This is a genomic window from Pandoraea iniqua (genome assembly GCF_902459685.1).
Taxonomy (GTDB): domain Bacteria; phylum Pseudomonadota; class Gammaproteobacteria; order Burkholderiales; family Burkholderiaceae; genus Pandoraea; species Pandoraea iniqua.
Window position 1 is genome coordinate 1 of sequence record NZ_CABPSF010000003.1, and the last position, 461,373, is coordinate 461,373.

At 63.3% G+C, this 461,373-nt stretch carries 343 protein-coding genes and 2 pseudogenes (1 of these 345 only partly in view); 107 read left to right on the top strand and 238 right to left on the bottom strand.

Annotation, left to right across the window (positions count from 1 at the left end):
- Positions 1 to 425 (bottom strand): annotated as a pseudogene (locus tag PIN31009_RS27900) (hypothetical protein); the annotation flags it as partial.
- A complete protein-coding gene (locus tag PIN31009_RS11315) occupies positions 422 to 1,216 on the bottom strand; it encodes a DUF2092 domain-containing protein (RefSeq protein WP_174997115.1) in 795 nt (264 codons plus the stop codon). The pseudogene PIN31009_RS27900 and the gene PIN31009_RS11315, both read right to left, overlap by 4 nt.
- Positions 1,217 to 1,907: 691 nt before the next feature.
- On the opposite strand from PIN31009_RS11315, the gene PIN31009_RS11320 reads away from it, so the two are divergent.
- Together PIN31009_RS11320 and PIN31009_RS11325 are read left to right on the top strand one after the other, a co-directional pair.
- Positions 1,908 to 2,525, top strand: a complete 618-nt coding sequence (locus tag PIN31009_RS11320) for a copper-binding protein (protein WP_150790306.1) — start codon at positions 1,908 to 1,910, stop codon at positions 2,523 to 2,525.
- Between the two features lie 103 nt (positions 2,526 to 2,628).
- The gene (locus tag PIN31009_RS11325) at positions 2,629 to 3,216 is read left to right on the top strand and encodes a hypothetical protein (protein WP_150790307.1); all 588 of its coding nucleotides are present in this window, start codon (positions 2,629 to 2,631) and stop codon (positions 3,214 to 3,216) included.
- On the opposite strand, the gene PIN31009_RS11330 is transcribed toward PIN31009_RS11325, so the two are convergent.
- From PIN31009_RS11330 to PIN31009_RS11350, 5 genes are all read right to left on the bottom strand, one after another.
- On the bottom strand, positions 3,178 to 4,680 hold the full coding sequence (locus PIN31009_RS11330; RefSeq protein ID WP_150790308.1) for a heavy metal sensor histidine kinase: 1,503 nt from the start codon (positions 4,678 to 4,680) through the stop codon (positions 3,178 to 3,180). The genes PIN31009_RS11325 and PIN31009_RS11330 overlap by 39 nt on opposite strands.
- 27 nt (positions 4,681 to 4,707) lie before the next feature.
- Positions 4,708 to 5,382, bottom strand: coding sequence for a heavy metal response regulator transcription factor (locus PIN31009_RS11335; RefSeq protein ID WP_039375692.1), 675 nt, complete (start codon positions 5,380 to 5,382; stop codon positions 4,708 to 4,710).
- A gap of 9 nt (positions 5,383 to 5,391) precedes the next feature.
- Positions 5,392 to 6,819, bottom strand: a complete 1,428-nt coding sequence (locus tag PIN31009_RS11340; protein ID WP_246185689.1) for an efflux transporter outer membrane subunit — start codon at positions 6,817 to 6,819, stop codon at positions 5,392 to 5,394.
- A 101-nt stretch (positions 6,820 to 6,920) separates the two neighbouring features.
- The gene (locus PIN31009_RS11345; protein WP_150790309.1) at positions 6,921 to 8,210 is read right to left on the bottom strand and encodes an efflux RND transporter periplasmic adaptor subunit; all 1,290 of its coding nucleotides are present in this window, start codon (positions 8,208 to 8,210) and stop codon (positions 6,921 to 6,923) included.
- Between the two features lie 13 nt (positions 8,211 to 8,223).
- Positions 8,224 to 11,379 carry an efflux RND transporter permease subunit gene (locus tag PIN31009_RS11350; protein WP_150790310.1) on the bottom strand — a complete coding sequence of 1,052 codons (3,156 nt, stop codon included), beginning with the start codon at positions 11,377 to 11,379 and terminating at the stop codon, positions 8,224 to 8,226.
- Between the two features lie 414 nt (positions 11,380 to 11,793).
- Here PIN31009_RS11350 and PIN31009_RS11355 point away from each other — a divergent pair, with 414 nt between their 5' ends.
- Positions 11,794 to 12,912: a Dyp-type peroxidase gene (locus PIN31009_RS11355; RefSeq protein ID WP_150790311.1), complete on the top strand. Its 1,119-nt coding sequence runs from the start codon at positions 11,794 to 11,796 to the stop codon at positions 12,910 to 12,912.
- A complete protein-coding gene (locus tag PIN31009_RS11360) occupies positions 12,909 to 13,736 on the top strand; it encodes a family 1 encapsulin nanocompartment shell protein (protein WP_058378827.1) in 828 nt (275 codons plus the stop codon). Before PIN31009_RS11355 ends, PIN31009_RS11360 begins: the two co-directional genes overlap by 4 nt.
- Positions 13,737 to 13,792: 56 nt before the next feature.
- Here the strand turns inward: PIN31009_RS11360 and PIN31009_RS11365 are convergent, their stop codons facing one another.
- The 6 genes from PIN31009_RS11365 to PIN31009_RS11390 form a co-directional block, all read right to left on the bottom strand.
- Complete coding sequence (locus PIN31009_RS11365; RefSeq protein WP_150790312.1) at positions 13,793 to 16,348, bottom strand: hypothetical protein; 2,556 nt, start codon at positions 16,346 to 16,348, stop codon at positions 13,793 to 13,795.
- Between the two features lie 212 nt (positions 16,349 to 16,560).
- Entirely contained in the window at positions 16,561 to 18,300 is a 1,740-nt protein-coding gene (locus PIN31009_RS11370; protein ID WP_150790313.1) for a glycosyltransferase family 39 protein, read from the bottom strand.
- Between the two features lie 42 nt (positions 18,301 to 18,342).
- Positions 18,343 to 19,689: a sensor histidine kinase gene (locus PIN31009_RS11375; protein ID WP_150685527.1), complete on the bottom strand. Its 1,347-nt coding sequence runs from the start codon at positions 19,687 to 19,689 to the stop codon at positions 18,343 to 18,345.
- Entirely contained in the window at positions 19,686 to 20,345 is a 660-nt protein-coding gene (locus tag PIN31009_RS11380; protein WP_087688977.1) for a response regulator transcription factor, read from the bottom strand. The genes PIN31009_RS11375 and PIN31009_RS11380 overlap by 4 nt, the downstream gene beginning before the upstream one ends.
- Before the next feature lie 323 nt (positions 20,346 to 20,668).
- Entirely contained in the window at positions 20,669 to 22,957 is a 2,289-nt protein-coding gene (metE, locus tag PIN31009_RS11385; protein ID WP_150790314.1) for a 5-methyltetrahydropteroyltriglutamate--homocysteine S-methyltransferase, read from the bottom strand.
- Positions 22,958 to 23,094: 137 nt separating this feature from the next.
- Positions 23,095 to 24,129 carry a LysR family transcriptional regulator gene (locus PIN31009_RS11390; RefSeq protein WP_150790315.1) on the bottom strand — a complete coding sequence of 345 codons (1,035 nt, stop codon included), beginning with the start codon at positions 24,127 to 24,129 and terminating at the stop codon, positions 23,095 to 23,097.
- A 241-nt stretch (positions 24,130 to 24,370) separates the two neighbouring features.
- Between PIN31009_RS11390 and PIN31009_RS11395 the strand changes: the two genes are divergently transcribed.
- A complete protein-coding gene (locus PIN31009_RS11395) occupies positions 24,371 to 26,278 on the top strand; it encodes a sulfatase family protein (RefSeq protein WP_150790316.1) in 1,908 nt (635 codons plus the stop codon).
- A 129-nt stretch (positions 26,279 to 26,407) separates the two neighbouring features.
- On the top strand, positions 26,408 to 26,998 hold the full coding sequence (locus tag PIN31009_RS11400; protein WP_150790317.1) for a putative pterin-binding protein: 591 nt from the start codon (positions 26,408 to 26,410) through the stop codon (positions 26,996 to 26,998).
- A gap of 27 nt (positions 26,999 to 27,025) precedes the next feature.
- Here PIN31009_RS11400 and PIN31009_RS11405 read toward each other — a convergent pair whose 3' ends face one another.
- From PIN31009_RS11405 to PIN31009_RS11415, 3 genes are all read right to left on the bottom strand, one after another.
- The gene (locus PIN31009_RS11405) at positions 27,026 to 29,245 is read right to left on the bottom strand and encodes an esterase/lipase family protein (protein ID WP_246185622.1); all 2,220 of its coding nucleotides are present in this window, start codon (positions 29,243 to 29,245) and stop codon (positions 27,026 to 27,028) included.
- Positions 29,242 to 30,315, bottom strand: coding sequence for an Lnb N-terminal periplasmic domain-containing protein (locus PIN31009_RS11410; RefSeq protein ID WP_150790318.1), 1,074 nt, complete (start codon positions 30,313 to 30,315; stop codon positions 29,242 to 29,244). The genes PIN31009_RS11405 and PIN31009_RS11410 overlap by 4 nt, the downstream gene beginning before the upstream one ends.
- Positions 30,316 to 30,499: 184 nt before the next feature.
- Entirely contained in the window at positions 30,500 to 31,279 is a 780-nt protein-coding gene (locus tag PIN31009_RS11415; protein ID WP_150790319.1) for a class I SAM-dependent methyltransferase, read from the bottom strand.
- A gap of 199 nt (positions 31,280 to 31,478) precedes the next feature.
- On the opposite strand from PIN31009_RS11415, the gene PIN31009_RS11420 reads away from it, so the two are divergent.
- Entirely contained in the window at positions 31,479 to 32,348 is an 870-nt protein-coding gene (locus PIN31009_RS11420) for a LysR substrate-binding domain-containing protein (RefSeq protein ID WP_150790320.1), read from the top strand.
- Position 32,349: 1 nt separating this feature from the next.
- Here the strand turns inward: PIN31009_RS11420 and PIN31009_RS11425 are convergent, their stop codons facing one another.
- The 7 genes from PIN31009_RS11425 to PIN31009_RS11455 all read right to left on the bottom strand — a co-directional run bounded on the left by PIN31009_RS11425 (position 32,350) and on the right by PIN31009_RS11455 (position 45,008).
- Complete coding sequence (locus PIN31009_RS11425; RefSeq protein WP_425495482.1) at positions 32,350 to 33,849, bottom strand: efflux transporter outer membrane subunit; 1,500 nt, start codon at positions 33,847 to 33,849, stop codon at positions 32,350 to 32,352.
- A gap of 2 nt (positions 33,850 to 33,851) precedes the next feature.
- Positions 33,852 to 37,139 (bottom strand): efflux RND transporter permease subunit, encoded by a 3,288-nt coding sequence (locus PIN31009_RS11430; protein WP_150790321.1) that lies wholly within the window; start codon positions 37,137 to 37,139, stop codon positions 33,852 to 33,854.
- Positions 37,136 to 40,333, bottom strand: coding sequence for an efflux RND transporter permease subunit (locus tag PIN31009_RS11435; protein WP_150790322.1), 3,198 nt, complete (start codon positions 40,331 to 40,333; stop codon positions 37,136 to 37,138). Before PIN31009_RS11435 ends, PIN31009_RS11430 begins: the two co-directional genes overlap by 4 nt.
- A 45-nt stretch (positions 40,334 to 40,378) precedes the next feature.
- Positions 40,379 to 41,716, bottom strand: a complete 1,338-nt coding sequence (locus PIN31009_RS11440; RefSeq protein ID WP_150790323.1) for an efflux RND transporter periplasmic adaptor subunit — start codon at positions 41,714 to 41,716, stop codon at positions 40,379 to 40,381.
- Between the two features lie 346 nt (positions 41,717 to 42,062).
- Positions 42,063 to 43,067 carry a sterol desaturase family protein gene (locus tag PIN31009_RS11445; protein WP_150790324.1) on the bottom strand — a complete coding sequence of 335 codons (1,005 nt, stop codon included), beginning with the start codon at positions 43,065 to 43,067 and terminating at the stop codon, positions 42,063 to 42,065.
- A 12-nt stretch (positions 43,068 to 43,079) separates the two neighbouring features.
- Entirely contained in the window at positions 43,080 to 44,093 is a 1,014-nt protein-coding gene (locus tag PIN31009_RS11450) for a YVTN family beta-propeller repeat protein (protein WP_087688964.1), read from the bottom strand.
- Positions 44,094 to 44,408: 315 nt separating this feature from the next.
- A complete protein-coding gene (locus tag PIN31009_RS11455) occupies positions 44,409 to 45,008 on the bottom strand; it encodes a PadR family transcriptional regulator (RefSeq protein WP_150790854.1) in 600 nt (199 codons plus the stop codon).
- Positions 45,009 to 45,182: 174 nt separating this feature from the next.
- Here PIN31009_RS11455 and PIN31009_RS11460 point away from each other — a divergent pair, with 174 nt between their 5' ends.
- The gene (locus PIN31009_RS11460) at positions 45,183 to 47,204 is read left to right on the top strand and encodes an NADPH-dependent 2,4-dienoyl-CoA reductase (RefSeq protein ID WP_150790325.1); all 2,022 of its coding nucleotides are present in this window, start codon (positions 45,183 to 45,185) and stop codon (positions 47,202 to 47,204) included.
- Positions 47,205 to 47,441: 237 nt separating this feature from the next.
- Positions 47,442 to 49,226 (top strand): GGDEF domain-containing protein, encoded by a 1,785-nt coding sequence (locus tag PIN31009_RS11465; RefSeq protein WP_150790326.1) that lies wholly within the window; start codon positions 47,442 to 47,444, stop codon positions 49,224 to 49,226.
- Here PIN31009_RS11465 and PIN31009_RS11470 read toward each other — a convergent pair.
- Entirely contained in the window at positions 49,223 to 50,614 is a 1,392-nt protein-coding gene (locus tag PIN31009_RS11470) for a CoA transferase (RefSeq protein ID WP_150790855.1), read from the bottom strand. The genes PIN31009_RS11465 and PIN31009_RS11470 overlap by 4 nt on opposite strands.
- A gap of 275 nt (positions 50,615 to 50,889) precedes the next feature.
- Between PIN31009_RS11470 and PIN31009_RS11475 the strand changes: the two genes are divergently transcribed.
- Positions 50,890 to 52,086 carry a citrate synthase family protein gene (locus PIN31009_RS11475; RefSeq protein ID WP_150790327.1) on the top strand — a complete coding sequence of 399 codons (1,197 nt, stop codon included), beginning with the start codon at positions 50,890 to 50,892 and terminating at the stop codon, positions 52,084 to 52,086.
- A 38-nt stretch (positions 52,087 to 52,124) separates the two neighbouring features.
- On the opposite strand, the gene PIN31009_RS11480 is transcribed toward PIN31009_RS11475, so the two are convergent.
- The 3 genes from PIN31009_RS11480 to PIN31009_RS11490 form a co-directional block, all read right to left on the bottom strand.
- Positions 52,125 to 53,630 carry a PepSY-associated TM helix domain-containing protein gene (locus tag PIN31009_RS11480; protein WP_150790328.1) on the bottom strand — a complete coding sequence of 502 codons (1,506 nt, stop codon included), beginning with the start codon at positions 53,628 to 53,630 and terminating at the stop codon, positions 52,125 to 52,127.
- 148 nt (positions 53,631 to 53,778) lie between these two features.
- Positions 53,779 to 54,231, bottom strand: coding sequence for a DUF2946 domain-containing protein (locus PIN31009_RS11485; RefSeq protein WP_150790329.1), 453 nt, complete (start codon positions 54,229 to 54,231; stop codon positions 53,779 to 53,781).
- An 82-nt stretch (positions 54,232 to 54,313) separates the two neighbouring features.
- Complete coding sequence (locus tag PIN31009_RS11490) at positions 54,314 to 55,774, bottom strand: HD domain-containing phosphohydrolase (RefSeq protein ID WP_150790330.1); 1,461 nt, start codon at positions 55,772 to 55,774, stop codon at positions 54,314 to 54,316.
- Positions 55,775 to 55,938: 164 nt separating this feature from the next.
- Between PIN31009_RS11490 and PIN31009_RS11495 the strand changes: the two genes are divergently transcribed.
- From PIN31009_RS11495 to PIN31009_RS11510, 4 genes are all read left to right on the top strand, one after another.
- The gene (locus PIN31009_RS11495; protein ID WP_150685508.1) at positions 55,939 to 56,709 is read left to right on the top strand and encodes an alpha/beta fold hydrolase; all 771 of its coding nucleotides are present in this window, start codon (positions 55,939 to 55,941) and stop codon (positions 56,707 to 56,709) included.
- 191 nt (positions 56,710 to 56,900) lie between these two features.
- Positions 56,901 to 57,941, top strand: a complete 1,041-nt coding sequence (locus PIN31009_RS11500) for an alpha/beta fold hydrolase (protein WP_150790331.1) — start codon at positions 56,901 to 56,903, stop codon at positions 57,939 to 57,941.
- Positions 57,942 to 58,129: 188 nt separating this feature from the next.
- Positions 58,130 to 58,747, top strand: coding sequence for a sigma-70 family RNA polymerase sigma factor (locus tag PIN31009_RS11505; RefSeq protein ID WP_150790332.1), 618 nt, complete (start codon positions 58,130 to 58,132; stop codon positions 58,745 to 58,747).
- Positions 58,744 to 59,499: an anti-sigma factor gene (locus PIN31009_RS11510; RefSeq protein WP_150790333.1), complete on the top strand. Its 756-nt coding sequence runs from the start codon at positions 58,744 to 58,746 to the stop codon at positions 59,497 to 59,499. Before PIN31009_RS11505 ends, PIN31009_RS11510 begins: the two co-directional genes overlap by 4 nt.
- Positions 59,500 to 59,527: 28 nt before the next feature.
- Here PIN31009_RS11510 and PIN31009_RS11515 read toward each other — a convergent pair whose 3' ends face one another.
- From PIN31009_RS11515 to PIN31009_RS11525, 3 genes are read right to left on the bottom strand one after another with little or no spacing between them, the layout of a single operon-like run.
- On the bottom strand, positions 59,528 to 60,556 hold the full coding sequence (locus tag PIN31009_RS11515) for an ABC transporter substrate-binding protein (RefSeq protein WP_150790334.1): 1,029 nt from the start codon (positions 60,554 to 60,556) through the stop codon (positions 59,528 to 59,530).
- Entirely contained in the window at positions 60,556 to 60,885 is a 330-nt protein-coding gene (locus tag PIN31009_RS11520; RefSeq protein WP_150685504.1) for a 4Fe-4S dicluster domain-containing protein, read from the bottom strand. The genes PIN31009_RS11515 and PIN31009_RS11520 overlap by 1 nt, the downstream gene beginning before the upstream one ends.
- A complete protein-coding gene (locus tag PIN31009_RS11525; RefSeq protein WP_150790335.1) occupies positions 60,882 to 62,540 on the bottom strand; it encodes an FAD-dependent oxidoreductase in 1,659 nt (552 codons plus the stop codon). Before PIN31009_RS11525 ends, PIN31009_RS11520 begins: the two co-directional genes overlap by 4 nt.
- Positions 62,541 to 62,707: 167 nt before the next feature.
- Here PIN31009_RS11525 and PIN31009_RS11530 point away from each other — a divergent pair, with 167 nt between their 5' ends.
- From PIN31009_RS11530 to epsC, 5 genes are all read left to right on the top strand, one after another.
- Entirely contained in the window at positions 62,708 to 63,601 is an 894-nt protein-coding gene (locus tag PIN31009_RS11530; protein WP_150790336.1) for a Crp/Fnr family transcriptional regulator, read from the top strand.
- Between the two features lie 282 nt (positions 63,602 to 63,883).
- The gene (locus PIN31009_RS11535; RefSeq protein ID WP_425495490.1) at positions 63,884 to 64,915 is read left to right on the top strand and encodes an ABC transporter substrate-binding protein; all 1,032 of its coding nucleotides are present in this window, start codon (positions 63,884 to 63,886) and stop codon (positions 64,913 to 64,915) included.
- Between the two features lies 1 nt (position 64,916).
- Positions 64,917 to 65,711 carry an ABC transporter ATP-binding protein gene (locus PIN31009_RS11540; protein WP_150790856.1) on the top strand — a complete coding sequence of 265 codons (795 nt, stop codon included), beginning with the start codon at positions 64,917 to 64,919 and terminating at the stop codon, positions 65,709 to 65,711.
- Between the two features lie 53 nt (positions 65,712 to 65,764).
- Positions 65,765 to 66,637 carry an ABC transporter permease gene (locus PIN31009_RS11545; RefSeq protein ID WP_150790857.1) on the top strand — a complete coding sequence of 291 codons (873 nt, stop codon included), beginning with the start codon at positions 65,765 to 65,767 and terminating at the stop codon, positions 66,635 to 66,637.
- Between the two features lie 93 nt (positions 66,638 to 66,730).
- On the top strand, positions 66,731 to 67,666 hold the full coding sequence (epsC, locus tag PIN31009_RS11550) for a serine O-acetyltransferase EpsC (RefSeq protein ID WP_150685500.1): 936 nt from the start codon (positions 66,731 to 66,733) through the stop codon (positions 67,664 to 67,666).
- 78 nt (positions 67,667 to 67,744) lie between these two features.
- On the opposite strand, the gene PIN31009_RS11555 is transcribed toward epsC, so the two are convergent.
- The 8 genes from PIN31009_RS11555 to atzF all read right to left on the bottom strand — a co-directional run bounded on the left by PIN31009_RS11555 (position 67,745) and on the right by atzF (position 81,004).
- Positions 67,745 to 68,128, bottom strand: a complete 384-nt coding sequence (locus PIN31009_RS11555; RefSeq protein WP_174997117.1) for a copper-binding protein — start codon at positions 68,126 to 68,128, stop codon at positions 67,745 to 67,747.
- Positions 68,125 to 71,340 carry an efflux RND transporter permease subunit gene (locus tag PIN31009_RS11560; protein WP_150790338.1) on the bottom strand — a complete coding sequence of 1,072 codons (3,216 nt, stop codon included), beginning with the start codon at positions 71,338 to 71,340 and terminating at the stop codon, positions 68,125 to 68,127. Before PIN31009_RS11560 ends, PIN31009_RS11555 begins: the two co-directional genes overlap by 4 nt.
- Complete coding sequence (locus PIN31009_RS11565) at positions 71,337 to 72,893, bottom strand: efflux RND transporter periplasmic adaptor subunit (RefSeq protein WP_150790339.1); 1,557 nt, start codon at positions 72,891 to 72,893, stop codon at positions 71,337 to 71,339. The genes PIN31009_RS11560 and PIN31009_RS11565 overlap by 4 nt, the downstream gene beginning before the upstream one ends.
- 11 nt (positions 72,894 to 72,904) lie before the next feature.
- Positions 72,905 to 74,227: a TolC family protein gene (locus PIN31009_RS11570; RefSeq protein WP_150790340.1), complete on the bottom strand. Its 1,323-nt coding sequence runs from the start codon at positions 74,225 to 74,227 to the stop codon at positions 72,905 to 72,907.
- A gap of 98 nt (positions 74,228 to 74,325) precedes the next feature.
- Positions 74,326 to 74,703 (bottom strand): hypothetical protein, encoded by a 378-nt coding sequence (locus PIN31009_RS11575; RefSeq protein ID WP_150790341.1) that lies wholly within the window; start codon positions 74,701 to 74,703, stop codon positions 74,326 to 74,328.
- 90 nt (positions 74,704 to 74,793) lie between these two features.
- Complete coding sequence (locus PIN31009_RS11580) at positions 74,794 to 75,516, bottom strand: GntR family transcriptional regulator (protein WP_150790342.1); 723 nt, start codon at positions 75,514 to 75,516, stop codon at positions 74,794 to 74,796.
- Positions 75,517 to 75,554: 38 nt separating this feature from the next.
- Complete coding sequence (gene uca, locus PIN31009_RS11585; protein WP_150790343.1) at positions 75,555 to 79,166, bottom strand: urea carboxylase; 3,612 nt, start codon at positions 79,164 to 79,166, stop codon at positions 75,555 to 75,557.
- Between the two features lie 14 nt (positions 79,167 to 79,180).
- A complete protein-coding gene (gene atzF, locus PIN31009_RS11590) occupies positions 79,181 to 81,004 on the bottom strand; it encodes an allophanate hydrolase (RefSeq protein ID WP_150790344.1) in 1,824 nt (607 codons plus the stop codon).
- A 346-nt stretch (positions 81,005 to 81,350) separates the two neighbouring features.
- On the opposite strand from atzF, the gene PIN31009_RS11595 reads away from it, so the two are divergent.
- Positions 81,351 to 82,187: a hypothetical protein gene (locus PIN31009_RS11595; protein ID WP_150790345.1), complete on the top strand. Its 837-nt coding sequence runs from the start codon at positions 81,351 to 81,353 to the stop codon at positions 82,185 to 82,187.
- Between the two features lie 81 nt (positions 82,188 to 82,268).
- Here PIN31009_RS11595 and arsH read toward each other — a convergent pair whose 3' ends face one another.
- From arsH to argH (PIN31009_RS11620), 5 genes are all read right to left on the bottom strand, one after another.
- Positions 82,269 to 83,000: an arsenical resistance protein ArsH gene (gene arsH, locus PIN31009_RS11600; RefSeq protein ID WP_150790346.1), complete on the bottom strand. Its 732-nt coding sequence runs from the start codon at positions 82,998 to 83,000 to the stop codon at positions 82,269 to 82,271.
- Positions 82,997 to 83,419 (bottom strand): arsenate reductase (glutaredoxin), encoded by a 423-nt coding sequence (gene arsC, locus PIN31009_RS11605; protein ID WP_150790347.1) that lies wholly within the window; start codon positions 83,417 to 83,419, stop codon positions 82,997 to 82,999. The genes arsH and arsC overlap by 4 nt, the downstream gene beginning before the upstream one ends.
- 61 nt (positions 83,420 to 83,480) lie before the next feature.
- Complete coding sequence (gene arsB, locus PIN31009_RS11610; protein WP_150790348.1) at positions 83,481 to 84,554, bottom strand: ACR3 family arsenite efflux transporter; 1,074 nt, start codon at positions 84,552 to 84,554, stop codon at positions 83,481 to 83,483.
- Entirely contained in the window at positions 84,551 to 84,886 is a 336-nt protein-coding gene (locus PIN31009_RS11615) for an ArsR/SmtB family transcription factor (protein WP_150790349.1), read from the bottom strand. Before PIN31009_RS11615 ends, arsB begins: the two co-directional genes overlap by 4 nt.
- Before the next feature lie 62 nt (positions 84,887 to 84,948).
- Positions 84,949 to 86,496, bottom strand: coding sequence for an argininosuccinate lyase (gene argH / locus PIN31009_RS11620; protein ID WP_174997119.1), 1,548 nt, complete (start codon positions 86,494 to 86,496; stop codon positions 84,949 to 84,951).
- A 99-nt stretch (positions 86,497 to 86,595) separates the two neighbouring features.
- Between argH (PIN31009_RS11620) and PIN31009_RS11625 the strand changes: the two genes are divergently transcribed.
- On the top strand, positions 86,596 to 87,492 hold the full coding sequence (locus PIN31009_RS11625) for a LysR substrate-binding domain-containing protein (RefSeq protein WP_174997121.1): 897 nt from the start codon (positions 86,596 to 86,598) through the stop codon (positions 87,490 to 87,492).
- Between the two features lie 42 nt (positions 87,493 to 87,534).
- On the opposite strand, the gene PIN31009_RS11630 is transcribed toward PIN31009_RS11625, so the two are convergent.
- Together PIN31009_RS11630 and PIN31009_RS11635 are read right to left on the bottom strand one after the other, a co-directional pair.
- Positions 87,535 to 89,133 (bottom strand): DHA2 family efflux MFS transporter permease subunit, encoded by a 1,599-nt coding sequence (locus PIN31009_RS11630; protein WP_150790352.1) that lies wholly within the window; start codon positions 89,131 to 89,133, stop codon positions 87,535 to 87,537.
- A 30-nt stretch (positions 89,134 to 89,163) separates the two neighbouring features.
- Positions 89,164 to 89,601: a MarR family winged helix-turn-helix transcriptional regulator gene (locus PIN31009_RS11635; protein ID WP_246185625.1), complete on the bottom strand. Its 438-nt coding sequence runs from the start codon at positions 89,599 to 89,601 to the stop codon at positions 89,164 to 89,166.
- Between the two features lie 182 nt (positions 89,602 to 89,783).
- On the opposite strand from PIN31009_RS11635, the gene maiA reads away from it, so the two are divergent.
- Positions 89,784 to 90,437 carry a maleylacetoacetate isomerase gene (gene maiA / locus PIN31009_RS11640; RefSeq protein WP_150790353.1) on the top strand — a complete coding sequence of 218 codons (654 nt, stop codon included), beginning with the start codon at positions 89,784 to 89,786 and terminating at the stop codon, positions 90,435 to 90,437.
- Positions 90,438 to 90,466: 29 nt separating this feature from the next.
- Here maiA and PIN31009_RS11645 read toward each other — a convergent pair whose 3' ends face one another.
- The 8 genes from PIN31009_RS11645 to PIN31009_RS11680 form a co-directional block, all read right to left on the bottom strand.
- Positions 90,467 to 91,324 carry a class I SAM-dependent methyltransferase gene (locus PIN31009_RS11645; RefSeq protein WP_087725906.1) on the bottom strand — a complete coding sequence of 286 codons (858 nt, stop codon included), beginning with the start codon at positions 91,322 to 91,324 and terminating at the stop codon, positions 90,467 to 90,469.
- Positions 91,325 to 91,965: 641 nt separating this feature from the next.
- Positions 91,966 to 93,177, bottom strand: coding sequence for a restriction endonuclease (locus PIN31009_RS11650; RefSeq protein ID WP_150790354.1), 1,212 nt, complete (start codon positions 93,175 to 93,177; stop codon positions 91,966 to 91,968).
- 371 nt (positions 93,178 to 93,548) lie between these two features.
- Entirely contained in the window at positions 93,549 to 94,682 is a 1,134-nt protein-coding gene (locus tag PIN31009_RS11655) for a HEPN-associated N-terminal domain-containing protein (RefSeq protein ID WP_150790355.1), read from the bottom strand.
- Between the two features lie 185 nt (positions 94,683 to 94,867).
- Complete coding sequence (locus PIN31009_RS11660) at positions 94,868 to 96,589, bottom strand: anti-phage protein (RefSeq protein ID WP_343039032.1); 1,722 nt, start codon at positions 96,587 to 96,589, stop codon at positions 94,868 to 94,870.
- A 103-nt stretch (positions 96,590 to 96,692) separates the two neighbouring features.
- Positions 96,693 to 97,586, bottom strand: coding sequence for an anti-phage nucleotidyltransferase (locus PIN31009_RS11665; protein ID WP_150790357.1), 894 nt, complete (start codon positions 97,584 to 97,586; stop codon positions 96,693 to 96,695).
- Between the two features lie 13 nt (positions 97,587 to 97,599).
- The gene (locus PIN31009_RS11670; RefSeq protein WP_150790358.1) at positions 97,600 to 98,547 is read right to left on the bottom strand and encodes an anti-phage phospholipase; all 948 of its coding nucleotides are present in this window, start codon (positions 98,545 to 98,547) and stop codon (positions 97,600 to 97,602) included.
- 137 nt (positions 98,548 to 98,684) lie between these two features.
- Positions 98,685 to 99,602: a hypothetical protein gene (locus PIN31009_RS11675; RefSeq protein ID WP_150790359.1), complete on the bottom strand. Its 918-nt coding sequence runs from the start codon at positions 99,600 to 99,602 to the stop codon at positions 98,685 to 98,687.
- 235 nt (positions 99,603 to 99,837) lie between these two features.
- Positions 99,838 to 101,823, bottom strand: a complete 1,986-nt coding sequence (locus PIN31009_RS11680; RefSeq protein WP_150790360.1) for a reverse transcriptase domain-containing protein — start codon at positions 101,821 to 101,823, stop codon at positions 99,838 to 99,840.
- 452 nt (positions 101,824 to 102,275) lie between these two features.
- Here PIN31009_RS11680 and PIN31009_RS11685 point away from each other — a divergent pair, with 452 nt between their 5' ends.
- The 4 genes from PIN31009_RS11685 to PIN31009_RS11700 all read left to right on the top strand — a co-directional run bounded on the left by PIN31009_RS11685 (position 102,276) and on the right by PIN31009_RS11700 (position 106,747).
- Positions 102,276 to 104,078: an ATP-dependent nuclease gene (locus PIN31009_RS11685; protein WP_217426786.1), complete on the top strand. Its 1,803-nt coding sequence runs from the start codon at positions 102,276 to 102,278 to the stop codon at positions 104,076 to 104,078.
- On the top strand, positions 103,976 to 105,598 hold the full coding sequence (locus PIN31009_RS11690) for a UvrD-helicase domain-containing protein (protein ID WP_150790362.1): 1,623 nt from the start codon (positions 103,976 to 103,978) through the stop codon (positions 105,596 to 105,598). Before PIN31009_RS11685 ends, PIN31009_RS11690 begins: the two co-directional genes overlap by 103 nt.
- A gap of 128 nt (positions 105,599 to 105,726) precedes the next feature.
- Positions 105,727 to 106,011, top strand: a complete 285-nt coding sequence (locus tag PIN31009_RS28460; protein WP_150790363.1) for a helix-turn-helix domain-containing protein — start codon at positions 105,727 to 105,729, stop codon at positions 106,009 to 106,011.
- Positions 106,012 to 106,228: 217 nt separating this feature from the next.
- The gene (locus tag PIN31009_RS11700; protein ID WP_150790364.1) at positions 106,229 to 106,747 is read left to right on the top strand and encodes a hypothetical protein; all 519 of its coding nucleotides are present in this window, start codon (positions 106,229 to 106,231) and stop codon (positions 106,745 to 106,747) included.
- Between the two features lie 563 nt (positions 106,748 to 107,310).
- On the opposite strand, the gene PIN31009_RS11705 is transcribed toward PIN31009_RS11700, so the two are convergent.
- The 8 genes from PIN31009_RS11705 to PIN31009_RS11740 form a co-directional block, all read right to left on the bottom strand.
- A complete protein-coding gene (locus PIN31009_RS11705) occupies positions 107,311 to 107,784 on the bottom strand; it encodes a hypothetical protein (RefSeq protein ID WP_174997125.1) in 474 nt (157 codons plus the stop codon).
- Positions 107,777 to 110,095 (bottom strand): hypothetical protein, encoded by a 2,319-nt coding sequence (locus tag PIN31009_RS11710; RefSeq protein ID WP_150790365.1) that lies wholly within the window; start codon positions 110,093 to 110,095, stop codon positions 107,777 to 107,779. Before PIN31009_RS11710 ends, PIN31009_RS11705 begins: the two co-directional genes overlap by 8 nt.
- On the bottom strand, positions 110,092 to 111,636 hold the full coding sequence (locus tag PIN31009_RS11715; RefSeq protein ID WP_217426787.1) for a site-specific integrase: 1,545 nt from the start codon (positions 111,634 to 111,636) through the stop codon (positions 110,092 to 110,094). The genes PIN31009_RS11710 and PIN31009_RS11715 overlap by 4 nt, the downstream gene beginning before the upstream one ends.
- A 1-nt stretch (position 111,637) precedes the next feature.
- Positions 111,638 to 112,870 (bottom strand): site-specific integrase, encoded by a 1,233-nt coding sequence (locus PIN31009_RS11720; protein ID WP_150790366.1) that lies wholly within the window; start codon positions 112,868 to 112,870, stop codon positions 111,638 to 111,640.
- Positions 112,871 to 113,084: 214 nt separating this feature from the next.
- Positions 113,085 to 113,342, bottom strand: coding sequence for a hypothetical protein (locus PIN31009_RS11725; protein WP_150790367.1), 258 nt, complete (start codon positions 113,340 to 113,342; stop codon positions 113,085 to 113,087).
- A gap of 124 nt (positions 113,343 to 113,466) precedes the next feature.
- Positions 113,467 to 114,456, bottom strand: a complete 990-nt coding sequence (locus tag PIN31009_RS11730; RefSeq protein ID WP_150790368.1) for a zinc-dependent alcohol dehydrogenase family protein — start codon at positions 114,454 to 114,456, stop codon at positions 113,467 to 113,469.
- A gap of 155 nt (positions 114,457 to 114,611) precedes the next feature.
- Entirely contained in the window at positions 114,612 to 115,526 is a 915-nt protein-coding gene (locus PIN31009_RS11735) for a LysR family transcriptional regulator (protein WP_217426788.1), read from the bottom strand.
- 237 nt (positions 115,527 to 115,763) lie between these two features.
- On the bottom strand, positions 115,764 to 117,119 hold the full coding sequence (locus PIN31009_RS11740; protein WP_150790369.1) for an MFS transporter: 1,356 nt from the start codon (positions 117,117 to 117,119) through the stop codon (positions 115,764 to 115,766).
- Positions 117,120 to 117,258: 139 nt separating this feature from the next.
- Between PIN31009_RS11740 and PIN31009_RS11745 the strand changes: the two genes are divergently transcribed.
- Together PIN31009_RS11745 and PIN31009_RS11750 are read left to right on the top strand one after the other, a co-directional pair.
- A complete protein-coding gene (locus tag PIN31009_RS11745) occupies positions 117,259 to 118,269 on the top strand; it encodes an asparaginase (RefSeq protein WP_150790370.1) in 1,011 nt (336 codons plus the stop codon).
- A 27-nt stretch (positions 118,270 to 118,296) separates the two neighbouring features.
- Entirely contained in the window at positions 118,297 to 118,998 is a 702-nt protein-coding gene (locus PIN31009_RS11750; RefSeq protein ID WP_150685482.1) for a GntR family transcriptional regulator, read from the top strand.
- Between the two features lie 8 nt (positions 118,999 to 119,006).
- Here the strand turns inward: PIN31009_RS11750 and PIN31009_RS11755 are convergent, their stop codons facing one another.
- The 4 genes from PIN31009_RS11755 to fmdA form a co-directional block, all read right to left on the bottom strand.
- Positions 119,007 to 119,387, bottom strand: a complete 381-nt coding sequence (locus PIN31009_RS11755; RefSeq protein ID WP_150790371.1) for a TraR/DksA family transcriptional regulator — start codon at positions 119,385 to 119,387, stop codon at positions 119,007 to 119,009.
- Between the two features lie 170 nt (positions 119,388 to 119,557).
- The gene (locus tag PIN31009_RS11760; protein WP_150790861.1) at positions 119,558 to 121,051 is read right to left on the bottom strand and encodes a lyase family protein; all 1,494 of its coding nucleotides are present in this window, start codon (positions 121,049 to 121,051) and stop codon (positions 119,558 to 119,560) included.
- 231 nt (positions 121,052 to 121,282) lie between these two features.
- On the bottom strand, positions 121,283 to 121,627 hold the full coding sequence (locus PIN31009_RS11765) for an FmdB family zinc ribbon protein (protein ID WP_150790372.1): 345 nt from the start codon (positions 121,625 to 121,627) through the stop codon (positions 121,283 to 121,285).
- Between the two features lie 25 nt (positions 121,628 to 121,652).
- Positions 121,653 to 122,891 carry a formamidase gene (fmdA, locus tag PIN31009_RS11770; RefSeq protein WP_150790373.1) on the bottom strand — a complete coding sequence of 413 codons (1,239 nt, stop codon included), beginning with the start codon at positions 122,889 to 122,891 and terminating at the stop codon, positions 121,653 to 121,655.
- 273 nt (positions 122,892 to 123,164) lie between these two features.
- Between fmdA and PIN31009_RS11775 the strand changes: the two genes are divergently transcribed.
- From PIN31009_RS11775 to PIN31009_RS11785, 3 genes are all read left to right on the top strand, one after another.
- Entirely contained in the window at positions 123,165 to 125,417 is a 2,253-nt protein-coding gene (locus PIN31009_RS11775; protein WP_217426789.1) for a TonB-dependent siderophore receptor, read from the top strand.
- 213 nt (positions 125,418 to 125,630) lie between these two features.
- The gene (locus PIN31009_RS11780; RefSeq protein ID WP_150790374.1) at positions 125,631 to 127,199 is read left to right on the top strand and encodes a DUF1254 domain-containing protein; all 1,569 of its coding nucleotides are present in this window, start codon (positions 125,631 to 125,633) and stop codon (positions 127,197 to 127,199) included.
- A 177-nt stretch (positions 127,200 to 127,376) separates the two neighbouring features.
- Positions 127,377 to 128,432, top strand: coding sequence for an AI-2E family transporter (locus tag PIN31009_RS11785; RefSeq protein WP_150685476.1), 1,056 nt, complete (start codon positions 127,377 to 127,379; stop codon positions 128,430 to 128,432).
- 156 nt (positions 128,433 to 128,588) lie between these two features.
- Here the strand turns inward: PIN31009_RS11785 and PIN31009_RS11790 are convergent, their stop codons facing one another.
- From PIN31009_RS11790 to PIN31009_RS11800, 3 genes are all read right to left on the bottom strand, one after another.
- Positions 128,589 to 129,464 carry a lipid A biosynthesis lauroyl acyltransferase gene (locus PIN31009_RS11790; RefSeq protein ID WP_150685475.1) on the bottom strand — a complete coding sequence of 292 codons (876 nt, stop codon included), beginning with the start codon at positions 129,462 to 129,464 and terminating at the stop codon, positions 128,589 to 128,591.
- 332 nt (positions 129,465 to 129,796) lie between these two features.
- Positions 129,797 to 130,513 (bottom strand): YdcF family protein, encoded by a 717-nt coding sequence (locus tag PIN31009_RS11795; RefSeq protein ID WP_150790375.1) that lies wholly within the window; start codon positions 130,511 to 130,513, stop codon positions 129,797 to 129,799.
- Positions 130,514 to 130,740: 227 nt separating this feature from the next.
- Positions 130,741 to 132,078 carry an MFS transporter gene (locus tag PIN31009_RS11800; RefSeq protein WP_217426790.1) on the bottom strand — a complete coding sequence of 446 codons (1,338 nt, stop codon included), beginning with the start codon at positions 132,076 to 132,078 and terminating at the stop codon, positions 130,741 to 130,743.
- 285 nt (positions 132,079 to 132,363) lie between these two features.
- Here PIN31009_RS11800 and PIN31009_RS11805 point away from each other — a divergent pair, with 285 nt between their 5' ends.
- On the top strand, positions 132,364 to 133,257 hold the full coding sequence (locus PIN31009_RS11805) for a LysR family transcriptional regulator (protein ID WP_150790377.1): 894 nt from the start codon (positions 132,364 to 132,366) through the stop codon (positions 133,255 to 133,257).
- A 108-nt stretch (positions 133,258 to 133,365) separates the two neighbouring features.
- Here the strand turns inward: PIN31009_RS11805 and mqo are convergent, their stop codons facing one another.
- Together mqo and PIN31009_RS11815 are read right to left on the bottom strand one after the other, a co-directional pair.
- Positions 133,366 to 135,078 (bottom strand): malate dehydrogenase (quinone), encoded by a 1,713-nt coding sequence (gene mqo, locus PIN31009_RS11810; RefSeq protein WP_150685472.1) that lies wholly within the window; start codon positions 135,076 to 135,078, stop codon positions 133,366 to 133,368.
- Between the two features lie 329 nt (positions 135,079 to 135,407).
- Positions 135,408 to 136,316, bottom strand: a complete 909-nt coding sequence (locus PIN31009_RS11815) for a LysR family transcriptional regulator (RefSeq protein ID WP_150685471.1) — start codon at positions 136,314 to 136,316, stop codon at positions 135,408 to 135,410.
- 179 nt (positions 136,317 to 136,495) lie between these two features.
- On the opposite strand from PIN31009_RS11815, the gene PIN31009_RS11820 reads away from it, so the two are divergent.
- The 5 genes and pseudogenes from PIN31009_RS11820 to PIN31009_RS11840 all read left to right on the top strand — a co-directional run bounded on the left by PIN31009_RS11820 (position 136,496) and on the right by PIN31009_RS11840 (position 142,951).
- The gene (locus PIN31009_RS11820; RefSeq protein WP_174997127.1) at positions 136,496 to 138,220 is read left to right on the top strand and encodes an FAD-dependent monooxygenase; all 1,725 of its coding nucleotides are present in this window, start codon (positions 136,496 to 136,498) and stop codon (positions 138,218 to 138,220) included.
- 148 nt (positions 138,221 to 138,368) lie between these two features.
- A complete protein-coding gene (locus PIN31009_RS11825) occupies positions 138,369 to 139,760 on the top strand; it encodes an MFS transporter (protein ID WP_246185627.1) in 1,392 nt (463 codons plus the stop codon).
- A 48-nt stretch (positions 139,761 to 139,808) separates the two neighbouring features.
- Positions 139,809 to 140,672, top strand: coding sequence for a fumarylacetoacetate hydrolase family protein (locus tag PIN31009_RS11830; RefSeq protein ID WP_150790380.1), 864 nt, complete (start codon positions 139,809 to 139,811; stop codon positions 140,670 to 140,672).
- A gap of 67 nt (positions 140,673 to 140,739) precedes the next feature.
- Complete coding sequence (locus tag PIN31009_RS11835) at positions 140,740 to 141,753, top strand: VOC family protein (RefSeq protein WP_150790381.1); 1,014 nt, start codon at positions 140,740 to 140,742, stop codon at positions 141,751 to 141,753.
- Between the two features lie 51 nt (positions 141,754 to 141,804).
- Positions 141,805 to 142,951, top strand: a pseudogene (locus PIN31009_RS11840) (porin).
- A gap of 38 nt (positions 142,952 to 142,989) precedes the next feature.
- Here the strand turns inward: PIN31009_RS11840 and PIN31009_RS11845 are convergent.
- Positions 142,990 to 144,084, bottom strand: coding sequence for an NmrA family NAD(P)-binding protein (locus PIN31009_RS11845; protein WP_150790382.1), 1,095 nt, complete (start codon positions 144,082 to 144,084; stop codon positions 142,990 to 142,992).
- A 192-nt stretch (positions 144,085 to 144,276) separates the two neighbouring features.
- Here PIN31009_RS11845 and PIN31009_RS11850 point away from each other — a divergent pair, with 192 nt between their 5' ends.
- Entirely contained in the window at positions 144,277 to 144,783 is a 507-nt protein-coding gene (locus tag PIN31009_RS11850; RefSeq protein WP_087687489.1) for a winged helix-turn-helix transcriptional regulator, read from the top strand.
- A 22-nt stretch (positions 144,784 to 144,805) separates the two neighbouring features.
- On the opposite strand, the gene PIN31009_RS11855 is transcribed toward PIN31009_RS11850, so the two are convergent.
- The 8 genes from PIN31009_RS11855 to PIN31009_RS11890 all read right to left on the bottom strand — a co-directional run bounded on the left by PIN31009_RS11855 (position 144,806) and on the right by PIN31009_RS11890 (position 152,814).
- Positions 144,806 to 145,654, bottom strand: coding sequence for an ABC transporter permease subunit (locus tag PIN31009_RS11855; protein ID WP_425495483.1), 849 nt, complete (start codon positions 145,652 to 145,654; stop codon positions 144,806 to 144,808).
- A gap of 41 nt (positions 145,655 to 145,695) precedes the next feature.
- Complete coding sequence (locus PIN31009_RS11860) at positions 145,696 to 146,586, bottom strand: taurine ABC transporter ATP-binding protein (RefSeq protein WP_150790384.1); 891 nt, start codon at positions 146,584 to 146,586, stop codon at positions 145,696 to 145,698.
- 10 nt (positions 146,587 to 146,596) lie between these two features.
- Positions 146,597 to 147,634, bottom strand: coding sequence for a taurine ABC transporter substrate-binding protein (tauA, locus tag PIN31009_RS11865; protein ID WP_246185628.1), 1,038 nt, complete (start codon positions 147,632 to 147,634; stop codon positions 146,597 to 146,599).
- A gap of 196 nt (positions 147,635 to 147,830) precedes the next feature.
- Positions 147,831 to 148,574: an amino acid ABC transporter ATP-binding protein gene (locus PIN31009_RS11870; protein WP_150685460.1), complete on the bottom strand. Its 744-nt coding sequence runs from the start codon at positions 148,572 to 148,574 to the stop codon at positions 147,831 to 147,833.
- A 13-nt stretch (positions 148,575 to 148,587) separates the two neighbouring features.
- Complete coding sequence (locus PIN31009_RS11875; protein ID WP_217426791.1) at positions 148,588 to 149,730, bottom strand: amino acid ABC transporter permease; 1,143 nt, start codon at positions 149,728 to 149,730, stop codon at positions 148,588 to 148,590.
- A 13-nt stretch (positions 149,731 to 149,743) separates the two neighbouring features.
- Positions 149,744 to 150,628 (bottom strand): ABC transporter substrate-binding protein, encoded by an 885-nt coding sequence (locus PIN31009_RS11880; protein WP_246185629.1) that lies wholly within the window; start codon positions 150,626 to 150,628, stop codon positions 149,744 to 149,746.
- Positions 150,629 to 150,666: 38 nt separating this feature from the next.
- A complete protein-coding gene (locus PIN31009_RS11885; RefSeq protein WP_058378729.1) occupies positions 150,667 to 151,734 on the bottom strand; it encodes a TauD/TfdA family dioxygenase in 1,068 nt (355 codons plus the stop codon).
- A 414-nt stretch (positions 151,735 to 152,148) separates the two neighbouring features.
- Positions 152,149 to 152,814, bottom strand: coding sequence for a GntR family transcriptional regulator (locus tag PIN31009_RS11890; protein ID WP_246185630.1), 666 nt, complete (start codon positions 152,812 to 152,814; stop codon positions 152,149 to 152,151).
- Between the two features lie 168 nt (positions 152,815 to 152,982).
- Here PIN31009_RS11890 and PIN31009_RS11895 point away from each other — a divergent pair, with 168 nt between their 5' ends.
- Positions 152,983 to 153,714, top strand: a complete 732-nt coding sequence (locus PIN31009_RS11895; RefSeq protein WP_150790386.1) for a response regulator transcription factor — start codon at positions 152,983 to 152,985, stop codon at positions 153,712 to 153,714.
- A complete protein-coding gene (locus PIN31009_RS11900) occupies positions 153,701 to 155,176 on the top strand; it encodes a sensor histidine kinase (RefSeq protein ID WP_174997129.1) in 1,476 nt (491 codons plus the stop codon). Before PIN31009_RS11895 ends, PIN31009_RS11900 begins: the two co-directional genes overlap by 14 nt.
- Before the next feature lie 8 nt (positions 155,177 to 155,184).
- Here the strand turns inward: PIN31009_RS11900 and PIN31009_RS11905 are convergent, their stop codons facing one another.
- Positions 155,185 to 155,922, bottom strand: coding sequence for an acid phosphatase (locus PIN31009_RS11905; RefSeq protein WP_150790388.1), 738 nt, complete (start codon positions 155,920 to 155,922; stop codon positions 155,185 to 155,187).
- Between the two features lie 289 nt (positions 155,923 to 156,211).
- Between PIN31009_RS11905 and PIN31009_RS11910 the strand changes: the two genes are divergently transcribed.
- The 5 genes from PIN31009_RS11910 (at position 156,212) to PIN31009_RS11930 (ending at position 162,089) form a co-directional block, all read left to right on the top strand.
- Complete coding sequence (locus PIN31009_RS11910; protein WP_150790389.1) at positions 156,212 to 157,771, top strand: alkaline phosphatase family protein; 1,560 nt, start codon at positions 156,212 to 156,214, stop codon at positions 157,769 to 157,771.
- A gap of 114 nt (positions 157,772 to 157,885) precedes the next feature.
- A complete protein-coding gene (locus PIN31009_RS11915) occupies positions 157,886 to 160,183 on the top strand; it encodes a TonB-dependent receptor (RefSeq protein WP_150790390.1) in 2,298 nt (765 codons plus the stop codon).
- Between the two features lie 65 nt (positions 160,184 to 160,248).
- Positions 160,249 to 160,920 (top strand): MotA/TolQ/ExbB proton channel family protein, encoded by a 672-nt coding sequence (locus PIN31009_RS11920; protein ID WP_150790391.1) that lies wholly within the window; start codon positions 160,249 to 160,251, stop codon positions 160,918 to 160,920.
- Positions 160,921 to 160,929: 9 nt separating this feature from the next.
- Positions 160,930 to 161,322: an ExbD/TolR family protein gene (locus tag PIN31009_RS11925; RefSeq protein ID WP_150685453.1), complete on the top strand. Its 393-nt coding sequence runs from the start codon at positions 160,930 to 160,932 to the stop codon at positions 161,320 to 161,322.
- Positions 161,319 to 162,089 (top strand): energy transducer TonB, encoded by a 771-nt coding sequence (locus PIN31009_RS11930; RefSeq protein WP_150790392.1) that lies wholly within the window; start codon positions 161,319 to 161,321, stop codon positions 162,087 to 162,089. The genes PIN31009_RS11925 and PIN31009_RS11930 overlap by 4 nt, the downstream gene beginning before the upstream one ends.
- 15 nt (positions 162,090 to 162,104) lie before the next feature.
- On the opposite strand, the gene PIN31009_RS11935 is transcribed toward PIN31009_RS11930, so the two are convergent.
- The 14 genes from PIN31009_RS11935 to PIN31009_RS12000 all read right to left on the bottom strand — a co-directional run bounded on the left by PIN31009_RS11935 (position 162,105) and on the right by PIN31009_RS12000 (position 223,851).
- A complete protein-coding gene (locus PIN31009_RS11935; RefSeq protein ID WP_150790393.1) occupies positions 162,105 to 162,806 on the bottom strand; it encodes a 4'-phosphopantetheinyl transferase family protein in 702 nt (233 codons plus the stop codon).
- Positions 162,807 to 162,814: 8 nt separating this feature from the next.
- Positions 162,815 to 164,560 (bottom strand): cyclic peptide export ABC transporter, encoded by a 1,746-nt coding sequence (locus tag PIN31009_RS11940; protein WP_150790394.1) that lies wholly within the window; start codon positions 164,558 to 164,560, stop codon positions 162,815 to 162,817.
- A 23-nt stretch (positions 164,561 to 164,583) separates the two neighbouring features.
- Positions 164,584 to 165,405 (bottom strand): ATP-binding cassette domain-containing protein, encoded by an 822-nt coding sequence (locus tag PIN31009_RS11945; RefSeq protein WP_150790866.1) that lies wholly within the window; start codon positions 165,403 to 165,405, stop codon positions 164,584 to 164,586.
- 89 nt (positions 165,406 to 165,494) lie between these two features.
- Positions 165,495 to 167,504 carry a Fe(3+)-hydroxamate ABC transporter permease FhuB gene (gene fhuB / locus PIN31009_RS11950; protein WP_150790395.1) on the bottom strand — a complete coding sequence of 670 codons (2,010 nt, stop codon included), beginning with the start codon at positions 167,502 to 167,504 and terminating at the stop codon, positions 165,495 to 165,497.
- Positions 167,497 to 168,432, bottom strand: a complete 936-nt coding sequence (locus tag PIN31009_RS11955; protein ID WP_174997131.1) for an ABC transporter substrate-binding protein — start codon at positions 168,430 to 168,432, stop codon at positions 167,497 to 167,499. Before PIN31009_RS11955 ends, fhuB begins: the two co-directional genes overlap by 8 nt.
- 72 nt (positions 168,433 to 168,504) lie before the next feature.
- On the bottom strand, positions 168,505 to 172,053 hold the full coding sequence (locus PIN31009_RS11960) for a penicillin acylase family protein (RefSeq protein WP_150790397.1): 3,549 nt from the start codon (positions 172,051 to 172,053) through the stop codon (positions 168,505 to 168,507).
- Positions 172,050 to 185,759 carry a non-ribosomal peptide synthetase gene (locus PIN31009_RS11965; protein ID WP_150790398.1) on the bottom strand — a complete coding sequence of 4,570 codons (13,710 nt, stop codon included), beginning with the start codon at positions 185,757 to 185,759 and terminating at the stop codon, positions 172,050 to 172,052. The genes PIN31009_RS11960 and PIN31009_RS11965 overlap by 4 nt, the downstream gene beginning before the upstream one ends.
- A 113-nt stretch (positions 185,760 to 185,872) precedes the next feature.
- Entirely contained in the window at positions 185,873 to 188,029 is a 2,157-nt protein-coding gene (locus tag PIN31009_RS11970) for a TonB-dependent siderophore receptor (protein WP_174997133.1), read from the bottom strand.
- A gap of 300 nt (positions 188,030 to 188,329) precedes the next feature.
- Positions 188,330 to 191,569 carry a non-ribosomal peptide synthetase gene (locus tag PIN31009_RS11975; protein WP_150790400.1) on the bottom strand — a complete coding sequence of 1,080 codons (3,240 nt, stop codon included), beginning with the start codon at positions 191,567 to 191,569 and terminating at the stop codon, positions 188,330 to 188,332.
- Between the two features lie 34 nt (positions 191,570 to 191,603).
- Positions 191,604 to 219,884, bottom strand: coding sequence for a non-ribosomal peptide synthase/polyketide synthase (locus tag PIN31009_RS11980; RefSeq protein ID WP_150790401.1), 28,281 nt, complete (start codon positions 219,882 to 219,884; stop codon positions 191,604 to 191,606).
- A gap of 92 nt (positions 219,885 to 219,976) precedes the next feature.
- Positions 219,977 to 221,074, bottom strand: a complete 1,098-nt coding sequence (locus tag PIN31009_RS11985) for a YqcI/YcgG family protein (protein ID WP_150685442.1) — start codon at positions 221,072 to 221,074, stop codon at positions 219,977 to 219,979.
- Positions 221,075 to 221,303: 229 nt separating this feature from the next.
- A complete protein-coding gene (locus tag PIN31009_RS11990) occupies positions 221,304 to 222,788 on the bottom strand; it encodes a cupin domain-containing protein (protein WP_150790402.1) in 1,485 nt (494 codons plus the stop codon).
- 13 nt (positions 222,789 to 222,801) lie between these two features.
- A complete protein-coding gene (locus PIN31009_RS11995) occupies positions 222,802 to 223,563 on the bottom strand; it encodes a thioesterase II family protein (protein WP_150790403.1) in 762 nt (253 codons plus the stop codon).
- A gap of 39 nt (positions 223,564 to 223,602) precedes the next feature.
- Positions 223,603 to 223,851 carry an MbtH family protein gene (locus PIN31009_RS12000; RefSeq protein WP_150685439.1) on the bottom strand — a complete coding sequence of 83 codons (249 nt, stop codon included), beginning with the start codon at positions 223,849 to 223,851 and terminating at the stop codon, positions 223,603 to 223,605.
- A gap of 377 nt (positions 223,852 to 224,228) precedes the next feature.
- Here PIN31009_RS12000 and PIN31009_RS12005 point away from each other — a divergent pair, with 377 nt between their 5' ends.
- Genes PIN31009_RS12005 through PIN31009_RS12015 form a run of 3 tightly spaced genes read left to right on the top strand, consistent with a single transcriptional unit; the run spans position 224,229 to position 228,972 of the window.
- Positions 224,229 to 225,422: an efflux RND transporter periplasmic adaptor subunit gene (locus PIN31009_RS12005; RefSeq protein ID WP_150790404.1), complete on the top strand. Its 1,194-nt coding sequence runs from the start codon at positions 224,229 to 224,231 to the stop codon at positions 225,420 to 225,422.
- Complete coding sequence (locus PIN31009_RS12010) at positions 225,416 to 227,500, top strand: MacB family efflux pump subunit (RefSeq protein ID WP_217426792.1); 2,085 nt, start codon at positions 225,416 to 225,418, stop codon at positions 227,498 to 227,500. Before PIN31009_RS12005 ends, PIN31009_RS12010 begins: the two co-directional genes overlap by 7 nt.
- A 5-nt stretch (positions 227,501 to 227,505) precedes the next feature.
- Complete coding sequence (locus tag PIN31009_RS12015) at positions 227,506 to 228,972, top strand: efflux transporter outer membrane subunit (RefSeq protein ID WP_246185631.1); 1,467 nt, start codon at positions 227,506 to 227,508, stop codon at positions 228,970 to 228,972.
- On the opposite strand, the gene PIN31009_RS12020 is transcribed toward PIN31009_RS12015, so the two are convergent.
- The 7 genes from PIN31009_RS12020 to PIN31009_RS12050 all read right to left on the bottom strand — a co-directional run bounded on the left by PIN31009_RS12020 (position 228,938) and on the right by PIN31009_RS12050 (position 235,926).
- Positions 228,938 to 229,303, bottom strand: a complete 366-nt coding sequence (locus PIN31009_RS12020; RefSeq protein WP_246185632.1) for a cupin domain-containing protein — start codon at positions 229,301 to 229,303, stop codon at positions 228,938 to 228,940. The two genes, PIN31009_RS12015 and PIN31009_RS12020, sit on opposite strands and share 35 nt — an antisense overlap.
- A gap of 38 nt (positions 229,304 to 229,341) precedes the next feature.
- Positions 229,342 to 230,613, bottom strand: a complete 1,272-nt coding sequence (locus PIN31009_RS12025; protein WP_150790405.1) for an NAD(P)/FAD-dependent oxidoreductase — start codon at positions 230,611 to 230,613, stop codon at positions 229,342 to 229,344.
- A gap of 77 nt (positions 230,614 to 230,690) precedes the next feature.
- Positions 230,691 to 231,386 (bottom strand): helix-turn-helix domain-containing protein, encoded by a 696-nt coding sequence (locus PIN31009_RS12030; RefSeq protein WP_150790406.1) that lies wholly within the window; start codon positions 231,384 to 231,386, stop codon positions 230,691 to 230,693.
- Positions 231,387 to 231,537: 151 nt separating this feature from the next.
- A complete protein-coding gene (locus PIN31009_RS12035) occupies positions 231,538 to 232,038 on the bottom strand; it encodes a flavin reductase family protein (protein WP_150790407.1) in 501 nt (166 codons plus the stop codon).
- Positions 232,035 to 233,375, bottom strand: a complete 1,341-nt coding sequence (locus tag PIN31009_RS12040) for an LLM class flavin-dependent oxidoreductase (protein ID WP_150790408.1) — start codon at positions 233,373 to 233,375, stop codon at positions 232,035 to 232,037. The genes PIN31009_RS12035 and PIN31009_RS12040 overlap by 4 nt, the downstream gene beginning before the upstream one ends.
- A 57-nt stretch (positions 233,376 to 233,432) precedes the next feature.
- Positions 233,433 to 234,344, bottom strand: coding sequence for a LysR substrate-binding domain-containing protein (locus PIN31009_RS12045; protein ID WP_150790409.1), 912 nt, complete (start codon positions 234,342 to 234,344; stop codon positions 233,433 to 233,435).
- 286 nt (positions 234,345 to 234,630) lie between these two features.
- A complete protein-coding gene (locus tag PIN31009_RS12050; protein WP_150685432.1) occupies positions 234,631 to 235,926 on the bottom strand; it encodes an MFS transporter in 1,296 nt (431 codons plus the stop codon).
- Positions 235,927 to 236,161: 235 nt separating this feature from the next.
- Between PIN31009_RS12050 and PIN31009_RS12055 the strand changes: the two genes are divergently transcribed.
- Complete coding sequence (locus PIN31009_RS12055) at positions 236,162 to 237,532, top strand: APC family permease (protein WP_150790410.1); 1,371 nt, start codon at positions 236,162 to 236,164, stop codon at positions 237,530 to 237,532.
- A 25-nt stretch (positions 237,533 to 237,557) separates the two neighbouring features.
- Here PIN31009_RS12055 and PIN31009_RS12060 read toward each other — a convergent pair whose 3' ends face one another.
- From PIN31009_RS12060 to PIN31009_RS12080, 5 genes are all read right to left on the bottom strand, one after another.
- Positions 237,558 to 239,702, bottom strand: a complete 2,145-nt coding sequence (locus PIN31009_RS12060) for a TonB-dependent receptor (RefSeq protein ID WP_246185633.1) — start codon at positions 239,700 to 239,702, stop codon at positions 237,558 to 237,560.
- A gap of 434 nt (positions 239,703 to 240,136) precedes the next feature.
- Entirely contained in the window at positions 240,137 to 240,868 is a 732-nt protein-coding gene (locus tag PIN31009_RS12065; RefSeq protein ID WP_150685429.1) for an ABC transporter permease, read from the bottom strand.
- Between the two features lie 20 nt (positions 240,869 to 240,888).
- Entirely contained in the window at positions 240,889 to 241,653 is a 765-nt protein-coding gene (locus PIN31009_RS12070) for an ABC transporter permease (RefSeq protein WP_150685428.1), read from the bottom strand.
- A 19-nt stretch (positions 241,654 to 241,672) separates the two neighbouring features.
- Complete coding sequence (locus PIN31009_RS12075) at positions 241,673 to 242,551, bottom strand: ABC transporter ATP-binding protein (RefSeq protein WP_246185634.1); 879 nt, start codon at positions 242,549 to 242,551, stop codon at positions 241,673 to 241,675.
- Positions 242,548 to 243,534, bottom strand: a complete 987-nt coding sequence (locus tag PIN31009_RS12080; RefSeq protein WP_150790412.1) for an ABC transporter substrate-binding protein — start codon at positions 243,532 to 243,534, stop codon at positions 242,548 to 242,550. Before PIN31009_RS12080 ends, PIN31009_RS12075 begins: the two co-directional genes overlap by 4 nt.
- A gap of 458 nt (positions 243,535 to 243,992) precedes the next feature.
- On the opposite strand from PIN31009_RS12080, the gene PIN31009_RS12085 reads away from it, so the two are divergent.
- Positions 243,993 to 244,439, top strand: a complete 447-nt coding sequence (locus tag PIN31009_RS12085) for a MarR family winged helix-turn-helix transcriptional regulator (RefSeq protein WP_058378695.1) — start codon at positions 243,993 to 243,995, stop codon at positions 244,437 to 244,439.
- A 25-nt stretch (positions 244,440 to 244,464) separates the two neighbouring features.
- Here PIN31009_RS12085 and PIN31009_RS12090 read toward each other — a convergent pair whose 3' ends face one another.
- The 5 genes from PIN31009_RS12090 to PIN31009_RS12110 form a co-directional block, all read right to left on the bottom strand.
- Positions 244,465 to 246,753: a xanthine dehydrogenase family protein molybdopterin-binding subunit gene (locus tag PIN31009_RS12090; protein WP_150790413.1), complete on the bottom strand. Its 2,289-nt coding sequence runs from the start codon at positions 246,751 to 246,753 to the stop codon at positions 244,465 to 244,467.
- Between the two features lie 104 nt (positions 246,754 to 246,857).
- Complete coding sequence (locus PIN31009_RS12095; RefSeq protein ID WP_150685425.1) at positions 246,858 to 247,511, bottom strand: isochorismatase family protein; 654 nt, start codon at positions 247,509 to 247,511, stop codon at positions 246,858 to 246,860.
- 73 nt (positions 247,512 to 247,584) lie between these two features.
- The gene (locus tag PIN31009_RS12100) at positions 247,585 to 248,619 is read right to left on the bottom strand and encodes a 2,5-dihydroxypyridine 5,6-dioxygenase NicX family protein (RefSeq protein ID WP_150685424.1); all 1,035 of its coding nucleotides are present in this window, start codon (positions 248,617 to 248,619) and stop codon (positions 247,585 to 247,587) included.
- Between the two features lie 26 nt (positions 248,620 to 248,645).
- A complete protein-coding gene (locus PIN31009_RS12105; protein WP_150790414.1) occupies positions 248,646 to 249,488 on the bottom strand; it encodes an alpha/beta fold hydrolase in 843 nt (280 codons plus the stop codon).
- Between the two features lie 49 nt (positions 249,489 to 249,537).
- Entirely contained in the window at positions 249,538 to 250,290 is a 753-nt protein-coding gene (locus PIN31009_RS12110; RefSeq protein WP_058378690.1) for a maleate cis-trans isomerase family protein, read from the bottom strand.
- Between the two features lie 324 nt (positions 250,291 to 250,614).
- On the opposite strand from PIN31009_RS12110, the gene PIN31009_RS12115 reads away from it, so the two are divergent.
- The 4 genes from PIN31009_RS12115 (at position 250,615) to PIN31009_RS12130 (ending at position 255,844) form a co-directional block, all read left to right on the top strand.
- Positions 250,615 to 251,784, top strand: coding sequence for an FAD-dependent monooxygenase (locus tag PIN31009_RS12115; RefSeq protein WP_150790415.1), 1,170 nt, complete (start codon positions 250,615 to 250,617; stop codon positions 251,782 to 251,784).
- Positions 251,785 to 251,899: 115 nt separating this feature from the next.
- Positions 251,900 to 252,403, top strand: coding sequence for a (2Fe-2S)-binding protein (locus PIN31009_RS12120; protein ID WP_150685421.1), 504 nt, complete (start codon positions 251,900 to 251,902; stop codon positions 252,401 to 252,403).
- Complete coding sequence (locus PIN31009_RS12125; protein ID WP_150790416.1) at positions 252,387 to 254,792, top strand: c-type cytochrome; 2,406 nt, start codon at positions 252,387 to 252,389, stop codon at positions 254,790 to 254,792. The genes PIN31009_RS12120 and PIN31009_RS12125 overlap by 17 nt, the downstream gene beginning before the upstream one ends.
- A 44-nt stretch (positions 254,793 to 254,836) precedes the next feature.
- Positions 254,837 to 255,844, top strand: a complete 1,008-nt coding sequence (locus PIN31009_RS12130; protein ID WP_150790417.1) for an XdhC family protein — start codon at positions 254,837 to 254,839, stop codon at positions 255,842 to 255,844.
- Positions 255,845 to 255,946: 102 nt separating this feature from the next.
- On the opposite strand, the gene PIN31009_RS12135 is transcribed toward PIN31009_RS12130, so the two are convergent.
- Complete coding sequence (locus tag PIN31009_RS12135) at positions 255,947 to 257,263, bottom strand: MFS transporter (protein ID WP_150685418.1); 1,317 nt, start codon at positions 257,261 to 257,263, stop codon at positions 255,947 to 255,949.
- A 309-nt stretch (positions 257,264 to 257,572) separates the two neighbouring features.
- Between PIN31009_RS12135 and nadC the strand changes: the two genes are divergently transcribed.
- Complete coding sequence (nadC, locus tag PIN31009_RS12140; RefSeq protein ID WP_150790418.1) at positions 257,573 to 258,406, top strand: carboxylating nicotinate-nucleotide diphosphorylase; 834 nt, start codon at positions 257,573 to 257,575, stop codon at positions 258,404 to 258,406.
- A 17-nt stretch (positions 258,407 to 258,423) separates the two neighbouring features.
- Positions 258,424 to 260,211, top strand: coding sequence for a phosphonate metabolism protein/1,5-bisphosphokinase (PRPP-forming) PhnN (gene phnN / locus PIN31009_RS12145; protein ID WP_150790419.1), 1,788 nt, complete (start codon positions 258,424 to 258,426; stop codon positions 260,209 to 260,211).
- A 3-nt stretch (positions 260,212 to 260,214) separates the two neighbouring features.
- On the opposite strand, the gene PIN31009_RS12150 is transcribed toward phnN, so the two are convergent.
- Both PIN31009_RS12150 and PIN31009_RS12155 read right to left on the bottom strand, forming a co-directional pair.
- A complete protein-coding gene (locus PIN31009_RS12150; RefSeq protein ID WP_150790420.1) occupies positions 260,215 to 261,405 on the bottom strand; it encodes a C1 family peptidase in 1,191 nt (396 codons plus the stop codon).
- Positions 261,406 to 261,483: 78 nt separating this feature from the next.
- Positions 261,484 to 262,422: a LysR substrate-binding domain-containing protein gene (locus PIN31009_RS12155; RefSeq protein WP_150790421.1), complete on the bottom strand. Its 939-nt coding sequence runs from the start codon at positions 262,420 to 262,422 to the stop codon at positions 261,484 to 261,486.
- Between the two features lie 172 nt (positions 262,423 to 262,594).
- Here PIN31009_RS12155 and argH (PIN31009_RS12160) point away from each other — a divergent pair, with 172 nt between their 5' ends.
- Positions 262,595 to 264,151, top strand: coding sequence for an argininosuccinate lyase (gene argH, locus PIN31009_RS12160; RefSeq protein ID WP_174997135.1), 1,557 nt, complete (start codon positions 262,595 to 262,597; stop codon positions 264,149 to 264,151).
- A 51-nt stretch (positions 264,152 to 264,202) separates the two neighbouring features.
- On the opposite strand, the gene PIN31009_RS12165 is transcribed toward argH (PIN31009_RS12160), so the two are convergent.
- The 5 genes from PIN31009_RS12165 to PIN31009_RS12185 form a co-directional block, all read right to left on the bottom strand.
- Positions 264,203 to 265,012: a hypothetical protein gene (locus tag PIN31009_RS12165; protein ID WP_246185635.1), complete on the bottom strand. Its 810-nt coding sequence runs from the start codon at positions 265,010 to 265,012 to the stop codon at positions 264,203 to 264,205.
- Positions 265,013 to 265,080: 68 nt separating this feature from the next.
- A complete protein-coding gene (locus PIN31009_RS12170; RefSeq protein WP_150790423.1) occupies positions 265,081 to 266,304 on the bottom strand; it encodes a BamA/TamA family outer membrane protein in 1,224 nt (407 codons plus the stop codon).
- Between the two features lie 49 nt (positions 266,305 to 266,353).
- Positions 266,354 to 267,451: a hypothetical protein gene (locus PIN31009_RS12175; protein WP_246185636.1), complete on the bottom strand. Its 1,098-nt coding sequence runs from the start codon at positions 267,449 to 267,451 to the stop codon at positions 266,354 to 266,356.
- A 62-nt stretch (positions 267,452 to 267,513) separates the two neighbouring features.
- Positions 267,514 to 268,146 (bottom strand): hypothetical protein, encoded by a 633-nt coding sequence (locus tag PIN31009_RS12180; protein WP_150790424.1) that lies wholly within the window; start codon positions 268,144 to 268,146, stop codon positions 267,514 to 267,516.
- A gap of 28 nt (positions 268,147 to 268,174) precedes the next feature.
- A complete protein-coding gene (locus PIN31009_RS12185; protein ID WP_246185637.1) occupies positions 268,175 to 269,254 on the bottom strand; it encodes a BamA/TamA family outer membrane protein in 1,080 nt (359 codons plus the stop codon).
- A gap of 763 nt (positions 269,255 to 270,017) precedes the next feature.
- On the opposite strand from PIN31009_RS12185, the gene PIN31009_RS12190 reads away from it, so the two are divergent.
- The 3 genes from PIN31009_RS12190 to PIN31009_RS12200 are packed head-to-tail and all read left to right on the top strand — an operon-like array spanning position 270,018 to position 273,039.
- Positions 270,018 to 270,929, top strand: coding sequence for a SphA family protein (locus PIN31009_RS12190; protein WP_246185638.1), 912 nt, complete (start codon positions 270,018 to 270,020; stop codon positions 270,927 to 270,929).
- 32 nt (positions 270,930 to 270,961) lie between these two features.
- Complete coding sequence (locus PIN31009_RS12195; RefSeq protein ID WP_150685409.1) at positions 270,962 to 271,411, top strand: YMGG-like glycine zipper-containing protein; 450 nt, start codon at positions 270,962 to 270,964, stop codon at positions 271,409 to 271,411.
- Entirely contained in the window at positions 271,408 to 273,039 is a 1,632-nt protein-coding gene (locus PIN31009_RS12200; protein ID WP_246185639.1) for a PqiB family protein, read from the top strand. Before PIN31009_RS12195 ends, PIN31009_RS12200 begins: the two co-directional genes overlap by 4 nt.
- A gap of 68 nt (positions 273,040 to 273,107) precedes the next feature.
- Here the strand turns inward: PIN31009_RS12200 and PIN31009_RS12205 are convergent, their stop codons facing one another.
- From PIN31009_RS12205 to PIN31009_RS12250, 10 genes are all read right to left on the bottom strand, one after another.
- Positions 273,108 to 274,616, bottom strand: a complete 1,509-nt coding sequence (locus PIN31009_RS12205) for a BatD family protein (RefSeq protein WP_150790428.1) — start codon at positions 274,614 to 274,616, stop codon at positions 273,108 to 273,110.
- Positions 274,523 to 276,205 carry a VWA domain-containing protein gene (locus tag PIN31009_RS12210; RefSeq protein ID WP_150790429.1) on the bottom strand — a complete coding sequence of 561 codons (1,683 nt, stop codon included), beginning with the start codon at positions 276,203 to 276,205 and terminating at the stop codon, positions 274,523 to 274,525. Before PIN31009_RS12210 ends, PIN31009_RS12205 begins: the two co-directional genes overlap by 94 nt.
- Positions 276,202 to 277,260 (bottom strand): vWA domain-containing protein, encoded by a 1,059-nt coding sequence (locus tag PIN31009_RS12215; protein ID WP_150790430.1) that lies wholly within the window; start codon positions 277,258 to 277,260, stop codon positions 276,202 to 276,204. Before PIN31009_RS12215 ends, PIN31009_RS12210 begins: the two co-directional genes overlap by 4 nt.
- Positions 277,247 to 277,813, bottom strand: coding sequence for a DUF4381 domain-containing protein (locus PIN31009_RS12220; protein WP_150790431.1), 567 nt, complete (start codon positions 277,811 to 277,813; stop codon positions 277,247 to 277,249). The genes PIN31009_RS12215 and PIN31009_RS12220 overlap by 14 nt, the downstream gene beginning before the upstream one ends.
- Positions 277,810 to 278,799 (bottom strand): DUF58 domain-containing protein, encoded by a 990-nt coding sequence (locus PIN31009_RS12225; RefSeq protein ID WP_150790432.1) that lies wholly within the window; start codon positions 278,797 to 278,799, stop codon positions 277,810 to 277,812. The genes PIN31009_RS12220 and PIN31009_RS12225 overlap by 4 nt, the downstream gene beginning before the upstream one ends.
- Before the next feature lie 14 nt (positions 278,800 to 278,813).
- The gene (locus tag PIN31009_RS12230) at positions 278,814 to 279,782 is read right to left on the bottom strand and encodes an AAA family ATPase (protein ID WP_150790433.1); all 969 of its coding nucleotides are present in this window, start codon (positions 279,780 to 279,782) and stop codon (positions 278,814 to 278,816) included.
- Positions 279,779 to 282,298, bottom strand: a complete 2,520-nt coding sequence (locus PIN31009_RS12235; protein ID WP_246185695.1) for a fused MFS/spermidine synthase — start codon at positions 282,296 to 282,298, stop codon at positions 279,779 to 279,781. Before PIN31009_RS12235 ends, PIN31009_RS12230 begins: the two co-directional genes overlap by 4 nt.
- 228 nt (positions 282,299 to 282,526) lie before the next feature.
- Positions 282,527 to 284,326: an arylsulfatase gene (locus tag PIN31009_RS12240; RefSeq protein ID WP_246185640.1), complete on the bottom strand. Its 1,800-nt coding sequence runs from the start codon at positions 284,324 to 284,326 to the stop codon at positions 282,527 to 282,529.
- 107 nt (positions 284,327 to 284,433) lie between these two features.
- Positions 284,434 to 285,543, bottom strand: a complete 1,110-nt coding sequence (locus PIN31009_RS12245) for a formylglycine-generating enzyme family protein (RefSeq protein WP_150790872.1) — start codon at positions 285,541 to 285,543, stop codon at positions 284,434 to 284,436.
- 289 nt (positions 285,544 to 285,832) lie between these two features.
- Positions 285,833 to 286,957, bottom strand: a complete 1,125-nt coding sequence (locus tag PIN31009_RS12250; protein ID WP_246185641.1) for an HAD family hydrolase — start codon at positions 286,955 to 286,957, stop codon at positions 285,833 to 285,835.
- 417 nt (positions 286,958 to 287,374) lie between these two features.
- On the opposite strand from PIN31009_RS12250, the gene PIN31009_RS12255 reads away from it, so the two are divergent.
- Together PIN31009_RS12255 and PIN31009_RS12260 are read left to right on the top strand one after the other, a co-directional pair.
- Complete coding sequence (locus PIN31009_RS12255) at positions 287,375 to 287,998, top strand: response regulator transcription factor (RefSeq protein ID WP_150790435.1); 624 nt, start codon at positions 287,375 to 287,377, stop codon at positions 287,996 to 287,998.
- Between the two features lie 128 nt (positions 287,999 to 288,126).
- The gene (locus tag PIN31009_RS12260; RefSeq protein WP_150790436.1) at positions 288,127 to 289,911 is read left to right on the top strand and encodes a sensor histidine kinase; all 1,785 of its coding nucleotides are present in this window, start codon (positions 288,127 to 288,129) and stop codon (positions 289,909 to 289,911) included.
- A 77-nt stretch (positions 289,912 to 289,988) separates the two neighbouring features.
- Here the strand turns inward: PIN31009_RS12260 and PIN31009_RS12265 are convergent, their stop codons facing one another.
- Positions 289,989 to 290,861, bottom strand: coding sequence for an alpha/beta hydrolase (locus PIN31009_RS12265; RefSeq protein WP_246185642.1), 873 nt, complete (start codon positions 290,859 to 290,861; stop codon positions 289,989 to 289,991).
- Positions 290,862 to 291,139: 278 nt separating this feature from the next.
- On the opposite strand from PIN31009_RS12265, the gene PIN31009_RS12270 reads away from it, so the two are divergent.
- The 5 genes from PIN31009_RS12270 (at position 291,140) to PIN31009_RS12290 (ending at position 294,343) form a co-directional block, all read left to right on the top strand.
- Entirely contained in the window at positions 291,140 to 291,736 is a 597-nt protein-coding gene (locus PIN31009_RS12270) for a lipocalin family protein (protein WP_150790438.1), read from the top strand.
- Positions 291,737 to 291,814: 78 nt separating this feature from the next.
- Complete coding sequence (locus PIN31009_RS12275) at positions 291,815 to 292,333, top strand: chalcone isomerase family protein (RefSeq protein ID WP_150790439.1); 519 nt, start codon at positions 291,815 to 291,817, stop codon at positions 292,331 to 292,333.
- Positions 292,334 to 292,446: 113 nt separating this feature from the next.
- Positions 292,447 to 292,992 (top strand): DUF3455 domain-containing protein, encoded by a 546-nt coding sequence (locus tag PIN31009_RS12280; protein WP_150790874.1) that lies wholly within the window; start codon positions 292,447 to 292,449, stop codon positions 292,990 to 292,992.
- A gap of 53 nt (positions 292,993 to 293,045) precedes the next feature.
- Entirely contained in the window at positions 293,046 to 293,648 is a 603-nt protein-coding gene (locus PIN31009_RS12285; protein WP_246185643.1) for a sigma-70 family RNA polymerase sigma factor, read from the top strand.
- A complete protein-coding gene (locus PIN31009_RS12290) occupies positions 293,645 to 294,343 on the top strand; it encodes an anti-sigma factor (RefSeq protein WP_150685395.1) in 699 nt (232 codons plus the stop codon). Before PIN31009_RS12285 ends, PIN31009_RS12290 begins: the two co-directional genes overlap by 4 nt.
- Here the strand turns inward: PIN31009_RS12290 and PIN31009_RS12295 are convergent.
- From PIN31009_RS12295 to PIN31009_RS12325, 7 genes are all read right to left on the bottom strand, one after another.
- A complete protein-coding gene (locus PIN31009_RS12295; protein ID WP_150790440.1) occupies positions 294,315 to 295,787 on the bottom strand; it encodes a heavy metal sensor histidine kinase in 1,473 nt (490 codons plus the stop codon). The genes PIN31009_RS12290 and PIN31009_RS12295 overlap by 29 nt on opposite strands.
- Positions 295,784 to 296,467, bottom strand: coding sequence for a heavy metal response regulator transcription factor (locus PIN31009_RS12300; protein WP_150685393.1), 684 nt, complete (start codon positions 296,465 to 296,467; stop codon positions 295,784 to 295,786). The genes PIN31009_RS12295 and PIN31009_RS12300 overlap by 4 nt, the downstream gene beginning before the upstream one ends.
- A gap of 26 nt (positions 296,468 to 296,493) precedes the next feature.
- Positions 296,494 to 299,718, bottom strand: coding sequence for an efflux RND transporter permease subunit (locus PIN31009_RS12305; protein ID WP_150790441.1), 3,225 nt, complete (start codon positions 299,716 to 299,718; stop codon positions 296,494 to 296,496).
- A gap of 17 nt (positions 299,719 to 299,735) precedes the next feature.
- Positions 299,736 to 301,016, bottom strand: a complete 1,281-nt coding sequence (locus tag PIN31009_RS12310; protein ID WP_246185644.1) for an efflux RND transporter periplasmic adaptor subunit — start codon at positions 301,014 to 301,016, stop codon at positions 299,736 to 299,738.
- 9 nt (positions 301,017 to 301,025) lie between these two features.
- Positions 301,026 to 302,327 carry a TolC family protein gene (locus tag PIN31009_RS12315; RefSeq protein ID WP_174997136.1) on the bottom strand — a complete coding sequence of 434 codons (1,302 nt, stop codon included), beginning with the start codon at positions 302,325 to 302,327 and terminating at the stop codon, positions 301,026 to 301,028.
- Between the two features lie 186 nt (positions 302,328 to 302,513).
- Positions 302,514 to 303,005, bottom strand: a complete 492-nt coding sequence (locus tag PIN31009_RS12320; RefSeq protein WP_174997137.1) for a hypothetical protein — start codon at positions 303,003 to 303,005, stop codon at positions 302,514 to 302,516.
- A 46-nt stretch (positions 303,006 to 303,051) separates the two neighbouring features.
- Positions 303,052 to 303,381, bottom strand: a complete 330-nt coding sequence (locus PIN31009_RS12325) for a DUF4148 domain-containing protein (RefSeq protein ID WP_174997138.1) — start codon at positions 303,379 to 303,381, stop codon at positions 303,052 to 303,054.
- 296 nt (positions 303,382 to 303,677) lie between these two features.
- Here PIN31009_RS12325 and PIN31009_RS12330 point away from each other — a divergent pair, with 296 nt between their 5' ends.
- The 5 genes from PIN31009_RS12330 (at position 303,678) to PIN31009_RS12350 (ending at position 308,507) form a co-directional block, all read left to right on the top strand.
- Positions 303,678 to 304,376 (top strand): alpha/beta hydrolase, encoded by a 699-nt coding sequence (locus tag PIN31009_RS12330; RefSeq protein WP_150790446.1) that lies wholly within the window; start codon positions 303,678 to 303,680, stop codon positions 304,374 to 304,376.
- 156 nt (positions 304,377 to 304,532) lie between these two features.
- Positions 304,533 to 305,603 (top strand): acetamidase/formamidase family protein, encoded by a 1,071-nt coding sequence (locus tag PIN31009_RS12335; RefSeq protein ID WP_150685386.1) that lies wholly within the window; start codon positions 304,533 to 304,535, stop codon positions 305,601 to 305,603.
- A gap of 12 nt (positions 305,604 to 305,615) precedes the next feature.
- A complete protein-coding gene (locus tag PIN31009_RS12340; RefSeq protein WP_087687568.1) occupies positions 305,616 to 305,855 on the top strand; it encodes a XapX domain-containing protein in 240 nt (79 codons plus the stop codon).
- 10 nt (positions 305,856 to 305,865) lie between these two features.
- Positions 305,866 to 306,057 (top strand): DUF1427 family protein, encoded by a 192-nt coding sequence (locus PIN31009_RS12345; RefSeq protein WP_087687569.1) that lies wholly within the window; start codon positions 305,866 to 305,868, stop codon positions 306,055 to 306,057.
- A 92-nt stretch (positions 306,058 to 306,149) separates the two neighbouring features.
- Positions 306,150 to 308,507 carry an acetamidase/formamidase family protein gene (locus PIN31009_RS12350; RefSeq protein ID WP_150790447.1) on the top strand — a complete coding sequence of 786 codons (2,358 nt, stop codon included), beginning with the start codon at positions 306,150 to 306,152 and terminating at the stop codon, positions 308,505 to 308,507.
- 44 nt (positions 308,508 to 308,551) lie between these two features.
- Here the strand turns inward: PIN31009_RS12350 and PIN31009_RS27905 are convergent, their stop codons facing one another.
- A complete protein-coding gene (locus PIN31009_RS27905) occupies positions 308,552 to 308,719 on the bottom strand; it encodes a hypothetical protein (protein ID WP_174997139.1) in 168 nt (55 codons plus the stop codon).
- Between the two features lie 98 nt (positions 308,720 to 308,817).
- Between PIN31009_RS27905 and PIN31009_RS12355 the strand changes: the two genes are divergently transcribed.
- Complete coding sequence (locus PIN31009_RS12355) at positions 308,818 to 309,663, top strand: LysR family transcriptional regulator (RefSeq protein WP_150685384.1); 846 nt, start codon at positions 308,818 to 308,820, stop codon at positions 309,661 to 309,663.
- 47 nt (positions 309,664 to 309,710) lie between these two features.
- On the opposite strand, the gene ssuD is transcribed toward PIN31009_RS12355, so the two are convergent.
- From ssuD to PIN31009_RS12405, 10 genes are all read right to left on the bottom strand, one after another.
- A complete protein-coding gene (gene ssuD / locus PIN31009_RS12360; RefSeq protein WP_150790448.1) occupies positions 309,711 to 310,835 on the bottom strand; it encodes an FMNH2-dependent alkanesulfonate monooxygenase in 1,125 nt (374 codons plus the stop codon).
- Positions 310,832 to 312,016, bottom strand: coding sequence for a sigma-54 interaction domain-containing protein (locus tag PIN31009_RS12365; protein WP_150790449.1), 1,185 nt, complete (start codon positions 312,014 to 312,016; stop codon positions 310,832 to 310,834). The genes ssuD and PIN31009_RS12365 overlap by 4 nt, the downstream gene beginning before the upstream one ends.
- Before the next feature lie 10 nt (positions 312,017 to 312,026).
- Positions 312,027 to 313,226 carry an acyl-CoA dehydrogenase family protein gene (locus PIN31009_RS12370; RefSeq protein WP_150790450.1) on the bottom strand — a complete coding sequence of 400 codons (1,200 nt, stop codon included), beginning with the start codon at positions 313,224 to 313,226 and terminating at the stop codon, positions 312,027 to 312,029.
- The gene (locus PIN31009_RS12375) at positions 313,219 to 314,583 is read right to left on the bottom strand and encodes an LLM class flavin-dependent oxidoreductase (RefSeq protein ID WP_150790451.1); all 1,365 of its coding nucleotides are present in this window, start codon (positions 314,581 to 314,583) and stop codon (positions 313,219 to 313,221) included. Before PIN31009_RS12375 ends, PIN31009_RS12370 begins: the two co-directional genes overlap by 8 nt.
- An 18-nt stretch (positions 314,584 to 314,601) precedes the next feature.
- Positions 314,602 to 315,882 (bottom strand): SfnB family sulfur acquisition oxidoreductase, encoded by a 1,281-nt coding sequence (locus tag PIN31009_RS12380; RefSeq protein WP_150790452.1) that lies wholly within the window; start codon positions 315,880 to 315,882, stop codon positions 314,602 to 314,604.
- A gap of 34 nt (positions 315,883 to 315,916) precedes the next feature.
- Entirely contained in the window at positions 315,917 to 317,176 is a 1,260-nt protein-coding gene (locus tag PIN31009_RS12385) for an SfnB family sulfur acquisition oxidoreductase (protein ID WP_174997140.1), read from the bottom strand.
- 100 nt (positions 317,177 to 317,276) lie between these two features.
- The gene (locus PIN31009_RS12390; protein ID WP_150790876.1) at positions 317,277 to 317,939 is read right to left on the bottom strand and encodes a methionine ABC transporter permease; all 663 of its coding nucleotides are present in this window, start codon (positions 317,937 to 317,939) and stop codon (positions 317,277 to 317,279) included.
- Complete coding sequence (locus PIN31009_RS12395) at positions 317,911 to 319,095, bottom strand: methionine ABC transporter ATP-binding protein (RefSeq protein WP_150790454.1); 1,185 nt, start codon at positions 319,093 to 319,095, stop codon at positions 317,911 to 317,913. Before PIN31009_RS12395 ends, PIN31009_RS12390 begins: the two co-directional genes overlap by 29 nt.
- Positions 319,096 to 319,153: 58 nt before the next feature.
- Positions 319,154 to 319,960 (bottom strand): MetQ/NlpA family ABC transporter substrate-binding protein, encoded by an 807-nt coding sequence (locus tag PIN31009_RS12400; protein ID WP_150790455.1) that lies wholly within the window; start codon positions 319,958 to 319,960, stop codon positions 319,154 to 319,156.
- A gap of 62 nt (positions 319,961 to 320,022) precedes the next feature.
- The gene (locus PIN31009_RS12405; RefSeq protein WP_150790456.1) at positions 320,023 to 320,865 is read right to left on the bottom strand and encodes a MetQ/NlpA family ABC transporter substrate-binding protein; all 843 of its coding nucleotides are present in this window, start codon (positions 320,863 to 320,865) and stop codon (positions 320,023 to 320,025) included.
- A 527-nt stretch (positions 320,866 to 321,392) separates the two neighbouring features.
- Between PIN31009_RS12405 and PIN31009_RS12410 the strand changes: the two genes are divergently transcribed.
- Both PIN31009_RS12410 and groL read left to right on the top strand, forming a co-directional pair.
- Entirely contained in the window at positions 321,393 to 321,686 is a 294-nt protein-coding gene (locus PIN31009_RS12410) for a co-chaperone GroES (RefSeq protein WP_150790457.1), read from the top strand.
- A 36-nt stretch (positions 321,687 to 321,722) separates the two neighbouring features.
- Positions 321,723 to 323,360 carry a chaperonin GroEL gene (gene groL, locus PIN31009_RS12415; RefSeq protein ID WP_150790458.1) on the top strand — a complete coding sequence of 546 codons (1,638 nt, stop codon included), beginning with the start codon at positions 321,723 to 321,725 and terminating at the stop codon, positions 323,358 to 323,360.
- Positions 323,361 to 323,447: 87 nt separating this feature from the next.
- On the opposite strand, the gene PIN31009_RS12420 is transcribed toward groL, so the two are convergent.
- The 4 genes from PIN31009_RS12420 to PIN31009_RS12435 form a co-directional block, all read right to left on the bottom strand.
- A complete protein-coding gene (locus tag PIN31009_RS12420; RefSeq protein WP_150790459.1) occupies positions 323,448 to 324,557 on the bottom strand; it encodes a porin in 1,110 nt (369 codons plus the stop codon).
- A 102-nt stretch (positions 324,558 to 324,659) separates the two neighbouring features.
- Positions 324,660 to 325,664, bottom strand: a complete 1,005-nt coding sequence (locus PIN31009_RS12425) for an aliphatic sulfonate ABC transporter substrate-binding protein (RefSeq protein ID WP_150790460.1) — start codon at positions 325,662 to 325,664, stop codon at positions 324,660 to 324,662.
- Positions 325,665 to 325,697: 33 nt separating this feature from the next.
- Positions 325,698 to 326,837 carry an LLM class flavin-dependent oxidoreductase gene (locus tag PIN31009_RS12430; RefSeq protein ID WP_150685370.1) on the bottom strand — a complete coding sequence of 380 codons (1,140 nt, stop codon included), beginning with the start codon at positions 326,835 to 326,837 and terminating at the stop codon, positions 325,698 to 325,700.
- Between the two features lie 32 nt (positions 326,838 to 326,869).
- Positions 326,870 to 327,796 carry an ABC transporter substrate-binding protein gene (locus PIN31009_RS12435; protein WP_150790461.1) on the bottom strand — a complete coding sequence of 309 codons (927 nt, stop codon included), beginning with the start codon at positions 327,794 to 327,796 and terminating at the stop codon, positions 326,870 to 326,872.
- 178 nt (positions 327,797 to 327,974) lie between these two features.
- Here PIN31009_RS12435 and PIN31009_RS12440 point away from each other — a divergent pair, with 178 nt between their 5' ends.
- Positions 327,975 to 328,682, top strand: a complete 708-nt coding sequence (locus PIN31009_RS12440) for a LexA family transcriptional regulator (RefSeq protein ID WP_150685368.1) — start codon at positions 327,975 to 327,977, stop codon at positions 328,680 to 328,682.
- Positions 328,683 to 328,791: 109 nt separating this feature from the next.
- On the opposite strand, the gene PIN31009_RS12445 is transcribed toward PIN31009_RS12440, so the two are convergent.
- The 15 genes from PIN31009_RS12445 to PIN31009_RS12520 all read right to left on the bottom strand — a co-directional run bounded on the left by PIN31009_RS12445 (position 328,792) and on the right by PIN31009_RS12520 (position 343,948).
- On the bottom strand, positions 328,792 to 329,547 hold the full coding sequence (locus PIN31009_RS12445) for a sulfite exporter TauE/SafE family protein (protein ID WP_150790462.1): 756 nt from the start codon (positions 329,545 to 329,547) through the stop codon (positions 328,792 to 328,794).
- A 116-nt stretch (positions 329,548 to 329,663) separates the two neighbouring features.
- Positions 329,664 to 330,146 (bottom strand): RidA family protein, encoded by a 483-nt coding sequence (locus tag PIN31009_RS12450; protein WP_150790463.1) that lies wholly within the window; start codon positions 330,144 to 330,146, stop codon positions 329,664 to 329,666.
- A 53-nt stretch (positions 330,147 to 330,199) separates the two neighbouring features.
- Positions 330,200 to 330,412, bottom strand: a complete 213-nt coding sequence (locus PIN31009_RS12455) for a DUF4287 domain-containing protein (protein ID WP_058380283.1) — start codon at positions 330,410 to 330,412, stop codon at positions 330,200 to 330,202.
- 87 nt (positions 330,413 to 330,499) lie between these two features.
- Positions 330,500 to 333,391, bottom strand: coding sequence for an autotransporter family protein (locus PIN31009_RS12460; RefSeq protein WP_174997141.1), 2,892 nt, complete (start codon positions 333,389 to 333,391; stop codon positions 330,500 to 330,502).
- 251 nt (positions 333,392 to 333,642) lie between these two features.
- The gene (locus PIN31009_RS12465) at positions 333,643 to 334,317 is read right to left on the bottom strand and encodes a GntR family transcriptional regulator (protein WP_150790465.1); all 675 of its coding nucleotides are present in this window, start codon (positions 334,315 to 334,317) and stop codon (positions 333,643 to 333,645) included.
- Between the two features lie 103 nt (positions 334,318 to 334,420).
- Complete coding sequence (locus tag PIN31009_RS12470; protein ID WP_343039033.1) at positions 334,421 to 335,365, bottom strand: alpha/beta hydrolase; 945 nt, start codon at positions 335,363 to 335,365, stop codon at positions 334,421 to 334,423.
- A 14-nt stretch (positions 335,366 to 335,379) separates the two neighbouring features.
- On the bottom strand, positions 335,380 to 335,655 hold the full coding sequence (locus PIN31009_RS12475; RefSeq protein ID WP_087687964.1) for a 2Fe-2S iron-sulfur cluster-binding protein: 276 nt from the start codon (positions 335,653 to 335,655) through the stop codon (positions 335,380 to 335,382).
- A gap of 356 nt (positions 335,656 to 336,011) precedes the next feature.
- On the bottom strand, positions 336,012 to 336,323 hold the full coding sequence (locus PIN31009_RS12485; RefSeq protein ID WP_058378641.1) for a 2Fe-2S iron-sulfur cluster-binding protein: 312 nt from the start codon (positions 336,321 to 336,323) through the stop codon (positions 336,012 to 336,014).
- 88 nt (positions 336,324 to 336,411) lie between these two features.
- The gene (locus tag PIN31009_RS12490) at positions 336,412 to 337,455 is read right to left on the bottom strand and encodes a 2Fe-2S iron-sulfur cluster-binding protein (protein WP_150790467.1); all 1,044 of its coding nucleotides are present in this window, start codon (positions 337,453 to 337,455) and stop codon (positions 336,412 to 336,414) included.
- Positions 337,456 to 337,469: 14 nt separating this feature from the next.
- Positions 337,470 to 337,949: a GlcG/HbpS family heme-binding protein gene (locus PIN31009_RS12495; RefSeq protein WP_150790468.1), complete on the bottom strand. Its 480-nt coding sequence runs from the start codon at positions 337,947 to 337,949 to the stop codon at positions 337,470 to 337,472.
- A gap of 31 nt (positions 337,950 to 337,980) precedes the next feature.
- Positions 337,981 to 339,435, bottom strand: a complete 1,455-nt coding sequence (locus PIN31009_RS12500) for an aldehyde dehydrogenase family protein (RefSeq protein ID WP_150790469.1) — start codon at positions 339,433 to 339,435, stop codon at positions 337,981 to 337,983.
- Between the two features lie 68 nt (positions 339,436 to 339,503).
- Positions 339,504 to 340,235, bottom strand: coding sequence for an iron-containing redox enzyme family protein (locus PIN31009_RS12505; protein ID WP_058378638.1), 732 nt, complete (start codon positions 340,233 to 340,235; stop codon positions 339,504 to 339,506).
- A 162-nt stretch (positions 340,236 to 340,397) separates the two neighbouring features.
- Entirely contained in the window at positions 340,398 to 341,717 is a 1,320-nt protein-coding gene (locus tag PIN31009_RS12510) for an MFS transporter (RefSeq protein ID WP_150790470.1), read from the bottom strand.
- A gap of 57 nt (positions 341,718 to 341,774) precedes the next feature.
- Positions 341,775 to 343,280 carry an amidase gene (locus PIN31009_RS12515; RefSeq protein ID WP_150790471.1) on the bottom strand — a complete coding sequence of 502 codons (1,506 nt, stop codon included), beginning with the start codon at positions 343,278 to 343,280 and terminating at the stop codon, positions 341,775 to 341,777.
- A gap of 164 nt (positions 343,281 to 343,444) precedes the next feature.
- Complete coding sequence (locus PIN31009_RS12520) at positions 343,445 to 343,948, bottom strand: PaaI family thioesterase (protein WP_087725692.1); 504 nt, start codon at positions 343,946 to 343,948, stop codon at positions 343,445 to 343,447.
- Positions 343,949 to 344,028: 80 nt separating this feature from the next.
- Between PIN31009_RS12520 and PIN31009_RS12525 the strand changes: the two genes are divergently transcribed.
- Complete coding sequence (locus PIN31009_RS12525) at positions 344,029 to 345,369, top strand: aminotransferase-like domain-containing protein (protein ID WP_150790472.1); 1,341 nt, start codon at positions 344,029 to 344,031, stop codon at positions 345,367 to 345,369.
- 58 nt (positions 345,370 to 345,427) lie between these two features.
- Here the strand turns inward: PIN31009_RS12525 and PIN31009_RS12530 are convergent, their stop codons facing one another.
- From PIN31009_RS12530 to PIN31009_RS12560, 7 genes are all read right to left on the bottom strand, one after another.
- Positions 345,428 to 346,666 carry a phenylacetate--CoA ligase family protein gene (locus PIN31009_RS12530; protein ID WP_150790473.1) on the bottom strand — a complete coding sequence of 413 codons (1,239 nt, stop codon included), beginning with the start codon at positions 346,664 to 346,666 and terminating at the stop codon, positions 345,428 to 345,430.
- A 95-nt stretch (positions 346,667 to 346,761) separates the two neighbouring features.
- A complete protein-coding gene (locus PIN31009_RS12535; RefSeq protein ID WP_058378633.1) occupies positions 346,762 to 347,574 on the bottom strand; it encodes an ABC transporter ATP-binding protein in 813 nt (270 codons plus the stop codon).
- Between the two features lie 129 nt (positions 347,575 to 347,703).
- A complete protein-coding gene (locus tag PIN31009_RS12540) occupies positions 347,704 to 348,999 on the bottom strand; it encodes an ABC transporter substrate-binding protein (protein WP_237172183.1) in 1,296 nt (431 codons plus the stop codon).
- Between the two features lie 124 nt (positions 349,000 to 349,123).
- A complete protein-coding gene (locus tag PIN31009_RS12545; protein WP_150685355.1) occupies positions 349,124 to 350,200 on the bottom strand; it encodes a branched-chain amino acid ABC transporter permease in 1,077 nt (358 codons plus the stop codon).
- A gap of 71 nt (positions 350,201 to 350,271) precedes the next feature.
- Positions 350,272 to 351,186, bottom strand: coding sequence for a branched-chain amino acid ABC transporter permease (locus tag PIN31009_RS12550; protein WP_058378630.1), 915 nt, complete (start codon positions 351,184 to 351,186; stop codon positions 350,272 to 350,274).
- A gap of 60 nt (positions 351,187 to 351,246) precedes the next feature.
- Positions 351,247 to 352,053 (bottom strand): ABC transporter ATP-binding protein, encoded by an 807-nt coding sequence (locus PIN31009_RS12555; RefSeq protein WP_150790474.1) that lies wholly within the window; start codon positions 352,051 to 352,053, stop codon positions 351,247 to 351,249.
- A gap of 109 nt (positions 352,054 to 352,162) precedes the next feature.
- Complete coding sequence (locus PIN31009_RS12560) at positions 352,163 to 354,136, bottom strand: AMP-dependent synthetase/ligase (RefSeq protein ID WP_150790475.1); 1,974 nt, start codon at positions 354,134 to 354,136, stop codon at positions 352,163 to 352,165.
- Positions 354,137 to 354,437: 301 nt separating this feature from the next.
- On the opposite strand from PIN31009_RS12560, the gene PIN31009_RS12565 reads away from it, so the two are divergent.
- The gene (locus PIN31009_RS12565) at positions 354,438 to 355,109 is read left to right on the top strand and encodes a Crp/Fnr family transcriptional regulator (RefSeq protein ID WP_058378627.1); all 672 of its coding nucleotides are present in this window, start codon (positions 354,438 to 354,440) and stop codon (positions 355,107 to 355,109) included.
- Positions 355,110 to 355,125: 16 nt separating this feature from the next.
- On the opposite strand, the gene PIN31009_RS12570 is transcribed toward PIN31009_RS12565, so the two are convergent.
- The 8 genes from PIN31009_RS12570 to PIN31009_RS12605 all read right to left on the bottom strand — a co-directional run bounded on the left by PIN31009_RS12570 (position 355,126) and on the right by PIN31009_RS12605 (position 364,244).
- The gene (locus PIN31009_RS12570; protein ID WP_246185646.1) at positions 355,126 to 356,082 is read right to left on the bottom strand and encodes an alpha/beta hydrolase; all 957 of its coding nucleotides are present in this window, start codon (positions 356,080 to 356,082) and stop codon (positions 355,126 to 355,128) included.
- A gap of 50 nt (positions 356,083 to 356,132) precedes the next feature.
- On the bottom strand, positions 356,133 to 356,714 hold the full coding sequence (locus PIN31009_RS12575) for a TetR/AcrR family transcriptional regulator (RefSeq protein WP_150685351.1): 582 nt from the start codon (positions 356,712 to 356,714) through the stop codon (positions 356,133 to 356,135).
- 123 nt (positions 356,715 to 356,837) lie between these two features.
- Positions 356,838 to 359,483 (bottom strand): penicillin acylase family protein, encoded by a 2,646-nt coding sequence (locus PIN31009_RS12580; RefSeq protein ID WP_150790476.1) that lies wholly within the window; start codon positions 359,481 to 359,483, stop codon positions 356,838 to 356,840.
- A 122-nt stretch (positions 359,484 to 359,605) separates the two neighbouring features.
- On the bottom strand, positions 359,606 to 360,505 hold the full coding sequence (locus PIN31009_RS12585) for an ABC transporter substrate-binding protein (protein WP_246185647.1): 900 nt from the start codon (positions 360,503 to 360,505) through the stop codon (positions 359,606 to 359,608).
- A 41-nt stretch (positions 360,506 to 360,546) separates the two neighbouring features.
- The gene (locus PIN31009_RS12590; RefSeq protein ID WP_150790478.1) at positions 360,547 to 361,047 is read right to left on the bottom strand and encodes a flavin reductase family protein; all 501 of its coding nucleotides are present in this window, start codon (positions 361,045 to 361,047) and stop codon (positions 360,547 to 360,549) included.
- Between the two features lie 100 nt (positions 361,048 to 361,147).
- A complete protein-coding gene (locus PIN31009_RS12595) occupies positions 361,148 to 362,446 on the bottom strand; it encodes an LLM class flavin-dependent oxidoreductase (RefSeq protein WP_246185648.1) in 1,299 nt (432 codons plus the stop codon).
- A gap of 98 nt (positions 362,447 to 362,544) precedes the next feature.
- Entirely contained in the window at positions 362,545 to 363,354 is an 810-nt protein-coding gene (locus PIN31009_RS12600) for an amino acid ABC transporter ATP-binding protein (RefSeq protein WP_425495484.1), read from the bottom strand.
- Positions 363,351 to 364,244 carry an amino acid ABC transporter permease gene (locus tag PIN31009_RS12605; protein WP_150685346.1) on the bottom strand — a complete coding sequence of 298 codons (894 nt, stop codon included), beginning with the start codon at positions 364,242 to 364,244 and terminating at the stop codon, positions 363,351 to 363,353. The genes PIN31009_RS12600 and PIN31009_RS12605 overlap by 4 nt, the downstream gene beginning before the upstream one ends.
- A 180-nt stretch (positions 364,245 to 364,424) precedes the next feature.
- Here PIN31009_RS12605 and PIN31009_RS12610 point away from each other — a divergent pair, with 180 nt between their 5' ends.
- Positions 364,425 to 365,333: a LysR substrate-binding domain-containing protein gene (locus PIN31009_RS12610; RefSeq protein ID WP_150790480.1), complete on the top strand. Its 909-nt coding sequence runs from the start codon at positions 364,425 to 364,427 to the stop codon at positions 365,331 to 365,333.
- Between the two features lie 18 nt (positions 365,334 to 365,351).
- Here PIN31009_RS12610 and PIN31009_RS12615 read toward each other — a convergent pair whose 3' ends face one another.
- The gene (locus PIN31009_RS12615) at positions 365,352 to 365,972 is read right to left on the bottom strand and encodes a GNAT family N-acetyltransferase (protein WP_150685344.1); all 621 of its coding nucleotides are present in this window, start codon (positions 365,970 to 365,972) and stop codon (positions 365,352 to 365,354) included.
- Positions 365,973 to 366,059: 87 nt separating this feature from the next.
- Positions 366,060 to 366,455, bottom strand: coding sequence for a winged helix-turn-helix transcriptional regulator (locus PIN31009_RS12620; protein WP_150790481.1), 396 nt, complete (start codon positions 366,453 to 366,455; stop codon positions 366,060 to 366,062).
- Between the two features lie 116 nt (positions 366,456 to 366,571).
- Between PIN31009_RS12620 and PIN31009_RS12625 the strand changes: the two genes are divergently transcribed.
- Positions 366,572 to 367,135 carry a flavodoxin family protein gene (locus PIN31009_RS12625; RefSeq protein WP_150790482.1) on the top strand — a complete coding sequence of 188 codons (564 nt, stop codon included), beginning with the start codon at positions 366,572 to 366,574 and terminating at the stop codon, positions 367,133 to 367,135.
- A 37-nt stretch (positions 367,136 to 367,172) separates the two neighbouring features.
- On the opposite strand, the gene PIN31009_RS12630 is transcribed toward PIN31009_RS12625, so the two are convergent.
- The 21 genes from PIN31009_RS12630 to PIN31009_RS12745 all read right to left on the bottom strand — a co-directional run bounded on the left by PIN31009_RS12630 (position 367,173) and on the right by PIN31009_RS12745 (position 396,883).
- A complete protein-coding gene (locus PIN31009_RS12630; protein WP_150790483.1) occupies positions 367,173 to 370,433 on the bottom strand; it encodes a hypothetical protein in 3,261 nt (1,086 codons plus the stop codon).
- Position 370,434: 1 nt separating this feature from the next.
- Positions 370,435 to 371,811 (bottom strand): ATP-binding protein, encoded by a 1,377-nt coding sequence (locus PIN31009_RS12635; RefSeq protein ID WP_150790484.1) that lies wholly within the window; start codon positions 371,809 to 371,811, stop codon positions 370,435 to 370,437.
- Positions 371,808 to 376,598, bottom strand: a complete 4,791-nt coding sequence (locus PIN31009_RS27910) for a contractile injection system tape measure protein (RefSeq protein ID WP_281355873.1) — start codon at positions 376,596 to 376,598, stop codon at positions 371,808 to 371,810. The genes PIN31009_RS12635 and PIN31009_RS27910 overlap by 4 nt, the downstream gene beginning before the upstream one ends.
- Positions 376,599 to 376,600: 2 nt before the next feature.
- Positions 376,601 to 379,192 carry a hypothetical protein gene (locus tag PIN31009_RS28340; RefSeq protein ID WP_150790487.1) on the bottom strand — a complete coding sequence of 864 codons (2,592 nt, stop codon included), beginning with the start codon at positions 379,190 to 379,192 and terminating at the stop codon, positions 376,601 to 376,603.
- Positions 379,189 to 379,530 carry a hypothetical protein gene (locus PIN31009_RS12665; protein WP_150790488.1) on the bottom strand — a complete coding sequence of 114 codons (342 nt, stop codon included), beginning with the start codon at positions 379,528 to 379,530 and terminating at the stop codon, positions 379,189 to 379,191. Before PIN31009_RS12665 ends, PIN31009_RS28340 begins: the two co-directional genes overlap by 4 nt.
- Positions 379,527 to 380,345, bottom strand: a complete 819-nt coding sequence (locus PIN31009_RS12670; RefSeq protein WP_087687611.1) for a hypothetical protein — start codon at positions 380,343 to 380,345, stop codon at positions 379,527 to 379,529. The genes PIN31009_RS12665 and PIN31009_RS12670 overlap by 4 nt, the downstream gene beginning before the upstream one ends.
- Positions 380,335 to 384,240 (bottom strand): baseplate J/gp47 family protein, encoded by a 3,906-nt coding sequence (locus tag PIN31009_RS12675; protein ID WP_150790489.1) that lies wholly within the window; start codon positions 384,238 to 384,240, stop codon positions 380,335 to 380,337. The genes PIN31009_RS12670 and PIN31009_RS12675 overlap by 11 nt, the downstream gene beginning before the upstream one ends.
- A gap of 61 nt (positions 384,241 to 384,301) precedes the next feature.
- Complete coding sequence (locus PIN31009_RS12680) at positions 384,302 to 384,739, bottom strand: GPW/gp25 family protein (protein WP_150685334.1); 438 nt, start codon at positions 384,737 to 384,739, stop codon at positions 384,302 to 384,304.
- A 64-nt stretch (positions 384,740 to 384,803) separates the two neighbouring features.
- Positions 384,804 to 385,106, bottom strand: coding sequence for a PAAR domain-containing protein (locus tag PIN31009_RS12685; protein WP_150685333.1), 303 nt, complete (start codon positions 385,104 to 385,106; stop codon positions 384,804 to 384,806).
- A 73-nt stretch (positions 385,107 to 385,179) separates the two neighbouring features.
- A complete protein-coding gene (gene vgrG / locus PIN31009_RS12690) occupies positions 385,180 to 386,970 on the bottom strand; it encodes a type VI secretion system tip protein VgrG (RefSeq protein ID WP_150790490.1) in 1,791 nt (596 codons plus the stop codon).
- 3 nt (positions 386,971 to 386,973) lie between these two features.
- Positions 386,974 to 387,657: a CIS tube protein gene (locus PIN31009_RS12695; RefSeq protein WP_150685331.1), complete on the bottom strand. Its 684-nt coding sequence runs from the start codon at positions 387,655 to 387,657 to the stop codon at positions 386,974 to 386,976.
- A 3-nt stretch (positions 387,658 to 387,660) separates the two neighbouring features.
- The gene (locus tag PIN31009_RS12700) at positions 387,661 to 387,855 is read right to left on the bottom strand and encodes a DUF5908 family protein (RefSeq protein WP_150790491.1); all 195 of its coding nucleotides are present in this window, start codon (positions 387,853 to 387,855) and stop codon (positions 387,661 to 387,663) included.
- A 4-nt stretch (positions 387,856 to 387,859) separates the two neighbouring features.
- Positions 387,860 to 388,324, bottom strand: coding sequence for a phage tail protein (locus PIN31009_RS12705; RefSeq protein ID WP_087687618.1), 465 nt, complete (start codon positions 388,322 to 388,324; stop codon positions 387,860 to 387,862).
- A gap of 66 nt (positions 388,325 to 388,390) precedes the next feature.
- Positions 388,391 to 388,849, bottom strand: a complete 459-nt coding sequence (locus PIN31009_RS12710) for a phage tail protein (protein WP_039398341.1) — start codon at positions 388,847 to 388,849, stop codon at positions 388,391 to 388,393.
- Between the two features lie 118 nt (positions 388,850 to 388,967).
- Positions 388,968 to 390,731, bottom strand: a complete 1,764-nt coding sequence (locus PIN31009_RS28165; RefSeq protein ID WP_150790492.1) for a phage tail sheath family protein — start codon at positions 390,729 to 390,731, stop codon at positions 388,968 to 388,970.
- Positions 390,732 to 390,752: 21 nt separating this feature from the next.
- The gene (locus PIN31009_RS12720; protein WP_150790493.1) at positions 390,753 to 391,679 is read right to left on the bottom strand and encodes a hypothetical protein; all 927 of its coding nucleotides are present in this window, start codon (positions 391,677 to 391,679) and stop codon (positions 390,753 to 390,755) included.
- Between the two features lie 20 nt (positions 391,680 to 391,699).
- Entirely contained in the window at positions 391,700 to 392,275 is a 576-nt protein-coding gene (locus tag PIN31009_RS12725) for a Pvc16 family protein (protein WP_058378602.1), read from the bottom strand.
- Between the two features lie 300 nt (positions 392,276 to 392,575).
- On the bottom strand, positions 392,576 to 393,313 hold the full coding sequence (locus tag PIN31009_RS12730) for an aspartate/glutamate racemase family protein (protein ID WP_150790494.1): 738 nt from the start codon (positions 393,311 to 393,313) through the stop codon (positions 392,576 to 392,578).
- Positions 393,314 to 393,336: 23 nt separating this feature from the next.
- Positions 393,337 to 394,770 (bottom strand): dihydropyrimidinase, encoded by a 1,434-nt coding sequence (gene hydA, locus PIN31009_RS12735; protein ID WP_150685326.1) that lies wholly within the window; start codon positions 394,768 to 394,770, stop codon positions 393,337 to 393,339.
- 4 nt (positions 394,771 to 394,774) lie between these two features.
- The gene (locus PIN31009_RS12740; protein ID WP_150790495.1) at positions 394,775 to 395,509 is read right to left on the bottom strand and encodes a maleate cis-trans isomerase family protein; all 735 of its coding nucleotides are present in this window, start codon (positions 395,507 to 395,509) and stop codon (positions 394,775 to 394,777) included.
- Between the two features lie 75 nt (positions 395,510 to 395,584).
- The gene (locus PIN31009_RS12745; protein WP_087725643.1) at positions 395,585 to 396,883 is read right to left on the bottom strand and encodes an MFS transporter; all 1,299 of its coding nucleotides are present in this window, start codon (positions 396,881 to 396,883) and stop codon (positions 395,585 to 395,587) included.
- Positions 396,884 to 397,104: 221 nt separating this feature from the next.
- Here PIN31009_RS12745 and PIN31009_RS12750 point away from each other — a divergent pair, with 221 nt between their 5' ends.
- A complete protein-coding gene (locus PIN31009_RS12750) occupies positions 397,105 to 397,749 on the top strand; it encodes a GntR family transcriptional regulator (RefSeq protein WP_150790877.1) in 645 nt (214 codons plus the stop codon).
- A gap of 11 nt (positions 397,750 to 397,760) precedes the next feature.
- Here the strand turns inward: PIN31009_RS12750 and PIN31009_RS12755 are convergent, their stop codons facing one another.
- Positions 397,761 to 398,567: an IclR family transcriptional regulator gene (locus PIN31009_RS12755; RefSeq protein WP_150790496.1), complete on the bottom strand. Its 807-nt coding sequence runs from the start codon at positions 398,565 to 398,567 to the stop codon at positions 397,761 to 397,763.
- Between the two features lie 202 nt (positions 398,568 to 398,769).
- Here PIN31009_RS12755 and PIN31009_RS12760 point away from each other — a divergent pair, with 202 nt between their 5' ends.
- The 5 genes from PIN31009_RS12760 to PIN31009_RS12780 all read left to right on the top strand — a co-directional run bounded on the left by PIN31009_RS12760 (position 398,770) and on the right by PIN31009_RS12780 (position 404,487).
- Positions 398,770 to 399,756, top strand: a complete 987-nt coding sequence (locus PIN31009_RS12760) for a hydroxymethylglutaryl-CoA lyase (RefSeq protein WP_150790497.1) — start codon at positions 398,770 to 398,772, stop codon at positions 399,754 to 399,756.
- Positions 399,753 to 401,033, top strand: coding sequence for a CaiB/BaiF CoA transferase family protein (locus tag PIN31009_RS12765; RefSeq protein WP_150790498.1), 1,281 nt, complete (start codon positions 399,753 to 399,755; stop codon positions 401,031 to 401,033). The genes PIN31009_RS12760 and PIN31009_RS12765 overlap by 4 nt, the downstream gene beginning before the upstream one ends.
- Positions 401,034 to 401,124: 91 nt before the next feature.
- Positions 401,125 to 402,435, top strand: coding sequence for an MFS transporter (locus PIN31009_RS12770; protein WP_150685322.1), 1,311 nt, complete (start codon positions 401,125 to 401,127; stop codon positions 402,433 to 402,435).
- Positions 402,435 to 403,556: an amidohydrolase family protein gene (locus tag PIN31009_RS12775; protein ID WP_150790499.1), complete on the top strand. Its 1,122-nt coding sequence runs from the start codon at positions 402,435 to 402,437 to the stop codon at positions 403,554 to 403,556. The genes PIN31009_RS12770 and PIN31009_RS12775 overlap by 1 nt, the downstream gene beginning before the upstream one ends.
- Positions 403,557 to 403,767: 211 nt before the next feature.
- Entirely contained in the window at positions 403,768 to 404,487 is a 720-nt protein-coding gene (locus PIN31009_RS12780; protein ID WP_150685320.1) for a Crp/Fnr family transcriptional regulator, read from the top strand.
- Between the two features lie 20 nt (positions 404,488 to 404,507).
- Here PIN31009_RS12780 and PIN31009_RS12785 read toward each other — a convergent pair whose 3' ends face one another.
- The gene (locus tag PIN31009_RS12785; RefSeq protein WP_150790500.1) at positions 404,508 to 405,377 is read right to left on the bottom strand and encodes a slipin family protein; all 870 of its coding nucleotides are present in this window, start codon (positions 405,375 to 405,377) and stop codon (positions 404,508 to 404,510) included.
- A 146-nt stretch (positions 405,378 to 405,523) separates the two neighbouring features.
- Positions 405,524 to 405,973 (bottom strand): MerR family transcriptional regulator, encoded by a 450-nt coding sequence (locus tag PIN31009_RS12790; protein ID WP_150790878.1) that lies wholly within the window; start codon positions 405,971 to 405,973, stop codon positions 405,524 to 405,526.
- 78 nt (positions 405,974 to 406,051) lie between these two features.
- On the opposite strand from PIN31009_RS12790, the gene PIN31009_RS12795 reads away from it, so the two are divergent.
- Entirely contained in the window at positions 406,052 to 407,287 is a 1,236-nt protein-coding gene (locus PIN31009_RS12795; protein ID WP_150790501.1) for an NADH:flavin oxidoreductase/NADH oxidase family protein, read from the top strand.
- 4 nt (positions 407,288 to 407,291) lie between these two features.
- On the opposite strand, the gene PIN31009_RS12800 is transcribed toward PIN31009_RS12795, so the two are convergent.
- Positions 407,292 to 407,693, bottom strand: coding sequence for a carboxymuconolactone decarboxylase family protein (locus tag PIN31009_RS12800; RefSeq protein ID WP_150790502.1), 402 nt, complete (start codon positions 407,691 to 407,693; stop codon positions 407,292 to 407,294).
- A 246-nt stretch (positions 407,694 to 407,939) separates the two neighbouring features.
- On the opposite strand from PIN31009_RS12800, the gene PIN31009_RS12805 reads away from it, so the two are divergent.
- The 3 genes from PIN31009_RS12805 to PIN31009_RS12815 all read left to right on the top strand — a co-directional run bounded on the left by PIN31009_RS12805 (position 407,940) and on the right by PIN31009_RS12815 (position 411,804).
- Positions 407,940 to 408,557: a nitroreductase family protein gene (locus PIN31009_RS12805; RefSeq protein WP_150685316.1), complete on the top strand. Its 618-nt coding sequence runs from the start codon at positions 407,940 to 407,942 to the stop codon at positions 408,555 to 408,557.
- A gap of 136 nt (positions 408,558 to 408,693) precedes the next feature.
- Positions 408,694 to 409,263, top strand: coding sequence for a cysteine hydrolase family protein (locus tag PIN31009_RS12810; RefSeq protein WP_150790503.1), 570 nt, complete (start codon positions 408,694 to 408,696; stop codon positions 409,261 to 409,263).
- A gap of 333 nt (positions 409,264 to 409,596) precedes the next feature.
- Entirely contained in the window at positions 409,597 to 411,804 is a 2,208-nt protein-coding gene (locus tag PIN31009_RS12815; RefSeq protein WP_150790504.1) for a putative bifunctional diguanylate cyclase/phosphodiesterase, read from the top strand.
- 51 nt (positions 411,805 to 411,855) lie between these two features.
- On the opposite strand, the gene PIN31009_RS28345 is transcribed toward PIN31009_RS12815, so the two are convergent.
- Positions 411,856 to 413,490 (bottom strand): methyl-accepting chemotaxis protein, encoded by a 1,635-nt coding sequence (locus PIN31009_RS28345; RefSeq protein WP_150790505.1) that lies wholly within the window; start codon positions 413,488 to 413,490, stop codon positions 411,856 to 411,858.
- A 254-nt stretch (positions 413,491 to 413,744) separates the two neighbouring features.
- Positions 413,745 to 414,674, bottom strand: a complete 930-nt coding sequence (locus PIN31009_RS12825) for a LysR family transcriptional regulator (protein ID WP_150790506.1) — start codon at positions 414,672 to 414,674, stop codon at positions 413,745 to 413,747.
- Positions 414,675 to 414,839: 165 nt separating this feature from the next.
- On the opposite strand from PIN31009_RS12825, the gene PIN31009_RS12830 reads away from it, so the two are divergent.
- Positions 414,840 to 415,235 (top strand): RidA family protein, encoded by a 396-nt coding sequence (locus PIN31009_RS12830; RefSeq protein ID WP_150790507.1) that lies wholly within the window; start codon positions 414,840 to 414,842, stop codon positions 415,233 to 415,235.
- A gap of 73 nt (positions 415,236 to 415,308) precedes the next feature.
- Here PIN31009_RS12830 and PIN31009_RS12835 read toward each other — a convergent pair whose 3' ends face one another.
- The 4 genes from PIN31009_RS12835 to PIN31009_RS12850 form a co-directional block, all read right to left on the bottom strand.
- Positions 415,309 to 416,412 carry a porin gene (locus PIN31009_RS12835; protein WP_150790508.1) on the bottom strand — a complete coding sequence of 368 codons (1,104 nt, stop codon included), beginning with the start codon at positions 416,410 to 416,412 and terminating at the stop codon, positions 415,309 to 415,311.
- Positions 416,413 to 416,638: 226 nt separating this feature from the next.
- Complete coding sequence (locus PIN31009_RS12840) at positions 416,639 to 417,724, bottom strand: ABC transporter ATP-binding protein (RefSeq protein ID WP_150790509.1); 1,086 nt, start codon at positions 417,722 to 417,724, stop codon at positions 416,639 to 416,641.
- Position 417,725: 1 nt separating this feature from the next.
- Positions 417,726 to 419,441 (bottom strand): ABC transporter permease, encoded by a 1,716-nt coding sequence (locus PIN31009_RS12845; protein ID WP_150685308.1) that lies wholly within the window; start codon positions 419,439 to 419,441, stop codon positions 417,726 to 417,728.
- A 2-nt stretch (positions 419,442 to 419,443) separates the two neighbouring features.
- Entirely contained in the window at positions 419,444 to 420,658 is a 1,215-nt protein-coding gene (locus PIN31009_RS12850; protein ID WP_150790510.1) for an ABC transporter substrate-binding protein, read from the bottom strand.
- 197 nt (positions 420,659 to 420,855) lie between these two features.
- Between PIN31009_RS12850 and PIN31009_RS12855 the strand changes: the two genes are divergently transcribed.
- Complete coding sequence (locus PIN31009_RS12855; protein WP_150790511.1) at positions 420,856 to 421,665, top strand: alpha/beta hydrolase; 810 nt, start codon at positions 420,856 to 420,858, stop codon at positions 421,663 to 421,665.
- Positions 421,666 to 421,705: 40 nt separating this feature from the next.
- Here the strand turns inward: PIN31009_RS12855 and PIN31009_RS12860 are convergent, their stop codons facing one another.
- Positions 421,706 to 422,599 carry a proline iminopeptidase-family hydrolase gene (locus PIN31009_RS12860; protein WP_150790512.1) on the bottom strand — a complete coding sequence of 298 codons (894 nt, stop codon included), beginning with the start codon at positions 422,597 to 422,599 and terminating at the stop codon, positions 421,706 to 421,708.
- Positions 422,596 to 423,471, bottom strand: a complete 876-nt coding sequence (locus PIN31009_RS12865) for a carbon-nitrogen hydrolase family protein (protein WP_150790513.1) — start codon at positions 423,469 to 423,471, stop codon at positions 422,596 to 422,598. The genes PIN31009_RS12860 and PIN31009_RS12865 overlap by 4 nt, the downstream gene beginning before the upstream one ends.
- A 94-nt stretch (positions 423,472 to 423,565) precedes the next feature.
- Between PIN31009_RS12865 and PIN31009_RS12870 the strand changes: the two genes are divergently transcribed.
- Both PIN31009_RS12870 and PIN31009_RS12875 read left to right on the top strand, forming a co-directional pair.
- Complete coding sequence (locus tag PIN31009_RS12870; protein ID WP_150790514.1) at positions 423,566 to 424,333, top strand: HpcH/HpaI aldolase family protein; 768 nt, start codon at positions 423,566 to 423,568, stop codon at positions 424,331 to 424,333.
- A 65-nt stretch (positions 424,334 to 424,398) separates the two neighbouring features.
- Positions 424,399 to 425,052, top strand: coding sequence for a GntR family transcriptional regulator (locus tag PIN31009_RS12875; protein ID WP_150685302.1), 654 nt, complete (start codon positions 424,399 to 424,401; stop codon positions 425,050 to 425,052).
- Positions 425,053 to 425,103: 51 nt separating this feature from the next.
- On the opposite strand, the gene PIN31009_RS12880 is transcribed toward PIN31009_RS12875, so the two are convergent.
- Together PIN31009_RS12880 and PIN31009_RS12885 are read right to left on the bottom strand one after the other, a co-directional pair.
- Positions 425,104 to 426,138: a D-cysteine desulfhydrase family protein gene (locus tag PIN31009_RS12880; protein ID WP_150790515.1), complete on the bottom strand. Its 1,035-nt coding sequence runs from the start codon at positions 426,136 to 426,138 to the stop codon at positions 425,104 to 425,106.
- Between the two features lie 43 nt (positions 426,139 to 426,181).
- Positions 426,182 to 428,644 carry a penicillin-binding protein 1A gene (locus PIN31009_RS12885; RefSeq protein ID WP_150790516.1) on the bottom strand — a complete coding sequence of 821 codons (2,463 nt, stop codon included), beginning with the start codon at positions 428,642 to 428,644 and terminating at the stop codon, positions 426,182 to 426,184.
- 224 nt (positions 428,645 to 428,868) lie between these two features.
- On the opposite strand from PIN31009_RS12885, the gene PIN31009_RS12890 reads away from it, so the two are divergent.
- The gene (locus tag PIN31009_RS12890; RefSeq protein ID WP_150790517.1) at positions 428,869 to 429,846 is read left to right on the top strand and encodes a LysR family transcriptional regulator; all 978 of its coding nucleotides are present in this window, start codon (positions 428,869 to 428,871) and stop codon (positions 429,844 to 429,846) included.
- 68 nt (positions 429,847 to 429,914) lie between these two features.
- Here PIN31009_RS12890 and PIN31009_RS12895 read toward each other — a convergent pair whose 3' ends face one another.
- From PIN31009_RS12895 to PIN31009_RS12940, 12 genes are all read right to left on the bottom strand, one after another.
- Entirely contained in the window at positions 429,915 to 430,808 is an 894-nt protein-coding gene (locus tag PIN31009_RS12895; protein WP_174997143.1) for a sulfurtransferase, read from the bottom strand.
- Positions 430,809 to 430,851: 43 nt separating this feature from the next.
- Entirely contained in the window at positions 430,852 to 431,679 is an 828-nt protein-coding gene (locus PIN31009_RS12900) for an ABC transporter permease (RefSeq protein WP_174997145.1), read from the bottom strand.
- Positions 431,672 to 432,478, bottom strand: a complete 807-nt coding sequence (locus PIN31009_RS12905; protein WP_150790520.1) for an ABC transporter permease — start codon at positions 432,476 to 432,478, stop codon at positions 431,672 to 431,674. The genes PIN31009_RS12900 and PIN31009_RS12905 overlap by 8 nt, the downstream gene beginning before the upstream one ends.
- Positions 432,475 to 433,290, bottom strand: a complete 816-nt coding sequence (locus PIN31009_RS12910; protein WP_150790521.1) for an ABC transporter ATP-binding protein — start codon at positions 433,288 to 433,290, stop codon at positions 432,475 to 432,477. The genes PIN31009_RS12905 and PIN31009_RS12910 overlap by 4 nt, the downstream gene beginning before the upstream one ends.
- Positions 433,287 to 434,339: an ABC transporter substrate-binding protein gene (locus PIN31009_RS12915; RefSeq protein ID WP_150790522.1), complete on the bottom strand. Its 1,053-nt coding sequence runs from the start codon at positions 434,337 to 434,339 to the stop codon at positions 433,287 to 433,289. The genes PIN31009_RS12910 and PIN31009_RS12915 overlap by 4 nt, the downstream gene beginning before the upstream one ends.
- 63 nt (positions 434,340 to 434,402) lie before the next feature.
- Positions 434,403 to 435,713 (bottom strand): LLM class flavin-dependent oxidoreductase, encoded by a 1,311-nt coding sequence (locus PIN31009_RS12920; protein WP_150685705.1) that lies wholly within the window; start codon positions 435,711 to 435,713, stop codon positions 434,403 to 434,405.
- A 236-nt stretch (positions 435,714 to 435,949) separates the two neighbouring features.
- The gene (locus PIN31009_RS27915) at positions 435,950 to 436,111 is read right to left on the bottom strand and encodes a hypothetical protein (RefSeq protein WP_170935913.1); all 162 of its coding nucleotides are present in this window, start codon (positions 436,109 to 436,111) and stop codon (positions 435,950 to 435,952) included.
- A 50-nt stretch (positions 436,112 to 436,161) separates the two neighbouring features.
- Positions 436,162 to 437,631, bottom strand: a complete 1,470-nt coding sequence (locus PIN31009_RS12925; protein WP_087687657.1) for a putative sulfate exporter family transporter — start codon at positions 437,629 to 437,631, stop codon at positions 436,162 to 436,164.
- A gap of 77 nt (positions 437,632 to 437,708) precedes the next feature.
- Positions 437,709 to 438,689 carry an aliphatic sulfonate ABC transporter substrate-binding protein gene (locus tag PIN31009_RS12930; RefSeq protein ID WP_150790523.1) on the bottom strand — a complete coding sequence of 327 codons (981 nt, stop codon included), beginning with the start codon at positions 438,687 to 438,689 and terminating at the stop codon, positions 437,709 to 437,711.
- A gap of 53 nt (positions 438,690 to 438,742) precedes the next feature.
- Positions 438,743 to 440,071 (bottom strand): LLM class flavin-dependent oxidoreductase, encoded by a 1,329-nt coding sequence (locus PIN31009_RS12935; RefSeq protein WP_150790524.1) that lies wholly within the window; start codon positions 440,069 to 440,071, stop codon positions 438,743 to 438,745.
- Positions 440,072 to 440,285: 214 nt separating this feature from the next.
- Positions 440,286 to 440,414: a hypothetical protein gene (locus tag PIN31009_RS28350; RefSeq protein ID WP_254916211.1), complete on the bottom strand. Its 129-nt coding sequence runs from the start codon at positions 440,412 to 440,414 to the stop codon at positions 440,286 to 440,288.
- Positions 440,415 to 440,575: 161 nt separating this feature from the next.
- The gene (locus tag PIN31009_RS12940) at positions 440,576 to 441,490 is read right to left on the bottom strand and encodes a LysR family transcriptional regulator (protein WP_174997147.1); all 915 of its coding nucleotides are present in this window, start codon (positions 441,488 to 441,490) and stop codon (positions 440,576 to 440,578) included.
- A 99-nt stretch (positions 441,491 to 441,589) separates the two neighbouring features.
- Between PIN31009_RS12940 and PIN31009_RS12945 the strand changes: the two genes are divergently transcribed.
- Positions 441,590 to 442,891 carry an aspartate aminotransferase family protein gene (locus tag PIN31009_RS12945; protein ID WP_150685290.1) on the top strand — a complete coding sequence of 434 codons (1,302 nt, stop codon included), beginning with the start codon at positions 441,590 to 441,592 and terminating at the stop codon, positions 442,889 to 442,891.
- An 85-nt stretch (positions 442,892 to 442,976) separates the two neighbouring features.
- Here the strand turns inward: PIN31009_RS12945 and PIN31009_RS12950 are convergent, their stop codons facing one another.
- The 3 genes from PIN31009_RS12950 to PIN31009_RS12960 all read right to left on the bottom strand — a co-directional run bounded on the left by PIN31009_RS12950 (position 442,977) and on the right by PIN31009_RS12960 (position 445,795).
- Positions 442,977 to 443,873, bottom strand: a complete 897-nt coding sequence (locus PIN31009_RS12950; RefSeq protein WP_150685704.1) for an alpha/beta hydrolase — start codon at positions 443,871 to 443,873, stop codon at positions 442,977 to 442,979.
- A 137-nt stretch (positions 443,874 to 444,010) separates the two neighbouring features.
- Positions 444,011 to 444,817, bottom strand: a complete 807-nt coding sequence (locus tag PIN31009_RS12955) for a molybdate ABC transporter permease subunit (protein WP_246185649.1) — start codon at positions 444,815 to 444,817, stop codon at positions 444,011 to 444,013.
- Positions 444,818 to 444,832: 15 nt separating this feature from the next.
- Positions 444,833 to 445,795, bottom strand: coding sequence for an extracellular solute-binding protein (locus tag PIN31009_RS12960; RefSeq protein ID WP_246185650.1), 963 nt, complete (start codon positions 445,793 to 445,795; stop codon positions 444,833 to 444,835).
- A 56-nt stretch (positions 445,796 to 445,851) separates the two neighbouring features.
- Between PIN31009_RS12960 and PIN31009_RS12965 the strand changes: the two genes are divergently transcribed.
- The 5 genes from PIN31009_RS12965 to PIN31009_RS12985 all read left to right on the top strand — a co-directional run bounded on the left by PIN31009_RS12965 (position 445,852) and on the right by PIN31009_RS12985 (position 452,057).
- Positions 445,852 to 446,277 carry a hypothetical protein gene (locus tag PIN31009_RS12965; protein WP_150790526.1) on the top strand — a complete coding sequence of 142 codons (426 nt, stop codon included), beginning with the start codon at positions 445,852 to 445,854 and terminating at the stop codon, positions 446,275 to 446,277.
- Between the two features lie 233 nt (positions 446,278 to 446,510).
- Positions 446,511 to 448,133 carry a glycosyltransferase family 39 protein gene (locus PIN31009_RS12970; protein WP_217426793.1) on the top strand — a complete coding sequence of 541 codons (1,623 nt, stop codon included), beginning with the start codon at positions 446,511 to 446,513 and terminating at the stop codon, positions 448,131 to 448,133.
- Between the two features lie 101 nt (positions 448,134 to 448,234).
- Entirely contained in the window at positions 448,235 to 449,215 is a 981-nt protein-coding gene (locus PIN31009_RS12975) for an aliphatic sulfonate ABC transporter substrate-binding protein (RefSeq protein WP_150790527.1), read from the top strand.
- Between the two features lie 160 nt (positions 449,216 to 449,375).
- Positions 449,376 to 449,768 carry a hypothetical protein gene (locus PIN31009_RS12980; RefSeq protein ID WP_150790528.1) on the top strand — a complete coding sequence of 131 codons (393 nt, stop codon included), beginning with the start codon at positions 449,376 to 449,378 and terminating at the stop codon, positions 449,766 to 449,768.
- Between the two features lie 87 nt (positions 449,769 to 449,855).
- On the top strand, positions 449,856 to 452,057 hold the full coding sequence (locus PIN31009_RS12985; RefSeq protein ID WP_150790529.1) for a TonB-dependent receptor: 2,202 nt from the start codon (positions 449,856 to 449,858) through the stop codon (positions 452,055 to 452,057).
- Positions 452,058 to 452,128: 71 nt separating this feature from the next.
- On the opposite strand, the gene PIN31009_RS12990 is transcribed toward PIN31009_RS12985, so the two are convergent.
- Entirely contained in the window at positions 452,129 to 453,022 is an 894-nt protein-coding gene (locus PIN31009_RS12990; protein ID WP_150790530.1) for a hypothetical protein, read from the bottom strand.
- A gap of 258 nt (positions 453,023 to 453,280) precedes the next feature.
- Between PIN31009_RS12990 and PIN31009_RS12995 the strand changes: the two genes are divergently transcribed.
- Positions 453,281 to 454,618: a S1C family serine protease gene (locus PIN31009_RS12995; RefSeq protein WP_058378555.1), complete on the top strand. Its 1,338-nt coding sequence runs from the start codon at positions 453,281 to 453,283 to the stop codon at positions 454,616 to 454,618.
- A gap of 90 nt (positions 454,619 to 454,708) precedes the next feature.
- On the opposite strand, the gene PIN31009_RS13000 is transcribed toward PIN31009_RS12995, so the two are convergent.
- Both PIN31009_RS13000 and PIN31009_RS13005 read right to left on the bottom strand, forming a co-directional pair.
- Positions 454,709 to 454,918, bottom strand: coding sequence for a tautomerase family protein (locus tag PIN31009_RS13000; protein ID WP_150790531.1), 210 nt, complete (start codon positions 454,916 to 454,918; stop codon positions 454,709 to 454,711).
- 18 nt (positions 454,919 to 454,936) lie between these two features.
- Positions 454,937 to 455,671, bottom strand: a complete 735-nt coding sequence (locus tag PIN31009_RS13005) for an SDR family NAD(P)-dependent oxidoreductase (RefSeq protein WP_150790532.1) — start codon at positions 455,669 to 455,671, stop codon at positions 454,937 to 454,939.
- Positions 455,672 to 455,808: 137 nt separating this feature from the next.
- Here PIN31009_RS13005 and PIN31009_RS13010 point away from each other — a divergent pair, with 137 nt between their 5' ends.
- Positions 455,809 to 456,771 (top strand): LysR family transcriptional regulator, encoded by a 963-nt coding sequence (locus tag PIN31009_RS13010; RefSeq protein WP_150790533.1) that lies wholly within the window; start codon positions 455,809 to 455,811, stop codon positions 456,769 to 456,771.
- Here the strand turns inward: PIN31009_RS13010 and PIN31009_RS13015 are convergent.
- Positions 456,760 to 457,689, bottom strand: a complete 930-nt coding sequence (locus tag PIN31009_RS13015; RefSeq protein ID WP_150790534.1) for a LysR family transcriptional regulator — start codon at positions 457,687 to 457,689, stop codon at positions 456,760 to 456,762. The genes PIN31009_RS13010 and PIN31009_RS13015 overlap by 12 nt on opposite strands.
- A 130-nt stretch (positions 457,690 to 457,819) precedes the next feature.
- On the opposite strand from PIN31009_RS13015, the gene PIN31009_RS13020 reads away from it, so the two are divergent.
- The 4 genes from PIN31009_RS13020 to PIN31009_RS13035 all read left to right on the top strand — a co-directional run.
- A complete protein-coding gene (locus PIN31009_RS13020; RefSeq protein WP_150790535.1) occupies positions 457,820 to 458,485 on the top strand; it encodes an HAD family hydrolase in 666 nt (221 codons plus the stop codon).
- Between the two features lie 11 nt (positions 458,486 to 458,496).
- The gene (locus tag PIN31009_RS13025; protein WP_150790536.1) at positions 458,497 to 459,660 is read left to right on the top strand and encodes a DSD1 family PLP-dependent enzyme; all 1,164 of its coding nucleotides are present in this window, start codon (positions 458,497 to 458,499) and stop codon (positions 459,658 to 459,660) included.
- A 181-nt stretch (positions 459,661 to 459,841) separates the two neighbouring features.
- Positions 459,842 to 460,933, top strand: a complete 1,092-nt coding sequence (locus PIN31009_RS13030) for an LLM class flavin-dependent oxidoreductase (protein ID WP_217426794.1) — start codon at positions 459,842 to 459,844, stop codon at positions 460,931 to 460,933.
- A gap of 34 nt (positions 460,934 to 460,967) precedes the next feature.
- Positions 460,968 to 461,373, top strand: the start of a protein-coding gene (locus tag PIN31009_RS13035) for an ABC transporter substrate-binding protein (protein WP_343039034.1). The gene runs 608 nt beyond the window's last position; 406 of the gene's 1,014 nt are visible here — the first part of the coding sequence; its start codon is at positions 460,968 to 460,970; the stop codon falls past the right edge of the window.

Consider the following 461,373-nt stretch of genomic DNA (forward strand, 5'->3'; position numbering starts at 1 on the left):
CCTGGACCCGGACCCGGACCGGGCGGCGCCGGATGTGGCCCCGGCTGCGGCGATGGATTGGGTCCGGGGCCCGGCCCCGGTGGCTGGCCGCCGCCGTGGGGAGGTCCCCCGGACGGCCCGCCCGCGTTGGCATGCATCGGCGTGTTGCCACCCGGTGCACCGCCACGTTGCATGCCGCCGGCGTCGGCATTCGGCCCGACACCATGTGCCATGCCGCCGCCGTGAAAACCACCGCCGCCACCACCACCGCCATGCAGGCTCGTTCGCGCACCGCCACGGAATCCGAAGCCGAAGCTGTGGGTCGAGACGACGGCGAAGGTGGCCGCGACCGTCAGGCAGATCACTCGCATCGCGGGACCGCTGGCAGGCTTGCGGTGGATCGCCGACGGCGGCGTACCCGGGGGCTGGGAAGTCATCCGGGTCATTGGCGGCCTCCCTGTGCTTGTCCAGTCTGTCCGGTCTGTCCCGCCGGACCCTCTTGTGGCGGCCCGGGCGGACGCATCTCGATACGCTGCGCCTCGGCGGGCACCTGATAGGTGAACGTTCCCGCTGCGAAGGTCGGATTGACGTTCCACCGGTAATTCACGGAATGCCGCGGCCGCGACGGCTGCGTAGTGTCGGTAATGACGAACCGGCAAGGCAGGGGGCGCGAACCTGCCCGAATCCACAATTCCCAGTCGACATCGGGTTGCTGATACGCGTAGTGATTGCACCATTCACCATTCACGCGATCGAGCCCGATGAACAGCGCCGAGCGCAATTGCCCGGCATCGTCAGGGTCCGTGCCCCAATAAAACAGATCGGCCAGCGGGAGTCCGATGCCGTACTTCTGATCGATATCCCGCGCCAGTGCATCGATGGTCGGCGGCGCGTCGACCCGGCTGTAAAAGCGCTTGCCCTGAGACTCGTCGTAGAGCGTGAACGTTTTGCCGTTATAGACAAAGCCGCGATTGCGCGCTTGGCCGGTGACCACGGCGCGCACCTTATCGGGGCGTTGCACCGACATGTCGGTGTGATGCAGAAAGCCCACGTTCTGGCCGGTGCTCAACACCGCGTCGGTCACCGAGTCTGCCGCTACGTGAAAGCGCTGCAAGGTTCTCAGATAGCGGCTCATTTTCGTGAGCGCGTCAACGGCACCTTGCTGTTTCTCGGGCATTCCCTGCACCGGGAGTGTGCTGTCCGAGGCGGGCGCCTGTGCCGACACCGTGTAGGACATCAGTGCAATGGCGGCGGCCGCTCCGAATGTCAGTGTTCGGATGAGTGTCCGTGTAGGCGCACGATCGGGGCGATGGGGAAACGTTCGTCGGGAAGACATAGATGGCACTGTGTGACCTCATTCAAAGGGCTGGTGTGAACGGGACGACAACAACGTGCTGGTGCGCTGTGTACGGGCGCGAGGCGGCGGGGCGGATCAGGAAATATTTGACCCGCACAAATGTACCGGCGGGCCGTGCGGCCGCTGATCCGGGTAGAAACAAGATTAGTGATTCGGATTGCAAACTGTCAAGGCGAAACACATCATCCGAACGGATTAAGAATTACGTAACTTCAATGAATGATTTTGTAACAAGTTGTTTCTGCTTTGATTGAAAATAAGTATGCATCTGACCTCCATGCATGAATGGTTTATTGATTTTCATCAATCGAATTCAATAAGAGGGCTGTACCTCAAGGCCCATAGGGAAGGCGCAATCCGGCAGCGCGTAATTTTAATTATTCGAGGGATAAAGGTATTTGGTATGCAAAACAAAATTATCTTGCTGAAGTGAATTATTTTGTTACTATCGCCGGGAAACATTCGGTAATTGGCACGGGTTGCCCGTCACCGGGAATTTGTTTCGGATAATTAACTATTTGCCGAATTCGAATGACGGATTCTCATTCGGCGATAACAAAAAGGACACACCATGAAGCTCACGCAAGCGATGATTCTGGCCGGCCTGTTGTCGCTGGGGCAGGCCGCCTATGCACAGACGCAGGCCGCCCCCCCGCCCGCACCGATCGTGCGCGGTGGCGTTGTCGAGTTCCGTACGACACTGCTGAACGTCGACGCCAAGAACCGCACCATTCAGGTTGCCGACGATCAAGGCAAACCGGTGACCTTCGTGGTCGGCCCCGAAGTGAAAAACTTCGAACAGATGCGCAAGGGCGACAAGGTCATAGTGGCCTACGAGCGGGCAATCGCCATCTCGGTGGCGCCGGGCGGCGGCATTCGTAGCAGTGTCGTCACCGAAGAAGCGAACCGTGCCACGCCGGGCAATCGTCCGGCCGCCGATGCGGCGCGCAACATCAAGGTGGTGGCGACCGTGCAGAAGATCGACCGGACCGCCAACGTCATCACGCTGCGCGGACCGAAGCGCACCGTCGATATCGCCGTGCAGGACCCCTCGCTGCTCAATGGCGTGAAGGTGGGCGATTCCGTCAATGTGGACTACACCGAAGCGATTGCCGTGGCTGTGACGCAGGCCCCGGATGCGAAACGCAAGTGGATGCCGCCGCCGCCGCCGCCGGCTCCCAAGCCGTAATGGACGCGGCGGACTATCAGTCGGTTTGACCATCGGGCGCCGGTGACACCACCACCGGCGCCCGGTCCCCCCAAACGGCAAGCGCCCACGACCGGAGGTCGCCATGGCACGGTCCGCTTTGAAATTCGACGATGCGACATATGCCGCATTGCTCGCCGCCGCCCGCGACGCGGACACGGCAAATCCCCATAACAATCCCGCTTTTCTCGACGCTTTCCTGCACGACGCGTGGTCTGCCGCGCATCGCATTTACGGTGCGCAGACGTATCTGAAGTTGATGGGGCTGGCCGGCGTGGCACGACGGCCGAGCGCGGGCACCGTGCAAAAGGCCATCGTGCGGGCGCGAACCGCCTACGAAATGCCGGCCGTGCCGACATCGATATCTTCGCCGGCCAATGCCCACGCGGTCTGGGCACAGCAACTCGAGCAGAATCTGGCGAGAGCCATGACATTGCTCGATGCGCTGCCTGACGGGCAACTCTCCCTCGGGTATGCGAGTGCCGACGTGGCCGATGCGATGCGGCGCGTACAACATCTGGAGCGGGAGAATCTGGAGTTGCGGGCGCGGCTCGCACAGATGACTGTCGCAGCCGCTTATGCGCGCGAGGCGCTGGGTGAAACGCTGACCGGCTTCGCGCCGCAGGGGCAGGGACTATCGCGAGCGGGCAACCACGGTCGGCAAGGTCTCTGACGATCCGGTGGCGGTGCCTACCGGCCCCGTCGTACCCGTCTGACCCAATGGCCCCATCCCCACCGGGTCGGCAGGTGCTGCCGGCCCCTTCGACACCGAGAAACCGAACGTATTGAGGCCGCCCGCGCTGTGCGCCCACACGGTGCCACCGTGCATTTCGGCGATGGCCTTGACGATGGCCAGCCCCAGCCCATGATTCTCGCGGCTGTTGGTGCGCGATGGCTCGGCGCGGTAAAAACGATCGAACAAATGCCGCAGCACGTCGGGCGGAATCGGTGCGCCCGGATTGGCGACTTCGATGCGCACCTGATCGGCGTCGTGTGCCGATTTGGCCGGTTGAGAAATTCGCACGTCGATGGTGGCGCCCGGGGCGCAATGCTCGATCGCGTTCATCACCAGATTCGCGACGGCGCGTCCTACGAGTGCCTTGTTCACATGCGCAAAGGCGCTGCCATGTAGCCGCGCCGCCACCTGCGCCTCTTCCAGCGGAATTTCCAGAAACTCAAGCGTGTGCGCGGCTTCGCTCGCGATCGACACGCCCGTCAGGCCGGTCGCACGTTCGCCCTGATCGGCGCGTGAGAGGAACAGCATGTCGTTGATGATCGTGCGCATGCGGCCCAGCTCTTCCAGATTCGATTGCAGCAGCGCGCGCAAGTCTTCGACCGGCCGGTCGCGCGTGAGCGCCACTTCGGTCTGCCCGATCAGGATGGTTACCGGCGTGCGCAACTCGTGCGCGACGTCGGCGTTGAACGATTCCAGCCGTTCGTAGGCCCCGTCAAGCCGGGCGAGGGCGCCGTTGAACGAGTGTGCGAGATCGTCGAGTTCGACCGGCAGCGACCGGGTATCGAGCCGCTGTGAGCGGTTGTCCGGACTGATTTGCGAGGCTTCGCGCGTGAGTCTCGTCAGCGGCGAAAGACCGAGTCGCGTGACCGAATAGCTGAGCAACAGTACGCCGAGACTGCCGAGCGCCGACAGCGCCGCGAGCCCGAGGCCGAAGGCGCGCAGCGTGCGCTCGTTGGGGGAATAGCTGGCCGACACCTGAAGCGTCACGGCCGGGCGCGAGCCGTATGGCGGCAAGATTTCGCGGGTGGTCAGCAAGTCGTCGCCGCCGCCGTCGGGGCGCAGCCGCACGTAGCCGTTCGACAATCGCTTCACGAACATGCCGCCGACCGGCGTACCGAAAGTAAAGCGCGGGTCGTCGCTCGACACCGCGTAGGTCGTCGTGCCGTCGCGCGGGGTCATGTCGCTCAGCTTCTCGCGCACGATCTGCCACTTCTCGGGCGTGCCGCCGTGATAGACGATGATGTGCGCGATCTGCGCGCGGTCGTCGAGCGACTCGCGCAGGTGCCGTTCCAACTGCACGCGCAACATCATGTAGAGCGCGGCACCCACCAACGCGAACACCGATAGCGCCACCACCGCGAACATCGCGGCGAGGCGGCGGGAGATCGAGTGTTTGACCATGATGAGCGCTGCGGCAATGCGCTCGGCTTACGCCTCGCGCACCTCCAGCACGTAGCCCATGCCGCGCACGGTGTGCAGCAGCTTGGTGTGGAAGGGCCCGTCGAGCTTGGCGCGCAGGCGTTTGATGGCGGTCTCCACCACGTTCGTGTGGCTGTCGAAGTTGACGTCCCAGACCAGTTCGGTGATGGCGGTCTTCGACAGAATGTCGCCCTGACGGCGGGCGAGCACGGAGAGCAACTGAAATTCCTTCGCGGTGAGATCTAGCCGTTGGCCGTCGCGCGTGGCGCGGCGTCCGATCAGGTCGACATACAGGTCACCGACCGAAATCAATGTGGATTCCTGTACGCGGGTGCGGCGCGCGAGTGCATGCAGGCGCTCGACCAGTTCGATGAACGAGAACGGCTTGGTCAGGTAGTCGTCGGCCCCTTCGCGCAGGCCGCGCACGCGGTCGTTCACGTGATCGCGCGCGGTCAGCATGATGACCGGCGTCGACTTGCGCTCACGCAGCGAGCCGAGCACGGCAAAGCCGTCGCGCTTGGGAAGCATGACATCGAGCACGATCACGTCGTAGTCGAACTCCAGCGCCAGATGCGTGCCTTCTTCGCCATCGAGCGCGACGTCGACCACCCAGCCTTGCTCGGTCAACCCCGAGCGCAGATAGTCCACCACTTTGTGTTCGTCTTCAACGATCAGTACTTTCATGTCGTCACCTCACCTTTGCGCATTATACGAGTCAGTGGATGAATCCGACGGCAGCCAGCCGCCGCCTAACGCCTTGACCAACGCAACCGACAACACCAGTTGTTGCCCGCGAATCTGCACGTCCTGACGCTCGCTCGCGAGCAGGCTCTGCTGCGCGGTAATCACACTCAAATAAGCGGTCAGGCCCCCCGAGTAACGGTCGTTGGCGAGGCTCAGCAAGCGCTGCGCATCGACCACGGCCGCATGCGATTCGTGGGCCGCACCGTCAAGCACCGATAGACCGGTCACACCGTCCTGTACTTGCTGGAAGGCGGTGAGTACCGTCTGCCGGTAATTGGCTTCAACCGCGCGATAACCGGCGCTCGCGTAATCCACTCCCGCCTGCCGGCGTCCGCCGTCGAAGATGACTTGCGAGGCCGCCGTGCCCAGCGTCCAGAGCAGGCTGGGCGCGGAGAGCAGGTTGGCGAAGTCCGTCGCCTGCCAGCCAATCGACGGGTTGAGCATCAGGCTCGGGAAGAAGGCGGCCTTGGCGACGCCGATCTGGGCGTTGGCCGCCGCCATCGCCCGTTCGGCGGACGCAATGTCGGGGCGCCGCTGCAACACGTCGCTCGGCACGCCCAGCGGAATTGCCGGCATCGAGTCGGTCAGCGTGCCGACCGGCACCGAGAACGCCGGGGCGGGCACGCCGACGAGCGCGGCAATCGCATGTTCGTATTGGTCGCGCTGCTGATGCAGCAGCTTGGCCTGCACGCGCGTGGTGTCGAGTTCCGACTGCTGTTGCAGCACGTCAAGCCCGGAGACGGCGCCCAGATCGTGCTGCGCGCTGACATAGTCGAGCGCCTTCTGCTGCAACTTGACCGACTCGTCGAGCACGTGAATCTCGGCGTCGAGGGCGCGCAACTGGAAGTAGGCCGTAGCGAGTTGCGTCGTGAGCACCAGCCGGGCATTGGCCAGATCGTCGCCGGCCTGTTCGGCCGACGCCTGCGCGCCTTCGACCTGACGGCGAATGCGTCCGAACAGGTCGGTGTCGTAGTTCACGCCGAGCCCGAGCTGCACGTTGTTCTGCACCGTCGACATCATCGACGACGAATAGCTCGTGAGCGGGCGGTTGGCCGAGATGCGCTGACGTGCCAGCCCGAACGACGCGTCGACTTCCGGCAGACGTTGCGCCGACGTACCGGCAAGCGTTGCGCGCGCCTGTTCGTAATGGGCAACGGCGGCGGCGAGCGTCTGGCTCTGCGCCAGTGCCTGCTTCTCGAGGTCGTCGAGCGCGGGCTCATGGAACGAGGTCCACCAGTCGGGCTGCAACGGCGCGTGCGACGGTTGCGCCAGCCGCCAGTAGCTGTCGGTTTTCCAGTCAGGCGGCGTGGAGACTTCGGGGCGCTGATAGTCCGGTCCGACGGCGCAGGCGCTAAGCAGTGTGGCGACGCCCAGCACTACGGCGCTGAGTCGGAAGCCGCGGCGGAGGCTGCGGCCATCGATCGTGCGAGGCGAGCGCTGCTGTACCGCCGGCGTCGGTGCCACGCGTTCGCTCCCGATCACGATTGCGCTCCTTGCGCCTTACCGTTGGCCGCGTCTTCCGACTTCCCGGCGGGCTTGCCACCGGCGTTGCCGCCCGGTGCGGCCTTCACCGCCAGCGCCTTGGCCTGCACGTGATCGCCGTCGTCGATGGAGTCGCTCGGGTTGATGATGACGCGGTCGGTCGGCGCGACACCGTCGGCCAATTCGAGCGACTGCCCCAGATCCTGAGCGATCACGATCTTGTGCAGATGCACCACGCCCTGATCGTCCACCACGGCCACGCGCGGGCCTTCCGCACGGAACAGCAGCGCATTGGACGGCACGCTCAGATGGGCACGCGCCGCGCTCGGCAGCGCCAGTTGGACGTAAGCACCGGGGCGCAGCTTGCCGTCCGGGTTGGGCAGCGACGCTTCGATTTGCAACGAGCGCGTGGCCACGTCGATGGCGCCGGACACATGGGTGATCTTGCCTTGGAAGTGCTCGCCGGGCAGTTCGGCCTGCGTCACCACCACCGGCTGACCCACGGTCACGCCCTGGGCATAGGCCTGCGGCACCTGCACGTAGACGCGCAACGGGTCGGTCTGTGCGAGCGAGAACAGCGCGCGGCTGGTGCCGCTGCCCGCATCGATCAGGTCGCCCACGTCGACATTGCGCTGGGTGATCACGCCGTCGAACGGCGCCACGATGCGCTTGAACGATTCGAGTTGTTGCAGGCGCTTCACGTTGGCGTCGGCGGCGGCCAGATTGGCGATGCCTTGCGTGTAGGTGCTTTGCCGTTCGTCGAGTTCCTGCTGCGAGACGGCGTCGCGCTGGCGCAGTTGCTGCCAACGCTCGAGCGACGACTTCGCCAGCCCGAGGCTCGCGTTGATCTGGTTGCGCTGGGCCATCGCCTGCGCCAGTTCCTGATCGATTTCCGGTGTGTCGAGATCGGCCAGCAACTGACCTTGTTTCACACGGGCACCGATGTCGACATAGCGGCGCAGCAAATAGCCGGTCGCGCGGGCGTAGATCGGTGACTCGACCGCGCCGCGCAACGTGGCGGGCAGCAGGGTTTCGCTGGCCGAGGTCGTCTCCGGCGTCACGACGCTTACATATTGCTTCGCGTTCTCTACCGTCACGTTGGCGACGTCGCGCCGTTGCAGGGCGTTCGACACGGTGGTGCGGGCGGCACCGGCGATCAGCAGCACGGCCACGACGATCAGTGCGATCTTGGCGCGGCGGAATTCGCCCTTGCGCGGCGGCAATTGCCGTCCGTCGGCGGGGTCGTGCTCGGGAAGGGCCAGTTCGGCGTGATGTTTCTCGGTCATGTCAGTCAACCCATCAAGAAGCAATTTTTTTGCGACGCGCGAGTCGGGTGTGAATCCCGGCGAACACGAGCGGCACGAAGAACAGTGTCGAAACCGTGGCGAACATCAGACCGCCGATCACGGCGCGTCCCAGCGGCGCGTTTTGCTCGGCACCTTCGCCGAGACCCAGCGCCATCGGCACCATGCCGATGATCATGGCGAGCGCCGTCATCAGCACCGGCCGAATACGGCCAGCCCCGGCCTCCAGCGCCGCCTTGAGCGGTGCCATGCCCGATTCCATGCGCTGCCGGGCGAAGGCGACCACGAGAATACTGTTGGCGGTGGCCACACCCATGGTCATGATGGCGCCCGTGAGGGCCGGCACCGACAGCCGTGTGCCGGTCAGGAACAGCATCCAGACAATGCCGGCGAGGGCGGCGGGCAGGGCGCTCACGATGATGAGCGGGTCGACCCACGACTGGAAATTCACCACGATCAGCAGGTAGACCAGCACGATGGCCATCGCCACGCCGACGCCTAGCCCCAGATACGAGCTTTGCATTGTGCTCACCTGACCGCGCACCACGATCTGGCTGCCGCGCGGCAGGTCCTGTCGGGCCTTGGCCACGAGTTTGTTGATGTCGCCCGCCACGCTGCCGAGGTCACGGCCTTCCACGCTCACGTACAAGTCGATCACCGGCCGGATGTTGTAGTGGCTGACCACCGCGAACTGCTCGGTCGGTACTACCTTCACGAAGTTGGCGAGCAACTGCGGCTGACCGTTATTGGCCGTGCCCGCCACGGGCGTGCGCAGCAGGTCGTCGATCGAGCTGACCCGGTATTGCGGGGCCTGCACCGACAGGCTGTACTCCACGCCGTTCTGACTGTTGAACCAGAAGCCCGGCGACGTTTGCGAGCTGCCCGAGAGCGAGATCAGCACGTTCTGCGCGACCGCGTTCGCGTTCAGGTTCAGTTGCTGAAGACGCGTGCGGTCCATGTCGAGGTGCAGCGTCGGCGCATTCACGCGTTGCTGGATATGGGTGTCCACCGTGCCCGGCACCTGCCGCACCTGCTTGAGCAGCTTCGTTGCGATGTCGAAGTTGGCCAGTTGCTGATTGCCGCTGATCTGGATGTCGATGGCGGCGGGCAGCCCGAAGTTGAGAATCTGCGTGACGATGTCGGCCGGCTGGAAGAAAAACTCCACGCCGGGGAAGCGTTGCGGCAGGATCGCGCGCAGCTTGTCGATATAGCCGGCGGTCGGCTTGTGGTCGGGGCTGAGGGCGATCTGAATTTCGCCGTCGAGCGTGCCGATCGTGCCGGCATTGCTGTACGAGAGGTTGATACCGCTGTACGGCAGCCCGAGGTTGTCGAGAATCGTCTCGAGTTCCTTCGGGGGCACGACTTCGCGCACCACCTTTTCCACCTCGTCGGCCAGTCGCGCCGTTTCTTCGATACGGGTGCCGGTCGGCGCGCGCATGTGCATGCGGATGTCGCCCGCGTCGACGCTCGGGAAGAAGTCGGCACCGAGCGCAAACACGAGCCCCATCGACAGCACGCAGAACGCGAGGAAGCTCAGCGCAAACATCCGGCGGCGGACCAGCAAGTTGGAGAGCACCACAATATAGGCGCCGCGCATGCGCTCGAAGCCGGCGTCGAACCGCAGATAGATGCGGCGGAACATGCCGGGCTTCGCGTTCGGGTCAGGGTGATGGGCGTGACCCATCAGCAGCATGGCCAGCGTGGGCACGAGCGTGCGCGAGAGTATGTACGACGCGAGCATCGCGAACACCACCGCTTCCGCCAGCGGCACGAACAGGTAACGCGCCACCCCGGTCAGGAAGAACATCGGCACGAACACGATACAGATACACAGCGTCGAGACCAGCGCCGGCACGGCAATTTCGCCCGCGCCCTCCAGAATCGCCTCGTGTAGTGGGGTACCCATGTGCAAGTGCCGCTCGATGTTCTCGATCGTCACGGTCGCATCGTCCACCAGAATACCGACCGCCAGCGCCAGCCCCCCGAGCGTCATGATGTTGATCGTCTGGCCGAGTGCATGCAGCGCGAGCAACGACGACAGGATCGACAGCGGAATGGAGATGGCGATGATGCAGGTACTGCGCCAGTTGCCGAGGAACAGCAGAATCATCGCGGCCGTGAGGGCTGCGGCGATCAGCGCTTCGTGAATCACCCCCTGCACGGCGGCCTTCACGAACACCGACTGGTCGAACAGTGCCGAAATCTTCAGGTCGGAGGGCAGGGCGGCGCGGGCTTCCGGCAGCAGTGCCTTGAGCGAATCGACCACGGAGAGCGTCGAGGCATCCCCCGTCTTCATGATCGACATCAGCACGCCGCGCTGGCCGTTCTGACGCACGATATTGGTTTGCGGCGAGAAGCCCGTACGCACGTGGGCGACTTCGCGCAGATACGTCGTGGCACCGCCCACCGTGCGCACCGGAATATTGTTCAGGCCTTCGACCGTGGGCGGCGACCCGTTCATATCCACGTTGTATTCGCGCGGGCCGATCTTCGCCGTACCGGTCGGCAGAATCAGGTTCTGCGCGTTCACCGCAGCGACCACGTCTTGCGCCGTCAGGCCTTTGGCGAGCAGCGCGCGCGAGTCGATGTCGACGGAAATCAGGCGCGTCTTGCCGCCATACGGATACGGCACGGCCGCGCCGGGGATCGTCACCAGTTGCGGGCGCAGGAAGTTGAGCGCCGTATCGTTGAGGGCGGGTTCCGACAGGCTCGGGCTCGACAGGCCGAGCTGCATCACCGGAATCGACGAGGCCGAGTAGCTGATCACCAACGGCGGCGTGGCCCCGGGCGGCATCTGCTTGACCTGCGCCTGCTCCACGGCCACCACCTGCGCGATGGCCGTCTGCACGTTAGCCGTCGGTTGCAGGAAGATTTTGATGATGCCGATACCGGGCAGCGACTGCGACTCGATATGCTCGATGTTGTTGACCGTGGTCGTCAGGCCACGCTCGTTGCCGGAGATCATCCGGTCGGCAATGTCTTGGGCGGACAACCCGGTGTACGTCCAGATCACGCTGATGACCGGGATGTTGATTTCCGGCAGCACGTCCACGGGCGTGCGCATGAGCGTCAGCGGCGTGGCGAGCAGAATCATGATGGCCATCACGATGAACGTGTAAGGCCGTTTGAGCGCAACGTTAACAATCCACATGGTTCAGACGCGCTCGGGCGCAGTCGCAGACGTACGATCAAGGGCCGGTCGACGGCTGTTAGCCGGTGGGCGTGCAGCGTCGGTCCGGGCTAGGGCCTTGTTGTCTGCCGGCGCGCACAGTGGCGCACCGGGCGAGGCCCCGGGACGACGCCATGGTAGTGGCGCACTGCCAACGCCAAAATGACGCCAAAATGGCGCAATTGCCATATTCCGGCGAACGACCCGCCGAGGCCCGCCCGGCAAGGCTCTACGCGCGGTGCGTGCAAAGGGAGTGGCATATTACGGTGTGTTGCGTTATAAATCAGGCACACCAAAAGTCGCCGCCCGATAGCGTTCAGCGTGCCGTTTACCCGTCATGGCTGTCCCGATGCGGGTGCGACGCAGTCGAGAACCCCAGCCCCAAGCAGGAAAGCAATGACTGAACGTCCCCCTGAACCACAGCCGGTCTCCGGCACCGTCACCCGTAGTGCCATTTTTCTCGTCGCCACCGTTCGCGACGACGCCGCTGCGCACGCGGCCGTACGCGCGTGGTGCGCGGATGCTGCCGCGTACGTGCGTGCCGTGGGCAAGCGCGTGCCGTCCGGCAATCTCTCGTGTGTCGTCGGTTTCAGCGACAACGCGTGGGACCGCCTGTTCGGCGACCCGGCCCCGGCCGAGCTGCATCCGTTCCGCGAGTTCGGTGCGGGCAAGCGGCATGCCCCGGCAACGCCCGGCGACTTGCTGCTGCACATTCGCGCCGACCAGATGGACCTCTGTTTCGATCTCGCAACGCTGATGCTCAACAAGCTCGGCGATGCGGTGACCGTGGTCGACGAGGTGCATGGTTTCCGCTACTTCGACATGCGCAGCATGGTCGGTTTTGTCGACGGCACCGAGAACCCGACGGGGCAGGAAGCCATCGACTTCACCGTCATGGGCGACGAAGATCCCGACTTTGCCGGCGGCAGCTACGTGCTGGTGCAGAAGTATCTGCACGACATGACCGGCTGGAATGCGCTGCCGGTGGAAGTGCAGGAGCGCATCATCGGGCGCACCAAGCTCTCGGATGTCGAACTCGACGAAGACGTGAAGCCGAGCAATTCGCACAGCGCGCTGACCACGCTGGAAGAAAACGGCAAGGAAATCAAGATCCTGCGCGACAACATGCCGTTCGGCCGTCCCGGTTCTGCCGAGTTCGGTACGTTCTTCATCGGCTATGCGCGCTCGCCGGCGCCCATCGAGCAGATGCTGGAAAACATGTTTGTCGGCAAGCCGCCGGGCAACTACGACCGCCTGCTCGACTTCAGCACGGCGGTGACGGGCGGGCTGTTCTTCGTCCCGTCGGCCGCGTTGCTGGAAGAGCTGGCCGATCGCGAACCGGTGGCCGAAGCCACCGAGTCGCCCGTCGTCAAGACGCTGATCGACGCGCAGCCGCGCGAGTCGCGCAACACGGCTGTGGTCGACGCTACCGTTTCCTCTCTCACCAATGCGAGCACCGCCCCGGTGGCGGGTTCGCTGAATATCGGATCGCTCAAAGGAGTTTCTCAGGCATGAATAACCTGCATCGCGAACTGGCCCCCATTTCGAACGCCGCATGGGAGCAGATCGAAGAAGAAGTGGCGCGTACGTTCAAGCGCACCGTCGCGGCGCGCCGCGTGGTCGACGTCAAGGGGCCGGGCGGTCTGGCGCTGGCCGGCGTAGGCACGGGCCATCAGAAGTCGATCGCATCACCGCTCAAGGGTGTGGATGCGCGTCAACGTACCGTGTTGCCGCTGGTGGTGTTGCGCGTACCGTTCGAGCTCTCGCGTGAAGCGATCGACGACGTCGAGCGCGGCGCCAACGACTCGGACTGGCAGCCGGCCAAGGACGCCGCTATCAAGCTGGCGTACGCCGAAGACCGCGCGATTTTCGACGGCTACAAGGCTGCCCAGATCACGGGCGTGCGCGAAGGCACGTCGAACCCGGTGCTGCCGTTGCCGAAGAGCATCGCCGACTACCCGACCGTCATCGCCAAGGCGCTGGAGCAACTGCGCCTCGAAGGTGTCGATGGTCCGTACAGCGTGTTGCTGGGCGCGGATGCCTACACGGCCGTGGCCGAAGCCAACGATCAGGGTTATCCGATTCTCGAGCACATCGGTCATATCGTGAGCGGCGAGATCATCTGGGCCCCGGCGATCGACGGCGGCGCCATCGTGTCGACGCGCGGCGGCGACTACGAGATGCACATCGGTCAGGACGTGTCGATCGGCTATCTCGACCACACCGCCGAGACGGTCCGTCTGTATCTGGAAGAGACGTTCACGTTCCTGATGCTGACGGCCGAAGCCAGCGTGTCGGTCGCGCCGGGTGCGCCGGCGAAGACGGCGAAGGCCAAGTAAGGCGAAGTAGGGCGAAGTAGGGCGAATGAGGCGTTGCAGCGCAGGAGGCACGGTTTTTACTGTGCCTCCTCCAGCGCCTTCGCCAGTTCTGTTTCGAAGCCCAGATTGTGCGACGCCTGCATCTGAATGAAATACCGGATCAGTTCCACCGGTATGGAATAGGAACCGAGCGCAGGCGCGACCGTACCCGTCTTGTTGAGTTCGAGAATCAGGCCCAGCGTGAACCGGTCCATGCCGAACTGGAAGTGTTTTGAAAGACTGGCGTACAGGAAGATCGACGGTGTCGCCGCGTGCCGCGAAAGAATGCCCGGGAGCTCGGACGGCTTGACGTTGGTGATGTCGATGATGGCACACAGATCGTCCGCGCCATGCGACGGGACGGCCCGATACGTGGTGAGCTCCGCCTGATGCGTGAAGTTGTAGGCAGGGTCGTAGTGCAAGGTATTCTTCTGCGAAGCCGACTTCGTCACTTTGCTGTTCAGCACGTCACGCGGGAATTCGAAATAGGCGGGCCCTAGCCTGAACGTGGACTTCTTGCGCAGGTTCATGGCCACCATCCCGGCCTGCATGCCGCTATGGGTAAGCGCCGCCCCCGTCACGTGGTGCCCGGATGCCAGCGCCCCCGCGCTATAGCCTTGCTTCACTACGCTCATGAACTCGTCGGTACTCGGCGCCCAGGTTTGTAACTCGACCAGTTGGAGCCCGAATTCATTGAGATTCTCAATGACCTGCGTAATCTCGAGAAACAGATCGGCCTTATCCATGCCGAGATAAGTGTCGTAGCGGCGCATGCGCAAGAGCCACTGCCCCTTGGTCAGATTGGTAATCAGCCGCTGCTGGACGAAATCCAGTGTCTTGCCCGGTTGGAATCCGCCTTTGCGGCAAACGCTACGGATGTAACTCATCGCCCGGATCAACGTGGAATAGAGCGTCGCATTGGGCGCGTGGCCCGACGCAACGGCTGCCGACGGATGCCTGCGCGGCGCTTCAATCTCGATCGCGGCGTCTTCGTCCTCTTCGTCGTCTCTTTCGCTGCGCTCCACCCAAGCGTCGTACCGCTTGAGCACTTCTTTCACCTTGGCGATGAAGTACGGTGCATCGAGCTGCCCCGGCCACAAGCGGATGGACCGCTCCAGATCGGAAATCGCCGGATAGAGAAATCCGAAGCTGTTGCGCTGATACATCTTGACCTTCGAGCCCGCATTGAACTCGGTCATGATGAATTGCATGTGCGGCAGGATGTCGGATTTGGTCGGTGACTTCTTGCCCTTGATCACCGGTTCGATGATGGGACACGGATACGTCAGGTAGCCGCTTTGCTCGTCGGCGACCACAATGCGAAAGTGCGTACTGCGCACGCCAGCCAGTCCCTGCACGATGGCGCGGCAATGTTCGAGAATCGTGGCCCCGTAGGTTTGCGAGAATTCACCTTCAGCGTCGACGTTGCTCGCGGCATCGAGATAGGCCGCGGTTCGTCCCGGATCACGGGTGTCGAAATAACGGCTCGACGTGGCTTTCGATTTCGCAAGCTTTTCGCTGCGAATCGGTTTGCCCGCAGCGCTCAGCAACTTTTCCTTGGCATAGGAATTGACCTCCGAGCCATAGCCGGAATGCTGGTACCGTCCCGTACCGCTATGGGCATACATGACACCCGGCGTGATGATCTCGGTGTTCTCATCGTCGAACGTCAGCGAGTCGTCGAGTTCTTTGTAAAAGTCGTAGATGGATTTGACGAACACGTACTGCTTTTGCTTTTTCGCCCCGGGCGTCGTGAAGTAGAGGCTTTGGCGATTCTCACCCGTACGGAAGTAATCCATGCTGCTTGCGGCCGGATACACCTCCTTGCCCTGATGGTGGTCGTTATCGTCGGCTTCGGCCATCGGGGCCGTATGCGTGAACATCAGCAGGGGGTAAGCGCCCGTGGCGGTCCGTTCCTTCTGGCGCTTCGTGATGGCGGTCGACGATTTGTCCTCGCGTCTGCCAAGCCGATCCGTCCAGCCTGTGAGCCGCTCAGCCAATTTGGGCGTCTGTTGATGCGCGCCCCGAATCTGGGGCGACTTGATCGCTGCCTCCTCGACCATGGTCATCAACTCGGCTGCCGTGTGGTTTGCGCCGTCGTTAAAGGCATCGAGCAGCAGCCTGTCGATGATGGGCTTCGTGGTGCCCGTCAGGGCATCGCCGACGACGGCTTCGAAGCGTCGGGTGAGCTCTGGGGAGCCGGCGGTGAGCTTGCGGAATGCCGCCTGAATGTATTTCGTCCCCATGGCGGCCAGTGCGCGGATCTGCTGGACATTGTCGCCACTGACCCCGGTCGGATCCCATTGCGCCTGAACCACGCCTGCGGAGGCGCGAGGCCCATCGGCCGTGCCGATCGTCGCGTCGATCCGTTGCCGCTGCATCTGCATGCGCGGACTGTTTTGAATGACTTGGGAGAGTTGCTGCTGTGACGAGCCGGCGACGTGGTTCCCGGCCAACTGATCGATGCGACGTTGTACGGCAGCCGTCGGCCTGTTGTCGGTGATCTCGGCGATCTCAGCAGCCTGATCCGACGCCTTGCGTTGCTCGGGGGTGTCGGTGGGTGTCTGGCGTGCCGCCTGGTCCTGCGTCTGCATGTTGAAACGTCCTTGTTCACATGGCGACGGAAGACCCTCGCCAACAACAACGATCGACAAACTGCGGGATAACTACGGGGGGCACGGAGAAGGATCGTGCGACGCCAAGTGTACGCGATTTGAGTTCTTCGCGGCCAGACGGTGCCAGCGGGCGGCTTCAATTAGGCTTTAAGTCGCCGCGCTGGCACGAGAACAACGGAAACGGGAACGGGTCAGTTCGCCGCAGGGGCAGACGCTGGGGCCGGCGCAGGCACATCGCCCGCCATCGGCTTCTCGATCATCACGCGGCGGTTATCGCGGGCGATGATCTTCATCGGCAGGCCGAGCGTTTCGAGCACCGTGAACTTCTCCGGGTCGACCAGCGCGAGCGCCTTGGGGGCCGCCATCCACACATCGGCGAACTTGGCGAGTGTCGGAACCCAGCTATCCGGGGCTTGCGAGATACCGAACTCCAGCTCGTCCTGCACGGCGACCATGATCATGGGCTGTTGCAGGTAGTAAGGCATCGTGTGATCGAGCGTGCCCACCGAGTAGAACGGCGTATCCGGGCCCAGACGCTGCATCTCCGCGCGCACCGCCGGCACCAGATCGATGCCCGAGCTGCCCCGCCCGAACGCCTCATGCCCCGAGCCACCGATCATCGTGAAGGCCAGCCACGTGCCGGCAAACGCGATCAGCGCCTGCTTCGTGCTGCGCTTGACCAGCCAGCGCGTAATGCCGATGCCGATCAGGCCGACGATGCTCGCCGCGTACAGGTAGTACGAGAACGCGCGATACGCCTCGACCGGATTACGGCTGTCGGAGTGATGCGACAGAAACACCAGACACGTCACGATGGTGGCCACGAAAAACACCACCGACACGATCAGATGCTTGCGCAGGCTCTCGCGGGTCATCCCGGCCAGCCCCAGCCCGATGAGCATGGCGACGGCCGGTGCGATCGGCAGCACATACGAAATCAACTTCGAATGCGAGGCCGAGAAGAAGCAGAAAATCAGGATCGCCCAGACCCACAGCATCGTCACCGGGCGGAAGCCGTTGGCCTGACGCGGCGTCGCACGCGAGGCAGAAATCGCGCGCGGCAGCATCGACAGCCACGGCAGGAAGCCCACGATGAACACCGGCACAAAGTAGTACAGCGGCCCGTTGCGATTGTGATCCGGCTTCAGGAAACGGTTGAAGTGCTCGTTCACGAAGAAGAAATCGAAGAACGACGGGTTACGCGCCATCACGGCGGCGAACCACGGCACGGTGACCGCCAGCAGCACGATCAATCCGCTCACGATATACAGACGCTTCCACAAGGCCCAGTCGCGTGCCACCAGCGTGTAGACCACCAGCACGGCACCCGGCAGCACGATGCCGATCAGCCCCTTGCTCAGAATCGACAGACCCATGGCGGCCCAGCACAGCCACATCCAGTTGCGTGTCTGCGTGTCGGTGAGTCCCGGGCGTTGCGCCAGCAGCAGTGCGCACAGCACCACGGCCATCATGAACGACAGGCCCATGTCCAGCACGTTGAAGTGACCCAGCAGGGCCCACAGCGGGGCGCTCGCCAGTACGATGGCCGCGAACAGTCCCGCCCGGGCACCGAAGATCCGGCGGCCCGTATAGCCGACCAGCAGCACGCCGCCAAAGCCGGTGAGCGCCGTCCACAGGCGCGCCTGCCAGTCGCCCAGACCGAACACCATGAAGGTGAGCGCATTCATCCACGTTTGCAGCGGCGGCTTCTCGAAATAGAGATAGCCGTTATAGCGGGGCGTGACCCAATCGCCGGTGGCCAGCATTTCGCGAGCCATCTCCGCATAGCGGCCTTCGTCGCTCGAGATCAGATGCCGCCAGTTCAGCAGGCCGAACCAGACCAGCGCGAACGCGGCCAGCAGCCAGAGGAGTGCGGCGGGGGAGATCGGCCAGGGTTCTAACCCGGCGTCACGTTGAGGGCGTGTGGACATGAATGCGAAACTTCCGGTCTTGTTGGATGAATGGAACGGGGGTTACGAAACATCAGGGTTCGGCAACGTCACGCGCACATGCAGCCCGCGTGGCGCCACCAGATTGGCGTCTTTCAGATGCACCTGACCGCCGAGGCGATCGACAATGGCCCGCACGATGGCCAGCCCCAGGCCGGTGCCTTCCGTGTTCAGGCCGGGTGCATGAGAATCACGCACCTCGGTTGCGCGGTAAAACGCGTCGAATACACGCTCGCGTTTGTCGGCGTCGATGCCCGGGCCGGAATCGATCACGTCGATGGCGGCGTGGGTCCCGGTCGAGGACAGCCGAACCGATACCGTGCCGCCGCCCGGGGTATAACGCACCGCGTTGCCGACCAGATTGCTCAGCAACGTCACGATGTCGCGCTTGGTGCTCGCCACCCGCAACCCCGGCGCGGTGTCGATCAGGTCGAGCACGATCATCTTGCGGTCCGCCAGCACGAACACGTCTTCCAGTGCCTCGTGAACTGCCGGCAACAACGCCAGTGGCGTGGCCTCGGCCGTCGGTGCGCTCTGGGCACGGGCGAGCGTCAGCAGTTGTTCCAGCAGCCCGCGCGTACGCTGCAAGCCGCTCTTGAGTTTGGTGAGGCGCGCCCGCGTCTCGGTATCGAGTGCCACCGGCGCGAGGGCGCGGTCGAGGTTTTCCGATTGAATCACCAGTGCCGTGACCGGCGAGCGCAGTTCGTGCGCGGCGTCCGCCACGAAGCGGCGCTGCTCGTCGAGTGCCTTCGCCAGACGGGCCAGCAGCCGGTTGATCGACACGATGAACGGTTCGATCTCCTTAGGGGCGCCCGCCGTATCGAGCGCGTGCAGATCGGTCTCGCGCCGCGCGTCCACGCCTTCGGCCAGCCGTTGCAGCGGCCGGAAAGCCCGGCGTACGGTCAGCAAGATCGCGCCGATCAGCAATGGCACGAAGACCACGAACGGCAGGGCGGTACGCAGGCCACTATTGCGGGCGATCTCATTGCGGCCCTCGGTCGGCTGCGCCACGACGATGCGCAGATCCGGCGTGATGGTGCGGACATAGGCGCGCCACGTGTGATCGCTGCGTACGGTCCCTTCGACGGTATGGAAACCATCGGTCAGCGACACCGGAAACACGCCCCCGAGTGTCTGCACGGTCAGTCGGTAGTCGTGATCTTGGATCGGCAGGCCGTGCACAGCGTCGTCAGCGCCGGGCAGGTTGCGGATGTCCACGAGCGCTGCGAGTTGCAGTAACTGATCGTCCTGAAAGCGATACGCCTCGCGAAAGGCAGCCGCGTACGAGACCAGGCCGGCGACGATGCCCAGCCCCACCGCACAGGCGGAGAGCGTGACGACCAGTCGCGACTGCAACGAGCGCATCTTCATGCCTTGGGCACCAGCCAGCCGGCGCCGCGAATATTGCGGATGACGTCCGCGCCCAGTTTCTTGCGAATCGAGTGAATCAGGAAATCGATCATGTTGCTCTCGATCTCCTCGCCCCAGCCGTAAAGGCGATGCTCCAGCGCGTCGCGCGAGAGGATCGTGCCGGGGCGGAGCATCAGGGCATGCAGCAACGCGTACTCACGGGCGGAGAGCACACATTTGTTGTCGCCGTAGGTCGCTTCGTGGGTTGCCGGGTCGAGCGCCAGTGCCCCGTTGGTAAGCACGGGCACGGCCACGCCGGCGTTGCGGCGGATGACCGCACGCATACGGGCAAGCAGTTCACCGACTTCGAAGGGTTTGACGACGAAGTCGTCGGCGCCGAGATCGAGGCCTTGAATGATGTCTTCGGCGCCGTCGCGTGCGGTCACGACGATGATCGGCGTGCGGCCGCCCGCGCCGCGATGGGCGCGCAGCACGTCCCAGCCGTCGCGCCCGGGCAAGCCGAGGTCGAGCAGCATCAGGTCATAGGTATGGGCGGCCAGCGCCGAGAGGGCCGACTCGCCGTCGCGACACCAATCGGCGGCATACGAGGCGTCCTTGAGCGCCTGCATCATGGCCTCACCGATCATCTCGTCGTCTTCTACGAGCAATATCCGCATGGTTCTCTGAGAAATTCCTGAATATTCCTGACGCTGCACGAGGGCGCGTCACATCACCTGCCGTCCTGATCGGACGACTGGGCGCACGATAGCGCGCGAAACTTAGGAGAAACTTAGTGAGGGTCGACGCGTTCCGGCGCGACTATGCCATGAAATGTCGTAAGCAAACAGTTACTTAGGACAGATTTTTACGGCAGTGGGGGAATTGGGCTGTCGCGGGGGCAGCCGAAGCGGCGGGATTTTGGGAAAAATGCCCGGAAAGTGAAAAGGGGGCAGGCTGCGCCGGGTCCGCTGGATTCCCGCGAAGGCCTGCCCCCTGTGGCTTACAGCGAACGCAGTGTCTGCGCGGCCGCCACCATGTTTTGCAGCGCCGGGATGACTTCGGCCCACTGCCGCGTCTTCAGGCCGCAGTCCGGGTTGACCCACAGACGTTGTGCCGGAATGCGCTCGGCGGCCTTTTGCATCAGCAGCACGATGTGCTCTTGCGTCGGGATGTTCGGCGAGTGAATGTCATACACGCCCGGGCCGATCTCGTTCGGGTACTGGAACGAGTCGAACGCGTCGAGCAGTTCCATATCCGAGCGCGAGGTCTCGATGGTGATCACGTCGGCATCCATGTCGGCAATCGCCGCAATGATGTCGTTGAACTCCGAATAGCACATGTGTGTGTGGATCTGCGTGTCGTCCCGCACGCCGTTGGCCGTGATGCGGAACGCCTCGACCGCCCAGTCCAGATACGTTTGCCATTGCGCACGGCGCAGCGGCAGGCCTTCGCGCAGCGCCGCCTCGTCGATCTGGATCACACGCACACCGGCTTTCTCGAGATCCAGCACCTCTTCGCGAATCGCCAGCGCCAACTGGAAGCACGAGACCGAGCGCGGCTGATCGTCACGCACGAACGACCAGTTCAGGATCGTGACCGGGCCGGTCAGCATGCCCTTCATCGGCTTGTCGGTCAGCGACTGCGCATATTGAATCCACTCGACCGTCATCGCCTTCGGACGGCGGATGTCGCCGAACATGATGGGCGGCTTCACGCAGCGCGAACCGTACGACTGCACCCAGCCGAACTGGCTGAACGCGTAGCCTTCCAACTGCTCGCCGAAGTACTCGACCATGTCGTTGCGCTCGGCTTCGCCGTGCACCAGCACGTCTAGCCCCAGCGCTTCCTGCTCGCGTACGCTGCGCTCGATCTCGGCGCGCATGGCGGCGACGTAACCTGCCTCATCCAGCTCGCCGGCCTTGAACTGGCTGCGGGCGGTGCGAATCTCGGCCGTCTGCGGGAACGAGCCGATGGTGGTGGTCGGGAACAGCGGCAGCTTCAGTTTGGCGGCTTGCTTCGGCGCTCGCTCGATATACGGACGCTGACGGCGGCCCAGCGAGGCTTCGATCTTGGCCACGGCCGCCTTGACGGCCGGGTTGTGCACGCGCGGCGACGCACGGCGGCTGGCGATAGCGCCGGCATTCGCGTTCAGCTCGGCGGCCACGGCCTCACGGCCTTCGTTGATGGCACGCGCCAGCACGCTGATTTCTGCCAGTTTCTGTTTGGCGAAGGCGAGCCACGAACGAATGTCACCGTCCAGCTTCTGTTCGCTGTCCAGATCGACGGGTACATGTAGCAGCGAGCACGACGGGGCGATCCACAGGCGATCGCCGAGTTGCCGGGCAATCGGTTCCAGCCATTCGAGGATCGCGGCCAGATCCGACTTCCAGATGTTGCGGCCGTTGATCACGCCCAGCGAAACCACCTTGTCGGCGGGCAGCGCAGCGAGCGCCTTGGCGACTTCGCCCTTGGCGTTGACGGCGTCGAGGTGCAGGCCGTCGACTGGCAGACGGCAGGCCAGCGGCAGGTTTTCGATCAGCTCACCGAAGTACGTCGCGAGCAGAAGGTTGACCCGCGTGCCGGCGAGCGCAGCGTAGGCCGTTTCGAAAGCCTTCTGCCATTCGGCGCTCAGTTCGGTCACGAGAATCGGTTCGTCGATCTGCACCCACGCCACGCCTTGCGCGGCGAGGGTTTCGAGCAGTTTCACGTAGACCGGCAGCAGACGCGGCAACAGGGCGAGCTTGTCGCTGTCGTCCTTGGCCTTGCCGAGCCACAGGTAGGTGACCGGGCCGATGATGACCGGCTTGGCTTTTACGCCTTCGGCGCGTGCCTCGGCGAGTTGGCCGGTCAGACGCGATGCGTCGAGCGAGAAATGCGTGGCGGCCGAGAATTCGGGGACGATGTAGTGGTAGTTCGTATCGAACCACTTCGTCATTTCTCCGGCGGCGACGCCACCGCAGCAGGCGGCGTGGTCTTCGGCACTCTGGGCCGAGCGGCCGCGCGCGACGCGGAAGTAGTTGTCCAAGGCGTCGCCGTGGAAGTTCTGCACGCGCTCGGGCAAGTTGCCCAGCGTGAAGCTCATGTCGAGCACCTGATCGTAGAAGGCGAAGTCGCCGACCGGCGCCAGATCGAGGCCTGCCTGATCTTGCCAGTGACGCTGGCGCAGCGACGCGCCCAGTGACTTTAGTTCGTCACGCGACGATTGGCCTTTCCAATACGATTCCAGACCGAACTTCAGTTCGCGTTTCGCGCCGATGCGCGGAAATCCCAGATTGTGTGTCTTTGCCATGGTTCTCTAGTGACGTCGCCGCCAGATGAATGAAGCCGTGACGACGATCATAGAGAATTCGAATCATGAATGAAAATGGTCTTAATTTATGGTGGCATTAGTTTCATTCATGATTTGGTGCGCGAGGGACGTTCGCGTCAGCGTGCCGGCAGACCGTACGACGGCGGCGTCAGCGTGCGTGCGACATCCCGCAATACGTCGATGAGCGCCAGCGCTGCCGCGTTCGGGGCTTGACCGTGCAGCACGCCAACGGTGGGCGCCACGTGCGCGAACCGCAGACCGAAGTCATGCAGACTGGCGCCCAGCGGCGAGCGGGCGACGCCGAGTGTCGAAGCGAGAAACAGGCACGGCATCGCCTGCGCGGTGCTCGCGTTGGTCATGAGCGTGGTCGATTCCATGATGACGCGCGGGGCGGCCAGCCCTTGATGCGCGAACTCGGTGTCGATGGCGCGACGCATCGGCGTGCCCGGCGGCGGCACGATCCACGGGTAGCGGGCGGCGTCCGCCCATGTCGGTGCAGCAAGGCGCGTCAGGGGGTGGTTATGCGCCCCGAATACCCGCACATCGTCGTCATACAAGGGGACCACGCCAAACCCGGCGTTCATGGCGGCAGCGTCGAGCCGGCAGACCAGCAGGTCGATTTCGTGCCAGTGGGCACGGGGTAACAAGCGATCCAGCGTTTCTTCAAAAAGGTTGATGCGCAGCGCGGGGCCGGTTTGTTCGAGCCGGGCCAGCGCCTGCGGCATCAGCACACTCGCCATGCCCGGCAGAATGCCCACGTTCACGGGTTGTCCGAGTCCGTCGCGCAGGGCTTGCAGGGCAGGGGCGACGCCGGCCAGATCGGTCAGCATGCGCTCGGCACGCTCCAGCAGTGCGTCTCCGTACGGCGTAGGACTCACGCGACGCGTCGTGCGCTCGAATAGTGAAACCCCCAGCGCCTGTTCGATTTCCCGCAACCATTTCGACAATGCCGGCTGTGTGATGGCGGCGGCCTCGGCGGTACGCGCGAAGCTGCGAGTGCGGCCCAGCCAGCGCAACGTCTCCAGATCGCGAATGCGCAGCTTGCGAAGCACGGCAGGTATCTGGCGCGCGAGCCGGACTGGGTCGTCGACGTGGGCGTTGTCACTGGGCGAACGGTCTTGCGGCGCCGATGGCGTGGAACGAGGGCTCATGGTGGCTGGCGTAGGCGGTTCTGCGTAGACGCGTTACCGCATCATTGATGTCATTCAGGTAATGAATATAGCGTCACTTTTCATCGATCGGTGCTGAATCCTGCCAAATAATGGGATTCCGTTACCGCCCGATGCGTGACATTGCATGGCAGTGCATCAACGCAGCGAGGCGTGAAACGTCAATCCCGGCCATCGGCGCAAATCACAAAAGCGACGCCGACGCCCCACAGGAGCGAGAGACATGCCTGAGCGCAAGCAGCCACCGACGACTGCGCCCGTCGACCCGGTTCACCCCAGCGAGGTATCCGATGCGGGGGCTTCCACCGCCACCACACAACCTTCGCGCCGCCACTTTCTGAAGCAGGCTGGCGCGGCCGTGGCGTCCGCCGGATTGGCCTCGTCGGCCGTGGCAGCGTCCGCCGCTGCGCCGCGCGCTGCGGCATCGCCGGACGACGGTTACGTCATGCCTGCCGAGGCGCCGCCTGTGCCGCCCAAGGGTTACAACATCCTGTTCATCCTCACGGATCAGGAGCGGCACTTCGACCAGTGGCCGTTCCCGGTGCCGGGGCGCGAGCGCCTGCGCCGCGAAGGCGTGACCTTCGTCAATCACCAGATCGCATCGTGCGTGTGTTCGCCGTCGCGCTCGACGGTCTACACCGGTCAGCACATCCAGCACACACGCGTGTTCGATAACTGCGGCATTCCGTGGCAGCCCGATATGTCGCCCGACATCCGCACCATCGGCGACATGATGCGAGACGCGGGCTACTACGCGGCGTATCTCGGCAAGTGGCATCTGAGCGGCAAGCTGCATCACAACCACACGCCGTACGACACGCCGACGCAGGAATACAACGAACTGATCAAGTCGTACGGTTTCGACGATTACTTCGGCGTGGGCGATCTGATTGGCCGGGTGCGCGGCGGCTATACCTATGACGGCCTCACCACCTCGTCGGCGGTGTCGTGGCTGCGTGGCCGGGGCGCGCAACTGGGCAGCGAGAACAAGCCGTGGTTCATGGCGGTGAATCTGGTCAATCCGCACGATGCGATGTTCCTGAACACCGATCCGGCGGGCGTCGACCAGCAGAACGCCAACCGGCCGACGCTCGGCAATGCCCGTCCGCCGCGCGACGCCCTGTATGACGCGCACTGGAACGTGCCGCTGGCCGCCACGCGCAAGCAGGCCTACGACGCGCCGGGCCGGCCGGCGGCGCATGGGGTGTATAACGCGGCGGAAGGTGTGCTCGTGGGCGACTACCCGATCGACGACGCCCGGCTGCGCGTTTATCAGGACTATTACTTCAACTGCATTCGCGATTGCGACACGCACGTGGTGACCTTGCTCGACACCTTGCGGGAGCTAGGCATCGACAAGAACACCATCGTCGTGATGAGTGCCGACCATGGCGACCACGTGGGCGCCCATAAGCTCGTAGGCAAGGGGCCGACCACGTATCGCGAACAGAACAACGTGCCGCTGGTGATCCGGCACCCGGCGTATCCGGGGGGCAAGCAGTGCGCGGCGCTGAGTTCGCACGTCGATATCACGCCGACGCTGCTGGGGCTCACCGGGCTGGACTCAGCCGGCATCGCGCGTATTGCGGGCGACGGCGCGCACGGTCACAACCTGACGCCGTTGCTGCGTGCGCCGGCGCGTCAAGGCGTCGACGCGGTGCGCCCGGCGGCCTTGTTCAACTACGCGATGCTGCTGTTCTACGACAGCGAATGGCTTGCGCAGGAATACGCCACGTTGCGTGAGAAGGGCGTGCCGATCGAGGAGATTCATCGGCGGGTGATGGCGCGTCAGCCGGACTTTCGTCATCGCGGCATGATCCGGAGCGTGTTCGACGGTCGCTACCGGTTCTCACGCTATTTTTCGCCGACGCAGTTCAACCGGCCCACCTCGCTGGAGACGCTGTTCGCGAACAACGACGTCGAACTCTACGATCTGCACGCCGACCCGACCGAGTCGCGCAATCTGGCGCTCGATGCCCGGGGCAATGGTGAGCTGTTGATGGCGATGAACGCGCGCCTGAATGAGCGGCTCGATGCCGAAGTCGGTGAAGACCGGCCCGACATTCTGCCGATTCGCGACGGACGCGTGCAGTTCACGTTCCAGAAGGCGGCGGCTTCATCTTCACGGTGAACGATGTCGTGACGTCTGCGTGATAAGCTCGGGCGACTTTGCGGCGGGGCGTGCGGCGGTCGTTTCCGCCGTTTCCGCGTGCGCCGCCGCTCGTTGCTTCGCACCTTTCACCTCTCGTCACGACCTCGCATGAAGAAACGTGAATTTTTGGCCAGCGCCGTGGCGCTCGGTGTCTCGGCGCCCGTGCTGGCAAAGCCGCAGGCCCCCGTGGCCTTGGCGACAACACCGCTCGTCACTGTCAGCGGTGCCATCGAGCGTCACAACCGTGGCCCGGTCGATCCGGCGCTCGATCAGCTCTTCCACAAACAGTTGGTGCAGTTCGACGCGGCCTATGCGTTCGATTTCGGCGCACTGGCGCGTCTGCCGGCGCAAACGATTCGCCCGACGCTGGAATACGACGCGAAGCCGCACGCACTGCGCGGCCCGCGTCTCGCCGAGGTGTTGGCGCAGACGGGCATGCCGTCTAACCCGGCCACGCAGGTTCTGCTGCGTGCGATCGATGGCTATGTCGTGGCGACGACGCTCGGTCAGTTGCGGGAGTACCAATTCCTGCTGGCCACTCACATCGACGACAAGCCGCTCGCGCTGGGTGGTCTGGGGCCGCTCTGGGCCGTCTACGATCCGGCCGCTATCCCCGCGCTCGCAGGCAAGCCGCTCAAGGAGCAGTTCACGCTGTGCCCGTGGGGCGTGTATCACATTCAGGTGAACGCGGTTTCCTGAGCATCACGATGTGGCAATGCCCCGGCGTTATTTCACCGGGGCCGTCGTAACGTTGGGCTTCGTCACCTTCGTCGGCGTGACGAGCGGCGGCGGGTCGATGCTCTGGAACGCCCGCACCCCCTTGAGCGACTTCACCGGATCGAGTTCGTCGACATCCTCGTGCAGGATGCGGCGGATTTCGAGAATCGCCTGCGGCGTCTCCTGCACGCTATGGCCCGAGACAATCACGCGCTCGGATTGCGCGCCTTCCAGATGGGCACTTGTATAAGGCACCACGCCGTCGCTCGATTCCTGAAGCGGGCCTGCGGCATTGCGGCGCGCAATGATCGAGTGATATTGCACCTTCGGCGAGATACCGAGTCCGGCTGCCGCCACCACATAGGGGTCGTTGTCGCGTAGCTGGTCGATGCTGTTGGGCACGTAGCGCGTCTTGCCCTCGGACGGGTTGTCTTCCGAGCCCGTGGCGTAGTGCAGCACGTCGTCGATGCCCGAGAGCAGCGTGACCGGCAGCTTGATGAGGTTGGAGATCCAGCGGCCGAGGCGGTTGCGCGCGAACGGGGTGCCACGATGCGGGGCCGCGATGAAGATCGCCCGCTCGAACTGCGGCATCGGCGCGAAGTGGAAGAGCGGGTCGAGCCGGTCGCGGGCCCGCGTCAGTTGGTCGCCATCGAGGTGATAGTCCTCCTGAAACGCATTCCAGAGTTGGTCGTCGGCACTCGACACCATCAGCCGTGCGATCACACCGCCCATGCTGTGGCCGATGACCACGGCGTCGTGCGAGGCGGCCGATTGGCCGTCCGGGTCAAAGTGCTTGAGCGTGGCGTCGAAGGCGTTGCGGATCGCCATCGCGTTCACGAGCAGCGGGGCGTTGGTCGGGTAGTACACCTGCCAGATCTGAAAATGCTCGCGCAGTGCGGCGTCGCCCTGAATTTCATTAGCCAGATTCACCCAGGCTTCCGGGCTGCTGGCGAGGCCGTGCAGCATCAGGATCACTCGGCGGCTGGGGTCGAACGGCTGCATCAGGTAGATATGCGGCCGTACGATGCCCCGGTCGCGCCCGAACAGGGTGCGCAGCGATTGCTCGGCAAAGCCCGAGCGGGCGAGCCACAGGCCGTAACCCGCCGTGAAGTTGCCCGCCAGCGGCACGGTCTGGCCATGCAATTCGATCGAGGTCTGACGATAGGGGTCGTACACCACGAGCGTGGCGACTTGGGTGGTCAGAATCTCGTCGAGCGTATTGCCGTGGAAGCGCAGCAGCAGCGTGAGCGATGGCGACGACATTTCGCTGAACTCGGGGCCGGCGTTCGGATCGGTCGCCCGGTGGAAATCGCGTGACGCGAGGCTTTCCTGATTGGTGCGCGCACGAGCGCCTGCCCCGCGCTCGTCATTGTTGCTGGGTGAATAGACGTTGTCGTTATCGGGGCCGGTCGAGGCATCGCCACGCGGTGCCGGGGTGCGGCCCGTGGCGACCACTGCATCGGCGGCCGACTTTTCGTCGAGCACGGCCACCAGCTCGGCACCGAAACCGTCGCGGCGATACGGGCTGCGCAGGCCCGCGAAGCGCAGTGTCGAGGCGGGCAGCACTTCGCGCGGCTGGGTGCGGTTGTTGGCAAAGCGCACGCTGCTGGCGTCGACCGGCAGCGTCCAGCCGGCGATTTTGTCGCTGCCGGTGCGCTGTACGCGGCGGAACAGCGCCACCGAGAACATCTGCACCGCGTAGTTGTAGTAGTCACGAACCTGCGTCTGGCGGTCTTCAAAGGCGCGCTCGCTGGACGGCCGGTCGCCATAGAACAGATAGGCGTACGCGTAACGTGCCGAGCGCAGCCACAGGTCGAACTGCGAGTCGTTCCAGAGCGTATCGCCGGTCGGTGTTTGCGCGATGGCCAACTGCATCGACATTTCGGCCATGGCGGCCAGCCGCCGGTCGATGTCGATTTCCTTGGCGCGGCCGAGGGCGTCGATGCAGTCGAGCGACGGCTTGGCGCAAATCGTGTCGTCCAGACCCGCCACTCGAATCGTCTCGTCGGTGGCCGCGCTGAGCTTGCCCGTGGACAGGATGTCGCCGCGCTTCATCGCGATGTACTGATCCGGGCCGAGCGAGCGCACCTCCACCATGGCGCAGCCGCTGAGCCAAACGGCGCCCGCCACGAGTGCCGCATAGGGCAAGAGGCGCCGCCAGACATTGCGCGTGGGGGTGTCCGGTACCGGCGCCGCCGGGGTGCGCATCACGGCGATCACGGCGATCACGGTGTCACCTTCGGGTCGTCGCCGGGCACGCCTTGCCGGATCAGCGTCGAGAAATCGGGAGAATCGCCGGCCGCCAGCGCGCGTTTGACGAAATCGCCGCGCGTCTGCAACTGCTCGTAGGTGAAGCCGGGCGTGAGGCCGCCCTGATCGTAGGCGTATTCGGCGAAGTAGCCCGACAGCAGCAGGCGGTAATCGAGTGGCAGGCCGGGGGCAATGATGCGGGCTAGTTCGAACACGATAGTGGTGCAGTTGCTGGTGAGCGTGTTGTACCACTCGGGCGTGCGTTGCAGGTCGCGGGCGCGCTCCAGATAGCCGATGAACACCTTGCGCAATTCTGCGGCGGGGATATTCAACCGGTAGAGATGCACGTCTTCGCCGCGCACGTTGCTGCGCACGCGCAGGATATCGCGCTCGTCGGCGGCGACCAGCGTCGCTTCGAAGTCCTTGAAGAAGCCCCCGACGGCCGAGAAGGCCTGCCCGCGCTTCTTACGAATTTCGATCGAGAACACCACGCGTTGCCCGTCCGAGAAACCGAACGACACCAGCGTGTGGGCGATGGCTGGCCCCATCCAGTAGGACAGTGCGAGATCGGCACTCACGAGCTTGTCGAGATCGTAGTGGCGGGTTTCCCAGCGCGGGGTGAAGTCGGTCTCGGTACGCCACTCGAAGTTGCGCACATTCCCCAGCGTGACCTGTGAGCCATTCCAATGCGGGTCGAGCAGTTGCGCGACATCGGGCGCCCAGTCACGCTCATTGGAAGGCCGCAGCGTCTGCCACCATGCGATCACCAGAATCGCCACGATCAGGAACGCGAGCGGCCAGCCCCGCAAGGGCGCACCCGCGCGCACGCGTAGCAGCGCCACGATGGCGGCGACACCCAGCGCGACCCACACGGCAATGAGGGCGTAGCGCACGAGCGCGGGGCCCGGGCACTGGTAGGCCAGTGCCATCGCGCCCCATGCGCAGGCGCCCAGCACGATGAGGGCGAGGAAAGTACGCAGCACGTAGACGTACCACGCGATGTGATGGCCGGCGAGCGCGTCGCCGGCGTGAGATTGCAGTTGCACCATGTTTTGCTGATCTGAAACCTGACTGTCCTGCCGACCGCGCGGCCCAGCCGGCGCGGCGTACGACCCATTTCTCGAGTTCGCCCCGAAGAATACCAGCAGACAAGCGCAGTCCTACGGAATCAAGGCCAGATTGAAAACAATAAGCGTGGCGGCCCAGCGGGGCTGGACCGCCTGTGCATGGGCTTCAGGCCGGATGCCCGACGATCAGCCGCAGCGACCCGTCGAAGAACGGCTGCGTGCGCAGCGCGCCGTACTTCTCGTCCCATGTCCCGTTGTCGAGGTCGCGGCGAAGACGTTCGACAAAGCTATCTTCTACGCGGGGATCGACAAAGCTCCACGCGGAGTTGGCGCGGCGTGCGCCCGGTTCGAGCAGCCGCTCCGGGCGGCCGTAATACGCTTCGCTGAAGCCGTCCGTACATCCAAGCGGAATCTCCACCGGCTGCACGTCCACGCGGCCGCCCAGCCCTTCTTCGATAGCGGAGATCGACGGGTATCGCCGTGCTTCGACCGCAATCATCTCCGGCGCGTAGTCGGCCAGCCACGACATAGGCAGGCGGGCAGGGGCGCAGGTCAGGATCAGAACCGGGCCGCGCGTCACGCGTCGCATTTCGCGCAGTCCGGCGGCGAGGTCGGGCCACTGGTGAACCGAAAACGTCGCCATGCTGGCGTCGAACGAGGCATCGGCAAACGGCAGACTTTGCGCCACGCCGTCGATGGCGAGGGGCAAGTGAGGCGGACGCTGGGCGCGCATGGATGCCGACGGCTCGACCGCCACGACGCTGCGGTCGAGGGGCTCGTACGAGCCTGCCCCTGCACCGACGTTGAGCACCGAATGCGCGTCGCCCAACGCTTGCCGGATAAACCCCTCGATATGGGGTTCGGGCTGACGGTATTGGGTGTAGCCGATGCCGATCGTGCCGTAATTCGCATCGCCGGCACTCCCATCGTTAAATCGCTTATCCATTGAGGCTGCCCCTTGCTTTGACGTTTTGTGACGTAGTGTGAGAATTGCTATCGGTCGATGCCGTCATCGTAACGCCCCAGTTTTGCCGTAATGTGACGATATTCAACCGTGTATATGTGAAAGCATAGGGTTTTCGGGAAGCGCCGAAAATCGAGTTTTTTCGTCGGATTCGATAGTTTATTTAACCAATGGAAGTGTGATGCGAGACTTGCCGCCGTTATCCCTGCTGCGCGCATTCGAGGCGACGGCCAGACACCAATCGGTGACGAAGGCCGCCGAGGAGCTGTTTCGCACGCACGGCGCGGTCAGCCGCCAGTTGAAGTTGCTTCAGGAACACGTGGGTGCACCGCTGTTCGACAAAGACGGCACGGGGTTGAAGCTCAATGCCCACGGACAAGGCCTGTTCGCCCTTGTCACGTCGGTGTTCGAGCAACTGGAACAGGGCTACACGCGCATTCGCACACAGGTAAAGCGCTCGGGGCTGCACGTGGCGTGCAGCGCGACGTTTGCGATGCGGTGGCTGGTGCCGAATCTGGCCGACTTTTATCGGCAGTACCCCGATGTGGGCATTCGGTTGTCGATGACGTCGGCAAGAGAGATTCGCAGCGAAGGCGCGGATCTGGTGATCGCGTGGGACCTGACGTCATACCCGGAAGCCGACCGTCAACGCGCGATTCGTCTGGCGCCCGTGGCCTTCGGGCCCGTGTGCGCGCCCGGCTACCAACGCCGGGCGGCCGCGGGCACGCGCATCACGCATGACTTCACGTCGAGCGCATGGACCTATTGGGATGGACAGTCGACGTCGACGGGCAAGATCGGGGCGGGCGGGGAGATCGCGTTTCCGCACACGCACCTGTGCATTGAAGCGGCACTGTCCGGGCTGGGCGTCGCCCTCGTCGAGCGGCGCTTGGTGCGAAAGGAACTCAGTGAAGGGCAGTTGGTGGCCCCTTGGGGATTCGCGGAACTGCCGTTCGGCCTGATGGCGCTGCCGGGGGATGGCGCACAGCCCCCCGACTTCGACAACTTTCTGCGCTGGCTGCGTGAGCGGCTGGCAGGCGAGGCGGCGTAGTTCACTTCTTCGCCGGATCGTTCTCCGACAGCGCGGTATCCGACCAGCCCCCGCCGAGATCGCCGATCAGCGCGGTGGCGGCCAGCAGGCGTGACTCGTGCACGTTCAGTGCATTCTGCTTCGTGTTGAGCTGCGTGGTCGTTGCCGTGACGACGGTCGTGTAGTCGACGGTGCCCGCCTGATATTCATTGAGCGCAATGCGTGCGCCGTCGGTTGCATCCTTCACAGCAGAGTCCAGTACCTGCGACTGCTGTTCAAGAATACGCAGCGACGCCAGATCGTTCTCCACGCCTTGCAACGCCGTGAGCACCGTGCCGCGATAGTTGGCCACGGCCGCGTCGTAGCCTGCCTTTGCCGCGTCCACCTTGGCGCTGCGCTGCCCAGCGTCGAAAATCGTTTCGCTCGCACTCGCCCCCAACGACCAGACGTAGTTCGCAATTTTGAACAACCCGGCGACCGGCGCCGCCGAGAACCCATCGGACAGCGACAACGTGATATTCGGGTAATACGCCGCGACGGCAATACCGATAGCAGCGTTCTGCGATGCCATCTGACGCTCGGCCACGGCGACGTCTGGCCGGCGTTGCAGCAGGGTGGACGGCAGGCCAATCGGCACGTCGGGGAGTGTCGGCAACGCGTTGCTCGGGGCAATCGTCAGCGATTCGGGATTGCGTCCGACCAGCACCGCAATCGCATGCGCGTACTGCGCTCGCGATACCCCCAAGGCAATCAGACTCGACCGCGCATTCTCGAGCTGCGTGCGGGCCGTGATGAGGTCCGACGGCGGCACGGTGCCCGCGCGGTCCTGATCGGCCACCACGCGCAGGTACTCGGTGTACGCGTCGACGGTCTGCTTGAGCAGGGCGATATTGGCATCGGTGATGCGCAAGTCGATCACGGCATTCGCCAGTGAAATCTGTGCGGACAGCGTCGCGTTGGCTAACGTTGCCGCGCTGGCCTGCGCCGTCGTGCTGCTTTGCTCGATGGTGCGGCGCACCTGTCCCCAGATGTCGGGCGCCCAACTCACCGTGCCTTCGGCGGCGGCCGCATTGACGATGTTCGCGCCCGAGTGCGAGGCCAGTGCCGCGCTGGTGCTGGCGCCGCCACTGCTGCCGCGCGAGCGCGTGGCCGAGCCGTCTATGCCCACCGTCGGGAACAGCCCGGCCCGCGCCACACGCACTTCCGCCAGCGCCTGCTGATAGTTGGCGTAGCTCTGGCGCACGGTCTGATTCGAAATTTCCACCTGCGGCATCAACTCGTCGAGCAGCGGGTCGTGGAAGCCTTTCCACCATTCGCCTTTCGGGCCTTCCGCATCGGGCCGGGCCTGCGTCCAGCCCTCCAGTTCGGTGAATTGGGTCGGCATTGCGACCGCCGGACGTTGGTAATCGGGGCCGACGGCGCAGGCACTCAGCAGCATCAGACTGGCGAGACAGGCGAAGGTCAGCCGCGGCCATCGGCGCGCGGGCGGTGAGGCTTGCGAGGGGAGTGTCATCGGTTTCATGGTCATGCCTCCGTGCCTTGGCGACGGTTCCAAGGCAGGCGTTTCGACCAGTGCGCGACACGCTCGCGCAGCCGGTCGAGATACAGATAAATGACGGGGGTCGTGTACAGCGTGAAGATCTGGCTGAGCAGCAGCCCGCCCATGACCGTCACGCCCAACGGCTGACGCAGCGACGCGCCTTGCCCCAGCGCGATGGCCAGCGGCACGGCACCCAGCACGGCAGCGGCAGTCGTCATCATGATCGGGCGCAGCCGTACGACGGCCGCTTCGTGAATGGCGCGCTTGGCGTCCAGCCCTTGATTGCGCTGCAACTGGATGGCGACGTCCACCATCATGATCCCGTTCTTCTTGACGATCCCGATGAGCAGAATCATGCCGATCATTGCGATCACCGAGAACGGCGTGCCGAAGATCAGCAACGCGAGGGTCGCGCCGATACCCGCCGACGGCAGCGTCGAGAGGATGGTGAGCGGGTGAATCGTGTTTTCGTACAGCACACCCAGCACGATGTACACCACGCCAAGCGCCGCGAGAATCAGCAGCGGCACGGTGCCCATCGACTGCGAGAACGCCTGTGCCGCGCCTGCAAACGCGCCGTGAATCGACGCCGGCATGCCGATGGCCCGTGCGGCATCGTCGATGGCGACCTGCGCCTGACTCAGTGAGCCGCCCGCCGGCAGGTTGAACGAGACCGTTGCCGCCACCATGCCGCCCTGATGGTTGACCTGCGTGGCGGTATGGCGTGCCGAGAAGCTGGCGAGGGCCGAGAGCGGCACCATCGTCTCCGAGGCCGTACTGTCGGCACTGCCGCTGGAACTGCCGCCCCGGCTGTTCGCGATGGCGTTGTTCTGCTGATTGGCCACCGCATTGGCATTAAGCGGGTTGGTGCTCGACGCGGCGGTCTTGGTCGTCACGCCACTGACCGTCTTGCTCGACATCTGCGTCTGTGCCGAGCCGTTGGCATTGCCCGCCGCCGTACTCAAATAGATCTGGTCGAGCGAATTCGGGTACTGCCAATACTGCGGCGCGAGCTCCATCACCACGAAGTACTGATTGATCGGGTTGTAGATGGTCGACACGGTGCGCTGCCCGAAGGCGTCGTAGAGCACGTTGTCGATCTGGTTCGGTTGCAGATTGAAGCGCGCCGCCGTTGCGCGATGAATATTCACGTACATCTGCAAACCGTTCTGTTGCAGATCGGTATTCACATCGAGCATCGTGGCCCGATGCTTGTTGAGTTCGGTGACGAGCTTGGGCACCCACTTGTAGAGGGCGTCGGCATCGTCGCTGGTCAGCGTGTATTGGTATTCGGCCGCCGACGAACGGCCGCCGATGCGCAGATCCTGCTGCGCCTGAAGGAACAGGCGCGCACCGGATACCGCGTTGAGCTTGGGCCGCAGCCGGTTGACGACGGCGTCGGCCGACAGGTGCCGCTCCGCCAGCGGCTTCAACTGCACGAAGACCGTCGCCGAGTTGAGCGATCGGCCGCCGGTAAAGCCCGCGACCGATGCCACGGCGGGGTCGGTCTGCACGATGGTCTGCAACTGTTCGAGCTTTTTGCGCATCGCCGGGAACGAGATGCTCTGATCGGCCATGATCTGGCCGATCAGGATGCCCGTGTCCTGTTCGGGGAAGAACGTGGCCGGCAGCAGTCGGAACAGGAACACGTTGCCGACCAGCAGCGCCAGCATGACCAGCCCAACCAGCCCGGCGTGGTCGAGCACCGAGGTCAGCGAGCGCGAGTAGGCGTCGCGGAAACGGTCGAACTGGCGGCCGACCCAGACCGACCAGCGGGCTTCCGAGGTGGCCGACTCGCGCGTGAGCACGTAGGCGCACAAGGTCGGCGTGACCGTCAGCGAGATCACCAGCGACAACAGGATGGCGATCGAGAGTGTGACGGCGAACTCGTGGAACAGCAGGCCGACGATGCCCGGCATCAGCAGAATGGGCAAGAAAACGGCGATCAGCGATAGGCTCATCGAGAGCACCGTAAAGCCGACTTCCGCCGAGCCCTGCAACGCTGCCTCTTTGGGCGGCACGCCCAATTCCAGATGGCGCACGATGTTTTCCATCACGACCACGGCGTCGTCCACCACAAAGCCGGTGCCGATGGTCAGCGCCATGAGCGAGAGGTTGTCGAGACTGTAGCCGAGCAGATACATCGGGCCGAACGTGCCGATGATCGACAACGGCAGGACCACCGCAGGAATCAGCGTCGAGCGCGGCGAGCGCAGGAACACGAACACCACGCCGATCACCAGCAGCACGGCCAGCATCAGCGTGCGCTCGGTGTCGCCCAGCGACGCTTCGACCGAGACCGAACGATCGAGCGCCACGTTCACCTTGATGTCGCTCGGCAGCGTGGCTTCGACCAGCGGCAGAATCTTGCGGATCTGCGAGACGGTCTTGACCACATTGCTGCCGGGCGACGGGTAGATGATGACGAGCACCGACGGCTTGTTGTTGAACAGCCCCGCGTTGCGGATGTTCTCGTTGCTGTCGCGCACGAGCGCCACGTCATGCAGCATCACCGGCGCGCCGTTGCGGTAGGCCACCACGAGGTCGCGGTAGCCGGCCGCCTTGCTGATCTGGTCGTTGGAGGTGACTTCGAAGCGCTGGTCGCCTTGATCCAGATGGCCTTTGGCACTGTTGGCGTTGGCCGCGGCAATCGCCGCACGTACGTCTTCCAGCCCGATGCCGTAGCTGTTGAGCTTGCCCGGCTCCAGTTCCACACGCACCGACGGCAAGGCGCCGCCGCCGACGGTGATCTGGCCGACCCCATCCACTTGTGAGAGTTGTTGCAGGATGATCGAGTCCGCCGAGTCGTAGAGCTGCGCCGTGGTCAGCGTGGCCGACGTGAGCGCAATCACCATCACCGGCGAATCGGCCGGGTTGAACTTGCGGTAGCTCGGGTTGCTGCGCAGGGTGGTCGGCAGGTCGGCCCGGGCGGCCTGAATGGCTGCTTCGACATCGCGCGCCGCGCCTTCGATATCACGGTTCAGACCGAACACCACCGGGATCGAGACCGAGCCGACGGTGCTGGTGGAGGTCAGTTCGGTCACGTCGGCAATCACGCCCAGCCGGCGCTCCAGCGGTTCGGCCACGGTGGCGGCCATGATCTCCGGGCTGGCCCCGGCCATGCTCGCCTGCACGGCAATAACGGGGAACGACACGTTAGGCAGCGGCGCCACCGGCAGCCGCAGATACGCGAGGACGCCGGAGAGCAGCACGGCGATCGCCAGCAATGTGGTGGCGACCGGGCGCTTGATGAAGAGCGCCGACATGTTCACGGCGCGTCTCCTGCCGGTGGTTCATCCGAGGGATTCGGGCGGTTCGGCCCACTCGGTCCACTCGTCTGGTCGGGCCCCTGCGGCGGGGTGCCGCCGCGTGCGGCACGTCGCGCCGCCCGGCGTTCGCGCACACGCGCGGCCATGCGGTCGAAGTACAGATAGATGACCGGCGTGGTGAACAGCGTGAGCAACTGGCTGAGCATCAGCCCGCCGATGATCGCCAGCCCGAGCGGGCGGCGCAGCTCCGAGCCGGTGCCCGTGCCGAGCAGCATCGGCAGCGCGCCGAGCATGGCCGCGAGCGTCGTCATCAGAATCGGGCGGAAGCGCAGCAGCGAGGCTTCGAAGATGGCTTCGCGCGGCGGCTTGTGGTGGTTGCGCTCGGCGTCGAGCGCGAAGTCGACCATCATGATGGCGTTCTTCTTGACGATACCGATGAGCAGCACGATCCCAATGATGCCGATCACGTCGAGGTCGCTGCCGGTGATCATCAACGCCAGCAACGCGCCGATACCTGCCGACGGCAGTGTCGAGAGAATTGTCACCGGGTGGATAAAGCTCTCATACAGCACGCCCAGCACGATATACACCGCCACGAGCGCCGCGATCAGCAGATAGACCTCGCTGGAGAGCGAGTCTTCGAACGCCTGCGCAGCGCCTTGGAACGACGAAGCGATCGAGGGCGGCAGATTCACGGCCTGCTGGGCCGCGCGAATCTCCTTCACGGCACTGGAGAGCGACGCGTCGCGCGCCAGATTGAACGACACCGTCACCGCCGGGAACTGCTGCAAATGGCTGATCGCGAGCGGCGTGCTGATGATCTTCAGCGTGGCGATCGCGGAGAGCGGCACCTGACCGCTTGAACTCGTCTGGCTCGGCAGGTAGATCGCACCCAGCGAGTTGATCGTGTTCAGGCTTTCGGGCTTGGCCACCAGAATCACCCGGTACTGGGCCGACTGCTGGAAGATCGTCGACACGATGCGCTGGCCGAGGGCGTCGTACAGCGCGTTGTCGATGGTCGCGGGCGTGATGCCGTAGCGAGCCGCCAGTTGCCGGTTCACTTCCACCTGAATCGACAGACCGCTGGTGTCCAGATCGCTCGCCACGTCGGTGATCGACGAAATCTTCTTCATGCGGGCAATCAGCGGCGGCACGTATTTGGCGAGCGTCGCCTGATCGGGGCCGCGCAGCACGAACTTGTACTGATTGGGCGACACGGTCGTGTCCAACGTCAGATCCTGTGCGGGCTGCACATACAGCTTGATGCCCGGCACCCCGGCGGTCGCCGTTTGTATCCGGCGTCCGATCTCGGCCGCCGTCTCCGACCGGTCGTCACGCGCTTTCAGGTTGATGAGGAACCGGCCGTTGTTGAGCGTGGTGTTGATGCCGTCGATGCCGACGTACGAGGTGATCGAGGTCACATCGGGGTCTTTCAGCACTTCCTCGGCGAGCGCCGTCTGGCGCTTCACCATGGCCGAGTAAGAGACCGAATTATCGGCCACGGTAATACCTTGCAGCACGCCCACGTCCTGTACCGGGAAGAGCCCCTTCGGAATCACGACGTAGAGCACGACGGTCAGCGCCACCGTGATCAGCGCCACGATCAGCGTGAGCAACTGGTGATCGAGCACCCAGCGCAGGCCGCGTTCATAGGCGGCCAGTGTCTTGTCGAACAACCGCTCGCTCACGCGTTCGAAGCGGCTCGGATGGCGGTCTTCCTGTGCCCGCAGAATCCGCGCGCATAGCATCGGCACCACCGTGAGCGACACGATGGCCGATATCACGATCGTCACCGCAAGCGTGACGGCGAACTCGCCGAACAGCCGCCCGATTACGCCGCCCATGAAGAGCAGCGGAATCAGCACGGCGATCAGCGAGATCGTCAGCGACATGATCGTGAAGCCGATCTGCCCGGCGCCCGCCAGCGCTGCTTCCAGCGGCGGCATGCCTTGTTCCAGATAACGCACCACGTTTTCGATCATGACGATCGAGTCGTCCACCACGAAGCCGGTGGCGATGATCAGCGCCATGAGCGAGAGGTTGTCGATCGAGTAACCGAGTTCGTACATCACCGCGAGCGTGGCGATCAGCGAGACCGGTACCGAAATGCTTGGGATGATGGTGGCCGGCACATTACGCAGAAACACGAAGATCACGGCCACCACGAGCACCACGGCAAGCACGAGTTCGAACGCGGCGTCGCTCACCGACGAACGGATCACGCCCGTGCTGTCGGACACCACGCTCACTTCCATGCCGGCGGGCAGCGTGGCTTCGAGTTGCGGCAGCGCACGTTTGATCTGGTCGACCGTGGCAATGACGTTGGCACCGGGCTGGCGTTGCACGTTGAGCACGATGGCCGGGGTTTTGTTGAACCACGCGCCGCGCTCCACGTCTTGTGCCGCTTTCGACACGTGGGCGACGTCGCGCAGATAGACGGGCGAGCCGTTCTGGTAGGCGATGACCGTGTCGAGGTAATCCTGCGGATCGGAGATCTGATCGTTGGCGTCGAGCGTGTAGTCGAGCTCGGGGCCGTCGAAGTTGCCCTTCGGCTGGCTGACGTTGACGTTGGCGAGCAGCGTGCGCAGGTCGTCGAGATTGAGGCCGTAGGCGGCGAGCTTCTGCGGATCGGCTTCCACGCGCACGGCCGGCACGTTGCCGCCGGCGAGGGTGACGACACCCACGCCGGCCACCTGCGAGATTTTCGCGGCGAGGCGGTTGTTGGCGGCATCCTGCAACTGCGTGAGCGAGAGCGTCTTCGAGGTGACCGCCAGCGTCATGATCGGCTGGTCGGCGGGGTTCACCTTGGCGTACGTCGGCGGCGCGGGCAGGCCGCTCGGCAGCAGGCTGGTCGCGGCGTTGATGGCCTGTTGGACGTTTTGCTGCGCGACGTCGAGATTGAGCGCGAGATCGAATTGCAGCGTGATGACCGACGAGCCTTCGGCGCTGTACGAAATCATCTGCTGCAAGCCGGGAATCTGGCCGAGCTGCACTTCGAGCGGCGCGGTCACGGTGGTGGCCATCACCGAAGGGCTGGCCCCCGGGTAGAACGTCTGCACCTGAATGGTCGGGTAATCGACGCTGGGCAGCGATGAGACCGGCAGCACGCGCACGGCCACGAGGCCGACGAGGACGAGCGCGATCATCAGCAGCCAGGTCGCGACCGGGCGCAGGATGAAGATGCGAGAGAAATTCATGAGCGGGCGCCGGGGATGCAGGGTCTCGGTCGGACGGGCATGGCGTTATTGGGCGCCAGCGGCGGAGGCCGGGGGTGCGGACGTGGCCGATGCGCCTGATGCGCCTGAAGCCCCCGAAGCTTCAACTGCCGCCGGTGCCGACGCGCCACGATGTCCGCCGTGGCGTCCCGCGCCCGACGCTTGTGCGGCGGCACCGGTCTCGCTGGCAGCCGCTGCGCCGCTTGCCGGGGTCGCCGCGTTAGGCAGGGCAATGTGCGCGCCGTCGCTCAGGCGGTCCATGCCGTCCGTCACCACGGTTTCGCCCGCATTCAGGCCCGACGTGATGACCGTGTGCTTACCGTCGCTCGGCCCGATCGTGACTTTGCGCAGCGAGGCGGTGTTGTTCTGTGTGGCGACATAGACGAACTCGCCCGGTGCGCCGCTCTGCACGGCGGGTGTCGGCACCAGCACCACATGCTGGAGCGTGTCGACGAGCAGCGTCACGTTGACGAATTCCTGCGGAAACAGCACTTCGTCGTCATTGGCGAAGCGTGCGCGCAACGTGACTGTGCCCGTAGACGTGGCCATCTGGTTGCTCACGGCGTACAGCGCGCCGGTGGCGAGTTTTTCCTTGTTGTCGCTGGAGAAGGCGGTCACGGCGAGCGGCTTGCCGGTGCGGTACTGCTTCATCACGGCCGGCAGGGCGTTCTGGGCCACGGTGAATTCGACCGTCGTCGGCTTGACGCTGGTAATGACGGCGATGCCGGTAGTGCTCGTCGACGTCACGTAGTTGCCCGCGTCGACGAGTCGCAGACCGACGCGGCCGGCGACCGGCGCGGTGATGCGGCAGTAGGTCAGATCGAGATCGAATTGGGCGATGTTAGCCAGATCGGCTTTGACGGCGGCTTCGTCCTGCGCCACGAGGAATTGCTGATCGGCGAAGGTCTGCTCGGCAATCGACTTCTGCTGGTGCAGTTGGGTATAGCGCGCGAGGTCGGCCTTGGCTTGCGCGAGCGCGGCGCGGTCTTTGGCGAGTTGGGCCTGCGCCTGCGCCTTGCTGATTTCGTACTGGCGCGGATCAATCTGCGCGAGGAACTGGCCCTTGGTGACTTCCTGACCTTCCTGATAGCCCACCTGCGTGAGGTAGCCGCTCAACTGCGGCAGTACCGTCACCGTCGCTTCGGGCGTGACCGTGCCCAGCGAGGTGATCGTCACCGGCATTTCGCCGTAGGCCGCCTGAGCCACCGAGACGATTTGCGGCTGCGCGCCGCGCTTGGTATTGGGCCGGTGCGCGAGGTGCCAGGCAACCCATGCCACCAGCACGAGCACGACGATGCCAATCCATAACCCCGTACGACGCCGCTTCTTGGGCGGTTGCGATCCGGTATCCGGTGCTGCTTCCATATCTGCCTCCAGCGCGACGCACATGCGCCGCCCATGCACCCGGGAAAGGCCCGGGTTGCCACGCTTAGCAGTCTAGCGACGGGGGTGCCCGTTTTGGCGGGCCGAACAGGCGCTGGAAGTTACGGCATCTTACCTCCGCACGCGTTCTCAGGCGTGGCGCGGGGGGACGTAAACGCCCGTAACCACAGGGGAAATTGCGGGGAAATCAGGGGGCGGGAAGGGGGCTTGCGGGCAGGGTGCCAGTGACAGGCCCCCTGTTACATCGTGTTACTGAGGGGTGCTGAAAGTAATCCGGCGCAAGATGGCCGGAGGATGTTTCAGCACCCGTGTGCTTCCTGATGCCTAGTTATGCCGTCGGGCGGCCTGCGGTGCGACCGGGCATGAGACGGCGGGCGATACGGCCGAACGCGCGCACTTGCTGTGCAATCACACCCATGCCGTAGCGGCGCGAACGGCCTTCCGGTGCGGGCAACTGGTCGCGAATGCCGGTCGGCTCGACGGCGTGTTCCCACGAGGCCGTGCGAAACATCATGTCCCACCATGGGAAGAGCACGCCGAAGTTGCAGCCGTAGCGCGTGCCTTCGTGGCCGTAGCCGATAGCGTGATGGCGGCGATGGAACGTCGGGCTCACGATCAGGCGTTCCAGCACCCGGCCATACGGCAGGCGGGCATTCACGTGCTGCACGCTTTGCAGGAAGTTGCTCACGGCCACCAGCACCACGTACTGCGCCGGCTGCACGCCGATGAAGAGCGCGATGCCCGCGAAGAATGCGGCTTGCAGTACGTCGTCGAGGAAGTGGTTACGGTCATCCGACCACAGCGACATTTGCTGCTGGCTGTGATGGACGGCGTGCAGCTCCCACCAGACACCGAACCGGTGTTGCCAGCGGTGATACCAGTAGCCGGCAAAGTCGAGCACGATGAGGTAGATCAGGAACGAGGCGAGCGGCTGATCGGTGACGCCGGGATACAGGCCGTCGAGATCGATGCTCGGCAGGCCGTGGATCACCATCTGGCTTTGCAGCTCGTTGAAGACGGGCTGGAGCACCACGAAGAACAGCAGATTCAGAATGCCGAGCTTGGCGATCCATGTGTAGATCACGTCGGCGCGCACCTGACGGCGGTCCTGCCATTTCTCGACGGGGCGCAGGGCTTCGAGCGGGCGCAGCAGCGCGTACGACACGCCGATTTGCAGCACGCCGATAAGGACGAAGTAGAGCGCGTCGTAAATATCGTCGTCATAGCCCATGAAGTTGAAGTGAAACAGCAGCGGCTGGATCACGTCCACATAGATGAGCGTCTGCACGGCCGAGATGCCGCTGTCGACGAAATTGATGGCTTCCTGAATCATCGGGTGGCCTCGTCAGTCCGGATTCGGGGAGAGTACGGGGGCTCGGTCGGCAAAGAAAATGCCGTGCGGCGAACGGTTTACCGCGATGCGGTCGACCAGTTGTCGCGTGGTCAGGTCGATCACGCCGACGTGGCGGGCGAAGCGGAACGTTACCCAAAGATAGCGTTTGTCGGCGGAAAGTTCCATATCGTCCGGGCCTGGCATCAGGCCGGTGATGTCGGCGACTTTGGTGAGCGATTCGTAATCGAGAATGCTGATGGTGCTCTCGACGCGGTTACTCACGGCAATGTGGCGGCCATCGGAGAGCGAGCGGAAGTTGTGCGCGCCGCGTCCGGTCTGGATGCGCTTGATGACCTTTTGCGTGCGCCAGTCGACCACGGCGACATCGTCTTCACCGGTCATGCCGACGAGCAGATATTTGTCGCCGGGCGTCATCCACAGGCCGGCGGGGGTCTTGCCGACGTTCATGCGCCACTTGACGGTCTGCGTGGGCAGATCGATGGCGACGAGTTCGCCCGAGTCTTGCAAGGTGACGAAGACCGTTTTGCTATCGGACGAGAAGGTCATGTGGCTGGGCGTCTTGGCCAGCGGAATGCGCTTGGCGACCGTGACGTTTTCGCCGTCGTAGTGATAGAGGTCCACCCGGTCGAGGCGCAGCGCGGCGGTCACGAACCATTTGCGATCGGGCGAGAAGCCGAGCTGGTACGGATCGTCGATGTCTGCGACCTGACGCTGGAGCTTGCCGCTGGACGGGTCGAGGAACATGAGGCTGTTCGAGACCGAGTTGGCGACGATGAGCGAGCGTTTGTCGGGGGTGATCATCAGGTGGTGCGGCTCCTTGCCGGTGGGCATGGTGCCGATGACCTTATGCGTGGCCTGATCGATCAGAGAAAGTTGGGCTGCGCCGGAGTCGAGCACGATGACCGTGCTGGCGAAGGCAGGCGAGAGGTGGAAACCACCCACAACCAGGGCCGAGATGGACGCCAGAGCGCGCATGCGGCCGAAAAGCTTGGAAGAAAACACCATGAATGCCGTAGGGTAAGGCCAATATGAAGCCGACAACGGTGACGCTCCGCCGGGATGCGGACCGCCGACTTGAGAGGTAAACGCACCACCGGGCCGGGCCGTTGACAAGAAAATGGGACGAAAGGGAGAGGGGGAGCTTTCCGGATTTTGTGGAAGGCGTGCAATCGACGGGGCGAGCAATGATCTCGCTGATGTATGAAAATTAAACGCTCACATGTGAGCGTTTATTGTGGATAAAGCTACGTATGTGAGCGGTTAGGCGATTTGTCGATTGAGGTCGGATCCCGTCTGGCAGACAGGCGACGCCATAAGCGCTCATGTCGACGAAGTGTGATCGCTTTTCGCGCTGACCTCCGTGACCTCCGTGACCTCCACCCCATCCCATTGCTCCAGCAACGCCAGCGCCTCGCGCGTCCAGTCCAGCCAGCCTTGTTCGTACCTCACGCCGAGCATGAGGATGTGGCGCTGCAACGCCCGTTCCCGGGAGAGTTCAACGCCTGTGGGGAAATCGCGGGCTTCGATCGCCCGGTAGGCCGCGAGCTTTTGCGCATGCAATGCCGCACGCCGGCGCAATTCCGGCTGTAGCCCCAACGTCCCCATCGCTGCATCGGCCCGCAAACGCACCATCAGGTCGTCGCGCAAATCCGACGGCTCCGTCGGCGTCGCCGCCCACGCCAGCAACTCGTCCCGGCCGCCATCCACCACCCGATAGACACGCTTGCGTGTTCGCCCCCCGTCCGGCGCGGCCGTCGAGACGATCCACCCGGCAGCCTCCATGCGGGCCAGTTCGCGATAGATCTGCTGATGCGTGGCGTGCCAGAAGAAACCGATCGATTTGTCGAAACGGCGGGCAAGGTCGTACCCCGAAGAGGATTTCTCCAGTAGCGAGGTCATTAGGGCGTGGGCGAGCGGCATGCCCGGCAGTGTAGGCACTCTATTCCACCTATGCAACCCGTTGCATAGTGGCCGCCGTCGCCTTAGAATCGCCATCAAACTATGCAACTGGTTGCATAGCCAAGGCACGCATCGACGTGTCCTATGCTTCCCGGATGCACCCCCAAAACCTGCCGAAAAGCGAGAGAGACAGCGATGAGCGGCTATCCCCACCTGTTGCAACCCCTTGATCTGGGCTTCACCACCTTGCGTAACCGTGTGCTGATGGGCTCGATGCACGTCGGGCTGGAAGAAGCGCGCAACGGTTTCGCCCGGATGGCCGAGTTCTATGCCGAACGCGCACGCGGCGGCGTGGCCCTCATGGTCACTGGCGGTATCGCCCCGAACGACGCAGGCCGGCCCTACGCCGGCGGCGCCAAGCTCAGCACGGAAGACGAGTCGGACAAGCACCGCGTGGTGACCGACGCCGTGCATGCCGCAGGCGGCAAGATTGCCTTGCAGATCCTGCACTTCGGCCGCTACGCCTACCATCCCGACCTTGTCGCGCCGAGCGCGTTGCAGGCGCCGATTACGCCCGCCAAGCCCCGCGAACTGTCGAGTGCCGATGTCGAAGCCACCATCGACGACTTCGTCAACTGCGCCGCACTGGCGCAACGCGCAGGTTATGACGGCGTCGAAATCATGGGTTCGGAAGGGTATCTGATCAACGAATTCATCGCCGCGCGGACCAATCACCGCACCGACGAATGGGGCGGCAGCTACGAGAACCGCATCCGTTTCCCGGTAGAAATCGTGCGTCGTGTGCGCGAACGCGTGGGCCGCGAGTTCATCATCATCTATCGCCTGTCGATGCTCGATCTGGTCGAGGGCGGCTCCACGTTCGACGAGGTCGCACGGCTCGCCAAAGCGGTCGAAGCCGCAGGTGCCACGCTGATCAACACCGGTATCGGCTGGCACGAAGCCCGCATTCCGACAATCGCCACCAGCGTGCCGCGCGCCGCGTTCGCGTGGGTGACCGGCAAGCTCAAGGGCCACGTCGGCATTCCGCTCATCACGACCAACCGCATCAACATGCCCGATGTGGCTGAGCGCATTCTCTCGGCAGGCGAAGCCGACATGGTGTCGATGGCGCGCCCATTGCTCGCCGACCCCGAGTTTGTGAACAAGGCCGCTGCCGGGCAGGCCGACGCCATCAACACCTGTATCGGCTGCAATCAGGCGTGTCTCGATCACACGTTCAGCGGCAAGATCACATCGTGTCTGGTCAACCCGCGTGCCTGCCACGAGACGGAGTTGCGTATCGAGCCGGCCGGGCGCGCGCGTCGTGTGGCCGTCGTCGGTGCCGGTCCGGCCGGGCTTGCCGCCGCCACCGTCGCTGCCCGCCGAGGGCACGACGTCACGCTCATCGAAGCCGACGCGGAGATCGGCGGCCAGTTCAACATGGCCAAACGCGTCCCCGGTAAGGAAGAGTTCTACGAGACGCTGCGCTACTTCCGCCACGAACTCGCCGCGACCGGCGTCAAGGTTCAGTTGAACACCCGCGCCAGCGTCGATTCGCTTACCGCCGGCGGCTACGACGACGTCGTGCTGGCCACGGGCGTCGTACCGCGCACCCCGGAGATCGAGGGCATCGACCACCCGAAGGTGCTCAGCTATATCGACGTGCTGCGCGGCGGCGCGTCCGTCGGCAAGACGGTGGCGGTGCTCGGTGCCGGCGGTATCGGCTTCGACGTGGCGGAGTTTCTGACGCAGGCCGGCGAAAGCGCCACGCTGGTGCCCGAGAAGTTCTACGCCGAATGGGGCATCGATCCGACGTACGCCCACGCAGGCGGTCTGCGCGCCCCGGCGCTGGAAGCCTCGCCGCGCAAGGTCTATCTCATGCAGCGCAAGACATCCAAGGTCGGTGACGGGCTGGGCAAGACGACCGGTTGGATTCACCGCACGTCGCTCAAGCATCGCGGGGTGGAAATGATTCCCGGCGTGACCTACCAGCGCATCGACGACGAAGGCCTGCATGTGACGCTGGACGGGTTGCCGCACGTGCTGCCGGTCGACAACGTTGTGCTGTGCACCGGGCAGGAGCCGCTGCGCGAACTGGAAGCGGGGCTGAAGGCGGCGGGTGCCCGCGTTCATGTGATCGGCGGCGCCGATGTGGCCGCCGAGCTCGATGCCAAGCGCGCCATCAAACAGGGGACCGAATTGGCCGTGGATCTGTGATTTACCCCTCGGGGAGATGGTCAGTGATTTGGGATGTCTCCCCGGTGGTGAAACGCACTATGAGACAATGCGCCGTCTCGCTGAATGCCCCGTTCCGGGGCGTTCGCGGCGTCAACGCGTGAACGCCGTGTGCCGGGCGTGCATTGTCGCCGTCAGCCGTTTGGCCGCTGTCCCGGCTTGCCGCCAGTGACAGTTTCAAGGGGAATATGTGCCGTTTGGCCGACGGTGTGATCGTGAATGAAGCGCAATTTACCGTCTGCCTCGCCACTGACGGGCCGTCTGCGGTTGCAGAATCTGGCCATCGTCTTTGTCGTTATCGTGCTTTGCGCCGGGTTGCTGACCTTAGCCTGGCGGTCGTATCAACGTGCCAGCGATGCCGCCCAAGGTTTCGACGCGCTGCGCGCCACGCTGCTGGCAATGGAGAAGGCGTCTGCCGAACGAGGCCCCGCCAATGCCGTGCTCGGCGCCGACCTGCCGTTGCCGCAGGAGGCTGTCACCGCGCTGAGAACCGCGCGAGAGGCCACGAACTCCCAACTCGATCGACTCCTTTACGTGCTCTCGTCCGACCACTGCGAGCGCTGCGGCGGCAGCTTGCGCGCGGTGGAGAAGGCGCGCCTCGATCTCGCGGCAGCCAGTGCCAACGTCGATCTGCTGGTGCAACGTCCGCGTGAGATGCGCAGCGACGCCGCCGTGCGAGACGCCGTCGATCGCATGATTCGCGTGATCGCCGATTTCACGCCGGTGGCCTCCACCCGTATCGACATCATCGCGCGCGGTGCCCCCGAGGCGCTGCACTACATCATTCTTGCCCGCCTCGCAGCCGATCTGCGCGAATACGCCGGACAACTCGGCTCCCAATTCACCGCCTCGCTCACCACCGGTCAGACGCTGACTGAGGCCGATCAGCGCGCCATGGAACGGATTCTCGGGCGCATAGAACAGCTGCGCGAAATGATCACGTCGCGCCTGTCCGACCCATCGGAGCTACCCGCCGGCATCGTCTCGGCGCTCAACACTCAGTACTTCGGCGCCGGCCTGCATTACGTCGCGACCGTCCGGACCTTGGCGAGTCAGCCGAAACCCGCGCCGTTTTCGACGGCAACGTTTGCCCGACAGTACGTGCCGACGATGCGCTCGATCACCGACTTTCGCGATGCCATGCTGACGCTGGCGCAGGAGAAAGTCGAAGCCCGGCGTACGTCGGCGTTGCACTTGCTGATCGCGACCGCCGTGGTCGAGATCGCCGTGGTGCTGTTGATCTATCTGGTCATGCGCAATTTCCGGCGCAATGTCGTCTATCCGCTGGAGACCGCCGCAGGTGTCATCGATGCGCTGGCCAAGGGGGATCCGCACATGGCCGTGGTCGGCGAAGAACTCTCGATGCATCGTCCGGAAGTGCGCACCATGTTCAAGGCGTTGCGCATCCTGCAACTCAGCGGCATCGAGTTGATGCAACTGCGCCGCGAGCGGGCACGGCTGGTCGGCGAGCTGGAAATGCTCTCCGACACCGATCCCCTGACGCGGTTGCTGAACTGGCGTGCCTTCGAGCGGCATGCCCGTGCGTTATGCGCCATACCCGCGCCGGGGCGCGTGGCGCTGATCAAATTCGATATCGATAACTTCACCCAGATCAACGCCACGTGGGGACACCACGTCGGCGACGACGTGTTGCGCCGCGTGAGTGCGGTGTGTCTGAACACCTGCCAGCCGGGCGACGTCATCGGGCGTCTGGGTGCCGACGCTTTTGTCGTGCTGGCGCGCGTGCTCGATGAATCGCGTGCGCAGCAGTTTGCCGAACTGCTGCGCGGACGCATCGAAGCGAGCACGTTGCCGCTGGGCGATGGCGAGGTGTTGACCGTCTCGGCGAGCTTCGGTATCGCCATGGCCGAACCGGCGACGGATGACATCGACCCCGCGGGCGAGCGTGCCGTCGTGTCGTCGGCCGTGGCGGATATTTCCGCATTGCTCAGTCAGGCCGAACGCCAACTGCGTGCGGCCCGGCAGGCAGGGGCGGGCGCTTAGGGCCACTCAGGCGTCGCCGTGCCCAGTGCCATCGCCGGCAGCGCCCAATCGACCGGTGTTCCGGCAATCGTCATCGGCGTTGCCACACGACGCACGGGGCCCCACGACGTATCTTCGATGCGCGCCGACAAGTCGTCGGCGGTCTCCTCGGCGAGTGGCGGCAGCGGGGGTGTCGGCGTGCGGTGCGTTACCAGCAGGCGCGCTGTGCGGGCCAGCGACCCACGAATCGTCGCCCCGAGCCCTTGCGTCTGACGCAACCCCAGTGCGCGCACGGCAGCGGCCGCCATCAGATACCCAGTCGCATAGTCGATGCCTTGTCCGGGCAGCGGCACCGGGCGCGCCGCGTTAGCGGCCTTCATGCCCGCATCGGCAATCCCCGCACTCATCTGCAACAGACTGTCGTAGCCCCGGCGTGCGTGCCACGGGCCCTCCCAGCCGTAGGCATCCAGTGACACATCGATCAAGCCCGGGTTGAGCTCACGCCGGCGCGCGGCACCCAGTCCGAGATGTTCCAGCGCATCGGGCCGGTAGCCGTGGACGACGATGTCGGCGTCGCGCAACAGCGTCTCTAATGTGGCACGACCGTCCGCCTGCTTCAGATCCAGACGTGCGCAGCGCTTTCCCAGAACGACTTCCGGCACCGTGCCGGGTTCATCCCAGCCGAACGGATCGATGCGCAACACCTGCGCGCCGAAGCCCGCGAGAAATCGCGTTGCCGTGGGGCCGGCCAGAATGCGTGTGAGGTCCAGCACGCGAATGCCGGAGAGCGGACGGCCTGCGAACGGGCGCCACGCGGCAGTACGCGTCGTCGTTGCGCCCGCGTCGAAGGTTTGCCAGTGCAGCAGCGGTTCTGCTGCGACTGCCAGACCTTGCGGATGGGCGTCCCATTGCGCGAGCGTTCGCATGGCCGCCGCACAGCCACCGTTGGCAACGACTTGGGCTTCCAATGCATCGGCTTGCCACGTCGCGACGGCCCGCGTCACGGCCTCGCGTTCGCCCGGCACACCGAGGACGGCGAGCGCGGCCGCACGGTGATGCGGCGCGTTGGTGTGCAACCGAATCCAGCCGTCGGCGGTTGGGTAGTCGCCCGCGATCGGGTCCCAGAGGGGCGACGACGTCCAGCCCTGCGCGCGGAACGACGTCTGAAACCAGAACGAGGCAAGACGCCGGTCGACATTTACGGCAGGCAGTGCGACGTCGGCCGCGAGACCGTAGTTGCCCGCTTCACCCGTGCCGAGCGCCGCCACCGCGAGACTCGCCGTGGCGATGGCAGCGGTCGCGAAATCGGTGAACGGAAATGCGCAGGGCAACGCGCCATGACCGCTGAGGGTGAGCGATGTGGTGTCGATCGGAGGCGACGCCGCCGCTTGATCGACTGCACGAAGCATTTCGCGCAAATAGTTGACGACAAAGGTGGAATCGTCGGCGAGCGACACGGTATTGGAGCGCTTGGAGGCGCCATGTCCGCTGGATTCGGTAACACGCATGAGGAAGTCCTCGAATGAATCGATAGAAACATCGCAATGAGTCGCGATGCGAGACTGCCGGCGCATTGAAGCTTATGCCGATGGATTTTATTGTCAATATTGATTAACTTAGTCAATCTATTGCGAATTCATGTGTGAAGTGACGTCTTCAAAGGCGTCGCTAAGCCATTGATGTTATGACAAATTATTTCACTGCAAAGCAGGCTGCCGAGCACTTGGGCGTGTCATTGCAAACGCTTTATGCCTATGTGAGCCGGGGGCTGCTGCACGCCGAACCGGGCAAGACGCATCGCGAACGGCGCTACCGCGTCGTGGACGTTGAGCGGCTGGCGGCGCAGCGCACGCGGGGGCGCAAGCCGAAAGAGGTCGCCAAAGCGGCGTTGGATTGGGGCACACCGGTGCTCGAATCGGCGATTACGTTGATTGAAGACGGGCGCTGCTATTACCGGGGACGCGATGCGTTGACGATGGCGCAAACGGCATCCGTCGAAGCGACGGCGGCGTGGCTATGGCAATGCGACGAGGCGACGGCGTTTGGTGACGGCGGCTTGCCGAAGGTATCGGATTGGCCCGTACTGACGCTGGAGAGCTACCGGGGCCAACGCGCCGAAGCCGCGCTGCTGCCATGCTTTACGGTCGCCAGTGACGATGCCTCGACGGCGATATGGCAGCGCGATCCGGTTCGGGTTGCGCTGGGCAGTGGCGCACTGTTGCGCTTGATGACGGCATGTCTGCTGGGTACGGCACCAAGCACTGCGCCGATTCACGAGCAGTGCGCAAGCGCTTGGGGTATCGACGATGCGGATGGCGCCGACTTGATTCGCATGGCGCTCGTACTGTGTGCCGATCACGAGTTGAACGCGTCGAGTTTCACGGCGCGATGCGTGGCGTCGACCGGTGCGAGCCTACGGGCGTCGGTGATTGCCGGGCTCGCGGCGCTCACCGGTACGCGTCACGGCGGCACCACGGCGCGCAACGAGGCCATGTGGGAGGAGGTTGGCGAAGTCGATATCGCGGCACGCATGCGCGCGCGGTTGGCGCGCGGCGAGAAGCTGCCCGGGTTCGGCCATCACCTGTATCCGGCAGGCGACGTGCGTGCGAGCGCGATGCTTGCCCGCGTGCTGCCCGCGCACCCGGCGTGGCAAACCATCATCGACACCGCCGACGCGCTGCTGGGCCAGCGGCCATCGCTCGATTTCTCACTCGTGGCGGTTCGTCGGCATTTGCAACTGCCGCTGGGCGCAGCGTTTGGCCTGTTCGCGCTGGGCCGCACCATCGGCTGGATCGCGCATGCGCTTGAACAACGCGAGAGCACGCGCCTGATCCGGCCGCGCGCGGCTTACGTCGGCGTGCCGCCTTCGGGAGACGACTGATCACGACGACTGATGCCGCCCGCCCGGCAGCACCGAGTTCACTGCGGCACGGGCGTGCGCTGGCGTTTGAAGATCACGCGGTCGACGGCCCAGACGAGTGCCATCGTCGCGCCCATCAACGGGAACACGCAACCCAGTACCCACATGCTGATCGTCCAGCCGCGCATGGGCGGACGCGTCTGACTGCGCGACGGTGCCCCCAGCGAGCGCGCCGGCCGCCGAATCCACCACATCGCCGCCCCCGTCGCCGCCATCGCAAAGAGGCCCATCGAGATCAGCGCGCACAACCACTGATTGGCTGCGCCGAAGTAGCGTCCCATGTGCAGCGAGGTGCCATACGAGATCGCTTGCGCGACACCGCCGTACGCGTCGTAATCGATGTCGTTGAGCACTTTTCCGCTGTACTGATCGATATGCAGCGTGCGCTCCACACGTGGGTCAGCAGGGAAGTACGACACGGTGTAGACCCCGTCGGGACGTGACGGCACCACGAGGCTGTAGCCGCTGGCAACGCCGTTGCGCGCCGCGATATCGATGACGCGATCGATCGGCAGTGCACCCTCGGCGCGCAGTTGTGTCGGTGACATGCCCATAGCGCCCATGCCTTCGTGGCCTGCATGACCTTCGTGCGCTTCGTGACTTTCGTGCCCCGCGTGGCCCTCATGGCCTGCATGCCCCGAAGCAGCAGACGTCGGCACGTTCGTATCGCCGACTGCCCACGGCATTTGCGTGAGCGGGAGATCGTCCATCTTCATCGGCCGTGCGGGAAGTTGCGAGCGCACCGGCGCTTCGCCCCATGCACCGGGCGGCGAGCCCATGCCCGCTTGCGTCGCCAGTGCCTTGAACTGCTTGCCCCACGAGCCCGACCACGGCAGGCCCGTCAGCACGAATGCCAGACCACCCGCCGCGAGCCACAAGCCCGCAACACCATGCAGATTCCGCAGCAGCGGGCGACCGCGCAACTGCAAGCGAGGGCGCAACACATTGGCCCATGAGGTGCCGCCTCGCGGCCACCAAAGGGCAACGCCGGTCGCCAGCATCACGAGTGTCCAGCAGCCGGCGAGCTCCATGAGCAACTCGCCCGGCTTGCCCAGCATGAGCGAGCGATGCAACTGGCGCACTTGCGCCATCAGCCGGTTCTGCACGCTGAGCGTGCCGAGTACCGTGCCCGTGTACGGGTTGACGTAGACGCTTTCGCGTTCGCCGCCGGGCAGCTTGAAAATGAATTCGGCACTGCGGGCCGGGTCGCGATTGACCTCCACCGAACTGATTTGCGCACCCGCCGGCAGCGACGCGGCGGCGCGCTCCATCAGCGTTTGTTCGGCCAGTCGCGGTGTGTTCTGAGCGGTGACGATCAAACGGTCGTGATACAGCCACGACTCGATTTGCGGCTGGAAGACATACAGCGTGCCGGTGATTGCCAGCACCATGAGCCATGGCATGACGAACAGGCCCGCGTAGAAATGCCAGCGCCAGAGGGTGCGGTATTGGCTAGCCGCGCCGGCCGATTGGGCTTCGCGCGCCGGGGTGTAGGGAACTTGCATGAGTCGAGTCCGTGACGATTCCGAGACGATTGTGTGAGCTAGCGCCGGTCAGTCGCGAGATACGGCGACACCGGGCGTAACAAGGGAACGACGCAAGGGAACGACGCACCGTCACCGTCGTCGGTGAAGGGGTGTTCGTGAGGCAGTCTCAGGAAAGGACGGGCGGGGCGCGCGCAGGCGGCGCAAAGGCGAGGCGGGAGGCGGAGGGCGTGACGACGGCGGCGGGGCCGGCGCGTGCGATCCACGCGAACGACAGCGCACCCGTCAGGGCAGGCAACGTGAGCGGCGGATGATTCGCGAGCAACGAGCAATAGCCGCAAACATCGCCCTGATCGGCGTGTGTGGCGTGCGACTCATGTGCGGCGTGACTGGCCGAGTCGTGACGGGCTGTGGCGGACGCGTCGTCTGTCGTCTGCACACGTGACAGCAACACGACAGTTTGCGTCCTGCCGTCGACCGTACAGAACGCTGCATCGATGGGCCGCTCAGTGGCGGCGCGATGTGCCGCGAGCACCTGACTGATCGCCGGCACGCAGATAGCCAGCCACATGGCGGCGAGGCCGAGCCATGCGCATAAGCGTCTGCGTGAAGTGCGGGTCATCGGACTCTTTCGAGGGGCAGGAAAAGTATGGCGGGGCTCCCGACGTCGGGGGCCGCAAGAAGCGTGAATGCTATCACGACACTCAGAGCAAACCTGCGGTCAGCGCCTTGAGCGTGGCGGCGGCGCGCGTCGAGCAGTCGAGCTTGCGAAAAATGCTTTCCACGTGCGTGCGCACGGTGCTGGGGCTTAACGCCAACGCGCGCGCGGCCTCCTTGTTGCTCATGCCGGTACTGATCTGGCGCAGCACTTCAACTTCGCGTGGCGAGAGCAGCGAACTGGTAGCCGATGGCGCAGGACGTACCGCTGCTTGACCTTGCTTACCTTCTGCCACGGCGATGACGGCTTCCGCCACCTCCGCATCGAATTTGCCCGCGCTCGCATCGGCCATCAGCAGGCGTGCGGCGGCGTCGACCGAATAGGCGGGCCGCCATGGGCGTGCGGCGCACAACGCTTCGAAGGCAACCGTTGTGGCGAGCACGCGAGCCGGTGCAATCAACGCGTCGCCCGACACCCCCCGGAAGTAGCCATTCCCGTCCAGACGTTCATACGCGTGCGATGCGAGATCGGCCGCCGGCCGCAATCCCTCGATCTGCTTGGCCGCCCGTGCGCTCCAGTACGGCACCAGACGCACCTTTTCCCACTGATCGGCAGAGAGTTTGCCCGGCGTGTCCCAAAGCCGGTTCGGCAGGGCGGCGCGCCCGATACCGTGCAACAACGCGGCAGCGTCGAGTTGCGCCTGCACTTCGACGCTCATGCCGAGGCACTGCGCGGTGCGTGTCGCGAGCCCGGCCACGCGGCGCGAGAAACCCGCCATCCACGGCAATTTGAGTTCGGTGACGTCGGCAAGCAGGCTTAGCGGCACGCGCGCGGTCGATGCCGGGTCGGCGAGTTGCCATGCGGCGGTATCGGGTTCCGCAGCATCCAGCGCATCGAGCCACTGATCGGCGTGGCGCAATGCCAGATCCACTAGCTGGCGAGGGTATTTGGCATCGGCTTGACTGCGCAGGAACGCATAAGCGTGTTCGCGACCGTGCGCCCGCGAGAGAATTTCCAGATCGCTGGCGACGTTGACGATAAAGACGGTGGACGGGATGCCATCGCCATGGCGCCCGGCCGGCATGCCCTTACCGTCGAAGCGTTCGAATATCTGGCGCAAGGCGTCGACGACCGGCACCGGCATGCCGAGGGTGACCGCCACGTCGCCTGAAATCTCGCAATGGATCAATGCCAACGGCACGATCAGCGACTGCGTGTGGGCGCTGAGCGGCGGCAGGGTCTGCGCCATCATCGCTTCGCGCGACGCGACATCGTCGCCGAGCAGTTCGGCAAACCCACTGGCGTTGGCCGTGCAACCGGACCAGCGCAGCAGCGCTGCGGCCCGTGCGTCGTTCTGTGCCGCCGTCGCGTCACCCGAGGCGGCTGCAAGCCAGCCTGACAGGCACGCGGCGCGGCGCGAGTGGTCCGTCGAACGGCCCATGCTCAGGTCGCCGATGAAGGCGAGCGCGAGAACGGCATCGGTGAGTCCCGCGGTGCTCGAAGACATGATCGGTGGGTGGGGGCAGGCGAGGTGGCGGGGGCGAAGACAGGGGCGCGATGAACTGGCTCGCATCGGACAATCGTCCGATACCGGGCAGGCCGTCGCGAGACGACACTGGCAACCAGTCGAGCCAACGTCGTGGTTCGTTCCCCTGATCAAAGGAGTTTTCGATGAAACGCCATTCTATCGCAGCCCTCTTGCTGAGCACCGGCCTGATGGGCCTCGCAGGTGTCGTCGCCCCGGCCAGCGCCGCCGAGACCCAACCGTCTGTCGTGATCGTGCACGGCGCATTCGCCGACGGGTCGGACTGGGCCAAGGTGGTCGCCCTGTTGCAGGATAAAGGCGTCAAGGTCACCGCCGTGCAGAACCCGCTCGATTCGCTGGCGGGCGACGTTGCCGCCGCCACGCGCGCTATCGACAACCAACCCGGCAAAGTCGTGCTGGTCGGCCATTCGTGGGGTGGCGCCGTGATTACCGAGGCAGGCAAGGACGCCAAGGTTGCCAGCCTCGTCTACGTCGCGGCATTCGCGCCGGACGCCGGTGAGTCGGTCGCCACGCTGGGCGAGACGCTGCCCAAGGCGCCGGGCACCGACCACATCACCGCCGATGCCAGTGGCTGGCTTAGCCTGCCCCCGGCCGACGTGGCGAAATACTTCGCGCAGGACGTGCCGGTCAAACAAGCGAACGTCATGGCCGCCACGCAGGGGCCGATCAAAGCGACGGCATTCGGTGAAAAGGTGAGCGTTGCGTCGTGGCATCAGAAGCCGTCGTGGTTCGTCATCAGCCAGAACGATCGCATGATCGCGCCCGACGCACAGCGCGCCATGGCCAAGCGCATCGGGGCAAAGGTGACGGAGGTACCGTCCAGCCACGTGCCGCAGCAATCGCGTCCGGCCGACGTGGCCAAGGTCATTCTCGACGCCGTCGCCAGCGTGAAGTAAGCCGTCGGACGGGCTTTTTTGAATTCGTATGTGTCGTCGGTAACGGCAGATACATTCGGACATAAATGGCCCGGCGGGGCCGGATATAACTCTCATCAGGCGTCCGGGACGCATCCCGACAGCCCTCTCCGGAGGGCTTCCGAACGATGCGCCGGACGCCCCCGACACCCAACTCAGAGAGGACATCAGTCATGTCGAATCCGGTCAACCTTCGCCGTCGTCGCATTCTCGGTACCACCCTCGCGGGCATGACGCTCGCCGACCTCGGTCTCAGCAATCTGGCCCGCGCGCAAACGCCATCGTCGCTTTCCGGCACGCTGGCGGGCGGGCACACCTCGTTCGAAGCCATTCGTCAGATCGACGCCGGCGACCTGAACATCGGCTATGCCGAAGCCGGTCCGAAGGACGGCAAGGTGGTGATCCTGCTGCACGGTTGGCCGTACGACATCTACAGCTATGTGGACGTCGCCCCGTTGCTGGCGGCGGCCGGTTATCGCGTGATCGTGCCGTATCTGCGGGGTTACGGGTCCACGCGTCTGTTGTCGGCAGCGACGCCGCGCAATGGCCAGCAGGCGGTCGTCGCGGCAGACGTCATCGCCCTCATGGACGCGCTGAAGATCGATCAGGCGGTGCTTGGCGGTTACGACTGGGGCGCGCGCACGGCCAATATCGTTGCTGCCATCTGGCCCGAGCGTGTGAAAGCGCTGGTGTCCGTGAGCGGCTATCTGATCGGCAGTCAGGAGGCGAATCGCCAGCCGCTGCCGCCGCAGGCCGAATTGCAGTGGTGGTATCAGTACTACTTCGCTACCGAGCGTGGTGCCAAGGGTTATGCGGAGAACACCGACGCATTCAACAAGCTGATCTGGCAGACGGCATCGCCGCAGTGGCGTTTCGACGACGCGACGTATGCCCGTTCGGCGGCGTCGTTCCACAACCCCGACCATGTCGCCATCGTGATCCACAACTACCGCTGGCGTCTGGGGCTGGCCAAGGGCGAGGCGCGTTTCGATGCGATCGAGCAACGTCTGGCGGGCGCCCCGGTCATCACCGTGCCGACGATCACGCTGGAAGGCGAGGCCAATGGCGCACCGCATCCGCCCGCTGCTGCCTATGCCAAGAAGTTCACCGGGAAGTACCGGCATCACGAGATCGGCAACGGTGTGGGCCACAATCTGCCGCAGGAAGCGCCCAAGGCCTTTGCCGACGCGATTCTGGAGGTCGTAACGCTCTGATTCGCGGGAGGTGAGCCGTCGGTGCATCCGAACGGGGATCCGGCACGTATGTCTGGGCATCCACACCATGCCCGACGACCATGCCCGATCTCCAGCTCACCAGTCGATCCCGGCGGCGGCAGTCCGGCGCAGAGGTGCTATATTTCCGGAAACCAACACGTCATGGCGATTCCGTTCGCCTTCACGACATGACTGACACACCAGGTACCACTGGACGGCCAGGCGATGTCGAGACCTCCCGCGCCGGGGCGTCTGACCCACAGGATGTGCGGCGCGAGCACCTGAACCAGACGCTGTTACAGGTCGGGCAAGGCAGTCAGGCGGCGTTCGGCGAGTTGTACAAGCTGACGTCGTCGCACCTGTTCGGCGTGATCCTGCGCATGGTTCGCGAGCCGGCAGAAGCCGAAGACATGCTTCAGGACGTGTTTGTCACTGTCTGGCGCCGCGCCGACGCGTACGACGCGACCCGTGGCAACGCCATGACGTGGCTGATCGCGCTGGCGCGCAACCGCACGATCGACCGCCTGCGCCAGCACCGCGAGGCCGCGCTCGACGACGAGCAAGCCCTCGATATCCCCGACGACAACCCCAGCCCCGCCGCCCTCGCCGAAGCGAGCGAAGATCGCCAGCGGCTGGAAGCGTGCATGGAAAAGCTCGAGGGCAAGCAACGCGCCGCCGTGCGCGAGGCCTTTTTCAGCGGTGCAACGTATAGCGAGCTGGCGGCGCATCTGCGCGTACCGCTCGGCACGTTGAAAAGCTGGATTCGCCGCAGTCTGATGCAGTTGAAAGTGTGCCTCGAACAATGAATACGCCGATCAACCGCGATGACGAAGTGCGCTGCGCCGAATACGCGCTGGGTGTGCTCGATCTGGACGAGCGCCGTGCGCTGGAGCAGGCGGCGAGCGCCGACCCGCAGCTGCAAGCGGTGATGGAGCGCTGGCAGCAGTACTTTGCGCCCCTCGTCGAAGACTTGCCGCCGCAAGCGGTGCCGCCACGTGTCTGGCTGCGTATCCGGAGCGATCTGGGCTTCCGCATCGATCAGGCTGCCAATGAGACCGGTAATCAAAGCGCGAATCGTCCGGCCAGCGAAAGCTGGTGGAACAATCTGGCGCTCTGGCGCTGGGTGGGTGCCGGTGCGAGCGTTGCAGCGTTGGCATTGCTGGCCGTAAATCTGACGACCCATGTCGGTCCGCAAGCCCCGACGGCCACCGTAGCCAGCACCTATATGGTGTCGACGCTGGCGCGTGCGGATGGCGTGGCGCACTGGACGGCGACCGTCGACGTTCAGAACGCCCGCATGGTGGTGGTGCCGGCCGACAAGCCCAACATTGCCGCCGACCGCGCGACCGAACTCTGGCTGATTCCGCCGAACGCAAAACCGATTCCGCTGGGTGTCTTTGCATCGGATCAACCGGCGTCCATGACATTGCCGCCGGCCATCCTCGCGCAGATCGACACGAAGGCAGTCTTGGCCGTCTCGATCGAACCGCCGGGCGGGTCGCCGACCGGCCAACCGACCGGTCCGGTGGTGGCGACCGGCGCGATCCACCCGGCCTGATGCCGGGGGATGCCACCGGTGGCTGCCGTCAGGTTTGCCACTGCTGCAACGCGAAATCGTTGCGAATGAGCTTGCCGTTCAGCAGGAAGCGTTTGACCCCGTCGAGAATCTGAATCCCCGAGGCGGGCAGCGGGTCGGCCGGATAGTTGGAGATCGGGTGCGAGATCCGGATCGCGTCCTCCGCGATACCGCTCGTATGCTTGTGGAAGTTGAAATACGCCTGCGGGTCGCGGTCGATATCGGCGAGTGCGGCACGCCGGGCGCGATTCCACGCGGCAGGCAACTGCGGAGCACGAGCCAGCACGTCGTTCGACGCCACGATGACCGACGACCCCAGCAACTCCGGGTGGTCGTTGGCGCGATCGATCACCGGATAGCCGGCGGCGGCCAGCGTCGGCCCGAGATCCGATTGCGCCGCATACGCCCCCAGCGAGCCGTGTTCCAGCGCCGCACCTGCATCGCGGCCGAGCATGTGAACCACGCGCGTGCGCCCCGTGAGGCCCGCGCCATCGAGCACGCCGAGCAGATACCGGTGAATGTACGAGCCCAACGGCACGCCGACCGACTTACCCTCCAGTTCCTTGATGCTCTTGACACCACCACGCGGCGTCAGCAGCCAACTCGCCAGCCCGATTTCCTCGAAGCCGATCAGGCGCCCTTTGAGCCCTTGCGAGCGCGCGACAACCGCAGGCGTGTCGCCGTAGATGCCCACGTCGAGCGTGCCTGAGAAGAACGCTTCGTTGAGATCGGGGCCGTTCTGGAACATGTCGAAGCGGACTTCCGTAAAGCCGAGCGGGGCGAGTTCACGCAGCAGATAGCCGCGCGAGAGCGCATATCCGGTGGGCGCGGCGGGCGCCCGTGCCGGGCCGATCACGCCGAAGCGAAGTGTCTTGCCGTTGTTGGTGGCGGCGCGTGCGGCACCGCCTGCAAGCAGCAGGCCTCCGGCGACTACGCCTCTGAGTAAGGCGCGACGCGTGGGGGAGACCGCCTCGTGAGCGGTCGAGTCATCGGTTTGCGAGTCCGTCAGTAAGATCGGGGAGAGCTTGTTTTGAGTCATCAATGTGCCTTCGTCAACAGAACATAACTAGCGTCGAGCGCTGCCGTGGAGCGCCGCCCGGGCCCCCAGCCGACCGCATCGCGGTAGCTGCCCCACAGCGACGCCTTCAGCGCGCTCGCCTCGTCGGCGGTGATGTGCCGGTCGGCGTGGGCGGCAACAAACAGCGCGTCTTCCGGGCAATACAGTTCGCACATGAAGCACGTCTGGCAGTCGTCCGGCCGGGCGATTTGAGGAATACCGTCCTTCACCGCGTCGAACACGTTCGTCGGGCAGGCGCGCACGCAGATGTTGCAGCCGGTGCAGCGCGCTTCGTTCACGATTTCGATCATGCGAAAACTCCGTCGTTTTCCGGGGTGAGCACCGCTGACTTCACGGCTTGCCGGCGCACCCAGATGTCATCGAGACCGCCGCTGATCAGGCGGTGATGCTGGCTGTCGTCGGTGGCGGCATAGTCGACGCGGCGATGCATGCCGCGCGTCTCGGTGCGTTGCTGCGCCGAGCGGTACATCCAGCGGGCCGTCGCCACCATGGCTGCGGCCTCGCGGGCGCGTACGGCTTCGGCTGCCGTTTGCGCGGGCGCACTGGCGCGCAGTTGCGCCCACAGCGTGTCGAGCCGGCCGAGCGAGTCTTCGAGCCCGTCGGCACTGCGCCACCAATTGCGCTCATACGGGAACACTTCGTCCTGCACCGCCTTCACAATGTGCTCGCTGTCGATGGCGGCGTGCGCCGACGTGGAGGCAAGCGCGACCGTACCGGCGTGATACAACGTGCCCGCCGTCACGTCGCGATTAGCCCGGGCGTGACCGGCAGCACCGGCCCCCGCCCAGAAGCCCGACGACATCGCCCATGCCGCGTTGTGACTGCCGCCGCCGGTAAAGCCGCCGCAAATCAGCTCGCGCGTGGCCGCGTCGCCTGCGGCGTAGAGTCCGGCCACGGAGGTCGCGCAGTCGTTGCCCGTCACGTTCAGTCCACCCGTGCCGCGCACGGTGCCTTCCAGTCGCAACGTCACCGGAAAATGCTGTGTGAAGGGATCGATGCCGAGCCGGTCGAACGGCAGGAAGAAGTTAGGCTGGGCGGTGCGCATCCACGCACGAATTTGTTCATCGGCCAGATCGAGGCAACCGAACACCTTGCGGGTCTGAAGCTCGCGGGCGATGACGCCACGCCCGCGTGCCGAGCCCGCACCGTCGATCTTCACGCCGTCTTCGTCGTAGAACGTCGCCCACTTGTAGAACATCGACTTGGTGACCGACGCGAATGCCGGCCCCAGCCCGTAGGCGTTCGAGAATTCCATGCCGGAGAGTTCGGCCCCGGCTTCGGCCGCCATCAGTTGGCCGTCGCCCGTGAGCACGTTGCAGCCCAGCGCCCGGCTCAGGAACGCACAGCCGCCGGTGGCGATGACCACGGCGCCAGCGCGAACGAGCCACGTCTCGCCGGTCTGACGGTTCACGCCCGCCGCGCCTGCGACGGCACCGTCGTCATTCACGAGCAGTTCGAGGGCAGGGCTGTGATCGAGAATGCGCGCACCGGCTTCCTTCACGCGCTTGCGCATCAGGCGCATGTACTCCGGCCCCTGTACCGAGGTGCGCTGTTCTTCGCCAAACTCGTCGACGGGAAACGGGTAACCCCATTGCGCCAGTTGCTGAACATTGGTCCATGTCTGTTCAAGCACCCGGTCCATCCAGACGGATTCGGCCAGTTGCCCGCCCATCTCGAAGCGGCTCGCCTTGGCCCGCTCGCGGGCATCGCCCGTCGGCGGCACATACCAGACGGCGGTCCCTGACGGGGCCGTCGCACCCGACGTGCCGCAATAGCCCTTGTCCGCCAGCACGACGCGCGCGCCGTTGGCCGCCGCGCTGATGGCGGCCCACGTCCCGGCAGGGCCGCCGCCGATCACCAGCACGTCGGCTTCAAGTCGCTTGCCGATGAAGGCATCCGATACTGCATTCGCGGGTTTTCTCACCTGCGCATGGGTTTCACTCATTGGCACCACCTCCTGATCGTTGCTATCCGAAATGCGGAACGGCACCCGTCCCGCATGAATTTCCATATGCCGATTCGTCACTTGGCAGGCGCGCGAAACGGGGTAATGTGGTCAATTCCCCGCATCACCGCACCCCTCGATTCCTCTCTCTATCAGCCAGTGGCGACATGGAAGCACCCGCACCCGACGTACTCGATACGCCCCCCACGACCGACCCGCACGCCGCACCGGGCTACGCCAATCCGGGTCAGCGAATCGCCCTTCAGGCAGCGAGCCATTTGCCGTTGCAGTCGAGTGGCCGCGACCTGACGGCGCAACAGCGCGACATCGTATGGGCCGCGTTTCGCAACAACGCCGGCTTACGTAACTGGCCTGACGACGTACTCGACGCGCTTGTCGGCGCGGGGCATTTGCGGACCTATCCCGACGGCACGCTGATCTACGGTGCGGGGGAGGCCTGCCCGGACATTCACGTCATCCTCTCCGGCGTGCTCGAATGGGAGTGGTCGAGCCCCGAGGGCGGTCGTGCCGTCGAAGACTTCATCCCGCCCGGTGAAGTCGCCAACTTCATTGCCGTCTTGACCGGCGAAACCTCAGTACACAATCAGCGCGCGCGGGGTCTCACGCGGCTGTTTCATATCCCTGCCCATGCGCTCCATACCCAACTGGCGCGCGACCCGACGCTCACGGCCACGTTGCTGCGCCTGATTGCCGGCCGTGCACGCGGGCTTCACGACCGTCTGGGGCGGCATAGCCTGACCCCGTTCCGCGCGCGTCTTGCCTATCAGTTGCTCGCGCTGGCCAAACGCTATGGCGTGCCCGAGACCGCTGAGACCCACGGCGCCGCTGGCGGTATCGCGCTTAGCCTGCGGCTGTCGCAGGAAGACCTCGCGGCACTGCTGATGGCCTCGCGCCAGTACCTCAATCGCGAATTCCGCTGGTTTCTGGACCGGCACATCGTGCGCATCCGGTACGGGCGCATCACGCTGCTCGATCTGGCGCAACTGCGCGCCATCAGTGAAGGCGTCGATGAAGGACATTCTGGGAGCGGTGAGGCGTAACGATCTGTCACCAAGCCGACAGTGCTTCGCGTGATTTCTGCTACGCAAAGCATCGTTTCGACTTTGGCAGTGGCCATGAGCGACCTAATGGTTCTGGCAAAGGGCGAACGGCTTATGCCTGAGCGCCATAACCTTGTCTGATTTGCTTCGTTGACCGCGACGGCGCCGCGCCGCTACTTTCGGGCTTCTCTGCACCCATCCAGCCCGCCCTTGAGGACGCCCTCCGCCATGCGTTTTGCCCATTCCTTTCTGCACTCGCTGCACAAGCTCGCGCCATCGCCTCTGATCCAACGCTTCAAACCGTCCGGTATTCGTCGACACGCGCTGCGCCTGCTGCTGGTGGGCCTGTCGCTCGCCACTGCCGTGCCTGCGGCACACGCGGAAGGCCGCATCCGTATCGCCGAGCAATTCGGCATCGTCTATCTGCTACTCAACGTGGTACGCGATCAGCAACTGATCGAGCAGGAAGGCCGCAAGCTGGGCGTGGATGTCAAAGTCGACTGGGCGAAGCTGTCGGGCGGGGCCGCCATCAACGACGCCTTGCTCTCGGGCGCGATCGATATCGCCGGGGCGGGTGTCGGGCCGCTCATCACCGTCTGGGACCGGACGTATGGCCGCCAGAACGTGAAGGGCGTGGCGTCGCTGGGCAGCCTGCCGTACTACCTCATCAGCAACAATCCGAAGGTGCGCACGATTGCCGACTTCACCGAGAAAGACCGCATTGCCTTGCCCGCCGTGAGCGTGTCGGTGCAGTCGCGCGTGTTGCAATACGCGGCGGCCAAGCAATGGGGCGACGGATCGTTCGACCGGCTCGACAAGCTCACGCAGACCATGGCGCACCCGGACGCCGCCGCCGCGATCATTGCGGGCGGCACCGAGATCACGGGCCACTTCGGCACGCCGCCGTTTCAGGAGCAGGAGCTGGCCGCCAATCCGAACGCCCACATCGTGCTCGATTCGTACGAGGTGCTCGGCGGTCCGAGTTCGGCCACGGTGCTCTACACGACCGAGAAATACCGCAACGACAACCCCAAGACGTATCGCGCCTTCGTGCTCGCGCTCGCCCGGGCGGCGGACTTCGTCAAGCACCAGCCCGAGGCCGCCGCCGACATCTACATCCGGGTGAATCAGGCGAAGACCGACAAGAAGCTGCTGGTGAGCATTATCAAAGACCCGAAGGTGGACTTCTCGATCACGCCGCAAAACACGCTGGGGCTGGCGCAGTTCATGCAACGTGTGGGTGCCGTGCGTCATAAGCCGGCGTCGTGGCGTGACTACTTCTTCGCAGAACCCGCGCTGGGGCAGGGGAGCTGAGATGGCGGTGGTGCTTGAGGTTAGCGGCCTCGACATTGAATTCCGCAGCCATGGGCGGCGTGTGCAGGCCGTGAGCGATGTGTCGTTCGATGTCCATGACGGCGATCGTTTCGTGCTGCTCGGGCCGTCGGGCTGCGGCAAATCGACCTTGCTCAAGACGATTGCCGGGTTCGTGAGCCCGACGCGTGGCGAGATTCGCCTCGACGGGCAGCGCATCGACAAGCCCGGCATCGACCGCATGGTCGTGTTTCAGGAGTTCGATCAACTGGCGCCGTGGAAGACGGTCGTGCAGAACGTGATGTTTCCGTTGCGCGCGGCGCTACGGCTCTCCCGGCAGGAAGCGCGTGAGCGAGCGTTGGAGACACTGGATAAGGTCGGACTCTCGCGCTATGCCAACGCATTTCCGCACACGTTGTCCGGCGGCATGAAGCAGCGCGTGGCGATTGCGCGCGCGCTCGCGGTGCGCCCGCGCGTGCTGCTCATGGACGAACCGTTCGCCGCGCTCGATGCCCTGACCCGCTCCCGCATGCAGGAGGAGCTTTTGCGGCTGTGGGACGACACGCGCGTGACGCTTATCTTCGTCACCCATTCCATTGAAGAGGCCCTGATCGTGGGCAACCGTATTGTCTTGCTCGACGCCCAGCCCGGCCGTCTGCGTGCAGAACTCGATGCCGGTGCGTTCGCGCTCGACGACGTGGGCACGCCCGCGTTTCAGCGAGCCGCAACCCGCATTCACGATCTGTTGTTCGGCGAGGATGAGCCGGTGCCGCGCCAGTACGGCAAGGAGGCGTTGTGAGCCAGTTGCCCTCCGAAGTCGTCCGCCTGCGGCCCGCGCAGCGTCAGGAGCGCATTTATCCGCGTACGCCGCGTCGTGCCAGCACGCGCGAAGCGGTCGTCGAGACGGCGGCTGAGTCGAACGTCTCCGTCGATACTCAGCCGAGCCGTTGGGCGATCCCCGTCTCCGTCTGGCGCAAGCTCGCGATCGGCATCGTGTTGATCGTGCTGTGGGAAGTCGCAGCACGTCTGGTCGACAATGATCTGCTCCTGCCGGGGGCGGGCGCCACGGCCCGCGCGTGGTGGGACGGTTGGATCAGCGGCGAGTTACTGAGCCGTACCGCCGCGTCGCTATGGGTCTTGCTGCGCGGCTATGCGTTAGGGGTGCTTTGCGCCTTCGCGCTGACGTCGCTCGCGATGGCCAGCGCGACCGGGCGTGACCTGCTGGCGCTACTGACCGGCATGTTCAACCCGTTGCCCTCCATTGCGTTGCTGCCGTTGGCATTGCTGTGGTTCGGGCTGGGCACGGGCAGCTTGCTCTTCGTTCTCGTACACGCGGTACTATGGCCGCTGGCGTTGAGCATCTACACAGGTTTCGAGGCGGTTTCGCCGACGCTGCGCATGATCGGGCGCAACTACGGACTCTCCGGATTGCGGCAGGTGGCGTGGATTCTCACCCCGGCGGCACTGCCCTCGGTGCTGTCCGGGCTGCGCGTCGGCTGGGCGTTTGCGTGGCGCACGCTGATTGCTGCGGAACTGGTGTTCGGTGCGAATACGGGCGGCGGCGGGCTGGGTTGGTATATCTACCAGAACCGCAACGAGCTTTATACCGATCGCGTCTTTGCCGGTTTGCTGACGGTGATCGTGATCGGGCTCATCGTCGAGCATCTGGTCTTCGACACGCTGGCGCGGGTGACCGTGCGGCGCTGGGGCATGCAGACGGCCTGATATGGCCCGGTGCCTCGTGACTGGTAGCGACACGCGCCTCATTTCGACATTTCATTGCCGTCGACGGCAATTTCAAAAGCAGGAGCATCACTCGTGGCAGCGTTTGACATTGACGACGTCGTTACCTCATTGCACGCCGCGCGCGTTCGCTGGCGCGAGCGGCAGCGCCGCTTTCTCGAACCCGGCGGGCGCGACCTGCCGTCGCGCGAGCGGCTCGCCGACGTCGTCGGGTTACTCAAGGGCGTGCTGTTTCCGATGCGCCTCGGCCCGCTCGAACTCCATCAGCAGGGCGAAAACTACTACGTCGGTCATGCGCTTGCCAGTGCACTGAACGGCTTGGCGGAACAGGTGCGGCTCGAGTGGCGATACAAGGATCGGCACGACACCGACATCGATGCGGCGCTGGTGGAAGAGCGCGCCCACGTGGCGGTGCAGGAGTTTGCTCGGCGCCTGCCGCAGATTCGCGAACTGCTCGACTGCGACGTGCTGGCCGCCTATCAGGGCGACCCGGCAGCGGGCAGCGTCGACGAGGTGCTGCTGTGCTATCCGGGCATTCTCGCGATGATTCACCATCGTCTCGCGCATGAACTGTACCGGCTCGAACTGCCGCTGCTTGCTCGCATCATCGCGGAACAGGCGCACTCGGAAACGGGTATCGATATTCATCCGGGCGCACAGATCGGCGCGGGGTTCTTCATCGATCACGGCACGGGTGTGGTGATTGGCGAGACGGCCATTCTGGGCCAGCGCGTACGGGTGTATCAGGCGGTGACGCTCGGTGCGAAGCGCTTCCCGGCGGACGACGACGGCAATCCGCGCAAGGGTCTCGCGCGCCATCCGATCGTGGAAGACAACGTGGTCATCTACGCGGGCGCGACGATTCTGGGCCGCGTCACCATCGGTCAGGGTTCGGTGATCGGCGGGAACGTGTGGCTTACGCAAGATGTGCCGCCGTACAGCAACATCACGCAGGCCAAGTCGCGCAGCGAAGCCGGTGCGTCGTCGCGGGACGAGAGCGACCGGCTGTAACCCGGTCGTTGTTGCGCATCAACTGACAGAACCGGGCGACGCCGCACCGTTGCGGTACGTCGCCCCCGGTTCCTCGCCTTAGTTCTGCTTTTCCATCCGAACGATAGTCATGGTGCCGTTGACGTTTTCGACGCGCACTTTGACCTTGTCGCCCTCATGCACCTGCGCGGCCATGGCGGCGTCGCGGGTCTTGAACGCCATCGTCATCGCCGGCATGCCGACGTTTTCCAGCGGCCCGTGTTTGATGGTGACCATCCCCGTCGCAGTGTCCGTCTTGCGCACCACGGCATCCGTGAGCTGCCCTGCGGCGGCGGGTTTGGTGCCTTGCGCCGACGGCGACATGGCCATGCCGTTCATATTGCCCATGTTGCTCATGTTGCCCATATCGCCTGCGGCAAAGGCGGCGGTGGAACTCGCGGCAAGCACCGCCATCGCCAGCATCGTCATTGACTTCATCTTCATTGCATTTCTCCAGAGGTAAGGGAAGGCACGTCCGTGCCAGAGGAAACAACCGGGGGTGTTGCGTCGGGGCCAGCGCGCTGCGCCTGTCTCAAGCGGCGACGCTGGAATAAGAACCAAGCGGCGGGAATCACGAACATCGACAGCAACGGTGCCGTGACCATGCCGCCGACCATCGGCGCGGCAATGCGCTGCATGACTTCCGAGCCGGTGCCATGTCCGACCATGATCGGGACGAGACCGGCGAGCACGACGGCCACCGTCATGGCTTTCGGACGCACTCGTAGCACGGCGCCTTCGCGAATGGCGTCACTGAGCATGGCTTCGCTCAACGTTTCGCCAAGGGCCAGCCGGCGGTTAAGGGCACCCTTCAGATACAAGAGCATCACGACGCCGAATTCCGCCGCGACACCGGCCAGCGCGATGAAGCCCACCGACGTGGCGACCGACACGGCGTGACCCAGCAGCCAGATGAGCCAGAAGCCGCCGACCAGTGCGAAGGGCACCGTCGACATCAGCAGGGCAGCGTCCGCTGCCGAGTTGAACGTCAAGAACAGCAGGATGAAGATGACCGCGAGCGTGATCGGAATCACCGTGCGCAGTGTCGTGGCGGCGCGTTCCAGATATTCGAACTGACCGGACCATGCGATGGAATAGCCCGGCGGCAGCACGACCTTCTGTGCGACCGCGTGCTGCATGGCCTTGACGGCCGACTGGAGGTCGGTGTCCCGAATGTCCACGTAGACGTAGCCGGCCAGCCGGGCGTTTTCGCTGCGGATCATCGGCGGCCCGTCGGTCAGCTTGATATCGGCCACATCGGCCAGCCGGATCTGCGCGCCCCGGTCGGTGACGACCGGCAGTTGCCGAAGCGACTCCAGCGAATCGCGAACCTCGCGGGGATACCGCACGTTGATGGGAAACCGCTCCCGGCCCGCGATCACTTCACCGACGTTTTCGCCACCGATCGCCGACGACACCACCGACTGCACATCTGCCACCGACAAGTTGTAGCGTGCCGCCGCCTGACGGTTGACGTCCACATCGATGTAGCGGCCCCCGTTCAGACGCTCGGCAAGCGCCGATGTCACACCCGGCACGGGTTTCACTGCCGCTTCTACCTGCGTGGCGATCTTGTCGATCTGCGTCAGGTCCGGGCCGGAGATCTTCACGCCCACGGGGGTCTTGATGCCGGTAGACAGCATGTCGAGCCGGTTTCGGATCGGCGGCACCCAGACGTTCGATAACCCCGGCACCTTGACCGTGCGGTCCAGTTCGTCGACCAGCTTCTCCGGCGTCATGCCCGGCCGCCATTGACTGCGCGGCTTGAACTGGATCGTGGTCTCGAACATTTCCAGCGGCGCTGGGTCCGTGGCCGTATCCGCGCGCCCCGATTTACCGAAGACGGTGGCAACTTCCGGCACGGTCTTGATCAACCGGTCCGTCTGCTGGAGCAGTTCCGTGGCTTTGGCGGCCGAAATGCCCGGCAACGCGGTGGGCATGTAGAGCAGGTCGCCTTCGTCGAGCGGCGGCAGAAACTCACCACCCAGCCGCGAAATGGGGATCGCTGTCAGCATCAGCGCCACGACGGCGATGCCGATGGTGATCCACGGACGCTGCAACGTGCGCTCCAGCAATGGCCGGTAGAGCCGGATCAAGACCCGGTTGATGGGATTGGACGCCTCGTGCGGAATGCGCCCGCGAATCAGGTAGCCCATCAGCACCGGCACGAGCGTTACCGACAGCCCGGCCGCCGCCGCGATCGTGTACGTCTTGGTGAACGCGAGCGGCGAGAACAGCTTGCCTTCCTGTCCTTCGAGCGAGAACACCGGGATGAACGACAGCGTGATGATCAGCAGCGAGAAGAACAGCGCTGGCCCGACTTCGGCCGCCGAGTCGGCGATCAACTGCCATCGTTTCGCGCCGGTGAGGGGCGTGCCGGGGTGCGCGTGCTCGAACGCTTCCAGATGCTTGTGCGCGTTCTCGATCATGACGATGGCCGCGTCGATCATGGCGCCAATGGCGATGGCGATACCGCCCAACGACATCAGATTGGCGTTCACGCCCTGATAGCGCATGACGATGAAGGCGGCCAGCACGCCCAGCGGCAACGACAGGATGGCGACAAATGCGCTGCGCAAATGGAACAGAAAGACCGCGCAGACCAGCCCGACGATGATGAACTCCTCGATCAGCTTGTCTTTGAGGTTGTCGACCGCGCGCTCGATCAGTTGCGACCGGTCGTACGTCGTGACCACCTCGACGCCCGGTGGCAGCGACTTTTTCAGGTCGGCCAGCCGGGCCTTGACGCCGTCGATCGTCGTCAACGCGTTCTTGCCCGAGCGCATGACGATGACCCCGCCGGCCACTTCGCCTTCGCCGTTCAATTCGGCGATGCCTCGCCGCATTTCCGGACCGATCTGGATGCGTGCAACGTCGCTGAGCAGTACCGGCGTGCCCGCGTCGTCGCTGCGCAACGGGATGTGGCGGAAATCGTCCAGCGTTTGCAGATAGCCGGTGGAACGGACCATGTACTCCGACTCCGCCATTTCCACCACCGAACCGCCAGAGGCCTGATTGGCCTTCGTCAACGCATCGATCACGGTGCTGTGCGTGATGCCGTAGGCGCGCAGCTTGTCCGGATCGAGGACGACCTGATACTGCCGGACCATGCCGCCCAGCGATGCGACCTCGGCAACGTCCGGCACCGACTTCAGCTCGAACTTGATGAACCAGTCGTTGAGCGCGCGCAACTGGCCCAAGTCATGTTTGCCGGTGCGGTCGACGAGCGCGTACTCGTAGACCCAGCCCACGCCCGTGGCATCCGGGCCCAGTGCTACGGTCGCGCCTTGCGGCAAGCGGCTTTGCACCTGATTGAGATACTCGAGCACGCGCGAGCGCGCCCAGTACTGGTCGGTCTTGTCGTCGAAGAGCACATAGATGAAGGCATCGCCGAACGACGAATACGCGCGAATCGTCTTGGCACCGGGCACGCCGAGCAACGTCGTCGTGAGCGGATACGTCACCTGATCTTCGATGACCTGCGGTGCTTTGCCCGGATACGACGCCTTGATGATCACCTGCGTGTCCGACAGGTCGGGGAGGGCATCGAGCGGCGTTCGGGCGAGCGAGTACACGCCCCACGCCGCAACGAGTACGGTCGCCAGCAACACCAGAAAGCGGTTGTGGATCGACCAATGAATGATGCGGGCAATCATCGCTGGCCTCCGCCGACAGGCTCGACCTTCGTCAACTGGTATCCCTCATCGGTCTGCCGGAACACGAAGTGCAGCGTCTGACCCGGCTTCACGTCGGCAAAGGCCGTGGGCGACGATTTGCCGAATGCCATGGTCATCGCCGGCCAGCCGAGCGCCGGTACGGGTTGATGCGAAAACGTGATGCCCTCGGCCGTGACCGATTCGACCTTGCCCGTGGTTTCGTACGTCTGCGACGCCCCCGACCCGGCTGCCGCCGATGCGCTGGCGGGTTTGTCCGGTGCCATGGGCGTTATGGGTGTCATCGGCGACCCGGCGTCTGCAACGGGCAACACCGATTTCAGGCTGGCTTCCGAGTCGATGAGGAACTGGCCCGACGCCACGACGCGCTGGCCGTCGCTCAGTCCGCTGACGATTTCCGTGTCGTTGCCGAAGTCGCTGCCGACCGTGACGTTGACCGGTTGCAGGAGGCCGTCAGCGTTCTGCACGATCACAACCGTGCGTTTGCCGGTGGCGATGACCGCCTCGGAAGGCACGAGCAAGCGTGGGGCCGTTGCTTGCCCGGCGATGCGAACCCGGAGCCACATGCCGGGCGTGAGCTTGCCGTCGGCGTTGTCGAGTTCGAGGCGGGCGGCCAGCGTGCGGCTGTTCGGATTGATGCCGGGCAGAATTTCGCGAATCCGGCCGGTGAGGTGTTGTGACGCGTCGGTAGCCAACGTAGCGTCGACGGTCATGCCCGGTTGCACGCGCGTGGCCATCGCCTCGGGAATGTCGACGATGACCCAGAGCTTCGCGAGGCCAGCGACCTTCGCCAGCGTCTGTCCCGGCGTGACCATCGCGCCGTTGCGCACGTTCAACTCAGTCAGCACGCCGGCACGCGGGGCGGGCAATACGACATGGGTTTGCACAGTGCCGGTCCGATCCAGCGCTGCAATCAATCCGTCGGGAATGGACAAAGCGCGCATGCGGGCACGCGCAGCGGCGAGCATGCCGTCGTCCATGTGACTGCGTTTGAGCGCGAGGTATTCCTCTTGCGGCGGCAGCCAGTCCGGCACGTACAGTGACGCAATCGGAGCGCCTTGCTTCACCCGTTGCATCGGCGCACTCGCATACAGTCGGTCGATGTAGCCGGTCACGCGCGACTGGACAACATCCGCCTGCGACTCGTCGAACTGGGTACTGCCCACCGCCTCGAAGCTTTCGCTCACCGCCTGCCTGCGCACTGTGGCATAGCGGATGCCCAGATTCTGCTGTAGATCGGCATTGATCTTGATACCGTTCGAGGCCGCTTCGTCGGCATAGACGGGCACCAGTTGCATGTCCATGAAGGGCGACTTGCCGGGCTTGTCGAAGTGCTGATTCGGTTGCATCGGGTCGTGCCAGTACAGCACTTTGCGCGTGGCAGTACCGGTCGGCGCGGCGTCGGCCTTGCCGTCAGCCATTGCGGTTGCCGACACCGGCGCCGTTTCGCGCTTGCCTGCGACATAGCCCGCGCCGAGCAGCGCAGCGGCGGCAAATAATCCGGCGATGCCGATGACCAGAGGTTTCTTGTTCATATTCGTCTCCCTCATTGGTCCGCCGCCATGCTGGGCGGGACCACTTGATATTCGAGTTGGGCCCACGCCAGCGAGGTGTCGCGCTGCACGTCCAGCGCCTGCAACTGCGCTTCCAGCTGCGCGCGCTTGGCCGCGAAGATGTCGGTCAGCGCGCCGTTACCCGCCTGATAGGCGGCGGTGGCCAACTGCACTCGCTGGTCGGCGGCAGGCAGCAGCGTGCCGTTCAGATTGGCCAGACGCTGGTGGCCGTTCTCGATGAGGGTGGCGAGGTTGTGGATGTCGGCTTGCACTTGCCGTTGCGTGTCCTCGTACACCAGCCGTGCACGAGTGCCCAACTCGGCCTTTTCCGCCACATCGCGGTCCTGACGGCTGCCCCGGTGGATCGGCAGGGGAATGCTCACGCCGACCGACACCATGTTCGAGTACTGGCTGCCGCGTTGCTGATACGCGACTTCCCAACTCCAGTTCGGCGTGCGGTCGCTGCGTGCAACCGAGGTATCGGCGTCAGCGGCAGCAATGTCGGCTTCGGCCGAAATCAGGGCAGGCTGCACCCGATCCAGCTGTTCGGGCGGTAACGACGGCACCGCCGAGTCGGTGGCGGGCGGGGCGCCGACCACATCGCCGACCGTGGCCGTGGTCCAGCGAGACAAGGCGATGAGCGTGGACTGGAGCGTTTGCTGCGCTTTGAGGCGTTGATCCTGCGCCTGACCTAGCATCGCCTGCGCTTGTGCCACGTCGGCCGCCGAGGCTTTGGCACCGCGATACGACGCCCGCGTCGCGCCCAGTTCGTGGGTCATGTGCATGACCAGCGCCTGCTGCAACGTGAGGGCCCGTTTGGCATAGACGGCATTGAGCCATGCCGTCGCGGTCTGCTGCCGGACATTGGCCACCTGCATGAGATACGCCGCGCGATCGCGGTCGACTCTGCGGTTGCCCAGCGCGGTGCGCAGTTGCCGCTTCTCAGACGAGACCCACTCCTGTTCGATGCCGATACGGCGCATCGTCATGAAGTCCTGCCCGACGGTAAAGCGCTGGTCGCCGTTGATGGGCAAGTTGTCGATGCCGGCCTTGAGCATCGGGTCGGGCAGTTGCCCGGCTTTCACGGCGGCCTCGGCACTGGACCGGACGGACGCCTGCGCCGCCTGCATGCTGGCAGAGCGTGTCACTGCCGACTGAAGCGCGGCTTCAAGCGTGAAGGGGACGGATTGTGACGCGCTGCTCGCTTGCGCGAATGCACTGGGTGCACTGGCGCCAACGAGAGCGAGCGTGATGAAGAGAACGCACGAGTGCGTTCGGGTGCGCCAGCGAATGGACGCACCGGGAATCGGATGCATGGTAGAACCCCGAATCGACGAACCCCATAGGGATTCGCGCTCCGCATGGAGCAACTTCGCCGCTTGCGCGACGAACCTTGATCAAAAACTGGCTGGGGTCAGAGCGATGTGGGTGGGCGCCACGGGCCGTCGGGTTCGCGCACGCTGAGGGTGTCGGCGTAGGCGAACGTGACGGCCGTCATGGGGCCGAAGGGGCGGGTGGCCGACGGCAGGTCGACCGGGTGATACAGGCTGCCCAGTTGGCACTGGGTGGTGGCCTTGCAGAACGGCGCTTTGAGCTTGACGCCGTCGGGGGCTTTCATGGAATCGCAGCCGGCCATATCAGTGCCCATGGCTGCCATCGCGACCATATCGCCGTCATCCATCGACGTCGACATCTGCATCGGACAAGCGCCGGTCAAGCCGCTGGCCGCCAGCCCACTGATGGGCAGCACGGCGCAAAGCAGAAAGAGGCAGCAAATCCGCAGGAATTTCATCGTGCGGAGTATAGCAGTCCGTTATCTGCGTTGGCTGGGATTTCGATGCCCATGGCCTGTTGTGGATGACTTATCGCCTAGTTGAATCATTCACTCATCTGCCGCGTAGCGTTGCCGGGCCGATTGCAGCATGTACAGCGTGATGCGCTTCACTTCCGCCTGACTTTCGGCGATATGGGCCTTGATCCTCGATTGCGCGAGCGCGACGTTGCCGTCCTGAATGGCGTCGAGAATGGCCGCGTGTTCCTCGTAGGTTGCGGCAATGCGGGGCACTTTCGTAAAGTCCAGCCGGCGGATGATGCGAATGCGCTCGGTGACGTCCTGATGCATGCGCGACATCTCGATGTTGCCCGTCGCCGCCACGAGTCCCGCGTGAAAGGCTTCATCGAGCGAGGCTACGGTTGCCGGGTCGCCTTCGCGCTGCTCCGGTGCCACGCACCAGATGGCGCGCAAGGCGGCCAGCGACGGCACCATCGCGCCTTCGATGATGCGGGCGATGGCGGCCGACTCCATCACGATGCGAATCTCGTACAGGTCTTCGAAGTACTTGAAATCGAACGCGCGGACTTGCCACCCGCTCTTGAAATGAACATCGACGTACCCTTCGCGCTGCAACCAGAACAGCGCCTGCCGCACGGGCGTCCGGCTGATTTGCATGCGGGTGGCGACGTCGCCTTCGCTGAAGCGGTCGCCGGGCAGCAGACGAAAGTCGAAGATATCGGCTTTCAGCGACGCATAGACCTGTGCCGCAATCGAGTGGGCACTGCTCGCCGGACCTTGCTTCTCCGGCAGAAGGGCATTGTTTTCGTTCATGGCAATGGCACGTAGTGAAGGGGGCAGCAAACAAAGGGTCAGCTAAGCGAGACGAGCGGATCGCCCGCGTGAATCATCATGCCGGGACGGCAGTGGAACGTGTCGACGATGCCGTCGCGCGGGGCCGCAATATGGAATTCCATTTTCATCGCCTCCAGAATCAGCAGCGGATCGCCGGCGCTCACCCGTTCGCCCGGCTGCGCGACCAGCTTCCACACGCTGCCGCTGATATCGGCCGCGACCACCGAGCCGTCGATACGAATCTCGGCCGCCGGGTCGCCGCGTTCGGCGGCCTTAGGCGCGTGTGCCGCTTCGTGATTCCACCGCTGGACCTCGGCATCGAACGCCGACTTTTGTGCCGCCTTGAAGGTTGCCAGCTCGGGCGCGATGCGTTCGAGAAACGCGTTGTACTCGCCCAGATCGAAGGTCTCGTCTTCGATACGCACGCTTTGACGGCCCTCGCGGAAGTCCTGACGAAGCTTGTCGAGTTCGGCTTCCGTGACCGGATAGAAGCGCACCTGATCGAAGAAGCGCAGCAACCACGGCTTGCCGTCGATGAACACCTCGTTCTTGAGAAACTTGTTCCAGATCGGCAGCGTGCGCCCGACGAGCTGATAACCGCCCGGCGAATCCATCCCGTAGATGCACATGTACACGCCGCCGATGCCCACCGTGCCCTCGGCGGTGTAGGTGCGCGCAGGGTTGTATTTCGACGTCATCAGGCGATGGCGCGGGTCGACCGGCACGGCACACGGGGCGCCGAGATAAACGTCGCCCAGCCCCAGCACCATATAGCTGGCCTCGAACACGGTGTTACGCACGTCGTCTGGCGTCGCGAGCCCATTGATGCGGCGGATGAACTCGGTATTGCTCGGCAGCCACGGCGCGGTGTCGCGCACCGACTGCCGGTAGCGGGCGACGGCGTCGAGCGTGGCGGCGTCTTCATAGGCCATCGGCAGATAGACGACGCGGCTCGGCACGCGCATCGTCCGAATGTCGCTCAGCGCGTCATCGGTCGCGGCGACAACGCTAACGAGTGCCCGTTGATCGATTACCCGGCTGTCGTAACGAATTTGCAGCGAGCGTACGCCGGGCGACAGTTCGAGAATGCCGTTCTGCGCTTGCTCGCGCAGCGACGTCATGAGCGCGTGGATACGAAAGCGCAGGTTGAGATCGAGCACGTTCTCGCCGAATTCCACGAGTACGTGCTTGTCGCCGGCTTGGCGGATCACCGTCTTGGGGCGTTCGCCGTGGGCCGCCGTCTCGTGCAGGATCGGCGATGCACCCGGCGACGTGAAGCGTGGGGTCAAAGCGGTAGCAACGCCATTCATGTCGAAGCCGTGTTCGAGCAGCGCGTCTTGCGCGCGTTCGAGCACCAACGCGTCATCGAACGACATCGGCCGAAAACGGATCTTGTCGCCCGGTTTGACTTGGCCTACCTTCCACAACTCGGCTTTCGCGATGGTGACGGGGCAAACGAAGCCGCCGAGGCTGGGGCCGTCGCGAGTGAGAATCACCGGCATGTCGCCCGTGAAGTTGATGCTGCCCACGGCGTATTCGCAATCGTGGATGTTCGACGGATGGAGACCCGCTTCGCCGCCGTCGGCACGCGCCCACTCGGGCGCCGGGCCATTGAGCCGGATGCCAAGCCGGTTCGAGTTGTAGTGCACTTCCCATTCGGCGTCGAAGAACGCGGCGATCGACGCCGGGGTAAAGAAGTCCGGTGCGCCATGGGGGCCGTAGAGCACGCCGATGTCCCACGTCTTGCCGTAGGCCGGCACCCACGCTTGCGGTAGTGCCACCGGGGCATGCCGGGGCGTGAGGTCGGCGGTTGCCGGGGCCGCCGGGTCGGCAATCGGCAGGATGTCGGAGGGACGCAGGGTGCGCCCGCCATGTCCACCGAACTGCCCCAAGGCGAACGTGGCACGACTGCCGAGATACACCGGTACGTCGAGCCCATTGCGCACGGCGAGATACGTGCGGCAGCCGCTGAGCGTCTTGCCCATGCGCAGCGTCTGGCCGGACTTGACGGTAATCGGCGCCCAGAACGCGACGGGTTCGCCATCCAACGTGGCATCGGTCGGTGCGCCGGTCAGTGCGATGACGGCGTCGTGCCAGAAGCGCAGCGTTGGGCCGACGACGGTCGCCTCGATGCCCGCGGCCTGAGCCACGTTGCCGACGATGGTGTTGCCCACGCGAAACGCCCAGTCGTCCATTGGGCCGGACGGCGGCACGCCGATGTCCCAATAGCCGACGCGGCCCGGATAGTCCTGCACGGTGGTGTAGGTGCCCGGCTCGATGACTTCGATGGCGTTGGGCGCGTAGGCAAACGTGTCGAGCGCACGCGTCGAGACATGGCCGGTGCCGAACGCCTCGGAGGCCACCACGGCGCGAAGGTAATCAAGGTTGGTCGCGATGCCGCCAAGGCGCGTCTGCGACAAGGCCTGTTGCAGGTTGGCGATGGCCGCTGGGCGATCGTCGCCATACGCGATGATCTTGGCGATCATCGGGTCGTAATGCGCCGAGACTTCCGTGCCGGTGGATACCCACGTATCGACGCGAACGTCCGCCGGGAAGTTGGCCTCGGTCAATACACCGGGGCTCGGTGCGAAGTGCTTCAGCGGATTCTCGGCGTAGACGCGCACTTCGATGGCGGCGCCACGCCCCGTGACGTCCTGCGTCAGTGAGGGCGGTTCACCCGCTGCCGTGCGGATCATCCATTCCACCAGATCGATGCCGGTGACTGCCTCGGTAATGGCGTGTTCCACCTGAAGCCGCGTGTTGACTTCGAGGAAGTAGAACTGCGCCTGCGCGGCGTCGTATATGAACTCCACCGTGCCGGCGGACCGGTAAGCGACCGATTGACCGAGCCGGCGGGCAGCGGCCAGCAATTGCTCTCGTATCTCGGCGGGCAGATTGGGCGCGGGTGTTTCTTCGACGACTTTCTGGTTACGCCGCTGCAACGAGCAGTCGCGCTCGCCCAGCGTGATGACGTTCCCTTGGCCGTCGCCAAAGATCTGCACTTCCACGTGGCGGGCCCGGTCGACAAAGCGCTCGACGAACACGCCTGCGTTGGCGAAGAACGATTTCCCCAGACGTTGCACGGATGCGAAGGCCGCCGTCAGTTCTGCCGCGTCGTTGCAACGCGTGAGCCCGATGCCACCGCCCCCGGCGGTGCTTTTGAGCATCACCGGATAGCCGATGGCATCGGCTGCTGCGTGCGCGGCATCGATGTCTTCCAGCAAACCGGAGCCCGGCGTCAGCGGCACGCCGGCTTGTTCCGCCAACGCTCTGGCGGCGTGCTTCAGACCGAACTGCGACATCTGCGCGGGCGTCGGTCCCACGAAGGCGATGCCTTGTGCCTCGCATTCGGCGGCAAAGTCAGCGTTCTCCGAGAGAAACCCGTAACCGGGAATGATGGCCTGCGCGCCGCTCGACTTTGCCGCAGCCAGGATCAGATCGGTGCGCAGATAACTCTCGGCTGCCGTGTTGCCGCCGAGTGGAATGGCGATGTCGGCAGCAGCGACGTGCAGGCTGTTGCGGTCAGCATCCGAATAAACCGCGACGCTGCGAATGCCCATGCGCGCCAGCGTGCGGGCGATGCGGCACGCGATCTCGCCACGGTTGGCGATCAGAACGGTATGAAACATGGCGGGCTCCGGGGTCAGTGCGCGGTCGCGGTGGCGATGTTGCGCATCGCTTGCAGGTAGTCGGCCCAGCCGCCGTATTCGGTAATGTCTTTCGCCTCACGGAGTGCAAACGGCTCGCAGATGAAGCCCTTCACGTGTCGGCCGTCGGCGAGTTCCAGCGTGCCGATGCCCAGCGGCGCCGGAATGCCTGCGACAAACGTGCCAAACGCGTCGGCGGGCACATCCCACAACTCGACGCGTATCGCCGCGCCGCTGTCGGCACGGGCCAGCCCGGGCTTGGGGGGCGTGGTGTTGGCGAGGGCGTAAAGCCGGTAGTCCGCGCTGGTCGTCGTGGCTTCGACGAAGCGCGCGTTGCGTGACGTCAACTCATGGTTGAGCGGCATGCCGCGCAGATGGGCACCGACGACGGCCACGCGAATGGTTGCCGAGCTATCGGCACGCGCAGGAATCGACGCGTCCTTCGGCAGCGGCAGGCCAGTCGCGCCGCGCGACAGTTCCGTGCGTTGATGCCACTTGGCCGCGTAGGCGGCGAGCGCGCGTTCGCACCACGCGTCGGCGATCAGCGTGATACCGAACGGCAGGCCGTCGCTTCGCAGACTGGCGGGCACAGAGATGGCGCTCCAGTCCAGCAGATTGACGAAGTTGGTGTACTTGCCCTGATTGCTGTTCAGGCGCACGGGGTCGTCGAGCAGTTCGGCGATTCGGTAGTGCGTAGGGGCTGTGGGCACGAGCAGGGCGTCGAACTGCGCGAGGAGGGCGTCGGCACGCCGCTTGAGGTCGGCAAGGCGATACACACCGTCGAACGCATCGGCGGCGGAGAACTGCGTCGCCTTGAAGATGATGTCGCGCACGACTGGATGAATGTCGGCCTCGTTCGACTGGGCGAAGTCGCGCACGGCGGCATATCGCTCGGCGACCCATGCGCCGTCATATAGCAATGCCGCGACCTCGTCGAACAGCGAGAAGTCGATCGGCACGCAGGTCGCGCCTTGCGCCTGCATGGCGGCCACGGCGTCGCGGAAGGCTTGCTCGGCCAATTTGTCGCCGAAGAATTCGGGCTGCTGGGGAATGGCAAACCGTGGGGCGTCAGGCATGCGCCACGCCAAGGCGGCCGATGGCGCTTCACGCGACAGGCCGTCGGCGACATCGAGCGCGGCGGCGACGTCGTACACCCGCGTGGCATCGCTGACCGTCGTCGCAAAAACAGACACGCAGTCGAGCGTGCGGCAGGCGGGCACCACCCCGGTATTGCTGAATGCACCGCGCGTGGGCTTGAGGCCGACGATGTTATTCAGCCCTGCCGGCACACGGCCGGAACCTGCCGTGTCGGTACCCAGCGAGAACGGAACCAGACCGCGCGCGACCACCGAGGCCGAGCCTGAACTGGAGCCGCCACTGATGTAATCGGGATCGAACGCGTTGGTGGGAATGCCGTAGGGGGAGCGCACGCCGACCAGACCGGTGGCGAACTGATCTAAGTTGGTCTTGCCGATGACGATAGCGCCTGCGTTGACCAGTCGCGCGATGACGGTCGCGTCGCGATCCGGGGTGTAGGCAAAGGCCGGGCAGCCGGCCGTCGTGTCGAAGCCGAGCGCGTCGATGTTGTCCTTGGCGGCAAACGGCACGCCGTAGAGCGGCAGCTTGTCGTGGTCGCCACCCGCAGCGGCCAACCGATCGGCAAGACGCGAGAGTTGGTCCGCGAGTGCTGTTTCCGATACCACGGAGATCCATGCCGGGTCGGGGGCAAGCAACGTCTGACGCAATGCAGTGAGCAAAGCTTCCGGGGTTGCCCCGCCGCGATACGCCTCAAGCCAGTCGCCGATGGTCCATCCACGCATTTGGTACTCCTTCTTGTGTACAAGTTTGCTTTTGTATTAACAAGAAGCGTGCCAAGGCTTACGGGTAAAGGCTTTGGCGGTTTTGCGGGCGAAGTTGGTGCGTTGTGGTCGCGCGGTTTTTGTTCGTGTTGGTGCGCGCGGGCACCATGGGCACGCGCGCGCACCTCGAACGAGCCGTATTGCACCAAAGCCAGACCGGCTACCTTGAAAGCGAGTATTGCGTGAGTGACTGCGGTTCCGTAATGTGTGCTCAGGTTCGGTGAATCGCGCGCAGACGGCGGAAAACCAAACCGGAATCAGGGCCGCAACTCGTAGGTCGTGTATGTCAATTCACAGGGAGTGTGAGATGCCAGTACAACAACGCGATGTGGCAAGACAGGTGTGGAATGCTTTCGCCGCCGGTTTGCTGTTGGCAAGCGTTGGCGCGCAGGCCGAGCCGTTGCAACTACCGACGGTGAAGGACGCGGAGCAGACACGATTGTTGCGGGAGGCCGACGCCCAGTACCAACGTTATGCGGATTCGAAGAACGTGTTCTTCTACGTCGACACCGCCCGATTGGGCGATTGGCCTTGTCAGGTACCCGCGGCCCAACTGACGTCGTTGACGGGAACCTCCGATTACTCGGCCGGCGACGGCCCGGCGGGTTACGGTCATCGCTACACCAACGTGGTGGTTCGCCCGGTATCGGCCAGTTGCAAAGCCGGCAAGCTGGACGGACAAGTCGAGTTGGTCTACGAAGCGGTGCGCGAGTCGTGGGGGCCGAGCTATCGCGGGAGTTCTCAGCAGACCGGGCGCGTCGTGGCAGAGATTGCGGACGGCAAGGTGGTGCATCGGCTGGAGCTGCGCAAGTCGGTCGAGGGGTCGAAAGACGGCGGCGGGACCGCTATCCCGACGACGGCGGTCGCCAGTAGCGCCGAAGCGCCCGTGGGCGATTTCATGAATAGCGCGACAATTCTCGTGACAGGAGACGGATCGAGAGTCTTCCTGAAGCGCCCCGTGAAGACGGCGCGCGGCCCGCGTCTTGAGAAGGCGTTCTACATCGGCACGACATTGATTGCCGTCGACCATGCCGATGCCAACGGTACGCCCGACGGTCTCTCGGTCAGCTACAAGGGCGGTACGGAGACCAAAAGCTGCATGAGCCAAGGCAAGCCCGCCGATATGAAGGTCTGCGGGAAATAGTGACGGCGCCGACGATGACGGGATGAAACACGAAAGCCAACGTGGGCGGCCACGTTGGCTTTCTTTTTGATCGCTCAGCGCTTATTTATCTTGCTCGTGGCTCATGGCCGCCGTGGCGAGTGCCGTGGCCACGGCCGGCGCCGCCTCCTTGCGCTCGCTGTACCGGTCCGTCAGATAGTCGGAACGGTCACGCACCAGCAGCGTGAACTTGAACAACTCTTCCATGACGTCGACAACCCGGTCGTAATAGGGCGAGGGCTTCATGCGGCCATTTGCATCGAACTCCTGATACGCCTTCGCCACCGACGACTGGTTCGGAATCGTCACCATGCGCATCCAGCGCCCGAGTACGCGCAGCGCATTGACCGAATTGAACGACTGCGAGCCGCCGCAGACCTGCATCACGGCAAGCGTGCGGCCCTGCGTCGGGCGAATACCGCCTATTTCGAGCGGCAGCCAGTCGATCTGATTCTTGAAGACGGCGCTCAACGTGCCATGACGTTCCGGACTGCACCACACTTGGCCTTCCGACCACTCAGAGAGCTTGCGCAGCTCGACCACCTTCGGATGATCGGCCGGCACGCTGTCCGTCATCGGCAACCCGTGCGGATCGAAGATGCGGGTCTCAGCCCCGAAATGCTGAAGGATGCGCTCGGCTTCCTCAACCAGCAAACGGCTGTACGACGTCTCGCGCAGCGAACCGTAGAGCAAAAGAATGCGCGGCGCATGGGTGCTGACGTCGGCGGGTTCGAGCTTGCGAAGGTCCGGCACATCGAGCGCCGGGTGGTTCACGTTGGGCATATCGAGGTTCATCCGATTCTCCGGCCTTGGGCGTCGATGACCGCTTCACCGTCTTCCTTGGTGAACGCGCCTTGTTGCGGCGACGGCAGGATATCTAGCACGCGCTCGGACGGACGGCAAAGGCGCACGCCCAGATTCGTCACGACGAACGGACGATTGATCAGGACCGGATGCGCGAGCATGGCGTCGAGCAACTGGTCATCGCTCAGCGACGGGTCCGCCAGACCCAGTTCGGCGTACGGCGTGCCTTTCTCGCGAATGGCCTCGCGCACGGTGAGTCCCGCGTCGCGAATCATGGTTTGCAAGGTATGCCGGTCGGGCGGCGTGTTCAGGTACTCGACGATCGTGGGTTCGATACCCGCGTTGCGAATCATCGCCAGCGTGTTGCGCGACGTACCGCACGCCGGGTTGTGAAGGATGGTGACGGACATGACGTTTCCTTAGTGCTTTGACTTGCTGCGCGGACGCATTGCGCAGATTTATTGCGCAGACTTACCGTGTTTCGTACCAGCGTTGCGAGCGGTTGACGACGGCGACCACGAGGAGCATGACGGGCACTTCGATCAACACGCCGACGACCGTGGCGAGTGCTGCCCCCGACTGAAAGCCGAAGAGACTGATCGCCGTGGCAACGGCCAATTCGAAGAAGTTACTCGCGCCGATCAACGCGGACGGACCGGCGACACAGTGCGCCACACCCAGCCTGCGGTTGAGCCAATAAGCCAGCCCGGAATTGAGCAGCACCTGCACGAGAATCGGGATCGCCAGCAGCAGGATGATCAGCGGTTGCTCGACGATGGCGTTGCCCTGAAAGCCGAACAACAGCACGAGCGTGGCGAGGAGTGCCGTGATCGAGTACGGCCCCAAGGCACTCACGACGCGTTGATATGTCGCGTCGCCACGGGCGAGCAGCGCCTTTCGGAGGATCTGCGCGATCACCACGGGGATGACGATGTAGAGGCCGACCGAGATCATCAAGGTGTCCCACGGGACGGTGATCGACGACAGCCCGAGGAGCAGCGCGACCACCGGGGCGAAGGCGACGATCATGATGGCGTCGTTGAGCGCTACCTGCGACAGCGTGAAATACGGGTCGCCTTTGCAAAGCTGCGCCCAGACGAAGACCATGGCGGTGCACGGGGCGGCGGCCAGCAGAATGAGGCCCGCGATGTAGCTGTCGATTTGATCGGACGGCAGCCACGCGGCAAACAGATGGCGTATGAAGATCCAGCCCAGCAGCGCCATCGAGAACGGTTTGACGAACCAGTTCACAAACAGCGTGACGCCGATGCCACGCCAATGGCCGGTCACTTGCCCCATGGCGCTGAAGTCGATCTTGATCAGCATCGGGATGATCATCACCCAGATGAGCAAGCCCACGGGCAGATTCACCTGTGCGACTTCCATCGCCCCGACCGCGTGGAAAATACCCGGCAGCCATTGCCCTAGCAGGATACCGGCGACGATGCACAGCGCGACCCAAGCCGTCAGATAGCGCTCGAAGAAACCGATGGCGTTGGACGGGGCTGCCGACGATGGCGATGCGGGTGTTGGTGTAGTGCTCATGACTTGGGCTTCATCGGGACGGTGCAAACCGAATCGGGCAGGCACGGAACGCCGCCGCAGCAGTTTTCCGTGAGATAGCCGAGCAGGCCGTTCATGGTTTCGAAGCGCGCCATGTAGATGATGGAGCGGCCGTCTTGGCGGCTCGCGAGCAGGTCGGCGCGGTGCAGTTCCTTGAGATGGAACGACAGCGACGACGCGGGCATGTCCATCAACTCGGCGATGCGGCCGGCAGGCAAACCGTCAGGCCCCGCCTGCACCAGCAGCCGGAACACCGATAGACGGACGGAGTGAGCAAGCGCAGCCAGCGCTTCGAGGGCGTTATTCGTTTCCATGTTTCGAATATAGTCGAAACATGGAAATATCTCAAGGATGAGATTGAACGGGCTGTGAAGGCTTATGCGCTGGCGGTACCGGGTGCCCCGGGGGATTTGGATGTGCCGGCGCGCTGCCGCAGTTCGGTAACCCGGCCATCAAGCGTTTCATCAGCGGTTCGTTGTGCCGCGACGAGCCGTTGCAATGCGGTCTCGTCGTCGATGAGGCTCGCCTCGGATTGGCGAAGCAGTTCCGCCATGTCGTGCGCAGACGGGCCGCCACCATGACAGCGGCGCGCCACGGCCTTGCGCGGGTCGAGCGCGCTGGCAATTTCGTCGCGCGTCAGCGTAAGGTCCCGGCCGCTCGCTTCCAGCGCCGCACGCGACACCAGCTCGGGGCCAATCTCGTGGATCGGTACCTGCGCCTCCAAGGCGAGCCGCACCACACGGCCGGTGATGTGATGAGCCTCTTTAAACGACAGCCCCACGGATTGCACGAGGTGGTCGGCAAGGTCGGTCGCGGTCGCGAAGTTGGCGCCCGAGAGCGCCAGCATGCGCTCGACGTTGGGTTCGGCGCGCTCTACGATATGCCGCACAACGGGCATCAGCAAATTGAGCTCATCCAGACCTTGCCAGACCCAATGCAGGCTGTCGGCGTTCGCATCGAGCACATGGGAGTAGGGGGCAGCGCGGAACGCACCGAAGGCCGTCACCATCGCGCCGAGCAAGTGAGCCTGACGCCCCTTCACGAACTCGAGAACGGCTTGATTCTTCTTCTGCGGCATGATGCTCGACGTGATGGCGAGCGAGTCGGGCAACGTCAGCGTGCCGAATTCGAACGTCGACATCGTGTAGAAATCCTGCGCCATGCGCCCGAAGGTCGTCGAGACGAAGAGCGCGGCCGTGAGCAACTCCAGAATGGCGTCCTTGCTGGCGACGGCGTCCAGTGCATGCGGCATCGGGCCTGAGAAGCCGAGCAGCGCCGCAGTCAATTCGCGATCGATCGCAAACGTGGTACCCGCCATCGCGCCGGCCCCCAGCGGACACTGATTCAGATGCGCGAAGGCCTGCGCGCCTCTCGCGAAGTCGCGCTGCAAACCGTTTTCGACACCAAGAAGATAGAAGCCGTAGGTGATCGGCTGCGCGTGCTGCATATGGGTGTAGCCCGGCATCACGCAATCGGCATAGGTCTTGGCGCGCTCGATCAGGGCACGGCGAAGCGCCAGCGTACCGGCCATCAGATCCCGTGCACTTTGTCTGGCGCGCATACGGTCCAGCGTGGACTGAAGGTCGTTGCGGCTGCGGGCCATGTGGAGGCGTCCGCCCACGTCTTGCCCGAGCCGTCGGATGACTTGCGCTTCGTAGTTGAAATAAACGTCTTCGAGCGAGCCGTCCAGCGTGAAGGCGTCCGGGCCTTCTTTCGCCAGCGCCTCGACCACGTTAAGCAGGGCTGCCGCGTGGTCGGCATTCAGCAAACCGGTGTCGGCCAGCATGACGACATGCGCTTCGTTGATCCGGCGCAGGTGCGGCAGCATCGGGCCAAACGCGCCCTCGATCCACGGCAGGAAGATGGCGTTCTGAACTTCTTGGGAAAGCGGTTCGTGTAACAGGCCGCTGACGAGCGATTCCATGTCGGCTCCTTGGTTGATGTTCACAACCTCATTAACGCTGGCCGACAGATATGCGGTCAAGTTACATTTATGACTCTGAAAAGTCGGAAAACTCATACCATGATGACGCTCAAACAGATCGAAGCCTTTCGCGCCGTCATGCTCGGCCGGAGCATGACCGAGGCCGCGAAACTGCTGTTCGTGACGCAGTCTGCCGTGAGCAAGATCATGCGCGAGTTCGAGGAAGAGGTTGGTTTCGCACTGTTTTCACGGCGAAAAGGCGGGCTGGTGCCGACCGCTGCGGCGACGGCGCTGTACACGCAGGTCGAGCGGGTGTTTGTGGGGCTCGATCAGGTGTCTCAAACCGCCGAGCGTATTCGGCAGCAGCATCAGGGGCAGTTGCGCATCGTGGCGATGTCGGCACTGTCGAGTGGTTTGCTTCAGACGGCGATTGCGCGGTTCCGGCAGCAGCATCCGAAGGTCGGCGTGTCGTTGGAAATCTACAATTCGAGCGAAGTCACCAATCTGGTGGCGTCGGGGTTGTTCGATATCGGCTATGCGATGACGCCGGTCGAGCGCGACAAGGTGAAAGCCGGCACGCCGTGGCGCGTGAACTGCGTGTGCCTGCTGCCGCCGCGTCATCGACTGGCGAGAAAGCGCGTAGTGACGGTGCGCGATCTTGAAAACGAGCCTTTTATTTCCTTCGCTCCGGGCAACACGACGCGGCTTGCCGTCGACAGCCTGTTCAAGTCGGAGAACATCCGCCGCCAGACGGAAGTCGAGGCCAGTTGGTCGATCGCCGTGAGTGCGATGGTGGCCAAGGGCCTTGGCGTCGCGATCATCGACCCGTTTACCGCAGAGGTGGCAAAACAGTGCGGCTGCATCGTCCGGCCGTTTCAGCCGGCGATCGAGTTCACGTTCGCTGAACTGCGTGCGCTTCGGGCGGCGGCAGACCCACTGGCCGATGCGTTCAGTGAAACCGTTCGTGACTGCCTAGGCCCATACGTCAGCGAATGAGCGCGCGGGCCGATGTCGTTCGACATTTGCGGCGGCGGTTTTTCAGTGCGCAGCCACCGGGCCACTTGCGGCGTTCTTGTCGGGTTTCGTGAACCAGATCAGCGGAATGATCAGCACGAAGATCACGCCGGAGATCCAGAAAATATCGTCCAGTCCCAGCATGACCGCTTGAAGATTCAGGCTGTTCTCGATAGACGCCAGCGCCTGCGCGTACGAGAACCCGTTCACGGTCTGCAAGGTATTGATGGTGGACTGGACCGACGGGCTGCCGACAACGATCTGCTCGGTGAGGCGCGCATGGTGGAGGATGGTGCGGTCGCTCCATGCCGTGGCCGTCAGCGAGGTGCTCATCGCACCGCAGAACGTGCGGACAAAGTTCGACAGGCCAGCCGCCGCGGGGATCTTCTCTGGCGGCAATCCGGACAGCAGAATCGCGGTCAACGGGACGAAGAAGAGCGCGGTCGGAATGCCCTGCAACAACGTGGGCAATACCAGCGAGCGCATGTCGATACCCGTGGTGAATTGCGCACGCATAAAGAACACGCCGGCAAAGCCCACGAAGGCCAGCGTGGCGAGTATGCGCAGGTCGGTTTTCGGGATGATGCGCCCGAGCATTGGCGTGAGCAGGACGGCGAAGATCCCGAGCGGCGCGGTGGCGAGACCCGCTTGCAGGGCGGGATAGCCGAGGTACTGCTGCATCCACTGCGGCAACACGACGAGATTCGCGAAAAAGATGCCGTACGCCACGGAAATCGCCACGGTGCCAGCGAGGAAGTTGCGGCCTTTGAACAGCCGCAAATCGACAATCGGGTGCGCGTCGGTGAATTCCCAGATGATGAAGAAGGCGAACCCGATCACCGCGACCAGTCCGAGCACCACGACGGTCGTCGAATGGAACCAGTCGAGATCCTTGCCTTTGTCGAGCATGATCTGCAACGCCGCGACCCACATCACCAGCAACGACAGGCCCACCACGTCAATCGGCAGCTTGCGGCGCTCGGACTCGCGATCGCGGTAGATGATCCACGTCACGGCGGCGGCGAACAGGCCGACGGGGATGTTGATATAGAAGATCCACGACCACGAGTAGTTGTCGGTCATCCAGCCGCCGAGGGCCGGGCCGGCAATGGGGCCGACGGTGGCGGTCATGGCCCAGAGCGCCAGCGCCGTCGAGCTTTTCTGCTTCGGATAGGAGCCGAGCAGGATCGCTTGCGAGAGTGGTGTCATCGGGCCGGCGACGGCACCTTGCAGTACGCGCGCAGCAAGCAGTGTCGGCAGGTTCGGCGCAATGCCGCACAGCCACGACGATAAGACGAAAAGCAGAATCGAGATCACGAACAGCCGCACTTGCCCGACGCGCTGGGTCAACCAGCCAGTCAGCGGGATCGACACCGCGTTGGCTGCCGCGAACAGCGTGATGACCCAAGTGCCTTCGTCGACCGAGACCCCAAGATTTCCGGAAATCGTCGGGATGGCGACGTTGGCGATCGAAGAATCCAGCACGTTCATGAACGTTGCCAGCGCCACCGCGAAACTGGCGAGGGCCAGCTTGCCGCCTTTGAGCGGAGGCGGTTCAGCAGGTTTGAGCAGGGCTGGTGCCGGTTCTGAAGAGGAGCTTATTGTCTTATCAATGTCTGACATGTCAGATAAATTCCGAAAAAAACGCGCGGGTCAGTCGCCCACGAATTTTTTGAGCAAGTTGAGAAACTGCTTGAACTCTTCGGCGGAGAAGTCCTTCAGCCGGTGATTCAGGACGTGCGGTGCAATGTCGGGAATTTGTTCATCGACCTGTTTGCCAGCCGGCGTCAGTGCCAGATTCACGACGCGGCGGTCGTCGGTGCTGCGATGGCGGGAGATGAGACCTTTGGCTTCGAGCTTGTCGAGCATGCGCGTGGTCGACCCGGAATCCAAGGCGAGCATCTTGCTCATTTCAAGCGGGGTGGTGATCTCGCCGACGCCCAGCGTGCGCAAGATGCCCATCTGCGGCCCGGTGATGTCGAGCGGCTTCAGTGCCTGATCCATTTCCGCCGCCAACAGGTTGCGGGCCTTGCTCAGGTAGAAACCGACGCTCTGTGTCAGCTGGAAGTTGTTGCGGTCGTAGTGATTCACGTCAGACCCGGACTCGGATTTTAATTGCCTGAACAGTATTTGATAAGTCAGGTAATGTCAAGCGTCTCCCAAGCGATGTTTCGATCCTCTCGAATCTGGTGAGTTGCAACTGCAATTGTAGGGTGGCATGATGCCATCGATTGCAATTGCAATCGTTTAATAAGTAAAAAGGAACCGATCCGATGACAATCCAGCTCTACGGTTTTTGGCGATCAAATGCGGCGTTTCGCGTTCGGGTGGCGCTTGCGCTCAAGAATCTGCCGTTCGAAGAAATTGAAGTCGACATTCTGTCGGGGCGTCAGTTTGACGCTGAGTACGCGGCGGTCAATGCGGAGCACGTGGTGCCCACGTTGGTCCACGACGGCCATCGTGTGTTTCAGTCGATGGCGATCATGGAGTACCTCGACGAGGCATACCCTGAGCCGCGATTGTTGCCGGAAGACTTGAAGGACCGGGCATATGCGCGGGCGCTGGCATCCGTGTCGATTGCGGACTCGCATCCGTTGACGGTGCCGCGTGTTCGCAAGCATCTCGGGCAGACGTTCGGCGCTGACGGCGCGGCCATTGAGGCGTGGTGCCGGCACTGGGTGAGGGAAGGGCTGGCGACGTACGAGCGGCTGTTGAGCCAACGGCCCGCTGAACCGTTTGCACTGGGGGGCGCGCCAACCCTTGCCGATATTGGGATCGCCGGCCAGATCGCGCTGGCCCATGTGTACGACATGGACCTCATCGCGTTTCCGAAGGTCGCCGCGTTAGGGAAGCAGTGTTTCAAGCTGCCGGCGTTTGCGCAGGCGCATCCGTTCGAGCAAGCGGGGTATCGGCGCCGGGGAAGTTGAGGGCAGGGCGTGCGGGCGTGCGGGCGTGATTATGCCGGCTGCGCCACTGCGGCCGTCGCCGGTGCGGTGGAGAAACGCTCACGCAGTTCTTCCAGACCGAGCGATGCGAGGACTTCTTCGAGGCGTTCGGCAGGACGGCGGCGCGGCAGATTCTTGTATTGCGCGATGATCAGCTCGTTCTTCATCGAGTGTTCCCAGCCGACCAATTCGGTGACCGTGACGTGGTAGCCATGGGCTTCCAGTTGCAGGCAGCGCAGCACATTGGTGATCTGGCTGCCGAACTCGCGCGTATGCAGGGGGTGGCGCCAGATTTCGGTGAGTGCGTTGCCCGCCAGTTGCTTGCCTTTGTGCTTACGCAGCACGCCGGCGACTTCGGCCTGACAGCACGGCACGAGCACGATATGGCGTGCCTGTTTGGCCAGCGCGAAACGGATGGCGTCGTCGGTGGCGGTATTGCAGGCGTGCAGTGCGGTAACGACGTCGATGGTCGACGGCAGCGCCGGTGACGTGATCGAATCGGCGACTGACAGGTTGAGGAACGACATTCCCGAGAAGCCCAGCCGTGCGGCCAAGGCTTGCGAGGTCGTGACAAGTTCCTCGCGGGTTTCGATGCCGTAGATGTGCGAGTCGTCGGCGAGCGCTTTGAAGAACAGATCGTAGAGGATGAAACCGAGGTACGACTTGCCGGCGCCGTGGTCGGCGAGCGTCACGCGGCCTTTTTCGGTTTTGACTTCTTGCAGCAGCGGTTCGATGAACTGGAACAGGTGGTAGACCTGCTTGAGCTTGCGCCGGCTGTCCTGATTCATCTTGCCGTCACGCGTCAGGATATGGAGTTCCTTGAGCAGCTCGATAGACTGACCGGGGCGGATTTCGTGGGTATTCGACATGTGCGGACTAAGTAAGCTGCGGGGACGTCAGGCGTCCTGGAAACCGACAGTTTACCGAAATTAGGGCGCGGGCCTGTGTGAGCGGCGAATTCGTGCGAGTTTTTGGCGCTCAAACCCAGATGACGGGGGCTCAGAAGATGTACAGGGAAAGTAGCAAGGCCGCGAGCGAGCCTAGGTAGAGACAGACCTTCAGTTTTTCCTTTCTTGCGTCGCGCTCGGACAGGACGGGAATGTACAAACCGAATCTTCTTCGTTGTTGCTGGCGTCGATAGATGTACGCCAGACCAACGACGCATACGATGTAAAAAATACCTTCTATAGCTCGCATGCCCAATCCCCGTGGTTGTTTGGATTCTCGTTTCAATGGAATCTAGCAGAGCGGGCGTTGAGCCAGCACTTCAAACACGTATTTGTTATTCGCAAACTTGGTGCCTGTTGCGGTTGTTGCGTCGCCCAAATTCATGAAATTATTGAGTGTTTTTGATTCAAGCGTTGCGGTCCGTTGCGTGCCTTAATCTATCGGGATTGTTGCACGGCGAATGCTTATGGCACGCAACACCTAAGTGGCGCCAATGGGCGTAACTTGGGTGTGATCGCGACCGACCAAAAGCAGCCGTAGCTGCGGACACGCCTCGCAGTATTCAGTACTTGTACGACCACTCATTGAGGTTGAAGTATCCCGCGGTCTGCATGTCCTGGATGCTTTTGTGATCCTCCTTCATGATTCTCCGGATTTGGTTCAGGATCGCAGGAATGGCATAGCGCCTCCGCACCGACTGGGGTAGCTCCGACACGACCTTAACCATCTCGTTTCCGTAGAACTTGGCGGGAAAGTCTTGTTCCGCCCGCATGATCTTCATGATTTCTGAGCCGGGTATATGAACTGGGACGTCGTCGATGGCCAAGCTCAGGCGCGAGAGCGGCCCGGACAACAAATGTGGCGTTGGCGGCGCAAGCCGAATTTTTTCAGTATCGGGGCTTCCCAGACCAGGACTCAGTTCCCTTTCGATAACGGACCGCAGGATCTCATTCGCGTCCATACCGGACTCGTCGAGCTCCAGCATGTAGAACTTCAAGAGCTCGTTGGTGTACAACATCCGGATCAGGTCCTGGACGCGATGCTCGCGCGCCTGTGCATAACGCAACTTGCGGCGCAACTCGAGCCTGTTACTCCGGTCTTGAGTAGACGCAGGGCCTGCCGCTAGTTTTTGGAGCTGCGCGACCGTCACGTCGGTCTCGCGCTGGCGCACAATGACGCGACCAGTCGGCCACTCATGAAAATCTTCGCCGAGTTCGGCAACGGCCAGATGCCAATCGTCCCCCGAGAGTTCGAGAGAGCCGCCACTTGTGTACCACGTCGCTAACAACGGAGAAAACTCGCCACGCCCCCCACGAAGCGGAAAATGTTTCATCGCCACTTGATCCAATCGGGCGACTCGACGCACGATTTCAGGCCAGAACAGGATTTCCACCTCAAACTGCTTGAGCTTCTTACGTGCTTCGTTGAGTGTCCGGACGTGCTTCTGCAGCGCCTCGTCCGGGACGGCCGTTGTCAGAATGTAAAGCTCTTTCAGCGCGGGCCTAAATTTCTCGGCTTCGCTGATCTCCTGATTGACCTCCTTCCTTGTCAGAGTTTTAGCTGGCCAGCGCGACTTTTTCTTGCACTGTAGGCCTACTGGGTAGATACCACCGCGGGCGGCAATGATGTCTACGCCGCACTGAGCCTGTCCGGCCCGCCCATGGCGAACCACTCGGGGATCACTCCACATAGCCTCCACGAGATCGGCACACAACTCCTCGAACTGTTCCCAGGACCTCGGTGGCGGATATTCGTAATTGACAAGTTCTGACATCTTCGCTCCTATCGCGAGTGTTTATTCCGGTTGAATTCTAAGCGACCGGCGAACCCATCTTGACGGGTGAGGTTTCAGCGCGTGGCAGGTGTCCAACGGTGCGGCAGCAGATCACTGATGGCGCTGGCGCGCTGTGTCGGTACCCGCCTAAGGGAGGATGGACTGCCGCTGGAATTAAGACACGTTTCGGCCTCACGCTGAAGCGCGCTCGAAGGCCTTGAGATTGATGCCGCCCCGTCTTGAGGCGGCCGGTGTCCACTTTGAGCGTCTTGATGCGCTTGGCCACTTTGTAGCGGCCTAATCGAGCCGGACACTAATGCAGGCGAATATTCTCCGCATGAAGGGGGCTCAGAGGCTTGCATAAAGTGCGGTTATCGAAGTTGCGGCAGGGTTGCCCAAATCGACTTTTCGAACGTAAAGGCTATGGAGGGAGGGCGGCCCCACCCAGGAGATTCGAGCCCCAGGTCAATTGGACCGAGAAAGAGGGCGAGATTCCAACCTTTCGGATGGACAGTGCTTCTGTATGCGACTCCGTCGAGCGGGCCTGCCGAAAACGCATAGTCGCGCATGAATTCGGTAACTACTTGCGACGGTAGATAGTCAATATGTACCGTATGATCTCGCGCGACGGGCTTCATAATGTCCTTCGCGAAGTCGTGTAGAAATCTTATGGTGAGAGCCGGGCGACGAGCGAATTCTGAAAACATGCCGGGCACATCTGGCAGGCGTCGAAGGTCGAGAATCTTTATAGGACGAGCAGTGCGCCAGAGGCCGAGCTTTGCCGAACTCGTGCGCGTCTCCTTCAGTGCGGTGGTCTGCGACGAAGCAAGGTATAGCATCGGAATCCCAGCGGGATTCATGCGATTGCTTTGAAGAGCGAACTGGGCCGGCGGCGGACCAAAATCCGACGCCTTCACGCGTAAGCCTTTTTCAAGGTCGGAGCGCGCGCGCCAAAACCCCAGTCCGGGAGGCAACTCCTTCACAAGCTCTAACTCTTCGGTTGTGTAAGCAATGTTGCTGAGCAGTGATGTGGGGGTGAGAGAGTCACGGTCGTCTCTCCCAGTAGCATGGAAAAAGAAGCGTCGTTCGTGCTTTACTGTACGACAGAACCTTTCCCAACTGGTCCAAAGAGCTTCGTCGAGGTCGAGTGTAGCAACGTCAAAGTCACACCAAGGTTCGTCCGTCATGCTGTTCGCAAGTGCGTTGTACAACCTTCCTTTATTGTCTCTCTCGGAAGTGATGCCAATCTTGTCGAGCACGTCCCATGAGTCCCAATGCGCTCCGAGGTATCCACCTTCAGCCGAACAATATCCAAGTTGATCGACGGCTCTACCGTAGTAGCGCCTTAGGCATCGCTCGATATGCTCAACGATTCGGTCAAACTCCGCCGTAGGAGAATCAAACTTGCAGCAGATATCGCATCCACGCGGCCCATCGTTGCTTCGTACCCATGCACGGAGATCTTGATCGGAAAAACACGAAGAGCAAACACGATTCGGGTTCATAAATAAGGGCGTAAAACTTGAAGCGCTGGTTGGCCATGTTGATTGATGATCGAACTGGCGGAGTCCAGTCGAAATGTGCCGTTCGCAAGTCGGGATGCAGTGGTCAAGATTGCTCTTTCGAGCGAATAAGGATCCGAAACGACTGTGCCATAAGGCGTGAAGTGTAGTGGTCGTGGTGACTTGGTTCAGTCGATCAAGTAGCTGTCGTCGAACTCAGGATCAACACTGAACGGATCGCGTAAGAAACGAATCTCGCCGACCTCCCGTGGTGCAGCGTCGAGCCGGGCAAGGGCGGCATTGATGTCGATGCACTGCTGCGGGTTAAGGTAGAACCGGTGAGAGTAAAGCCAGTTCATCGATACGTGATAGTTGTCAACCGAAGCTGCTACGAGTGCGCTGACATAGTCGTCTATCTCCTTACGGCTTTGGCGCGCTCTAACGACCGGGAACACATCGACAGTTCGGTCTTCCGACACGATGATTGCAAGCCTGCGAGCGGTTCCTGAGCGGACGTAGCGAACTGCCGAGTTGAAGCGAGATCCCCTTGATGGCGTGCATTGGTCGTTCGCAAGACCATCGAGAATGACACCGATCGCGTGGCAGTAGCCCTGTGGATCTATAAGAATTGAACCGTCAATAGCGCTTGCTTGTAGGAGAAGCTCGACGGACAACGCTACAGGCTGAATGCTTGTGCCTTGAGCATCTAACCGTAGAGCTTCTGACTCCGCGTCTTCCGCGATCACTATCATGCTTCCCATCTTCTGATGCGCAGCGGCGTTGAAGAGTTGCCAGAAGCGCGTACGTGTCGCTTCCGTTGACGTGGGAAACATGCGAGCCAAGTTGCTGATAAATACGTCCGATTCGATGATTTCACTAGGGAGTGACGGCTCCCCGTAGAGACTTCGTAGCAGCACAAGCTCTCCTGACCGTAATTCCCAAGTGTAGTGATCAAGGAAGTCAATCGTGAAGACACTTTGATCTTCTTGGTCATGAGAAGACAGAAGGTGCCCGAGGCCGTAGACGTACTCGCTGTCTGCGACGAGCGCTGCGGAGGGGCCGGCAAGTTGCAGCACCTTCCGGGTCCACCTGGGGTCATGAATCCGCACTGGCGTTTGGAAGCGCAAAAGGTACTCAATTCCAGGGTGCTGCGAGTTTGCGAGCAGGAGACGACCTACGCCCCGAGCTCCTTCGTAAAGCAGGGATGAGATTAGATTCAAGCGGTCGAAGAGATCTGTGTACATGTACCGATCGGAGATTGCCAATCCAGGCGTATGCATGAACGCCTTGGCTGCAAGACGTACGATCTCGTCCGCCTTTCGCATCTCTCCGCGCACGCTGCGTCCGGGATCTGGGCCTTCTAGCGCGCTGGTGGCTTCATCTAACACTGTTGATAACGCTGCATGGATCAAGCTGGGATAGCCACTTCCACGGTCAAATTTATCCTTCGGCACGCGCGCTTTGAGCGGAGGGAACTTGCGGAATAACGTCTCCGGAACCTGGATTACCGGCGCAACGTAAAAGTCACCGACTGGCCGAGCTTGGCCGACGAACGAACGGACACCTTGTCTTTCGTCAAACGGAATGAGTGCGCGGCGCACCGCAGTCGTCACAGAGTCCCGGCGCATCCACTCCGGCTTGTCGCGCATGCTCGCTTCATCGCCGTAAAACATGGTCTGGAGGTGATGATTCGAGTAAATTTTTTCGACATCGCTGACAAGTTCATCAAAGAGTACCAGTGGCCACTGGCCATCCGCGGGCTCTATGCACACAGGATTCGGATTCACGTGTCCGGGCCTGCGTACGCCGACGAGTAATGCTGCCGCGTCTACTGAAATGCCTAGTCTTTTCAACACCTCTCTTGCAAGATATTCGATACTGTGTCGGAAGTGTGGCTGGTAGCCCCACATGAATAGGGAGAGTGGTTGACGAGCCAAAATGCTCCTCCATCGGATACATAGTTTGAGGACATGTCCGGCGGAGCCCGGGCAGTTTGATTTGGTGCCGTGGCTCCTACCACTCGTTCCAAAGTTTCACTGCCGCCTCGACGAATGCATCAGAGTTCGCTTGTGGCCAGCATGTGTGGAAGGAATCGCGTAAAAGGTAATATTGCTCGTTCGCGCAAACCAGATCGGCCTTTTTTGCTTCTTGGCGATACCAGTTCAGAACATTGGCAACGCAATTCTGATAGCTGGATGTGAACTTGTCGCTTGGTACGTTGTATAGCAAGCCTTCAATGTAGTACGAGGGAGCTACGCCGGCTTTGATCAGGCCATCGTTGACTATCTTGCTGCGTATGTTCTTGAATACGCGCACCATTGGCTTTATCCACGAGGATGAGGACTGGTGCTTCGCTGTCAAATTGGCCGAGTGCTGCAATGGGTAATTCGCGATCCTTTCGTCTTTTCCGTTAAAAAAACAGATGCCTTCTACATACGCCGAGTCGCTCGAAGAGCGAAATTTGAAGTAGCGACGAAACTGGGTGGCCACGAGAACATCGGCTTTTCTACGAGAGCCGCTCGACGAAATCGCGATGGCCTTATCACCTGGCGTCACCGCACCTTCATATTGCTTTGTGAGTGTCGACAATACATCTCGCTTGAAATTGCTATACGTGTAAGTAGCGTCGCTAAAGCTTGATTTGTACGCGGATTTTTCTTCCTCAGTCAGTCGCGTCAGGTCGCTGTGAAAGCAATCGTCGAGCCGAATGACGATGTCCACGTCGCTTTCGCTATAGATGTTTGTATCGTTGCCATACGATCCTTGCAAGAACACCTTGAAGTTCTTGCTCGCGTATGGGGTAGTGCTAGCTTCTAGAACGCTCTTGACAGAGTGATACGTGTCGCTGGACTGGGCGATCGAACCCTGGTGTGACCACGTCTCGAGCTGCGTTTCTGGAATTGGCATCTCCCCCCCCTGATCATGTCAAGTAATCGCGAAGCTGCTCCTCTCGCGAGGCAAATGATTCTCGTCCGCGCTGAAACAGGATGTCCAGCTTCTTGACGTCGTGTTCCAGCAGATCCGTAGCCATCTCGGGCGTGACATATGACTCGTTGATCCGGACAGTCGGTACATCGTGAAACAGAACCTGGCGCAACTGATCCATCGACTGTGTGTTGATCTCAAGCGTCTTCTGTAGAAGCTGAACGCTGACAAGGTATTTTTTCGCCAGTCGCATCAGCAGGCTTTCTTTTGGCTGCGGGTAGATCCCCACCCCGACGCTTACGAGCCGGATGTTCTCACGCGCGCATTTGAGTGCTTGTACCGCATCGGCAAGCGCGTACAGCGTCGGGTTGTTCGCGCAGTAACCTCCATCGATGAGCTCGATGTCTTCACCCATTGAGGTTCGAACTATCGTGCGTTCGAAAAACGGGAAGGCCGAGCAAGACGCCTTGACAGCGTCCGCGATGCTTACGCCGAAGCCTGGAACGAAGGTGCCGATGCGACCGTGTGCCTGAGCAACGCTTCCCTTGAATATCATGGGCCGCTCTGTGAGCCACCTTGCTGTGACGATCCCGATGCCGGTCTTAACGTCGCTAAAGGTTGACTCACCGAAGACCTCGCTTGCTAACATCTTCAATGCTTTCGATCGAGCATGTGCTGTCGTTTGCGACATCACGGTCGGCACGTGTTTGCGGTACAGGTCCAAAATGGTATCGACGCCATGGCCCAGAGCTATCAGCGACGCGATGATGGCACCGGTGCTTGTGCCGAAGACTAAATCGAATCGTTGGTGCAACGGGCAACCAGCCATGGCCTCAATTTCCTTCAGTACACCCAAGGTGTAGAAGCCCTTAGCACCACCGCCGTCCAGAGCCAACACGCGAATTGGTGGTGGCGTGCTTTGCTTATCGCGAAATTCTGACATCCCGGTGGCTCCCCCTTGTGGCACGTTGATACTGCTTTTGGCGGGCGATATCATGGGCCGATCGCGGATCTGACTGGCAGAGGCAGGTCGCTGAGAGCGGAACGTATCGGGCATTTTTCGCGACCTGCCATGTGGCCCTATTCACATACGAAACCAACACGCTCCGCTCTTACGACGTCGACACTGTCGCGGGCGACGGGAACCAAGATCGATCGATCCCCCCCGGAGTTGATGTCCATCAATCTCAAATATGCCTTACTACCCACGCCTCCCCAAACGGAGCGGATGTCGCGACTAGCCCATTCGCTAGATCCCTCTAGTGGGCAGAACCGGATTGATATCTTGCTATGATTCGCCAACTGAATCAAACGATCGTGAGTGGTTTGATTAACCACTACCAGATCTTTTGGCAGCGATCGAACTCCTAGATTTGCCATCGTGAAATTGAGCATGGCGGGCTTTACGGAAATCATGAGCACCATTACGAGTACTACGTAGATTGCCACTCTCATTTTGGGCTTGTATCGGATCGTGGCTTGATCGGGCGATGGGGCAGAAGCCGTTTCCGAGATGTCGCTTTCCCGCCGAGACACACCGAAAATAACGACTGTAAGAAACCCGCAGATCAAGAAAAATCCGATGGTCTCCCGAGGACGCATGTCCTTTGCGCCGTCGATGAAGAACAATCCTGCGATGAAGGCGATGAAGATTAGGGGCGAAGCGCCGAAGACGAGGAGCCGATCCGAAATCCACGGATGCAATCGCGTCCGTGGTTTTCCCTTCCTTGATGCTGCGCGGTTACTTATGAAATTGAACGTGCCCGCAACCCAAAGCATTGCGATAGCACCGTAAAGTGTTCCAACCGACGCTAGCACCCCGAATCCGAAACTCACGTAGACCAGCAGGAACGCGTCCCCTAGCGAGAATCCGTCGGGCAAAAATCCTTCGGAAGCGCAGTACAGAACAACAAGCGTTGCCCCGATTGCCAAAACCCCTTTCCAGGCAACCGCAATCAAAATCTGTACTACCTCAAGCACGTCCTTTCGTGAAAGCATGTGATCTCCGATTTCAAGTCTATATTTCCAATTTCGGCAGAGATCGATGGTTCTTTATGGGGCGTGGGTACATTAGGGGGCGTGCGGGCTAGGGCACTGCTCATGCAAGGGCTAGGTCGAGGACGTTCGCGATGCCACTTATTCTCTTATGAGTGCTTCCCCGGCGGCTGGTGCTCTCAGGGAAGTGTTCAATCGACCGGGCACGCGCGTCGCCTTTCAAAAATGGTGACGTGGGTCAGACGTCCCCCAGCGGTGGCTCGCTGTTCGCGGCTAGTGGCGGCGCGGTGGGGGGGGATGCCGCCTGTGCAGGAGCTTCAGGCGCGGGATCCGAAAGCGGGAGCGGTGCCAATAAGCGAATCGGCGGAGACGCAACTGGAGCCGGCATTGTGGCGCTCACGGCGGGTGCGTTTGCGTGTGCTGCGGGCGGGGCAAGTGTTGCCTTGTACTTTGAGATCAGGTCATTGATGATGTCCAAGCATAGGCACTCGTCGTGACCGGAACCCATGTGTGCCCCGCGTTGAGCCATACCGGCGACGCGTAGGCGGTCATCGGTGAACGGGCCGCCACTATTGCCCGGACGGATGCTCCCCGCCCCAGTGATCGTAAAACTGAACATGCCCTTGTTCGGTTCTGTTCGATTGAGAACTCTCTGGTCGTTGAAGTCCGGAAGATTCCACGTTTTCCAGTCCGGGAATCCAATTAGAGTGCCGTCCGCACGGCGCTCTATTGGTTTGTCCATTGGCGAGAAGTACCGATGTGGGGGCACGGGATCCTCGAACGCGAGAATCGCGAAATCCATCTGCGCATTACGATAAAGAATTTTGGCGGGCCATTTTTGTTGAGTGTCTGGCCTAATCAAGTTGAGTGTCTTATTGACGACTTCTACTGCCTCGTAGTCCGTCTCGAACGGATGGCCGTTCACGTGAGCGACCGCCTCGAACACGTGATTACAGGTCACGAGGAGATTCAGCTCACGATGGACGAAGGCGGTGCCCTGGCCCATTGGGATGTCGTCTGAAACGCCGGGGGTACTGTGGTACTCGCCTAACCATTCGACGACGAAGCATGCTTCCAGAGCGGTGGGGTGATCTCGCACCACAGGCGCGACAGGAAGAATGGGGGCTGCAAAGGGCCCGGCCGCTTGCTCTTTCTGAACCAGGGCATTGTAGCGCTCCGCGAGACGTGTATAGATCGAGTCATACTTCCCCCGGACCATACGCAGATATAGCAGCTTGCCCCACAGCACGTTCTTCAGTTCCGCAATTCCTCCCGATCGATACTGGCGCTTCCACGGTTTTTGTTCGTACAAAAGGGTTGTAGATGCGGCGATTCGAGCCTCCCAGCCTTTTTGGGCTGCGGCGTAATCGTTACGTTCCCACGCGTTGAGGGCTCCCCTGATGCGATCAATGTACTTCCGGCGCACATTCGGAAACTGGTTGATCGTGAGTCCGGTAACCTCCATCCGTCGGTGCCTGTCGCTCAGCCGAGTCTTCGCCGTATTGATCGAAAAGTGATGCTTTGTGGTGATCAGGTCCTGTAGCTCTGCGCCAAGGGCGACGTGTCCTTCATCGTCCGCCGCGCAGATGGCCTGGGGCAAGCTCCGGCGCGCGCGGACACTGAACGAGAACGTGATGTCGTCGGCATACCGGGTATACGTCGCACGGTTACGCCGGGCCAGATCGGTCATGTCCCTGTCCATAGTCCGGCAAACGAGGTTGGACAATAGGGGCGAAGTTGGGGCGCCTTGAGGAAGCTTTCCGCCCAAAGTACACATATGCGCAATGACCGTCGCAACTTGGTGGGAAAAGTTGAACGGCCGGCTCGTGAGCACGCCGCGAACACGGAAAAATGTGATCGACGGGAAGAAATCTTCGATATCCAGATTAAGGACGAAGTGGTTCTTCCTTGACGTGTGCGCCTTAGCATTGGACACGATGCTGCGATGGGGAACAAACCCGTGTACTGCGGGTTTAAGCGGTGTCATTCGCTCCGTCAAGAAGGATAGAACCTTGTATTGAAGGACTTTCAGCCGCTTACGTGGTTCGGCAATATAACGCGGCGAGCCATCCCGCTTTTTGATGATGAAGTGCTTATACGGCGGCGTCGGATAGATGATCGATGCTAGCTTCGAGTATTCGATACCCAAAACCGAGCGCGAGAAAACGGCCACGTCGGTGCGCGTTAGCAGTTCACCCAAATCGTCGAGGCTATGAATATCCATCTCCAGTCATTCGGGGCGTCACCCCCATCCGTCTTTCTCCTGTACTTCAGCGGCTAGGCGATGATCGGCACAGCGCGCATAGGCTGAGGAAACCTCGTCGAAAGCCTGCGTTAAACGCGGGCCTGGTTAAGCTCCGTAGGGGGTGACGGTTGATTGTATGCGGTGGCCTGGGAAATGTGCAACTTCGCCCAGTGTCAGGGGTCTTCAGGAGCTAAGCGTGGATCCAGTGTGCAGGGATTAACGATTACGCGAAATTCGCGAGCCGTCGTTCACCCGATGGGTATTCACTAATGTTTACCGGGCTTAGATCTATTCGATTGGCAAAGTTGGTGGTAGGCCAGACGTCACTTAAGAAAATAGGGGTAAGGCAGGGCGTTTGGACGGCGAACGATCAGCTATTATCTTGTTTCAAGTGAGCCGCCGTTGATAATTTCATCGATTTGGAGATTCGAGTGCCAGCGGAGATTAAGCGACTTCACATCCAGCGCTTTCGAGGCATCCGAGAGTTGACCTGGCGTCCAGGAGCCCGCCTCAACGTACTGCTTGGTGGTGGTAACGTTGGAAAAACAACGCTCTTGGAGGCTGTCGGTCTGCTACTAAACCCGGCCACTAGCTACACCTTGGCAGATTCGGATTACTTTGGTCGCCGTGTCGAAGACGAATTTGTCATCGAGGCTGTCATGGTTCTTCCCGGTGAAGTCAATCGTCAACCAGGTATGGCGTGGCCGTGGGAATGGGATGGCCGAGAGGCAGTGCTTGCTGAAAGGGAGCGGCTAGACGGGACGATGCTGCAGGGCGCCGCAAGGACTTCAGTGTATAAGGTCCGTGTTCGCGGCACAGCAGATCTTGAGCTTGTCTACGAAATCGTCCAGCCGGATGAAAGTGCCGTAGCGTTCTCGGTCGGGCTGCGCCGTGAGATTGGTTTGGTGCGGTTACTAGGAGATGATCGAAATGACAGAGATCTCCGCTTGGTGCAAGGGTCCAACCTAGATCGGTTGATCAACGACCGAGGCTTGCGTGCGCGACTTGGGCACCAGCTTGCGGCCGACTCCGTCGATCGGCACCTAGACGACGAGCCTCGCGCTCGCCTGCAACTACTCGACGAGCAGTTCGAAGCGCGCAGGCTGCCGAGCCAGCTTGGTCTGGCTTTCACCGGTAGCGCTGGTCAATCGATCAACGCGCTGATCGGACTCACCGCCGAAAGGGATGGCGTTGTGCTGCCGCTCGCGAGCTGGGGAGCCGGCACGCGCCGCCTTGCGGCACTGGCAATAGGCGACTCCCTGGTCGAAGGCCACCCGATCACCCTTGTAGATGAACTTGAGCGTGGGCTGGAGCCATATCGCCAGCGTCAACTCATTCAGCGAATTGCTGCGGGGCATGGGCAGACCTTTGTCACCACTCACAGCTCTTCGGTACTAACCGCAGCTACGGATGCTTCGATCTGGTACGTCGACACGGGTGGACAGGTTGGCGAGCTCCCGATTGACAAGATTTTTCGCCACTTGACTCGGGATCCGGAGGCCTTCTTGGCGAGACTGGCGATCGTAGCTGAAGGGGCGACCGAGGTCGGATTCCTCCGAGAACTGCTCGATCATCGCCTGCCCGGTTGGCGTGATTTGGGCGTGCATATTACCGACGGCTGTGGAAATGACGACGCATTAACACTCCTTGAGGCGCTTTCACTCGGCGGTGTGAAGTTCGGTGGGTTCGTGGACAACGAGAATCGCGACGCTGGTCGTTGGCGCGCGGTGAAGATGCGAGTACCGCATCTCGTATTCCAGTGGGACGAAGGAAACTTGGAGCGAAACGTCATTCCGATGTTCCCATCCGAGCATGTACCAATGCTGATCGAAGATCCAGTCAACGAGAAGACGGGACTACGCCTGCGCACGCTTGCCGACAGGTTGGGGTCCACAGATACGACGTTTGATGCTTTGAGTGAGCGGGCTCGCGAGCTCTTGGGCGCGGAGGCCGAGCGGTGGAGTCACCCGCTCATTCCTTGGATCGTTGACGCAGCGTCAGGCAAGGTGCCGGATGCCTTGGCGACCGAAGCACCTGCGCGGCGCAACCCGTTCAAGGGACATGCGTCAGCGTGGTTCAAGAGCGTCGAAGGCGGGCACGAACTTGCTCAAAAAGTGTGCTCTTCAGGTGTATGGGAGCAACAACTGGAACCGCTATTAAGGCCGTTCTTCGAAGCGGTTGTGCAAACCCAAGCGGAGCCTGCCCGAATTGCTCGCCCGGTGGCCGCCGAGTGAGCGATATATCCGTTGCTGAGGCGCTGCGCTCGAATGCGAGCCGTGTTGTTGTCGAGGCGCCGGCAGGCACTGGGAAGACGTTTCAGGCTGCCAGTTATGCTAGGCACGCGGCCGTTAATCTTCACAGGGGTCAAAAGGTCTTGATCCTGGCGCATACTCATGCCGCGTGTGGCGTTTTCTCTTCAAGAACTGCAGACCTTCGCAGGAGCCTGCAGGTCGGGACCATAGACTCTTTGGTGGCTTCTGTTGCAACGATCTACCATCGCGCAATTGATTTGCCGGCAGACGTGCCTATGTGGTCGATCGAACGCGGGACGGGCAGCTACCCTGAGCTGGCCAGGCGCGTGCGCCTCCTGCTCGAACACTCCCCCGGTATTGCTGGCGCGTTGGTAGAGCGACATCCGGTGGTGATCTGTGATGAGCACCAAGACGCCAGTTCCGATCAACACGGAATTATCGAAGCGCTTGCGCGAGCAGGCGCCCGAACGCGATACTTTGGCGATCCAATGCAGGCCATCTTCACTGTTGGGAGGGAGCGGGCGGCACAACAACGTCGGTGGCGGGAACTCATTGCGGCCTCGGACGCGAATGAGGCATTAGACACCGCCCACCGCTGGACTAACGGCTCGCAGGCGTTGGGCGCTTGGGTGCTTGAGCAGAGAGAACGACTACGCGCAGGCGAGGCTCTGGACCTTCGAGGTGACTTGCCTGGGGGCCTGCAGGTGTTTCGCGCCGACAACCAATCGCCACGGTATGGTGGATTCCAGATAAGCGGGGAGGCGCGCCGACCAATCAACGCGTTTGTCCGGAATAGCCCAAACCTTTTAACCCTAACCCCTCACAATGCGACGGTCGGTGGGCTCAACGCGTTCTTTGGCTGGCGAATTCCGATTTGGGAGGGGCACTCCCGAGATGCACTGAGCGACCTGCTCGCCGCCTGTAGACGACATGTAGGTAATCCGGTGGCACTTGGCATGGCCATGTGTACTTTCCTTGAAGCTGTGGGCGTCGGCTTTTCGGCGACTGCCTTTGGTAACCGCCTGGTGCGTGAACTGGAGACGCGATGCGCCAATCCGAGCCGTGGAAAACCAGCGGAGATTCAGTCGCTCGCTCGTCTGATTCTGCAAGACTCGGACCACGTTGGAGTCGGTGCCGCGATCCATCAGGTTGGCCGACTGATGCATACCAGCCAGCACTTCAGTCAGATTCGTATTGATCTTCGCCGAGAGTTCGCAGAAGCATGCAAAATCCAGATGCACGCGGATATGACCACAGTGCTTGCGGCGCAAGCGCACCAACGTGCCGCGCGACCCGCCGACATGCCGCCTCAGGTCATCAGCACAGTTCACAAGTCAAAGGGGCTGGAGACTTCCAGCGCGATCCTGCTGCCCTGTGATGCAAACAACCTCGCGAACAATGAAAAGAATCGCTGCTTGCTCTACGTTGCGCTAAGCAGGGCCCGCGAATCGCTGGCGTTGGTGGTGCCTCAGGATAATCCTTCGCCGCTCGTCCAGGTGTAGGGCGGTCCGTGTTTCCTCAATCTTCCAACATGCAGAGTTCGGTGGCCTGCCGTCGGATGGGAAGCCCCATCTGGCTACTTATTGAGTTTCCGCAGGACCGTGCTCACACCAAATTGTGACATCCCCAGATGAGCCACTCTGCAGATGCAAGCTGCTCTGCTATCAATCTTGCGTTTGGGCGTACGTTGCGTCGACATCGCTTGGCGCAATCGATGACACAAGAAGCTCTGGCGAGGAGTGCAAGTATCTCGGTTAACGGCGTTTATATGCTTGAGTATGGACGGAGGTCGCCAAAGCTGGACACTATCGATGCCTTATGTACTTCGCTTGGGGTGGCCCTGTCCAATTTCTTGGCCGAGGTCGAATCGGAACGCATTAAGATGCGTGGTGGGACTCGTATCGGCCCCATATAGAGTGAGGTAGGCACTGGATCGTGCGGTATTGATTTTGTGCCAATACGCGTGATGTCGGCGCGCAGAATTTACACTAGCATCTTCGTGTCGCACGGTGCATCGAACAGCACTCAGAAATATACAGTGACGCTTGAGATTTTCATACAGGGCACGGTGGGAAAGGTACGTCGCGACTGACGAAAGTGGAAGCTTAACCAGGTGAGGAGAGTTGCCAGATATGGGCCTTCGAATTGCGAAAGAAATTCCACCTCCAATGGCTGTTGCCGTGCGAGATCCACGATTCGTTTCAACGTTTCCCGGGAGTTCCGATTCGCTGTGGATCGCTGACGTGAAAGCATGTCGACGCGGATTTGCGTGCGAAGTGTTTGATGGAGTTCTTTTCGTAGAATCGAATGGAACCGCTTTCATTCTCGGTATGGAAGCTGAAGATGGTTACTCGTTGGATGTGCATCCAAATGTTGCGCAAACTCAACAGTCGTTTGTTCAGTTCCTGAGAGATGAAACGCTTAGAGATCAAGACTGTTTGTGCGGTATGGCAGCACTGTTCACTGGTAACGAGTACGCAAGCGAAGGCAAAGCAACTGCGGCGTACATCGCCGCCCGAAACGCCGTCTTGGTGATGGGAATTGGCTACCACGGGCGGGAGGGGAAATACGAGCTAATAGGTATCGATCCTACCGAAGGCGGGTGGCTTGAAATGGCTCACGGAACATTGCCTTTCGATGAGCTAGGCTGAATCGTTGAGCCCATGTGGCGCGCGAGGCACATCTTGCCGAACCCCTAGCATTCAGCAGGTTTTGCGAAACGCGACGTTGGTTAGGTGCAAGGAGGTGAAGATGAGTGTGTCGAGGGAAGACGTCTTAGCTCATGTAAGAGATTACCCGGATGACGTCCAGCGCATGTTGGCGTGCTTGCATGCATTGGGGACGCAAGCGAATCCATTAAACGTCGCATGGGCGTGGGCAAATCATTCCGATGAGATGTGTGCATCTTGGCTTTCGTTATCGCTACCCGACGATGCTCTGGTAAGTATTCTGCGTGAACAGTTACCACGTGTCCCAGTCAGTTTTTCGGATAGTGCTCTACTCGCACGGTCAGGTGGCCAGGTCGCGGATGGCGAAATCGGGCTGCCTGACGCAATTCGACAAGCAGCCGGATGGGCCGTCGGCGACAGCGTTGAAATCTCGATAGACGAAAATCTCAATTTGGTGCTGCGTCGAGTTGGCATCGGCTCCTGAAGTTCACTTAGGCAACCCACATACAGAGTGCGCGACGGACGCTGTCCCAAACGGTTGGGCGTTACGCCTCCGGGGTATCGGATAGGTTCCGCACATTGTTTGCAAACGCGAAGCCTTCGGCTCCTAGCAGCCGCTTAGCTGCGGGGTAGTGAGCATAGAATTCGGCCCACCGCGAGAATCCTCCCATCTCTCCGACGGCACGAATTACCGCGAGATGTGAACTCGTAAGAAGCTGTACCTGAGCCTCGAGCTCCATTATTCGACGGTCCTTTTCTGCAAGCAACTTCGCCGTTGCAGCGTTTGTTCGATGGACGGTGGCTCCTCGCCAACGGCGGAGTTCGGACTGCCGTGCTTGATATTCAGCAATCAGCGTCCGCCGCGCTTCGTTGCGCGTCATCGATGACGCCGAGTTAATGGTGGGGTGGCAGCGTGCAGCAGCACGTGCAGTGATGTCTTCATCATCTTCTAAAAGCCGCTCAAGCACGTCGCGAAGTTGTTCGTCTGCTGTTTTGGCTTCTGCTGCATTGTTATTCATCGAGGGCTCCGGACGAGCGGGAATTAGAGCGGTCCTGCCCGTCAGGGAAGGGATGGTGACCTGTCGGTGTGTCGAGCAATGTCCGAACAGCGTTTAGCCGGGATTCGGCGTGCCGAAGCTGATTCGCCCTCCCAACGCTCTTTGACGGTCGAGCGCGGATCGCATCAAGGGCCGCCTGAAGCTTGTGATCTAAGCTAATCAGGTTCTGGCGATGTTCCGGAAGCCCTGTCGCTGCTAAGTGGCGGCAATCGTTGAAACACTCGAGGTGATTGGGGCAGGGGTCTACCGTGAACGAACTCATGCAGTAGCCGTAAGGCGTCGCGTGAAATCCGTCGGCTTCGATTTTCAGGTAGTCAAACGCGGCGGCATCTCCTTCGGACGCCTGGAGGCGGCGGAACGAGTCCACAATCGGCCCACGAATCTTATCTGACGCAATAAGGCGCGCCACGGTGGCCGTCTTTTCGCCTAAGCGGAACTCAATGTCTTCCGGGATCTCAATTTGATCGAGGTCCTCTGCGAGACTGCGATGGTCGTACTCATAGCTCTGCGCGACGCTTTTGCGGTTATAGCGCTTCGAGATGATGGTGTCAGCAACGCCAAGGCGGAACAGTTCAGTATTTTGCAGGTGACGCAAGGAGTGGGAGGCGAGCGTCAGCGCCCGATCGTCAACTGATTCACCATACTTTTCGAACAGGTTGGGGGTGCTCGGATGATGGTCGAGTGCGTGCTGGATGAGCATTGAGTCGGGGCGATTTACGCCCAAATATCTTGAAATGTCACAGATACCTTCATTTCGCTCTTCAGCTACTGATCGCTTTGGATGCAAAAACATGAACTCCCAGGGCTGCAAAATCCCGTATTCAATGGGAAATGCGGACGTGTCGGATAGCTTTGTCGGCGTATGCACGCGCAGGTGTGCTTCAAGCTCACCAACATGCAAATAGACTCGAGGCCAGCTCATGCGGGCGCCAACTGAGATGGGGGTTCCATCCGCGTGTCGGAATCGCATGGTGGTTTTGCCGTCGCTCATCAACGCCTTCAATCGATTGCCGAAAATGTACAGAGCCATATTCATTCGAGTGTCGATTGGAGCCGCAAGCTGGTCGGCGTGGATCTGATCGAATACCGCCGGATCGAACGCATCTCTATAGCGCTCTGTATATTGCGTTTGTTCGAAGTCTAGGAAGAACGGATTTCCGGTCAAGTGAGGATACAACTCCCGGACAGGAACGAGGTCGTTGAGACCGTACCACGGTAGAACTCGCCCCGTCTCGCATTGCAGACGTAGCGTGTGCCTGAGCGGGGCTGTCATTGCGCGGACGCGTTCCAACGTCTGCCTGAGTATCGTCTCAAACATGGCGGGGACGGGCTGAAGTCGTTCAATCAGCAGTCGGCTGTCCGAGTGCTCGTCATGTTGCTTTTCCGCGAAATGCCGGAGGAACATTGCTTTTGAGATTCCGCCGGCCTCTGCGGCAGGTCTGCCGTGTCTGTCGAAATAGTCCCGCTCCTTAAGGCAATCTGCCGGCAGCAACGCCACCTCGGAGATCCGCATGCCAGTCACGATCATGGTCTGCAAAGCAGCGAACCGCAGGGCATCCACGAACGTTTGAGGCTTTTCCGTTGTGACGATGCGAACCAGTTCCCAGAACGCTCGCTTTTCGGGCAGGCGTTCCGCCCGCTTCCTGTCGGTTAGGTCATCGCGCAACTGTGCTTCTGACAAAGTGTGACGCGCTACTCGTGAGGGGCCTGTGATGAGTCGCTTCCCGCCCAACAGTCCGTAAAGCGGACCCACATGTAGCAAGTGGTGTGTGTCAAACAAACTGCGCGCGAGTCCATTGATCCGGTCGCTCAACTGTCCACTCTTTTGAATTTCGCTTGCGACCGCCATCGCAGATCGAAAATCGTCTACGGTTAGCTCCCAGGGCTCAACGGTCGTGCATGTTGCTAGCACGCGCAGCGGTCGAGCGACTTGCTGTGCGGAGTGAGACGCAGTATTTCGCTTGAAGAATAGCTGCTCGGCAACTGCCGCCTTGATAAGGTCTCGCCAAGCAATGGATAGCGGACGAAACTCAGCTTTCAGCTCTTCCGATCGACCAAATTTCTCGGCATAGATCGCCAACGCCTTTGGTTCAACTGACAAATCGCGCAAATAGAAGGCGGGAGGAGGGACTTCGCCTGCCATAAGGGATAACGGCCAGCCAATCCCATCAGTCGCGTTCCCTTGGTCATCCAACTTGAAGTCCCAGTTGATCCCTTTTTCAAGAAGCAAGCGCTTTCCAAGAGCAATGTATGCCTCGAACTGTGGAGTCATTTGTCATTCTCCGAAAGCTCGTCGATGACCGCTTGGACATCACTAATGGTCCTGCGCAGCTGCAGGTACGCCGGCGAGTTGACGTCCCCCTTCGAGCTTCTTTCAAAAAACACCACGATTTCTCGCATTGAGGCCAAGACACTCTCGTGAGTCGTTTTGTCTTGAAGCGGCAGAAACTTGTGGCAGCCGTAACATGCCATGACTGGATTGAACCGGCATGTGGGCTGCCCGCTGCTGCATCCACCGATTCCGGCGATTGGGATTCCGTGAGGCACGGCCGCAACCTGCTGCTCCTCCTTGAGCTGTGCCAGTTCCTCCGCCGAGATAAATCGATCATGCGCAACGCGCGCGACGCGCTGATAGACATCGGAAACGCCTAAGGCTCGGTTGACCCGTTCAGCGTGTGTGGGCGACACATCGTAGTAAATCAGGCCGGTATCTGTCCGGCTGTGTCCCATGAACTCGGCGAGTTCCTCGTGATTGGCTCCGGCATCGACGAGACGTTGCGCCGCACTGTGGCGCAAGTCAGTTGCGGTGCCTATTGAATCGACTCCCAAAAGCTCTGCTGTGAGTCTGGACAGGCGAAGGCCGACTTCCCGGGCGGAATTAACGTCGAATAAGCGATCAGCGGCTGTCGCTCCGTTCCGAGTCCGCTTCTCGTGGAGGGCCCTTATGATGATTCCCCACTCGCGCTTCACACGTCTAGTAAGCGGACGTCGAGCAGTTACGGAACGTTGCTTGGCCATGTGGAAAGTCATATGCACGGACGGTGCCGCGTCGGGCAGATCGCTCCAGATGCGACAGTTGATCATCTTTACCGACGCAATCTGTATTGGACGCATGGCGAATTGGTACGAGCAGAGCAGAAGTCCTGCGTCTTCAACTGCGAGGTCATCTGGTTGCGACAAAGACTCCAACCGAGCCGCAAGCTTGTCCAAATGGCGAACTAGGTGAGATTCTTGCTCAATCGTCAGAAATACTTGGCCGGAACGAACTGCGGCATCTGCCACTACCGTCGGATTGGGAAGGGCGGTGTATAGCAGCCCCTCGTGGTCAGGGGACCAACCGTTGAACCGCAGTGTACAGAGCATACGGAGTATCGTCTTGACGTATACATACGCGCTCAACGGGAGCTCACGGGCGCGCAGTGTGACCCACTCTCGAGATATCTCCAGCGGCCCCGCTGCAATGATTCGCTCGACATCCGATGGGCTGAGTAGCTTTGCGCCGTCAAAGGTCTTACGAGCCGAAGCAACATGTCGGCCTGAGCCTAGTACGAACAGAAACGCTTGTTTCACAAGTACCGCGCAATCGGTCGGCAAATGATCGAAAGTGTAATCAACGGAGGTCCCGTAAGCATGCACTTGGAAAACTCTCGCCGACTGCGGGGCGTCGATTGAACGAGTAACGTCGTCAAATTCGTCGTAATAGCGGATCACAGGGGGAAGGGCAGGGGCGCATTTTAGGAAGGATGCGATCTGCGGGCGTACGTTCATTTCGCCCTCTGATGAAATGGTGCCGAACAACTGCAACTGATTCATCTCACTCCGCCATAGGAATTGCTCGGATTAGTGCGACGCGGTCATCGAAACTGTCGTTCCAAACGCCGGCGAGCCGGTCTTCAAAGACGGCCCGTGAGTAATGAGAAGGCATCGTTGACGTGCGAGACCATCCGAAGAAGGTACGCATTTTTTGAAGGGCTTCGTCCATGGAGTCACCCGCGCTGATTAGTTGGTTTAGGCGGACGACGGCGCACGTGTGACGCAAGTCATGTGGCGTCACCGATGTCTTATTGCACCGATCAAAAAGCTCGTTGGCGGCCAGCTCCGGAAGTGCTGCCGAGATTGTGCGGAAAGCTTTAGTCAGCGACTCTGTCGCCAGCGGACGATCTTTGTACGAGTTAATCAGGTACGGGTGATCGGGCCGCCCGCGGTAGTTGTCGGTGTATGTCTGTACCAGGCGGGCCATGGTGGCGCTGACCGGAATCTGTCGGATCGAGCTGGCCGTCTTTACGCTCGGTCGTGAATATCTCGGGTCGACGGCGTCGCCATCGTCATCATATTCGTGCTGCTGCACATTAATCCAATAGCGGCGTTTTTGGGTGCGATGGTCGACCCCAGATTTCAAACAATCTACGGGCAAGATCAACATTTCACCGCGGCGCAAGCCTTGATGCAACATAAGCGTGAACGCCAAGTAAAGTCGCCATCGCGTTGAGGGATGTTTGAACGGATTGATCGCAGACGTGGGATCAAGCAGCTCGTAAAGTGCCTGAACCACGTTTGCAGGCAACGAGCGCACCGCGGCGGAAGAAGAACTCTTCGCTACGTGCAGTTGGCTATAGAGCGTTCCCAGCCGGTGAATCCGAGCAGCGCGTGAACGTTCGTCGCTGGGTGCGCTTGTGGCCTTGGTAAGCCAGGCGGAGATGTTCGTGACGAACGCTAGTCCGGTATTCCATCGCAGTTCATCGGATCTGCTTCCGGGCGCTCGATTGCGAATCGAGACAAACCATGATTCAAGAGTGTCAGCGAGGACGGTGTGATCTTGGCGCGACAGCGCATTATCGAGGCCACTCGGGCCGAGCTCTCGATCTGCGTGTGTGTACAGCGTTTCAAGCTGACGAAGTTTCGCTGTCTTGGTGGAGTCAGCCAGATGGCCGAGGCACATAGTGGACCAAACGTTGGCCCAGTAGCGTGGTATGCCATGAGCATCAACAAGGGTTGGAACTCTGAGTGCGCGAGGAACAGACGGATGGGACAGATGCAGATACGGCATTTATGCAATCACAAAATGGTGCCAAATGATACGTGAAGTGTTGCTCGTTTTTACAGAAGAAACCGACAAAAACGCAACACCTTATTTTGGTACCATTGACTCGCATAATGTACATTATGTTAAATCGTGTTTTTGACGAGAGCCGCCCATCCAGCGGCGTCGTACATCGGTGCGAATATCTGACTGCCGTAGATTTGCACCATTGACTTTCCCGTTAAATCAGATCGCGATACTGCGCCGACAGTGCTTGGCAGCCGGAGACGCCGTCACGCCACATGCATGCCGTCAACGCGTCTTCAAACTCCTCGGTTCCCTCTTCAAACTTGTCGTACACCGCGTCGTTCGACAGGTTGTCTCTCAGAACCTGAAGTGCAGCATCCACCGCCTGTTGTGCACGCTGAGGAAGTTGGGGTTGCAACTGCGTCAACGCGCCGATTTCGGTTTGTACTTGCTCATCGGTCTTCTTTGGCATGGTGATTTTTCCTGTGTGACCCGCCGGTCTGATGCGAACGCTATCCGTGCGCATTTACCCCGAACGGGGCATATTAAGATAGCGTCGCACGCCAAATCAAGATTTCTCGATGAGCTGGGCGCCGTTAAAGCGTGACGACAATCTTGCCGACTTGATTGCCCGCCTCCATGTACCGGTGAGCTTCGGCGATTTCGTCAAAGCGGAAGACCCTGTCAATCACGGGACGAAGCGCTCTCGAAGCCAGGCCGTTGGTAATAAAGGCCTTGGCCTCGGCGAGACGGGTTTCGCTTTGTGTGATCTCGAAAAGCGTATAGCCCTGGATAACGAGGGGCTTCGCCAGAATGTCCATGACCGGCACGGGAATGTCGCGCGCGTCCAGTGCACCGTACTGGTAGTACACACCGTGAGGCGCCATGGCGCGAATGACCCGGCGCGCGTTCGGCCCTCCCACCGGGTCGAATACGACACGAGCGCCCTTCCCGCCCGATGCTTCAAGGATGTCATCGGTCAACGCTGCGTCGTCGCTCAGCATGACGTGGTCGGCGCCGATCTCGCGCAGTGCAGCCGCTTTCGCCTGGCTACGCGTGAGAGCAATGGTCTTGGCACCCGCGAGCTTAGCTACCTGAATGGCTGCGAGGCCGACGCTACTGGTCGCCGCGCCAATGACAACGGTATCGCCGGTCGTCAATTTGCCGTAGCTGATCAACGCACCATACGCCGTGATGAACGCCATCCATGTGGCTGCTGCGTCTTGATGCGTCACGCCTTCGGGGTTCTTCACGACAGCATGCTCTGGCGCGTTGACTAGCTCACCGTACATGCCGTAATCGGCAAACGAGAATGCAGGAACAACACTGACGTCATCGCCGACGGCAAACCCGGTGACGCCGGGGCCGACGGCAGCGACTTCGCCGGACGCTTCGTAGCCAAGCTTTGCCGGAAATTGCGGGTCGATCAAGTACTGGCCGGCGCGATACATGACTTCGGCACGATTGATGCCGAGCGCTTTCACTCGAATCTGGACTTCACCTGTGCTGGGACGCGGCACGTCGACATTATCGAACTGGAGTACCTCAGGGCCACCGATGCGATGGAAGCGGACGATTTTTGACATATCTGGACCTCAAGAGTGACGAAACATAGCGGCCGTTGGGGCGGCTGCGAACGGGTGCTTCACACTCTAGGCCCAGGGCCCGCAGAGATATACGAATTGGCGCGTAACTAACTGTTGCTCCTTCGAGAAACAATGCCATCCGTCTGGCGGCGCCGTTACGCGACGAGCCAAGTTTGTTGCGTGGTCGCAAGCGCTTGCGCCATCCACTCGGCGAACACTCTGACGCGGGGTGCGACGTATGCACGGCTCGGATACAGCAACGAAACGGTCCACGGTTCCGGGCGGTACGCGGCAAGCACTTCCACCAACGAGCCATCCGCCAATTGCTCCTCGACCAAAATGCCGGGGGCCTGAATCAGTCCAAAACCGGCAAGCGCGCACTTCACATAAGCGTTTGCCTCGTTAACGCTCATACAGGTACCTGCCGTGGTACTGACAGGCTCCCCATCGACCATAAAACGCCACCTGAGTGGGCGATTGTCCAAGCCGGAGAGAAAATTGACGCCTTTGTGCCGCAGCAAATCGGACGGCAATTTCGGCACACCGAAATCATTCAGGTAGTTAGGGGTGGCACACAAGACCATGACGGCGCCACCAATTCGGCGTCCGACCAGACTCGAGTCCGGGAGCTCCCCTATTCTGAGCACGCAGTCGACACCCTCGGCGACCAGATCGACGGCCCGGTCGGTCACACCGAGGACCAGCTCAAGCCCCGGATGTTGACTCGCGAAGGTGTTCAGTCGCGTCAGAAAGTTAAGTTGAGATAGCGCGCCGGGCAGGTCAATACGCAAGCGCCCTCGCAACCCATCTCCCGAGTCACTGAACATGGTGGTGGCATCATCGATCCCTGCAAGGAGTTCCTCCGTTCGCACGAAGAACTGCTCCCCCTCGGCCGTCAGCTTGACGCTTCGCGTGGTGCGATGGAACAACCTGACGCCCAACGATGCTTCCAGTTCCTGTACGGAGCGTGTCACATGGGGGCGGCCAACTTGCAATATATCGGCGGCACTCGTAAAACTCCCTGACTTCGCGACGGCGCTGAAGACCTTCATGGCTTGGAGCAACTCCATGTCACCTCCCTATGTTCTGATTTTTCCGGGATGTTCCCGACGCGTGAAGCCTCAGCGGATCGCAAGTTGAATACCTGGCGGTTGGCCCAAGTTACTAGCCATTCACCATCCAGATACGAGTAAGGGTATTGAGAGTCGTCGTCGGAGATGATTTTATCGGCATCCGGCGAGCCCTGCTCGCCGGTGCTGACTGACCGTTCTGAAGCGACCACCCAGCCGTTCAATGCGTCCGCGTCATCAAGCCGATACGGCCTTCGCATCAGGTCGGCCGCTGTTCGGCCCAACGCCCGGACGCACTTGCAGCATGGCGAACACGCCCACCGCCGTTGCCACAGCGGTCGCGACAAACATCGACGAATAGCCATACTTCGCCGACAAAATACCGGCCAGTGTCGGCGCGAGCACGGCAGCGATGTTGGCGATGAAGTGCATCAACCCGCTGAACGTCCCCACGCGCGTCGGTGCCGTGTCGATCACCACCGCCCAATACACCGAGTTCGGCAGTGCGTTGAGGGCATTGCCCAGCGTCATCAGCGCAATCACTGCCCACACGCTCGTTGCCTGCGAAACCATCAGGAAGCACAACGTCGTACACGTCAGTGCGGCCGCCGCGAACCAGCTACGTGCGATGACCAGCTTGCCCGTCTTGCGATACAGCCAATCGGAAATGCGGCCGCCGAGCAGCACCGTCACGCACGCGCCTGTCCACGGGATCATGCCGATGTACCAGAGCGACGACAGCGTGAAGTGAAACTCGTCGGCGAGGTATTTCGGGGTCCACGTGAGCAGCATGAAGTTCACATAGACGAATGCGAAGTAGCCGATCGAATTGAAGACCAGCGTTTTGCTCTTGAAGAAGCTCCACCACGGCATATCGCTAGCCGCTGCGGCAGCCGACGGACTCTGCGACGGACGCCCAGCCCGAATCAACGCCGCTTCGGCCGCGTTCACACGCGGATTGTCTTCCGGGCGGTTGGTATAAACACGCGCGAACAAGGCAATCAGCACGAAACCCGCCAGACCCAGCACGACATACATCGTTCGCCAGCTATCGGTGAGCAGGAGCAGACCCACAGCGACCGGTGCCGTGAGCAGCGCGCCGAGCGGCGTGCTCAGCAGCCCGATGGACACCGCGAAACCCCGCTCCGACGGCGATGCCCACGCGGCCATCGTTTTGTTGATGATCGAGTACGCTGGTCCTTCCGCGAAGCCGAACAGCACGCGGATCGCCGCGAAGCCGGTCAGTGCCGAGCCGCCAAAGACGGCGAGCCCGAGGTCGCCCGCCCAAATCATGGCAATGGCGAACACCGACCACGCGATGCCCGCGATCACCCACACCGTCTTCGCGCCAACGCGATCAGCAAGTGCCCCGCCGAACAGCGCACCAAACATATAGCCGTAGCCGAAGTACCCAAGGACAGCGCCCCACCCTGCCCGGTCAAATCCGTATTCCGACGTGATTTGCGCCGCAGAGTACGAAATCGCCCCGCGGTCGATGTAGTTCACGAGGGCAATCACCACGATCAGCGCAAATATCGCGAACCGATATCGCGTCGCTGCGCCGCTCGGGTGCCCTGCTGTTGTTGGTTCCATGACGTCTCCTAGGTGTTGATTTCTCCGCGAAGCGCCCGATGCCCTTCGCAAACGATTGTCGATTATATATAATGCACAATGCACTTCAACTGAAATCAATAATCTCACCACCTTGCCTACCCCATCCACCGAATCCACCATGTCCAAGTCGCTTCCCGTGGTCGCCGTCGCCTCTCTTGGCGGGACGATCAGCATGACGCCGTCAGACGCCGCCGGCGGTGTCGTTCCTACGCTCGACGCCGCGCAGTTGACCCATTCCGTGCCCGGGCTGTCCGACGTGGCGACCATCAAGGCGACATCGCTTCGTCAATTGCCGAGCGCGTCGCTGGGTTACGGCGACCTGATGGCCGCCCTCACTTGGGCCGAGCAGCAGATAGCAGACGGCGCCTGCGGCGTCGTGCTCACGCAGGGCACCGATACGCTGGAGGAAACCGCTTTCCTGTTGGATCTGTTCTGGAAGTTGCCCGAACCGCTGATCGTGACGGGGGCGATGCGCGCCCCTCAGGCCGCTGGCGCTGACGGTCCCGCGAATCTTTTGGCGGCGGTGCGTACGGCGTCGCATCCCGACAGCGTGGGTCGCGGTGTCCTTGTGCTGATGAACGACACCGCCCACTACGCGCGTTGGGTCAGCAAGGGCGACGCGCTGGCCGTGCAGGCATTCGTCTCACATGACGGGGGCGCCGCGGCGCGTATCGTTGAAGGTCGTCCGATGTTTTTCCACGCCAAGCCGGCTCGCCCGCAACCCTTGCCGCGCCCGGTGCGTGACTGGCCCAAGGTCGCACTCGTGACGGCGGTTTTGGGTGATGACGGTGAACTGGCGGAGATGGCGGTGAATGGCGGCTACGAAGCCGTTGTGATCGCGGCGCAGGGCGCGGGCCATGTCTCGTTCGGATTCGCCGAGCGTATCGGCCGCCTGACGGCGCAAGTGCCGGTGGTGATCGCCAGCCGTGCGGCAAGCGGGTCGACGGCGTCGAAGACGTATGGCTATGTGGGTGCTGAAATCGATCTGGCCCGGCGCGGTGCGCATCTGTCCGGCTGGCTGTCTGCACTCAAGGCGCGCTTGCTGATCGTGGCGATGATTGCCTCGGGTGTTGCGCCCGGCGCGGTTGGAGAAGCGCTGGCAAATTGGAGTAAACTCACGCGTCAATAATCTTCACATGGCACCCCATTGAAAAGCATGTCCTCCGCATCTGCCAGCGCGTCCGGCTCGTCTGGCGGTCGTCGACTCACGGCATATCAATATGCCATCGAGACACTACGCACCGAGATTCTGCAAGGTAAGTTGAAGGCGGGAGACCGCCTTCGGCAGGACGACCTCGCGCGCCGTCTCGAGATGTCGACGACGCCCGTGCGTGAAGCGTTGCGCACGCTGGTCTCCGAAGGACTGGTATTTTTCGATGTTCACCGCGGTGCCGTGGTGCGCGGTCTCACGATCGACGATGTCAACGAGTTGTACCGCCTGCGGAAAACGCTCGAACCGATGATGGCCGAGCAAGCGATGAACACGATTCGTGAAGAGGACATCGCGCGTGCGCAGGCGTTGCACCTCGAGATGCTTGAGACATCGGACGTCGTCAAATGGACCGAGTTGAATCAGGCCTTCCACGCGTCGCTCTGGGCGTCGCAAGACGAGTCGCGTCTCGCTCACCTGATCAAGACCCTGCGTGACGCCTCCGGGCCCTACATTGCCCTATCGCTGTACATGCGCCCCGTGCACGTCGACGTGAGCAATCAAGAGCATCAGAAGATGCTCGACGAGTACCGGGCGCGCGATATTAAGGCCTGCCGGCGTCACACGGTGGATCACCTTGACGCCACGCTGCATATCATCATCAAAGCCATCGAGCAGACCGAGGCCGAAGCCGCGGCGCCGAATTAACGCCGGGGTCAGTTCCCCGCGTCGTGACGCTCTTGCTCCGCGACCGTCAAGACGGCCTCCGGCGCAACTTCAAGCCTCGCCTTCGGAATCGGGTCACCGCTCTCGTCGGAGAAACCGTAGGTGCCGTCGGCGATCTTCTGCAACGCGCGTTCGATGTCGCCGATACGGTTCTTGTTCACATTGCGCAGGTTCTGGTTGACTTCGTCCTGCGCCAGCGTCTGCGCATCGTCTTCGAATTCGTGGGCTTCGTCGCCATGCTCGGACTGCAACGACGCCTCGTCGGCGATCGTATTCTCTTCGCCGCCAAGCAATTGCCGCCGCATGGTCTCCAGTCGCTTGCGCTGCTGTTCGATGAAGGCGGGGTCTAGCGTCGATGACGGCTGGGACATGGTGTTCTCCTATCGTCTGCTTCAGCGTTGCGGGGCATGGGTGCGCCGGTCTCGGCGACAAACCGAACACCGGCGATGACCGGAAGTGACATCACACCTTATGCCCTGAACATCGACGCGGTCAAGGCAGCCTGAGCTGCCCTGCCCTCGCCCGCTCCTTCGCCACTTCCCTACCTCGCCGGCAAATACCGCTGAAAGTCACTGTCGAGTGACGCAAGCGACCGGTCGATGGTCTGGCGATGGGTGTCGATCCATTTGCCGTCGGCATCGAGCTCACGGTCGGTGCGTGCCAGCATGCGTTTCATTTCCGCAGGCTGAGGGCCGCCGGACGTCGCGCGATGCATGACGATCGCCGTCGGATCGAGCGTTGCGCGGAATTGAGCTTCGCTCATCGGAAGGTCTCCGCCGCTCACCTGCATTTCCGTCAGGGTCTGCTTGAAGAGGCGCTGCGCCTCCGCATAAGGGAAGTTGCTCGGACGAAGGTCATTGGCCTTCGCGTAGTCGACGATTTCCGAGGCGAAGTGATGCCCCACGCGGAACGGCAGGCCATGCTCGCGCATCAGCACGTCGGCAATTTCCTGTGACGCCGTCCAGTCGCTGTCGAGCTCTTCGAGCGCGCGCTGCGGATCGATCACCAGCGCATTCAGCACGCGATCCCAGCGCTTGAGCAGCGCCGTCGTCCGGTCCAGCACCGCCATGTTTTCGTCGATATGCTTCGCATCGTTCATGCCGGGCGGAATGTTATGCGCGGCGATCGCACGGCCCACGCCGAGCGTCACGACCATTGACGCTGCGGTGCGCGTGTCGTTGAGCAGGCCCGGATTGCGTTTTTGCGGCATGGCGCTCGAGACGTACGTATTGCCGCCCCCTTCACGCAGCAAAATCCACGGCCGCGGCTGCGCGTACTGCACCATGACGTCCTGCACGAAGGCCGACGTATGCAGCGCGATACTCGTCGAAAGCGCGCCGATCTCGACCGGCAAGTCCGTTGCGGCAATCTGCGACGCATCGTAGGCGTTGTCGACCTTGTCGGCAAAACCGAGCGAACGGGCCATCTTGTCGCGATCGAGCGGCCAACTCGTGCCGTTGAGCACCGTCGTACCCATCGGCGACAGGTCCACGCGTGCATACAACTCATGCAAGCGCTGCGCATCGCGCTGAAGGCCCGCGACGTGCCCCAGCAGATAGTGGCCGTAGCTGTTCGGTTGCGCCGCCACCCCGTTGGTGTAGTTCGGCACGACGGTCGATTCGTACTGTTGGGCGAGACGGCGCAGCGTCGCTGTGGTGGTGCGCAGTTGTGCGGCGAGGACTAGCAATCGATCGCGGTACATCGCAGCACGCACCGTCGCCAGCATGTCCTGACTGGAGCGGCCGGCATGCAGCAGCGTGGCTTCGACACCGGCAGCCTTGATGAGCAACGGCTCGAACGTGATGACCAGATCGGGGCGCGCGCCACCGGGTTGATCCCCCGCGCGCAGTACCGTATCGAGCCCGCTGGCGATGTGCGGTGCGAGCTTCGCATCCAGCAAACCCTGACGCGTATTGATGACCAGCGAAGCCTTGTTGATTTCTCCCAGCCAGAAGAAAGCGTCGCGTTGCGGCGCGGTGGCTGTGGTCGTGGCGGGATCGGTCGTATTTTGCGCCATGGCCGGCGCGGCCAGCATCGTGATAAGGCTCAGCCCAAACCCGGCAATTCTTCTCTTGTGCACCGCATGTCTCCTGATCGTCGAGGCGGCCGAGGGGGATCGGCGCCGGCACTATTGTAGAGAAATGGCGGGCGGAATAAAAACGGCGCAACGCCGATGGATTGGGCGTTGCGCCGTACAAAACAACCTGTCGTCAGCCCCCTGATTGCCGAGGCAATGTCATCACAAGGCGTGCAATTCCCCGCGTCGCTAATGACTGATCATCCAAGGCCTCCCGGCAGGTCGCTTGAGCCCGCCTGATGCGTCTCGACTCGCCCCCGCCAACGCCACCTTCCCTCCGGAACAACAGCTGCATCCGGCCCGGTGGCGTTTCGCGGCCCCTTCGCCCGACTGACGCGGCGCATTCGCCGCGCGTTCGTTCGTCGCGTGAGCGGTGCGGCTCGCATTCCCCATCAGCGCCAGCGACGGGGCCGAAACCACGCGCACCCCCTCGCCGCCACATTCCGGGCAATGACACGGGGCGTCGCGATCCGTGATCCGTCGCATCACCACAAATGGCCCGCAACGCCCGCAATCGAAGTCGTATATCGGCATGTCTGCCTCCGTGAGATGCAGCGCGTCAGGACTTCACGAGATCGGGCGAACACGGCATATCCGCGCCGCCCTTCACATGCCGCACCGGTCCGTCCGCGTTCGGGCGGATATCGAAGTCGAAGATCTGCGTCGGCAGCCACAGCGTCGCGCAGGCATTTGGAATGTCCACCACCCCGCTGATATGCCCCTGCACCGGCGCGCAGCCAAGGATGGAGTACGCCTGCGAGCCCGAATATCCAAACTTTTTCAGATACTCGATGGCATTCAGACACGCCTGACGATAGGCCACCGTCACGTCGAGATAGTGCTGGCTGCCCTGCTCGTCCACCGAGATGCCTTCGAAAATCAGGTAGTCGTTGTACGACGGCGTCATCGGGCTGGGCTGGAACACGGGGTTGCGAATGCCGTACTTGGCCATGCCGCCCTTGATGATGTTCACGCGCATGTGAACCCAGCCGGCCATTTCAATGGCACCGCAGAACGTGATTTCGCCGTCGCCCTGACTGAAATGGAGGTCGCCCACGGAGAGGCCCGCGCCATCGACATACACCGGGAAGAACACCTTCGAGCCGCGCGACAAATCCTTGATGTCGCAGTTGCCGCCATGCTCACGCGGCGGCACGGTCCGTGCGCCCGTCGCAGCCGCCTTCTCGCGCGCAGCGCCCGACAGTTTCCCCATATGGGCTGTCGCGGCAAACGGCGGATTTGCCAGCGGCGGGACACGATCGGGTGCGGTGGCGATCAGCCCGGTTTCGCGTTCGTTCCACGTCTCCAGCAGTTTCGGGTCAGGCAGACACCCGATCAGCCCCGGGTGAATCAGCCCGGCAAAATTAACGCCCGGAATATGGCGCGAACTCGTGTACAGGCCGTGGAAATCCCAGATGGACTTTTGCGCGTGCGGGAAGTGGTCGGTCAGGAAGCCGCCACCGTTCGTCTTTGAGAAGAAGCCATTGAAGCCCCACTGACTGTCGGCCTTCGCACCAATGTCCAGCAGGTCCACGACGAGCAGATCGCCGGGCTCCGCGCCTCGCACGCCGACTGGGCCGGACAGAAAATGCACGATCGACAGGTCGATGTCGCGCACATCATCTGCACTGTCATCGTTTTTGATGAAGCCGCCCGTCCAGTCGTACGTCTCAAGAATGAAATCGTCGCCGGGTTTCACCCAACACGCCATCGGAATGTCGGGATGCCAACGGTTATGCACCTGCTCGTTTTCGTACGCGGACTGCTTCAGGTCGACCTTGATGAGAGTTTCTGCCATTGCGCTCGCTCCTGGTGTCAAAGCCGGTGTTGAAACACCGGCGTTCTGATGGGCGCCTTGCGGCACCGGATTTACACAGAGAGGTATTCGATGACGTACTGAAACATCAAAAGCACAGATATTGCGGACTCCATTAGATCACAACATAAAACGCCAATTTGAAACCGGTGCGTCTGGCGCATTCATGGAGTGCATGGCGCGGCATTTACCCGCTGTGACTCGGATATGAGAATGATTGTCGTTTGCATTAACGACGTATTAACGACATCTTCCATGACCGACGCTCTGATTCACCCCCGGCGTGCGGGGCAACCCGCCACGCACTATTCGCTGAAAAACACCCGCCTGTCTGCGGCTTTGGCACTGGCGCTCTGCGCACCGTTGCCGGTGTGGGCGCTGCCAGCCACCGGCGACAACGAGGCTGCACAAGCGCCGCCAGCCGAGACGGCGGCGGTCAACTTGCCTGCCGTCGAGGTCAGCGCCGCCAAGCCGGAAGCCACGACGGAAGGCACCCTCTCCTACACCACCGGCGAGACCGCGGCAGCAACCGGCTTGCCGCTGTCGTTGCGCGACACGCCGCAATCGGTGACGGTCGTGACCCAACAGCGCATGGAGGATCAGCAGATGACCGCCATCACCGATGTGCTCAACAACAGCACGGGCATCTCCTCTTACTCGCTCGATGGCGCCGGCGGGCGGGTGTCGTTCTATTCACGCGGATTCGAAATCACCAACTTCAATTACGACGGCGTGCCCACGGCGGCACTTCCTAATACCTTCGTTCCGGGAGACGGTATTCAGGACGCTGCGTTTTACGACCGGGTCGAGATTGTCCGGGGCGCGACAGGATTACTGAGCGGGACCGGCAACCCGTCGGCATCTATCAATCTGGTGCGCAAACGACCGACGAAAGACTTTGCCGCTTCAGCGTCGATAAGCGCAGGTTCGTGGGATAACTATCGCGAGGCCGTCGATATATCGACGCCATTGACCCTCGACGGACGTATCCGCGCTCGCCTTGTGGCAGTGAATCAGAATTCGCACTCGTTTCTGGATCGCTACAAATTGAAGCGCCAATCGCTCTATGGTGTGGTGGACGCAGACCTGACTTCGAGCACAACCCTTTCTGTCGGTTATCAATATTCACACTCGGTGCCCAAGGGAATGCCGTGGGGCGGTCAGCCGCTGTTTTTCAGCGATGGGTCGACCACGCACTGGCCTCGTTCGACCAACATGGCCGCGAACTGGAGCACATGGGATAGCACCCTGAAAACCGCCTTTGCCAATCTTGAGCAGCGATTCGACAACGGTTGGAAATTGCGGGCGGAGTTCAGTCAGAAGCGGGCGAATGCGGACTCCCGGCTGCTGTCGGTGTTGGGCTATCCCGATAAGCTCTCCGGGCAGGGGCTGATTCCCGTGGCGGCCGCCGGCCTGCTCGACACCCGGCAGAACAACTTCGATGTGATGGCCACCGGCCCCTTCCGGCTTTTCGGCCGGAAACATGAGCTGGTCATTGGGGCCATGGCGTCGAACCTTAACTCGGACGATCACGAAACGGGCTTCGTCTTTCCCGGCACACCGATCGGCAACTTCTATGACTGGAACGGCAACTATCCGGAACCCGATTTCAACGCGGCGTCTTATACGTTGACCCGAACGCGTGTGAAGCAAAGCGGGTTCTACAGTGCGGCGCGATTCTCGCTGTCGGACCGGGTGAAGCTGATCGTGGGCGGCCGATTCAGCAATTACGAAGTTGACCAGAATTCCGAAACCAGTTCATTCCACGACAAGACGACTGCGAAGTTCGTCCCTTACGTCGGGCTGGTTTATGACCTCAACGACACGTACTCCGCCTATGCCAGTTATACGGCGATCTTCAACCCGCAGACGTATCGCGACAGGAATGGCGGCATTCTTTCGCCTACGACCGGAAAGAATGTGGAAGTCGGCCTCAAGGGCGAATACCTCGATGGCCGGCTGAATGCCTCGATCGCTCTCTTCCAAGCTAAGCTCGATAACGTCGCCCAAATCGACGCCGGCCAGCTTCTGCCGGATGGGACACAAGCCTATTACGCGGCCAGCGGCACTCAATCGAAGGGCGTGGATGTCGACGTGCAAGGCGAGGTGGCGCAAGGCTGGAACGTGTACGCGGGGGTTTCTCACTTCACGGCATCCAATGGCGATGGCAGCCGGATGAGCAGCCAGATTCCGCGCACTACCGCCCGGCTATTCACCACGTACCGTTTGTCCGGCGCTTGGGCGCGGCTTACGGTTGGCGGCGGCCTCAATTGGCAAAGCCGGTTCTATCAGTCCGCTGTCAGCCCCAACGGAACGGTGGAAGTTGGACAGAGCGCTTACGCCACCGCATCGTTGATGGCTCGATATGAGTTGACGAAGCACGCGACGGTATCGATGAACGTCAATAACGTCTTCGACCGGCGGTACTACGCCATGACGGGTTTCTACAATCAGGCCCTTTATGGTGAGCCACGCAATTTCATGGTGACCCTTAGCTACAAGCTGTAATGCACGGAGCAAGGTGGAATTGAAAAACACGTTCGTGGTGTTAGCCGCGCGAGCACTCCTCGATTTCGTCTCATTCTTATCGCCAATTTGCCTCATTTGACGGTCATCCCTGTCTCTCGCGAAAGGTCCCGGAGTACAGTCCGGGAACCTCTGCCACAGCCCGTTCTACAGAACGTTTTGTGGCTATTTTTCGCATAAGAGATGGAGAAGTGAATGGTTTTCAACGGCACCCGCGGGCTCGTCACCGCCACGTTGATCGGGGCGCTGTGCGCGCCGATCGCCCATGCGCAGAAGGCTCCCGAGGGGGCCGCGCCCACGAAGGGGTTCAACACCTACATCCCGCCGGATGTCCTGACGCCCGACACCGTCCAGACGCGGATCGGCACGCTCAACTTCGTAGATGGCGTGCCGACCGAAGACACGGCCAAACGCGCCTTCGACAACCTCGATTTCCTTCGTGGTGTGGAGGTGTTCCTCAACCTCATGCCGGCCGCGAGCATTGAGGCGATCCGTCGCTCAAGCGTTGCGCTTGGTGCGGCGAAGAGCCATCAGGCCACGATCTACGATCAACTGGCCGATTCGAATCCGCTGCTGCTCACCGCCAACACCGACACGGTCTACGCCTTCGGCGTGCTCGACCTCGAGACCGACGGCCCGACCGTGGTCGAAGTGCCGCCGGGCAGCGGCCCGGGAACCGTCAACGATGCATTCTTCCGCTTCGTCGTCGACATGGGCGTGCCCGGGCCGGATCGTGGTAAGGGCGGCAAGTACTTGATCGTGCCGGCAGACTACACGGGCAAGCTCCCCAAGGATGTGAAAGATGGCGGCGAGTACTACATTGCGCGCTCGCCGTCCTATGTGAATATCGTGGTCCTGCGCGGATTTCTGGTGGACGGCAAACCGGACCTGGCGTCGAAGATGTTCCGCGATGGCTTCAAGGTCTATTCACTCAGTCAGGCGAAACACCCGCCGAAGATGGAGTTCATCAATTCCTCGAAGCAAGCGTTCAACACGGTGCATGCCAACAACTTCGAGTTCTTTAAGGAACTGGACCACGTCATCCAGAAGGAACCCATCGGTTTCATCGATCCTGAACTGCGGGGACTGGTCGCCTCGATCGGCATCCGCAAAGGCAAGGCTTTCGCGCCGGATGCGCGCATGACGAAAACGCTCACCGAAGCCGTCGCCGTCGGTAACGCCACGGCCCGGGCGATCAGTTTCCGCAATCGCGATCCGCGTGCCTATCTATATCCGAATAGCCAATGGCGTGTCGGCTTTATCGGCGACGACTACCGCTGGCTCGGGGGTGACGGCACACCGGGCCGCGATCTCGATGCCCGCACAGGCTTTTTCTACGTGGCCACGGTGAATACGCCGGCGATGGCGGCGAAACTGGTCGGCAAAGGGTCGCAATACGCCCTCTCCAGCGCGGACGCGACGGGCAAACCGTTCGACGGCGCGAAGCATTACCGGCTGCGCATTCCCGCCAACGTGCCGGCAAAGGACTTCTGGTCGGTGGTCATCTATGATCCGCAGACCCGCTCCGAGCTACAGACCGCGCAGCCTTTCCCCAGCAAGAACAACAAGCGCGACAAGCTGATCACGAATGCCGACGGGTCGGTCGATCTGTACTTCGGGCCGGTGGCGCCCAAGGGCAAGGAAGCCAATTGGATGCAGACCGTGCCGGGCAAAGGCTGGTTCACGATCCTGCGGCTGTACGGTCCGCTGGACGCATGGTTCGACAAGACGTGGAAGCCGGGCGAGATCGAGGAAGTGCAGTAACCCAGCCTGCTGGCTGAGCAAAGGCGGGAGCGTTCCGGCCTGCCTTTGCTTTGGCGGGCCTGAGCGGTGATGCCACGCCCGTGAAACCCCGGAAACAAATTTGCCTGATATTCTTGCGGACGAAAGGCGCGCGATCCAACGCGCGTTTTCTGCCTTTACCGTTAAGAACATCCACCAATGAATTCAACACCTGGGTCTGTTGCACAGACGACAACGGGCGTCGCCGCAGGTCTGGCACTCCTGTATTTCCTTCGCCCGGTACTCATCCCTTTCTTTCTCGCCGTCCTGTTGCGAATTCTCATTTCGGGCATCGTCTTGGTGGTAGTTCGCCTTCTGCCGCGTGCGCCGAAATGGCTGATTCTCGTGGCGACGGCGGCGATTGTGGGTTTCAGCGCCTATAGCATCTTTATCATTACGCTTCAGGGCATCAGCGATCTGATCCAGCAAGCGGCTGACCTTCCCGCCCAGCTCGATCGTCTCATTCGTACGGCCACCGTGGGATTCGGGCGGAAATTCGATCTGGCGACGGTGCTCGGGCTGATCGATTTGCCGAAGTTTGAGCACACCATCGCGACGTGGCTGGGCGACGCGGTGTCGATGGCATTTCTGACGCTGATGTTTCTCGTGTTCATGCTGCTTGGCGCCTCACGAAACACTGAGCCGAAAATTCTGCGCATCACGACGAGCGAGGCCCGGGCGAATTCGCAGCGCATTGTGCTCAACAAGATCGTGCATGGCGTGCAGGCTTACCTGATCTCACAGACGGCAATCAATCTGGCGATTGCGGTGATCTCCGCGCTGGTCTTCCGTGTCGCGGAACTGCCCAACACGGCATTCTGGGCCGTGACGGTATTCCTGCTGGCGTTCATGCCTGTTATCGGGCCGTTTGTGGCGAGTGTTGTGCCCGCCCTGTTTGCCGCGATCCATAGCGACTCGATTTCCGTGCCGCTCGCCGTGTTTGTGGTCACGCTTGCCATCTTCCAGATCGCGCACAACCTCGTGCAACCCAAACTTCAGGCGAAAAGCACCAACACCGACCCGTTGGTCGGGATTTTCGCGCTGGGGGTCTGGACGCTGGTATGGGGCGTGCCGGGCGCCATTCTCTCCACGCCGCTGACGGTTCTCGTGATGGTGATCGCCGCGCAGTTTCAAAGCAGCCGGTGGTTGGCGATTCTTATCTCCCACGACGGCGCACCTGATGCGGCGCTTGTCCAACCCTCTGGCGAGAAGTGAACGTTTATTCATTTAGTGAGCGCCGCTGGCTCGAGATATGACACGCGTAAAAAAGCCGCCTTCGATGAGGCGGCTTTTTTCATGCTCGATGACGCTCGATGGCTACGGACATCGCGCCGTTTGGCGTTCCAATGCCCGACTCCCGGGGGCCCACAGTCAATAAACCGGGGCCATGCCCGTCGGCCGATGTTTGAAGCGCCGGTGCACCCAGTAATACTGTTCGGGAAACCGGACGACCTGTTCTTCCAGAAAGGCGTTCATGCGACGCGCGTCGATTTCATCACTCTCTGACGGGAAGTCTGCGAGCGGCTCGAAAATCGTCAGCTTGTACCCTTGATAGTCCGGGAGCACCTCGGTCACGAACGGCACCACTCGCGCACGTCCGAGTTTCGCAAGACGCGAAACGGCCGTGAGCGTACACGCGGGAACACCGAAGAAAGGGACGAACACGGAGTTGTCGATGCCTTGATCCATGTCTGCGGCGATCATGACGGGTTTGCCGGAGCGCAGCAACGCCACAATCTTTTTGCCGCTGGTTGCGCGCTCGATCATCTCTGCACCGAACCGGCCGCGTTGCTTTTTGGCCAGATCGCACAAACCTTTGCTCGACATGCGTGTGTACAACGAGGCAACCGGGAGGTGCGTCGAATAGAGCATGCAACCGACTTCAATGCCTACGAAGTGGAATCCCATGAAGATCGTGGGCGGTGCGTCGGGGTCGTCGAGATCAATTTTGCTGTCGAGCTGGACGATATTCTGAATCGACTTGGCGCTGCCGAACCACTGGATGCCGCGTTCGAGATAGCTGCGAACGACATGGCGGAAGTGGGTTCTGGCGAGTGTCTGATGTTCGGCGCTGGTCTTGTCGGGGAAGCAAAGACGCAGGTTGACGAGGACGATATGCTTGCGGCGGCTCGGGAGTGCATACAGGACTGTGCCGACAACCATCCCGAGCCTTGCGACCAACGGGTACGGCAGTACGGACAATACGCGTAGCAACGCCACGATGAGCGCGAGGCTGAGGCGTTTCACGGTGAGTTTTCCCTCTGGGGGCCAACGTTGGAGGGCGAATTCAAGCGCCACGCTGACGGCCGTTAGGCTTGTCCTTACATCGTGGCAATGCTTTCGCTTGAGATACTGACCGTGGGTTGCACAACACAAGCTATGGTCAACAAATGACTGGAGCTGAGGCGACTCGCGAACTGGCGCAGTGTAACAGGTAGTTTGGGCGCAACTAACCTAAACACGCCTGAACTGATCGGTCGTCCCCTCTCTTATTCTTTCCCTGCTCCGCTGGTCCCCTGTAGCGGCCTGCTTTGACGCAACGTCTGTATTGGAGAGTTTGTCGCCGACTTGCTGGCTCGTCAGGCCGATAGATGATTGCGGCAGCCAACGTCCAGGAGATGTTGATAAGCATTCATCACGTCGCCGGGTATTGACTGGCGCGAGAAATAATTCCGACTCGGGTATTCAATCAACCTGTGGATTTCGCCTGCCATCTCGTCAAGAAGTACTTCCGGACGAGGACTCCCAATGTATTGCTCTCGAAAAGTCATCGGGGGCGACGACATCGCAAACGAGACTTCGGGCCAAATGTGACGGGCAGTTGCGAGAACGCGCCGCTCGGAGGATGGCTTGCTAACCAGAATCACGGTGCCGGGCACTGGGTAATCGTGTGAAAGCAGCTTCTTTGTGAACGCGATATTTTCACCGACGTTCGTCGATTTTTCTTCCTTGATGATTCTGTCTAACGGGACCCCTGCAGCAACGGCACGGTCTGAAAAAATCTGCGCTTCGGAGTCATGCCAGACGTCACGTGTCCAGTTTCCAGAATTCCCGGAAAAGACAATCGAGGACGCCCAATTCTCAAGCAAGAGCGTCGCGCAGTACGTGGCCACACGTGTGTCGTAACTCCCTAACCCAACGATGTAGTCGGCGCGTCTTTGGATCGGGGCACCGATGTGCAGATAGGCCCATACGGTTTCGGCTGCCGAACAGGTGCCTTCTGGAAGACTATCCAAGTCACGATGGCCGGGGTTGAGACGTTGTTGATAGTCGAGACTGGGCATGGCGTAGATCACGAGACTTGATCGTCAAATATGAGGGACCAGAGCTCGCGGATGCCGAGCGGCCGGGGTTGTTCGGAAGACTAGCAAGTCGGCATGCAGGCTGTATATGAGCAGAATCTGAATGCCAACACAGCAGACCCGGCCTCCTGCCACGGGCGGAAGCATGAATTTCTCGATTTCGTCCACATCGAAATCTGTTGCGCCACAAGCCGGGGTCTTCGCGTCCTAGTGGTCCGGTCTCAAGAAATCATGGCCCTTCGCTTCGCCCTCACCGCCATCACCAAACCCCCGACCAACATCACCGCCGCCACCGCAAACGTCACCCGCATGCCGGTGCTGATGGATTGGGCCGAAGCCGTTTCCAACGCAACGCTGCCGCTCGCAGCGCTAAACACTGCGCCCATCACCGACACGCCGGTAATCAGTCCGAGGTTGCGCGACAGGCTCAGCATGCCGGCGACGACGCCGCGCTGCGCCGGATCGATATGGCGCATCACTGCCGTATTGTTGGCGCCCTGAAACATCGCGTAATGGATCGTCATCCACACAAGCGGCGCGAGATAGCCCAGCACGCCGAAACGCAGTGGCATGCACGCCAGCAACCCCGCACTCAACGACATGCCGCTCAGGCCCACGATCGTCATACGCTGTGCGCCAAAACGGTCCACCAGACGTCCGGCCGGTACCCCCGAAAATGCCGACGACAACGGTCCTACCGACATGGTCAGTCCCACCAGCGTTGCCGCCAGCCCTAACCCATGGGACAGATAGAACGGACCGACCACAAAGGTCGTCATCATCACGCACGCGACCAACGCGCTCATGATCAGGCTCGCAATGAGCGGCCGTTGACGCAGCAGAGCCAGTTGCACCAGCGGCGCCCGCGCCCTGCCCTGCACCACCGCAAACAAGACCACACCCGCCAGCGCCACCAGCAGCAAGGCCACATTGAGCCCGCCAAAATGGCCGCGTCCCAGCGTCATCGCCAAGGCATAGGCCGTCAGCGTCGACGCCAGCACGAGCGTGCCGGCATGGTCAAACCCCGGACGTGGCGCCGTGCGGTGCGCGTCTCTGACCAGATAGCGATAGGCCAGCCACCAAGCCAGCAACCCCAACGGCACCTGAATCAGGAAGATCGCCCGCCAGCCGGCGGCGCCGATCACGATACCGCTCAGCGATGGCCCCAGCGACGTGCCGGCAGCCGACATGGTGCCCAACAACCCCATGGCGCTACCGGTGCGCTCCTTGGGGACGGTGGCGCCCACCATTGCCATGGTCAGCGCCATCATCACCGCGCCGCCCACGCCTTGCAGCGCGCGCGCCGCAATCAGCAACGGCAGCGTCGGCGCCAAACCGCATCCGATCGACGCCAGCGTGAACAAACCGATGCCGCCCAACAGCAAGCGCCGCCGTCCGACCATATCCCCCAGACGCCCAGCGCTGACAATCAGCGACGTGATGGCCAGCAGATACGCCAGCACCACCCACTGCACGGCCTGAAAACTCGCGCCGAAGACCTGCGCCAGTGTCGGCAGGCTCACGTTGGCGATGCTGGTGTCCAGCGAAGACATCAGCATCGAAAGGCATAACGCCGCCAGCGCCATGCGCGTGTTCGCAGTGACGTGCGTAGCGGGAGTATTGGGAGTTTTGGGAGTGCTGGCCGCATCGGGTGTAACGCCCGATGCCGTCGAAGGGGGAACGCAGACTGTCTTGGGTTGCATAGCCGGTACCTGTTCATATTGACGATGCAACAAAGCATATCGGCGCTTAATATATGGCGGAAGACGCAGCATTTGCACTTTATGAATGCATCAGACGCCACCTCTCAATCTAATGACGAGCCCCCGCGCCCGGCCTCCCTCATGCAAAAGCCTGACTTCAATCTCCTGCACACTCTTGACGTCTTGCTGGCCGAAGGCAACGTGGCGCGTGCGGCGCGGCGGTTACAACTCAGCCCTTCCGCGATGAGCCGGGCGCTGGCCCGCCTGCGTGAGACCACTGGCGACCCCTTGCTCGTGCGTGCCGGACGTGGTCTGGTGCCCACCCCGCGCGCGCTGGCCTTACGCGATCAGGTCAGCCAACTCGTGCAGGACGCAACCACGGTGCTGCGACCGGCCCGACAGGTGGACCTCGCCACACTGGAGCGCAGTTTCACCCTGCGCTGCAACGAGGGCTTTGTCGAAACCTTCGGCCCGCAACTGATTGCCCGCGCGGCGGCACTGGCGCCCGGCGTTCGGCTGCGATTCGTGCAAAAGCCGGACAAACAAAGCAACGCGTTGCGTGACGGCATCGTGGATCTGGAAACCGGCGTGATCGGTAAGGACACTGGGCCGGAAGTGCGCACACAGGCGTTGTTTCGCGACCGCTTTGTCGGTGTGGTACGCCTCGGCCATCCGTTGACCCGGGGCAAGCTCACGCCGGAACGCTATGCCGCCGGCGATCATGTGCTGGTCTCGCGACGCGGCCTCGATCGCGGTCCGGTCGACGACGTGCTGGACGCCATGCAACTGCAACGGCGCGTGGCTGCCATCGTTGGCGGATTTTCTACCGCGCTGGCGATTGCGCGCGCATCGGACCTGATCGCGGGCGTGCCCGAGCGGCACACGCGCAGCCTGCGCGCCGATATGCACACCTTCGCGCTACCGGTGGCGACCCCGGTGTTGACGGTCTCGATGTTGTGGCACCCACGCATGGATGCCGACCCAGCGCACATCTGGCTGCGGGCATTGGTGCGCGAGGTGTGCGCAGCACCGTGATGTCACCCCATAAAAGAAGGACGTAAACGACAAAGGGTTACGAGAGAACCCGTAACCCTTTGTCTAAAACATTACCGCTGGCGCCCTACGCAGGCACCACGAAAATGCTTACAGCGCCATATCCGGCACTTTCTTGATCACGCCCGGATTTGCGACCGGCGCAGTGTTCGGAACGAACCCATCGAGGCTAGGCGATGCGATGGCGAGTTGCAGCGTTTCGGCCGTGGTCGCCCATTCCTTCGCCAGCAGCTCCGGATTTTCGTTGAGTTTCTTGCCGTAGCTCGGCACGATCTCACGAATCTTTTGCTGCCATGCGGGCGTTTTCATCTGCTCGGGGAAAACACGCTCCAGCAGCGACAGCATGATCGCCGGCGACGTCGAGCCACCCGGCGACGCACCCAGCAGCGCCGATACCGAACGGTCTTCCGACACCACGACTTCCGTGCCGAGCTTGAGAATGCCGCCCTTCACCGGATCATTCTTGATGATCTGCACACGCTGACCGGCTTCCCACAGACGCCAGTCTTCGTCCTTGGCTTCGGGCATGTAGTGACGCAGCGCATCCATCTTTTGCGATTGCGACAACGCCAATTGCTGCGCCAGATACTTCACGAGCGCAAACTCATGCGCGCCGACCTGCAACTGCGGAATCACGTTGGACGGCGTCGTTGCCTTGGCCAGATCGAAGTACGAGCCGTTCTTGAGGAACTTGCTCGACCACGTCGCAAACGGCCCGAACAGGATGACCTTCTTGCCGTCGAGCATGCGGGTGTCCAGATGGGGCACCGACATGGGGGGCGAACCGGTATCTGCAAGACCGTAGACCTTTGCCAGATGGCGCGAGGCGATCTCGGGCTTGTCCGTCACAAGGAATTCGCCACCGACCGGGAAACCGCCGTATTGCTTGCCTTCCGGAATGCCCGACAGTTGCAGCAGCGGCAAAGCAGCGCCGCCCGCACCGATGAACAAATACTTCGCATCGACGGTCTGGATCTTCGAGCTGTCGTTGACGTCGAAGGCGGACACACGCCACGAGCCGTCTTCGTTGCGCGTGATCGAGCGCACTTCATAGCCGGTCGTTACCTTGACCGAATTGCCGCTGAGGTGCTTATAGAACTGGCGCGTGATTTCGCCCAGATTCACGTCGGTCCCGAGCGGCGAGCGCGTGGCGGTCACCACCTCGTCCGGCTTGCGACCCTCCATCATGATCGGAATCCACTCGGCGATCTTCGCCGGGTCGGTCGTCATTTCCATGCCGGCGAACAGCGGCGACGCCTTCAACGCCTCAACGCGCTTACCGATGAACTCGCGGTTCTCCTGTCCGAAGACAAGATTCATGTGCGGCGTCGAGTTGATGAACTCACGCGGGTTGCCAAGCACGCCCTTGCGCACCTGATGCGACCAGAACTGGCGCGAAATCTGGAAATTCTCGTTGATGCCGATGGCCTGCGTGATATGAACATTGCCCTTGTCGTCCATCGGGGTGTAGTTCAGCTCACAAAGCGCCGAGTGTCCGGTGCCGGCGTTATTCCAGCCGTTCGAGCTTTCTTCGGCAACCTTGTCCAGTCGCTCGAAGACCTCGAAGGTCCAGTTCGGCTCCAATTCGGACAGATAGACACCCAGCGTTGCGCTCATGATGCCGCCGCCGATGAGCAGCACGTCAACCTTGCGATCCGCCTTGGCGGCACGATACTGACTACCAAACAGGTACGAGTATCCGCCCCAGACGGCGGCTGCCCCTACGGCGGCGGCAATGAACTTGCGTCGGGAGAAGGGCTTGCGGCCGCCATCAGGCGTCGTCTTGTTGTCCGTTTTATCCATGAGAATCAATCACCTTCAAAAAAACCGTGTGGAGTCGCCGGATCAAACAGTCCCGGGGACAAGCGGTCTCCTCTCACATGCGTTCTTCTCTCATGGGCGCCTGCCGGGTTTCCCACTGGCAGACGTCTCAGGGTCGGCGGCTCAGATGCGATGCCGGTTGCCGAGTGACGCGAGGCCCGGATTGTAACGCAGTCCCACGGTCGAGCGCTTGGAAGCCGCAGGATGAGAATGGGCATAACGATACGTTTGTTTCGACGTCGCAGAGTCAGGCTGCGAATGTTGCGGTCCGCTGGGCGCTAGAACTAGGCGCTAGGACTAGGGACTAGGGATCAGCGCAAGGCATCCGCGACGAGCTTGCGAAACCAGCGGTGCGCCGCGTCGTTGTGAAACCGCGGATGCCAGAACTGCCGGACGGTGAGGTCCGGCAGCGCGATCGGCAATGCGAACACATCGACGTGGGCCATCTTGCCGAACAGGTCGGCGAGTTCGTTCGGAATCACGGCGATGAAGTCCGAGTTCGCGACCAGACTGGGCACTGCCAGCAAGTAAGGCACTTCGACCCCCACATTCAACCGGGTGCCACGCTTGTGCAACTCTTTGGCGAGGAGTTCGTTGGTCATCGCCAGCGTGGCCGCCACCACATGGCGCGTATTCATGAATGTCTCGGCGTCCATGGCCGGCACCCTCCCCGCTTTGCCTCGTTTGCCCTCCCCCGCGCGACGGATACCGACGAGTGATCGCGTGAACAGGCGTTGCTGATGCAGATGCTCGCCCATCCGGTCGAGATAGCCGATGGCCAGATCCAGCTCACCGTCCTGCAAGGCTGCGCCAAGCTCGGCCGCGGGCACCTGAATCGGCCGCAGCGTTGCCATCGGCGCATGTTCGGCGAGTGCCGCGAGCAACCTCGGCAGCAGCACGATCATGCCCATGTCGCTCAGACAGACGGAAAACGTGCGCCGCGTGTCTGTCGGCTCGAAGGCTCGCGCCTCCAACACGTCCTGCCGGATCAACGCCAGCGCCCGGGAAACGCCATCCGCCACACGTTCGCCGGTTGGCGTCGGTGCCATGACAGCGCCCGCGCGCACAAACAGATCGTCGCCGAATCGCGTGCGCAGCCGTCCTAACGCGTGGCTCACCGCCGGTTGCGTCAGCCCGAGACGCTGCGCTGCACGCGACACACTGCGTTCCGCCATCAACGCCTCGACGACGTAGAGAAAGTTCAGATCGGGGTATTCCATTCGCGTCTCCTGATGGCGTCTGCGCGCCGTGATGCCGCCACTATGCCATCGGCACGCTATGCATTGAATTCATAATCTCTATGATTTTCATTTTATAGATTTATACATTGTGGCCGCGTACCTTTGCATCAACACGTCGCGACAGGCGTGACAAAGATGAGCATCAGGAGACGATGGCGATGGATTGCGATGTATTGATCGTGGGCGCTGGCCCCGTGGGATTGTTTTTGGCGGCGTCGCTCGGGCAACAGGGCTTGCGTGTGGAAGTCTTCGACACCAAGCCCGGTACCAGCCGGCACCCGGCCGCGAACGCCAACAGCGCGCGCACGATGGAACACTTCAGGCGCATCGGCGTCTCGGCCCATATTCGCCAGTTGGGGCTCCCGCCCGAGCAGTCCCCCGACGTGGCTTACTTCACGACCATTTCCGGACACGAACTCGCCCGCCTTTCGCAGCCAGCGTCGCGCGACGCCGTGGCTTATGCCAAGGCGCACAGCTTCACGTGGCCCACGCCGGAACCGCCGCATCGATGTTCGCAGCTCTATATCGAACCGGTGCTCCTCGACGCGGCACGTCGGCAATCGACTTGCAACGTCCATTTCGACGCGACGGTCACCGACCTCGCGCAGGATGCCGAGGGTGTGACGGCGGTCGTCACGCTGGCGCAGTCCCAAGATGCACCGGATCGCCAGCCGCAAGTGCGTCGCGTACGCGCCCGCTATGTCGTCGGCTGCGACGGCCCACGCAGCTTCGTGCGGCGCTCGCTGGGTCTGCGCTACGGCGGTGTCGCCAGTGAGAAGCGATCGTTCATGGGCGGACAGATGGAGGCCGTGTACTTCTACGCGCCGACACTGGTTGAAGCGAGCGGTAAAGCGCCGGCTTGGCAATACTGGACCTTCGCCCCCACGCAACGTGCCTTGATCGTGGCCGTAGATGGCCGGGGTCACTTCATCATGAACGTGCAGCTCCACGACGACGAAACCCCGTCGGAGGATGTCGTGCGCTCACGCATCGCGCAGGCGCTCGGTGCCGATATTCCGTTCGAAGTGAAGAGTTCGTCCGCATGGACGGCCGGACACGCCCTCGTGGCGGAGCGCCTCGTCGTCGGACGAGTATTTCTCTGCGGCGACGCGGCACACTTGTTCACGCCGACCGGCGGGCTGGGTTACAACACCGGCATCGACGACGCGGCCAATCTGGCGTGGAAGCTCGTTGCCTTGGTGCGTGGCAGTGCCGGTGAAGCACTTGCCCAGAGCTACGACGCCGAACGACGCCCCGCCGGGGAGCGCAATACCGCATTCGCACGCAACTTTGCCGACAGCATCGGCTACGTCGCCCTCCCCCGCGAAGCTTACGAGCAAGGCCCGGAAGGCGACGCCGCAAGGCGCGCGGTCGGCGAATACCTCGCGTTTCATGCGCGCCATGAGTTCGTGATCCCCGGGGTCCATCTGGGCACACGTTACGAAACATCGCCGCTACTGACAGCGGAACCGGGCAGCCCGCCCGCCGACAACGCCAATCTCTACGTGCCGTGCGCTCGCGCCGGGCACCGCGCCCCCCATGCGTGGCTCGCCGACGGCAGTTCTCTGTACGACGCGATGGGCCGACAGTTCACGCTGCTTTGCGTGGACGGTCAGACACCGGACGCCAGTGCGGTGGAAGCCGCCCGCGACGTGCTTGGCGACATTGCCGTGGTCGTGTCGACCTTCGCCGACACCGCATTGCTCAAGCAACTTTACGAACGCAACTACGTCTTGATCCGCCCTGACCTTCACGTGGCGTGGCGCGGCGATGCCCTCGACGACGCCTTCGTGAGCGCGGCTCGCCGCAGTCTGGCACTTGACCCACGCGATGAGGTTGGTGCGACCGCACAAGCCGCCCCGGATTCGATTTTGCAGTCTTGACCGATCAACGACAGAAACGCTGCCCCACTTTCATTAATCGCTTTTTTCAGTTGCATTCAGTTGTGACATGCCGGCCAAGCGCTTGAACAACAGACGCTGGCAGTCGCAGACCGGTGGCTTTATCTCCGGCTACCTTCAGGAGACAACGATGTACGTAGATTCGACGTCGCAAACGTCCACGCGTGCCGACACGGCTACCCGCGGCCAGACGCGCGAGCGCATGACCGCCCTGCAACGGCTCACGCTTTTCCTCTGCTTTCTGATCGTTGCGGCCGATGGCTTCGACGTGGCCAGCGTCGGCTATGTCGCGCCGCTGCTCAAACGTCAGTGGTCGTTGAGCCCTGCCGAGCTGGGGCCGGTCTTCGGAGCGGGCCTGTTCGGCCTGACCATCGGCAGCTTTCTCTTTGGCCCGCTCGCCGACCGTATCGGCCGCAAGCGCGTCATTCTCATCTCGATGTTTCTGTTCGGTATTGGCAGCCTCGCGTGCGCGTGGTCGCCCTCGGTCGGCTGGCTCGTCTTTCTCCGGTTTCTGACCGGTGCCGGACTGGGCGGCGCTATGCCCAACGCCATCACGCTGTCGTCGGAATACAGCCCGGCGCACAACCGCGCGTGGCTCGTCACCCTCATGTTCTGCGGCTTTACGCTCGGACTCGCCTGCGGTGGCTATGTGGCAGCGTGGCTGATTCCGCACTTCGGCTGGCAAGGCGTTTTCATCTTCGGCGGGTTGGCACCGCTCGTGCTGGTGCCGGTCGTGGCGTGGCAATTGCCTGAGTCGCTGCGCTTTATGGCGGGCAAACCGGCTTTCGCGAAGCAGATGCAACGCACGTTGGCCCGTCTGGGCGAACGTGGCGCAGCGTCCTTTGCGGCAGAAGCCGCTGCGGAACTCCAGCAGGCCGAAGGGGCGAATGGCGCGAATGGCACGAACGCCGTCGCGGAGCGCCCGGTGGCAACGCTCTTCAACGCCCACTACCGTACCGGCACGCTGCTGCTGTGGCTCGCGTTCTTCTGCACGCTCTGGGTCTACTACCAGATCAGCAGCTGGCTGCCGACGGTACTCACCGAGAGCGGCATTGGCGTGGCACACGCGGCACAAGTGGGCGCGATGCTGCCCATCGGCGGCACGCTCGGGTCATTGCTCAATGCGCGTCTGATGGACCGGTTCAATCCGTTTGTCGTGCTGGCGTTCTCTTACGTGGTCGCTGCCGTCTCCATTGCACTCATCGGCACGTCGCTGCATTCGACGACGCTGGTTTTCGTCACCGTGTTCTTCGCCGGGTTTGGCTTGTCGGGGGCGCAGACCGGCGCCAACGTGCTCGTCGCAGGGTTCTACACCACCGGGGCGCGTGCCACCGGTGTGAGCTGGGCGCTTGGCGTCGGGCGAGTCGGCTCGATCATTGGCTCGATGACCGGTGGCTTGCTGCTTGCCGCCCTGTCGTCCGTTCAGGTGTCGTTCGTCGTGTTCGCGGTGCCCGCTGTGATCGCGGGCATCGCCATGATCGCCAACGGTCTGCGCTACCGGCGGCAGATGGTGTCCGCATAGCGGCGGCCATCGCTCCCCACATTCAATCTTTCTTTATCTGGAGTCACCATGCGTTTTGTCAGCTTTGAACTCGACGGCAAGTCCTGCCTCGGTGTGCGCGATGCCGAGAGCATCCGCGTACTTGGCGAATTTGCCCTTGAAGACCTGCTTGCCGACGGCGTCGATCTCGTCGCATTCGGCAAGGCCAATACGTCCTCGCGTCACGTCAGCGCCGACACCGTGCGCTTGCTGGCGCCGTTGCGCCGCCCGCCGAAGATCCTGTGCGTCGGCCTGAACTACCGCGACCACTCGGCCGAGAGCCAATACGCCCAGCCGGACTACCCGACGCTCTTCACCCGTGTGAACACGAGCCTCGTCGCGCACGACGCACCGATCGTCCGTCCGGACGTGCCCGACAGCGAGGGCGTCGATTACGAAGGCGAGTTGGCCGTGGTGATCGGACGCGGCGGCCGTCATATCCGTCATGAAGATGCGTTGGATCACGTCGCGGGCTATTCGGTGTTCAACGACGGCTCCATTCGCGAATACCAGTTCAAGACGCCCCAATGGACCATGGGCAAGAACTTCGACGCGACGGGTGCGTTCGGCCCCGATCTGGTGACGGCCGACGAATTGCCGGCAGGTGCCCGTGGCTTGCTGTTGCAGACGCGTCTGAACGGCGAAGTCGTGCAGTCGGCCAGCACCGACGACATGGTGTTCGATGTCGCCACGCTGATCGAAGTCATCAGTCAGGCCATCACGCTGGAGCCGGGCGACGTGATCGTGGCCGGTACGCCGTCGGGCATTGGCTGGGCGCGCACGCCGAAGCTGCTGATGCGAGAGGGCGACGTGTGCGAAGTCGAAATCGAGCGCGTGGGCCTGTTGCGCAACGCGATTGCCGACGAAGTGACGCTGCGCAAGTCGCGCGCCTGATGCTTACCTGCTGCCGGCATTGCGCGAACCGCGTGCGATGCCGGCAGGTCTTTGCCCGGAGGACGTCATGACTGCATCGCCCTTGCCCGGCACGCCGCGCGCCGTGCATTCGATCGATCACTTTGCACTCAACGTGCCGTCGCTGGCACAAGCGCAGCATTTCTTCACCGCTTTCGGTCTGGAGGTGAGCGACGCCGCCGCGCCCGGTCAAGCCCTTGAGCTCCGCGCGGCGGACGGCCATCGCTGGGCGCGCGTGCTGCCGGCGGACGGCAAGTCGCTCGCCTATCTGCAATTCAACTGCTTTGCGCAGGACTTCGACGCGCTGCGTGCACAGGTGGTGCGAGCGGGGGCGACGCCTGCGGACAGACCGGCGTCGCTGGCCTCGCTGGAATTGCTCGGCGAGACCGCAGGAACCCCACCCGACGCGGGTTTCTGGTTCCACGACCCCGACGGCAATCTGATCGGCGTGCGTGTTGGCGTGAAAACGTCGCCCGACGCGAAACCCTCGTTCACGCTGAATGCCAGTGCCAACGGTGCGCGCGGTACGCATTGCCGTCACGACGTGGTGCAGGTACGGCCGCGCCGCCTGTCGCATGTGCTGCTCTTTACGCCTGACGTTCTGCGCTCGCTCGCGTTCTACAGCGACGCGCTCGGCCTACGGTTGTCGGACCGCTCGCAGGACCTCATTGCCTTCACGCATGCGCCGCACGGCTGTGACCACCATCTGGTGGCGTTCGCAAAAAGCCATGCGCGCGGGTGGCATCACTGCTCGTGGGACGTCGCGAGTCTGGACGACGTCGGCAACGGCGCGGCGCAGATGGCGGCGGCGGGCTACCGCCACGGCTGGGGCACGGGGCGGCACGTGCTCGGCTCGAACTACTTCCACTACGTGCAGGACCCGTGGGGATCGTTCAGCGAGTACTCGGCCGATATCGACTACGTCGCGAAGGATCAGACGTGGCCCGCTGGCGACTTCGACCCCGAAGACTCGTTGTACCTGTGGGGGCCCGAGGTCCCCGCCGATTTCATTCGCAATACGGATACCCCTGCCGACACATCAATAGGCACACCCCGCGCCTGAGCGCATCGGCACAACAGACCAGACACACTGGCATCGACTGAGGAGACAGCAATGAAAGCAGCAACGGTGCGCCTTGTTGGCGCAACGGCGACCGCGCTCGCCTGTTTGAACGTGAGTCCGGCATTCGCACAGAGCAACATCCAGCTATACGGCGTGCTAGACACGGGCATCGAATTCGTGACGCACGCCGGTCCCACGGGCGATAGCGTCTGGCGCGTACCCGGCATCACAGGGACGATGCCCTCACGCTGGGGCATTCGCGGCACCGAGGATCTCGGCGGTGGCTTGCACGCGTTGTTCACGCTCGAGAACGGGTTCAATGTGCGCGCGGGCGATGTGAATCAGGGGGGACGGCTGTTCGGCCGCCAGTCGTGGGTTGGGTTGCAGAACGACTGGGGAACGTTGAGCTTCGGGCGCCAGTATTCGATGACGTTCTGGGCGCTGTCCGACGCGGATATTCTCGGGCCGGACATCTACGGCGGGCTGGGGTCGTTCGACGCGTATATCCCGAATGCCCGCAGCGATAACACCGTCGCCTACAAACAGACGTGGCAGGGCCTGACGTTCGGCGCGACGTGGTCGTTCGGCCGCGACAACGGTGGCACGGGCAACTCGCCGGGCCAAGGCACCTGCGCGGGGAACGGCACAGGGGCGAACGGCTCACCGGCGTGCCGCCAGTGGTCGGCCATGCTGCGCTACGACACGGCGTCGTTCGGCGTTGCCACCGCCTACGATCAACAGCGCGGCGGTCCGGGCGCGGCGGCAAACTTCTTCGACGGCGTGGCACCCGTGGCCATCGCCGGCAGCGGTGCAACCGACACGCGCATTCAGTTCAACGGCTATGTGAAAGGCGGTAGCTGGAAGGTCGGCGGCGGGTGGCTCGGACGGCGCGTGAGCACCGATGCGGCCGGGCTGCCCGGGGTCAACTCGGACATGTTCTATCTGACGGCGTCGTACACATTGGCACCGCAGTATGTGATCGACGGCGGGGTGTATCGCATCGTGAATGCACAACACGATACCCGTGGGACCATTGCCGCGCTGCGTGGCACATGGCTGCTCTCCCGCCGCTCGGCCGTGTACCTGCAAACCGGCTGCGCGTGCGGCGTACACCCTCAGCCAAGGTGGCGCGGGTGCCTCGCCGAACGCGGGGGTGAACCAGTTAGGGGTGATGGCCGGGGTGCGTCATACGTTCTGACGTCGCCGGTTGAATCGGACGGGCGCGCACTCTGCGCATCACAGCGCGCCCTTTCCGCCGTCTTCGAGCAACTTTAGGAGCGGCGGCGACTTGAACATCGTCTCCGCTTGCACCCGTTCCCAGAGGCTCCCGAGTCCTTGCTGCCGGCCGCGCGCGTCCTCATGTCGCAACCACTGTTCAACCGTCCGGATGCGATTCGGATGGATTTCATCGAGCAGTGCATAGTCGCGCTGGATCACGTTGTGTTTCCAGACATTCCAGAAGCCGGTGAAGTTGTCCCGGAAGCTCATCGTGCTGTTGTCGTTCGGATCGGCGTTGTAGCCGGCGGGGCGGAGTGCGGCGGTCTTGAGCGGGCCGTTCCAGTAGGTGTCCAGATCCGTGTCGATGTAACGCGCCGGATGCCCCGTTACCCGCTCGAACGCTTCGGCGAGTTGGTGGTACTCGACGGGCTCGATCGCAACTTCGAGGTTCATCCCGTTCGCACGCTCGGCATTGTCGAACAGCCACCGCGCGTAGTAGCCGCAATCGGCCAAGGCAACGTGCGGCACAGCGCCATTGCCGAGTGGTACGCGCCACGTCAGCACACCGTCTTCCACGAACGGCATCATGGGCGTCATGGCTGAAATGGCCATCTCCATATACGGCCCGGTGGTGAACACCGCCGCGCCCATTCGCTCGCCGTTGGTCTGGTTCTGGAACAGGATCCACTCGCCGATGCGCCCTTTGCCGTCATAGTGGCCGACGCGGAAGCGCGAGTCGTAGCCCGCCTTCTTCAATGCGTAGTCGAGGTTGCCGTACACGTAGAACTTGATGCCCTCCTCCAGTGCGATTTCGTAGGCCCGGATGGCCCAATACATCTCTGTTTTCTCGCCAGTGTTGAACCCGTCGAGATTGATGTAAGCCCCATCGCAGCCCCGGAAGCCTTCCCGCAGCACGGCTTCGTCGGCAAACGTGCCTTTCAGGATCGAAACGTTGCCGAGCGCGAGCAGCGCCTTGGCCCGCCGGGACTCGGGGTCGCGACTTAGCGCGCGAACGGCGTATTTACCGTCGGCGACGAGCGCGTTGATGATGGGCAGGCCCTGTGCGCCGGTGCCGCCGACGACGAAGATCCGGGAAATGGAATGGGAGGACATGCGTGTTTCCTTACGTAGCTGGACGGGACACTCCCCGGGGACCGAAACACGCATCCTCGGGTGAATTTGTTGCTCTTATAATAAGAGTGACTAATTCGCGCTGCAAGCACTTTCAATGACGCGAAGTGAACGTGACTCTTATAATGAGACCCGCTGACTGATAACGGGCGGCCTACTCAGGGGAAACTGCGCATGCGCTCAAAAGGTTTCGACGGCATGGTATGTTCGATCGCTGGTGTCATGGCGGCGCTCGGCGACCGATGGGGCGTGTTGATTCTGCGCGACTTAGTCGTGGGGCTCAGGCGATATGACGAGCTACGCCAGTCGTCTGGCATCACCAATGCGACGCTCAGCGACCGTCTCAAGCATCTGGAGACTAACGGCCTCGTCGAGCGCAGGCGCTATCAGCTGAACCCCGAGCGATTCGAATATCTGCTGACGCCCAGCGGCAAAGCGGTTGCAGCGTTACTGCCGGTGCTCGCTCAGATCGGCGACAAGTTGGAGATGTCTGGTGCCTCGGCCCCGCCGATGACGTTCGTGAACCGAAACACCGGGGCCGAGGTCCGGTGGACGTTTATCGATCAGGCGACGGGCGAGCCGGTGAGCGCCGATGATCTGGCCGTCAAGGAAGGACCGGGCGCGGACGATCTGGTGCGCTGGCGGTTGTCCCAAGGCGAACAACACCGCCATCAAACCTGATCGGCGCGGCGGCCGACGTGAGTCAGCGCGTTCGCCACGGCACGAGACGCCTCTCCAGTGCGCGCATGCCGAGGTCGAAACACCACGCGATGCCGCCGATCAGCACAATCCCCATGACCACGACGTCGGTGCGAAGGAAGCTCGATGCATTGAGCACCATTTGGCCGAGGCCCGCCGTTGCGGCCACCATTTCGGCCGCAACCAGTGTCGTCCAGCCGAAGCCGATCGAGATGCGTAATCCGGTGAGGATTTCCGGCAATGCCGCCGGCAGGATCACGTGGCGAACCACTTGCGCGAAGCTGCCGCCCAGCGAGTACGCGGCGTGGATCTGCTCGGTCGTGGCACTTCGGGCGCCGGCGCGCGCCGCCATCGCAATCGGCGCAAAGCATGCCAGATAGATGACGACGATTTTGGCGGTCTCGTCGATCCCGAACCAGATGACCACGAGCGGGAGGTAGGCGAGCGGCGGCAACGGCCGGTAGAACTCCAGCACCGGGTCGAGCAACCCACGCGCGATGCGGCTCACCCCCATCAGAATGCCCACGGGGACGGCGGTGACGGTCGCCAGCAAGAATGCGCCGAATACGCGCAAGGCACTCCACGCGAAATGCTCGGACAAGGGCAGTCCGCCCTGAATCCGGCCGTGAACGGCATCAAGGAAAGCCCGCCACACCGCTTCGGGTGCCGGCAGGAAAAGCGGTGGAATCCAGCGCATGTGTGTCGATATCCACCACAGGGCAGCAATCGCCACAATCGCAGCGACGCTCAGACCGGCCGTCGGCCCTTCTCCGGGCATACGCCAGATCCGCGCCCGCTTGTGGTTGGTCTGCGATGCCTGCTGCACGGGAGGCACCACGTGCGTGTTAGGCACGGTCGCCACATTTGACACAGTAGTTTCGGATGCCATGGAGGTCAGACTGTCGAAGCGGTCGAAGCATCAGGGACGGGCTCACGCAGGCGTTGCACCAGTCTCTCGCGCCACGCGATGAAGTCGGCGGAGGACTTGACGGCGCGCGCATCGCGGGACGCCAGATACTGCCGCGAGAACGGCAAATCGTGGCTCTCGGCGATACGCCCCGGGCTGGGGGTCATGACGATGATGCGTGTGGCGAGAAACAGGGCCTCTTCGACGCTGTGCGTGATGAAGAAGATTGTCTTGTGCGTGCGCTCCCAGATGTCGAGCACTAGCTCTTGCATAGTTTCCCGGGTCATGGCGTCCAATGCGCCCATCGGCTCGTCCATGAGCAGCACGCGCGGATCGTTGGCCAGTGCGCGCGCGATGCCGACCCGCTGTTGCATGCCGCCAGACAGCGTATCCACCCGCGCCTCGGCATGCCGCTCAAGGCCGACCAGTGCCAGCGTGCGGCGTGCCGACTCCCGGCGCTGCGCCTTCGGTACCCCCTGAAAGCGAAGGCCGAGCGCGACGTTGTCGACCACGTTCAGCCACGGCAGCAAGGCGTAGCGCTGGAACACCACCCCGCGCTCGGCGCCCGGGCCGGAGACCGGTACGCCATCGAGCAGCACCTCGCCCTCGTTGGCCTGCACAAACCCCGCGATGCAGTTGAGCAATGTGGTCTTGCCACAGCCGGACGCGCCGAGTACGACGACAAAATCGCCCGTATCGATGCGCAGGTTGACGTTGTCGAGGGCGACGTTGGTGGCCGCGCTTCTCAACCCTCTTCCCTTCGTGCCGCCCGCGCCCGTGCCGTCATATTCGACACGAAGCCGCCGGATATCCAACCCGCCGCCTTTCACGCCGGGTGTGATCCGCGCAGCACGGGGTGCGCCAAGTGCAAGGCTCATATCACCCAACTCAACGTGCCGCACGCTGGACGAAGCTGGCATCGACGCCCACGGAATAGTCCGGCAGTTCCGTCTGAATCGTGCCTTGCGCCTTCAGGAATGCGGCCGTCGCGGCAAGCGATTTGGCGGCACCTGACTGCGCGCCGCCGCCCAGCCAGACGTTCGAGGCCTGCTGTGCCGGCGTGGGGAACGCATACAACGCGAGGCTTGCCGGAACTTCGTCGGCATTCGCGCCGGACTCCTTGGCGACCGCCGCCACTTGTGCCGACCCCGCCGTCCATGCGGCTTTATGTTCGCGGTAGTTCGCATCGGTGGCGGCAAGCACCTTGACGAAGCCGTCGACAAAGTCCTTATTCTCGCGGGCGAACTTGCGGTCGACGACGAAGCCGTCGAACGTGGCCTTGCCGGTCGATTTCGCGATGGCCCCCGACGTCGTCAGCACTTTGCCGTTCTTCTTGACCTTGGCGAGTACCGGGTCCCAGATGTACGTCGCGTCGATATCGCCTCGCTCCCACGCGGCGGCGATTTCGGGCGGGCGCAGATTGACGATCTTGACCTTGGCCGGGTCGACACCGGCGGCCTGAAGGGCCACCAGCGTGTGGAAGTGAGACGTGGAGACGAACGGCACACCAATCTTCTTACCGTTCAACTGCTTGACCGAAGTGACGCCCGAACCGTCGCGAGCCACCAGTGCCTCGGCGTCGTTGATGTTGTCGAGAATCCAGAACAGCGACAGATCGACGCCCTGCGACAGACCGGCGGCAATCGGGCTGGAGCCGGCCTCGCCGAGCTGCACCGACCCAGAGGCGAGTGCGCGAATGACATCGGCGCCGCTCCCCAGTTTGCGGTAGGTGACCTTGTAGCCGGTAGCGCGCTCGACTTCACCGGTCGCTTGCGCATAGCGCCACGGGACCACCATGTCTTGATAGGCGATCACGACTTCCTTGGACTGCGCGAGCGCAGGCGCGGCGTAGGTCGTGGAAAAAGCCAAGGCGCTAAAGGCCGTCAGGATGGCGAGCGGGCGAAACCGTCGAAGCAGTCGATTCATTGAAATCCCCATTCTTCTAGTTGGAAGAGACGACCCACTATAGATAACGGGGCACGGCGGCGTGCCAATCGATTGGAACTTGCTTATGCCGTCGCGATGAAATTGCTTTCGTTGATTTGGGCGCAAAAATTGGGCGCAAAAAAAGGGGACCCGAAGGTCCCCGAATATGGGTGAGCCGGTCAGTCGAATCTCTTACTCAGAGTCGCTTGGCCTGCCGGATGCTACGTAAAAACGCGCGGGTGCGCTCTTGCTGCGGGTCACCAAAAATCTGCTCGGGCGGCCCTTCCTCACAAACCACGCCGTCACACAGGAAACAGACCTTCGACGCCACCTCGCGAGCGAAGCCCATTTCGTGGGTGGCGAGCAGCATGGTCATGCCCTCCTGCGCCAGATCGCGAACGATGTTCAGCACCTCGGACACCAGTTCGGGGTCGAGTGCCGACGTGATCTCGTCGAGCAGCAGCACCATCGGGTCCATCGCCAGTGCGCGCACAATCGCCACGCGCTGCTGCTGTCCGCCCGACATGCGATCGGGATACTCCTTCGCCTTGTGCGCCAGACCAAAGCGTTCGAGCAGCGCCATCGCACGATCTTCGGCGTCGCGCTGGGGCTGTTTCAAGACCCGGATCGGCGCCAGTGTGATGTTCTCGAGCACGGTCATGTGCGGGAACAGGTTATAGCCCTGAAACACGATGCCGATGTCGCGGCGCAGCGAATTGACATCGACACCTGGCCCCGTGATGCGGTCGCCGTGCACAAGGATCTCGCCCGACTCGATCGGCTCCAGCCCGTTGATACAGCGCAGCAGTGTCGACTTGCCGGAACCCGACGGGCCGATGAGGCAGACCACCTGATGCTCCTCAACCGTCAGGGTCAGCCCTTTGATGACCGGCACCTCGCCGTAAGACTTGGCGATGTCGCGAATCTCGATGAATGACATGTCGTTCGCTCCTTCAGGCCCCGCCCGCACGCATGCGGGCCCGGTCGCGTTGCGCCATCCGTTCCACGAAACGCACCTGCGGAATCGAGATGATGATGAACAGCACGGCCACGGTCGTGGCGGCCGACAGGTTGTAGTGATTCGACGCGATGATCATCGACTGGTTGAAAGCATCGATCACGCCGACCACATTGACTAGTGCCGTGTCCTTCTGCAAGGCGATGAACGCGTTGAGCAGCGGCGGAATGATCTGCCGGATGCCCTGCGGCAGCACCACGAAGCGCAGCGTCTGGCTGTACGACAACCCGAGCGAGCGCGAGGCCGCGACCTGACTCCAGTGCACGCCCTGAATGCCGGCGCGATAGATTTCCGCCACGTAGGCCCCGACCGTCAGGGTCAGCGCGATCACCACATACGTCGTGAGCGACAGATCTTTGAGAATCGGCACGCCCGTGAGCGGCAGACCGAAACCGACCAGATAGATCACCAGCACCGCCGGCATGGCACGGAAGATATCGACGTACGCCGTGGCAATGAAGCGCAGCGGCTTGCCTGCCCTGCCCGGCGCAAACATCGCTAGCGCCACGACCAGTCCCCAGATCAGCACGAAGACTTCGGCGATCAGGAAGATCTTCACGTTGACCCAGAACGCGGTGAGCACGAGCGGGAATGTCTCGATGATCAGCGGCAGGAAAATGAAGGTCTTCGCGACGGCCAGATGGTTCGCCAGCACGAACTGCAACGCCAGCACGATGATGAGTTGTGCCAGCGTGTAGCCGAGCGTGATCCAGCTTTGCACGTCGGCCTCGGCGCGAGCCACGCGCGCCGCCGTGATGTCGCGACGGGTTGCGGCATCGCTGAACGCCCGCCAGCGCTGAAAGGCACGCGCCAGCGGTGCGAGCACGATCAGCGAGGCGAGGCCAAGCAGCACGGCGCCCACGGGCACCCACCAGCCGTCGAGCTGGTTCCCGAGCAGGCCTTCACGCAATGCGGCAATCGTGAAGGCACTGCCCACGATGGCGACGAGCGCACCGACCAATGCGATGAGAAACAGCGTGAACGGTGACGACGGCATGCCGCCGATGGTCAGCCGCCGCTCGCGTCCTATCGCACCAATCAGCGCGCCGGGCGCCTTTTGAGAAGAGGGTTCGCTCATGGACTCGTTGACCTCAGGGCGTCAGTACCGGCACTTTCGCGGGATCGGCACCGAGGCTCGGCACCAGATACTGAGTGGCCAGACGGTCGAACGTGCCGTCCTTCTTCATCTCGGCGATCAGCTTGTTAAATGCGGCGAGATTCGGCGAATCCTTGTTCACGAGACCGCCCCACTGCTCGCTCGTGTCGTAACGGCCCACGACTTCGAAGCGGCCGTCCGACTTCTTCGCGATGGACAGGACGTTCGGCGTGTCGTACAGCACGGCGTCCACCTGATTGGCATTGAGTGCGGCGTACATCGCGGCAGCGTCCGTATAAACCTTCGGGTGTTCAGCGACCTTCACCTTGTCGGTCAGGTACGGCAGGATCGTCGTGCCTTGCTTCACGCCCAGACGCAGCTTCTTGATGCTGTCCTTGTCGACCTTCGTGCCGGTCTTGACGAGAATGCCCTGATCGGAATTGAAGTACGGATCGGTGAAGTTCACGACCTTCTTGCGATCGTCGGTGATCGTGATCTCGCTGAGCGCGATGTCGAAGCCTTTGGCCTGACCGCCGATCACCTGTGCAAACGAGCGGTTGACGACGATCACGCGATCGAGCCCTGCACGATAGGCCATGTTGGCGGCCATACAGTATTCGAAGCCGTCCTTGATGGTCTCCGGCGAGTCGCCGTTCCACCAACCCGGTGCCGGCAGCACGGGGCGTACCGACAGTGCGCCCGGCGTGACCGTTTCCAGCTTCACCGAGCCGCGCGTGCCGGTGACTTCGCATTTGCCGAAGTCCGGGGCCGCGACGGCCGTCGTGCAGAGGCCGCCGAGCATGAGCGCGGTGAGCAGCACGCGCGCAGGCGCCGTCTTGCGGGTTGCGCGAATCTTGTCTTGCCGTGCGATCAGTTTCATGGGGGTGTCTCCTAGCATCTTGGGGTTGGGTCGATCGGTTATGCGGGCAGTGCTGCGGCCGGTTGGGCAATGCCGCCATGCGGCTTGCCCGAGGCGACGTCGCCCCAGAGCACCGCGTGGTCTTCCGGCAGCGCGCGCGAGTTCGGCATGGACAGCCAGAGACGCATCAGCATACGGTCCTGACCGGTTTGCACATCGTCTTTGAAGGCGGTACGGCCGTGATACACGATGTGATTGTTCAGCAACTGGATGTCGCCCGGGGCGAAACGCATCTCGAAGCATTGCTCTTCGGCTACGGCCATCAGCATGCGAATGGCTTCGTGTTCGGCCTCGGAGAGTTTGCGCACGCCCGGCAGCATCTGGGCGTTCTCGATGTAGGTCAACGAGAAGTGGCTGGTGAGCTTACCGTCGCGCACACCGAAGATCGGCAGATCGTAGGCGACGTGCTCGCCGCCGGCTTCTTCGCCGAAGCGGCTGCGCGGAATCGGCTGGCACAGCAGCGCGTGCAGGTCCGGACGGCGCTTGAGAATTTCGTTGTAGACGGTGGCGCTGCTGGCCAGCTTGCTCACGCCGCCCTCGGACGCCTGTCGCACACACAGCAGGCCGACGACGTCGCAACGATCGGTGTGAAAGCGCAGTTGGCCCGGCGAGAGTGTGCGAGCGCCCGACGACAGGAATTGCTTGCCTGAGCTATCGACCGTGGCCCCATAGAGCTTCGCGCCGACGCCCATGCCTTCGTCTTTGATCTCGCGCATGACTTCACCGCGGTAATTCTGGAACATCGGCGTGCCCAGATGCGCACCCAGCGCGTACCACATGCGGCGCAGTTGCTCGGTGCTGTAACGGGTGACGTCGAGGCCGCGAATCTTGACCATGCCGGAACCGTTTTCCAGTTCTTCGCGCACGTCGTCAAAGAACGCCGTGGCGTCAGGCAGCGGAAAGTTGTGACGGTTGATATCGCGCCAATCGACGTTCTCCGTCGCTTTCAGCGCGGCGTCGATTTGTTCGAGCACGATGGCCGGGAAGGTCTTCACCCAACGATCGTGATTGACCATTTCGGTCCCCTGCCAAACACTGGCGCCTTGCAGACTCTGCGACTCGGCCATGAAATTCTCCTGATAGATGCGATCAGTAGTACGCCTTACTTTGTATATACATGTAAGGACATTACACCCATCATTTGAAGTCCGACAATCGGGAGCGACGTCCAATCAGGGAAAGTCCTAGCCTCGGAAAACAACAGGCTCACGAGGCATGTCTGCGCAATGGCATGGCGACTCGCAACGCCTTGCGCAGTAAGGCAGACGCGGCAAATCGCGGGTCCGAATTCCCTAGCGGGACGACCCGAACTCCCGGGTACGTGGACTCCCGGTCGACTCGACTATACGCGAACAAAATTGCGTCCGTATATCATTTATTGATTTCGTATACGATTTGAATAAATCAATTTCTCACACTGCTGAAAACGGGGGCGGTGTGAAGTGCCGAGCGCAGAGAAAGCGCAGAGAACGCGCAGGGAATCAGGCGGCGGTTTTGCCGCTCAGCCGGAAATACGCCATCACTTCGCGTTGCGTTTGTTCCAGATGTTTGCGCAGCAGGCGAACGGCGGTTTTCGTATCCCCGGCTGCGCAGGCCTCATGGATCGCGAAGTGCTCGTCGTAGGAGCGTTGATGGTCGTTGACGGCGGAGAGGTGAGTGCGCAGAAAGCGGCCCATGCGCTCTTGCGCGGCCTGTGCGGTGGCGACCAGCCGCGGACGATTGGCGGGCGCGTACAGCGCTTGGTGAAACGCGAGATTCAGGTCGCTCCACGATTGCGGCGTGTCGGCCTTCTCATAGCGCTTGAGCAACTCTTGTGCGAGGGCGAGATCGCTGGGTGCCATGTTGGGCACGGCAATTTCGAGCGCGCGGCATTCCAGCGCGATGCGCAGGTCGAGCATTTCGACGCAGTCGCTCGCCGTGAGCGGCGTCACGAACGCGCCCGCATTGCGCTTGAGCGTCACCCAGCCCTCGGATTGCAGACGCATGAGCGCCTCGCGCACCGGGATCTTGCTCACGCCCATTTGCGCGGCAATATCGTCCTGACGAATCGGTGCCCCTTCCTGCAATTCGCCCGACAGAATCTGCTGGCGAATGGCTTCGTAGGCGCGTTCGGCGGTGGAAATTGAAGCGGTTTCGCTTGTGGTCACGGAGGTCCGCGCGTCAGTTCGCGCTTCAGGCAGGGATGAGTGATGCGTGGATTATACAATTATTAAAATTCGTATACTTTTCATGATTTGACCTCGAATTGCCCTGTCACGAATTTTTCATACAGTTGCCATAGAGTCTCCGGTCACCCTTCAGACCCGAGACGACCTATGCGCGTGCCCACCGTTGAGTCCACGCACGCTGGCGGTGCCTGCACGGCCAACCGCGTTCTGGTGGTGGAGGACGACGCCAAGGTCGCTCACGAGATCGTATCGGCGCTCGGCGAGCACGGTTTTTCCGTCGAACTCGCCGGCACGGGCGGCATCGGCTTACAACAGATGCTGCACGGGCAATTCGACTGTGTGGTGCTTGACCGGCTGCTGCCCGAAATCGACGGCATGTCGATTCTCACGACGGCGCGCAACGTCGGCATCAAGACGCCTGTGCTGATGCTCTCGGCACTGGGCGCGACCGACGAACGTGTGCGCGGCCTGCGCAATGGTGCCGACGACTACCTCACCAAGCCCTTCAGCTTCGACGAGCTCACCGCCCGTATCGACGTGCTGCTACGCCGGCATAACGATACCGACGTGAGCGCCACCCTGCGTGTCGGCGATCTGCATTTGGACAGCCACAACGGGACCGTGACGCGTGCGGGGGTGCCGGTCGTGCTCAAGCCGCGCGAAATGCGCCTGCTCGAATACTTGATGCGCAACGCCAATCAAGTGGTCACGCGCGCGTTGTTGTTCGAATCGGTGTGGAAGTATCAGCACGACGTGCAGACCAACGTCATCGATGTGCACATCGCCCGGCTGCGCAAGAAGATTTCTCTGGACGGCGCCTGCTCGGCGATGATCGACACCGTTCGCGGGACCGGCTATGTTCTCCATGCCAATGACTGAGCGCAGCTTTCTGCGCAGCCTTTGGGGCGCCGGACCGATTTTCGCCATCTTCATCGTGTCTGTCGTCACTTTGTTTGCCGTTGTCTACTGGCTCACCATGGGCTACCTGACCGATCTGGTCGACGCCCGCCTCCAGCGTGAAAGCACGCAACTCATCCGGCGCACGCCCGCCGACGCACGCACCAACATTACGGAGCGCAGCCACCGCGAGGCGGCCAACATGCGCCCCTACGGCCTGTTCAGTGCCAGCGGGCAACGGCTGGCCGGCAACATCGACGTCATGCCGAAAGGTCAACCCGACTGGCACGCTTACCGCTATGTCCAGTCGGTAGTGGACAAAGAAGGCGATACGTGGGCGCGTCCCTATCGCGCCATGATGGCGACCATGCCCGATGGCAATCGCGTGATCGTCGGGCAGGCCGTCGACGATATCGACCGTTTCGATCACATGCTCGTGCGGGTGGCATTCGGCGGTCTGCTGGCGACGATTTTGCTCGGCGCCTTGTGCGGCTATGCCTTGCACCGCGCCGCCAATCAGCGGGTTCGCCAGTTGCGAGAGTCGTGTCAGGACATCATCTCGAGCCACTTCACGCGCCGCTTGCCGACGCGCGGCCGACGCGACGATATCGATTTGCTGGTGGGTTTCGTCAATACGATGCTCGACGACATCGAACGCCTCGTCTCGGAGCTGCGCGGCGTGTGTGCGTGGATCGCGCACGATCTGCGCACGCCGATGACCCGCTTGCGTGCGGGGTTGGAACGTGCCCGCCGTAGTGCGACGTCGGCCAAGGAATATGACACGGCCGTCGAGCGTGCCCTTGAGCAAACCGACCACGTGCTCGGGCGCTTCTCTGCGCTGCTGAGAATTGCCGAAATCGACGCCCATTCGCGTCGCGAGCAGTTCCGTCACGTTGATCTGGCACGCATCGCCGAAGACGTTGTCGATCTCTACGAGCCGCTGGCCGAAGAGCGCAAGGTGACGTTGCTGGTCGAGACACAACGCTGTGCGCCGGTGCTGGGTGACAGCGATTTGATCTTTGGTGCCATCCAGAACCTGCTCGACAACGCGCTCAAATTCACGCCTGCCGGTGGCACGGTGCGCCTGCGGGTGATGGCGACGCCCCAACATGCCGTGGTGGAAGTGTGCGACACCGGACCGGGGATCGCGAGCGCGGAGCGCGACGCCGTGTTGAGACCGTTTTATCGCGGCGCGGGCGTCAGCGGTATGCCGACGCCCGGTCACGGGCTTGGGCTGAGCGTGGTGGCGGCAACGGCGCGGATTCACAACGCGGTGATGCGGATCGACGACGCGGCGCCCGGCTGCCGCGTCGCATTGCGGTTTGCTGCGGCATCGGTCTCGCCGGAAACGGCCGACTTGACCGACTTGACCGACGCGAGCGACAAGACCGACATGGCCGAGACGCCAGACGCCTCGCGCACTGCCGACGTGGCGAGCGTCTGACCGGCGGGTTACTGAAGCGGCGGCAGGCTCAACGCTTCGCGGGTCTCACGCGTTGCCCGCTTGAGATCGTCGCGAAACGCCGGGTTGGCCAGCATGGCAGCGGCGATCACCGTACCGCTCACCTTCCCTGCTTCGACGTCGCTCACGTAATGCACGCCACCCAACGCGCGTCCCTGCGCGTAGGCCTGCGCACGCGCAAAGATATCCGCACGCTTCTCCGGCACGATCTCCGCGAGAATCACCGCGCTCAGGTACGCAAACGTGGCGTGCCCGCTCGGATAGCCCGGTGACGTGCCCTCCGTCACGATGCCCGGGTGCACCTCGGCACTCACGTTGTACGGGCGCGGGCGCTTCCAGTAATCCTTCGCCGCCTTGAGCGGTCCTGCGCCCTCCTTCGCCAGACGCTTGAAGAAGGCTTCGGTGAACGGCAGACGTTCCGCGCGGAAGTCGGTGCCGATCACATCCGCAAAGCGGAACACGCTCTTGTGCGTGTCGCCATCGGCGAGTGCCAGTTGTGCGGCGGTGCGCGACTGCTGGAGTGCCAGTACCTGACGCAGATCTTCTGCCGCGGCAAGCGTGCCGGGTGCAGGCGGCGGCGCCACCAACACGGTCAGGTCGGGACCTGCGCCGCTCAGATAGTCGGCATGGGGCAGTTCAGCCGCTTGTACCGCGTGCAGTGCGCTCAGCAGCAGCACGGCGGCTACGAAGGGACGCCCGTAGCGGGTCGGCACTGGAAGAGGAAGCATCGGTTTATTCCTTAAATGATCGGGTGGATCGGGTGAATTGAGAGAGACGGGGTTTGGGGCAAATACGCTGAAGGAGGCTACGAGACGCCGATGACCCGCCAATGGCGCCAACCTTTCCGTCCGGACAGGTTCGCCGTTCGCGCCAGATGCCCCCGCGTGGTCTGTTCATGTTGGCAAGTTTTGCTTCATCTGTGCATCACGGGCGACGCATAAAGTTCGCCTCGCTGATCACCGGCGAGCAGGCCGGTCCACCCAACCGAGCGCGCTGCGCCGAGGATGCACTACCTCCATGAAGCCCCAGACTGCCAAGACTTTCCGCCTTGCCCCGATGGTTGCCCCTGCGCTCGCGCTCGCTTGCGCCGCGCTGGCCTCAGGGGCCGTGCATGCCGATCAACCCGCACCGCTTGCCCCGCTTGCCCCGCTTACCCCGCTTACCCCGCTTAACCCGCTTACCCCGGCGAAACGGGTGCTGCTGATCAGTATCGACGGCATGCACGAGGAGGATCTTTCCCGCTACGTCACCGTGCATCCGACCTCGGCGCTGGCTTCGCTTGCGCGTCACGGCGTGATGTATCGCAACGCCCTCACGCCGACGCCGTCCGATTCGTTCCCGGGCATGGTCGCGCTGATCAGCGGTGCCAGCCCCGTCAGCTCGGGCGTGTACTACGACGACAGTTTCGACCGGCGGCTTGTCCCGGCGGGGGCGAACTGCGGTGCGGGCACGGCACGGGGTGCTGAAGTCGTTTTCGACGATTCCATCGATCTGGATCCGAAGCGCATCGACGGTGGCGGCGCCATCAATGCCGACCGCCTGCCTCGCGCCCCGGCGCGTCAGTGTGCCCCCGTCTATCCGCACAACTACATGCGCGTGAATACCGTTTTCGAAGTCGTGCGCGCCGCTGGCGGACGCACCGCTTGGGCCGACAAGCATCTCGCTTATGACTTCGTGAATGGTCCGAGCGGAAAGGGTGTCGACGACCTCTACACCCCGGAAATTGCCGCCGTCGGCGAGAAGCTCGACGCCTTCCCTGCCTACGACAATCTGAAGGTCGACGCGCTGCTCAAACAAATTGAGGGCCGTGACGCCGCTGGCAATGCGGCGCCCGGTGTGCCGCGTTTGTTCGGCATGAACTTTCAGCAACTGAGCGTGGCGCAGAAGTCCGGCGACGGCTACCGCGACGCCCATGCCGCGCCCGGGGCCGCCATCGGCGCGGCGCTCGATCAGATCGACGGGTCGCTGCAACGCGTGCTCGACGCCCTCGCCGCACGGCACCTCGACGCGTCGACGCTCGTCGTCATTGCCGCCAAACACGGCCAGTCGCCGATTGCGCCGGGGCAACTGCGCCGTATTGACGGCAAGCGCGTGCTCGATGTCATCACACAAATCGCACCGCAGGCGCTCGCGAAAGCCACGCTCGACGATGTCGGCCTCTTGTGGCTGAAGCAGCCGAAGTTCACGCAGGCGATTGTCAAGGGGCTGCGGGCCAATGCCGAAGCGCTGGGTATCGATCATGTCTACGCGGGTAATGACATGCCCGCCGGCTGGGGCCGTGTCGGCAGCGACAGCCGGGTGCCCGACATCGCCATCGAGACGAAGTACGGCGTGATCTACACCCATGGCAGCAAGGTCGCCGAGCACGGCGGCTTTCACGACGACGATCGTCATGTCGCGCTGCTGATCTCGCGTCCGGATATTCAGGCGAAGGAAATCGACGCCTCTGTCTCGACACGTCAGGTCGCGCCCACGCTGCTGCGGGCATTGGCCCTCAAGCCCACCGCCCTCGACGCCGTTCGCCGTGAAGGTACGACCTCACTCCCGGGCTTGAACTTCGGCAAAGGCACCGATTGAACCTTCGGTAGCACCTGCCACGACATAGCACCACGCAGCATCACGCAGCACCACGAATCAGGGCTGCCGGCCAACGTTGGCCGGCACAACTTCCAAAGAGAACGATCCCAAGCCATGAAACTCAACACGACGCGCGCACCCGGTTTCCATCGCATCGGCACGCCGCATCTGACGCTCACCGCTATCGCGTTGGCCGTGCTGGCCAGCACGGCGCAGGCCCAAACCACCGACATCGGCGATGTCTCGGCCTCCGACGTGGGCGCGCCCGTCAACGTCACGGCCGTCAAGTCGCGCAACGCACCGACCGCCGCCGCCGCGAAGGCGCTCACGCAAGCCCCGCTCGAAGCCACGTCACCCCAGACGCAGATCAGCAGCGACTACATCGCCAATCAGATCAATCCGCAGGCGGACTACGGCGCGATCCTGCGCATTGCGCCGAGCTACAGCAGCTCGTCGCCCAACGGTCTCGGCTTGTCGGAGGCCAAGAACCAGACGCTGCGGGGCTTTCCCGACGGTCAGTTCAATGTGACGTACGACGGCATTCCGTTTGGCGACACCAACGACTTCTCGCACCACACCACGTCGTACTTCCCGGCCGCCACCATCGGCAGCGTCACCATCGACCGAAGCCCGGGCAATGCCACCACGCTGGGCTATGCGACCTTCGGCGGCTCGGTGAACCTGTTCTCGCCGACCTTGAGCCCCGTGCGCAAGATCGAGTACTCGCAGACCATCGGCTCGCACGCGACGTGGCAGGAAAACCTCGGCATCACGACCGGCATCATGCCGGGGTTGCTTGACTCGAATGTCTTCCTGAACATTCAGCGCACCGACTCGAACGGCGCATTGAGCAACAGCGGCGTGCGCAACACGAACATCTTCCTGAAGGGCGTGACGCCGATCGGCAGCAACACGCTCGTGACATGGGTCTATGCGTACGACAAGATCCACTTCAACAACCCGGGCGGCGCCACGCTCAATCAGGTGGCGCAGTACGGCTACAACTACGGGCTGAACGCCGATCCGAAAAGCCCGAACTACTACGGCTATAACTATCAGGACAAGAACACCGAATTCGCCTATATCGACGTCAAACACGACTTCGACAACGGCTGGGGCCTGAGCAACAAGCTGTACACGTATTACTACTACAACCTGAGCCATGAACTGAATGGCGACAACACGTCGTCGCCGCTCTCGGCACTCAGCGCGGCCAAGCCGTTCTCTGCCGGTCAGTCGGGCACCGATATTGCGGGCGCACTGAAGCTCAACGAATACCGCACGTACGGCGATACGCTGGCGGCGACGCACACAGACGCCTATGGCACGTTCACCGGCGGCTTCTGGGTCGAACACACGCGCAACCCGCGCAATCGCTTCGCCTACGACGCGACCACCGGCCAGTCGGTCAAACAGAACGCCACCTACGGCAACACCTACTACGACATGGTCGATGAGGTGAACACGGCGCAGGCGTTCTCGCAGTACGCGTGGAAGGCGACCAACGCCCTGACCGTCACGCCGGGCATTCGCTATCAGCACTTCGAGCGCTCGCTGTCGGCCGGCGTGTTGCAGAACAACCTGCCGGGCACCTCCGCCACCAAGTCGTGGGACAGCGTGCTGCCGAGTCTGGACGTGAACTACCGCTTCACGTCGTTGTGGTCGGGCTATGCGCAGGTTTCGCGCGGTGCGCTCGGTCCGAACCTGAACACGTTGTACTCGGCCAATCCGTCGGGTAACAACAATGTGCAGCCGCAAACCTCGATGGCCTACCAGATCGGTACGGTGTTCAAGGCGGATCGATTCACGTTCAATGCCGACGCGTACCTGATCGAGTTCAGCAACTACATCACGAAGAACGGCTCGGGCGCGAATGCCACGTACTTCAACGCAGGCGGTGTGCGTTACACCGGCCTTGAAGCGGAAGGTAACGTGTTGCTCGGCAGCGGCTTCTCGTTCTACGCCAACGGTTCGCTCAACAACGCCACGTACACGCAGGACGGCACCGGCTCGCAGATCTGGAAGTCCGGCCAGCGCATCTCCTTCGTGCCGCAATACACCGCGGCCATCGCCCTCAATTTCGATCAGGGGCCGTGGCACGCGGGCATCAACACCAAGTTCGTCGGCTCGATGTATCAGGGCAGCAACGGTGCGGCGGACGGCTCGATCTACAAGGTCGGCCCCTATAGCGTGACGAGCATGATGGTCGCGCGCGACTTCACCAACCTCAGCTCGGTCCTGAAGAAGGTTCGGGTGTCGTTCGGCGTCGACAACCTGTTCGACACCCACCGCATTACCGACAACCTCGGCCCGGCCGCGACCGATACCAGCAAGGGCACCGACGCGAACCAGTTCCTCTATTACTTCGTGCCGGGCCGCAGCTTCTACGTCAACCTGCGCGCCGAAATCTGACCGATCGGCCGATCACTGGCCGCCGGTTGGCGCGGCCGGTGCGAATTTCATTGCAAGGAGATTTTATGGATCTGACTCAAATCAACCAACTGGCCATGTCGTCCGGCGGCACGCTCTATCTGATGGTCCTGCTGGCATTTGTCGGCATCACCGTGATCGTGGATCGCGGACTGCGCCTGCGTCGTACGTTCCGGGGCGGTGAGCGCATCGTGACGGCGGTCAGTGCGTTACCGATGATCGACGTTCACGATGCCGACGAACTACGCGCCGCCGCTGCGGGCTTGCCGCACGGCCGTCTGCTCGACGCTTACGCGCACAACCTCAAGCGCGTTCACGGCGGCGATATGGAAGCGGTGATCGACGAAGCCATCTATCTGGAAGTGCCGCGTGTCGATCGCGGCCTGTGGGTGCTCGACACCGTCATCACCGTCGCGCCGCTGTTGGGCCTGTTCGGCACCATCGTCGGCATGTTCCACGCGTTCGATGTGCTGGGTGCTGCGGGCGGCGATCCCACGCAGGTGACCTCCGGCGTGGCCGAAGCGCTGGTCGCGACGGCGTGCGGTCTGGCCATTGCGATGAGCCACCTGTGGTTCTTCAACGCGATGCAGGACACCGTGCGTCAGACCGTGCATCAGATGGATACACTCAAGCGCCTGCTGCTCAACCGTCACAGCGCCTCACAGCAGGCGGTTGAGCCGACGGGCGTGGTATTGCGCCACGAACGTGCCTCTGCCTGAGAGCCTGCGATGCGATATTTCGAAACGAGAAAGGCGCGCATCGAAGTCGTGCCGATGATCGACATCATGTTCTTTCTGCTGGTGTTCTTCATCATGATCACGCTCAAGATGATTCCGTCGATGGGCATGTCGGCCAAGCTGCCGGGAAGCTCGACGGCGCAGGACTTGCCTCACCCCAAGGTGCTTGTCGCTTTGCACGCTGACGGCAGCGTTGAAACCGACCAGCATCCGGTCACGCTCGACGCCCTGAGCGCCACGCTGCGTGCGCACGATCCCGCGCATACGGTGGTGACTATCGCGAGCGACAAGGCCGCCAATGTGCAGCAACTGACCCAACTGATGGACGCGTGCCGCGCGGCGGGTGTCACGCAGATCGGCATTGCTGCGAAAGAGGCGCCATGACCACGATTTATCAATCGGAAGTCGTGGGCCATTCGCAGGCTGCCAGCGGCGCACTGCCCGCCCCCGGTTTGCCATTCCCTCAAAGTCAGGGGCGCTGGCCGTGGCGGGCCATGGCGACGGCACTGGCAGTGGAGGCGATCCTGCTGGGCTTTGCGACCGGCTGGCTTTCGCGTGGCACGCCGCCGCCCGCTCGGGTAGCCGCTCCGGTGATGCTGTCGATGGTTGCGCCGGAGCCCGAGGCGGCACCTGCCGTGAAGCCGGTAGCGCCCGTGGTATCCCCCGCCAAGCCGGTCGTGCCGGTGAAGCACGCAGTGACACCAAAGCCAGTCGTGTCGCCGGTGAACAAGACTCCTCAGCCCGCCCACGAAACGACGCATGCAGAGGCGCCACCGATCAAGACGGTGGATGGCGCGGATGCTCCGCCTGCGCCATCTGCTGCCGCCGCGCCAACGCCGGCGGCATCGCCTTCGAACGTGGCACCGGGGCCGGACGACCGTTTCATCGCGAAGCTGCGCGCCGCCGTGCAAGCGGCCGTGGTTTATCCGATGGCGTTGCGGGGTATGGGGTTGGCAGCCAATATCGACGTCGAGTTTGCCTATCAGGATGGCGTGGTATCGAACGTGCACGTCTCCCGGCCCGGGCGTGTTGCAACGCTGGATCAGGCGGCCATCGCTGCCGTGCAGCACGCTGCCATGCCGTCCCCTCCGCCCAATCTGGCGGGTAAGCTGAACACGTTCAAAGTGCGGGTGATTTTTAGCGATGCATGAGGCCGTGGGGGATTGTCAGGCGTCTTGTCCCCACGCCAGACATCCCTGACACGCGGGTAGATCGTCAAACCACCGGAACCGCAGCCGGGCAGCGGCTTCGAAGCGCGGTGCTTCGATGACAACAGGTTGCTGCTCGGCGAAGTCCGCGACATCGACATGCAGGCACAGCAAGCCTTCCGTAATGCCCAGCCCGAGGGTTTTCAGGATCGCTTCCTTGGCCGTCCAGCAGCGAAGGAACGCGTCGGGTTGCGCCGCCGGTGACAAGGCCTCGATCTGCGCGCGCTCCGCGGCAGTACACACGAGCGGTGCAAGCTCGCGCCAGTCAAGCGCGCGTTGTTTCACCTCGATGTCGACGCCGACACACCGCGTCCGGGAGACGGCGATCAGCGCGCCGTTGCCCGTATGCGAGACGTTGAACGACAACGTCGACAACTCACCCGGGCGCGTTGCCAGTTCCGGACGGCCATATGGCCCCTGTGCGAAACCCACCGCCGCGGGCATCGCCCCGGTGTACTCGCCCAATAGCTCCCGCAGTACCGAACGCGTCATGGCAAAGCGATAACGGTCGACGTCATAGCGAAACCGCCCTGCCCGGGCCAGTTCGTCCGCATCGAGATAGCGATACGCATCGGGCTCACGGCGTCCGTCGAGCGCCACATGCCAGACGTCGACATCCACCGGCCAGCGCCCATTGCCCGGTAGCTGTTGTGCCCGCATCGTCCGGCTCACTCCACCGGCGCATCCACCGGCGCATTCGCAGACGCACCGACATGCGTCTCGTAGGCGAACGTGCTGCCGCTGGCTTCTTCGATGATGCGTCCCTGATGCAGGCGCACCACGCGGTCTGCCAGACCGAAATACCGGTCATCGTGCGAAATGACGATCAGCGTTTTGCCCTGACGTTTGAAGTCCGGCAGCATCTCCTGATAGAAGTAGCGGCGGAATGTCGGGTCTTGGTCGGCGGCCCATTCATCGAGCACCATCCACGGACGGTTTTCGAGATACGCATGCACCAGCGCCAGACGCTTGCGCTGACCGGCCGACAAGTCGATGGTCGAGAACGCGCCGTCGACAATGCTCACCTTGTGCGCCAGCCCCAACTGCTCGAGATAGGCCTGTGCGTGCGCCATCGTCTGGGCATCGCTCGCGACGAGATCGTCGAACAGGTGGTAATCCGAGAACACTGTCGAGAACTGCTGACGAAAGCCGTCGAGCTGTTCCGCCGGGACCGTCTTGCCGTCGACCAGCAGCTCACCTTGGCCCGGGGTGTAAAGCGAGAGCAGCGTCTTGATCAACGTGGTCTTGCCGCAGCCGTTTTCACCCACGATGAAGAGCGTCTCGCCGCGACGAATTTCGAGATCGATCGGCCCAAGCTGGAACGGCGCACTGTCGCCCGCCGCCGGGAATACGTGCGTCGCGCCGCGCAGAGCCAGCGTCTGCATCGCGGGGAATGCCGCCTCTCCCGCTGCCGGGCCGTCAAGCAGGCGCGGCTCGCGGTTACGGAACTGGCTCGTCAGCTCGGCAATGCGCTGGAACGAGACGCGCGCCTGAATCAGCGTCGGCAAGCCGCCCGCAATCATCTCGATGGGGCCGCGAATATACAGCAGCACGATCACGAAGCCGCTGACGACGCGAGAGTCCACGCCAAGCTTCGACTGAAGCAGCAGAATGAGCCCGATCACCACGAAGAACAGCATGCCGCCCATCGCGTTGGCCGCGTAGTACAGGCGCATGGCGCGGCTCTTGAGCTCGCCGATCAGATCGGCGGCACCCGACAACTGCTCGCCGTACACGCGCTGACGGCGCGCGCGATTCAGGCGCAATTCCTTGGCGCCTTCCGTAATGGCGCGGTATTGCTTCTGGAGCTCGTCCTGCGCGCCGCGTACGCCACGGTAGTGAAAGTCCCAGCGCAGCGAGGCGTAGTGGTTGATGCCAAGGCCAATGAGGATCGCCGCGAGCGCAAACAAGAACAGCAGCGGCGAGAGCACCAGCATGTAGGCCACGCAACCGAGCGCAATTGCCACGGCCGTCATGAAGCCGGGGAAGTTGAAGGTCACGGCGCTCACCGTATCGACGTCGCTGTTGAGCGTCGCGAGCAAGCGGTGAACGCGGTACCGCTCGACTTCGGCGATCGGCGCACAGACGATGCGCGCCGAGAGGTCCTTGCGCAGCGCCGCGATAATCTTCTGGCCGATCACACTGTTGCCTACGCCGGAGATCGCGTTGCCGGACAGCGTGACCGCGCACAGCACGACGAAGGTCACGATGGTCTTGCCGGTAATGCCGTCGGGCGAATGGAGGCCGTCGTTGATCGTCGCGAGCAGCCATGCCGTGGTGAGACCGGCGACGACGCCCATCACGGTGGAGAACAGGCTCATCGGCAGGAAGGGCCGGAACAGCCGGAACAACTCGTGGCCGATGCGTGTCTTGTCAGGCGAGTCTGGCGATTGACCCGTGGAACGGTCGGTCATGGCAATTTCCCCAATCGTGAAACTTAACGGACGACGCAAACCGGCTCGCCGGTCTGCGGATGCGGCATCACCACCATGGCAATGCCGTAGATGTCTTCCAACCGCTCGCTCGTCATGAGCTCGCCCGGTGTACCCCGGGCGCACAAACGCCCGCCGCGCAGCGCCACGATCTCGTCGCAGAAGCGCGCGGCCATGTTGATGTCGTGCAGCACTACCACCACACCCAGACCCCGCGTGCGCGAGAGCGACTGGACGAGCGACAGCACCTCGACCTGATGCGCAACGTCCAACGCGGCGATGGGCTCGTCGAGCAAGAGACAGTCGGCGTCCTGCGCCACGAGCATGGCGAGCCAGACGCGCTGGCGCTCGCCGCCCGAGAGCGTATCGACCAGACGATCGGCAAAGCGCGAGACGCCGGTGAGTTCCATGGCTTCGTCGACGCGCGCCAGATCCTGTGCGGAGAAGCGCCCCAGCGGTCCGTGCCACGGATAGCGTCCGAAACGCACTAACTCGCGCACGCGCAGTCCCGCTGCGGGTGGTGTGTGCTGGGGCAGATAGGCGATCTTGCGCGCCAGCGCCCTGCCTTGCCAGTCGCCCAGCGGCGTGTTCTCGAAGCGAATCTCGCCGCTGGCCGGCGCCTGCTGACGGGCCAGCAGTTTGACCAGCGTCGATTTGCCCGAGCCGTTGTGGCCGATCAATCCGATCACACGGCGCGGTGCCAGCGTGAGCGTGAGGGGGTGAAGCAACGTACGCTCGCCCGCCTTGAACGAGACGTCGCGCAGGTCGAACATCGGCGACGGCACCGCATGGGCATCGTGCTTGGGTTGTGCCGCCTGTGATGGCATGGCGGCGAATTCGGTATCTTCCATCATCGTTTCATCCGGTCTTGCGCAGTTCGATGTAATTCGGTTCGATGTGATCGTCGGCGGTCGCGTCAGGCGCGGTCCCGCCAGATCAGCATCAGGAAATACGGTCCGCCGACGAAGGTGGCCAACAGGCCCGCCGGCATCTGGTCAGGAAACAACGCGTTGCGGCCAATCCAGTCCGCCAGCACGAGCATCGCGCCACCGACGAACGCGCCGCCGAAGATCTGCGACACGGGACGTTGCAGTCCCAGCAATCTGGCGATGTGCGGCCCCATCAGCCCGACAAACGAAATCGGGCCGATGATGAGCGTGGCAGCAGCACTCAACACGGCGGCCGCCAATAACAACGCGAACCGGGAGCGTCCGACATTCACGCCGACCGACCGGGCGACGGCTTCGCCCAGCGGCAAAATGTCGAGCGCGCGGGCGGCAAACAACACCAGCGGCAGCAGCACGACCGCGATCACCAGTGCGACGGTGGCCTGCGTCGCGCCCACGCCGTAGGTGGAGCCGGCCATCCACGCGAGCATCATCGCCATGCGCGGATCGCCGCTGGCCATCATCAGGGACGCAAGCCCACTGAAGACCGTGCTGATGCCAATGCCCGTCAGGATCAGACGTTCAGGCGAAAAGCCACTGCGCCGCGCCAAGAGAAACATGGCCCCCAGCGCCGCAAACGCGCCGGCCGACGCGGCGGCAAGCTGCATCGCCTGAGACGGCGAATTCACCGCGAACAACAGCACGATGAGCCCGAGCGATGCGCCCGACGAGATGCCCAGCACTTCGGGGCTGGCCATCGGGTTCGCCGTCAGACGCTGAATCAGAATGCCCGCCACCGACAGCATGGCGCCCGCGGCCAGTGCCCCGACCACGCGCGGTATGCGCAGCGACCGCAGGCGGCCGAGCGACTCGAAAGTGTCCAGCCGCCAGCCCGATAAACCGCGCGAGACGAGAATGGCCGCCACGGTCATCACAACAAGCAAGAGCAAGGCGCCGATTACGGCGACCCATAGATTGCGTTGTGCACGCTGCACCACCGGCCCCTCATGACGATGCACATGCGCGCTGTCATGCAGTTGCGGCAGGAGCCACAACAACAGCGGTGCCCCCAGTAGCGCCGTGGCGATACCGGTCGGAATCTCCGGCATCCACAGGCCGAGCCATTGCACGATCTGATCGGCAAGCCACAGCAACAAAGCACCGATGACGGCCCCCCACGCGAGGCGTCGTCCGAGCGTGCGGGCCCCGGCAAGGCGCGCAAGCGCCGGTCCGGCGAGCCCCACGAAGCCGATGACGCCCAGCGCGCTCACGATCCATGCGCACAGCAAAGTGCCGACGAACAGCGCCCCCAGCCGCAACCAGCGCAGGGACACGCCGAGCGCGCGCGACGCGTCGTCGCCGACGGCCATCACCGACAGCGGCCGCACCAGCAATGCGGCGGCCACGGCACCCAGCGCGACGCGTGGCAACAACTGCTCGGCGATGGTCCAGCTGTTCTGGTTGAGTGCGCCCGATTGCCAGACGAAAACGCCAAGCAGCCCTTCATGGAAGAACAACGACAGCACCGAGCCGATGGACCCGGCACACAACGTGACGACCAGACCGCAGAGAATGAGCACCAGCGGCGAGAGCGAGTGCGCCCACGCGATCACGAATACCAGCGCGAACGCAGCGACCGCACCGCCCAGTGCGACGGCGTCGCGATGTTCGATCAACAGCGACGGAAACCACAACGTCGTGACCGTCATGGCGAGGTTGGCGCCGGCGGCAACGCCCAACGTCGTCGGTTCGGCGAGCGGATTGCGCAATACGTGCTGGAACAGGCCGCCCGCGAGCGACAGCGCGACGCCCGCCAGCAGCGATACGGCAAGACGGGGGGCAAACGAATACTCGATCACCACGCGCTTCATGTCGTCGGGATCGGCACCGGGCAGCAAGCCGCGCCAGCCGGTGGCCGGCAACGCGTTGCGCAGGTTGAGCCACGTAAGCCCCAGCGCAAGGACAAAGAGGAGCAGAACGAACGACAGCGGCGACTTCTCGCGCGGTGGCATCGGGGTCGGGATGACCATGCTAGACATGACGGAAGTCCTCCCGGCGGATGAGCCCGTCAAGTCCGCGCAACAGTGTCGTCGCCGACGGATACGAATTGAACAGATCGATGAGCGGTATCCGATAAACACGCCCTGCCCGCACAGACGCTAGTCGGTTCCAGAACGGGCTGACGGCGAGTTGGCGTAACGCGGCCGTCGTCGACGCGCCGAAATCCACCACGACGATGTCGGCGTCCGGCGCTTCCGCCAGTAGCTCGACGCCACCGACACTGAACCCGTACTCGTTGGTGCTGCGCGTCCACGCGTTGCGCAGGCCAACCCGCGTCATCACGTCCCACATGATGCTGTTGCGGCCATACGCGACCATTGACCGGCCGCCATCGTTGAGTGTCACCAGATAGGTCTGACGTTGCGCCGGACGGCCGCTCGCCGCCAGCGTTCTGGCGACCTCGGCCATGCGCGCTTCGACTTGCGCGATATAGGCGGCCGCTTGTTCCTCGCGGCCAGTCATGCGCGCCAGCGTGCGCAGCCCGTCGGCTGCACGGTCGAGGGCACCAGTCGCCCCCGTGAAGATGTCGAGATGGGTGACCGGCGCGACCACGCCCATACGCTCGCGAGCGATCTGCGGTGTGGTCACGGTGACGCACCAGTTGATGCCCAGCTCGATCATCAGTTCGAGGTTCGGCTCGATCGGGTCGCCGCTGTTGACGATGTTCATCCCCGGCGGCATGCGCGGCTCGGCACCCATCGAATCGTAAAACGCGCGGTCGGCTCCTGCGACAGGCTCGATACCCAGCGCGAGCAGCGACGACACGGCGCCGCGATCGGGCGCAAGAATACGTAACGAGGACGCAGGCGACGCGGACGCCGCTATTGGGCGTCCGGCCGCGTGGACCCAAGGGCCGGCACCCGCCAACAAGGCAGCTGCGCCGGCACAAAAACTACGACGTTTCATGCAACTTTCCAGTGGTTCTTGTCCGCGCGCGACGTTCGGTAAGACCGGCGCGAGCGGTAATGTCATTGGGGGTTATCTAGGTAGTGCGTTCTGCGAGACCGCCCGGCCGGCGCTGGCCGAGGGGGTTTCCTGCCACACCGCAAGCCAGCGTTGGTGCTGTTGTGCGGTGGCTTGCTGCGTAAGCGACAGTGAGACGGACGGCACGCCCCGGCTGTCGAGCAATGTGATTTGCCCGTCGTTGTTGCCGAGGTCATCACACCTCGCGGCGATTCCCGACACACGCACGTGCAGCGTGAAGTCCCGGATCTGCACGCTCAGCCAACCACCGCCGATATTCCTGACTTGCTTGATGCGCCCTGATTGCGCCAGCGACGCGCCATCGTTGCTGACGTCGATTCGTACCGGCCAGCCACCCGCCTTGGCGGCGTCGAGGGCGTCCGCCAACGCCAGTCTTGCCCGGCGGCCATCCTGATCCGAACGCTGGCAACGCTTGGCAGCGGCACGTTCCTGCGACGCACCGGGCGACGCTGGGGCCGCGACGTCGTTCGCCGTGCCGGGCGTGCCCGGTGTGACTGTTGCACGAAATGCGGCGACGAATGCATCGTAGTCCGTCACGTGTTGCTCGTCCATGGACGTGATTTTGGCGATATTGCGCCCCTGCGCGTCGAAGAATTGCAGTTGCCGATAGGGTTCGCGTTTCGGGCCGTAGTAGCGTGTGACGGCGTACGCGGACGCCCAGCGTGCCGGGTCGATCGTCATGTCCAGTGCATCGCTCGCGTTGCCACGAGCGTCAAAGAGCGGTTTCGACGAACGGACGACCCGCTCGCCAATGCCATGCGCCGTGCGCACCATCACCTCGATGCGCCCCAATCGATGAAGGCGGGTGCGCATTGCCTGCAAATCCGAGGGCGCCATTCGCAGGGGAACGATCACACTGCCCTGCTCTGCGGCAACGAGGTCTGCTTCTGACGTGCCAAGCAACTCACTCGCTTCGCGCGCTGGCATCCCCTGCTTTGACAACGCCTGCCAACGCGCCGGAATAGTGTTCACCGGCGTCGAGTCCGACAACGAGGCCGGGGTGGTCTGCGCGCTGTCGAGCCACAGTCCGCCGTCACCAGTGCGTGTGGCGTCGAGCGGGCGGGCAACCCATGCCTGCTTGCTGTAGCGCAGTGTGCCGTCGGTGAAGTGCGCCGAGGCCGGGTCGTCGGACTGTGCACCGGCCATCAGCGTGCGCGCGTTCACCGGTCCGCCGTTCGCACCGAATGTCACCACTTGCAGATAGCTGTTCGAGAACGCGTGCGCGTCGATCTTGAGCGCGCCGTCTTCGATACGGGCATCGCTATTGCAGCCCGACGTGAAATAGCCTTCGTCGTCGCAGCCGCCGAACCACGGAATTCGCACGCCGTTGCGCACGGCGTACATGGCCGAACCGGTTTCCGCATCGGGGGTAAAACCGCCCTCCCGCAGTCGCAGCACGGCCACGCCGAGCCATTTGGCGAGCGTCTTGCCGTCGACATTCAGCGTGTTGGGGGTATCGAGCGGACGCAGTGGATCGAACGGCACCGCAAACCGCTTGTCTTCCGGCACCGATTTGATCTGCGCCCACCATGCGTCCCACAGCACAGCACCCTGCGCGAACGGGCTGGCGGTGTTGTCCCAGCGTTGCAGCACGCGGCATGCTTCGGCGATGTCGACATCTCGCGTTGGTGTTGCGCGTTGATCATTTTCGGAGGGTTCCACCGACACGATCTGACGGCCGCCATCGGGCTTGCAGGCACCGGCCACCGCTTGGGATTTGAACAGCAGCGCGGACATCGAACGTGCGTCGAGCGCAGCGCGCGCGACGCTGTCTGCCGTTGCCCCGGGCGCGCCGAGGCCGTCGCTGCCATGAATGCGCTGGTCAGCAAGACGGAAGCCCAGCCGTGGCCGCAGCCCCATCTCCGTGCGCTCACCACCCGTCACGGCGGCAAAACCGGTAAGCGGCTGCGCGGGGTTGACGATCCAGTGCGTGTTGTTCATGTTCGCGACGTAGTCGTGGCGGAACAACTGCGGCATCGCGTCGGCGGGCAATGCCCCGGCTTGGGCGGCGTCCGCGCTGGACTGCCAACCGCACGCGGAACGTGACCCATCGAGGAACGGCACGCCCGGTGCCTGTGCGGCGAACGCTTTGCCCAGCGGCGGTGTGCATTGCGCGGCCAGCGCATCGGGCACGTTCGGGACTGCGCCGACGTCGCCGAACCACACCCGCGGATCGTCGCGACCGATCGCGACCGTGTTGACCCATGGCGTGGCGGCCTGCCGGCGGGCAATTCCGACGAAATCGTCGAGCGACGTCGCACGTCCCCATGCGAGGAAGTTCGCGAACACCCGATAGTTGTCGGCATTGATGTCACGAATCACGAACGCCTGACCGGGCTTGCCCTCGGCACCGGCCCGCCATTGCAACGCGGGCGACATCGCGCCGAGATTGACGACCGGCCCGAGCGCCGTGCGGTAAAGCGTGCGGCTTTGGGTGTGCACCGTGCCGTCAGCTTCACGAACCGGCACGGTCACGGTCACGGGCGTCATGGCGACAGGTTTGCCGTCGACCAGATACGTGGTCGCCGAGTCCGGCGCGAGCGACAACTGAAACAGGCCGAAGCGCCGTGCGGCGGACACCGTGTGCGTCCACGCGACGTCGCGATTGAAGCCGATCATGACCACGGGAACGCCCAGAAACGACACGCCGCTGACGTCGAGCTGCCCCGGCACGGTCAAGCGCATTTGATAGAAGCGGTCCGGCCCTTCGAGGAACCAGTGCGGGTTACCGAGCAGCACCGACTGTGTGCCCGCGCTACCCTGCGCGCCGAACGCGAGCGCGTTGCTGCCGATGCCTCGCCCGCCACCGACGTCGAACTCCCCTTCGCGCAATGCAAGCTTGCCGGCCGGCGAGGTGCGGCTTTGCGGCTGCGGTACCCCTGACGCTTTGCCCGGTGGCATCGCACTCGCCACCCGGCCGGCAAACCGCGCCATGCCGCCCGCGAGATTGGCCGCGAACAGGCGCCGGTAGACGTCGTCCGGTGAAATGGCCGTCACCCACGGTTCGCTGCGGCAAGCCGCGTGCGACGGCGTGGACTTGTTGCGCTGCCAGTCTTGCAGATAGCGGTTATAGCCCGCGGCGAAACCTTCGACCAGTTCGCGAAATTGCGGCGTCTGGGCTTCACGGTAGGCTTGCAGCCGCGCGTTGTCGGCCACCAGCCGGAAGAAGACATCGGAATCGAGATTGTCGAGATCGCCCAGCGTCGATGCGGTGGGTTGCTTGCCCTGCGCGCCGAAGTAGCGCGACCGATCGCCGCGATACGTGACGAACGCCTGCGCCATCGTGCAGAGGTCATCCTGTGCCTGCACATACGCCGCCCCCCAGCCGAGGCTTCCCCAATCGTTCGCGACGATATGCGGCATGCCGTCCGTCGTCCGCTCGATTTGGGCGCGATAGCGCTGCGGCGCCGCACTGCCTGCGACTGCGGGCGAACGCGAAGCATCCGCCGCGCAGCCACCCAGCACGGCAAGGCAGAGCGCGCCAAGGGCGAGACGTGTGGCGGTGTGACGATGACGATCCGAAGGGTTGAAGCGAAATGTCATGAGCGATTGCCTGCCGAGGTGTCCTGTGGATGCAGCGCGCCGAGTGCACGATGCAGCGACGCGATGAAATCCGGATGACGCACGATACCGGTGTGATCGGTGTCGAAGGTCTCGACGGTGACGTGTCCGGCCTGCGCCCGCCACGCGCGGGTTGCGGCAATCGCATCGAGCGCATTCGTCGTGTCGCCGTCGCGGCGGGCGAGCCAAAGGTGCATCGGCACCGGCAACGGCGCCGCATCGTGCGCGGCGGCCGAGACGGCGTCGAAATGCTTGCCGATGCGCAGTACGGTGGCGAGCCATTGCCGTCCGTCGTCGCCTTCGGGGATCACGCCCTGCCAACGCCCCGCGTCGGCCTGCATGGCGGCCAGCAAATGATCTATCTCTGCGTCGTCGATCTGTAAGGTCTTGGCGACATCCACAATGGGTGCGGGCGCATCGAGCGACTCAGCGCCTTCGGGCGCTTCGCCGTCCACGCTGCCAAGGAAGTCGACGACTTCCCCCTGCGCGACGAGCACGCCCGCCACATGACGCGCGATGGCGGCGCCGCTCGACCAGCCGAGCAACCGGTACGGCCCCGTGGGCTGCACGCGCCGAATGGCGGTCGCGTAGTCCAATGCCAGCGCGTCGAGCGACGCCGGGGCCCATGCGGCATCCGTGTACATCGGGGATTGCACGCCGTGCACCTGTGCCATGCCGTCCAGTGCGCTCGCCAATGGCCGGTACTCGCCGACGAGGCCGTAACCGGGGTGAATCGCGAACAGTTGTGTGGCCGCCGCCCGGTTGAGCGTGACGATATTCGCCGGCCGTCCTTGTGTGGTCTCGTCCAGCCACGACGCGAGCCCGGCAATCGTCGGATGCGCGAACAGGCCTTCCAGCGAGAAATGACCGAAGCCGCGACGCTGTGCGTTGGTGGCCACCTTGAGTGCCGCGAGCGAGTCGCCGCCGATGGCGAAGAAGTTATCGTGCCGGCCAAAGCCGTCGCGCCCGAGCGTGTCGCGCCAGACGTCGAACAACATCGCCTCCGTAGGCGTCACCGGACCTTGCGCTGCCTCGTCCGCCTTGCGCACGGTCGGCTCCGGCAGCGCGGCGCGGTTGAGTTTGCCGTTGGGCATCAGCGGCAACGCCTCGAGCCGCACGAACGCGCCCGGAATCATGAAGCCCGGCAAACGTGTCTGAAGCGCTTCACGTAGCAAATCGGTGTCGGACAGTGAGGCATCGCCGGTAACGTAGCCAACCAGTTGGCGGTCATCCCCCTGCCCTCGCAGTTCGGCCGCGGCTTCCCGCACGCCCGGAACACTGCGCAGCGCCGCTTCGACCTCGCCCAGCTCGATCCGGAAGCCGCGCAGCTTCACTTGCTGGTCCATGCGGCCGAGGAAGTCGATGGTCCCGTCTGGCCGCTGACGGCAAAGGTCGCCGGAACGGTACTGGCGTGCGCCGTCGTTGCGGTGCGGGTCTGGAATAAACTTCTCCGCCGTGAGCGACGCGCGGCCAAGATATCCGCGGGCCAGCGTTTCGCCGCCGATGCACAACTCGCCGAGCGCGCCGGGCGGCAACGCGTTGCCCGCGTCGTCACACACATAGACATCGCGCGACGGATATGGGCCGCCGATGGACACGATGGGCTGCGCGCAGTCGGCGTCTTGCGTCGGCCGGTACATGCAGGCGACCGTGGTCTCGGTCGGTCCATACAGGTTGTCCAGACGGATGTGGGCAAGCGGCCCGCTGCGCCATTGCCGCAGGGCATCGCCGGGCAAGCCTTCGCCGCCGACGGTAATTTGGCGCAAGGCGAGCGAGGCCGGGTCAGGCGGCTCGTGCAGCCACTGCTGCCAGTACGCCGTCGGAATCCGGGCGAACGTCACTTGCTGCGCGACCAGTTGGCGATTGGTGGTCGCAAGGTCCCACGGCTTCGCGCCGCGCATCTCGATGCTGCCGCCCTGCATGAGCGAAGGCAGCATCTCGTGCAACGCCACGTCGAAGTTGATGGTCGACGACTGCAACTGGCGATCGGCGACGGAAATGCCATACGTCGTGATGAAGTCGTTCAGGTGCAGTGCGAGGCTGCGGTGACTGACGGCCACCCCTTTCGGACGCCCGGTCGAGCCCGACGTGTAGATGACGTATGCCAGTTGGTCGCCGTGTAGGGCTGCGTGTTCATCGATGCTCCGCAGCGCATCGCTTTCACCTTCACCTTCACCTTCACCTTCACCCTGTGCCGGTCTGAGTTGATCGATATCGATCGCCTCACGTTGCACAAACAGCGCGGCCAGTGCGTCGCGGGTGTCGGCATCGGTCAACACGCGCGAGACGCCCGCATCTTCCATCATGTAAGCCAGACGGTCGGCCGGATACTCCGGGTCGAGCGGCACGAACGCGGCACCGGCGCGCAGCACGCCGATTAGCGCGGGTACTACCGCTGCGGACCGCCGCAGGCATAACCCCACCCGCTCCTCGCGCTTCACACCCGAGGCGATGAGCCGATGGGCAACCCGCGCCGACCATGCGTCGAGCGCGGCGTACGTCAGATTTTCGCCTTCACAGTGAACCGCGTTCTTGCCCGCGTGCGAGCGCGCCGTTTCGATCAACGTCTGCGTGACCGGGCGCCATGGCTTGTCAGTTCCTGTACGACCCGGCTTGGCATTGACGAGCGCCGGGGCGTCGATCAGCGGCACGTCGCCCAGCGCGACCTCAGGCGGCGCGAGCATTGCCTCGTCGCGGACAAGCCGGTCGAGCACTGTGCGGTAACCGGCGAGCATCTCGCCAACCGTGTCCCGTTCGAAAATGTCGCACGCGTAAGTCAGCGACAGGCCGAACGCGTCGTCCTCAAAAACATTGAGGACCAGATCGAACCGGGCCGTTGCCGCTTCGTTGGCCAGCAGCCCGAATTGCACGCCCGGCAGCGACGTTGGCTTGCCGGCCCGCGCGCCGTAATTGAACATCACCTGAAACAGCGGCGTATGGCTCAGGCTGCGCTGCGTCTGCAATGCATCGACAAGGCGCGCGAACGGCACGTCCTGATGGGCTTGCGCTTCGATCATGCGGTCGCGCGTCTGTGCGAGTAAATCGCTGAACGTCTGCACGCCGGCCAATTCCGCCCGAATGACGAGCGTGTTGACGAAGAAGCCGACGAGATCGTCGGTGGCCGGGTGTACGCGTCCCGCCACCGGCACGCCCACGCGCACGTCTTTCTGCGCGGCGTAACGGGAAAGCGTGAGTTGCCATGCGCTGAGCAGCACGGTGAACGGCGTCGTGCCATGACGGCGGGCCAGCGCACGCACCCGTTGGCTGACGTCGCCCGGCAGCTCGGCGGTGAGGCGCGCGCCGCGATCCGCGCGCAAGCCGGTCCGTTTGCGTGCTACGGGCAATTCCAGTGCCGGGTGCTCGTCGCCGAGCCGATCTCGCCAATAGGCCAGTTGCGCCGATTCACGCGCGTCGTCGAGCCATTCGCGATGCCATGCGGCAAAGTCGCCATACTGCGCAGCAAGCGGCGTGAAAGCAGGTTCGTCGCCTGTCAGCCGTGCCGTATAAGCTTGGCCGAAGTCGCGCGCCAGCACGCCGACCGACCACTCGTCGGCAACGATGTGATGCGTCGCGAAGTGCAGAACGTGTGAGGTGGCGCCGAGACGCAGCAGCGTCACCCGCAGAATCGGCCCGTGCGTCAGGTCGATCGGTCTGGACGACAGCGCCTGAAGACGATCGCTCAGTGTGGCACCGCTACGCTCAAGGTCTTCAACGGCCCAGCCGAACGCATCGGGGGCATCCACGACTTGCCACGGCGTGTCGTCGACCGCTTCGAAGTGGCTGTGCAGCACGTCATGGCGCTTGACGACGTCGGCCACGGCGAGTGCAAGCGCCTGCGTGTCGAGTTGCCCGTCGAGTCGGAATGCGCCGGTCATGTGATACGCGGCGCTCGACGGATCGAGTTGCCAAAGGAACCAGAGGCGCGCCTGCCCCTGCGTAAGCAGCGCGCGCTGGCGGTCGTCTCGCACGGGGATCGGTGCGACGGTGGTCAACGGGGTATCGATACCCGGCGAGGCCTGTGTCAGGCATTCGGCTAGCGCCGACAACGTCGCCGCGGCAAAGACATCGCGCAGTGCGAGCGCCCTCGTGTGTTTCGTGGCCAGCAGAGAAACGACCTGCATGGCTTGCAGCGAATGGCCACCCAATGCGAAGAAATTGTCATCGCGGCCGATGCGCTCGACGCCCAGCACTTCCCGCCAGACGCCCGCGAGCAGCGTCTCGTCCGCCGTTTGTGGGGCGGAGAAGTGTCGCGGGGCGATGTCCGGTGCAGGCAGCGCCTTGCGGTCGATCTTGCCGTTGGGTGTCAGCGGCAATGCGGGCAATGAAAGAATGACGGCGGGCACCATGTAGTCCGGCAGTTGCGCGGCCAACGCGTTGCGCATGGCATCGGCATCCACCACCCCGCCCGCCGGTGACACGTACCCAACCAATTGCGTACCGGAGGCGCTTTCGTGCGCAACGACCACCGCCGCCCCGACGCCTTCACTCGCGGCCAGACGCGCTTCGATTTCGCCGAGTTCGATCCGGTGTCCGCGAATCTTGACCTGATGGTCGGTGCGGCCGAGGAATTCGAGCGTGCCGTCGTGCTTCCAGCGTGCGAGATCTCCCGTGCGATACAACCGCTTGCCGTCCGGCGAGAACGGGTCGGGAACGAAGCGCTCGGCGCTCAGGTCTGCCCGGCCAAAGTAACCGCGCGCGAGACCACTGCCGCCAAGGTACAACTCGCCGGCCACGCCCGGTGGCACCCGCTGAAGCCGGGCATCGAGCACGCGCGCTTGCGTCCCCGCGATCACCTGCCCCAGCACCGGTTTGCCGACGACGCGGCCAAGCATCGACCAGATCGTCGTTTCGGTCGGACCGTACAAGTTCCAGAGTTCGCAGCCACGCGCGCGCAGGGCATCGGCCAGATCCGGCGGCAGCGCCTCGCCGCCGCACAGCGCGCGCAGCGCAGGCCACGGCCGGCCGGCCGCGAGCAACATGCGCCATGTCGCAGGCGTCGATTGCAGCACCGTCGCGCCGCTTTGCTGCAACAACGCGGCGAGCGCAAAGCCGTCACGGGCCGTCTCGCGGGACGCCACAATCACTTGGGCACCCAGCGTGAGCGGCAGGAAGAGTTCGAGCGCAGCGATATCGAACGAGAGCGACGTCACCGCCACCCATCGGTCGTCTGCCGTCAGCCCGGGACGCTGCGCCAGACTGGACAAAAAGTTCGACAGCCCGCCGTGGCGCACCATCACGCCTTTCGGCTTGCCGGTCGAGCCCGAGGTGTAGATCACATACGCCAGATGCTCCGGCCCGACGGTGATGTCGGGGGCGGTGCCGGTGTAAGTCTCACCGTCGAAGCGATCCAGCAACAGGCACGCCGAACCGGCCGGTATCGGCAACGTCGCCTTGAGCGACGACTGCGTGATGAGCCGAGTCACGCCGCTGTGGTCGAGCATGTAGCGCAGACGTTCTGCCGGGTACCCCGGGTCGAGCGGTACGTAGCAGCCGCCCGCCTTGAGCACGCCCAGCAGCGCCACGAGCATGCCGGCACCCCGTTCGAGTGCGATGGCTACGGGCACATCCGGCCCGACGCCCTGTGCAATCAAGGCGTGTGCCAGTTGATTGCTGCGGCGCTCCAGTGCGGCATACGTCAGCGACGCGTCGTCACCGTGCACGGCGATCGCATCCGGCGTTCGACGCGCTTGCGCCGACATTCGGACGTGTACCGGCGCGTCGGCTGCGAAGTCATCGGTCGCGACGCCCCACGCGTGAAGTTGCGCTGCCGCCTCGGTGTCGATGAGCGTGATGTCGTCGATCACGGTGTCGTCCGAAGCGCACAGGGCGGACAGCATGGTTGCGTACTGGCTCGACAGACGTGCCATTGTCGACGCCTCGAACAGCTCGCGGGCATACGTGAAGCTGCCCGCGATGGCGCCGTCGGATGCCTCGCTGACGTTTAGCGTCAGTTCGAACTGGGCGGCCTCGCCACCCGTGTCGAAATGCCGGGTCGTGAGGCCGGGCAGCTCACGCAACACGCGATAGTCCTCGCGCTGGTGATTGAACATGACCTGAAACAGCGGCGTGTGACTCACGCTGCGCGTGGGCGACAGCGCATCGACGAGACTGTCGAACGGCAGCGTCTGGTGATCGAGCGCCTGCTGCGTGCGCTCGCCGGTCAGGCTGACCAGTTCCCCTGCGCGCAGATGCGCCGGGAAGTCGGCGCGCATCACGAGCGTGTTGATGAAGACACCAATCAGGTTGGCGACCTCGGGCTGGTCACGGCCAGAGACCGGCACGCCCACGCGAATTTCGTTTTGCGCGCACCAGCGGTGCAGCAGCGCCTGAAATGCCGACAACAGCACGACGTAGGGCGTGACGCCGTGGCGACGCGCCGTCTCACGCACCGACGTGACCGTCGCCGTATCGAGTTGGAACAGGTGCCGTGCCGCCTGATACTCACCCGTCGGATGACGGGGATGGTCGTGCGGCAAATCGGCCACCGGATGGACATCGCCGAGCAGCGCGCGCCAGTACGCCAGTTGCCGGTCTCGTTCGACGCCGTCAAACGTTTCGCGCTGCCACGCGGCGTAATCGCCGTACTGAACGGGCAACTCGGCGCGCGCCGGGGCAGGCGTTTCAGCGCCGACACGGCAATGCGCCGTGTAGGCGGCGACGAACGCATCGAGCAGCACGCCGACCGACCAGCCATCGGCCACGATGTGGTGCATGGCGATCAACAACACGAAGTCCGGCGCGTCGGCATCGGGCGCCGCGCCCTTCAATCGCATGAGACCCACGCGCAGCAATGGCCCGCGCTGCAAGTCGAATGGCGCATCGGTGAAGGCCTGCGCCATGGCAGGCGCTTCTGTGGACTGTGCGTCGAATACCTGCCACGCAAAGTCGGGGGCTTCGTGAACGACCTGCACGGCCTCGGTCGCGCCGTCGGGCACTTCGAACGTCGTGCGCAGCACTTCATGCTGCGCCACGATGTCCTTGAAGGCGTGCCGCACGGCCGCTTCATTTAATTCGCCGCGCAAGCCGATGCCACCCGCCACGTGATAGGCACTGCTATCCGGTTGCAGATGCCAGAGGAACCACAGCCGGCGCTGGGCGTGCGACATGGGCAATGCCGAGCGCGAATGACGGGTGCGAGTGACCGGCGGCAGCACAGCCCCGGTTGCCGCCAGCGACGCCGCTGCCAATGCGGCCAGCGAGCGATGGACGAACATCTCCCGGGGCGAGACGGCAATACCGCGCGCGGCGGCACGCGCCACCACTCGCAGTACCAGAATCGAGTCGCCACCGAGTGTGAAGAAGTTGTCGTTACGGCCGACGCGCGCGAGACCAAGCACCTCGGCCCAGACTTCCGCCAAGGCCAGTTCGCGCTCGCCGGCGGGCGCCACGTAACCGCCCAGTTCGAACGACGGCGCGGGCAACGCGCGACGGTCCAGCTTGCCGCCCGGTGTCATCGGGAGTGCATCGAGCGGCACGATGGCCGAGGGCACGAGCGGTGCAGGTAAGGCGGCTTCGAGCGCGGCGCGCAAAACCGTGGCATCCGGCGCGCGCCCGCCCTGCCCTGTGACGTAGGCGGCCAAGCGTGTGCCGGCATCACTGTCGAAGGCGGTCACGACCGCTTCTCGTACGCCCGGCTGCGCGAGCAATGCCGCTTCGATTTCGCCAAGTTCCACACGGAACCCGCGAATCTTCACTTGAAAATCGGCGCGTCCGACGTAGTCCAGTTGACCATCCGCACGCCAGCGAACCAGATCGCCGGTGCGGTAGGCCCGGCTGCCCGGGGCACCGAACGGATCGGGCACGAAACGGTCGGCGGTCTGGGCGGCACGGTCAAGATAGCCGCGTGCAAGCAGGTCGCCACCGATCAGCAATTCACCGATTGCGCCCTGCGGCGCCAGTGTCATATCAGGGGTGACGACGTACAAACGCCGTCCTTGCAGCGCGCGTCCGATTGGCACGCTGGCTGAATGGGCGTTGGCCTCGCCGGAGGCTGCCCATGCCGACGCCGTGACGGCCGCTTCGGTCGGCCCGTAGGTATTGAGCAGCCGAATGTGCCCCAGATGCGCATGGTCGCGCCAGCGCCGCAGCCCCTGCGCAGACATCGCTTCGCCGCCGACATGCAGTTGGCGGACTTGCGCGAGCGGTGCCGTTTGGGATCGCGGGTCGAAGCCTTCATCCAAGGCCTGCACCAGCACGTTCCAGTACGCCGTCGGCAAATCGACCACGGTGACACCATCTCGTGCCACGTTCGTAACGAACTCGTCAGCGCTCCACAACTGCGGACCGCGCAAAACGACGGCGGCGCCGACGTGCAGGGCGGGGAAAAGCTGTTCGACGAAGCCATCGAAGTTCATCGTCGAGAACTGCAACACCCGGTCGGCGGCAGACAACTGGCACAGCGACGCCCACACGCGCGCCTGCGCGGCGAGCGCGCCGTGGCTGATCGCGACGCCCTTCGGCTTACCGGTCGATCCTGATGTGTAGATCACGTAGGCCAAGTGCGCCGGCAACAGCGGCACGTCGGGGGCGGTATCGGGGGTGTTCAGCAGCGCGTCGACATCGACATCGACATCGATACGCACAACGCTGTCGGGCAGCGCCACGTGTGCGCTGGCCGCGTGGCCCAGCACCACTGCCGCGCCGCTATCGGCAAGCATGTCGGCGAGCCGTTGCGGCGGGTAGTCCGGATCGAGCGGCACGTAGGCCCCGCCGGCCTTGAGCACGGCGAGAATGCCGACGATCATGTCGACCGAGCGCGTCAAGGCGACGCCGACGCGGGTATCCGGTTTCACGCCCAGCGCGATCAGATGATGGGCCAGACGGTTCGCGCGTGCGTCGAGCGCCGCGCGGGAGAGCGTCACGCCGTCGTGCACCAGCGCGGGCGCGTCGGCATCGTCGGCCGCATGTGCCTCGAAGCGGCGATGCACCGGCAGGAACCCTGCCGAGGCCAGCGGCGTTTCCCCGTGTTCGATGAGGCGTCGATGCGCGTCGCCGGTCAGTATCGCGAGATCGCCCAAGCGGGTATCCGGCGCGGCGACGAACGTTGCCAGAAGCGACACGAGCTGATCGCACAGGCGTGCCATCGTGTCCGGTGCAAATAGCTCGCGAGCGTAATCAAAGCTGCCGGTTAGTCCGCCAGATGCCAGTTCATGCGCGCTCAGCGTCAATTCGAATTGTGCGGCGCGCGTGCGCGGCAGATACCGTTCCACATGAAGACCATCGAGCGCCTGCACGGCACTGGCATCGTCGCGTTGATAGTTCAGCAGCACCTGAAACAAGGGCGTGTGCGTCAGGCTGCGCTCCGGGGCCAGCGCTTCCACAAGCGCTTCGAACGGCAGTGCCTGATGGGCCGAAGCGTCCAGCACGTGCGTCCGCGTTCGGTCGATCAATTCCGAAATGGTTTGCGAGGCGTCGAGCCGGCCGCGCAACACCTGCGTGTTCATAAACAGGCCGATCAACGGCGCGCTTTCCGGCAACTCTCGGCCGGCAATCGGTACGCCGACGCGAATATCGCGCAGGCCGCTGTGCCTCGAGAGCAGCAGTTGGAACGCCGCGAGCACGATCATGAAAGGTGTCGCCCGATGCGCCGCCGCGAGAGCACGGACACCGGCCGTCAACGCCGGTGGCAGCGAAAACGGTATGGACGCTTCCGTGTACTGCGCCAGTGGTTCGCGCGGGTGGTCCGACGGCAGCAGCAATACGGGTGCTGTCTCGCCTTCGCCTAAAGCGGCCCGCCACCAGTCAAGCTGGCGTTGCTGTTCGCCCGCTGCGAGTCGGCCCCGCTGCCATGCGGCGACGTCGGCGTACTGCAAGGTCAGTACGGGGAGGCTCGGTGCTTGCCCTGCCACGGCCGCCTGATATCCCGCGACGAACTCGCGCAGCACGATATCGATCGACCAGCCGTCCGCGACGATGTGATGCATCGCCACCAGCAGGATGTGTTCGGAAACCGTTTCACCGGGCAACGCCAGCAGTGCCACGCGCAACAGCGGTCCGGTGCGCAGATCGAACGGGGTGTCGTTGAACGTCTGGGCCCTTCGGTTCGCCTCTTCTTGCGTGGCGGCCTCGACGTGCTGCCATTCGAATGGCAGGTCGGCGTGGACGATCTGAAGCAATTCGGTGTCGTCGCCGTCGACGGTCTTGTCGCTGAACGTCGTCCGCAGCACTTCGTGCCGCGCCACCATCCCTGCAAACGCCTGACGGACGGCGTTGGCGTCCAGTGCGCCCTTCAGCCGCATGGCGCCGGTGATGTGGTACGCCGAGCTATCGGGTTGCAACGCCCAAAGGAACCACTGCCGCTGCTGAGCGTGCGAGGCGGCAACGCGCAAACGCCCATCGTCACGAACAAGCATCTCGGGGCGGCTTTGCTGCAATACCTCGTGAGTCACCGACGCTGCCAGTGCGCGCAGCGTCGCAGCCTCGAACCATTGCCGAGGCGTCGATTGAATGCCGGCTGCCGCGGCATGCGCGACGCCCCGGAGTGTCAGAATCGAGTCGCCGCCGAGGGCATAGAAGTTGTCGTCGCGGCCGATGCGCGCGTCGTCCGTGAGACGCAGCACCGAACGCCACGCGTCGGCGAGCCGCGATTCGACGCTCCCCTGCGGCGCTTCATGGGCGGCGTCACCTTGCTGCGGCACTGGCAGGGCCCGGCGGTCGATCTTGCCGTTGGGCGTGAGCGGCATGGCGGGAATCACCATCACGCGGCCCGGCACCATGTAGTCAGGCAGCGTGCGGCCGATGGCACGGCGCAAGTCCGCTTCATCCGGCTGTGCGCCGGGCAACGCCGTCACATAGCCGATCAGACGCACACCCGCCGCACCCGCGTGTGCCGTCACCACGGCTTCGCGTACGCCGTCGCAGGTCAGCAACCCGGCTTCGATCTCCCCCAATTCGATGCGGAAACCGCGAATCTTCACCTGCTGATCGATGCGGCCGATGAATTCGATATCGCCGTCGGCGCGGCGTCGTACCAGATCGCCGGTGCGATACAACCGCGCACCGTCGGCGGCGAACGGATGCGGGACAAAGCGCTCCGCCGTCAGTGAGGCGCGCTGCCAGTAGCCGCGCGCCAACCCTTCGCCACCCAGATAAAGCTCGCCCGGAACACCGGCCGGCGTCTCGTTGAGGCTGGCGTCGAGCACCCACGCCTGCGTGGCACGAATTGGCGCGCCGAGGGTGGTCTTATCGCCGTCGACGCGAGCAACCAGCGACCAGATCGTCGTCTCGGTAGGCCCGTACATGTTCCACAGGGCAACGCCGCGAGCCAGCAACGACTGCGCCAGATCGGGCGGCAGCGCTTCGCCGCCGCACAGCCCTTTCAATCCCTGAAGTGCCTTACGTGGCTGACGTGTCCGATGCGTTGAACGTTCTGCTGGCAATGCATCCGCCTCGACATCGAGCAGCATGCGCCAAGTGGCCGGGGTCGCCTGAAGCACCGTGGCCCGGCTGTCCGTGAGCAGTCGCGAAAGCGCCACGCCATCACGTGTCGTGTGCTTGTCCGCGACGATCAATTGCGCGCCGCTGACGAGCGGCAGGTACAACTCCAGTGCCGCGATATCGAACGAGAGCGACGTCACTGCGACCCAGCGATCCTCGGCCGTCAGCCCGGGCCGCTCGCCCAGACTTGCAATGAAGCTCGACAGCGCGGCGTGCCGCACCATCACGCCCTTGGGGCGCCCGGTCGATCCCGACGTGTAAATCACATAAGCCAGATGCTCGGGCAGTACGGTCGCGTTCAGCGCGTCTGCGGCAATATTTGCGCCGGTCGTCGTTACGTCTGTGGAATCCACCCCAAAGGTTCGAATTTCCGCCGGAAACGCGAGCCGGGCAGCGACTTCAGGGCACGTGACGATCCGTTGTAAGCCGCTGTCCGCCACGATATAGGCCAGACGCTCAACGGGATATTCAGGATCGAGCGGCACGTAGGCCGCCCCCGCGCGGAGCACGCCGAGGACGGCGACGACCATATCGACCGAGCGTTCGAGCGCCACCCCGATGCAGGCGTCAGGCCCTGCGCCATCGGCGATGAGACGCCGCGCCAGCGCATCGGCGCGATGCAACAACTCGCCGTACGTCAGACGCGATTCGCCGCAAACGACCGCCAGCCGCGACGGGTCTTGCGCTGCCCGCGACGCAATGCGTACAGGCACCGGGTCGAGCCGCGCATCGTGGGCGTTCGCCGCGACCTCATCCGGCAGGCAATCCGCCGCAAGATGCGCCGCTGCCCGTTGTGCCAGCACGATGGCGCCCGTTGCCGTATCGGCGGCACTGACCAATGCATCTAGCCAGCCACCGAAGTCATCGAGCAGCGCATGAGCGAGCGAACCCTCGACCCGATCACGGTCGTATTCAAGGTCGAGATCAGCACCCAGCCGATGCCAGTCGACCGCCAGCGTCAGGTCGAATTGCGGCGTGTCGTTGGCCAGCGTGAGCACGTCGACCTGCACGTCGCCAACCCGCAACTGCGGCGCGGCGTCCGACTGGCTGAAGTTGAACATCGTCTGAAAAATACTGCCACCGCTGCGCCGGGCGGCTTCCAGCGCCAACTCGAACGGAACATCGAGACGGTCGAGCGCCGCCACCCGGGTGCGATTCACATCTTCGACGCACGCGCGTAACGACTGTGCCGGGCAATGACGGGCCCGGTAAACCTGCGTGCCGACGAAGCAGCCGATCAAGTCGGGGGTGCCGGGGATATGCCGGCCATCGACGGGCACGCCGATGAGGAAATCGCCCTCGCCGTGGTACCGGCGCAAGGTCAGTTGCCAGAGCGCGAGCAGCGCGACGAACGGCGTCACGCCTGCCTGCTGGCACCACGCAGTCAATGCGGCGTGCCGGGATGCATCAAGGGGATGACGCAAGACACCACGGCGCACACCGGCTTCGCGCCCCAGCGGCGCGGGGAGTTGCAACGGCCCGTACTCGTCCGCGAGATCCTTGCGCCAGCCATCGAGCGCCGTCTGCCAACGCCCGCTGACAATCCCCGCGTGCTGCCGTTGCGCATAGTCGGCGTATTGAATCGCCAGCGACGGCAGGGCCGCCATTGGGTCGGTGCCCTGCACCACAGCCAGATAAGCCTGTGCGAACTCGCGCGCCCAGACGTCGTTCGATGCCGCGTCCGAGATCAGGTGGTGCATGGTGACGGCAAGCACGTGCTGCCGGTCCGGCAAATCGATCCAGCTCACGCGCAGCAACGGGGCGGCGGCCGGATCGAAGGGCTTACGGGCGTTCTCTGTAACAAATGCGGCGACGCGTGCTTCGATGTCAGCGGCCGGCAGGTGGCGCCAGTCCAGACGTGTCATGGCGAACGGCACTTCAGGCAGTACCGTTTGCGATGGCTCGCCGTCCTGCATGGCGAAGGCGGTGCGCAATACATCATGGCGGGAGATGACCGTGCGGATCGCCTGCTCCACGGCGTTCGCATCGATGGGGCTGCCGCCGCTGAGCCGGAATACGCGCGCGATGTGGTACGCATCGTCGTCCGGGGCGAACTGCTGCGCCATCCAGAGCCGGCGTTGCGCGAACGACAGCGGCACGGCAGACGGCGACACGGCAGACGACGACGGCACAGGCTCGGCGATGCGCTGGCTCGTGCGCTCGCGTTCGGTCTCGGAACCGCTGGCCGGCGACGCTTGCGTGTCGAGCATCAACAGTTCCAGCAGCGCGCGGTCGAGATCTTCCATGGCCATGCCAGCATCCTCCGGTAACGGCCCGCGCAATGCGCACGGGCCGGAACAGCAATCTGGCGCACGTTGGCGCGCGCCAGAGGTCCTGCACCCTTTTCAAACCGTCGATCAGTCAATCAATAGGCGGTTCGCAGGGTCAGCATCACGGTGCGCGGCTGGCCGCGTGCGTAAGCCGCCGCAAAGTAATCGCGGTCGAACAGATTGTTCGCGTTGAGCGACAGCGAGGTCTTCTTCGTGAACGCATAGCTGATCGACGCATCGACCACGGCATAGAAGCCCTGATTGGCGGTAAAGCCGTTACGTGTCGTCGACGTCTCGCTCACGGCGGTCACACCCGCGCCCACGGTGAGCCCATTCCAACTGCCCGGCAGGCGATAGCTGGTCCAGAGCTTGAAGATGTTGTGCGGCGAGATCGACGAGAACGGCGACGCGATGGTGTCGAAGCTGTTCGAGTCTTCCAACTGGCTGTTGTTGTACGTGTAGCTGCCGAACAGCTTCCAGCCAGTCAGCAGCTCACCCGTGCCCGAAATTTCGAAGCCACGCGTGCGGGCTTTGCCCAGCGCGACGTAGTGCGACTGGGTCGGGTCGTTCGGGTCGATCATCGCCCGGTTGGACTGGTTGATCTGATAGACCGCGAACGCCGTCGTGAAGCGGCCGTCCATGAACTCGCCCTTGATCCCGGCTTCGTACTGGTCGCCCGTGATCGGCTTGATGAGCGTGCCCGAGGTCGTCAGCAGGTTGTCCTGCGGCTGGAAGATGCTCGTATAGCTGGTGTAGACCGACCACGTCTTGTTGAGGTCGTACACCAACCCCGCATAGCCCGTGAACTTGCCGGCGTTACCCAGCGAGTTGCCGTTCATGTTGAAGACGTTGTACGTCGGATCGACCGCGAACTTCGACTGGTACCAGCTCACGCGCCCGCCAAGAATCAAGGTCAACTGGTCGAGCAGCGAGAGACGCGTCTGCGCGTAGATGCCGTATTGCTTGGCATAGGTGTTGTTGCGGCTCACCGTGTCGGGCGTGCCCGGGAACACCGGCATCGGGTACAGGATGTTCAGCAGGTTGACGTTCGAGACGTTGAACAGGTTGTCCGGCGTGCCGTAGTACTGCGACTGATGCTCGACCATGCGCATGTAGTTGGCGCCGATGGTGGCCTGATGCGTGCGGCCGAACAACGTAAACGGGCCGGTTGCGGACACGTCGATATTGGTCTTGCCCTCGCTCACCACGTTGTTCGTCGCGCTGATGTCGCCGGTGTACGTTGCCGGATCCCACGCATTGAACTGGCTCGCTTGCAGCGTGGTCGAGCGCGAATACACGTAATCGAAGACGGCCTTGGCGGTCCAGCCGCCGCCGAGCTTCTGGTGCAATTCGGCAAAGAGGTCCGTGGTGCGGAACGTATCGCGGTTCCAGCCCGCGCCGTAGTAGTGGCCGCGCGGCAGATTGCCGTACGTGCCGTCGGTGTAGATGCCCCAGATCCACGGCTCGTTCGAGGTGTACTCGTTGTAGCTCGCGCCCACGCGCAGCAACGTCGTGGACGTCAGGTCGGCTTCCAGCGTGCCGTACAGCACTTTGTTGCGCGTGTTGGTGGTGTCCTGCACGCCATCGGCGCCGGTATAGGACATGACGGCGCGCCCGCGTAACGACCCCGACGGGTTGAGCGGGCCACCGACGTCGATGGTGGCGCCACTGTTACCGCGCGTGCCGCCGCTCAGCGTCGCGCTGGCCTCGAACTCTTTCTGCGCGTGCTTGCGCACGAGGTTGACGGCACCGCCCGGTGCGCCAAAGCCATTGAGCAGACCCGACGGCCCGGTCAGCACTTCGACCCGGTCGTAGATCGCCAGACTGGGCTGGAACGTATCGGCCGTGACCGACATGCTGCTGTTCACGAAGGACGGCGTGCCATCCACGAGGAACGACGTGATCGGGAAGCCGCGTGCGTAGTACTGCACACGGTCCGAGTCGCTCTGCAACGTGGTGATGCCCGGCGCGTACTGCATGGCGTCCTTGAGCGTCTGGAAGTTTTGTTCTCTGATTTGCTCCTGCGTGATCACCGACACCGATTGCGGAATTTCGCGCGCCGTCATCGGGATCTTCGAGCCGACCGTCGTCGGTGGGTTCAGCGCCTCGGCCACCGCGTCGCGCTGGTCGGCCACATTGGTCGCCGGCAGTGACGCGACCGGTGCGGCTTGTGACTGCGACTGTGATTGCGTCTGTGATTGCGTCTGTGACTGCGCCTGTGCAGCAGCGGCATGCCCCAAAAGCAGCAGCATGACCGCCAGACTTGTACGACTCGGTGTGAGTGCGCCCCTCCGTATTGTTCGGTACTGCCCGTGAATCGACTTCATGTGCAACCTTCCCCTTGACGTGTGGTGGCGCGCTCTCAGCGGCGCATGCTGCATCGGGATCAGGCGCGCTGTCCCGACGTAAAAATAGAAATGGAATAATAACCGTTCTCATTTGCATTCACAACGAGAACGGGCCGGACCTTCATGACAACGAAATGATTTCGGAAACCACCCGGGGCATGCCCGGGGGGATCTCGCCGATTGTTTGTTGGTTTTTCCCGCCGCTCAGGTCGCAGCGCCACTTGCCTGACGCGCACGCGCCAGCCAAGCCGCTTGGGCTTCCGGCGGCAACGCGTCGAACGCCAGCCGTGCCTGCGCACGGCGAACGAGTCCATCACCGCCGTCCGGGCGCGCTTGCAGTGCGCTGGCCAGCCCGCGAATCGTGGGCGTGGCGAAGACCTGCCCGGGCAGCACCTCGATATGCAGCCCTTCGCCGATACGGGCGACAAAACGGATGACGGTCAGCGAGTCGCCGCCCAGCGCAAACAGGCTGCGCGTCACGCCAATCGGTGCGCGCCCCAGCAAGTCTTCAAGGCGCTTGGCCAACCAGATTTCGAGCGGTGTCTGCGGGGGGGCGTCGACGGCAGTGCCCTCGCCCGCCTGTTCTGTGACGCTGGGGTCCGGCAGTGCCTGACGATCCACCTTCCCGTTGGCCAGACGCGGCATCGCTGCCAGCGTCACGACAAACGCCGGTACCCATGCACCGGGCAGTCGATTCGCCAGCGCTTCACTGACGCGCTGTTGCGCATCGGCGATCCCCGGCGCCACCACGTAGGCAGCGAGCTGCGTTTGTGTGCCAGTGCCCCAAGTGCGCACGGCCACTTGCGCGATGCCCGGAATGTCGCGGCACGCGGCTTCGATTTCCGCCGGCTCCACACGGTGGCCGCGAATCTTCACCTGTTCGTCGGCACGGCCAAGCCATTGAATCCCGCCCTGCGGCAACCACCGTGCGACGTCGCCGGTGCGGTAGAGCCGTGCGCCCGGTTTGAACGGGTCGTCCACGAACCCTTCCCGGGCGTCGCGGCCGAGGTAGCCGTCCGTCAACTGCGCGCCGCCGATATAGAGCATCCCGCGGGCGCCGACCGGCGTGATCGACAGGTCGTCGTCGAGTACGCGCGCATAGCAATTCGCGAGGGGCTGGGTCAGCGGCAGCGTGCCGATGTCGTGATCGCCCGGTGCCGCATCACCGCAGTCATGGGTCAGCACCCCGACCGTGGTCTCCGTCGGTCCGTAGTGATTGACGACGCGAACGTCGGCGCGGATTTTCCGCAGCGTTCGAACCAGCGCTTGTGACGTCGCCTCCCCGCCGAGCACGACGGTGGCGGGCAACACGGGCGTGGCAATCTGCACCAATGCGTCGAGATGAGACGGGGTGATCTTGACGAGATCGACGCCTGTGCGGCCGACGAATCGGGCGAAGGCGGCACCGTCCGCCATATCGGCTTCAGTGGCGACGACCAGACACGCCCCGGCAGCCATGGCACCGAACAGTGCCGTATTGCCGAGATCGGCCGCGACAGTCGAGGTCAAGGCGATGCGATGACCGGGAGAGAGCGATAACCGGTCGGCGATCGCGTGGGCGTAGTTCACCAGTTGGCGATGCCCGATCGGTACGCCCTTCGGCACGCCGGTCGATCCCGAGGTGAATAAGACGTAGGCGCGATCCGCCGCGCGCGGGGCGGCTAGCGTGGCGTCGCCGGCCATTGGCTGTGCCAGCACCGCGAACGGTACGACGGGTACCGGTGTGGCTTCCGCCTCGGGTTCGAACGGTGGTGCCGCGACCGCCAACACTGGCTTGGCCTGCGACAGCACCGCGTGGATGCGGGCCGCTGGCCACGACGGATCGAGCGGTACATAAGCGGCCCCTGCCCGCATCGTTGCGAGCAAGGCAATCACCATCTCCACCGAGCGCGGCATGGCGAGCGCCACGGTGTCGCCCGTGCGCACCCCGCGTGCCTGAAGATTAGCCGACACGGTCAATACTTCGCTCGCGATCTCGGACCATGTGAGGCGCCTGCCCTCGCCCTCGACGGCATTGGCGTCGGGCGTGTCCTGCGCGTGACGTAGCAATGCATGAATGACGGTCTCGTCCGGCACCGCGAGCGTGGGCCCCGACCAGTTCATATAGCGTGATTGCTGAACGGTCGACGTAATGTCGATTTGCCGCCACGGCGCATCGGCACGCGACGCTTGAGCAGCAAGCGACGCAAGCATCGTCAGATACTGGTCTGCCAGCACATCGATCGCCTCGGCGGGATACGCCGACGTGTCTCCCGTCAGGGTGAATTGGGAGAGCGCGCCCCGCGCATCCGTTACCAGATCGAGATGGCATTCGGCCCTGCCGAGCGGCGCGTGTACACCGACCAGACGCGCCTGCCCGGCGGCCGAATCCCACACCAGCGTGCGCAACGACGCGAGCCCGTGACTGGTGAGACTCGCCGGTACCGTCTCCTGCCGATGACGATGTTCGTCGATGGTCTCGTTCAGGTGGCAGGCCGTGTCTATCAGCGAAAGCGCATCGTCGAGGCGCACGCGTACCGGCAACCGGCGCTCGAACACGCCGAGCGAGCCCACGAGCGGCCCATAGTCCGTGCGGCAGTCATGACACACCGTGCCGTTGACCGGCGACTGGCCGCCAATGCGCGCGAGCAGCGCCCACCAAGCGGCCTGCAACAACAGGTCTGGCGCGGTGCCGCGCGCTTGGGCGATTGCCACCAACGCTTGTCCGATCTCCGCCGATACGGGGCGTCGGGCGGCGTGCCATGGCACGTCTTGCGCTGGTGCGTTGGACGCCCCCGCCTGATGACGCGCCGGCAGTCGAACGCCGTCGTGCGGGGCGCCGCCTTCGTCCAGATAGCGACGCCAGTAGGCCTGACCGTCAAGTCCGTCTTCGCCCTCGACAAGGCTGTCTCGCCACGAGGCAAAGTCCTCATAGCGCAATGGCGCGTCGTCGTCCGGCGTCGCCTGCGCGTGGGCATTTTGCGCATCGACGAGCAGCGCCTGTACGAGTGCAACGATGCTGGCCTCGTCGAACATCCACGCACGCGCCATCACGATGAGCCGCACGCCACTGCCCGTTTCGCCCTCGACATCGGCGGCGGCATCGCAAGTGAGCCAGATGGCGCAGGCATTGGCCTGCTGCGCCGCGGCTTGTTCCGGCATCGGCTCTGCCGCAATCGCCAGTGCGGCGGCATCCGCCGAATGGCCCGGCGCATGCAACTGAATCCACGGCAGCCCCTTAGGCGGCGCCTCGGGCAAATGGCGGACCCCGCGAAAGCCCTCGACCTGACCGGTCGCCATCGTCAGCATCTCGTGCCGTGCCGGCAGCGCGGCCCACGCGGCACGTACCGCGTCGGGTCCGAGGCCAGCGCCGGGCTCAACGACGACGGCCACGCAAGCGGCCTCCATGCCGAGCGCCATCCGTGCGCGTTGTTCCGGCGTCAGTGCGAATCCCGTATCGGTCATGGTCTGCGGTGTTGAGGTTGGCGTTGGCGTTGAGTCAAGCATGGTCATCACCCTGTTGCATCGCGATGGGCGGGTTGACCGTGCTGGCAGTACCGTCATCCACGTTCGCCGGGGGAACGCTGTCGCGCGACATCATCTGCGCCATCGCGACCACGATCTTGCGGGGTTCCTGATAAGGGTCGCGTGCATGGGCGACGAGCAGGTTGTCGAGCATGACCACGTCACCGCGCTGCCAATCGAAGCGGAACGCGCTTGCTTCGTAGGCCTTGCCGATCAAGGCCATCGTCTCGTCGTCGATGGGCGTGCCGTCGCCGTAGAGGACGTTGCGGGGCAACCGGTCTTCACCGGCAATGTCCATCAGATGCTGGCGCACGTCCGGCGCGAGGAAATACGGGTGATGCAACTGCACCTGATTGAAGAACGCCAGTTCGCCGGTGACCGGATGCCGTAGCACCCCCGGGCCGCGCGAGACCGTTTGTAACGTGTCGCCGAACCAGCGCACCTCCGTGCCGACAGCGCGGCAGCGGGCTTCGACGTCTTCCCGGCTGTCGGTATGGAAGAACTGACGCCACGGCACATCCAGCCCTTCGATGAACGTGCGCACGTAGCACAGGCCGAGTCGCGCGAAACGATCCACCACGTCGGGGGGCAACCGGCGCAGCATCTCGCGGCCATCGACGATCGGCGTCGCGCCGCCCACCTGCGACGGCAACTCGCAGTAGAACCACTGCTTGCGCGGCCATTGCTCGAGGTGTGAGCTTTCGTTATGGAAGAGGATCATTTCCTTCTCGGGGTAAGGCGTCGACCGATACGTCCTGTCGCCCTCTTCCTTCTTCGGCAGATCGCCGTAGTCGCCGTAAAGCTCGGGCACGATGGCTTCGACGAAGCGCTCGAACTGGCGCGGTCCTTCGATGGTGAAGCCGCGCAGCAGCAGGCCGCCGTGACGGGCCAGCCACGTGTCGATCTGCTCGCGATGCCGTGCCGCCCACACAAACGGGTCGAGGTCTGCGTGCAGCGGTTCGATCAGCGCGGGAAAGCCCGTGTCTGCCTGCATCGGCGTGATGCGGACCTGATAGTCCGGCGTGCCGGCGTTGCCGGTATTGCCGGAGGCGGCACCCGCCGCCGGCCGGGCCGGCTTGCGTGCACCGCCCAGTGCGCCGAGCTTTTCCAGTTTCGCAGCACGCGCGGCGTCACGCGTGCGTGCCGCGTCCTGCGCCGGGGTGATCGGGGTGGTCGGGGCCAACGGGGTATCGGGTTCCATGAGATAGGTCTCCAGAAGCTTGAGCCAGGTGGCGACGTAGCGTTCGATGCTGGCGTGCACGAACAGGTCGGTCGCAAACACCCATTCGCCGGCAAAGCCGAGCGGGGTTTCATGCATGAACAGCGCCATGTCGAATTTCGACGATGCGGTGGCCTGCCCGATCGGGTCGATGCGCAGACCGTCAATGGCGAGCGCGCCGCTTGGCGTGTTCTGCATGACAAAGAGGGTTTGGACGAGCGGACTGCGCCCTGACACGCGCGCGACGCCTGACGCCTCGACGATGCGCTCGAACGGCAACGCCTCGTGGGCGATGGCGCCGAGCATGGCGTCGTGCGTTCTGCCTGCGAGTGCACCGAACGTCGGCTCACGGGTGTCGAGACGTGAGCGCACCGGCAGCACGTTGACGAAGAACCCGAGCATCGGTTCGAGGGCTTCATCGTTCCGGCCGGCCGAATCCACCCCGACGACGAGATCGTCCATGCCGGTCAGCCGGTGCAGGAATGCCTGATAGCTGGCGAGCAGCACAGTCGACGGCGTCGTGCCGTGGCGCTGGGCGAATGCTCGCAGCGGTGCGTTGAGCGATTGCGGGAGGACGAACGGTACACCCGCGCCGGCGGTCGATGTCGCTACCGGACGCGCGTGGTCGGTGTCCAGACGTAAGGCCGCAGGCACGCCGTGCAAGGCATCGCGCCAGTAGCTGCGCAGCGCCTCGCCGGACGCACCCTCCAGTGCCTTGCGTTGCCAGTCGGCATAGTCCACGTATTGCACCGGCATCGGCCTGAACGTGGGCGCCGAACCATCGCGAACCGCCGAATAAGCCGTAGCGAACTCGCCGACGAGCACGCTCATGGCCCAACCATCCGCGATGATGTGATGCACGGCGAACAGCACCACGTGCTCGCCCTGCGACAACCGCAGCACGCGAATGCGGGCAAGCGGTCCTGACGCCAGATCGAACCGATGCTGCGACTGGGCGGCCATGGCGTCGGCGATGGCCGTTTCCTGCGCCGCCGTCATGTGGCCGGTCAGATCGACAACGTCGATATCCGCCTCACCCATCGGTGCGATGCGCGCATACGGCACGCCGTCGTCATCCGGATAGCACGTGCGAAGCACTTCATGACGCGCGACGAGTGCTGCCATCGCCGCGCGGGCGGTGTTCACGTCGAAATGGCCCGTGACCCGCATGGCGGTCGCCAGCGTGTACGACGCCGCGTCGTCAGGGTTAGCCAGCTTGTCGGCCAGCCACAGGCGGTATTGCGTCGGCGAGAGCGGCATGCGTTCTGCGCGCGGCACACTGACCAGCGCCGGCCCGTTGACCGTGACGCGCGGCGCCCGTTCGAGCTGCTGCGCCAGTGCGCTGAGCGTGGGAGCCGCAAAGACATCGCGTAACGACAACTGACGGCCCAGCACCGACTTCACGCGCGAAACGAGTTGCAGCGCCGTCAGCGAGTGCCCGCCGAGTGCGAAGAAGTTGTCGTCGCGGCCCACGAACGGCACATCGAGCAGCGACTGCCACAACGCGGCGAGCGCGGTTTCGGTGTCTCCACTCGGGACCGCTGCCGTAGCGACAGATTGCGGCGCATCGCCCGACGGCATCACCAGCGCGCGGCGATCGATCTTGCCGCCCGGTGTCATGGGCAACGCGTCGAGCACGACGATGACTTCCGGCACCATGTACGCCGGCAGGGTCCGGGCAAGCGCCGTGCGCAGCGCCGAGGTTTCCAGTGAAGCGCCCGCCTCCGCCTCAGCCTCAGCCGTCACCCACGCGACCAGCCGGTGGCCCTCGCCAGACGTGGCTTGCACGGCAGACGCCACGGCTTCGCGCACACCGGCGAGCGCCAGCAGCGCGGCTTCCACCTCGCCCAGTTCGATACGCAGGCCACGAATCTTGACCTGTTGATCGATACGGCCGAGATAGTCGAGTTGCCCGTCGGCGCGCCAACGTACGAGATCGCCCGTGCGGTAGCAACGGCCGCCGTCGGTGCGCTCGGGGTCCGGCACAAAACGTTCCGCCGTCAGCGCCGGGCGGCCGAGATAGCCGCGTGCCAACAGATCGCCGCCGATGACCAGTTCGCCCACAGCGCCTTGCGGCACGGCGCTCAGATCGGCACCCACCACGCGTACGCTGCGTCCCGGCAACGGGCGCCCGATCGGCACCGTGCCCGGGAACGTCGCGGCGGTCTCGTCGGCCACCGACGTGGCGTCATACACCGTGGCGGTAATCGTCGCCTCGGTCGGCCCGTAGGTGTTGATCAATGTCACCGGTGCCAGCGCGGTACTCGCTTGGGTGCGCCGCCAGCCGTGCGCCGACATGGCCTCGCCCCCGGCGTGGAATTCCCGCAGCGGTGCCAGCGACGTCTGGCTGTCGGCCAATTCCTGCGTGAGCACGTGCCAATAGGCCGTCGGCAAGTGCGCGACAGTCAGGCCGTGACGCGCCACACGGGCCACGAACTCGTCGGTAGTCCACAACTCGGGGCCACGCATGACGACGGTGGCGCCCAGACAGAGCGGCGGGAAAAGCTGCTCGACAAAGCCGTCGAAGTTGACGGTCGAGAACTGAAGGACGCGGTCCGACGGCGTCAGGCGGGCGTAGCGAATGGTCGCGTCGATATGCCCGGCGAGCGCCTCGTGGGCAATACCCACGCCCTTCGGCTGCCCCGTCGACCCCGACGTGTAGATCACGTACGCCAGCCGCTGCGGCAGCAACGGGATCGCCGGTGCCGTGGTTTCGCCTGCACCGGAATGCAAATCCAGCGAGTCGACATCGAGCGTGGTCACACCCGCCACCTGCGTCAGTGCCGGCAACTTGCCAATGACGGCGGCGTCGCTCACGAGTACCCGGATACCGCTGTCCTCGATCATGTAGGTCAGGCGCGTCAGCGGATAGTCCGGGTCCAACGGCACATACGCGGCGCCTGCCTTGAGGATCGCCAACATGGCGACCACCATGTCGAGCGAGCGGGTCATCGCGATGCCGACACAGGTGTCGGGGATCACGCCCGCGTCGAGCAGATGGCGCGCAAGACGGCTGGCGCGAGCGTTCAGTTCGGCATAGGTCAGGCTGTTGTCGTCCAGCACGAGCGCGACGGCCGATGGCGTGCGGGCCGCCTGCGCGGCAATCGCGACGTGTACGGCGACCGGTCTGCCCTCGGCCGTGCTTTCGCCCTGCCCCCATGTCCGCAGTCGTTCGACTTCGGCCTTGTCGGCGAGCGCGATATCGCCGACGGCCGTCTCGGCTGAGGTCGCAAACGCCGTCAGCACGGCCACGTAATGCGTCATGAAACGCGCCACTGTGGCTTCGTCAAACAATTCGCGGGCGTATTGGAAGCTGCCGTCGATGACACCGTCCGGCGTGCTGCGCAGGTTCAGCGTCAGATCGAACTGGGCGGCTTGGTCGACCGCGTCAAAACGCTCGGTGCTCAGGCCCGGCAGCGACGACAGCACGCGGCGGTCTTCCTGCTCGAAATTGAACATCACTTGGAAGAGCGGCGAATGCACGAGACTGCGCTCGGGCTGCAAGGCTTCAACGAGAACGTCGAACGGCAACTCACGATGCTGCTGGGCCCCGCTCACACGTTCGCGCGCCTGAAGCAGCAACGCCTCGAGCGTCATGCGCGGTGCGATCTCCACGCCGAGCACCTGTGTGTTGATGAACAACCCGATGAGGCCCTGCACCTCTGCACGTTCACGGTTCGCGACCGGTACGCCGACGCGAATCGCCTGCTGCCCGGTATGGCGATGCAGCATCGCCTGAAATGCGGCAAGCAGCACCGTGAACACCGTCGTTTCGTATTGACGGGCCAACGCGCCGAGTTGTGCCGCCAGCGCTGGCGGCAACGTGACCGAGAGCCGCGCGGCGCGATAGCGGCCAAGGGCCTGACGCGGTCGGTCCGTGGGCAACGCCAGCGTCTGCGCACCGTCGTCGAGCGCCTCTCGCCAGTACGCCAACTGGCGTTCCTTCTCCGCGTCGTTCAACACGGTGCGCTGCCAAGACGCATAGTCGGCGTATTGCACCGGCAACGCTGGCCATTCGGGCGGCCCGCCACGCAGTGCCGCGCGGTAGCCGGTGGCGAACTCGTCAAGAATGACGTCCACCGACCAGCCATCCGAGACGATGTGATGCATCGCGACGACCAGCAGGTGATCGTCCGTGCCGAGCGAAACGAGCCCGACGCGCAACAGCGGCCCCTGCGTGAGATCGAACGGCTGCGCCATGAATGCCGCCGCCCATGGCCGGGCTTGGGCCGGGGCAAGCGTGTCGCGCACGATGGCTACCCTTGCCGCCGCGTGGACGATCTGGCGCGCGTCGCCGTCGGTGTCTTGCGAGAACGTCGTTCGCAAGCTCTCATGCCGCGCCACGATGGCGTCGAACGTCGTCTGAAGCGCATCGATGTCGAGCTTGCCCCGCACGCGCACGCTGTCGGCAATGTGATACGCGCTGCTCTGTGGATCGAGATGCCAGAGCACCCACATGCGCCGTTGGGCATGCGACGCCGGCAAGTGCGACCGGTCGGTGAGCGGCAGGATGGGCGTCGCCGATGTGTGGCTTGCGCTCCCGGTCGGGTGCGCCTGCGCCTGCGTCGATGCCACTGATACAGCAAGTGCCGCGACCGTCTGCGACTCGAACATCTGGCGTGGGGAAAGCGCGATGCCACGGCTAGCCGCCCGTGCCACGATCTTCAGAATCTGAATCGAGTCGCCGCCGAGCGCAAAGAAATTGTCGTGGCGGCCTGCGCGTACGACGCTGGCCGTGTCGCGACGGCCTTCCGAAAGTACTTCTTGCCAAAGATCGGCCAGCGACTGCTCCAGTGCCGTTTGCGGCGCTTCGAACGTTGGTTTCGCGAACGTCGGCACCGGCAACGCATGACGATCAAGCTTGCCGTTCGGCAACTGCGGCAGCGCATCGAGCACCATCAAAGCGGACGGCACCATATAGTCCGGCAGCACTGCGCCGAGGGCGAGCTTCAACGACGCCGTATCGGGCGCGCTCCCCGTGTGTTCGCTGGCGGCTGTCACATAGCCCACGAGACGAGTCATGCCATCGACATCGCGCGCCATCACCACCGCTTGACCGACGCCGGGCTGGGCGAGCAATGCCGCTTCGATCTCGCCCGGTTCGATACGGAACCCGCGAATCTTGATCTGATGATCGGTGCGGCCGAGATATTCAAGCTGACCACCCGCACGCCAACGCACCCGGTCGCCGGTACGGTACAGACGTCCGCCGTGGTTGCCGAACGGATCGGGCACGAAGCGGTCAGCCGTCAGGTCTGGTCGATTCAGATAGCCGCGCGCGAGCAAGTCGCCGCCGATCAGCAGCTCACCGATCGCGCCAGCCGGTACCAACTGGAAGTCGGCATCGACCACATACAACGCGCGTTGACCCAGCGGCACACCAATCGGCACGAGTGCGGGCAGCGCGTCGACATCGGCAGCGGAGGCATCGAACAGCGTCGCCGTCACTGCCGCTTCGGTCGGGCCGTAGGTATTCAACAACAGCACGCCGCCGAAGGCGCGGCTGCCGCGCCATTGCCGTAATGTCTCCAGCGGCATCGCCTCGCCCATGGCATGCACCTCGCGCAGGCTGGCAAACGCTTCGCCATCGCCCAATTCGCGCGTGATCATTTGCCAGTACGCCGTCGGCAGGTCGGCCACCGTGATGCCGTGCCGTTCAACCTGTTCGCGGAACTCCGCCGCGCTCCACACCGCCGGGCCGCGCAGGACTACTGTGCCGCCGAGGCAGAGCGACGGCAACAGCTGCTCCACGAACGGATCGAAATTGATGGTCGAGAACTGCAGCACGCGATCCGCAGCACTGATGCCTGCGAACCGGGCCGACACGTCGACGTGACGGGCGAGTACCTCATGCGAAATCGCGACGCCCTTCGGTTTGCCGGTGGAACCCGATGTGTGGATCACGTAAGCCAACTGCGCCGGATGGACGCGGATGTCCGGTGCGGACACCTCGACGCCGTCGCCCAGATCGAGCGCCAGCGGATCGACGGTATGGACGGTATCCACGGTATCCAAGGTATCGACGCAGAGGACCGGCAACGCCACGTCCGCCGGCAACCGGTCGAGCACGTCCGCATGGGCCAGAATGGCGGCCAGTCCGCTGTCCGTCACGATATCGGCGAGCCGCGATTGCGGGTAGTCCGGATCCAGCGGCACATAAGCCGCGCCCGACTTGAACACCGCCAGCACCGCCACGACGAGGTCGAGCGAGCGCCGCATCGCGATGCCGACGCGGACCTCCGCGCTTGTGGTGCGCACGCCGAGCAAGTGCCGGGCGAGGCGGTTGGCGCGAGACTCCAGCTCGCGATAAGTGAGCCGGCTGTCGTCCAGAATCACGGCGATGGCGTCGGGCGTTGCCGCTGCCTGACGGGCAATCGTTTCGTGCACCGGCGGCGCCTGTGTCAGACCGTCGTCGTTGCGCCCCCACGCCAGCAGAGCATCGAGCCCTTGCGCGTCGTGCAAGGCGATGTCGCCGATGGCCAGATCCGGCGTCGCGGCGAATCCGGACAGCAGGCGCACGTATTGGGCGGCAAGCTGCTCTGCACTCCCGGCGTCGAACAATTCCCGGACATAGTCGAGATCGGCACGGATCGCGCCCTCCGGCGATTCGCTCGTCGTCAGCGACAGTTCAAACTGCGCTTCGCCCATGCCGAGCGAGAACGGCTCCACGCGAACGCCGGGCAATTGCGCCAGCGCCCGCTGGTCATCGCGCTCGTGGTTAAACATCACTTGGAACAGCGGCGTATGCGACAGGCTGCGCTCCGGCTGAAGCGCATCGACCAGCACATCGAACGGCAAGTCCTGATGCAGACGCGCCTGTCGGGCCCGTTCATCGATCTGCCCGATCAGTGCGGCGGCTGTCACGCGCGAATTCAGTTGCGCGCGCAGTACCTGCGTGTTGACGAACAGTCCGATGACGCCGGCCACCTCGGCACGCTCGCGATTCGCGACCGGCACGCCCACACGAATGTCGTCCTGCCCCGTATGACGATGGAGCAGCGCGTGGAACGCCGCGAGCAGCACCACGTAAGGCGTCGTATCGAAACGGCGGGCCAACGTACGAACCCCGGACGCCACGCCTCCCGGCAGATCGAACGACACGCGCGCCGCGTGATAGTCGCCGAGCGACTGGCGGGCACGGTCCGTTGGCAGATCCAGCACCGGTTGCACGTTGCCCGGTGCGCCGTCCAGCGCGTCGCGCCACCAAGCCAATTGGGTATCGCGCGCACCGGCATCGAGCCAGTCGCGTTGCCAGACGGCATAGTCTGCGTACTGCACGGGCAACGTCGGCCAGTCCGGCGCGACGCCTGCTTCACCCGCCAACGCCGCACGATAGGCGTCGACAAACTCGCTCAGCAAGATGTCCATCGACCAGCCGTCGGACACGATGTGGTGCATGCCCACGACGAGCACGTGCGCGTCGTCGGCCATGCTCACCACGCCAACGCGAAGCAACGGGCCGTTCACGAGATCGAACGGCGCGGCCATCCATGTGGCGGCGAATGCGCGGGCACTGGCTTCGTCCCCTGTGCGGTGTTCGAACGCGCAAGGCAGCGCGTCGTGCACGACCTGTGTCGCCTCACCGCGCTCGGACATGGCAAACGTCGTGCGCAGTGCCTCATGGCGCTGCACGAGCCAGCCGAAGGCGTCGCGCGCGGCGGCGGCATCGAAAGCGCCGCGCATCAGCAAAGCACCGCCCACGTGGTAGGCCGTGCTCTGTGGCTGCAATTGCCACAGGAACCACAGACGCTGCTGCGCGTGCGAGAGCGGCAGATAGGTGCGATCCGTCAGACGAACCATCGGTGCGGCAGCGGCTTCGTTGACCGGCAGGCCGGTGGCTGTGTCGGCAGCGTCTGCAGCGGCCGCGAGTGCGGCCAGCGTCGGCGCTTCGAAGCACTGGCGTGCGGTGAGCGCAATCCCGGCCTGTGCGGCGCGGGCGGCTACCTTGAGCACCAGAATCGAGTCACCGCCGAGATCGAAGAAATTGTCGGCGCGACCGACTTCTGGCACACCCAGCAAGTCGGACCAGATGGCCGCCAAGGCAAGCTGCGTGTCGCCTTCCGGTGCCGGACCACCGGCGTGCTGCGCCTCTGGCGCAGGCAGTGAGGCACGGTCGAGCTTGCCGTTGGCGGTCAACGGCAACGTCGCGAGCACGCTTACGCTGGCGGGCACCATGTAATCCGGCAGATGCTGCGACAGGGTGGCGCGTACCGAGGCGGCGTCGAGCGTGCCGGCACCGCAGACATACGCGAGCAGGCGGGCATCGGCCCCGCTCCCGGTCGCCATGACCGCCGCATTCGTGACACCCGGCACGCTGAGAAGCTGCGCCTCGATCTCGCCCAGTTCGATGCGATACCCGCGAATCTTGACTTGCTGATCGATGCGGCCAAGATAAATGAGTTCTCCCGCGTCGGTCCAACTGGCCAAGTCGCCGGTCCGGTACAGACGGCCACCGTCGTTAGCAAACGGGTTCGGTACAAACCGCTCGGCCGTGAGTCCGGCCCGGCCCAGATAGCCGCGCGCCAGCCCGGCGCCGCTCACGTGGAGTTCGCCGGGAACGTTCACCGGGGCCAGTTCGCCCCACGCGTCGAGCACGTACAAGCCGAGATCGCCGATCGGACGCCCCACCGGGCTGCGTTCGACGTCAACGTCGCGCGGTGTCAGTTCGCGGGCGGTGACGTGCACCGTCGTCTCAGTGATGCCATACATATTGACCAGCACCGGGCCACGGTCGCCGTAGTGGGCAAACCACGGTGCGAGCGCGCGCACTTCCAGCGCTTCGCCGCCGAAGACGATCGAGCGCAGGCGCAGGCCGGGTTCGTACATCGACGGGATCTGCAACAACTGACGGAACGCCGATGGCGTCTGGTTCAGCACCGTCACGCCCTCGTCGCGCAACAAGGCCGCGAATTCGGCGGGCGCACGCGACACGGCATGCGGCACGATAACCAGCGTGCCGCCGTAGCAAAGCGCCCCGAAGATTTCCCACACCGAGAAGTCGAACGCGAACGAGTGGAACAGCGTCCAGACATCACGCCCGTCGAACCCGAAGCGTGCCTGCGTCTGATCGAGCAGCCGCATGACGTTGGCGTGGGTGAGCTGCGCGCCCTTCGGCTTGCCCGTCGACCCGGAGGTGTAGATCACATACGCGAGCTGATGCGGATCGATTGCGACCGCGGGCGCGTGGGAAGGCGATTCGCCTCCGAGAGACGCGTCGTCCGCGACATCGATGACTGCCAGACCGTCCGGCACGGGCAGCAGATCGCGATCCTCCGAGCGCGTCAGCAGACAGCGCATGCCCGAATCGGCCATCAGATACGACAATCGATCGGCGGGATATGCCGGATCGACCGGTACATAGGCAGCGCCCGCCTTGAGGGTGGCAAGCATCGCCACGATCATCTGCGGCGAACGCGTCATACCGATGCCGATGCGGGCTTCGCGGCCGATGCCGCCTGCCAGCAAGCGATGCGCAAGTCGATTTGCCTGCGCATCGAGTTCACCGTAAGTGACGACCGTGTCGCCGTCTCGCAGTGCCGGTGCATTCGGCGAATGCAGGGCGTGCGCGGCAATTCGCTCGTGCAGGCAACGTGCGTCATGCGCCGGCAGCGGCTGTGGCGCGCCCAATGCGGCAACGTTCTGGACGGCGTCCGACGTCATCCGCAACGCATCGGCGGCGGCAAGTGAGCCGTCGCCCGACAAGGCCCGGAGCGTCTGCGCGAAGCGCGTCGCCAGCGCCGAGACCTCGGCGCGTGAGAACGCCTGAGTCCGGTAGCTCCAGCGAATGCGCCACTGCTCGCCCGGCACGACGGTGACGGCCAGCGGGTAATGGGTGGACTCGTCGGTGCTGGCGCCCGACAGCGTCAAGCCATGCGACGCCGCTTGCGCCAGTGCGCCATCGACCGGGAAGTTCTCGAAGACGAAGAGCGTGTCGAAGAGCGCGCCCGTTACCGGGGCCATACGTTGAATGTCGTGCAACGGCGTGTGTTCGAAATCGCCCGCCTGTGCCCGGCGCGACTGCAAGTAACGCAGCCAGCCTCCCGCCGCATCGCGTTGCGGGCGATGGCTGACCACCGGCACGGTGTTGATGAACAGACCGACGATGGTGTCGGCACCCGGCAGCGATGCGGGACGGCCGGCGACCGTCGTGCCGAATGCCACGTGCGCTTGACCGGTGGCCTGATGCAGCATCAATGCCCACACCCCTTGCGCGAGGGTGTTGACGGTGACGTGCTCACGCGCGGCGAAGCGATTCAACTGGCTGACCGTGGCGGCATCGAGTTCTGTGACTTCCGTGGCAAAGTCGTCACGGGCTGCGGCAGGCGGTAACTCACGGGGTGCGAGGCGTGTCGGTTCGTCCAGCACGCTCAGCGTCTCGCGCCAGAACGCCGTCGCACCACCTGCGTGGCTGGCGCTTTGTGCCCCCAGCCACGCGACGTAATCGCGGAACGTCGCTGTCGTCGAACGGTCCGGCTCGCCGTGATAGTGCCGCATGACTTCGCCGATCAGGCGAGACGTGCTCCAGCCGTCGAGCAGCAGGTGGTGACAAGTCCAGATCAGGTGATATTTCGACGGCCCCGTTCGCACGAGAGCAACACGTTGCAACGGCGGCACCGCCAGATCGAACGGTTGCTCCCGCTGTGCCAATGCGAGGGCATCAAGTGCATCTATCGCATCGGACGGCGCGGCACGCTGCTCACGCCAGTCTTCATGCAGGAACGGCACGGGGGCTTTGCGGGCCACCCATTGCAGCAACTTGCTGCCCGTCGTGACAAAGCCGGTGCGCAGCATCGCATGGCGTGCGCAAACCGTCTGCCACGCCGATTCGAAACGCACCGGGTCGAGCCCGTCGATATCGACACGCATCTGGTTCAGATACGCGCCGCCCTGCCCGTCGACCATCGCGTGGAACAACAACCCCGCCTGCATCGGCGCCAGCGGATAAAGATCGTCGACGTCGCGCCATGCCATCGGCAACGTCGCGAGCGCCAGATCGTCCAACCCTGCGAGCGGGAAGTCGCCCGACGTCACGCCAGCGGCGGTTTCATTGAGGCAATGTTCGAGGATGGCGGACAACTCGGCGCCGATGGCAGCGGCCAAGGCGTCCACGTCCTGTCGCTTGAGACGGCGGGCACTGAACGACAGCGCCACGTTCAACTCGCCCCCCACGACCTTGGCATCGATGCTGAGGTCGTGCGTGAGCGGCGTGTCGCTGGCAACGGTCTGTCCGAGGGCTTCACCGGCTGCCTGCCAGTCTTCCCCCAAGGCGCCGTCGAAGCGGCCAAGGTAGTTGAAGACGACCGCGGGCACAGGCACCGCGGCAAGCGCTTCACGTGTCTCGTCGTCGCCCAGCCAGCGCATCACGCCGAAGCCGAGGCCGTGTTGCGGCACCGCATGCAGGGCCGATTTCGTGCGCAGAATCGCATCCCGGAGATCGCCCTGCGCCTGCACCGCAAACGGATACAGACTGGTGTGCCAGCCGACGGTGCGCGACAGATCGACGTCGTCGCTCCACGGTTCTCGGCCATGGCCTTCCAGCGCCAAGACGTAGTTCGGGGCATCGGTCCACGCCTGCAATGCACGCGCGACGGCCACGAGCAGCAGTTCGCCAGTTTGCGTGCGATACGCGACGCCAGCCTCTTGCAGAAGCTGTTGCGTGATGTCCCGGTTGAACCGCCGTTCGACACGCGTCAGGTCACCGGCCAGCGACACCACGTCAGCGTCGGCGGCCGGCAGGTGCGTTTCACCGCGAAGGCTCGACCAATACGGCAATTCGGCAAGTTGTTCGGCGCGGGACGCGCCACCGGCAAGGCGCTGTGCCCACGTGCGATAGCTCGTGCCCGTTGCGGCGAGTGCAGGCGCCCGGCCGGCGCGCCACGCGTCGTACGCCGTGCGCAGATCGCCCAGCAGAATGCGCCACGACACGCCATCGACCACCAGATGGTGCGCGCTCAGCAGCAGACGCTGGCTGGCGTCGGGCATAGCGATCAATACCGCGCGCAGTACCGGGCCGTCGGTCAGGTGAAGGCTGGTGTGCGCCTCATTACCGATGACTTCGACGTCGTCGGCATTTTCGGCAACCCGCGTCCACAGCATGGCTTCGGCGGACTCGCGGCTAAACGGGCGATACGACTGACGCCATCCGCCCACCGCAGCGGCATCCGGCACGAACCGCATCCGCAGCGCCGCATGTTGCGCGACGACACTCACGAGCGCTTGCCGTAAGGCATCGGCATCGAGCGGCGCAGCGGGCGTCAGCAATAACGCCTGATGCCAGTGATGGACGTTGGGCATGCCCGTAGCGAAGAACGCCTGCTGAATCGGCAGCAGCGGCACGTCGCCGGGCGCGTCGTCGGTTGCCGCCCGGCCGGCACCGCTGGCTTTGGCCTGCGTGGCCACAGCCGCGAGCGCGGCGAGCGTCGGCGCGGTGAAGAGTTGCTTCGGTGAGACGGCGAGCCCTGCCTGACGGGCGCGCGCCACCACTTGCAGGCTCAGGATCGAATCGCCCCCCAGCGCGAAGAAGTTGTCGTGACGTCCCACTTGCGGCACGCCCAGCACCGTCTGCCACAGGTCGGCCAGCACGCGTTCGGTCTCGCCTTGCGGTGCCTCGAATGCCGCTGACGCCGAACCGGGGTCCGGCAGCGCGACGCGATCCACCTTGCCGCCCGGGGTGAGCGGCAATGCCTCAAGCACCACGACCGTCTCGGGGACCATGTACTCGGGCAGGCGCTTCGCCAACGCGTCGCGAAGTTGCGCACCGTCGACCAGCTGCGTGGCGTCACGGCCAACGTAAGCGATCAGACGGGCCCGCGCCCCTTCGGTACGAACAACGACCGCGGCTTCGCGCACGCCAGCCTGCGACGTCAACGCCGCCTCGATTTCGCCGGGTTCAATCCGGTAGCCGCGCAGCTTGATCTGGTGATCGATGCGGCCAAGGTAGTCGAGCGCCCCGTCGTCGCGCCAGCGCACCAGATCGCCCGTGCGGTACAGGCGGCCGCCATTGCCCGCAAACGCATCCGGTACGAACCGTTCGGCGCTCAGCCCCGGACGGTTCAGATAACCGCGGGCAAGCAGTTCGCCGCCGATCAGCAGTTCGCCCGGCGTACCGTGCGGCACCAGCGACAGATCGGGCGACACCACATACAACCGGCGGCCCGGCAAGGCACGCCCGATGGGCACAAAGGCCGACAGCGACGGCAGCGCATCAGCGCCGATCTCGTCGGCATCGAATACCGTGGCGGTGATCGTGGCCTCGGTCGGGCCATAGGTATTGATGAGCGTGACGGGTGCCAACGCGGCGCTTTCACGCGTGCGCCGCAGCGCCTGAGCGGACATGGCCTCGCCCCCGGCGTGGAACTCTCGCAACGGCGCCAAACGCTCGGTGCTGCCAGCGAGGTCTTGCGTCAGCGCGTGCCAGTAGGCCGTGGGCAAGTGCGCCACCGTCACAGCATGACGGCGCACGCGTGCCACGAATTCATCGCTCGACCAGACATCCGGGCCGCGCAGCACGACCGTCGCGCCCGCGCACAAGCTCGGGAAAAGCTGTTCGACGAACCCGTCGAAGTTGACCGTGGAGAATTGCAGCACTCGATCTGCGGCGCTCAGCTTTGCATAGTCAATCGTCGCGTCGACGTGGCGCGTGAGTGCGTCATGCGAGATTGCCACGCCCTTCGGTACGCCCGTCGAGCCCGACGTATGGATGACGTACGCGAGGTTGTCGCCATGCAGCGTGACTTCCGGGGGCAGCGGGTGCCGCTGCGCCACTACCGCGTCGTCGACATCCAGACGTTGCACCCCGTCCGTCAACGCAAGCGGCACTCCCACCTGCGACAGCACGACCGTCACGCCGCTGTCCTCGATCATGTGGGCAATGCGAGCCGCCGGATACGCGGGATCGAGCGGCACATAGGCCCCGCCCGCCTTCATGACGGCAAGCAGCGCGACCACCATTTCTAGGGAGCGTGTCATCGCCACGCCGACGCGCGTCTCGGGCGTGATGCCCATGCCGGCAAGGCGGTGCGCCAGACCATTGGCGGCGGCGTCGAGTTCGGCAAACGTCAGGGTGCGGTCGTCGAGTACGACCGCGTGTGCATCGGGGGTCAGGCTCGCCTGCCGGGCGATGCGCATCGGCACCGGGGCGGTATCGAACGCCGTAGGCAGGGCGGCGCCAGCGGCGACAAGCGTGTCAGCCGTATCGCGTGTCGGCGCCAGCCAGTCGGCCACCTGCGTGCCGACGGCCGGTGCGTTCGCTACGGCCTCCAGCAAGTGCAGATACTGCTGACGCAGCCGTCCGGCGTGCTCACCCGAACAACGGCGGGCGTCAAAGCGCCAGCCCAACGTCGGCGTACCGCGCGTGGCCACCGTCAGCGTGACGGGATAGTGGGTGCGCTCCCAGCCTTGCACCTGCCCGACACGCAGTGCGGCGTCGCCGTCGAGCAATCCGGCGGCGACCGGGTAGTTTTCGAACACGATCAGGCTATCGAACGGTGCCGTACCGTTCAACCCGAGCCATTGCTGGACGTCGACAAGCGGCGTGTGCTCGTGTTCGCGCAATGAGACGTTCTGCGCCTGTACCGCGCGCAGCCAGTCGCCGATGTCTTGCGATGGCGTCACCGTCACGAACAGCGGCAACGAATTGATGCACAGCCCGAGCATTTCCTGCGCGCCGGGCAACGAGGCCGGACGCCCCGAGACCGTGACGCCGAACGTTACGTCCCGACGGAAGCTGTGCTGCGCGATCAGCAGCGCCCATGCGCCCTGCATCACGGTATTGATGGTCACCTGATGACGTTGCGCGGCTTCGACCAGTTTGATGCCCAGCGCATCGGGCAAGACGTCTTCGAACGTCAGCGCATCCGTGGTTGCCTCGGATGATGCGGAAGACGCAAAAGCGAGCAGTTGTCCGCGTTCGGCAACCTCTCCGGCTTGCCCGACCCACCAGTCGCGTGAAGACGGCTGGCGCGCGATCCAGTCGACGTAGCGGCTGTAAGGCACGGCCGGCGCCGCGCTCACTTGCCGTTCATCGCCGTCGCGCGCGTCGCGATGGGCACTATGGACACGATAAGCGCCGACCACTTCGGCCATCAGCAGTGCGCTGCTCCATCCGTCGGTGATGGCGTGATGAGCCGTCCAGACCAGATCCGCCGCATTGTCGGGACGCAGGAATACATTGACGCGAAGCAGCGGTGCGCGCTCCACATCGAAACCGGCGCGCAGATCGCTCGCAAGCCATTGCGTGAAACCATGCTCGTAAGCGCCGAGATCGGTGATGCCTGCCGGGACCGGATGCACCGTGAACGGCAATGCCGCGTGTGACTGCACGATTTGCAGAATCGGGCCGCCGTGGTGCCACGCAAAGCGAGTCCGCAAGGCGGCGTGACGGGCGACAGCCTGCTCCCAAGCCTGACGCAGCGCGGCGACATTCAGGTCGCCGATCAACGTCACACGCTTTTGCGTGATGTACATACCCTCGCCCGGCAGCGAAAGGTCGTGATACAGCAATCCCTGTTGCACCGCCGTGGCGGGGTAAACATCTTCTACCCCAGCGGTGTCCAGCGCGAGCCGTTGCCATTGTTCGGCATTCAATGCTGCGCGCGGGAAATCGCTGCGCGAGAAGATTCGCGCACGGTCCCGGGTTGCTTCGATGACCGCTTTCAGATGCGCGTCAAAGCGTTCGATGCAACGCTCCACCTGCTTGGCGTCGACGATATCGGGATCGAAGTCCCACGTGATCGACAGCGCGCCGTCCTGAATGCGCGCGTTGAGATCGAGCGCGAACGGCGCCGGCGCAGGCGCGGCCATCTCGCCGCATGGGAGGGTCGACAGTGCGAACGTGCTGCCGGCGGCAACGGCCTGATCCAGATTGCCCAGATAGTTGAAGCCCACCTGTGCCGCGGGCAACGCGGCGGCGGCGCGACGGATGTCTTCGCGCGCATGCCATGCCAGCAAGCCCCAGTGCAGGCCCTTGCTCGGTACGTCGCGTAGGCCGTCTTTGGCCGCGATGAGTTGGTCGGCAAGCGCGCCGGTCGCAGGCAGGCGGACCGGATATCGCGTGGTGAACCAGCCAATCGTGCCGCTCAGATCGAGATCGGCACCGGATTCGCGTCCGAGCGATTCGCGCCCGTGTCCTTCGACAGCCACGACCGCGTCGGTGCCACCGAAGGTGTCGCTCAATGCGCGTGCGAGCACGCCCAGCAGCGCTTCGTCGACTTGCATCCCGAAGCTGCTGCGTGTCTGCGCGACCAGTTGGCGCGTGGCTTGCGCCCCCAGCAACGCATGGCGGGTCTGACGCGGCCGCCCTTTCGACGCGGCGCCGAACAGCGGGCTCGCGCCGGTCAACGCATCGCGCCACCACGGCAGCTCGTCGATGACATCCGCTGACGCCGCATGGGCGGCCGCCGCCTGTACCCACACGCTCCACGGCGTGTTGGCGGAAAACTCGATGGCGCGGCCTTCGTGCGCCGCGTGATAGCCACGTTCAAGCGCGTCGAGCAGCACGCGCCAAGAGACGCCGTCAACGGCGAGGTGATGAATGGTGATCAGCAGGTAGGCGCCGTCCGGGGTATGCATGAGCAACGCCCGAAGCAGCGGCCCTTGCCCGATGTCGAGCGAACGATGGACGCGCGTGCCCTCGCGGTCGATGGCAGCACGCCAGTCGGCTTCGCCGCGCAGGTCGAGCGTTTCGAGCAGATTGTGCGCATCTACGGCAACCACTTGCTGCTGCCAGCCCGACGGCGTGCGCACGAAACGGAGCCGCAGCGCGTCGTGGGCCTGAACCAGCGCATCCAAAGCGCGGCGCAACGCAGCGGCATCGGGCAGCGTGGCGCTTTGCAACAGCACGGCCTGATTCCAAAGCGCCTCGCCATGCGGATGACGGTCGAAGAACGTGGCCTGAATCGGTGTCAACGGCAACGGTTCACGAGACTCGACGTGGGCCGACCGCGCATGCAACGGTTCCGCCAACAAGGCGAGCCGTTCGATATCCGGTGCGTCGAACAGGTGTCGCGGCGTGAGCTTCAGCCCGGCCAGCGCTGCTTGCGCGATCACGCGCAGGCTCAGAATCGAATCGCCGCCGATCTCGAAGAAGTTGTCGGTGACACCCACGTCGTCGCGCCCGAGCACGTCGCACCAGATGTCGCGCAGCGCCGTTTGCACGGGCCCGGCGGGGGCTTGGCGCTCGCGCGATGCCGTGTCTTGCGGCTGCGGCAAGGCGGCGCGGTCGGTTTTGCCGTTCGGCATCACGGGCAAGGCGTCGAGGTGGACGAACACCGTCGGCACCATATGCCCCGGCAGTTTGCGCTCGAGCGAGCGGCGCAGCACCACGTCCGCCACATCGCCCACGACGTAGCCGGCCAGCCGTGCGCCCTCGCCTGTGCCCACCAGCGCTACGACAGCGTCGCGCACCCCCGGCACCTGCCGAAGCACGGCATCGATTTCACCGAGCTCGATGCGCAGACCGCGCAGCTTGACCTGTGCGTCCAGACGGCCCAGAAAGTCGATCCGGCCATCCGCGCGGCGCCGGCAGAGATCGCCGGTGCGGTACATCCGTGCGCCATTGCCGGAAAACGGGTCCGGCACGAACTTCTCCGCGCTCAACGACGCCCGGCCCAGATAACCGCGCGCCAGCGTGTGCCCGGCAATGCAGAGTTCGCCCAGCGCGTCGACCGGTGCCTCGTTGCCATGGGCATCGATCACGTACACGCGGCGCGACGGATACGGCACGCCGATGGAAACGATCGCGTGCTGGGTGTCGGCCTCGCAGGTGCGCCGATACATGCAGGCCACCGTGGTTTCGGTCGGGCCGTACAGGTTGTCCAGTTGAATGCCCGAAAGCGGACCGTCCTGCCACTGACGCAATGCATCACCCGGCAGCCCTTCCCCGCCCACGGTGATCTGGCGCAGCGCGGCAAGTGCCTCGCGCGGCGGCGGATTGCGCAACCACTGTTGCCAATAGGCGGTCGGAATGCGCGAGAAAGTCACGCCCTCCTCGCTCAGGTGGCGGCTCGTGGTCGCCAGATCCCACGCCTGCGGTCCACGCATTTCGATCTGGCCGCCCTTGCACAGCGCCGGCAGCATTTCGTGCAGTGCCACGTCGAAGTTGATCGTGGACGATTGCAGTTGCTTGTCGTCCTGCGTGATCGCGTAGGTGTTCAGGAAGTCATCGATGTGCTGGCTGAAGGCGCCATGCGAGATCGCCACGCCCTTCGGACGTCCGGTCGATCCCGACGTATAGATCACATAAGCCAATTGGTCGGGATGAACGTCGTGGCACACCACGCCGCTATCGGCCGGGACGAGCGTGTCGACCACGATGACCTCATGCCCTTCGAGCACCGAGGCCATCGCGTCTGCCGTGGCAGCATCGGACAGCACACGGCGTACGCCCGCGTCTTCCATCATGAAGGCCAGACGATCCGCCGGATACGACGGGTCCAGCGGCACGAACGCGCCGCCTGCCCGCAGAACACCCAGCAGTGCCGCCGTCATCCACGGCGAGCGTTCGACGCAAAGGCCCACGCGTTCGTCGGCCTGCACGCCTGCGGCGGCAAGGGCCACGGCGATGCGGTTGGCTGCGGCGTCCAGTTCGCGATAGGACCAGCGCACCCCTTCGCAATGGATGGCCGGGCGTTGCGGCGTGGCCTTTGCCTGCGCCGCAATGCGGTGCATGACCGGGGTGAATTCATGCTGAATCGGCGGCGATGACGCTGCCTGACCGGCCAGCGTTATCGCGCCGACGTGTGCCGACCCGGTGTCCGTGGCAGTGGACAATTGATCGAGAATCGCGCGCAAATCGGCCTGCAATTGCGTCAGCGTGTGTGCGTCGATGCGCGACGCTTTCGCTTTCCAGCGCAGTGTGAGCGTGTCGCCGGGCAATACCGCGAGCACGAGCGGGTAATGCGTTTGTTCGGTCGTGGCGAAGGCGGCCAGCGAGAGCGACGCGTCGTCGGCTCGTACGGTGGCGTCGATCGGGTAGTTCTCGAACACGACGAGGGTGTCGAACAGCGCCTCGGCGGCGCGCCCGGTCCACTGCTGCACTTGCCGCAGCGGCGTGGTTTCTACCGCACGCAATGCCGTGCCGCGCTGCTGCACGTCCTGTAACCAATCCGACACCGTCGCGGCGGCGGGCACGTCCACCCACATCGGCAGGCTGTTGATGAACAGGCCGAGCGTGCGGTCGATGCCGGGCAGATCGTTCTCCCGGCCGGAGACAGTGACACCGAACGCGGCTTGCGACCGATGCCCGTAGCGTGAGGTCAACAGCGCCCACGCTGCCTGAATCATCGTGTTCAGCGTGACGCGGTGCTGGCGAGCGGCGTCGCGAAGCCGTTGATCCAATGCGCTGTCGAGCACGTCGTCGACTTGCAGCAACGGCCCCGGCGTCGCATCGTGTCCGCCCTGACCGGACGGCAGACTGGCGACGAGCGTCGCCGGTTCATCCAGCGCCTGCATGCGGCCTTGCCAATAGTCGGCGTGGTCCGGTTGTGTCGTGAGCCAGTGCACGTAATCGCCGTACTGCGGCGTCACAGCAGCCTCGGGCAACGTCTCACCCCGATAGATCGCGAGAACTTCCGCGAGCAGTTGCCCGGCACTCCAGCCGTCGAGCAACACGTGGTGATCGGTCCAGACGAGGTCGGTCAGGCCATCGGGACGGGTGAACAGGTTCACGCGCAGCAACGGCGCCACGGCGAGGTCGAAGCCTTGCGCGAGGTCGTCCGCAAGCCACGCGTGCAGACGCGCGTCGTAAGTCGCCTGCGGGCCGGCCGACCAGTCATGCCGGGTGTACGGCAACGCCACATGGCGCGAGACGACTTGCATCGCATCGCCGCCGTGCGCCCAACTGAAGTGCGTGCGCAGGATCGCGTGACGCGCCATCACCTGCGTCCACGCGTCACGCATGCGCGCGTGATCGAGTGCGCCGCGCAACGTCAGGCGCTTCTGATTGACGTAGACGCCACGCCCCGACTGCATCAGGCTGTGGAACAGCAGACCGCTTTGCAGCGGCGTCGCCGGATAGGTCGCTTCGACGTTGGCGTCGGCCTGCCCGTGCGGTTGCGATACTTGAGACTTCGCTTTAACAACGGGCTGCGAACCCGCGTCCAGCGGCTGTGCCAACGCTGCGAGCGTCGCCACCGTCTGGGCTTCGAACAGCTGGCGTGCGGTGATTTTCCAGCCCTGTCGCGCCAGTGCCGAGACGATTTGCAGGCTCAGGATCGAGTCGCCGCCGATCTCGAAGAAATTGTCGTGGCGGCCAATTCGATCGATTTGCAGCACGGCTTGCCATGCGGCTGCGACGGCTTGTTCGGCAGGCGAGGCCGGCGCTTCGAAGGCGTTTCGCCCGGATTGGGCTGGCGTCGAACGAATGGCAACATCGCCTTCGCCCTGATCTCCCACCAGCGCATCAACGGCCACCGGCATGACGCTGCCATCGGCGTTGTGAAGTGCCACATGACCCACAGCGACGGACGTATCCGCGGCCAGTGCCTCACAGAACGTCACGAAGTGGTCGGCCCAGCGCGCGACGGTCGTAGCGTCGAAGAGCTCGTTCGCGTAAGTCATCGCGGCGCACACCGAGCCGTCGTCCGCCTCTTCCGTGTCGAGCGTCAGTTCGAATTGCGCATTGCGGCCCGCGATATCCATACGGGACACCGTGAGGCCGTCGAGCGCGTCGAAGACCCGATGGTCGGGCTGACGGTGATTCAGTACGACTTGAAAGATCGGCGTGTAGTGAAGGTTTCGCTCCGGTTGCAAGGCGTTGACGAGGACATCGAATGGCAGGTCCTGATGCGCCTGCGCACCGGCAACGTGGGTGCGGACGGCTTGCAATAGCGTCCCAAGCGGCTGCGTATGGTCAACCTGCGCGTGCATCACCTGCGTGTTCACGAAGCAGCCGAGGACGTTGCCGACTTCCGGGCGTTCGCGATTGGCGACGGGCACCCCGACGCGAATGTCGTGTGCGCCGGAGTGCCGGTGCAGCATGGCCATGTAGGCGGTGAGCAAGGCGACGAAAAGCGTGCTGTCGTGGCGTTGGGCGCAGGCCCGCAGGCGGCGGGTCAATTCGGCTGGCAGGACAAACGTATGCCGTGCGGCGGTGTAATCGGCGAGCGCGAGGCGTTCACGGTCCGCCGGGAGCGCCAGCACCGGATGCTGATCGCCCAACGCCGTCCGCCACCACGCCAGTTGACGATCACGCTCACCGGCATCGAGCCAGCGGCGTTGCCACACGGCGTAGTCGGCGTACTGGACCGGCAACAGCGGCAATGTCGCCGCCGTGTGGTCCCGATGCGCCCGATAGCAGGCGACGAACTCGTCCAGCATGCGGTCGATGGACCAGCCGTCGGAGATGATGTGATGCATCGAAACCAGCAACTGGTGCGTTTGCTCGCCCAGCTCCACGATGCCGATGCGCAACAGCGGGCCTTGCGAAAGATCGAACGTCTCACGGGCGAACGCATCGGCCAGCGCCGCAGCGTCGGCCTCGGGGTCGTCGGCTTGGCTGACGTCGTGGTGGCGTATGCCAACCGGCATCGTGTCGTGCACGATTTGCTGCGCGGCGGCTGGCACGGCCAAGGCGCCTTCACGCCCCTTGCCCTCCTCACTCCCTTTGTTTTCGCCCTGTGCAAACGTGACGCGCAGTGACTCGTGGCGTGCGACGAGCGTATCGAACGCGGCTTGCACCGCTTGTTTCGCCGCGTCGTCGAACGCACCGTGCAGCCGCAGCCCGCCTGCGATGTGATACGCCGAGCTTTCCGGTTGCAGATGCCACAGGAACCACAGCCGCTGCTGCGCGTACGACAACGGCAGCGGCAGGCCAGCGGTTCTTTCGACTGGGACCAGCCCGGGCGCGGCAACCTCGTCTGTGGCTGCCGCCGCGCTATCGAGGGCTTCCGCCAGATCCGCCAGACTTTGATGTTCGAACAGATGGCGTGGGGACAGCGTGAGGCCGGCAAGCGCTGCCCGATTCACGACCTTCAGTGTCAGCAGCGAGTCGCCGCCGATGGCGAAGAAGTTGTCATGACGGCCGACCGACGGCACGCCCAGCACGGTCTGCCAGACCTGCGCCAAGGTGGTTTCGGTGCCGGCATGCGGCGCGGCGTCGGTGCCGCGACCGAACGCCGGCGCGGGCAACGCCCGACGGTCCACCTTGCCGTTGGCTGTGAGCGGGAACACCGGCATCACCACGATGGCTTTCGGGACCATGTAGTCGGGTAGCACGGCCCCCAGCGCTGCGCGCAACGCCGGCACGTGCGCGTCACCCGCCACGTGAGCGATCAGGCGCGCCCCGCCCGGTCCGTCCTGCACGCTCGCCACCGCGCCATGCACACCGGGCTGCGCCAGCAGTTGGGCTTCGATCTCGCCCAGCTCGATGCGGAACCCGCGAATCTTGACCTGATGGTCGATGCGCCCCAGATAGTCGAGTTCCCCGTCTGCACGCCAGCGCGCAAGGTCGCCGGTGCGATAGAGTCGTCCGCCATCGCCCGAAAAGCCGTCCGGAATGAAACGTTGTGCCGTCAGCGCCGCACGGTGCCAGTAGCCGCGAGCAAGACCTGCTCCGCTCACATGCAGTTCACCGGGCACACCGATCGGTGCCAGTTCCCCCTGCGCATCGAGCACGTACAACCCAAGATCGCCGATGGCACGCCCGACCGGGCTGCGCGTCACGCTCAGATCGTCGCGGGTGATCTGACGGAACGTCACGTGCACCGTCGTCTCGGTGATGCCGTACATGTTGATCATGCGCGGCGTGGTATCGCCAAAGCGGTCGAACCACGGCCGCAGCGTTTGCGGCTCCAGCGCTTCACCGCCGAACACGACGAAGCGCAGCGCCAGATCGTCGGCCTCTGCCAGCGCCGGGACTTGCAGCAACTGCCGGAACGCGGACGGGGTCTGGTTCAGCACGGTCACGCGTTCACGGCGCAACAACGTCAGGAAGTCGTCGGCGGCGCGGCTCACGAGGTACGGCACGACGACCAGCCGGCCGCCGTAGCACAGCGCGCCGAAGATTTCCCAGACCGAGAAGTCGAAGGCGTATGAGTGGAACAACGTCCATACGTCCTGCGTGCCGAAGGCGAAGTCCGCTTGCGTCGCATCGAGCAGACGCCCGACATTCGCATGCGTGATCAGCGCGCCCTTCGGCTTGCCGGTCGAGCCGGAGGTGTAGATGATGTACGCCAGATTCGACGGCGAGACCGGTACGTCGGGGTTCGAAATCGCGCCCGCATTGGGGCCGCTCGTCCCGGTCGCGAAATCGTCCAGCAACAACGTTTCGACGCCGTCCGGCACCGGCAACTCGCCGCGCAGCGCGTCGCGGGTCAACAGCAGCGTCATGCCGCTGTCCGACATCAGGAAACTCAGACGCTCGGCCGGATACTGCGGGTCCAGCGGCACGTAGGCGCCACCGGCCTTGAGCACCGCCAGAATCGCGACCACCATCTCGGGCGAGCGCTCCAGCGCAATGCCTATACGAGTCTCCAGCCCGACGCCACGCGCGATCAGTGCATGGGCAAGCGCGTTGGCGCGCGCGTTCAGCTCGCCGTAGGTCACGCCGGTGTCTTCGAACGTCAACGCCACGGCTTCCGGCGTTTGTGCGGCGTGCGCTTCGATACGCCGGTGCAGCGGCAAACCGGGTGCCACCTGCGCATTAGCGCTCCATTGCACGAGTCGATCGCGCTCTTCGCGGTCGATCAAGGCAAGCGCGCCGACGGTCGTGTCGGCCTGCTGCACCAGTGCCTGTAAGGCGTTGCACAAGTGGGCCGCGAGCCGGGCGACAGTCGATGCGTCGAACGTATCTGCGTCGTATTGGAATTTAGGCGTAAGACGGCCATCGGCGTACGCCTGCACGTCCAGCGTGAGGTCGAACTGCGCGGCGCTGGCATCGAGACCATGCAGCGTGGCGCTTAGTGCTGGCCAGCGCGCGAGCGAACGCTCGTCCTGCTGCACGTGGTTGTACATGACCTGAAACAGCGGCGTCTGGCCAAGACTGCGGTGCGGCGCCAGCGTGTCGAGCAGCACGTCGAACGGCAGGTCCTGATGCTGCTGTGCTTCGAGTGCCGTCTCGCGCACCTGTGCGATCAGCCCCGACAAGGTGCCCGTCGGCTGAACGTCGAGCTTCATGACCACGGTATTGACGAACAGGCCCATCAGCGACGCCGTGCCGCCATGCTGCCGGTTGGCGACCGGCATGCCGATTCTCACATCGTCGCTGGCGGTGTGCCGGCGCAGCACGAGACCCAGCGCAGCGAGAATCAGCATCGACGGCGTTACGCCATTCGATGCTGCCGCAGCAGCCAGCCCCGTGAGCACCGTCGGCGGAAGGTCGAACGTGTGCGTGGCGGCGCGTCGCGGGGCATTGCCGGTGCGCGTGCGGTCGCCAAGGATCATCGCGGCGGGATCGTCGCCCAGTCGCGCGCACCAGTAAGCCAGCTCACGCTTGCGCGATTCATGGTCGCGCAGCTCACGCTGCCAGACGGCGAAGTCGGTGTAGTTCAGATCGCTTGCGGGCAGCGTCGATGGCGATTCGCCGGACAGACAGGTGCGGTAGTCGTCTGCCAGTGCGTCGACGAAACCCTGCATCGACCATGCGTCGCACACGATGTGGTGAAGCGCCACGACAAGATGCGCCCGGCCATCCGGTGTCTCAAACAAGGCGGCACGCATCATCGGTCCGCTGCGCAGATCGAAAGGCGTGTCGATGCATGCCTGCGCGGCTTCGCCGATGGCGTCGTCGTTGTCGAGCGCCGTATGCGTCAGTTCGAATGCGGTCGCGACGCTGGCATCGGCCACGCGCTGAACAGGCTCACCTTGCGCGTCCGTGTCGAACGTCGTCCGTAACGCGGAGTGTCGTGCGATGGCGGCTCGCAATGCCGCCTGCAATGCCGGTACGTCGGGACAGGCATCGAACGTCAAGCGGCCGCCCACGTGATACGCCGTATCCGACGGATCGAGATGCCAGAGGAACCAGAGGCGATGCTGTGCGTGCGTGAGCGGTGCCGCCGCGTCGTACTCGGCGTGGCGGGCGATCGGCGGTACGGCAATGGCAGCGTCGGGCTGTCCTGACGCCCCACGGCGCCGGGCAATCGTTTGCGCCGCGTCGCGCAGCTTGGCTTGCTCGAAGACATCGCGCACGTCGAATGGCACGTGAAAAGCTGCCTGCACGCGTGCGGCCAGTTGCACCGCTTGAATCGAGTTACCTCCGAGACGGAAGAAATGTGCGCTGGCCGGGTCGACCTGCCGGCCGAGCACGTCTGCCCAGATCGCGGCGAGTTGTGTAGCGACCTCCGAGCCCGCGCCATTGTCGGATTGGCCCTGCGGGCCTTCCTGATCAGTCCCGGGAACACGGTTGTGCGACGCGCCATAGGCCTCGTCGAACACACCGTTCGCATAGACCGCCCACGCGTCGAGCGTGCGTTCGCGCCAGCCGCGTGCGGCCGCGGAGCGTTGCAACTTGCCACTCGACGTTTTCGGCAGTCCGCCCGGATTGAGCAGTACCACCACGCCCAAGGCTTCGCCGAAGCGCGGCGCGACCACCGCGTCGAGTTCGTCGACGATCTGTGCCGGTGTGAGCAATTTCTGCGTGCGGCGCGAGACCTCCGCTGCCAGACCGATCCCTTCACGCCCGTCGATTTCCACGGGGAACGCCGAGACGCGGCCTGCGCGCACGATGTCGAGTTCTGCCTCGATCGCCTGTTCGACATCCTGCGGATAGACGTTCTGGCCCCGCACGATGATCATGTCTTTCACGCGGCCGGTCACATACAACTGCCCGCCTTGCGTCATGCCCAGATCGCCCGTGCGCAGCCAGCGGCGTCCGCCGTCTTCGACAAACGTTGCCGCGCTCGCCGCCGGATTGCGCCAATAACCTGCCGTCACGCTCGGCCCGTGAAAGCGAATCTCGCCGGTCTCGCCGTCGCCGAGCGTCCGCCCGCTGGACGGATCGACGATGCTCACCTCGTGATCGCGCGCAACGTTGCCGCAGCTCACCAGATGTTTCGGCTCGCCATCCGCGCCGTCGACACGCAAGGCGGACATGCCGCCCGCGCGTGTCACTCCCGTGACCAGCAGGGTCGCTTCGGCCAGTCCGTAGCAGGGATACACCGCTGCCGGGTCGAAACCCCAGACGCTGAACCGCTCGACAAAATCGCACAACGTGTCGTGACGCACCGGCTCGGAGCCCGAGAACGCCACCCGCCATCCCGACAGGTCCAGCCCTTCCATCTGCGCATCGCGAACCCGTTCGGTCAGCAACCGGTAGGAAAAATCAGGCCCGCCCGAGATCGTCCCGCCGTGGCGCGAAATGGCTTCGAGCCAACGGATCGGTTGTTCCAGAAAATGGTTCGGCGACATCAGCACGAGCGGGATGCCCGTGTAGACCGGCTGGAGCATCGTGCCGATCATGCCCATGTCATGCGGCAACGGCAGCCAGCTCACGAAGACGTCGTCTGCGGTCACGCCAAGGCGCTCCTGAATCGCCACTTCGTTGGCGATCAGGTTGCCGTGCGTGACCATCACGCCTTTAGGCGCGGACGTCGAGCCGGAGGTGTACTGGAGGAACGCAATGTCGTCCGACGCCAGATCGATGGCGACGCGCTCGGCAATCGCCGGCGCGGCCGAATCGTCAATAACGATCAGCTCCGCCGTCTCGCCATACAGATCGAGCAACGAACGGGCGATCTGTGCATGTTCCGGCGTCACGAGCACCCAGCGGGCTTCGGCGTCGGCGAGCATCACGCGCAGACGCTCGGCGTAGGCATCGCGGGTACGCCCGGGGGCGAAGGCAGGCACGGCGAGCACGCCCGCATACAGACAGCCGAAGAACGCCGTGAAATACGACAGGCCGCTGTCCATCAGCAGAATGGCACGCTGCCCCTTGAGCGCCCCGCCGCCCAGACGCTGCGCGAGCGCGTTGGCACGCTGATCGAGTTCGGCGTAACTGTGCGACGTCTCGCCGCCGGTCTGCACGCAAACCAGCGCGATATCGTCAGGGCGTTCGATTGCGAGCGCTTGCAGCCGCTCGACCATGTGCTTGGGAGTCTGGGACATCGGTATGCCTGAAATTCGTTTCGATTCGACGATTCGACGATTCGCGCCGCCTATCGGCCGCGCTTTGCTTTCCCAACGAGGGAAAACGTCGGCTACTCGGGTTGTTCGTTGTCGTTGCGCGACGGCGCAGGCGCCTGCGAGCCCGCGTGCGGGTTGTGGCCGGATGCCCCGTCACGGGTGCTGGCGTCGCCCTGCTCGATCAGCCGGGCGTGACCGGCATCGGCGTGCATCTGGCGCGCCACATGATTCGCGTGCGACAAATGCATGGCATGGGCGGTCGAGGGTGTTTCGATCGGATGCGGCTTCGGATGCACGGGGATCTTGCCGATCATCGGTGCGGGCGGTGCCGCTGCGGCGTGGGCAGACGTGGCGGAGGCGTCTTCGGCGGCCCGGCGCATCCGTTTGAGGAACGGGCATTGGTCCGCAGCCGCAACGTTCTCGTCTTCGAGGAAGTACTGCTTCCATTCGAGATTGCCCGGGTCGCCATAGAAACCGAGGTCCGGGTGTGGGCCGACGGCGTCCCACTTGCGCAACCGTTCACGCACCTGTTCGCGCGCCTGACGGCCGATCACCTTGTTCGTGATGGTGTCGACGAAGACCGCGCGCGGCTGGAACAGCAGGACCATGCCCGGCCCGAGGTTGCGGCTGTGCCGTTGCGAAAACGACGGGCACGCGCAGACCACGAACATTTGCAGCCCGCCGTAGCCGAACTCCCAATCCTCATGCGACGGCGGCACCTGCTGGTCGGCCTCCGGATCGGGATCGACGTTATGCAGATACTGCAAGGTGCCCCAGAACAGGTCGTGATACTCGTTATGCGTCAGCGGCGTGGTGTCCGGTTCATAAAAGATGGCAATGTTGTTGCGACGGAACTCGGGCTGCGACGCGAGGCGCGCGAACGTGAGCATCGTCGCGGGCAGCATCGCGTTGTCCTTGCCGTTCACGAACGTGTAGAACATCTCGCCGCGACGCTCGGCAATGGTGCCGAAGAAGCACGGATACTCCGGGTGCATGACCTGCGTGCGAAGCGTTTCGTACGAGGTCTCCAGCCAGTCGGGCAGAACGACGTCGCCGACCTGCTCGCCGAGGATGACGCGTGAGCGCCAGTCGCTGGCGGTGGCGCGCCGTGGCGCAGGGGAAGACTCGGTCGAACGGGGGGAATCAAGAACATCGCGGGGGTCGAGCTGCATGAGCTTCTCCGTCGAAACTGCGCGCGCCGGCCCGGGCCGGCTGTCATTGCGTCACACATCGACCACCGCGAGTCGAAACGAGTCGCGGTGGGACGCATGAACGTGCCTAGAAAATTAGTCGTACTAATCGGCTATTCGATTCGATAGCCTTGAGACAATCAGACAATCCGGTCGCCGGCGCTACGTGGGTGCGCCGGCGTTGCCGCGAATGGGCATGGGGGGCAACGGCTCAGGCGAGCGCGGCAGAAGACTTCGGTGCCGGCGCGTTCGGCGCATTGTTCGGCGAATTTCCTGCGTGCAGGGCTTCGAACCATGCATCCGGAATGATCGGCTGGTGATAGGTGCATTCGTGCGAGACGACCGTCGAGCCATGCAACCGGCCATCGGGAATCAGCACGCTGTCGCCCTGCTTCATCTTCAGTTGCATACCGAGATTGCCCCAGAAGATCATGTCGCCCGACTCGATCACCACGAGTCGATGGTCGTTATGCACGTGCGTGGTGGAGCACATCTCGCGTGGCTCGACAAACGTCTCACGGTCGATGCCCGGGCACTCGGCTTCGATGCGCCCTTCCACTTGCTTCGCGAAAGCCACATAACGCTCGATCGCCGACAGCCAGCGCAGTTGTTCACCCAGATCCCAACGGCCGCGCGCGCCCATGAGTTCGGCTGCGCCAAGCCCTTGACTCACGCGGGCCAGTCCTTCGGCACCGTACTGCGTGCCAATTTGCGTCGTCGCGGCGGTCGCCCGGCGGAGCAGATCCGCGACGGCGTCTTCCAGCGGCAGTTGTTGGATCGGCAGGCCGTGCAGCATATGCGGGCAGGCAGCGGCAGCGGCCTGACAGAAGGCCAGCATCTCGGCTTCTGCGACAAACGCTGCGCCTAATAGCGCGAAAGCCCGGTCGGGCCGCGCGCCCAGCGCGTAGAGCAAATTGCACTTCGCGAGGCTCGTCGGCAGATAAAACTGCCAGTACGAGTGCTCGCGGCGCGTCAGGTCCAGCGCGCCGGCCACACGGGTGAGCAGCGCGTCTTGCGCCGCGTCCGTCATGCTCGGGCGAGCATCGGGCGACACTGCATCGAAATAGCCCGACGCCACGGCACGGGCGACTGCGGTACGGCGCGACGGAGCGAGGCTCCAGCGCTGGATCATGATGAAGCGCAGTCCTTCCGGCAAATACTCGTTACGTTGCAGCAGCGCGAAGATGTCGCTCCACCACGCGTGTTCAGTGCGCACGATGGCGTCGAGGGCATCCGTTAGCGCGCCGGGCGTGGCGTCTGCCTTACCTTCGTTGCCGAGAAACGCATACGCGTAGTTCTCGAGGTACGCCCGGATGCGCGCGCCCAGCACTTGGTTGCGCTCGCTGTAGAACGCGTCGGCGCTGGCAAAAATGTCCACACCGCCGTTCGCATCACCCGGGCGCGGCATGCGAGCGATGCCCACTTCGTTGATACACATCAGCAGGCGCTGCGATGCCAGCATCGGCAGGCGGCTCACCGTCTCGGCGCGCACGGCCTTCTTGAATTGCAGGAACTCGAGATCTTCCGGGCGCAACGGCCGGCGGTAGAAGTCTTCGTCCAGCTCCAGTTCTTCGACGACGGCGCTACGAAACGCCATATGCGACGCGAATTCCCGAATCAGTGGCAACGTGTCGTCGCGGACTTCGAGATAGGGGGCGAAATCGAACAGCGGGGGGAGGCCTTGCACGATGTCCATCTCCGTATTGACGTCAGACGAGCGCCCGGACAGGCGTCTCGGTGAGACCGGCCACCTCGCGCAGCTGCGCAATGACGTGCGTCAGCAGCGCGTCGCGGTGGGTATTGATGAAAAAATGCCCGGCCGGTAAGCGCGCCGAGGTGAACGGCCCCGTCGTCTCGCTGGCCCAAGCCGGGTCGTTGGCAGGTACGACGCAGCGCGCATCGTCGTTGCCGTTGATCGCCAGTAACGGGCACGCCAACGGCGCCCGCGCGGGCGGATCGTAGGTGCCGCACAGGTGAAAGTCGGCGCGCAGCGCCGGCATGACCAGCGCCATGAATTCCGGGTTGCTCAGCAGGCTGTCCGGCATACCGCCCAGCCGCCGGACTTCGGCAATAAAGGTGGCGTCGTCGCAGGTCAGCCAGTGTGTTTCACGCACCCGCAAGACCGGCGCAAGACTTGCCGAGGCGCCAAACCAACGCGGGCTTACGCCCAGCCGTGCCCGTAGCGCGTGGGCCATTTCGAGCCCCACGAGCGCGCCCATGCTATGGCCGAAGATCGCGAACGGCTGCGGCGCCTGCCCCGGCACCATGAGGTGCGTGAGCGCCTGCGCCACCATGTCGTCGATGAATTCGGGCCAACGATGCAGCGGCGTGTCGCCGTGGCGTACGCCCCGCCCCGCCGGATGCAACATGACGGGACGAATCGAAGCCGGCAGCGAGCGAGGCCACTCGCGATAGATCGCGGCACTGCCACCGGCATACGGCAGGCAGAACAGTGTGAGGGGAGCGAGCATTCAGGCGTCGCCAGTCGACAGGACGGGGTTCGGGCGCAATCAGTGCACCGAGGCAGAAGTACCGGCGCTCGCCGGCTGGCCGCCCTGCTCGGCCATTGCCTTTTGCAGGCTCAGTGGGCGCATGTCGGTCCAGTGCTCCTCGATGTAGGCCAGACATTGGGCCTTGTTGCCCTTCATGCCGACCGCGTGCCAGCCGCCCGGAATTGCCTTGTAGCTCGGCCAGATCGAATACTGCGCCTCGTGGTTCATCACAACTTCGAATTCCGCGTTTTCGTCGTCCCAGCTCATTGCGTTGCTCCCAGAAGGTTCGAATTCCTTAGTACTTTTGCCTCCGGATATCACCCGGAAACGTACCGATTCAGCCAACGATTTATGGCTAGTTAATGAGAATCATTCCTCATTAGAGATGGTGAATCTACAAAAGAGACACCACGACTGTCAATCGAATTCTGATCATTTCAACCTAAATATCCTTCATCTTCGTCATATTTTTATGACAACCCACCACAGATATCAGAACCTCAAACACGATAGGATTTCTCTGTAAATGAGAATCGTTCTATACTTGGCGCCGCTCCTGCGGTGATCGCTGCCGTCCACCGCTTCGCCATCCAAATGATTTGCCGGCGCCACGATGGCGTTGGCTGTGCACGCTATCGAAGCCGATGCCATTCAAACCGAAGCGAATTCGCAGCACCCTGTTCCTCCTTGTCGTCGTGCTGTTGGCATTCGTGCTGTGGTTCACGATATTTCGCAGCGTGGAACAGGTGGAAACCACCACGGTCAACCGCGGCAACCTCGAACTGACCGTCACGGCGCTCGGCAATTTGCGCCCGCGCAGCTATGTCGACGTCGGGGCGCAGGCGTCCGGCGCCATTCGCCGGCTGCATGTACAGCCCGGCACACGTGTGAACAAGGGCGATCTGCTCGTCGAGATCGATCCGGCGGTCCAGCAGGCCAAGGTCGACGCCGACCGTGCCAGTCTCGCGAGCCTGCACGCACAGCTTGCGCAGGCGCAGGCCGAACGTGTGCTGGCCAGCCAGCGCTCGGGGCGTCAGCAGCAGATGATGGCTGACGGCTCGACACGCCTTGAAGACGTTCAGACCGCACAAGCCAATCTGAACGTCGCCCTCGCCAAGATCGACAACCTGCATGCGCAGATCAACGGCGCCACGTCCACGCTCAAGGGGGACGAGGCGCAGCTCGGCTACACGCGCATCTACGCGCCGATGACCGGCACCGTGGTCACGCTCGACGCGCGCGAAGGCCAGACGCTGAACGCCACCTACCAAACCCCGCTGATCATGCGCGTCGCCGACCTGTCGCATATGACCGTGTGGACGCAGGTCTCCGAGGCCGACATCGGCCATGTGAAGGCCGGCATGCCGGTCTACTTCACGACGCTCGGCGGCCAGACCGACGGTGGGCCGCGACGCTGGCACGGCACCGTGCGGCAGGTGTTGCCCGCGCCGCCCACGCCACTCGACAAGAGCGGTGGCGACGCGTCGCAGCAGAGTCCGACGGGCAGCACCGGCAAGGTCGTGCTCTATACCGTACTGGTCGACGTCGACAATCAAGACGGCGCGCTCATGCCAGAGATGACGGCACAGGTGTTCTTCGTCATCGCCTCGGCCAAGAATGTGCTGCTGTCCCCCATGACGCCGCTGGTCCCCGTGAATTCGCAAGCGGGCCTCTTCATGGCCAAGGTGCTCGTCGACGGCAAGCGTATCGAGCGCAAGGTGCGCATCGGCTTGCGGGACCGGCTCGATGGCGAAGTGCTCGAGGGGCTCCAGCAGGGCGACGCGCTGATTACCTCGATCAGCAACGTCCGTGCGGGCGCCGGGAGATTCCAGTGGTAACCGACACCAACGCCGCTGCGGCAGCCGGCGAATCACCGCTCCCGCCGCTCACGCCCCTCACGCCGCCTATTCCGCTGATCGAGCTTGTCGATATTTGCCGCAGCTACGGGGGCGCCGGTGGCACACCGGCAACACAGGTGCTGCGTGGCGTCTCGATGCAAATCGATGCGGGCGAGTTCGTCGCGATTGTCGGCGCCTCGGGCTCGGGCAAGTCGACGCTGATGAACTTGCTCGGCTGTCTCGACCGGCCGACGTCCGGACAATATCGCTTTGCCGGTCAGGACATCGCGTCGTTCCGTGCGGACGAGTTGGCGTGGTTGCGCCGCGAGGCGTTCGGATTCGTGTTCCAGAACTACCATCTGATTCGCACGCTCGACGCCCTGCACAACGTCGAAGTCCCGGCCGTGTATGCCGGCATGTCGCGTACGGATCGGCATCGCCGGGCGACGGAATTGCTGTCCCGGCTCGGGCTCGACGGGCGAATTCATCACCGGCCGCACCAGCTCTCCGGCGGTCAGCAGCAACGGGTCTCGATTGCCCGCGCGCTGATGAACGGCGGGCGCATCATCCTCGCGGACGAACCGACCGGCGCACTCGATACGCGCAGCGGCGCCGAAGTCATGGCATTGCTGCGCGAACTGGCCGACGCGGGCCACACCGTCATTCTCATCACGCACGATCGGGGCGTCGCCAGTCAGGCGCGACGCGTCATCGAGATTCGTGACGGACTGATCGTGTCCGACACCGGTGAAGCGCCGCGTGACGCCGAGTCCCTGCCCTCGCCTGCCGAGTCGTCATCGTCATCTTCTGCGCCAAGCGACGGCGCCGGATGGACGCTCAACGCGCAGAACTTCGCCACCACCATGGCTCACGGGCTTTCACGCGCCGCGTCGCCATGGGCAGATATCTACGAGGCGGTGCAAGCCGCGTGGCAGGTGCTGCTCGTCAATCGTTTCCGCACGCTGCTCACGCTGCTGGGCATCATCATCGGTGTGGCGTCGGTGATCGTGATGCTCGCCATCGGCACCGGCACGCAACGCACCGTCATGGCCAAGATTGCGAGTTTCGGCACCAACCGGATGTACGTGACCCCGGGCGGCGACACCGAGCGCGGCCCCGGCGGCACATTGTCCGAAGCGGATGCCACGCTGCTCGCGCAAGTGCCCAACGTCGATATCGCCATGCCCTTCTTTGCTGGAAAAACAACGGTTCGCGCGGCCAACGTCGACGTCGGCACGCGCTTGTGGGCGGTGACCGAAGATGCGCCCCACGTGTTGAACTGGAACGTGTCGCGCGGCACGTTCTTCACCCGTCAGGACGTGCGCACACTGGCCACCGTCGCCGTACTGGGCAAGCGCATCAGCATGAAGCTGTTCGGTCCGGCCGATCCGTTAGGCCAATATGTGCTGGTAAACAACGTGCCGTTTCAGGTCATCGGCGTGCTCACGGAAAAAGGCGCCACGTCCGGCCAGTCGAACGATGACGATGTCGTGCTCGTGCCCTCCAGCACCGGCAGCCGGCGTGTTTTCGGCACGGCAAATCTCTCGTGGATCTCCGTGCTCGTGCACGATCTCGATAAGGTCGACGACACGGCGGCGGAGATCACGCGGGTGCTGACCGACGCCCACCACGTGAAGGACTTTCAGGTCTATAACCAAGCCGCCTCGCTCAAGGCGCAGAGCGAAGCCCAGCAGACGCTGACGCTCACGCTTGGCCTGATCGCCGCGATTTCATTGGTAGTCGGCGGTATCGGCGTGATGAACATCATGCTCATGACGGTGCGCGAACGCACGCGCGAGATCGGCATCCGCATGGCCACGGGCGCGCGGCAGGCCGACATCCTGCGTCAGTTTCTGACGGAGTCGGTCATGGTCTCGACGGTGGGCGGCGTGCTGGGCACGTTCGTCGGCCTCGCCTTCGGTGTGGCGCTCATTCTCTGGGGCGTCGATCTGGTCTTCTCCGTGCGGGCCATGCTCGCCGCTTTCGGGTGCGCGCTCGTCACCGGTTTGGTGTTCGGCTACATGCCCGCACGTCAGGCCGCGCGCCTCGATCCCATCGTCGCGCTTGCCAGCGATTGATCACCATGCGCCGCCAGCTCATTTCCATCATCCCTCGCCGTACGACAGCACAATCTCTGTCGCTCGCATGCGTGGCATTGCTTGTCGGCGGATGTGCGCTGCACGAGCCGCCTGCCCCGCGCGAAGTCGCAACGCCTGTCGTCTGGCAATCCGGCAGCCCGTCGGCTGCGCCGTCGAGTGTCGCCCCTGTCGATCAGGCGTGGTGGCGCGCCTTCGGAAGCGAGTCGCTCGATCAGGTCGTGGCGTTGGCCGAACGTGACAGCTTCGATGTCGCCGCCGCCTATGCCCGCGTCCGGCAGGCGCAGGCGCTGGCACGAATTGCGGGCGCGCCGTTGCTGCCCGCGCTCGACGGCAGCGGATCTGCGTCGAGACAAGGGCGCATGGGCGGTCAGGCCGACGTGACCGGCACCACACTGGCGTTGGGATTGACCGCGACTTACGAATTGGATTTCTGGGGCGCCAACCGCGCCGCCCGCGACAGCGCACTCGCGCAACTGCGCGCCAGCGCCTTTGATCGGGACACCGTTCGACTGACTGTGACGGCAGGTGCCGCCAATCTTTGGCTATCGCTGGCGGCGGCGCGCGAGCGAGTGACCATTGCCATGCAGCAGCGCGACATCGCGGCGCAGGTGCTGCGGCTCATTCGTTCGCAGACGCAGGCCGGACAGGCCACGACGCTCGATCTCGCCCAGCAGGAAGGGCTTTACGAAGCGCAGTTGCGCAACGTCGCGGCCCGAAACCAAGACGCGACCGATAGCGAGAATGCGCTGGCAGTGCTGATGGGACACCACCTAGGCGACGTTGCCTTGAATACCCCGATGCTGGACGCGCTATCCGCGCCGCCCACGGTCGCATCGCTGCCCCGCGATCTCATCGCAAGGCGTCCCGACATCGCGCGTGCCGAGGCCTTATTGGCCGCCAGCGACGCCGACGTGCGCGAAGCGCGCGGGCGCATGTTGCCCTCCGTCTCGCTCACGGGCGGCATCGGGTTTTCGGGCGGTCGCTTGAATACGGTGTTGGAGAACCCGGTGTACAGCGTCGCAGCAGCGTTGAGCGCGCCGATCTTTCATGGCGGTGCGCTGGCGGGCGCGCGCGATCTGCGGGTTGCGCAGCGGGAGGCGCTGCTGGCGGACTACCGGCGCACGATCGTCGCGGCGTTCGGTGACGTGGAGGCGTCGCTCAACGCCATTGATGGCATCGACCGTCAGCAAGCGGCACAGCAACGCGAGCTAACGCAGGCGCGTACGGCGTTCACGCTGGCACAATCGCGCTACCGTGCCGGGGCCGACACCATGCTCACATTGCTCGATACACAACGCACGTTGTTTGCCTCGCTAGATCTGCAAGTGCAGTTGCGACTCGCCAGACTTCAAGCATCGGTGGCGTTATACAAGGCGCTCGGCGGCGGCTGGCAGCCGCCACCGGCAGATGAACTCGTCAGTTCGTCAGCGAGACAAACCAAACCTTCTTGACGAACGCGTCGACTTCCCAGTGACCCTTGTAGCCTTCGGGCATCACGAACGGATCACCGGCTTTCAGCGCATGCACGGTGCCATCCGGGTCGACGATGCGGCACTCGCCTTCGAGGATGTACCCGAACTCGATGTACCCGGTGGTATCCGACCGAAACTTGCCAGCCGTGCTTTCCCAGATGCCGGACGACGCACGCCCGCCGTTACCCTCGAAGCCCGTCATGCTGCGAAACACGGTATCGCCTTCCATCGGACGGCGCGGCTTGCCGATCTCCGGGTTCTGCAAAGGACCCGCGCTGAAGCGCACCAGATGCGAATGACTTTCGGCCACAACTCACCTCTTTCTATCAATAGGAAATGACGTAGGAATCAATGCCTGTCGTACTTCGACAGGCGGAAGGGATGCGGGTCGACCAACGGCGTATTGCCCTGCACGAGATCGGCCATCAGTGCACCGGCGGCAGGCCCGATGCCGAAACCATGGCCCGAGAAGCCGGAGGCCAGATAGAAGCCGGGCACGCTGTCGACACCCGAGATCACCGGGATGGCGTCGGGTGTGACGTCGATGAAACCGGCCCAAGCGTGCGCGACTTGCGCGGGCTGGAATTCCGGGAAGGCTTGCTTGAGCTTGTCGAGCGCGACGCCGATCGACTTCATGCCGGGCGCCGGATCGAGTGTACGGTGCGCTTCGAACGGCGTCGCAGCATCCGGCCCGAAGCGGGTTGGCATCATCAACTCGTCGAGAAAACGCTTGCCGACACGCAGTTTCAGATACTTTTTCTCCGAGAGCCACGCCGGGAAAAACTGGCGGCACAGACGAATGCTGTCCGGCGTGAGGTCGGCGACCGACGCGCCCAACTGCGACACCGAATAGCCACCGTCCGCCCGCTTGCGGCAGGTGAAATCCTTGCCATTGATCGCGAGGTCGAGCCCGGCGTCCACGGGCGTCGTGCGAAGCACCGACGCGTGCACCTTCAACTGCGGGAAGCTGACTCCCGTATTGCCGCAGAACAAGCGCGACCACGCGCCACCGGCCAGCACCACGGCATCAGCCGCGACGCGCCCCTGTTCGGTGACGATGCCGCTCGTGCGCCCGCCTTCACGATCGAGACCGCGCACGGCCGTCTGTTCGAACACCTGCGCGCCGGCCGCGATCGCCAGCTTGGCAATCGCTTGCGTCGCCCGTTCGGGCTCGGCCACGCCATCGGAGGCGCAATGCAAGGCACCGATCCAGTTGCGCGCCGAGCGCGATTTGAACAGGTCGGGCAGCTGGTCGCGGTTCAACAGTGCGGCGGGTACGCCCAGCGGCAACGCCTTGTCGAGCCACTTGCGGTAGCCATCCAAATCTTCCTGCGATTCGGCCAGATAAGCCACGCCGGTCTGGCGGTAGCCCACGTCATGCTGCGCCTGAATCTCCTTCCACAGACCGATCGCCTGCATCGCCAGCGGCAGTTCCTTGTGGTCGCGGCCGACGGTACGAATCCAGCCCCAGTTGCGCGACGACTGCTCGCCCGCGATGACGCCCTTCTCGAACACTGCGACGCGCAAGCCGGCTTTGGCCAACGCCCACGCGGTGCTCATTCCGATGATGCCTGCCCCGATGATCGCGACATCGACCTGTTTGGGGAGAACGCTAGCCATAAATTACCTGCCGACAATAGGAGAAAGAATTCAGGAATCCGCGCGAAAGCTGCGCAGCCTCTGCACCGCTGCTGCGCTCAGACGTAGAAGTGGTTGCTGTTCACCACCATGAACACGGTGGGCTCGTCCCACGCGTTCTCCCAGCGATACGGGCGGTTACCGGTGAAGCCGTAGGTGTCGCCGGGGCCGAGGACCAGCGTGGTGTCGTCGATGAACACGCGCAACTTGCCGGCGAGCACGTAGCCCACCTTGTCGCCGCTTTGCACCAACAGGTTCGAGTCGGACGCCGCGCCCGGTTCGAGCTCCATCATGAAAGCCTCCAGCGACGCGCAATTCAGCGGCGTGATGCGCGACTTGGTGACGCCCGACCCTGCCAGCCGCAGCGGTTTGCGCTGGCTGGCCCAGACGACGAACTCGCTCGGCTCGGTCGTGGCGCTCGGTGCGTCTTCTGCCACGGCGGGCATCGATGTGAACAGCGCCGCCCCATCCACGCCCAGCGCATGGCAGAGCTGGCGCAGCGAGCGCATCGACGGCGAACTCACGCCGCGCTCGATCTGGCTCAGCATGCCGATCGACATGTTGGCGCGCGCGGCAAGGTCCTTGAGCGTGAACTTGCGCTCGGTGCGCATCGCTCGCAGACGCATACCCAACTCCATATCGCTGGCTTGGACCGCGGGGTCCAAATCGTCGGCGGGACGGCCCGATGCGTCGAGGTCAGGTTCGGAGAATGCGGATAGCGGTGCGGCGGTGACGGCTTTCGGCTTCGATGACATGGCGAAAAGGGATCGGGGACACCAGAGAGACGCAAACGGGGGCGTGTGAAACGTACGCCCGGCGAATTTCAATCACACTTCAAAAAGCTTAGAGTGATTTCGATATAGCGTCAATCCGGATCCCCCCGCCCCACCGTCGTTATTTGTCACTTCATGCCGTCAGCGGGGTGCTTCGGGCATACGTCCTGTCGTGCCACAGCAGGCAGCCGGCGTCCGGTGTCTTGCCCACGCGCGTCGCCGCGACCGCCCCCACGATAATGGTGTGCGAATAGCCGTCGTGCGTATCGAGCAGCGTGCAGTCGAGCGCCACGGCAGCGTCGGCGAGAATCGGCGCGCCCGTCTCGAGTTGCGTCCACAGATCGGCCTCGAAGCGCGCTGCCCCGCGCTCCTGCTGAAAGCGCGCAACGAGCTCGCGATGACCGGTCGACAGCAGATTCACCGCGAAACGCCCGGCATCGAGAATCGCGTCATGCACCGACGCGCTCTTGTGAACACAAACTAGAATCGACGGCGGCTCGGCCGACAGGCTGCACACAGCGGTCGCAATGATGCCGATGGGGCCATCGGTGCCGCGCGTCGTCACGGCCGTGATGCCGCCGGGGAACGACGCCATCGCCTGCTGAAAGTCGGGGATCTGGACGGTTGAAGTCATGACGTCGTTCCGCCTTGCCGGTACGTCAGCGGCTTCAGTCCGAGGTTGCCGCGCAGCGTCGTGCCTTCGTACTCGCTGCGGAACAGTCCCCGGCGGCGCAACTCGGGCACCACCAGCTCGGCCATGTCGTCAATGCCGTGCGGCAGCGTCGCCGGGCAGATATTGAAACCGTCGGCGGCCTCGTTGCTGAACCATTCCTCCATCTGATCGACGATGTCCGCCGGGGTGCCGATCACCATGCGCACCGTGTAGGTGGCCGCCACGCGTTGATATAGCTGACGAATCGTCAGGTTCTCGTCGCGCGCCATCGCGAGCAGGTTGTCGGCAATGCTGCGGATGTTGCGGCTGGGCTCGATCTGCGGCACTGGCCCATCCACGGGATAGCCCGACAAATCGCCCAGCGCGTCATACAGGCTGGCCAGCCCGCTGATCGGGTCGATGAGTGCCTGCAACTGATCGAACTTGTCCTGTGCTTCCTGCCGGGTCCGGCCGACAAAGGGTGTCAGTCCCGGCATGATCAGCAAGTCGTCCAGCGTGCGGCCATGGGCGGCAAGACGCCCCTTCAAATCTCGGTAGTAAGCCTGTGCGTGCGCGAGGTTGTGCGAGTTGCTGTAGACCACATCGGCTTCGCGCGCCGCCAGTGCCCGCCCCGCTTCCGACGCGCCCGCTTGCACGATGAGCGGCCGCCCCTGTGGGGTTCGCGCAGAATTCAGCGGGCCGCGCACCTGAAAGTGCTTCCCAGCATGGTTCGGCACATGCAGCTTGGCTTCGTCGTAAAAAACGCCGCTCGCCTTATCACGGATGAACGCATCGTCTTCCCAGCTTTGCCACAGCGATTTGACGACTTCGACGAACTCGTCGGCGCGCTCGTAGCGCTCCTCGTAGCCCAGATGCTCGTCACGGCCAAAGTTGCGCGCCTCTTCGTTCGACCACGACGTCACCACGTTCCAGCCAGCGCGCCCGCCACTGATGTGGTCGATCGACGCGTACTTGCGGGCTACGTGAAACGGTTCGTTGTAGGTCGTCGAGGCGGTGGCGATCAGACCGATATTGGACGTGTGCGCGGCAATCGCGGCCAAGAGCGTGAGCGGCTCCAGCTCGGCGTTACGCATATCGCGGGCCAGCGCGCCGCGCGGGTTGTCCTGCGCCCGGATGCCCAGCCCGTCGGCAAAGAAGATCATGTCGAACTTAGCGGCTTCGGCTTTCTGCGCATTCGCCAGAAAGTAGCGGTAGTCGAGCGCGCCGGCGGCCGGCACGTCGGGGTGACGCCACGCGGCCACGTGGTAGCCGAGGTAGCGCATCGACAGGCCGAGTTTCATTTTGCGATCAGTCGTCATGGGGCGGTCTCTTCTCAAAAGCTGACGGATGGGGGTGATGGGTTGACTGGCAGCACGCTAGACACCGCAGCGCGCCGCAACGTCGGCAAAACACCGGTCGCGGTATTCGCGCATGAACGCAATAAAGGTGCGGCACACCTTCGGCAGTGGCCGGTGCCGTGGATACAGCAGCCCCACGCCGAAATCGAGGCTGGGCCGCATGGGACGCGCCACGACCCGGTCGAGGTTGGCGTGCACCGTGAACGGATCGGCCAGCGCCACGCCCATCCCCAGATGGACGAACTCGCTGACCGCTTGCAGATAGGACGTCTCCAGCGACGTCACGCGGCGCACGCCATGTGCGTCGAAGAACTGGTCGACGTGATGGCGCACCTGACAGACGCTCGTCATCGAGATGAACGGCAGGCCGTCGACATCGCGCGGCTGCAACTCGCGCTTGGCGGCCAGCGCGTGGCCCGGCGGCAGAATGGCGTAGTACGGCACCCGGCAAAACTCGTCGACGGCGACATCGGCGCGGGAGAACGGCAGCTCGGCCAGACCGAAATCCGTCTGCTGCGCGGCAATCCAGTCCTCCACGCGTGTCGACGACTGGATCTCCAGCGAGATCGTCACGCCGGGGTATTTCTCGCAGAACGCCTTGATGACACCCGGCAGAAAGCTCAGACCCAACGCCGGCATGCACGCGATAGCGATATGGCCGACGCGGTTTTGCCGGACATCGCCGGCCAACTCCCGAATGCGTTCGTACGACCGGTAAGCGTGCTCCGCCTGCTCGAAGATCAACTGCCCTTCGGGCGTGACGGCCAGCCGGCCGTTGGCCCGATCGAACAACGGCAGCGCGAGCGAACGCTCAAGGTGGCCGATCAGCCGGCTGACCGTCGATTGCGACGTGCCGAGCATCTCGGCGGCCCCATTGACGGTGCCGGCCATGACCGTGGCGCGGAAGGCTTCCAGTTGTCGAATGTTCATCGTGAACTCCAGAGGGCTTGCCCTCGTGCCGCGTGGGGCATCGGGTGGCAAGCACGTGAAATCATCTTGGCGCAGCGCTGCCGTGCAGACAATGGCATCAATAAGCGTTGTCATTGCAAAAACTGCATACGATGGACGCACCGAAGCCAGTCGATCTGCTGCGGCTTCGCCAAGGACAAAAACCCGGCAACCCTTGAAGGGTGGCCGGGCTGAAACGTTAGTCAGTCGGGACTGTGCGAGGTGTTACAAGACCTCGCCGGGTCTCGCTAGGTCTTACTTCAGGCCATCACGTCACGTGCTTGCGGCTGGCGTACAGCCCCATCAGCGCGAATACGGCAATGATCACGATGTAGTACGCTGGGGCCATCACGCTGCCCGTCGCCTTGACCATGAAGCCGACCACCAGCGGCGTAATGCCGCCGAAGAACGTCTGGGCGACCACGTAGGCGATCGATACGCCCGTGGTGCGGCACGAGGTCGGGAACAACTGCGAGAGCAGCGAGCCGATCGGCGCGTAGTAGAAGCTGTAGAACACGAACGACAGCGTGCACTGGAAGACGGCCAGCGTCAGCAGCGACGGCGAGCGCGTGAGCATCTGGAACAGCGGGAACACCAGAATCACGCCGAGAATCAGTGCCGTGCGCATCACCTTGACGGTGCCCAGCCGGTCAGCGGCAATCCCGCCGAGCATGGGCACGAACGTGCAGACCACGCCGCTGCAAATCGAGGCGATGAAGGCGTCGTCTTTGGTCAGCCCCAGATTGTTGATCGCGAACGTCGGCATGTAGAGGTTCAGGAAGCTGGCCACCACGCCGGCGGCAGCCACCACCGCGCCAATCAGCACGAAACGCTTGTGCGACCGGAACGTCTCGGCCAGCGGGTTCTGCACCGTGGCACCCGTGCGCTTGACCTGTTCGAAGTCGGCCGTCTCCTCGATCTTCGAGCGGATATACAGGCCCACCGGACCGATCAGGCAGCCGAACAGAAACGGCAGACGCCAGCCCCACGAATTGATCTGGTCCGTCGTGAGGAAGTGGTTCAGGAAGTACGCGAACAGCGACGCGGCCAGCACGGCAAGGCCGGATGCGGAGAATTGCAGGCTGGCAAAGAACGCCTTGCGCGAGGCGCTCTGCTCCGTCAGGTACGAGTTGGCGGTGCCGAACTCCCCGCCGACCGAGAAGCCTTGCAGCAGGCGGCCCGTCACGAGAATGACCGGTGCCCAGACGCCGATCGTGTCATAGGTCGGCGAGACGGCGATCAGCACCGTGCCGGCCAGCATCAGCATGGCGGCAAAGCTCAACGTGGCGCGCCGGCCGACCTTGTCGGCCATCATGCCCAGCACCACCGCGCCGACCGGCCGGATCAGGAAGGAGCTCGCGAACGTCATCAGACTGAACAACAGCGCCGACTGCGGATCGCCTTGCGGGAAGAACAGTTTCGAGATGGTGATCGCGAACATCGCGTACACCAGCAAATCGAACCACTCGAAGAACGTGCCAAAGTTCGCCGCGATCACATCGCGGGTCCGGTTTCCCTTGCGGGGCTGCCGTGCGGTGAAACAGCCGATTTCGGTGGTATCCATATGCGACCTTCCAGGGCGAGACGTTGCAGTGATCTGAGCCTGCATTCTGGGCAGCCGAATTCCGCGTCGATATTAGAGATTTCACCTATGTGAAATTATTCGATGAATTTCGGTGAAATTTCTTTCTGATTGAAATTACGGAGAATTGGTCGATTCGCGGGACAACCTGACTTGTCTCTTGGTCCGGCTCGGAGTAAAAGTCGACCCATCGACGACAACCGCGAGTTGCGTGCCCATGGACTCACCCGCCAAGCTCAACGCCGACTCGCTGGGTATCGTCGAATCCGTGATCATGGGCATCGCGGGCACCGCGCCCGCCTACAGCATCGAGATCACGACGTCCACGATCATCGGCACCGCCGGCACCCTCTCGCCGGCCAGCATTCTGGTGTGCGGCCTCATCATGTTCGGCATTGCCTACGCGTTCATTAATATGAACCGCGCACTGGCGAGCGCCGGAACATCCTACTCGTGGGTCAGCATGGTCTTCGGGCGCGGCCTCGGCTTCTTTGCCGGCTGGGCGCTGCTCGTGCTGTGTTGCGTGTTCATGGTGTCGGCGATGATTCCGGCGGCCAATGCCACGCTGCTGATCTTCAATCGCCCCATGATGAATAACGTGCACTACGTGACGCTGATCGCCGCTGCGTGGCTGACCTTCGTCAGTGCCGTGGTGGTCAAAGGGATCAAGCTCACGAGTTATGTGCAGGTGCTGATGACGGTCGTCGAGGGCATCATCCTGCTCGTGATCATCGTCGCGAGCTTCTTCGTGTTCCCCCACGCGCAGCAGCATGCGTTCTCGTGGGGCTGGTTCTGGCCGCTGGCATTCACGCCCAAGACGTTCGCCAGTGGCGCGTTGATCGCGATTTTCTTCTTTTATGGCTGGGACGTGACCATGAACCTCAGCGAGGAGACGCGTGACGCAAACCGTACCCCCGGCCGGGCAGCGTTCTGGTCGATGGTGTTCCTGATGGTGTTTTTCCTCGTCTTCATTGTCATCGCGCTGCTCGGGCTGTCGGACGCCGAGATTCAGCACTACAACACGAACATCATTTTCGCGATCGCCGAGAAGCTGCTCGGGCCGACGTGGGGTTACGTCGCGATCATCGCGGTATTGCTGAGCACCGTGGGCACGGTCGAGACGCAGATGCTGCAGTTCACGCGCACGCTGTTCGCCAAGAGCCGCGACGGTGCCCTCCACCATCGCTATGCGCGCCTGCATCCCCGCTGGCGAACGCCCCACATCGCCATCTTCTTCATCTGGATCACCGGACTCGCGCTGCTGTTGATGTCGTCTTATCTCCCGACGATCAACGTGATCCTGCAAGACTCGATTACCGCCATCGGCTTCCAGATCTGCTTCTACCTCGGGCTGACCGGATTCGCGTGTGGCTGGTACTACCGGCATGTGCTGACGCAAGGCCCGTGGGTCGCGGTGACCCACGTGATCTGGCCGGTGGCGAGCGGCGCCTTCCTGTTCTTCATCGCGCTCTACAGCATCCCGACCTTCGACTGGGTGACCAACATCGTCGGGATGGGCGGCATCGCCATCGGTGCCATCCCCCTGCTGTTGAACCGCAAACGGATCTGGGGTGTGGCGACGGGCTGAGGCAGCCCGCGCCCAGATCGGAAGATCAGAAATCGACGGCGGCCGAGGCGTAAAGCGTGCGCGGCGCCCCCAGCGAAATCGTCCCGTACGACGCCACGCCAGACCAGTAGTGCCGGTCGAACACATTGTTCACGCCCACCCGGAACGTCGTACTTTTCCCGACCAGCTTCGTCTTGTATCGCACACCCAGATCGACCGTCGTCCATGAGGGCACCGACTGCGTGTTGGTCTGGTTGACGTTCTCGTCTGCGGTGTAGGTCACCGCACCGGTCAGCGTGAGGCCCGGCACCCACCGCACGTCCCACTCCGCGCCGGCGTTTGCCATGAGCTGCGGCACGCCGACAGGACGCTTACCCTGCGTCGCGGCATTCGGCGTCTTGGTCAACTGCGCATTCAGCCAAGTCAGGCCGCCGATCAACCGCACGCCCGCGTAAGGTTCACCGGCCATCGTAAGTTCCAGCCCGCGATTGCGCTGCTCGCTGTTCACGCTATAGACCGTGCCACTCAGCGATCCGCTCGGCTTGGTAATCTCGAACGCCGCGAGCGTCGCAATGACGCCGCCCATAGCGACTTTGACGCCGACCTCTTTTTGTCGCGTCTTGTACGGCGCGAACACCTCGCCCGCATTGCTCGCGGTCGTCGGTGCCACGTCGCCCTTGCTCAGACCTTCGATGTAATTGGCGTACAGCGAGATGTCTTGCGTTGCCTTGAACACCACACCGGCCAGCGGCGTGACGGCGCTTTTGTCGTAGGCCGTCGAAACCGCACCGGTGACGGCGTTGTAATTGTTTGAGCGGACCTGCTGCCCGCGCAGACCGAGCGTCAGCTGCAACCGGTCGGCGAACAGGCCGATGGTGTCGGCCAAGGCGATGCCCGAGAGCGTCGACGTAGACGCCAGCGGAACGCGCGTTGGGGCGCCGATGAATTGTTCCGGCCGATCGACGGGCGAGTAGATATTCGACAGCACCGCCGTGCCGGAATTGGCGCCAGAGGCGACGCGATCGGTGTAGTAGTTGGCTTGGGCGGTCAAGGCATGTGAGATGCCGCCGGTACGGAAGTTCGCTCTGACACCGGTGTCGAGCGTGGTGCGATTGACCTGAAATTTCCAGTTCTGCGGGACGGCCGAGGTGTTGCCGAACCCGTCCAGAATCGTCGGCGTTTGATCCGACAGCCGCGAAACGTCGGATTTTGCCGTGCCTGCGTCGGCGAAGACCGTCACGTTATCGGACAGGTCGTACTCCACGTGCCCCAGCGTCGAGAGATCGTTGGACTTCCACCAACCCCATTTCTGCGTCACGTTCCTTGCGCCGCTTGGGGCCGACGGCACCGGGATGCCGGCGGCGACGAGAAACGGCCGGGTCGGGGCATCGACCCATTGGTATTGCTCAATCACATCTAGCGATGCGCGCAACCGTGTCCCGCGGTAGTCAAGAGACAAGGCGCCGACCTCGGCGCGCGACGACTGGTTGTCCAGCGCCGTGTCGCCCTGACGGTGCAAGCCGTTGAAGCGAATGCCCCATTGGCGCTCATCGCCGAATCGACGGCTGACATCGACGGCGACGCCTGCCTGACTCTTGGTGGCGTAGTCAACGGTGACTCGCGTCAGATCTTTGGCGAGCGCGCGTTTGGGAACGATGTTGACTACACCACCGACGCCGCTATTCGGCGACATCCCGTAGAGCAACGCGGCCGGACCGCGCAGTACTTCAACACGCTCGATGTACTCGGTAAACAGGTGGTAATTCGGCGACACCCCGTAGACACCGTCGAAAGCCACTTCAGACAGATTGCCTTCATTAATCGGGAAGCCGCGAATGAAGAAAGAGTCCGTGACGCCACCGATTTGTCCGGTGAATCGGACCGATGGGTCGGCGTTCAGCACTTCGGCGAGCGTCACGGCTTGCTGGTTCTCGATACGCTCCGACGTGTAGCTGGTCACCGAAAACGGTGTCTCCATGGTGCTTTTGTCGCCGAGCATGCCGACGCGCCCGCCTTTGGCGACCTGACCGCCCGGCCCCGGGTCCGTATCGCTCAACGCAGAGGCGCTCACCGTCGTCGGTGCTAGTTGGCCTTCGCTGTGCGCGACGTCGGGCCTGAGCGCGGTATCGGCAGCGGACGGGGTTTGTGCCGACACCCCCGACGAGAATGCCGTGGCCAGCAGCAAGGTCATGACATGGGGCTTGGGCGATTTGACGCGCTGACGCGAGGCGTGTTTCGGTCCGGTATCTCGGAACTTCATGGGTACGGGCATGGCGTGCGTTGTGGATCAAATACTCGACCGGCGGCCAGCACGGCCCATTTCGGCGATGCACGGTTCCGCGAGGATGAGGGGCAATCAATCGGCGTCGCCCGCCTGTCACACCGACGTTAGCGGCGAGAGGCTGAAGGGCGAGGAAGCGAAGCGGCGAAACGCATGCACTGGATCAATGCACGGTTCATGGGGAAGTGGCGAAGCGCGATGGGCACGGCGGTTGGAGACGCCGATAGGAGTCCTGTCCGCTCTTTCGCTGGAACGAGATGATAATCGGTCGGCGCGTTGCGATCAATGCGAACGAGCGCGCCGTTCACAATGTCGTGAACGGCGCGCCCGGCGGACGATCCGCTTTACCGATGCTTCAGACGCTTGTCGGCGGCCATGAGCAGGCCGTTACACGTGAGCGCGAACAACGTGAGGAACAGCGCGACCGACATGATCGTGCCGATGTCGCCGAGGTTCATGGCATTGGTCAGCAGATAGCCCAAGCCCTTCTGCGACGCAAACATCTCCCCAATCAACACGCCCAGCAGCGTGAGCGAAAAGCCCAGCCGCATGCCGGCCACGATCTCCGGAAAGATCGCCGGCAATACGATATGCCAGACGATCTGCGGAAACGGCATGGCCATCGTGCGGGCCGCACGCACATACACCGGCTTCATCTGGCGAATGGCGTTCATCGTGAACACGAGAATCGGGATCAGGCCGTGCATCACGCCAAATGCCACCTTGGCCGACAGCCCCAACCCGAAAATCAGCAACACGAGCGGATACAGCGTGACTTTTGGCAACGAGTACAGATTGACGAGCAGCGGCTCGGCCACGGTGCCGGCCATGCGATTGATGCCCAGCAGTACGCCCAGCGCAATCCCGCCGGCGATCGCGATGATCAGGGCATAAATCAACGCCCGCCCGGTTTCTGCGACGTTATCCCAGAACGACGCCGTGCCGAGCATCTGCCAAAGCTCCACGGCAGTGGCTGCCGGTGAGCTCAGTGACGCACTGCCTACCGCCAGATGCAATGCCTCCCATGCGAGCACCACAACGAGCACCACGCCCAACGGTCCGATCAGCTTCTTCATACGAATTCTCCGTGACCCGCTCAGCGCTGACGCCGCGCCTGAAAGCGCGTGTCGAGGCGGTTGAGCACCAGATTGATGAGCGTGACCGCGACGAGCACCATCAGCATCAGCGCATACATGTCGTCGTTCTGGAAGTTGTTGTAGGCATAACCGATGGCGTAGCCGATGCCCGATCCCGACAGGATGAACTCGGACGCGATCACGCCGATGAACGCATAGGCCACCGAGAGTTTCACGCCACTGAACAGGTACGGCAGTGCTGCCGGCAGTTTCACGCGCAGCGCCGACTGCCACGGCGAGAGCCGCATCACACTCGCGGTCTTCGACAGCGAACGGGGGATGCGATCGAGCCCCGTCAACGTGGCCGTAATCATGGTGACGACGGCCAGCATGACGGCAATGGCGATGATCGGCAGCGAACCGACGCCGAACAAGACGATGAACACCGGGTAGAAGATGAACGTCGGCACCGCGTAGTAGCTCGCCATGATCGGCTCGACGGCGCGGCGCACGCCGGGCATCACGTGAATCGCCAGACCCAGCACGAAGCCGAGCACAACCGCCACCACCGATGCCGCCACGATATTGACGAAACTCGTCACGATATCGTGCATGAAGCGCCCGTCGCGCAGTATCTCGATCGCATGGGCTGCCATCGCACTGGGGGCAATCATGACTGCCGTGGGAATGGTGCCCACCCGGCACAGAAACTCGATGAGCAGCACGAAGCCGATCACCACGCCGCTGCGCCACGCGGTTTCCCGCTTGATCATTCGTTTCATCATGACTCCTGGCGTCGGGCCATCAGTGCGCGGCGCGGTCTGCGCCCATGACTTTGAGCGATTCGATGCGCAGCTTCTCCCACAGGCGTGCGGTGATCTCGCCGAAGCGCGGCGTCGACACCACCGTGCTGTCGCGCTCTCTCTCCCAGCCGGTCTCGACGATATCGATGAACAGGCCCGGGCGTGACGACATCACGCCGACGCGGTCCGACAACATCGCTGCCTCGTCGAGCGCGTGCGTAATCAGCAGGACCGTGGCCGACGTCTCGCGCCACAGACGCAGCAACTCGTCGCCCATCAGCAGGCGGGTCTGTTGATCCAGTGCGCCAAACGGCTCATCGAGCAGAATCAGGCGCGGCTGAATGACCAGCGTGCGTGCAATGCAGACACGCTGACGCATGCCGCCGGAGAGCTGTGCCGGATAGGCGTTGGCGAAGTCGCGCAGCCCCATGAATCCCATCGCATAGTCGACGCGGCGTTTGACTTCCGCCCCGTCGACGCCTGCCATGCGCAGCCCGAACGAGATGTTGTCGCGCACGGTGAGCCACGGGAACGACGCGTCTTCCTGAAACACCACGCCGACACCGTCGGGCACACCCTTGACCGGCATGCCCTCGAACGACACCGTGCCGCTGCTGGGCTTGGCGAGGCCGGCGAGCGCATCGAGCAACGTCGATTTGCCGCAACCGGACGGGCCGACCACCGAAAAGAACTCGCCCTTGAACAGGGTCAGATCGATGGGACCGAGCGCGTGGAATAGTTCGCGCTCGCCGGGCTTGCTGAAGTAACGCGTCACGCCGGTAAGCACGGCGTGCGGTTCGGGTTGTTCGACCGGTACAGGCACGCGCGCGGCGCCCCCTTCGACGATATGCAGCATCGGATTCGCGTACGGCAGGTTCATAGGGTCCCCTTGGTCTTCAGGTCGGCAGGCAGGAAGCGGGTGTCGATGAGTTTCGACCAATCGACGTTGTCCTTGATTTCGCCGACGAGCTTCAGGCCGTCGACCATGCGGTCCAGCTCGGCGCGATTAAACTCGCCCGTGCTCCACATCCGCGAGCGCACCATGTTGTCGACGGCTTCTTTCGCGACCGCCGGGGTGAGCTTGAAGCTGGTTTCGAGAATCTTCGCGGCGCCCGCCGGATCGGCATACGTCGCATCGACGCCCGCGCGGCGGCCGGCAATAATCGCGCGTAAGGTATCCGGATTCGATTTGGCGAACTCGCGCGTTGTGATACCGACCGACGTGGTCATCGGATGCAGCAGATCGCCCGCGCGATACACCACGCGATATTTGTCCTTGCGCACGATCGACAGCGGCTCGATGGCGACGGCACCCGACACGGCGCCCTGCTCCAGCATCGTCATGCCATTGACGTAGCCGCCCGAGGCCACGCGCGTGACCTTGCTCTGATCGATGCCCTTGTCGCGCAGGGCCATCAGGAAGAGCATTTCCGATACGCTTTTGGGCGAGGTGATCGCCACCTTCTTGCCGACCAGATCGTCGATCGATTTCACGTCGCTATTGGGCATCGTCACCATCGACGCCTCGGCCACACTGCGCGTGCCAACGTTGACGATCACGACATCCATGCCCTGACGGGCGGCCGCGAGGGCTGCCGACACGGCGACTTCGCCATATGGCGTCTTGCTGGCAAGAATGTTGCGTACCGTGGTGCCGCCACCACCCGAGCTGAGGATGCCGGTAATGTCGATGCCGGACTTCTTGAACAATCCCTTGTCCATCGCCACGGCATACGGCAGCCCGTACAGGCTGTTACCCCACTGCGTCACCGAGATTTCCTCGGCGTTAACCGCGCGCGCCGCGGGCAGCAACATGGCCGCGGCGCCCAACGTCAGGCAAGCGCGCTTGAACAGTTTCGTCATCTTCAGCTCCGGGTCAAACATGCAAAAGGTTCGTCGGACTTTGCGCGCGTCTTGTTCGCGCAAATACATTGTAGACACTCAAATAATCATTGCAACGCAATGTTCATGCCATCGCCTAGGGGTTTGCACTCAGATGCGCTGCACAATGATGAAATACCTATAAATCAAGGCGTTTTCTTGCGTTTTCGGTGTATCGAAATGCACACAACGTCACCGAATGATCGCGTATTTTTTAATCGGAAAATTAATGTGTACGTTATAAATTGCGATCAACGTCACGCGCCGGTGCATACCGTCCCGCGTTTGGTGCTTCACCACACGGCATGCACCCGGATGAAGCGCGGCGTATTTGCAGTGACATCACCCGTTTGACGCAGCGCAAATCCCCTGATAACAGTGCTTTAGTCGCCGCGCTTACAGGGTGTACACTTCACCCACTCCAACCTTGGCACCGCCTCATGACGTCGCGAAAAGACTCTTACGACTTCCACGATCAGATCGGCCACCTGCTTCGGCGCGCCTATCAGCGCCACGTCGCCATCTTTCAGGACGCCATTCCGGACTCGGACCTGACGGCAGCGCAATTCGTCGCGTTGTGCACGGTCAAGGAAAAGCAATCGTGCTCGCTCAACGACATCGTCAAGACGACGGCGATCGATCAGGCGACTATCCGTGGCGTGATCGAGCGGCTGAAGGCGAGAAAACTCATCGAGGTCACGGCCGACCCGAGCGATGGGCGCAAGCTGCTCGTGACTGCCACGGAACAAGGTTTGGCCCTGATCAATCACACCGTGCCTTTCGCCAAGGAAGTGACCGAGCGGACGTACGGCGCCCTGAACCCGGCCGAGCGCGTTGCGCTGGTATTCCTCATGCGAAAGATGATGGATGCCGATGCGGCAGAGTGAGGCGCGCGCACCGGGCGCCCTGTGGTTAGGCCGACGTGGCCGCCGGTTGTGGTGAACGCAGCAACCGCCCGGCCTGCGCCAACGCGGCGCGCACGGTCTCGGGCGTGAAAGGCGGGGCGACGATGCGCACACCGGTGGCGTCGTAGATCGCATTGGCCAGCGCCGCGGGCCCCGGCACCGACGCCGACTCCCCTGCCCCCATCGGCGGCTCGCCCTGACGCGGCATCAGCACGACATCCAGTGCGGGCAGTTCGGCAAACGTCAAAATCGGATAGCTCCCCCACTCGCGACTCGCCACCCTTCCATCGACGAATCGAACGCGCTCCTTGAGCGAGCGGCTGAGAACCTGCACGACATTGCCGTGCAGTTGATGGCGCACCCCGTCGGGATTGACCATCGTGCCGGTGTCTTGCCCGACCGTGACGCGCTCGACCCTCACTTCTCCCGTAACACGATCGACCAGCACATCGGCAATCCACGCCGACCATGCCGCACCGAAGCCCGGGAAGCGGCTGTGAACGTAGCGCGCATAGGCCACACCGCGCCCGTGAACGTAGCGTTGGCCGGTATCCCAGCGCGACGGATCTTGTGAGCGTGGCGTCCAGCCGGCCCGTGCGGCGACGGCCGTCACCAACTCGACGGCGCGTGTGTCCTTGAGGTGATGCAGCTTGAACTGCAAGGGATCGACGCCGGTGGCGGCGGCCATCTCATCGGCGAACGAATCGTGTGCAAACGAATTGGGGAGTGCCGAGACGCCGCGAAACCATGACGCGCGCACCAAGGGCGCCATGTCGTCGCAGACAAAGCGGCGGTTCGGGCTTTCGTAGGGCGACACCGCCGTGCGGTCGCCCATCTCGAACACGCCACCCGTCGGTGGCACTTGGCCCGTCAACAACGCCGCGAGAATCGGCGCGTCGTTCGACGGGTAGCGTGAAGCGAAGTCGTAGGCCAGCAATTCGCCGTCGCGCGTCGCCGCACCGCGCACCTTGACCACCTGCCCTGTGCCCTTCGGCTCCCACAGGTGTTCGTCGGCGCGCGACAGTTGCACACGTACGGGAGCCCCTACCGCACGCGAAAGCAGCAAGGCGTCGCCGCACACATCGTCGGCACAATTGCGTCCGTAGCAGCCCGCCGCCTCCATGCGAACGATGTCGATGTCTGCCTCGTCACGCGATATCAGCTGCGCCAAGTCGTAACGCAACGACACCGGATTCTGTGTGCCGGACCAGACAGTGATTCGCCCGGCGTCGGCCGCGCGATAGTCCGCCACCGCACACGAAGGCCCGATGGAACCATGCATCTGGTACGGCCACACATAGGTGCGCTCAAGCACTACCACGTCGTCGCGAGCGAGTGCGGCGTCGACGTCGCCCTCGTCCAGCAGCGCGCGGCGTTTGGCCGGCGCCGACGCAATGGCTGCCGCAGGGTCATCCATCGACGGCAGGCCGGGCAACGGTTTCCATGTCACACGCAGCTCGCGCGCGGCCCGGATGGCTTGCTCCTCGCGCACGGCGACCACGCCGACAAAGTCGCCGATAACGACAACAGCCTTGACGCCCGGCAGATGCGCGACCGACGACTCGTCGACCGAGCGTAGCGACGTGCCGACGAACTCGCCCGTATCGATGCCGCTGTAAGGTGGCCGCACCACGCGGCCGTGCAGCATGCCCGGCACGCGCATGTCGTGGACGAACGTCAGTTGCCCGCTCGCCTTGGCGGGCAGATCGACTCGGTGCGACGATTTGCCGACGACGCGGTAGGTTGCGGGATCTTTGACGGAGGTTTGCAAGTCGAGCGTGAGCGCGATGCGCTCACCCTTGACGAGGTCCGCGAATGAAGCGCTGCACGCGGTGCCGGCATCGTTTTCGCCGAAGACGCGGCCGCCGTCGCAGCGCAAATTCGTCACCGGAATACCGAAGCGGCGGCTCGCCAGTTCGATCAGTGCGTGGCGCGCCTGCGCGGCGGCGCAGCGCAGCGGCACCGCGGAGATTTGAATCGTCGCGCTCGCGATGGTCGGGCCCTGATTGGGCGTGGCGTCCGTGTGCCCCAACTGCATCTGAACCTGCGCGGCCTCGACGTCGAGTTCCTCGGCCACGATCTGCGCCAACGATGTGCGGATGCCGGTGCCGAGGTCGACGTGACCGTTGAAAGCAAGAATGCGGCCGTCGTCGAGCACGGCGACAAAGACTTCGGCCACGACGGGCACGAAGGTTGAATGACTGCCGGGCTGGCCCGGCGCGGGCTTGACCGGCACGGCAGGCTGGCGGATTACCGTCAGGCAGCCGTCGCGCGCCAGCAATTCAGAGCGGTTCACGAGCGGAGATTCCTGTGGTTCGGCAGGTGCCCTCGCACCGTGCCAGTCATCACGCTAGGGGGACAATATTGGCGCGTCAACCGCGCCGTCATTTCGTCGCCCTGTCAGCGACTGCCCTGCTTCATTCCCTCAATTTCGTTAATGGCGTCCGCCAGCGGCATCACTGCCGCATATTTTTGCTGCATGTCGAACAGGTTCGCCTCGTGCGGCGCAATGGCACGGTCGCCCACGCAGTCGGACAACACCAGCGGCCGAAAGCCATACGACATCGCGTCGACCACGCTCGCCCGCACGCATCCGCTGGTCACCGCCCCGGCCACGAGCAGCGTCTGCACGGCGCGCTGCGACAGCCAAGGCGCGAGCTGCGTGCCGAAGAATGCCGACGGCACGACCTTGCGAACGACGAGCTCGCCCGGCATCGGCGTGAGCTCGGGCACGATGGCGCTGTTCGGGTGATCTTCCGTGAGCGTCGCCATGCCCGGCACCTTGAGCGAGAAAACGTTGTCGTCGCTGCCGTCGTCGGCGTAGACGATGCGGCTATGCGCCACCGGCCAGCCGTGCCGGCGCGCCAATGCCAGCGCATCGACCGTTCGCGCAATGGCTTGGGGGATGTTGCCGCCGCCAAAAGTCTTCGGATCGGCAAAGCCGACCACCAGATCGACAATCAGCAAGCCGATGTTGCCGTGCACGGGCAGCGGCGTGCCGAAACCTTGCCGCTGATAGACGTGGGCTTCGGCGTGTTGCGGGGTATCACTCATGTCGGTTGTCTCGCGGTGAAATGCTGGCCGGGCCGCAGCCCGGGGTGTTCTGCGCGGCGTGGCGCCGCAAGATTCATTCGTTGACCACCCGGCCGTCTTTGACCACGACGGCGTCATCGAGCGACACGGTGCAGTTGCGCAGCGGAATGTCGATGTGGCAAGTCGTGGTGCGGCTGCCGCCGCCTTCGTTGTTCGGACCGAGCGAGAACAGGAAGTTGCCTTCGAAGGCGCGCGCGTCCATGCCGATGGTGGCTTCCCTGTCGTACAGGCCCAGTGTCGACCAGCGCGCCCGGGGTTGCAGCCCCCAGCCGATGTGCGAAATGGCGTAGCCCTCCGGGTCGCGGAACGTCTCCATGTAGTCGCGCAGCAGCGCGGCATCGACGCCGCCTTCGATGCGTGTCGCATAACCCTTCTCGACGGTCAGGACGATCGGCTCGGTGACGTAGCGCTTTTGGGGCAGGAGAATGTCGCCGCGATCAATGACGATGGTGCCGTGCGCGGTGTGATCGTTCGGATACGACAGCGCAAAGCCGCTCGGCCAGTGATCCCATCGCCCCGGTTCATCGACGAAACCGTACTCCGCCGTCGGGCCGAATTCGCCCATTGGGCAAATGAACGACGTGCCTGCCGGCGACGTCACCCGCATCTCCCGCGCGGCGCTCAGCTTGGCCGCAGCGGCCAGCACGCGGGTTTTGTCCGCCAGCGTCGGCACCATGCGCGCCAGCACTTCCGGCGGCTCGACCGCGAGCAGGATTTTGGTGCCGCTCTTGAGAATGTCGTGCTGTTCCGGCGAGAACAGCAGCGTCATCAGGTCGAGCACGAGGTCGCTTTCCTTGAGCGCGGCAATCGCGGCGCGGTTGCCGGTCAGCGGCGTCGTGCCGAGATACGCCAGCGAATCACGGCTGAATGCCTTGTCGCCATTGACCGGCGGCAGATCGAGCCGGTTGACGATGGCGCCCATCGACTGGGTGGCGATCAATGCGCACTGGAGGGTTTGCGGATGCGTCGATGCGCTGGTCAGAATCGTGACGGTCTGGCCGCGCTCAAGCTTCGAGAGCGTGAGCACCTCTTTCCACGCTTCGATCAATTGGTAATCGCTGATGGCCATGCGTTGGCTCCTGTTTCAGAGTGGCGTCAGGCGGTGACGGGGCCGCCCACCTTCGCCCCGAGGAAGTCGCCGAACGCGGCGTAGAAACCGGCCGCGTTGTCCCACGGAATCATGTGGCCAGCGTTCGGCACGCGCACATGACGCATCGTCGGCGTGGCCTGCTGCAACTCGGCCACATCGTCGTCGCGCACCACGTCGCCGTTCTGTGCTGTGATCAACAACGACGGCACTTGCAGGCGCGCGGCATCGGCGTGGAAGTCGTCCGTGTGAAAGCCTTCGTATGACGCGAGCACCGCGCGCTCGTCGCAGGTATGCAGCCATTCGGCGCGCAGCGTGCGCTCTTCTTCGGTCCACGTGGGGCAGAACGCGCGCATGCCCTCGGCATCCGTGCCGGCGCGGGCGAGTGCCATCGAGTCGACGTACCACGGCAGCTTGCCGGGGTACTCGCGACGGCCCGGGCCGGACACCGGCGGATCGACCAGCACCACCGACACCAGCCCACGGGGCTCGCGCATGGCGGCGCGCGCGGCAATGCGAGCGCCCATCGAATGGCCGACGAGGATCGTGCGGTCCAGCTTGAGTGCGGCCATCAGGGCCGCCACGTCATCGGCTTGCGCATCGAGGCTGTAATCCAGTTCGGGGGATGCACTCGACAGGCCGCGCCCCCGCACGTCGAGCACATAGGTGTCGAACTCGCGGCCGAGCACCTCGCCAACGAAGCCCCACGTCACAGCGGGGCTGGTGATGCCGGGAATGAGCACGATGGCCGGTCGCGCCGCACGTGCGCCGTGCGCGCCGCCGTAGCGCAGGTAATGCTGGCGAATGCCATTGGCAGCGACATTCGCGCCGTACTGAAAGGTCGAGGGCATGAAGCAGACTCCGGAATAGTCGGGACGTCGAACAGGAAAGGCCGGCGCCTCAGTACGCACCGGACAGCAGCGCACCCGCGCCCGGCACGATCGGCTCCAGATCGAGCTCGCGCAGCATCGCGTAGGTCGTAGCGATGGCCGCGGTAATCACCGGCTTGCCGGTCATGGCCTCAACTTGCGCAACGGCTGGCAGCGAGGGCATCTGCACGCATGCCGACAGAACGATCGCGTCGGCGTCTTGGTAAGGCAGTGTCTTGACGATGTCCGGCAGACGGCTCGGATCGTGGCGGCCGACATCGAGGTTGTCCGGAATTTCCAGTGCACGGTAGGCGATCACGTCGAAGCCCTCGTTGCGGATGTAGTCGACCACGAGCTCGGTGAGCGGCACCATGTACGGCGCGACCACCACGATGCGTTTGGCGCCGATCACGCGCAACGCATCGACCAGCGCCCCTGCGCTGGTGAGCACCGGCGCCGCACCGCCATTGGCAATGGTCTGCTCGGTCAGCCGCTTCTGCGAGATACGGTGATAGCCGTGCCCCATGGCCATGATCGCCACGAGGCAGGCGTAACCGAGCACATCCACGCGCGCATCGCTCAGTTCAAGGGCGCAGCGATCCGACTCGGCGTCCATCGCGGCAAGTTCTTCCTTGACGACCTTCTTCATGCGCATCCGGCTTGAGTGGAACGTGAACCGTTCCGGCCGGATCGTTTCGCGCAGCCGCAGCATCGCGGGGATTTCGGTTTCCATGGTGGTGTTGGAACTCGGCACGATCTGGCCGATGCGGTAGCGCTTGCTCATAAGGGCATTCTCCCGAGGGGTGGCGACCTGATTGGCGTGCGGCAAATTTGTCGTGCACACACGATAAATGGTCAGGATGCGAGAAACTCTAGCGCACACATTTGATTTGCGCAACACGATAGAAAATCATGGCGAAGTCGCTAAATTTCCCCGAAACCCTTGTTGAAAAAGAAAAACAATTATTTGATTTCGGGTAAACGCGGAGACGGTATTTTTTCTCTTGCGATTGAAATTTATCGTGTGTACGCTACGAATCACCGAACTCAACCAGCCCGGACATCCCTCTTGTCCCCGACCGTGCCGGGCGTACGATCAGGAGCCTCCATGAGCAAACCACGCATCGCCATCATTGGCGCAGGCTTGGGCGGCACGGCCGCTGCCGGCCTGTTGGAACGCAGCGGCTACAACGTCGCGCTGTACGAGCAGGCGCCCGCCTTCTCCCGTTTGGGTGCCGGCATTCACCTCGGGCCCAACGTGATGAAAATCATGCGTCGTCTGGGCATCGAAGATGCGCTGAACGTGATGGGCTCGCACCCTGACTTTTGGTACAGCCGCGACTGGAAGACGGCGGAAGCGCTGTCGCAGATTCCGTTGGGCGACTTCGCGTTGAAGACCTATGGCGCGACCTACCTGACCGTGCACCGTGGCGACTTTCATGCGCTGATGACGCAGGCGGTTGCGCCCGGCACGATCCGCTTCGGCAAATGCCTGCAATCGGTGGAAGACACGGGCAACGAGGTGCGCCTGACGTTCACCGACGGCACCACCGAGACGGCCGACATCCTGATCGGTGCGGACGGCGTCAATTCGAAGATTCGCGAGCATCTGCTGGGCGCGGAGCCCCCGCGCTACACCGGCTATGTGGCACACCGCGCCGTGTTCCCGGCGTCGTTGCTGGGCAACAAGCCTTACGACATGTGCGTGAAGTGGTGGTCTGAAGACCGCCACATGATGGTCTACTACGTGACCGAGAAGAAGGACGAGTACTACTACGTGACCGGTGTGCCGCAGAAGGAATGGCCGGAGGGCGTCTCGATGCTGCCGAGCAGCCGCGAGGAAATGCTCGAAGCGTTTGCGGGCTATCACGCCGACGTTCAGCACTTGATCGAAGTCTCGCCGACGATCACCAAATGGCCGCTGCTGGAGCGCGACCCGTTGCCGATGTGGAGCCGTGGCCGTCTGGTGTTGCTTGGCGACGCTTGCCACCCCATGAAGCCGCACATGGCACAGGGTGCCGCCATGGCCATCGAAGACGCCGCGATGCTCACGCGCTGCCTCGACGAAGTGGGCGTGACCGACTACGGCAATGCCTTTGCACTTTACGAGGCAAACCGCGCGGCGCGCGCCTCCGAGGTGCAGCGCGTGTCCCACAACAATACGTGGCTGCGCACCAATGAGGATCCTGCTTGGGTATTCGGCTACGATGTGTTCGAGATTCCCCTCGTTCCCGCCTCGTCGCTGACGGTGGCGCCGCCGTTGACGGCTGCCGCCTGAGTGGCGGGCACGGGACTTGCATGAACCTGCGGGGTGACGTGTCCGGCGTACGTGATGTATGCGATGTACGCGGTCCGGATGCCGTTACCCCGATTCTTCGTCTGCGAGCCTGCCCATGGCTGTACCGAATTCCGTTGCAGGACCCATTGCGCTGTGCGTGAACGGCGCGCCGCACGTCGTGGCCGACGCCACCCCGGATACGCCACTGCTCTACGTATTGCGCAACGATCTTGCCCTCAACGGCCCCAAGTACGGCTGCGGGCTGGGTCAGTGCGGCGCCTGCACGGTACTGGTCGATGGCCAGCCGACGCGCTCGTGCGTGGTGCCCGTCAGCGTGGCGCGTGAACGCGAAGTCACAACGCTCGAAGGCTTAGGCAGTGTCGACGACCTGCACCCCATCCAGCGCGCGTTCATCGATGAGCAGGCTGCCCAATGCGGTTATTGCCTGAACGGCATGATCATGAGCACCAAGGCGCTGCTCGACCGTAATCCGATGCCCGACGACGCCGCGATCCACGACGCGCTGCGCTTCAACCTGTGCCGCTGCGGCACGCACTACGAAATCGTCAAGGCCGTGCACCGTGCGGCGCAATATCTGCGACATGACCCGGTTCGATGACGACGCGCGCCATCGCGCGCTTGACGGCAGTTCACGTCGTGCCGCGCTGAGCGAGGCTGACACCACATCGCCGCAGGATGACGGGCCGCACGCCACCTACGGCTGGCCCACGCGCGACGGCGATGCGGTCGCGCACCTCGATGTGGCGGCCCAAACCCGCACTGACGGCACACTCCGCACGTGGCGCTATCGCGCAGACGTTGGCAGCGATGTCGCGCCCGGCGATGCAGCGCTTCCCGTGCTGCCTTCGCAAGATGCCGCTGCGCTACCGCCGCAGTTGTATCGGCTCGACGCCAGTGCGGTGCAGGTGAGCGACGCGGGGCACCGCATTCCGCCGCAAGCGCATACGTTCGCGCGCGAATCGTTCATGGATGAAGTCGCCGTCGAAGCCGATCACGACCCGGTCGGCTACCGGCTATACCATCTCGACCCCGAACGCGACGCCGGCGCCCGCGAAGTGATTCGCATGGTGGCGCAACGCGCTGCGTGGGGATTGCCGGAACGGGCCGACGCCATCGGCGCGCCCACCGGCTGGCAACGGGGCCGGGGTTTCGCCTTCGACGGCGAGACATCGGCCGAAAGCGAAGGCGCTGCCCCGGACACATGGTCGGCGTGGGTCGTCGATCTCGACGTGAATCCGCAATCGGGTGAAATCGCCATTCGTCGCGTGGTCGCGGGTCAGGCGACCGGCGAGCCCGGCGCAGCGCCAGAAGTTGGCGGCCTGCCTGCGTGGCAGATCACCGACGCGATGCAGCGTGCGTTGGGGATGGCGTGGGATGCTGACGCGACGCACGATGAAACCGGTAGCGCGGGCGACGGACAGGCCGCTTTGGCGCTCGCACTTCGGCGTGCCTTAATCTCAACGCAGAACAGCGCAGACGCGCCCCACACCGTCTCAAGCATGGACGCCGAGCGTCTGGCACGCTCTGCGGCACCGGCGGCGGCGGCCATTGCCAACGCGTTGTTCGACGCTACCGGCGTTCGGTTGCGCCGTCCGCCCTTCGATCCGGCCAGCCTGCGCAGCGCGCTCCGCGACGCGAACGTGTCACCGGAAAATGCCCCCGCCAATCAGCGTCGCCCGGCACGCTGGCGCCGCTGGCTCGCGGGCGGGGGAATTGGCGGCGTAATGGGCGGATTGATCGGGTTGGCGTGCGCGATGCTGCCCGGTGCGCCGGCGCTCGCGCCAATCACGGCGGCTGACAACACGCTATGGTCCAGTGCGACGCTCGAGCGTGGCCGTCAGGTGGCATTGGCCGGTGACTGCGCCGTCTGTCACACGGCCTCGGGCGGTGCCGTCAATGCGGGTGGCCTTGCGCTGGAGACACCGTTCGGCACGGTCTATTCGACCAACCTCACGCCGGATGCCGAGACCGGTATCGGCCGGTGGTCGTACGCGGCGTTTGCCCGTGCCATGCGCGAGGGCATTTCGCGCGACGGCTCCCATCTGTATCCGGCCTTCCCGTACACCGCGTTCGCGAAGATGAGCGAGCCCGACATGCTCGCGCTGTACGCCTATCTGATGTCGCAGCCCGCCGTCGCCAATACCCCGCCGAAGACTGCGCTGCCCTTCCCTCTCAACCAACGGCGTCTGGTGGCCGGCTGGAACTGGCTGTATCACGACACAACCGAATATCGCCCCGATCCCGCGCAATCGACGCTGTGGAATCGCGGCCGCTATCTCGTCGACGGCGCGGGCCACTGCGGCGCCTGCCACACGCCGCGCAATATGCTGGGTGCCGAGCGCGAGAAGCTGTATTTGCGCGGCGGCGAAGCCGAGGGCTGGCGCGCGCCGCCACTCGTGGCATCCGCTGACGCACCGGTGCCGTGGACAGAAGCGGCCCTGTTCGACTACCTGCGAACCGGCTTCTCGCCCGAACACGGGGTTGCCGCAGGGCCAATGGCACCGGTCGTGTCCGGCCTCGCGGCACTGCCCGAAACGGATGTCCGGGCGATTGCGCATTACATTGCTTCGCTCTCGCCGCAGACGAATGCTTCGCAGGTCGCCGACCTTGCCCGCCAACGCGCGAGCGGCGTCGACCTCGCCACAACGCTAGGTCTGGAGAACGGGCGGCGCACCTTCGAGGCGGCATGCGCCGTCTGCCATACGGAGTCGGGCGGCGTCGGACACTTTGGCGTGCGCCCGCTCATGGGACTCAACACGAGCGTGAGTCAGGCCAAGCCCGACAACCTCATGCATGTTCTGATGAATGGCATCGACCAGCCCGCTACCGAGGCGCTCGGCTACATGCCGGGTTTTCGCGACGCCTTCGACGATCGCCAGATCGCCGAGCTCGCGTCGTATATCCGCGCACGCTATGCGCCTGACCAACCCGCGTGGCGCGATCTCGACGCTGCGGCGGCGCGCGCCCGCACCGCCCCGTCTCACTGATCACGCCACTGCCCTGCCACTGACACGCTACGGAGCCCCCGCCCATGCACAGCGTCGATCGCGAAGTTCTCGAAACTGCTTCACGCTGGCTATCGCAAGGGCGCGGCGTGCAGTTGTTCACCGTCGTCGCGACATGGGGCTCGTCACCGCGTCCACCGGGTGCCACGCTGGCGATTCGCGATGACGGCCGGCTCGTCGGCTCGGTGTCCGGCGGCTGTATTGAAGACGATCTGATCGATCGCTTGCAACGCAGCGGCCCGCCCGGGCCACTCCACGAGCTCCCCGAACTCATCGAGTACGGCGTCAGTGCCGACGAAGCGCATCGCTTCGGCCTGCCCTGCGGCGGCACGATGCGGCTGGTGCGTGAAACGTTGTCCAGCGCCAGCGCCCTGCCCGGTCTGATCGAAGCGATTTGCAACGGCCGCGCCGTGCACCGCACGCTCAACATGGCCACGGGACGCGTTACGCTGGCTCCGCTCGCCGAGCACGTCGACGGCGACACTTGTGTGTTCGACGGGGCGAGTTTGGTGACCACGCACGGCCCCACGTGGCGGCTGCTGCTGATCGGGGCCGGACAACTCACCCAATACGTCGCCAACATTGCGCTCACCCTCGATTACGCCGTCACGGTCTGCGATCCGCGTGAGGAATATCGCGACGGTTGGCACATGCCGGGCGTCACGCTGGTGCGCACCATGCCGGACGACACCGTCATCGGCATGCGTCCCGATGCCCGCATGGCCGTGGTTGCACTCACGCACGACCCCAAACTCGATGACCTCGCCCTGATGGAGGCGCTGATGTCGCCCGCGTTTTACGTCGGCGCGATTGGTTCACGCAGAAACAACGACAAACGCCGGGAGCGGTTGCAGCTCTTCGGCGTGACGCAAGCCGCGCTTGCGCGTCTGCGTGGCCCCGTGGGGCTGCATTTGGGCGGACGCACGCCGCCGGAGATCGCCGTATCGATTGCCGCGGAATTGACGGCGCGCCGGCATCGCTTGCCTGTGACGTCGTTGATGGATGTGCAGGCCGGTAAGGCGCTCGCCGGCTAAGCACTCCCGTCGCCATCCCTCCGCAGCGCATGAAAAAAGCCGGCTTTTGCCGGCTTTTTTTCCTGTTCGCAATGCGGGCACCGTCCGGCGCCCGCGCTACGCTCAACGATTGACCACGTGCTTCGGATACGACAGCGCAAGTGCGCAGCCAATCACCATACAGACACCAAAGCCGTAGATGCCGGCTGACTGCGAATGGAACGTGTCGCGAAGCCAGCCAATGAAGTACGTGCTGAAGAAGCCGCCGAGATTCGCCAGCGAGCAGGCAAATGCAATGCCTGCCGCGGCCGCCGATCCCTTCAGAAACGTTGACGGCAACGCCCACACCACCGGCATCGCAGCGGCCGCGCCCAGATTGATGAGCGAGAACAACACCACCGTCATTGCCGTGCCATGGTTGCCGCTCGCGAAGATGAACATGGCCACCGCCGACAGCAGAAACGGCAGCACGATGTGCCAGCGACGCTCGCGCAGCCGGTCCGAGCGCGCGCCCCACACCAGCACGCCGACTACGGCGAGTGCATTCGGAATGGCCATCAGCCAGCCGATCGTGTAGGTGTCGCGCACGCCCGTGTCTTTCAGGATCGTCGGCAGCCAGAAGCTCACGCCGTACAAACCGAGCAGCACGCAAAGGTCGACCAGCCCGAGGATCCAGACCTTCAGATCGGTGAAGGCGGCGCCCAGATTGTGGCGCTTGTGAACCCCGGCGTCCTTGTCGAGGTTGGCCAGCAGCACGGTCTTCTCCTGCGGCGTGAGCCAGCGGGTCGATGCGATATCGTTCGGCAGATACATGAAGATCGCCACCCCGAGCACGACGGACGGAATGGCCTCGATGACAAACAGCCACTGCCAGCCGCCGAAACCATGGGCGCCGTCGAACATCTGCATGATCCAACCCGACAACGGACTGCCGATCATGCTGGAGAGCGGCAAGCCGACCATGAACAGCGCGATGATGCGCGCCCGGCGTTCATCGGGGTACCAGCGCGTCAGATACAGCAGCACGCCGGGCAAGAAGCCCGCTTCGGCGACGCCAAGCAGGAAGCGCAGCACGTAGAACTGCATCGGGGTGGTGACAAACGCCGTCGCCCCCGAGATCAGGCCCCACGTGATCATGATGCGGGCAATCCACAGCTTGGCGCCCACCTTCTGAAGAATCAGATTGCTGGGCACCTCGAAGAGGATATAGCCGGCGAAGAACAGGCCGGCCCCGAGCCCGTAGACGGTATCGCTGAATTGCAGCGCGTTGAGCATCTGCAATTTGGCCAGTCCGACATTGATCCGGTCGAGATAGGCGGCGAAATAACACAGGCAGAAGAACGTGATCAGGCGCACGGTGACCTTGCGGTACAGCGCGTCAGCGTCGGTATTCGACGCGCTCGCCTGCGTGACCAGGTCTGGCGTAGAGAGAGAGGACATGGCGATTCCCGGGTAGCGTAAGAGTCTGGGTGGATCGTCCGCCCGGCGAGAATTCGGGCGTGTGCGCTCGGCACTGACGGATGTATAGCATGAATAAAAAGCGTATGCGCTAGAAAAATAAGTCGCAAAACATGCCCGCCGAATGCACTGAAACTCTCCGCACAAAGCCCTGTAAAGGCGGAGATAGAACGCCACCTCATAGCCCTAGGGTTTTCCTCTAGCGACGAATGGAATTGTTTTCCTTGAAGCGCAAATATTAAGTGTGTACGCTACGAATCAACCCTTCCGAGTCCTGACCGAGGAGCTGCCATGTACGACCGTTTTGCTGTTGACCGTCTGATCGACCTTTGGCTTACCGAAGACATCGGCTATTGCGACCTCACGGCGCAGACGATGATTGACGACTCTGCCACGGGTGCCTTCGTGATGAACGCCCGTGAGCCGGTAATCGTTGCCGGCATCGATATCGCGGCGCAAATTTTCCTGCGCTACGACCCGACCCTCAAGGTCGACGTGAAGGTGCGCGACGGGCAGCACGCCCCGAAGGGCGCCATCCTGCTGCACGTTTCCGGCAATGCCCGCAGCATCCTCACGGCGGAGCGCACCGCCCTGAACATCGTGCAGCGTATGAGCGGCATCGCCAACGAGACGGCCCGCTATGTGGCCGCCATCGAAGGCACGCGTGCCCGCCTGCTCGACAGCCGCAAGACGACGCCCGGTCTGCGCATGCTGGAAAAGCATGCGGTGAGCTGCGGCGGCGGGCTGAACCATCGTCTGGGGCTGGATAACGGCGTGATGATCAAGGACAACCACATCGCCGTCTCCGGCAGCATTACGGCCGCCGTGGCGCGCGCACGAAAGCTCGTGCCGATGCTGACCAAAGTGGAAGTCGAATGCGATCGTCTCGATCAGGTCGCCGAAGCACTGGAGACCGACGTGGACGTCATCATGCTCGACAATATGTCGGTCGCAGACATGACCAAAGCCGTCGCGATGATTGGCGGCAAGTGCAAGGTCGAAGCTTCGGGCGGCATTCGTCTCGAGACGATTCGTCCGATCGCTGAAACCGGCGTCGATTACATTTCGACGAGCAAGATCATGCAATCGGCCCCGGCCGTCGATATCGGTCTGGACGAAGCCTGATCCAAGGGATATCGACGATGACGCTCCCCGGGATATTTTTCTTCGTGGTCGGCCCCAGCGGGGCCGGCAAGGACACGCTGATCGACGGTGCACGCGCGTGCCTCGCGAACAGCGACCGCTACGTCTTCGCCACGCGCACCATTACACGCGCCGGCGATGCCCCGGGGGAAGCGCACATCGGCGTCACCGAGGCCGAATTCGCCGCGCGTGACGCTGCGGGTGCGTTTCTGGTGACCTGGCAGGCCCACGGGCTGCATTACGGGCTCGACGCCGGCTTGCGTGACGTGCTTGCGCAAGGCCGCCATGTCGTCGCCAATGGCTCGCGGGCCATCCTGCCCAAACTCATCGGCCGCGTGCAGCGGTTGATCATTGTGGAAGTCAGTGCGCCGGTGGAAGTCCTCGCCGCGCGCATCGCAGGACGCGGGCGCGAAACGCCCGAACAAATCGCTGCACGGCTGGCTCGCACAGTCACGGCCTATCCCGCCGGCGTGCCGCTCGTGCGTGTGTCGAACGACAGCACTAGCGATGTCGGCATCGCGCGCTTTACCGCCGCGTTGCAGGCCTGCGCACAGCTGCCGAAAAGCCGCGAATTGGCGGACGCCAAGCGCGCGGGGGTATCGCTCGATGAAGCCTCGTGGGGCCAACTGCTCGACGATCTGATGTATGACCGCTACGCCCCCGATGAGGGCGAGGCGCTGCTGCAATTGCTGATCGAGCACATCGACGACGACGAGATCGTTGCGCTCACCCGGGCGCGCACACGCTTGATGCCGCGCATCGACTGGGGGCGGCCGATGGTCGTCGACAAGCATTCGATGGGCGGCGTGCCCGGCAGTCGCATCACGCTGATCGTCGTACCGCTCGTTGTAGCGTACGGACTGTGCATGCCGAAAACGTCTTCACGTGCCATCACTTCTGCCGCCGGGACTGCCGACGCGATGGAAGCGGCGGCGCGGGTCGATCTCGATGCCATGGAGGTGCGTGCCGCCGTCGAGCAGGCTGGCGGCTGCATCGTATGGAATGGCCGGCTCAATCATTCCCGCGTCGACGACGTGACGAACGCGATGGTGCGGCCGCTCCGGCTCGATACGCGTCGCTGGTCGGTGGCGTCGATTCTGTCGAAAAAGTTTTGCGCAGGCGCGACGCACGTCGTCGTGGATCTGCCTTGGGGGCCGCAAGCTAAGATGGCCGACGAGGCGCAGGCGCGAATGTTGGGCGCGCTGTTCGAGCGCGTGGGTGCCGCGCTGGGGATGACGGTGCAGGCGTTCGCCACTGATGGGCGCGCACCGATAGGCCGCGGCATCGGTCCCGCACTGGAACTGCGCGACGTGCTGCAAGTGCTGAACAGCGAGGCCGAAGCGCCCAAGGATCTGCGTGCCAAGGCGTTGACGTTTGCCGCCCGCATTCTGTCGTGGCATCCGGCACTCGGCGGCGATCTTGTGAAGGCGCACGCCATCGCAGAACAACTGCTGGCCAGCGGCGATGCGCGACGTGCCTTCGAGCGAATTGTCGACGCGCAGGGGCGAAAAGACTTCGCTATGCCTGCCCCGTCATACGTCGACATCGTTGCTCAAACAGACGGCGTAGTGACCACCATCGATGGCTGGGAAGTCTCCGGCATTGCCCGCGATGCCGGCGCACCGAGCGATATGGGGGCAGGCGTCGACCTGCTTTGCACCGTCGGGCAATCGGTGCGCGCCGGTGACGCCTTGCTGCGCGTGCATGGTAACGATCCGCAACGGCTGGCCGCAGCGGCCGCCCGTGCGCAGGCCGTGAGTGGCATCGTGCTTCAAGCAGCCGGTTGACGGCTATTTTCTATCGGCAAACCAAACCAATATCGGCGGCTTGTAGAACGTGCGGTCCAGCAGCGTCTTCGCATCGACCCAGCCGTCGCCATTATCTTTCTGCCAATCGTCGCCCCAACTGTTGACGACACGAATGGCGTCGGTGCAGCGGTTTTTCGCGTCACAGGTGGATTTCAGGCCGACGACGACCACCTCGTGTGAATTCTTGCACCCCTCGGCGGTCGGGGTCTTGTCGAGACAAATATTGCCTAAAGCGAGCGGACGTTGATCGGCGAGTGCGGTACGGATCACCTCGATCGCCTGCTTGTAGTTGCCGCGACTGGCCGCATTCTTGGTTGGCTTCGATCCCGGCGTGTCGGATTCCGCCGGCTGCGGATAAAACCTGACACTGACTTTGTGCATGCTCTCGAACATCACGCTCCTGCTGAGTCGTACACACTCGGCAGGCACGGCGAGCCGGTAAAGGAACTGACCGTAGTCCGGCTCGGCCAGCGCAGATACCGATCGGGCCTTCTTCTTGCTGATCGCCGGAAACGTCTCGGTGAGAAAGGACACGTCTGTCGCGTGGGACGACTCGAACGTCTTGATGCAGTCTGTGCAATTCACGTCGACGGACTTGGCCTCATCGTGCAACTGCCGGAAGATCGCCTTGGTCCGGTTCCACATATCCAGCTCGCGCTGCGTCGCAAGAGCGTCCGTATAGCCGGGCGTCATGATCTTTTTCGAGGCGCAGGCGAGCGACGGTGCGGCGCCGGTGTCGTAAGCCACCACCTGAAGGATCATCGCAGAATTGCCCGCTTCGCTGACGTTGAGCGACCCGCTGTCCGCCGGCGCCTTGCGATTGTCAGATGCGGCGGCAGCATCCCTCGTCTTCTGCCGGCCCCAAATGCTCGCCAGTGCCAGTGGCGAGAACACTTCGGCGTCGGTCACCGCCTTACAGTCGGTCTTCAGCGCCCGGCAATTCTCTGCCGTTAGCATCGTCGACGCCACGTGGGCAAAGCAGATGCCCAGCGCGCCCTGCCCCGTCACCGGCGGCAGGTTGGTCACTTCCTGCACGGCGCCCTTTGTCGACCGGTCAGTTGGGACGGGAGAAAAGCCCCAGACGCCGCCGATGTTATCGCCAGCGGTTTGGGCGATCGCCGGCGTGGCTGCCGCAGAAAAAACCAGAATAAGTGTGAGGAATGTGAGCTTCATAGCGCCTGCGGGGAACCCGATTTTTCGCGCATTGTAAGCAACATCGGCGCGCCACGATATCCGTCATTCAGAGGACAGCTAGCGAGGTAGCGCGGTCTCGTTGCAGCAAAATTCGACAAACGCCTTCACCGCCTCATCCGGCGCCCGCTCCGGATGAGGCCGCATGACATAGCGCCATGAGCCCGCCAGCCTGAGATCCGGCACAAGAATCACCAACCGGCGCGCCGCGACTTCCTCGTCGATCAGCGGCGTGCGGCCCAGCGCAATGCCCACGCCCGACACGGCGGCCGAGACGACCGCACTCATGCCATGCAGGATGAGCGGGTCGCGCGAAGCGCCACTCGCCACCCCCATGCGATCCAGCCAAGCGTCCCACGACGTTTCCGGGCTGGCCGTATGGTCCTCGGCAATCAGTCGATGCCGCGTGAACAACGCCGGATCGTCGTGCCGGGATCTGGCAACGAGAGACGGGCTGCAAACCGGCACAACCGTCTCTCCCACCAACGGCACGTCGTCCGGCTGGGCAACGCGCGAACCCCGGTCATTGATATGCAGAAATGCGAGATCGATATCGCGTGTTTTCCAACTGGGGTTTTGATTCGTATGGAGGTGGACTTCGATGTCGATGTCGGGCCGTTGCTCCATGAAGCGCCCGATACGTGGCACCAGCCAAAGCGCGCTGAATGACGCATTGGCAGAAAGGGAAAGTCGCCGCCTCTGGTAGCCGCTTGCCGCTAACCGGGTCTCCCGGCACGCAATCTCCAGCAATCCCAGCGAGCGTTGCACCGACCTGAGGAACGCCGTACCGAGTTCGGTCGGTTCCGCCTTTTGATCCCGCGTGCCTCGCCGTAACAGCGTGCCGCCGATGTCGAGCTCCAGCGCCTTGATCTGTTGGCTCACGGCGCCCTTGGTGACGTGTAGTTCATCGGCGGCCCGGCTGACGCTGCCAAGCCGCGCGACCGCTTCGAAGGCTCTGAGTGCCGGCAGCGGCGGCAAATGTTTGGGCAAGGTCTTCATGGGCGCTTGGGTATAGCAAAACTCAACCAACGGTAGAGAAAGTATCGCTATTTCAAGCGATCGTTATGCGAAAGAATACCGCAGGCCCGCACGCAATTGCTGTGCTGGCGCACTGATCGGAGACAACGCCCCCATGGTCAGTTCACCCGTACTTAACTCAAAAAGAAAATCGATGAACCGTACACCTCTCGCATTGCGTCTCGTCACCGCAGCCGTGCTCTGCCTTTCATGGGGCGCACAAGCCCAAACGCCTGATGCCAGCCGCATCGGCAGAACGTCGGTGCCCAAGGCGCCGGGTTTTCAAGCGCTCTACGACTTCGACGCGGCCGCGAAGGCGCTGCCGGACGCCACGTTTCCGTATGAAGTCCGAGTACACCGCGCGCACGTCGTCATGCTCGCGGAAAAAGGGATCATCAGCCAGGATGATGCGCGCAAGATTCTCACCGGGCTCGACACCATCGATGCACGTGCAGCAAAGGACCCGGTGCTGCGCACCTATCTGCCCTACGAGGCAGCGCTCGTGAAAGAGATCGGCTCAGTGGCAGGCCGCATGCACACGGGACGCAGCCGCAACGACCTCGCGAACACCGTGAATCGCATGTTCTATCGCGACCAGATCAACCGGACGGTCGCAGCACTGATAGCTTTACGCACCGCCGTCATTGATAAAGCCGCAGACAACATGGATACGGTGATGGTGGTCTATACCCACCGAAAGGAAGCGCAACCGATTACCCTCGGCCACTACTTGATGGCCCTGTCGGAAGCCTTGAAAAAGGACATCGACCGCTACGAGGAACTCTATGTCCGCATGAACCAGAGCCCGCTTGGCGCAGCGGCCTCAGCAGGTACCGGCTGGCCGCTGGATCGTGAGCGCACCGCCAGTCTTCTCGGCTTCGACAGTCTGGTCGTCGATACGATCGAAGGCACCGCCGGTTGGGATCACATCACCGAATTCGCCGCCGACAACGCCATCTACCTGAGCGACCTCGGACGCCTCGGTTCTGAAATCCAGTTGTGGACGACGGACGAGTATCGACTCGCAGAGCTCGACTCCGCCTACGCGGGCATCAGCAGCATCATGCCGCAGAAGAAAAACCCGGATTCGATCGAGCGCACCCGGGCCATCGTCGCGAACAGCGTCGGCGCGTTGACGTCGATTCTGGTGTCTCTCGACGGCATCGAATATCAACACAGCGTGGCGCGCGTGGCGTTGGAGCCCCGCTCGATCGACGGCATGATCGCCGCCACGCAGGCAATGACGGGTGTCGTGCAATCGCTGCACGTGAACAAGGCGCAGATGTTGCGCGACGCGGCCAAGAACTATTCGACGATGACGGATTTGGCCGACGCGATCGTGCGCGACTCGGGCATCGACTTCCGCGACGCACACGAAATCGTGGCGAAAGTGGTGGATTCGGCCATTCAGGCGAATCTGAGCGCCGACCAGATTACCGTCGACATGATCCGGCACGCCGCCGAGCAGCAACTCGGCCACACGGTTCGCATCTCTGAAGCGTCGGTGCGCGACGCGCTGGACCCGGTGCGGAACGTGGCGCGCCGTAACGGCATCGGTGGCCCCGCCCCGGCGTCAGTCGAGCGCATGATTGCGCAAGCCCGCAAGGAGCTCGATCAGGAGCAGGCCCACCTAACGCAACGCACAGCGGCACTTGCGTCGGCCGGCAAACGACTCGATGTCGCTGTCGCAGGCGTAACCGGCACCCACTAAGCGCGTCGTTCTCCCGCCGTTTTCGACAGGCCGCCGTGGCGCGTTTGCCGATCAATGACCGAACGTCATATTCAGCCCCGCAAAGATCTGCCACTTCGGCACGTTGCCGGAGTGCGCCACGGAGTACTGCGGCTCGATGAACGCATTCAAGATGGTTTTGCCCGCTTTCCACGCCTTACCCGCACCGAAGCCGATGGGGATGTAATACGTGCCGTGTTGCAGATCGAACGTCCATGTGCCGGTGGAGCGCAGATACCAGCCCTCGGGCAAATTCCAGATCACGACCGGCTGCGCGGTCAGCGACTGGACGGTCGGGCGGTCCGACTGGCCGGCAAACGAGTGCTGCCACTGCACCAACGCCCCCAAAAGGCGTTGCTTGCTCGCGTTGATAGCGACGGCGGCCAGCCCGGCTTGCCACTTGCCGGTGCCCAGCGTCTTGTCGGTGGCGGTAGGCATAGTGACCAGCGGCCCGACACCGATCTCAGTGGATCCGCCCGGATTCAACAACAAGATATCGAAGAGATTGATATCCCCCAGCCCGGTGTTGTAGCCCCCGTTCGGGTCGGGCCGTGTGCTGATCGGTATCGTTGCGCGAAGAATCTGCGGGACCGGCACCAGCCCGTTCGGACCGAAAGGGATCGTAGGCCGCAGCAGGAAATCGTTCGTGTGCCCGTCGGTGCCGAAGATGGACGGCGTGTAGAAGTTCTGCACGTTGAACGAGGGCGCGAGATTGAGCGGGTTATTGCTCTTGTTCACATCCTCCGCCGACGTTTGCGCCCCGGCCATGGGCGCGCACAGGGCCATAACGCCACCGCACACGGCTTGTCGGAACGGAATGCCACGCTTCGGTGCTGCTGTCATCGCTCTCTCCTGAACACATCGATCATCACGGTGGGGACTCGACGAGCGCCGAGGCGCCCCCAACCCATTTAGAACGCCTCATTGATCTGGAAATACGCGCCGCGTGTGCCTTTGCCGAAGCCGACATCGAAGCGCACATTGACCCGTGGCTTAAATTCGAACCGATAGCCCACACCGGCATTGGGCAGCCAGTGAGCTGACGCGAGATCGCCGGGCTGATTAGCGATGGCCCCCGTCCCTGCCCACACCACCATGCCGTGCCGGCCGACCAGATGGGCGCGATATTCCAGTTGCACGGTGAGTATGTTGCGATCGCGGTACTGGCCAAGAAAGTAGCCGCGCATCCGTTTGCCGTCGCCGAAGGTCGGCATCATGCTCCACGGCACGTCGCCCCAACCGAACTTGCCGTAGACGTCGAGCGCCAGCACGTCGCGCTCGCGAAAGCGCGTGTAGTGGTCGTAAGACCATTCCAGCGACTCGAACGCGGTGCTGCTGCCGAAGGCGCGCCGGTAGACCGTGCCGGTCATGATGAACGCCTGCCCCTGATACGGATTGGGCAGAAAATCGCGCGTGTCGTAGGAGAAATTGGCGCTCACGCCAATACTGCGCACGTAGGGGCCGCCGGGGTCGCTGAGAAACGCACTGGCGTCGCCCTTGTCGCGATTGGCGGCCGCGTCGTAATGCGCGTCGAGCCCGATGCCGACGTAGGTTTGCGGCACGATTCGCCACAGGAATTTCGGCTGCACGAAGATGCTGCGCTTGGTGTACTTCTCGCGGTTTGCGTCGTCGCTCGCCCGCGCGTAGCCCACGCCCCAATACTGGGTCGGCATATTCACGAGCGCGCCAGCAAAGACGAACCGGTGACTGTCGTCGCCGAAGAAGGTGGTGTTGTCCGCCCCGATACCGACGGCCCCGGTGGTCGTGAGAAACCCATGCAATGTCAGTGTCGAGAGTTGCGTGCTCTCCAACGCACCCGGCGCCCGATATAGCCCGACAGCCGCCGCGCCGATGCCGAATCCCATCTCGGGGTTGTAGAACGGGCCGGGCATGACACCCCAATCCATGCCGTGGCTCACATCGACTTTGTCCGCCGCCCCCAGCTTCGCCAGCAACCTGTCGAGCCAGCCCGCCGGCGCGGCGGCCGTCGGCGATGCTGGGGACGACGCAGTCGACGCGTCGCGAGACGTCGCTGCGACATCGGCATCGGCTTCGGCCGCCTGCGTAGCCCCCGTCAAGGCTGACCACACGACCAGCACGCCACTGACCCGTCGGCTGGCAATGCGCCACGGCATACGCGGGCGTCTCACTCGGTTCGATCCAGTCGATTCCGGCATCGGCACCTCAGAACCGCAGGAAGGCGGTGAGAATTACGTCGCTACGGTTGTACCCGTAGCCGATCTCCGCGAGCAGCCCGAAGCGCTTGCTTGCCGCCCAGCTCACCCCCACCACGCCGCTCCATGCGCCGACCACCGATTCGTCGATCTGATAGTCGAGCCGTTGGGTTTGTCCACCGGCGGCGTCGATCGGAATATCGAAGTGCCCCGTAATGGTGGCGCGCGTGCGAAACCATGTAGCGCCGATGTAAGGCGTGAGGATGCCGTAGCCCCCAAGGTGTACGTTCCACCCGATGCGCGGCGAGATATTCCAAGACTGGATGCTGCTGTCCGACATCGAAATGTTCGACACGGTGTAGGTCACCGGCAGCGAGAAGAACAGGTTGCCGTAGGTGCCGACCAGCGTGAAACCCGCGCCATAGGTGGTGCCGCTGTAGTTCGCCTGCTGCGTCGGCAATTTGATGGACTTGCTGCACTCGGGCCCGGGCCGCCGCCCGCCACAGCCCACGTTGATGCCGAAGAACTGTTCCAGCGCGGTGAGCGACGAGAAGCTGATGCCGATATCGCCGTGCCCGCGCACGTTGCCGAAAATGCCGTAGACGTTCATGAACGGGAACAACCACGCGCCGAACTGAAACTGATTCGATTCGCTGCGAATGCGCGATTGATCGAATTGCACGAAATCGGCCGAACGCAGACCGTTGCCATTGGCGCCGACCATCAGGTTCGACAACTGGTACCGTTGCGTGCCGTTGAAGTACGAGTACCCGACGTCATAGGGGTTGGGCAGGTCGTAGCCACGGTCGATCACCCGTTGGGCGAAGAACGGCAACGCACGGTCCCATTGCCTCGCAGGTTTGGGTTCGACGGTGGCATCGGGCACGCTCAGGTCAACGCTCGGACTCGACGGAGACGCGGGCACAACGGTAGGCCCGACGATGCCGCGATACCATCCGTGCCGCTCGCTCACCGGCAGTTCAGTGCCGTCCGCACCGACAGCCGGTGTCGGCGCGACGACCGTGGCACCGGTGCCGCCTGCGGTCCACGCAAACGCGCCGGCACAGACAGACCAGAGCGCGATGGCGGCAAGAAGCCGCGACGTCACACGGTGGCACCCGGCGCGCAACGGTGCAGCGCCGGATTCGCGTGCGTTCTGCCAGACCGGCGTCAAAGTCGCGTCCCTCGAAATCGGTCACTGGAGGCCGACGGCATGCCGCTGTTGAGCAACTGCGCCAATGCCATCCTCGCCGCCATGAGTTGGGCTCTCAATCCCTCGACCTGCATCCGGAGCGAGTGAATCTCGAGTTCAAGGCGTTCGATCGTGCTGCGGTCTTCCGGCTTCGACACGGCGTCGGACCGGTGAGGCACTTCGAGATCGCCGGCATCGAAGATATTCGTACTCAGTAACGCCATCGCCTTGGCGAGATGCCGAACCACATCCTCCGACACGAAAGCGGCGCCCGCCGGTGCGGTTGAGGTCGTGGCGATCGTCGATCCGCCTGTCCCCCTGCTTGCCGTCCCGCTGGCCGCCTCGTTCTTCGTCCCGCTTAACCTTGAACGCATCCGCGTAATCGCGCGCTGCACGGTGCTCTCGCTGGGAAGTCCGGCAACGCCCGCCCCGGCCAATAGCCTCAGATACACCTTCGCGCTGTGTACACCATGCGTAATGTCGTAGGCGGCCAGAATGAAGTGGTCGAGCAGTGCGGTCGCATCGTGACCATATTCCGCACCGACGCGCACGGCGGCGTCGCTGAGTAAGTGTTGCGTTGCCTGATCAAAACTTGGGGCGCTACGTGCCATGTGCCCTCCTCCGGATAACGGCTGCGTGTCAATGCCACGCGCTGCCGACCTGAATGTAAAAAGCGTTCTCGCCCTTGCTGTGCGCCACGTCGATGCCCACAGCCAGCCCCAACTTCCTCGCAATCAGATAACGCACGCCCGCGCCGACACTCACCACCGCATCCGCTTCGGAGAACGATTTCCATCGCCCCCACGCGCGGCCAGCACCGGTAAAGCCCAGCAGCGACCAGCGCTGCGTGGCGTTCCAGCGCAGTTCGGCCTCGACCATCGCGGCATTACGGTCCTGATAACGGCCCTGCTGGACACCCCGCAACTTCACGTACGGCTGCTCGTAGAACGGCACGTCGCCGCTCGAGAGACGGCCGTCCAGACGCAGTCCGAGCACCCACGCATGAGAAATCGGCAGCCACGTGTAGCCGCGTCCGTTGTAGGTTTCGAACGACTGCGAACTGCCCGCCCAAGGTCTCGCGGCCTGAAGTTCAAGCTCGGCGTAACTGCCGCGATTTGGGAAAAACATGTTGTCGCGCGTGTCGTAATCGATGACGAGGCCGACCTTGCCGATACGCCGCGCCACGTCGGGCACACTGAGTTCCTGCGCCACCTGACCGGTGAAATGCGTGTTCGAATCGAAGTAGGTGTAGCGCGGCCCGATGTACCAATGCGAATGGCCGATGCGGAACAGCAGTTGTTGCACCGTGAGCCAGCCGTTCAACTGATAGGCGCGTGCCGAGTTGCTCAGACCGTAGTAGTCGGTCTTCATGTTGACCTTAGCCAACCCACCGAGATAGCGAATGGCGTCGCCGCCCCATGTGTGGAAATGGACGAGCCCCGCGCCCCAGGTGCCGTTCTCGGTCATCGCGCCGCCGATGCCGGTAATGTTTGGTGGTGCCATTTCTCCGGTGGTTTTCGCCGACTCCGCAGCCTCGGCCATCGACTCCGAAAAGAACATCAACATCACACCGCCGCCGTAGCCGATCGCTGGCTCGGTAATGACCACCGGCACGGGTAACGCGCCCTTGTGGCCCAGCAGAAAATCACTGGCGTCGATCTTGTTGTCGACAGGGTCTCGCCAAACGACGCTGTTTTTAGCGGGTTCCGTGGCTCGCACCGATTTGGCAGCGCCCGACGGGGGCACGGCCGGAGCGGTCGAATTATCACCGTCGCGACGCCCGGTGAATTCGTCGGTCTCACCCGTTCGCTCAGCGGATGTTTCTGCCGTTGTCGACAACGGCCACGCTAAGCCAAGGATCAGAAGTGTGCGCAGGATCGTTGGCCAACCCCGCACTGCGGCAAAGCATGTCTGACCATAAAAATCTATCAAACCGCATCTCCACGGCAAAGGGATGTCTTTGTGGATACACCAAGCGCATCAACTCGCTAAAGCTGACCTGATAACAATCGTCGGACTGACCAATCCTAATCAAAAACCTCCGATCAAAAAACACGACTTGCCAATCACATCAGATAGAGGCGCCTTGACCACCAGAAATCCTTTCTAGCAGCCACGTTATCGCCTTACAGATATAAATAAACAAATTTCAGATAATTTAAATTACCCGAATAAAATAAATCGACAAATTTCCCTCAAGGACACGAAGCTAAGGCAATAAGACATCTCCGTCAAACAATATTGCGGCGTTGAATAATTAACGTTGAACTCATCTTGAATTAAGGATAGCCTAAGGCACTCTCGATTCCCGTTCATTCAGAATCAGATGACACTCACAAGCGCATTAATTGTTCATGGCATGTCACATTCCGCCTTTCGATCTTTCAAAGACGATGTGACGTGGCGACGCGTCAGTGGTGGTTTTTCGACGCCCCGTCCACGCGAACGCTTCGCGAGGTTAGTCGCTGGCGTCGCGGCATCTTTGCTAACGTGTACTCATGCGCTCGCGACCGAAGGGGGGCTGGGCCGGCCGATCAGCGGCGCGACTGTCCAGCCGGACGCGGGCGTCGTTTCGCCCACGCCGATGGTCGCCGTCAACTTTGCCGAGATCTACTTTGACGGCAGCATCGGCGGCAGCAAGTCGGTGCCGGTGGCGGGCAAGACATCGCTCGGCCTCGATGGCGAGATTGCTTTCACTCTCGCGACCATTCTGAAGACTTGGGACACGGGAACCGGCAACTGGAATTTCGCTTCCAGCTTCACCCTGCCGTATGTGTGGACGAAGGTATCCGCGACACTCGCGACCGACCGAAGAAGTGCCACGACGTCGCAGAATGCGTCCAACCTCTTCGACATCAGCTTCACCCCGCTGATTGCCGGCTATCACTTTTCGAAGACCGAGCACATTGCGTTCTCGGTCAACGTCTGGGCACCGACGGGCCGGTACGATCCGAATGCGCTTGCCAATCCCAGCCTGAACAACTGGACGTTTATTCCGCAAGTCGCTTACACCAAGATTCTGCCCGCCTACGATCTGGAATTCGATGTGGTCGCGGGTGTTCAGTTCTACACCCGCAACACCGCCACGAATTACCAGAATGCCCCGTTGTTCACGCTGGATGTCATGGGGCTCAAGCGATTTTCGAACGGACTGGGCGTCGGCCTGATCGTCGGCACAGTTCAGCAGTTAGGCAGCGATAGCGGTCCGACGGCCGATCAATTGAACGGCTTTCGCGGGCGCGACATCGCACTCGGTCCGATCGTGACCTACGACACCAAACTCGACGGCAAGCATCCGCTGTCCTTTTCCGCTCGCTGGGTGCCTACCGTGAGCAGCACCAACCGCCTCAAGAGCACCGCCACGTTCATGGCCACGGCGACGCTCATTTTCTGATGTATTCCCTTTCCCCGAAACGGGAGGTACTCATGCGATCCGTCATCTTGTGTGCAGGCCTGATCATGTCAGGGCTTGCGTTCGCCCAGAAGCCCGCGATCTATCCCGCCCACGGCCAGAGCGCCGACAAACAGAGTAGCGACGATGGCGCGTGCTACGCGTGGGCCAAACAGAACACCGGTATCGACCCAGCCGTGGTGGCGCAACAGGCACCGCCCCCGCAGGGACCGACAGGCGCGCGCGTCGGTGGTGCGGCACGCGGCGCGGCAGCCGGGGCCATCATCGGCGACGTCGCACACGACGACCCGGGCCACGGCGCCGCCGTCGGTGCGACAGCGGGCGCCGTGGCCGGCGGTGTACGCTCGCGACGCCAGCATGCCGCTCAGGCACAGGCTGCGCAAAACAACCAAAACTCGCAGATGACCAGCTACTGGCATGCCTATGGCGCGTGCATGGAGGGCCGTGGATACACGGTCAAGTGAGCTTGCCGGATCCGATAACGCCACTCCCCTCGCCTCGCATCGAGCCACGCAAGCGCTGGACGTTGTCGCTCGTCTGGCTCGTGCCGCTGGTGGCTGCCGTTATCGGTCTGACGTTGGTCGCGAGGTCGATACTTGATCGCGGCCCGACGATCACCATCGAGTTCAAAAGCGCCGATGGCCTTGAAGCGGGCAAGACCAAGGTCAAGTTCAAGGAAGTTGATATCGGCGTCGTGAAAGACATCGAGCTATCGTCAGACCTCGCCTCGGTGCACGTCACCGTCGACCTGACGAAGAATGCGAAGCGATTTGCCACGCGGGGTTCCACTTGGTGGGTAGTCCGTCCGCGCATTGCGGGCGGGAGCGTCTCCGGCCTCTCGACCCTGCTATCCGGGGCGTACATCGGCGCGGACGCCGGGAAATCGCGCGACGTTGCAACCCGCTTCGTCGGACTGGAGGTGCCGCCGGTCGTCTCCAGCGGGCAGGCGGGAAAATCGTTCGTCTTGCACAGCGCCGAGATCGGGTCACTGGACACCGGATCGCCCCTCTACTTCCGGCGAATTCAGGTCGGGCAAGTCGAAACCTACAAGCTCGATGCCGATGGCAAGGGCGTTACCCTGCGCGTATTCGTCAGAGCGCCCTTCGATCAATACGTCGGCAGCAACACACGCTTCTGGCACGCCAGCGGCATCAACCTGCGGTTGGATTCGAGCGGCTTTCAGGTGAACACGCAATCGCTTGCGTCGGTCGTCATCGGCGGCATTGCGTTTCAGGCGCCGTCGGACAGCGGCGCCGGTGTCATGGCCAAACCGGATCAGGCGTTCTTCCTCGCCGAAGACGAAGCGAGCGCCATGAAATTCCCCGATGCAGAACCGGTCCGTGCGGTGTTTCGCTTTTCGCAATCATTGCGAGGATTGTCGGTCGGCGCACCCATCGATTTCCGAGGCATCACGCTCGGTGAAGTCACGTCGATTGGCGTGGAGTTCGATGCGAAGAACAAGAGTCTGGTCATGCCCGTGACCGTGCTCATCTACCCGGAGCGTCTGCGGCGGCGGGATGCGACAGGGAAATTGCCGGCCGAACGGCACGAGCGGCGGGAGATATTCACTGCACTGATTGCTCATGGCCTGCGCGGGCAACTCAGAAACGGCAATTTGCTGACGGGTCAGCTCTACATCGCGCTGGATTTCTTCCCGAACGCTGCCCCCGCTCAGGCGACAGAAAACGACGGTGAAGTCACGATCCCGACGGTGCCCAATACGCTGGACCAGTTGCAGCTACAAGTCGCCGATATCGCCGCGAAGCTCAACAAGATTCCGTTCGACACGATCGGACAGAATCTCGACAACTCGCTGCGCAAGCTCGACAAGACCATGGAGAGCGCGCAGGGCTTGTTCAAACAACTCGATTCGGAGATCGCCCCCGAAGCGAAATCTGCGTTAGGCGAAGCCAAAAAGACGTTTGGCACCGCCGAGCGAACACTCTCCGAAGACGCGCCCATGCAGCAGGACGTGCGTGGTGCGATGAAGGAACTCAATCAAACACTGCGGACGTTGAATGGGCTCGCGGAGTATCTTCAGTTGCATCCGGAGGCGCTGATTCGCGGGAAACCCGCAGACCCGCAGCCATGAGCATCGAAACTCCCTTGCGGGGGCGGGGGCGGGGGTGAATGGGCGCCTTCACAGACCCTCGCAGCCGTTCAGAACGGATTCAGAGGGGCAAGGGAAGAGGTTAAGGCTCGGTGCACTGGCCGGGTGGCTGCGTCCGCACATCGGTTGAACGCGATAGCGAGTGGCCTGCCGTCCCATGGGGGCCTCTGCGCCGCATCCTCTGTCTGGGCAAACAGCCATCGCTCCAACGCTGAAACCGCATCGATCAGTGGGGCATCTTGGGTCGTCCGCGCCCAGACAGCGAGCCCGAGCCCAGTAGCGTCCGCACTCCACTTTTCCGCAAGGCGATACGCCGCGCCAGCATCACCGGACTGGCAAGCCTGAATCAATTCGGCCCGCAGGTGTTTCGCGCTCGCTTGGGCACTTGAGCGGCGCTGACGGTGGCGTTGACGTAACGTGCGCCATATCGGCAGTGTTCGCCAGATCACGAGTCCCGCTACGCCCAGCCCCGCCAAGCCAGCCAACACGATTCCGATAGATTCAGCGTCCTGGGGCAGGTGCAACCACCCTTCGCCCGGGGCGAGTTCGCCGGCTGACGCCCCGGTTGCCACGACGACACGTATGGCAGGTGCGTCCGAATGAGACGCCCGGCCCGTGGCGGGATCGGTCCAGCCGAGCGTGATCGCCGGCAAGGTATAAGTGCCTTTGCGCTCGAACACATACGAGAAGGTATCGATACGCCGTCCGCCTGCCGTGGGACTCGCTGAATTCGGCGACACCCCGTCCGATAACTTCGGATCGGCGGCGAACACGCGCACGCCGCGGGGTGCATTCGATTTGGGCGGCGCAATCAGCATGGCCTGTGTGCCCGGGGCGAACGTCGACACCGTGCGCACCAGCGTATCGCCGACCATCAACTGCACCACGTCGTGTTCACCGGCCGGTGACAGTGTCTGCGTGACGCTCAGTTGCGCCACCGGCAGAAGCGTTCCGCCGTTCGGCACCCCGCTAGGCGACACCTTAGGCACCCCTCCTGCCCCAACCCGAATCCGCGTCGCCGGGAGCGTGACCGTGGCCTGTTGTGGTGCGCCGTCGTTTCCGGCGTAGGTGAGCGCAATGGTCGCCTGCGGCAGATCGAAGTCGCCGTCTTGTCCTGCAACGAACGCATACGTCTTGCTGATCGTCGCGAAGGTCACTCCGTCGATCGTCTGCGTGCCATTCAGCGCCCGCGCGTCCGGGAGCGTCACGATGGCGCCGGGAACTTCCAACGCTGGAAAAGCCGGTGCAGACATGAAAAAGTTGGGCGCGAACACTGTCACATCGATACTGACCTGCTGCCCGGCGCGAATCGGTTGTTGAGCTGCCACTTCGACCCGCGCCATCGGTGCGGGCGCTGCAACGGCATTCTCAAGCGCCAGCAGTAACACGGCGCAAACACCGGTTAGCATCGCGCGTCGCCAGCGACCGGCGAAACGTACTGCATTGAGCACATAAGATGAACAGTTCACGGCGTGCGCCCTCCCGCACCCTGCCCGTATTGCAGCGCGAACTCGCGTTGCAATAAGGCGGTGGGTGTCGTCTGGATCGTGCGCATCCATGCTTGTGTCTCGAGCGATGGCCCGACTTTCGTCGAACGTTCGCCGGGGCCGGTAGGCCGTTTCGCGTCGTACTTGATCTCGTCGGGTGCGACATCCGGTGGAATTTCATCGTCTCCGGACTTTTCCGGCGGCTTTGGCAATGCCGCGATGAGCTGTCCCATCAGCGTGAGATTCGCTCGCGCCGCTGTCCAGTTGGGAGCGCGCTTGAGTGCCTGTGTATAGCGCGCCTGCGCGGCCTCGTACTTCCCCAAGCGGGCCAGCGCATTGCCCTGATTAAAGTCCGCCTGCGGGGAATCGACCAGTGCGAAACTCTGCGCTGCCTGCGCATATTGCCCGGCCCGGTACTGCGCCACACCACGCCACATCGGATCGTCAAAGCGGGCAGCGGCAGTGGTGAAATCGCCGCGCTCGAAAGCCAGCCGCCCTTGCTGGTCATGCGTTAGCCAGAGATCGGCAAAGCGCCATGGCCGCGTGGTGCTCGCAGGGTCCGGGGTGTCGGGTGTGGCGATAGCACGGGTGAGCGGCTGCGCATACGACGGTGTGTGCGGCACGTGCAGCGATAGGGCAAGCAGCACACCAACGACCCACCTCACCGACCACCCTTTGCGGAACCAGAGCGCCCCCAGCACCACGAGCGGCAGCGTGAGCCACCAGCCTTCGTCGCGCCAACGTGCCGTCGTCCCCGCCTGCGATTGCTCGAGATGCGATTGCACATGCCGTTGCACCCAGTCGATATCGGCGTCGCTGTCCGCCGTGAAGGTGGCAACCGGCACGTCGCTGTCCTGCGAAAACCGTTTTATGGCGCTTTCATCCAGACGCGCGAAGACACGTGCGCCATCGCGTTCCACATAGCTGCCATCCGGGTTGCGCAATGGTCCACCTTGCTGTGTGCCGATGGCAAGGACGATGGCCTGACTCGCTGACTGAGCACTGGCGTGAGTGTGAAACGCACGTGCCGCGCCGGGATCGACCGCGTCGGTGATGAACAAAATGGTGCCCGGGACGGGTTCACGCCGCAGGTCGTTGTCGATCACCTTCAAGGCTTGCCCCATGTCGCGTCCGGGCGCAGGCATGATGCCGGTTTGCAGCGCGTCGACATAGGTTTGCAGCAAAGCGCGGTCGTCGGTCAGCGGAATGACCCGATGGGCCGAGCCCGCATACGCATAAATGGCGGTGCGTGCGCCCTCGCGCCGTGCGAGCAGCGCTTTCACTTTCAGCTTGGCGCGTTCCAGCCGCGAGGGCGTGACATCGACCGCGTCCATCGTGGGCGAGAGGTCGATGGCGACAGCAAGTGGCGCTTTGTCGTCGAGAAACGGCGGCAGCTCGCGCTTCCACGCCGGGCCCGCCATGCCGATACCGCCCAGCACGAGCACCAGTGCGATCAGATGCACCGGCCGCAACCGAAGCCCGCGCCGCTCACGAATCATCAGCGCATCGAGCAGGTGCGGTGCAATGGTTTTTCGCCAACGCCGCCGCACATCGGTGCGCCGCTCGACCGCCCAGAGCAGCCATGCGGCCGCAGGTACAAGGCACAGCCACAGCGGTCGCAGAAAGTGAAAGTCGGCAACGCTCGAGAGGACGCCCGTCATGACGTGCCCTCCGCGCTGATTCGGCCTGTCGTGGATGTGTCGTCGGGCGTGTCGCTGCTAGCGGCCGCAGACGGTGCACGTGTCACGTAGGCGGCATGCATCGCGAGTGCGATCTCGTATAGCAGCACGATGACGAGCGCGGCGCCCAGCGGCCACATGAACAGCTCTCGTTGCGGGCGCCACGAGAGCGTCTTGTGATCGTGTGGCGTGATCCGGTCCAGTGTGGCGTAAATCTCGGCGAGCGCCGACTGGTCGGCACCGAAGAAGTACCGCCCTCCGGTGACCTTGGCCATGCGCTGCAACAGTCCGAGATCCACGCGCGCTTCGCCTTGCGCGGCGGGGTCGCCGATGCCGACGGTATGGACGATCACCGATTGTTCGTGGGCGACGTCCGCTGCGCGATCGGGTGGCATGCGGCTAGCCGTGTCGTTGCCGTCGGTGAGTACGATCATGACCTTCTGCGGTGCTTCGCTGTGCTCGAACATCCGCACACCCAGTCCAATGGCGTCCCCCAGCGCCGTACTGTTGCCCGCCATGCCTGGCAGCATATCGTCAAGCAGCGTGTGGATCAGATCGTGATCCTGCGTGAACGGTGCGAGCGGATAGGCCGCGTCGCCGAAGATAACAAGACCGATGCGGTCGTCCGGGCGCTGCGTTACGAAGTCGCCAACGACCTGTTTGACCGCCTGCACGCGTGGGATGCGCTTACCCGACGCATCCGGAAAATCCGGCGTATCCATCGACTGAGAAAGGTCCAGCGCGAGCAGGATGTCGCGCGACGGCTGCATCTTCTCGATAGGCGCTTCCAGCAACTGTGGACGTGCGAGCGCGGTGACGACCAGTACCCATGCCACTGGGGCGAGGACATGTTGCACCCAGTTGCGGCGGGGCACCACGGCGCCTGCCGCCGGATGCAGGCCCGCCGCCTCGGCCACCTCTCCGAAGAACGGCAGCCGCACCGAGGGGCTTTCTTCCCGGTAGGGCGGCATCAACCACCACAGCAACACGGGCAATGGCAGCACGACGAAGGCCCATGGGTATTCAAACTGGAACATGATGGCGCTCGATCCAATCGCGGCAGGCGTGCACCAGCGCGTCGGTGCGTGGGGCGTCCCATTCCCGGCATAACGAATCGTCGGACCGATATTCGGCACTGGTCACGAGCGCCGCAATCGTGTCTGTCGCGGCACCCCGGTTGTCATGACTCGCACGCAAGAATGCCGCCCAGGCATTGCCCGTCAGACTGGCCACCGCCTCGCGTGGCCACGCGCTCAACGCCACGCGCTTGAGCAACGCTGCAATTTCACGTAATGCGCGTGCGCGACTCGCGATATCGGCATCAGCCGCGGCACTTGAATCGGGCAAGCGTAGTGCGATAGTCCACTGCTTCAACTGCGCCAACGCTTCGCGGCGGTAACGGTTGGTGCGATAACGCCGCCACGTTCGCCAAGCGAACCAGAGCAGCCCAGCCATCAGTATCACGGCAGCGACCGGCCAGCCGATCGTCTGCGGCGTCCATGAGGGCGCAGGCGTTGTCACGATATCGGCGAGCGCGCTCAGTGTCGGCATGTCGCCGGCTGGGGTGGCCGTCGCAGCAACGGCCGTCATCGCCCTGCCCCCGCCTTTGCGCGCCTGAAGCCATTGCCGTACGCGGGTTGTCCGCCCAGCAGACGCCGCACTTGGGCCGTCGTATCCTCTGCCGCTGAGAGCGGCAACATCGGCACGCCAATCGCTTCGTGCCAATCGACCAGATGCTTGCCGTGCGCGGTAAAGAAGTCGGCAATGCTGCGTCTGAGCGAGGTTTTGCCGAAGCTGAGCTCGACCTGTAATTCCCCGTCGCTCACGACGAGATTGCCCGACGTGGGCAGTGCACTCAGAAACGGGTCGTGCACCAGCACTGTGAGCACGTCGTTGCGTGCGGCGATGCCGAGCAGCCGTTCTCGAGTGGTCGCATCGTGGCCGTCGAAATCACTGATGACGATGATGAGGCTGTCGTGCGCCACCATGCGGGCGCATCGTTCCAGCGCGAGATTCAATTGCCCGGCTGACCGGCGCGTCGGCGTATCGGCGCGCAACGCGGCGTTGTGCCGGGCAATGCCGCCGAGCAGTTGTTCGACGGCCGCCCGGCTGCGCTTCGGGGGGAAGGTATCGATCGTCGTGTCGCCGAAGACGACACCGCCGACACGATCGCCATCGGCCAGCACACGCCACGCCGCCAACGCCGCCGCTTCGGCCGCCGTGACCGACTTCATCGCGCGGCGGCTGCCAAAGAACATATTGATGCGTTGATCGACGACGAGTACCACCGGCCGGTCCTTCTCCTCGGTGTACACCCGCACGTAAGGCTTGCCGGTTCGCGCCGTGACACGCCAATCCATGCTGCGAATGTCGTCGCCCGCAACGTATCGACGCAGTTCCTCGAACGCCAGCCCACGCCCGCGCACGCGTGAGCCGTGCCTGCCTGCCAATACGCTGTGTACCGGTTGGCCGGGTTGAAAGTGAAAGTCACGCGCCGCGCCTTCCAGCGCATTGAGGGCGGCAATGTCGATGCTCACGCCCGCAAGGGGCGTCTCAGAGGTCAAATCCTCGGTCATATCGGGATGCCGGTTCAGGTGACCGCGACCCGCTCGACGAGCCGGTCGATCGCAGCGTCCGCGTCGATACCTGCCGCGTGCGCTTCGTACGAGAGGATCAAGCGGTGACGGAACACGTCGTGCACGATGGCTTGCACGTCCTCCGGAGTTACATAGTCGCGTCCTCTCAGCCACGCAAAGGCACGCGCCACCTTGTCCAGCCCAATGGCGCCACGAGGGCTGACCCCCACCTGAATCCACCGGCCCAACTCGTCGTCCAGCGTACTGGCGACGCGCGTAGCCTGTACCAGCGCGACGAGATAACGCTCGACAGGATCGCTCACATGAACTTCGTGAATTTCATTGCGAGCCCCGAGAATGACCGCCGGGGCGAGTCGCAAGACGTTCGCCGACGCCGAGACTTCGGCCTCTTCCGAGCGCGCCAGCCGTACGATCGCCTGCTCGGCATCCTGCTGCGGATAGCCAACGCTGATGTGCATGAGAAAGCGGTCCATCTGCGCTTCAGGTAGCGGGTACGTGCCCTCTTGTTCGATCGGGTTCTGGGTGGCCATGACCAGAAACAGCGGATCGAGTTTGTGGGTCACCCCGCCCACGGTCACCTGCCGCTCCTCCATCGCTTCGAGCAATGCGGCCTGAACCTTAGCGGGTGAGCGGTTGACTTCGTCGGCGAGGACGAGATTGGCGAAGATCGGACCGGCCTGAAATCGGAACTCGCCTTTACCGCCTTCCGAGAAATAGACCTCGGAGCCTGTGATGTCCGAGGGCAGCAGGTCCGGTGTGAACTGAATACGTGAGAGGCGAGCATCGAGATGCCGGGCCAGCACCTTGATAGCGCGGGTTTTCGCGAGACCGGGCAATCCCTCGACCAACAAATGGCCGTTGGCGAGCATGCCCAGCAACAACCGTTCGATCATCGCCTGCTGACCGACGATGGCTTCGCCCATCGCTTGCTGAAGTAAGAGAACGTCGTCGTGATAGCTCATGTGCCGATACTCTTCTTGGACGTCGCCGTTTGCGGTTCGGCTTGACGCGCCGCCGATCGGCCAATGAACCATGCGAAATACGGATTGTCAGGATCGGCGCCCACGGCGGCGGCGATATGTTCCGCCCACGCCCGACGATCCCCCCGATAGGCGTCAAGACCCGCGCGGTAGAACGTGTGAAGCACTTCCCGCTCTGCCCGGATGCCGCGCCACATCGCGTCGTCCGCCCCGCGCAACGGCGGATCGCTTTGGAGCGCCATCAGGTTGGTCAGCGTTTGGGGAAAGGCGTCACGCTTCACCCATCCGGCGTATTCGATGCGCGGACGATCATCGGTCACCGGCAGTGCATCGGCGGCATACCACTCCAGCCCTGCCCGATCCGTCACCCAGGTGGCGAGCAAGGCCTCGGCTGAGCGTACGCCGACGGCCTGAAGCGCATCTCGCGTCTTCGGCTCGGCAAAGCGGCGCTGTATGCGCTGCACGTCGAGGTCCAAAGGCGTGAGCGAACCGATCAGCATGGTTTCGTGCAGCTCCGTGGTCCACAGCGAGGCGTACGGGAACACGTCGAGAAAGCTGCGCACGAGCGAGCGCGTGTCTTCGTCGTTCTGCGTGGGCAGCGGCAGCCATTGCGCAACTAACCCGCCGGGTTGCAGGCGTTTGGCAGCCAGATGGTAGAAGTCCGTCGAGTACAGGCTTGCGACACCTGCGGCAGACGGGGGCGGCGGCTCCAGCGTGATCAAGTCGTAGGCCTGCTGACTTTGCAGCAACTCCCGGCGGCCGTCGCGCAGTCGAATATCGACACGCTTGTCGGACGCGACGTCGAAATTGCCGGAAAAGTTCGGCGCAGCACGAGCGACCGCAGGGAGCAGCTCGGCGACGACACGGTATTGAAGGCCCGGATAGGCCAGCATGGCACCTGCCGTGATCCCCGTGCCGAGTCCGATGACCAGCGCAGACTTCGGCTCGCCGTTGTGCACGATCAACGGGAGCAACGTCTGCAACCGCATGTAGCGCAGCGACGTCATCGCGTCACCGGAGTTGGAAACGCCCTGAATATAGAGACGCCGGAAGGTATTCGACGACGAGCGCTGTTCGAGCACGGCCACGGTGGCCCCTTTGCCCTCCTCGTAGAACACGGCATCGCCGCCGCGCGACTGGGTCAACAGCGAGGCGAAGCGCTCGGGCGAAGCACCCATCGCCGCCACGACGACGGCGGCGGTAAGCGCCGGGACCAGCCAGCGCGAACGCGTACGCATGCCCTCGCCCCGCCACACGGCCAGTAATCCGATCGCGCACGCGCTGCCGGCCAATACCGTGAGCGTGCGAACAAGCCCGATCGAGGGCACAAGCACGAACCCGGCGAGTGCCGAGCCGGCGATGCCGCCAACGGTATTCCACGCCACCACGCGTCCGACATCCGTCCCCACACGGGAACGGTCGACGCCGATGCGCAGGACGAACGGAAAAGCGGCCCCCAGCAGCAACGTCGGCACAAAGACAATGCAGAGGGCAGCGAGTGCGAAGCTGGCATACATGGCCAAAGAGGTTTGCGACGTCGCTGCCACCACCCACGCCTGAAGTGCCAACTGTGTGCGTATCAGCCACCCGCCGAGCAGCACCGTTTCCAGCAACGCAACGAGTCCGGCCGCACTCACCAGCGCACCAAACGCGCTCCATGGATCTCGCACCCGGTCGGCAAAACGGGCCGCTGCCGCGCTGCCGAGTGCCAACCCGGCAAGATAAGTGGCGAGTACCACCGAAAACGCGAAGGTTCTCGTGCTCATGAATTGCACGATGCTTTGCGACCAGACCACTTCGTAGCCCAACGCGATGCCACCGGCAACGGCGTATAGGGCTAGCGCAAGACGCGCTTGGTTGCGGGCCGTGTCCTCTGGCGCAACCACAGCCGGGGCGTTGGAGACTTGTGCGCGGGCGCTTTCTTCGGCGAAGCGGCGGGAAAACCGCCACGCCAGCAGCGCGGCAAGGCCGTTCAAGCCACCGGCCACCAGTGCACTGCCGGTCATGCCGAGCGACGGAATCAACACGAAGCCGGCAAGTAACGTGCCGGCGATGGCGCCGACGGTGTTCGCCGCATAGCATCGTCCGCCCGCGCGCCCGATCCCGTCAGTGGGCGTAGTGACCAAACGCATCATCACCGGCAACGTGCCGCCCATGCCGATGGCCGGGACGATCACCAGCGCGAGCGGAAGCCCCCACGCGAGTGCGCCAAGGTGGGCGTCCAGCCATGCAAACGGCGCGGCGGCATACGGGAGCACGAAGGTTGCTGCCACGCCGAGCAAAAGGACGGCGCATTCGAGTTGTGCATAGAGCCGAAGCGGATTCGGCAGTCGGTCGGCAATCCTGCCGAAGTACCAGCCGCCGAGGGCCAAGCCGCCGAAGAACGCCCCCACCACGAGCGCCACCGCGTGAACATCCACGCCGACGACGAGGGAGAGCTGCCGAATCCAAACAATTTGATAGATCAGTCCCGCCGCGCCGGACATGAACAACAGCATCGCGGCGACTACCGCCGCACTCAACCGGCTTGGCCGGCCCAGCCGGCTTTGTTCGCGCGCATGCACCGCCGCCTTCGCGACGGCTTTCGAGGCTTTTGAGGCGCTAGTCAACGAAGGGCTTGCCGGGGTGCTTCGCATAGGTCTGCCTTGGTAGAGCGGCGGACGACCGAGGCAATCGGCCGTCCGCCCGGGAACTACGAAGTGATGCGTTGCCTGACTTCTAGCGCACTACTTCGACGCCTTCTTGCTCATCGCTGCCGCGATTTGCTTGTCGACCTGCTCGCGCACCTGATCGATGCTGAAACTGGCCGGATGCTGGCTCGGCGGATAGTCGACGAACGTCTGGAGGAACGCACTGGCTTTGGCGGTGCCAAGGAAGACCAGATAGTCGTTCTTCACGGCCCAATCGTTGTATTGATCGGAGACGATGTCCGCGCGCTCGTATGGATCCATCCGCAGGTTGAACATCTTAGGCACTCGCATGCACGTGAACGGTTGTTGCCAGACAGCGAACCCGCCAGGGTATTTCATCTCGCAGTAGACGATCTTCCAGTTGCCGAAGCGCATCCCTACGAGCACCCCGTCGTCGTTGAAGTAATAGAACTCGTCACGCGCGCCTTTGTTCGCCTGACCGGTGAGATACGGCAACTGGTTGTAGCCGTCCAGATGCACCTTGAACGTCGTGCTGCCCACCGATGAGCCCTTGAGCAGCTTGTCCTTAATGCCGGCGTCGCCTGCGGCCGCCACCAGTGTCGGGAACCAGTCCATGCCGGAGAACATTTCGTTGCTGACCGTGCCCGGCTTGATCTTGCCCGGCCAACGCACGATGGCAGGTACCCGGAACGCCCCTTCCCAGTTCGAGTCCTTTTCGCTGCGGAACGGTGTCGTCGCCGCATCGGGCCAGGAGAACTGGTTCGGACCGTTATCGGTCGTGTACACGACGATGGTGTTATCCGCAATCTTCAGGTCATCGAGCGTCTTGAGCAGCTTGCCGACGTCGCCGTCGTGCTCGACCATGCCGTCGGCGTACTCGTTGCCCTCCATGCCGCTTTGGCCCTTCATCGAATCACGCACGTGCGTGAACATGTGCATGCGCGTGGTGTTCATCCAGACGAAGAACGGCTTGTTCGCCTGCACCTGCTTCGTGATGAAGTTTTGCGCCGCGGCCGTCGTCTCGTCGTCGATGGTCTCCATGCGCTTGGTCGTGAGCGGGCCGGTATCTTCGATCTTGCCGTCGGCGGTGCTGTGCAGCACGCCTCGCGGCGTCATGGCCTTGACCATCGGGTCGTTCTTGTCTTTCGGCCAATACGGGCGCTGAGGTTCCTCTTCGGCGTTGAGGTGGTAGAGGTTGCCGAAGAACTCATCGAAACCGTGTTTGGTCGGCAGATATTCGTCGCGGTCGCCGAGGTGGTTCTTACCGAACTGCCCGGTGGCATAGCCCATGGACTTGAGCACTTGTGCCATGGTGACGTCACGATCCTGCAAACCGACGGTCGCCCCCGGCACACCGACTTTCGACAAACCGGTGCGCAGCGGCGATTGGCCGGTGATGAACGACGACCGGCCCGCAGTACAACTGTTTTCTGCGTAGTAGTCGGTAAACATCATGCCCTCACGGGCAATCCGGTCGATGTTCGGCGTCCGGTAACCCACCACGCCCATGCTGTACGCGCTGATGTTTGTCTGGCCGATGTCGTCGCCGAAAATCACGAGAATGTTGGGCTTTGCACCGCTATTGCTCGCAGTGGCCGCCGGCGCTGTTCCCCCGGATGTCTGCCCCGCCGCCGCCGGCAGGTTCGATTCGGCCGGCGGTTGCGCAGGTGTTGCGTTGGCGTTCGCTGCATTCGTTGCATTCGTTGTTGCATCAGGTGCCGCAGCAGCTGCCGGGGCTGCCGATGACTGGGGAGCCTGTGTCTTCTGTTCGTCCGACTTTCCGCACCCGGCTAACACTGCGACCGCCAGCGCCAGTACTGCCAGAGCACCGCGTGGGATACGCGCATGCCCACTGAAGCTTCGCATTGGAATCATTACTGCCTCCACAGGAATTGTGGCGGCCACCGGCCGCCGGAACATGCTGACTTGCCCGTTTGCCTTCGTCTGTCCGTGCTCGTTCGCCCCTCGCTCGATGGCATCGTTCAGTCGGCTGGGCCACTGCGGCTAGCGACGGCGGTGCCGCGACGCAAGGCGGCCCACTGCGCGTCGTCCATGACGAGGCGGAAGCCCAGATGCGACATGCTGTTATAGGGATCGGTGCCGCGCCGGGCGCTAGGCCGGTAGCTGAGGCAGTAGTCGACGTTGCAGAGGAAGGAGCCGCCGCGCGTCACACGCTTCGGTGCATCCACTGGCACGCCCGGTTCGCTGGGGTCCCAAGACGCGAGCGGCCCGGTAGGATCGACGATGGCTTGTTTTTGTCCTGCCTCACGCCGGAATTGGTCGGCGCGATACCAGTCGGCGACCCATTGCCACGCATTGCCCGTCATATCGGATAAGCCGTAGCCGTTGGGCGGAAACGTGCCCACTGGGCTCGTGTCGACAGCGCCTCCGGCTTTCGGGCTGACGACCGGGAACGGCCGGTTCTGCTGCCCCTGCCAGACGTTGGCCATCTGTTTGCCGTCGGGAGTGAACTGTTCGCCCCACGCGTAGGTGGCTTGCTCCAGACCGCCGCGCGCCGCAAATTCCCACTCCGCTTCGGTCGGCAGCCGCTTGCCGACCCATTTGGCGTAAGCCTGTGCGTCTTCGTATGAGACCTGCACGACGGGGTGGCTATCTTTGCCTGCGATCGACGTGCCGGGGCCGCCCGGATGCTGCCAATTCGCGCCGGGCATGTACCGCCACCAGCGGGAGTAGTCCTGCAACGGCACCGGTGCCGACGTGCCCACAAAGACCATCCCGCCTGCCACCATCGCACTGTCTGGCGGACGCGGGGTGCCGGGTGGGAGTTGAACGCGCAACGTCTCCCATTCGGGTTTGCGTTCTGCCGTGGTGACATAGCCCGTCGCCTCGACGAACTTGCGGAACTCGGCGTTCGTGACGTGATGCGTATCCATCCAGAAACCATGCACGCGTGCCTGATGCGCCGGACGCTCATTGGCCTGTGCCAAACGGCTGTCGCTTCCCATCAGGAACTGGCCACCCGGGATATGGACCATGCCGACCGGTCCGCGCACGCCGTCGCCGCTCACGACCGTCGGCACGGTGGGTGCCGCCGTCCGGATTTTCCAGACCGTTCCGGCCGCCACTGCCATGACGACGGCCGCCAGAACAATGAGCTTGCCGTATGGGGGAGTCCACTGCGTGGCAACACGCTTCGCAGTGCCGCCATTTTTGGAGGATTGCGACGGTTTGGCGCGGGCGCTTGATCCAGTGCGGTTGGCGTCGAGGTAAGGCTTCATTCAACACCTCATAGTGAAGGCGGAAGGAATCTTCGGCCCGGTGAGGGCATCATCTTTTCATCGTCAACGAGGCGCAATCCGGGGTGGGGGCAACGCCATTGCCCTTTCGGGCAATGGCCGCGTCCGGCGCGCCGCTGTGGCTTTATTTGTTGGGGGCCGGGGTGGTTTCGAAGGGGAAGATCGTCGTCCAGTCTTTCTTCATGCTGACAACGACCCATCCTGCCCGCGTGGCCTGATCCCAGGCTTTGTCGAGCTTCGCGGTGTGCGAGGCGCGGTCGTAGGCGAACTCGCGCACGCTGTCGTCGTGATGAATCAGCACGCCCAGTGAGGGGCCGTCGCCGCCAGTGGTGTATTCGATCATTTCCCGGTCGCCATCGGAATTGCCGATGGCGAGCACGGGCCGCCGTCCGATCGCCCGGAAGATGCTGACGGGTTTCACGGGGCCGTCGTCGAATACGTCGAAGCCGGGCTTGCGGATCAGCGCCGGCTTGCCGTCGCGCGCTTGGTATTGGAGCTTCTCCTGACTGCCGACAATTCGCTCCGACGGAATACCGTAGGCGTCGCTCGCCCATACGCGCATGAATTCGGCGGTGCCGCCCGAGACGATCCATATCTGGAAACCGTTGGCGCGCAGCAACGCCAGCAGTTCGCGTTGCGGCTGGTAGATCAGATCCGTATAGGCGCGGCCAAATCTGGGGTGCTTCGCTCGGGCCAGCCAATCACGAATGGAAGCTTCGTACACCTCGGTCGACATACCGCTATTGGCTTCGGCGATCAGCGCAAATGCGTCTTTTTTGTTGGCGGCGAGCGCTGCGACGTCGTTGGTCATCAACGCTTTGAATGCCGGACGCTTCTTCCACTCGGGGTGGTCCGGCGCTGCCGCCTTGACCTGATCGATCATGAAGATCAACTGAAACGGTATCGGCTGCTCGCTCCATAACGTGCCGTCGTTATCGAACACCGCAACGCGCGATTCGACGGGGAGAAACGTCGGCGCGCCCACTCGGGTAACGTCGCTGACAAACTTGAGGATGGTGTCACGCGAGGGGCCATCGCGCCATGACGGCAACGATGCGGCCACCGGATCGACCGGCGTAAGGGGTGCAACCGAATGCACCTCCGCCCGTGTGGTAGCCGTCGCCTCGGGCGGCGTGGCGGCACCGGGAGAATTGGCACACCCGCCAACTGCCGTGACACCGCATGCGGCCGCCAGTGTCATCGAGAGAATTCGGCGCAGGATAAATCGATGTCGAAAAATGGTTGTCATTGGCTATCTCCACCGGCGAGTAAAAGACCACAAAAATCATTCTCTGTGATCGCCATTGCCAACGACATAGGGGTTTCGGGCAAAAAACCGATTTCACTTTGCAGAAAACAGTTCGTTAATACGAACGATCTGGCAAGCCAACCCTAGGAGACACGCGGGTTTTGGCTAAATCACGCCGACGGCAGTTCAGGTTAAACCAAATGTCTTTACGGAATTACGCTAAGGTGCTATCAATTGCTCATTGCTAGATATTCGTGATTCTAGAGAAACCCATCTTCGATTTTTCGGCCGACAATAATTTATTAAATTTAATTGGGTAATTTAAATTACTCGAATAGGAATTATTCCTACAAGGCGACGGAATATCGATAACCCCGGGGGAAATTCTTAACGAATCGCGTACTACGCGGAGATGCCATGAACGCATGTCGTGAATCGGTGGTGCATGTCGTCGACGATGACGCCTCCCTGCGCACAGCGCTCACGCGCCTGCTGGCCGCATCGGGTTATGACACGAAGGAATATGCGTCTGCGGGAGAGTTTCTGGTCAGCGACCCGGATGACCGTCCGGGCTGCGTGCTATTGGACCTCGAGCTCGGCGGCCCGAGCGGTCTCGACTTGCAGCGTGCCTTGCGCCGTCAGACACCGGCTTTGCCGGTCGTCTTCATGAGTGGCTATGGTGACGTCGCACGCTCGGTGGAAGCGATGAAGGCCGGCGCCGTAGACTTTCTTATCAAGCCGTTCGGGCGCGACTCGCTGGTCGGTGCGGTGGAAACGGCGCTGAGTCTCGTGCAGAGACCATCGTCTACCCCAGCGGCCGACTCGGTGGAATCTGCGCTCAGCAGCAGAGAACAGGTCGTGCTGAAAGGCATTGCCAAGGGACTGCGCAATAAGGAGATTGCGGCCGAGCTGTGCCTGTGCGAGCGAACGATCAAGACGTGCAGGGCCGAACTCATGCGCAAGTTCAGCGCCACATCGTTGGCGGAACTGATCCGCAACGCCGACAGGCAGCCAGCACCCCATGTGGCACAGATGTCGTGAGCAGTCGTCTCGCCCGTAAGCTCCGAGCCGCAATAACACTGGCGGTCATTGCCTCGTGCGGACTCGTTGCGCCGGATGCAAGCTGCGCCGAGCCGCCCAAGGTGGTCTTGCTCACGGGCAGCGATCCCATGCAAGCGGCGACGTTGATGCAAACACAGGCGATCCGCGCCGTATTGAACGACGCGTTGCCGCTCGGCGCAGAAACGTTTCTCGACAGCGTGGACGGCCATCGCTTCAGCGCTGCGCTTCTGACGCCGGAGCTTTTTGCGCTGCTGCGCAAGAAATACGAAGGTCAGCACATCGATCTCGTGATCGCCATCGGCAACTACGCCGCCGAATTCGCGCGCGCGCACCACGACGCCATCTGGCCCGACACGCCGGTTCTCGTCACGAGCGTGCCCGACGCGTGGCTAAAGATGAGCGGCGCGTTCCCGTCGACATTCGTCGTGATCCCCTACCGCATCGAGATCGATAAGACGCTTGCCATCGCGCAAAGACTTCAGCCGGATGCCACCCGTCTGGTTGTCATCGGCGGGAGCGCTACGCTGGATCAGCACTTCTCGGACGAAATTGTCGACGCGGCACAAGCCAGCGACAAAAGGTGGGACTCGATCGAGCGATGGGAGGGGCTGCCGGTGCCGGAGTTGCAAAGCCGTCTAGCTAAGCTCGATAAACGCGACAGCGCTGTACTCTACGGCACACAGTATCTGGACCGTGACGGCAGACGTTACTTTCCTTTCGAAGTCGTGAACAAGATTGCGAACGACGCGCCGGTGCCCATTTATGGCTGGTACGCCAGCTACCTTATTCAGGGGGCTGCCGCCGGCGCGGTGCAAGACCTGGAAGAGAACGGCCGCATGACCGGCACAATCGCGGCCCGTATGCTTTCAGGCGGCAAGCCTTGGCGTCCCGATGTTACTGGGCGAGCGCTCCCTGCCCGCTGTATGGCCAATGTCGCGGTCCTTAAACGCCTCGGTATCTCCGAGCGGTCGCTGGGGCGCGATTGCAAATGGCTCAATGCCCCCCTTCCCCCATACCGGGAGTATTGGAAGGAGATTGCGATCATTCTCTTCGTGATCGGCGCGCAGGCCTTCACCATCTTCGCCATGCTCCGGCAGCGGCGCGAACGGCGTGCTGCCGAGCGAGAGGCCGCGACACGCCGCGCCGATCTCACGCGCGCGTCGCGTATCGCCACCGTCGGCGAGCTGAGCGCCTCCATCGCCCATGAGGTCGGCCAACCGCTCGGGGCCATTCTCAGCAATGTGGATGCCGCCGATCTGATGATGCAAAGTGCTGGGCACAGCGACACCGAGCTTCAGGAAATCTTGAGCGATGTCCGACGCGACGCGCTACGTGCGAACGACGTCGTTGTCCGCTTGCGAACGCTGCTGCAAAAGCAGGCGATAACGTTCACGCCTGTGGCCTTCGACACCGTGCTCGAGCGGGCGACCGCGCTCGTACGGCCTGAAGCTCGCCGTCGTGGCATCGTCTTGCGCACGGTATTCGGCGCACACGACGCCGAAGTTCTGGCAGATCAAGTGCAGTTGCAACAAGTGCTGCTTAATTTGTCGATCAATGCCATGGATGCGATGGAAAACGCGGAGCAGGAAGATCGGGAACTTGCCATCAGCACCCGTATCGCAGACGACGGCGTCGAACTCGTCGTCGCCGATCGGGGCCTTGGTATTGCGGAGGAAACCGTCGATCAGCTATTCGAGGCCTTTTACACGACAAAGGAGCGTGGCACGGGGCTCGGGCTGTCTATCGTGCGCTCCATTGCCGAAGCGCATCGGGGAAGCGTGTTCGCTCGCAGCCGGACCGGCAAAGGGACCGAATTCATTCTCTGGCTGCCGCTGGCACCGGCGATGCCCGGACCGGCGTATCGCCGCGATCCCGAAGAAGCGAGCGCCTGAGCATCGGCACTGCCCTCAGTCGCCCGCGCTCCTCCCGCTCCTCCCGCTCATCGCGCTCATCGAGCCTGTCGTACGGGTCAGTTGACCGGTCGAACCGAGCTCACATACGTCGCGATATCGTCCAGTACCGGCGAGAACTGCCTGACCGGGTTGCCGAGCGCGCCCACCAGCAATACGTGTCCCAGCTTGTAGTGACGGACTTCCACGTCATCGCCCGCGGCGCGCAGCCGCTGGGCGAAGCGCTCGGTATTGCCGGGATCGACGACGCTGTCGCTGTCCCCTACGCCTAGCCACATGGGGGGCTCGCGGCCCGTCACGAAGTGGATCGGCTGGCTTGCCTCTCTTACCGGCTCGGGGAATATCTTGCGCAATACGTCGCTCTCCAACGGCAGAAAGTCGTAGGGGCCGGCAAGACCGACTACGCCCGCAATCTCGTTCTGCGTCATCCCCCATTCGCTGAGATAACGCGGATCGGTCGCCAATAGCGCAACGATCTGCGCGCCCGCCGAATGGCCCATCAGAATCAGACGCCCGGTATCGCCCCCGTAAGCCTGCGCATGATCTCTCGTCCAACGGACTGCCAACGCCGCGTCTTCCATGAACCCCGGGAATACCACCTCCGGATACGTCCGATAGTCCGGCACGATCACCAGAAATCCGCGCGACGCCAGCGCCTCGCCGACAAACCGATAGTCGGCGCGCTCCCCGTTCTGCCAGCTTCCGCCATAGAAGAACACCACAACGGGGGTGCCCGCCGATGAGGTTGCGCGCTGTGTCGGCACGTAGACGTCGAGCCGCTGGCGATCGGACGGCCCGTAGGCAAGGTCTGTCGACGCCTGATAGGTAGATCGCGGCGTCAGCGCGTTCACCAGATAGGCGGGACTGCACGCGGTAAGGGCCGCCCCTGCTGAGACGGCCAACAGCAGCTTGCTGAGCAAGGTGCCTGTCATTTTGACTCCCATGCCTTCGGTTGATGACGTGCGGATTGGATCACCGGATCACTGGATCACCGGGCAACTGGACACCTTCGCGCGCGCCCATGCGCAAGCCGGCCGGTATCCGCGACATCCGGCGCACAGGATCGAATACGTACCGGACCGGCATTCGGATGCGGGGGGCGCGAAAAAAGGTCGATTTTCTTGATAGCGTCTGCATCCGCCGGGCCGTGCCGCTCGTATACACACGCATTGATACACACGCATTGCACGCATCCGATTCCGGAGACCCTATGCTGCGAAACGCTTTGCTGGTATTCACTGCGAGCGCGGTCTTGCTGCTGAGCGCCTGCTCGGGCGCGCCCGCCAACCCGAATCCCCTCGCGAATACACCGCTACAGGTGGTGCCCGTCGACCTGTCCCGCTATATGGGACGCTGGTACGTGATCGCCAATATCCCGTACTTTGCCGAACGAGACTTCGTCGGCAGCCGCGCCGAGTGGTATCTGCGCGACGACGGCCGGATCGACGACCACTTTTACGGGCGGAAGGATGGTTTCGACCAGCCGGAGCGCCACTACCAATTCCTCGACAGCGTAGTGCCGGGCAGCGGCGGCGGGCGCTGGAGCGTGCGCCTCTTCTGGCCGATTTACGTCTCGCAACTCACCTTGTATGTCGATCCGGACTATCGCTACACACTGCTCGGCTACCCCGACAAGTCGCTTGGCTGGGTCTTCTCGCGCGAACCTGTGATGGACGACGCCACTTATCGCGGGTTGCTGGCGCGCTTTGAGGCGATGGGTTACGACACGTCCCGTTTTCGACGGGTGCCGCAGGTGAGCGAGCAACTTGGGCAGCCGGGCTTCGCTTCGCCCGGTGATAAGGACTGACGCGTGATCCCGACTTCAGCACCATCGGCCTTCCGCCACGCTTTCGCCCGGCGCGGCGTCGCGATCTCGATCGTATGCATGGCGTCCCTGATCGGCACATTCTCGGCTTCCCCCGCGCAGGCCGGGTGCCGCGATGACATTGCCGGGGCTCGCCACATCGGTGCCGGAGAATTCTGCGTGCTGGGCTTCTGCCTTTACCGGGCCGAGCTTTGGGCGCCGAAGCCGCCCGTTACCGCTATTGCACCGACGTCGTCCGATATCCCGTTTGCCCTCTCCCTGACCTACGAACGCAGCCTCAGCGGCGCCCGCATTGTCTCCACGGGCATCGACGAGATTCAGCGACTGGCGACACAGCCGATCGCTGATGCAACGCTGTCGGCTTGGCGCGACGCAATGCGACGGGCGTTCGGCGATGTGTCGCGCGGGGACGAACTTTGCGGCGTCTATCTACCGGGGCGTGGGGCGCGGTTCTATCTCAACGGCAGCCTGTCGGCGGAAATTGACGATCCCGCTTTCGCGCAGGCGTTCTTCGGTATCTGGCTCGACCCGCGCACCCGCGCGCCGTCGCTTCGCAAGCAACTGCTCGGGGGCACCTGATTTAGTGAATTTTGATTCGTCTGCATCCAAACCAGCATCTCGTGTGTAGAGAAGGTAGCGACCCGATATTCAGGGCGCCAAACGACTCGATCCGACACAGGAGTTTTGCCATGATGCGCATAGTCTCAGTCAGCTTCGCCGCCTCCACCCTGCTCGCCGCTTGCGCCCAGAACATGCCGATGGCTGGCATGTCAGGTACGACCGCTCCGGTGGCAGCAGCCGTCAAAGTCCCCGACGGCCACACGATTGCCCTGCAAACGGTCGGCAAGGGCGAAATTCTTTACGAATGCCGGGAAAAGAAAGACGCCGCAGGCCAGTGGGAGTGGACCTTCATCGGCCCCGATGCCGTGTTGACTGACCGGAGTGGCAACGCCGTCGGCAAGTACTATGGCCCGCCCGCGACGTGGGAATCCAATGACGGTTCGAAAGTAACGGCCACACAGGTTGCGGTATCGCCCGCCGGTGCGGGCAGCATCCCGCTGCAACTGGTCAAGGCGAACCCCGCCTCCGGCCCCGGTGCCATGCAGGGCGTCACCTATATCCAGCGGCTCGCCACCCAAGGCGGGGTCGCACCGACGTCCGCTTGTGCGACGGCAACGAAGGGGGCCAAAGAAAAAGTGAAGTACCAAGCCGACTACATTTTCTGGAAAGCCGCTTGACACATCCATGAGCCACGGGCATTTTGCGGAAGACGTAGTCGATCTGTATTGGCGTGCTGCGACATATCGCCGATGGTTTCCGAGAGGTGCCCGTGCACGACGAGAAGGATGATTTTGACTACGAATCATTGATTGCCGCGTGCGGCGGCAAAGATCGTCAGGCGCTTCAGCGGCTTTATGAGCGCGACGGCGCCTATCTTCTCGGCGTGGCCCAGCGCATCGTGCGCGACCGGCAGTTGGCCGAAGACGTCCTGCACGATGCCTTCGTCAGCCTCTGGACCAACGCGGCCAGCTTCGATGCTGCGCGTGGCTCAGGACGCGGCTGGCTTTTCAGCATCGTGCGTCATCAGGCGCTGAATGCGATTCGAGGCCGGCAGCGTGAGATCGACGTGGACGACGAAACCCTCGATGCCCATGTGAGTGCCGATGCCATGCATGCGGAAGCTTCGAATTCATTTTCGGTCGATCCCCTGATGCTGGGCCGCCTCGGCCAATGTCTGGAACGACTCGACGAGTCGCCGCGTGCCAGCATTCTTCACGCCTATCTCGACGGCTATACCCACAGCGAAATCGCCGAGCGGCTGCGCTCGCCGCTGGGCAGCGTCAAGGCGTGGGTGCGGCGCGGTCTGCAATCGCTGCGTGAGTGCATGGGATGACGCCAGAAGAACTTAACGCGCTCGATGATCTCGCCGGCGAATACGTCGTCGGCACCTTGCCATGGGCGCAGCGGCAAGCGGTGCAAACGCGTCTGCGCAGTGAGCCCGTGTTGGCCGCCAAAGTCGCCGAATGGGAAGCACGGCTCCAGCCGCTGGCCGACACAGTGGCGCCCTTGGCACCATCAAAACAGCTTTGGCCGAGAATCCGCAAAAGCACATCGGTCACTGACGTCGAAGGGTGGCGCCGCTGGTGGAACGACGTGCGTTTCTGGCGCACCAGCGCCCTTGCCGTGTCGTTCGCCACGGTGGTGCTTGCGGTGGTGCTCGGCGTCCAACTGCGCGCGCCTGCGCCGGTGCCGCAGTTTGTCGTCGTGCTCATGTCGCCGCAGGACAAGACCCCGGCATGGCTGGTGCAAGTCGGTGCCAACCGGAAACTGCGCCTGATACCGCTGAAGTCGCAGGAAGTGCAGCCCGCCAAGGCGTTGCAGTTCTGGACCAAGGCCGATGGCTGGTCTGCGCCGATGTCGTTGGGGCTGGTACAAGCGGGAGAATCGTTGGAAATCTCACTCGACCGCTTGCCGCCGATGCAGCCCAATCAACTGTTCGAGATCACGCTTGAGCCGCCCAACGGTTCGCCGATCGGGCGTCCGACGGGGCCGATCCTGTCTATAGGGCGCGCGGTACCGACGACGTGACGCCATCGACCGGCGTCACGGGAAAGTGCAGGCGGAACTCGGTCCCGGCAATGGCATCGCTGGTCGCCGTCACCGAGCCGGCATGCAGTTCCATGATCGATTTGACGATAGCAAGCCCCAAGCCAGTGCCCGTGGATCGCGCGGTTCCGGCGTTGTGGCGCGATGGGTCCACGCGATACAAGCGGTCGAAGATTCGGGGCAGGTGCACTTCGGGAATGACATCGCCCTGATTGTGCACGGCAATGTCAGCGCCGTCCGGAGAGGACGAGCAACGAATCGATAGCGTGCTGCCCGGGCGCGAGTGGCGAATCGCATTCGTCAGCAAGTTGGCGAGTGCGCGGCGCACCAACCCTCGGTCGACGGCACCCGTCGCGTTGCCGCTCACCTGAATCGTCAGACCACCCTCCTCGGCCATCGGCGCAAAGTCCTCGGCAATCGACGATGCCAATTCGTGCAGCGCCGTGGGCTCCCGCTGCAATTTCGCGTGAGCGGAATCGGCGCGCGCCAGAAATAGCATCGACGTGATCATGTGCGACAGCCGCTCGCACTCCTCGATGTTCGACGCGAGAATTGCTTTGTACTCCGCCGGCGTGCGCTCCCGCGACAGGGCAACCTGCGACTCGCCCATCAGGTTCGATAGCGGCGTGCGCAGGTCATGCGCCAAATCGGAGGAGAACTGTGAAAGCCGCGTGAACGAATCGTTCAGCCGGGCGAGCATGCGATTGAATGCGTGCGACAGGTCGCGCAGTTCTGCCGGGGTGTCGTCGTCGGCCAGTGGCTGGCCAAGGCGTTCGCTCGACACTTGCTCCGCCGCCTGCGTCAGCGTACGCAAGGGTTTCAGCCCGATGGTCACCAGCCAGTACGCCATGGCGGCGACCAGCAGCGTGCCAACGATCAACGCCACCAAGGCCGTGAGCGCGAAGCTGGCCAGCACGTTGACCTGCTCTCTCGGGTCGAGCTGCACCACGATCATGACGTGCTCGCCACCTTGTCCGATGACGTCGTCCGCCGCCACATAACGCAACCGGACGCCCAACTCAGCGTTCGCGATCTTCTGAACATGGCGCTCATGCGGAATGCTGCGACTATCGACATAAGTCAGCGCCGTCGCCGGGGCGCGATAGCCCCGACTCGCGATCAACGTCTTGCCGCTCGCGTCGAGCACGGCAAAGTCGAGGTTCTGATGCCCATGCGTCGCGTCATACCAGCGGCGCGGATTCGCACCGATCTCCGACTTGTTCGTGATGCCTCGCAGCTCCGAGCGCAGCGAACTGACCGTGCCGAGAAGGTCCTGATGGGCGCGGGCGCGCAGCTGTTCCGCCAGTGCGAAGTACAGATACAAGCCCATGAGCGCCAGCACGGTGAACATGCAACCCGCGATAAACAGCGTGAGTCTGGCGCGCATCGACCGGGCATGCCGCAGCGGTTCCGCAGCGTTCGTCATGATTCGCGGGGCTCGCGAAGTTCCAGCACGTAGCCCATGCCTCTGACGGTGTGAATCATCTTCGTGGCAAACGGATCGTCGATCTTGGCGCGCAAACGGCGCATCGTCACGTCGACGATATTGGTGTCGCTGTCAAAATTAACGTCCCACACCTGCGACGCAATCAGGCTTCTCGGCAGAATCTCGCCGTGGCGGCGCATCAGCAACGCCAGCAGCAGAAACTCCTTGGCCGTCAGCGTAATGCTCGTGCCTTGGCGCACCGCTTTGTGGCCGAGCAGATTCAATTCGAGATCGCCGATCTGCAAGACGTCGGGCTCGCGCGTGCGCCCGCGTCGCAAGAGGGTCCGCACGCGCGCCAGCAACTCGGCAAACGCGAACGGCTTCGTCATATAGTCGTCGGCGCCCAGATCAAGCCCCTTGATGCGCTCGTCGAGGTCGTCGCGCGCGGTCAGAAACAGCACCGGCGTGTGGCGTCGCGTCCGGAGTTCGGCCAGCACCTGCCAGCCGTCCTTGCCCGGCAACATGACGTCGAGGACCACGAGGTCGTACGCGAGCGTCGTGGCCATGTGAAGACCGTCAACACCGTCGACGGCTAGGTCGACGACATAGCCGGCCTCCGTCAGCCCCTTCTTGAGGTACTGCCCCGTCTTGTGCTCGTCCTCGACGACAAGAATGCGCATTTCGTTCCTAAGGTGATGTTGAGCCACTAACTCTGCCGGCGGAATTTACGTCCCATCCGGGCAACCCAACGATTTGCCGTCCCGCTCTGCGGCTCGCGCCGGCATACAGCGCGATAAAGCACGGGCAGCACCAGCAAGGTCAGCATGGTGGACGACAGAATGCCGCCAATGACGACGGTCGCCAGCGGGCGCTGCACCTCGGCACCCGTTCCGGTGGCAATCGCCATCGGAACGAAACCGAGCGACGCGACCAGCGCCGTCATCAGCACCGGGCGCAGACGCGTCAGCGCGCCTTCGCGAACCGCCACATCGAGCGGGCTTCCGCCGTCTCGCAGATTCCGGATGAAGGATATCAGCACCAGCCCGTTGAGCACCGCTACGCCCGAAAGTGCGATAAAACCCACCGCCGCCGTGATAGAGAGCGGAATGCCGCGCAACCACAGCGCGACCAAGCCGCCGCTGAGCGCAAACGGAATGCCCGTGAACACGATCAGGCCGTCCCGCACGTTGTTGAACATGGCGAACAGCAGCGCAAACACCAGCAACAACGCCACCGGCACGACAATCTTCAAGCGGTCAGAGGCCGATTGCAACTGCTCGAACTGGCCGCCCCAAGCGGTCCAATACCCGGCGGGCAGCGCCACCTTCTCGATCTCGACGCGCGCATCTTCCACAAACGATCCCAGATCGCGGCCACGCACATTCGCACTCACCACAATCCGGCGTTTGCCGTTCTCGCGGCTGATCTGGTTCGGGCCCGGGCTCAAATCCAGCGTGGCGACTTCGGACAGCGGAATGAACGCGGCACGTTGCATTGCCGCGTCGCCCACGACGCCGTCGCTGCGTGGCGTTGCCGTCGTTGCTGCGGGAAGCGAGATCGGCAGGCGCCGGATCGCATCGAGGTTCTCGCGCACGTTGTCCGACAGGCGCACAACGATGCTGAACCGGCGGTCCCCCTGAAACAGCGTGCCCGCCGTTTGCCCGCCAAGTGCGGCCGCAACCGTATCCTGTACATCCGCGACGTTGATGCCGTAACGCGCAATCTTCGCCCGGTCGATGTTGATCGTGAGCATCGGCAGCCCGGACGTCTGTTCGACCTTGACTTCCGTCGCGCCCGGAATCGCCTGCAAACGCGTGCTCATGCGCCCGGCCACTTCGTTCAGCACGTTCATGTCGTCGCCGAAGATTTTGACGCCCACATCGCTGCGCACACCGGAAATCAACTCGTTGAAGCGAAGCTGGATCGGCTGCGAGAACTCGTAGTTGCTGCCCGGGATCGATTGCGCGACGCGGGTGACCTCTTCAATCAGTTGCTCACGCGTCTTGTTCGGATCCGGCCATGCGCTCTTCGGCTTGAGCATGATGTAGCCATCGGAAATGTTCGGCGGCATCGGGTCCGAGGCGACCTCTGCCGTGCCGGTTCGCGCAAACACGCGCTCGACTTCCGGCAACTGCGCAATCAACGCCTTCTCTAACTGCTGCTGCATCTGCACCGATTGCGTGAGACTCGTGCCGGGAATGCGCAGCGCCTGAATCGAAAGATCGCCTTCGTTGAGATTCGGCATGAATTCGCTGCCCAGACGAGATGCCAGACTGAACGTCATGAGCACCGCAACGACCGCACCGGCCAGCACGATGCGAGCGTTCCCGAAAGCCCAGTCGAGTGCGGGCTCGTACAAGCGCCGCGCCGCGCCCATGACACGGTTCTCTTTCTCCTCCACCCGGTTACCGATAAAGGCCGCCACCGCCGCCGGAATGAACGTGACCGACAGCACCATAGCGGCGCCCAACGCCATGACCACGGTGATCGCCATCGGGTGGAACATCTTTCCTTCGACACCTGTGAGCGCAAAGATGGGCAGATAGACCACCATGATGATCGCCTGACCGAACAGCAACGGGCGTCTGGCTTCGCGCGCCGCGGCGTATACCTCGTGCAAGCGCTCCTGCATGGTGAGCGGGCGGCCATGCGCCTTCTGGGCATGCGCGAGCCGCAATACACAGTTCTCCACGATCACCACCGCCCCATCGACGATGATGCCGAAGTCGAGCGCCCCGAGGCTCATCAGATTGGCGCTGACCCGGCCGGCCGCCATCCCGGTAAAGGTCATCAGCATGGACAACGGGATCACGAGCGCGGTGATCAGTGCAGCGCGCAGATTGCCGAGGAACAGGAAGAGGATGGCGATGACCAGCGCGGCGCCTTCCAGCAGGTTCTTCTTGACGGTTGCAATCGCTTTTTCAACCAGCACGGTGCGGTCGTACACCGGAATGGCAGAGACGCCCGCGGGCAGGCTCTTGTTGATGGAGATCATCTTCTCCGACACGGCGCGCGATACGGTGCGGCTGTTCTCCCCGATCAGCATGAACACCGTGCCGAGCACGACCTCGCGGCCGTTCTCCGTGGCCGCGCCGGTGCGCAGCTCGCGCCCGAGCGAGACTTCCGCCACGTCCTTCACGCGTACCGGAACGCCGTTGACGTTGTTGAGGACGACGTTGCCGATGTCCTCTGCGTTTTCCACTTGTGCGGGCACGCGAACCAGATACTGTTCGCCGCGCCGCTCGATGTAGCCCGCGCCGACGTTGGCGTTGTTGCGCTCCAACGCGCGCACAACGTCGGTAAACGTCAGGCCGTAAGCAATCAGCCGCGCCGGGTCCGGGGCAATCTGATATTCCTTGGCGAAGCCGCCGATTGTATTGATCTCGGTGACGCCGGGCACGCTGCGCAGTTGCGGCTTGATGATCCAGTCCTGCATTTCGCGCAGGTCGGTCGACGTGTAGGGCGTGTTGTCTGGCTTGCGCGCGTCGGGCGCCGCTTCGACCGTCCAGAGATAGATTTCCCCCAGCCCGGTGGAAATGGGCCCCATCTCCGGGTTGATGCCGGCAGGCAATTTTTCGCGCGCCTGTGCGATCCGCTCGCCGACGAGTTGGCGGGCAAAATAGATGTCGGTGCCGTCCTTGAAGATGACCGTCACCTGCGACAGGCCATAGCGCGACATCGAGCGCGTCTGCTCGAGCCCCGGCAGCCCGGACATCGCGGTCTCGATCGGATACGTGACGCGTTGCTCCGCTTCGAGCGGCGAGTATCCCGGCACATTGGTGTTGACCTGCACCTGCACGTTGGTGATGTCAGGCACCGCGTCGATGGGCAGCCGCTGATAGGCGAAGACACCGGCAATGGCAACGGCGAGCGTGACGATCAGCACCAGCCAGCGGTGCGCAATCGAGAACTGAATAATGCGTTCGAACATGCGTCTGGCTCCGGGGCTCAGTGGCTGTGCTCAGCCGTGCTCTTGCCGAGTTCGGCCTTTAGCACGAAGCTGTTGGCGGCCACATAGGGGGTGTCGGGCGCCAGCCCGCTGACGATTTCGACGTGCGTGTCGTCGCGGCGCCCGGTCTTCACGGGCGTGGCGACAAACCCCTGCACCGTCTTGACGAAGACGACCGTGCGGCCTTCGACGGTCTGAATCGCGGTCTCGGCAACCGCCACCGGCACGTTGACCTGACTCGTGCCGATGAAGACATTCACGAACACGCCGGGACGCCACAGGCGGTCCGGGTTCTCAAGCGATACCCGGGCCTTGGCGGTGCGGGTCTGTTCGCCCAGCAGCGAGCCGACATAGGCCACCGTGCCCTTCGCCTGCGAATCGAAAGCGGTCGAGCGCACAGTCACGGGGGTGCCCACGCGTACCACACCGAGCGATTGCGACGGCACGGCGATTTCCGCCCACACCGTGCCCATGTCGGACAGCGTGAACAGGTTGGCCGTCTCCGTGACCGCTTCGCCCAGCGCTGCGTGCTTCTCCACGACGGTGCCGTCGAACGGTGCGCGCAGCTCGATCCGGTTCAACCCGTCACCGGACGCAGCGCCTGCCCCCACGGCACTCAACTTTTGCCGGGCATTGCGCACCGCAATGTCCGCTTCCCGCAAGGACTGCTGCGCGGCAATGAAGTCCTGCTCCGCCGAGATTTTTTCTTCCCACAGCATTTTTTCGCGCTCGTACGTCTTGAGCGCACCCGCCCGGCGCTCCTGCGCGGTGAGCAGTTCCGCACGCTGTTCCGACACTTGTGTGCTGGACAGCACCGCAAGGACATCACCGCGTTTGACCTGCTGCCCGAGACTCACATTGACGCGCTCGACCACCCCCGGCACCCGTGGCACCACATGCGCCGTGCGGTCTTCGTTGAAGCGAACCTCGCCGGGTAATTCCATTTGTTCGGAAATCTGAGCGGCCGCCGCTGTCTTGATCTCGATGCCCGCAGCGGCTTGCTGCGCGTCGGTCAGCGTCACACGCTCTTCGTCACCGGACTTGGCCTCGCCGGCGTGATCCTTATGGTCGTCATCGCCCTCACCATGCGCCGCGCCTGATGCCTTCTCGTCATCATGGTCATCGTGGTTGGCTTGCGCGTCCTGCGTCGCTGCATTGGCGGCCTTCGGGTCGGACGCCGATGGCGATTGACGCCCGTCGGCACGAATGACGCTGACACCGATACCCACACACAGTGCGGCGATGCCGCCAAAAACGATCCACTTCTTTGCTCGTTGCACGAGGATTCCTCACTGATATTGCGGTTGGGTCAGACGATCGGCCGACAGCAGCGGTACGCCATCGACGCTGCCACCCACGGCAAGCCCGACGGTGGCGTAGGCGCTGTACGCGCCGGCGACAGAGGTGATGTATTGAGAACGCGCCATCGCGAGCGTGCGTTGGGCATCGAGCACGTCGAGGAAGCCGAACTTCCCGAGCAGGAAGCCACGGCGCGTGGCGTCGTAGGCGCTCTGCGCCTGCGGCAAGATGTCTTCACGGAGCCTGCGGGCGGCCTCGCGTGCCGCCGTGAATTCCGCGTAGGCGCTCGTGAGCGTCTGCTGCTGTTGCTGGCGAACCCCGAGGTAAGCGTCACGTGCGATGTCGGCGCGTTGCGCGGCTTCCAGCGTGGCGCCGCGCCGGATGTCGAAAATCGGCAAAGGGATCGAGAGCCCGACGACCGCCTGATTGTCCGTGCGAGCCCCGTCGGTCACACGCTTCAGACCGAGGGTGACGCTCAGGTCAGGGATGCGCTGAGCGCGCTCCAGTTTCGCGAGTGCGTCACGACGCTGGATCTCCTCGCTTGCCGAGCGCACCGCAGGCGTGGTGTCGAGCGCCGCCGCGAGGCGTGACCATTCCGGCAGCATCGGCAACGACTCCAGACTGCCGGACAGCGTGCCGGGCAACTGCCCTTCGCCCACGCTCAGCACCTGCGCGAGTCGTGCGCGGGCGCGATCTCGCGCGGCATTCGCACTGGCCAGTTCGATCTGTGCATTGTTGGCCGCGATTTGTGCACGCCCTTCATCCACGGGCGAGACCTTGCCGGCTTTCACGCGCCGCTGCACCGCCACGTAAGTTTCCTGCGCAATGGTGGCCGTCTGCGTGGCCAGCTCGACCAGCTCCGTGCTTGCCAGCGTCTCGAAATAACGCACGACGACCTCGCTGCGCACCGAGGCTTCGCTCGCTTGTGCGTCCAGCTCGGCGGCTCGCTGAGCGGCGGATCCGGCCTCGACACGCCATTGGCGCTGTCCACCGAGTTCGATCGGCTGCGTCAGTTGGGTCGTGGTCGTGCGCGCGGTGCTGCGGAAGTCCTCCTGAAGGACTGACAGCGCCGGATTCGGCCGCGCACCGGCTTGTATCAGCGCGCTCGACTGCGCATCGATCTCGCGTCGCGCGACTTTCAGGCCGATGTTGTTCTCGAGCGCGCTCTGCATGGCTTGCGCCAGCGTAAGCGAGGTAACGGCGCCGGGTGCGCTGACGGCGGGTTGTGCATTTGCCGGGGCGATGCCGAGCAACAGCACGGCAACACACGTCGCGTAGAGGGTGGTCTTCATGGGCGCAGAGAGAGCCGACGCGCAAGCGAGAAACGATCCGGCAATCCGGCGGATCTGCGAGCGCTGGCGGACAGGGAAAGGAAGCCCGGTCATGAGAGACCGGACAGCGGGCATCGTAAGCACCCGCCGCGATCACCAACATGAAACGGGGATTACATTTTTGTCATCTTCAGACGACTGTGGCCATCAGGGATGCTCGCTGCCGTCCGATGCCCGGGCGAGCCGTGCCCCGGCAACGGCCTGTTGACCTGCCACTGCCGGCATCGGGTAAATGGCGCCGTACATGGTGTTCAGCCACTGCGTCAGACGTAGTTCGGCGAAGTACATCTGACCGCCTTCAAGACGCAGGCTGCGACCGAACGTGCCGTCTGCCTGCCCGGTGAACTCGTGCTCGCCCGGTGGAAGATCGAGGACGAGATAGGTCATGGGCGCGAGATCGCCGGCGTGCGTGCTGCCGACGTCCACCGGCGTCGTGCGCCGGGGATCCGTCGTGCGCGAGCGTACGAGATAGACGCGAGCGACATCGGCGGGCGGCGGCACGAACGTCTTGGCTTGGCCATCGGCGGCGAGACTCTCCATCGGCACCGAGATGCATTGCGATGGCTTGCCTAACCAGCGGCATGGAACGAAGGCCTCAGCCTGCGCGCCCTGCGCTGTTGCGGACAGCGCGATAGCCATGAGCGTCGCGGCGGGAGCGAAAGAAAGGAGACGCCGACGCATACCGTCACTCGACCAAAGGCAGTTTCGGATACACCGAATCGGGCTGGTTCAGCAGGCCTTGTTCTGCCGCGGCTTCCAGCTCTTTCTGCACTTGCTCGCGGGTCATTTTCGAAGACGACTGCGTACCTTGCAGTGCCTTGAGATTCGACGGCACCGGCACGCCATTGGCATGCATGTCCTTCAGTTGTTTCGCCACATCGTCGCGCGACACGGCCGGTCCGGTATCGGTGGCGAACGGCGGCACATTGTTGTCGTAACGGGCAGTGGCCTGCACAGACAAAGACAGCAACGCGCCGGCACTGAGGGTGGAGATGACGAGGATGCGTTTGATCATGGTGGTACCCCTTGGGTTGAGATGACTCGGGAAGACATCAGTCCCTGTGGAACTGTTGGGTACCATCGTAAGCAGCCGCAGCAAACAGCAAGATGAACCGGGGATTACTAATTTGTCATGAAGATGACAAGGAGCGACAAGCCAAAGATGACCATCGCATGACGCGTCAATCGATGCTCACACCGGGCGAATTCATGACCTATAGTCGTTACTCCGGCAGCGCCGGATAGCCCCCTCCCGCCGGCAGGCTATGCGTCGAACATTCGCTGGCGAACAGCATCGACTAGGAGCAGAGCATGAGCGATAAACCGACAGTCATTCTGGTTCACGGTTTCTGGGGAGGCGCGGCCCATTGGGCGAAGGTCATTGTCGAACTGACGCGCAAAGGCTATACGTCGATTCACGCGGTTGAAATGCCACTCACGTCGCTCGCCGACGACGCCGAGCGTACGCGCAAGATGATCGCGCAGCAGAAAGGTCCGGTCCTGCTCGTCGGCCACTCGTATGGCGGCGCCGTGATCACCGAAGCTGGCGATCAGCCCAATGTGATCGGGCTTGTCTATATCGCCGCGTTCGCCCCCGACGCCGGCGAAAGCCCGGGCGGCATCACCGAGCAGCATCCCCCCGTCGCGGTGCCGAATCTGGCGCCGGACAGCGATGGCTATCTGTGGATCAAGCCCGATAAATTTCACGAGAGCTTCTGTCAGGATCTGACGCCGGAAGAAGGCCTCGTGATGGCGGTGACGCAGAAGGCCCCCCTCGCATCGACCTTCGGCGACACGATTACGTCACCGGCGTGGAAGAAGAAGCCTTCGTGGTACCAGATCTCCAGCGACGACCGGATGATCGCGCCGGAAAACGAAGCGAAGATGGCCGCGCGGCTCAATGCGAGAAAGGTGATCACGCTGGCCGCGAGTCATGCGTCGCTGGCATCGAAGCCGGTCGACGTCGCCGCGTTGATCGACGAGGCCGCCTCGACGCTTGCCAACACCTGAAGGCTTCCCATGACGGGCACCCCCAAAGCGCGGCGCTGAACCGGGGTTAACGTTAGTTCCTCCCAGCAACAGAGAACGTGTCAAACGCTCCTAATCGTCGGGTTTTGTCGGGCACTACCATGACTTCACCCTAAAACGAAAATCAGGAGACATGGCATGCTTCACGACCTTCCCGCCCGGCCGGAAACCGTGCATTGGGGCTACTTCGACGCGACTCAGCGACCCGCGCTGACGGTGAAAAGCGGTGATCTGATTCGCGCCGAAGCCGTCACGCACCACGCGGGCGATGCCCCCGATCTGATGATGGATGCCGCCGTGCGTGCCATCTACGACACGATTCCCCACGAAGACCGCAACCCCGGTGTGCACATCATGACCGGCCCGATCTTCGTCGAAGACGCGAAACCGGGCGACATGCTCGAAGTTCGCTACCTTCAGATGATTCCCCGCTTCCGTTACGGTGCCAACGTGGCCGCCCACTGGGGCCAGTTGTACGACGATTTCAAGAAGGAACGGGTGACCATCTACGAGCTGGACAACCGCTCGAACACCGCCCACGCCCTCTTCGCGTTCGACTACCCGGGCAAGCTCACCACGCCCGGCAAGATCGTCGATCACCGCGAATGCTGCAAGCAACCGGCGCTGGCGGGCGTGCGTGTTCCCGTGCGCCCGCACTTGGGCACCGCCGGGGTTGCACCGGACGCCAAGGGACGCGTGACCACGGTCGAGCCCGGGCTGCACGGCGGCAATATCGACAACTGGCGCATCGGTGCCGGTGCCACCATGTACTACCCGGTGCAGGTCGACGGCGCACTCTTCTCGATCGGCGATCCGCATATTTCGCAAGGCGACGGCGAGATCAGCGGCACGGCCATTGAAGCGTCGCTCAATGTGCTGTTCCAGATCGTGCTCCGCAAGGACTTCCACTTCCCGTCGCCCCTGCTCGAGACGCCGGACTGCTGGATCGTCCATGGCTTCCATCCCGACCTCGACGAGGCTGGCAAGAACGCCGGCCGCGACATGGTTCAGTTGCTCACGGAGCAGCAAGGGCTCTCGCGCGACGACGCGTACTCGCTGATGAGCGTCGCGGCCGACTTCGGCGTCACGCAGGTGGTCGACGGCACGCAGGGTATCCATTGCACGATGCCGCGCAGCATCTTCCCGCCCGAAGAGACGGACGCGATGGCGGCGGCCCGGCAATCGACTAAGCCATCGACAAAACCGTAAGGAACCCACGCCATGCAATACGTCTACATCGGGCGCAATGAAATCGTCGCCCTGCTGGTGGGGCTGGTCACGGGCACGCTCTACTCGTGGCTAAACCTGCCGATTCCGGCACCGAACGTTGCCGGGGGCATTTTCGCCATCGTGTTCACCTATCTTGGCTATCTCATTGTTCAGGCGTGGCGCCGCTCGGTGACGTTCGGCCGTCCGCCCGCCGAGGACGTGCCGCACACACGGCCGGTCCGGTCTTCCTGAGGAGAACGCCATGGTAGAACTCACGCTGGGCGCCACCGAACTTCAGGCGGCCGCCGTCGGTCTGGTTACCGGCATCGTCTACACGAGCGTGCGGGCGCCGATTCCCGCGCCAAACGTGCTTGGCGGCATTTTCGCCATCTTCGGTACGTTTGTCGGTTTCGTGCTCGTCGCCGCGATGCGGGGGCAATTGCACTTCGGCTAGCCGGATTGCATCATTGACGGTAATTCCCGGGCCGGTGGCAGCGCAGATTGTCCCCGGCCCGGTGTCCACGTCCCCCATGCAGGAGATTGGTCTTGGATCGCGCGCATTTTTCAACCGAGTCCTACGCTCACGACCAGCGGGGCCCTGCGTGGCAAGCCCGGCTACTCGACGCGCGACTGCATTTTCGTTCGCCCGCCCCCGAGCAGCCGCTGCACGGCACCTTGCTCTCGCACCGCACGCCCGCCGGCATCGAGGTGTCCGTCATTGCCGCCACGCCGCAGATCGTGTCTGCACGCGCGGGCGGCGAGCGTGGCTATCTGCTCATCATGTTGCTCGACGGGCAGGCCGAACTCACGGGCAGCGTGATCGACGAGCCGCTGGCGACGGGCGAGATTGCCTGCATTCCGGCAATGGAAAGCGTTGACTTCGTCGCGCGCACGCCTTTTCGTATCGTCACGCTGCATATTCGGCACGCGCTGATCGCGCCTCGACTGGCAAGTGCACCGCTCGCGGGTACCTGCAAACTGCCGCCGTCGGTCGGCGGGCTCTTCGGGAGCCTGCTCAGAACGATTGCCGATCAGTTGGACGCGATGGCCGAGCCCGACGCGCAGGCGCTCGAACCGGTCGAAGGTGTCTTGCTCGAGTTGCTGGCGTCGGCGCTGGTGGCCGCCAAACCCCATGCGACGTCGGGGCTGTCGTCCTCGCGTTCGGCCATGTTCGCGCGCATTTGTCATCGTGTTCAGGCGCGGCTTGCGGAGCCCGAGCTGTCGTTATCCGCCATTGCCAATGACGAACACATCTCGGACCGCTATCTGCGAAAGCTGTTCGAGGACTCGGGGCAGAGCTTTTCCACGTATCTGCGCAATAGCCGGCTCGAACGATGTCACGCGGATCTCGCGAATCCGGTCTACGACCAGTTGTCGGTGTCGGATATTTGTTACCGATGGGGCTTCAACGACCCGTCGTATTTCAGTCAGGCGTTCCGGGAGCGGTTCGGCGTGTCGCCGAAAGCCTTTCGCGAGCAAAGCCTGAAGGCACGCACCCTGCCCGCCCGCGCCCGCATCTCCCGGGGACATCCCGACTTTCCCTCGGCGACGTTACCACGGGGTGCCGTGGCGCCAGATGCGGTACGCGCTGCGCGCCGCGCCACGTCCGATGGCCCGGATGCGCCAGATGCGCACGCCGGTCTGCCTCACGAAGCGGGACAGCATCACTACCTCCGCGCAACGCGCGAGTCGGTGCACTGGGGCTATCTGAGCCACGATCTGCCGCCGGTACTGACGGTCGATTCCGGCGACACGGTCACCATCGAAACGCTGACCCAGCACGCCACCGACGACTGGGAACGTATGGTGCAGGGCGACCCCGGTGCCGAGAGTGTCTTTCACTGGACCGCCACGCAGAAGAACGTCGACCGGCGGGGGGCGGGCCCGATGGATGCCTCCGTCTACGGGCGGGGGGCAGGCGAAGGTTTCGGCGTGCATATCTGCACGGGCCCGATTGCCGTCAAAGACGCCATGCCGGGCGACGTGCTGGAAGTTCGCATTCTCGACTTGCAGCCGCGCCCCAGCGCCAATCCGACGTATGCGGGCAAAGCCTTCGGGGCGCATGCCTCCGCGTGGTGGGGGTTTCACTATCAGGACATGCTGACGGCCCCGCGCGAGCGCGAAGTCGTGACCGTCTTCGAAATCGACTGCGAGCGCAATGACGGTGTCGCGCGCGCGATCTACAGCTTTCGCTGGACGCCGCAGCGCGATCCGTTCGGCGTCGTGCACACGACCATCGATTACCCGGGCGTGCCCGTCGATCATTCGAAGATCACGAAGAATCTTCGCGCGCTGAAGGATGTCGAAATCCCGCTGCGTCCGCACTTTGGCGTACTCGCGGTGGCACCTGCGCAAGACGGGCTGATCGACTCGATTCCGCCGTCGAGCTACGCGGGCAATCTGGACAACTGGCGTGTTACGCGCGGCGCCAGCGTGTTCCTGAAAGTGGCGGTGCCCAACGCCCTGCTGTCGATCGGCGATCCGCACGCGTCGCAAGGCGATGCAGAGCTAGGCGGCACGGCCATCGAATGCTCGCTCACCGGCAATATTCAACTGATCTTGCACAAGAAGGCGGCGATTCCCGCCAACGCACCGTTCGCGGACCTCACGTATCCACTCGTGGAAACTGCGCAGGAGTGGATCGTGCACGGCTTCAGTTCCCCGAACCATCTGGCCGAGCTGGGTCAGAAGGCGCAGAGCCAGATCTACCTGAAGTCGACACTCGACAGCGCCCTGCGCGACGCCTTTTACAAGGCGCGCCGGTTTCTGATGCAGGTCAACGGACTGACCGAAGACGAGGCGAACGCCATCCTCTCCGTCGGCGTCGACTTCGGCGTCACCCAAGTGGTGAACGGCAACTGGGGCGTGCACGCCATCATCCGAAAGTGCTTATTTCCGTCGTAACCTTTCGTCGTAACCTTTCGTCCCAACCCTTCCGACCTGAACGGCTACCGCCACACCGCCACCACGACGGCCGTCAGCAGGACGACGGCGAGCGCAACGCCCGCCACGCTGACGACGTGGGCCGCCACAAACGCATTTGCCGATACCGGGGACTGATCCGGCGAATGTCCGCGCCGAGGCTCACGCGGCGGGTCGATCTGATATTGAGACATGACGTAGCTCCTTTGACGGAGCCATCGTAATTAGCGCTCGACCATTCGAACAGTGCATGGCAGGATATTTCAATGATGACAAATTCGAATGATTGATCATGAACGCATTAGATATCGATGCCGTGCGGGCCTTTGTGCTGACGGTCGAACTCAAGAGCTTCACCCGGGCGGCCGAAGTGTTGAATTCCACCCAGTCTGCGGTCAGCGTCAAGATCAAGCGGCTGGAGGCGGTACTGGGACACCGGCTGCTGGACCGCACGCCACGTCAGGTGCGGCTGTCGGCTAGCGGACTCGCATTTCTCGCACCGGCCCGTGCGCTTGTCAGTGCGCACGAGACGGCGTTACAGGCGTTCAGCACCCAGACCCGGCGCTTGACCATCGGCATCAGCCACCATCTGGTCGGCGCCAATCTCCCTCTGTTGATACGACGCATGCACGACGCGGACCCCGGCGTGATTGTCGAGCTTCGCATTGCGCCGTCGCGCGAATTGCTCGAACACTACGATGCGACGGAGATCGACGCGTGCATTGTGTTGCGCCACGACACCCGGCGTCTCGACGGCGAGCGCATCATGGTGCAATCGTTCGGCTGGATGGCGGCGACGGACTTCGAACCGAGTGCCAATGGCGGCCTGCCACTTGCGACGCAAGCCAAGCCGTGCAGCGTGCGCGCCATGGCGGTGAGCGCACTGGACGCCGCCGGCGTCGCGTGGCACGAAGTCTTCGTGGGCGGCGGTGTCGGCACCATCGGCGCAGCCGTGACCGCAGGGCTGGCCGTCGCCGCGCTCGCGCATCGGGTAGCCCCGGCCGGCACGGTCGACGTGGGTCAGCGTCTCGGCCTGCCCCCGCTCCCCGTGCGAGACGTGGTGATGCACACCGGACTCACCGATGCGCAGGCCAGACGCACACTTCAGACGCTGAGCGCGGCGTTGCGAACGACGTGAGGTCAATGCGTTGCGTGCGGCGGGTGCGAGCGTAACGATGATCGACGTCAGCGGCTGGCACGCACGTCGAAGGCACCACCGGTCAACGTACGGTCACGCAACGTTACGGGTTGCTTGCCCGGCAGCAACGGGAAGACCAGTTCGGCAAAGCGGATGGCTTCTTCCAGATGCGGGTAGCCGGACAGCACAAAGGTGTCGACACCGATGTCGGTGTACTCCTTGAGTCGGGCAGCCACCTCTTCGGCATTGCCCACCAACGCGGTCCCTGCGCCACCGCGCACCAGCCCCACGCCCGCCCAGAGATTCGGCCCGACCACCAATTGGTCACGCCGCCCGCCGTGTAAGGCGGCCATGCGCGCCTGCCCGACCGAGTCCATCCCCGCGTAATTGCGCTGCGCGGCGGCGATGTCGTCGTCGCTCAAATGGCTGATGAGACGGTCGGCATCGGCCCACGCTTCGTCACTGGTCTCGCGCACGATGACATGCAGCCGGACACCGAAGCGCAATGTGCGGCCCTGCTTTTCGGCGCGGGCACGCACGTCGGCGATCTTGGCAGCGACTGCTGCCGGTGGTTCACCCCAACTCAAATATGCATCCACATGCTTCGCGGCCAACTCATGTGCGGCGTTCGACGAGCCGCCAAAATACAGCGGCGGATGCGGTTGCGTCGCGGGCTCGAAGAAGTTCTGCGCCCCTGTCACTTTCAGGTGCTGCCCTTCGAAATCGACCGTCTCGCCGTGCAGCAACCGGCGCCAGATCGTCAGGAACTCATCTCCGGCGACATAGCGGTCGTCATGCGCATAAAACACGCCGTCAGCGGCCAACTCGGTGGCGTCGCCGCCCGGCACGACGTTCAGCAGCAAGCGCCCCGGTCCGAGCGCCTGATCCAGCGTCGCCGCCTGTCGCGCCGACGCGGTCGGGTTGCCGAGCGACGTGCGCAGCGCCACCAGTAACTTGATGCGTTGTGTGACCGGCACGAGACTCGCCGCCGTCACCCACGGGTCGAGGCAGGAGCTGCCGGTAGGGATTAGCAGACCGTCGAAACCCAGACGCTCGGAGGTTTCTGCAATCTGCCGCATGTAGGCATTCGTCGCGGGGCGGCCGAAGTCGGATTTGCCGAGGTATCGCGTGTCGCCCGAGGTGGGCAGGAACCAGAATATTTCGGGGCTCATGGAGTCGTCCGGAGGTCGTTGTCTTGGGTTGCGCAGGTGTCGGCAGCGGGTCTGCGGGGCAGACCGATCTCGCCCAAGCGGATCAGGCGCGCGCGCACCACGTTGCGGCTGATGCCGAGCAGACGTGCCGTCTCGCTCTGGCTGTAGTGACTGAATCGAAACGCTTCGCGCAGTAGCGCGTCTTCGACCAACTGATGCAGGTTGGCGTTGCCGGACTCGCACAGTCCGTAAATCGCTTGACGCAGTGGCTGCAACGGTGGCGAGCTTTGTGCAGGGTCGTCATGCTGCGGAGCGAGCTGCGCATCGTTGTGTCGATCGTTGCGTAGATCATTGATCACGGGCGCCGCCGTCAATTGCTCGCGGGCACCCGCGACGGGCAAGCGAAGGCTCGCCGCGTCGATCTGGCTTTGCTCGCACCGGAGCAACGTGCGATGAATCACGTTCTCAAGTTCGCGAACATTGCCGTGCCACGGTGCCCGCATCAGCGCTTGCTCCGCGTCCGGGGTCAACGTCAGACGCGGGTAGCCGAGACGGCGGCTATAGGCGTCGATGAAGTAACGCGCGAGCGGCACGATGTCCCCAGGCCGCTCGCGCAGCGTCAGCACATTCAGGCTGACGACGTTGAGCCGGTAGTACAGGTCCTTGCGAAAGCGCTTTTCCCGCACCAGTTGTTCGAGATCCACCGTGGTCGCTGCAAGAATGCGCAGATCGATCGGGATGGGCTTACGGCCGCCGAGGCGCATCACCTCGCGCGCCTGCAATACGCGAAGCAGCTTGTTCTGCACCGGCAACGGCAGATCGTTGATTTCGTCCAGAAAGATCGTCCCGCCGTTGGCCTCTTCGAACCAGCCGGGTTGCGCGCCGAAGGCACCGGCAAAGGCGCCGCTCTCGTAGCCGAACAGTTCCGCATCCACCAGCGACTCGGAGTACGCGCCGCAGCTCACGAAAACGAAAGGACCGTCGCGGCGCAAGCTGCGGCTGTGAATATGCCGCGCGATCAACTCCTTGCCCGTGCCGGTTTCGCCGTTGATGAGGATGCTGGCATCGCTGGGCGCCACCTGTTCGACCTCCGACAGTAATTCTCGCGACCGGGGATCGACGAAGATCCAGTCGGCGGCATTGCCGGGCTCGTCGCCGCCACCGGCGCGGGGGGCGTTCGGCCATACCGGTACGATTGCCATGCGCTCCCCCTTACGAGTAGAAAGACGGCGTCGGCGGTTGGCCGTTCAGCACCCAATGCCCGATGTCCTGAAGCTTGTAGTCGACCGGGTCGTGCAGCGTCTGCACGCGCAGGTTGCGCCAGTAGCGATCAAGCCGCAGCGCGCCATGCGTCGCACGCGCCCCCGTGGTCTCGAATAGCCGGCTTGCCACCTCCAGACCGGTGCGCGACGCCGCCACCTTGGCCGTAGCGACGGCCAAAGCCACTTGGCCCCGGGCCCCGGCATCGAGCGCATCGCCCTGCGACCACGCGTCGTCGAACAACGCAGCCGCGTGCCGCGTGAGCAGCCTCACGCTTTCCAGTCCGACGTGAAACTCGCCGTAATGCGCCAGCGTGTACGGGTCTTCACTTGCCCGCGCAGCGTTCGAGCGGAACCACGGACGCGCTTCGTGCAATGTGTAATGCCGGGCCTCGGCAAGCGCCCCTTCGGCCAGCCCGAGAAACATATGAACGAAGACGAGTTGCGCCAGCAACGGACGAAGTGCCGAGCGTGGCGTGGACAGCGGGCCCGGGTCGAGCAGCAGTTCACCGGACTCCACTCGCACCCGTTCGAACAGTGCACTGCCGCTGTCCGTCTGGCGCTGGCCGAAGCAGTTCCAGTCGCTGTTGATCGTGATACCCGCGCGAGCGGTTGGAACGGCGGCGATCAACATCTTGCCGCGCTCGTCGATGCCGGAAGCGATCAACATCTCCGAATCGAGTGCGCCCGAGCAAAAGCTCTTCTTGCCGGAGAATTCGAACCAGTCGCCGACCCGGCGCACCGTCGTTCGGTCGTCGAGCGGATTCAGCGCATTGCCCCAGAACCACTGCTTCTTCGCGGTCTGCTCGACCCACGGCGCCCACTGTTCGGGCTGCGCGAACAACTGCACCGTCGCCAGCAGCAGGTGGTGAAAACCGTAGACATGCGCGATGGAGCTATCTGCCTGCGCCAAGCGGCGCACGGTATCCAGCGTTTCTCCCCAGCGTGCGCCCTGACCGCCGTAATCCTTGGGAATAGAAAGCGACAACAGGCCGCTCTGGCGCAAAGCGTCGCGCTCGGCCTTCGGCGTCCCCCCTTGGGCGTCCCGCTCGACAGCCGTTTCGGCAAATTGACGTGCGAGGGTGTCAGCGCGTTGGGCGGCATCGCCCGAGAACGTTGCCGACTTGAAAACAGCGTGTTCGATATCAGACATGGCGGAACCTCGCACCCGCGTGATGCTCCTGAAGACGGTCGCCGCGCCCGAACAACTGTTGACGCAGCGTGCCACGCTCGTACTCGGTGCGATAGCGGCCACGGCTTTGCAGCTCGGGCACGACGAGATTGGCGAAGTCTTCCCACGTTTCGGGCACGACGATGCGCGTCAGGTTGAAGCCGTCGATCTCGCCGACGTCGACCCAGCGCTCAAGCTCGTCGGCCACCTGCGCCGCATCGCCCACAATCGTGTGATACCGGCTGCCCAGTGCGAACTGTTCGAGCAGCTTGCGCCGCGTCGTCCAGCCTTGTTGCTGCGCGGTTTTTGTCGCCGACTGGATGGCATTGCCGCCGCCGAAATCGATGGGGTCGTCCAGACCATACTTGGCGAAGTCCACGCCGGTACTCGCAGCGAAGTGCGCCAGCCCGCTTTCCGCGCTCGCGTGCGACAGATATTCCGCGTGCTTGTCGCGCGCTTCGGCTGCCGTTTTCCCCGGCACGACGGCGATGCCCGCATAAATTTTGATATCGTCTGGCCGGCGCCCGGCATCCACTGCCGCCTGTCGCAGCTTGCGCGATGCCGCACGCGCCGCTTCTGGCGTGTTGGCACCGATGAAAACGCCCTCGGCGTGCTGGCCGGCAAAGCGCAGGCCGCGTGAGGAGGTGCCGGCCTGAAACAGCACCGGCGTTCGTTGCGGCGACGGCGAGCTCATGTGAATGGCATTGGCACGATAGAACGGCCCCTCGTGCTCGATGGCGCGTACCTTCTCGGGCAAGGTGTGGATGCGGCGAGCCTTGTCGGCCACGACGGCACCGTCGTCCCAACTGCCTTCCCACAGCTTGTACGAGAGGTTTAGAAAATCTTCGGCACGGTCATATCGGCTGTCGTGCTCGGCGAGGCCGCCCTGCCCCAGTCCCCGCGCGCCGCTATCGACATAACCGGTGACGATGTTCCAGCCGATGCGGCCGTTGGTGAGCTGGTCGAGCGTGGAAACGTCGCGGGCAAACGTGTACGGGTGATGCGCGCTCACCGACGCCGTCAGTCCGAAACCGATGTGCTTGGTCACGGCCGCCATCGCCGACACGATCAGCCACGGGTTGTTGACGGGCAGTTGAATGCCTTCACGCAGGGTCAGATCCACCCCGCCCTGATAAACGTCGTAATAGCCGATCACGTCGGCAATGAAGATGCCGTCGAATAACCCGCGCTCCAACACCTGCGCAATGTGGGTCCAGTATTCCAGCGTGTTGTACTGGGTGGATCGATCGCGCGGATGGGTCCACAGTCCGTGATGAATGTGCCCGACGCAGTTCATGTTGAACGCGTTGACGTGAATGTGCCGTTTGCCTTGTGTCATGGGGAATGCCTTGCGTCGTCAGATAGCACCGTGGCGCGGCGGGCGCACACCATTGAGCGCATAGTTGCCCACGGCGTGGTATTTCCAGCGCACCGGGTCGTGCAGCGTGTGCGTGCGCGCATTGCGCCAGAAGCGGTCCAGCCCTTGGTCGGCCAGCGTGGCGCCGGTGCCGGCGAGCTCGAACAGTTTGGTGCTCGCGAGCAGGCTGGCCGTGGTGCTCAGCGCCTTGGCCTGCGCGACCGCGACCGAGGCGGCCGCCACGCTGTCTTCGTCCGGCTGCTGCTGGGCGGCGTCCACGACCCGCGCGGCACGGGCAATCAATGCGTCGGCGGCGCGCAGGCGCACGTGCACATTGCCGACCTGTTCCAGCAACAGCGGGTCTTGTGATGCGCTCGATACGCCTGAATCGATCCACGGCCTTGCGTGGTCGCGGATGAACGGCAAGGTGGCCTGCAACGCCCCATGACCGATCCCGGCATCCAGCGCCGCGTGGATGATCTGGGCGAACGGACCGATGGTGGTGGGCCGCTCGAACGAAGCGGCAAACGGTACGACCCATTCGGGCTCGACCCGCACGCGTTCGAACTGCACCGAACCGCTGCCGGTCACGCGTTGACCGAAACCGTCCCAGTCGTCGGTGATCGTCACGCCCGCTGCGGTACGTGCCACGAACACGAGATACGAGCGCTCGCCGACGTCGCCCTGCGCGACGGCAAGTGTGGGAATCCAGTGCGCGTAGATGGCGCCCGTGCAATAGAACTTGGCCCCTTGAATGAACCAGCCGTCGGGTTCGCGTAGTAACTGCGTCCGGCGCTTGAAATCGCGATGCCCGGTCTCGGCCAGCGCATTGCCCAGCCGCTCGCCGCGCAGCACACGGTCATAGAAGAACGCCTTCTGCGCATTGGTGCCGCCCACGCGCAGGACTTCAAGCGAGTAATAGTGATTCTGCGGAATATGGCCAAAGTTACCGTCAGCCGCGGCAATCTCGCTGACGACTTGTGTCAGCACGCCGGTGGAGACGCCCGCGCCGCCGTATTCTTTCGGCACGGTAATACCCCACAGACCGCTCTGGCTGAATTGTTCGACCTCGCGCCACGGCAACGTGCGATCACGGTCGCGCTGCCGTGCGCCGCCTGCAATGCTGCGGGCAAATTCGCGCGCCACGTCCAACGCCTGTGCCTCATCGCGAATCACTTGCGCAGGTTGTGCCGGCGCCGGGGCTGGGTGAGGTTGCGTGCCCAGTCCCACGAATGCGCTGGTGTGACTCGCTGCCTCTGCGTTGTTCAATACCTGTGTCATGCCGATTCCTGTTCGATTGCTGGCGTGAGTTCGCTCAGTTCCACTGGTGGCGTTTGGGCAGCGCGCCGTTGAGCACGTAGTTGCCCACCAAGTGGTATTTCCAGCGCACCGGGTCGTGCAACGTGTGCACGCGGGCATTGCGCCAGTGGCGGTCGAGGTTGTGCGCAGACCGGCTTGCCGCCGATCCCGCGAGTGCAAACAGCTGCTCGCTGGCCAGCAGTGCGGCTTCGGTCGTCAGAATCTTGGCCTCTGCCACCGCCACCGACGCACGGGCGCTCACCTGCTCGTCGACCGGATGACGCGCCAGTTCGTCGAGATATCGCGCCGTTTCGATCAGCACGGCATGCGCGGCGTCCACTTCGATCTGCAACTGACCGATCTCGTGAATGATGTAGGGGTCGGCACTGGCGGTTGCCACACCGGCGTCAATCCACGGGCGACTTTTCTCGCGCACGAAGTCGAGTGCATCGCGCAGTGCGCCTTGTGCAATCCCTGCATCGATCGACGCCTGAATCAGTTGCGATACCGGGCCGGACAGCGTGGCGATTTTCTCGAACTGCCACACGGGAATCACGTCTGCCTCGCTCACGACGACGCCGTCGAAAATGACACCACCGCTCGCCGTCGTGCGCTGCCCGAACGCATCCCAGTCGTCGAGGATGGTCACGCCGGGCGCATCGCGCCGCGCCCAGACCTGCACCGGACGGTCGGCTTCGTCCAACGCTCGGAACGGAATCCAGTGCGCAAACGCTGAGCCGGTCGAATAAAACCGCGTGCCGCTCACACGCAGCACGCCGTCGCTATCGCGGTGTAAGCGGGCCGTCGCCGCGTAAAGTTGCGCCGCCTTCGCTTTGCGTTCAGGACCGGCGTTGCCCAATCGATGACCGCTCAGCACATCGGCAAACCATCGTTGGCGTTGCGCTTCGCTGCCCATGTCTTGCAGGTTTTGCAGCACGGCGAAATGGTTCTGCGGAATCTGTCCGAGCGACGGATCGGTGGCGCAAATCGTGACGAACAACTGCGCCAGCGTTTCATACGATGCACCTAGTCCACCGTACGCCTTGGGGACGGTGATGGCCCACAGCCCGCTGGCGCTGTAGCGCTCGATCTCGTCCCACGGCAGACGGCGCTCACGGTCGCGCTCGGCGGCACCGGTGCGGAACTCGTCGGCCAACGTCGCGGCCACTTGCAGTGCTTCGGCTTCGCTGGCGATGCGATGCGGACGACTCGGCGGCAGCGGCAATCGGTCCATCACGCGTGGCGGCGCCACTTCGTGGGCATCGGGTAGTTTCATGGCGAGCCTCATTACGGAAACAGGAATCGGAGAATCCGGGCCGGCCGCGATTGGCGGCAACACGGCCCGTAAGAGCAAGAGATCGCACGCGGGTGTCGTCTTACCGGCTGCGCAACCAATGGGCGTATCGATCGCCAATGACCTGAACCACGCTCACCAGCACGATCAGTGCCGCGATCACGATCAACATCACCTGCGTATCGAAACGCTGGTAGCCGTAGCGAATCGCAAGGTCCCCCAACCCGCCTGCGCCCACGGCACCCGCCATGGCCGACGCGCTGATCAGCGCCACCAGCGTGATGGTGAAACCCCCGATTACCCCCGGCAGAGCTTCCGGCAAGTAGACGTGGCGCACGATGTCCCACTTCTTGCAGCCCATCGCCTGCGCGGCCTCGATCAGACCGGGATCGACCTCGCGCAGCGAGACCTCCACGATGCGGGCAAAAAACGGGGTCGCACTGACGGCGAGCGGCACGATGGCGGCCCACACGCCGATGGTGGTACCCGTGACAAGCCGCGTGAACGGAATCAGCGCCACCAGCAAGACGATGAACGGCGTCGCGCGGAACCCGTTGATCACACTGCCGACCACCCGGTTGACGCGCGGCCACGCGAGAAACCCGCCGGGCGCCGTGACAATCAGCAGCACCGCCAGCGGAACGCCCGCGATAAAGGCAATGCCTCCGGAGACACCGACCATCATCAACGTGTCGATCAGCGCGTTGCCGTATCTTTCAATGGGGATGGACAGCGTCAGCGACATATCCCAGTACCTTGATGTCATGCGCAACGGCCTCGGGCCCCTGCGTCAGTGTTTCCCAATCCGCCGAGTTGCGCGGGGTGACGGTGTTTCTCAGCGCGATCAGCAGTTGCCCCTGCGCGTGTCCCTGAATGCGGTCCACGCCGCCGTGCAGCAGACGCACGTCGCCCTGCAACGCGCGGGCGATGCGCGGAAAGTCAGGCTCAAGGCCGTCGGCACCGCGATAGGTGAATTGCAGGATCTGCGCGTGACGCCCGGCCGGCGGCTCGGGCAGCAACGCCTGCTGAAGGTCGTCCGGCAGGCCGTGTTGCAACGGCGCGAGCAGTGCCCGGGTTGCCGGATGCTGCGGCATGCCGAACACCTGCCAGACGTCGCCCAACTCGGCAATCCGCCCCTTCTCCAACACCAGCACCTTGTCGGCGATCTCGCGGATCACGCTCATTTCGTGCGTGATCAGAATGACGGTGATGCCCAACTGCCGGTTGATGTCGCGCAGCAGTTGCAGGATGGACTGCGTGGTTTCGGGGTCGAGCGCTGAGGTTGCCTCGTCGCACAGCAGAATCTCAGGGCCGGTTGCCAGCGCCCGGGCAATGCCGACGCGCTGTTTCTGCCCGCCCGAAAGACGGCCGGGGTACGTACGGGCCTTCTCTGCCAACCCAACCAGTGTCAGCAGCTCGTGCACGCGCGCTTCGATTTGCGCTCGCGGTACGCCGGCCACTTGCAGCGGCAGCGCCACGTTGTCGAAGACAGTTTTGGCCGACAGCAGGTTGAAGTGCTGGAAGATCATGCCGATGCGACGGCGCAACGTCACCAGTTGGGCGTCGTCCAGCGTGGCGATATCGGTGCCGTCGACCAGCACCTGTCCACTGCTCGGCCGCTCCAGCCGGTTGACGGTGCGCAACAGGCTGGATTTACCGGCGCCGCTTCGCCCGATGATGCCGAAGATGCTGCCCGGCGCGATGTCGAGCGTAATGGCTTCCAGCGCGGCGACCGGGCCCGCAGCGGAGAGATAGGTCTTGGCCACATCGCGAAAGGCGACGGCCCCCTTCTCGCGACTCGACGCGGGCGCGTGGGCGGGGACGGACGACGGCGCATGCGCCCCCGCCTCCCGCTCCGCAGGGCTCACCCGCGGTTGCCTTGCTGCAACGGTTACGCCCATCTTGACTCTCCTTGGCTGGCGGCAATCTGCAACGTCTGAGGCATCATGGCGTGACGTGTCACGGCTTGACCCAAGCCAGCGTGTACAGACGCTTGTCGTCGTTGAACGCGTGGTAGATCGTGGTCTTCACGGCATCGGAGTTCTGATAGATGCGAATGAATTTCTGCACCACCGGGTCTTGCGTGCGGTTTGCCTTCACCACGAACTGGATGGCAAAGCGCGAATCTTCAATGCCCGAATAGGCGAGCCCGCTGGACGGATCGAACGCCTTGGACGACACGATGAAGTGCGGGTAGCCCTGCGCGATATCGACGTCGCCGGTGATACGGACCAGTTGCGGCCCTTCCACTTCGACAAAGCGCAGCTTCTTCGGGTTATCGGTAATGTCGTTGAGCGTGCCGAGGAAGCCCACACCGTTCTTGAGCTTGATCAGGCCGACCTTTTGCAAAAGCAGCAGACCCCGCCCTTGATTGACCGGATCGTTGGCGATGCCGACCTTGCCGCCTTGCGGCACTTCGGTCACCGTCTTGTGCTTGAGCGAATACAGGCCGACGTTGGCCAGAATGCCGGTGCCCGCGCTGGCGAGCTTGAAGCCGTTCTTCTGAATCGCGTTGTCCAGAAACGGCTGGTGCTGGAAGTAGTTGATGTCCAGATCGCCCGCATCCACGGCGATGTTCGGCGTGGTCCAGTCGGTGAACTCGACCACGTCGACGTCGATGCCCTGACGTTTGGCTTCCTTCGCCGCGACGGCGATCGAGTCACCATAGGCACCGGCCATGACACCGATGCGCAGCTTGTCGGCAGCGTGCGCGTTGAACATGACCAGTGCGGCCAGTGGGGCGAACAAAAGGCGGGACAGCTTCATAAGTGGCTCCGGAAACGGATGGCGTGTGGATAAAGTGACTTCAGTGCGAACGGTTTATGTTTTTATTTCTTCAGCCACGGCAGGCTGTAAAGCCGCTTGTCGCCGACATACAGCTCGTCGATCTTGGCGAGTACGGCAGGTGATTGCTGGTAGATACGGATGAACTTGCTGATGCGCGGATCGTTCACGTTGTCGGCCCGCGCCACGAAGACGATGGCGTATTGCGCGTCGTCAATCGTGGAGTACTGCAACCCGCTGGTGGCAATGTCCGGCCGCCCGGCTGCGACAAATCGCGCCGGATAGCCCTGTGCGACGTCGACGTCATCGAGTGCGCGCACCAGTTGCGGCCCTTCGATTTCCTTGATCGCGAGTTTCTTGGGATTCGTGACGATGTCGTTCAGGGTGGCCTTGCTGCCGACGCCGGGTTTGAGCGTGATGAGCCCGGCTTGGGCCAGCAGTTGCAGGCCGCGCCCTTGATTGACCGGATCGTTGGCGAGCGCGACGGTGCCGCCGTTCTTCAAATCCGACAGATGTTTGATGCGCGACGAGAACAAGCCGATGTTGGGCAGCACACCCACGCCGGCTTTCGCGAACTTGTAGCCGCGTTCCCGGATTTCGTTTTCCAGAAAGGCCGTGTGCTGGAAGTAGTTGAGGTCGAGATCGCCGGATGCCAGCGCAACGTTCGGCGTCGTCCAGTCGGTCATTTCCACGATGCGCACATCGAGGCCCTGCTTCCTTGCTTCACGCGCGGCCACTTCAAGAGAGTCGCCGAGCATGCCGGGATTGGTGCCGATTCTGAGCGGCTGCGCGTGCGCCGTCGAAACCGCGGACAGCGCAGACGATAGTGCCAACAGCACCGAAAGGGAGAGACGCCGGGAGAATTGACGCAATGACTTTTTATTCATGATCCGATCAGGAAAACCACCTCGCTGACAACACCAAACGGCATAGCGAGAATTCCTTGGAATCTGAATCGCGTGCCTCGAGACGGTATTAAAACCTCACCGGCACGCCACTGCTACAAAGCAAAACTGGTATGCATATGCACATCCGATATGTAGCGTAAGTGGCTGACGATGCACGACATTCTTGGGGGCCTTGGCGTCGCCGCAGTGCGATGAAACCTGTTGCGTCGATTCGGCAGCCTGCGAAGCGTGAACCGAAATGAACAATCTGTTGATCGGCTGCGTAGATTTCAGCAAGCCAGATAAGGCAATGGAATTTCTAAAGCACCTATTACGATATGCGGCGATATGCAGCGACCTGCCGCCTGCTAATGCCTCGTAGAGATATCGATCCGAGAATCGATTATTGGATTGCATCGTGTCGTCATTTTTATACTGCAAACCAGTCTGGCACTCGGTGATCGAGAGTGCCAATCGCTACCGACTTCTTATCTCTCCACGATCAGGCAGAAGCCAAAGGAAACGTCATGAGCCTTCGTCCCTTACAGGATCGCGTCATCGTCAAACGTCTCGATCAAGAGACCAAGACCAGCTCGGGCATCGTGTTGCCCGATAGCGCCGCAGAAAAACCGGATCAAGGCGAAGTGCTCGCCGTGGGTCCCGGCCGCCGCGACAAAGATGGCCGCCCAATCGAGTTGGACGTCAAGATCGGCGACCGCGTGTTGTTCGGAAAGTACGGTGGTCAGGTCGTCAAGGTCGACGGCAACGAACTGCTCGTCCTGCGCGAAGAAGACATCATCGCTGTCGTCGCCGCTCGCTAATTCCCCATTCATTTCCCTATTTAAAAGGCGCAACCCATGGCAGCCAAAGACATCGTATTGCGCGACGCCGCACGCGCGAAGCTCGTTGAGGGCGTGAACATCCTCGCCGACGCCGTGAAGGTCACCCTCGGTCCGAAGGGACGCAACGTCGTGCTCGAACGTAGTTTCGGCGCGCCGGTCGTCACCAAGGACGGCGTATCCGTCGCGAAGGACATCGAGCTAGCCGACAAGCTCCAAAACATCGGCGCGCAACTCGTCAAGGAGGTCGCGTCGAAGACCAGCGATCTCGCGGGCGACGGCACCACGACCGCGACCGTGCTGGCACAGGCCATCGTGCGCGAAGGCCAGAAATACGTAGCGGCCGGGCTGAACCCACTGGATCTGAAGCGCGGTATCGACCGTGCGGTCGGTGTGGCGGTCGAAGCCTTGCGCGCCATCAGCAAGCCCACGACGACCAGCAAGGAGATCGCACAGGTCGCCACCATCTCGGCCAACGGTGAAGAATCGATCGGTCAGCGCATCGCAGAAGCGATCGATCGCGTGGGCAAGGAAGGCGTGATCACGGTCGAGGACGGCAAGACGCTTGCCGATGAACTGGACGTCGTCGAAGGGCTCCAGTTCGATCGCGGCTATCTCTCGCCCTACTTCGTCAACGAACCCGACAAGCAGATTGCCGCGCTGGAATCGCCGTTCGTGCTGCTGCACGACAAGAAGATCAGCAATATCCGCGATCTGCTGCCGTTGCTGGAGCAAGTCGCCAAGGCCGGCCGCCCGCTGCTCATCATCGCGGAAGACGTGGAAGGTGAAGCGCTCGCCACGCTGGTCGTGAACAACATTCGCGGCATTCTCAAGACGGTCGCCGTGAAGGCGCCGGGCTTCGGCGATCGCCGTCGCGCATTGCTCGAAGACATCGCGATTCTCACGGGCGGTCAGGTGATCGCTGAAGAAACCGGTCTGTCGCTGGAAAAGGCAACGCTCGCCGAGTTGGGGCAAGCCAAGCGCATTGAAGTCGGCAAGGAAAACACGACTGTCATCGATGGCGCCGGCGAGGCGGTGAACATTCAGGCGCGCGTCAAACAGATTCGCGTGCAGATCGAGGAAGCCACGTCCGACTACGATCGCGAGAAGTTGCAAGAACGTGTCGCCAAACTGGCGGGCGGTGTGGCCGTTATCAAAGTCGGCGGTGCCACCGAAATCGAAGTCAAGGAGAAGAAGGATCGCGTCGACGACGCGCTGCATGCCACGCGCGCGGCGGTGGAAGAAGGCATTGTGCCGGGCGGTGGCGTGGCACTGATTCGCGTGCGCGACAAGGTACGGGAGGTTCGCGGCGACAACGCCGATCAGGATGCCGGTATCAAGATCGTGCTGCGTGCACTGGAAGAACCATTGCGCCAGATCGTGGCCAACGCCGGCGATGAGCCGAGCGTCGTCGTCGCGAAGGTGGCACAGGGCAGCGGCAATTTCGGTTATAACGCCGCGATTGGCGAGTACGGCGATCTGGTCGAGCTGGGTGTGCTGGACCCGACCAAGGTCACACGCACGGCGTTGCAAAACGCGGCTTCCGTCGCCGGCTTGCTGCTCACCACCGACGCGACCATCGTCGAAGCGCCGAAGGCAAGCGCACCGGCGCAACCCGGTGCGGGTGGCGCAGGGGGCGCTGATTTCGGCTTCTGAGCCAAACACAGCTCACCTGAACACGGTCAGCCGTAGAGACAACGGGCCCCATCCGTCAAGGCATGGGGCCCGTTGCTATCAAGGATCTCAGAACCGATGCTGAACGCCGATCTGCACGCCTTGTGCGTCGGCACCCGGATAGGCTACGGCAACGCCCGGCGTGGTCGACCCAGCCAGCGCGTAGGCCGACGTGCCCTTGTTGAGCAGCACCGCCCCGCTTGCATAAAGCCACGTGCGTTTCGACAGCCAATAGGCATACATCAGGCCCAAGTGATCGGCGTTGCGCGCGGCCGGCGTCCGGTCGTCGAGGTGGCTATACACAAGCGCCAGCGTCGACGCCGGGTTGAATCGGTAAGCCCCCGAGACCGTGTATACGTTCTTGTCCACCGAGCCATCGCTCTGTTGGGCGTGATGAAAGCCCGCGTACAGACGCACCGTGCCGAAGTCATAAGAGCCACCGCCGAAGAAGGCTTTGAGCGTGCTCGCGTTCGTGGCGCTATCCACCGACTGATAGCCGACACCCAGATCGACCGGCCCCCGCGTGTATGACGCCGTGAGGTGATAGTTGTTGATGCCGCTGCGCGGCGTCGTCGTGCTGTCGCGCAAACCGAGCATCGCCTGCGCCGAGAAGCCGGCAATATCGGGCGTGCCGTAGTAGATGGCGTTGCTTGCGCGCACCGACAACGTCGCGAAGCTGTTCAGACCGGACGCGATGGTCGAGGCACCCGTCGCGTCGAATTTTCCTTCCAGTGGCACGTACAACGGTGAGTTCTGACGTCCGAAGCGGACCTCACCCCAGCGACCGGATGCGCCGACCCACGCTTGCCGGTTGAAGATCGACGTGGAATCGCTCGCAGTTCCGTTGTTCAGATTGAAACCGTTCTCCAGTGTGAAGTTGATGCGGTTGCCGCCGCCGATATCCTCGGAACCCTTCAGGCCAAAGCGGGACCCGGTTTGTGCGCCAGAGAGCATGCGATACGTGCTTTGGCTGCCCGAATGCGACCAGTCGAGCGAAAGGTCGAGCAAGCCGTAGAGCGTCACGCTCGATTGGGCGTGTGCGGCGGTTGGCAACGTGAAGCCTGCCGCAACAGCAAGCATTGCGACGGCCACGGATGCCACAGAAGCCTGGCGTTTGTTTTGAATGGGCGAGTCCGGCCCCGCCTGCGAGGTAGCGAGCGTGTAGTTTTGCGTAGTCATGTTGAGTGAGCCGATCGGTGCCGGCTTGTGCGATTGCGAAGACGTCGGGATCAGTTCGACGAGGTAATTGCGACGAGGTCAGTCCAACGAGGTTGGCTCAAGTCAGTCAGCCAACGTCACGACATGGGCTCGCACGTCGGGCAACGCGGAAATGATCCGGTTGTCCACGTACCAGTGGGCGACTTTCTCAATGCGCGTAGCGTCGTCAGGGAGAACGGCGCGCAGCGGCGACACGTTGTTCTCGCCAAGCTTGTCGGCAAGGGCTGCCGGAAGATTCAGCTCCGTCGCCCAGATACGTCCGGCCTCGCGCGGATGTGCGGCAGTCCACACGTTCTCTTCGCGCAGCACGCGTAATACCGACTTCACGACATCGGGGTGCGCTTTGAGGTAGTCCTGCCGGACGAAGTAGCCTACGGAGTTGTCCGAGCCGATGGCGGCACCGTCGGCCAGCACGCGGGCGTTGTAGTTGTTCTGCGCGATGGAGAGGAACGGGTCCCAAGTCGCCCAGGCGTCCACACCGCCGCCGACGAAGGCGCTACCGGTGTCGCTTGGCGAAAGATAGCGGCGCTTGACGGTCTCCGGCGCGATGCCGTTCTTCACCAGTGCGCGCACCAGCAGGTATTCACCGGTGCCGCCCTTGTTGACAGCAACCTGCTTGCCCGCCAGATCGGCCAGCGAACGAATGGCCGAATCGCGCGGCACCACGATGGCCTCGTTGCGGGCCGTCATGGGTTGGTAGCCGAAGATTGCCATCGGCACGCCGGCGGCAATCGACGTCACGAACGAGGTGGAACTGCCGCTCGTCAGATCGACGGCGTTGGCGTTGAGCGCTTCGAACGCTGGCGCTGCCGCAGGAAATGGCCCTGCCCAGATCACTTTGACGCCCTGCCCGCCCAATGCCTTATCGAGCGAGCCCTTGGCTTTCGCCAGCGTCAGATCGGACGTGCCTTTTAGATACGCGATGCGCAAGGTGATGCTGTCGGCACGCGCTTGCGCATTGACCTGCAGCGATACGGCAGCCAGCACCGATGCAATGACGGTGGCGGCAAAGGCAAGACGTCCCCCCGTACGTCGGACGACCCGGCGTACGTCGAAAGTGAAATTCATGATGTATTCCGTTTGAAATGAACGAGGTGGTGCTCAGGCCTGCGGCGGTGTAGTGAGCGTGGCAGGATCGCGGTCGAACAACGTCGACCACGTGAAGGTCTTTTCGGCCGGTTCGCGGCGGCGCACGGGCAGATGCGGCAGCACCTGTTCGGCGAAGCGGTACGACTCCTCGAGCAGCGGCATACCAGACAGAATGAATGTCTCGATACCCCGGGACGCATAGTCGTTGAGTGTCTTGACGACGGTAGCGGGCGAACCGACGATGGCGGTGCCCGGCCCCGGCCGCACCAGACCGAGACCCGACCAGAGATTGGGGGCGATTTCGAGATCGCGGGCACGTGCGGGACGTTTGCCTTGGTGCAGCGCGCTCATGCGCCGCTGCCCAACGGAGTCGCTGCCGCCGACAAATCGCTGATTCGCGGCAATGGCGTCGTCATCCATCAAGCTGAGCAAGCGGTCGGCCTCTGCCCACGCGGCTTCATCGGTATCTCGCAGAATCACATACAACCGCACGCCGTGCGACAGGCGCCGGCCGTAGTGGGCCGCACGCGCATTGACGTGCCTCACACGCTGTTCGATCTCATCCGGCGTTTCTCCCCACGACAGATAGGTATCGACGTGCTTGGCCGCGACCTCGATGGCGGGTTCGGACGAACCCCCGAACCACAACGGCGGGATCGGGATCGACTTGCCGGCGGGCAACGCCAGCTTCGCGCCTTCGACGCTGAAGTACTTGCCTTCATACGTCACCGTTTCGCCCGCGAATAGCCGCTTGAAGATCGTCAGATATTCGTCGGCCATCAGATAGCGTTCGTCGTGCGCAATCTTCATGCCGTATGCGCCCAGCATCTTGGCGTCACCTGAGACGATGTTGAGCAGCAACCGCCCTTTTGAGAACTCCTGAAACGTCGCCGCCATTTTGGCGAGCAACGTCGGCTGGATGAGTCCCGGATGGATCGCCAGCAGAAAGTTCATGTCCTCCGTATAGGAGAGCAGCGAGCCGCCAAGTACCCAGACGTCGTGTGCCCCCGTGGCAAACAAGGCGCCGGTAAAGCCGAGGTGGTCGTAGCCGCGAGCCAGTTGCTGGAGGTAGCGGTAGTTGATCGTGCGTGCGCCGTCCGTCGTCCACGGCGCGTGGCCGTCGGGGGCGGTGAGATACCAGTAAACATTCATTGCGAGACTCGTGAAGCCAAGGGATGGGAGATTCAGTGCGCGTGGGAAGCGCTTGAAAAGTTCAGCGGTACAGGCGGGGCTGCCTGCTGGATATCGATCGTGTGCGAGAGGACGCCGTGTCGGTGCAACAAATCGGCTTCGCCTTGCTGCTCGGCGTAGAACGCAGCGTCGCAGGGCAGCAATCGCCAATCGCGGGCGGCCAGCGCCGACTGCCAAGCGGCTGCGTCGATTTCCGAGATGCCCGAGATGCCCGCTGCGGCCAGTTGCTCTGCATAGGGCGCCGGGTCGCGGGCGATGTCGTGGCCCAATGCCGTCAAGGCGGCAAACACCGCATCCAGCGCCGCCGCGTGTAAGTGAAACGCCTCACGGTGAGTCCAGAACACGGAGCGGTTGGGCACATAGGGGCCGATATCGGTCAGCACGCGCCATTGCGACGGCTCGTTACGCACGCGCTCAAGCCACGGCGCCATGGCGATCCACGCATCGACCCGGCCATCGCTCAGCGCGCGGTAGGCGTCGGCAGGCGCCAGTTCAACACGTTCGACATCGCGCAACGACAGGCCTTCACGTTCAAGTGCGGCAGCAAGAAACGATGTGTGAAATGACCCATCGAGCAGTGCGATGCGACGGCCAACGAGACGGGTCACATTCGCCGGGCCGTCCTCCGCCCGCACGACGATGGCGCCGTTGCCGCCTCTCGGTGCGGAAGCCGCGACGTACACGAGTGGCACACCGTCATGCTGGGCCAGCACGGGGGGCGTCGAACCCGTGCCACCGACATCGATGACGTTGTCCGCAATCAACCGCCCCGTGTCGCGCCCTTCCCTGTAAGCCACGAACTGCACGGCAGGCGATCCGTCTGGGGTCAGGAGTATTTCCGGCCAGCGCAACGGCCACGTCAGCGCGGCCAGTTGCAGGTGCAGATTGTTCGGATGGACGCCGATGCGTAATGCGGCCACTTGTGTTCTCCTTCATCAACTGAGTGTGTTGAAACATCGCCATTGCGCTATCATCATGCAACGCGAAATTCGCTATTGGGTGATTCTATTGCCTGATAGCGAACACTCTTAATGATATTTTTCACTATGGTTATCGTCGCAGCGGGATACCAGCGCTGCACTGCGACGGGAGAGGCACATGACGAAAGCGGAGAAAGTGCAGAAAGCGGAGATCGATGAAACCGCGGCCGTGGCGTCGGCGCACGAGACCGACGACGATTTCATCGGGCGCCTGCGTTTGTTGGTGGCACGCGCCGGGAATGCGAGCGCACTGGTGCGTCAGGCGGGCATTTCAGCGAGTGGGTTTCAGAAGTACCTGAACGGTGCCGAGCCTTCGAGACGCGTGCTCATTGCACTCTCGCAAGCAGGCAGCGTGACGCTGGAATGGCTGATGACCGGGCGTGGCCCGATGGAGGGCGCGGTACGAGACGTCTGGCCGGAAAACCATCTGACGCTGTTGCCGCTCTATCGCGGCGGCGAGCCGGATTGCCCTGTGCCGGAAGCCTCCCCGGAAAAGCTTGTGCAACTGGCGTTCTGTCAGGAGTGGCTGGCACGTCACGGGTACGATCCCGTGCATCTGGCCACAATGCGCGTGGAAGGTAATGCCATGTCGCCGACCTTTCGTGCGGGCGACACGCTTGTCGTCGACCGTCAGGTGGCGAACGTCGCCGATGGCGAAGTCTATGTGCTGCGCGACGGCAGTGATTTGCTGATCAAACGGCTTCAACGGCAGTTGGGCGGCATGGTCTCGCTCACGTCCGACAACGCACAGTACGCGCCGATACAGGCACCCCTCGAGCGTCTGGACATCGTTGGGCGGGTGATCTGGCGCGGAGCGTTGCTGTGAGGTAAATGGCACAAACCGGGTCTGTAGACCGGTTTCGATAAGACCCAAAATTTTGGGTCTTATGTCCGATTTCTGACGTTAATTACCAATAGTTTGTGCTTTAGGATCGCTATAGTGCCCGCGCCAGCAACGTTGGCAGTGACGACGCCAGCAACGTCACGCCCGACGCCGTCAAGAGACCCAGCACCACCTGACGAAAACGGGCTTCGCTGATGCCGATATAGAGTTTCGCGCCGAGCAGCGTGGGGATGGGCATAGCGAGCGCGACAATGCCGAAGAACGGCAGCATGTCGCGTGTGACGATGCCGGTGGCCAGATAGGTGCCCATCGTGACCAGCAGCATCGACAAGTTGAAGTTTTGAATCACCGCGCGCTGCACGTCTTTGTCGACGCCACGCAACGTGCACCACAATGTCGGCAACGTGCCGGCAAACCCGCCGATGCCGCCAAGCACCCCGCCCGCCATCCCCACCAGCGCATCTGCTGCGCGGCCGCCCGACGAGATTCGCGGCAGGTTTTTCGCCAGCAGCATCGTCGGACACCAGATCACGAGCAGCGTCCCGAGGATGGCCTTGAACCAATCCATATCGAGTCGCGGCAGCAACGCAACGCCGAGCGGAATCCCCAGCAAACCACCCAGCACGAATGGCAGCAGCCGCTTGAAGTCAACGCCGCGCCGCATCGTGACGGCGGCCAGAATCTGTCCGGACAGCGCGCCAAAGACGGCCAACGTGGCGGCGAGCCGGGGATCGAGCACCCAAGCCCAGAACGACATCGCAGCAAGCCCGAAGGCAAAGCCCGACAAGCCTTGAATGAAGCCCGCCACGATCGTGCCCAAGATCACCACCAGATACACCGAATCCATTGTCGTCCCCCGTCTATGCGCGTCTTGCTTGCATTGTGGGCGCGACGGCGTGCGGTGCTGATCGCACTTGGCTATGTGCCGATATGGATTTGCTTATGGCATCCGACAGGTCGTGCCTAGTTGCGCGACGGGCGAATTCTGAAGATGAAGTCGACTTCGGCGACAGCGCCCTTGGGCAATTGAAGAACGCCGACCGATGTGCGCGTGTGCACACCCGATTCTCCGAGGACTTCAAAAAGGACATCCGAAGCACCATCGGCCACTTCGCTTTGCAACGTGAAGTCTGGTGCGCTTCGGACAAAGACGCTAATGCGGGGGACCGAGACAATGGCGTCGAGGCTGCCGCACGCACGGTGGATCAATGAAAGCGCCCGCAGCGCAGAAACGCCAGTCGCCCGCCGTGCGTCTTCCAGCGAAATCGTATCGCCGGCGCAGCCGACGAAATGCACCGTTTCACCAATTCTAGGGATCTGTCCGGCGACATACGCCATCTCGCCATCGATGAGCACCGGCGTGTATTTCCCTCCGACTTTGATCTCGTCGTCGACCGGAAACCCGAATCGATCGGCCACGAGCCGCCATTGATTGTCTCGGTTCATACCATTCCCTGCGTCGTGTGTTGATGGGTAAGCGCCAATATTAATGGATCAACTCACGACGCGGCTTGTGCCCGTTGATAAGCCACTAGCGCGTTGGCGTGCCCGTGACCTAATCCGTGCTCCGACTTGAGCCGGGCAACCTGCTCCATGTGCTTCACGCCCTTCATCTCGTCCAGAATCGCCAGCCAATGGCTGATCGGTTTGCCGTACGTCTTTTCGATAGACGGGAAATAGGATGCGGGGCCTTTTACTTTTTCGGTCGTCATGTTGACTGTCTCCTGAGCGTCGCGCAGAGATGCAAGCTTAGCGACCTTGGCGATAATTTGCATGCCTGATCAAATTCACCGTCTGGCTCAGAACAGAAACCTTGCCCCCACGTTCAGCAGCCAGCCGCGTACGCCCGCATTGCCAATGTCTTTGGACCACGACGCGCGGCCATAGAGCGACATCGTCTCGGACATGGTGGCGTTGGCGCCGATCGATAAACGCAAGGCATCGCCCAGCTTGCCGCTGGTGAAATCGACGCCACCGACAGTGACATGCGTCCCGTCGGTAAACGCGTGCAGATAGTCGACGGCGAAATACGGCGTCACCCTCCCCTTGCCCACGTCGAAGGCGCGCGTCAGCCGCATGCCGATGCGCCCGAGCAGTTGATTCTGGCTGCCGATATTGACAGCGAGATCGTCGGCATCGACCTGATTGTTGAACCCGACGTGCTGGCCGACCAGTTGCACCTGCGGTTCAAGCTGCAACCCGGCACCGATACCGACCGGATACCCAGCCTCCACCGACAACGCGACATCGCGCCCCTTCAGGTTCGAGGCAGTGGCGTAGGCATTCGTACTCACCCGGCCATCGAACCAGCCGAACGACAGGACATTGTCGACATACCATCCTTGCGTGCTCTGGTAGGTCGCGTAGCCCGATACCCGATAGGTGTTGCCTGATGCGCTGCTGTACCCGTCGACCGCATCGGGTTCGAAATGCAGCCAGCCGATGGCCCCCGCCAGCCCGAAACGCCAGAGCCCGTCCTCGTTGCGGCGCTTGAACAGATTGCCGCCGAACTGCACCGCGCTGTAGTCGCCGTCCGCGTTGTAGCCGTACTGCTGGAACGTGCGGTTGCTGCGGTAGTTGAAGTGCCCGCCATAGACACGGACGAAGGCTTCCCCGTCGCCCTTGTCCCGCCCAAGATCGCGGTCGTCGCGAATTTCGCCCAGCCGCCGATGCAGCGTATCGATATCCACCAGCCCGGCATACAACAGCGCTACCGGTGCGCTCAAGTAGGCCGCCACCTGTGGCACGACTTCGGGGCGAGCATTGGGTGGAAGCGGCTCCGGTACGCCCGGATCGATCGGATCGACCTCGCCACCCGGGTCGACAAACGCGCCCTGAAGTCGGTAATCCCAGAACGTCCCTGTCGCACCGACTAGCGATTGCCCGGGGCTGGCCGCGCCGTACTCTGAGCCCGGTCCGTAAGCGTACAGGTGGTACTGGAACGGCAGGTTCTCCGCCGCCACATAGCCGTTCTTCAGCACAAACGCATTCTGTGTGGACGTACCCGCCACCTGAATGAGCGAGATGCCATCGGTCGCGGAGAACAGATGCACCGTCGGCGCGCCCAGCAAGCCGCGAGTCAAATGGGCCTGATACGTCGCGACGGGCCCGGGGCTCGCATCGACCGGGCGGACGTCGACTAGCGTCGTACCCGTGGCGTTGCCCCCGATCAACAGACGGTCGGTGAACTGGTTGGATAGTGCGCCCCCGGCGTTGAGATACGTGTTGAGTGCCAGCGTGCCGTTGTTGCCGGTGTAGTTGCCCGACGTGCTGATGCTTGTGTACGCCGCCGCCGACGTCGGAGCACTCGTCTGCGCTGCTGACGGCAACACGTTGATCGTGCTTGCCGTATTCTCCAGCGTGGTCATGTTCGAGTTGCCGGTCACGTTCCACACCGTGCCGTTGCGCAGTGCCACTTGGGCCGTACTTACCGTGTCGACGAGGATCGTTCCCGTCAATGTCGATGCGTCGGCGGAAAACGCCACGTTGCCGGCCGATGTGCCGTCCGCATTCACATTGAGGGCCGCCGCGCCGGGCCCTGCAATCAGGGACGAACCCGAGGTCAGCGAAATCGTACCCGTGGGCCCGGTGACGTGAATCGCATCCGACTGGTCACTGCGAACGACTGAGCCGGCCAGCGACACGATCTCGTCGGATCCCGGCACGCCCGTGAGATACATACCGTAGGCGCCAGTGCCTTGCGCATGGAACGTTGTGCCCGACGCGCTCAAGCGTGCCGTATCGCCCGCGAAGAGATTGACCAGCATCGCCGCATGCGCGTTGGCCCCCGTAGTCGTGACCGTCGACGGCGTGCCGCCCGCGTCGGAGGTGATCGTGACTTCGGGGCTGCCTGTGGACACGCTGCCGAAGTCGGAGTCGACCAGACGAATCCCGTACGCTCCGATGCCGCTCGTGGCGATGATCGTGTTATGCAGTACGGTGCCGCCATTGCCCTCGGCATCGACGCCATGTGCAGAAGCGCCGCTGGTGGTGATCGTGCCGTTGCGATACGACAAGGCCGCCGTGCCTTCATAGGCCCCGTGACTGGCCCGGTTCAATAATCCGTAGGCGCTACTCCCCGTGGTCGTGATGGACGAATTGGTCAGCGCAATGGCGCCGCCGCCGACCGCACCGGCGCCCTGCGCCGAGGGACCGGACGTGTTGATCGTGACCGCGTTGCCCGTGATCGTTCCGCCGGTGGTCGCCCAAAGCCCGGCGCCGCCCGAGCCGCCCCCGGTGGTGATCGTCGTGCCTGAACCAAGATCCGCACTCGCCAGACCGCCCGTGGTTCCACTGACGACCACGCCGAACGAGAAGGTGCCGACGCCGGCAATGGCGACACCGTAGCCGTTGGACGAATTGATGACGAAGTTCGCCACCGACCCCGCCCCTGACGCGCTGACCTGAATCGCCGTATTCGTGGGGCTGGTGACCGACATGGCGCTTGCCGGCGCAAACGTCAAGGATGCTTGATTGCCGCCGGATGCCGAAATACGCACCGCAGTCGATACGTTCATGCTGCCGTCGGTGTACGTCAGGGACTTGCCGTTGCCAACAGTCAGCGCAGTCGCAGGCAATGTCTGCGCTTTGGCTTGCCCCGCCGCAAGACTCACACACAGCAGACTCGCCAGCGTAATAACGGACGGTTTAAACGGCCAACCGGTGGACATACTGCGCGTCTGGACGAGCATGACGGTGTCTCCCTGATGCCTGGCATCTCGCGAAACTGCACCGAAGCGAAACAAAAACAAGGGAAAAGACGCACCCGGCATAGCCAATTAATTAATACAGCTAATTAAATAATTGGCTATTTAGGAATATTAGGTATTGCCGATTCTAGGTTGCCGTAGATTTGGATGGCAAGCGTTTCCGCCACCAACAGGCGACGAGATAATTTTAATTACCCGAAATATCTTTTAATTCTCTTTTTCGGATAGCAATATCAACGCGCCATGTGATCGAGATAGTACTGCGCCGCACGCGTAACGTGACGCTCGGCGAGCAGTGCCGCAAATGCCGCGTCACCGGACTGAACCGCCCTAAGGATTGCGGCGTGCTCTTCCCATGTGATGCGCACTTCCTCGTCGTTGGCATTGACGAACAGCATGCGCGAGCGGTCGCGCATCGAGCGCATGAGGTCGGCGAGCATAGCGTTGGCGCCGGCGGTATATAGGAGATCGTGAAAGCGGGCGTTGAGCTCCAGCAGGCTGGCGGTCTCGCCTGCGGCAACTTTGGCGTTGCCTTCCTGCAAGACTTTCTCGATTTTCTTGACCAATTCCGGCGTGCAACGCTCCGCAGCCAGACGAGCATTGAGCCCTTCGAGCGTGGCGCGAATCTGCACAAGCTCGCGCGCTGAGGCCGGGTCGAACGAGGCGACCACCGCCCCATGGCGCGGCCGCACCTCGACGAGTCCTTCAACAGCCAATGCCCGCAGCGCCTCTCTCACCGGAACGCGCGAGACATCGAGCTCTTCGGCAATCCGGCCTTCGACCAGCCGGTCCCCCGGCTTGTACTCTCCCGAGGTAATCGATGCGCGCAAACGGCTGATCACCAGATCCGACAACTGCTGATGCATGATCGGCTCGCGTCCGTTTGCCCCTGTGGCTCCCCGCACCATAATTCCAATCTCCACAAACCTGTCGTTACGACGATATTGCGCAGCATTCTAGCAGCGCACGGCATTTTGTAGACTGTACACGATACGGGGTCTGCCTGTGGGTTCAGGCGCCGCATGGCACCGATGCCATAAATGCCAGCATCTCGCGTCCCAGCCAATCCTCGCCCGAGTTGAAGTGGGCCACGATCGACGTGTGGTTATGTCCGCGCAGTTGCACGAACCGTGGCGCGACGCCTCGTTTGCGCAATAGCCGCTGGAAGAATTCCGCCCCATAGTCGTCGAGAAACCGGTTTTCATACTCGGCGACGGCGATCATCGTCGGCACCGGGTTACGGGCCGCGTGCGTGAGCGGCGACCGTTCGGCGTATTGCGTCTCGTCCGTACCGAAATAGGCGCGCACCGGGTTGGCATTGGGGTTGCGGGGATCGACGTCGGCAAACAAACGGGCGCTGATCAGAATAAGCCCCGCGACATCGGCGCGCCGTTCGCCATCCGCCGGCGTCAGCGCAGGATCGAACAGGCAACCGGCCGCATGGGTGCCGCCCGCCGAATGGCCGATGAGAAAGATTCTGGTGGGATCGATGCGCCACTCCGCCGCGTGTTCACGCACCCATGCGAGCGCTTGCGCCGTATCTTGTGCGCCGCCCGGCCAAGGCGCATCGTCGGCCAGCCGATATTCCACATTGATGGCAACGAACCCTTGCCGCGCAAACCAGTGACAGACGTTGTCGTAGATCTCGCCGTTCACACTCTTGTTACCCCGAACGAACGCGCCGCCATGCACGAACAGCACGGCACCACGCAAGCCTTCGGCGTCGCTCGCCCCCGCCCCTACGACCGGTGCGAAGACATCGAGCACTTGCCGAGGATGCGTCCCGTAAGCGAGATCCCGCTCGACATGAGGACTCTTCGGCGCGACGGCAAGCACCGGCGAATAGCAGTCGATAACCGCCTTGCGGTGGGCAATGATGTCGTCGTTCCAACATGGCCCCAAATCCAGCATCTGGCGTTGTTGCTCACGCGGCAGTGCCCCAAACGGTTCGGTCAAACGGTTCGTCTCGTTCACCATGACACGCTCACGTCGCCGTTGATAAAGGTCTGGCACGCCATCCGATAGCCGTTCTCAAGGTCTTCCGGGCTGAGATGACGACGCTCCTTCTGTTTGACTTCGTCCGTATGTTCGCGGCCGATCTCGACCCGGCAACGACACGTGCCGCACAGCCCGCCGCCGCACTTGAACGGAATGCCCCCCTTCTCGCGCAAGGACACACGCAACAGATTGCTGTTCGGCGGCGCCTCGACGCACTTGCTGCCATTGCTGAGAAAGGTAATCTGCACCGTGGCAGCAACCGGCGGCGTCGGCTCCCGGCGACTGAGCCGGGCTTGCGCGTGATCGTGCCCGACCAGCCCTTCGAGCGAGGCCACGGCAGCAGACACGCTTTCAAACTTTTCGAAGAACTTGGTCGGCACCAGATTTTCGCCGTGCGGCGAGGCTTCTTCGACAATCTTCACGCGTGCCTGACCGTCCAGCTTCGCGACGACAAACGCCGCGACATGCCGCGTGCCGTAGAAATAGTCATGGGTTTCGACGGGGGTGATGCCCGTAGTCGGCTCGCTGCGATACTCGCCCGGCCGGCTCGTCAATACGATGTACATTCGCTTTCCTCGTTCAGATACCTTGCTCTGGGCTGCGATCAGAGCGCCGCCGGCAGGTCATCGGCCTGCTCCAGTTCAATGTCGTGTTCGATCCAAAGCTGGCAGACAAGCCGGAAACCCGCGTCGAGCCGATCGCCCAATTGCTTCTTCTCTTTCCAGTTGGGCGCCGGCAAATGTTCTTCACCAGACAAAACCCGGCAGGCGCAGCGAGCGCATTTGCCCATGCCGCACTCGTAACGCAAATGCGGGAATGGGAACTGCTTGATGCCCGCACGCACGACGAGATTGGTATTGGCCTTCACTTCTTCCCGGTACGTTTGCCCGTTCCTGCGAAACACGACGACTGGCATGCATCCTCCTGAGACGCAAACTTCATTACGTATACTGTATACCGTTTATATAATGACTTTACAACACAACATTGCCTGCCCGATGCCCTCACGCAGCGACGTCAACCGGCACATGCTGGAACGTGAAACTGTCGACATACACATAGCGGACGCTGGCCCCTTGGGCGATGAATGCCCGACGCGCGTCGTCGATCATGACCGGCGAACCGCACAGGTACAGGGCGTGTTCCGACAGGTCGGGATGATCTGACACCACGGCGTCCTGCACATACCCACGCGCCCCCTGCCATGTACCGTCGGGCCGCGACAGCACCGGCACATAGCGGAAATCTTCATGTTGCTGGGCGAGTTGCGTCAGTTCGTCATGCAGATAAAGCGCTGCCGGCGTCCGACCACCCCAATACAGATCGATCGGTGGCGTATCGTCGCTGGCCAGCATTCCCGCGAGCATGCTGCGCAACGGTGCGATGCCGGTGCCGGTTGCGACCATCACGATGGGACGGTAGTCGTCCTCGTGGTACCCGAACCCGCCTAATGGCGCTTCGACATCGAGTGTGTCGCCGGGGCGAAGCGCGCTCAGACGCGTCTGAGTGAAGTGGCCCCCTTCGATCTTGCGGATATGCAGTTCAACCGAGTTCGATGCATTCGCACCGTCTGCCCCAGCGGCATCAAGCGCGGATGCGATCGAAAAACTCCGGGGCCCGGTATCGCCCGACAACACGTTGAGGTACTGCCCGGGACGGAACCCCCACGGCGCATCGTCGGCGAAGGTGAGCACGAGACGGGTCACGTCCGCTGTCAGCGATTCCTTGTGCAGCACCCTCGCCTTGCGGCGGCGTGCCGGTTCTGGCGCCGCGAGCACCCGCTCGGTACTGATCGCGAGGTCGGAGCGTGCATGCGCCTGACACAGGAGTGCGTCACCGGCCTCGGCTTCCTCTTGCGACAACGCGAGCGGATGCTCGTCGTAATGCACTTGCCCCTGCCGCACATTGACGCGGCAGGTGCCGCAACCGCCAAACTCGCACTCGGACGGCAGCACAACGCCAGCGCGCCGCGCCGCTTCAAGCACGGTTTCATCCGGCGCCGCCTCGAAGCTTTGCTGCGCTTCGATCCATGTGATTCGATAGCTCACGCGCGCCTCCTGCGTCAAAGCTTGATGTCGGCCTGAACGAGCACTTCCCGTCCACTCTGGCGAAGCAGGTCCTGCAACGCTGCGAGGCCGGCAAGCCCTGCCTGCGTGTCCTGTTCGCCATTGCCACCGGACAGGCCGATGCCGCCCACCACCTGATTGTCGACCACGATCGGGAATCCCCCGACGAAGGCGGCAAACTTCCCTTCGAAGCTCCACTGAATGCCAAACGCTTCGTTGCCCGGCAGTGCCGGCCCGTTGGGCGGCGTGGTGAACAGGTGCGTCGAGCGCTTATGACCTGCGGCCGTAAAGGCTTTATTCCATGCTATCTGCGGCCCGGTAATACGCCCGCCGTCCATGCGCTCCAGCGCCAGCGGGAACCCGCCTTCGTCGACCACGCAGATCGATTCGAGAACGCCGATGGTCTGCGAGCGCGCAACGGCGGCCGCAATCATGTGCCGGGCTTCGGCAAGTTCGAGTTTGAAAAATGGCTTCATGGCTGATGAGAGATGTCGTAGAAAACGGGCGTCAGACGCCGCGATAAACCGTCTTAATCTGCTGATAGAACTCAAGCCCGTCGCGTCCCGACTCACGGAACGTGGCCGTGCTCGACTGCTTGAGACCGCCGAACGGTGCGTTGACGAGATTGCCGGTGGTCGTGCGATTGATCTTCACGGTGCCCGCTTCGATGTCGTTCGCGAAGCGATGCATCAGGCGGACGTCCTGAGTCACCAGCGAGGCCGCGAGACCGTAGTCGCTATCGTTGGCGACCGCGAGCGCGTCGTCGTAACCGTCGACGTCGATCACGGCGATGACCGGGCCGAAAATCTCTTCCCTTGCGATACGGGCGTCGCGCGGCACATCGGTAAAGACGGCGGGGGTGACGAAATAGCCGTGCGCGTAGGCGTCATGCGTGAGTTGCTCACCGCCGCAAACCAGCGTCGCTTCGCGCTTGCCGATCTCGATGTAGTCGAGCACCGTGCGCAGTTGCCCCGCCGTGGCCAGCGGGCCGATATCGATGCCGGGTTGCAGCCCGTTGCCGATCTTGAGCGCAACGGTTCGGGCGACGAGACGTTCGACAAACGCGGCGCGAATCTCCCGGGCAACGAGCACACGGCTCGTCCCGGTGCATGCCTGCCCGGAGAGGGAAAAACCGCCCTTCACCGTCAGATCGACCGCACGGTCGATGTCTTGCGCGTCGAGCACGATCAACGGGTTCTTACCGCCGAGTTCCATCTGAGTACGCGTCGACATCGACGCCGCACGGTGGATCTGTTCGCCCGCCGAGGTCGATCCTGTGAACGAGATCGCTTTCACTTCCCGCGCGCCGACCAATACCGGCCCCACCGCGCTGGCACTGCCCGTGACGAAGTTCAGCACGCCCTTGGGGATACCGGCCTGCACGAAGGCCTCGGTCAGGCGCAACCCGCTCAACGGTGCGTCAGAGGCCGGTTTGAATACCACGGTGTTCCCGCAGATCAGCGCCGGCGCAATCTTTCGCGCCGGAATCGAGACGGGGAAGTTCCACGGCGAAATGACTGTGACAACGCCCAGCGGCTCGCGCACGGTATAGACCGTCATGTCGGCGTCATCGTTAGGGAACGTCTCACCGCCGTACGACTGCGCTTCGATCGCGTAATAACGAATTGTCTGGGCCGCCCGCATGAACTCATCAGTCGCGAGGCTCTTCTGTTTGCCCTCCTCACGCGTGAGCTCTTCGCCAAAGCGGGCGGCGTGCTGTTCCAGATAGGCGCTGGCGCTCAACAGAATCTTGGCGCGTGCGCCCGGGGAGAGGCGTTTCCAGCTGGCGAATGCGGCGGCAGCAGCACGAACGGCCGCTTGCGCGTCAGCCTCGCCGGAGGCTTGAAACTGACCGACCACGTCGCGCGTGTCGGCCGGATTGACGTTATCGAAGGTGGCACCCGAGCGGCTCGCACACCATTCGCCGTCGATGTAATTCAGAAACGTTGGAACGGTTGTCATGAATGCAACGGTCCTGCAAAAGGGCTTGAAAACCCGCGCCACGACGGCGCGGGGTCGCCGGATGCCGCTTAAGCCGCAAGGCCCAGTTCGGGCAGCGGAATTTCGTTTTCGACGTAGTCGTAGTACAGCGCCGTCGTATAGAGCAGACGCATTTGCGCACCGATCTCGCAGATCTTCAGGCAGCGTTGCTGCAATTCGGGCGTGTTCGCGTTCTCCAGCACGATCTGGTAACCGCGCTCGCCGTGAATCTCGTCCGAGACGATGTGCAGGTCGAAGAACTCGACTTCCTCGTCGGTGAACTTGTACGTGTCGCGCAGCGTGGGCGTCTGCTTGCGATAAATCGACGGCACCTGCGACTCCAGCCCGACGACCAGCCCGGCAACCGCGACCACCGGGTCTTCGCGCATGGCGACGGCGTAGCACCAGCTTTGCAGGCCGCGCGTGGTCGGCGACATGTTGTCGGGGTTGACCACGCGCTCACGGGTCGTGCCGCACGCTTCGGCAAAGCGGATCAGCAAGTCGGTGTGGCGATCGCCCCCGATTTCCTCCTCGTACATGTTGGCGAGCAGAAAGTCTTTCGCCTCGGTCATGTGGTCCGGCGTGCGGGCGTACAGATAGCCGAGGTAATCGGCAAACGGCCCCACATAGTGGTAGTGGTTTTCTGCCCAGCGAGCGAGGTGCGCACGCGAGAGCTTGCCGCTCGCCCACGCCACGCTGAACGGTGCCTTGTTCGCGCTCTTGCCTTTGATTGCTTCTTCGAGTGCCGCACGGAAAGTCTCGCGGTCCATCAGCTCTGCCATTTCAGACTCCTTGGTTTCAAGTGGATAAGCCTTCGCATCAGGGGATGCCGGGCTTCGATTCATCATTTGGTACACTGTATACAGTTTTTGGAAAAATGCCAATCCAGTGAATTACTTGTGCGGGGTCTATCCCGCGATCACGGGGGAAGTCAGCCGGCCGCTTTATGTCCGGTTGCGGACAACGTGGGCCATGGGTGTCGACGTGGCATTTACCGTGTCGGCCGTGCCGGCGTAAGCGGGTTCGATCTCATCGAGCGCAATGCCGTTGGTCTCGGGCAGCAGCCATGCAGCGACGATCACCATGCCGTAACCCACGGCAGCAACGATCGGAATGGCCAGTGTGAGCGTCGTATGCCCGGTGGCAAGCCAGCCTGCCATGAACGGGAAGAACGAGCCGATGACACGTCCGGCGTTGTAAGCCACGCCATAGCCCGTTGCGCGAATCTCGTGCGGATACGTCTCCGAAATGGTGGCCGCCACACCCGCGAAGGTGCCCTGCATCAACACGCCCATGAGGAAGCCGAGCACCATCATGACGGGCATGGGGGCCGGAATCAGCATGTACGCAATGCTCATCACAAATGCCCCGAGCGCGAACAGGATGTAGGTCGGCCGGCGGCCAAGCTTGTCCGTGCACCACGCGCCAACGGCGTAACCCACAATCGAGCCCACAATGGTGATCGCCAGCCACATGCCGGTGCCGGTCACCGAGAGGCCTCGTTCCGTCTTGAGCCAAGTCGGCATCCACGTAGCAATGGCGTAATACGCGCCGAGCATGCCCCCTGAGAGCAGGCTGCACAGGAACGTGCGCGCCAGCAGCGGGCCGCTGAATACACCGCGAAGCGTCTTGAGCGGGCTTGTCTTGCTACGTTCCGCGAGCGTGCGGGTAAAAGCCTCCGGCTCTTCGAGATTGCGGCGCAGCCAGAACACCAGCAGCGCGGGCGCTACGCCGATGAACAGACACACACGCCATGCCCATTCCGGCGGCAGCCAATTGAAGATCACGCTATAGGCAATCGCAGCCAGCGCCCAGCCGAACGAATAACTGCTGGCGGTGAAGCCCGAGAACTTGCCGCGATGGGCCGGGTTACGAATGGTCTCCATGACGAGCACCATGCACAACGACGACTCTCCGCCAAAGCCCAAGCCCTGAATGATGCGGAACACGGCCAGCTGCGTGGGCGAGTTGGTGAGACCGCAGGCAAAACAGGCCAGCGCAAACAAGGCGATGGTCCAGCGCAGGATGCGCACGCGGCCGTAACGGTCGGCGAGCAGCCCTGCCCCGATGGCGCCGACCAGCGAAGCAATCAGCGTGTAGGTGACGATACTGCCTGCCGTCGCCTTGCTCATGCTCCAGGTCGTCAGTAGCACCGGGATGAGAAACGAATAGATCATGAAGTCGTAGACGTCGACCGTGTGGCCGATGAAGGTGCCCGCAAAGGCACGCTTCTCGTTCTTCGACAGTGAGTTCAGCCAGGACATTGCGGTGTCCTCCTTAGGTATCGTGGGTTTTGTGGAGTGAGTGAGATTTCCGGTGCATCAGGTCGGTGGTTGATAGGTGTAGCCGGCGGCTTCAAGCAATCTGGCTACGTGAATCGAGCGCAGGTCGTGATACAGCGGAGCCACGATCTGAACGCCCACTGGCAGCCCCTGTGCCGTGCGCCCTGCGGGGGCGACGGTCGAGGGCAAGCCGCACAGGCCGGAGTGCCCGGCCCAGAAAAGCTGTGTGGTGAGGGGTTGTGCTCGCCCGTTCACGTCGAGCGTGCGCTGCCATGGCGCGCCCTGTTCGTTCAATGGGAATGCGGCGGTTGCGGCCACGGGGCATAGCAACACGTCGACCTGTTCGAACAGCGCACGCCACGCGGCGGCGAAGCGCTCGCGCAGCGGTTGGAGCTTGAGCCAGTCGCGGTGCCGCATGACGGCGCCCACGTGCTGGAGCGACGCATAGCTGAGATCGTCCGCAGTGGCTTCCGCCGCGGACGAGACCGATGCGGCAAAGGCGTCTTCGCCGAGATAGCCGCTGGTCGCTGCGCGCAGCAGCAACATGTAGACACGCAGCAATTCGGCGGCATCCAGCGACGGTTTCGCGTTCCAGTGCACCTGTGCCCCGCGCCGTTCAAGGTCCTTCCCGAGCGCCACGATGCATTGCTCCACGTCGGTGTCGACTTCCGCGACCGGGTGATTGGGCAGAACGCCGAAACGAATCTCGCTGAGGTCTTTGGCGCGGGAGCGCGGCAACTCGAAACGCACGGCGCAGGCGGCGTCAGCCGCAGGGCCAGCAATGGCGGAGAGTACCGATTGCAGGTCGTCTGCGCTACGGGCGAGCGGACCGGCAACGTTGATGTCGGGAAACATTGCGCCGCCCGGCAGGCCATGCCCATCGAGGGGAACCAGACCATGCGTGCTCTTATGCGAGAAGATGCCGCAGTAGTGCGCCGGGTTGCGGATCGATGAACCGATATCCGACCCTACGTCGAAGAACGACATGCCCGAACAGACCGCTGCGGCGCTGCCACCCGACGAACCACCCGGTGTGCGCGTGAGGTCGTGCGGGTTGCGTGTCGTGCCGTAAACCTCGTTATAGCTCTGCCAGTCGCGCAGCCAGATCGGCACATTGGTCTTGCCGAGGAGGATGGCGCCGGCGTCTTCGAGACGCTGCACGACCGTTGCGTGACGCGTCGCGACGTTGCCCGTGAACGCCGGATCGCCAACGGTAGTGGACCAGCCCGCGACGTCGAATGATTCCTTGATCGTGAACGGCACGCCGTGGAGCGGCCCGCGTACCTTGCCAGCACGGCGTTCGGCGTCGCGCTCGCGCGCCACGGCATAAGCGCAGTCGAAGTCGCTGACAACCACGGCGTTCAGGCGAGGATTGTCGCGATGCCATGCCGCTTCGCAGGCCGCGACGAGCACCGTCGAGGTGGTGTCTTGCCGCGCCAATGCTGCCTGAGCGGCGGAAATCGAGGCGTGGTGCCACTGCGCATCCGTGGCCCCCGATCCTGAGGACGTACCGGCGCTGCGAGCGTCGACCGTGGAATCTGTCATCGTGGAATACCCTTTTCAGTATTCTGTATACCATCCGACGACAAATTTGCCCTGTCAAGAGACCTGAAGATAAGGGTTTGTGCTTAATGCCCGGCAAATGCGCGACTGGCGCGGGTCACCCGCCGGCGTACGTGCCGATATCGGCCGTTTAAACCGGCCAACTGTCACCTGCCCTTCGCATGTTCCCCTCGTAACGTCATCACGGCGCTATCCACCCGGGCGACTACCTTGCCGTCATCACGCTTAATCTCACACAGATAGTGAGACACGGTTCGCCCTTGGTGCGTCGCCCACGCGTGAGCCGTCAGCCGCGACACCCAGACCGGGCGTAGAAACGTCGCCTTCAGGTCGATGCTCGTGAACGTTTCTCCGTCCGCCATCAGCGTCGAGTGCGCTGTCCCGATGGCCGCGTCGGCCAGTTCGCACAGCAAGCCGCCGTGCACCGTGCCTTGTTGATTGCCGTGAATTTCTGCATTGGCCTCCAGTTCGATTACTGCCTTTGCCGCATCGATCTCGACAATGCGAAATCCAAGTAAATTGGAAATCGCCGTCGGATAACGCATATGCGTCTGATCTTCGGCACGAAGCGTGCCCGCCAATTGGCGACGCAGGTAATTCAGCACTGGCAGGTGTTTTGCTTCCCCGGCCCCATCGAACACATCGGACATGACAGCTCCCATTGAAAGATTGCTCTCAAGAGTCTGTCTGCCTAGAATCGGACAATCAAGAAATTGTCCTACGTACAATCATGTCCGAATCCCCTGTTACGGCGGCGGTGGAGCATCTATCCGGTGAAATCCGGCGCGGCGCGCTGCCGCCCGGCACTGCCTTGCCGACGCACCGCAAGCTGGCGGCGCAGTACGGCATCGCGATCGCGTCAGCGAGCAAGGTCTATAACCGATTGCAGGCCATGGGGCTTGTCGTCGGGGAAGTCGGACGCGGCACGTTCGTGCGAGACCGCCCGGCACAACGGGAATGGGATATCGATGACGAGGCCCGGCTGAATTCGCAATCGGTCGATCTGTCGTTCAACCACCCAACATGGCCCGGGCAAAGCGACCTGTTACGCACCACGCTCAGAGAGTTGGCGTCGTCCGGTGATTTGAGCGCGCTGATGCACCAGCAGCCACCGGGTGGACGGCTTCACGAACGGCAAATCGTCGCGGACCATCTGACGCAAGCACGAAACATTCGCGCTACCGCCGAACAGGTGTTTCTCGTGGGCGGCGCGCAGCAGGGTCTCGATGTGGCCATTCGGGCGTTCCTTCGCCCGAATGATGAAGTCGCCGTCGACGCTCTGACCTACCCCGGCTTCAAGATGGCAGCCGCGCTGAGCGAGCTTGCCCTGAGACCAGTACCGTCAGCCGACAACGGCCCCGATCTGAATGCGCTAGCAGACCTTTGCCGCCGCGGCGCCATTCGTGCCATCTACGTCATGCCAACGCTGCATAACCCGCTCGGCTGGGTGCTGAGTGCAGCCCAGCGCAAACAACTGGTCGACATCGCGCGCCGCCACGATTGCCTGATTATCGAAGACGCGACTTACGCGTATCTCGTGGATAGCGCCGCACGGCCCATCGTCGCGCTGGCGCCCGAGCGCACGATCTACGTGTCGAGTCTTTCCAAGAGTGTGGCCACGGGGTTGCGATTCGGCTACGTGGTAGTGCCGCAAGCGCACACGGCCCGGATGAAACGCGTGGCGCGCGCGAGTTTCTGGAGCTTGTCCAGCATGGTGACGGCGATCGCGACACGATGGCTCGCGAGCGGCACCGTGGTGCAACAGGAGCAGTTTCAGCGTGAGGACGCCCGCCGTCGCCAGACGATCGCCCGCGAGGTACTTCACGGCATGGGCGTGGTGGCGCATCCGTCGTCGCAATTTGTCTGGCTGCCGCTGCCGGAGGGCTTGCGCATGGATCAGGTGGTTTCTGCGTTGGCTGCCCGTGGCATCGCCGCGTCGAAAGCCGAGGCGTATGCAACGACACAGCACGCGCCCCATGCGCTGCGGCTGGGCTTGAGCTCGATGCCTTTGGAACAGGTTCGCTCAGTGTTGACGGAGGTTCGCCATATCATCGAGCATCTGCCGATCTGAGCGAGATGCGGAGGAGACGTCGCCTCCTCCGCTCAACACCCGGCAGCCACCTCGACAATCAATCGTAAGCGCGCGCGTCTTCCACCAGTTTGCCGTCGTCCGGCAGCGTGCCTGCGGTGACGAAGTCAATCTCGGCGCGCAACCGCGTGACATCGCGCAGCGTTTCCTGCAAGCGCGCGGCCAGTCCTTCGGGCGGTGTCTCGGTGGTCTCGCAAACGAGAGTCATGCGATCATCGCCGACGCGCCCTTCGACTCGCAGACGCATGCGTCCCAGTTCCGGATAGCGTTTGCCAATCTCGCCGATCTGCCCCGGATGCACGAACATGCCACGCACCTTCACGGTCTGATCGGCGCGGCCCAGCCAACCCTTCAGGCGCATATTGGTGCGCCCGCACGGACTGATGCCCTCAGCCACCGCCGACAGATCGCCGGTGGCGAATCGAATCAGCGGATAGTCGGCGTTGAAGTTCGTGACGACCACCTCGCCGGTCTCGCCCTCCGGCACCGGCTTCGTACCACCGGGCTCCACGATTTCCACCAGCACGTTCTCGTCGACGATCAACCCCGCCTGCGCGTCGCTCTCGAACGCAATCAGGCCCAGATCGGCCGTGCCATACAACTGACGCGCGACGATGCCGCGCGAGTTGAACCACTGCCGCAACGACGGTGGCAACGCTTCCCCCGACAACGTCGCCCGCCGGATGCTGCTGATGTCGGTGCCCATCGACTCGGCTTTCTCGATCAGTATCTTCAGGAACGACGGCGTCCCCGCGTACGCCCCCGGTTGCAGATGCCGGATCGCCTCGATCTGAAGCGCGGTCTGTCCGACGCCGGCCGGGAAAACGCAGCAGCCCAGCCGGGCCGCCCCCGTTTCGATCATCATGCCCGCCGGCGTGAAGTGATACGAGTATGTGTTGTAGACCAGATCGCCTGAGCGCAGGCCGGCGGCGTACAGCGCGCGGGCGAAGCGCCACCAGTCGCTGCCGCGTCCGTCCGGTTCGTAGATCGGCCCGGGCGATTGATAAACGTGCGCCAGACCGCCGATCGGTGTCGCGTTCAATCCGCCCAAAGGCGGTACGCGCAACTGGTAGGCCGCCAGATCGGATTTGCGCGTCACCGGCAACTCGGCCAGCGCAGTGCGCGAGTCGATATCTCGCGCGTCGAAGGCGCCGAGCGTCTCGGTGAAATACGAGGCGTTCGTGCGGGCGTGCGATACGTGCGCCGGCAACGCCGCCAGCAGTGCCTTCTCGCGAGCTTCCGGGGCACGGGTTTCAAGCGCGTCGAAGTAGTCGTTCATAGAGACGGTAGGACGTTGATGTTTGACAGTCGGCTAAACGCTCATTCAGCTCATTCAGCTTATTCAGCTCACACGGCACGTGCGAGCCATGCAGCTCACGCAATCCACCGTTTGCGCCGCCGGTAGCTCTTGACGTTACGGAAGCTCCCCTCGCTGTTCGCACCATCCTTGGCGATGCCGAGGTAAAACTCTTTCACGTCCTCGTTATCGCGCAACGACGCCGCGTCGCCGTCCATCACCACACGCCCGTTCTCGAGAATGTAGCCATAGTCCGCGTAACGCAGGGCCACCATGGTGTTCTGCTCCGCCAGCAGAAAGCTGACGTTTTCCCGTTCGTTCAGGTCGCGCACGATCGCGAAAATCTCGTCGACGATCTGTGGCGCCAGCCCCATCGACGGCTCGTCGAGCAATACCATCGACGGCTGGGCCATCATGGCGCGCCCGATCGCACACATCTGCTGCTCGCCGCCCGACGTATAGCCCGCCTGCGATTTACGGCGTGTCTTCAGTCGAGGGAAGTACGCGTAGATGCGCTCCAGCGCATGTTGCTGGGCACTGCGCGACGCATGCCGCACGTAGGCGCCGGTCAGCAGGTTCTCTTCAATGGTCAAGTGCCCGAAGCAGTGCCGCCCTTCCATCACCTGAATGACGCCGCGCTTGACCAGCCCGTTCGGTGTGAGCTTCTCGACCCGCTCGCCGCGGTAGTCGATGGTGCCCTTGGTCACCTCACCCCGCTCTGCCTGAAGCAGATTCGAGATGGCCTTGAGCGTCGTGCTCTTGCCCGCGCCGTTCGCGCCGAGCAACGCCACGATCTTGCCGTCGGGCACGACCAGCGACACGCCCTTCAACACAAGAATGACGTGGTCGTAAATGACTTCGATATTGTTGACGCGCAAACTCGCTTCCATGCCGCGTGACTCCGGAGTCGATGGTGCTGCGGTACTGATTCAAAGTGATATCGCCTGCCGGGCCGTCGAAGGCCCGGCGCTCGCCCACATCGCCAATCGCGTTGCGGGCGAGCGTGCCAGTCGTGCAAATTACATCTGCTGATAGCAGGCCGGCGTCATGCCCTTTTCCTTGGCGTACTGCTTGGCTGAGGCTTCGAACAACGGGTGAATCAGGCGGCGGTTGCCTTCGATCCAGTCAGACACCATCACCCACTTGGTGCCGTCCCACTGCTGAATGCGAACCTTGCCCGAGCCTTCGTGGTCCTGACAGCTCGTCTTGATATCGGGCAGCAGGCCGGTTGCGCCCAGCGCCTTGAGGCGCGCGCCGTCGATGTTCAGGTTCTCGAACGCCCAGCGCACCTGCACCGGGGTCATGACCTTGCCCTTACCGAACTTGTTCTGCGCAGTGTTGAGCGCCTCGACCGTCGCCACAGCCGCCGACACGCCGCGGTTATAGAGCACGGACCCCACCTTCGACGGGTCTTGCATATTGCCCTTGCCCGCGCCGTACACGACCTTGTCGATATCGGCGATCAGCGGCACCTGCTTGCCCGCCACGTTCCACGTCGCGCTCATATAACCCTTGGCCGCCGGGCCCGCCGGAATGGTGTCTTCTTCTGAGCCCGCCCACCAGCTGCCGACGATCTTCTCGCGCGGATAGCCGACCTTCTGCGCAGCCTTGAGGGCCGTCTGGTTCATGACGCCCCAGCCCCAGAACACCACGTAGTCGGGGTTCTCCTGACGAATACGCAGCCATTGCGCGCCCTGCTCATTGCCGGGGTGTGCCACCGGAATCTCGATCAGGTTGAACTTGTTGATCTTCGATTCCGCCTGCATGGCGACAATCGGCTCCTTGCCGTAAGCCGAGTCGTGATAAAGGAACACGATCTTCTTGCCGTTGAGCGAGCCGCCGTTCTTGTCGGCGAGGAACTTGATGATGGCCGAAGCCTGCATCTGATACGTGGTCACGAGCGGGAACGCCCACGGGAAAACGGTGCCGTCCACGGCATCGGTACGGCCATAACCCATCATCACGAGCGGCACCTGATCGGTGGCGGTCTTGTCGATCAGCGCGTACGAAATGCCCGTGGCCATGGTGTGGTACGCCGTGCCTTTGGTGACCGGGTTACGGCCCTTCAGGCGCTCATAGCACTCCACGCCCTTGGAGGTGTTGTATTCGGTCTCGCACTCTTCCCACGTCAGCTTGACGCCGTTCACGCCGCCGTTCTTCATGTTCACGTATTGCAGGTAGTCGATGAAGCCGCCGTAAAACGACTGCCCGTTGGCCCCGTACGGCCCCACGCGGTAGTCGGCCAGCGCGATGAACTGATCGTTGGTCTGCGCGAGCGCCGTGCCTGCCGAGCCCATGCCGAGCACCAGACTCATGCCTAGCGATACCGCCAGTTGTTTCGTGTTCATGCTGTGTCTCCTTGTGGTCTTATCGATAGCGATACGTGGTCAGCCGACGCCCGTGTACCGGTGCGTCAATACATCGAACTCAAGTCGAATCTCAATGCGGGAACGGCCAGATGCGCAGCTTCTCCTTGGTGATCTGCCAAAGTCGCGCCAGACCGTGCGGCTCGACAATCAGGAAAAAGATGATGAGGCCGCCGAACAGCATCAACTGAATATGCGAGACGGTCGCGTTGGTGAACGGCAGATGCAGGAACGTAGCGATCGGCGGCAACGTGTAGTCGAGCAGAATCGGCAGCAGCAAGATGAATGCGGCACCGAGAAAACTGCCCAGAATGCTGCCCACGCCGCCGATGATGATCATGAACAGAATGCGGAACGACAGGTCGAGCGAGAAGCCGTCGGGTTCGACCGAGCCGAGATAGCAGTAGGCATAGAGCGCCCCGGCCACACCGCAGTAAAACGAACTCACCGCGAAGGCCAGCAGCTTCACACGCATGAGCGGGATGCCGATCACTTCGGCCGCCACATCCATGTCGCGCACCGCCATCCACGCGCGGCCGATGTGCGAGCGCACGAGGTTCTTTGCCACCAACGCCATCACGCACACGACGCCGAGCACAAACAGGTACTTGCGCACAGGCGTGTTGATGTCGAGCCCGAGAATCGTGATCTTCTGTGCGGTGATGACGCCCGAGGAACTGTTGTTCGAGAGCCAAGGGAATTTGGTCAGCACCCACAGCACGAAGAACTGCGCCGCCAACGTCGCCACTGCGAGATAGAAGCCCTTGATGCGCAGCGACGGCAAGCCGAAGGCAATGCCGACGAGCGCTGCGCAAACCCCACCCATCGCGAACGACGCCAAGATCGGCATGCCATCGATGCGCAACTGGAAGTTGTACGACGCGTAGGCACCGACCGCCATGAAGGCCGCCGTGCCCAGTGATAGCTGCCCTGCGTAGCCCGTCAGAATATTCAGGCCGAGGGCGGCGAGCGAGAACACGAGGAATGGCACCAGAATGGCCGAAAGCCAGTACTCGGAGGCGATCCACGGCAACACGCCGAAGGCGATCACCAACACGGCGCTGACCGTGACACGATCCTGCCGAATCGGGAATATCTGGCTGTCGGCTACGTACGATGTCTTGAACTGACCCGCTTCGCGATAGAACATGTGTGGCCTCTGCGTTAAGAGCGTGTGCGTGTTTGCTGTTTCATCGATCGCGAGACTAGGGGGAACATGCCCTAGACCCGGTCGATATGGCGCTCGCCGAACAGCCCCTCGGGGCGAACGAGCAGGAACAGCAACGCAAAGACATAGGGGAACCAGCCCTCGATACCGCCAAAGTTGCCGCCAAACTGGCTTTGCAGCAGCTGCGGCAGGTAGATTTCGGCGAGCTTTTCCGCCGCGCCGATGATCAGGCCGCCGACAATGGCGCCCGGAATCGACGTGAAGCCGCCGAGAATCAGCACGGGCAACGCCTTGAGTGCCGTCATCGTCAGGGCAAACTGCACGCCGTTGCGCGAGCCCCAGAGCATGCCCGCCACCAGCGCGACGAAGCCCGACACACTCCACACCACCACCCAAATGCGCTGCAACGGAATGCCCAGCGACAGCGCCGCCTGATGGTCGTCGGCCACCGCGCGCAGAGCCCGCCCGATGCTCGTGGCCTTGAAGAACAACGCGAGCAGCGCAACGAGCACAGCCGCAATGCCGGCCGCGGCCAGATCGAAGCTGCTCACGAGCAGCCCGGTGGAGTCCATGATCGAAGCAATGGGCTCGTCGACAATGCCCAGCGACAACGGGCGAACTTCGTTGCCCCACAGCAGCGGTGCCAGCCCTTCGAGAAAGAACGACAGACCGATGGTCGCCATGAACAGCGTGATCGGCGACTGGTTCACCAGCTTGCGCAAGACAAACCGCTCGGTGGCCGCGCCCACCAGCACCATGACGCCGAATGCGCCGATGGCGGCCGCCCACAGCGGCAGACCCCGCTCCATCAGTCCGACGACCGACAGCGCCGCGAAGTACACCATGGCGCCCTGCGCGAAGTTGAATACGCCGGACGCTTTGAAGATCAGCACGAAGCCCAGCGCCACGAGCGAATACATCACGCCCGAAAGCAGCCCGCCGATCAGAATTTCCAGAAAGAACTGCATCGATGTCTCCAATTCGACAATTCGCAATCCGCAATCCGCAGAGGCGTCGCCGCGTGCCGTTCAGGCCGCGACGGGCTCGCCGTGCGCCGATCCGAGATAGGCGCGGATGACTTCCGGGTCTTGTTTGACTTCAGCCGGCGATCCGTCGCCGATCTTCTTGCCGTAGTCGAGCACGACGACGCGATCCGAAATATCCATCACCACCCCCATGTCGTGTTCGATCAACACGATGGTCGTGCCGAACTCTTCGTTCACTTCGAGGATGAAGCGGCACATGTCGCGTTTTTCTTCGAGATTCATGCCGGCCATCGGCTCGTCGAGCAACAGCAGCTCGGGCTCGGCTGCCAGCGCGCGCGCCAGCTCGACGCGCTTTTGCAGGCCATACGGCAACCGGCCGACGGGTGTCTTGCGGATGTGTTGAATTTCGAGAAAATCGATGATCTCTTCGACCTTCTCGCGATGAATCGTCTCTTCGCGGCGCGCCGGTCCCCACCACAGCGCGTTGGCCAACAGGCCGGAGCGCATGCGGGTGTTACGGCCCGTCATGATGTTGTCGAGCACCGTCATGCCCTTGAACAACGCGATGTTCTGGAACGTGCGTGCCACGCCTTGCCGGGCGGCCGATGTCGGATGCATGCGTTGACGCACCTCGCCGCGAAAAACGATCGTGCCCTGTTGCGGGTGATAGACGCCGTTGATGACATTGAGCATCGAACTCTTGCCCGCGCCGTTCGGGCCGATGATGGCCCGAATCTCGTGTTCACGGACGTCGAACGAAATATCGGTCAGCGCTTTGACGCCTCCGAACGACAGGCTGATGTGCTGCAAATCGATCAACACATCGCCGGCCTTGCGTTTGTTGTTCATGCCTGCTCCTGCGGAATGCCCGGTGAAATCTGGTGGATGCCGGATGACGCTGCCGCTGGCAGCGCGGCGGCGCACATCACATTCATGCGTTCATAGGGTCGTGCGCTAGCTAAGCGGCGCAGCGCAACCCAACAGGCGCAGGGTCGTCGACGGGTGCACGCGTGCCGAGCACGCGCGCGGGGTGAATGGTCAACGTGGCACTCACACTGCCCTCCCGCCCGTCTTCGAACTTCACCCGCGTCTCGATGAATTGCGCCGTCTTGCCCGAATAGAACGCGTCGATCAGCACGTCGTACTTCTGCGCGATAAACGTGCGGCGTACCTTGCGCGTGCGGGTCAGCTCGTCGTCATCGGGGTCCAGTTCCTTGTGCAGGATCATGAAGCGATGAATCTGCGCGGCGGCAAAAGCGGATTCCTTGGCGAGATCGGCGTTCACTTGCTCGATGCAGCCCAGAATCAACTCGGCGACCTGTTCGTTGCCCGCGAGATCGACGTAGCCGGCATAGGCCAAGTTGTGGCGCTCCGCCCAGTTGCCGACCGCATCCATATCGATGTTGATGAACGCACACACGTTGTCGCGGCCATCGCCGAACGCCACCGCTTCCTTGATGTACGAAAAGAACTTGAGCTTGTTCTCGATGAACTTGGGCGCGAACAGCGAGCCGCAGGACAGCTTGCCCACGTCTTTGGCGCGATCGACGATGCGGAGGTGCCCGTCGGCGTCGATGATGCCGGCGTCGCCCGTGCGGAAATAGCCGTCCTCGTCAAAGGCTTCACGTGTGGCGTCGGGGCGCTTGTAGTACTCCTTGAGCAACCCGACCCCGCGCACCAGCACCTCGCCGCTCTCGGCGATCTTGATTTCCATGCCCGGCGCAACCGGGCCGACGCTGTCGAAGCGCACCTGACGGTCCGGTTGCAGGCAGACGTACGCACACGTCTCGGTCTGTCCGTAGAACTGCTTCAGATTGATACCGATAGCGCGATAGAAGCGGAACAGATCCGGCCCGATAGCTTCCCCGGCGGTGTACGCCGTGCGAATACGGCTCATGCCGAGCGTGTTGCGCAGCGGGCCGTAGACGCATAGATCGCCCAGCGCGTATTGCAGCCGGTCGAGCAACGCCACCGGTTGACCGTCGAGCACGGCAGCACCGCAACGCTGCGCGACCGCCATGAAATGCGAGAACATCTTGCGCTTGATCGCGCTCGCATCTTCCATGCGGATCATCACCTGCGTCAGCACGTTTTCATACACGCGCGGCGGCGCGAAGTAATACGTCGGGCCGATCTCGCGCATGTCGGTGGCGACGGTCTCGGGCGACTCCGGGCAATTCACCGTGAAGCCGGTCACCAGCGCCTGCGCATAGGAAAACAGATGGTCGCCCACCCAAGCCATCGGCAAGTACGACAGCACTTCGTCGTCGGCCGAGAGTTTGTCGAACTGGCTGCCGTGATAAGCGGCGCCGATCAGGCCCGCGTGGGAATGGCAAACGCCCTTGGGTTTGCCGGTCGTGCCGGAGGTGTAGAGAATCGTGGCCGTATCGTCGGCGTCTACTGCTGCAACGGCGTCGTCAAAATAGCGCGGGTGTTTTGCGTCGAACTCACGCCCCTGCGCCACCATCGAGGCATACGATTGCAGCCCGGGCGCATCGTAGTTGCGCAAGCCGCGCGGGTCTTCGTAAATGATGTGTGCCAGATGCGGCACGCTCTCACGCAGTTCCAGCAGCTTGTCGACCTGCTCCTGATCTTCGACGATGGCGAAATTGATTTCCGCGTCTTCAAGCACGTGAATCATTTCTGCCGCGACGGCGTCCTGATACAGCGGCACCGCAACCCCGCCCAAGGCCTGCGCTGCGGTCATGGCCCAGTACAGGCGCACCCGGTTGTTACCGATGATGGCGAGATTGTCGCCGCGTGAGAATCCAGCGGCGGCCAGTGCACAGGCGAGCATGCGCACTTCATGCGCGGCCTCCTGCCAGCTCCAGCTTTGCCAGATACCCAGATCTTTTTCCCGATACGCCGTGCTGGCGCCACGTGTGGCGGCGTGTGCCAACAACAATCGCGGGAAAGTGGTCCGCTCCTGCATGCCTGTCTCCTGTGTCTCGCCACGCTTCGACTTCCGTCGAGGGGGGCGTGGCGTGGCTCGGTCGGCGCGTGCGCGATGGCGCACGCCATCCTGCTCGCGTCATTTTTCACGACGCTTATTCGTTGGCGGGTAGTGCAGTGACGATCGCTTTGCCGCGCGGCAGGCAGCTTCTATACTTGTGCTTCGGCGTCGTGTTGCAACACCGTGGATGCTTGTCTCACCCTGCGCATGGCAAGGCGAAGATACCCCATGACCCACGACGGATTTGTCACCCGGATGACAATCAAGGGAAAGTCCCTATATGTCGTTAGAGACCCTGTTGCAGCGCAGCGTATGGGCACAAGGACTCACGCCGGCACAGCGCGAGCGCGTGACGGCAGAGATTCAGGTACGGCCAGTGGAGAGTGGCGGCTACGTGTGCCGCAAGGGTGATCCGTCGCACGCCTGGTTCGGCGTGATCGACGGGCTCGTGAAGATTGCCACCGCGTCGGCCAGCGGGAAGTCGGTGACCTTCACCGGCGTGCCTTCGGGCGCGTGGTTCGGCGAAGGGTCGTTACTGAAGCGGGAAATCCGCAAATACGACGTGATGGCCTTGCGGGACTCGGTGCTCGCGCATATGCCGATCGCCACGTTCGACTGGCTTCTCGACACCAGCATCCCGTTCAATCGCTTCCTGACGCTGCAACTCAACGAACGTCTCGGCCAGTTCATTGCTGCCGTGGAACACGAGCGCCTGCTCGATACCGATGCCCGCGTCGCGCGCTCGCTGTCGTCGATGTTCAATCCCGATCTCTACCCGAGCGACGACACGACTGTGCAGATTTCGCAGGAAGAACTCAGTTATCTCGCGGGCGTGTCGCGCCAGCGCGTCAATCTCGCACTCAAGGTGCTGGAGCAGGCGGGGTTGGTGAAGGTCGATTACGGTGTCCTGACCATTCTCGACCTCGAAGGCTTGCGCGAATTCGGGATGTAGCCGCCGACCCGAAGCTCTACTGCGCGCCCGGCAGATGGGCACGGACGAATCGCGCCACCTCGGCGCGCAACTCCCGGTCTTCGGGCGCCCCCATGAAGCCCCCATGCGGCATGGCTTCGAACACATGAAGCTCACACGGCACGTCGGCGCGGCGCAGTGCACGGTGCATACGCACTGCGTTCGACAGGAACAGATCGCGCGTGCCGCTTTGAATGAACGTCGGCACGAAGCCCTGCGAGAAATCGCCAAACAGCGGCGACAGATACGGATGAGCGAGATCCGCACCGCCCGCATACAAGACGTTATTCGGCATCAGCGACTTGGGCAGCAGCACGTCCACAAGCTGATTCAGCTCGAAACTGTCACCCGATTCCGTGAGATCGACTTCCGGCGATAACAACACCAGTGCCGCCGGTAACGGCAACCCCTCATCACGTGCGCGCAGCACCATCGCCGCCGCCAGATTGGCACCGGCAGATCGTCCACCGACGACAACGTGACTGGCCGGGTACGTCTCCAACACTCGGCGGTAGACCGCCAGACAATCGTCCAGCCCGGCAGGATACGGATGCTCGGGAGGCATGCGATAGTCGATGCCCCAGCAACGCAGGCCCAACTGGTCGGCCTGCATTTGCGCGCCGATACGGCAGACGGTGCCGCCGCCAAACACCAGTCCGCCACCGTGCAGATCGATATAGACGACGTCGTCGGCCACGAGATCGACCGGTGTCGCGACGTGGACGATGGCGGTGCCGATCGCGATGGTTTCCACCGTCGCCTTCAACTGCCCTGCCACCTGTGCCATCGCCGCGCCGTATTGGGCGTCGGCATTAGCCTTGAATTGCATCCAGCCTTCAAAATCGTCGGGCGATGGCGCTGTGTACATCGCGTTGAACGGCTCGCCATCGGCAGTCACCAGACGGCGCAACGCGGCCTGCGCCTGTTCACTGATACTGCGAGGAAAAGGAATCACACGGGCCGGAACCCGGACCCCGTCGGTGAGATGCGTCATGAGGAATAGAACTAATGAGTGTCGGGAGAAGACGGCCAGTGCGTGAGCGCTGTATCGAGCGCATCAAGACTGCGTAGCCACGAGATGTCGGCATCGGGCGTGCTATGCGCAAACGCCGACGCCGATTCCAATGTGATGTAGCCCATGAAGAAGCCGCCGAGAAAGCGAATGGCGTGGACCTGCTCTGCCTCGGGTACCGCGTAGCCATGCAGCACCGCCCGGATCAGTTGGGTCAATTGCGGCCCGGCGCTCGCGGCGGCCAACTCGGACGACAACGGATGCCGGGCGGCTACAAAGCGCCCCGGATGGCGACGCGCGTAGTCACGATGCGCGTTGGCCAGCGCATGCAGGGCGTCTTTGCCCGCGCGACCGGCCATGGCTTGCGCGGTGGCGTCGGCCAACTGACGCAACGCCAACAACGCGATCTGACACTTGAGATCGTCGAGATTCCTGACGTGGGAATAGAGGCTGGCGAGCCGCACATCGAACTTGCGTGCCAAAGCCGCGCCGGTCAAATGCTCGAAGCCAATCTCGTCGGCCAGCTCGGCACCGCCCTCCACCAACCGCTCGACCGTCAGTCCAGCTCTGACCATAGGATTTCTCGCACTGAAAACTAATCAATTTAGACAATTGCCTAATCATATTAGTTTTAATGTGCCGGATCAAGGCGCCAATGACATCGGCGCCTTGATCCACAACCACGATCGACTTCTGCCTTACTGGCTACCCGCCTCCGGTGCGATGCGCAGACGCTCGACCGACTTGGCAGCGCGACTCACGTCCGCGTTGTCGTGCCAGAGCGGCTTGCGCCCGAACGTGGTGTACATCTCGACCTGATCGGCGTAGTGCGGCGACGGCGTGCCGTCCGGCGCGACAAAGCCGCTCTGCCCCGGCGCCACCACGTCGTACGCCGCAATCTTGCCGCGTGCACCGTTCGGCCCGAACACGATCAGATCGTTCTCAGTGCCACGGTTCATGTAGACGGGCGTGCGAACCGCTTCTCCGGCGTTCGCCTGCGGCACGCCGAAGAAGTTGTTGGCGCGGAAGGTCAACGGCACCGTCGGCGCGCGCCACGTCGTCATGTCGGGACCAAGCCGGGACTTGAGTGCGGCGACGGTATCGTCCAGCGCGGCGAGAATCACGTCGTCCTGCCGCTTGCCGCCGAAGATATCGAACGTCTGCGGCACACCGGCTTTGTCGCCCCGGAGGCCTTCGTACAGCACCTTGCTGCCGTTACCGATGTTGGCGGATCCCGTCGGTCCGTCCTGCGGCGTGGCATAGCCGCTGGCGAGGAACCATTTGTCGTACGGCGCGGGCACCACTTCGCCCAGCGTGCGCTTGAGCATGGCGGTGAGCCACGCGTCCATGATCGCCGGGCCTGCCGTATCGTAGTGCCCGGTGTGCTGCGGATCGCGATTCAAACCGTCCCACTTCGCCAATTGCAGTGCCAGTTGACGGCGCGCATCGGACGCAGGCAGGTTGGCTGTGGCGCGCTCGATGAACGGCAGGAAGTGGCGACGATTCACGTCGACCGCGCTCGTCTCCTTCAAGATCTGCCACATGTCGTCGACGCTCAGCTTGTCGTGCGCCGTGATGCGCTCATCGATCTCGACCACGCGGTCGGCGCCGCCCCATACGAATGCGAACAGGTCGCTTGCCGGATAGCCCTTTTGCGGGGAATTGTTCCAGTTGGCGATCCAGCCCTGCTTCGGGTTGTAGACCTTCGGGTTGGTGGAGAACGGCAGCAATCCCTTCCAGTCCCATTCCCCAGTGCCCGGCACAGGCAAACGAGGATCATGGCCCGGGCGGCGGTCAGGATACGCGCCCGTGTGCACGTAACCGATGTTGCCGGCCGTATCGGCGTAGTACCAGTTGATGGTCAGTGCATGACGCGCGGCCTGCGCGGTCCATGACTTCCAGTCCTTCGCCTCGGCCTGATGGGTCCACGCGAGCAGCGATTGCACTTCAAGGCCGTCCCATGCACGCGCCTTCGCATAGGCAATGTTTTGCTTGCCGTCGCGCTGCATCACGATGCCATGCACCGTGCGATAGACCTCCTGAACGACCGGTGCACCGCCTTTCACGCGGATGATCTCGACGCGCTTTTCCATGTCGTGCCATTGGCCGTTATGGAAGTAGCGATTCGGATTCGCAGGATCGAGCTTCTCCGCGAACATGTCGATGTCATCACCGAAACCCGCCGTGGAGCCCCACGAAATCTTGCCGTTGTGGCCGAACAGAATGCAGGGATAACCGAACGGCGTATTGCCGACGAGATCGAAGCCTGCGCCGTGCAAACCGATGCCGTAGGTGTACGCGGGGGCAAACCAGCCGAACTGCGGGCCGTTGAGCATGATGGCGCTGGCATCGCGCGCCTTGTTCTTGCCGACAATCCACATGTTGCTGGTCGTCGGGAACCCAGCCGGCCCCGGCTGGCCGTATTCCGCAAACTGGGCGAGCATCGTTGCCGCGTTAGCCTCGGCCGACTGATGCAGCAACGCGCCGTCGCTATCGCGCGCGAGGCGTGACAGCATCGGGGCGGGTCCGTCATAGCGCGGAAGCGGCTGCACCGCGGCGGCCGACATTTTTGACAGCGGGCCGACCTTGACGGGATACACGCCCTCCGACGCCGGAATGGTCGTCGGCGCGTCGGGGTTCACGATCCACTTGAGTTCGTTGAACAGCGCCATGCCCTTGTCGGCACCGTACTTGTCCTTGAGCGCCGTCACCAGCGCGAGATTGTCGATTTCGCTGGTCGCGTCGGAGAACCGGTTAGCCATCGTGCCGACAAAGACCATCGCCACGTCGAAGGCGTCCCAGTTGGACGGCTGGAAACCGAAGTCGTTGAATTGCTTCGGCATGCGCTTGTCCGGCTGCGCGCGCACTTGCGCAATCCACGCATTCATACCGGCGGCGTATCCCTCGACGATGTCGCGCTCACGCTGGGGCAGATCGGCCAGTTGGCGGCGGATCGACGCGGGCCAGTAATTGCCACGAATCGATTTGTCGAAGTCCACGAACTTCTCGCCCAGCACTTCCGACACGGTGCCCTGCGTGCTCCGGCGCGCCATTTCCATCTGGAACAGACGGTCTTGCGCCACCGCGTAACCGTAGCCGTAGAAGAGCGCGTAGGTCGTCGCAGCGTAGATGTGCGGCACACCGAATTCATCGCGCTTGATCGTGACGTCGGCGCGTCCCGGCACGGCCTTGCCGGCCGGCGAGACGACGCCTGCGCCCGTGGCGCTGCCGCTACTGCTGCCTGCGGCGGTCTTGGCAGCCACCGGCCCAGCAAACGACAGACTCAGAAGGGATACGGCCAGCGCGATCGACAAACCGCGCGGCGAGCGGGAAGGCAAAGTCATCAATGTCTCCGTAGTTCTTATGGGTAGAGCGCATTGACGTTATCACAACAAAAACCGACCGGTCGGTTAATTAATTCACCGACCGTTGATATGTTAAGTATCTCGGCTTTTATCTCGCCCCCTCACCGCTCTCCGCCGTTGATCGGAAACAGCGGCTTGGCATCTTTGAGATCGAGCCCCCACTTCTTCATCAACGCGTCGTAGACACCGTCCTTCTGAAGCTTGATGAGCGCCTGCTGAATGGCAAGTGCCAATTGCCTGCCCTTTTCGTCGACGCCGAAGCCAATGCCGTAAGGCGCCTCGCGGTTGTAGTGCGCGATCTTGTACTTGGCCGGGAATCGGGTGGCGTTGTAATAGCCCACCGGCGAGTCGACCCACGCGACCTGACTGGCGCCCGTCGATAACGACAACATCGTCATGTTCGAGTCGGGATACGTGGCGATCGTCAGCGGCTTCTTGCCACTGCCGACACACTTGTCGCTCAGCGCCCTCGCCTTTTCCATCGACGCCGTGCCGCGCGGCAATGCAAGCTGCAAGCCGCACAGATCGTCGGGCGACTTCACCGTGATGGCGCTCGCGGGCGTTGTCACCACCGTCAGCCCCATGTCGAGATAGTCGACGAAGGTCACGACCTTCTGGCGGGAGGAGAAGTCGGCGAGCGAGAGCAGCACGTCGAAGCGGCTCGCGCTCAGCCCCGGGATCAGCGCGTCGAAGGACGATTGCGCGAGCTTGATCTTCAGGCCCAGCACCTGCGCCGCTGCCGAGAGCAGTTCCGGCGTAAAGCCCACGATCTCGCCGTCGCCATTGACGAACTTGATCGGCGCGACATCGGGGTTCACGCCAGCCGTGAGCGTGCCCCGGTCCCGATAGTATTTCGGCACCATCGCTGCGAGCTTGTCGTCAATTTTGATGTTGGCGGTGACAGACGTCTCGGCTGCGTGCACGTGGCTCGTGCCACCGAATAGCGCGAGAAGACATGCCGTAGTGACGATCGCCACGGCGGCGGGAATTCGATGGGTCATGCGCATGGAACCTCGCGAGAGAAGTGGGAGCATGTGCCGCATCACGCCGCCTGCTGCGTGCTGCGCGCAAAGTCGCGGTGATGCCAGAGCAGGCAATCCGATGCACCTTCGTCGTTGACGCTTGCCTCGGTAATCTGGCCGACGATGATGCTGTGGGTGAACCCGTCGTGCACCTTCGCGAGACGGCACTCGAACACAACGACGGCGTCGACGAGCGTCGGAATATCCAGCTTGCCGTCCTGCCAGTGGTCTGCGTCGAAACGCTCAGCGCCTCGCAGCGAAGTGAAGCGCTTGGCGACACTCAGGTGTTGCGCGGACAGCAGATTCACGGCGAACCGTTGTGTGCGCAGAATGACGTCGTGTGCCGACGCCGTCTTGTTGACACACACGAGTATCGTGGCGGGGTCGGCTGACAGGCTGCAAACGGAGGTGGCGATCAGGCCGAACGGCACACCGCCCTCTTGGGTGGTGATGGCGGTGATGCCGCTGGCGAAGCACGTCATCGCGTGGCGAAAGACGTCGGCAGAAACTTGGGCGGTCATGGGCTTACCTCTGATATCTCTTGCTCAAAATTAGGCGGCGCAGCAAATGCGTCATCCGGCCGTGCGCGCGCCGTCGGCACGCCCACGACCTTCAATCCTTTCAATCACCGAATCGCAGCGGGTTGAGGCCAAGGTTGCCGCGCAGCGTGCTCGCCGCGTACTCCTCGCGGAACAGGCCGCGCCGGCGCAGCTCCGGCAGAATCAGCGCGACGAAGTCGTCCAGACCACCGGGCAACGTCGCAGGGCAAAGGTTGAAACCGTCGGCGGCCCCTTCCCGGAACCACGCTTCCATGTCGTCGACGATGTCCTGCGCCGTGCCGATCAACTGGCGCCCTCCGGCCGCGCGCATTTTGTACAGTTGGCGAATCGTGAGATTGTCGCGATGCGCCAGTTCGATCAGGCCGTTGCCGATGCTGCTGACCGGCCCCGAACTGAGCGCCGGCACCGGCCCGTCGAGATCGTAGGCCGACAGGTCGCCCAGCGTGCTGTACAGAATCGACAGCCCGCTCAGCGGATCGATCAATTCCTGCAACTGGTCGAACTTGTCTTGCGCTTCCTGCCGCGTGCGTCCGACATAGGGTGTCAGGCCCGGCATGATCAGCAATTGATCCGGCGAGCGGCTGTACTTCTCAAGGCGCCCCTTCAGGTCGGCGTAGTACTTCCGCGCCGACTGAATGTCGAACGACGCGCTGTAGACGACGTCGGCATTCTTCGCCGCAATCTCCCGCCCGGCTTCCGCCGCCCCCGCCTGCACGATCAACGGGCGGCCCTGTGGCGTACGCGCCGAATTCAATGGGCCGCGCACGCTGAAATGCTTGCCCTTATGGTTCGCCACATGCAGCTTCGCCTCGTCGTAGAAGATGCCGGTTGCCTTGTCGCGCAGAAACGCGTCGTCTTCCCAGCTATCCCAGAGCTTCTTTACGACATCGACGAATTCGTCGGCCCGCTCGTAGCGCTCTTCGTAGCCCAGATGCTCGTCGCGGCTGAAGTTCCACGCCTCTTGCTGCGACCACGACGTGACCACGTTCCAACCTGCACGACCGCCGCTGATGTGGTCGATCGACGCGTATTTGCGCGCGATATGGAACGGCTCGTTGTACGTGGTCGAGGCGGTGCCGACCAGCCCGATATGCGACGTGCACGCGCCGAGCGCCGCCAGCAGCGTGAGCGGTTCGAGCTCGGCATTCTTCGCGTCGCGCGACGCCGAGCCCTTGGGGTTATCGGCCGTGCGAACACCAAGCCCGTCGGCAAAGAAGATCATGTCGAACTTGGCGGCCTCGGCCTTGCGTGCCGTGTCGAGAAAGTACTTGAAGTCGATGGCCCCGGCGGCCGGCACTTCGGGGTGCCGCCATGCCGCCATGTGATAGCCCAGATAACGCATCGAGAGACCGAGTCTCATCTTTCCATCGTGTGCCATTGTTTGTCCTGTTGAATCAGAGGATTAAAGTCGGAGGATTGAAGTCGGAGGATTGAAATTGGCGCGCCATGCGCTTGGCCTTACCCGCGAATGCTGGCCACGAAGCGCTTGCTGCGCTCGGTGCCGGTGCCCTGAAAGATGTGTTCGGGCGAGCCTTGATCGACGATGCGGCCGCCGTCCATGAACACCACCCGGTTCGAGACCTTGCGGGCGAAGTCCATCTCGTGCGTGACGACCACCATCGTGGTGCCGGACATCGCCAGCTCCTTCATCACGTCGAGCACTTCGTTCACGAGCTCAGGGTCGAGGGCACTGGTCGGTTCGTCGAAGAGCATGATTTCCGGGTCCATCGCCAGCGCGCGGGCAATGGCCACACGTTGCTTCTGGCCGCCGGAGAGTTGCGACGGGTAGTGATGCAGCTTGTCGGCGAGTCCAACACGGGCCAGCAGATACTTGCCGCGTTCCAGCACGTCCTTTCGCGCCGCGCCACCCACGATGCGCGGGCCGGCCAGCACGTTTTCGAGCGCCGAATAATGGGGAAACAGGTGAAAGCCCTGAAACACCATGCCGAAATAGCGGCGCTGGCGATCCAGTTCTTTGTTCGGCAACCGCACACGCCGCGTGCCGCGCAACTCGCTGCCGAGCACTTCGCGTTTGAACGTCACCTCGCCCGCATCGATGAGATCGAGCATGTTCATGCAGCGCAGCAACGTGCTCTTGCCCGAGCCCGATGGCCCGATGATGGCCACCACGTCGCCCTTGTAGAGCGTGAAGTCGATGCTGTGCAGCGCCACGAACTCGCCGAACTGCTTCGTCACCGAGCGCATCTGGAGCAGCGGCTCGTGACTCGCATTGGCATGCAGGGAATGGTTTTCGGGTGTCGCGCTCATCGTTGCACTCCTTTACCGAAGCGTCGTTCAAGCAGGCTCTGTCCGCACATCGCAAGACTGGTCAGCAGCAGGTACCAGAGACACGCAACCGTCAGCAGCGGGATGGTTTCGAAGGTCGTCGAATAGATCAGTTGCACGGTCGTCAGCAACTCGACGTAGCCGATGACCGACGCGAGCGATGTGTTCTTGAACATCGTGATGAGCTCGTTGGCGAGCGGCGGAATGATGACGCGCACGGCCTGCGGAATGACCACGTGCCACATCATGCGAAGGTCGCTCATGCCCATGGCCTTGCACGCCTCGCGTTGCCCCTTGTCGACGGCCGCCAGCCCGCTGCGGAAGATCTCCGCGCTATGCCCGCCAAGGTAGATCGCCAGCCCGATCATCGCGGCACTGAAGCGCGAGATGACGTTGCTCGTATCGATATCGAACAGGTTCACGTTCAACAACGGAATCGGCAGATACAGGCGGGGCACCAGCGCGGAGATGAAGAACAGAAACAACAGCATGGCCAGCGTGGGGGTGGCGCGGATGATCCAGATGTACGTGAGCGCGGCGCCGCGAAGCACCGGGTTCTCTGCCATGCGGCAAGCCGCGACGATGCCGCCCAGCACCAGCCCCAACACGCTCGCGAACGCCGTCAGGATCAGGGTATTGGCCAGCCCGGCAAGCACACGTGCATTGAAGAAGTAATGCGCGACCACGTCCCACTGCCAGCGCGGGTTGTCGATCACGCCCTGATAGAACAGCACCAGCGCAACGCCAAACAGGCCGTACCAGAGCCAATCGGACTTCTTCGGGCGCGCGTGGATGCGCAGCGTCGCCGGCGGCCCGTCGATGTTGTCGTCGCTCCTTGCCGCCGTGAGTGGATAGACGGTTTCGTTATTCATATGGTGAGACACCCTCCAAAATGTTGGGGTTAACCCCGCTTTCAGCACAATTAGTTATTGCTGGCGATTCCGGCATCCATCCAAATAGAATGGGGAATAGCGAAAGGTTAGAAATTCAAAAAGCCCTTGTGAAATGCTTTCTTTTGGGCAATCGATAATGTTTTGTTATTGGGTGAATGGATGAAGATTCGTCAGTTGGAGGCGTTCCGGGCGGTGATGCTTCACCAGACGGTGACGCAGGCTAGCGAGGTGCTCCACATCTCGCAGCCCGCGACCACGAGGTTGCTCGCCGATTTGGAGCGCTCGCTGAAGTTCAGGCTGTTCGATCGCGTGAAGGGGCGGCTCTACCCGACGGTCGAAGCGCAGGCATTGTTCGAGGAAGTACAGCGCTCGCTGGCCGGCGTGGACCGGATTGCCCGGGCGGCGGACGAGATCAGGAACTTGCAGCGCGGCACGCTGCATATCGCGGCGGCACCCGCACTGGCGCTGTCGTTCCTGCCGCACGCCATTGCGGACTACCTGAAGACGCGGCCCGAAGCGCACGTGTCGATGGCCATGCACTCGACGCGCTCGATCGTGGATATGGTGATGGGACAGCGGTGCGACGTGGGTTTTGCCAGACTGTCGCTCAACCGGACGACATCGCACGGCGAGCGGCTGGTGGCCGCGAAGATGGTGTGTGCGTTACCGGTGGGGCACCGGCTGTGTTCGCACGACGTCATCGGGCCGGCGGATCTGGCGGGCGAGCGCTTTGTGGCGCACCCGAGAAGCGTGGAAGCCCGCTTGCAGATCGACGCATTGCTCGCTGCCCATGGCGTCGAAGTGAAGATGCAGATGGAAAGCCAGATCTCGTATGCGATCTGTTCGTTCGTGGAAGCGGGGGCTGGCGTGGCGGTGATCGACGCGTTCAGTGCGTGGAGCTATCGCGGCGCCGGCGTCGTGTTCAAGCCGTTTGAGCCGGCTATCCTGACCGATACGGCGGTGCTCACCCCGTCACAGCGCCCGACGCCTTTGCTGCTGAAGTCGTTCGTCGCCCATGTCCGGCGGTATGCGCTCGATACGCTGGGCGACGGTGTCGTGGCCAATTGACGGCGGCCCGGGCAAACATCAGGCGGGTGGCGTACCGCCCGCCAGTTTCTGCGCCAGCATGGCCTTCACGTCCGGCCATTCGGCATCGATGATGCTGAACCGCACCGAGTTGCGCTTGCGGCCATCGGGCATGATGCGCTCGTGCCGGACGATGCCCTCCTGCGTCGCGCCAATGCGAAGAATGGCCGCGCGGGATTTCTCGTTGGTTTCATCGGTGGTGAATTGCACGCGCACACACTGCATCACGTCGAACGCATGCGTCAGCAGCAGGTACTTGGCTTCGGTATTGATGGGGGAGCGCTGCACCGACTGGCTGAGCCACGTATGGCCGATTTCCAGCTTCCGGTTGGCGCGATCGATCTTCCAGAAGCGCGTGCTGCCGACCACCCGGCCGCTGTCGCGTGCCACCACCACGAACGGCATGACGGTGCCGTCCTGCCGCCCCTTGAGGGCTTTCTCGAGATAGGCGTCGATGGTCTCGTGCCCGGGCACGACCGTGAATTTCAGGTTCCACAGCTCGCCGTCGGCGGCCGCATCGACCAATGCCGACCGGTGGTCGGCTTCGAGCGGGTGTAGTTCAACGCTGGTACCCACCAGCGTGGTGCGCAAATCGTCAACTTCAAAGCCGGTCGTTGCCATTACAGATTCCGATCCTTCAGTACGCTCACAATTCAGTACGCTCACAAGACAGATTTCGATGCACTGCCCGTATTGCGACGGGCAGCGTTAATGATCATCGAAACTGTTCTGGGAACGCAAGACTTCCTCGATGTGGTTTTCCGCCCACTCGACCAATGGCTCGACCAGTTCGGAGAGTGTGTGTCCGAGTTCCGTCAGCGAGTATTCGACGGTCACCGGCACCGTGGCGAACGCCTCGCGGTGCACCAGCCCGTCGCGCTCCAGCTTCTGTAGCGTCTGGCTTAGCGCCTTCGGCGAGATGCCGCCGATTTCCCGGCGCAATTGGTTGAAACGCTGCACATCGTCGCGAAGAATCTTGACGATCAGCAACGACCATTTGTCCGCCAGACGGCTGAACACCAGCCGGGCCGGACAGCCTTCCATATAAACGTTGTAACGGCGCTCGATCTCACTCGGCGTCGCGATCGCGGCATTGAGCGGCATGATATCCCTCCGGTAACCAGTTACCAGCAGGTAACTTCTTGTTTGGCTGCTATACAAAATATACTATCAACGCTCCAGTGCCAATCCGGCATTTTCTCGATGTGTAAGGAGTTGTCATGGCAAAAACGGCCATCGTTTATTTTTCGGGCTACGGACATACGAAGCGTGCTGCCGAAGCGGCCGCACAGGGCAGCGGCGCCGATCTCATCGAGATCAGCGAAGACGGCAACGTGACCGACGCGGGTTGGGACACGCTGGCGCAAGCGCAGGCCATCATCTTCGGCACGCCGACCTACATGGGCTCGGTGCCGTGGCAGTTCAAGAAATTTGCCGATGCGTCGTCCAAACAGTGGTTCGGCCGCAGCTGGCAAGACAAGGTGTTCGGCGGCTTCACGAACAGCGCGAGCCTGAACGGCGACAAGCAGGTCACGCTGATCTATTTGCAAACGCTCGCCTCGCAACACGGCGGCATCTGGGTCAGCCTCGGCTTGCTGCCCGCCAACACGAAGGCCGCCACGCGCGAGGACGTGAACAATCTGGGCGGCTCGGTCGGCGCGCTGGTGCAATCACCGTCCGACGCCTCGACCGATGAGATCTCCACCGGCGATCTCGAAACGGTCAAGCGCTATGCGGCACGCGTCGCCCAAATCGCGTCCCGCCTGCACGCCGCCGCGCAGTAAGACGTAGCGCCCTCGCCTTCTGGCGGTCTATTTGGCTTCATGGCTGTTCATCTCGCGCCTTCAACTGGTACTGATACCAAGCGATCAACGCGATGATGAACAGCACCAGAAAGATCGGGATCATGTAGCCGCGCGCCAGCCATCGCAGGAACGGGTCGCAGAAGAGCAACGCCAGTGCGAGCAGGATCCACACCGCCGCGATCACCACTGCCGGCGCATGACGGTAGCGCGCCATCAGTTCGCGCCAGCGGCACGACACGTAGTACGCCACAGCGCATCCGAGCAGAAGCAGCAGCACGATCTTCGTTGCCAGCCGGAACGCATACAGGTTCTCGCATACGGTTTTGCAAACGGCTGAGGCCTGTGCCCCAGCAGGCTTTTGATAGTAGTCAGCCAGACATTCGCTCACGCTGCGGGTCATCGTGCAGGCCTGTACACCCGGCGTTGGGTCAAGTTCGGCAAGGGTCGCCGCGGCAGCACCGCTCGCCCCGCCCGCGCCATCGGCTTTATCGCCCCCGGCATCGCCAGCCTTCGCATCGGTGCGCATCGGCATCGGCCAGAAACCGATGCCGCCGAAGTTGTCCTGCGCGTAGACGATGTCGTCCTGAAGCTGCTGCCAGTTGTCGTTGTCGAACGTAATGACCGGCACGATCTGACGCAGCACTAGCTGGCGTTCTTCACCATGCAGTCCGCCCTCCACCGAGAGTCGAAGCGCCTTTTTCGAATCGGTGGTCGGCTCATCGAGCAGCACCAGAAAGTGGGGTCTGCGATTGCGCTCACGCTCGACGCGCGCCAGCACATCGGTTGCCGGATTACGGTCGTTCTCCATCACCAGCTTGAGCAGGTTTTCGTAGTCGTAGGCACCGTGGCCGACCCGGTCGTGCCGCATCATGATGTCGATACGATCGCCCGCCCCCGCCTTGCGCAGCTTCGTGCGCAGTTGGTCGATGAACTGGTTGAACGCCTGCACCGACACCGGATCGTCCGGATAGCCGTCGAAGAAGATCACCACACCGCCGCCATTGGTCGGCGCAAAGCGCGCGCCGAAAGGCAGGTGATTCGATACCGTTGCGGTCCAGTTGCGAAGCCGCGTGGAGAGCAAGCGCACGATGTCTTCGCCCACGCGCTCCAGCACCTGTTCCTTACGGTTCTTGTCCAGCCGCGCCCATGTGCGCCAGTCGTTGCGCTGGATCACCCATTGCACGTTGCTCTGATGCCGCTGCGCAACACTCACGAAATCGCCGGGTAACGACGCCCCGGCCTGTGCCAGTTCGACAAAGTCCCGGCCATCGTTGGCTTGTTGCAGCTTGCCGGTATCGTCGAATGTCGCGCCGTAGTAGCCGATGCTCGTCAGCGTGCTGAAGTTGACCACCTGCGACGGCCCTGCCATCCAGAACGGGAAGAAGCCATAGATCTCGCCCTGCAATTGATCGAGCACGCAGCCGCAACCGTTGCCGTCCCAGCGCACCTGATGCGTCGGGTCGAATACCGGGCGCTTGCGGGCCGTGGCGACGAGCGACGGCCGGAACCGGTCGTACAGCGTCTGCATCAGTTGCGGCAGCGACAGCACGTCGACGTTGCTGCATTGGCCTTTCTTCCAGAGCGCATCGAGCTGCGCGAACAGCGCCGGGTCCTTGAGCACCGCCGACAGTTGCTGCATCTGCTCCGCAGAAATCTTGCGCGCGTCGGCCACGCTGCCCGGAATACCGGTCGGACACGCGCCGACACCCTGACGCAGACGCGCCATCACCGCACGGTCGAACAACCATAACTGCGGATATTGCAGACCTTGCAGCCCCTTGAGCATGTCGAGCACCACCGGCGGCACTGCCTCATTGCGGCGGCTCGCGGCCAGCTCGGCGAGCGCCTGCTGCGTCAGTACAAAAGTGGTTTGCGTCTGCGCCGCGCGCATGATGTCGGCGACGTAGGGATCGACCGGCGTCTTGATGTCCGCCGTCGCATCGAGAATGGCCTCGTTGAAGTCGGCCTGACTGGCGTACTCCTCCGTCAGCCCGGCGACGGCGTCAATGACCGGCGCCGGAACGCGGCCGGCTTGCCGGAGCTGCTGCACCGAGATGTCGGTCAGTTGGTAGGTGGTCGTGATGGCAGCGGCCCGGGCTTCGGGCAGATAGGCGTCAGCCTGCGCGCCCAGATCCTTGAGCGCATTGAGTACCGCCGCATCGAACAGCGGCTGGTTCAGATAGACCTTGTCCTGAAGCGCCGAAAGCTTGTCGATCACCTTCGACTTCGAAGCCAGCAGCCGGAAGTCATTCGCGTCGAGCGTGTAGTTGTAGATCGTCAGCAGCGCACGGTCGGGGTCGGGCCCGGCGTTACGCTTGCCATCCGTATCCAAGTGGTAGAGCCACAGCATCGCCGCAATTTCATCGTCGGTGCCTGCGAGCCGGATCTGGTAATAGCGGGCTTGCTCCCGCGGATCGAAGCCATCGATCCAGCGCCCGAGGTCGGCACCGACGAGGTCAGTCTTCCACTGCGGATGGGCTCGCACGATGGTGGCGAATTTCAACAGAGCCTGCACGGACCCGTTGGTCAGATTGCCCACCGGCTGCATCTTGAAGTCGAGCCAGAACCGGTTGAGCCAAGACAGCGTGATCGGGCCGACCAGATTGTCGGATAACGGACGCGTGCTCTCTCGATAGGCCTGTAGATACGCTGGGTCGTCCGAATAGATGGTCAGCAGCGCCTGCTGAATTGCGCGCCGCGTGGCTGGCGCCAGATGGCGGACGATGTCGGCCGAGATCAAGACGGCGGCGGCACCGCTCGTCGGCTCCGGTGCGACCTGCACCGTGTTGACGATGCGCCACGCGTCCTGCGGCGTCATCGGCTTGCCATCACTGCCTACTGGCGGCGCCATGTTCGCCGAGCGCGCCACCGGCGAGATGGCGGCCGGGGCTGCTACGGGCTCAACGGGCGCCGATGGCGTCGGCGGTATCGCCGATGTTGTCGATGTTGCCGGTGTTGCGGGCTTCGGTGCAACGGCGGGGGCGACGACCGGCGCAACCACTGCGGCGGAGGCTGTCGATGCCGCGGATGGTGTGGATGCGCTCGAAGCAGATGCTGTCGTCGCGGGGGCAAATGCCGCCGGTGTCGGAGAGGATGCGCTGCCCGATGCAGCCTGCGGCGCAGCGGCTGCACTCGCGCCCGAGGCGGTGGCGTATCCCTGCACTGGCAGCATCGCGCTGGCGAGTGCGGTACACAACGCGGCGATGCTGGCTCGTCTGGACAGTCGGTGCAAGCCGAGCGCGCGGGCGAACCCGTGGGTGGAGAACAGGATGCTCATATCAGATCGTCCGCCCTTCCTTGATGAGTTCTCGCCGGACGCCACGCAGCAGGTCGGCCTGACATACGGTGTCGCGGCCATCGCGTTCTGCGCGCATGGCCGCGTGCTGGGCGACGTTGAGCAGTGCGCCGCCCGAGAGCACGTGGTTTTCGGCGAGTGTCACGAGATCCACATCGGCCGCCAGACCGCGACGCTCGGGAAACAGGTTCTTCCAGAGCCGCAGACGTTGCTCGCTGTCGGGCAGCGGAAAATGAATCGCGCTCTGAAACCGCCGTGCGAAAGCTTCGTCGATGTTGCCCTTCAGGTTGGTCGCCAGCAGCACTACGCCCGGGTAGTCTTCGATCCGCTGAAGCAGATACGCGACTTCCTGATTCGCGTGCCGGTCGTTGGCGCTGCTGCCTTCCGTGCGTTTGCCGAACAGCGCATCGGCCTCGTCGAAGAACAGAATCCAGCGCTTGTTCTGCGCCTGATCGAACACGTTGGCCATGTTCTTCTCCGTCTCGCCGATGTACTTCGAGACGATTTTCGACAGGTCGATCCGGTAGACATCGACGTGAGCTGCCTTGCCGAGCAACGATGCCGTGAGCGTCTTGCCGGTGCCGGGCGGCCCGTAGAACAACGCCCGGAAGCCCGGTTTGACCATGCGATCGAGGTGCCAGCGGCGCATGACGGCTTCCCCCCCGTCGAGCCATTGGCGGATCTGGTCGATCTCGTCGATCACGTCTGGCGCGAGGACAAGGTCGTTCCAGTCACGCATCGTGGTGATGCGCTTGGCCGGGAAACCCGCGCTGTAGTCGGGCTTGTGTTCACTGCCGGAGGTGCATCGCTCGAGAAAATCGCGTTCTACGTGCAAGGCGGCGGCGAGTGCGGGTTCGCCGTCGGCGCGGCGCTCCAGCCGCAAGACGGACTCGCGCGCAAACGTGTGATCGGCGTCGAACAATTGGAGTATCTCGAAGCGTCGCGCGAGGTCGTCACCGGCGAGCACGAAGGCGGCCGTCTCGCACGTGGGCAGCAGGCCGCTGTGATGCTGACCGCGCCAGCCGCCGAATTCGGTGAACTGGCGCTCGGTGTTCTTGTTTTGCGTGAACAGCAGGTCGAGCGCCTGCGGCCGGATGTGCGGCAACAAGGCGAGCATCAACACGACGCGCGCATCGAAATTCGACGCGAGTCCCAACGCTTGCAGTGCGACGGCAAACGGCGACGGGTCGTGTTTCAGGTCGGGCGGCACGTGCGCGTAAATGTCGTGCGGGCCGCCTTCGTGCATGAAATAAGCGTGCATGCGCGTCTCGAGCACCGCATTGAACCACGCGATTTCGCGCGACAGACTGTCCGCGTTGGCCATGAGCGCGTCCGTCGAGGGGATTGTCGAATCGATCATGTCCATTGCACCCAAAGCGGAAGCGGCATCCATGACAACTGCACCGTAGCGATGCCCCACGGCAACCGGTTGAGCAGCACGTCGAAGGCACTGCGCTGCACGTCGAGATGCCAGCCGTTATCCCCCATCGACAATCTGCCCGCGCGTTGCAGGAAGGTTTCACGTAGGCCCGCCGGTGAGGTATGCCCCAACGCCGACCAGTGCTGAATCATCGCGACGAGCAACTGATCGATGATCTCGCGCTCGTGCTCGGTCACATCGATGCGGCGCGCGACGGGCGCGTTCAGTGCGACGCCGCAGAGCAGTTTGTGCAGCGTCAAGTGAGGCTCCGGCGCCTCGTCGTGGCCGCTGACGAGGTAATGCAGGAGCAAGACAGCACGTTCGGCCGCCGCGTCGCTGACAAACCGGCTCCCCTTCGGATGGCCTTCCCCGGCGGCCTCGACGAGCGACAGCATGTCCCAAAGACGCGGCAAGAACGGCCAGACAAGGACCGCGCCCGCGTGTGTGATCTGCATTGGCGTGAGCGACGGGTCGGATGCGGCCACGTTCGGCACGCCGATATCGATGCCAGTCTGTTCTCGTACGCGGGTGGCGAGCGCGGGGGGAATCTGACTGCCTGTCACGTGGGCGAGTCGGGCTACCAGCGCGGAGGCCAATTTCGCGGCGGTGTAGGCGCGTTGCGGGGCGAACAACCACGTGAACAGCAGTAGCCACCGGGTACGGTCCAATGGCGAAGGCGGCGTCGCGTCAACGCTTAGGGCGAACAGGTCGGTGACGTCGGCCGATAGGCGCAGCATCCGGTCGACCTCATCGGTATCGCGTGGCGACAGACGGGCGAATCCGGGCCACAGTTCGGGCGGCACAAGGTCGAGCCATTGCCCAGCCAGTGTGTCGTCGCTGGCGGCCGCCGAGAGGATGGGACGCAAGGCAGCCGCCCCCGCTTGCATCGACTGCCGCAACCAGATATCCAACCCGGCCGGCGGCGCCCCGCGGCCATTGCGGAAGTCCGGCGACGAGAGATAGTCGAGGTAATCAATGGGCGGTGTCGATGCCATGTCTGGGCGAGGCTCTTGAGTGGGATGTGACGTGGTGTGCAATGCGTGCGGCTGAATGGCGTCTGGACGGGATCCGGTAGGCGTTGCCGGTACTGTGAGGGGGACGGTGGTGTCAGCGGTGTCGATGCTGTCGATGCTGTCGGCGGTGTCGGCGGTGTCGGCGGTGTCGGCGGTGTCGGCGGTGTCAGCGTTATTGGCGTTACCGGAGCTATCGGCGGTGCGGGCGTTATCGGTGCTCCCAGCCGACGCCTCTTCGCTCAACACCTCAAGATCGAGCGTCGCACCGGTCACCAATCCGGCAGCAACGCTGGCGTAGTAGCGGGCAACAGCGCGGGAAGCGTCAACCGGCATATGCGGTTCAAGCGGTTCAAGCGGTTCAAGCGGTTCAAGCGGTTCAAGCGGTTCAAGCGGCGCAGTGGGCGCGTGCGCCACGATGGCGTCGTAAAAGGTTTCCCGATGCGCCGCCGGAATGTCGTCACTCACCGTGACGGCGATATCCACGATGCTTGCCCATGCGTCTGGCGAGATGCCATCGACGACGCCGGATGTCAGTAGCGCGCTGCTCACGTCAAGTGAGCGCTGCAAATCCGTGCGCGCCTCCTGCGATAAACGCCCCGCTCGGCTCACCAACGATGCGCCCTTCGGCACTTCGCTCTGGTAGAAGCGCAACAGTCGCTGCAACGCGTCCTGAGCGTTGGCGATGCCAGTCGCTTCGGGCTCATTGGTGGCTGCGGTCTTGTCGGTCCTTTCGGCCCTGTCGGTCTCGTTGGTCTCGTTGGTCTCGTTGGTCTCGTTGGTCTCGTTGGTGGCGTTGGTGGCGTGCCAGTCGGCACCGGCACCGGCATCGATGCCATTCACGTCGCCTGAAGCCTCTCCCCGCACAACGGGGGCGAAAGGTTGAGACGCCCGGGTTGTTTCGGCAGCCCCCGCGTCGACCGTGCCTGCGCCCAATCCATCTATCCCAATCTTTGCGCTGATGGCGTGAGCCTCCGACGGGGCGGGTTCGGTCACACGCACAATTGGCGGCGTATCGCCATCAAGCGGCTGACCGGTGTGGGACCCTGAGCGCGGCTCCCACACATCCAGCAACCTACGCTGCCATGCAACAGGGCTCACACCAAGTGCTACGTGATGTAACACTTCGGATGTAAAGAGCACATTGGACGATTCACGGATCAGCTTTTCGAATATCGCCCTCCAGACCGCCCGCTTCCAAGCATCCACGGACGCGTTTGACAGCGGCACAGACGCTCCCTGCGATGGTTCCCGTCGCACAACGACTTCCGGTTCGGTGCTTGCTTCAGCAGTCCGGCCGCTTGTTGTGCCGCCAGTCGGATCTGTACCCGTGGCGCCATCGGACAGATCATCACCGAGGCCGCTGCGAGCGGCTTGCGGGCTTCGAGCAGCAGCATCAACATCGGCACGCTCAGGATCGGTCAATGCATCCTGTCGCGAGAGCGCCCGGAGTCTCCGCCAATACGCCGCCACGCCCGGGCTTAGCAGCACCGCCAGATCCACCAGCATGTCTTCAGGGAAAACGGCAACGATCCGGCTCAACACGTCGTCGTGCTGGCCATAATGGCGAAACGCATCGACAAGCATTTCGCCATGTTCATTCACCCAGACAGGCCAGTCGTCATACAGTCGGGCCGGCGAACCGCTGAGCAATGCGTCGATCAACCGTCCACGCGCACCGACGCCCCCATCTTGGCCCGGGTTCACCGCTACCGGCGACTCGGTTGCCGAGGACGATTGCGCCCCCTCCCCAGTGGATAGCGCCTCACCGCCCGCCATTGGTGTCGCCGGCACCTGTGCGAGTGCCGGCGCCGATGCATGTGCGTCGGTTAACGATGGCAGTCGACGCAGGTCAGGACTTTCGACAACATCTCGGGCGTGCCTAAATCGCTCTGGATTGGCGCGATCCTCGGGCAACACCGAGGTCAGTCGATCCGTCCCTGCACCGGTCGATGGCGACACGGTGTCGGCTTCGACTTCAACTTCGGTGTCGGCTTCGGTATCGGCTTCAACTTCAACTTCGGTGTCGGCTTCGGTATCGGCTTCGGTGTCGGCTTCGGTTGCCAGCGATTGGAAAACACGCGAGTTTGTTGTCGGCGTGGCGCCGGACTCGCCTTCGTCAGCAAGCAAGTCAGCATGGCCCGACAAATCGATGACGGCGGCCGCGATCGCATCAGACCATGCGCGCCGACGCGCCCACCCGGTAAGTGAACTGTGGCTCCAGTCCTTCGTCGATATCGACTCATCACCGACGCGGCGCGCGGCAGGTCTTTCCTCTTGAAGCAACGACAACATGTCGGTCAACAATGACACCGGGAGCGACATCGCCATGCGGTCGCGTAGATCCGGGTATGCCGCGTAATGGCGTAACGCATCCCTGAGCAATGCCGGTGCGGCGGACATCAACTGCGGCCAAATGTCGTAAAGCGCTTGCGCGTGTCCTCGCGTCAATGCATTCGCCAACAAATTTCGAATCCGGGCAAGCGAGTGCCCCGCCGAAGGACTGTATCGCGAAAAAGTTTCGACACTCCCATCCATTGGCGGCTCAGCGTCAGTCTTGGATGGCAAAACGTCGCCCACTGCGAGATTGCCACCGGCGATGCCGGTGTCTGCATCGTTGTCGATGCCGGTGGCCGCAGCCCCTTGGAGGACCCCTGACACGCCGGACGTTTCCGTCGCACTAGCGCCATCCCGAGCAGCACTCCCCGCCTCGTCAGCTCGCGCCAATCGACGCAGCACCGCCACCATGGCCGGTGCCTCCGAGACGTGCCTTTCGCTTGCCGGCTGCAAGACGTGTGTGGCTCGCAGAGCGACACGTTCATCCGCAGCACCGCTGCCCATCTCACCCGCGACGGCGCCGGGAATCCTCAACACGGCTTGCCACACCTCGTGCCACGGCATTTGCAGCGTTCCGGCGTCTAGCGGCGTCAGGCCGACGGTAAGTAGCGTTTCGCTCGCAACGGTCCGTGCTGATGCACGTACGTCCGACGCCCAGCCAGCATCCACCAGTGCCACATCCAGCGCATGCAGATCGGCTAACCAGCGCTGCGCTTCCGCAGGCCGTAACGCATGGAGCACCGCTTCGATCTGCGCAGTGGAGAACTGCCGCACCAAGCGCGCCATCTGCACATCGCGCGACTCACTCGCCAACAACAAACGCCGTACTGCTTCTACGTCGCCCGACAGTACCCGGGCAAGCAGCGCCTCCAGCGAAGCGCTAGTCGTCTCAGGTTGTGTCCTTCGCCGCTCGGGATTAAGTCCGACCTGATCCCGGTCTTGCTCGGGCGTCTTACGCCCGTCATCCGGCAACGCGGTTGCCGTCGCCGCATACGCGGGCAACCGACCGTCCCGCAGGAACTGAGCCAATGCCGCCGCGTCGGCCTCCACGGCCGAGGCAAAACGCGCCACCACCGGACGACTCTGCCCGCGTTCAGCAAAACCCGCACGTCCCGCCAGTGCTTGCTCAAGCGCGTCCGACAAGCCTTCTGCCAAGGCTTCGGGCAAGTCAGCCACCGCCACATCACCAAGATCAACTTCGAGCTGGTCAATACGAACCACAGCGTCGCCGGGCGCACGGCTGTCAAACACGGACGACACCACCGGCAAAAGCCGGTCGACCACCAGCGCGCGAAGCGCATCGCTTTGCGACATGTCCAGTCCGCCTGCCGTGAAGGTCAGGTCGAACGCCAGATGATCGATGCGATGTCGCAGGTTCATCGCTACACCCACAACGTCAGATTGCGCTCGCGCCGCTGACGCATGAGCAATGACGTAAGACTGGCGCCGGTCGCATCGAGCCGGCGTGAGTCGGCGCGGGCGATGTCTTCGCGCAGGCTCGTTCGCCACAAGTCGTAACGGTGCTCGAAGTCGCGCATCGTCACGAAGTCCATCCAGTGGAATTCCGGCAGCAAATGCGCCGGCAGATTTCGGCAAACCGTCTCCTGCGCAAGATTGCGGAAATCGGGATCGCTGAATCGCGACGTCCATGCCGGGAATACGATGCTCACGCGGGCATCGAAAAACGCCGCATCGGGCACTTGCCCTCGCTCGGTCGACGGCTCAGCACCCGCATTTCGATCATTTCCATCGTTCCGATCATGCCGATAGCGCGGGCGCAACAACACATGCTCGACGAGATAGAAGCCTTCGGATTGCACGTTCAACTTGCACAGGAAGCTGCGCAACGTCTGCACGTATCGATCGGCATGCGTGACGGCACCCGCGCGCCTGAACTTCGCCAGTCGCACGTCACCCAAGCGCTCGTCATGGGTGCGGAAATGCACATGCACTTCCTCGCCATGTTGCTCAAGCACATAGTTTTCCAATCGCACGCCATGCACGAGAAGCCCCACAGGCAGCAAGTCTTCGTGACGAGCGTCTTCCTTTGATGGTTCGGCATCGGGAGCGCCCCGCCCTGCCAGCACCACCAGCCGGGCGGCCGCACGCTCGTAATCATCGGCCTTGGCGACGTTGTCGGCCCGCAAGCGCAGCCGCCATTGCAACAGCGCACCGCTCAACGGTTGCTCAGACGGCTCGGCAGGCAGCCCCAGCAGAATCGCGATCTTGGCGTGCACCCCGGCCACGTTGGGCCGGCCATCCGGGCGCCGCGACGGCACGCCCACATCGAACGCCGTCGCCCGGTCGCGCGAGAGCGTCGCGATATGGCGCAGAAATTCGAGCTTGTTGTTCACCAGCCAGTGCGTCGCGTGCTTGTCCTGATAGTCGTCGAAGCGACGCAGCGACTTCTGCGAGAACGTTTCGCCATACATGGCAAGCAACACATCGAGCAACCGACTGCGCCGGTCTTCCGCCCGGTCCTTGCGCGACACGATATGCGTGAGGGCTTTGCGCACATCCTCCGGCGCCTCGACATAGAGCGACTCGATATCCGGCAGCGCATCGTCACCGATCAACTGGGAGAAATAGGTCTGATGCAGATCGTCGACGGAGAACATCCGTCCTACCGATTGCAGGTTCTCCAGATAGTTGGCCATCAACTGCTCGGCCAGATACAGGTAGGCCTTCAGCTGCTTCGCACTGACCTTGTGCGCCAGCGGTGCCGACGGCGGCACACCGAAATGGTTAATCCCGTAGATCGCCGGAAACTGATGCTGAATCGAGAAATAGTCGCCGAGCGCACGCGTCTCACCCTGCGGGGCGGGCACGATGCCGACCACCGATTGCGGCGTGTTGCGCAAGGTATCGAACTCGAAGCGCGCCTTGGCCAGTGCCACGCGCGCATCGTCGAGCACCACACGCGCCTTGTCTTCGCGCCGTTGTTCGATGGCATGCGCAGTGGGGGCGGTGGGGGCGGTGTCGGTGCCGACGGCACTGCTGGCAAAGTGCAGCCGCAGAAAGGCACTCTGGGCGTCGCCCGGGAATCGCAGGCGCAGCACGGCGTCCGACGCCATGTCTGTGCCGATCGGGTGCCCGTCGGCATCGCACAAGGCGAGCCGCTGCACGTGAGCCACCCCTTCGACCTCCTGCACCAGCCCGACGAGCTTCGACACCGCAATCGGTGACCCGGGGGCCTGTGCCCCGGTACTGGCGATGAAGCCATGCACCGTACGCGGCCCGGAAAACAGGATGTCCAGCGGCACGCCTGCCACAAACGCCTTGACGTAGCGCTCGACCTGAAACCCCGAGAGCACCGCCTGCGCGCACCGGAAGTAGATTTCCGCGAAAATCGACGCCGGGTCGCGCTCGCTGTGAATCTGCACGTCGCCACTCAGGTAGACCGCTTGCGCAGGCACTACGTGCACGCCGGCCAGATCTTCACCAAGGTTGCGATGCGCATTGAAGACCTCGAAGATGCGCTTGCGCACGTCGGCCTCCATCGTGGCCTGCGCCTCCCCCGACAGTTCCCCCGTCAACGTTTCACTGAGCTTGACCAGCACGCGGTACAACCCGCGAGCCCCGCCCACGCCCGCGCTGGCGTCCGGCTCGCAACTCAGCCAGACATCCTCCAACTCGGGAATCGAGTCGTAGAACAGCTTGCGATAGTCGTCGACCGTGAGCACCTGACTCGGCAGAATCTCGTCCGCCGGGTGTAACGCGTGCCGCCGGTAGTCAATCTCGCCCGTCGGGCCGACCAGATAATCCTCCGGCGCGAAGTCGGAGCGATAGCCGAGTTCGGTGATCGCGTAGCAGAGCTGCTCGAGAATCGTGACGCCCGGGTCGTGCAGGTTGTAGTCGGTCCAGCGATCGCCACACAAGGCTTGCAGCGTGGCAATGCCTGCGCGGCGCAGCGCATCGAAATCGAGCCCATGCGGGTCGGGCGCGAACCGGGCGATGGATTCAGGCGCGTTCATCGGCTGACAACACCCCGAATGCCGCTCGCGCGCACGGCCGTGCCGCCAAGCTCATCCAACGCCATACGGGCGCTGTGCAGTTGCCCCTTCATCGCATCGATCAGCCCATGCACGCGGTGATACGGCAGGTGCCCCAGTGCTTCGATGATCAACGCGAAGGCCGGTGCACTCAGTGCACACGCAATCGGTTCACCCGCCTGCGCCGCATTGGCTTGGTGGTTGAGCGTGCCGATCAGCTCGTACACACGCTTGAATGGCAACTCGGCCAGCGCAGCCATGACCAGTTGCGCGTCATCGGCCGCCAGCACGAGGTCGAAAGTGGTGGGCGGCGCGCTCATGCCTGCACCTTCGGTTCGGGATCGACGGCACTGGTTTGCATGTCCGGGTCGAACCACAGATTGGTCAGGTAGTAGGTCACCCACGTGCGGTCGGCGCCTGCGCTGTCGCGCGTGCTGTCGTAGGGACAGCCGACACGCATTTGCAGAATGTAATTGTGCTTGGCACCGTCGGGGGCATCGATCCACTGCAATTGCAGCCGATTGCACTTGCTGCCGAAATGCGACTGGCGATAGTCGATGTCGCCTTTGCCATTGAAGGCCATGACGGCATACGCGTGCATCAGCGCATATTTGCCGCTGCCCCGCTTGCCCACACCCGCCATGATCTCGAACGCATTACAGCCGGTGAGCGTATCGGTGATGTCGTGCCACTTGCCGTCGGCGGGCACGCTGCGGCTCCCCGGCCGGCCACGCCGGCCATCGGCGACAATGCGCCCCGCCATATCGAGTTCGAAGTCGGGAGCGTCGCTGGCCTGCCCCGCCGACTGCGCGTCCGATGCGCCCGGCAACTGGCGCAAGGTCAGCACGGCGGGATTGCGGGCGTTGCCGAACGCCAGCCCGCCGCCGGGCCCATCGAGTTGCACCGACCAGATGGGGCTTTTTACGTCGATGTTCTGATAGAAGCTGAGCAGCTTGCCCTGATTGAGTTGCGAGACCTTGAGGCCGTCCACCGGCGTCTTGTCGAAACCTTCATCGACGATATTGAGCATCGAGTCGATCAGCTCGGAGAAGGCCGTCGCGGACGGCATCTCACCGTTGCCGAACTTGCTGCGGAGCGTGTCGCGATTACGGCGGGCCATGGGCTTATTGGTCATGGGGGTCGTCCGAGATGATGAAAGTGGCGCCGATTTCGAGGCGGCTGAGCGCAGTGGGTACGCCCGGGTAGTCAATGCCATCGTCGACCGCTTCGATGGCGTGCCGGGCAACCGGAATGGCAATGCTCCACGGGTAAAGCGGCGTGATGTCGGTCTGGCCCTTCGTGCCACCCATGCTGCCCGTGCTGCCCGTGTTGGCGGGGTCGGCCGTATCGAACAGCGAATACGTCTGCACATCGGCCGACGACCACACGACAGGCGCAGCGGCGGACGTCGCCGGCGCCGCGGATACGGCAGGCGGCTTGGCGGCGATACGAAGCATCGAGAAGCCGGAGACATTCTGCACATACGGCAGCGAGCCGATAAACGCTTCCAGATCGTGCTGCCGGATGCGCCAGCCGAAGTGCGTGCGATAACCCACGCCGTCCTGCCACGGCGTGAGGTAGTGAGAGATCGCGGCATTGAGCATGGCGATATAGCGCCCGTTGCCCGACACGTCCGAAAACCGCACCTTGCAACGCACCTGAATACGCTCGTAGACAGGGTTCTCGACCGACACATGCGCCCACGGCGAGGACAGCGTGTTCACGTACGCGGCGATTTCCTGCATGAGGTTGCCGTCGAGCATCGGCATTTGCTCGTCGGCCTGCAACGCGGGCCAGTAAGGTAGCGGCACGATCAGCGCATGCCCCGGGCGAACACAGTCGAACGGGCCGTTCGCCGTTGTCAGATTCGCGAAACATTTGACCTTGTAGACATCGGCGAACGCTTCGAGAATCAACGATTCGTAATCGGCGGGCGAGATTGCACGCTGCTTGTGCCGCAGCCGTTCACTGATGCGTGTGCGCATCTGTTCGCGCGTCTCGGCCGCCCGGCCGCCGTACGACGGCAGCGGTTGCACAATGGCCGTGATGCCCGGCAACGGACGGCGGCTGCGGGCAATGCTGCCGGCGGGCAAGACCATCGGCACTTCCGGCGGCACATCCGCCCCACGGTGCACCTGTACCGCCTGCGCGTGGATGGCGTACAGGCTGCAATACTTCTCCATGTCGCGATCGGCGCTTACGCGCAGCCAATACAGCCCGTCGGGCATGACTGTGTTCCGGCAACCGATGTCGCCCGGCACCCGCAGGGTCACGATGCCCGACGTCATGAAGTGATGCGTGCCGTCGGCGACGATGTTGCGGCGCGGCAAGGGTTTCCAAACGTTGTTCGTGAGGTAGCTCCAGCGAAGCCCCGCGTTGTCGGCGGGCCCGTCTTCGGTGTCTTCGTTGGTCGGCGGCACCGGCTGCGAGTCTTCGCGAAGCTCGAAGAGCAGTGTCAGTGTCTTGCCTAGGTCGCCAGCCGCAATGCCGACGTAGAGATTGCCGGCCGCTTCGAAACGCGGCAGCAGCGCGGGCGCGGGATAGCTTTTGAGGCCGAGCGTTTCCCATCCCGACGGATACAGATGCAGGAAGCGGCCGTCGTCGTCACCCTTTGGCAACCGGTCGACGCGAATCGTCCCCGTCGCGCAATAGTCGACCGAGATGGCGTTGACCAACGGTGTGTAAGGCGCACGCGGCACAGCGCGCTGGCCACGCCAGCGCCGGCGCCGTGCGTTGGCCATCATCGTCGTCGACAACGCCTGCGCATAGCGCTCGTGACCGAAGGCGAAGGCCGGCGCCGCGAACGTGAATTTGAAGAAACCGTTCTTCGCACCCGGCCCCCATGTCAGCGGCTGGGCCGCGCTCACGCCTGCATCGGGTTCGAACAGATGCGCCAGTTGACCGGCGCGCCAGACGATGCGCGTGTCGATGCGTTCGCCCTGCCCCGGTTGTACGCGCGTGCGGAACATCGGCACGCTCGGGCGGACCAATTCGCTGGCGGGCGTCCACACGCCCTTGGCCAACACCGCGACCGTAGCCAGATAGTCTTCGTTGGCGAGGCGCACGTCGTAGCCGTCGTACCACGCGCCGAACCCGCCGGTCACGCGTGGCAGATCCGCCCATTCGATTTCGACGCGAAAGTCGGTGATGCGCTTCGACGCCATCTCGGTACTGCCGACGATGAGGTAACTGCCCAGCCGCGCCAACGGCCCAAACGGTGCGAATGGCGTCGCGGCGCTCAGTTGCCCGATGTTGTTGTGCAGTACCAAATCGCGGCAGCCGCGCGCTTCGACATCGATGCGCGCGCCAGTCACTGCCAGATCGCGCAGCATGCCGTACGGGAACAGATACGCTCCCGGGTTGATCACGCAGCGCAGCAGCGGCGTATCGACATCGAACTGCTCGCCATGCAGCGCCGGCGAATAGGCCACCACGCTCGGCGATTCCGGCGGCAACTCGAAGCTCAGCCTGAGCACCCCATCGTCGTAAAACGGCACGTAGCCCGGGATATCGATCCAGCCGAATTCGCCCGTCAGCCCAACCACGAAGATGCTGCGAAATATCTTCAGGAAAATGTCGTTGCGGCGCAGCTCAACCGCAGCAGGGCTGTCGTCGACGTCGACCGGTCCTTGCCCCGCCGGGCTCACCGCCGTCGTACCGAGCATCGCGTCGGCCACCCGGTCGAGCCGCTGCATCAGCGTGTCGTCGGCGAACGTGATCGTCACGCTGATACGCCGGTCGCCTTCCTTGAGCAACAGCACCTTGCTCGACAGCGCAAAGCCGATGCGTGCGTCGCGGTGCGGGCCACTCCCCATGCCGGCTTTCGGGGCGCCCAGCACCGGCCAGGCTTGTGTGTGATCGGCACCGGGCGGTGCGACCGGTACCGACTGGAACCATGCCGCCGTGGGCCACGTCCGGCCGGTCACCGGGGCACCTCTCGGCACGGTGTCGTCATCGGCGAGCAGGTTTTCCGGTGCGCTGTAGCCGTTGTGATCGAGGTAAAGCGTCTGCACCTGCGCCACACCGGCGTCCGACACCCGCAACTCGCTCTCGGCAACATAGAGAATGTCGCGGCTCTGGGCATCGACCCCGGCCGGAAACTCGGTGCCCGCAGGCACGACGACGTCGCGCGCGTCCGGCGTGCGCTTGAAGACCAGCCACGTGTGATCGGGAATGGTGGCGCGCGGCGTGCTGCCGAGCATGCGGTCGTAGTAAAAATCGATGAACCGGCGCGTGTAACCGTTGAGCTTGCCTTGCAACTTCTGGAATTGCTGCACGAAGGCAATCAGCAGGCCGATGGCCGGATCGTGGATGCCGTTGTGCAACGACGCAGGCAACCGGGCAAGCGCCTCCTTGCGGACCATTTCGATCGCCTTCATGTACGCGTGAAAATCGGTGCGGACATCGGCTTTGGTCAACCGCGCCCCCGCGCGTGCGATACCGTCGGCATCGGGGTCACCGGGTTGGCTTGCCGACAGCATGCCCGGCGTCGCCAGCCCGGCCGACCAGATCGGATCGAGCGGTACGTGCCCGCCCACGGCCCGCAATGCGCCAAGAATGCCGGACCGGTCGACGCTCAGTTGCACGATCACGGCGCGCAGCACCGTGCGCAAACCCAGCCCGTTATCGCTCTGCGCCTGCGCCAGTGCGACGTACCAGTCGTTGAGCGTGATGACCAGCTCGGTGACGGGCGAGGCTTGCAGCGTCCAGCCCGAACTCTCCCCGTTGGCGCTGACGCCGACATGCTCTGGCGTGTTGCGCCACCACTGGGCGAAGCGCGCCGTCTCGCGTGCCAGATCGAACGCCAGAATGCGGCTCATGACCACCGTTTCGTCGGCACGGAAGAACGGCGTCCAGTCCCCTTCGGGCACATTCTCCGCGTTGTGAAAGCGCACCAACGAAGCAAATTCCGTCACGATCGCGAGCAACTCGTGGAACGACAGCTCATCGAGATGGAAATAGCCGTCCTGCAACGCGGGCAGTGCCCGCATCGCCTGACTGGTGCCATCGCGAATGATGAGGTTGTACATCGGGTGGTCGGTTGGTTCGTTCAGTCGGTATCAGTGCAAAGTGCAGGTTTCAGCGCAGGTTTCAGCGATCCATCTGCTTGTCCGGCAAATTGGTCCCTTCAAGGAAATAGAACGGGTAGACCATGTTGCTGCGTGTATTCGTCCCGCGAACCGTGTAGTCGATGAGCACGTCGATACGCCCCTCCATCGCCGCCGACGAGTCGATGACAATCCGCTCGACGGTGATCCGCGGCTCGAAAAACAAAATGGCGCGCTCGATTGCGTCGCGTATCTCGGTGAGCACGCTTTCACTGATTTCGTCGAACACGTAAGTCTTGATGCCGCATCCGAAGGTCGGCTGCATGATCCGCTCGCCCGGCACGGTCGAGAGAATGATGCGCAGGCTTTCGTGGATGTCGGCCTCGGCCGCTACCATCTGCGTGCGCCCACGCGCGGCGCTGTCGCCGAATCGCGGCGGAAACGCCCAGCCGGTGCCGAGAAACGATTTGTCGGTGCTCACGCGTGCTTTCCCCTTATCCCTTTTGCTTTTTCCTTCGTTTTCACGCTTACTGCCGTGCCCGGTCTTAGCCGCCGATCAGCACCGTCGGGCAACCCATCGAGATCGCCCCGCCATGCGCACAGGTATCGCCGACGCGGGCAGCCGGTTTGCCGCCGATCAGCACGCTGGTCGATCCCATGACAATGGAGTCCGGCGGCCCGACGCAGAGGCAGTTGTCGGTCACGACGGCGGCCGGCAGCTTGCCGACCAGTACCGTCGGCACACACGGGCCGAGGATCGGGCCGCCCACGTGCGGAATCGGCGCCGGCACGGCCGGGGTCTGCATCGGGCACACATGCATGTCGGTCAATCGTGCGGCGAGCGGCATGTTCTGGTCTCCTTGTTACCGAACTATTGAAACGAACTATTGAAACGCGCTATTGAGCGCAAAGACAATCGCTTCAGTTGATCATGACCAGCGCACCTTTGACGGTCGTCTGGCCGCTGGCCGACAGCTCCGCAGTGGCCGACCCCTTAGCGGTAAAACCCACCTTCGCTGTGCCGGTGATGTTGAGCGCCTCGCTCTTGATATCCGCCTGCGCGGTCTGTTCGATATTCGATACCGCGCTGATGCTGACTTTGCCCTTGGCGTTGATCACGATGTCCTTGGGGCTGTCGAGCGTGATGCCATCGGGCGTCATCTGAATCTTGTTGTTGTTCTGATCGGTCAGGCAGATCGACTTGGCGTCGTCGCTCATCTCGATCGTGTTCTTCTGCGGCGTAATGACGGTGATGACTTTCTTGTCGTCGTCGAAAATGATCTTGAGCAGCCCCTTCGTCCACAGCGCCTTGGTGTAGTTCTCGGCAGTCAGTTCGTAAGGCATCTTGCGTTGGCTGCTGTAAAGACTGCCCAGCACCACCGGATGCGATGGGTCGCCGTTGAGGTAGCCCAATATCACTTCGTCGCCGATCTCGGGAATGAAGAACGCCCCCACGCTCGATGAGCCGTAAAAGCTCGCCAGCCGCGCCCACACACCGGCCGTCTCCGCTTGCAAGACCTGCACCGCGACCTGAATGCGGTACTGCCCCTCGGGGTCGGCGTCGAGCTTCGTGACCACGCCGATTTGCAGCCCGCCGACACCCGGCACCAGTCCCGATGCCTGAACATTGCCCGCCCCGTGACGCTCGCTGAAGCTCTCCGGCGACAAGCCGAATTCGACATCCGAAATCCAGTTGCCGTCGGCGATACGGTGCTGCACGGCACTCACATAGACGTTGCCGCTGAAGCGCTTGCCCACGCCCACCAATTCGATCATCACGCCGGGCTTGGCCGCCGCATTCCCCTGAAACGACATCCGTCCGCGAATACACGCGAGCGCTGCGCGCATCTGCCGCGCCTCGCTCCACGACTTGAGCTCGTCGCTTAGCAGCGGCACCGTCGATTGCAGCCGGAAGGTACTCGGACCAGCCACTTGGGCGAGCTTCGCCGGTGTGAGATTGCCTTGTTCGTAGAGCGTTTTCGCGGGCGCACTTTGCTGCACCATCGCCTGCGTGCCCGGGTCCCACGCGGCGGCCACCACGCTCTGCAGCTGCGTGCGCGCATCGACATCGGCCGAGAACGACATCAGGTCGATGCCATAGGTCACCTTGAGGACCGCGGCCGCGCTGGTCTGCGGCGGTTTGACGCTCACCGTGCCGTTATCCTCGGCGATCACGAGTGCCCCGTTGGCCTCCGCCCGCAATGCCATGAAATCCCAGTCGGTGCTGTAGAACTGCACGATCTCCTGATGCTGGGTTTGTGTGGTGGTCACATCCGCCGTGAGACCGGCATCGGAAATCAACTGGCTGAGGATTGCGCTGTCCTGCTTCTGCACATAGTTCGCGTTCTTGCAGCCGATCGTCATGGCCACCGCCTTGTGGCGGCACTCGACGATCAGCCGGGCGTCGTTATTGCCCGCGATCTTGATGCCGTGCCGCACGACGATGCCGTCGAAAATCTGTGCGGTGGTGCCGCCATAGCCCGCGCTGATGACGATGGCGCTGCCGGGCGCGAAGACATCGGTGTCGCTCACCGGAAAGTCGTCGTTGGGCATATCGCCATCGCGCAACACGATGCGCGCGCTGCCCACGCGACCCACTGCGCGATCGATTTCGACCGATATCACGCCCGCCGTATCCGGAATGGGGCTGCCCGCGCTCGTGATCGTGAGCGTCAGGACACCATTGGCGTTGGCGGCGGGAGACGTGGCCATAGGTCAGACGAGCGGTGGAAAGCGCAGCACCATCCCGGGCTCCAGCTTGCGAAAACCGGTCAGGTTGTTGATGCGTGCGACCTCGCGGTAGTACGACGGGTCGTTGTAGATGCGGTTGCACAGCAACGGCAACGTGTCGCCCGCCGTCACCTCGACGAGATGGCTCAGGTCGGGCGAACTCAGGTTGGCGCGCAACGCGCTCTCGGTCGCGCTCATCCAGCCGACGATGCCGAGCGTCACGCGGGCGCGCAACGGCTCGCCGGTCGGCTTGAACATCGTGTAGTCGAGCGAAATCGACTCGACCCGGCCGAAGAAGATGAACGTGCCCCACAGCAGGCGAATGTAATTCGGTTCGTGCTTCTTGCCGTCGTACTTGTAGATGACCGCCAGCAGCGCGTCGATCATGTCTTTCACGCTGCGTGAGCCGGTACCGTCGACGACACCCGTGCCGTCGAGCACCAGATTCTCGATGGTGATGCTCTCGGGGCGAATCGCACTGAAACGCGGCGTGGCGCTCGGCTGTCCGAGCGTCTGCTTCTTGTTGTACTCGATGCTCAGCTTGCGCTTGTAGCCGACCGGATTGATCAACGCTTCGAACGCCGTGCGGCTGGTGTCGACCGAAATCTGACCGCCCGAGACTTTGCACGGGGCGATATTGAATTTTCTGCGGTTCAGGCTGGTCGCCACGGATCAACGCTCCTTCGCGCGGTCGAGCAGGTCGAGCACGAGCGCACGGCATTCGGCGAGCAGCTCTGCGCGCATTTGCGCGTCGAGTACCGGCAAGGCTTCCGCCATGTCGTCGTCTTGGGGCGCGACGCCGCTTTCGCCAGCCGCCTGCTGTACCACGTTCGATTTGATGCTCAACTGGCCGATTTCGATCGACATCGCGTCACTCCATACGATTCGCGTAGGTGTAGCTCAGAACGATCTTCTCGATCGCCACCTGATTCTTGGTCGAGCCGAAGCCTTCGATTTCCCATTTCACCGGATACGCATTGGCGAAGGTCCAGATGCGAATCGGAATATGCATTTCGTCGAGCAACTGCACCATCAGCGACTGCGGCCGTATCGGCACGATGAACTCGCCTTCGAACACCGAGCGGCACCACATGACGAGCGGCGACGTGAACGACGCAATACCCCGCTTGAGTTCGAGATGCGGGTGTTTGACGCCCTTCGGCAACGTGTGCACAAAACGGTTCTCCCCGCCCTCGGGGACCGATTCGGTATCGAGTTCGGTACTGATGCCGGAGACTTCCTGAAACGACGCGTCGACCGCACCGCCGGTCGTGGCGAACATCACGCGAAAGTGGAAAGCAGCAGGCGGGTACGGATCGAAAGGCGATGACGGCATGTCGGGCGCGCGCGGGCCGGCACCGGGACGCCGTACTGCTGGCGACCCGACACCAGTGGCCGATGGTTAGCTGTTGGCGATGGTCAACCCTTCGTGCACGATCTCGATGGTCTCGATGGCGACTTCGTTGCCTTCGGACTTCAGATCGGTGCCCGTGATCTTGGTCGGCCACGCATTGGCGAGCGTCCACACCATCGTCGGCTTGCCGGCCTCGTCGAGCAGGCTGATCGTCACCGGCACCCGCTTGATGGTGTTCATCTTGATCTGGTTGAACCAGTCCCAGAACTTGTTATCGGACTTGAACACGCCCTTCTTCATGGTCACGTTGCCGTACTTCTTCATGCCCGGCATCTTGATCACCGAGAACTCCGGGCTGTCGCCGTGGCGATACTTGATTTCTTCGGACTGCACGTCCAGCCCGCTCACTTCCTGAAACGACATGACCTGCGAATCCCACTTCACCTGAAAGTAGAACTTGGGAAGCGGCCAAACTGTGGTGGATTGTTTCGAACCGTCGTCTGCCATCACATACCTCGTCTAAAGATTGCATGCGAAAAATGCCGTGCCGGGCCAGCGCACTCTGCGGCGCGCCGCAACATCGTCACGAACCTGCCAAGCGGGTGATCTACCCCGATGCCCGGCCTCAGGACTTCTGCATTTGTTGTTCGAACGTCAGTTCGATGAATTCGGCCGGACGGCTCACCGCCACCAGCACCGACACCTTGAGCAGACCTTCGAGAATGTCGTCGCCGGTCATGGTTTCGCCAAGGCCGACAAAGACCTGAAACGCGTCGTCCGGACTTGCCCCTGCTAGGCCGCCACGCTTCCACACGCTGGTGAGGAAGTTGCGCACCATGCTCTTGATCGTGACCCACGTGTTGGCCGTGTTCGGTTCGAACACATAGGCCTTACACGCGAGCCGCAGCGATTCTTCGATCATGATCATCGTGCGGCGCACGCTCAGATATCGCCAGTCGAGGCTGTTGCCGTCGAGCGTGCGGGCACCCCACACCATCACGCCTTCGCCGATGAAGCTGCGAATGGCGTTGACCGACTTGCCGTTGGTCGGTGCGTTGAGATCTTCCTGATCGGCGTTGGAGATGCTCACGCTGGGCGACACCACGCCGTTCAGGCTGACGTTGGCCGGTGCCTTCCATACGCCGCGCGTGTTGTCGACGAGCGTGTACAGCCCCGCCATGCCTGCCGACGGCGGCAGCAGGTTGAGCTTCTTTTGCAGCGATTGCAGCACCTGCACGTACACATTGCTCAGTGCCGCCAGCGTCTTGTGCAGCGTCTCGATGTCGTTCGCCGTCATGGCAGCGGGCTTGGCAGCAGGCTTCGCCGCGGCTGCCGCATCACCACCTGCATCGGCAGCGGCGTCTGCGGCGGCCTTCCCGTCGGCAGCACCAGCGTCAGCCGCCGCGGCATCGCCGCCCGCCTTGACAGGCGCGGCCGGAGCCGCTGCGCCGCCAAGTTGCGCCAGTACATCTTTGATCTGCTTGGCCTTCGCCGTCGCAGCCGGCGACGCCGGCACAGGGTTCAGCACTGCGTCCAGTTCTGCGGTGATGAGCGTTTGCAGTTGCGCCGGGTTCGAGATTCTCGTGAAGTCGAGATCCTTCTCGGTCACGATCGACGTGTTGACCCACGGGTAGTACCCGGCGCCGAAGTCGAGGAACTCGGAACCCACGGCATCGCGGAACGCGGTGATGGCATCGCCGCCGGGTGCCTGACGGTCCCAGAAGCCGTCGAAGACGTCGACGATCGCGAAACGGTTACGCATCGTGTAGCCGCAGTGCATCAGCATCGCGCGCTGCACGGTCGTGCAGTCCTGACTCGACAGGCGCACGGCTTCGGGCACCACCACCATGGTGGGTTCCTGTTCCTTGATGAGCGTGTCGATACCTTTGGTCAGCTTGCCCGGGTCGATCTCGCCATCGGCGTACGTGCCGACCGACACGATGTAGCACGGGCCGCCGCCGTTCTGGAAGAACAGCAGCATGCTGTAGTACAGCAGGTATTCCGTGCCTTGCGGCGTGAACTTGAACGGCTTGCGTGCGCCGGTCGCGCCGATGAAGAGATCGGTCACCACCGGGCGTGCCGGCGGCGTGGCGCCTCCCGCATCGGCAGCCGCTGCGTCGCCGCCGTCCTTCTTGGCCGCCGCCGGTGCGCTCGGTGCTGCCGCTACCGCGTCGAGCGAGTAGCTCGTTGCGGGTGCGCCACCGAAGTACGTCACGAATTCCGCCATCGAGCTGATACGCCACGGCGTATTGGCCAGCGGCGTGCCCTTGTTATCGGCGAACTGGGTATAGCCGATGAATGCCGGGACGGCCGTGGCGACTTCCACCACGGAATTGGGAAACGCATTTTGTTCGACTACGTACACGCCTGGTGTTTTGTATTGCGCCATGGTTCACCTCGGTCAACGATATCAATTGATGTAGATCTCGGACACCCGAACTGCCGGGCTCTGTGCCGCTTCCTGCCCTTCCTGCCGTTGCTTTGTCTCCATCCCCTGCTGAATCACGCTGCCAACTTCGGCATTGGGCAGTCTCCGGATCAACACGCGTTCACCCGACCGGCCCCGTTCCCGCAGCTGAAAACGCTGCGGGTATTGCTGCTGCATTGCAATTTCCTGTTCGCTCTCGAACACCAGCGCACGCCGCCCGCCACTGCGCGGCTCGCTGCCCGCGGCCACAAAACTGACTTTCTCGTCGAGATCGACGATGGCTAACGCGTCGTTCTCGGCATCGCAAACGTAGTAGTAGCGCCAGCGGGTCGAGCGCGCGGCGAAGTTGACGATGTAGTCGACGCCAGCCTTGTTGACAGCGGTGTTCGCCACGTGATCGGCGAGATCGATCTGTACGACCAGCACGGGCGGACTGAGTCTGTCGGCGCGCTCCAGATGGCGGGCCAGCGACGGCGCGCCAACCGGCAAGGCGTTCGTCGCATCGACGGTCTCGCCGGCATGAAGCCGCTGCGTGAGTGCACCGGGGACCGGCACACTTGCCGCGCTTTGCAGGAAATAGACGGCTGCGCCGCCGGTCAACGCCGGTGCCGTGTAGCGGGAAAAGTGTTCGTCTTTCGCATACCACTTGACGGTGGCGACGGCCTGGCCGGGCGTCAAACCGCCCAGCAGAACGTCGCGACGGCGAGTTTCGCAAAAGAACGCAACGCCTTGCCGGTGTGGAATCACGAGCAGGTCGCGGCGACGCACCCAATCGGTGGTCTCGGGTGTCAGGGCAAAACGCGCCCATGGCAGCGAAGCGTTGGGCTCCGGCCAGTAGGCGTGGGCGAGATCAACGGTGAACAAGCACGCATACGGTAACGCGGCTGTCCCGGTGGACGTAGCGGACATGGGGCGCTCTCCGGGCCGGGTCAGTGATTGAGCGCCGGTACAGGCGTGCGCACCGTCGGCACGGTACCGACGACATCGCCGGTATCGGGGGCCATCAGGCGCACCTTGTACAGCACCGACGGCAGATATTTGCCGCCAAGCATCGTCCACAGATTGCTGAGTTCGCGAATATTGAGGTTCTCGATCTCGAGTACCAGCCGGTCGATGCGCGCATCGAGCGATGGCGACGACTGGTGGTCGAAGACCGGATAACGCTGGAAGAACTGGATCGCGCCGGAGATCAGTTTGAGCGAATCTTCGTAATTGCCGCCGGTGTAGTTGGCAGCCACCATCACGTAGAGATTCAGATAGAGCGGCGCGACGGTGGTCGTCACGCGCGATGCCCCGGCGTCACCCGGTAAAGACTGGCGATAAGGGCCCGTGTCTCGTTCGATATGCGTGAGGAACACGACCAAACGGTTGTTCGTGTCGGCAATGGCATGCCCGTGCATATCCACAAGACCGGACATCGTCACGATGTCTTCGGTGAGTGTGTAGGCTTGTTTTAAATATTCGTTGAGCCGCCCCGCCAGGTGGCCCACAGCAGCGTTAATCATGGTTCCCCGATACCGTTCGCAATCCAATTGCTTATCTGATTCGGTACAACACTTACGACTACCGGCACTGCTTTGTCGTTATTTTTCCTACACCGTCTTGGTTACCGAAACAAAAGGTCCTATATGTTCGGCATTCCTGAGCGTTTCAGCGTCCCGCTTTCATTTTTTGCTGCGGAACTGTAGCACATGAGCACGGCGTTTTGCTCGGCGATAGAAAAACGAAGGCCGGCAACGTTTCCGCGCCGGCCTTTCACTTCCTTCCCCTTACTTGTTCAGTCACTCGCGCCGTGACTCGATCCGTTACACGAGTAGCGCCCGCAATGCCGGCGGCAATCCGGCGTTGTCTTTCCTCGGTGGCCGCTGAAAACTGCCGCCCGTCGCCGTCCCCGGTTGCAGGGCCATCAACGATTCGCAGTGCTTGACCGCGCTCGAGACACCATCGACGACGGGCACTGAAATCTGTCCGCGCAACTGACGTGCCAAACCGGCCAGCGGCGCCCCGGCCACGATGATGACATCGGCACCATCTCGCTCCACCGCCATCTGGCTCAACTCGATGAGCCGGGCCGCATGATCCTCCTGCACCGTGGCAATGTCGCGCAGCGGTGACGTGAGACTGCGAATGCTCGCCAGCCGCGACGACAACCCGTTCGCCGCCACGCACTCCCGATACCACGCCTGAATCCGGTGTGAAATGGCAATGATTGAGAAGCGGTTGCCGAGCAGGCAGGCACTTGCGAGCGCGGCTTCGGTCATGCCGACGACCGGTACGTCGAACAACTCCTTGATGCCGCCCAAACCGGGATCGCCGAAAGCCGCCACGACGAGACCGTCGAACTCCCCGGCACGCTCTGCTGCGGCGCATGCCGTCGCATAGCCACCGGTCAGCGCCTCGAAGCGCGTTTCGATATACGCCACGCCGAATTGCGCGGTGGCAAACGACAGCGCCGTCTCAGGCGAGGCCGCGCGGCACGCTTCCGCCTCGATCAGCGCCGTCACGCTGGTGGAAATATTGGGGTTGATCACGAGCAAGCGCATCGCGTCGTCTCCTTGTCTACGCGTCACACCAGCGACGGGGCGTCGGCCGGCAAAAACTGCCCGCGTCCCGGCGTCGGTTCAAGGTATTGGCGGTTGGCAACGAGTTGCTCGCCCCGCGAGAAACAGTGCACCGGCCAGCCGGTCACTTCCCTGCCCTCGTACGGCGTGTAGTCGACGGCGTGATGCAATGCGTCGTTCGTGATCTGCACGCGGGCATCCGGGTCCCACAACACGATATCGGCATCCGCGCCGATGGCAATCGTGCCTTTGCGCGGGTACAGGCCATACAGCCGCGCCGGACGATACGATGTCAGCTCGACGAATTTGTGCAGCGACAACCGTCCCTGACGTACGCCGTCGAACAGCAGCGGCAACCGCGTTTCAATGCCGGGAATACCGTTGGGAATGTGTTCGAACGACTGCGCATTGCCACCCGGTTTCTTGCCCTGTGGATCGTCGTAGTTGAACGGCGCGTGGTCAGATGAAAACACCGAGAACACGCCCTGCTTCAACGCTTTCCAGACCGCTTCCTGATTGTCGGAATCACGCGGCGGCGGGCTGCAAACGCATTTCGCACCGGCATAGCCGTCGTCGCCCGGATGCCCCATATCGTCAGCCGTGAGGTAGAGATATTGCGGACACGTCTCGGCGAGAATCGGCATGCCGCGCCCCTGCGCCCAGCGAATCTGCCCGATCGCGTCCTTGCCGGACACATGCACGATCAGAATCGGCACATCGACCAGCTCGGCAAACGTGATCGCCCGATGGGTGGCTTCGCGCTCGACGGCGGCCGGGCGCGCGAGCCCGTGAAACTTCGGCGCAATACGGCCTTGCCCGACCAATTTATCGGTCAGCCACGCGATGCAATCCGAATTCTCCGCGTGCACCATCACCAGCGCGCCGTGCTCGCGGGCGACGGAGAGCACTTCCAGAATTTCCCGGTCCGAGAGTTTCAGGTCGTCGTAAGTCATGTAGATCTTGAACGACGTATAGCCTTCCTGAATCAGTTCCGGAAGTTCCTCGCGCAGCACCTTCTCCGTGGGGTCGGCAACGATCAGATGGAAGCCGTAATCCACGACGGCACGCCCATTTGCCCGACGGTGATAGTCCTCGACGGCGGCCCTCAGCGAACCGCCCTTCTCCTGCGCAGCAAACGGAATCACCGTGGTCGTGCCGCCGCAAACGGCCGCCCGCGTGCCCGTGAAAAAGTCGTCGGCCATGCGCAAGCCGTCAGGCATTGGCTGATCGAGGTGGCAGTGCCCGTCCACACCGCCCGGCATGGCGAGCAGGCCCGTCGCATCCACTTCACGCTTGCCCGGCCCGAGTCGGCGGCCGAGAGCAACGATAACGCCGTCGCTCACGCCGATATCGGTCTGGAAGCGATCGGAAGCGGTCACCACGTCGGCATTGCGAATGACCAGATCAAAAGGCTGGGCGCCTGAAAACGCATTCGTCATCGCATCACTCCCCTGAGGCGAACAGTTGTCCCCACTCGGACAACGCACGGGTATCGAGGCCGGCGATCTTCATCGATTTCCAGATCACCGTCGAAATCGTGTCGTACACCGGGATGCTGGTCTGCGCTTCGAGCGCGCGCGCCAGCGGTGCAGCGTGCAGATTGGTGCAGAACGTGGTGATGGCTTGCGGACGCTGTTCAGCCACTTCGTTCACGAGGCGCGTGAGCGTGTCGCCATCGACTTCGGAGAATTCGAAGTTCTTGCGCAGGTTCAGGTGGCGCTCCGCCGTGCACTGAATACCCTTGCGCGCGTAGTTGGCGATGATCCGCTGCTGCACGTCCTCCAGATACGGCGTGACGAGGCCAAGCTCCTTGACGCCGGTTTGTTCGAGAATTTCGTTGAGCGCCAGCACGGAAGTGGTGGCGGGAATTCCCGTCGCCTCGGTGATCTGGCGGCACAGGGCTTCATCGGTCTCGAACCCGAGCCAGCCGGCCGACGTGCCGTTCCATGCGATAACGTCGACTTCGGCGTCGGCAAGCAGCTTCGCGGCGTCGAGAATCTTGTCGAGATCGAACTGGCCGAGCGCCGTCGAGCCTAGCGAGATTTCGGTCACACGAAAGCGTGAAAAATGGACACTGACATCGGGCAGCCCGGCAACCATGGCACTGGTGATGGGTTCCAGCGCGGTGTTGGAGGACGGCGTAAGCATGCCAAGCAAAGTGCGGGAGTTTTTTGTCATTGTCGTTTCAAAGCAAAAAGCGGAAAGGCAAAGATCGGCCGCGTTGGGCGCGGGCCGATCCGGCAAACCGGTGAATCAGACAGGGAGTTTTCTTTCGTAATCGATCAACGTGGAGCACACGAGCAAGCCCACGCCGGCGGCCGCAAAGAACATGAGCGCAAGAAAGTACGAACCGGTGGTCTGCACGATCAGGCCGACGATCAGCGGCACGCTGATGCCACCGATGTTTCCGCCGAGATTCATCACGCCGCCGAGAAAACCGATCTTGTTACGGGTGCCGAGAATCGACGGAATGCACCAGTAAAGACCGCACCAGCGAAGGAAAAAGAGCGTCGAGGACAGCAGCACGACGGTGACCACGTCGCTGGTGACATACGCCACCGAGAAGATCGATGCGGTTGCGATGACGGCGGCAATACCGAAGAGCGTGCGCATCACCTTGTTGGGCGAGCCACCGGCCGCTTTCCACTTGTCGCCGATCCAGCCGCCGATCAACTCACCGACGAAACCGCAGAAGAAGATGATGAAACTCGCGCCGCCCATCTGCTTGATATCGAAGCCATGCACTTTGTGCAGATAGTTCGGCATCCACGTCAGCAAGCCATAGAACACGGTGTTGAAACACATCCAGCCGAGGGCCATGCACCAGACCGAACGGTATTTGAAGAAGTCCATCGAGCGGCCCGACAGGTTCTCCGGCTCGGCGCGATGCTCGGACGCCTGCGCCATCTCGATGTAGTTGGCCTCTTCTTCGTTCACAGCCGGGTGTTCACGCGGTGAATTGCGGATGTAACGCCATGCCAGATAACCCGCGAGCATCGTGCCGACGCCTGCGACGACGAACGCGAGGCGCCATGAACCCAGCACGGTAATCAGCCACGTGATGATGATGGCACCCAGTGCGGCACCCAGCGGCGCGCCGCCGTCGAGCAAGGTGGCGCCGCGGCCGCGTTCGTTCTGGGTCATCCAGATGGCATTGAGTTTGCCGCCCGCCGGATAGATCGGCGCTTCGGCGGCGCCCAGCCCGAAGCGGGTCAGCAGCAGCGTGGTGGCACTGGTGCAAAACGCCGCAGCGGCTTGAAACAGCCCCCAAAAGACGGTGGCCAGCGCAATGACGATGCGCGGCTTGTACTTGTCGGCGAGCATGCCGCCCGGAATCTGCATGACGGCATACGTCCAGAAGAAGCCGCTCAGAATCAGCCCCTCCATTGCCGGCGTGAGGTCGAATTCTTTCGAGATCAACGGCATCGCCACCGACAACGACGCGCGGTCGATGTAGTTCACGGCGATGAGGAACAGCATCAGAAAAAAGATCTTCCAGCGAACCGTGCTCTTCGCGCCGGTCAGCGTTGCGGCCCTGCTTGTCGACTGCATGGTGAATCTCCCGATTAGATGACTTGAGTACCGTCGTCGCGCAACTTGGGAGTGAGTATAGAATCTGTAATCTGTAATTACAACGTCGGTAAATAATTGATTTTATTAGGATGATACGTAGGGATTTCCCTATATGGTAGGATCTTTTCGACACTGATAATTGATAACGAGACACCGTGGCCCTCCCGCTCCAGCACTCCCCCAGACTTCGCACGCTCGGTATGTCCGCCGAGATCGCTGCCCGCCTTCGCGTCATGATCGAAGAAGGCGAACTCCCGCCCGGCGAACGCATCGACGAGAAGGCGCTTTGCGAACTTTTCGATGTCTCGAAGACGCCCTTGCGTGAGGCGTTGAAGACGTTGGTGTCGGAAGGACTGGTACTGCACCGGCAGTACATCGGTTATCGCGTGGCACCGCTCGATCTGGAGGAATTGCGCGCGACGTTCGAGACGCTGCATGGACTGGAGCGCACGGCTGGGGAATTGGCCGCGATTCGCCTCACGGATGTGGCGCTACGGACGCTTGAAAAGAAGCATCTTCAGATGCTCGATGCGCACAGCAAGGGCCATCGCACCGACTACTTCCGCATCAATCAGGAGATTCATCAACTGATCGTCGACGGTGCGGCCAATCCGGTGCTGTCATCGATTTACGCAGCATTGATGAGCAAGGTTCACCGCGCGCGCGGCGCGGCAAATGCCGATCATTTGCGCTGGCAGGAATCGCACGACGAGCATGAGCAGATCATGCGGGCATTGCGTGAAGATGGGCGTCCGCGTCTTGGCGCAGTGCTCAAGGCGCACTCGGAGAATACGGCCACCGAGGTACTCACCGTGGTGGCGGAGGCCATTCGCAAGGGCGACTGAAACACCGGTGTTCAGGCGTTCGCGCCCTGCCCCGGCACGGTGAATCCGGTCGGTCGTGTCGCGGCCAGACTCGCGTCATAGCGCTCGCCCATGCCGCCCAACGCGACCGTTGCGCGACGTGCCCCATCGAGTAACGCCGTCAACGCCTGTTTGACCGCCGACGCCATGTCGAAGCGCGCTTTCGGTCCCGAGAGCGTGAGCGCACCGACGAACTCACCGCTCGCCCCAAACACCGGCACCGACACCGATGCCGTTTCCGGATCGCGCTCGCCGAACGACACCGCCCAGAGACGCTCGCGCACGTCGTTCCAACGCGGATCGTCGCCATCCGTGAACGCGAGCAGCACCTTTCCCGAAGCCCCTTTCGCAATCGGAAACTCTTCACCGATGCGGATCGACACGCGCACGGCGCGTGACGGTTCTACCCGGTACAGCACCAAGCGTTGATCGCCCTGACGAACATACAACGAGGCCGTCTCGCCCAGTTCGCGGCTCAACTGCTGCAAGATCGGTTCGATCACCGGCCCGACCTGAAATGATCGCTGATAGCGCGCGGCCAGACGTAGGGGCTGTGGCCCGATGGCGTAGCGGCCGTCGCTGAGCTTGCGAATAAAACCACCGTGTTCAAGCGCACCGAGCAATCGCAACACCGTGCTCTTGTAGAGATCGGTGCGCAGCGAGATTTCGGTGAGCGTCAAACCATCCTCCGCAGGGCCGAACGCGTTGAGAATCGCAAACGCACGATCCAGCACGGCCACGCCGCTACCCGATTCATTGCCGGAGGCGTCGCTGCCACCCGCTGCCGCTGGCGCTGTCATGCCCGATTGCTCGTTTGCCACTCGCGTCCCCTGTCGTGTCTTTCGCTGAATGCGGCCACTCTACAGTTCTACCGGACAGAACACAAGTTCCAGAAAATGAGGGAATTACGGGTTTACCCAACTTAAACCCCGTCGATGATGCTCGTATAGTTCTATCAAACAGAACGTAGTTCTTTCAGATAGAACTAACAGGAGTCTTCGAATGACACAATCTTCCGCCCCGCGCGTGCTCGTGAGCGAAGTCGGCCCCCGTGACGGACTGCAAAGTCTGAAGCGTGTGATGCCGACCGCCGCCAAGCTGCGCTGGATCTCCGCGCTCGCCGCCGCCGGTCTCAAAGAAATTGAAGTCGGCTCGTTCGTGCCGGCCAAGTTGTTGCCGCAGATGGCCGATATCCACGAGGTCGTCGCCCATGCCCTGTCGATCCCCGGCCTTCGTGTGGCCGTGCTGGCTCCGAACCTGCGCGGCTCGCAAGCGGCGTTCGAAGCTGGCGTGCACAAGCTGACGCTGCCCGTCTCGGTCACCGACGAGCATTCGATGGCCAACATCCGTAAGACCACGGCGCAGATGATCGACGAAGTGCGCGAAATCGTGGCACTGCGCGACGCGCGATTCCCCGGTATCGAAATCGAAGCCGGCGTATCGGTCGCCTTCGGCTGCACGATCGCGGGCACCGTCACCGACGACCAGACCCTGCGCATGTGTCTCGCCATGGCCGAATGCGGCGTAGACGAAGTGGGCTTGTCGGACACCAGCGGCTACGCCAACCCGATGCAGGTCCGCCGTCTGTTCCGTCGCTTGCAGGCCGAAGTGGGCAGCAAGGCTGGCGGCGCGCACTTTCACAACACGCGCGGCCAAGGGCTGGCCAACGTGGTGGCCGCACTCGATGCCGGCGTGACGACCATCGATGCGAGTCAGGCCGGGCTTGGCGGCTGTCCGTATGCGCCCGGCGCGACGGGCAACATCGTGACGGAAGATCTGGTGTTTCTGCTCGAAGCCATGGGCTACGACACCGGCATCGACGTCGATGCGCTTGCCGTGGCGCGTGCCGTACTGGCCGACGCCCTGCCGGGCGAAGCGTTGTACGGCCACGTGCAGGACGCCGGTCTGCCGAAAGGCTTCCACTACGCCGACGGACGCGCCCCAAGCGCACCGCAGCCGGAAGGCTGTTTGCTCGGAGACGCGCAATGAGCGGTGTGAATAACGAGCCATCGTTGCCGTACAGCGGCGTGCGCGTCGTCGAGATGACGCACATGGTGATGGGCCCGACGTGCGGCATGGTGCTGGCCGATCTCGGCGCGGAAGTCATCAAGGTCGAGCCGATCACCGGTGACAGCACGCGCAATCTGCGCGGGTCCGGTGCGGGGTTCTTCAGCACGTTCAATCGCAACAAGAAGAGTCTGGCCGTCGATCTGAAAGACCCTCGCGGCGTGGAGATCGTGCACCGGTTGCTCGCCAACGCCGATGTCTTCAGCGAGAACTTCAAGAGCGGCACGATGGACAAGCTCGGGCTGGGTTACGACACGCTGTCCCGGCTCAATCCGCGACTCGTCTACGTGTCGCACAAAGGTTTCCTGCCCGGCCCTTACGACCATCGCACGGCGCTCGACGAAGTCGTGCAGATGATGGGCGGTCTGGCGTACATGACCGGACCGGAAGGCAAACCCTTGCGAGCCGGTGCCAGCGTCAACGATGTGATGGGCGGCATGTTCGGGGCGATCGGCGCGATGGCGGCATTGGCGCAGCGCGAGCGCACCGGTCGAGGACAGGAAGTGCAGAGCGCGCTGTTTGAGAACAACGTGTTCCTGATGGCGCAGCACATGATGCAGTTCGCCGTGACTGGGCGCCCCGCCGCACCGATGCCGAGCCGCATTTCCGCGTGGGCGGTGTACGACGTCTTCACCGTCAAGGATGGCGAACAGATCTTTCTGGCGGTGGTCTCCGATACGCAGTGGGCACTGTTCTGCGATGCGTTCGGCTTGCCCGCGCTCAAAGCGGACGAGCGGCTCGCCACGAACAACCAGCGCGTGCAGGCACGTGATTGGCTGATGCCGCAACTTCGCCAGCACATGGAGACGTTCAGCGCGGCACACATTGGTGCCATCTTCGAGCGCGCCGGGCTGCCCTATGCGCCGATCACCAAGCCGCAGGCGCTGTTCGACGATCCGCACTTGCTGGCCACCGGCGGTCTGGCCGAGGTCACGTTGCCCCCCGACGCCAGTGCCGCAGGCGAATCGGTCACCACGCGCACCGCGCTGCTGCCGATCACGTTGGCGGGCGAGCGTCTGCCGCTACGCGCCGCGCCGCCTTCGCTTGGGCAAGACACGCAGGCGTTGCTGACGCAACTGGGCTACTCGCCCGACGACATCGGGCGTCTTGCCGATGCCGGCGTCGTGCGCTGCGCGGCATCACACGCCGACGCAGTGTCGGCAGCGTCGCCATCACCGACTGAACTTGCCAGCGCGTGAATCCCTGATTTCGTGAAGTGACACACAAGAACGCCGGGCCGTGCCGACCGCAATAGCGGCGCGCACGTCCGGCAATATGCAGGAGACAACCATGACCTCGTTATCCCGTACGACGCCGGCTGCCATGCCGATAGGCGACAGCTTGGAGCAACGCGCGGTGCAAAAAGCCGCGTGGCGCTTCATCCCGTTGCTTGCCCTTGCCTATTTCTTCAACTATCTGGACCGCACCAGCGTGGGGTTCGCCGCGCTCACGATGAATCGCGATCTCGGCCTGACGGCCACGCAATTCGGCTGGGGCGCGGGCATCATGTTTGCGGGTTACTGCCTGTGCGAAGTCCCGAGCAATCTCGCGCTCTATCGCTTCGGCGCGCGCCGCTGGTTAGCGCGAATCATGATCACGTGGGGCATCTTCGCGGCGGCCACGGCACTCGCCACCGGCCCGATGAGCTTCTATGTGATTCGTTTGTTGCTGGGCATTGGCGAGGCTGGCTTCTTTCCCGGCGTGATCTTCTTTCTCGCAGTTTGGTTTCCCGCGAACTACCGCACGCGGGTGCTCGCGTGGTTCACGGTGTCCACACCGCTGTCGTCGCTGGTCGGTGGCCCGTTGTCGACGTGGTTGCTGCAAATGGACGGCCTGCTCGGTCTCGCCGGCTGGAAGTGGATGTTCATCATCGAGGGCTTGCCTGCATGTCTGCTGGGCTACCTCGTGTTGAAGCTGCTTGCGGACAAACCTGCCGACGCCAAGTGGCTCACGCCCGACGAGCGGCAGGCGCTGCAACAGGCCTTCGAGCGCGAGGGCTCGGCCAGCAAGAAAAAGAAGGACTTTGGCGCAGCGCTTAAAGACGTGCGGGTGTATCTGCTCGCCTCGATCTCGTTCGGTTTCACGATGGGTTCGTACGGCATTGGCATCTGGCTGCCGCAGATGCTCAAGGCGCACGGCATGAGCGTGACGCAGACGGGCTGGCTCTCGGCGGTGCCGTACTTCTTTGCCACGATTGCGCTGCTGTGGTGGGCCAAGCGAGTGGACCGCCGCGGCGGGCATATCGCGAATCTGGCCGCTGGGCTGCTGATCGGTGCGGTGGCGTTGGGCGTATCGACGTATTTCAATCAGCTCCTGCCTGCCATGACTGGCATCACGCTTGCGCTGATCGGCACCATCGCGGGACGCACGATTTTCTTCACGCTGCCGGCGCGGTTCCTGTCGGGTCAGGCGGCTGCGGGCGGACTCGCGCTCATCAATTCGATTGGTGCGCTGGGCGGCTTTGCGGGGCCGTATCTCGTCGGTTATCTGAAAGACAGCTTCGGCACGTTCACGGCGGGCATGTTGGGCCTGTCGATCGTGCTCGGCGTCACCACGTTGCTCACACTCGCGTTGTTCGCGTTTCCGCAGGAGGAGAAGTAATGAGCGGTATTCAATCACCGGCGCGCCGCAAGCTCTTGCAGGTCGCGGCGGCGTCGGCGGCACTGTCGGCCACCCGTGTTTTCGCAAAAGAGGAATCCCGCCCCATGTCGGCGACCAGCAACTATCTGCCCGTGCGCGCCGAATGGCTGTCCGCGGGCAACGAAGCGGCCCTTGAGCCCACGATGCCCATCATCGATGCGCATCACCATTTTTACGAGCGCCCGGGCTGGATCTACCTGCTCGACGAGTATCGGGAAGACGCGCGCGGCGGGCACAACATCACGGCGTCGGTGTTCATGCAGGCGCTGACGCGATATCGGCAGTCGGGACCAGAGGCGCTGCGTCCGGTCGGTGAGACGCAATACGTCGCGGAGATCACGGCGCCGCTGCAACATGCCGCGCCGCGTGTGGCACAGGGCATGGTCGGATATGCCGATTTGCGGCGTGGCGCTGCGGTGCGCGAGGTATTGGAAGCGCATCTTGCTGCGGGGCAAGGCCGCTTTAAGGGCGTGCGGCATCTGGTGACGTGGGACGCGGACCAGACGCTGGTCAATCCGCTCTCCGCCGCGCCACGCGGGTTGTTGCTCGACAAGGACTACCGCGCTGGTGTGGCGCAGTTGGGGCCACTGGGTCTGTCGTACGATGCGTGGCTGTTTTTCCCACAGTTGCCGGAGTTGTTCGATCTGGCGAAGGCGTATCCGGAGACGCGGTTCGTCGTCAATCACTGCGGCGGCGTGGTGCGGATTGCCAGCTATGAAAACGCACGTGAAGAGGTGTTCACGCGATGGTCGCGTTCCATGCGCGAGTTGGCGCAGTTGCCGAACGTCTACGTGAAGGTTGGCGGGCTGGGGATGCGGATCAACGGCTTCGACTTCGAGAAGGGGGCGCGTTCGCCGTCATCGGAAGCCCTCGCCGAAGCGTGGAAGCCGTGGATGCACACATGTATCGAAGCATTCGGGGCTGATCGCTGCATGTTCGAGAGCAACTTCCCGGTCGACAAGGGCTCGTACACGTTCAACAACGGCTGGAACGCCTTCAAACGCCTGACGGCACAAGCCAGCGCCACGGAACGCGCCGCACTGTTCCGTGAGACGGTAACGAAGGTCTATCGGTTGGGCTGACGGTCTTGGCGCCAAGGCGGCGTGGGCAGCGCCGCCCCTGCTCCCATGGATGCCTACATACCCATCGAATGCAGCCAGAGGCATGTTCGTAGCACTCCCAACTCGCACACCCGACTAGCGAACCGGCGGTATACACAGGATTGACACGCCCACGCTGGCAGACAAGAATGCACAGGCATGAACCGGCTTGCGTTCATGAAGGGGAAAACGAATGTCGCCGCAACCGAATCAGGGTGCGAACCGTCTGCTGGCTGTGCTGCCTCCGAATGAGTGGAACCGGATCGCGCCTGAATTGATGCTGGTTGAGATGCCGCTTGGCAAAGTGATTTACGAGTCCGGCGATCAGTTGGCTCACGTCTATTTCCCAACCACCTCCATTGTTTCCCTGCTCTACGTCATGGAAGACGGCGCATCCGCCGAGATCGCCATCGTGGGCAACGACGGGCTGATTGGCATCGCCCTGTTCATGGGCGGTGAAACCACCCCCAGCCGCGCCATCGTGCAAAGCGCGGGCTATGCCTACCGCCTCAGCGCCCGTGTTCTCAAAGACGAATTCAAACGCGCCGGTCCGTTGCAGCGCCTGCTATTGCGCTACACACAGGCATTGATTACGCAAATGGCCCAGACGGCCGTCTGTAATCGCCATCACTCCATCGATCAGCAACTCTGCCGCTGGCTCTTGTTGAGTCTCGACCTTCTGCCATCGAACGAGCTCCAGATGACGCAGGAGTTAATCGCCAACATGCTCGGCGTACGCCGCTCCGGCGTCACCGAAGCCGCGCTGAAACTCCAGACGGCGGGCCTGATTCAATACAGCCACGGCCATATCAAGGTGCTCGATCGGGAAGGTCTGGAGAAGCGCGTGTGTGAGTGCTACAGCGTAGTCCGACGCGAATTCACGCGCCTCCTCCCCGACACGATCGCCACCTGACGCCTCGTCACGTCCAACGATCAAGCGGCCGTCTTCAACGTCGGCGCCGTCGTGGACGGATCGGTACCGCCGACCGCGAAGGCCAACACTGCCGGATTCATGCTGTCCACCATCGATGACGGCATCAGGATCGTGGCTCCGCGCTCCTTAGTGGTCTCGTAGATGATGTTCATCGCCCGCAACTGCAAAGCCTGCGGATGACCTTCATAGATCGTCGCGGCTTCGACAAAACGCGCCGCAATGACCGCCTCGGCCGACCCGAGAATCATGCGGGCCTGCTTTTCCCGCTCGGCCTGCGCCTGTCTCGACATTGCGTCCTGAAGCGCCACAGGAATGGCGACGTCCCGCACTTCCACTGAAATCACGGCAATCCCCCACGCCGCTGTTTTGGCACTGATATCGGCACGCAGTTGCTCGTCGGAGGCCTTTCTGTCGGAAAGCAGCGACGACAGCATCGATGCACCGATCATCTCGCGCAGCGACGTCTGCGCAACCCGGTCGATCGCCTGCCGGTAATCCGTAATGGCGAGCGCCGCCCGCTCGGCGTCGTGCACGTGCCAGAAGATGATGGCGTCGACATTCACCGGCACCGTGTCTTTCGTCAGCGCCTGTTCCGCGTTGAATGCCGTAGTTTGAATGCGGGTATCGATGATGGCCGTCACGTTATCGACGACCGGCAGAATCATGAACAGCCCGGGACCCTTCACGCTTTGGAGCTTGCCGGCACGCAGAATGACGAACTTCTGCCATGCATTGGCCATCTTCAGCGTGGACGCGAGCAGCATGGCCGCGACGACGAAACATGCCGCCAGATAGGGGCTGACATACGCACCGGTCGCCGCGCCCATCAGCAGGAGAACCAGTACGAGAAACGATGTGATCGGATTCATGAAAAAACGCCTCCTGCGGGCGTCTCGTCATCAGAATTGGTATCGGTTCACCCGCGAAACGGAAACCGTTGAACAACCAGCTCCCAATTCATCATAGGTCGCAGCTTCGATAGCGTTGGCACGGCTTAAGCGCACTAGCGAGCGATTCAAGCCCGCTTCCGCGCCCGCCCGTTCGTCAGCGGCGGTTCCACCGGGGTATTGCGCAGCGACGTCAGCACGCGCTGCGCCGCCTCCCCACATCCTTCCCCTTCCCCACGCTGCTCGATCGCCGCGATCAGCGCCGAGATGTTGTGTTTGCTCTGCGCGAGGCTCTGTTCCAGTTGCTCGATTTCGCCGACCTTACGGCGTAACACGTCGAGCAGCAAGTCATGCGGCCATGCGCTGAGATCCGGCGGCAAAATCGCACGAATTTCGTCGAGCGAAAAACCCGCGTTCTGGGCGCGACGAATGATATCGAGCCTTGTCAGGGCATCGTCGCCGTAGTCGCGGTAGCCGTTGGCCTGCCGTTGCGCGTCGGGAAGCAGCCCTTCGCCCTCGTAAAAGCGGATCTTCGACGCCGCCAGGCCGCTGACTTTCGCCAGCTCACCAATCTTCATCATCCGTCTCCGGGCACTTGACATTAAAGCTTACTTTAAGGTTATCGTCCCCTCATCGTCAACTGAGGAAGCGACGCGATGAAGCTCTTCACCCCCCTTACCTTGCCCAACGGCACCACGATTCCGAACCGGCTCGCCAAGGCCGCCATGGAAGAAAACATGGCCGACGCCGACCACGCACCGTCCGACGCGCTACTGCGCCTTTATGACGCGTGGGCGCGCGGCGGCGCGGGCTTGATCTTGACGGGCAACGTCATGATCGACGCGCAAGCCATGACGGGCCCCAACGGCGTAGTGCTGCAAGATGACGCCCACCTCGAACGCTTTCGCCGCTGGGCGGACACGGCGCGCGCGCAAGGGGCACAGATCTGGATGCAGCTCAACCATCCGGGCCGTCAAATGCAATCGGCGCTCGGGCAGCCCACGGTGGCCCCCTCGGCAGTCGCGCTGGATCTCGGCTCGCTGTCGAAGCGATTCGCCGTGCCCAGAGAGTTGACCCCGGCCGACATTGCCGACGTGCAGGCGCGTTTTGTTCGCAGCGCCGAGCTTGCTGAGCGCAGCGGCTTCAACGGTGTGCAGATTCATGCGGCACACGGCTATCTGCTCAGCCAATTTCTCTCGCCACTGACCAACAAGCGTCAGGACGCGTGGGGCGGCAGTCTCGAGAACCGTGCCCGCTTGCTGATCGACGTCGTGCGGGCCGTTCGACAAGCGGTGTCCCCCGGCTTTGCGGTGGCGGTGAAACTGAATTCGGCAGATTTTCAACGCGGCGGCTTCAGCGCGGACGACGCCAAGCGTGTGGTCGAGTTGCTCAATCCGCTGGGCGTCGATCTGGTCGAGCTGTCTGGGGGAAGTTATGAGGCGCCCGCGATGCAGGGTCAGGCGCGCGACGGGCGCACGCTGGCCCGTGAAGCTTACTTTCTGGAATTTGCGCGAGACATTACGGCCGTGGCACGCATGCCGCTGATGGTCACAGGAGGCGTACGGCGTCGTGCCGTGGCCGAGCAGGTGATCGATTCCGGCGTGGCAATGGTCGGCATTGCCACTGCCTTGTCCATCGACCCTGCGTTGCCCCGTCACTGGCGCGATGGCAAGCATAGCGAGCCGAACCTGCGCCCGATCACGTGGAAGAGCAAGACGCTCGGCTCGCTGGCGAATATGGCCGTCGTCAAATTCCAGCTCAACCGATTGAGCGCCGGGCGCACGACGAAACCCGACGTGTCACCGCTCAGGGCGTTGATCTTGCAGCAGATCGCAACGGCATGCCAGACGCGGCGCTATCGCCAGTGGATGGAACGAAGCGCCGCGCGGTAACGCGTTATTTGACTGGCAGCTCGAATGCCGGGTCGATGGGCACCCGGTAACCGACCGCCAGCCGATTGGTTTCGTTCGCCATGCCGACCACGGCCAGCAATTCGCCGAACATTTCGTCGGTCATGCCCGCGCGCCGGGCGGCGGCGGTATGGCTGGCGACGCAGTACCCGCAGTTGTTCGTGACGCTCACGGCAACGTAGATCAATTCCTTGATCAGCGGGTCGAGTGCCCCCAGTGCCATCACATCCTTGATGCTGTCCCACGTGCGGGCCAGCGTGGGCGGGTGTTGGGCGATGAATTTCCAGAAATTGTTGACGTCGGGGACACCGCGCGTCGTCATGATGTCGTCAAAGACCGCCTTGACTTCCGGCGCGGCGTTGGCGTACTCGACAGGGGCTTGGCTCATGGATAGGCCTTTCAGTGGGCGGCTGGGCAAAGCGCTAGATTACAAGCTTTTGCGCGCGCGTTCCGGCCAGTTCGCGGCCCCCTTCAGCGACGCGCCAGCGGTCCTCATTTCGGGGTGCGCCTGCATAGCGCCCCCCCTGCACAGGCGTTCTTGCGATAAACGCAAGACATAATCGCAAATGAGAATCATTTTGCTTTTTGCCGAATAATCGGGGATGATGGCTCATCTGTTTCTGGAGAGTTCTTGATGGGTACGTCCACCGATTTTGCCGCCCCGGTTACTGCATCGCGTCAGTTGGCGCTCGATGCCCTGCTCTCGCGCCAGTCGCACTGGCCGCTGGTCGAACCGGCACCGAACGATGTGGAACTGAATCTGGTTTTCGATGCGGCGTTGCGCGCGCCCGACCATGGCCGCCTGCGTCCATGGCGCTTTGTCATCGTGCGCGACGAGGCACGTGAGGATCTGGGGCAGGCACTGGTCGAAATCGCCGCCAAGCGCAATCCGGACGCCCCCGCTGAGACCCACGAGCAGCGCCGTCGCAAGGCGTTCGCGGCACCGGCAATCATCGTGATCGCAGCGTCCGTCTCGACGCAAACGAGCGTGCCGGAAGGCGAGCAACTGCTGTCGGTGGGCGCCGCCACCATGAACATGCTCAATGCGCTGCACATCCTCGGCTACGGCGGCTTCTGGGCAACCGGCCCCGATGCTTATGACGCCGACCTGCATCAAGTGCTCGATTTCGAGCCGAATGAAAAGATTCTGGGCTTCCTGTTCGTTGGCTCGCCGCCTGCCGACGCCGAGGTCAGCCCCCGTGCCGAGCGCGCGGATCATGTGCGCGAATGGCTGGGCCGCCTCTCGATCTGATCAACCGGTATTAACAACAAAGTCGGGCGCTTCGGCGCCCGTTTTGTCATTCCGCTCTCGTCGCCGAACCCATAACCGGCGTGCTAAAGTCGCGCATCATTCCTTGCAAGGCGCACGCAAAGCGCCCAACGCGACTATGCCGATGCCGGACATCCTTCCCGAGAAAACCGCGCTAGTGATCATGCATTATCAGACCGACATTCTGGCGTTATTCCCGTCGGTCGCTCCCACCCTGCTCTCGAATACGCGCAAGCTATGTGACGCTGCCCGCGCGAAGGGTATCGCGCTCTATTTCGCCAAGATTCATTTCAGCCCCGGTTATCCGGAAGTCAGCCCGTTGAACAAAAACGGGCAAGGCATCAAGCAATTGGGGCTATTCGTTGAAGATCGGATTTCACCGGAGCTGGGCCAACAGCCCAATGAACCGCTGATCATTGCGCATCGGGCCAGTGTGTTCCACGGCACCGATCTTGAAGTACGCCTCTCCGCCAAAGGAATCGACACCTTGATCATGGCCGGCATCGCATCGACCGGGGTGATGCTGTCATCGATTGCCTATGCAAGCGATGCGGACTTCCGGTTATTCACCGTGAAAGACTGCTGCTACGACCCCGATCAAGTCGTGCACGATCACCTGTTCTCGACCGCATTCGAATCGCGAACTCACGTGCTTTCGCTCCCCGATGCATTAACGTGGCTTGCGTAAGTCGCATTGATATTGATTATTAATATCGTCACAATTCAAACGACAGTATGGAATGCTGTCACGCAACATCGGCCTGCAATACCGTTCGCATACCGAATCAGCACGGATGCAAAAGAAATTGTCTTGGCACTATAATCCGCCTAATCGGAAACGAATTATCCGATTTCGACCGGACAGCTATCCCGATCGATATAGCGAAAAGCATCATTAACGGGGCTTCCCTTGCTCGAACGTACCTTACCGGCATTAAGACCGGGACGTTTCGTGTCTTAACGCATGCATAAACAGCCCGAGGTTTGTCGATAAAGCCGCTTTCAGGCGAGGAGACCACTGATGAAGTGTCCCCCTGTATTGCCGATGGAAACCGAGAGACTCGCTGCGTTGGCTGAATACGGTCTGGGTAGCGACCGTCCGCTGCCCAGCCTTGATGTCGTCGTGCGAATTGCCGCGCATATGTTTGACGTGCCGGTGGCCGCCGTCAACATGGTCGGCAACGATCACGTGTTTTTTGCGGCGGCGGCCGGATTTTCAGACGGCGACGTCGACATGAGCCGCGACGCCTCGTTTTGCGCGCACGCCATCCTTCAGGATGCCGTGTTGGTGGTTCCCGACGCGACCCGCGACGACCGTTTCCACGACAACCCACTCGTCACCGGGCCGTCACAAGTGCGCTTCTATGCGGGCGTGCCGCTCATGTCGGTCGGCGGGCATGCGCTTGGCGCCCTGTGCGTCATCGACACTAAACCGAATCACAATTTCTCCGCCGTCGACGGCGAACGCCTGCGCGAACTCGCAAGAATGGCATCTGACCGGCTTGAGCTGCGGCGCGTGGAACTCTTCGTCGAGCGCGACCGGCGCACCTTTGCCGAGCCCGAGCGGCGCTCGCCGACGGCCATGATCCGCTTCGACGAGAGCGGCAAAATTCTCGAGTGGAATCTGGCGGCCGCCACGCTTTACGGCTACGACATCGCCGACGGCCCGGGCCTCACGCTCGAGACGCTCGTGCCCGAACATGGCCGCCCCTCGTTACGCGACCGAATCGCGCAAGTGGTGGCCGCGGGCTCGGTCGATGGCGTCACCATGCCATCCGTGGTGTATGGGCTGCGCCGCGACGGCATCGAGTTTCTACTGAGCGCTTCGCTGTTCTGCTGGCGCGAAAACGGTGTGCTGACGTTCAATGCCCACGTGCATGATCTGAGTGCGCTGCGCGACGAGAAGGACGCACTCAAGCGACTCGCCAGCACCGACGTGCTTACCGGGGTGGCCAATCGCGCAAGCTTCTATCGGAACACGGAAATCACGTCAGCGTCGATGACCGGCGCGGCGGTGGTGATTATCGATCTCGACGGATTCAAGGACGTCAACGACACCTTGGGGCACGAGGTCGGTGACGGCATTCTTTGCGAAGTCTCTCGACGTCTTACGGCGCTGGCTCGCCCGGACGACACCGTCGCGCGCATCGGCGCAGACGAGTTCGCCCTTTTGCTGCCGGGCGTGACGAAGACGGCAGACGCACGTCTCTTTGCAGACGCAGCAGCGGCGGCCATCGCCGAACCGATGGTCATCGGCGGCTTCGACGTTCGCGTGACCGCATGTTGTGGCATCGCCGTCTCGCCGCAGCACGCGCACGAGGCGCTTAGCCTGATCAGCAACGCAGATCTCGCGCTGTCGAGGGCCAAGCATCACGGGCCCGGTCAGGTGTTTGTGTTTGTCGAGGCGTTGCGCATGGAAGCGGTGGCGCGGCGCGTGTACAACATCGAGCTTCACCGGGCCGTCAACGACGGCGAGTTCGTGCTGTTCTATCAGCCGCAGGTCGATTTTGCGGACGGCTCGCTCACGGGTGCGGAAGCGCTTATCCGTTGGCGGCATCCGCAACGCGGTTTGTTGTCTCCCGCCGCGTTTTTGCCCGCATTGGAACGCGGACCGCTGGCGGCGGCCGTGGGTGCGTGGGTGCTCGACGAAGCTTGTGCGCAGGCGGCCTTCTGGCGCCGCAACGGCGCGACGGCATTTCGGATCGGTGTGAACCTGTTCGGTTTGCAGTTCCGCATCGGCAGCGTCGTCGATGAAGTGATCGCGGTGCTCAACCGGCATGGCCTGCCACCGCAGGCGCTCGAACTCGAAGTGACCGAAAGCATCGTGCTCGATGACGACGTCGTGCTCGACGCGCTGCGACGCTTGCGCGACTATGGCGTCGGCATTGCGTTTGACGATTTCGGCACCGGCTATGCGTCGATCAGTTTGCTCAGACGCTATCCGCTCAGCCGCATCAAGATCGACCGCTCATTCGTGCAGGCGATGGTCGAGTCGGAACGCGATGCGTCAGTCGTGCGGGCGCTCGTGGACATGACGCGAAGTTTCGATTTGCGAACGACGGCAGAAGGTGTCGAGACCGCCGAGCAACGAGACAACTTGCGCCAACTCGGCTGCGACGAAGGACAGGGGTATCTGTTCGGAAAACCGATGCCGGCCTCGGAGTTCGGCACCACGTTCAACGTCGGGCGGACTAGCGGATGGGGTGAGTGGAATTTGAACCGTGCGTAGCGAGTGACAAGGGTGATGCGCACAGGCAGCGACGCATCACCCCGCCTCTACTCAAGAAACCACCGAATGCAACCGTCCGCGCGCAGCGGCAGCACTCGCGCCGCCTTGCCCCAGTGAATCGAAGCGGGACATGTGCGGTTCGTCGGACTGCACCAACTGGAACACCGCCACGGCCTGCTTCAGCGATTCCGCCTGCTCCGCAAGCGATTGCGCGGCCGCCGATGCCTGCTCAACCAGTGCGGCGTTCTGCTGCGTGACCTCGTCCATCTGCGTCACCGCACGCGCCACCTGATCGATACCCGTCGTCTGTTCTTCCGACGCCGCCGAAATCTCCGCCATGATGTCGGTCACCCGGCGCACGCTGCCGGCGATCTCCTGCATCGCTGCGCCCGCCTCGCCGACGATGCGGCTGCCGGCAGCCGAGCGTTCGGCCGATGTCTCGATCAACGTCTTGATATCGCGTGCCGCGCTCGCCGAGCGTTGCGCCAAGGTCCGCACCTCGTTGGCCACCACCGCAAATCCCCGGCCCTGCTCACCAGCCCGCGCCGCTTCCACCGCCGCATTGAGCGCGAGAATGTTCGTCTGGAATGCAATGCCGTCGATCAGCGCGATGATTTCCCGGATCTTGGCCGAACCGGCGTCGATCTGGCGCATTGTGTCGGTCACCTGCGCCATCGCGCTGTCACCTGCGCTGGTCTGCTCGCTGGCCTGACGCGCCAACTGATTCGCCTGATGCGCATGCTCCATGTTCTGGCGCACGGTACCGGTGAGTTGCTCCATGCTCGCTGCCGTCTCTTCGAGCGACGCGGCCTGCTGTTCCGTGCGCGACGACAGGTCGAGATTGCCCGCCGCGATCTCACGGGCGCTGGCCGCAATCGCCTCGCCACTCTTGCGCACCCGCGCGACCGTGTCGCCAAGCTGCGCCTTCATGGCGGCAAGTGCCTCAAGCAGCCGCCCCATTTCGTCGGTCGACGTGATCTGCACCGCCCGGCGCAGATTGCCGTCGGCGATCTCTTGGAAGTGTTCGAGCACGTCGTCCAACGGTCGCGTAATCGCCCGATTCAACGCCCGTGCGGTGAGGAATGCCGCGATAACCGCGAACCCGACGGCGCAGAGCGTCAGCACCAGTTGGCGGTCATAGGCCGACTCGGCCGACTCGAAGCTGGTTTTTGCACGCGCGTCGTAAAGCTGCTTGAGCGCGTCATTAGCATTCACGTAGGACGTATAGCGCTTGCCGAGTACCGCCGCCTGCTCGTAATACGCATCGGTCTGACCGGCCGAGATGCCGTTCTGCACCAGTGTGAACGCCTCTTTCAGCGCCTGCCGGGCACTGGTCACCTGTGCGGCCAGACGCTGCTCGTCAGCGTCAGCCGGCAAGGCCAGATAGGCTTGCCACGCCTTCTCGGATTCCCCCCAGTAGGTCGTGCCCTTCTTGATATCGTCGGCTTTAAGATCGGCTGTGGGGGCCTGCGGCGCTCTGAGCACCACCGCGCGGGCGCGGCCAATCTGAATTTCTGCCTCGCCGAGCAACCGGGTACTCGCCAGTTCCTTGTTGTAGACCTCTCGCAGACTGCCGACCGTCTCGCGCAACCCCGCGAGCGTCAGACCGCCCACCACCACGACCAGCGTGGCGAGCCCCGCCACAGCCAACCGTAACCGCCAACGAATCGTCCAATTCTTCAACATTTGCGCTTTCGCCTTTCTTTCGGAATGGCGGTATCCGACCCCGGAATCCGCCGCCCGACATGCTGCCCGAAATGCGTGACAAACGCACGCGTGTCATTGTTGTCTGGGCTAGCCCGGAGACGGCCTCGTCGCCGGGCTGACATGACGGGTCAAAGGGCCGCAAAGGCCCCTAAGGGCTCCAACGGCGCAAACGTAAAAAACTTGAGAAAACAGCCGGTTACGGTGCAAACCTCCTTATTTCGGCGCCGAAGTCGTCAACCTCGCACCGCCCTGACCGGCGCCAGTCCGTGGGCCGCCATCACCTCGACGATCCAGTCGATGAACACCCGAAGTTTGGCGCTGACGTGCCGATTCGGCGCAAACGCGACGTACATCGGCATGGCGTCCAACGTCCAGTCGTCGAAAAGAGGCACCAACGCCCCTCGCGCCGCCGCATCCCTCGCCATATATTCCGGCAGCCACAACACCCCCATCCCCGCCAATCCGGCGGCCAGATACGCATTGCCGTCGTCAACCGCTAGCGCGTATTTGCCATGCACGTTGACCTGCTCGGCACCACGGCGCATGGCATAAGGCAACGGCTTACCGATGCGCGACCAGCGGAAACCGACGATCCGGTGATGTGAGTCTTCCAGATCGCCCGGGTGCGACGGCGCACCGGCGCGGGCCAGATAGTCCGGAGCGGCATAAACCCCCAGCTGCAAGTCGCCGACATGGCGCGCCATCAACGACTGGTCGGTCAGTTCGCCCCCGCGCACCACACAATCGACGTTCTCCCCGATCAGGTCGACCATCCGGTCGCTCACGCCCATATCGAGTTGAATGTCGGGGTAGCGCGCATAAAACGCCGGCAACGCGGGCATCAGAATCAGGCTCGCAAAGGGACTCGGCACATCGACGCGCAAGCGCCCGCGTGGCAGGGTCGACGCATCGGAGAGGCTGGTCTCCGCGTCGTCCATATCCGCCAGCAACCGTACTACACGGTCGTAATAAGCGGCACCGTCGGCGGTGACGTTGACCTTGCGCGTGGTCCGGTTGAGCAGCTTCACGCGCAACCGCGCTTCCAGTTGCTGAACCAGTTGCGTCACGCTGGTCTTGCTCATGTGCAGCGTCTCGGCGGCCTTGGTGAAACTGCCCGCCTCCACCACACGCACAAACGCCTGCATGGCGTCGAATCGGTCCAATGGCGCCTCCTGACAAATCGGATCGAGATATTCGGGACTTTCGATTGTTTGCATTTTACAAACAGTGAAGGGTGCAGTTGCCCGTTTATCGCGTTCGCGCGCCCGCTTAGAGTGCCTTCATCGCATAACCCGGGCCGACTGGCGGCCCTTCGAAGGAGTGGATGAATGACGATTCGCGACGTGGTATTTCCTGCTGGCCGTCAGGCCCTGTATGACCGTAACCGCTACTCCCCGGCGATTCGCGCCGACGGCTTCCTGTTCGTCTCCGGACAGGTCGGCAGCCGTGAAGACGGGTCGCCGGAGCCAGACCTCGAGGCCCAAGTGCGACGGGCTTTCGATAATCTCAACGCCGTCTTGAAAGCGGCCGACTGCACCTTCGATGATGTGGTCGACGTGACGGTGTTCATGGTCGATCCGGCGGCAACGTTCGAGCGCGTATGGAAAATCGTGCCCGAGTACTGGGGCGAAGCGCCCCACCCGACGCTGACCGCCGTGGGTGTGACGTGGTTGTACGGCTTCCAGTTCGAAATCAAGGTGATCGCGAAGCTGCCGGCAAATTGACCGCCCAGCCGGCGGCACCTGTGAGCCCAAGGGTCAAAGGTGCCGCCACGATCGCCATGATCGCTACGCAGACTCAGAACCGGTGCCGCACACCGACCCGCAGCAGCCCCTGCCCATTGCTCGACGATGCGGCCACGCCATAGATCTGCGCAACCGCCGACCGGGCCGTCGAATCCGTGCCGGTCGCGCGCTGGTAAATCGCAAGGGCGTAAATGTCCGTGCGCTTCGACAAGAAGTAGTCGTACACGGCGCTCAGTTGCTGATACCGCGCATTTTCCGCGCGCGTGTACGTGTAGGCGCCGGAGATCACCACCGCTGGCGACCACGTGTACTGGGCGTTCAGCTCATAGTTGTTCATCTTCGCCGTGCCGCTGAACGGCGTCGTGCTCGAGACGCTGACGTCCTTGAACTGGGTGTTGGTGTACAGCAGCCCCAACTTGACCGGTCCCAATTGGTACGAGCCGCCGGCCCCGATGACCTGCAACGACTTCGCGGTCGAATAACCACTCGTGACCGGGCTCGTCATGCTGCCGTCGTACATCGATGTGAGCGGGTTCTGTGCATTCAGATAACCGAAGCCCAGATGCAGCGGCCCGCGCAGATAGCTGGCCCCCAAGCTGTAGATCTGATTCGTCCGGTAGGACCCCGCGACACCGCCGAAGCTGTACACGCCACCGAACGTGAAGCCCTTGTAGTCGGCGCTGTTAAAGCGCACCGAATTGTTCACGCGGGCGGTCGAATCGACGTTATCGGCATCGCCCGGGTGAGAGCTCATGAAGCCGACCAGCTTGTTGCTCGAGGCCAGCGGCCCGAGAAAGGTGCCCAGCGAATCGTAGTGCCGCCCGATCGTGACCGAGCCGAAGTCCCCCGACAGCCCGACGAACGCCTGCCGGCCAAACTCCCGGCTATTATTGGCGAGCTTGCCGTTAGTGATGTCGAACCCGTTCTCCAGACGGAAAATCGCTTGCAACCCGCCGCCCAGATCCTCCGTGCCACGCAGTCCCCATCGGTTGCCGTTAAGCGCGCCGCCTGCCACCTGAACGTTGTGTGAGCCGCCCTGATTGGTCGTGTAGTTCACGCCGTTGTCCAGAATCCCGTAGATCGTCACCTGACTCTGCGCCGCCGCATACCCGCTGAATGTGAGCAGAGCGCCCGCCGCGATACTTCTTTTTTTCATAATACGCAGTCCTAATTGATAAAAACAATCGATCGCCGTGCAAACACCACGGGTCACGAGCGAGAAGAGAAATGCGCCTGCCAACGCCCCCGACAGGGCGCCCTGATGTCGGGAGCGAAGGCATGCGGCACCTACTGCCAAAACAACTACCCCTACCCTACCCGCGCCTGTCGCCATCGCTGGCGGCAAGCGCGAATATCGGTTGCGATAACACAGTCCGTGCCCACTAGGCGGGCACGGCCGGCGCATCGAAAAGCATGCAGCGGTCCTGCGGCAAGTGCAGCCAGACGCTGTCCGCCTGAATCTCGCGCACCGCGCGCACACGCACTTCGGCACCGCCAATGGCGACGAGATACTCCATGTGCGTGCCAAGAAAGTCGCGTTGCAGCACATTGCCGCGAATCACGTTCGGGAGCGTGTCATTCGTATCGACGATCTCCACGTGATCGGCCCGAATCGCAATTTGTGCCGCACTGCCTTGTGCCGCTGTGCCGTTTTCTGCACGCAACAACTGCCCGTCGGCCAGCCGCACGGTCCGCTCGCCCGCCGCACCGACCGACTCGACGGTGCACGACAGCAGGTTGCTGTGGCCGACAAAGTCCGCCACAAACGGGTTGCGAGGGGCTTGATAGATATCGCGCGGCGTACCGATCTGCACGATCCGGCCCGCGCTCATGACGGCGATGCGGTCGCTCAACGAGAGCGCCTCATCCTGATCGTGCGTGACATACACGGTCGTGATCCGCAGCCGGCGCTGCAATTCCCGCAACCAGCCGCGTGCGCGCAGTCGCAGCGTCGAATCGAGATTCGAGAGCGGCTCGTCCAGCAGCAACAACGTCGGCTCGTAGACCAGCGTGCGGGCCAGTGCGACACGTTGCTGCTGCCCGCCCGACAGTTCGTGCGGATAGCGCTGGGCCAGCGGCAGCATTTCGACCAGCCCGAGCGCGTCGTCCACTTTCTGATCGAGCACGGCCTTGCGCACGCCGCGAAGGCGCAACGGATACGCCACGTTCTCCCGCACGGTCATGTGCGGCCAAAGCGCGTACGACTGAAAGACAAGGCCGCAATTGCGCGCCTCCGGGGCAAGCTCGATGTTCTCGTCGCGATCGAAAAGCCGTACTGGGCCCAGCGTGATGCGCCCGCTCGTCGGCGTTTCAAGCCCGGCAATCGAGAACAGCGTGGTGGACTTGCCGCAGCCGCTGGGGCCGAGCAGCGTCAGAAATTCGCCGTCGCGAACTTCCAGCGAAACGTTCTTCAGAATGTCGACATCGCCGTGACGCTTGCACAACGAGTCGATTTGCAATGCAGCCATGTTATTTACCCTTTCCAAGCGTCTTGGCGAGCATTACCAGCGCCAAGGTCAGCAACAGTTGCACGATCGACAGCGCCGCTACCGGTCCGAAATCGCCATTGGTCCACAGCCGCAACATGGTCGGCCCGATGACCTGACTCGTCGGCGCGACCAGAAACACGGCAGCGGCGTACTCCTTGAGAAAACTCACGAACAGCAGCAGATAACTGCTGGCCATCGCGCGGCGCCCCAGCGGCAGCACGATGTTGCGGCTGGTCTGCCACCACGTGGCACCACAGGCGCGCGAGGCCTGATCGAGTTCGCGGCCGATCTGCATGAATGTGGGCGCCATCGCCGCGAAGGCTGTCGGCAGGTTGCGCATCGAAAACGCGATGATGAGCAGCCACAGGGTGCCGTAGAGCACGCCCATACCGGGCAGCCACAAGGTGAGCCAGAGGAAACCGATGCCCACCACGATGCCGGGCACGGCGCGCGGCGCCAGACACAACACCTCCAGCGACCGGCGCCAGCGGAAGTTCGAGCGCTGCACACAAAGCACCACCAGTGCCACGAACGCCGTCGCCAATGCCGCGCCGATGCCGGCCACGAAAAGGCTGTTGGTGATGGCGTGCCAGTATTCCGACTGCGTGAAGAGCTGCTGGTAGTTCGACGCAGTCAGATAATCCAGCGGCGACACCAACGGGCTCAGGAATTGCACCGCAGAGCGCGCGACCAGCCCGGCAATCGGCAGCAGCACGCTAATGGCGAGGTACAGCCACCAGAGCGCTGCGATCACGAATCGCCAGCCGCCAACACGCGTTGCCCGGTGACGCTGCGCTTTGCCTCTCAAGGTGACAAAGCGCTGCGTGTTGCCCAGCATGCGTTGCTGCACGATGACCAGCAGCGCCACGCAGATCAGCATGTAGACCGCCGCCGCGCCCAACATGCCGTAGTTCGGTGAGGTCTGACCCAGCGCTTCGCGATACAGGAACGTAGTGAAGAATTCCAGATTCGAGGGCGCGCCGAAGATCAGCGGAATCGACAGCAGCTCCAGCCCGCCCACAAACGCCAGCAGCGCGCTGTAGAAGATCGACGGACGCATGAGCGGCAACGTGATCGTGGTCATCACCCGCCACGGCCTCGCCCCCGTCGTGCGGGCAGCATCCTCCAGCGAACCGTTGGAGAGCGACAACGCACTTGAGCACAGCACCGTGACGTACGGCGCCTGCGACACCCCCGCCAGAACGCCCATGCCGAGAATCGAGTACAGATTCCACGGGGTATCCGATAACCAGCGCTGCACAGCCAAGGTCACATAACCCGACGGCCCGTACAGCACATACCAGCCGAACGCCAGCACAAGCTGCGACAGATAGACAGGCAACGCCATCACGCCGCGCAGCCATCGCTGGCCCGGCAGTTCGAGCCGCGTGAAGCAGAACGCACCCAGCACCCCGACCACCGTAGCCACGACCGTCGACACGACGGCCAGATAGAACGAGTTGGCCGCCGCCTCGAGAAACGCGCGGCTGGTCAGCAAGCCGCTGTAGTTCTGTGAGGTCAGCACACCGTGCCCGTCGTACAACGGCCGGTCGATCAGCGATTGATAAACGATCAGGCACAGCGGCGTTGCCACGAGCAACAGCACCGCGACGAATACGAATCGCGGGACCCAGCGCTCGGGGTCGACGCGGCGGCGTGTGCTGCCTTGCGGCAACACGTTAGCGAGCGATGCCATGCTCACTTCCTCCCGCCGGTAAACGTGGCTTGCCACTTGGCGACGAAGGCCGGCTGCTCACGCAACATCTCGGGTTGGTAGCCAATCTGGATGACGTTCTTCGCCCCCAGTTGCTCGACGATCTGCGCGTAGGTAATCACCGGTACTTCATTCGGCTTGACGTCGCTGCGATACGGCACGAGGCCGCCGTTCGCAATGCTCACCTGCCCGTCGTGCGACAGCAGCCAGTTCATCACCAGACTCGCGGACGCCTTGCTTTGCGAGCGCCGCGTGATCGCCATGCCGCGCGGCATGAGCGGTGTGCCGTCCTTGATCAGGTTCCAGCCGAGAATGTCGCCGCGCTTTTCCTGCCGCAACCGTTCGAAGAAAGTGGCGCCTGATGCGAAGTACACCGCCGAGTATTCGCCGGTGGTCACCTTCTCGATCATGGTTGCCCCGCTGCTCTCCAGTTGCGTGGCGCGGGCTACGCCTTCCAGCGCCGGCCAGCCGCGCTCGCGCGCATAAGTCCATTGCAGCACGTAGGCGAACGCATGCTTGGCAGCGTCGTACGTGGTGATCTTGCGATTGAACAGACCGGGGAACTGCTGGCTCAGGCGTGCGAGATCGGCCATGGACTGGGGACGCTTGTCCGGCGGCAACAGCAGCTTGTTGTAGACCATTACCAGCGGATCGGTCGAGAACGTGTAAAGCCCGGGCAGCGGCTTGCTCCACGCGGGCAGTGCGCCAGCGTCGGGCACGCTGTACGGCTCGATACCGTCTTTCTCATGGAAGCGCAGCCAAGCGTCCGGCGCGGCGGTGATGATCAGGTCGGCGCTGCGGCGCCCGACCGACGACTCGCTGTAATAGCGCTCGAACACCTCGGCCGGCCCCAGATGCAGCGCGTCGACCTTGAGCCACGGGTATTTCGCGCGCAGTCCGGCGAGAAACGGCGCCATGTTGGCGTTCGACAAATTCGAGTAAATCAGCACGCCCTGCTCGCCGCGCGCTTTTGTCTCCAGATCGGGCGCGGCCGGCGCTGCAAATGCTGTGCCGGTGCCCACCCAGCCGAATCCGCCGACCGTGCCCGCCGCGCCCACCATGCCTGCCGCCAGCAGACGGCGACGCGTGACATCGGGCATTGCCTCCTGCACAACCCCTTCCGGTGGCTTGCCGTTCTTACCTTCGTTATTCGCTTTCAACTGCTCCTCCGATCGATTGCCTGCCAGATTCCAGAACATCCCAGAACTTCGAGACCCTGCCATTTCATCGCAAGATCACCTTGATGCAAATAGTAGCCAATTTGAGATACACTCACAACCGTTCAATAAGCGATGCGCCCCCGGGGTATCCCTAATACGTGACGACACGTATGGCCATGCTTCGGCGACGCTGCCCTGTTTTTCCTTCACCCTCTCTACGGAAAGGATCACCGTTCGTGAAGATCACGCCCTATCACGTCGGGCCGACGATGTCGTTCTCGTGCCGACTGGACCCGCGCTTTTCATACTGTCTGTATGTGCCGCGTGGCTACGCCGACCCGGCCCGGCCGCGCTGCCGCATCTTGCTCGCGGTGCACGGCACCGAGCGCGCCAACCAGCGCCTGCGCGACCGCTTTGCCGACTTTGCCGAACGCGACAACTGCATCGTGCTGGCGCCGTTGTTCCCTGCGGGCATGACCGGCGACGACAACATCGATGCCTATAAATATCTCGCGCAAGGCGACCTTCGCTACGACCTCATCGCGAAAGACATGATCGACGAGGTCGCCTATGCCTACGACGTGTCGGCGGACCGCATGCTCGTGTTCGGGTTTTCTGGGGGTGCGCATTTCGCCCATCGCTTTCTGTATGGACATGCCTCGCGCGTGCGGGCCGCATCGATTGCGGCACCGGGTGGCATTACGCTGCCTGATGCGGAGCATCCGTGGTGGATCGGCTTGCAGGATTTCGAAGCGCGCTTCGGCCGGCCCGTCGATTGGGCTGCGCTCAAAAATATCGTCATGCATCTGGTCGTCGGCGCCGACGACACCAACCCGCAGGGCATGATCCAGAGCCCTTCGCACCCGTATTGGATGCCCGGTGCCGATGCCCTCGGCAAGACACGCGTCGAGCGATTGCGCCGCCTTTACGACGCCATGGTCGCGCTCGGTGTCGACACACGATATGAAGCGTTGCCCGGCGTGCGCCATGAAATGGAACCGCTGGTCGACGCCGCACAGGCATTCTTCGCCACGGTCTCTCGCTGATTCACGCAGCGGGGCCGTCAATCGACGGCCCCTCCCATGCTTACACCGGCTGCGATTTCAGAAACGTGCCGACTACGTGGCGGTATACCTCGGGCGTTTCGTAGAAAGGCATGTGCGAGGCGTCTTCCAGCACTTCCAGCTGCGCATTCGGCATCGCCTCATACATCGCGCGCGAACACGCCGGCGTCAACTCGTCGAACGCGCCGCAGATCACCAGCGCCGGCGCCGTGATGCCGTGCATGTCCGGCACCCGGTTCCACTCGCGCATATTGCCCGTATAGGTGAACTCGTTCGGCCCTTGCATCGTGCGGTAAGGGCCTTCGTTCCACTGCGCGAGCGAACGTGTCAGTGCCTCCGGCCAGACGGGCAACCGGCACACGTGTCGATAGTTCAGGATCGTCACCGCGGCAACATATTCGGGATGCGTCAGCGTGCCCGCTGCCTCGTGATGCCGCATCATCGCGACTGTTTCCGCGCCGAGCGCAGCACGTAGACGCTCCAGTTCCGCGCGCAAATGCGGGATATCGCAGGCCCCATCGGCAACGACATAGCTGGCGACTCGCTCGGGATACGTCAGGCAGTATTCGGTGCCAAGCCACGTGCCCCACGAATGCCCTAACAGGTGAAACCTCTGAATACCCAGCGCCGCGCGCACTTGTTCGACTTCCTCCACATAGCGGGCCAACGTCCACAACTGCGCATCGTCCGGACGATCCGACGCACCGCAGCCCAACTGGTCGTAGAAGACCAGCGCAAATCCCTCGTTGGCTAACCACGCATGGCCTTCGCGCAGATACTCGCTGGGCAGGCCCGGTCCGCCGTTCAGGCCGAACAATATGCGCGCGCCAGCGGCGGACACATCGCCGCAAACGTAGGCCTGAACGTCATACCCCTCGGCAAGGCGCACACGCACCGTTTCGAATAGCCGCGTCATGCACCCACCTTCACTTCGAAACTACGGTCTTGCCCGAGGCTCGGAATGCTCGTACGCGCCCAATCGACCCGCGCCGGATCGATGTCGGCCATCACGATGCCCGGCGCAAGGCCGCCATCGGCCAGAATTTCGCCCCACGGATCGACGATCAACGAGTGCCCGTAGCTATACCGCTCGCCATAGTGATGCCCGCATTGGGCCGGCGCGATGATGTAACAGCCGGTCTCGATGGCCCGCGCGCGAAGCAGCGTGTGCCAGTGCGCTTCTCCCGTGATTTTCATGAAGGCCGCCGGCACCGCGATCAGGTTGGCCCCCGCCTGCGCGAGCGCCCGGTACAACTGCGGAAAGCGCACGTCATAGCAGATCGAGAACCCCAGACGGCCCCACGGACCGTCCCAAAGCTGCGCCCGTGCGCCGCGTTTATACAGATTGGATTCGGTAAAACTCGACGACCCCGGCAGCGCGTCGAAGAGGTGGATCTTGTCGTAATGACAGACCTCCTCGCCCTGCGGCGAAATCAACATGCTGCGATTGACGAGTTCGCCGTCGGCGTCGCGCGTCGTGATCGAGCCGACGAGAAGCCAGCAGCCGAGATCGAGTGCAGCGGCCTTGTAAGCCGCCAGCGCGAAATGCTCGGACGGCGCTCGGGCGTAGTCCCGCGTGCGCTGAAAGTCGGCATCGAGGTAGTCGACCGCTTCAGGCAGTGCGATGAGTTGTGCGCCGCCGAGCGCTGCCTGACGAATCCACGCAAGGGTATCGGCAACGTTCTCCTTCACGTCATTGCGGGCGCAAACCTGCACGCAGGCTACGCGCAGGCGCTCGGCGACCGGGCCGCCATGGGGAGTCGGGAGCGCAGAGGAAAGCACAGACATGGAAATCTCCGGTGTGAGGAGTTTCCAAGGATAGACGACCGAATTGTTAAAGGCTACTATTTTGGCTACTATTTATCTTCTTCGAGGAGTCTCCATGTTTCGCCCTAATCGCTTGAAGCAGCGCCTGTCCGAAGGACACCCGTGCGCGGGTGCGTGGCTCTTCGCGCCCAGCGCGGACACCGCCGAGATTCTGGGCACGTTGGGCTACGACGCGCTCATCATCGACCACGAACATACGGCCGGTCACGTTCAGACCGCCGTCGAACAGATCCGCGCCATTCGCGCCGCCGGGGCGAGCACAGTACTCGCGAGAGTGCCCGCGCACGACGCCCATGGGATCAAACCCTTGCTCGACGCCGGGGTCGAAGGCCTGTTGCTCCCGAACGTGGAGTCGGCGGCACAAACCCGCGCGTTGGCAAACGCAGCGTGGTATCCACCGGACGGCACACGAGGGGCGCACTACACCGTGTCACGCGCGGCGGCATGGGGCGGACAAGCCAACGACTATCGGGCTGGGGCAAAGCAGGAATTGTTGCTGATCGGCATGATCGAGAGCCTCCGTGGCGTGGAAGCCCTGCCCGAGATCCTCGCCGAGAACGTCTTCGACATGATCTTTATCGGTCCGCTCGATCTGGCCGAGAGCCTCGGCTGCGGCAGCGACATGGCGAATGCCGCGGTGCAGGCTGCCATCGACACGGTCGAGCGGCAGGTGCGCGCGAGTGGCGCCTGTCTCGGTTCGGCATTGCGTCCGAACGAGCTGGCGGCTGACGCGTACGCCCGTGGGCACGCCTTCGTCACACTGGGCTGTGACGTCGGATTTCTGCGCAAAGGTGCCATGTTGTTGGCACACCAAAACATTTGAAACGGCAGCGGTGCGGCATCGGCCCGATGCTATAATCCGCGAACAAAATTGGCTACTAAAGGCGAATGGAAACGACCCCGCTCACATTTGATTCCCTCAACGATCTCAGTCGCGAGATCCGGAGCGACCTTTTCGCGGGCAAATACTCGCCCGGCGACTGGCTCAAGCAGACGGATGTCGAGCAGCGGTACGGGGCCAATCGTTTCGAAGTTCGCATGGCGCTCAACGAGTTAGCGGTGCGCGGCCTGCTGGAGCACATTCAGAATCGCGGTTACCGCATTGCGAGCCATTCGTCGATTCAACGCGACCAGCTCTATGAGGTCAGAACCATCATGGAGTTGGCGGCGTGCCGGTTGATCGTCGTGCGCGCCACACAAGAGCAGATCGACAGCTTCGGTGTTCTGGTCGCCCAGTTCGACACGGCCGTCGAAGTGGGCAGCCGCGAGGAACTTCGCGTCATCAACTTCCGCCTGCACGAGGCGTTCTACGCCATGGCGGGCAACACGTTGCTTGCCGAAGAAATCCGTCAGAACCGCGAGCGCGGTATTCCGGGACGCACGGGGACTTGGGACACCGTCGCCTCGCTGCGCGCGAGTAATGCCGATCACCTCGCCATGCTCGACACGCTGCGCAAACGCGACGCCGAAGGCCTGTGCGCCGTCGTTTATCGCCACCTGAATCAATGGCGCGCTTTCTCGACGTCGGCCACCTCGGAGTGAATTGATTCGGAGTGAACTGACGAAGGCCGTGCACGCACGGCCCTTCGTCACTTACCCGGCAAAAGCCTCCCGATACGCAAACAATCCCGGCGTGCCCCCCGTCATCACGTAAAGCACGCTAGTGCCTGCGGGCACCGCACCCGCCCGGATATCCGCCAACAGTCCGGCAAATGCTTTGCCGGAGTAGACCGGGTCCAGCAGCAGCCCTTCGCTGCGCGCCAGCAAGCGCACGGCCTCGAGCATCCCCGGCGTCGGAATACCGTAGGCCTCGCCACGGTGTGCACCGTCGATCACCACATCGTCCGCCGAGAGCGCGGATGCCGAATGCCCCAGCAGCGCCAACGTCTCCCCGGCTAATTGCACCGTGCGAGCATGCGTGACATCCCGATCTGCCAGAACGGAATACGCGTTGACCGTCTGCGCGCCCCGCCCCGCCAAATGAAATCCGGCGACCAGCCCCGCCTGCGTGCCCGAGCTGCCGTTCGGCACGACCACGCGCTCGAACGTCGTGCCGAGGATTGCTTCCTGCTCGATCACTTCCAGCGCACACCGGACGTAGCCCAGCGCACCAAGCGGCGACGAGCCACCCGAAGGGACCACCATCGCCCGCCGCCCTTGCTCGCGTAAGGCAACCGCCCGGTCTTGCGCCGCTGCGAGTGCATCGACATTCGGCGCCAGACGATGCACCTTCGCGCCGAAAAGATCGTCCAGCATGACATTGCCGTTGTTGCGATAAGCCACGTCATGCCGGGGCACCATATCCGCCAGCATCAGTTCGCAGGTAAGGCCATATCGTGCACAGGCGGCCGCCGTGAGACGCGCGTGGTTGGACTGAATGCCGCCAATCGTAATGACGGTATCTGCGCCGTCTGCCAGCGCTTTGCCCAACAGGAGTTCGAGCTTGCGCAGCTTGTTGCCCCCGCCGCCGATCTCGCCCAGATCGTCGCGCTTCACGTAGATGGCGATGTTTTGGCGGTCCGCGCCACAAAGGCTTTCGAGGCGCGACAAACGCCGGATCGGTGTCGCCCCCTCGATCAATGGAACGGTCGGAAAGTGGCTGGCGATTTGCGAGCGTGTATCGATCATGTTGTCTCCGTGGTACGGCGGCACCCTCGCCGCGACGCGTCATTCACTCGTTGATGAAGTACTGCAAGATGCGATCGCGTTCGGACTTCGCGGCAGACGTGTCAGACGGCGCCCCGAGCTTTTGACCATTCGTGTTGCCCCCTGCCGCCGCAGTCGCGGTCCCGGCGTCATCGCTCTCGTCTTCGTCTCCGCCAGCCGGTTGCGACACCGCCACACCGTCAGGACTCAGCTTGTCCACGAAGCCGTTACCCGGCCGAAATGCCTTGTCGTAAGCGACATCGTCGGCAACGGTAATGTCATCAGGCACGGCGATCATTGCCTGCGGAACGCCGTCGAGGGCCTGCTTCATGTAGTCGATCCACACAGGCAGTGCCGTGCGCGAGGCCCACTCGCTGCGGCCCAGCGAACGCGGCGTGTCGTGCCCCATCCAGACCACCGTCGCCGCGCTTGGCTGGAAACCGGCGAACCAGCCGTCGCGATAGTCGTTGGTGGTACCGGTCTTGCCGCCGATGTCGCTGCGACCCAGCACGCGGGTGGCCGACGCCGTGCCGTGCTGGGCGACTTCGCGCAGCATCTGCGACGTGAGATAGCTGGTCGCCGGCGACATCACGCGCACGCGCTCGGGCCGCACGTGGAACAGCTCCGCCCCGCGGCTATCGACGATGCGCGACACGAGGTACGGCGCCACACGCTCGCCACCATTGGCGAACACGGCGTAGCCCACTGCCATCTGCAACGGCGTGACGGCCCCTGCCCCCAAGGCCATCGGCAAGTTGGCTGGAATCTTGTTCTTGTCGAAACCGAAGGTCTGTACGGCGAAGTCGCGCGCGTAGGCCGGTCCGATCGCCTGCACGAGACGAATCGCGACGAGGTTGCGTGACTTGGCCAATGCTGTCTGTAACGACAATTCGCCGAGCGGCGCGCCACCCGCCTTGGGGCGCCAGATCGGCGCACCGGGGGCCGGCCGGATCTCTAGCGGCAAGTCGAAGACCTGCGTCGAGGGCCCGTAACCCTTGGCAATCGCTGCCGCATACAGAAACGGCTTGAACGCCGAGCCCGGCTGACGCCACGCTTGCGTCGCGTGATTGAGGTGCTGGCCCGACATGCCGTTGTCGCCGATCATCGCGAGAATCGCGCCATCTTCGGGCGAGATCGAAATGAGCGCCGCCTGAACGGTGGGCATCGCACTCAATTGGGAGGTGCCGTTCGCAAGCGTTCGCACCCGCACAACGTCGCCAAGGTGGACACGTTGCTTGGCAGACGCTTGCGCAACGGTGGCGTGCTGGCCATCTTCCAACAGCACCGTAGCGCGGCCAGCGTTCGCGCCTTTCGCCGCGCCATCGACATGGGCCACCACGCCAACGCTCAAGCCCGGATAGTCGGGCCGCTGCTTCAGGTACGCCGCGAGTGCCGGGGTCAGACCGGCGCGACGGTCGAGCTGCGAACGCAGGTCTTCCGGCACTCTCGTTTCCGCGCCGGGATATGGCTGGCGTGCCTGATACGCCTCGACGCCGCGCAACACGGCATCGGCCGCGGCGCGCTGACGTTGCGTGTCGACCGTTGTCCAGACGCGCAACCCCAGTTCGTAGGCCTCGTCACCGTAGTCTTTTACGATCATCTGGCGCACCGTCTCGGTCACGGCGTCGGCCGGAATATCACGGCCGGTCGCGACCCGTGGCGAGAACGGCGGCGCAGCCGACGCCGCGGCAAAGTCTTCGCGCGAAATCACACCGGATTGCAACATGCGGCCGAGCACGTAAAGCTGCCGTGTGCGTGCCCGCGCCGGATCGACGATCGGATTGAACGCTGCCGGGGCTTTGGGAAGCCCAGCGAGCATGGCGCATTCGTCGAGCGTCAGTGCTTCGACTGGTTTGCCGTAATAGACCCGCGCCGCTGCCCCGAAACCATAAGCACGTTCGCCCAGATAAATCTGGTTCATGTACAGCGTCAGGATTTGCGGCTTGCTCAACGTGCGCTCGATCTTGATGGCGAGCAGAATCTCGTACAACTTGCGCGCGTAGGTCTTCTTTCGCGTGAGAAAGAAGTTGCGCGCGAGTTGCATCGTGATCGTGCTGCCGCCCTGCGCCTTGCCGCCATGCATCGCATTGGCAAGACTGGCGCGAATCAGACCGGGAAAATCGACGCCGCCGTGAGCAAAGAAATCGGCGTCTTCGGTAGCCAGAAGCGCATCGCGCAGATGCGCGGGAATCTGGTCATAGGTCAGCGGAATGCGCTTCTCGATGCCGTATTCAGCCAGCAACTGGTTGTCCGCCGAATAGATGCGCAATGGCTGCGCCGGGCGGTATTCGCCGAGCACGGCTACGGGCGGCAGTTCCGGGTACACGACCACGATCACATAGGCCGCGAGCGCACCGAACGCCGTGATACCGGCCACCATCACGAACGCCAACCACTTCAGCCAACGCCGGGGCTTGCGCGCTGGGGGCGGCGTGGGGCCACCGTGTTCGGGGCCTTGCGCGTGCGCGTCGAAATTCCTTTCATTCATCCGTGAACCATTCCTTCATTAGCGAAACCAAGCGACAAGTCTGGCTAATGTATGGATGTCACGAGAACGCCTGTGGCGCGCTGAACAGATGCCATACGAGCGCGCGATCAATACTCTACAATCCGCATGAATCGCCAAGAATCAGCCAGACCCGGCAGCCATACTCTGCGAAGCGCCGGGAGACGGACAAGCGATATTTCCTTACTCATGCATTAATCAAGCTAATGCGAAAACCCATTGACGCCGCTTTGCTCGGTGCCCTGCGTTGCTTTGCCACGGCCGCCCGGTTGCTGAGTTTCACCCGCGCAGCGGATGCGCTCAGCCTCACCCAAAGCGCGATCAGCCAACAGATCCGGCAGTTGGAAAAACGGTTGGGCTATGCGCTGTTCGTGCGCGGCCATCGCAGTCTGACGCTCACTCGCGAGGGTGAAATGCTGCTCGAAGGCACGCAGCGGGCATTCGACGAAATCGAGACCACGCTCGTGCGGATTGCCAGCACGGACGAGCCGGTGCGGGTCGGTTGTTGTCCATCGTTCGCACTGCATTGGCTGGTGTCGCGACTGCCGGATTTTCATCAGCACTTCGAGCGAAACCCGGTGCAGCTCAACGCGGAGTTCACGGCGGTCGGTATGCCTGACGACGACACGACCGGTGTGGACGTGGCCATTCGCTACTCGGTGGACGATTTCCCGCTGACCGACGTGCATGCGCTGCTGCTCGACGAGTGGTTATTGCCCGTCGCCACACCGACCTATCTGCAACGCAATCCGGCAGCGGTCAAGGGGCGCATCGATAAGTCGTGTGTGTTGTTGCATGACGCCGCCGCGTGGACCGGGGCGGATGCCTCCGCCGAATGGCGCGCGTGGATGACGGCCGTGCAGCCCGCGGCGATTCGCCACGTGGACGGGCCGCATTTCAATCTTGCGAGCATGGCGTTCAACGCAGCGCTCAACCATCAGGGCGTCGCAATTGCCCGGGTATCGCTATTGACGAATGAGTTGCGTGACGGGCGGTTGGTGCCGGTCGTACCGGTCGCGGTGCGCTCGCCCGCCTCTTACTGGATGATTTCACGCAGTGCGAATTCCCCGGCGGCAAGCGTGTTCAACGCATGGCTCTTGCAGGAATGCCGGCAGTTTGCCCGCCGCCGCGCGGTCGATATCGGCAAACTCGGGATTGCGCGCCCGGCGGACGCGATGTTGTGAACGGGCGAGTCCGGGGTGCGGTAACCGCTCGCCCCCCAAACTCACGAGCCACTCGCCCTACGCTGCCCTTAGACGTCGACCTGCATCGGCAACTCGGGCGCACTCCCCCACTCGCCGAGTGATGCATCGTACAGGCGCACATTGGGATGCCCCAGCTTCATCAGCGCGAAGACAACAAGGCTTGCCGACACACCGCCGCCGCAGTAGGCGATGACGGCGCGCTCCGGACCGATGTCTGCCGCAGCGAAGCGCGCCCGTAACCCCGCGTCGTCAAGTAACTGCCCTGTCGCGGCATCGAGCAGGCTCGCCGCAGAGACGTTGATACTGCCGGGAATGTGACCGGAACGTCCCTTGCGCGGCAGTTCTTCGCCGCTGTACTGCGCGGGGCGCAGCGCATTGATCAGACGAACGTCAGTGGCATGTAGTGCCTGCTCCACGTCGGCGCGTGCGGCCACATAGGGCAACGGCGGCGCCACCGTGAACTCACCGCGCGCCGGTGCCGCAGCCGGGCCTCGTTCCACCGGATACCCCTCGGCCTGCCACGTGGCCAGACCGCCGTCGAGCAGATGCGCGTTCGTAAATCCATAAACACGCAGCATCCACCACACACGCGTAGCCCACCATGGCGTGCCGGTGCTGTAGATGACGACGAGGCTGTCGTTGCGAATACCCAGCGCTTCCACTGCCGACTTGAAAGCCTCCGGCGGCGGCAACATCAAGTGAATCGGGTGATGGCGATCCGACAATTGCGCGTCGATGTCGATGAACTGTGCCCCCGGAATATGGGCCGCTTCAAAGGCCGAACGCTCCGGCTGTACGCGTTGCTTGATGATGGGATCGACCACCATCGTCGCGCTGCAATCGAACAAGCGCAGGTCGTCGCGATGCAGATTCTCCGCGAGCCACGCCGTGTTCACGAGATAGCCCGGCTCGATAACCGGTGTAGTAGATGTAGCAGTCATTTTCAGTTCTGAAGTCAGTACACGGTCGCGACGGACCGCAAATTCATTCGGTGGCCCACGCGGCAAACCGCCGTTGCAACCACGCAATGCCCGCATCGGCGAAATACCCGACGACCATCGTCACGATCACATACGCATACACCTGCGGCGACTGGAAATATCGCTGCGCTTGCACAATCGCTTCGCCGAGCCCGCCACCGGTCACCATCTCGGCCGTGAACACCGTAATGAGTCCGATCGGCAACGCGATGCGAAGCCCCGACAGCATCGACGGCACCGTGGCAGGCAGCAGAATCAAGCGGAACAATTCACTGCGCTTCGTGCCGAGCGAAAACGCCGCCCAGCGCAGCTTTTGCGAGATTAGCGACGCCCCCGACTGCGCGGCCACGATGAACGGGAACACGCAGGTGGCAAACACCAGAATCACCTTCGAGAGGCTATCCATGCCGAACCACGCGGTCAGCACCGGGATGAGTGCAATCTTCGGCAGCGGAAAACCAAACGCGACGTATGGCGAGAGCCACCAGCGGCAGAACTTGGACTCCGCCATCAGAAACCCCGCCGGAATGCCAACGAGTGCCGCCAGTGCAACGCCCGCAACAGCGCGCCAGAGACTCGTGCCCAGCGTGGCGAACAACTCGCCGGTCGAAACGAGTTGCCACAGCGTGCCGAACACAACCGACGGCGACGGCAGAAAGACAGCCCTCACCCATCCGTAATGTGTCGAGATTTGCCAGAGCGCCAGCAGTACGGCGAGCGCAATCCAACGCTCAACCCAGCACTCAATCCAATGACGCAGCCCCGCCGGGCGCTTCAATGCTGGCGCGGCCTGAGCCACCACCGGGCCATTCAATACCGTCGCCTTAGTCATGATGTTGTGTCGTTTCATGCCAGCGCAGCCAGAACTGGCTGGCCCGGTTGAGCGCGAGATCAGCCAGATAGGCGATCACCGTCGTCACCAACAGCGCTGCAAACAGATAGTCGTAACTGCCCTGATCGCCGTATTGCGAGATCAACTTGCCGATGCCCTGATTCGCTACGATCATCTCGCACGAAATGGCGACCAGCAGCGTGAAGCCGAACGCGACGCGAACGCCTGTGAGAATCTGCGGCATCGCACCCGGCAACACCACACGCCAGAGCAACTCGGCCCGCGACGTACCGAGCGACCGGGCACTCCACAGCAGCACCCGCGGCACCTCTTGAGCACCGCGCAGGGTGTAGACGATCAGCGGCAGCGTGGTCGTCACGGCGATCACCACGATGTTGGTCATGCCGCCCACGCCGAACCACAGCACGAGCAGCGGAATCAGCGTCGTCTTCGGTAAGGCATAGGTGGAGCGCACCACGGGCGAGACGATGCGCTCGAACGCACCCGACGTCGCCATCAGCAAGCCCGTCGGCACGCCGATCAGCAGCCCGGCAGCCAGTCCCCAGAGGCTCGCGCGAAGCGTCGCGGCGAGGTTATCCCATAGTTCACCCGTGCGCGCCAGATGCAACATGGCACGCCAGACGTCGCCCATCGGCGGCACAAAGCCCTCCGGCAACCACTGCCAGCGAGTGGCGGCATGCCACACGACGAACAGCAATGCGACCGACACCGTGCCCGTGAGCGTGCGTGCGCCGGACAAGCGCCGGCCGGCCGGCGCCGGTAGCGTGGTGCCGCTCATGCAATCTCCTCGTGCTCGGTGCCGCGCACTTGCTCGCGAACGGTCAGCCAGACATCGTTGCGCAACGCCGCGAAGCGAGCGGAAAGCATGGTGGTCTCGCGGCCCAGCGTGCGGTCCAGATCGACGTCGATGCGTTTGACGATCCGCCCCGGACGGCGCGACATCACATAGATGGTGTCCGAGAGATACACGGCTTCGTCGATATCGTGCGTCACCAGTACGGCCGTCTTGCCGGACGCCGACCACAGACGCAGCAGTTCGTCCTGCATGAACTCGCGGGTCTGTGCGTCGAGCGCGCCGAAGGGCTCGTCAAGCAGCAGAATCTTCGGATCGCTCGCAAACGTGCGCGCCAACGCCACACGCTGACGCATGCCGCCCGACAGCTCGCGGGGAAAGCGTCGCTCAAATCCCTTCAAATGAATCAGTGCGATGTAGCGCTCAACGGTACGGGCCACCGTGTCGGCATCCACGCCCTTGCGGCGCAAACCGTAGGCGATGTTGTCGTACACCGTGAGCCACGGGAACAGCGCGTATTCCTGAAACACGATGCCGCGGTCGACACCCGGGCCGGTAATCGTCGTGCCGAATGTCGAGCAAACCCCTTGCGAGGCTTGAACGAACCCGCCGAGGATGTAGAGCAACGTGCTCTTGCCGCAGCCCGAAGGCCCGACCAAAGACACCAGCTTGCCCGCCGGCACGTCCAGATCGATGCGATCGAGCGCCAGCACCGATTCGCCGCCCTTGTCGAACGACTTCGACAATCCGGCGACGTGAATCGCCGGCTGGCCGTCGTGTGAGGCTACCCCGCTCATACGCGATGCGGGAGATAAGACGCGTCGACGTACGGCGCAATCGTCACCGGCTTGGGCAGCAACCCGAGCTTGGCCATCGCATCGATGGGCGGCTGCAACCTCGCCGCCGAGATCGTCGCGTTCGGGTCGCGGTAGAAATCCTTCGCCGTCAGGAAATACTCGTCCAGCGACGCCGCCGGCGTCTTCGCCAGATCAGCCGTGAGTACCACAACCTGCTTACGGTTGGCCGGGTCGTAAATCCAGCGCTGTGCATCCACGTAGTCCGCCAGCCAAGCGCGCACCGCCGCAGGCTGCGACTTCAGAAAGCGCGTGCGGCCGCTCTGGAACAGCACCGGATATGGCGGCACGACGCCCACGGCATCGAACACCGTACGAATGCCCCCCTTCTTCGCCTCGTCCACTTGGAACGGCATGGCGAGTACACCAACGTCGATGCGCTTCTGACGCAACGCCGGGCCAATGTTGCCGAACGGCATTTCCACCACACGCACATCTTTGCGCGGGTCCAGACCGTGGGCCTGAAGCGCAATGCGCAAGATGATGTCGACACTGCCGTTGAATGCATTCACGGCCACCGACTTGCCCTTGAGATCGGCAATCGTGCGAATCGGGCTGTCAGCGAGCACGACGAACGGGTTGGACGCATAGCCCTGCACGGCGTCGCGATGGATTTCGGCGACGGCTGTTACGCCCCCCGGCACAGCTTCCTGCGCAATCGTGGTGGCGAGGCTCGTGAACGCGAGCGTGCCCAGATCGGCCTGCTCGGCGGCCAGCAGCGTGGCGACACCCGGCGTACCGCGTGCCGTGGTCGTCTCGATGACGTATTCCTTGCCGTGACGCTTCAACACGTTGGCCTTGAACCAGTCGCTGAAGATCACCGTTTCGAGCTCGCCCGGCCCCACGACGCCCGCGCTGGCGTAGCGAATGACGGGTGGTGCCGCACGGGCGATCATCGGGAAAGACAAGGCCGCAGCCACCGCTGCGCCCTGCTTGATAAAGTTGCGTCGGCCATTGACCGACGAGTCACGCGAAGAGGAATGGGAAGACATGGCAGTGTGCGAGAAGTCGTTGTTATGTGTGCGTTGGCAAATGGTGCAAATGGCGCAAATGGCTTAGTGCGCGGGGCGCGCGAGACCGAGGTGGTCACGCAGCGTCGCGCCGTCGTACTCGGCACGGAAGCTGCCGCGCGTTTGCAGCTCGGGCACGACGAGGCGCACGAAGTCCTCCACGCCGCCCGGCAGGTACGGCATCTGCACCATGAAACCGTCGCAGGCGCGCGCATCGAACCATTGCTGCATCGTGTCGGCCACGGCAGCGCCCGACCCATTGAAATCGCGCAGCGGGCCGATGCCGTAACGCTTGCCGATCTCGCGCAACGACAGCCCCTGCTTACGCGTGAGCTCCGCCACTTCCTTGTAGTGACCCTGCACGCCGCCGACTTCGAGATCGGGCAGCACGCCGTCCTGCGGGAATGGCGACAGGTCGATGTCCAACTGATACGACAGTGTGGAGAGCCCGGCTTCGGGATCGCACAACTCGTCGAGCAACGCCTGCTTGTCGCGCGCGATAGCATCGGTCTCGCCGACGACCGGCACCATGCCGAGCAGAATCTTCACATCGTCGGGGTTACGGCCGTGCTGCACTGCACGCTCCTTGATGTCGCGATAGAAGGTCTGCGCAGACTCTTGCGACGAGTGGGTGACGAAGATCACGTCGGCCCACTTCGCCGCGAAATCTTTGCCGCGGGCCGAGGCGCCCGCCTGAATAAACACCGGTCGGCCTTGCGGCGGACGGCTCACGTTCAGCGGCCCTTCAACGTCGAACCACTTGCCATGGTGCGAGATGGGCGCCACACGCGACGGATCGGCGAACTGCGGCGTGGCCCGATCGAGCGTCAGGGCGTCGTCGTGCCAGCTGTTCCAAAGCTTGCAAGCGACTTCGACGAATTCGTCGGCGCGGTCGTAACGGTCCTCGCGCGAGAGTTGCTCGGCCAGACCGAAGTTACGCGCTTCAGCATCTTGAAACGACGTCACGATATTCCACGCTACGCGCCCGGCGCTCAGATGATCGAGCGATGCCAGTGCGCGGGCCACATGAAACGGCGTGAAGTAGGACGTCGAAATCGTCGCCGCCAACCCGAGCTTGTCGGTGCTGGCTGCCAGCGCCGACAGCACGACGAGCGGGTCGAGACGCAGCGCACCGAGTGCGCCGTGACGCAGTTGCGAATCGAGGCTGTCGCCGAGACGGCGCGGCAACGCCTGAATGTCCGGCAGGAAGATCATGTCGAACTTGCCGGCTTCGAGCAGACGCCCGATGTCGCGATAGAACTTGACGTTGAGAATGTCGTGCTGCGCCGAGGGATAGCGCCAGCCGCCGTGGTGACCCGACACTGGGCCCGCCATGACGTAGGCGGCCAGGTTCATTTGTCGCGAGGCATTCGTAGGCATGCGAGGTATTCGGAAAAACAGAGTAAGAGACCGGCGCGGGTAACTTCGTTGGCAGCGCCTGCTCAGTTGTCTTCCCGGACCACAGTGACGGCGGCGAGGGCGGCACAAGCCGCCCCGCACGCAGTCGCAACCCAGTATAGAGTTCGGTTGCCTGATGACAAATTCGAATATCTGCTAAGCAAATTCACACAAACAGAGACACGCTTGCGACGCTATACCGTCGCCACCGGCAGGTAGTGATTGATGATGCCGAGCACGACCAGCAGCACGATGCCGATGCCCAGACTCCAGCCGATCAGCTTCTTCTCGATCGGCAGCAGTGGCTCTTCCGGCGCTTGCGCGATGGCTTTCGACAGGTTGTCGAGGTCAGACATGATGAGACTCCTGTGATGTGAGAACGCTGGTGTGATAAGCCGCATGCGGGTCAAGCCAGCGGCGGCTTCACGCCATGGAAGAACAGCCACGAGATCAGCAGGCCCACCCAGATGACAAAGCCGAACAGGCTGATGACATACACCGCCGCGAGCTTGCCGATACCTTCGGACCACAGCTTGCGGAAGTTCGACAGCAGACCGATCGAGAAGAACGTCAGGACGAAGAAGATGACGCGGAAGTTGTTAGCCTCCCCCACAGCGCCCTTGATCTTCGCTGCGGCTTCCGGTCCGGCCGCGAGCGACAGGCCCAGCGCAAGCGCGAACGTCACGACAAAGCCGATGATGAACTTCGGAAACCGCTCCCAAATCTCGCGCGGACGCGCACGTTGCGACGCGTCGGTGACGTTGATGTGGTTGGTCCAGATGTACGCGAGGATGAACGACCACACGCCAATGAAGATGTCGATGAACACCTTGATCGTGGCCGTCGTGCCCACGATCCAGCCTGCCGCGTAGTGCGTGCCGCCCGCAGCCGCCTTCGCGTTGATCAGCGCTTCGGTGATCGCACCACCCGCAACTGCCGCGCCGTCGGTCTTGACCGCCAGCCCGAGCCACGCCGCGGCCACCAGCGGATCGTCCGCGAGGAAATGCTGGGCAAGGAACGGGAGAATCAGCAGTTCAATGACCGCAAACACCACGACCAGTGACGACACCAGCACCGGAATCGCCGGGCGCGCACGAATGGCGCTGCCGGTTGAAATGGCCGCTGCGACGCCGCAGATCGAGATGCCCGAGGCCAACGGCACCGCCCACTCGCGCGGGAAGCGGAACCACTTACGCGCGATGTAATAGACGACCGCCCAATAAATCAGATATGCCTCGACGATGGCGGCCACACCCCGCAGCAGAATCGACGACGCGAACGTCAGCCGGTCGGCGACCGTGACGGCAATGAACGCCCCCAGCACGACGATTGCTGTCTTGATGTACCACTCGGGACGCACCGCATCCGAGAGCCACGCGCTCGCACGCGGGAAGGCATTGGCGATGATCAGACCGACCACCAGCGCGACGATATAGCCGCCTTCGTTAGTCAGGCGCAGCGACCAATCGATACCGAACTTGGTTTGCTCGGCGGGCGTGACGGCCGCCAGATAGGCGTAGCTGCCGAGAAACCAGCTCGCATACGCCAGCCAGAACAACACGGAAAAGCGCACGACGAAGCGGCGAACGTCTTGCTGTAACGCGGCCACGCCCAGCGAGAGCACGGCGCTCAGGACGATCCACGTCAGGACAAACGCCGCGAATCCGCCAAGGCGGGCATATCCCGATGCTGCGGGCGCGAGTGCCGTCGCCGGATCGGTCCAGACGCGCGTGGTGACGACCCAGCCGATCGGGTCGGCACCGGATACGCCCGTGAGCCCGGCAATGACGATGATCAGGCCGATGATGACGGCGAGCCAGTCTTCGCTCACCGGCTTGGCGGCCGAGACCTGTGGTGTGGTTGAGGCTTGCTCCATACTGCATTCCCCTTCAAATGACGTGACGTGTGTTTGACGATGCCGGGTGACCCGGCTTTTGTTATCTCCTGCCGGGTTCAGCCCTTACGAATGTCCACGACCGCCTGTCGCACGTCGACCGCGCGCGGTATCAGACGGGTCTGGAAGGCCAGATCGGCGTTTGCCTGCTGTGCCTTGAGGACGTCAGGAGTGATCGGGTACTGCACACCCCATTCCAGACGCGGGATGGCGCGCTTCCATACGTCGAGCGGCACGCCGGTGTTCTGCGCCAGTAAATCGGCGGTTTCGTCCGGCTTTGCCAGCCGCGCCGTAATGTCGGCACTCAGCGTGTCGAACAGCATGCGCAGCGTGGCCGGATACTTCTCGGCGAACGTGCGCGTGCCGATGTAGAAGGCGTACTGCGGCACCGACACGTCGCCGATCTTGAGAATGGTGCGCACGTGACTGGCGATTTCAGCGTCGGCATAGCGCGGGTCCGGCACGGACCACGCGTCGACGAAACCGCGCTCGATGGCCGCGCGCGCATCGCTATACGAGAGGTAGGCGAACTGCACCTCGGACGGCGAAACGCCCGCGTCTGCCAGCGCACGCAGCACGAACAAATGGCCTTGCGAGCCCTTCGCGAAGGCAATCTTCTTGCCGCGCAAATCGGTGATCGTGCGCACGGTGGAATTGGCGGGCACAACGATGGCGTAACCATTCTGATAACGGCTGCCGGCAGCGACATACACCACTGACGGCGCGGCGCCCGCTTGCGCGAGAATCGGCGGCGGCGAGCCCACCACACCGACGTCGACATCGCCTGAATTGATCGCCTCAACCATCGGCGCGCCGTAGACAAACTCGATCCACTTCACTGCCACACCGTGCGGGCGCAACGCCGCTTCAAGCTTGCCGGATGCGCGCAGCGCCACCAGCGGGTCGCCTTTCTGAATACCGATACGAATTGCGCCGGGCCATGCTTCGGCGGCCTTTGCGCGCGGCACGTGCCCCGCTGCGAGCGCGGCGGCCGTGGTAGCACCCAGCCAAGAAAGTGCGGTACGTCGAGTGATTGCCATGTCAAACCTTGAAATGCTTGCGTCGCCCCGTGCAGACGGGGTGATTCATAAATTCAGCGCGAGAAGTGACGGTTCTCGGGGCGTTCGAGCCCGTAGTGCTCGCGCAGCGTGTGCGTGTCGTATTCCGTGCGAAGCCGCCCGCGGCGTTGCAGGATCGGCACCACGTGCTCGACAAACAGATCGAGTTGGGCGGGCAATACCGGGGGCATGAGATTGAATCCATCGGCCGCACCATCGTCGATCCAGTCTTCGATGACGTCGGCAATGCGCTCCGGCGAGCCGGCGAATGTGAAGTGCCCACGCGCCCCCGCAAGTTGATGAAGCAAGCGACGCAGCGTCGGCCGTTCGCGGGCGACGAGACCGACGATGACTTCCGCACGGCTTTTCGCTGCCTGCACAGTGGCGGGATTCGGGAAGTCATCGACAGAGAGCGGTTGGTCGAGCGGCAGACGAGAGAAGTCGTAGCCGCCAAAGCGGTCGGAGAGCCGGGTGAGACCGACGCTGATGTCGGTCAGGCCGTTGAGTTCTTCGAGCAACGCCACCGCTTCGGCATCGGTCGCGCCAATGGCGGCACTCAGGCCCGGCAGGATCACGACCTGATCGGCACGCCGTCCGCGCGCTTCGGCCGCCGACTTCAGATCGCGATAGAAGTCGCGCGCCGAGGCTTTGGTCAGATGTGCGGTGAAGATCGCTTCGCCAAAACGCGCCGCGAACGCTTTGCCGTCAGGCGACGACCCTGCCTGCACCAGTACCGGCCAGCCCTGCGGCGAACGTGGCAGATTGAGCGGCCCCGCCACGCGGTAGTAGTCGCCCCGGTGATCGATGCTGCGCACCTTGCCCGGTTCGACGAAGCGGCCGGTGGCAGCGTCGTCGACGATGGCGTCGTCGGCCCAGCTATCCCAGAGGCCGGTCACGACCTCCAGATATTCGTTTGCGCGGGCGTAACGCTCGGCATGGCCGATCGGCTGATCGAGCCCGAAGTTCTTGGCGGCGGCACCGACCCACGACGTGACGATGTTCCAGCCGATGCGGCCCTTCGTGATGTGATCGAGCGACGCAAATTGGCGCGCCAGATTGAACGGCTCGGTGTAAGTGGTCGACGCGGTGGCAATCAAGCCGATATGCCGCGTGGCGAAGGCCAGCGCAGCAAGCGTGGTGATGGGTTCGAGTTGCGCCGTCGCGACGTGCTCGGCGGCTTCGGCAAGCGCCAGCGCATCGGCGAGAAACACCGAATCGAAACGCCCAGCTTCTGCGGTTTGCGCAAGCCCGGCGAAATAATCGATATCGGTCAGCGGCAGGCGCGTGGCGCCCGAATGACGCCAGCCGGCCTCGTGGTGGCCGCGGCCGTGAATGAACAAATTGAGATGAACGCGTTTTGCCATCGTGCCTGCCGTCGGTGAACTCACCGGGCCGGGCGGCCCGATGCCGGCAGCGAGACGACGCTACCCGCACCGCGGCGGGTTCGCGCATCCGTCTACACAACCGTGGCAGCGACTATAGGCACGCGTTCAGCGAAACGGAACCAACGGCTTTTCATTAAGATATTCACGTTGGCAATCGCCGTTCCGCCAGATACAACAACGGTTTCGGAACGGCTTACAGGGCCTTCTTGACGGTGCGTGCAGCACCCGAAATATCCTGACCGACGCCATCTACCGTATTGCAACCCGCGAGCGCGAACAACGAACCGACCAACAAGAAAAACGCCAGGCAACGCGACAGCATATCGACCTCTTCGATACAGAACTAATGGGGAACGAGTTTCCGGATAACGGACGCTCGCGCTTCAACAAAACAGCCAGACGCGCCGACGCGCGCTGAAACAACCCGCAATTGTCCAACAAATGCCGTCCGCCGGGGTCATCACCGGCGTCTTTTACCTTCGGTTACAACATCGGCAGCGTGTGCCGGATGTGGTCGGCAAACGCCTGCGACAGATGATTCGGGCGGGCCCGGTCGAACTTTACCGTAATCCCGACCGACGGCAGCGGCGGCAGGCCGGGAACACCGTTCAGCACATGCAGATCCGATGGCACCGCCGTCTGGGTCATGACGGCCAGCGCCTGCCCGGAACGCGCCAGTGCCGTGAGTCCCGCCAAATTGCTGCTCGCATAGGCGATTCGGTAAGGCAGACCCGCTGCCTGCAACGCCTCGCAGGCGGCGATGTGGTCCAGCGTGTCGGGATCGGATAACGCCAACGGCACGGGCTCGCGCGGCGCCAGCGGATCGAAAAGTGCCGCTTCGAGCCCCGGGCTGCCGATCCAGACCAGCGGCTCGCGGCGAATGATGTCGTCGCCAACGGCACCGGGCGGCAAGGTGTCCGGCAGCGAAATTAGCGCCAGATCCAGTGCGTGGCGCGCCAATTGCTCCAACAACCGGGGCGTCGGCTCGCAGATCACTTCCACCAGCGCCTGCGGGTGCTGGCTGGCGAACTGACGCAGCAGATCGGGCAGGAACGCGGCGGCGTAGTCGTCGGGACACCCGAATCGGAGCGTGCCGCTCAGGCCCTTCCCCGTCATATCGGCCAGCGCTTCGTCATGCAACCGAAGCAGGCGTTGCGCGTGCCCGAGCAAGCGCTCGCCGGCGCCGGTCAACACCACGCCACGGCCGGTGCGCTGCAATAGCGGCTGATCGACCACCTCTTCCAGCCGCTTCATCTGCTGGCTGAGCGCCGACTGGGTGCGCGAAATGCGCTGTGCCGCGCGGCTGAGCGAGCCCGCTTGCGCGATGGCGACGAACGAGCGCAGCAGATCGATGTCCAGTGAGAGGCTCAAGATATTAGATTCCCTTCTATCTTTCATTAGCATTATTCGCTTCTATGAAAGCAGAGCGCTGCTTAGACTGCAAGCGATTGATGCCTTTCTCGTCAGCTTTCGTCGTTCGCCTACCGGAGATTTCGCGTGTCCAAGAACCAAGACGCTGCCTTTTGGCAGAACGCCCGGCAACATCTGATCCGCTACGGCGGCACGTTCGAACCCGCGATCATCGAGCGTGCACAGGGCAGCTTTGTCTACGACGCGGACGGGCGCGCGATTCTCGACTTCACCTCGGGACAGATGAGCGCTGTGCTCGGCCACAGCCACCCCGATATCGTGTCGGTCGTGACCGAGTACGCCGGCAAACTGGATCACCTGTTCAGCGGCATGCTGTCGCGTCCGGTGGTCGATCTGGCCACACGGCTGGCCGAGATCACGCCGCCGGGCCTCGACCGCGCGCTGTTGCTCAGCACCGGTGCGGAATCGAACGAAGCGGCCATTCGCATGGCGAAGCTCGTGACCGGCAAGTACGAAATCGTGGGGTTTGCCCAGTCGTGGCATGGCATGACGGGCGCGGCGGCGTCTGCGACCTACAGCGCAGGCCGCAAGGGCGTCGGGCCTGCGGCGGTGGGCTCCTTCGCGATCCCCGCCCCGTTCACCTATCGCCCGCGTTTTCTGCGCGACGGCCAATACGATTACCTCGCGGAACTCGACTACGCCTTCGACCTGATCGACCGGCAATCGAGTGGCAATCTCGCCGCCTTTATCGCGGAGCCCATTCTCAGCTCGGGCGGCATCATCGAACTGCCGCCGGGCTATCTGGCCGCGCTCAAACGCAAATGCGAGGAGCGCGACATGCTGTTGATCCTCGATGAAGCCCAGACCGGCGTGGGCCGCACGGGCACGATGTTCGCGTTCGAGCACCACGGCGTCACGCCCGACATCCTCACGTTGTCGAAGACACTCGGGGCCGGTTTGCCGCTTGCCGCCGTGGTCACGTCCGCAGAGATCGAAGAACGGGCGCATGAGCGCGGCTACCTGTTCTACACGACCCACGTCTCCGACCCGTTGCCCGCTGCGGTGGGTCTGCGCGTGCTCGACGTCGTGGCGCGCGACGGTCTGGTTGCCCGTGCCAACGTCATTGGCGAGCGCCTGCGGACCGGTTTGCTGGACCTGATGGAACGCTTCGATTGCATCGGCGACGTGCGCGGCCGCGGCCTGTTGCTGGGGATGGAAATCGTGAAGGACCGCCGCACGAAGGAACCCGCCGACGGTCTGGGCACGCGCATCACGCGCGAATGCATGAACCTTGGCCTGAGCATGAACATCGTGCAGCTGCCGGGCATGGGCGGCGTGTTCCGGATCGCCCCGCCCCTCACCGTCAGCGAAGCGGAAATCGACCTCGGCCTGTCACTGCTCGGGCAAGCTATCGAACGATCGCTCTGACGCATTGCTTCAGTCGTAAAAAGCCCCGTGATTCGCTTCATCGAAGCGCACGGGGCTTTTCTTCAGCCAGTGATTGACGGCTAACTTAGTCCTGACGTTGCGGACGTTGCACGTCGCGGAAGATGTACTTCAGCGCGTCGGGCAGTGTGCTCGACCAGACCGGCCACTCATGCTTGCCGTCCACGATGCGAAGCTCGGCCGGTTGCTTGTTGGCGCGCAGCAATTCATAAAAACGCGTGGCTTCCGACTCGATGTTGAAGTCGTCGTCATCGCCCGAGTTAATGTACATCGGCACCTTGATGCCCTTCTTCAGAAACGCGTCGAAGAACACCGGGTAGTTGTTCGCCTGCCAGACGCGCGCACTGTACTCGCCGCCCGTATTGGGTTCGGCAAACACCTTCACGAAGCGGGCCGACGAATCCTTGGGCGGTTCCGGGTTGTAGATCGCCGGGCTGAGCAGCGCCGCCGCCTTGAACTTCTCCGGGTACTTGAGCACGTAACGCAGCGCGCCGTACCCGCCCATCGACAGGCCACCGATCAGACGGCCATCGCGGGTCGTGATCGTGCGATACGTTTTCTCGACATGGGGGATCAGCTCGCTGAAGAACGCCGTCTCCATGCGTTCTTTCAGATCGACATACCAGTTGGTATTGGCGTCCGGCATGATCACGATGGCCGGGGGGATGTCGCCATGGCTGATCAGTTTGTCCATCGTCGACTGCATGTGGCCCTTGACCACCCAGTCGTTACGCACGCCGTCGTTGCCGTGCAGCAGATACAACACCGGGTACGTGGTCTTGCCCGACGATTCATAGCCCGTCGGCAGGTAGACGTTATACGTGAGCGGGCGCGACAGGTTCTTGCTGTACACCTCGCTGGACAGCACCTCGCTCGCGTTGGCGAACGAACTGCTCAGTGCTGCGGCGGCGATGATACCCGTCGCCATTTGTCGTGCGAAGCTCGCACCGGTTTGACCGAACATCTTGAACACATACCCTCCTGGGGGAAATCATGACTTTGTCTAGTTATCCAGAACACCCGGCTCTGTGTGCCGGGCGCCCGAAAGATTAACATTTGAAATGATTTTCAGGGGATGCAATCGATGGACGGTGCGGATGCTCAGTACACCGTGTCATCCTCGCCGGCGGTTCGCCGGTGGCTGCGGCGGGCGCGCATCAGCACCACGATCGGTAGCGGCAACGCCACTGCCAGCAGCAACCAGAGCAACGCGTAGACGGCGCCTAGCCCGTCGTTTTGCAGGTTGACGTAAAGCTTGACCGGAATGCCTTGCGGAAAGTACGCGAAGATCATCACGATGCCGAACTCGCCGATGACGCGCACCCACGCGATGACCAACCCCGTCGTGAGCCCGCCGCGAGCAAGTGGCAACGTCACGTGCCGGAACACACGCCATGGCGTCGCACCCAGCGTGCTGGCGGCCATCGGCAGCACGGGCGGCACAGCTTCGAAGGCTGCGCGCGCCGCGAGGATGAAATATGGCAGTCCGCCGTAGACCTGCGAGAGCACAAAGGCCGGGGCATTGTTGCCGAGCAGAAGGCCGGCGCGCGACAGCAGCGAGCCAAAGGTGCCGACCGGGCCATAGGCAGACGCGAGCAGAATGCCCATCGCGAGCGGTGGCGTCATCAGCGCCACGAGCACCAGCACTTCCGCCACACGTGCCATGCGCGAACGCGTGGTCGCCAGCCACAGTGCCACACGTGTGCCGAGCGCGACGACGATCGCCATCGACAGGCAAGACAGCCCGAGCGACACCGCAACGGCATCCCAGTCGCCGTAGGCCAACCGGAAATGACGCCACGGCGTTTCCACCACCAGCGCGACAAACGGAATCGCCAGCAACATCCACGTGATGCCGTCGCCCAGACGTGCCACGGCGCGCGGCAGGCCACGAATCCACTTCAACACGTATTGGCGCGCCGCTTAGTTGTGCAGCGGATACAGCGCGTCGCCCTTCGGCTTACCGTATCCATTCGCATCAAACAATTGCTGGCCTTGTGTCGACGTCATGAATGTGATGAATCGATCGGCGGCCTCGGGGTGCGGCGAGTTCTTCAGCTTGGCGGCGTAGAACACGAGCGGTTGCGGACGCACGGTCTTGGTCTTGCCATCGGCACCGGGCAAGGAGAAATCGACCGTGTCGTACCACGCCTTGGCAAATGCGGGGTTGCTCAGATTGATCTCGTCGGGCAGCGCAACGTAAGGCAGCTTGGCCGAGCGCGTAGCACTCTCGTAGCCCGAAGCGGCATCGACCTGCCCGGCTTCCAGCCGCGTGAGCAGACCGCCTTCGCCGAACACCTGCTGCGGATTACGGATATCGCCGAGCACCGATTGGGCAAGCCCCGGCTGGTCGTAATACTTCTGCGCAAGCATCATCGTGAACACGATGTTCTGCCCTTGCGGATCGGTGGCCGGGTCGGTCCGGCCGAAGCGCAGGCCCGGCGTCTGCAACACCTTCCACCAAGCCGGGTGCGCAGCGTCGCTGCCGGCAAGCCGCAACGCTTCACCGAAGCGGCCCTTCGGGTTGTACGCGATCACCATGCGCGTGCTGGCGACCGGCACCGCCTCGTCGATCAACCCGGCGTCCTTGAGAATCGCCATCGGACCGGGAGTGATCGAGACGAATACGTCGGCCGTCGAGCGGCCTGATGCCAGCAAACGGGCCAGCCCATAAGCGCCCTCACCCTGCCCCTGATACGTGACATGCTCGCGCTGCGCGAACGCCGGCCCCAAAGCCTTGTCCATCACGACACCCATCGACCCGGCGTAGGCGACACGGAACGTCTCGTCCGCCTTGGCCTGTGCGACAGCCAGCAGCGCCGCCGTGAGACACAAGGTATGCTTCATCGTCGCGACGACGCGCGCAGAAAACCACTTCTTCTTCACAGCCGGAACTCCGTTATATAAGTTGTTATATAACGAATATCATATATTAGATTTTGATGAGCGATCTACCCTACCTTGATTACACGGCGTTGCTGACACTCGCCGAATCGGCGGCGAACCTCCCGTCTGCGACCGCGCCTTGCTCGTGCACCCGGACCCCGCTCGATGGCTGGGCCAGCCTGCCTAACTCGCTGCCCGATGCTCAGTTGGAACCCATCGCGACGCTCATGGCGCCGAACGACACGCAGGAACCCACGTTCGCCGAGTTCCATCCCAACGGCACATCGTATTGGGCGGTGGACGCACCGATCGCCCCGCGCTATTTCCCGTACAACCGAAGCCAAGTGTGCCGCTGCCGCGAGTGCGGCCGTCTGTACCTGCGCTATCAGGAAGGCGGCGGCTACTTTGTCGATCAGCGCGTGCGGCAGGTCAATCCTGCGTTGATGGCCGATGCCCTTATCGACGCCGACGACACGCATTGAATGCCACACGGGCGGCAAAACCCGGCGCACAATTGTTTCCATCGGTTTTCATTCGTTTTGATGTGTTTTCGTTTGTGAACGAGCGTGAACGAAAACGGCACTTCTGCGGTAAACGAAAGCGCTAAAAGTCCAATTAGAACAAGGCGCTTCGCAACATTTATCATCCGAATCATCTAGTTCGGATTGCGACATAACTACACGAACAGGTTCTCGCGCGCGGAGTCCAAGCGCCCATGCGAAAAACCCAAATCTCCGCTTCGGAACCCGTGTTCCCTTCGGCCTCGATGGCTGCCGGCTTTGCGTCGGGAGGCATCGCCGATCTGCCCTCACGCCCCCGGCCAATAGCCGCGCGCCCGAGCCGTATCCGACGATTCGCGGCGGCGGCCATACGATCACCCGCCGCATACGTCGCGATCTATGCCGTGATCTGGGCGCTGGTGAGCGCGATGCTCGATCCCACCGTGCCCTTCGACGCCGTCGAAGCGTTCAACTGGGCCCGCAATGCCGAATGGGGCACGCCCAAGAATCCGTGGCTCGTCGGTCTCTCGATGTGGCCGGCGCTGGGACTGGAAGGCAATGCGCTGAGTGTGTATTGGTACGCGTCGCATTTCGCGGGCGTCGCCATCGGCATGCTCGGTGTCTGGCACCTTGCGCATCGGCTGTCAGGCAGCCGTCGTCTCGCATGGCTCGCGATGTTGACCCTGCATGTCTCGGGGGCCGTCAACATCGATATCCTCCCGTACAACGACAACTTTCTGCTGGTCATGCTCTGGCCGTGGATGCTGTGGCTCTTCATTCGGGCGCTGTTCGACACACCTCGCCTCTGGCCGGCGTTTGCCATCGTCGCCGGTCTGGCGGCGATGACGAAATATTCGACGTTCGCGCTGCTCGGCACGATGTTCGTCGTCACGCTATGGACACCGCAGACACGCCGCCACTACCGGCATCCGGCTTTCCTGCTGGGCCTCGCAATCTTCGCCGCAATCGTTTTGCCGAATATCGTCTGGCTGGCGCAACACGACTTCGCGGCATTTCGCTGGGTCGACGATCAAATCAAACCGCGCCTGAACTCGCGTGCGCTATGCGGGGCGCTGAGCGCGTTTTATCCGCTGGCCGTACTTGCGCTGATCGTGCGTCTGACGGGCGGCCGCCTGACGTGGCCTTGGCGAGCGCCATACGATTCGCAGACCACGACGGGCCCCGCCTGCGCGCCCGTCGCGATCGCCGCGTGGGTATTGCTGCCGCCGTTGGTGCCGATCCTGCTCTACTTTACGTGGCACGAAGGCGGTCGCATCTCCGAATGGCTGCAACCGTTTGCCGTCCCCGCGCCCGCGCTGCTGGTCGCGTGCGTATGGCCCGGCACGAATACGCGCTTGTGGCGAACCACGCGCTGGTTGCCCGCGGCTGGCGTGCTGGTGCTCGCGGGCTACGCAATATTCCTGAGCGCCAATTTCCGGAATGCCGGGCAGAAATTCGTGGGATTGAAGACGGCAAGTCTCGCGTTGGAACAGCGCTGGCAGACGCGGTATCACACGCCGTTGCGCTACGTCGGTCATGACAATGTCGCCAAGTGGCTGACGTTCTATGCGCCGGGAAATCCGCACTTGCTGATGCGATGGTCGTCCGAACACCGGCCCAACATCTACACGAAGGACATCGACGACGCCGAGGTGCGCGCTAACGGCGCCATGCTGCTGGGGCACCCGGGGCGGCCGTGCCGCAAGGCCGGTTTCGGCAAGACGCTGATGCAATGGCCGGATCTGGAAATCGACGCGTACGAAACCGTCCCGTTCTCGTATCACGGCGGCGCAGAGCCTGTGACGATGTGCGTTGCCTACATTGCGCCGCAGCGCTGAATATCTAAAGCACTATCGCTTCGTTGCCCGTGCGAGACCGGTATGGATAATCGGACGTCCACAGTCTCTCTTCATCGTCTCTTTTGATACGGGCAACGCATATGGCGCACTCCGGCAATCCGACTCGTCGACAATTTCTCACGCTGCTCGGCGCATGCGCTGCCGCCGGCACCGCGTCGTTTGCCCTGCCGGCACGCGCCGCGTTCGAAGCGGGCAAATTCCGTATCGGCTATCAGAAGGCCGCGAGCACGCTGGTACTTGCCAAGGCTAACGGTTCACTGGAAGCCAAACTGCGCCCGCTGGGGGTGCAAGTGACATGGGCCGAGTTTGCCGCCGGGCCGCAGTTGCTCGAAGGCCTGAACGTCGGCGCGATCGACTTCGGTTACGTGGGAGAAGCGCCGCCGGTGTTTGCACAGGCGGCCGGGGCGGATTTCGTCTACAGCGCCTATGAGATTCCGACGCCGTTGGCCGAAGGGGTCGTTGTCGCCAACACCTCGCCGATCAAGACGGTCGCCGATCTCAAGGGCCGCAAGGTCGCGTTCAACAAGGGGTCGGATGTTCATTGGTTCATCATCGCCCTGCTGCGCAAACATGGACTCGACTTCGGCGACATCGAGCCGGTCTATCTCGCGCCGGCCGACGCCCGCGCCGCGCTTGAGCGGGGCTCGGTCGACGCGTGGGCCATCTGGGACCCGTTCTTCTCCGCCGTGCTCGAACAAAGCCCCGTGCGCTTGCTGGCCAATGCCGAAGGGGCCGCCGATCACCATCAGTTCTTCCTCAGCCAGCGGACCTTTGCCGAAAAGCGCGCCGATGTCATCAAGGCCACGCTCGACTCGTTAAGCGAAACCGGTCAGCAGATTCGAGGGGATTACGCCGGGGCTGCCGCCAAGCTCGCCCCCATTCAGGGGCTGGACGCGAAGATCATCGAGAAGGGACTGCGGCACTACGCCCACATCTACAAGCCCGTCTCCAAACCGGTGCTGGAGGCGCAACAGCGCATCGCCGACACGTTCCTGCAACTCAAGCTCATCCCCCGCCCGATCCGTGTCGCGGACGCGACACTGCCGAACGCCATCGGCTAACACGCCACGATAAAACGGCTTTCCGCTTGGCAAAGCCGGTGCGAGTGTGACAGAATTCGCAACTCAGTTGCATTGCAATTGAGTTGCATTATCTCGTGCATCCCTTTTGGGCAGCACCTTTCTGTCACCGTCTTCGTTTTCGATTGCGCGCTCCGGCCCCATGTATCGCCGCTGGCTTCCCCTATGGCTTGTCGTTTGCCTGCTCGTCTCGCAGGCCGCGCTCGCACGCCATATCGTCGCGCACACGGCCGTGGCGCTGGGCATCAGCGCAGCGCGCGCTCAGCTAGACAATGCGCTCGACGGTGCATTCGAAACCAGCGTCGATACGCCACGCACCGATCAGCACGCCAGCCAGCACGACGATGGTGTCTGTGAGGAGTGTCTTGCACTCATCGCCGTCGATGTTGCGCTGACCAGCCTTCCTGTCATCGCGCAGATTGCCGCGGTGCGCGAGTGGCACTACCCGCCAGCGCCGCCCGTGCGCGTGCGTTCGATCTCTCCGGGTCCCACCCGTAACCGCGACCCGCCCGCCTTCTCAGTGTTGTTCGCCTGAACCATAAGATTCGCCGTCGTCGATAACGCTTCGGTAGCCCGCGTTCGACCGCACGGCGTCCACACGTCACGCACACTGAGGATCGGCATGTCTGCCAACTCCGGAACCAGCTTCAGAAGCGCGCGGTTCGCCGCGCTCACTCGCCACGCCATTGCTGCCGCAGCAGCCTCGGCCTTCGTCGTCAACGTTCACGCGCAAAGCACACCAGCGCCCGCCGGTAGCGATGCAGCCACGAACGATCCCAACGTCTCGCTGTCCGGCACCACGATTTCGGCCAAGCGTCTCGATGCCGCGCGCAATGCGCTTTCGCCCGACACTGGCAGCTCGGTCTATAACTTCGACCGCACCGATATCGAGACGCTGCCGCTGGGCGCCAACACGCCGCTCAATCAGGTCTTGCTGCAAGCGCCCGGCGTGGTGCAAGACTCGTACGGGCAACTGCACGTGCGTGGCGATCACGCTAACTTGCAGTACCGGATCGACGGCGTGATCATTCCCGAGGCCATCAGCGGCTTCGGTCAGGCGATCGATGCGCGGATTGCCTCGCAAATCAACCTGATTACGGGGGCGTTGCCGGCCCAGTTCGGCTATCGCACGGCCGGCATCGTCGACATCCACACGAAGGGCTCGCCGGGCGAGGCGGCCGACAGCGGCGAGCCGCCCAAAGCCTTTGGCGGGGAAGTCGGCGTCGTCTTCGGCAGCCACGCCGACCGTGAGGTCAACACGCAGTTGTACGGCACGAAGGGCGCGCTGTCGTATTACTTCAGCGCGCGCGTGTCGGCCAACGATCTCGGTATCGAGAACCCGACCGGCGATCGCAACGCCATTCACGATCACACGAACCAGACCAACGCGTTCGGCATGATGTCGTATCTGCTCAACGCCGATAACCGCGTGTCGTTCATGTTCGGCACGGCCAACAACCGCTTCCAGATTCCCAACCTGCCGGGCGTCGCACCGTCGTACACGCTCGACAGTGGTGTGATCCCCGACTCGGCCAGCCTGAACGCTCATCAGCAAGAACGTAACGACTTTCAGGTGTTGTCGTGGCAGAGCCATCTGTCGCCGCAGCTCGACACACAGATTTCGTTGTTCCACCGCACAACCCGCGTCGACTACACGCCCGACCCGCTCGGCGATCTGGTCTACAACGGCGTCGCGTCCGACATCAGCCGGCGCAATGAAGCGTACGGCGTGCAGGCCGACAGCAGCTACAAGCTCAACGACCGCCATACGCTGCGCTTCGGCTTGTTCGTGCAACAGGAGCAGTTCAGCGTGAACAATACGTCGAGCGTGTTCCCGGCGGTGGACGGCCAGCAATCGAGCGGCACGCCCTTCACCATCGTGGACAACGCGAGCGATCGCGGCACCACGTACGGGCTCTATCTGCAAGACGAGTGGAAGGCCACCGAGCGCCTGACGATCAACTACGGCGCCCGCTACGACCACGTCAACACGGTGACCGACGAGGGGCAGCTCTCGCCGCGTCTGGGCCTCACGTACGACTTGTCGAGCCGCACCCGGGTGCACGCCGGTTATGCGCGCTACTTCACGCCGCCGGCCACCGAGAAGATCGATACGACCTCAGTCGCCAAATTCCTGAATACGACCAACGCGCTGCCGTCTGATGCCAACACAGCCGTCAAGGCGGAGCGTTCGGACTATTTCGATCTGGGGATTTCGCATCAGTTGACGTCGTCGATCACCGTGGGGCTCGATGCTTACTACCGGCACGTGCGCCATCTTCAGGACGAAGGGCAGTTCGGCAATGCGCTGATCTATTCGACATTCAATTACGACAAGGGGCGCGTGTACGGACTGGAAGGCACGGTCAACTTCCGTCAGGGCAACGTGGGGGCGTATCTGAATGTGTCGGTGTCGCGCGCGATGGGTGAAGGCATTGAGACAGGGCAATTCAACTTCGACGCCGACGAACTCGCCTACATCAACAGCCACTGGGTGCATCTGGATCACGACCAGCAACTGACGGCGTCAGCCGGTGCGTCGTACCAATGGGGCAAGACCCTGTTGTCGACCGATGTTCTGTTCGGCTCGGGCCTGCGTAGCGGCTTTGCCAACACGGGGCACCTGCCGGCGTATTTTCAGGTCAACCTTGGCGTGGGCCAGAAGATCGACCTGCCCGGTCTGGGCTGGTTCGACGCGAAGTTCTCGGTCATCAACCTGTTCGATCGTGTGTATGAGCTGCGCGACGGCACGGGAATCGGCGTAGGCGCGCCGCAGTTCGGGCCGCGCCGCACGTTCTATCTCGCAATGTCGAAGCCGTTCTGAGTGTGACGCCGCCGCTGTCGCTGGCGCTTTTCGTGAGCGGGCGACACGGCGGCGGATGTCGTCGGGCGAGGCTACTTAGCCGGCGGCAGCAACCCGTTCAGGTCATCGAGCGACACCGAGCGCTTGGGCCGATAAACCGCGTCGCCGGTGAGAGGCGGCGGCGGAGCTTCCGGCTTTGCCTGACTCGCCTGCGTGCTCGGCGTACTGGGGACGGTACCCGGCACGGCAGGCGGCGCCGGGGCCCCGTTCGCGACAGGTGGCAGTGATTTGGCCGATTGCGGCGGCTTGGCCGGTGCCGTGGGTGATGCAGGTGATGCAGGCGAAGCGGGTACCGAGGGCGCCACCGGTGCCGCAGCCTTCGGTGACATCGTAATCGTGCCCCGGCTTGGCAGCCGATTGCCCGGATCGAGCGGGAGAATCGGGCAATTGTTGATCATCCCGTCGGTGATGAGCCGGTTGATCAGATCCGTCGCAAACACGCCGCCGCGTTCGAAGTACGACACGTACAGCGTGCCGACGTGGTGCACCTGAAACACGCCACGCCAGACTGACGCGTCGGTGGCGTTGTCGGCCATGTCGGCCACGAAGTCCACACGTATCGGCAAGTTGCCTTGCACGACGCCGCCGTTGGGGCGAACGCGCAACACCACATCCGGGCGGAAATTGTCGATCTCGCGCTGCACGCCGCGCGTGTCGAGCATCAATGTCTGGACCAGACCGAACTGCGATTCGATTTCGCAAGACGCCAGCCGCTGCGTCACTTCCTGACGGAAGCCATTGCCGAAGTCGGCCCCGAAGCGCATCTGGCCGTCGTAAATCACGAAGATCCGGTGAACCTGCGCCTTGTAGTCCGGCGCGCGAACCGATGTGATCTGGGTGGTTGGCGAAATGCAACCGCTCAAGGCGAGCGTGGTGAACGACAAGAGGGCAACGCGCCCCCATCCCCCGTGTTGTGGTGTATTCATCGCAGTCGTGTACGTATTTTTTTGTGCGTCATAGCATACCTCAGCGCGCCATTTTGCCGCCACGTTCGCGTTTCGGTACACTTCGCTAACCGGGCGCGCTCTGTAGAAACGGAATTGCTGCCGCACCGGCGTGGCCAGACCAATGAAACAGGCCACAGGGGGACGCTCCATGCAGAGCGCCGCGATTCCACCGGGGTTTGGCGAGAACGCCTGACCCCAAGTTTTTTGACAGCCGACACAGAACGGCGCTTCTCGCACATGCTCAACCGTCTCTTCGCCGCAACACTCGCGGCCACCCTCAGCGTCCCGGCCCTTGCTCTGGATGCCGAAAAGCTCTACGAAAAGGTCTCGCCCAGCGTCTGGGTCGTCAACACGTTCGGTAAAGACGGCAAGCGCGTCGGTCAGGGCAGCGGTGTCGTTGTCGCCCCGCAGCGCCTCGCCACCAATTGCCACGTGCTTCGTAGTGCCACCAAGGTGGTTGTGCAACGTCGCAACACCACGCATCTGGCAGAACTGGAACTGGTCGATCCCGATCGCGATATTTGCCAGTTGAAGGTAGAAGACATGTCGGCGCCACCCGTCGCGCGCGCGCCGATGAGCTCGCTGCGCGTCGGTCAGAAGGTCTATGCGCTGGGCAGCCCCAGCGGTCAGGAGCTCACCCTCTCGGACGGCATCGTCTCTTCATTGCGCCTCGATAACGCCGACCGTATCGAGATGATTCAGACCTCGGCGCCGATCTCCCCGGGATCGAGCGGTGGCGGCTTGTTCGATGTCGACGGCCGCCTGCTTGGCCTGACCACGCTGGTGCTGGCCGACTCGCGCCACCTCAACCAGAACCTGAACTACGCCCTGCCCGCCAGCTATCTCGACGAGCTTCCCGCGCGCAGCCGCGCCGCCATGGCCGCGCGCGACACGGCGACCTCCCGGGCGGCGGCCGAGAAGCGTGCCGCTGAAACCCGCGAAGCCGCGGCCGGTACGGTGGGCGCCCGGTGGGAATACACCATCACCGATCTCTTCACCGGCGTGAAAAGCCGTGTGGCGCTCGTGGTCGAACGCATCGACGGCGACAAGCTCTACATGAACAATGGCAGCCGTGTCGAGCTGGCCGACGGCAAGTTGCTCGAAATGTCGCAACCGATCCTCGGCGAAATGGACAACTCCATGCCCGCCAACGGCTGGATCAGACCCGACATGAAGCCGGGCCAGACGTGGGAGCTGCAATACGCGCCGCCCGGCACACCCGGCCGCACGTTGCGCTTGAGCGCACGCGTCGCCCCCGAAGAGTCGCTGTTCACCACCGCCGGAAAATTCGAAGTGCAGCGCATCGACTTCGACGGCAATCTGGTCGAGACGCCCACGCGCAATCAGGGCCGCTCGCCGCAATCCACGGCTTACAAGGCCACCATCTGGTACGCGCCGCAGATCAACCGTGTTGTGAAAATGAAGGCGCAAAGCATCGGCCCCTTCGTGCAGATCAACGAAATGATCGAGCTGTCTGCCCAGCCGGGTGGCCAGCGTGCCGTGGCACCGCGTGCGTCGGCCACCGGCGGCAACGCCGATACCGTCGTCACGGGGCCGGGAGCATTGCTTCGTTAAACGTTTTGCCGAACGGCAGCCCGGCGCGCTGATCACGCACCGGGCGCACCACCTCGCACTGCCCCCTCCCTGCCCCTCTGCTTTGCCGGCTTAACGACCGCCAGACTTCCGCCTGAATTCGGTCGTCGTCTCGCCCGCATAGCCCCAGTTATCCGTGTCGACTTCCTCGATCACGATGTGCGTCTTTTCCGGCGCTTTGTCGAGCACACGTTGCAGCGTCTCGGTCACTTCACGAATGACCTGCGCCTTTTGTTCAGCGGTGTTCCCTTCACGGGTAATCCGAATGCTTACGAATGGCATGGTTGGCTCCCGGTTGTCTTAACGGCCTGCGCTGTATCCGCCGTCGACCGGCAGTACCGTGCCCGTGACGAACGCGCCGTTCACCAGATAAGCCACGGCGTCGGCAATCTCTTCGACCTTCGCAATCCGTCCCAGCGGGTGGATACGGCTGAGCGCTTCATGCGTCGACGCCGGGTGCATCGGTGTATCGACAACGCCCGGTGCCACCGCATTGACCGTCACACCGAAAGGCGCCAGTTCGAGTGCTAAGGCGCGGGTCGCCTGATTGAGACCGCCCTTGAGCACTGCGGCCATGAGCGCCGGCACCGCCGTATTTGCCTGCATCGCCACCGCCGCCGTGATGTTGATGATTCGCCCGGCACGACGCTCGCTCATGTGGCGCGCGGCTTCCTGCGAGAAGTAAAGCGTGCCCTTCAGATTCGTATCGATCTGCTCGTCGATCTCGTCCGGCGTGAAGTCAACGAACGGCTTCGCGGCGAAGATGCCGGCGTTGTTCACCAGCACATCCACGTGACCGAATGCCGCGATGGCACTGGCGAGCACCGCCTTTGCCACACCCGGCTCGGCCACGCCGCCCGCCAGCGGCAAAAAGCGTTCACCGGCGTCCAACAGCGCGGCGGTCTGTTCCAACCGCGCCCGGCTGCGGCCCGTGCCGACGACGTTGTAACCGTCTTTCAGAAAACGTTGCGCCAGTCCCAGCCCAATGCCACTGGTGGCGCCCGTGATGACAACCGTCTTGTCCGACTTGCTCATGATGACCCTCTGGAAAAATGCCCTGCCGGTGCATCGCCCTCTGCGAAAGCCCCGCGGGTTGAGAGTCACTTTATTGATGAATCAAGACGCGAAAAACACATGCCGCTACACTTGTCTTTTTACATCGTGTAATGAATATGCAGCGGCAATTCGACGACGTCCTGCTCGGCAGCATCGAACTGTTCTGTTTGGCCGCCGAGGCGGGCAGCTTCACGGCGGCCGCCAATCTGGCGGGTGTAACCCCTGCGGCGGTGAGCCGCTCGGTTGCCCGGCTAGAGCAACGGCTGGGCGTGCGCCTGTTCGTGCGGTCCACCCGCAGCATTCGGCTGACCGAAGGCGGCACCGCCTATTTCGAGGAATGCCGCACCGCGCTCGCCCTGCTGACCGAGGCAGAGCGCCGCGTCTCCGGCGCGCAGGTCCAGCCCTCGGGCACGGTACGGATCAGCGTGCCGACCACCTACGGCCACTACCGATTGCTGCCGCTACTCCCCGCCTTTCGCGCGAAATACCCGCTGATTAAGCTTCATGTGCAGGTCAGTAACCACAACGTCGACCTGCACGAGGAGCGTTTCGACTTTGCGATTCGTTTTCGTGCCCAGCCCGAATCGAGTCTGGTTGCGCGCCATCTCGAAGACGCCGCGCTCGTCGTCGTCGCGCACCCCGGCTATCTGAAACGTGCGGGCACACCCAAGACGCTTGCCGATCTTGCCGATCACGATTGCATTGAGTTCGATCTGCCGAGTACTGGCCGGCCGATTCCGTGGCTCTTTCGCGAGGCGGGTAACGACGTGGAATACGCCGCACAAGGCAGCTACCGGTGTGCCGACGACGTGCTCTCGGGCGTGACGCTGGCCCAAGCCGGTGCCGGGCTGTTCCAGACTTACCGCTTCATCGTGGAAGAGGATCTCGCCACCGGACGGCTGGTGGAGGTACTCGCCGATCTCGGCGGCCGGTCGCGCCCGGTCAGCCTGATGTATCCGCATGGCAAGACGCTGCCGTCGCGCGCCCGAGTCTTTGTCGACTACTTGCTCGATGCCTTGGCCGAGACACGCAAACCCCCAGCGGCCGGCGGCAGCCGCCGACGTCGGTCAACGCCTTGACGGCGTGCCCAGCGTCTCGTCGAGGAATGCCATCAGCGCCTGTAGCCGCGCAGTCCGGCCACGCCGTGTCGGCACCAGCAAGGTCACCGGCGCGCTGTCGAAGGTCCAGTCGGCCAGCACGCGAACCAGCGTGCCTGCCGCGACGGCCTCGCGCGTGTCCCACTCCGAACGAAGCACCAGCCCCAACCCCTGCTCCGCCCACTCGCGCGCCACACTCCCGTCGTTGCTCGTATAGGCAGGCACCACACGCACACTGTCGCGTGCAGTGGTTCGAGAGCTGCGCGCGCCCTTCGCCACGCCCGGTCGCCGAAAGCGCCACAGCGTTACGTCCTCATCGTTCTCCCGAATGCAGATACATCGATGACGCAGCAGATCGTGCGGCTCGGCAGGGGTACCGAAGCGGCGCAAGTACGCCGGGCTTGCGCACAACCAGCGCGCATTCGGTGCCAGCGGACGCGCAATCCATGACGAATCCCGCACCGCGCCCACATGAATGACGGCATCGGAATCGTGCTTGTCGGGCCACGGCGTCTCGCGCAGGTCCAGCTGCAAATGCAGATCGGGATGCAACTGGGCAAAGCGCGCCAGTGCCGGGGCAACGTGATGACGCCCGTAGCCGAACGGGGCCGCAACCCGCAACGTGCCGGTCAGCCGGCTGTCGTCGCGCCGAAACGATTCGGGTAACGCGTCGAGTTGCGCAAGCAACGCCGCCCCCTCGCGAGCGAAGCGTTCGCCCTCTGCGGTCAGGCTCAATTGGCGTGACGTGCGCGTGGCGAGCGCAAGGCCCAATGTGGCTTCGAGCTTACGCAAGCGAGCCGACAACGCGGGCGGCGTCACGTTGAGCAATCGGGCCGCTGCACTGAGCGATGGCGCCTGTGCCAGCGCTTCGACGAGCCGTAGGTCTTCGATCTGGATCATTAACCTGTGCTTAAGCATTGATGTTCCGGAATTTAACCACGGGTAACGGTATCGTTTCTACACTTAAGGCCAGTGACGATGCCGTCAACCGTCTTCCCTCATCGAAAACCCAACGACAAAAGGCCCCCGAATGCCCACTCACGACGCTTCCACTCCCGCCGCTTGGCCGCGTGCCGTCTTGTTCGACCTGCTCACCGCGTTGCTCAACTCGTGGACCGTATGGAACACCGCCGCAGGCAGCGAAACCGCTGGCCGCGCGTGGCGCGCCGAGTACCTGCGCCGCACCTACGGCTGCGGGGCTTACGTGAGCTACGAGCGACTGGTGCGCGAGGCCGCCGAACACGTCGGCCTGCCGGCCTCTGCGCCGGAAGCCCTCGAAGCGCAATGGGCCACGCTGCCCGCTTGGGACGGCGCCCGCGAATTGCTTCAGGCGCTGCGCCCCCATTGCAAGCTGGCGGTGGTCACGAACTGCTCTGACCGGCTGGGCCGGCAAGCGGCCGACCTGCTCGGGATCGACTGGGACGTGGTTGTGACCTCGGAACAAGCTGGGTTCTACAAACCCGATCCGCGTCCGTACCGGTTGGCCCTCGCACAGCTGGGGGTATCCGCCGACGAAGCCGCCTTCGTTGCGGGCTCCGGTTACGACCTGTTCGGCACGTCGGTGGTCGGCATGCGCACGTTCTGGCATAACCGCATCGGCCTGACCTTGCCGGAAGGCGCGCCGTCGCCCGAGCGCGAAGCCCCCACACTCGATCCCGTGTTGCCGTGGCTGCGCACGTTCGGCGCAACGGATTGAGGAGACCCGTCATGACGACCATTCAAGAGACGACGCCTGCGGCCCTCACCTTGCAGACGCTGGAAACACCGGCTGCTGTCATCGACGTACCGCGCATGCAGCACAACATTCGCCGCATGCAAGACCGGATGAACGCACTGGGCGTGCGCTTTCGACCGCACGTGAAGACGAGCAAGTGTTCGCAAGTCGTGCAGGCGCAGATCGCCGCCGGTGCGGCGGGCATTACCGTCTCCACGCTCAAGGAAGCCGCGCAATTCTTCGACGACGGCGTGACCGACATTCTCTATGCCGTCGGCATGGTGGCGAGCAAGCTCCCCGCTGCGTTGGCATTGCGTCGCCGTGGTTGCGATCTGAAGATCATCACCGACAGCGTCGCGTCCGCACAGGCCATCGTCGCATTCGGCGCGGAGTACGGCGAAACCTTCGAGGTGTGGATCGAGATCGACACGGACGGCCACCGTTCCGGTATTCGCCCGGACGAAGCCGCCCTGCTCGATGTAGGCCGCGTGCTGCATGAAGGCGGCGCAACGCTGGGCGGCGTGATGACGCACGCTGGCTCAAGCTACGAACTCGACACCCCCGAAGCCCTCGCGGCGATGGCGGAACAAGAACGCTCGGGATGCGTGCTCGCGGCGACTCGCTTACGCGATGCAGGACTGCCCTGCCCGGTCGTCAGCGTGGGTTCGACACCCACGGCACTGGCGGCCACGCATCTGGAAGGCGTGACCGAAGTGCGCGCGGGCGTGTATGTCTTCTTCGATCTCGTCATGCACAACATCGGCGTCTGCACGACCGACGAGTTGGCGCTCTGCGTGCTCACCACGGTGATCGGTCATCAGGCGGACAAGGGCTGGGCGATCGTCGACGCGGGCTGGATGGCGATGAGCCGCGACCGGGGCACGTCAAAGCAGAAGCGCGACTTCGGCTACGGACAGGTGTGCCGTGTCGACGGCACGGTCGTGCCGGGCTATGTGCTGAGCGGCGCCAATCAGGAGCATGGCGTGCTCTCGCGCGAAGGCGATGCCGATCCCGACATCGTGTCGCGCTTCCCCATCGGCACGTTGTTGCGCATTCTGCCGAATCACGCCTGCGCTACCGGCGCGCAATTTCCCGGCTATCACGCCATCGATCCCCACGCCGATACCGGCACATGGTCACGGCTTCACGGCTGGTGATCTAAAGCGAATCGGGATGCTTATGCGACTACCCCGCATAACGTTTCCCGATTTGCTTCGTTCCCTACGCTGCCCTGCAATGCCAAGCTGAACGGCTTCGCCTCATACCGGATCGCCAAGCGATGGCGCCAACCGGTTTGTTGCGCGGCCAATTTTCGTCTGCTTGCACTGGAGCGCACCCATGAGCGTAGAAGTCATCGGCATGATCACGGCGGCCCCGGGCTCCGAAGTCGACCAACCGTCCGGCGCTGCCGTCGACCCGGCCTTCGTCACACGGATGGCGCAAGCGCATGAGACCGCCGGGTTCGACCGTGCCCTCATCGGGTACTTCTCCAACGGCCCGGAAGGGTCCATCGTGAGCAGCTATGTGGCCGCCGCCACGCAACGCCTCGGCATTCTGCTGGCCTACCGCCCCGGTGTAATTGCAGCGCCGCTGGCCGCTCGCCAACTGGCAACCCTCGACCAATTCTCGCGGGGACGCGTCGCGCTCAACGTGGTGTCCGGCGGCAACGACGCCGACCTGCGCCGCGACGGCGACTTCCTCGAACACGATGCGCGGTATGCGCGCACCGACGAATATCTCGACGCCCTGAAGCGCATCTGGACCGCCGATGCGCCCGTCGATTTCGAAGGCAAGCATTACCGCTTCGAACAAGCCTCGCCTGCGGTGAAAACGTGGCGCCAACCGCATATCCCGATCTACTTCAGCGGCGCGTCCGAAGCGGCCATCGATGTGGCGGCGCGCCATGCCGATACCTACATGCTGTGGGGTGAACCGCTCGACGCCGTTGAGCAGTTGATCGGCCGCGTGCGCACGGCCGCGCAGAAATACGGCCGCACGCCGCGCTTCTCGATCTCGTTCCGCCCGATCGTTGCCGACACCGAAGCCGAGGCATGGGCGCGCGCAGACGAAGTGCTGCGGCAGGTCAAAGCCACCCGTGCGAGTCTCGGCCTGCATGTGGAAGCCCCCGAGAACGTCGGCTCGCAACGCCTGCTGGCTGCCGCGCAACAAGGCAACGTGCTCGACGAACGCCTGTGGATGGGCGTCGCCAAAGCGACCGGCGCACGGTGGAATTCCACGGCGCTGGTTGGCACGCCCGAGCAGGTGGCGCATGCACTCGGACGCTATTACGAACTCGGCGTGGACACGTTCCTCATTCGCGGCTTCGACCCGCTGGGCGACACGATCCGCTACGGCGGAACGCTGATCCCGGCAATTCGCAGGCACACTGCTGGCCTCGCTGGCGCTGCTGGCGTGCGCCGCGCCGCCTGATTTTCTTCCCCCTCTCTTGCTCTATACAGGTGTCATGATGCTGTTGCGTTGGATTCGCCGCGCCCGCTTTGCCCTCCCCGCACTCTCGTTAGTCGCGCTCGCCGGTATGCATACGTCTGTCGCTATCGCGCAGACCGCGCAACCGGTCACGTTGCGTATTGGCGATCAGAACTACTACAACGTGCGCGCGTCCATCGAGGCCTCCGGCGCGTTGGAAGGCGCGAACTATCAGGTTGAATGGAAACACTTTCAGTCCGCGGCACCCGTCGCCGAAGGGCTGAACGCCGGTGCGCTGGATCTCGGCTTTCTCGGTGACTCCGGCTTCCTGTTTCTCGCTGCCAAAGGGGCACCAGTCAAGCTGATTGCCGTCTCTCGCCAGAACCCGGACACCATCGCGCTGCTCGTACCGAAGGATTCGCCGGTCAAGTCGATTCAGGACC

Excerpts from the sequence above, each read along its gene's own strand:
- PIN31009_RS11315 (WP_174997115.1), bottom strand. The coding sequence starts at position 1,216 with ATGTCCTACACGGTGTCGGCACAGGCGCCCGCCTCGGACAGCACACTC.
- PIN31009_RS11320 (WP_150790306.1), top strand. The coding sequence starts at position 1,908 with ATGAAGCTCACGCAAGCGATGATTCTGGCCGGCCTGTTGTCGCTGGGG.
- PIN31009_RS11325 (WP_150790307.1), top strand. The coding sequence starts at position 2,629 with ATGGCACGGTCCGCTTTGAAATTCGACGATGCGACATATGCCGCATTG.
- PIN31009_RS11330 (WP_150790308.1), bottom strand. The coding sequence starts at position 4,680 with ATGGTCAAACACTCGATCTCCCGCCGCCTCGCCGCGATGTTCGCGGTG.
- PIN31009_RS11335 (WP_039375692.1), bottom strand. The coding sequence starts at position 5,382 with ATGAAAGTACTGATCGTTGAAGACGAACACAAAGTGGTGGACTATCTG.
- PIN31009_RS11345 (WP_150790309.1), bottom strand. The coding sequence starts at position 8,210 with ATGACCGAGAAACATCACGCCGAACTGGCCCTTCCCGAGCACGACCCC.
- PIN31009_RS11350 (WP_150790310.1), bottom strand. The coding sequence starts at position 11,379 with ATGTGGATTGTTAACGTTGCGCTCAAACGGCCTTACACGTTCATCGTG.
- PIN31009_RS11355 (WP_150790311.1), top strand. The coding sequence starts at position 11,794 with ATGACTGAACGTCCCCCTGAACCACAGCCGGTCTCCGGCACCGTCACC.
- PIN31009_RS11360 (WP_058378827.1), top strand. The coding sequence starts at position 12,909 with ATGAATAACCTGCATCGCGAACTGGCCCCCATTTCGAACGCCGCATGG.
- PIN31009_RS11365 (WP_150790312.1), bottom strand. The coding sequence starts at position 16,348 with ATGCAGACGCAGGACCAGGCGGCACGCCAGACACCCACCGACACCCCC.
- PIN31009_RS11370 (WP_150790313.1), bottom strand. The coding sequence starts at position 18,300 with ATGTCCACACGCCCTCAACGTGACGCCGGGTTAGAACCCTGGCCGATC.
- PIN31009_RS11375 (WP_150685527.1), bottom strand. The coding sequence starts at position 19,689 with ATGAAGATGCGCTCGTTGCAGTCGCGACTGGTCGTCACGCTCTCCGCC.
- PIN31009_RS11380 (WP_087688977.1), bottom strand. The coding sequence starts at position 20,345 with ATGCGGATATTGCTCGTAGAAGACGACGAGATGATCGGTGAGGCCATG.
- metE (WP_150790314.1), bottom strand. The coding sequence starts at position 22,957 with ATGGCAAAGACACACAATCTGGGATTTCCGCGCATCGGCGCGAAACGC.
- PIN31009_RS11390 (WP_150790315.1), bottom strand. The coding sequence starts at position 24,129 with ATGAGCCCTCGTTCCACGCCATCGGCGCCGCAAGACCGTTCGCCCAGT.
- PIN31009_RS11395 (WP_150790316.1), top strand. The coding sequence starts at position 24,371 with ATGCCTGAGCGCAAGCAGCCACCGACGACTGCGCCCGTCGACCCGGTT.
- PIN31009_RS11400 (WP_150790317.1), top strand. The coding sequence starts at position 26,408 with ATGAAGAAACGTGAATTTTTGGCCAGCGCCGTGGCGCTCGGTGTCTCG.
- PIN31009_RS11410 (WP_150790318.1), bottom strand. The coding sequence starts at position 30,315 with ATGGTGCAACTGCAATCTCACGCCGGCGACGCGCTCGCCGGCCATCAC.
- PIN31009_RS11415 (WP_150790319.1), bottom strand. The coding sequence starts at position 31,279 with ATGGATAAGCGATTTAACGATGGGAGTGCCGGCGATGCGAATTACGGC.
- PIN31009_RS11420 (WP_150790320.1), top strand. The coding sequence starts at position 31,479 with ATGCGAGACTTGCCGCCGTTATCCCTGCTGCGCGCATTCGAGGCGACG.
- PIN31009_RS11425 (WP_425495482.1), bottom strand. The coding sequence starts at position 33,849 with ATGAAACCGATGACACTCCCCTCGCAAGCCTCACCGCCCGCGCGCCGA.
- PIN31009_RS11435 (WP_150790322.1), bottom strand. The coding sequence starts at position 40,333 with ATGAATTTCTCTCGCATCTTCATCCTGCGCCCGGTCGCGACCTGGCTG.
- PIN31009_RS11440 (WP_150790323.1), bottom strand. The coding sequence starts at position 41,716 with ATGGAAGCAGCACCGGATACCGGATCGCAACCGCCCAAGAAGCGGCGT.
- PIN31009_RS11445 (WP_150790324.1), bottom strand. The coding sequence starts at position 43,067 with ATGATTCAGGAAGCCATCAATTTCGTCGACAGCGGCATCTCGGCCGTG.
- PIN31009_RS11450 (WP_087688964.1), bottom strand. The coding sequence starts at position 44,093 with ATGGTGTTTTCTTCCAAGCTTTTCGGCCGCATGCGCGCTCTGGCGTCC.
- PIN31009_RS11455 (WP_150790854.1), bottom strand. The coding sequence starts at position 45,008 with ATGCCGCTCGCCCACGCCCTAATGACCTCGCTACTGGAGAAATCCTCT.
- PIN31009_RS11460 (WP_150790325.1), top strand. The coding sequence starts at position 45,183 with ATGAGCGGCTATCCCCACCTGTTGCAACCCCTTGATCTGGGCTTCACC.
- PIN31009_RS11465 (WP_150790326.1), top strand. The coding sequence starts at position 47,442 with ATGAAGCGCAATTTACCGTCTGCCTCGCCACTGACGGGCCGTCTGCGG.
- PIN31009_RS11470 (WP_150790855.1), bottom strand. The coding sequence starts at position 50,614 with ATGCTTCGTGCAGTCGATCAAGCGGCGGCGTCGCCTCCGATCGACACC.
- PIN31009_RS11475 (WP_150790327.1), top strand. The coding sequence starts at position 50,890 with ATGACAAATTATTTCACTGCAAAGCAGGCTGCCGAGCACTTGGGCGTG.
- PIN31009_RS11480 (WP_150790328.1), bottom strand. The coding sequence starts at position 53,630 with ATGCAAGTTCCCTACACCCCGGCGCGCGAAGCCCAATCGGCCGGCGCG.
- PIN31009_RS11485 (WP_150790329.1), bottom strand. The coding sequence starts at position 54,231 with ATGACCCGCACTTCACGCAGACGCTTATGCGCATGGCTCGGCCTCGCC.
- PIN31009_RS11490 (WP_150790330.1), bottom strand. The coding sequence starts at position 55,774 with ATGTCTTCGAGCACCGCGGGACTCACCGATGCCGTTCTCGCGCTCGCC.
- PIN31009_RS11495 (WP_150685508.1), top strand. The coding sequence starts at position 55,939 with ATGAAACGCCATTCTATCGCAGCCCTCTTGCTGAGCACCGGCCTGATG.
- PIN31009_RS11500 (WP_150790331.1), top strand. The coding sequence starts at position 56,901 with ATGTCGAATCCGGTCAACCTTCGCCGTCGTCGCATTCTCGGTACCACC.
- PIN31009_RS11505 (WP_150790332.1), top strand. The coding sequence starts at position 58,130 with ATGACTGACACACCAGGTACCACTGGACGGCCAGGCGATGTCGAGACC.
- PIN31009_RS11510 (WP_150790333.1), top strand. The coding sequence starts at position 58,744 with ATGAATACGCCGATCAACCGCGATGACGAAGTGCGCTGCGCCGAATAC.
- PIN31009_RS11515 (WP_150790334.1), bottom strand. The coding sequence starts at position 60,556 with ATGACTCAAAACAAGCTCTCCCCGATCTTACTGACGGACTCGCAAACC.
- PIN31009_RS11520 (WP_150685504.1), bottom strand. The coding sequence starts at position 60,885 with ATGATCGAAATCGTGAACGAAGCGCGCTGCACCGGCTGCAACATCTGC.
- PIN31009_RS11525 (WP_150790335.1), bottom strand. The coding sequence starts at position 62,540 with ATGAGTGAAACCCATGCGCAGGTGAGAAAACCCGCGAATGCAGTATCG.
- PIN31009_RS11530 (WP_150790336.1), top strand. The coding sequence starts at position 62,708 with ATGGAAGCACCCGCACCCGACGTACTCGATACGCCCCCCACGACCGAC.
- PIN31009_RS11540 (WP_150790856.1), top strand. The coding sequence starts at position 64,917 with ATGGCGGTGGTGCTTGAGGTTAGCGGCCTCGACATTGAATTCCGCAGC.
- PIN31009_RS11555 (WP_174997117.1), bottom strand. The coding sequence starts at position 68,128 with ATGAAGATGAAGTCAATGACGATGCTGGCGATGGCGGTGCTTGCCGCG.
- PIN31009_RS11560 (WP_150790338.1), bottom strand. The coding sequence starts at position 71,340 with ATGATTGCCCGCATCATTCATTGGTCGATCCACAACCGCTTTCTGGTG.
- PIN31009_RS11565 (WP_150790339.1), bottom strand. The coding sequence starts at position 72,893 with ATGAACAAGAAACCTCTGGTCATCGGCATCGCCGGATTATTTGCCGCC.
- PIN31009_RS11570 (WP_150790340.1), bottom strand. The coding sequence starts at position 74,227 with ATGCATCCGATTCCCGGTGCGTCCATTCGCTGGCGCACCCGAACGCAC.
- PIN31009_RS11575 (WP_150790341.1), bottom strand. The coding sequence starts at position 74,703 with ATGAAATTCCTGCGGATTTGCTGCCTCTTTCTGCTTTGCGCCGTGCTG.
- PIN31009_RS11580 (WP_150790342.1), bottom strand. The coding sequence starts at position 75,516 with ATGAACGAAAACAATGCCCTTCTGCCGGAGAAGCAAGGTCCGGCGAGC.
- uca (WP_150790343.1), bottom strand. The coding sequence starts at position 79,166 with ATGTTTCATACCGTTCTGATCGCCAACCGTGGCGAGATCGCGTGCCGC.
- atzF (WP_150790344.1), bottom strand. The coding sequence starts at position 81,004 with ATGCGTGGATGGACCATCGGCGACTGGCTTGAGGCGTATCGCGGCGGG.
- PIN31009_RS11595 (WP_150790345.1), top strand. The coding sequence starts at position 81,351 with ATGCCAGTACAACAACGCGATGTGGCAAGACAGGTGTGGAATGCTTTC.
- arsH (WP_150790346.1), bottom strand. The coding sequence starts at position 83,000 with ATGAACCTCGATATGCCCAACGTGAACCACCCGGCGCTCGATGTGCCG.
- arsC (WP_150790347.1), bottom strand. The coding sequence starts at position 83,419 with ATGTCCGTCACCATCCTTCACAACCCGGCGTGCGGTACGTCGCGCAAC.
- arsB (WP_150790348.1), bottom strand. The coding sequence starts at position 84,554 with ATGAGCACTACACCAACACCCGCATCGCCATCGTCGGCAGCCCCGTCC.
- PIN31009_RS11615 (WP_150790349.1), bottom strand. The coding sequence starts at position 84,886 with ATGGAAACGAATAACGCCCTCGAAGCGCTGGCTGCGCTTGCTCACTCC.
- argH (WP_174997119.1), bottom strand. The coding sequence starts at position 86,496 with ATGGAATCGCTCGTCAGCGGCCTGTTACACGAACCGCTTTCCCAAGAA.
- PIN31009_RS11625 (WP_174997121.1), top strand. The coding sequence starts at position 86,596 with ATGATGACGCTCAAACAGATCGAAGCCTTTCGCGCCGTCATGCTCGGC.
- PIN31009_RS11630 (WP_150790352.1), bottom strand. The coding sequence starts at position 89,133 with ATGTCAGACATTGATAAGACAATAAGCTCCTCTTCAGAACCGGCACCA.
- maiA (WP_150790353.1), top strand. The coding sequence starts at position 89,784 with ATGACAATCCAGCTCTACGGTTTTTGGCGATCAAATGCGGCGTTTCGC.
- PIN31009_RS11645 (WP_087725906.1), bottom strand. The coding sequence starts at position 91,324 with ATGTCGAATACCCACGAAATCCGCCCCGGTCAGTCTATCGAGCTGCTC.
- PIN31009_RS11650 (WP_150790354.1), bottom strand. The coding sequence starts at position 93,177 with ATGTCAGAACTTGTCAATTACGAATATCCGCCACCGAGGTCCTGGGAA.
- PIN31009_RS11655 (WP_150790355.1), bottom strand. The coding sequence starts at position 94,682 with ATGAACCCGAATCGTGTTTGCTCTTCGTGTTTTTCCGATCAAGATCTC.
- PIN31009_RS11660 (WP_343039032.1), bottom strand. The coding sequence starts at position 96,589 with ATGTGGGGCTACCAGCCACACTTCCGACACAGTATCGAATATCTTGCA.
- PIN31009_RS11665 (WP_150790357.1), bottom strand. The coding sequence starts at position 97,586 with ATGCCAATTCCAGAAACGCAGCTCGAGACGTGGTCACACCAGGGTTCG.
- PIN31009_RS11670 (WP_150790358.1), bottom strand. The coding sequence starts at position 98,547 with ATGTCAGAATTTCGCGATAAGCAAAGCACGCCACCACCAATTCGCGTG.
- PIN31009_RS11675 (WP_150790359.1), bottom strand. The coding sequence starts at position 99,602 with ATGCTTTCACGAAAGGACGTGCTTGAGGTAGTACAGATTTTGATTGCG.
- PIN31009_RS11680 (WP_150790360.1), bottom strand. The coding sequence starts at position 101,823 with ATGGATATTCATAGCCTCGACGATTTGGGTGAACTGCTAACGCGCACC.
- PIN31009_RS11690 (WP_150790362.1), top strand. The coding sequence starts at position 103,976 with ATGGGAGCAACAACTGGAACCGCTATTAAGGCCGTTCTTCGAAGCGGT.
- PIN31009_RS28460 (WP_150790363.1), top strand. The coding sequence starts at position 105,727 with ATGAGCCACTCTGCAGATGCAAGCTGCTCTGCTATCAATCTTGCGTTT.
- PIN31009_RS11700 (WP_150790364.1), top strand. The coding sequence starts at position 106,229 with ATGGGCCTTCGAATTGCGAAAGAAATTCCACCTCCAATGGCTGTTGCC.
- PIN31009_RS11705 (WP_174997125.1), bottom strand. The coding sequence starts at position 107,784 with ATGAATAACAATGCAGCAGAAGCCAAAACAGCAGACGAACAACTTCGC.
- PIN31009_RS11710 (WP_150790365.1), bottom strand. The coding sequence starts at position 110,095 with ATGACTCCACAGTTCGAGGCATACATTGCTCTTGGAAAGCGCTTGCTT.
- PIN31009_RS11715 (WP_217426787.1), bottom strand. The coding sequence starts at position 111,636 with ATGAATCAGTTGCAGTTGTTCGGCACCATTTCATCAGAGGGCGAAATG.
- PIN31009_RS11720 (WP_150790366.1), bottom strand. The coding sequence starts at position 112,870 with ATGCCGTATCTGCATCTGTCCCATCCGTCTGTTCCTCGCGCACTCAGA.
- PIN31009_RS11725 (WP_150790367.1), bottom strand. The coding sequence starts at position 113,342 with ATGCCAAAGAAGACCGATGAGCAAGTACAAACCGAAATCGGCGCGTTG.
- PIN31009_RS11730 (WP_150790368.1), bottom strand. The coding sequence starts at position 114,456 with ATGTCAAAAATCGTCCGCTTCCATCGCATCGGTGGCCCTGAGGTACTC.
- PIN31009_RS11735 (WP_217426788.1), bottom strand. The coding sequence starts at position 115,526 with ATGGAGTTGCTCCAAGCCATGAAGGTCTTCAGCGCCGTCGCGAAGTCA.
- PIN31009_RS11740 (WP_150790369.1), bottom strand. The coding sequence starts at position 117,119 with ATGGAACCAACAACAGCAGGGCACCCGAGCGGCGCAGCGACGCGATAT.
- PIN31009_RS11745 (WP_150790370.1), top strand. The coding sequence starts at position 117,259 with ATGTCCAAGTCGCTTCCCGTGGTCGCCGTCGCCTCTCTTGGCGGGACG.
- PIN31009_RS11750 (WP_150685482.1), top strand. The coding sequence starts at position 118,297 with ATGTCCTCCGCATCTGCCAGCGCGTCCGGCTCGTCTGGCGGTCGTCGA.
- PIN31009_RS11755 (WP_150790371.1), bottom strand. The coding sequence starts at position 119,387 with ATGTCCCAGCCGTCATCGACGCTAGACCCCGCCTTCATCGAACAGCAG.
- PIN31009_RS11760 (WP_150790861.1), bottom strand. The coding sequence starts at position 121,051 with ATGCTGGCCGCGCCGGCCATGGCGCAAAATACGACCGATCCCGCCACG.
- PIN31009_RS11765 (WP_150790372.1), bottom strand. The coding sequence starts at position 121,627 with ATGCCGATATACGACTTCGATTGCGGGCGTTGCGGGCCATTTGTGGTG.
- fmdA (WP_150790373.1), bottom strand. The coding sequence starts at position 122,891 with ATGGCAGAAACTCTCATCAAGGTCGACCTGAAGCAGTCCGCGTACGAA.
- PIN31009_RS11775 (WP_217426789.1), top strand. The coding sequence starts at position 123,165 with ATGACCGACGCTCTGATTCACCCCCGGCGTGCGGGGCAACCCGCCACG.
- PIN31009_RS11780 (WP_150790374.1), top strand. The coding sequence starts at position 125,631 with ATGGTTTTCAACGGCACCCGCGGGCTCGTCACCGCCACGTTGATCGGG.
- PIN31009_RS11785 (WP_150685476.1), top strand. The coding sequence starts at position 127,377 with ATGAATTCAACACCTGGGTCTGTTGCACAGACGACAACGGGCGTCGCC.
- PIN31009_RS11800 (WP_217426790.1), bottom strand. The coding sequence starts at position 132,078 with ATGCTGATGTCTTCGCTGGACACCAGCATCGCCAACGTGAGCCTGCCG.
- PIN31009_RS11805 (WP_150790377.1), top strand. The coding sequence starts at position 132,364 with ATGCAAAAGCCTGACTTCAATCTCCTGCACACTCTTGACGTCTTGCTG.
- mqo (WP_150685472.1), bottom strand. The coding sequence starts at position 135,078 with ATGGATAAAACGGACAACAAGACGACGCCTGATGGCGGCCGCAAGCCC.
- PIN31009_RS11815 (WP_150685471.1), bottom strand. The coding sequence starts at position 136,316 with ATGGAATACCCCGATCTGAACTTTCTCTACGTCGTCGAGGCGTTGATG.
- PIN31009_RS11820 (WP_174997127.1), top strand. The coding sequence starts at position 136,496 with ATGGATTGCGATGTATTGATCGTGGGCGCTGGCCCCGTGGGATTGTTT.
- PIN31009_RS11825 (WP_246185627.1), top strand. The coding sequence starts at position 138,369 with ATGTACGTAGATTCGACGTCGCAAACGTCCACGCGTGCCGACACGGCT.
- PIN31009_RS11830 (WP_150790380.1), top strand. The coding sequence starts at position 139,809 with ATGCGTTTTGTCAGCTTTGAACTCGACGGCAAGTCCTGCCTCGGTGTG.
- PIN31009_RS11835 (WP_150790381.1), top strand. The coding sequence starts at position 140,740 with ATGACTGCATCGCCCTTGCCCGGCACGCCGCGCGCCGTGCATTCGATC.
- PIN31009_RS11845 (WP_150790382.1), bottom strand. The coding sequence starts at position 144,084 with ATGTCCTCCCATTCCATTTCCCGGATCTTCGTCGTCGGCGGCACCGGC.
- PIN31009_RS11850 (WP_087687489.1), top strand. The coding sequence starts at position 144,277 with ATGCGCTCAAAAGGTTTCGACGGCATGGTATGTTCGATCGCTGGTGTC.
- PIN31009_RS11860 (WP_150790384.1), bottom strand. The coding sequence starts at position 146,586 with ATGAGCCTTGCACTTGGCGCACCCCGTGCTGCGCGGATCACACCCGGC.
- tauA (WP_246185628.1), bottom strand. The coding sequence starts at position 147,634 with ATGAATCGACTGCTTCGACGGTTTCGCCCGCTCGCCATCCTGACGGCC.
- PIN31009_RS11870 (WP_150685460.1), bottom strand. The coding sequence starts at position 148,574 with ATGTCATTCATCGAGATTCGCGACATCGCCAAGTCTTACGGCGAGGTG.
- PIN31009_RS11875 (WP_217426791.1), bottom strand. The coding sequence starts at position 149,730 with ATGAGCGAACCCTCTTCTCAAAAGGCGCCCGGCGCGCTGATTGGTGCG.
- PIN31009_RS11880 (WP_246185629.1), bottom strand. The coding sequence starts at position 150,628 with ATGAAACTGATCGCACGGCAAGACAAGATTCGCGCAACCCGCAAGACG.
- PIN31009_RS11885 (WP_058378729.1), bottom strand. The coding sequence starts at position 151,734 with ATGGCCGAGTCGCAGAGTCTGCAAGGCGCCAGTGTTTGGCAGGGGACC.
- PIN31009_RS11895 (WP_150790386.1), top strand. The coding sequence starts at position 152,983 with ATGCGCGTGCCCACCGTTGAGTCCACGCACGCTGGCGGTGCCTGCACG.
- PIN31009_RS11900 (WP_174997129.1), top strand. The coding sequence starts at position 153,701 with ATGCCAATGACTGAGCGCAGCTTTCTGCGCAGCCTTTGGGGCGCCGGA.
- PIN31009_RS11905 (WP_150790388.1), bottom strand. The coding sequence starts at position 155,922 with ATGCTTCCTCTTCCAGTGCCGACCCGCTACGGGCGTCCCTTCGTAGCC.
- PIN31009_RS11910 (WP_150790389.1), top strand. The coding sequence starts at position 156,212 with ATGAAGCCCCAGACTGCCAAGACTTTCCGCCTTGCCCCGATGGTTGCC.
- PIN31009_RS11915 (WP_150790390.1), top strand. The coding sequence starts at position 157,886 with ATGAAACTCAACACGACGCGCGCACCCGGTTTCCATCGCATCGGCACG.
- PIN31009_RS11920 (WP_150790391.1), top strand. The coding sequence starts at position 160,249 with ATGGATCTGACTCAAATCAACCAACTGGCCATGTCGTCCGGCGGCACG.
- PIN31009_RS11925 (WP_150685453.1), top strand. The coding sequence starts at position 160,930 with ATGCGATATTTCGAAACGAGAAAGGCGCGCATCGAAGTCGTGCCGATG.
- PIN31009_RS11930 (WP_150790392.1), top strand. The coding sequence starts at position 161,319 with ATGACCACGATTTATCAATCGGAAGTCGTGGGCCATTCGCAGGCTGCC.
- PIN31009_RS11935 (WP_150790393.1), bottom strand. The coding sequence starts at position 162,806 with ATGCGGGCACAACAGCTACCGGGCAATGGGCGCTGGCCGGTGGATGTC.
- PIN31009_RS11940 (WP_150790394.1), bottom strand. The coding sequence starts at position 164,560 with ATGACCGACCGTTCCACGGGTCAATCGCCAGACTCGCCTGACAAGACA.
- PIN31009_RS11945 (WP_150790866.1), bottom strand. The coding sequence starts at position 165,405 with ATGCCATCACAGGCGGCACAACCCAAGCACGATGCCCATGCGGTGCCG.
- fhuB (WP_150790395.1), bottom strand. The coding sequence starts at position 167,504 with ATGTCTAGCATGGTCATCCCGACCCCGATGCCACCGCGCGAGAAGTCG.
- PIN31009_RS11955 (WP_174997131.1), bottom strand. The coding sequence starts at position 168,432 with ATGAAACGTCGTAGTTTTTGTGCCGGCGCAGCTGCCTTGTTGGCGGGT.
- PIN31009_RS11960 (WP_150790397.1), bottom strand. The coding sequence starts at position 172,053 with ATGACATTTCGCTTCAACCCTTCGGATCGTCATCGTCACACCGCCACA.
- PIN31009_RS11965 (WP_150790398.1), bottom strand. The coding sequence starts at position 185,759 with ATGGCCATGGAAGATCTCGACCGCGCGCTGCTGGAACTGTTGATGCTC.
- PIN31009_RS11970 (WP_174997133.1), bottom strand. The coding sequence starts at position 188,029 with ATGCTGCTGCTTTTGGGGCATGCCGCTGCTGCACAGGCGCAGTCACAG.
- PIN31009_RS11975 (WP_150790400.1), bottom strand. The coding sequence starts at position 191,569 with ATGACCGATACGGGATTCGCACTGACGCCGGAACAACGCGCACGGATG.
- PIN31009_RS11980 (WP_150790401.1), bottom strand. The coding sequence starts at position 219,884 with ATGTCCCAGACTCCCAAGCACATGGTCGAGCGGCTGCAAGCGCTCGCA.
- PIN31009_RS11985 (WP_150685442.1), bottom strand. The coding sequence starts at position 221,074 with ATGCAGCTCGACCCCCGCGATGTTCTTGATTCCCCCCGTTCGACCGAG.
- PIN31009_RS11990 (WP_150790402.1), bottom strand. The coding sequence starts at position 222,788 with ATGGACATCGTGCAAGGCCTCCCCCCGCTGTTCGATTTCGCCCCCTAT.
- PIN31009_RS11995 (WP_150790403.1), bottom strand. The coding sequence starts at position 223,563 with ATGCTCGCTCCCCTCACACTGTTCTGCCTGCCGTATGCCGGTGGCAGT.
- PIN31009_RS12000 (WP_150685439.1), bottom strand. The coding sequence starts at position 223,851 with ATGAGCTGGGACGACGAAAACGCGGAATTCGAAGTTGTGATGAACCAC.
- PIN31009_RS12005 (WP_150790404.1), top strand. The coding sequence starts at position 224,229 with ATGCCATTCAAACCGAAGCGAATTCGCAGCACCCTGTTCCTCCTTGTC.
- PIN31009_RS12015 (WP_246185631.1), top strand. The coding sequence starts at position 227,506 with ATGCGCCGCCAGCTCATTTCCATCATCCCTCGCCGTACGACAGCACAA.
- PIN31009_RS12025 (WP_150790405.1), bottom strand. The coding sequence starts at position 230,613 with ATGGCTAGCGTTCTCCCCAAACAGGTCGATGTCGCGATCATCGGGGCA.
- PIN31009_RS12030 (WP_150790406.1), bottom strand. The coding sequence starts at position 231,386 with ATGTCATCGAAGCCGAAAGCCGTCACCGCCGCACCGCTATCCGCATTC.
- PIN31009_RS12035 (WP_150790407.1), bottom strand. The coding sequence starts at position 232,038 with ATGACTTCAACCGTCCAGATCCCCGACTTTCAGCAGGCGATGGCGTCG.
- PIN31009_RS12040 (WP_150790408.1), bottom strand. The coding sequence starts at position 233,375 with ATGACGACTGATCGCAAAATGAAACTCGGCCTGTCGATGCGCTACCTC.
- PIN31009_RS12045 (WP_150790409.1), bottom strand. The coding sequence starts at position 234,344 with ATGAACATTCGACAACTGGAAGCCTTCCGCGCCACGGTCATGGCCGGC.
- PIN31009_RS12050 (WP_150685432.1), bottom strand. The coding sequence starts at position 235,926 with ATGGATACCACCGAAATCGGCTGTTTCACCGCACGGCAGCCCCGCAAG.
- PIN31009_RS12055 (WP_150790410.1), top strand. The coding sequence starts at position 236,162 with ATGGACTCACCCGCCAAGCTCAACGCCGACTCGCTGGGTATCGTCGAA.
- PIN31009_RS12060 (WP_246185633.1), bottom strand. The coding sequence starts at position 239,702 with ATGACCTTGCTGCTGGCCACGGCATTCTCGTCGGGGGTGTCGGCACAA.
- PIN31009_RS12065 (WP_150685429.1), bottom strand. The coding sequence starts at position 240,868 with ATGAAGAAGCTGATCGGACCGTTGGGCGTGGTGCTCGTTGTGGTGCTC.
- PIN31009_RS12070 (WP_150685428.1), bottom strand. The coding sequence starts at position 241,653 with ATGATGAAACGAATGATCAAGCGGGAAACCGCGTGGCGCAGCGGCGTG.
- PIN31009_RS12075 (WP_246185634.1), bottom strand. The coding sequence starts at position 242,551 with ATGAACCTGCCGTACGCGAATCCGATGCTGCATATCGTCGAAGGGGGC.
- PIN31009_RS12080 (WP_150790412.1), bottom strand. The coding sequence starts at position 243,534 with ATGACGAAACTGTTCAAGCGCGCTTGCCTGACGTTGGGCGCCGCGGCC.
- PIN31009_RS12085 (WP_058378695.1), top strand. The coding sequence starts at position 243,993 with ATGACGTCGCGAAAAGACTCTTACGACTTCCACGATCAGATCGGCCAC.
- PIN31009_RS12095 (WP_150685425.1), bottom strand. The coding sequence starts at position 247,511 with ATGAGTGATACCCCGCAACACGCCGAAGCCCACGTCTATCAGCGGCAA.
- PIN31009_RS12100 (WP_150685424.1), bottom strand. The coding sequence starts at position 248,619 with ATGGCCATCAGCGATTACCAATTGATCGAAGCGTGGAAAGAGGTGCTC.
- PIN31009_RS12105 (WP_150790414.1), bottom strand. The coding sequence starts at position 249,488 with ATGCCCTCGACCTTTCAGTACGGCGCGAATGTCGCTGCCAATGGCATT.
- PIN31009_RS12110 (WP_058378690.1), bottom strand. The coding sequence starts at position 250,290 with ATGAGCAAGCGCTACCGCATCGGCCAGATCGTGCCGAGTTCCAACACC.
- PIN31009_RS12115 (WP_150790415.1), top strand. The coding sequence starts at position 250,615 with ATGAGCAAACCACGCATCGCCATCATTGGCGCAGGCTTGGGCGGCACG.
- PIN31009_RS12120 (WP_150685421.1), top strand. The coding sequence starts at position 251,900 with ATGGCTGTACCGAATTCCGTTGCAGGACCCATTGCGCTGTGCGTGAAC.
- PIN31009_RS12125 (WP_150790416.1), top strand. The coding sequence starts at position 252,387 with ATGACCCGGTTCGATGACGACGCGCGCCATCGCGCGCTTGACGGCAGT.
- PIN31009_RS12130 (WP_150790417.1), top strand. The coding sequence starts at position 254,837 with ATGCACAGCGTCGATCGCGAAGTTCTCGAAACTGCTTCACGCTGGCTA.
- PIN31009_RS12135 (WP_150685418.1), bottom strand. The coding sequence starts at position 257,263 with ATGTCCTCTCTCTCTACGCCAGACCTGGTCACGCAGGCGAGCGCGTCG.
- nadC (WP_150790418.1), top strand. The coding sequence starts at position 257,573 with ATGTACGACCGTTTTGCTGTTGACCGTCTGATCGACCTTTGGCTTACC.
- phnN (WP_150790419.1), top strand. The coding sequence starts at position 258,424 with ATGACGCTCCCCGGGATATTTTTCTTCGTGGTCGGCCCCAGCGGGGCC.
- PIN31009_RS12150 (WP_150790420.1), bottom strand. The coding sequence starts at position 261,405 with ATGAAGCTCACATTCCTCACACTTATTCTGGTTTTTTCTGCGGCAGCC.
- PIN31009_RS12155 (WP_150790421.1), bottom strand. The coding sequence starts at position 262,422 with ATGAAGACCTTGCCCAAACATTTGCCGCCGCTGCCGGCACTCAGAGCC.
- argH (WP_174997135.1), top strand. The coding sequence starts at position 262,595 with ATGAACCGTACACCTCTCGCATTGCGTCTCGTCACCGCAGCCGTGCTC.
- PIN31009_RS12165 (WP_246185635.1), bottom strand. The coding sequence starts at position 265,012 with ATGACAGCAGCACCGAAGCGTGGCATTCCGTTCCGACAAGCCGTGTGC.
- PIN31009_RS12170 (WP_150790423.1), bottom strand. The coding sequence starts at position 266,304 with ATGCCGTGGCGCATTGCCAGCCGACGGGTCAGTGGCGTGCTGGTCGTG.
- PIN31009_RS12180 (WP_150790424.1), bottom strand. The coding sequence starts at position 268,146 with ATGGCACGTAGCGCCCCAAGTTTTGATCAGGCAACGCAACACTTACTC.
- PIN31009_RS12195 (WP_150685409.1), top strand. The coding sequence starts at position 270,962 with ATGCGATCCGTCATCTTGTGTGCAGGCCTGATCATGTCAGGGCTTGCG.
- PIN31009_RS12205 (WP_150790428.1), bottom strand. The coding sequence starts at position 274,616 with ATGGATGCGCACGATCCAGACGACACCCACCGCCTTATTGCAACGCGA.
- PIN31009_RS12210 (WP_150790429.1), bottom strand. The coding sequence starts at position 276,205 with ATGACGGGCGTCCTCTCGAGCGTTGCCGACTTTCACTTTCTGCGACCG.
- PIN31009_RS12215 (WP_150790430.1), bottom strand. The coding sequence starts at position 277,260 with ATGTTCCAGTTTGAATACCCATGGGCCTTCGTCGTGCTGCCATTGCCC.
- PIN31009_RS12220 (WP_150790431.1), bottom strand. The coding sequence starts at position 277,813 with ATGACGGCCGTTGCTGCGACGGCCACCCCAGCCGGCGACATGCCGACA.
- PIN31009_RS12225 (WP_150790432.1), bottom strand. The coding sequence starts at position 278,799 with ATGACCGAGGATTTGACCTCTGAGACGCCCCTTGCGGGCGTGAGCATC.
- PIN31009_RS12230 (WP_150790433.1), bottom strand. The coding sequence starts at position 279,782 with ATGAGCTATCACGACGACGTTCTCTTACTTCAGCAAGCGATGGGCGAA.
- PIN31009_RS12235 (WP_246185695.1), bottom strand. The coding sequence starts at position 282,298 with ATGCTGTTGTTCATGTCCGGCGCGGCGGGACTGATCTATCAAATTGTT.
- PIN31009_RS12240 (WP_246185640.1), bottom strand. The coding sequence starts at position 284,326 with ATGATTCCAATGCGAAGCTTCAGTGGGCATGCGCGTATCCCACGCGGT.
- PIN31009_RS12245 (WP_150790872.1), bottom strand. The coding sequence starts at position 285,543 with ATGGCAGTGGCGGCCGGAACGGTCTGGAAAATCCGGACGGCGGCACCC.
- PIN31009_RS12250 (WP_246185641.1), bottom strand. The coding sequence starts at position 286,957 with ATGACAACCATTTTTCGACATCGATTTATCCTGCGCCGAATTCTCTCG.
- PIN31009_RS12255 (WP_150790435.1), top strand. The coding sequence starts at position 287,375 with ATGAACGCATGTCGTGAATCGGTGGTGCATGTCGTCGACGATGACGCC.
- PIN31009_RS12260 (WP_150790436.1), top strand. The coding sequence starts at position 288,127 with ATGCAAGCGGCGACGTTGATGCAAACACAGGCGATCCGCGCCGTATTG.
- PIN31009_RS12265 (WP_246185642.1), bottom strand. The coding sequence starts at position 290,861 with ATGACAGGCACCTTGCTCAGCAAGCTGCTGTTGGCCGTCTCAGCAGGG.
- PIN31009_RS12270 (WP_150790438.1), top strand. The coding sequence starts at position 291,140 with ATGCTGCGAAACGCTTTGCTGGTATTCACTGCGAGCGCGGTCTTGCTG.
- PIN31009_RS12275 (WP_150790439.1), top strand. The coding sequence starts at position 291,815 with ATGGCGTCCCTGATCGGCACATTCTCGGCTTCCCCCGCGCAGGCCGGG.
- PIN31009_RS12280 (WP_150790874.1), top strand. The coding sequence starts at position 292,447 with ATGCGCATAGTCTCAGTCAGCTTCGCCGCCTCCACCCTGCTCGCCGCT.
- PIN31009_RS12290 (WP_150685395.1), top strand. The coding sequence starts at position 293,645 with ATGACGCCAGAAGAACTTAACGCGCTCGATGATCTCGCCGGCGAATAC.
- PIN31009_RS12295 (WP_150790440.1), bottom strand. The coding sequence starts at position 295,787 with ATGACGAACGCTGCGGAACCGCTGCGGCATGCCCGGTCGATGCGCGCC.
- PIN31009_RS12300 (WP_150685393.1), bottom strand. The coding sequence starts at position 296,467 with ATGCGCATTCTTGTCGTCGAGGACGAGCACAAGACGGGGCAGTACCTC.
- PIN31009_RS12305 (WP_150790441.1), bottom strand. The coding sequence starts at position 299,718 with ATGTTCGAACGCATTATTCAGTTCTCGATTGCGCACCGCTGGCTGGTG.
- PIN31009_RS12315 (WP_174997136.1), bottom strand. The coding sequence starts at position 302,327 with ATGAAGACCACCCTCTACGCGACGTGTGTTGCCGTGCTGTTGCTCGGC.
- PIN31009_RS12320 (WP_174997137.1), bottom strand. The coding sequence starts at position 303,005 with ATGGCTATCGCGCTGTCCGCAACAGCGCAGGGCGCGCAGGCTGAGGCC.
- PIN31009_RS12325 (WP_174997138.1), bottom strand. The coding sequence starts at position 303,381 with ATGATCAAACGCATCCTCGTCATCTCCACCCTCAGTGCCGGCGCGTTG.
- PIN31009_RS12330 (WP_150790446.1), top strand. The coding sequence starts at position 303,678 with ATGAGCGATAAACCGACAGTCATTCTGGTTCACGGTTTCTGGGGAGGC.
- PIN31009_RS12335 (WP_150685386.1), top strand. The coding sequence starts at position 304,533 with ATGCTTCACGACCTTCCCGCCCGGCCGGAAACCGTGCATTGGGGCTAC.
- PIN31009_RS12340 (WP_087687568.1), top strand. The coding sequence starts at position 305,616 with ATGCAATACGTCTACATCGGGCGCAATGAAATCGTCGCCCTGCTGGTG.
- PIN31009_RS12345 (WP_087687569.1), top strand. The coding sequence starts at position 305,866 with ATGGTAGAACTCACGCTGGGCGCCACCGAACTTCAGGCGGCCGCCGTC.
- PIN31009_RS27905 (WP_174997139.1), bottom strand. The coding sequence starts at position 308,719 with ATGTCTCAATATCAGATCGACCCGCCGCGTGAGCCTCGGCGCGGACAT.
- PIN31009_RS12355 (WP_150685384.1), top strand. The coding sequence starts at position 308,818 with ATGAACGCATTAGATATCGATGCCGTGCGGGCCTTTGTGCTGACGGTC.
- ssuD (WP_150790448.1), bottom strand. The coding sequence starts at position 310,835 with ATGAGCCCCGAAATATTCTGGTTCCTGCCCACCTCGGGCGACACGCGA.
- PIN31009_RS12365 (WP_150790449.1), bottom strand. The coding sequence starts at position 312,016 with ATGGCAATCGTACCGGTATGGCCGAACGCCCCCCGCGCCGGTGGCGGC.
- PIN31009_RS12370 (WP_150790450.1), bottom strand. The coding sequence starts at position 313,226 with ATGTCTGATATCGAACACGCTGTTTTCAAGTCGGCAACGTTCTCGGGC.
- PIN31009_RS12375 (WP_150790451.1), bottom strand. The coding sequence starts at position 314,583 with ATGACACAAGGCAAACGGCACATTCACGTCAACGCGTTCAACATGAAC.
- PIN31009_RS12380 (WP_150790452.1), bottom strand. The coding sequence starts at position 315,882 with ATGACACAGGTATTGAACAACGCAGAGGCAGCGAGTCACACCAGCGCA.
- PIN31009_RS12385 (WP_174997140.1), bottom strand. The coding sequence starts at position 317,176 with ATGAAACTACCCGATGCCCACGAAGTGGCGCCGCCACGCGTGATGGAC.
- PIN31009_RS12390 (WP_150790876.1), bottom strand. The coding sequence starts at position 317,939 with ATGTCGCTGACGCTGTCCATCCCCATTGAAAGATACGGCAACGCGCTG.
- PIN31009_RS12395 (WP_150790454.1), bottom strand. The coding sequence starts at position 319,095 with ATGGGCGTAACCGTTGCAGCAAGGCAACCGCGGGTGAGCCCTGCGGAG.
- PIN31009_RS12400 (WP_150790455.1), bottom strand. The coding sequence starts at position 319,960 with ATGAAGCTGTCCCGCCTTTTGTTCGCCCCACTGGCCGCACTGGTCATG.
- PIN31009_RS12405 (WP_150790456.1), bottom strand. The coding sequence starts at position 320,865 with ATGAATAAAAAGTCATTGCGTCAATTCTCCCGGCGTCTCTCCCTTTCG.
- PIN31009_RS12410 (WP_150790457.1), top strand. The coding sequence starts at position 321,393 with ATGAGCCTTCGTCCCTTACAGGATCGCGTCATCGTCAAACGTCTCGAT.
- groL (WP_150790458.1), top strand. The coding sequence starts at position 321,723 with ATGGCAGCCAAAGACATCGTATTGCGCGACGCCGCACGCGCGAAGCTC.
- PIN31009_RS12420 (WP_150790459.1), bottom strand. The coding sequence starts at position 324,557 with ATGACTACGCAAAACTACACGCTCGCTACCTCGCAGGCGGGGCCGGAC.
- PIN31009_RS12425 (WP_150790460.1), bottom strand. The coding sequence starts at position 325,664 with ATGAATTTCACTTTCGACGTACGCCGGGTCGTCCGACGTACGGGGGGA.
- PIN31009_RS12430 (WP_150685370.1), bottom strand. The coding sequence starts at position 326,837 with ATGAATGTTTACTGGTATCTCACCGCCCCCGACGGCCACGCGCCGTGG.
- PIN31009_RS12440 (WP_150685368.1), top strand. The coding sequence starts at position 327,975 with ATGACGAAAGCGGAGAAAGTGCAGAAAGCGGAGATCGATGAAACCGCG.
- PIN31009_RS12445 (WP_150790462.1), bottom strand. The coding sequence starts at position 329,547 with ATGGATTCGGTGTATCTGGTGGTGATCTTGGGCACGATCGTGGCGGGC.
- PIN31009_RS12450 (WP_150790463.1), bottom strand. The coding sequence starts at position 330,146 with ATGAACCGAGACAATCAATGGCGGCTCGTGGCCGATCGATTCGGGTTT.
- PIN31009_RS12455 (WP_058380283.1), bottom strand. The coding sequence starts at position 330,412 with ATGACGACCGAAAAAGTAAAAGGCCCCGCATCCTATTTCCCGTCTATC.
- PIN31009_RS12460 (WP_174997141.1), bottom strand. The coding sequence starts at position 333,391 with ATGCTCGTCCAGACGCGCAGTATGTCCACCGGTTGGCCGTTTAAACCG.
- PIN31009_RS12465 (WP_150790465.1), bottom strand. The coding sequence starts at position 334,317 with ATGGTGCGGGGAGCCACAGGGGCAAACGGACGCGAGCCGATCATGCAT.
- PIN31009_RS12485 (WP_058378641.1), bottom strand. The coding sequence starts at position 336,323 with ATGCCAGTCGTCGTGTTTCGCAGGAACGGGCAAACGTACCGGGAAGAA.
- PIN31009_RS12495 (WP_150790468.1), bottom strand. The coding sequence starts at position 337,949 with ATGAAGCCATTTTTCAAACTCGAACTTGCCGAAGCCCGGCACATGATT.
- PIN31009_RS12500 (WP_150790469.1), bottom strand. The coding sequence starts at position 339,435 with ATGACAACCGTTCCAACGTTTCTGAATTACATCGACGGCGAATGGTGT.
- PIN31009_RS12505 (WP_058378638.1), bottom strand. The coding sequence starts at position 340,235 with ATGGCAGAGCTGATGGACCGCGAGACTTTCCGTGCGGCACTCGAAGAA.
- PIN31009_RS12510 (WP_150790470.1), bottom strand. The coding sequence starts at position 341,717 with ATGTCCTGGCTGAACTCACTGTCGAAGAACGAGAAGCGTGCCTTTGCG.
- PIN31009_RS12515 (WP_150790471.1), bottom strand. The coding sequence starts at position 343,280 with ATGACAGATTCCACGGTCGACGCTCGCAGCGCCGGTACGTCCTCAGGA.
- PIN31009_RS12520 (WP_087725692.1), bottom strand. The coding sequence starts at position 343,948 with ATGTCCGATGTGTTCGATGGGGCCGGGGAAGCAAAACACCTGCCAGTG.
- PIN31009_RS12525 (WP_150790472.1), top strand. The coding sequence starts at position 344,029 with ATGTCCGAATCCCCTGTTACGGCGGCGGTGGAGCATCTATCCGGTGAA.
- PIN31009_RS12530 (WP_150790473.1), bottom strand. The coding sequence starts at position 346,666 with ATGAACGACTACTTCGACGCGCTTGAAACCCGTGCCCCGGAAGCTCGC.
- PIN31009_RS12535 (WP_058378633.1), bottom strand. The coding sequence starts at position 347,574 with ATGGAAGCGAGTTTGCGCGTCAACAATATCGAAGTCATTTACGACCAC.
- PIN31009_RS12540 (WP_237172183.1), bottom strand. The coding sequence starts at position 348,999 with ATGAGTCTGGTGCTCGGCATGGGCTCGGCAGGCACGGCGCTCGCGCAG.
- PIN31009_RS12545 (WP_150685355.1), bottom strand. The coding sequence starts at position 350,200 with ATGTTCTATCGCGAAGCGGGTCAGTTCAAGACATCGTACGTAGCCGAC.
- PIN31009_RS12550 (WP_058378630.1), bottom strand. The coding sequence starts at position 351,186 with ATGCAGTTCTTTCTGGAAATTCTGATCGGCGGGCTGCTTTCGGGCGTG.
- PIN31009_RS12555 (WP_150790474.1), bottom strand. The coding sequence starts at position 352,053 with ATGAACAACAAACGCAAGGCCGGCGATGTGTTGATCGATTTGCAGCAC.
- PIN31009_RS12560 (WP_150790475.1), bottom strand. The coding sequence starts at position 354,136 with ATGCAGGAGCGGACCACTTTCCCGCGATTGTTGTTGGCACACGCCGCC.
- PIN31009_RS12565 (WP_058378627.1), top strand. The coding sequence starts at position 354,438 with ATGTCGTTAGAGACCCTGTTGCAGCGCAGCGTATGGGCACAAGGACTC.
- PIN31009_RS12575 (WP_150685351.1), bottom strand. The coding sequence starts at position 356,714 with ATGGTCAGAGCTGGACTGACGGTCGAGCGGTTGGTGGAGGGCGGTGCC.
- PIN31009_RS12580 (WP_150790476.1), bottom strand. The coding sequence starts at position 359,483 with ATGACTTTGCCTTCCCGCTCGCCGCGCGGTTTGTCGATCGCGCTGGCC.
- PIN31009_RS12585 (WP_246185647.1), bottom strand. The coding sequence starts at position 360,505 with ATGACCCATCGAATTCCCGCCGCCGTGGCGATCGTCACTACGGCATGT.
- PIN31009_RS12590 (WP_150790478.1), bottom strand. The coding sequence starts at position 361,047 with ATGACCGCCCAAGTTTCTGCCGACGTCTTTCGCCACGCGATGACGTGC.
- PIN31009_RS12595 (WP_246185648.1), bottom strand. The coding sequence starts at position 362,446 with ATGAGACTCGGTCTCTCGATGCGTTATCTGGGCTATCACATGGCGGCA.
- PIN31009_RS12600 (WP_425495484.1), bottom strand. The coding sequence starts at position 363,354 with ATGAGCGCGACACCCGAAAACCATTCCCTGCATGCCAATGCGAGTCAC.
- PIN31009_RS12605 (WP_150685346.1), bottom strand. The coding sequence starts at position 364,244 with ATGAATAACGAAACCGTCTATCCACTCACGGCGGCAAGGAGCGACGAC.
- PIN31009_RS12610 (WP_150790480.1), top strand. The coding sequence starts at position 364,425 with ATGAAGATTCGTCAGTTGGAGGCGTTCCGGGCGGTGATGCTTCACCAG.
- PIN31009_RS12615 (WP_150685344.1), bottom strand. The coding sequence starts at position 365,972 with ATGGCAACGACCGGCTTTGAAGTTGACGATTTGCGCACCACGCTGGTG.
- PIN31009_RS12620 (WP_150790481.1), bottom strand. The coding sequence starts at position 366,455 with ATGCCGCTCAATGCCGCGATCGCGACGCCGAGTGAGATCGAGCGCCGT.
- PIN31009_RS12625 (WP_150790482.1), top strand. The coding sequence starts at position 366,572 with ATGGCAAAAACGGCCATCGTTTATTTTTCGGGCTACGGACATACGAAG.
- PIN31009_RS12630 (WP_150790483.1), bottom strand. The coding sequence starts at position 370,433 with ATGAGCATCCTGTTCTCCACCCACGGGTTCGCCCGCGCGCTCGGCTTG.
- PIN31009_RS12635 (WP_150790484.1), bottom strand. The coding sequence starts at position 371,811 with ATGATCGATTCGACAATCCCCTCGACGGACGCGCTCATGGCCAACGCG.
- PIN31009_RS27910 (WP_281355873.1), bottom strand. The coding sequence starts at position 376,598 with ATGAACCTGCGACATCGCATCGATCATCTGGCGTTCGACCTGACCTTC.
- PIN31009_RS28340 (WP_150790487.1), bottom strand. The coding sequence starts at position 379,192 with ATGAACGCGCCTGAATCCATCGCCCGGTTCGCGCCCGACCCGCATGGG.
- PIN31009_RS12665 (WP_150790488.1), bottom strand. The coding sequence starts at position 379,530 with ATGAGCGCGCCGCCCACCACTTTCGACCTCGTGCTGGCGGCCGATGAC.
- PIN31009_RS12670 (WP_087687611.1), bottom strand. The coding sequence starts at position 380,345 with ATGACCAATAAGCCCATGGCCCGCCGTAATCGCGACACGCTCCGCAGC.
- PIN31009_RS12675 (WP_150790489.1), bottom strand. The coding sequence starts at position 384,240 with ATGTACAACCTCATCATTCGCGATGGCACCAGTCAGGCGATGCGGGCA.
- PIN31009_RS12685 (WP_150685333.1), bottom strand. The coding sequence starts at position 385,106 with ATGCCGCTCGCCGCACGATTGACCGACATGCATGTGTGCCCGATGCAG.
- vgrG (WP_150790490.1), bottom strand. The coding sequence starts at position 386,970 with ATGGCCACGTCTCCCGCCGCCAACGCCAATGGTGTCCTGACGCTCACG.
- PIN31009_RS12700 (WP_150790491.1), bottom strand. The coding sequence starts at position 387,855 with ATGTCGATCGAAATCGGCCAGTTGAGCATCAAATCGAACGTGGTACAG.
- PIN31009_RS12705 (WP_087687618.1), bottom strand. The coding sequence starts at position 388,324 with ATGCCGTCATCGCCTTTCGATCCGTACCCGCCTGCTGCTTTCCACTTT.
- PIN31009_RS12710 (WP_039398341.1), bottom strand. The coding sequence starts at position 388,849 with ATGGCAGACGACGGTTCGAAACAATCCACCACAGTTTGGCCGCTTCCC.
- PIN31009_RS28165 (WP_150790492.1), bottom strand. The coding sequence starts at position 390,731 with ATGGCGCAATACAAAACACCAGGCGTGTACGTAGTCGAACAAAATGCG.
- PIN31009_RS12720 (WP_150790493.1), bottom strand. The coding sequence starts at position 391,679 with ATGTCCGCTACGTCCACCGGGACAGCCGCGTTACCGTATGCGTGCTTG.
- PIN31009_RS12725 (WP_058378602.1), bottom strand. The coding sequence starts at position 392,275 with ATGATTAACGCTGCTGTGGGCCACCTGGCGGGGCGGCTCAACGAATAT.
- PIN31009_RS12730 (WP_150790494.1), bottom strand. The coding sequence starts at position 393,313 with ATGCGCTTGCTCGTGATCAACCCCAATATTTCCACCAGCGTGACGGCG.
- hydA (WP_150685326.1), bottom strand. The coding sequence starts at position 394,770 with ATGACGAATGCGTTTTCAGGCGCCCAGCCTTTTGATCTGGTCATTCGC.
- PIN31009_RS12740 (WP_150790495.1), bottom strand. The coding sequence starts at position 395,509 with ATGACAAAAAACTCCCGCACTTTGCTTGGCATGCTTACGCCGTCCTCC.
- PIN31009_RS12745 (WP_087725643.1), bottom strand. The coding sequence starts at position 396,883 with ATGCAGTCGACAAGCAGGGCCGCAACGCTGACCGGCGCGAAGAGCACG.
- PIN31009_RS12750 (WP_150790877.1), top strand. The coding sequence starts at position 397,105 with ATGTCCGCCGAGATCGCTGCCCGCCTTCGCGTCATGATCGAAGAAGGC.
- PIN31009_RS12755 (WP_150790496.1), bottom strand. The coding sequence starts at position 398,567 with ATGACAGCGCCAGCGGCAGCGGGTGGCAGCGACGCCTCCGGCAATGAA.
- PIN31009_RS12760 (WP_150790497.1), top strand. The coding sequence starts at position 398,770 with ATGACACAATCTTCCGCCCCGCGCGTGCTCGTGAGCGAAGTCGGCCCC.
- PIN31009_RS12765 (WP_150790498.1), top strand. The coding sequence starts at position 399,753 with ATGAGCGGTGTGAATAACGAGCCATCGTTGCCGTACAGCGGCGTGCGC.
- PIN31009_RS12770 (WP_150685322.1), top strand. The coding sequence starts at position 401,125 with ATGACCTCGTTATCCCGTACGACGCCGGCTGCCATGCCGATAGGCGAC.
- PIN31009_RS12775 (WP_150790499.1), top strand. The coding sequence starts at position 402,435 with ATGAGCGGTATTCAATCACCGGCGCGCCGCAAGCTCTTGCAGGTCGCG.
- PIN31009_RS12780 (WP_150685320.1), top strand. The coding sequence starts at position 403,768 with ATGTCGCCGCAACCGAATCAGGGTGCGAACCGTCTGCTGGCTGTGCTG.
- PIN31009_RS12785 (WP_150790500.1), bottom strand. The coding sequence starts at position 405,377 with ATGAATCCGATCACATCGTTTCTCGTACTGGTTCTCCTGCTGATGGGC.
- PIN31009_RS12790 (WP_150790878.1), bottom strand. The coding sequence starts at position 405,973 with ATGAAGATTGGTGAGCTGGCGAAAGTCAGCGGCCTGGCGGCGTCGAAG.
- PIN31009_RS12795 (WP_150790501.1), top strand. The coding sequence starts at position 406,052 with ATGAAGCTCTTCACCCCCCTTACCTTGCCCAACGGCACCACGATTCCG.
- PIN31009_RS12800 (WP_150790502.1), bottom strand. The coding sequence starts at position 407,693 with ATGAGCCAAGCCCCTGTCGAGTACGCCAACGCCGCGCCGGAAGTCAAG.
- PIN31009_RS12805 (WP_150685316.1), top strand. The coding sequence starts at position 407,940 with ATGGGTACGTCCACCGATTTTGCCGCCCCGGTTACTGCATCGCGTCAG.
- PIN31009_RS12810 (WP_150790503.1), top strand. The coding sequence starts at position 408,694 with ATGCCGATGCCGGACATCCTTCCCGAGAAAACCGCGCTAGTGATCATG.
- PIN31009_RS12815 (WP_150790504.1), top strand. The coding sequence starts at position 409,597 with ATGAAGTGTCCCCCTGTATTGCCGATGGAAACCGAGAGACTCGCTGCG.
- PIN31009_RS28345 (WP_150790505.1), bottom strand. The coding sequence starts at position 413,490 with ATGTTGAAGAATTGGACGATTCGTTGGCGGTTACGGTTGGCTGTGGCG.
- PIN31009_RS12830 (WP_150790507.1), top strand. The coding sequence starts at position 414,840 with ATGACGATTCGCGACGTGGTATTTCCTGCTGGCCGTCAGGCCCTGTAT.
- PIN31009_RS12835 (WP_150790508.1), bottom strand. The coding sequence starts at position 416,412 with ATGAAAAAAAGAAGTATCGCGGCGGGCGCTCTGCTCACATTCAGCGGG.
- PIN31009_RS12840 (WP_150790509.1), bottom strand. The coding sequence starts at position 417,724 with ATGGCTGCATTGCAAATCGACTCGTTGTGCAAGCGTCACGGCGATGTC.
- PIN31009_RS12845 (WP_150685308.1), bottom strand. The coding sequence starts at position 419,441 with ATGGCATCGCTCGCTAACGTGTTGCCGCAAGGCAGCACACGCCGCCGC.
- PIN31009_RS12850 (WP_150790510.1), bottom strand. The coding sequence starts at position 420,658 with ATGTTCTGGAATCTGGCAGGCAATCGATCGGAGGAGCAGTTGAAAGCG.
- PIN31009_RS12860 (WP_150790512.1), bottom strand. The coding sequence starts at position 422,599 with ATGACGCGGCTATTCGAAACGGTGCGTGTGCGCCTTGCCGAGGGGTAT.
- PIN31009_RS12865 (WP_150790513.1), bottom strand. The coding sequence starts at position 423,471 with ATGTCTGTGCTTTCCTCTGCGCTCCCGACTCCCCATGGCGGCCCGGTC.
- PIN31009_RS12870 (WP_150790514.1), top strand. The coding sequence starts at position 423,566 with ATGTTTCGCCCTAATCGCTTGAAGCAGCGCCTGTCCGAAGGACACCCG.
- PIN31009_RS12875 (WP_150685302.1), top strand. The coding sequence starts at position 424,399 with ATGGAAACGACCCCGCTCACATTTGATTCCCTCAACGATCTCAGTCGC.
- PIN31009_RS12880 (WP_150790515.1), bottom strand. The coding sequence starts at position 426,138 with ATGATCGATACACGCTCGCAAATCGCCAGCCACTTTCCGACCGTTCCA.
- PIN31009_RS12885 (WP_150790516.1), bottom strand. The coding sequence starts at position 428,644 with ATGAATGAAAGGAATTTCGACGCGCACGCGCAAGGCCCCGAACACGGT.
- PIN31009_RS12890 (WP_150790517.1), top strand. The coding sequence starts at position 428,869 with ATGCGAAAACCCATTGACGCCGCTTTGCTCGGTGCCCTGCGTTGCTTT.
- PIN31009_RS12895 (WP_174997143.1), bottom strand. The coding sequence starts at position 430,808 with ATGACTGCTACATCTACTACACCGGTTATCGAGCCGGGCTATCTCGTG.
- PIN31009_RS12900 (WP_174997145.1), bottom strand. The coding sequence starts at position 431,679 with ATGACTAAGGCGACGGTATTGAATGGCCCGGTGGTGGCTCAGGCCGCG.
- PIN31009_RS12905 (WP_150790520.1), bottom strand. The coding sequence starts at position 432,478 with ATGAGCGGCACCACGCTACCGGCGCCGGCCGGCCGGCGCTTGTCCGGC.
- PIN31009_RS12910 (WP_150790521.1), bottom strand. The coding sequence starts at position 433,290 with ATGAGCGGGGTAGCCTCACACGACGGCCAGCCGGCGATTCACGTCGCC.
- PIN31009_RS12915 (WP_150790522.1), bottom strand. The coding sequence starts at position 434,339 with ATGTCTTCCCATTCCTCTTCGCGTGACTCGTCGGTCAATGGCCGACGC.
- PIN31009_RS12920 (WP_150685705.1), bottom strand. The coding sequence starts at position 435,713 with ATGAACCTGGCCGCCTACGTCATGGCGGGCCCAGTGTCGGGTCACCAC.
- PIN31009_RS27915 (WP_170935913.1), bottom strand. The coding sequence starts at position 436,111 with ATGTCTGACCTCGACAACCTGTCGAAAGCCATCGCGCAAGCGCCGGAA.
- PIN31009_RS12925 (WP_087687657.1), bottom strand. The coding sequence starts at position 437,631 with ATGGAGCAAGCCTCAACCACACCACAGGTCTCGGCCGCCAAGCCGGTG.
- PIN31009_RS12930 (WP_150790523.1), bottom strand. The coding sequence starts at position 438,689 with ATGGCAATCACTCGACGTACCGCACTTTCTTGGCTGGGTGCTACCACG.
- PIN31009_RS12935 (WP_150790524.1), bottom strand. The coding sequence starts at position 440,071 with ATGGCAAAACGCGTTCATCTCAATTTGTTCATTCACGGCCGCGGCCAC.
- PIN31009_RS28350 (WP_254916211.1), bottom strand. The coding sequence starts at position 440,414 with ATGCTGTCGCGTTGCCTGGCGTTTTTCTTGTTGGTCGGTTCGTTGTTC.
- PIN31009_RS12940 (WP_174997147.1), bottom strand. The coding sequence starts at position 441,490 with ATGAAAGATAGAAGGGAATCTAATATCTTGAGCCTCTCACTGGACATC.
- PIN31009_RS12950 (WP_150685704.1), bottom strand. The coding sequence starts at position 443,873 with ATGTTCGGTCAAACCGGTGCGAGCTTCGCACGACAAATGGCGACGGGT.
- PIN31009_RS12965 (WP_150790526.1), top strand. The coding sequence starts at position 445,852 with ATGAGCGATCTACCCTACCTTGATTACACGGCGTTGCTGACACTCGCC.
- PIN31009_RS12970 (WP_217426793.1), top strand. The coding sequence starts at position 446,511 with ATGCGAAAAACCCAAATCTCCGCTTCGGAACCCGTGTTCCCTTCGGCC.
- PIN31009_RS12975 (WP_150790527.1), top strand. The coding sequence starts at position 448,235 with ATGGCGCACTCCGGCAATCCGACTCGTCGACAATTTCTCACGCTGCTC.
- PIN31009_RS12980 (WP_150790528.1), top strand. The coding sequence starts at position 449,376 with ATGTATCGCCGCTGGCTTCCCCTATGGCTTGTCGTTTGCCTGCTCGTC.
- PIN31009_RS12985 (WP_150790529.1), top strand. The coding sequence starts at position 449,856 with ATGTCTGCCAACTCCGGAACCAGCTTCAGAAGCGCGCGGTTCGCCGCG.
- PIN31009_RS12990 (WP_150790530.1), bottom strand. The coding sequence starts at position 453,022 with ATGAATACACCACAACACGGGGGATGGGGGCGCGTTGCCCTCTTGTCG.
- PIN31009_RS12995 (WP_058378555.1), top strand. The coding sequence starts at position 453,281 with ATGCTCAACCGTCTCTTCGCCGCAACACTCGCGGCCACCCTCAGCGTC.
- PIN31009_RS13000 (WP_150790531.1), bottom strand. The coding sequence starts at position 454,918 with ATGCCATTCGTAAGCATTCGGATTACCCGTGAAGGGAACACCGCTGAA.
- PIN31009_RS13005 (WP_150790532.1), bottom strand. The coding sequence starts at position 455,671 with ATGAGCAAGTCGGACAAGACGGTTGTCATCACGGGCGCCACCAGTGGC.
- PIN31009_RS13010 (WP_150790533.1), top strand. The coding sequence starts at position 455,809 with ATGCAGCGGCAATTCGACGACGTCCTGCTCGGCAGCATCGAACTGTTC.
- PIN31009_RS13015 (WP_150790534.1), bottom strand. The coding sequence starts at position 457,689 with ATGATCCAGATCGAAGACCTACGGCTCGTCGAAGCGCTGGCACAGGCG.
- PIN31009_RS13020 (WP_150790535.1), top strand. The coding sequence starts at position 457,820 with ATGCCCACTCACGACGCTTCCACTCCCGCCGCTTGGCCGCGTGCCGTC.
- PIN31009_RS13025 (WP_150790536.1), top strand. The coding sequence starts at position 458,497 with ATGACGACCATTCAAGAGACGACGCCTGCGGCCCTCACCTTGCAGACG.
- PIN31009_RS13030 (WP_217426794.1), top strand. The coding sequence starts at position 459,842 with ATGAGCGTAGAAGTCATCGGCATGATCACGGCGGCCCCGGGCTCCGAA.